This is a genomic window from Marivirga arenosa, assembly GCF_030503895.2.
GTDB classification, from domain to species: domain Bacteria; phylum Bacteroidota; class Bacteroidia; order Cytophagales; family Cyclobacteriaceae; genus Marivirga; species Marivirga arenosa.
Genome location: NZ_CP129970.2, coordinates 1,252,059 through 1,713,431, shown reverse-complemented (window position 1 = coordinate 1,713,431; position 461,373 = coordinate 1,252,059). Strand labels below are relative to the sequence as shown.

Genomic DNA, 461,373 nt, shown 5'->3' with positions numbered 1-461,373 from the left:
TTTGATTGTATTCATTGGCTAAAACCATATCGTTTTTAACTTTGGCAAAATTTGCTGCTGCTATATACATTTCATATTGATAGCTCACAACATCAATCATTTCGGAGTCTAATCCATGAATTTCCATCATACCAGCACCATCCGGATAGCCATTTTGATCTTTATCTTGCTGCTCCACCCATTTTACTGCCTTTTTGATAAATTCATAATAATCTAGAATTTTTGAGTCTGCAGTCCAGGCATAGGCTTTCCATAATAGGCTAACAAACTTAGGAGTGGTATTTAAATTACCAGGATTAAAAATGACACCATTAGTAGAAGCTTCATGCATAATTCTACCAGTATCACCATTGGCTTTTTGAGATAATTTTAAAGTGAGGGCGATAGATTGTAACGCTTCTTTATGCATGCCTGTAGCAAGTAAGCCTTGAACCGCATAGCCATTATCTGTACCAAACCACCAAGGATAATCGGGACTACCAGCCGTAATGCCTGTTCCGAGTTCGGGCACAGTTTGCATCAACCATTTGGAATTATATTTCAACCAGGTATACATCTGATTAAATCCTTCATCATTTGTACTGAGAGCATTAAAGTTTTTGATGTTTTGGTAGGCTATTATTTTTTCTTCTAATAACTGCAGCCTATTTTTCAACAACTTCTTATGGATATTAAGGACTTCCCCTCTGCTTTCATATGAGCCAGCTATAGCATAGAATATAACTTGGCTTTCATTTGCTTTTAGTTTTATGGGCTTACTTAAGGTCTGATTAAATCCTAAACCATTAGATTCAATATCACATAGTTGATTATTCATTGAGGGCTTAAACCCCTTACCTCCAAAGGCTACAAACCATTTATTTGATTCATCTTTAGCCGTATAAACACCCGGCTTCATGATCCATTTACCCTTATCCTTTCCATTTTTAAGTTGAAGCGAATCTGATAACCAAACGGGCAGTAAATCAACAGCATTGTGAATATTAAGCTGAAAATTGTTTGCTTCGCTACTATTATTCTGCAATTTCAAAGCTATTATAACTCCCTTTTCTTCCTCTGGTACAAAATGAAACTGACGTATGGCTATACCTAATTCATCCAAATTAAAATTCTGCGATGCCCCAACGGGATAATTTTCAAAATTGACTGCTTCATTCAGACAGATTTGTTGGGTATCCTTTTTAATAGAAAGGCTATAACCATCCATTAATTTGATAGGAGGAAGCCAAACACCACCCATTTCATCTTTTATATGCCAACCTAAATCTGGAAATGTTCCATTTTGATGACCCACTACATACATTCTTTCCCCCGCACTTAAAAAAGGACTATCCATATAATCAGGATTCCCATTTATACTTTCCAAGTTATTTATTTGAACAAAGAAAGCATCCTCTTTCCCAGAATTGCAGGAAATTAAAACAAGAAAAAAAATGAAGTGGATTGTATATTTCATGCTTAAATATGTAATGTATTTAAATTTAATCATTATGATTTTGAAATAGCATTTTAATGTTAAAACATCTTTTAAAAAGACCAAATTTGAAGAAATAAGCAGTTTGATGTAAGGTTTTCTGATAAAAATTGAACTTTTTTATGTGAATTTGATCGAAATAATTAACTTTCCTTAGAATTGGTATAAAATAGCTGAATAACAAAAATTATGGCGAAACTAAAGAATATTATCATGCAACTTTCAGATGCTGATTATCAGGCAGTTCATGAAAGTTTATCAACAGGAGGCGCAGAAAAATCTGCGTATTTACTAAAATCGATGCGTGAAAGTTCTTCAAGTGATCATGCCATTATGGAAGAACTTGAAGTGAATACGAATGCTTATTACACTTTAAGGTCTAGACTTAACCAAAAAATTGAGGAATATCTGCTTCAGCAGATGGAAAACCCTAGAACGGACATTCTAAAGAAAGTAGCCAATATTAATGAAATCATTTTCACCAAGAAAAAGGCTATCGCCATTGCGACTTTAAAAAAGCTGGAGAAAGAATTAATTGATTATGATCTTTCTAATGAGTTAACCATTGTTTATAAAGCATTAAAGAAATTACATCAAAATACTGAGGAATATTTTCAGTATAGCCAATTGTATAACCGACATGTAGCGTATATGCTCGCGGTTGATAAAGCGGAGGACCTTTTAAGCAGCTATTTTATTAAATTTGGTAACTACTCACTTACAGGTGATGAAACTAACAAACTTGAGTTGGTTTTATTAAATAAGGAAATGTTGAATACTTGTCAGATTTATGACTCTCACAGATTATTCATATATAAAAACTGTCTTAATATCTTCCACCGCCTATTTGTAGAAGAAGATGAAACAGATGTTGACCTTGATCCTATTGAAGATATATTAGCCAAAGCTGACGGTATTTTTGAATTATACAGCCTAGATTCAATTTATTTTCATTTAAAACTAGTCTATGAATTCTTGAAACTTGAATATTATAATCACTACAGATTATATAGAAAAGCAGAGAATTATTTTGAAGAAGTAAATGAATCATGTGCAGCATTCTTATCAAACTTTAACTTATTTACCTATCCGGCTCAGTTTTTAATTACCAAACTGCAGCGATCAAAAAGACTCCCAGATAAAATCAAGTTATCAGAGGAGAATGCGGCTTTATTTCAAGACTTTGAAGCTGATAAAGATGATATTCCTCAATATATTACTTATGCTACTTACAGATCTTTAAGTTGCCATTTTGATGACAAACATGAAGAGGCCGCTAAATGGTTAAATAACTTATTGAATGATGTTAGTCTAAAGAAATACCAAAATGCACAATTGGAGATAAAGACTCTTTTAGCTTTAGAGTATTGCTTAATGCGTGATTATGAATTATTCAATCAGTTAATCAACAGTATTCAGCGTCAAATCCGTATTATCGGAAAAGAGAACTGTATGAATATTCAGGTGTTGAATAAAATCATGAAAATCTCATTAAGCGAATCCAAAAGAAATAAAGAAGAGAAAATTAGTGAACTAGTGAAAAAATTTAAAACCGTAGAGCCACAACAACACTTTGCTCCTACTTTATTGCTGGAATTTAATGATGACATCATCAAAAAATTAGTGGTATAGTTCAAGATATTTTTACGATAAAAAAACCATTTGAAATAATTCAAATGGTTTTTTTATTGATCAATGTTGTTTATTCACTTAGAGTGATAAGTCAGTTAAGCTTTCCTGTGACAATGGTTTATTCAAATACTTTTTAACTGCATCATATTTTTTAGACTTGCTAACATCTTGTGGATTTATAGATGAAGTAAGCATTACAATCTTGCACTTTTCTTTAGTGCTATCTTTCAATTTATTGAACTCTTCCAAGAATTGGAAGCCATCCATTAATGGCATATCAATGTCTAAAAATATAATATCTGGTAATACGTTAGACACTATATTATCATCTAATTGTTCAATATTTTTTAAGAACTCAATTGCGCTTTTAGCACCTGTGTGAGTATAAATATATTTTGATAAGCCAGCAGCTTCAACCATCTTTTGGTTAATCAAATTATCGATTTCATTGTCATCGATTAACATCACAGAATTATACTTACTCATATTGAACAATTTATATTTTAAACCAAGTTAATAAAATCAATATTTTTTAAAAACATTTCAATATAGAAAATGCACACGAATAATTGTGTGCATTTTCAGAAAAAATTAAATATCAAATTTAATCCCTTGAGCAAGTGGTAAAGAATTACCATAATTCAAGGTATTCGTTTGTCTTCTCATATAAGCTTTCCATGCATCTGATCCTGACTCACGGCCACCACCGGTTTCTTTCTCACCACCGAATGCACCACCAATTTCGGCACCTGAAGTACCAATGTTCACATTTGCAATACCACAATCAGACCCTCTAGAAGAAAGGAACCTGTGGGCTTCTTGCATGCTGTTAGTCATGATGGCAGAAGAAAGCCCTTGCTTCACATCATTTTGCATGTCAATAGCATTTTGTACATCTCCTTTATACTTCATCACATAAAGAATGGGGGCAAAAGTTTCTTCTTGAACAATTTCATAATGATTTTCAGCTTCAATTACAGCTGGCTTAACGTAACACCCACTTTCATATCCTTCACCTTCTAATACACCTCCTTCAATTAAAACTTTACCACCTTCCGCTTTCGCTTTTTCAATAGCATTTAAGTAATTATTTACAGAGTCTTTATCTATTACAGGTCCCACGTGGTTTTTCTCATCAAGCGGATTACCAATGCTTAATTGTGAATAAGCATTTTTAATTTTATCAATCAACTCATCGAAAATGTCTTCATGAATGATTAACCTACGAGTAGAAGTACATCTTTGACCAGCAGTACCTACAGCACCAAAAACGGCACCAATTAGGGTCATTTTAAGATCTGCTTCTTTGGTGATGATCATAGCATTATTACCGCCTAATTCTAAAATGGATTTCCCTAATCTTGAAGCCACTTCCTGACCTACGATTTTACCCATTCTAATGGAGCCTGTAGCGGATACTAATGGAATTCTTGAATCTTTAGTCATCATTTCACCCACTTTATAATCACCATTTACCAAGCATGAAACCCCTTCCGGCATATTATTCTCTTTTAATACTTCAGCGATGATATTTTGGCAAGCAATACCAGTTAGTGGTGCTTTCTCAGATGGTTTCCATACGGTAACATTCCCACAAACCCAAGCCAAAGCCGTATTCCAACTCCATACCGCCACTGGGAAGTTGAATGCAGAAATGATAGCGGTAATTCCTAATGGATGCCATTGCTCTTGCATAGCGTGATCAGGACGCTCTGATTTAATGGTTAAGCCGTATAGTTGACGAGATAAACCAACAGCAAAATCACAAATGTCAATCATTTCTTGAACTTCACCCCATCCTTCTTGAAGTGATTTACCCATTTCATAAGATACTAATCTACCTAACGGATCTTTTAATTCTCTTAATCTATTACCAAACTGACGAACGATTTCACCTCTTTCTGGAGCAGGCATATTGCTCCAAGTTTTGAATGCTTCAGAAGCAGCTTGAATTGTTTTTTCGTAATCTTCAGCAGTAGTTACGCCTAAAGATGCAATCTCTTTACCATCAACTGGAGAAACAGAGCTTATTTTTCCACTTCCTTCCATCCAGTTACTTCCTGTTGAAGTACCGCCATTATGTTCTTTAACTCCTAATTTTTTAAGGGCTTCCTCTAAGCCGTAAGTTTTCTTAATGTCCATAGTATTCAATTAATAATATTTATAGGTGTTTTAGGTGTTTAAACAGTTTAAAACAGGTTTTTAACCATAATACATTGATTTCGACCTGCCTTCCCAAATTTTAATTGCACAAAATTGGCTTTTTTTAAAGGATAACAAAAGAAAAAGGCACCCTTATTGGAGTGCCTTTCAAAATTATTTACAAAAGTTAGGATTTATTGCCATCCCATTCCATAATAGGCTTTTGTACCATCAGGATATATTCCTTCGATTAAAACTCCACCTTGCTTTCCTTGTAAAGTTTCAATTAGATCTTCAGTATTGGCTACAGCACCTTTATCAACTGCAGTAATAATGAATCCTTCTTCTATTCCTATATCCTTCCATTTTCCTTCTTTTACTTCTACTACTTTTGCTCCACCTTTTATGTCTAATCTTTCCATTTCTTCCGCTGTAAGATCTTCAAAAGTTGCGCCACCTAACATTTTAGCTGTGCTAGCTTTTACTACCTCCGTGCTATTCATTAAGTTTTTCAGCTCCACATTAGCAGTTTGCTCATTTCCATCACGCAAATAAGTAACCTTAACTTTTTCACCTGGACTATAACGAGCAATTTGCTCTTGCAATTCCGCTACATTAGTAACCTCCTTATCATTAATTTTAATAATGATATCTTCATCCTCCATACCTGCTTCTTCGGCTGCACTGCCTGGATTAATAGCCGCTACAAATACACCAGAGTTTGTAGGAAAGTCTTTATTTTCCAATCGAGGGTCATTTAAGTCTAAAATACTTACTCCTAGAACAGCTCTTTGTACAACTCCGTATTCTTTTAAATCATTTACAACTTTTTGAACCAAAATAGAAGGAACGGCAAAAGAATAACCTGCAAAACTTCCAGTTGGAGTCGCAATAGCTGTATTTACCCCAATTAATTTCCCAGATAAATTCACTAAAGCTCCACCACTGTTACCTGGATTCACCGCAGCGTCAGTTTGAATAAATGATTCAATTCCATAGCGATTTTGTCTGTTTAAGATATTAATGTTTCTTGCTTTTGCACTCACAATACCGGCAGTAACTGTTGATGTTAAATTAAAAGGATTCCCTACTGCTAGTACCCACTCACCTACTTTAGTATTATCGGAGTTCCCGAATTCAACAAAATTTAAATCCTCCTCATCAATTTTTATTAAAGCGATGTCCGTATTGGGGTCAGTTCCGATTACTTGTGCGGTATAGCTTCTATTATCATGTAATACGACTTCTAATTCCGTTGCATTATCCACTACATGATTATTAGTTACAATATAACCATCGGGAGAAATGATCACTCCAGAACCAGAGGATTGTCCTTTTCTTGGCTGCTGGCCTCGGTCTCCGTAATAATCTCTGAATAACTCTTCAAATGGTGATCGTGATCTAGGCATATCACGTTCAACTTGAGCCTTAATATGCACAACTCCTTTGGTTACCTCTTCAGCGGCATGTATGAAATTGATGCCTTCGGGTACATTGTATTCTGTTTCATCTAAAAAACTTGAAAAGCGTGTATTGTCTGCTTGAATTTCTTCAAAACTTTTATTGTCCGTTGCTGATGGACTTGGATTAAAATATACATAGCCTCCCACTGATATTACAGCACTAAGGATAGAGGCAAAAATAATTCCTAAAAAAAACTGCTTCTTTTCCATCTTATAACTCATTTTAATTTACATCTAAAACGCACAATTAACGCTGTGGTTTTTAATCATATTGTTTAAAAAGTAAAAAGGGGCCATTAGCCCCTTAATAATTTATTTAAGTGTTGATTATTTTACTTGAATGGTTCTTTTTAATTCCTTTTTCTCATCTTTTGGAATTGTAATATTTAAAATTCCATCCTGATAAGTGGCTTCAATTTTATCTTCTTTTATGTTTTCTGGAAGATGAAATGTTCTTGAAAATGAACCATATTGAGTTTCTACTGAATGAAAGTTTTTTTCATCCTTTTTTTCTTCAAATTTTCTCTCTCCAGAAATGATAATTGAACCATCATTCATGTTAATGTTAAAATCATCTTTTTTCATTCCAGGAGCCGCAACTGCAATTTCAAAAGCAGTTTTAGTTTCTGCAATATCTACTTGTGGAGAGAAGTGTTGCATCTCTTTTCCTATACCGTTAAATGATTCATTAAAGAATCTGTCTAATAAACTTGAAAAGCTTCTGTTTTCAGTATTAGGTAAACTTGGGTTATACTTTATAAGTGTCATAATTTTTTGTTTTAAGGTTTAAAATCAAATTCATAAACACTATAGAAAATTCTATACCAATTGCTTAAAATTTTATAAATAAGCCATTATGTCATATTTTGTTGAATATTGAAATATAATAATGTCATTTTGACGTCTTTTATTGAATTTACCTTCATTGGCTGTGCCATTTTTTACTCGTTAAAATATTTTTAATTTTTTTTAAGGAAGTATTTGGAAATAATGAAAGCGCCATGCATATTTGCATTCCCAAACGGGAAAATTCCTCTTTAGCTCAGCTGGTTAGAGCATCTGACTGTTAATCAGAGGGTCCTTGGTTCGAGTCCAAGAAGAGGAGCAAGCCTTACAGAAATGTAAGGCTTTTTTTATGCTCTTTTGTTTATATTAGACTATGAGCACATTTTTCGTTTACATCCTATTCTCTTCAAAAATCAATAAATTCTATATTGGTTATTCTCAAAATCCAGAAAAGAGACTAGAGTTTCATAATTCAACGTTAAATAAAATTTGGTCAAAGAGAGGTCAACCCAGAGGGCTTAAAACTTCAATTTCATTTGAATCAAATTCAAAAGCTTTAAAAACAGGTAGAATTATTAAAAACTTAGAGAGGTAAATTAATACTATAAAAAACAGAAAGGGCTATAAATACAAAAAGCTTCCCATTGCTGAGAAGCTTTTGTGCCAGGAGCGGGACTTGAACCCGCACGAGCTAATGCTCACAAGATTTTAAGTCTTGCGTGTCTACCAATTTCACCATCCCGGCTGAGATGTCTTGTTTGTGTCAAAAAAATAAGTGAGCCTAATGCTCACTTATTCTCTTTTTGAGCGGGAGACGAGGTTCGAACTCGCGACCTCAACCTTGGCAAGGTTGCGCTCTACCAGCTGAGCTACTCTCGCTTTTCCCCGATTGGGATTGCAAATTTAATAGGCAGTTTTTAAAATACAATAGCAATTCAAAAAAAATTTAAAAATTTATGCTACTTGCTTTTTCATCTGTTCTTTTAAAGCTTTTGCTTCTGCTCTATTTTTTGATTTCTTGATATGTTTTGGCACTGGTTTCAAGTCCCAAATTAAACCTAACATTGACATAAATTTAAGCCCATAGTAAGTAAGATCCACTTCCCACCAGAAAAATCCTTGGCGTGCAGAACTTTCGTAATAATGGTGGTTATTATGCCAGCCTTCCCCTAAAGTTAATAAGGCTAACCAAACACTATTTCTTGACTCATCCCCTGTTTCATAACGTTGTTTCCCAAACTTATGCATAATGCTGTTTATTGAGAATGTAGCATGATACAGTATGATGGTACTTAAAAAGAAGCCTATAAATAAAGTAGAAAATCCGGCTGATGTGAACATAGCTAGAATACTTCCTCCATTTACTATACCACCCAAAGCCATTACGGTTAAAGCCAATATCACAGGAGGAACCAGATAGTTTTTATTTAACCATCTTAGTTCAGGATATTTGCTGTAGTCATTAATGACTTTAAAATCTGTTTTCTTGAAGTCAGAACCTATAATCCAACCCACATGAGAATACCAAAATCCAAAATGTAGCATACTATGAGGATCTTTTAAAGTATCACTATTTCTGTGATGATGCCTGTGATGAGAAGCCCACCATAAGGCTCCTTTTTGAGCTGAGGTTTGAGCAAAAAATGCAATTAAAAACTGAAACCACCTAGATGTATTATAGCTTCTATGTGAAAAATACCTGTGGTAACCTCCTGTAACCCAAAACATTCTCCAAACATATAAAAATGCACAAACTGTCCAATCGAACCAAGTAGCCCCTGTCCATATTGCTCCAAGCGGCAATAAATGAACTATAGCAAAGCTTATTTCTTTTTTCCAGGTTCCTTTTTTCCTGTGTTTTAAGTTTTCTTTAACTGCAACTGCCATTATAATTACTTTAATAAATGAAATACAAAGATAGGACTATTACTTTTTAATCTTTAGTAAAAATAAAAACGAAATGATTTTAAAAATAGTTCTTAGGGAATAAACAATCGAATTTTATTTGTTATATCGTGCTGGAACCAATCTCCAATAAAGATTTAAAGAAACGAAAGTGGTATCCTGATCATTTGTATTTCCGAAGCCAGCATAGGCTTCTATCATAATATCAGCTGAAAAATAATATCCTATTCCTAGGTTAGCATAATTATCCCAGCTCTCTCTACCATATTGGCCGTAATATTCAATAATTATATCTAATGGGTAGGGAATAGTGAAAGTTATGCCTGAGAGGTACATTAAATTAGCATATGGGGCACCTGAGCCCCAGCTGAGCCCTAAATTGTTCTCCCAAGCTAAAAAACTATCAATATTGTGTTCTGAAATTGCTGTGATCTGTGCTGCCCCTACAAGATTGTCAAACTCATTCCTTGAAAACCCTAAATCAGATTTTAAGGAAAAGTTTTTACTAATCTTTTTCTTAAAACCAGCAGTAAAATTGGTAAGTCCATTTGATCTTCTCATTTGGTCAGAAACGAAAACTTGTTGCTGCGAAAAATTATAACTAAATGAGATATCCAAATTATGTAAGACCCCATATTTAATTAATCCATACTGTGATAATTGTTGATTGTAAACATTGAGGGAATTATTCAATCGTTCAATATTTAATCCATATTCTAATTGAAGAACGTCTTTCCCCACAAAGTTTTTCCCTCCAGAAAATACAACAGACTGTAATTGTTGCGCATTAGCCGTAATGCTTGTTAAGGTCAATATAATTGCATAGAAGAATTTCATCTTTATTCTTCATTTGGAATCATATCTTCAGGTCGGAAACGTGTAATAATTCTATAGGAAATACCAGCTGTTAGAAAGTAGCTTTTAAAAGGGTAGTTAGTACCCCATCCTCCATTTAAGTCTATCAGCAAATCTTTGTTAAGATTATAGCCTAAACCAATATCAAAATAATTGTCGATTTGAGATTTAATGAAATCACCATAACTCTCTGCAACCAAAGACATATTATCAGTTAATGCAAATGAAAAACTGAATACATAGAAACCTCTTGGTCTCCCATCCATACCATTCCAATAAGTTCCAATATTCGTGGTAAGTCCTGCATAATCGCCAAAAGGTGTACTGTACATGACCCTAAAGCGTGGAGCCAAATATTCAATTTTATAATCTTCGCTCCTTATTCTCGTACTGACTCCTACTTGCAAGGCTAGGTGGTCGTTAATTTTGGTTCGTGCTCTAATCAAACTGGTATTAATTCCACTTCTAGATAGAGTTTCAGAACCGTCCCCTAAAAACTCTGTAGAATTAATATGGTTTATAACCGTACTCACTTCAAATCTTTCTCTTAAGCCAAAGCGGATGACTAAATTTTCAGAGATATTTTCTAACCTATAGTTCATACTATCCCTAACATCTCTTACTTCATCATATTGAATTCCTGTTTGGAATTGAAGAATACCTTTACCCACAGTACCAGCGCCATTAGCCGCACCTGGCCTGGCTGTGGCTATAGTCTCACTGTATTGTCCAAAAAGTAGACCTGAATAGTTACTAAAAATTAAGAAGACTATGATTCTCTTCATTTTGCTGAGAAAAACAATCGTTTTTTATCGTTGACTGTCTTTGAGTTTTTTAGCGACTGACGGAATTTTTCATCTGGATTATCTATTATATAAGCTGCTTTTTCTACCAAACTTTCAAATTCCTGTGAGGTAGAAATTACTTTATATTTATCAGTTGCATTTAGTATTTGTTCATTTAATGTTGGAAATAGTTCTTCACTTATCGATTCATATACCTCATCTTGATTATTTTTTACAATAATTTTACTGCCGAAAAGGGTCTTTTTAGAAGAAGTGACGTTATCTTTAATCCATTTAAACTTTCTATTCATTTTATAAACAGCAAACTCTTTTTGTAATTGTAATTCCTTTTTAATTAACTCAAATGAATACTTCCAATTTCTATCATTAAATTTAGAGATTGAAGAATAGAGCGTATCATACCATTCTAAATCATTTGATAAATCATCAAATTCTTTAGTCTCATCTAGAAAATAAGACAGTTTGTTTTCGAATTCAGCTTTATAATCATATTTAGCAATCACACTATCATAATCTAAATAAAGTGAATCTGATAGTATTTTTATGGATTCTAATTGATTAAGATTTTGAGGATGGGTAGTTTTCAAAACTAATATCTCATTAAATATTTGCTTTTTCTTTTTACTTATCTCTAAATAGGTTTTAGCATCAACACTATTTATTTTGTTACCATTAAAATCATATTCACTAATCTCTATTAAATCCCCTTTTTCATTGTAAAATTCATGAATTGCTAGTGGATTATTAGATTGAGTTAAACCATATGATTTAAGCTGACCATTCGAGAAATATTTTTTCGTCTCATAAATCTCAGATTTATCCTGAAAACTTTTTGGAATATCCTCTTTATCAGTAATTAATTCTTTTAACTGAATTAAATTTTCATTTTCATCAAATATTTGAACTATATCTGCTAACCCGTCAGCGTAATTAACTTTTTTAACTATTGATCCATCCTCACGGTAAGTATTCCATAATTCAATTTTTGAACCTTCCTTTTCCTTTCCACTTTCTTTAATAGTACCATTAGTATAGTATCTTTTTATACTTTTAGTACTGGAATTCAAAATGGTCATCTCACTAACTAAATTTCCATTTTCATATATCTTTTCAGAAATAAGCTGTCCGCTTTTGCTGAATGTATTTTCAGTTAATAATTTCCCATTCTTATAATTCTTCCAAGCTCCTACTCTTTGAATATTCCATTCACTATCTAACAATCCTTTTATTTCTGCTTTTCCTTCTGACGATTTATTCCCATCAAAGTCATAATTAATTACATAAGGTAACTGATCATTAGAGTTGAAGTCAATAGTTCTGATAAGCTTACCATTATCATAAATTTTTGCAATTCCAGTAGGATAAGCAGCTACCTTTTGTAATCTAAATTCAAAATTCAAATCTACATATGGTGATTCAAAGTTCTTTAGCAGCTTAAGTTCTTTCTCTACTTCACCACTCGCATCATAAACCACAAAATCATTTACTAACCTATTTTTATCAAACTCAGCAGTTAATTTTACTTTTCCAGTATTACAATTGTATATAATTAGTTCATCATGATATTTTATTTCATCATTCTCAATATATCTAAATCCTAAGGAGAAAGGTTGGTTTTTTAATTCTTCTGTTGATAATTCACCATCATATAAAGGCATATCAACTTCATCTGCACAAACAATTCTAAACCTATTAAGATTCTGTGAATGAACACCAAATGAGCAAAATATTATAAGCAGTATTACTACATATATTTTCATAATATAATTATCTATAATTTAAATTTAAGCTGATTTATTCTCGTCAGAATTTGACATATAGGTGCTTTCCGAAACCTTATGAATAATTTTTTCCAGGTTAGAAGCTGATTTCTTAAGGTGATTTAAAATTCTTTTACTACTCTCATTTACTGATTCAAAATCAAGTAAATTAAGTAAACCTAAAATTGAAGCTAAGGGAGCCCTTACTTCATGAGCATTAATAAAGGCAATGTCGTCAAGCTTCTTCTCAGATATTCTAATTCTCTTTTCAAGATTTACTTCTTCTGTTATATCGGAAGTATTTAAGATTACACCCATGATTGTTCCTGTGGAATCAGAAACAGGCTTTAATTCCATATCAACTATTTTTTCGTAGCCACTTAAATTTTTAAATGAACGACAAAACTTTTGTTTTTGTCCCTTTTTAGCTTTATCAAATAAAACTTCAAAGGTCTTAGTAAAACTACCGCTAAAATAAAATGGTAAATACTCATTTAATCTTAGTTCTTTATGAGTATACCATGACATAAACTCATAAGCAGTAGCATTGAATTCAATAACATTTCCATCCAAACCAACTAAGATGTTAGATTCATCAGCATCATTAAAAATTGCTTTCATCCAACTATCCGTGGTTTCTTTTTCTGTTATTAAACTTTGCTGAGATTTACCAACCGTTGCAATCAAATTGAAACCTATATACCGACCATTTAAATCTCGGGTTGGGATTATATTGGTATGATACCATGAAATATTTCCTCCTACCTTATTAGGAAAAGCAAAATTTCCATTCCAAGACTTTTGCTGCCTTACCAAATAGATTAGCTCATCTTTAATGTATTCAGGTAATTCTTCACATAAGTGTTGAAAGAAGTTTAAACCTGCTAGTTCATCTCTTCTAATTCCAGTAGCTTTAAGGAAAGTATCATTGGCAGAAAGGACATCAAAATCCTCATTAAAAGATAAAAGCACGACATTATTCGAAAGAAAATCTATTGGGTCTTGCTTTACCTTTTGTGCCTGTTGAATGTTTATCACTTTTTCCATACTAATCCTTAAACAACAATAATCCTGTTTGGTTTTGTATATATAGGCTAAACGTAATCAGTAATTATACCCTAATAGAAATGTACATTTGTAAACTAATATATGTTTACACACGAAATAAGGGTTTAAATAAAATATAGAGGCATTTAACTATTTACAAAATAGTAAGCGCTTGTGGATAAGTTGTGGATAAGTTTTGTTTAACTTTTTAATTTTTTTATTCAACAGATCTATTTCAGCTTACTTTTTAGTTCATTTAACTTCAACAAGGCCTCCACAGGAGAAAGTGTATTAATATCTATTTTGTCTAATAATTCTTTGACTTCGGACATAGCTGGGTCAGCTTCAAACATATTAAGTTGATAGTTATTTTTGGGAACATCATTCATTTTTTTATTTGACCTTTCTCGAATTTTATCTTTTTCTAAATGATGCATGATTTCATTTGCACGTAACACTACTGGGTTTGGCATACCTGCAATATGAGCTACATGAATACCAAAACTATGTTCACTTCCGCCTTTTTTCAGCTTCCTTAAAAAGATGATCTCACCCTCAATTTCCTTAACGGAAACATTAAAGTTTTTAATTCTAGGAAAATCATGCGCCAATTGATTTAACTCGTGATAATGAGTAGCAAATAAAGTCTTCGCTTTAAATTTCGGATGGTTATGTAAGAATTCAACGATACTCCAGGCAATGGAAACGCCATCATAAGTACTCGTACCTCTCCCAATTTCATCCATTAAGATCAAACTTCTATCGGATAAATTGTTCAAAATACTAGCCGTTTCAGTCATTTCTACCATAAAAGTTGACTCTCCTTTCGAGAGATTATCAGAAGCGCCTACTCTCGTAAAAACTTTATCTACCATGCCAATTTCAGCTGATTTGGCAGGTACATAACACCCCATTTGCGCCATTAACACAATCAGTGCCGTTTGCCTAAGCAAAGCTGATTTACCTGCCATATTTGGTCCAGTAATGATCATGATCTGTTGACTTTCATTATCTAGAAATACATCATTGGGGATATATTCTTCTCCATGAGGTAATTGCTGTTCAATAACAGGGTGCCTCCCCGATTTTATATCTAAAGAAGAATCTTCTAAAATACTAGGCTTTACGTATTCATTGGCTAGTGATATTTCTGCAAAACTTAACAGACAATCTACTTGAGCTATAACTCTTGCATTCTGCTGAATAGGTGTTACAAAATCCATGGCATTTTGCAGTAAGGATTGGAATATCTTCTGCTCAATGACTACCATTTTGTCTTCAGCACCTAAAATCTTCTCTTCATATTGTTTAAGCTCTTCAGTGATGTAGCGTTCAGCATTTACTAAAGTTTGCTTTCGAATCCATTCTTGAGGTACTTTATCTTTATGGGCATTTGTTACTTCTAAATAATATCCAAAGACTTTATTGTAGGCAACTTTTAAAGAAGAGATGCCTGTTTGCTCCATTTCTCGCTTTTGAAGCTGTAATAAATAATCTTTACCGGAAAATGCGATCTTCTTTAATTCATCTAACTCTTCGTCAACTCCTTCCTTAATCAAATTACCCTGATTAGTCAATAAAGGAGCATCCTCCATCAACTGTTTATCAATTAACTCATAGAGGTATTCGCAAGTATTAATTTGATCTGCTAATTTTTTTAAGACTTCAACATTAGAATTCTGAAGTTCTTGTTTTAAAGGCACCATTAAGCCTAATGCTTTCTTCAGCTGGTTGAGTTCTCTTGGGTTTACCCTTCCTACTGCGACTTTAGATATTAGCCTCTCAACATCTCCCATGGTTTTTAATGAAGAAGATATTTTCTCTCTCAGAGCAGCACCTTCATAAAAGGCTTCCACCACTTTCAACCTTTCCTCAATTACCGCTTTGTCTTTAACGGGCAACACCATCCATTTTTTGATCTGGCGAGAGCCCATCGGAGTTAGTGTTCTGTCCAGGACTTGAATTAATGGAATTCCCCCTTCCTGCTGAGGATAAACAAGCTCTAGATTGCGGATCGTAAACTTATCCATCCAGACATACTTCTCTTCCTCAATTCTGGAAATGGAAGCGATATGTTCTATCTTTTTATGTTCTGTTTCTTCTAAATAATGAAGAATGGCCCCTGCAGCAATAATCCCTTCTTCTAGTGATTCAATGCCAAAACCTTTGAGGGAGTTTGTCTTAAATTGCTTGGTCAATTTCTCATAGGCAAAATCGAAAGCATAAATCCAGTCCTCTAAAAGATGAACATTATAATCATTGGAGAATTTTTCTTCAAAATGATTCCTTGCGCCTTTAGAATAGATGATTTCTGAAGGCTGAAAGCCTTGCAAAAGCTTATCAATATAGGCTGCGTTACCAGAGGCGGTCATAAATTCTCCTGTGGAAATATCTAAGAAAGCTACGCCTAAAGAATTTTTAGAAAAGTGAATAGAGGCTAAATAATTATTTCTTCCCGTTTCAAGGACATTATCGTCAAAACTGACACCAGGAGTTACAAGTTCAGTCACTCCTCTTTTAACAATGCCTTTTACTGATTTTGGATCTTCTAATTGGTCACAAATAGCAACTCTATGGCCTGCTCTAACCAATTTCGGCAAGTAGTTATCCATAGCATGGTGCGGAAAACCAGCTAGCTCAATATGCGAAGCAGATCCATTCGCTCTTTTGGTTAAAATGATGTTTAAAACCTTACTAGCTTTAACAGCATCCTCCCCAAATGTTTCATAAAAATCACCAACACGAAAAAGCAAAAGTGCACCAGGATACTTTGCTTTTATCTGATTATACTGCTTCATTAAAGGAGTTTCCTTCGCTTCTTTAGTCTTCGCCATGCTTTTAGGGAAATGTTCTTACTTTTGCAGTTCAAAGATGATAAAATATGAGGAAATTAGCCAATGAGGAATTAAATCGATTAGAAGTAGAGGAGTTTAAAGAAACTCCTAAAAACCCCATTGTTTTAGTGTTAGACAATATTAGAAGCATGAATAATGTAGGTTCAGCCTTTAGAACTTCTGATGCTTTTTTAATCGAAAAAATTTATTTGTGCGGCATAACTGCTAAGCCTCCTCATAGAGAAATTAATAAAACAGCTTTAGGCGCTACTGATTCTGTGGAATGGGAACACCTAGAAAGTACTTTAGATGCGATTGAAAAACTTAAACAAGAAGGCTATAAAGTAATGAGCGTTGAGCAAGCTGAAGAAAGTTTAAGCTTGGAAGAATTCAATCCTCAAAAAGATGAAAAGTATGCTTTTGTTTTTGGAAATGAAGTATTCGGAGTAGAACAAGAAGTAGTGGACAAAAGTGATCATTGTTTGGAAATCCCTCAATTTGGCACTAAGCACTCTTTGAATATTTCGGTTAGTATTGGTGTGGTTTTATGGCATACTGTACTAACTGCAGGAATGGCACAGAAATAGTCTATTATTAAAATTTAAGATCAAGCGTAACATAAAAATTTCTCCCTGCTGAAGGTATGATGCCAGGACCCGGGTAACCTGTTGCTCTTCTCGTAAAGTAGAAATTGTTGGTTAGATTATTAATTCCTGCCTCCAGCTGAGCAAACTTATATTTATACTTAGCACTTAAATCTAAAACATGGAAGGATGGGATAATTCCATCAACTCCAGTAGCCGTTCTTTCTGCATTAGTTGCCTCTGTATATTGCTCACTTAAATAAGTGAATTGAAGTGTTGAGGAGAAATTCTTCCATTCATAGTTCAACCCTGTTTTAATATTAACCTCTGGAACTAATTCAACTTTGTTTCCTGCAATAGCACTTTCCTGATTATCATCCGCATACCTACCTCTGATAAAGGCAGCATTTAAGAAGGTGGAAAATTCATGAATAGGCTTCGGATTAAAAAATTTGCTCCAATTCATTTCTGTGTAAGATTCAACACCTGCTATAGCTGCATTACCAACGTTAGTTCTAAATCTATAAATTCTTGGGAAACCATCAATAGCATCATCGTATCGTAGTAACGCACCTAATCTATCGTTATAAGCTAAATAGAATAAACTCCAATCAAAGTTTAAGAAATCGCTATAATTTCCTCTAAATCCTAAATCAGCATTGTATCCGCTTTCATCTTTTAGGTTAGGATCAACTAAAATATTGGTATTATTAACTCTTAAATCATTGAAGTTAATCCCTCTATAATTCATTGAAATATTCGAATATACTTCTAAATCAGATTCCGTTTTGTAACTTATTCCAATCCCACCTAGTAAGAAAGAGCGATCAAGGTTTTTAGACTCGTATATGGTTGTATCAAATATTATATTTCCAGCTAAATCTTCAACTGAATTTCTATAATAACCTGAACTATTAGTGCTAATATATTCCCATCTTACTCCTGGTGTAATGGATAATTTATCATTTACATTAATAATATTTTCAGCAAAAATTGCAATGTTTTCTGATGGATACCTGAAGGATAGATCTTCTAACTCTGATGGATTATTGAATCTGAAATCGGCCTCGAAACCTGCAGGACCAAGTCCTTGCCTTTGTTGCGTATTTCCTCTAAAATATCTGGCACCAATTGCTGCTGCTTGAATTTGGCCAAATAGATCATAACGATGTAAAAACCTCAATTCAGAACCAAAGTTTTCATAATCATCCCACAAAAGATTTCTTTCTTCTTCTGGAAAATCAACTTGAGTAACTCGTTCAAGATTACCCAAAGCCTTTCTAGAACCTACTAATCCAAAAGTTTTCCAGTTAATTTTAGTCTTTTCATTAAACTTATAGTCCACTATCATAGCTGGAATATTCCATTGAATAGCAAACCAGTTCCTTTCTCTTACCGATTGAGTTGGATCTTGCTCAAACATACGGTCCGTTAAGCCTCCTGCTTGCTGTGCTAAATAATCCATGTGAGTGAATTCAAAACACAAATACAACTTATCAGTCAAATTCATATTTAGATCTGCAAATAACGTATTGGATTCAAAGGATTCATTATCTCTAAAACCATCTCCTTGTTTTCTTTGATAGAAAACAAAGTAATCAATATCCCCAGTATTACCCGTAACACTATTGTAAGAACTTAAAAGACCAAATGAGCCTACAGTATTTCGGGTATGAAATTGAAAAGGGTCTCCCTCAGGTGCTCTTTTGAAAAGGAAGTTGATCATTCCTCCGAATTGAGAACCGTATTGTAATGATGCAGCCCCTCTAACCACCTCTATCTTAGATAAAGATTCAACGGGTGGAGTATAATAACTTTCCGGATAGCCTAATGGATCTGCAGAAATATCATATCCATTTTGTCTGGTATTAAAGTTTGAAGTTCTATTAGGATTAAGTCCTCTTCCTCCAATTCCTAATTGTAAACCTCCACCATCACTTTCCCAAATATTTAAGCCTGGTACCTTTGCAAATACTTGACGTGCATTATTAGTTGCTAAATTACCATTTAATTGATCAATGTTGATGACCTCATTTTTCTTCGCCTCATATATTAAGGTCCCTTCTACAGGATTCAATCTAGTAACATTAAATACTTCAGATTTTTTACCATAAGCTTTCACTTCATCTAAAGTTTCAAGAAGAGGTTTTAGTGTGAAGTTGATGGTCTTCCAGCCTGATTCAATCTTAATTTCTTTGATTTCGCTTTGTCTTCCCAAATAGAAGGCCGCTACTTTATATTCTCCTGAAGGTAATTCTAATCTATAATTTCCTTTTTTATCCGTAACTGCTTTAAGGTTACTATCCAGCACAAAAATTTCAGCTTGTTCAATGGCATCATCACTTTCTGAATCACTGACCTTACCCTTTAAGCCTTGCGCTACTGCAGCATTTTGAAAAATACCGATTAACAAAATGATATGAATACAATACTTTTTCATTGATTGTATGGTAGTACCCAATTTTTATGTTGATAACCTCTTTTTATGCTCGCTAAATTTATATTTGGATCGATAAAGGGGCGACTACCTTTACCATTCACTGCGGCATAGCTTTCCACAAAAACTTTTGCAGAAGCATTAAATTCTTCTTGATATTTGTCTCTTAAAAAGTGAGAGAATTGTAAGATCATGTCTGGCTGGGTGTTCATCATTTTTTCCTGCACAGCAGTTAAATATTGCTGAGGCATCACTTTAAATGATTTGTTTAGGTCTGGAATTTCTACTGTAAATTCCGAGTAGCCTACTTTCTCCATTAGCATAACTCTCCACGAAAATCTATAGCCTTGCTCTGTCCAGAAAAGATTACCCGGGTAAAGTGTATAGCGAAATGGTAAAAGAAGCTGTATTCCAAAAAAAATAATTAAGAAATATTTCAATGTACCAAGTTTGTAACTTTTACTAGATTGTATTTCTGGAATATGAATGTTTTGAGAAAACCTATTCCATAATCTTTTGTGAAAGTCTTCAGAGAAAAAGATTAAAGTGCTTAATACCATTATATATGGAAACATACCAATCTGGAATAGAGCTGCTGTCATAAAATGAAAAGCAATTACTGTTAGATAAGCTATTACTCTAGTGCGCTTCCAAAGTAGGAAAAACGGTATAGTTAAATCGTAAAAGGCACCAAACCAGCTAAAAATATAGGCTGCAAATTTATAATCAAACAGCCAACCAATTAATGGAGTATCCACTCTAGATGGTAACCATATTTTTAAGGGTAAAGCTTCAATCAACCAATCTGATTGCAATTTTGCTAGCCCAGCAAAAAAGTAAACGATGCTTAATTGCAGAATAATGACATCAATAGTCCAGGATGGAACATATAAATTCTGTTGTTTTTTACGCCACGCATCAAATGAATAAGCCTGATTAGCTGGAACTAATATCAGTAAAAATGCTATAATACTAACAAAATAGTAATGATTAAGATAATTCGTTTTATCAATTAGCTCTACATAGGTGAAAGATAGGAAAAATAAGGATGCACTAAATCGGTAAAAAGCTCCAAATGCAATTCCGATAGCAGAGATACCCATTAATGCAAACAAGATGTACATTCCTGGATCACCTAAAGATTTTATCCATTCGAAACCATAATAAGGAAAATAAAAGTCTGGCTCTATATATTGTTTAGCTATCCAACCATTAGCCCAAAATCTAATTATGGAAGCTAGCATCATAACACCAAAAGCTACACGAAATGTAGCTAGTGGCGCAATATGTTTTAATTGATTAGGACGATATTTTAATGACCAATTAGTCACCGTCATTATCTTGGAAAGTAATGGAAACTGATAATGCTGAGGTCATATCAACTTTTATAAGTGGAATCACTATTTGCAATTGATTATAAACCTCAACCAAATTACTTCCTTCATTGGCTGCTAATTCGCTGTATGGAGCATTTATAGACTCCATTGCATCTAAAGCAGCTTGCGACTCATTAATAATCGAACTGCTTAAAGGATTTTCATTTCTATCAATTGCATCAAGAGCATCTAAATAATCATCCATTCCCAGTCCATCATTTGTAGAATTAAAAGCCTGACCTTTGAATACTTCAATTGAAGACTTTAATGACTCTTTAGCTAAATCACCAGACCAGCCAGAAAAATAAGCTTCAACGCTTTGGGGGCTTACTATACCGCCAGTTCTAGGATTACCACCCGAGGGAAAACCAATTTTAGCATTCTTAAGACGAATATCAAATTGAAAATTATATTCATTTACAAGTAAGCTAGTACCGCTACCTACATCCGTTCCAATATTACTAACAAATGTCTCACGGTAAGGCTCCCAGCCTTCTGCTATGATATTTGAAGCGGTTTGAATATCCGCTACAACATCAGTTAAGTACTTTAATCTATTTTCACCTAACTCTGGATCTACAAAATAAGATAAAACTGCTTCCTCACTGCTTCCTGTACCAAATAATAAATAATCTATAGCAGGAAACCCCTTTGCTGCAACATTTGCTGCAGAACCGATTACATAGTCTTGATTAATGATGTTTTGTTCAATCAATTCTGTGTTGGTGGGAAAAATATTAACTCTATCCCTTAAGTTAACACTTGAAACAGGACCAACATGTACAAAAGCTAAGTGTTGATACGCTAACCAAGCTTCTTTAAATTCTGATTTTAATTCGTTAAGGCTTTCTAAAGATGGGTTAGTAGCAAATGAACTGCTAGCCACGGAAATACCTTCAACTTCTGATGCAAAATTTACAATTGACGGTTGAATTACATTATCAGCCATATTGACTAAAAATGCTTCTCTATCAAAATCAACCTTTTCACTACCTGTGTTGTCATCACAGGCGGTGAATAAGGTTAACAAAAATATGAAGAATGATAATCTTAAATATTTCATATTGTTATAATTGGTCTTGAACTTCTTGGAATCCGTATGTAGAAACTAAAGTTGCTTTAACTGCATTAATATTATCAGTAGTTATCTCATAGAAATTAGTTCCTAAAAGTTCTAATAAAGCTTCAATTTCTGTATTCGTTAATTTTTTATTTGGATTAAATTTTAATGAATAAATAAAGGCCCATGCTTCAGAAATTACGTGATTTCTTATAGCATCATCAGCAAAGGATGCAATTCCACCATTTAAATAATGAACAGCGGTAGCTGCTGAAACTCTTTCCCATTCATTTCTAATGATTTCAATTTGCTCATCTCTAGTATCTAAATCTTTATTTGAAATGGCTGCTCTACCTGTAATGAAAGCATTCATTAAAGCTTCATTCGTATTCAATAACTCATCTCTTCCATTGGAATATTTACCCCAAAATCTAGTTCCATCAGTATTGGTAGGAAAGTCAGTTGGGACACCTAAGTAACCAAAAGCCTCATCCCAGTGATGTTCCATTGCTGTTCCTTCGCCCTCAATAATTTCCTCATTATCAACATCCATTTTACCCGGACTTAGGTAAATAGAATTAGCTTGAAAGTAAAAACAAGCACCCATTAAACCTTTTTCAATTAATTGAATGTGTTCAAAACCATTTTCATCGAAGAAATATTGCGCAGACCCATCATTTGAAACAACTACTCCAGGTGTTCCATTACTACCAACTCCACCATTAGCTTCCACTGTTGCAGCTGCAAAATCTCTTATAAAAGTTTTAAATCTTGATACTTCGCCTTCTACTGTTTTATTTTCTAATTCTTTTGAATCCGCCTCATTTAAAGAAGCATCCTCAAAAGCGCCATTTTCATTGGCATACATATCGAGCATTTTCTGAGCATCTAATACCGCTCCGTTGTTTGCGGTTTTCATATAAACAGTAAGCTCATCCAACATATCAAGTCTTTGAGTTTGGCCCGTATAGCTTACATTTTCAAAATCATAGGTAGAAGGTATCTCATATGCCAAATCATTTTCTCCTTCTGTGTTATCATCGCAGCTTATTAAAAATATTGAAGCTAATAATGTTAATCCTAGTAATCTTAAGTTTTTCATTTGTGCAAAATTAATATTTGTATTTAGATTGATTCTAATGTTGGCGCAAAATTAATTTTATTTAGATTGGTTACAAATAAAAATCTAAATTTATTTAGATCAGATTTAAATAAATTTTAAAATATAGGTTCAAAGGCTCTCTAAAGCCTTTTTACATAGAAAGATAGATTTGAAAAATGGAAGGATGGAAGATAATTAAATCTTAGAAGTTTAATTATTGAGGAGTGGCAGCATAAAAAGTAGATAAATCTTTCATGCTTTTTAATGAAAGTCCGCTTTCAATATTTCCGTTTTTTTTCTGGTGACAATAGCCTATTGACAACACACAAATGAATAATGCGAATAGGCTAACCATCAATCTTTCATAAAGATTTTTCATTTCAGATTTATTGATTTGATGCAAATTTAGACTAAAATCAAGGACAAAGCGAATATTTTATGATTTTTTATAGTTGTATTATCATTATTCGAATTATTTAGTCTGTCTATTTTCTTATTTAATCATAGCAATTCCTATGATTAGTTGTAATTTTACGGCATTAATCGAAAACAGACCTACTTATGGAATATAGAATAGAAAAAGACACAATGGGCGAAGTAAAAGTACCAGCTGACAAGTACTGGGGTGCCCAAACTGAAAGAAGTAGAAACAATTTTAAAATTGGTGCTGAAGCAAGCATGCCTTTAGAAATTGTTCATGGTTTTGCTTATTTAAAAAAAGCTGCTGCTCATACTAACCATGAACTAGGAGTTTTGAGTAAAGAAAAAAGAGATTTGATTTCTAAAGTTTGTGATGAAATTTTAGACAATAAACATAATGATCAATTCCCATTGGTAATCTGGCAAACAGGATCAGGTACTCAGTCTAATATGAATGTGAATGAAGTAGTATCAAACAGATCACAAATTTTAGCAGGTAAAACATATGAAGATGAGAAAGTTGTTCATCCAAATGATGATGTAAATAAATCACAGTCTTCTAATGATACTTTCCCTACAGGCATGCACATTGCTTGTTATAAAATGGTGATAGAAACTACCATACCAGGAATTGAAAAATTAAGAGATACCTTAAAGAAAAAATCGGAAGAATTTAAAAAGGTAGTTAAAATAGGAAGAACTCACCTCATGGACGCAACTCCACTGACTATAGGTCAAGAATTTTCTGGTTATGTATCTCAATTAGATCATGGAATAAAAGCCCTAAAAAATACCTTAGATCACTTATCTGAAATTGCACTAGGCGGTACTGCTGTAGGAACTGGTATTAATACTCCTGAAGGTTATGCTGAATTAGTAGCTAAAAAAATAGCTGAATTCTCTGGATTACCTTTCAGAACTGCTGAAAATAAATTCGAAGCTTTAGCAGCTCACGATGCCATTGTAGAATCACATGGAGCACTGAAGCAAATTGCTGTTTCTTTAAATAAGATTGGAAATGACATTAGATTACTAGCTTCTGGCCCTAGATCCGGAATTGGCGAAATTATAATTCCTGCTAATGAGCCTGGATCATCGATCATGCCAGGAAAGGTTAACCCTACTCAAGCAGAAGCTTTAACCATGGTTTGTGCTCAAGTAATGGGTAATGATGTAGCCATAACAATAGGTGGAACTCAAGGTCACTATGAGTTAAATGTGTTTAAACCAGTAATGGCTGCAAACTTCTTACAATCTGCCCGATTAATCGGTGATGCTTGTGTATCATTTAATGATAATTGTGCTGTAGGAATTGAACCTAATTATGAAAGAATTAAAGAACATTTAGATAATTCTTTAATGTTGGTAACTGCCTTAAATACTAAAATTGGATATGAAAAAGCAGCTAAAATCGCTAAAACGGCTCATGAAAATGGAACTCGTTTAAAAGATGAAGCAGTGAATTTAGGTTATTTAACTGCCGAAGAATTTGATGAATGGGTAAGACCAGAGGACATGATTGGCAGCTTAAAGAAACATTAAAATAGTATAATTTGGCTTTATTATAGTTATTTACTTACTTTAGTTATATAAAATAGAATTAACGGAATCATTGATATGAAAAGCAAGATCAGTTTTATCGCCATCCTTATGATTTTTTGCATGGCTTTTTCAGTTTCTGCTCAATTGAGCAAGGAAGAAAAGAAAGAAATGAAAGCCTTAGCAAAAGAGCTTAAGAAAAACCCTGAGCAAATGAAGGCTATGGTGGACGAAAACGAAAGTTTAAAAAGTTCGGTAGCTAGTTTAACTGCAGAAGTTGAAAACCTTAAAGGCCAACTAAGCAATAAAAACGCTGAAATCGCAGCTGCAAAAGCTGAAGCGCAAGAAGCAAAAGCTATGGCAGAAGCTCAAAGACAAAGAGCTAATGAGATGGCAAAAAAGGCAAAGGAAGCTAATAATAGCGAACCTGCAGCTTTAGATGAAAGTGGTACTTGGTTTAAAGTTCAAGTTGGTGCTTTTGAAAACATCGACATGTCTGAATACTTTAAAAACAATCCAAATTTCAGCGGTGAAGATACTGAAGAAGGCTTGCAAAGAATTACTTTAGGGAGATTCAGAGATTACTGGGAAGCTGATAAATTCAAAAAAGCACTTAGGCAAATGGGCGTTAAAGAAGCCTGGATTGTTCCATATAAAGACGGTGTAAGAGTTCCGTTAAAAGAAGTTTTAGAAAATCTTACTGCAAAGCCACAAGGCGCAGGAAATTAATATTTAAAGCTTGTTTGAAAGTGTAAGGCTATAGTTGCCTTTAAAAAAATGTAGAGATGCATTAAACTTTCGAGCAAGCTTTTTTTAATCTTTAAAAATAGCATTATACATCCTTGAAATTTGATTTTTCTTTACTGCCCAATCTAACCAAAGGAGAAATTACTCAACTCCATCAGGATCACAGTATTGAAAATATTTTTATCGACAGTAGAAATATTGTTGTTAGCTATAAAAATATATTTATAGCTATTGAGGGTGAAAGACATGATGGCCACCAATTCATCAAAGAGCTTTATTCTAAGGGCATCCGAAATTTTATAATTGAAAAGGATGTAAACTATATTGAGTTTGCTGAGGCTAATTTTTTTAAAGTTGAGAGTTCTATTCAAGCCTCACAACAAATTGCGGGTAAAAATAGAGCAAAATTTAAGGGCACACTTATTGGAATAACAGGAAGCAATGGTAAAACCATTGTCAAAGAATGGTTAGCTAAGTTAATCGAATCTGTTTATTCTGTTTATAGAAGTCCTAGAAGCTATAATTCACAAGTAGGTGTACCCCTTTCACTTTGGCACATTAACGATTATCAAGATTATGCCATTATAGAAGCTGGCATTTCACAAATGCATGAAATGGAAAAGCTTGAAGCTATAATAAAACCTAATATTGGTATTTACACCAATTTAGGCACAGCACATGATGAAGGTTTTCCTAGCTTAGAAGAAAAAGCACATCAAAAAGCTCGATTATTTAAGGATAGTAAAACTATTATTTTTTGTAAAGATTTTCCAGAAATATCTAATGCTTTACATAATCTTCCCAATCTGGAAGATAAGGAATTTATAGGTTGGTCTTTTGAAGACAACACGTCCAACTACTTTGTTGAAACCGAAGAAAGAGAAAATGGAATTGCCATTAGAATACCATATAAGGAAGAGTTCTTCATTTTTACAGTGCCTTTTAAAGATTATGCATCTTTAGAAAATATAACACATTGCTTGCTATTGCTTCTTCATGAAGGCGTTCCTATCAAAATCATTCAAAATACTTTAAATGAAATCCGCCCTTTAAAAATGAGGTTAGAAACCAAAAAAGGAAAAAATAACACTTATTTGGTGGACGATTCATACAATAATGACTTAGTAGGACTGGATACTGCTTTGCATTTCTTTGCACAACAAAAACAATATCAGAAAAGAGTTTTAATCTTGTCTGATTTACTTCAAACTGGCTTAAGTGGAGATATCTTATACAAGCAATTAGCCGAAAGGATTGAAAATGAAAATATTGACCAATTGATTGGTATTGGATCTGAAATTCAGCAATTAAAAAGCTTTTATCATGGTAAAATAGAACTCTTTAATTCAACTAATGAATTTTTAGATTATGAACAAACCCATCAGTTTCACAATAGTGTGATTTTAATTAAGGGTGCTAGAAAATTTGGCTTTGAAGCCATAGTTCAGCGATTAGAGCAAAAAATTCATGGAACAGTCTTAGAGATTGATCTTAATAAAATTACTCACAACCTGAACTTTTACAGATCACGACTAAAACCTAATGTAAAAACCATGGTAATGGTAAAAGCATTTGCTTATGGAAGTAGTAGCCATGAAATCGCAAATTGGCTTGAATTCCATAATGTTGATTATTTAGCGGTTGCCTACGCTGATGAAGGAGTTATTTTACGACAGCATGGAATTAAACTCCCTATTATGGTCATGAATCCTGATCCACGCTCATTTGAATTACTTCATCACTATAATTTAGAACCTGAAATATATAGTTTTAGTTTGTTAAATGACTATGTGAATTATACCAGAAGTTTTGATTATAAAGCTAAAATCCATTTAAAACTGGATACGGGTATGCATAGGCTAGGATTTGAACCTTTTGAAATTGAAGATTTAATACCTATTCTAAAGAAAAATCCTCATATCCATGTTTCTTCCATATTTAGCCATTTAGCTGCTTCGGATGAAGCCTCACATAATGGTTTTTCTGCTCAACAGGCTATGTTTTTTAAAAAAGCCGCTGACGACATCATCAGTTACATAGGATATAAGCCTATCCTTCACCTCTTAAATAGCTCAGGCATCAGTCGCTTTCCAGATTATCAGTTTGATATGGTGCGCTTAGGGGTGGGTCTTTACGGAATTGACACTACAGGTTTACATCCTGGTGAATTATTGCCCGTTTCTACTTTGAAAACCGTAATTTCTCAAGTGAAGCATATTAAGAAAGGAGATACAATAGGATATTCACGAAAAGGCCTAGCAATTGAAGATATGAAAATTGCTACTATATCGATCGGTTATGCAGATGGCTTCAACAGAAAGTTTAGTCAAGGAGTGGGAATGGTAAAGATTAACGGGAAATTAGCCCCAGTAATTGGCAATGTTTGCATGGACATGACAATGGTGGATGTAAGTGAAATTGATTGTGCAGCTGGTGATGAAGTTATTGTTTTTGGTGATGAGCCTAACATTACAAAGATGGCTAAATCTATTGATACCATACCTTATGAGATCTTAACCAATGTGAGTGAAAGAGTAAAAAGAGTATTTTATACTGAGTAATCACTCTCTATTTCAATTAAACCAATCTTTTTAAAGAATACCTACTTTTAGGTATTGACTAAGTATATATTTCCTTCAATATTTATAAAAATTTTAGGGGATGAAGTTTTTCTTAGTTATATCAATAATTGCCTTATGGTGGATGCCCACTAATTCACCTGGCAATATTGATATGAAAAAAGTAAGCTTGCCATCAATATCTAAACAGATAAAAAATCAATCGATTAACTATCAAAAGAATACAAGCTTAACAAAAAGAAAACTAGATCATTATGGCTATCAAGCTAGGAAAAGCTTTTTTAGATAATATTTAAAATGGAAATTAATTCTAAAAACATCGTAGAAGAATTACAAGGAAATTGGAATTGTACAGAAATTAAAGATAGTTCTAAACAAGAATCAATTAATTACAAGTTCTCATTATTAATATCTGAAAACTTAATTTCATGCAGCGGTGATAAAAATGAATACTGGCCCAGCATTTGTAATTTTGAATCTGTGGGCTCTTTAAAGGATGGATATTTTTATAGAGAAGATGGTTCATTCCTTCAAATTAAATCTCTAATTGATAATAAGTTACAAATAGAACTTTCCTTTAAAAATGAAAATGGAGATATAAATCCTGTTCTGTTTCAATTTAAAAAAGAATTGGAGGAAACTATATATTAATAAAAAAGTAAGCTGACTAATCAGCTTGCTTTTCCTTCTCAATAACTTAATTCAATTTAACTATTGGTTTTCACCCATTTAATCAGAGTTTTATAATTTACCTTTGTGCCGTGCATTAATATACCAATACGGTAAATTCTTCCTGCAGTCCAAATTGTAAATAAAAAGCCAACGATCATTAATCCCATGCTTAAAGCTAACTCCCATGCAGGAACGCCAAAAGCAACTCTGGCCATCATGGCTACTGGTGCTGTAAATGGTATTATAGAGAGCCAAAAACTAACATTTCCATCAGGCTCAGGCATTACAAACATGAAGGTTCCTAAGAAACCTATAATCATAGGCATAGTGATAGGCATGGTAAATTGTTGAGCATCTGAAATATTATCAACCGCTGAACCCACCGCAGCAAATAATGCTCCATATAATAGATAACCTGAAATGAAGAAAAAGGCAAATACAGAAATATAATAGGCATATGGAATATCATAAACAATATTCAAGATCTCCCCTGCCTTTGAATTTTCCATTACCATTTGCTGAGTTTGCGATGTCCCATTCATACCTGACATACTCTGCTGTGCAGTTTGCATATCCGCTGGATTTAAATCGAAAAAGCTAAATACCGCTGAAGAAAGCACAAAAATTAATACTACCCAGATAGTAAACTGTAATAATCCTACAGATGCAACCCCTACTACCTTACCAAGCATCAACTGAAATGGTTTAATAGAGGAAACAATGATTTCCACAATTTTATTGGACTTCTCTTCAATAACTCCTTGCATAATTTGTGTACCGTAAATCAACACAAACATGTAAACCAAAAAGCTAAATACATAAGCAATACCATAAGCAACTCCTGCACTACTAGCTTTTTCTTCACCATCATCTGAAACATTAATAGTACTTAAGCTTATGTTTGTTTTCAGGTTTTCTAATTCCTCTTCGCTAATGCCACTTTCCGTTAATTTTAAATCTCGGATTTGTGATTCGATTTTGTTTTCAAAATAAGAACTTGCCTGTAAGCTTGGGTTCTTTTTAGCGTACATTACAATGCCTTCAGGCTTTGCCAATTCAATTTGTGGTAAATAGATTAAGGCATAAGCTTCACTTTCTGTAAAAATAGTTTTAGCCTCTTCTAAGCTAATGTTAAGCTTTTCAAAAGCATACTTTTTATCATTTTCAAATGTGAAGTTATCTCCTTCATCTATAAAATATACTTTTTGCTGTTCCGCATTTTTAGATTCCTCTATTGCAAAATAAATCATCCCCCCGATTATAGCAGGAAACAATAGTGGTATTAAGATAGTAGCTAATAAAAAGCTTCTTTTTTTAACTCTACTATCAAATTCTCTTTTTATTACTAAGCCAATTTTACTCATTAGTTCGTGTTTTAAGGTTATGCAGTAGCTAAATTTTGTTTTTCACCTTTTACCAATTGAATAAAAATATCATTGATGGAAGGGATTTCTTCTTGGAAGGATACGATTTCTACCTTTTGGTTAATCAATTCCTGTAAAAGTTGGTTTGAATTTGATTCAGCTACAAGTTTTAAGATTGATTTATGATAGCCTTCGCCTGCATCAGAAGTGTTTTCAATGTTAAATATTTCATTAGTTGAAATATTGTTCCCTTTATGGATTAGTGTAAACTGATTGGATTTGAAATCATTCTTGATGTCTGATTTTTTACCATCCAATATCTTTTCTGATTTATTTATTAAAGCAATATAGTCACACATTTCCTCTACGGATTCCATTCGGTGTGTACTGAATATGATGGTACTTCCTTTTTCCCTAAGGCTTAAAATTTCATCCTTAATCAAATTTGCATTAATAGGGTCAAAACCAGAAAAAGGCTCATCTAAAATAATTAATTCGGGTTCATGCATTACAGTTGAAATAAACTGTACTTTTTGTTGCATCCCTTTTGATAAGTCTTCAATCTTTTTGTCTAACCAATCAGAAGCCTCAAAGCGTTCTAACCAAGCTTTGATTTTTTGAACTGAATCCCTTCTTGAAAGTCCTTTAAGTTGGGCCAAATAAAGTAGCTGATCGCCAACTTTCATTTTTTTGTAAAGCCCTCTTTCCTCAGGTAAGTAGCCAATGGTTCCCACATGTTTAGGGGATAAATTTTCACCATTAATTTGAATTTGACCAGAATCAGCATTTATAATCTGATTCACAATTCGGATAAAAGTACTTTTCCCTGCTCCATTTGGACCTAGCAACCCAAAAATTGACTGTTTCGGTATTTCTAAATCTACATTATGCAGCGCAACATTTTCATGAAATGTCTTATTAAGATTGTTTGCAGTAAGTATGTTCACGTTGATAAGTTTTTTTTACAAAAGTATTTTAAAAATTAATACATACAACTAAAATTGATGTCCTTACTATTTTTCTAGATGAATGGTAGATAAATTATGATTTTAGGGACTGAACTTCTAACTCCTTCTGCTGTAGTTTTTCCTCTAAAGCAGCTTTTTCCTTTTGAACCATTTCCAATTCAGCTCTTAGTTCCTGTTCCTGTCTTTCTGTTTGTTCCTGAGTAGCTTGAAGTTCCTCCATGTTCTGCCTCATTTCCTCCTCTTGAGAATGCAACTGTTGAGATTGTTCCTGCATTTCAGCTAATAGCAATTTAGTTTTTTCATTATTCTTAATGCTATTGAGTTGCATGGCAATGTTCTCTCCCATTTCTAACATAAAATCTATTTGGTATTGCTCGATTTCTTTAAAAGAAGCAATTTCAAAAACACCATATACTTCTTCGTTCACCATTAAAGGCGTTATTAAAATTGAACGAGGGTTAGCATCCCCTAAGCCACTGGTTATATTTATAAAATTTTCTGGTACTTCTGTAAGATAAATGTAATCCTTTTCGAGATAACATTGACCTATCAACCCCTCTCCAACATTTACCTTCTGATGAATTTTCTTTTTTCGTTTAAACGCATAAGCGGATTTAAGCGAGAGTTGAACTTCTTCATTATCTTCTTTTTCATCTATTAAGAACAAAGCTCCTTGATTAGCCTCTAGATACTTTACAATAAATGAAATGATTTGATCTGTTAAAACATTTAAATCTTCCTGCTCACGTAATATAGACCCAATTTCAGCCAAGCCTTTTGTAGCCCATGCTCTCTTCTTTTCTTCCTGTTGTGCTTCTTCTAATTTCTCTAATGATTGTTCCAGTTCCTTTTCTTTCTCTAATGCTTTTTTATTTTCTACAGCAAATCTATTAGTCAATTCTTGAGCCTTATCGAATTCTTTTTGATTTAATCGCTGAAGAAATACGAATAAAAAGCCTCCTAAAAAGAATGCTCCAAATAAAACAGAATTACGAACCCAGGCTTGTTGAAATGGGGAATTATCAAAAGCTACATCAAAAAAATCATTCCATTCATGTATATATAATATCGGAATAGCAGCTATAATAAAAGCAGGTAACCAAAATCTAATCCTTTTATGATCAAACAGGCTAAAGGCTATTAATGAACCTACAATTTGAAAGGCATATACCTCCTTCATAATGCTATCCCCTGCTTGCATAATGACCGCATGTAACATACCTATAACCAATGCTGGGAGTATTGACATAATAAATCTTGTCAACAGATTGAATCTTAAATATGATAAGAAAAGATTTAGTGAATAGGCAGCAAAACCGTATAGGCAATAAGGCACTAATTCAGGTACCACTAAAGCTGCGATAACGGAATAAAAAGCTATGATTACGATTAAAGCTAAATTTAAAATATTAGCTAATTTTATTTTGGTGTTGATTGAATCTTCAAGTTTTGAATCTACCCCAAAGTCAACTATCCTATTAATGAATTTCATTTTGTAAAGAATTAAGGCTTGTTTATGCAATATAAATTGATTGTTGCTTTAATCAAAAGTATAAATACACATTGTTCTTAGCTCTGCATTAGCGCTTTTTCATATCATTCTTTAGTTTATATGTTGTAACAAATATTACAAAAACATCCTAAACAAGCCGATATAGCATTTAATCATAGAATTTCATGACGTATGTCAGGGTTTAGAAGAGAATTACCTAGCACCTTTACATCGTAATAAAAATACAAACGCCATGAAAAGTTTAATGATTATAATGCTGATAATTTTTGCACCATATGTATATGGGCAGCAATTAAAAGTAAATGAGCAAAACACTCAACTCAGCATTGACGGTACTTCGACAGTTCATGATTGGACAATTGAAGCGGAAGAGTTTGATGGAACAGCAGATGTTAAAATTGAAAACAATGCTTTGCAAGCTATTAACAGCTTAAGCTTTAATGTTCCAGTGAAAAGCTTAAAAAGTGGGAAGTCTGCAATGGACGATAACACCTATGAAGCCCTAAAGGAAGATGATCACCCAATCATCACTTATAAGTTCAAATCAATGGACAATGTGAAGGTTGAAGGCAACACCACTACCATGGATACTAAAGGCATACTCACCATAGGGGGCGTAAGCAAAACAGTAAACATGAAGGTAAAAGCGGATACTAAAAATGGAATCGCTTTTAATGGAGACATCACTTTTAAAATGTCAGTATTTGAAATTGATCCTCCTACTGCAGTTTTCGGAACCATAAAAACCGGAGATGAAGTCACAATAAAATTTAATGCACAATACAACTAAATAAGATAACCTATAAATAAAAGAAGCCATGAAAACTTTTTTAAGATTTACGATGATTGCCCTATTAATGGGATTTGCACAAGTACTATTCGCACAGAATAGTAGAAACCTACAGTTTTTCCGACCAGTTGGCCAAGATGGATTAAATGTATTCGAGACTGGTAAAGCTGATTCAATTGAATACGATGGAGTTAAAGTAAGAGTTGGTGGTGATTTTGCCATGCAATTTCAAGGACTAAGCCAATCAAATGCTGCAGAAGCTGGATCTGGTTTAGAATTTAAGGATTTAAACAACAACTTCAATTTACCTACTGCTAACTTCAACTTAGATGTTCAGATGTATGATGGAGTAAGATTACACTTACGTACTTACCTATCTGCTCGTCACCACGCTGAAGCATGGGTAAAAGGTGGACACTTACAAATTGATAAATTAGACTTCATCAGTGAAGGTTTTATGGAAGGTTTGATGGAGTACACTACCATCACAGTAGGTTTGGATGAGTTCAACTATGGTGATGCTCACTTTAGAAGAACCGATAATGCAAGAGCTATCTATAACCCATTTGTTGGTAACTATATTATGGATGCCTTCTCTACTGAAGCTTTCGGTGAAGTAACAGTTCAGAAAAACGGATTAATAGCGGTTGTTGGTTTAACCAATGGTAACTTAAACCAAAATGTAACAAGAGGCACTGACAATAAACCTTCTTTTTACAGTAAATTAGGTTTCGACAAACAAATCAGTGATGATTTCAGAGCACGTTTAACCGGTAGCTGGTATGTAAATAGTGGTACAAGTACAGGTACTTGGTTATACGGTGGTGACCGTGGTGGATCTAGATACTACAATGTATTGCACACTACTGGTAATCCAGATTTAGGAGTTGATGCTCAAGGAGGTGACTTCGATGGTAGATTTAACGCAAGATTCGCTAAGTTATCTGCGATACAAATCAACCCATTCATTAAAGCAGGAGGATTTGAGTTCTTCGGAATTTATGAAGTAGCTAGCGGCTTAAGCGAAGGCGATGGTGCCATGACTCAAGTAGCAGGTGAAGCCCTATACAGATTTGGGGCAAACGAAAGATATTACATCGGTGGACGTTACAATACTGTAAATGGTAAAATGAACGAAGCAGCTACTGAGGATATGAATATTAGCAGATTGAACTTCGGTGGTGGTTGGTTCTTAACTGACAACATCATGACTAAAGTGGAATATGTAAACCAACAATACAATGGTGATGCATGGACTGGAAGATTTGCTGGCGCTGAGTTTAATGGTGTGATGGTAGAAGCTGTTATTAGTTTCTAATTCGAACAGCTTGTTTAGTTAAAGAGCGATGGAGCAAAGCTTCATCGCTTTTTTATATTCACATAAAGTATTAAATAGTTGATTTAATGAAAGTTACAACCTAACTTATCAATTCAACTCTATGAAATGTTTACTTCTAAATATTGTAATATCACTATTCAGCTTTAGTTGCTTATTTGCTCAAATTGAACAAAAACGTATTAAAATAAATAGTGAAAATTCATTCGTAAAAGTGCATGGTAGCACTAATGTAAATGAATTTAGATGTACTTATTCCGCTGAATTGCCAATTGAAGAACTCGAAATTACCTATCAACAAAAAGGAGAAAATTTTATTATTAAGCATGAGGCTCTTTTTTTAAAAGTCATCAACTTTACTTGCCCAAACAGCCAGATGACCGAAGATTTTCACGATCTACTCGACTATGAGCAATATCCTTATATCATTTTTCAAGTTCAGAAAATCATAAATCATAACACTGCCGAAATCATAATCGAAATGGCTGGTGAACAAAAAACTTACTTTGTTGACATCCAAAATAATTTTCAAGACAATCTATTAGCCTGCACTACCACCATGCAAATCTGCATAACTGACTTTGGCCTTAAAGCTCCAGAGAAATTCTTCGGAATGGTGAAAGTCAATGAAAATATTGAAGTGGATTTTAAAATTGAGATGAGTATTTACGATAGTTAGTAGTGTAGATAAAAGATCTAAGAATCTAGATTCTAGACTCTAGACTCTAGACTCTAAAATCCTAAACAAAGAAAGCTCCCATTTAATAGGTTTTCTTTATTGTAATTGAAACGTTCCTCCTCTGTATTGCCTTTGTATATTTTACCACCTGCAGCTTCAAGTATAGCTTGGCCAGCACCTGTATCCCATTCCATAGTTGGCCCATGACGATAATAAATATCTGCTTTACCTTCAGCCACCATGCAAAACTTCAAAGAACTTCCTTTAGAAATACTGTCTTTTACATCATATTTCGCTAGCAACTCATCCTCCTCAGGAGAAGCGTGAGAAGCACTTCTTACAGCAATTCTATCCGAATTCTTTTGGTTGACTTTCAGCTCTGTTTTTTCTCCCCCTACTTCTTTGAAAGCACCTTGTTCGCTACCGTAGTAAAAAGTATCTGTAGCAGGAACATAAATCACTCCCATAATTGGAAAATGATTTTTTATCAAGGCAATATTAACCGTGAACTGACCATTTCTTTTGATAAATTCTTTTGTCCCATCCAAAGGGTCCACTAACCAAAAAGTATCCCATTCTTTACGCTCCTCATAGGACATCTTTTTACCCTCTTCTGATAAAATTGGATATTGAACAGAAAGCTCTTCCAATCCTTTTTTGATCACTTTATCTGCCGCCTCATCTGCCAAGGTTAAGGGACTATCATCCGCTTTATAATCTACTACCTGGCTAAGGTCTGCATCAGCATAAATTTTCATGATGGCAGCCCCAGCATTTAAAGCTATTGCCTTTACTTCTTCTACTAAATTTTCAATTTGCATAAGTGAACTAATGAATTTCAATTCCAAAGTGGAATTATTAAAAAAAAATTTCTCCAGAATCTTGCTCTATTAGCCTACAAACCCAATAGGGTTTAAATATTTTTGGAAAGCTGCAAAATTACGCAACAAATGCTTATTAGTATAATTTTATCCTATTAACTTTGCCAAAAATTATATGAGTTTGGAAAATATTTATCCCATATTCGATACTATACTTAGTCGCTCGGATAAAGAGAAAATGCTAAATCAAAAGTCTATCGTCATCTGGATGGTGGGCCTATCGGGTTCAGGCAAAAGTACCTTAGCTAGAGCATTAGAAAACAGCTTACATGAAGAAGGCTATCTCACACAGTTGTTGGATGGAGACAATATGCGAACTGGCATCAATAATAATCTTGGGTTTTCTCCTCAGGACAGAACTGAAAATATTAGAAGAGCTGCTGAAACCGCTAAGCTATTTATGAATGCGGGTTTGGTAACTATTTGTTCTTTCATTAGCCCTACAGAAGATATTCGGAAAATGGCGAAAGACATTATTGGTGATGGGTATGTAGAAGTATATGTAGATTGCCCAGTTGAGGTCTGTGAAAAGAGAGATGTGAAAGGCTTATATGCAAAGGCCAGAAAAGGAGAGATTCCAGATTTTACTGGTATTAGCGCTCCCTTCGATGAACCGCAAAATCCAGATGTTGCCGTTGATACTGCAAATCAAACATTAGAAGAAAGCCATCAGCAATTAGTGAAGGCTATAATCGAGAAAATAAAATATTAAAATAGAATAAAAGATATGTCATCTTACAATTTATCACACTTAGATCAGCTAGAGTCAGAAGCTATTTACGTTTTTCGTGAAGTAGCTGCTCAATTCGAAAAGCCGGTTATCCTTTTTTCCGGTGGAAAAGACTCAATTACTATGGTACATTTAGCAAAAAAAGCTTTTTGGCCAGCTAAAGTCCCTTTTCCATTATTACATATCGACACGGGTCATAACTTTCCGGAAGCTCTAGAATTTCGTGATAATTTAGCAGAGCGATATAATGTAAACCTTGATGTTGGCTTAGTGCAGGATTCTATTGACCGAGGAACAGCAGTAGAAGAAAAAGGGGTAAACCCTAGTAGAAATACGCTACAGTCCATCACACTTTTAGAGAAACTGGAAGAAGGTCAGTATGATGCCGCTTTCGGTGGTGGCCGTAGAGATGAGGAAAAAGCGAGAGCTAAAGAAAGATTCTTTTCACACAGAGATGATTTCGGCCAGTGGGATCCTAAAAATCAGCGCCCGGAATTGTGGAATTTATACAATGGTAAAAAAGCACCAGGTGAGTCATTCCGTATTTTCCCCATCAGTAACTGGACAGAAATGGACGTATGGCAATACATCAAAAAAGAAAAAATTGAATTGCCTAGTATTTATTTCTCTCACAAAAGAGAAGTAGTAAACAGAAATGGTGTATTAATCGCTAAATCTCCTTACAATACTTTATTAGAAGGAGAAGCATACGAAGAGAAAATTATCCGATACAGAACTTTAGGTTGTATGACGATTACCGGTGCGGTAGAATCAGAAGCGGATGATTTAGATAAAATCATTGAAGAAGTTGCGGCTGCAAGACAAACGGAAAGAGGCGGAAGAGCTGACGATAAGCGCTCGGAAGCAGCAATGGAAGAAAGAAAGAAACAAGGATATTTTTAGAAGTAGATCTTAGATTTAAGAATCTAGATTCTAGACTCTGGATGCTAGGTTCTTCTCCAAGAAAATTGATACAGTTATTGAAAAGACATTTATAAATGCAAGACACTAAAGAACAAAACACTACAGACACTGCGGGTTACTTAGACATGGACCTATTGCGTTTTTCAACTGCAGGAAGTGTTGATGATGGTAAAAGTACCCTGATCGGTAGATTGATGTACGATACAAAATCAATCTTTGAAGATCAGATTGAGGCGGTAGAAAAATCAAGTAAAAATCGTGGTGACGAACACGTTAACCTTGCTTTATTAACTGATGGTTTGAAAGCCGAAAGAGAGCAAGGAATCACCATTGATGTAGCTTATCGCTATTTTGCTACTCCAAAAAGAAAATTCATCATTGCAGATACTCCGGGTCACGTTCAATATACTCGTAATATGGTTACGGGTGCCTCAAATGTGAACTTAGCCATTATCTTAATTGATGCAAGAAAAGGAGTAATTGAGCAAACCAAAAGACATTCTTTCATTGCCTCCTTATTACAGATCAAGCATGTAATTGTTTGTATCAACAAAATGGACTTGGTTGATTATAAAGAAGAAGTATTCGAGCAAATCAAGAAAGAGTATTTAAGCTTTGATGCAAAACTTGAAATTCCAGATATCAGATTTATTCCGATCTCTGCCTTAAATGGGGATAATGTAGTAGATAAGTCTAAAAATATGGACTGGTATCAAGGTCCTTCCTTATTATGGACATTAGAAAATGTACAGGTTGCATCCGATCGAGATTTAATAGACGGTAGGTTCCCCGTTCAATGGGTAATCAGACCACAATCTGATCAGTATCATGATTTTAGAGGCTATGCAGGTTTAGTAAGCGGTGGAATTTTCCGTAAAGGAGAAGAAGTAGTGGTTTTACCCTCTGGTTTTACCACCAAAATCAAATCCATAGAGACCATGGATGGGGAGTTGAAAGAGGCCTTTCCACCTATGTCAGTTACCATGACCTTAGAAGATGATATTGACATCAGCCGTGGAGATATGCTGGCTAAGGTAAATAATCAGCCAACTAAAGCGCAAGAAATTGAATTAATGGTATGCTGGCTAAATGTTGATCCCCTTAAATTAGGAGGGAAATATACCGTGAAGCACACTACAAATGAGGCTCGAGCCATCATAAAAGAAGTGAAATATAAGGTGAATGTAAACACATTAGAAAAGAACGAAGAGGACAAGGCTGTAGGAGCCAATGATATTGCCAGAATCACGATCAAAACTGCTAAGCCTTTATTATTTGATTCTTACCGAAAAAATAGAAATACCGGTTCTTTAATTATCATAGATGAATTCTCACAGCAAACAGTGGGAGCCGGAATGATCATTTAAGGAATGAATATTTAGGAGCTTTTCTATTGTATACGATTGGAAAGCTCCTTCCTTTTGAACCTACAGGATAAAAGCACTATGAACCCTCTAAAAACCTTCCTCCTCATTGCTTCTATGAGCGTTTACTTTTTATGCCCACAATCTATAATCGCTCAAAAGAATCATAATAACTATACACCTTTTATGTTTACCAGCTCCATTTTTATGGAGGGGAAAGAGCCAAATGAGCAAACAATAGACAGCATTATCCAATTACAAAGCGCACTCAGCTCACTGGACTTGGAAGAGATTAAATATTGGAATTCTGCCTACCCTAATTATAGATGGCATCAACTTTTAATGGATATTAGCAATGCACATAAGGGCCATAAGAATGGGGCAAGGGTCGTTATTATGCATTTAGCTATTTATGATGCCTTAGTAACCATAAGCAATTATTCAACTGATAGAACTAGCAAAAGGCCTTTTGAGCTAAACTCAGGCGTAAAATTGTTTGCTAAAAACAAGAGTACATCTTCACTTTGCGAATGGAGCGCTGCTGCAGGAGCTGCTTCTCAAATCATTTCCTACTACTTTCCAGATCAATCACATAAGGTGGACAGTTGCCTTCAAGCATTCAAATTAAATCGCTTGAGAAGCGGCACCCAATATGCGAATGAAATTAATGCAAGTATTGAAGTGGGAAAAGAGGTTGCTGCTCAATATATAGCTTACGCTAAAACTGATCGGACAGCAGATACTTGGGAGGGAGAGGTTCCTATTGGAAAGAACAAATGGAAAGGCATACCGAGCAAATGGGATCCTATGAAAGCAAAATGGAAGCCTCTAACTTTGGATAGCAATGATCAATTTAGACCGGGACCTCCACCTTCAGACTGGGAAGCTGAAATGCAAGAATTAAGGGAATTCCAAGAAAATCATAAGCGAAGTAACATTGCTTGGAAGTGGCGCACCGAACCCGTTTGGGATGACCTTCTAGAACGAAAAATTTTGGAATATGACCTTAATCCTATGCAGGCCGCCTATGCCTCAGCTCTTTTTCATGCCTCCAGATATGAGGCTACCATTGTCGCATGGGATGGAAAATATCATTACTGGACTATCCGCCCATTTCAATACGATCCAGGGTTTAAACCTTATTTAATCGATACTCCTAATTTCCCAGGTTATCCTGCGGGTCACACTACGGTAGCAGGTTCAGTTGCTGAGGCATTAAGCCATATCTTCCCTCTTGATCATAAGGAGTTTGAATTACTGGCAAAAGAGTGTTCGGAATCGAGGTTTGAAGGAGGGGTGCATTTTAGAACCGATAATGAGGTAGGACTTGAAATTGGGTCTCAAGTAGGAGAATTTGTGATCAAGCGATTCCAAAAACTTAGTCCTCGCTAAGCTGATTTACGGCCTCCCAAACTAAATCGGCCTCAAATCCTTTTTGCAATAAATAGCGTACTGTTTTCTGCTTTTTAATGTAGAGGTTCTGCTCTTTTAAAGCATCCCATTTCTTTTCCACTAAGCTAGTAATGGTGTCTTCATAGGCTTGAGGGTCTATCTCTTTCATACCCATTTTAATGCAATATGATGATATTTTCTTTTGCTCCAGGCCTTGCTTTATTTTAAGCTTTCCCCACTTCTTTAATTTGAAATGACCCCTTACATAGCTTTGAGCAAAACGCTCTTCATTCACAAAGTCTTCAGAAATTAACCAGGATAATACTTCCTCCACTTCATCACCATACAAACCCCATTCGTACAACTTATCTCGTACTTGCTGTTGACTTCTTTCCTGACCAGCGCAATATTTTGCCCCTCTGGCTTTTCCCTCTTTAATAGTATATATTTTCTGTTTTGCCATTAGCCCTTCATGCTCTATCAGCAAAATTACAAATGCTTCTGCAAAACACCCATTAAAGCTTCTACATCCTCAGCATCATTATACACATTTGGTGAAATTCTTATTTTGCTGCCTCTAGCCGAAACAAAAATATTATTTGATTTTAAGCTATTCATTAATTGGGGAAGATCAATAGTATCTGGAACAAATAAGCCGTATAAATGAGCACTCATCCTATTGTCTACTTCTTTTTCAATCCCTTTTTGATCCAATAAATCACGGAGTGGATTTAGTAATTCAAAACAGTAATTTTGAATACTTTCAGGCCTCCACTCTAATAATTGCTCTAATGCTTTCTGCATCATGGGTAGAGCAATGAAATTACTAAATTCTCCTACATTATAGCGCATCGCATTAGGGCCAAAATCCTCTGGGTATTCAGTTAATTTACTGAAATCATCGCTATCCTTTCGAGTCATCCAAGAATATTCAAGCGGAATGCCTTCATTAAACTTTTCACTATAATAGGCTAAGCCAGATGAATAGGGTCCTAGTAACCATTTATAGGCTGCGCAAATTAAGGCATCAATGTGAAACGCTTCTACATCCATCGGAAGTGCCCCAACCGACTGGGTACCGTCTACAATAAAGTAGGTATTGGTTTCTCTACACTTTTCTCCTATCGCTTTTAAATCAAACTTCAATCCTTCCATCCAATGAATAGAAGACATGACTACTAAAGCAGTATCCTCAGTAATTGACTCAATAATTTGATTGGTCCAGCTTTCAGTTCTGCCCTCAACAAAATCAGGAGGAGAAACTACTTTTAGTTCAGCCTGATATTTTTCACAAAAATGCCTTAGGGTTAAGTGATCACTTGGAAATTCCTCATTCACAGTAATGGCATGTTGCCCTTCTTTGATGGGAACATTTTGAATAGCATTCATTAATCCATAGGATGCAGAGGGAATTAAGGCTATTTGTTGGGCCGGAGCATTTACCAATTCGGCAAACAAGGATTTAACCTTCTCTGCAGGTTTAAAAAAGTCCTCTTCAGAAATTGAAGTAGGATTCGTTTTCCTTTGAATCCCTAGAATTCCAGCTGCTTCTACTGTTTTTAAGTTTGGAGACATATAGGCTCCATTTAAATAATGGATATTTTCAGGGAGGTTAAAAAGCTGTTTTTGGTTTTCCATAGTATAGATTTCAATTACTCTTTTCTTTTTTGAAAAGTATATTCAATAAATTTAAAGAATTAATTAGTCCGATATGAAAAGAGAAAAAGAAATAGCAGTCGAATTTTTAAGAATGGTTGCTAGCGGTGATGTAGAAAATGCTTTCTCCCTTTATGTTTCACCAAATTTCAAACACCATAATCCCTATTTCAAAAAGGATATATCTTCTTTAAAAACCGCCATGCTAGAAGATGCTAAGCAAAACCCTGAAAAAGAATTGAGCATTTTAAGGGCGATGGCAGATGAAGAAGGAGTGTCAGTACATTCTTTAGTAAAGCAAAATCCTAATGATTCTGGCTATATATTGGCGCATTTTTTCAAATTTCAGCGTGATAAAATCAGTGAGCTATGGGATCTTGCTTAAGAAATAATCAATGAAAATGGGATTTTTTAATCTAAAACTATACCGTGTCTATTGTTAAGTAAATTCTAACAATTAAGAATCTAAATTCGTATATTTCATTATGAGTAGAGAAGAAGTAAAAGTAGCTATCAATGAAATGCTGGAAAATATTCCTGAAGAAGCTTTACAAGAAGTCTTTGAATTTTTGACTGCTGTGAAAAATCAATCTTCCGATAATTTTAATACTGTCAAAAATCTTCGAACTATTTTGTCTGAAGATAAGCAGCTTCTTGAAAAGTTAGCAAAGTGATTTCTCAAAAGGAGGCCTTGGAAATTCACCAAATATTAATAGAAAGATTTGGAGGATCAGATGGCATAAGAGATAAAGAATTATTAAACTCTGCCTTAAACCGCCCTTATCAGACGTTTGATGGCAAAGATTTATACCCTAATGTAATTGATAAAGCGGCTGCAATCCTAGAAAGTATAGTCAAAAATCACCCTTTTTCAGATGGTAATAAAAGGACAGGCTATGTTTTAGCTAGGCTGTTAATGATGAACAGTAAACATGACATAAATGCTAGTCAAGATGAAAAATATCAATTAGTTATTTCAATTTCAAAAGGAAAAGTTGACTTTGAATATATCAAGAACTGGATTTTAAAGCATTCAAAGCAAAATTAAATCATGCCCCTACCTTCTCATCTTCTTTCTTCAAGCATCTTTTCGCCAGTATTAGTAAAACGATTGCCAAGGCAAAAAGTAAAGTAGCCACTATGGATATACTATATATTCCTTTTTCGAAGTTTTGAAAAGCCAAAACAAATAGTGAGCTCAGCGTAACTACAAACATGAAAAACATTGGGATCAGCAAAAAGCCTACTTTCTTGCCCGACTTTATCATCCAAACGGAGACCGCCAAAAGCGCCAAAGCTGCTAATAACTGATTAGCTGAACCAAAAATGGGCCATAAAGTAGTGAATTCCCCCGATAGCAAAAATAAAGAAGAAAGGATTACCACCACCGTTGTGGATAAGAACCTATTTTGAGTAAGCTTTTGAACTGATTTATTATCTGATTCTTCAAAAAATTCCTGAAACGTAAAGCGAGCTAAACGAGTGCAGGTATCTAAAGTAGTTAAAGCAAAAGCGGAAATTGTTAGCGCTACAAAGTTAACCGCTAAGCCTTCTTCAATTCCTAAAGAGGAAATGACATAGCCCATTCCATCAGCAAACATATTAACAGGTCCATCGGTGCTGAGACTGTTTGCATAATCTGTTCTACTAATCACCATAACGGCACATACAGAAATGATAGCCAGGAAAGATTCGATCAGCATTCCGCCATAGCCAACCACCTTTGCATCTGATTCCTTATTAATTTGCTTGGAAGTTGTGCCTGATGCTACCAAAGAATGAAAACCACTTATAGCACCACATGCGACTGTTATAAAAAGCACCGGAAACAGATACCCAATATCTTCACTATTAAATACAATATTATGGTCCATTTTCACTTCCGGATTGGCCACTACCACCCCGACTATGGCTAGAATAATCAAACCATATAATAAAAAGCTACTGAGATAATCACGAGGCTGTAATAAAACCGACATAGGCGTAACGGATGCCACAAATGCATAGGCTAATAATAAGCCTACCCAAAACACATAATTCAGTTCAAAAGGAATACTGTTCCCTAATATTACAAAGTAATACATGAAGAAAATCCCAATTATAGAAAGCCAAAGAAAGGATGATTTTTTATGCGCTAACTTTCTATTCAATAAGCCAAAAATTAAGGCTAAGCCTATAAATAAAGCTGAGGTAGAAGCTACCCCTGGGTTTTTTACAAAAGTCTTGGCAATAATATCCGCAAAAACAGCTATGATTAGAATTAAGGTAGAAAAGCTAAAGATCAGAAATAGTCTTTTCCCATTTTGCCCAATATATTGTTGAATGATTACCCCAATTGATTTTCCTTTATGGCGCAAGGAGGCTACCATGCTTCCGATGTCATGCACAGCACCAAAAAATATCCCGCCTAATAAAATCCAGATCACTGCTGGAATCCAACCGAAAGTTACTGCAATAATAGGCCCTACAATAGGACCTGCCCCCGCAATGGAAGCAAAATGATGCCCTAAAACCACCAATTTATTGGAAGGAACATAATCAACCCCATCATTTTGAGTATGGGCTGGAGTAGGCTGCTCATCCCGAATTTCAAACTTTTTACTAATAAATCTACCGTAGGTAAAATAAGCAAATAGTAGAATAAGGGCTGACAGGAGCAGTAGAAGGGGTAAACTCATAAAGTTCCAGGTTTTTTTGATTTTTTACAAAATAATTATAACAACAAATTTCGGATAATGAAAGTATGTTCGTACTTTTGCCCTGCAAATAATCACAGCTAATTATTTGCATTATGAGCTTAGACACATCCAAATTTGTTTACGAAGCTTTAACTTACGATGACGTATTATTGCTTCCAGGATATTCAGAAGTTTTACCGAGAGACACTGACACTTCCTCAAAATTAACCCGAAATATAACGCTTAACATTCCTTTGGTTTCCGCTGCCATGGATACCGTAACTGAGCATAATTTAGCAATTGCTATTGCATTAGAGGGAGGGCTCGGCTTCATTCATAAAAACATGACCATTGAGCAACAGGCTATGGAAGTGCGTAAAGTGAAGCGTTCTCAAAGTGGAATGATATTAGATCCGGTTACCCTTCATATTGATAGCACAGTAGGTGACGCCTTAAAAATTATGCGCGAAAACAAAATTGGAGGTATTCCGGTAGTTGATTCTTCCAAAAAACTATTAGGCATTGTAACCAACAGAGATTTACGTTTTCAAAAGGACAATAAAGTGTCAGTTGAAAAAGTAATGACCAGCCAAAACCTCATCACAGCTGAGGAAGGAATTGATTTAGAAGGTGCTGAAGAAGTATTACAAGAGCATAAAATCGAAAAATTACCGATCATTAATAAATCGGGCATCTTGATGGGCTTAATTACCTATAAAGATATCTTGAAGAAAAAAGATAAGCCTAATGCCTGCAAAGATGAGTTTGGCAGATTAAGAGTTGGGGCTGCCGTTGGGGTTACGGGTGATATTGAAGAAAGAATTGATGCCTTGGTGAAAGCTGGAGTAGATGTTGTAACCATTGATACCGCCCACGGACATAGTAAAGGCGTAATTGATACAGCTGCAAGAATCAAAAAAGCATATCCTAATCTTGACATGATAGTAGGAAATATTGCCACTCCTGAAGCTGCAAAAGCTTTGGTAGAAGCAGGTGCTGATGCGGTAAAAGTAGGGGTTGGACCGGGAAGTATTTGTACTACTCGAGTGGTTGCCGGAGTAGGTGCACCACAGCTTTCAGCCGTATATGAAACTTATAAAGCGATTAAGGATACTGGAGTTCCGATTATTGCAGATGGCGGTATCCGTTTTTCTGGTGATATCGTAAAAGCATTAGCCGGAGGCGCAGATAGCGTAATGATTGGGTCATTATTAGCGGGTACTGAAGAAGCACCTGGTGAAATGATTCTTTTCGAAGGTAGAAAATTCAAATCTTACCGAGGCATGGGTTCTGTTGAAGCAATGGGACAAGGAAGTAAAGATCGTTATTTCCAAGATGCGGAAGATGACATTAAGAAATTAGTGCCAGAAGGAATTACAGGACGTGTACCGTTTAAAGGAATGGTAGCGGAAGTATTGCACCAGATGGTGGGAGGACTGAAAGCCGGAATGGGTTACTGCGGTGCTGGAAACCTAGAGCAATTAAAAGAAGCGAAGTTTGTTAAAATAACAGCTGCTGGTGTTGCGGAAAGTCATCCACACGATGTACATGTAACCCGTGAAGCTCCGAATTATAGTAGAAAATAAGCTGCTAGATTTTAGAATCTAGATTCTAGACTGATTTATAAATTCTTGAAAACCTTGGAATGAGAATTTCAGGGTTTTTTTAGCTCTTAACCTTTCAAATTATTTATTACTTTATACCACAGGAAAAGCCAAGTATCTCATTACTTGGTTATAGAATCTAGATTATACACCCCTATAATCCCCTCAAGGGAATAGCTTTTAATAACCCCAATTATTTGGTTGGTAAGGAATTTATAATATTGTTAATTAACTATTAGCTTTAATACACAAAAACCTGTCAGGTTTTAACTTGACATTATTAGTATTGATATTCGTATTAAGTTATGTTTAAACTGGAAACCTGACAGGTTTAGTCCGATTTTAAGATTAGAGTATGGTATTAGGTTACATTTTACAAGATTCTAGGTTCTAGATTCTTATCAATTTGATACCACTATTATGTCCTCAAGGGGATATCTTTGCTGTAAATTCATATTCTAAACCTGTCAGGTTTAAAATCATTAAGACCACCGAAAATTATAAATTGAATGAAATTTGCTACTGAAACCTGACAGGTTTCGATTGACTTTAATAATTTTTATAAGTACTAAACGTGCCCTTAGAGATATTTAGTTAACTATTTCCTATACTCTTAGTTCTAGTATCTAAAATCTAATTTTCCATATAATCTTGCCATTTGATAAGGGTAAATTTTCTGACATCCTGATCATCTTTGAAGGAAAGAAAACCAAACTCAAAGCAAAAAAGATAAACCTGATTTTTACTATTCTTCCAATAATGGGTGAAAAACTTTGGGTCGAAGCCGTGTTTATATAGTTCTTCTGCCCTTACGGTTGCTTTCCCTGCCCGATTGTAATTTTTTAATATCCTTCTGTTCAGTTTTAATTGCTTATCAATCTTTTTAAATAAGCTGCTTTCTTTCTGCTTATTTCGCTCATAATGATAGTTGGATTTACAATAAGGGGTACAGAATTTCTTCCCAGCTCTCCCTTCTAACTCTTTTCCACAGTTTAAACAAGTCTTCATTTCCGTAGATCTTAACGTTTATTAAACGTTTAAATCTACCATTAAATTTTGATTATAATGCAATTATGACGGTGTTTGTGTCTCATATCACCTCATATTTTATGGAAAAACTAACCAAAATGATCAGTTTACGCCATCTGGAAGTAGATGGAAAGCGGATGATTGGCTTAAAATTCTATCCTGACAAAGTGATTCAAGCCCTAGTAAAGACTTTGCCTGGTGTAAAATGGCATAAAAAAAGGCAAATGGTCTGTTTGCTGAACACTACTGAAAACTACAATCAAGTTTTGAATACATTTAGAGGCGTTGCATGGCTAGACATGCGTTATTTCAGTAAAAAAGGATGGATGGGTTGCGATGATCCCAGTGTAGTCATTAAAGGATATAAATCGAGAACATTTGCTGCAAGTTATAAAAAGTGTCCGGATAGCTTTTTAGATGAACTGGAAGCCAGAAAATATGCAATAAGTACGGTTAGAACCTACGTTTCGTGCTTTGAAAGCTTTTTGAATTTTCATTCAACTATTCCAATACATAAGCTTAGTGAAGTAGAAATTAAAAGTTTCATTCACTCTTTAATACAGAATTCAAAAAGTGACTCAAGTATTAATCAACACATTAATGCGATAAAATTTTATTTTGAAATCGTAAATAAAATGCCGAATCGATTTTATGAGTTCCCTAGACCTGCGAAAGCTGAAAAGCTTCCTTGTGTTTTAAGTAAGCAGGAAATTGAACTGATGATAAGTAGAACTCATAATTTAAAGCATCAGTGCATTATTAGTTTATTGTATTCCGCAGGGTTAAGAAGGAGCGAATTGGTCAACTTAAGATTAGAAGATATTGATAGCAAAAGAATGTCAATTTTAATTAAAGGGGCTAAGGGTAATAAAGACCGACTAACTTTACTGAGCGATAAGGTGCTTACGAAAATGAGGCTTTATTACAGCGCTTATAAACCTAAAAGGTATCTTTTTGAAGGCTATAAAGGGGAACCCTATCATGCAACAAGCGTGGCGAAGGTAGTAAAGAAAGCCGCTATTGAGGCAGGAATCAGAAAAAAGGTAAATCCTCATATGCTGCGACATTCATTTGCCACACATCTTTTAGAGGCGGGAACAGATTTAAGATATATTCAAACATTGTTAGGTCATAATAGTAGTAGAACTACAGAAATCTATACTCATGTAGCGACTAATATTTTCAAAAGTATCAAAAATCCCTTAGATTAGAATTTTTATAATGTGGATAAAGCGACTTTAGTCTCTTTATCCATATGTTAGCTGCAATATTAGGAAGCTGCCACATAATTTTATATATTTGCAAAATCTAAAACTAAACAGTCAGTAGGGATGAAAAAATAATTTCTTTCACATATAGATAAAAAAGTACAGTAGAATATTTTGCTGTGAGTGTTTCATTTTTTATAAAGAAAGAAATTATGTTGACTTTACATAGTGTATCATATACACACCCTAATAAAGATTTGCTGTTTACTGACATCAACCTAACGATAAACAACCACGACAAAATAGCTTTGATTGGTAGCAACGGAGTTGGAAAATCAACGTTGTTGAAAATTATTGCTAAAGAATTAGAACCGTCAGGCGGTAAAATAAATGTTGATGCGGAACCGTATTATATCCCACAAATTTGCGGACAGTTTAACCATTTGAGCATTGCTCAGGCATTAAGGATTGAAAATAAGTTAAATGCCTTAAATGAAATTTTGAACGGAAACATAAGTGAAGAAAATTTCAACCTGCTTAATAATGACTGGACATTAGAAGACCGTTGTAAAGATGCTCTGAACTATTGGCATTTATCCAATTTAGACTTGTCTCAAAAAATGGACACCCTTAGTGGAGGACAGAAGACAAAAGTTTTTCTCGCAGGCATTTCTATCCATCAATATGAGTTGGTTTTGCTGGACGAACCAAGCAATCATTTGGATATTTTTGGCAGGCAACTGTTGTATGATTATATTCAATCTACAGAAAGTACTTTGGTTATCGTAAGCCACGACAGAAAATTACTGAACCTCTTAGATACCGTTTGCGAATTAAACTCAAATGGAATTAAAGTCTATGGTGGTGATTACGACTTTTATAAGGAACAAAAACAAATTGAAATAAATGCGCTTAACCAAGATATTCAAAGCAAGGAAAAGGACTTGAAAAAAGCCAAAGAGAAACAACGTGAAACTTTGGAACGTCAAAGAAAACTGGACACACGAGCAAAAAAAAGTAGTGGTAAAGCGGGGCTTCCTAAAATAGTTTCCAATGCTATGAAAAACAGTGCAGAGTTAAGTACTGCTAAAATAGCGGGTGTTCACACAGAAAAAATAGGAATTGTCAGAACTGAATTACAAAAGTTGCGTTCTTCCCTTTCTGAAATTAACCAAATGAAGTTTGGATTTGACAATTCAAAACTTCATAGAGGCAAAAATCTTTTTATTGCAAATAGTATTAATTTCGGGTACACAACCGAAAACTATTTATGGAGAGAAAATTTGAATTTTCAAATTGTTAGTGGGGAACGAATATCTGTAAAAGGAGCAAACGGTTCTGGTAAAACGACTTTAATAAAAATGATTTTGGGATATCTTGTACCGCAAATCGGCACAGTCTTTATTGCAGAAAACAAATCGGTTTATATTGACCAAGATTATTCGTTAATAGATAACAACCGAAAAGTTTATGAGCAGTCACAGCAATTTAATACTTTTGCATTGCAGGAACACGAAATAAAAATAAGACTAAATAGGTTTTTGTTCCCAAAAGAAGATTGGGACAAGCCTTGCAATGCTTTAAGTGGTGGGGAAAGAATGCGTTTGATGTTATGTTGTTTAAGCATTTACAATCAATCGCCAGACATCATAATCTTGGACGAACCGACCAATAATTTGGATATTTATAACATAGAAATACTAACAAATGCCATCAATGATTATCAGGGTACATTGATTGTCATTTCGCACGATGAAACTTTTTTAGAGCAAATAAACATAGAAAGAACAATTAATTTATAAAAATACAGCAGCTAACACGCGGTATAGCCAATAAGGGTTTCAGTGGTATGCGAAGGTTTGTTGCCCGCTTCAATTTTCGTGTAACTTGATAGGACATCGCCCGCAATCCCTTACTGTCCATACCGCCAACCGTTGTATTTAATTCCTTTCTTAAGATTATTCTGCAAGGCAGTTGGCAGAAAGAGGGCATAAAAAGCGGATTGATTAGCCTTGAAAAGGCCTAAGTTTTGCGGGCGAGCCGTGGAAGCAGTGTGCTTCTAAACGGTTGAGACCGTTAAAAAACTTAGAATGAAGTTAGCCGATTCCAGCCATAAAGTCAAGGAATTCAGAGGCTAATGAAAAAGCAATCGTTTTTATCAGGGGTGGATTTAGGCTTTCTACCGGCATGACAACGGATACATAGTTTCTCCTATATACCATTTAGTCATGACTCCAACTGACATGGCAGATGATTGTGATGGTTTTAAGAAAGGAACTCCGTATTTTTCAATTACCCTAATTTCTACTACTTTAGGAGTAATTAAAAATATACTAAACACAACATCAGCTATCGAATCATTAATGAAAGGTCATCAAATTACTAAGATTCCCAATCAAAACGATCGATAGCCTGACGTTAGGTAGCACTGCCTTCCCACTCAATCATAATGACAACTATCATTCAATATTTTTATTTTAGGTTTTTTAAATTTTCAAAAGCTTTGAGCTTTGGAGCGAGTAAACCTCAGTATAGAGCTGCATTTTGGGCGAGCACCTCGACTCTTTCTTATATGTTCTGTATTTACATTTACATTTTGAATCAGACACCAGTAAAGACACCTTGGCTAGTATATACAATCCCTATTGCAGTTTACATCTTATTTCTAATGTTCTTTCTAAGCCCCAAGAGATATAGAAGTGCGTTAAAGAGATTTAATGAATCCTTCGTTATCAGTATTCTGGGAAATTGGATAACTGCGATTTATATTCTAACATCATACGCTTTGAGTTTAAAAGCATTAGTTGAAAATTAGAAACGCTACCTAACATAGTATCAAAACCCATTTGCTCACCACCTTGTAGCAAATTGAGTGCTAAAGAGCCCGTAATTTATGCTTACGTTTCATAGCTGGCAAGCAAGGATACTGCGTTGGTCAAGTAAGGCGCCTAATTATTCTAATCTTTTGCAATTAATGAAGTGTATCAGTTTGCGGAGATAGCATAAATTACTACTTTCAGTATTTCATAGCCTAGTGTAACAAACGGGTTTTATACAGGCGTTGTAGGTAATTACGCGAATGAGAACACAAAGCGAAAATGAACTAAATAAGCAAGAACGGACAGTTACGAAAAGTCTTGCTTTAGTGTTTATTCCGATTTTTATCATATTCATTTCTATTCTGTTGATTCGAAATAATTCACTTAGCTATCTGGAAAAGGAATACAATATAATTCGAGAAGAATCTTATTCAGGAAAAATTACAAGTTTGCTCTTGGAAAAAGACCATGGGCGGACTAGACCAATAATGATTGATAATGAATGGAAAAAAGAGATTCCATTTTACATTCACGAAGAATTAAATGTCGGAGATTCTTTATACAAAAAGGCTGAATCGGATTTTGAATATTATATTTTAAAAAATTCAGCTGACACAATAGAAAGGGACGTGAACAAGTTTTTACGAAAAAAATACTTTGACAAGCTAAATGAAGAATAAAAAACTACCTACAACAACACATAAAACCAATTTGCTCAGCACCCTGTAGCAAACTTAGCAGTAACCAGCCAGCAATTTATGCTTTCACTTTGTGGCAACTTCATCAACGGGCGGACCGAGCATTGTAGAGCTCAATAGCTTTTAATTTAATTCTGTCAAGTCAACATTTGCCATCATCGGGCGGACTTTATTTTACCGACCCACTTGACTGGCTGTATAAAGACATCACTTTAATCAACATTCTGCCTTGGTGGAAACCGCATAAATTGCTTAGTTTAGCTTTTCATAGCTTACGTAGGCAAACAGGTTTTATGTAGGCGTTGTATTTAATTCCTTTCTTAAGATTATTCTGCAAGGCAGTTGGCAGAAAGAGGGCATAAAAAGCGGATTGATTAGCCTTGAAAAGGCCTAAGTTTTGCGGGCGAGCCGTGGAAGCAGTGTGCTTCTAAACGGTTGAGACCGTTAAAAAACTTAGAATGAAGTTAGCCGATTCCAGCCATAAAGTCAAGGAATTCAGAGGCTAATGAAAAAGCAATCGTTTTTATCAGGGGTGGATTTAGGCTTTCTACCGGCATGACAACGGATACATAGTTTCTCCTATATACCATTTAGTCATGACTCCAACTGACATGGCAGATGATTGTGATGGTTTTAAGAAAGGAACTCCGTATTTTTCAATTACCCTAATTTCTACTACTTTAGGAGTAATTAAAAATATACTAAACACAACATCAGCTATCGAATCATTAATGAAAGGTCATCAAATTACTAAGATTCCCAATCAAAACGATCGATAGCCTGACGTTAGGTGCAAGCGTAAAGAACGACACAAATCCATTAAAAGAGATGAATATTAAAAAAATGGAAGACTGATTTTGACTGCTGACAAATCATATATTGCCAAAGCAATCAGCATGGGACAAATCCTTGAATTTGAAGTTGCCTTTCCGACCGAAGAAAAATTAACTGTTGAACAGTATCTAGCAGGCAGTAGCAGACAGATGATTTTAAATGTAGCAGCTTCCTTTTTAGGATTTAAAAATCAAAAATCAAAGTTTAATGATAATAAGGAATTTCTTGGAATGTATTTTCGAACAGAAAACAACGAATTCGCAAACCAAGTTTATGATAGAATAAAGGGTTTGGAAAAGAAAGGTATCCAAATTGGAATAATAAATACCTATTCAAGTTTGAGACTCTTTGAATACTACTTTTCAAAGCCTGAAGAACCCGAAACTCAAACACAGGCAGAGTTAGAAATTAATTTGTTTAAAGCTTACTTGGCTTTAAATTCTGAATTTACCGAAAAACAAGCCGTTGCCTTTCCATCAGCACAAGAAAGTGATGAGGAGCTAAACATTCCAATGGTTATGTTTTGCATGCAATATCCTGTTTCGGATAAATCAAACTACGACATCAAACAGATTTGGGCAACTCAAATGATAAAAGCTATTTATCTGTTTTCTTTTCTTGAATCTCATGATAAAACCAAACCACTATTAGCTAAATTTTTAGCCTATTTTAATTGCCCAACGTGGCAGGACTATTTAAAAAGTCTTTTGCCATTAACTATTCCTGCAGTAAAAAACGAACGGGAAGCACATATCGACATTGTGGTAGAGGATGGTGATAATTTTGAGAGGAGCTGTGCCTTTATTGAAAAGCTAATTATTCTAGAAAATGATGAACTTGACCAGAATGATTTTCTTACTACTAGAGCAAAGCCATTTTACAAAGTAAAAGATGGTATTTACCGAGTGATCTACAATTTATTTGTGGTTGAAAAAATTTTCAAAGGTGTTTATTTCCTTTTAAGGGATGTAAATAAATCTCTTCCAAAAGCTCAAAAGATAAAGGACATTAGAAGTTTCTATGGTGGCGAGTTTTCAGAAAAGATACTTTGCTATAAAGTAATGGAAAGTATTTATTCTTCTAAGTGCATTAGGTTTTCAGGTAAAGAACTGGCAGATATGAAAATTGATGCTGCACCTGATTATTATATAAGAAAAGGTAAAAATATTTTGCTTGTTGAGTCAAAGGACTTCTTAATTGCAGCTAATAAAAAAATGTCTTTCGACTTCAAAATATATGAAGAAGAGTTTGGAAGAGTATTGGATTATGAGGAATTGCCAGATGGAAAAATAAAGGCAAAGGCTGTTATGCAATTAATAAACAGCATTCGTAGAGTTTTAAAAAATGAATTTTCGGCTGATACAGATTATCACTACAAAGAGATATTTATTTATCCCATTTTGCTTACTCACGACCATCAATACAATACTCCTGGGTTTAATGAACTTATTGATTTTTGGTTTCAAGATGAATTGTTAGAGTTGGCAAAAGAAGGTTTATTTATTCATCACATAAAGCCCCTATCTGTTGTAAATATTGATTCGCTTATCTATAATCAAGTTGGACTAGCCAATGAGATTAATCTTCATGATGTTTTAAAAAATTATCAAGAAAACAAAAAAATAAAGAAGAAGAAAAAGAGAAATTTCAAATCCCAAAAAGAATATGATAGATATTTAGAAGAGTACAAACAGATGAGAATGTCTAAGCTCATTCCGTTCTCAGTTTTTATTGACAGGTATTTCCACGAAAATGGATTATGGAAACTACCTCCATTACTTGACTTAGTAGCTCCAGAACTTTTCAAAGAAGAATATGAAAAAAGAGAAGCTACAAAAATTAAAAATTCAACTCGAAGATGATTCTAAAATTCATTAACATAAATTCTTTGAAAGGGCGTTGAGAAGAAATGGCAGCACCTAACACTAAATATAGTTCATTGGGCAGATAATGCTAAAGTTGAAAATGATTACATTTAATAAAATATGTAAGGATTTGGTAGTTTGTAGCCTTGAACGGCCCAACGCACTATATTCTTAACGTTATGGCCAATAAATCGACAGCACATGAAGAAGTTTACAACGATATTATTAATTTCTATAATTCTTGTTTCCTGTAGTAGGCCAAATGACAAGAAAGAAAATGAAACCCCGGAAGAAAAGAAACAAACTGTTTCTGAAGCAGTCACTAACAAGGACGAATATGGTTGCGAAATTTTAGGTAAAACGAATGACAAACAAATCAACGGAATTGAAATTGCATATTTCCTAAATAGAAGTGACATTGATACCACAAGCAAAGCTTATTATACAGGGTCTCATGAATTATATGATGACGAAAAAACATTTGAAATTATGGATAGCTTAGATACAAAAAATGCTAATACAAGACCTTTCTATTTCTATAATATGTATAAAATGGTTGGAGAAACAGATGGTGCACTTACTGAAATAATAGGTAATTACATTGCAGATTATGCAAGAAAATACCCTCGAGAATTCATATGCTATCTCCAAAGACAACCTTACTCAGGAAGAAGAGATGAATTCCTATCTTTAATGGGTTGGAATTTGTACACAAAAGAAATGAAAGATTCGTTTAAAAAGGACGCATTTAAAAATTGCAATGATTGTAATGAAAAGACGATGCGAAAATTAAAAGAGTATATTAAGGTAGTATATGACTTTAAAGGATAGTAAGACCATAACAAGATATAAAAACCCATTTGCTCACCACCTTGTAGGAAATTGAGTGCAAAATAGCCGGTAATTTATGCTTGCTTTTTATAGCTAACAAGGAAAGATATTGGTTTGAGCATTTATGGGGCCTAATTATTCTAAGGTTTTGCAATTAATGGAGTGCATCAGTTTGCGGAGAAAGCATAAATTACTACTTTCAGTATTTCATAGCCTAGTATAGCAAACGGGTTTTATACAGGCGTTGTGTACAATATCATGAAATATCTAGCTACCATAATACTGACATTCATAGCTACTTTGAGCTGGTCTCAAACCAATAATGAATTTAGCATATTTACTAAAATCATAGAACAAGAGGCTTCAAATGGAAAAGTATATATCCATTGTGATAAGCCAAAAACCTATTTCAATACAAATGAGTTAATAGAGCAAACTGGATTGCAAATTCCTCAAAACACTTTAAATGAACTAAAAGAAAGTGTGTTGACAAGTCGTGATGGAGTTTGGGACCAAGGACTAATTCAAAGCCTCAATTCATCGTTTCTAAAATCAAAAAACTGCCTGACTAAAGAAGCAACAAATGAATTATTCAGAGAAACGGGAGAAAGACAAAAAGTTGTTTCCATCAGCGAGCCAGTTTTTGACCAAAAGTCTGAAAACTGTATCATATCTGTGACTATCCAAAATTATCTAGGAAGTGCCTCAGGATATTCTTACTTCTTATCTAAGGTCTATGGCACTTGGACTATTGTTGCGACTTTTAATCCCTGGATTACTTGAAACTACTGTACACAACATCACATAAAACCAATTTGCTCAGCACCATGTAGCAAAGTCAGCAGTAACTGGCCAGCAATTTATGCTTTCACTTTGTGGCAACTTTATCAACGGGCGGACGAGGCATTGTAGGGCTCAAAAGCTTTTAAAGTAATTCAATCAACTCAAGTATTTGCCATCATCGGGCGGACCATTTTTTACCGACCAACTGGACATACTGTAGGTAGACAGCATCACATTAATCAACATTCTGCCTTGGTGGAAACCGCATAAATTGCTTAGTTTAGTATTTCATAGCTTACATGGGCAAACAGGTTTTATGTAGGCGTTGTGAGTAATCGTGATCCTCAAAAATAATTTCAGTTGGACATTTTAAATTTTCTTATTTATTTATTTTTTGTAGGTGTACTATCATTGCTAACTTATAAAATATATCTGCAAATAGTAAAACGTAAATACGGGATTACTTTTGCCGGAAAACCCGGTTCCATGATTGAAGCAACTAAAAAAGAAATGAGAACTTTGATAGCTTCTACTAAAGACGCAAAACAGCGAAGATCATTAAAACTGCTTTTGTTCTTAAATTACTTTCAGACAATCACTTGGTTTGTTTATTTATTTATATTCCTTTTCATTGCTGTAATGATTTTAGTACAATAATATAACTCACAACATCATATAAAACCCATTTGCTCACCACCTTGTAGGAGATTGAGTGCTAAATAGCCCTTAATTTATGCTTGCTTTTCATAGCTGGCAACCAAAGATAGTGCTTTGGCTAAAAATGGCACTTAGTTATTCTAAGCTTTTGCAATTAATGAAGTGTATCAGTTTGTGGAAAGAGCATAAATTACTACTTTCAGTATTTCATAGCCAATTATAGCAAACGGGTTTTATACAGGCGTTGGCGGTAATTGAGCAATGCGGAATTTCATCAGAACTTTTATACTTTCCATTACACTAGGACTCGGTTTAACCGAAGTGAACGCCAGTCCACAAATGCCTGATTATTTAATTTTTGAAGGAGATACTATCGCATTTTATCGTTTGATTCTTGAAGAGTATTTTAACGCTCAAAATAGAGAGAATGAAGGCGATTTGTTTGGCCTTAAGTTTCGAGCAGGTTCATCAACGAGCTGTTGGAGAGGTTATCAGGCAATATATGAATTATCAAATGACAGCCTGTTTTTAAGACATATCACTTCTTGTCGTGAACTTCAAAGTGAATCTGGGATAGATGTAAATCAGTCCAACCTAAGAATTAAAAAAATCTTTGGTGATCAACTGATCAACGGCAAAGTTCATTTGAATTGGTTTACAGGTGATATAAGCTTACCCATTGGAGACCTGCTAAGATGGGATGGGGTATTTTACCACAGCTTTGAAGAAGAAAGGATAGTTTCAATTAATAACGGACGTGTAACCAACACAACACGAGTAATGAACTATATAGATGAACCAAACCGGTTAAACAGAAGGTATAACGACACTCTGTCAACGTTACTATTCAACGAACTTCAAAAAGCAAATTGGAGTAATGCTAACGAATTTGATTGTTCGGAGAAATACTTGATAACTATTGATAAGAACGGTGAAATTGCTGATGTCGTCATGGCGGAATATCAAACCAAGAAAGAAATAAAAGAATTTTGGGATATGCCCGAATATAACTATTGTATACGAACCATAAAATCCAGATTGGAACACCTCAAATTTGACATTCTAAAAAGAGCTGGCAAACCCATTGAGGAACAAGTTTATTTGGAGATTTGGGTAGAAGATAATGGCACTCTTGAGAACTGGACGAACTAAAAACATACCGCCAACAAATGCTAAAAATGAATATGCGAACTGAGCATTTTGAAAGATATTTATTAAATAGAAACTTAACCGAATCTAGCAAATGGGGCGCATACTCATTTTAGCTAGTCGTTACCAGCAATTCCCTATATAGCAAAGTCATTTTTGTTATACGCTAGTAAGAAAAAGAAAATAATAGATATTTAATATATTGTAAAACGTTACAGATTATTATAAAAACTAAAATCACATGGGATTGAAAAATAAGCCTAACCGTTGGATCGGGAAATTACTGTTTTTAATAATAATTCTATTTGGAGCAATAACGGTTTATTTCAGTACAGACAGCAGACTCACATCAACAATAACTTTAGGTGTTTTATTCATTGCCTTTGGTGTCGCAATAAATATTTATTCAAAAAATAGAATCTCAAAGTTTAAGTGGCCACTAATTTTATTGTCTTCTCTATCTGTGATTTGCTTGGTTATTTACAGAATAATTCTTCCTAGAGTTTGGGACAACTATTGGGAAATATCAGAAGTGTTTTTCCTTTTCGCAAGTGCAAATATCTTCTTGGCGGCTATTTTCATGATGCTACAGGTATTCTTGGATAGACAGTCAAGTTTTAGAGTGACTGCAGATTCTATTATAATTGTCATTCCTATATTTCTTTTATTTTGGCTAGAGTTAAATTTAGCCGAAGATTATATTCATCAAAGTAAGGTACAGGATATCGATAGGTTGGTGTATCACGTTGAAAATAATACTCATGCAATTAGCCAATTATTAGAAAAAAACTCAGAAGATGATCCATTTTATAAACTTTACTCCCTTATAAATCGAGCAAATAACGAGTTATTAGAAAAAAGTGGAGGCATGACAATTTTGGGGACGGCTGTAAATGCTACTGACATTAGATATGCGGATGAAGTAATTGTGAAGTCTGGCTTACTTTCTGATATAAGAATAAAAATTAAGCAACTTTCACAGTTGCCGAATATGGAAAAATATCGTGAGGAATTAAATACTCTAATCCGCTATAAAATAGATTCTGGTGCGAAAGGAAACTCAGTCACTGAAATGAGATTAAGACTTCGCTTAATAGAACAGAGTATTAAAATCATTGAACTTAAACAAAAAAAAAGCTGGTAACACTATATATGAAATCATAGCGCCCTGCGGGACGCTACGCTTCATATACTAAACGTTAGGTAGCACTGCCTTCCCACTCAATCATAATGACAACTATCATTCAATATTTTTATTTTAGGTTTTTTAAATTTTCAAAAGCTTTGAGCTTTGGAGCGAGTAAACCTCAGTATAGAGCTGCATTTTGGGCGAGCACCTCGACTCTTTCTTATATGTTCTGTATTTACATTTACATTTTGAATCAGACACCAGTAAAGACACCTTGGCTAGTATATACAATCCCTATTGCAGTTTACATCTTATTTCTAATGTTCTTTCTAAGCCCCAAGAGATATAGAAGTGCGTTAAAGAGATTTAATGAATCCTTCGTTATCAGTATTCTGGGAAATTGGATAACTGCGATTTATATTCTAACATCATACGCTTTGAGTTTAAAAGCATTAGTTGAAAATTAGAAACGCTACCTAACATAGTATCAAAACCCATTTGCTCACCACCTTGTAGCAAATTGAGTGCTAAAGAGCCCGTAATTTATGCTTACGTTTCATAGCTGGCAAGCAAGGATACTGCGTTGGTCAAGTAAGGCGCCTAATTATTCTAATCTTTTGCAATTAATGAAGTGTATCAGTTTGCGGAGATAGCATAAATTACTACTTTCAGTATTTCATAGCCTAGTGTAACAAACGGGTTTTATACAGGCGTTACCAGTCATAATCGCAATTTGAAAATTTTCCTTTCTATATCGCTCCTAACAATCCTAACACTCCAAACGAACGGACAGTCTAACACCGATTTCCTGAACAGAGCACTCAACTTCATCGAAGTAGATATTTCTGATGACAGATTCGATCGATTGGCAATTGGAGGACTTGGCAGACAACTTGATAACTTTGAAGAACATGATTTCTTCGGATTAACATCAGCCGATTCAACTTTTATCAGACTGATCTGGGAAAGAGGTTGGGAAAAAGATATTTTGATTAACATCTACGGATCTAAGAACAACTTTGTACTAGTTATTAAGACTGAGGAGAATAACACCCGAACGATTGAACACTTCAACATTGCCGAACTCACCAACAAAGAAACTCGGCTTCTGAAAAGATATTTGACATATGGTGACTTCAACCCCGAAATAGAGGCAATAATCTCTAAATCAGTCATAGCTGATTCTGTTAAATATCACTACAGTAGAGCCACAACAAATTTATCTGAGAACATAGTAGCTGAACTCATCGAACAATTGAACAAGTCCAATTTTTATGGACATGATCAAATAGATTTTAGCTCTGTTGCAGCTGATGGCTGGAACTGGTCTTTGGAAGTAGTGCAACCTGGTAAAGAGTTCTATATTGTCATGTCTGATAGCTATTCTGATCACCCGAACGATAACGATTTCTCTAAAGTATGTTTGAGAATTATCAACTTGGCAACTGAACTCGACCTAATTGAAAAAACGGACTGGTAACAGGCGCTAAGCCCAATCGGCTTACTTAGTTGTTTGCAAAGGGCATCTGGATCAGATACATTTGATATATTTGAAAGGCTAAGCCGACTGTGCTTAGCTAATCGTTGTATTTAATTCCTTTCTTAAGATTATTCTGCAAGGCAGTTGGCAGAAAGAGGGCATAAAAAGCGGATTGATTAGCCTTGAAAAGGCCTAAGTTTTGCGGGCGAGCCGTGGAAGCAGTGTGCTTCTAAACGGTTGAGACCGTTAAAAAACTTAGAATGAAGTTAGCCGATTCCAGCCATAAAGTCAAGGAATTCAGAGGCTAATGAAAAAGCAATCGTTTTTATCAGGGGTGGATTTAGGCTTTCTACCGGCATGACAACGGATACATAGTTTCTCCTATATACCATTTAGTCATGACTCCAACTGACATGGCAGATGATTGTGATGGTTTTAAGAAAGGAACTCCGTATTTTTCAATTACCCTAATTTCTACTACTTTAGGAGTAATTAAAAATATACTAAACACAACATCAGCTATCGAATCATTAATGAAAGGTCATCAAATTACTAAGATTCCCAATCAAAACGATCGATAGCCTGACGTTGTAGGTAATTACGCGAATGAGAACACAAAGCGAAAATGAACTAAATAAGCAAGAACGGACAGTTACGAAAAGTCTTGCTTTAGTGTTTATTCCGATTTTTATCATATTCATTTCTATTCTGTTGATTCGAAATAATTCACTTAGCTATCTGGAAAAGGAATACAATATAATTCGAGAAGAATCTTATTCAGGAAAAATTACAAGTTTGCTCTTGGAAAAAGACCATGGGCGGACTAGACCAATAATGATTGATAATGAATGGAAAAAAGAGATTCCATTTTACATTCACGAAGAATTAAATGTCGGAGATTCTTTATACAAAAAGGCTGAATCGGATTTTGAATATTATATTTTAAAAAATTCAGCTGACACAATAGAAAGGGACGTGAACAAGTTTTTACGAAAAAAATACTTTGACAAGCTAAATGAAGAATAAAAAACTACCTACAACAACACATAAAACCAATTTGCTCAGCACCCTGTAGCAAACTTAGCAGTAACCAGCCAGCAATTTATGCTTTCACTTTGTGGCAACTTCATCAACGGGCGGACCGAGCATTGTAGAGCTCAATAGCTTTTAATTTAATTCTGTCAAGTCAACATTTGCCATCATCGGGCGGACTTTATTTTACCGACCCACTTGACTGGCTGTATAAAGACATCACTTTAATCAACATTCTGCCTTGGTGGAAACCGCATAAATTGCTTAGTTTAGCTTTTCATAGCTTACGTAGGCAAACAGGTTTTATGTAGGCGTTAGAGAGAATATGCGGAATCTGATAATAATATTTATTTTAATATCTTTCAATGCATCTGCTTTTGGGCAATGTGAATATTCGAATCCCACCTCGGGACTGGGAATAGGCCTATTAGGATATAATACTGAAAGCGAAAGACCATTCATTTTTGAGGCTTTTAATGACCGAAACCTATCTGACCAATTCTGCTCATGGGATATTTATGATTATGAAACTCCATCTCCATTTTGTGCCAAATTTCATAAACCAGATTATGGTATTGTCCAAGTTGTAGTTTTAGATTCCGTTGAAGAGGCCTATAAAGTTTTGGTTAATGAAAAGGATATCAAATATGTTCCGAAAAGCCCAAATTATATATTCTGGACTTGGGAGGAGTACTTAAAAAAATCCCACGGAATAAGGCGTAGGATTGAAAACAATGACTTTAAGAACCAGCCCATAAAGGAAAAACCAAATGACTTGTCTGAAACGGTTCAGATTCCCGATGACAAGCATGAATTATTCTGTGTGCTAGAAGTTAAAGGAGACTGGATTAAAGTTAAATATGATTGCTTCTATAATTCACCTAAGAATCCAAATGAGGGAATGCCTTGTTCAGCATATATTACCGATTGTCCTTCCTCTGCGACAGGATGGTTAAGATGGAGAATCGGGAATAGGATAACTGTGGACATTTTTTTAATGGCATAGAATAAAATCTCTCTAACATTTGCTAAAAATGCATTTGCTTACTGCTTCTAGCAAAGTGAAGAGGTAAATCGCCACAAAGCCAAACAACTTTTTCATTTAGATTTATGTCAAGCATTCAGCATGGTTCTCTACTTTTTTATTTTAATAATTGTGGTTATGTTTTGGCTTCGCTACTTTAGTATTTCATCAGCGAAGTTTAGCAAACGCATTTTAGCTTGGCGTTAGGCACAATTGAAATGGACTTACCTAATAAACTACTTACAGGCGATGAATTAGATGCTTTTTTAGAAAGTGCTCAGACCTATTCGTTAGATTCCATAAAAAATCATTTTGCCAAATATGAACCAACATCTTTAAAGAAAAATTGGTTTTTACTACTCAGGTGTGTTGATGAATTTATCAATCTTTCATGGGAAATTGAAGACTGCGACTTACGTAATGATTTTATGGGGTTATCGTTTAATCTCATGGATAGTTCAAACATGATAAATTTCATGAACGTATTGAAAAAAATTGAAAGTCTATTTGGTCGAGATGTTTCAAAGAGACTTCAACAATTTGCTCAAATGAATTATGCTAGTACCATGGCCTATGAAAGCCATGGATTAAATCAACTACTTCCATTTGACTTTTCCACTGTCGAAACCGCCCTTATTTATTATCAGTCAAGAAGGAAATATTATGTAACAATCCTTGACCTAATTGATGAATGGGCAATTGGTAATTTCAGTTTTGAATTCATTGACACATTAAATCAAACTCAATATACTATTGACTCATGCTTGCAGAACATTACTACAAATTACTACAGCATTTTATTGAATCATTCATTATCAAATTATTCAATTGACTTTCGACAATCAATTCCAAAACCAAGTCATTCACATTATAACTTAGAATCATTTCTTCTAGAACCACAGGTTCTTACCATGCTTGACCAAATTGAGTTTCGTAACAATCAGACAAATGATATAGATCTAATACCGTTACCTACTGATAGAATATTTACCTATTCGGAAGTTCAAAACAACATCAAGTTAATCGAAGCGACTTTTAACAAATATTCAGTAAAGAAGGATATTACTTTTATTGAGCTTAGTTTTCTAGTTGGTCAGTTAAAAGAGTTTTGCACTGATGACTACTTCATAAGAATACCAATTAGACTTTTTGAAGAGAAAATTGAACCATACATTAAAGCATTAAAATTATTTAGTTCAAAAACTGACTATTTCCATTCGTCAAACTTTGTTTCACTATTTCAAAAAGACAACAGTGAATTAATAACCACTGTGGTTTTATTTAATCGCTTCATAACAAATATTATTTTAAACCGTCTTTCTAAAAACAAGTCTTTTCAAATTAACTCGGGATTTGTTTTCGAAGACAAGGTCTCCTCAGTACTTGAAAATAATGGCTATCAACTAACAGATATCAAAAGAATTAATAGAAAAGAATTTGACATCATTACAATTAAGGATAATCACATCCACAATTTTCAATGCAAGAACAATTTCATTGATATAAGTAGAATCCAAGATGACCCTAAAAGAATGGCCAAGTTAAATCATAGACTTATTAGATACTATAAAAAAGCTTACATTAAGGAAGTTGGCAGAGAGCATTTAATAAAACAGAAACTAGGCATAAACGACATCACTCATTATGTAGTTTCAAGGTATCCAGTAATTACTGAGATCGATTATATTATCAACTTTAATGAGTTAAAAGAAAAAACAAAAAGTGCCTAACAATACCAAATCAAGCATTGAAAGAAATAGAAGAATATATCACCAATAATCCTTTTACTTTTATAAATATTTTAATAGCTCTATTGTCTCTTGTGACACTTTATTTCAACTTTAGAATACTAAAGAGAACATATCTAATTAATCGAGGTGTGAATCGAAGAAATTCACTTGAATTCAAGCATATTGAGACCAAGCAACTTAAGGACTCTTATGTAGTTAAATTGGTTGTTTTCAATCCTAGTTCTCAAGTCCAAATTCTTCAGAGCCTTGAAGTTTATAAAAAAACTCCTTTAAAGAACTTCTTCCTACAATTGATTGGGAAAACACATAACTGGCAACCTATCCGAACAATTTGGTGGCCAACAGAGGACGAAGATCAACTAGAAATCAGATATTTTTCTGACGAATTTAGAAATCTTTATGTCGAAGGCATTAAAGTTCTCATGGTATCAATCGAAGGGTTTATAGACCGAACACAGTATAAATTCCACTTGAAAGTTAGTCATGATGAACAAGTACTAATCACAACTATTAATGGATCCAATACTCAATTCTCCCATTCGTTTCATAGAACCTATTACGAAAAATAAAATGCCTAACATTCTGTATAAATCATGGCTATTCAGTGCGTAACGCAACTGTGGCTCTTTGTAGAAAGCTCGGCAATCCACAGGATTGCCTTATTGGTTAACTTAATTTAATAAGCCAATCCTGCGTATTGCCTCGGTAGTTAATTGAAATTTTTATACTTTTAATCAGCCACGAATTTATACAGTGGCGTTATCAGCAATTACTGCTTCTTCGGATCGATATATCCTAATTCAATATTCTTCTCGTTGAACTGATTATAAATATCAAAGGAATTAGCACCAGATTTTATCCAGTCTTTCACGATTTCTAACGCGACCACTAAGTCTGAAGAAATATATGCTTGTCTACCATCGCTCCCTCTATATCCATCGGGTCCTTTTGCTTTTCCTCGATTTAGGAATATATTTTTCTGCTCATAGACCAATTCTCTCGCTTTTTCATTTTCTTTCCCTTTTGGCAAATACTCCATCAACAAACGTCTTATACTATAATATAGCCTATATGACTCGTCAGGATTTTGAAGGTCTTTAGCGAATTTCTCTTCAACCCCATCGAGAAACGAAAAATCTCTGGTATGCATTCCCAATTGCATTTCCTTCCCAGCATCTGCATTGCGCAGAATTTTGTTTATCTCTTCCTTTTTCTTTAGTTTTTTAGCCTTTTCCTCTTCTTCTTTTTTCTTACTCATTTCAAATTATTTTGCCGTTAATACCTCTTTAATTCTTTTTGCATGTTCAACTATTGAATCCTCATCCCAACTACTTAATTTTAAATTCTTGACCGCTTGATCAGACTTTGTGATATAACTCCTGAATTTTGGATAATAGTTTTCATTCTCATGCAAGTACATCCCATAGATTATAGATTCATGAATTTTCCATCTTTGAGCATATTCTTTAACAACACCTTCAGAAAAAATGAACGGTTGGACAATTGCTAACTTTTCTGGTGTTAAAAGATAGTCTCTTGCAAACTGATCTGCTTCTTCCTCAATCAGAAAAATATCGGGTTCACCTGTAAGGTGATAAGTTGTGGTTTCAATTGTTTCAAGATCAAACAGAACATGACATAATTCATGGAGCAGTGTAAACCAGAGAGTATCGTATCGCTTATTAAAATCTGTCAACACTATACAGGGTTTACCATTCACAATAAAAGTACCGCCCCGAATTTGAGTCTTAGTAAGATAGGATTGAATAATTACTGTAATCCCTATATTAAATAAGGCCTTAACTACAGTTGTCAAGCCTCTTTCGACTTGACGGGTATAAGGTCTCATTTTCGATATCAATTCCAGTAGTGAGTCTCTATCATACTCGTTTGGGTTTTCAACTTTCTGAAATTGGAGATAAGCCGATTTTACCCAAAATTCCATCATTTTGTCATGAGTGCTCTTTTTAGTCCGACTAAATAAAGCTCCACTGATTTCAGAGTCATACTCATATATATTATCGAGACCAAAAAATTCTAAAATCCTCTGTTCAATCTCACCAAAATCGATAAGACTTTTGATAAAGCCAGATTTTTTTAATCCCTCCAAATCAAAGTGCTTTACTATATAGGCTGACTTTCTACTTGCTTCAAGCTCATTTACACTATCTGATGGAATTCCACTTACATAGAGCTTTATTACTTCATTTAATTCCAGTCCAAGGAATTGATTAATCTTTAACAGAGTTAAAACATCAACTTTTTGAGCCTCTCCTTCAAGAATCCTCTGAAGTGATTTGCGTTGAACCCCGATTATCTGACTTAATTGCCTCTGGGAAACTCCGTGTTTTTTACATTGCTCCTCCAGGAGTTCAACTAATGTTGCAGTTCTCTTAGACGCGAGGTAATCATAGATTTCGGTTAAAGATTGATTTGATTTATCGTCTTCTAAACTCATTGGCGTAATTTTACGCCACTAATATACGATAATTATAACCTCAAACCAAGTGTCGGGGAAAAAAAGCTGATAACATTCTGTATAAATCATGGCTATTCGTAGGCTATTATTCTTTTAGTTCTTCGTAGATTGCCTCGGTAGTTCACTGAAAATTTTATACTTTTAATCAGCCACGAATACATACAGTGGCGTTGTGGGTAATTATGCAGAAGTCAAAAGCCAAGTTTGGACCAACATTGCTGAAGTTTTTCTTAGTCTTACTAGGAACAGGATTCGCAACATTCTGCGTGTTGATTCTTAACACCTTGATCGCAGACTTTGAATTCATCGGGTTAACTGCTTTTCTGATATTTTCATTATTCGCATTCATGGGACTCTATTTCGGAACATCTTCCCTAAGAACTGTCATTATTGATCCCGAACACAAGCTCATTAACATTGTCTATTTAGGTTTTTGGCGAACAACACTAACTGCGTCTGATATCAAAGGCTTTAACACCTACCCTTTCACTAACAACATCGGAACATATCAGGGAGTATTAGTCGAACTTCAAAACGGTAAGCAGTTTCAACTAAGCGAATTCGATATTAAGAATTTCTCTGACATTAAGAATGCTATTGCCCAATTCATTGAGCAGAACAACCAACTCAAACTCAACATGTGGACGAACCTGAACAAGTCTGCATTTATCTACATGGGGCTTTTCATAATTCTTATGCTAACTGGCCAACTTTTAGGCTGGTAAAAACTACCCACAACAAGTGGTAAAAATGCATGTGGCTGCAGCCTATCTGCCACTTTCAGTATAACTGAACCGCGATTTCTTGCTTTTGGAGAGGTCAGTGCTTTCTACTTTTCTCTCTGCCACTCAGAAAAATGCTTGTGGAATGTGCTGTATCTGAACCGTTGTGAGCCTGAACCAGAATCGCTACTTTAGTGCCATTAACAAAGCTCGGACCACACAGCATTTTACCTGAGCGTTGAGGGCAATTGTGACAATTTGGACCATATTATGAACTATCCGGCTTTATCTATTTTCCTTAATTTTGGGATAATTCTAACATTTGCATTCCTACTTCTTCGTTACAGCAACACTAAATATATTGCCTTTCTAGTAGTTTCACTTGGACTAGCATACTATGGTTTCAATGAACGAATGAATCCTGAACTTCAGCAAGCAAGAGGTCATGCAAGCACTTACTTTTACCTACCTTTTCTAATGTTGCTGTATTGGCAAATATTTCGAGCCCTTTATAAAGGCTTTTACCGACAGGAACCGACAATTACATGGCCAGGAGCTTCAACTAAAAGCATGGATATTTTAAACGAACGCAAGATAACTTATGGTGACGGATTTTTTACAATCGGGATTTTTATAGCTCCTTTTCTAACTATAATACTATTGAGCTAATCTATAAACTGTCCTCAACAACGTATAAAACCCATTTGCTCACCACCCTGTAGCCAAATGTCTGCTCAATCGCTTGCAATTTATGCTTGCTTTTCATAGCCATCCACCAAGGATATTGCTTTTAGCATTTATGGCATCTAATTAATCTAATATTTTACAATTAATGAAGTGTATCAGTTTGCGGAGATAGCATAAATTACTACTTTCAGTATTTCATAGACCAGTTTAACAAACGGGTTTTATACAGGCGTTATGCAGCATTGGAATCTCTTCCTCATTAACATTTCCTAATACAAAACTAATTAGTTATCTTTGACGTTAGTAACGCAAGGAGTAATTATGATAAAATCTTTTGGCAGTAAAGAAACAGAGAAGATATGGAACGGTGAAAGATCCAAAAAGCTTCCAAACGAAATCCAAAATATTGCCAGAAGAAAATTAAGAATGATTAACAACTCTCAAGATTTACAAGACCTGAGAATTCCGCCTTCGAATCGGCTGGAAAAATTAGGTGGAAACTTAAAAGAATTCTACAGTATTAGAGTTAATAAGCAATGGAGAATAATCTTCAAATGGGAAAATGGAAATTGCTTTGAAATTGAAATAACTGATTATCATTAATTTGAGATTATGGAAAAATTAGACAACATACACCCGGGTGAAGTTCTCAATGAGGAATTCTTGATACCAATGGAAATTTCGGCATATAGACTAGCTAAGGATACTTTTATACCTCAAACCAGAATTAGTAAAATTATAAAAGGACGCAGAAAGATCACTGCTGATACTGCTTTAAGATTAGCAAAATACTTCGGCACATCTGCCAAATTTTGGCTTGGTTTGCAAGACGATTTTGATATTGAAGAAGAGCGTAAAGACAAGCAGGACGAACTTAATAACATTCGACCAGCTAATATTAACGCTGCATAATCGAGTAGACGGCCGTGAGCTATAAGCCCACGGTGCGCCTCTCACACCACTGTACGTACGGGTCTCGTATACAGCGGTTCGTCAAGCATAATATAGTCGCTCTTTACACCAACTATACCTCGATTCTACTTTTGGGATAGGGCTAGCAAAGCCTCCCTATCGGATTTTCGAATCACCTGACGTTCCGTCCTTCATCATTTTGTGAGACCTCCGTAGCGCTTACGGCTCGTTACCCATGACTACTATGACTTCTGCTGACTTCTTGGCTCATAGAAACCGAATCTATTCCAAGACCTCCCCAGGTAAGGACATATTCCTTCCTCCGATTCCTGATACATCTACACAATAAAGATTGTTGGTCAAGGGCTTTACAAAGATGTGCTTGCTCACCCTCCCTATCGTGCCTCTGTATGTACTTCCTGTTCGTCAGTACCGGATTTTGTAGTCCCGCTTTCTTCACTGCATTCCTCACGAAAAACCAGCTTACGGCTTACTAACAGACTTCACCAACTCGCCTGCAAGGGACTTGCACCCTCTGGAATAATATGGTATCTTCGATACCAGATGCCCATACTGGGCACACACATCCTGTCATAAATCATGGCAGTTAGTAGGTAAATGTGACTTTATCTCTTTGTGGATTGCCTCGGTAGTTAACGCAAATTTTTATACTTTTAATCAGCCACGAATTTATACAGTGGCGATAGCGGTAATTAAATCGAAATGAAAGAAATAGAAAAATCCTGGATAGAAAAAGGCTATCGGTTTTTCGCCTACGAAGGACCTAGAGGACTTAAAGTAGAACGACTATCTAAAGAAGTTGGCAAGCATAAATCTTCCTTTTATCATTTATTTGCGGATTTAGAAATCTTTTTGGAAAGAGTACTGACTTTTCACTTACACCAAGCCAAAATTGTTGCTGCTAAGGAATCAAACTCTAAAAATGAAAAAGAACTAATAAAAGTTATTCTTGAACATAAACTTGACCTATTATTTAATCGACAATTAAGAATTCATAGAGAAAACCCAGATTTTGAAAATTGCTTCAATCTAACCAATCAGATTTCAATTCCTGCGATTCTTCCTATTTGGAAAAGAGTAATAGGCTTGTCAGAAAACAATTCATTAGCACAAATGGTGCTAATGCTCAGTTTAGAAATCTTTTATCTTCAAATTACAGATGAAACTCTGAATGAATCTTGGCTTGAGGAATACTTCGCAAGTATTCGTAATATGGTTTTACAGCTCAAACAATAAGATAGAAAAATCCCATTGGACGGTAGCGTCTAAAATTTAACCATTAAGCTCTTTATTTTTACCGAAACAATAATCGTAATGGAAGTATGTAAAAAGCAGAAATTCTTAAAAGGACTTTTAATAATCCAGACACTTGGACTATTAATATATACAGTTATCGCAATTCAGAATGATGGTGGAAATTTTTTAGCAAGAGCTATAGAATTTGCTACTTCCTTGACGTGGATGGGGCAATTTGCATTGGATTTTCAATGCTATTTGATACTTTCAGCATTATGGGTAGCTTGGAGAAACAATTTTTCAATTAATTCAATTGTAATTGCGATAGTAGCAATGATTCTAGGGATTATTATATTCGCACCGTATTTACTCTTTTTATTATCTAAAGAAAAGGGAGATTTGAAAAGAGTCTTAATTGGAAATAGATAAAAACTAACTCCAACTACGTATATAAAAAATAGCAGTTTAGGTGTTTACCTGAACCGCTTTTGTATTTAATTAATTATCTTATAGTCCAAAAGCTTAGTGTACATGAATCCGCTACTTTTCATATACAAGAACGTAGTGCGTATAAGATGACATTGGAAATGATAATAAGACAAGAAACAAAATATGATCATAAGGAAGTCTTTAGCGTAATTGAAAGTGCTTTTAAAGATGCTGAATTCGCAGACCACACTGAACAGTTTTTGGTCGAAAGATTAAGAAAATCAGACGCTTTCATTCCTGAACTATCAATGGTGGCGGAAATTAACGGACAAATAGTTGGCCATATTCTATTGACAAAACTTAAAATCAAGAACGATTCTAATGAATTTGATTCATTGGCGTTGGCACCTGTTTCTGTCTTACCTGAATTTCAAGGAAAAGGAATTGGTGGAAAACTAATACTGGAATCACACAAAAAAGCAAAAGAATTAGGGTATAAATCAATCGTTCTTTTAGGACATGAAAAATACTACCCAAGATTCGGTTATAAACAAGCGGATATATACGGAATACAATTGCCATTTGAAGTTCCGAAAGAGAATTGTATGGTAATTGAATTGGTTAAAAACGGACTGAAAGGAGTATATGGAAGGGTTGAATATCCTAAAGAATTTAACGAATAAAAAACCGATTAGATTCTCAATATGGAAAACATAAGATTGAGAAAAGCAACTAACAAAGAGAAGCTAATTGTAGTGGACATTGATTATAGGCTTGACAAGAACGAACACATCAAGCTGAACAGGGAAGAAAAAATCACCAAAGCAATATCACGTGACGAATGCTTTCTCATTTTATCAGATCATCAAGTGATTGGGTTCTTGATTTTTGATTACCGTTTTTTTGACCAAGGTTGGATAGAGTTGATAATCATAGATGAAAAATATAGAGGAAAAGGAATAGGTGGAAAAGTATTTGATTTGTTGTGTGAAAAATGTAGAACGGATAAGATATTTACTTCGACCAATAGTTCAAATACTCGAATGCAAAAAGCACTTACAAAAGCTAATTTTTCTTTTGCAGGTAAACTTAACGGATTAGATGATGGAGACCCAGAACTATTCTATTATAAAAAGCTTATTAAATCAAAAACTGATTGACATAAAAATAGCGCACAACAACTAAGCATTTGTTTCGTGTTTACAAGCCAAAATAGTGTATCCCTACTTCGTGAAACCTAATGATGAGCGTTGTACATTATAAGGCTAGGTCAAAAGGAGGTAGTTTAAAATTCTAAGGATATTACGTTAACTATATTCTCAAATCTTTAAACATTAAAAAAACAAAAAACCTCTGCCTATGGCTAGAGGTTTTTTGTTTACACACTTCTTCACTTCGTCTTACTACTCTATAACAAATTCAAAAGTGCCAAACTCTCCCCTTGCGTTCTGTTCCTGATAAATAATGGTGACTAAATAGGCTGAACCTGATTGAGAAACTGTGAACAGTCTGCCGTCCTGACGAATAAATTCATTTTCAGTCTCCACTGAGCTAAAGTCGAAGCTCCCACTGCCAGGCCACACTGGACTACCATTGGTGGTGGTATAGCTTTTATCGCTGATCGTTAGCGTAAAATCCTCGAAATCAGTAATCAATGTTCCATCTTTACGGACTTCATTGGCCGTCCAAGTGCCTTGAATGGCTTCCAATAATTCTTGCTGTGCTTCTTCTATAGGCGTTAATGGCTCCTCTGAATTACAGGCCATTAGCAATAGCCCTATAGCCAAAAAACTCAATCCTGTGTATATTAATTTCATTTTCATTTTCGTATTATTTTTTAATAAATCTTTTAGGTGCATTCCCGTTTATTTTGAGTTGATAAACACCAGTTGGAAGCTGTGAAACCTCTATTACAGATGACTTACCTTCTAACTTTTGTTCTAACAACTGCTTTCCGCTTAAGTCATAGATGCTTAATTGAGTTGCATCCTCTGAGTGTTGCACTTGCAAGCTATTTATTGCTGGATTTGGATAAAAAGACCACTCCGCTTGCCCTTCTTCAATATTTGCAGTTACTCCACCTACTGTGAAAGTTTCGCTTAGGCTACATCCGTTTTCATCAGTTACCGTTAGGCTATATTCGCCAATTTCTAGCTCCGTCAAACTTGCCGTTGCTGCCCCATTCGACCATGCATAGGTGTACTGGCCTGTCCCTCCCGTTACTGTTATGCTTATGCTTCCGTTTCCGAATATACTCGTGCTGTTCTCTACTTCTGCTGTAATCGCTAGCGCTTCAGGAGCAATCAGTTCCACCGAAACTATAGCGCTACATCCATTTGCATCCATAATAGTTACTTCATAGGTTCCTGCGCTCATATTTTGAAATAGATTTTCACTTTGTGAGCTGCCTCCCATTTCATAAGTAAAAGGTGCTTTTCCTCCACTAACCGTAAGTTCAAAACTACCATCTGATGCATCCGCACATGAAATAGGCTGTATGATTGAGGCTGATGCAGAGAAACTTTCGCATGCTGAAATCACTTTAAAACTCATGGTCGCTGAAGCTTCCATATAATTCTGATTGCCTGCCTGGCTTGCTACTACTTCTACAGTGCCAAGGTCTGTGAATGTAAGGGTGTTACCGCTTAGGGTAGCTGGGCCCGAACTTACCTCAAAGGTTACTTCCAAATTAGCATTTGAATTGGCTATTACTTCCACGCTCTGATCTTCAAGTAGCTGATCTTCTAATTGCTCAAAGGTAATCGTTTGTGCTGCTTTATTCACGATCAGCTCTTGCTGTACTGGTGCAGCCGCATTGAAGTCATTATTACCTTCTTGGGAGGCGGTAATGATGGTGCTCCCTGCCCCTACAATCGTTAGCATATTTCCATCTACAGTGGCTACCGAAGTATTTGAGCTTGCATAGGAAACTGTGAGATTGGAACTGCTTGTTGCCGTGAGCTCAAAAGCTGTATCTCCGAATGTTTTGGCTGCTAAGGCGTCAAATGTAATGGTTTGGTCTGTCTTTGCATTAACCGTGGTGAAATTCCAATCGCTCTTGTTTTGTAGCCCGATAAAAGATTCAGCATTGAATGAACTCCTTAAGCTTCCCGCTCCTTCTAGGACCACATAGTACTGAGTGCTGTTGTCAAAATCTGAAGCAGGATTAACCGTGATGATCCCGTTTAGGAAGGTGCCGGCTCCTTCTCCCATATCTAGGGCAGAAAGGTCGAAAGACGCAAAGGTGTTATCTGAAGCAAAGTCTTTGATGATCAACTGTACCGCACCATCCACGTACATATCCTCATCAAGATCTAAGGTAAGTGAAGCATCAATTGCTATGTCAGTTGCATCATCTAAAGGCAATAATGCTTCAATCAATGGTCTAGCATTGGCAGTAAAGTCAAGCTCCCCAACCCCTATGCCGGCAAAAGGATTTCCGGCCAAATCTTCATAAGCGCCTTCTGAAACTAAAATGTAATAAGCAGTAGATGGAACTAAATCAGTATTGAAATCCCAGGTAATTCTAAAATCTGCCGGTTGTCCGAGACGCGTATCATTTACTCCAGTTGGGATGGATTCTATCAATGTCCCATCAGCGAGATATAGTTCAATAGTTCCAGCCGCTTGTTGCACTGCTTCATTGAATACTATACCTCCTCCTCCACTTAATGGCGCAAATGTGCCTTCATCGGATGGTGAAGTAGAATTTACTACCGGAGGCGAAACATCATTATTACATGTAGTAGAAAAGCTGACCCCTGCATCTACATTCCCAGAAAAATTAGTTTCAAAATGAGTGACATCATCAACATTAATACATGTAAGGTTAGCATTACCTCTCGCATCAAATGAGCTAATATTAGAATTATTCCCATTTTTAACGGATAGTGAAGACAAGTTACAATTAGCTACATTTATCGTTCTTAAATTAACATTAGCTGAAAGGTCTAACTCGGTAATGGAGGTTCCATTAGCATCTACAATTTGAACATCTACCATATCGCTAATATCAAGCATTGTTAAATTGGTGTTCCCATTTATCAGGAAACGATCAAAAACATTAGTGCCTGTAAAATCTACCGTTGTAAGGTCATTTATATTAAGAAAAAGATTAGTAGAAATACTAGAGTTAGTAATACTAACATTTGTTAGTGCATTATAGCCCAACTCCACACTTGTAAGATTTATTGCACCGTCAAGTTCAAAGCTAGTTATTGCGCACTCACGTGCGTTTATCCTCTCTATTGTACTGCTAGAAGCGGACAAATTTAAGGCAGACAATGAAGCGTTTGCTCTCGCAAAGACCGTGATAAGATTAGCATGATTGGATAGGTCTAGAGTCGATAAATCATTATAATTCACATTTATATCCGTCAATAGCAGGTTATTGCTAAGGTCAAGGTTGCTTAAGTTATTATTGTTTACATACAATTCAGTTAAGTTGGGGAAAGCTTCGATACCCGTTAAATCATTAATCCCCAAATTTCCGGCAGAAATTTGCCCAGTAAACGCCTCTGCCTCAGACACCTGAATTTCTGTATCACCGTTAGTATTAATGGAATTATTTCCCACCAGATACGACTTAAAATTAGCATCAGGGATATTAACAATAGCAGGAGGATCAGCGGTGACGAAGTTATATACCGTACTCAAAGTCCAGCTATCCAGAAAATTACCTGCATCATCAGTAATGGAATTACTGAATCCAGTAAACTGAAGATAATGCATTGTACCTCCTTGCATTTCTGGAATACCTGCCAAGGTAATTGTATTGCCACTTACTGTCAGGTCGCTCGCGTCACCAACATTCCATTGTTTAACAACCGGATCTCCTCCACCAGACTGGCGCAACCTGAACCCACCGGATGGGCCTCTATTCACTGGCTCAGTCATAGTCAGGACAATAGTTCCCAAATTCACATCTACATTATTGGATGATTTCACCGGCACGGCTGAGTCGATTGTCGGTTTCGTAACATCTGGCGCGGCTGTAGTAAAAACCCAGTCTCCCTCTGGAGTGATAGCTATCTCATTACCTGCTGCGTTTTGAATATTAGCTAATCTTATATTGTAGGTTTTTGAGTTTTCGATTAGCGGAAGGGTAAATGTAAGTTCATTATCTACCGAGCTCACATTTGCATCATTCTCTCTGTAGAAATATGGAGTTTCTCCATCCAACAATAGAACGATAATTTCGCCTCCTTCCAATATAATATTCTGATCAAAAGTAACTGTAAATGTTTGGTTTAATGGAACATTATTAGTGGTAGTTGCCGGGGTTTTAGTTAGAATAGCAGGCGGGGGATTGTCTGAGGAGGTTGTGAAAGCCCAGCTAGTGGTATTATCTAAGTTTGTAATACCATTACCAGCTATATCTTTGATGGCATTATCATCAATTGAGATGTAACAAGCAGTACCTACGGGAAGGTTATCCCTATTAAATGAAATAGCGTTATTAGTGACAGATAAAAAGCCATTTGTTATAGATTGAGTACTGTAGGAAATAACAGTTATCTGTGTATCATCACTTTGCCTTTTTATTCTAATATAACCTGAATTCGTACTTGTAGGTGCCTGGATGTCCTCGTTAAAAGTTATCGTAAATAATTCATCTGCAGGCACGTCTAGTGCACCAGCTGATGGATTTCTACTAAATACAGTTGGTGGCGTAACGTCACCTCCTGCACCAGTTGTAAAAGTCCACTCACCAGCAGGTATATTTGGAATTCCATTACCGTCTGCATCAATATAAGTAGTAAGCGCACCTGTTAATCTCACTTGATAAGTAGTATTAGGGTCTAAAGCCGGTAAGTTATTGATGTGCATATCCAGTCCATCAAATTCTATATCTGGGTCGGATCCATCCATAACATAAAGCTTTATCCAGCTTCCATCTTTATCAATCCATACATTTCCACCCGTGCCATTCGGATCGAAAAATATTGGCTCTGAAAAGGTAACCGTAACGCTATTAATGGAGGTAGAAAGCCCCGTTGCATTGTTTTCAGGAGTTAAGTTAGTGACAGTAGGCGGTATGGTGGTGGTGAATTGATAGGTATTTAAAGTGAGTTCTGGTGTCGGGTTATCAGCTAAATCCTTTCCTACGCCTTCCGGAAGGTAAAGTGAATATGTAGTTCCGGGATTTAAAGTGGTTGAAGTTAATGAAAACCTTAGTTCTCCATTACCGATGTAGGGAGTTAAAGAGGCCACAAGGTTATTAGCCGCATCACGCAACTCTGCTTGTCCTGTGCCTACAGAAATTTGCTCATCATAGTCAATGCCAATAAAAGTTTGAGTTAATCTAATATTTTGCGCACCGTTTACTGGAATAAAATCAACTATTTCCGGAGGCCTTGTATCACCCACTCCTGTAGTGAAAGAATAGCTTTTATCTGTGATACCCGCATAATCATTATTACTATCATCTTTAATCACACCGGTAGGCATGTGTACATAATATTGCGTACTGCTAGTCAATGCCGTTAGAGGAACAGTGACGGTAGTTCTGGGTAGAGGACTAATATTTTGTGAAAAAGTAGCAGCGCCTATGGCTATGGATTCCATAACCACATTATCACTAAACCTTCTTAATTCAATATTACCAGTACCGGGAACCACTACCTCATCAAATGTTAAAGAAATTTGTGTAGTAGATGGTGAAACATTAGGATCAGAAGCAACAGGAATTTTTCTTGTTAAGCTAGGGTTGATATTGTCAGCTCCAGTGGAAAATGTAACGAGCGAGCCATCATTAGGACTCCACCCTCCTCTTATTCTTGTGTTCTCGTCATACACACCCACTACATTTGCGAAGTTAATGTTGTCAAATCCTGTAGCAATAAGCTCGTAAGTGGTAAACGGATCTAATTGACTTGCCAGGTTAGCAGTACTAAGGCCCAAAAAAGGTGTCATCGTTAAAGACCTAGTATCATTATCATAATTGAAAGTAGTGATATTAGTAGCATTATCTGATCTTCTCAAATAAACTTGATCCAAATTAGAGGGTAACAGAGATACTTGATAAGGCTGTTGCCATTGGAAATGAAAAGATCCAGGCTGAACACTAACATTGGTAGCATTATCAGCTGGAGTGGAGGAACTAGGAGCCTGCGCTGAAGCAAAATGTATTACAGAAATAAATAAGGCCGTAAGTAATAGTCTAAAATGTGTAAATAGTTTTCGCATAGTAGTAAGATTTAACATTTTGCTAAAGTCTTACTAAAATCGGCTCAATTCAATCGGTTATTTTCACAAACTTACTAGGTGAATTCCCGTAATTAGTATAATTATTTCACTTTTTTGTATAACTATCCCTTTATTAAACCGATCTTTAGCGCTTGCTTCACAAGTTCTATCGGGGTCGTGACATCCAATTTTTTTAAGAGATTATTTTTGTGAGCTTCCACTGTTCGCGGGCTTATTGAAAGCCGGTCTGCAATCTGCTTGTAGGGGAGTCCTTCGGAAATGAGTTGCAGCACTTCAAGTTCTCGAATGCTGAGATCAGCATTGTCTTCAATGAGCAAATTGCTAAAAGATTGTGAAATATACCTCTTTCCTGATGCGACAGTTGACAGTGCTCTTATATACTCATCAGATTCAATGTCTTTACCCAGAAAACCATACGCTCCTGCATGCTGCGCTCTTTTTAAATCTAGTGCATTAGGCTCTGCTGTGAGTAATATACAACGTAAGTCATTTTTAATTGCCATCAAGTCTTTAATGAGAACGGATCCGTTACAGTCCGGCAAACGTAAATCCACAAACGCGATAGAAGGTAGCTCTAGCTGTTTTAATTTTTCCTTGGCTTCGGTACCAGATGTCGCTTCCCCTACCACGGAGAACTCGGGAAAACCAAGCAAGATTGCTTTAATGCCATCCCTTACAATTTTATGATCGTCTATGATAAAAACAGAATGCTCCTTCATGCGGCTTTGGGGAATAATAATTTAAATGTTGTACCTGAATTTTGCTCACTTTCTATTTCCAGTTTGGCACCCATTTTCTGTAGAAGCTCTTTTGACAGGGTTACGCCTAATCCAGTACCTTTTTTATCAGAATTTTTAATATCATGAACTGATCCATTTTCACTTAAAATGAGCGCAAGCTCAGATTCAGACATACCAACACCATAATCCTTTATACTTATGGTACTATAGCGCTCGTTTTCATCAATAATTAAATCTATGGATTTACCCATAGAGGAGAATTTTATGGCGTTGCTTAAGAGATTTCGTAAAATTATTTTTAAATAATCTTGATCCGCTTGAATACTTGCTGAAGAATTATATTTCCTATTTAGGGTAAGACCATTGGCTTGAATGGCAACCTCTAATTGTTTAATTGCATCATCTACCACTACATTTGGTTCTAATAGCTGTGGTTTATAGTTGAGTTGACCCGTTTGTGAAAGCGCCCAACGAAGTAAATTATCCATCATTTCATGCACCTCTTTGGAGGAGTCACGCAGGCTTTCAATGAACGATTTCAGTTGTTCTTTCTCTAGCTTGTCCCAGTTTTCAGTTAGACTTTTCGTAATGGTGTGAAACGAACTTAAGGGGCTTTTTAAATCATGTCCAATAATGGAAAAGAGTCGATCTTTAGTGAAGTTGAGCTCTTTGAGTTCTTTATTCTGCTGATCAAGCAGTTTCTTTGCACTATTTTCTTTTTTGAAACTTCGAAATAGCAGTATTGCAATGATAGCTACTGCACTAAGAATAGCAATAAGCATGATTTTAGACTGCCTATCCTTCTGCTGTTGAAGACGCTGGATCTTATTTTCACTCTCCAGTTTAGCTATTTCTGATTCTTTTAGCTCTGTATCAAATTGTACTTGCAATTCCTGCAAGGATTGTGCACGCTCAGCACTGATAATGGAATCATTTAATTCCGCATAATTCGCCCAATTTTCAGTCGCCTTTTTGTATTGACCTGCACCCTCATATAATTGTGCAATGACTTTATACATATCACTTTTGGCTTTTACATCTTTTAGAAGTTGAATCGATTTATTTGCTGTTTGAATCCCTTCCTTAAACCTTGATGTTTTCAAGTAATATCCTGCTCTGTTACCAATATCAATCGAGTAGGCTATTGAGTCACCAATTTCCAAATCCAAAGCCAATACTTTAGAATTATAGAACAAAGCTGAATCGTATTTTTCTTCATCACTAAATAGTACTGCCAAACTGTTATAGGTTTTCGCTAAGCCTTTCTTGTCATTATATTTTTTCTTGATTTCAAGAGACTTATAAAAAAAATAGCGAGCTGAGTCGTAAGAGGCTAACTCTGAAATATAAATACCCAGATTATGGTAAGATGAAGCTAAAGAAGCGCTATCGCCTAGCTGCTGCTTATACTTAATCGCATTTTTTAGATAATAAATTGCATTTTTATAGTCGCCCAAGTAGCCGTAGGTGGCCCCTATATTATTGCTTAACTTGGCTAGCAACTTTGTATCGTTTAGCTTTTCGATAATACGATTAGCTCGCTTCCAATATTCAATGGCCATTTTATCATTCGCTTCATAGTAATAAGTAGCTCCTACTTCAATGTATAATCCAGCAAGAATTTTATCTTCTAATGCTTCACCATACTTATCGATCATAAGAAGGAAATGATTCCTAGCCGAATCAAGCAAATTTTGGGATTGAATATTAAGCCCTATTTGCTTTTCGGCCTTCGCTATAAGGTTCTCGTCATTAGTTGTTAATGCAAGCCTTTTAGCTTCATTTGCTAGCTGATAATGAAGCCCATTATTAATCTTTAGGGCCTGATCTGCATACTCAAGCAAAAAGTTAACCTTATTCTCCACTCCCACTACTTGGTTCAATTCAACCTCAACGCTATCCGGAATTTGAAATGCAAGGCTGAAAGAGCAAAGAAAAAACCATAGAAGAATCGATAGAGTTAATTTTTTCATAACATTTCAAAATGAAATACTTCTTTAATTTGCATAAATTTATTAATAATAAATATTAAATCTTTACAAAAAAAACATATAAGAAGCCTATAATGATCTTTTTAACTTAAGTACCGTTATCGGTGAAAAACATTTGATATGATTGACTTAATGATGAATAGCAATTATCATGACAAAACACTTAATTGATTTTCGAAAGTTTTATGTTGCCCTGTCTCTAGTTTTGATAATTCATAATTTAAATGCTCAAGATACCACAGATATAAAAAGGTCTCAATATGTAATTGGGGATGACATAAGAAAACAATACGTGCATCTTGAACTTGGTGGTCGGACATTTTTAATGGGTTCGTTCAATTACGAATATTTGATCAGTGAACAGTTTGCTATTGGTTGCGGTTTGGGCATAATTAATTTTCAAAGAGGAGAAATTAGCAGAAATAATAATGGTGCGACAGAGACCGGTAAATATCTTGATATTAGTACTTCTCAAATGATTTACGGAAACTATTTTATTGGAAAAGATAATCACAAACTATATTTCACAGTAGGGATATCTAATTTTCTGTTTACAAATAGAAATACATATGTGAAAGAGACAGAAATATCATGGGAAACAGAATTAGAATTTAATACTGGAATCGGATATCAATTTACTTCAAATAAAATTTATTTTAGATTTACGGGCTATTTGATTAGCCTAGCTGAATCAACTGAGTGGTTTCCAAAGTATCTACCTTGGGTTGGAATATCAACTGGAATAAAGTTTTAACGCAATAATATCAACAAAACAATGGTTTTAAATCAAGGGAATTACTTTTTTATAAAATGAATTAGAGCTGAGTCAGCCTATTTTTTAATTTTAAATTATAATAGTTAAATTTCCGTAATTAATATTTACTTAACTAAAATTATGAACTCTGCACACTGGCATTTAGTAGTCAATCATTTCCCCATTATAGTTCCTATCATTGCTCTATTCGTTATGGTCGGAGGGATTGTTTTTAAGTCTGATATCTTAAAAAAGACGGCCTATTTATTATTTATTTTAGCTGCAATCTTAACACTTTTTGCATTTAACACAGGAGAAGAAGCTGAAGAAATAGTTGAAGAAATGGGAAATATAAGTCATGATATTATTCATGAACATGAGGAAGTAGCAGAAACTTTTTCAATTATGATGTATGTATTAGGGGGTATTTCCCTAATTGGTTTTTGGGCTAATTGGAAGCAAAAGTCATTTTCTGGAATCATTTTAATAGTAACATTAGTATTCTCTGTAGTGACATTATTCTACGCTCAAAAAACAGGAACAAGCGGAGGAGAAATAAGACATACTGAAATTCGAGCTGACATCTCAGCAGAACACGAGGAACAAGAAGAAGCTGAATATGATGATGACTGATTACGAATACGATTATTAAATTGAACTTCTATTAAAAATTAAAATCCTGGGCGAATAGACTCTTTAATGAAATAAGTGCTTTACAAATTGCATTGGTTAAGAATTTAGTTGCCTGGTATGTAAAGGCATTAATCATTTTTGTTTTAGCTTATGCTTTTAGCCCAATTGATTTAATTCCTGACTTCATTCCTATACTTGGAATTTTAGATGACCTTGTTCTTCTTCCAATTTTAATTTTTTTCATTATCAAACTCATTCCCAAAGATGTAATGGCGTATTGTCGTGCTTTGGCAAAAGAACATAAGTTTACTAATCAAAAAAATTGGTTCTTCGGAATACTGGTAATCTTTTTATGGGCCGCCTTAATATTTTGGGCGGTATTGTTTTACGTAAATCGGGAATCCCTTTTTTAAACAATACATCTTCTAATAGTTGTTCTCGTTAGGAAATACTCTTATAACTCATTAAGATTGTATTTTAATCAGACTTGAAAAGAACCGCAAAGATCATATCATATATAGTAGCTAGCATTGTATTGCTATTTGTGGTCTTCATATTTTCCTTAAGAATTCCATCAGTTCAGCAAAAAATCACAAATTATGCTACAAATTATGTGAGCGATAAAACGCACACAAAGTTTGAGATTAATAAACTGTACATTACATTTTTAGGTGCTGCCCAGATAGAAGGAATATATGCTGAAGACCAACGGAATGACACCCTTTTATATGCAAAATCAATTTTAGTGGATCTTGCCTGGAAACCATTAATAGATGGAAATATATATGTTAAATCTTTAGAACTTGACGGTATAACTGCAAGAGTATATAATCAATTACCCGATAGCAGCTTTAATTATCAATTCATAATTGAAGCCTTTTCTTCCGAGCAAAATACTAAGCAGAATGAAAAGAGTGAAAACACATCCCCCACTTCTATTATTGTTGATAATATCACTTTAAATAATATTGACTTAGGGTATAAAAACATTGCAGTGGGATTGAAAACCTATTTAAAATTGAAAAAATTAAAGCTTGCTTTTAGTGATTTCAATTTAGATAGTATGGAATTTAATGTTGATAATTTTGCAATTACTGGGCTCAACGGAGGCTATTCTCAAGTTAAGCCCTTTTCTGAATCAGTGAATGATACATCTGAAGTTATTCTACCTAAGATTAAGTTAAGTACGCTTAATTTTCGAGATATTAATTTAAGGTATAATACCATTTTTGATAGCTTAAATATCAATTCTTTTATTAATTTCATTAAGCTAGAAAACGCTCAATTAAATCTAAAAACTAATTCCCTATCTATTGGAAGTTTTGATAACCAGATTGATCATTTTCATATGACTTTAGCTCAAACAAATGATTCTTCCTCTTCTGAAAAAAATAAGGCTCCTTCCAAATTCGAATTTCCTGACTACCAGTTTCAATTTGACAAATTTAATTTCAATTTAGCGGATTTAATTATTAAATCATTTCCTAATTCTCAACCTAGTCCTTATTTTAATCCTGATTATTTAGCCTACCAAAATATAGGTTTTCATATAGATGAAGGCCGTTACAAACCGAATAATATTAATATTTCGTCATTCCAATTCAATGCTAAAGATCAAGATCAATTTCAATTAAAAACCTTATCAGGAGGGATTATACTAGATAATAATACTATTTCAATTAGTGACATTAACTTAGAAACTAATCATTCTATATTACAATCAAATTTAAAAGTAAAGTACAATTCTATAGATTCATTAATCAAAGGAAGCTTTCATAAAACAGATTTTAATTTAAAAGTACAGTTACCTACTTCTTTAAATATTAGAGATGCTTATTATTTTTCTCCTGACTTAGCCAAAGACAGCACAATTATAGCATTATCAAAATCACCAATCAAAATTTATGGTGGTATAAAAGGAAATGAAAACTCACTAGATGTAGAGCAATTGCATTTATTATATGGGAAAGAAAGTTCTCTATCTATCAAATCTGAAATCAATAATTGGCAAAATGTAGAAAACCTTTCTGCATCGATTCAAAATCTTAACCTTAACACTTCTATTTCAGATTTTAATGATTTAATACCAATTAAGTATCCTGACCACTATCCTAAAAAGGTAGAATTAAACGCTAAAGGAAATTATAAAAATGGTATAATAAGTACTGATTTAATTGCTTTACTTGATAAGAAAAGTTCAATAGATATTAAAGGGAATTACAATACGAACAGTCCTAGTGATTATAAGGCCCAAATTAAATTATCAAAACTAGAATTGGGAAAGTGGCTTCAGGATACCGTAAAATTTAATACAGCAGATATTGATTTGAAAATTGAGGGTGAAGGACTTATTCCAAAAGATATGAATACCAATCTGATTATGGCTATTAATAATTTCAGTTATTTATCTAATCAAATGGAAAGTATAAGTCTAAATGCCTCTCTCATTAAGAACGAATTCATTTTAAATACTGATTATTCAGATGCTATAGCCGACCTGTCCTTCAAAACTACTGGATATATTGATACGGTAAAGCAAAAGCTAAACATTAATGCAGATATAAAGAAATTAGATCTATTCGCTTTTGGCATTGCTGATAGTGCTGTCTTTGCAGCTACAAAAACAGATATAAATATTGAACTGGATAGTGCTTATCAGTTAATAAAAGGAAATCTTACAGATACAAAAATCACTAGTACAAACCAAAGCTATTCATTTCCTCCTGTATTATTTGAAGCGTATAATTCTACAATAAACTCTTATGCTTATTTGAGTTTAGATGAATCATTTATTGATATAAAACTTAACCATAGCTTTCAGGAATTATCTAACTACAATTTAGAGGCATCAAAACTCCAAAAGGCTAAAATATTTGAAGTAGATAATACTGAAAACCCTATGGATTTATCTTTTAATTTGAATTTAAAAGATAATCAAAGCATTTCTTCTCTTCTACCCGCTGATGTAAACTTTAAGCCTGTGGTAGGGAAAGGGAAATATAATAGCGAAAATGAATTGATTGATTTTAACTTAAGTATCGAAAAGTTTCATTATGGAAATATCGATTTAGATAGTCTCTCAATAAAGCTTGATAATTCAGCTGATGAGTTTCACATTAACACAAATTTCAAAAGAATCAATTCAGGTGATATCAGTATTTTTCCAACTCAATTAAGCACTGATATTACACCTGAAAAAGCATTTTTTAATCTTTTTTTGCAAGATGAGTTGGCTGATAGTTTATTCTCTGTTAATGCAGTAGCACTTAGAAAATCAGATTCACTTTTTTGGTCTATCAAAAATGAAAACTTAATTCTCAATGCTGAAAAATGGGAAATACATCCCGAAAACGAGATTTATTTTGATGCCTCCAGTGTTAAAATTCAAAACCTGATTTTCGAAAGAAATAAGCAATATTTTGAATTAAAGACCACAATCAATAATGCTATTACTTCACTTAACTTAGACTTTGAAAACTTTCGAATCGAAAACATTTTTGCCATTATCAATGCAGAGGAAAGTCCTGTAAATGGAATTTTAGATGGAGATATCCGCCTCAATAATTTGAAAGATCTAAATTCATTTACTTCAGATTTAAAAATTGATAGCCTGAAAATATACAATAATGCTGTTGGGGTATTGAATGTAAATGCACAGCAAAATAAGGAAAACAGGTATCAGTTTAATGTCAATTCTGTAGGTGAAGTAAGTCTACGATCTGAAGGATGGTTAGATTTGAATGATGAATTACCAACTTTTGATATTAAATTAGATATGGACAGTGTTTCACTACCATTTTTAGCAAGTTTTTCAGAAGGTTTAATTCGAGAAACAAGTGGAAACTTAATAGGTAAATTCAACATAAAAGGTAATACAGAAAAATTTGATTATAGTGGAAATTTAAAATTTGAATCCGCTTCCTTATTCTTTCCATATCTTAATATGGCATACGAATTACCTGATGAAGAAATAAATCTAAAAAACGAAAAAATAGTATTGAACAACTTTACTATACTGGATCAGCAGAAAAACAAACTAGTTCTTAATGGAAGATTTACAACTAAAAACATTTTTAATCCTGCCTTCGACCTAAAGCTAAAAGCTGAAAACTTTCAGTTGTTGAATACTACTCAAAAAGAAAGTGATTTATTTTATGGTCAGGCATTCTTCAACGCAGATTTAAATTGGGTAGGAAGTCTAAATCAATCAAAACTTCAGGCAAATATTGGACTTAATGAAAAAACGGATTTAGTCTATATTATTCCTGAAAGTGAAATAGATATAATTGAACAAAAAGGAATAGTACGCTTTAAAAAAGCATACCAAGCCTCTGATACATTAAAATCTGAATCTGAAGAATTAAGCAGAAACTCTGATATTGAAGGACTTGATATTAATGCTTTTATAACAACAGATAAAAATGCAAAATTCAAGGTGATTGTTGACCAACAAAGAGGTGATTATCTAACAGTTTCTGGCGATACAGATTTAAATTTTAGCATGCGTAAGAATGGCGCCATAAGCCTAAACGGTAATGTGGAAGTGGATAATGGATATTATCAATTAAGTTTATACGATCTAGTAAAAAGAAGATTTGATATTGAATCTGGCAGTAGAATCAGTTGGTCTGGTGATCCTTATGAAGCTTCCTTGGATTTAACTGCTATATATAAAACTGAAACAGCGGTAAATACTTTAATGGAAGACCAAATTTCTTCTGCATCCTCACAAATAAAAACTCAATATAAACAAAGGTTGCCTTTTCTAGTCCAACTTTTTGTGGACGGAAATTTAACGAAACCAGAAATTTCATTTGGATTAGACATGCCTCAAAATAGTAAAGGTGCATTAGGAGGAAATGTGTATCAACAAATTCAGTTCATTAATGCTGATGAAAATAGACTGAATAAACAGGTGTTTTCATTATTAGTGCTCAATCAATTTTTTCCTACTGGAAGTAGCAGTAATGGCACAAACTCAGAAGCTATAGCTAGAAGTAGTGCCAGTCAAATTTTAAGTAATCAACTCAACAAATTAAGCAATCAGTATGTAAAAGGCGTAAATCTAAACTTAGATTTAAATTCCTATGAAGACTACCAAAGCGGCACTGCTCAAGATCGAACTCAGCTAGATTTAAGCCTGAGTAAAAACCTATTTAATAACCGATTTAGAGTGGAAGTTGGAAGTCAGGTTGATCTGGAAGGACAACAAAGAACTAATCAACAAGCTACGGATATAATTGGTAATATTTTAGTAGAATATTTATTGACTGAAGATGGTAGATATAGACTCAAAGGTTACCGCAAAAATGAATTTGAAGGCTTAATTGAAGGAAAAGTTACTATTACAGGAATCTCCATTCAATTCAGTAAAGAATTTGAGAAGTTTAATGAATTATGGCAAAGCAATTCTGAAGAAGATAATTGAAAATAAAGCTTATCCATATCGCCCTTTTTCTATCCGGAAGTGTTGCATTCATTGCTTGCAATACCACTAAAAAATTAGCTGAAGGTGAAAAGCTATATCTAGGAAGAAAAATAAAATTAGAGCAAACAGATAAGGTGAATTTTAAACAGGAGATACTTAACAGTTTAGCTGAAGTAAATCGACCAAAACCTAACGAGAAAATTGGTGGAATGAGAATTGGCTTATGGGCCAACCAAAAAGTTCAGGATAGCAGCGCTAAATTCTTAGCAAAATGGATCAATAAAAAAATTGGGGAAAAAGAAGTTTTACTCGAGGATGTAAATATAAATAGCGTAGAAAAGTTGATAAACAATCGATTGGAAAACTTAGGCTACTACAATAATAAAATTAATCATCGGGTAATAGAGAATAAAAACACTGCATTAATTCAATATGATGTTAAAGTCGCTAATAGATTAATCATTAGTGATGTTAAATATGAAAGAATTGGAAAAAATGAATTTGATAGTCTTGTAACACTCTTTTTACGTGAAGAAAAGCCAATCAAAGCAAATTCCCCTTTTTCACTTCAAAAGTTGAAAAATACACGTGATGAGGTTTCTTATTATTTGAGATCTAATGGATATTATTATTTCACTGCTGATAATTTGATTTTTGAAGCAGACACTCTAAATACAAGCTTACCACATCATGCTAACTTAAAGCTAAGTGTGAAAAAATCAGTTTCAGAATTAGCTTTAATTCCTTATAAAATTGATGATATAAAAATCTATCCTAATTATTCCCTAAATTCAAATGATAGCAGCCAATTAAATGATACCACTTCAATTGAGGGAATAGAATTTATTCAATCCCATAATTTTTTTCGAGCTGATAGAATGCATCCCTACCTTTTTATGAAAGAAGGAGAAAATTATAATCCTCTCAACGAAAGGTGGACCAATAAACGTTTAAATCAACTAAAAACTTACAGGTTTATCAATATCCGATACCAAGAAGATAGCTTGATTGAAAATGGAATAGGGAAACTTGATGCAAGTATATATTTATCTCCATTGAGCAAACGTTCTTTTCGGTCGGAACTTCAAGCTGTTAGTAAATCAAATAATTTTGTAGGTCCTTCTTTAAACTTTGAATATTTAAATAGAAACTTATTTAAGGGTGGAGAAGCACTTCGCCTAAGCAGTAAAGTAGGCTATGAAGCGCAAATAAATAGGGGTAATATCTCAACTGGCCTTAACAGCATTGAAACAGGAGTGGCGGCTGAACTTATAGTACCAAGGTTAATTTCTTTATTTCCTCTAAAGGATCGGTTTATTTATTCTGTTCCCTCCACAAAATTTAAACTATCCTATGACTTACTCAACAGATCACAGTGGTTCAATTTAAATTCATTTTTAGCTGTTTATGGATTTGAATGGAGTCCAAATTTATACATTACTCATAATTTAAATCCGATTTCCATTAACTATATAGATGTGGGTAATGAAAGCAGTGCTTTCTTAAATCTATTGTCAGCAAATCCTTTCCTAGCAAGAAGTTTTGAACAGCAATTTATACCAGGTTTAACTTATAACTTTCAATTAAATCAATTGATTGATAACAAAAGATCAAGCCGTTTTTACTTTGCTTTTGGCGCAGACTTTTCAGGAAACACATTAGCTTTAATCCAAAATTTAGGAGGAGTAAAAGGAGACAACAAAAGATTCTGGGGCCAGTCATATGCACAATTCTCACGTTTTGATTTTGACTTAAGACATTATCAAAATATAGGAGAAAAAAGCAGGTTAGTGAGCAGAATTTTTACAGGTTTAGGATTGCCTTATGGAAATTCAGTAAGCCTACCTTATGCTAAGCAGTATTTTGCAGGCGGACCCAATTCTGTTCGCGCATTTCCAATCAGAAGTTTAGGGCCAGGAAATTATCAGCCATCAAATACAACGGACGGAACTAGCTTTTTTGATCAAGCTGGAGATATAAAAATTGAAGCTAATATTGAATATCGCTTTCCCCTTATTTCATATCTAAAGGGAGCTGTATTCACTGATGCAGGTAATGTGTGGCTAAGAAATGATGATAACAGAAATGGTCAAATTAGCTCAAACTGGATCAATGAAATGGCAATAGGCTCTGGTTTAGGTTTAAGGCTTGATATTGAGTTTTTTGTTATTCGATTAGATGTGGCCGCACAAATAAGAAAACCAACACCTACAGGCTTTGAATGGCAAGATAGTTTTCAACTAGGAAACAAAAGCTGGCGACAAGAAAATATCAACTGGAATTTTGGCATAGGATATCCATTCTAATATTTAATAATTCCACAACAATTTCCTATTTGACCGTATAACTTCTATTAAAATAGTTTCCTATTTAAACCAATAATATGAAAGCCATTACAATCAAAAAGCCCGGAGGACCAGAAGTATTACAAATTGAAGATAAAGAAAGCCCAAAAGCTGGAAAAGGAGAAGTTTTAATTGAAGTTAAAGCTGCAGGAGTCAATAGACCAGATGTTTTTCAAAGAATGGGGGGATACCCTGCTCCTGCTGGTGCTCCAGATGATATTCCAGGTTTAGAAGTAGCGGGAATAATAAAAGCCATAGGTGAAGATGTAAATGATTGGAAAGTTGGTGATAAGGTTTGTGCCTTAGTAGCGGGTGGAGGATATGCAACAGAAGTGGTAGCTCCAGCATTACAATGTCTTCCTATTCCACAAGGAATAGACTTTAAAGAAGCTGCCTCGCTTCCAGAAACTTTCTTTACTGTATGGTCAAATGTTTTTGATAGAGGCCATTTCAAAAAGGGGGAATCCTTCTTAGTTCATGGTGGAACATCAGGTATTGGAGTAAGCGCCATTCAAATGGTAAAAAGTATGGGAGGTACGGTTTACACCACTGCGGGTACAAAGGAAAAGTGTGATTATACTGATAAATTAGGGGCAGATATTTCTATAGATTATAAAGAGGCAGATTTTGAGGAGGTTTTGAAGGATAAAGGAGTTGATGTTATTTTAGATATGGTTGGGGGTGATTATACAGCCAAGAACCTTAATATATTAAACCCTGATGGCAGATTGGTAATTATTAATGCCATGAAAAATGCTGAATCTACAATCAATATGAAAAAATTAATGGTGAAACGATTAACCATAACAGGTTCCACTTTAAGAGCACGGTCTCCGGAGTTTAAAGGCGAAATTGCCATTAATTTAAAGCAATATATTTGGCCAAAAATAGAGTCGGGAGAAATAAAACCTGTGATTTATAAAAGCTTTCCTTTAAAAGATGCTGCAAAGGCGCATGAATTGATGGAAAGCAGCCAACATATAGGGAAAATCATTTTGGAGGTTAGCTAAAATAAAGTGTAAGCCCCTCCTCTTCTGAAAGCATTTGTATTCAGTTCAATTTTTTGAGTTGAATTCATATGCTTTCTTTTTGCCATATAAAATAGTTGTTTGATAATATCAGATTCATTTCCATTCCCTTTCATTCTTTGACCCCAATTGGAATCATTAACATTTCCATTGTGTAAATTTTGTATCTGGTGCCATACTTTTTCAAATCGATCGGGAAAATAATTCTCTAACCACTTTTTAAAAATTTCGGCTATTCTACCATTTAAACGCACCACTGTATAACCTGCATCTATTGCACCATGTTCGGCTGACCTCTTTATGATTTCTGGTATTTCATGGTGATTTAAGCCAGGAATAATAGGAGCATTCATAACTGATACAGGAATTCCTGATTCACTCAAAACCTTAATGGCATTTAGTTTTTTAGCGGCTGATGCAGTTCTGGGCTCTAATACGGATCTCAGTTTTTCATCTAAACTGGTAATGGAAAAAATAACTCTGATCAAATTATCTTTTGCTAGATCAATTAAAATATCTAGATCATCTAATACGGCTACATTTTTAGTAATAATTCCTACAGGATGTCGATATTTTGCTAATACCTGTAATAAGGACCTGGTAATTCTTAATTTCTTTTCGATCGGCTGATAACAGTCTGTGTTTCCTGATAATACAATGGGCTTTACTTTCCAGTTTTTATGTAAAAGTTCTTTTTCAAGTAATGATGGTGCATTCTTTTTTACTATTATTTTTGATTCAAAATCTAAACCTGCATCCCAACCCCAATATTCATGTGAATTGCGTGCATAACAATATACACATCCGTGTTCACAGCCTTGATAAGGATTTATTGAATACTCCATCCCAACATCAGGGCTACTAACTTTATTAATGATCTTCTTAGGGTATTCATAAAAAATCTGAGTTTTAGGTTTTTCTAAATGAGTGTACTCATCTATTCCCTCGTCCCATTCTGTTGTGAATTCTTGTTTTAAATATGAATTAGATAATTTGTGCTGTGCTCCTCTTCCTTTTATGTTTTGATCTGATTTCACAGTCTAAAATTACTAATTTAATTAGTTTTTAGCTAAATTTATTAGCTAATAATTTTTGCATTAATTATCATAATGACAAATAAGGATTGTAACTTAAAGGCTCGAAAATCAGTAAAACTAAAGCATGAAAAACATTTACTTTTCCATTTTAGCCTTATTCATTTTTAATGTTGCCATTGCACAAGATGTAATTCCGAACAAACCTAATCCTCCACGATTGGTAAATGATTTTACCCAAACTTTAAATAGAGGTGAGCAACAACAACTGGAAAGAAAATTAAGGGCTTATAATGATAGTACATCTACTCAAGTTGTGATTTTAATTGTTCCAACTTATGGGCAATATGACCCAAATCAATTCGGTGTTCAAGTATTTGACAAATGGAAAATAGGCCAAGCGGGTAAAGACAATGGCTTGTTAATTACTGTGGCCATACAAGATCGTAAAATGTTTATCAACACTGGTTACGGTTTAGAAGATGTAGTTCCTGATGGAGCTGGCAGTACTATCATCAATGATTATATGAAACCTGCTTTCAGAAATGATAATTATTATGGCGGACTAGATAAAGCTACAGACGTTATTTTTGATTTGGCAGCGGGAAAATATTCAGCTGATGAAATAACAAATAATAATGCTGGTAAAGGAATTGGCTTAGGTGCATTTCTTATTTTCTTCTTTATATTCATCACCATTATCTCGAAAATAAGAAGAGTGAGAAGGCATCATATGGGTGGCGGAAGCCTTGACTTTTTAACCCTCATGATGTTATTAGGCAGCAGCAACAGAAGACATGGCGGAACCTTCGGTGATTTCAATTCTGGAGGTGGCGGCTTCGGAGGAGGTGGATTTGGCGGCTTCGGTGGTGGAATGACTGGCGGAGGTGGCGCTGGTGGTAGCTGGTAAGCCTTTCTAAACTCTTCCCTATTATTCTTGTTGCTTACTTTTACATCTATTCATAACTATTTATGCGTAATTTTTTATTTGCAGTTATTACACTTCTATTCATTTCAGAATTCTCGATAGCTCAAGAAAATGAAATCAATAATGATTCAATTCTAAAGGTTGTAACTGTCACCGGTTTCAGCAAGGGCGAAAAAATCAATCGACAATCAGCCCCAATAGCTTATTTAAGTCCTAAAGAGTTAGATAAATTTTCACCACATAATCCTGTAATGGCATGGAATACTTTGCCTGGCGTTAACCTAGAACAACGAGCTGTTTCTAGCTATAGGGTGAGCATTAGAGGCAGTTCAATACGATCCCCCTTTGGAGTGAGGGACGTTAAAGTTTATTGGAACGGATTACCTTTTACAGAAGCTAATGGGTCTACAGCACTCAACCTTTTGAGCAATACTCAAATGCAAGAATTGGAAGTAATAAAGGGCCCAGCTGGAAGTCTGTATGGAGCTGGCTTGGGTGGAGTAATGCAAATCAATAATTTTCCAGTATCGAATTACAGCCCTTTGGAAATTCAACTTTCAGCTGGGAGTTTCAATCAATTAAATGGAGGTATAAAAGGGCAATTCGAAACAGGAAAATTTAAAACCTTTTATGCATTTGATCATCAACAAAATGATGGCTACCGGGATCACAATTCATTAAACAGACAGAATTATCAGCTCTCAACACGATACCAAATCAATGAGAAAAACCAATTAGATCTCCATTTACTCTATAATGATTTATTCTACGAAATTCCTGGTGGCTTAAATGCAGATCAATTTGCTGAAGACCCTACTCTAGCCAGAGCTGGGAGCGAACCGCAAAACTCTTCAATTGATCAAAAGACCTTGTTTTATGGTATTGGCTATACTAGTTTTTTTAATGAAAACTTAAGCCAATCTACAAATGCTGCTGGTACCTATACCTGGTTTCAAAATCCATTTATACTGGATTATAAGGAAGATCAAAACAGAGAGTTTGCATTGCGCCATCAATGGACTTATGACATGAATTTGAATACTCTTGAATGGAAATGGGATGCAGGCTTGGAATGGCAATACGCTGATAATTCAGCCAATAATTATGGAAATGTAGATGGGGTTAAGGATACTATAAGGTTTGCGGATGAATTAAATATTGATCGGAAACTATTCTTTCTGCAAACTCAAATCGGAATTGATAAGTGGGAATTTACAATTGGATTGAGTAGTAACTTATTAGAATATCAGGTCAATAGAGTGGTTAATGCCTTTGCAGAACCTTTCCAGTTTACAAGAAACTTTGATAATGAATTGATTCCTCGTGCTGCCATAAAATATCAATGGTCTGATCAAAATATGACTTTTGCTTCATTAAGTGAGGGCTTCTCAAGCCCAACTCTGGATGAAATCAGAACAAATGAAGGCAGCATAAACCGGAACCTTCAAGCTGAAAGAGGCAGAACTTATGAATTAGGTCATAAATATTATAGCCGCAAAATTCAGTTTGATGCCACTGTTTTTTATGCTGGCTTAAGAGAAACCATTACCACTTACACAAATCCTGATGGAGTAGTTTTATTTAGAAATGCGGGTGCTACCAATCAATTAGGAACAGAAATTGGAATAAATGCTGTTTTGTATAAAAATGAAGAATCCATAATTAAAAACATCAATAGCAGAACAAGTTATAATTTCTATGAATTTACTTTTGATAATTACCAACAAGAGGAAGAAGACTTTTCAGGTAATTTACTCACAGGTGTTCCGCAACATACCTTTAATCAAGTTTTTGATTTTGATATTACTAATCAGGTAAATCTAAATATTCATTATAGATATGTAAGTGAAATTCCATTGCGAGATGATAATACATTATTTGCAGACCCTTATCATTTGGTAAACTTGAATGCTGAGTACAAATTACCAATACAGGCTAAAATCAAACTCTTTGTCGGAATGGAAAATCTATTTGACACAACATATAGCCTTGGGAATGACCTTAATGCCTTTGGCGGAAGATATTATCAGCCAGCACCTGGAAGAAACTTTTATGTTGGGTTAAATTGGAAACTTTAAATGAAAAACTTTTAAAGCTTACATTAATTCTGCTACTGCTACAAATTCCTTTAAATTTGCATGATTAAATCATGCGATACTTTTTTACAATAGCATATAAAGGAACTAATTACCATGGGTGGCAAAAGCAACCTAACGCAATGGGTGTGCAGCAAAAAGTGGAAGAAGTTTTTTCCAAAATATTAAATAAAGAATCTGAAATAGTTGGTAGCGGTAGAACCGATAGTGGTGTACATGCTACTGATCAAATTTTTCATTTTGACTTTGAGGAAAATATAGCGGCTGACCAATTGCTATATAAAGCCAACAAAATGCTTCCTAAAGACGTAGCTTTAAAGGATGTTAGAGCTGTAAAACCAGAAGCTCATGCTCGTTTTGATGCTGAAAGTAGGGCATATGAATATCATATTACGAGACACAAAAATCCATTTGCGATAGATCAAACTTATCATTTTGTTCATCCTTTAGATTTAGATAAGATGAATGAAGCGGCAAAACTTTTATTACAGCATCAGGATTTTGAAAGTTTTAGCAAGGTGAAAACAGATGTTTTTACTTTTAACTGTGATATATTTGAAGCTTTCTGGAAACAAGAGGTTGACTCTTTGGTTTTTCATATCAAAGCTAATCGGTTTCTGAGAGGAATGGTGAGGGCAATAGTGGGAACACTGTTGGATGTGGGCGAAGGTAAAATTGATATTGATAGATTTAATCAAATTATAGAATCAAAAGACAGAAAAGCAGCAGGTAGAGCAGTGCCTCCACATGGATTGTATTTAACTAAAGTTTTATACCCAAATAATATATATTTATAAAAGCGAAAGGTGAAGCAGGATAATATTAAAAGCGGAAATATAATTGACACAAATGTCTTAAGACGTTTATATAAATTTGTAAAACCCTACCAGGGTCGTTTCTATTTCTTGGTATTTCTTACCTTGGCATTAGCTATTTTAGCTCCTGCAAGACCCTTTGTGATCCAAAAAGCCATAGATAATCCTATAGCTCAAGGCGATTTTCAAGGCCTCATTAATATGACCATTATCTTAGTGAGTTTATTAGTGATGCAAGCTCTTGTTCAATACGGTCATACCTATTTATCTGGCTGGCTAGGTCAGTTTATAATTCGGGATATTAGAATAAAATTGTATCGGCACTTATTAAATCTTCGCTTAAAATTCTTCGATAAAACTCCGATTGGAAGATTAGTGACTAGAAATGTTTCAGATGTTGAAACTTTATCTGATGTATTCAGCCAAGGTTTAGCTGCCATGATTGGAGATGTACTACAAATATTATTCATTTTAGGGATGATGTTTGCCATGAGTTGGAAACTTACTTTGGTTTCATTGGCAACACTACCACTACTTTTCATTAGTACTTATATTTTTAAAGAAAAAGTTAAAGTAGCCTTCAACGAAGTACGTAATGCAGTTTCTAATTTAAATTCCTTTGTGCAAGAGCACGTTACAGGCATGTCAATTGTACAAATATTCACTGCGGAAAAGCGTGAATATGATGAATTTAAAAAAATTAATAATGAACATAAAAAAGCGAACATAAGATCTGTATTATACTATTCTATTTATTTCCCAGTTGCGGAAGTTATCCAAGCAACTGGTATTGGCTTATTAGTGTGGTATGGAGCAAAAGGGGTAGTAAACGAAGCAGAAACGGGTATAACATTAGGTATGCTCATAGCCTTCATTCTATATATACAAATGTTCTTCAGACCGATAAGAATGATCGCAGATAGGTTTAATACTTTGCAAATGGGTATCGTAAGTTCATCTAGAATATTAAATCTATTAGATAATAAAGAGCATATTCCAAATAATGGAAATTATGCTCCAGAAAAAATTAATGGGAATATTTCTTTTGAGAATGTAGAGTTTGCTTACAACGAGGGAGAAACCGTTCTTAAAAATATTTCTTTTGATGTAAAAGAAGGAGAATCAGTAGCATTAGTAGGGGCCACAGGAGCGGGTAAATCTTCAGTAATCAATTTATTAAGTAGATTCTATGATATTCAAAAAGGTAAAATCACTTTAGATGAAACGGACCTTAAAGAATTTGATTTATATGCTCTTCGTCAGAATATTGGAGTGGTATTACAAGATGTTTTCTTATTTTCTGATACCATTCTATATAACATAACTTTAGGTAATCCTGATATTAGTTTACAGCAAGTAAAAGATGCTGCTGAATTAGTAGGGGCAAGAAAGTTTATTGAAAGGTTACCTGGTGGGTATAATTATAATGTGATGGAAAGAGGAGCAACACTTTCTGTTGGTCAGCGTCAGCTAATCTCCTTTGTTCGTGCTATGGTGTATAATCCGAAAATCATTGTGCTGGATGAAGCTACCTCCTCAGTTGATACTGAAACCGAAGAAATGATTCAAAATGCAATTGAGAAAATGATGAAAGGTAGAACAAGTATTGTGATTGCTCACCGATTATCTACCATTCAAGAAGCAGATAAAATTATTGTTTTAGATAAAGGTGAAATTAAAGAAACTGGAACTCACCAGGAACTACTTGATAAAGGTGGATTCTATCATCAATTACATAATATGCAATACAAAGAAATGGCCTCTTAATTAGCCTTTCTTTTTATCTAAATCCTCATAATAATCGCGTTCCCTATAAGGGTGCTCAATATTGAATGATTTAATCAATATAGATTCAAAGCCTGGGCCTAGCCAGATTAAAACAATACCCGTTATTCCTAAAATTATTGACTCATTATATAGAGTATCCATGTTTTGAATCCAAAATAAAGCATGCAATACACTTGTCATGACTCTTAGAATTAGAGTCCAGTTTTTACGCCAGGTTATGATGATTAGGGTATTTTGTAAAATGATAAGAAGAGCAAATACTAATACATAATCATTAAAAAACCAATCTAAGAATAGATTTTCAAAAACAGTTCTTTTCGTTTCATCTCCAAGGAATGGCTCAAATAAAAAGAGCAACTGGTAAACTCCATAAAACAATAAAATTTGTGCTAGACTGATAGCCAAGCCTACAAAGATTCTCTTTTTGAGCATATTGAGGTTACTTTTAATTAATTATAAGGCAAAAGATACAAAAAGGCTCTAAAAGCACAAAGAAAAGGTTTTATTGGATAGCGAACTTTCCATCACTCCTATCAAAAAACATAATAAATATTAATACCGTTATAATTAATATGAAATCAGAAGAAAAAAATAAGAAACTAGAGAATAATAATTCAGACATTAAAAATAAGCAAAAGGAAAATAAACAAGACCCAAAAGAGGAGAATGAAAATCATGAAGAAAGAAATGGCGTGCTTCCTGAAGGTATGGATTTCAAAAAATTTATAGGTTGTGGCGGGTGACCACTTCAATTTTAAATACTATAAAATAAAAAAGGCTTACTCGATATGAGTAAGCCTTTCTTTTGTTATTAAACGAATATCAATTATTTGTTTCCTCCTGCTCTAATCATAGCGCAACGGAAACCAATTGTTGCAGTTGATGAATCCTGCTCAATAAATCTTCTTGTACCTGGAGATAACCAATAAGCAACATCTGCCCAAGAACCTCCTTTGTAAACTCTAATGTTGTCGTTGATTAATGAGTTGATAGTATTTGGATCATTAGCACCATTGTCGTAGTTAGACTGTGGATCTAAAGTACCATCTCTTCTTACTGGGTTTAAATCTTCAAAATCTTGGAATGATAATGGACGGTATAAATCCCATACCCATTCATTAACATTACCAGCCATATTGTAAAGACCGTAATCGTTTGGTGGATAGTTGTAAATATAATCTGTTACAAACGCTCCATCATTTAATTTACCGGCAATACCACCATAGTCACCTCTACCTCTTTTAAAATTAGCTAAGAAGTAACCCATTTCTTTTCCATAAGGATTTCTTAATGAGTGACCATCCCAAGGATAAATTCTTTTATAAAGTTGAACTTCATCAACCCATTGAGTACCAATTAATGCAGTAGCTGCGTATTCCCACTCAGCTTCTGTAGGTAATCTATAATCTGGTAAAACAACACCTGTTTCTAATGGAATTCTACCACCTGATTCCGCTGGGACTTCAATTCCCGCCTCTTCAGCTAATTTATAATTTACCATTACAGATCTCCATTTAGAGTATTCAGTTGCTTGCTCCCAACTAACTCCTACAACTGGGTGATATCTGAAACCAGGGTATCTTAAATAATGATCTACATAAGGATCGTTATAAGCTAATTTTTTAGCCCATACTGTAGTATCTGGTTTCACAGATTCATAATAATCTCTAGATGAATCTAATTTTACGTAGTGTAAGAACTCTAACCAGTGGATATTGGCAACCTCAGTTTCATCCATGTAGAATGAAGATACTGTTACTGTTCTTTCTATATTATCTCTTGAATGAAGAATATCCTCTTCAAATGAACCTAAAACTGTTCTACCTCCTTCGATGTAAACCAAGTTAGGTCCATCAGGTTGGCCACGGAATTCAGCTACCTGAAAGCCTTCTTCACTATTGTATTCCAAACCTGTTGTAGTACTTAACACCCCTGGACCTTTGGCGGTAGGGTTGTTACTGCCACCACATGCAGAAATAACGGCCACAGCCGCTGCAAGGACAGCATATTGAATTTTAAACACACACTTTTTCATATCCTGTTATTGTATTCGTTTAATAAACACTGTTTAATCACTTATATATCAATGCAATATATAAATAATTGGTAAATATAACTTTACCAAACACTAAATTCAACTATTAAAATGAAATTTTAAAGTATTTTAGTACAAATTCGACCAATATGTAAGAATTTTAAATCAGTTGCAGTAAAACGTCTATCGGAAAGCCTTTATTGCTTTATGCATCAGTCCATACCTTAGTACCTTCAGTACAATTGGTACAAATATCAATTTCACTTCTTGATTTTAAAAGTTTATTTCGGAAGCTTTGATAGGCTTTCCCATTCCAGACATCCTCAAATTTCTCTTGATTTAAATTTCCTAATTGATGTTGTGCATCTTTATCGAAACAACATGGAACAACCCGCCCGTCCCAGGTTATTACACAGCTATGCCACATCTTCCAACACTGATTTAACAATTTATTTTTTATAGCATACAAACCATCTGTCATTTTTTTATAGCGGCTATATTTCGGATTATCAGGAATAAGCGGTGAGCCGTTTTTATAATCATAAATTTGTGCTGTTTTTAATTTGACCTCATCAACACCCAATTTATTTGCTAATTCATAAATTGCTGGAATATCTTGTTCATTAGGCTTTACAACCAAAAACTGAAAAATAACGTGCGGAGTACTTGATTTTAACGTTTTCTTCCATTTCATCACGTTTTGCGTACCTTCTAATACTTTATCAAGTTTCCCACCAATTCTATATGATTCATACGTTTCCTGACTTGCTCCATCGATTGAAATAATTAACCGGTCCAAACCACTTTCCACGGTTTTCTTTGCGGTTTCATCATCTAAAAAATGGGCATTTGTTGAAGTAGCGGTATATATTTTATGCTTGGAAGCAATTTTTACGAGCTCCAAAAAATTCTTATTCACATAGGGCTCCCCCTGAAAATAGAATAACATATAGATTAAATGATCTTTAAGCTGTGCAAGCATCTTTTCAAAAGCATCAGGCTTTAGCATACCCACTGGCCGAGTAAATGAGCGTAATCCACTTGGGCATTCCGGACACCTTAAATTGCATGAAGTAGTAGGTTCAATTGAAATTGAAATAGGCTTCCCTTTTATATTAGCTTGTCTGGAATGTTTAGAAAGATGATAGCTCCACCATAGCAGAAAAGCGTTTGTAGCTTTCCGAAATGTTATCTTTTTCAATAGATTAAGGCTATCTTTAAAATGCATTTCAATAATGTGTTAAAAGCAAAAACGAACTTAATAAAACTAGATGAACTTTAAAGCAATCCTTCGAATAATTCCCTGGATAGTAGTATTGATTTTGTTAGTGTTTCTTTGGTTAAGAAGACTGGGTAATTACACAAGTCCCGAAAAAGTAAATACTGATTATACCTTAGTTCTTCAGCAGATTGAAAAATTAGGTAAGCTTGAATTAGTGAAATATAACTATAAAGAGGTAGTTGAAGTAGAAAACATAGCTAAAAGGTATTTAGATTTAGGTTACTTTTATATTCCTGGAGGCCAAGACCAGAAAGCAATTTTAATTGCTCAAGGTGAGGCTGTGGCTTGTTTAGACCTTATGAAAATGAAAAAAGAAGATATCTCGGTTGAAAATGATACGTTAACAATTTTATTGCCACAAACCGAAATCTGCTATTATAAAGTGAATTTGGAAAACAGTAAGTTTTATGATTTAAGAACAAGCAGAGATGATAAAAAAGCGGCTGAATTTGTAGATCAAGTCTACGCAAAAGCGGAAAAACAAATAAAAATAGCTGCGCTGGAATCTGGAATATTAACAGATGCTAAAAACATGAGCCATGATATTTTAAAGCCTTTCGTTGAAAATATTACTGGAATGCCTGTTCTATTAATCTATCCTGAGCAACCAAAATCAATACCTATCAGAATTGAAAAATAGGCCTATTGGGAAAAGGGCACTTAAACCAATTTAAGTCCCCTTTTTAATGCTTCATTCCTTATCTTTCGAGGAATTCCCCTAACAAGGAACCACCTTCTTTTCTTGAATTTTTACTGTAGGGTGCAATAGCCTGAATTAACTTTCTAATAGGCATAGATTGTAACCAAACTTTACCAGTTCCTCTTAATGTAGCCAGGAAAATACCTTCCCCTCCGAATAACATAGACTTTATTCCTCCACTTGCTTGAATGTCAAAATCTAAAGAAGATTCATAAGCTACTACACAGCCAGTATCTACTTTTAGTGTTTCATTATTTAATTGTTTTTCAATTACAGTTCCCCCAGCGTGCACAAAAGCCTTTCCATTTCCTTGTAACTTTTGCATGATAAAACCTTCGCCTCCTAATAAGCCAGACCCTAATTTTCTATTTAAAGTAATTGAAACTTTAGTACCCATTGCAGCACATAAAAAACCATCCTTTTGAACTATTACCTCATTATTGTAATGGTTTTTTAAATCCATTGCGATTACAGTACCAGGATATGGGCCAGCAAAAGCCACATGGGCTTTACCTTGTCCTCTATGTGTAAAGTGAGTCATGAAGAGCGACTCACCAGTAAAAATCCTACTTCCAGCAGAAAGTAACTTACCCATAAAACCTTCATTAGGGTTGGAACCGTCCCCCATTTTGGTTTCAAATTGAATGTCATTGTCCATGTAAACCATAGCTCCGGCTTCAGCAATTACGGTTTCTTGAGGATCTAATTCTATTTCTACCAGCTGTACGCCATCTCCTAAAATCTTATAATCTACTTCGTGTGATTGTGAATGCATAATTTTAAAGTTTTCTAAATTTATTAAATCTATAAGTTATTTGCATATTATTAAAATATGAACACTAATTTTTAGAAACCCAGAAGGAAGCTTAATTCGAACAATTATAGAGGGTATAGATTGTATTTATAAATCAATTTAAATTATGATGATTAAGAAATCTACATGTAGCTTAATTCAATTCGCATTTTTGTTTCTATTGGTGGGTTGTGGAAATCCGGAAGGGTCAACTGAAAAAGAAGAAGTTCAACTGTATGATACAATTCAAGTAACCGCTACTGCCTATAATTCTGTTGAAAGCCAAACCAAGAAAAGAAACCCAAGTATTGCAGCATGGGGAGATACGCTAAAGCCAGGTATGCAATCTATCGCGATTTCGAGAGATTTTCTTAAAGAAGAGCTCTTAGAACATAACGATACAGTTTTGATTGAAGGATTAGAAGGGCCGTATTTGGTGAAAGATAAAATGAATAAGCGCTGGACCCGTAAAATTGATATTTATATGGGCTTAGATGTTCAAGCTGCAAGAAGTTGGGGCAAGAAAGAGGTAGAAATTTATATACCTATTAAAAGTGAAGAAATAAAAAAAGAGGAATAGCTATTCCTCCTCTTCATTATCTTTTTTAAGATCCTCTAAATCATCCCTATCTTTCAGCTTTTTATCCTCAACTTCTTCATTAAGGAATTGATTAATCTTATCAATATCAAAACTAGTTTGAATCTCACCGAAGGAATCAATTTTTACATCAAAGCCTTCTAATTTTGGGTTGACATTCGGTTTTTTATGTTTTTTACTATCGTCTTTCTTTTTAGGCATTATTAAGAAATTTGGTCCTTTAGCTTATCTAACGCTATTCGGATCCTTTCTGTTATTTCTTCTTTTCCTAAAATTTCAATAATATCCATTAAATCTGGTCCGCCTGCTTCTCCAGTAATACTAACTCTTAAAGATTGCATTACTTTTCCCATGCCTATTCCTTCTTCCTCCAATACAGCAGCAAAAGTTGCCTTGGCATTTCCAGCATCAAGGTGTTCTACTTTCTCTAAAGCATTTGCGTATAAGCTTAAGGCCTTATCTACATCAGCATTCCATTTTTTACGCACTACCTTTTCATCATAATGATCTGGTTTTTTAAAGAAATACTGTCCTTGGGTCCAGAATTCAGTAGGGAAAGTAACACGCTCTTTTAATGCATGAACAATACGCTCTAGTTTTTGCTGTGAAACTTCAATGCCATTAGCTTCAGTATCTTTCTTTAAATAATCTGCCAACTCAGCATTCGTTTTACTTTTCAAATACTGCTCATTGAACCACTTCGCTTTTTGGATATCAAACTTGGCTCCTGCTTTTCCGATTCTTTCCAGTGAGAAAGCATTTATTAATTCCTCTAAACTGAAAATCTCTTGCTCCCCTCCTGGGTTCCAGCCTAAGAATGCTAAAAAGTTAATCAAAGCATCTGGCAGGTAGCCATCTTCTTTAAAGCCTGCTAACATTTCTCCTGAAGCAGGGTCTTTCCATTCCATTGGGAAAATAGGGAAACCATGTTTTTCGGCATCACGCTTACTTAATTTACCATTTCCATCTGGTTTTAGTAATAATGGTAAGTGAGCAAATGTTGGCATGGTATCTTCCCAACCTAAAAACTGATAAAGTAAAACATGTAATGGTGCAGATGGCAACCATTCTTCTCCTCTGATTACATGCGTGATCCCCATTAAATGATCATCCACTACATTCGCTAAATGATAGGTAGGCATTCCATCTGACTTCATGATGATTTTATCATCAATTTGAGTAGAGTGAACCATTACCCAACCTCTTACTTTATCGTTTAGTCTGATTTCTTCTTTTCTAGGTACCTTCAATCTAATAACATAAGGCTCACCAGCATCAAGTTTTTGTTGTACTTCTTCTTTGGAAAGTGTCAAGGCGTTTTTCATCTGCATGCGAGTAATCGCATTATACTGAGGAGTATCTACTCGAGCTGCTTTCAAACGCTCACGCATTTCATCCAATTCTTCTGCAGTGTCGAATGCGTAATATGCTTTATCTTCATCAAGCAATTGCTGTGCATATTTTGCATAAATTTCCTTACGCTCACTTTGCCTATACGGCCCTACTTCACCTTCATCATTCCAAGGGCTTTCATCAGGTGTAATCCCTAACCATTTTAAAGTTTGGTGAATATAATCCTCTGCTCCTTCTACATATCTGTTTTGATCAGTGTCTTCAATTCGTAAAATGAATTTTCCACCTTCTTTTTTAGCAAAAAGATAGTTATATAAAGCCGTTCTAACTCCACCGATATGAAGTGGTCCGGTTGGACTAGGGGCAAAACGTACACGTACAGCTTGACTCATGAGATTTATGTTTTTATGCTAATGGGCTGCAAAATTAATCAATAATGTGTAAAACTCGCATAAAGATTAGATTTATGCCCCAATAATATGATTTCTAATCATCTCTCATTTTGAATACTATTAATAGGTGTATCACGTATTTTTATCGCAATTTTTAAATAATCTGTAGAATTAATTTAGTCTTTAAGGTATTTGAAAACAGAAATTATTAAATTACACTTGTATGTAATAAAATCCTATATAACCTACTATCAATCTTAAACTACCAATATTATGGAAAAGCAAATATCTAATTTGAATAATGATAAAAAAGGAAACCCAACTATAATGATCTGTTTAAAGTGCATTGTGTTTATGTCACTTTTCCCAGGTATTTACTTAATTGGCCGCTTTTTTATACTTTAAAATATAACCTATTTTCTTACTCGTTTAAATTGGTTTTGCACAATACTATTTAAATATATTTTAGTATTAATACATTCAAAATTTAATGGGTGTTCTAGTGATGAAAATAAAGAGACTCCCTCACCGAGTAAAATAGGGATTTTGGTGATGGTCATTTCATCTATCAAATCCTCTTTTAAGAAACTTTGAATTAATTTTCCTCCATCGATATACAAATTAGAATAGCCCTTATTATGGTTAGTATTTAAAACGGAATTTAAATCTCCGTTTAACAATTCTACTTTTCCGGAAAGTTCGTCAGGTATCTGTTTTAAAGAATTACTTAATACAAAAACAGGCTTTTCATATGGCCATTCAATATCAAAACCAGAAACTGTATCAAAAGTATTTCTACCCATCAATAAAGCATCGACCCCATTCATAAATTGCTGATAACCCATATCATCTTGATCAGGGTTTGGGATTGAATGGAGCCAATCAATATTGCCATTTTTATCCGCAATAAAATTATCTATACTGGTAGCAATAAAAACTTTGTTTTTAGACATTATATTAATTTCTAGTGAAATTACTAGAAAGAATAGCCTATTCCAATTGAAGGTACAGTGAAGTTTGGTTTCTCACCAAATATTAAATCCACACCGTAAATCACTGCATTACCAATAGCCATTTCTACCAAGTCATCAGTAGCAAAGCCTAATAGAGTAGTAGATGTAAAGCCTACCTGGAAGAATACACTATGAGATGGTTTTTGGAAACGATAGTGCATGTTAAAAGTACTGGTAGGAATTCCGTAGTTTCTTACTTCCTGTTGTCTACCATTATACCATTGTCCGTAATATCCTGCCCATCCGAAGCCCATAGTAAATAAGTGACTTTTTCTTCCTACTAGCATATTAAACTCGAAACTAGCATTTGCTAACTTTAAATCATCATATTGGGGAATGGGAAGGTAAAATCCACCAAGTTTGGCTGCAAAATTTATTAATCCATTCTTAGTTATAATTCTTTCATAATTAAAAGACGCTGGGATCGACGAACCTAGAACATTAAGGTAAAAAGAGTTTCTACTAAACTTTTCTCCTTTGACCCTTCTGGGCTCACCATCGTCTTTATTAAAATCTATAGTTGATCGTTTAACAGTAGTTTTAGAAGTTTGAGTATTAGTTTTCGGTTTTGGCTTTGGTTTAATTTCATAGGTTGTTTGTGCTTGTGCTACAACAACACTAAGAACTAATAGAATTGTAAATAACTTCTTCATATCATAAATAAATTAGTGCGAACTGGCTAAAACCAAATAATGGGCCAAAAATTTTGTTAAACCATTGGTTATTAACCTCTGGAATATAGTATTGGGCCAGCTGATTTTTGTTACAAAACAAATATGATATAATTATTTTTATTTTTTTTATATTATTTCAATTAAACCATACATGGCAAATATTGAACATAAAATAAAAAAGCACGCTCTTTCAAGCGTGCTTCAGAATTTAATAAATCAGCTACTTATTATTTTAAGCCTGCTCTTTCTAGTAAAGCTTCTATTTTAGGTTCTCTTCCACGGAATCTTTTATACAATTCCATTGGATGTTCACTTCCGCCTTTTGACAGGATATTGTCTTTAAAGGATTGAGCAACCTCCTTATTGAAAATTCCTTTTTCTTTAAAAAGTGAGAATGCATCTGCATCCAAAACTTCTGCCCATTTATAGCTGTAATATCCAGAAGCGTATCCTCCAGCAAAAATATGACCAAATTGAGTACTCATTAAAGCCCCTTCAACACTAGGAAATAGTTCAGTTGGAGCCATGGCTTTTTGCTCAAAAGCAGCAACATCATCAATATTATCAGCTTGTTCTTTTGATAAACTGAAATATGCCATATCCAAGATAGCAAAGCTTACTTGCCTTACGGTTGCATAGGCTTCGTGATAAGCACTACTTGCTTTTATCTTGTCGATATATTCTTGAGGAATCTTTTCTCCTGTTTCATAGTGTTTCGCAAAAAGATCCAGACATTCTTTTTCATAACACCAGTTTTCGAATATTTGTGAAGGTAATTCTACAAAATCCCAATATACGTTAGCTCCGGTTAAACTTCCGTATTGACCATTACCTAGCATGGCGTGTAAAGCATGACCAAACTCATGGAATAAAGTAGTTACCTCATTGAATGTTAATAAACTAGGGTTGTCAGGAGATGAAGGGGTGAAATTACACACATTAGATACTAATGGCCTTACTTCTTCACCATCTTTTCTGTATTGATCACGATAAGTCGTCATCCATGCGCCTCCTCTTTTTCCTTCGCGAGGATGGAAGTCTGTGTAAAATATGGCAATTGGCTTATCCTCTAAATCTGTCACCTCATAAGTAGTAACTTCCTTATGATAAACCGGAATATTCTTTACTTCCTTAAACCTGATATCATATAATTTCTCAGCGGTTTGAAATACGCCATCTAAAACATTTTCCAATTTGAAATAAGGTCTTAGCAATTCATCATCAATCGCGTATTTCTTTTTCTTAAGTTTTTCAGAATAGTAGGCCCAATCCCATCTTTGTAATTCAATATCATCACCTTCTTCCTTAATAAACGCTTTTATTTCTTCAACTTCTTCTTTCGCTTTTGGTAATGATTGATTTAATAAGTCAGATAAGAAATTTTGAACTTTATCTGCTCCCTCTGCCATCCTTTCTTCTAATACATAATCCGCATAGCTTCCATACCCTAAAAGGTTTGCCATCTCGCTCCTTAGGCTAACAATCTCTTTTATAATATCTTTATTATCATGCTTATCGCCTTTATTGGCTTTAGACATGAATGCTTTATAAAGTTTCTCTCTGAGGTCTCTATTATCAGCATTTTCCATAAAAGGTACAAAACTTGGGGCTTGTAATGTGAAAACCCATTTGCCTTCATGGCCTTTGCTTTTTGCTGTGGATGCCGCCTGTTTTTTTATAGAATCTGGTAGGCCACCTAAGTCCTTTTCGTCTGAAATAACTAATTCAAAATCGTTTGTCTCAGCCAAAACATTTTCACCAAACGTAAGTGTGAGTTGGGAAAGCTTTTTGGAAATTTCTTTAAATCGGGCTTTATCTACAGAATTTAAATCTGCTCCATTTCTTACAAATGACTTATACGTTTTATCCATAAGCATTTGCTGTTCTTGGTTTAAATCAAGTTTGTCTTTCTGATTATGAACCGCTTTTACCCTTTTGAATAAGGCTTCATTTTGCCATATATCATTTCCAAATTCTGATAATATTGGAGAGGCATCTCTAGCAGCGGCCTGAATTTTTTCATTCGTCTCTGCACTGTTCAAGTTGAATAATATGGAAGAAATAGAATTCAATTTCTTACCACTAAATTCTAATGCTTCAATTGTATTCTCAAAGGTTGGTGTTTTTTCTTGAGAAGTGATTTCCTCTATTTCCTGTTTAGCTTCTTTTATCGCCTCCTCTATTGCAGGCATAAAATGCTCAGACTTAATTTTATCAAATGGAGGCGTTTGAAAAGGTGTTTTGAATTCTTCTAATAAAGGATTACTCATATAAATCTATACTTTAATTTAAATGCAAACTTAAGCTTTTTGATACGGAAAGTAGATAGTAAAGATTTATGTATTGAAACTTTAAAAAGCTAATATGGTCAAAAATATCACTCCTACTATGGCTAACATAATATAAAGAGGTACCATAAATTTTAAGAATTTATCATATCCAATTTTTACCAAACCTAAGGAAGCTAAAACCAAACCTGTTGGGCTCACGCTGTTAAAAAGACCATTCCCCATTTGATAAGCATTCACGATAAGTTCTCTTCCTATATTCACATTTTCAGCAAGTGGAGAAAGAATAGGCATTGTTAAAACCGCCATTCCAGAACTTGAAGGAATGAAAAAGGTAAGGCCCTGGTAAATAAAATATAGTGTATTGATGAATACTCCTTTATTCATCCCGGTTGTAAGTTCACTTGCATAAAACAAAATACTATCACTAATTAATCCATCATTCATGATGATAGTAATGCCTCTTGCTAAACCAATAATGAATGCAACACCTAATAAATCCGCTGCCCCTTGCAGAAAAGATTCAATGAAATCATTTTCTTTCATTTTCGCTATAAACCCAATTAATATAGCTCCTGCAAAAAAGACTGTAGTCATTTCAACAAACCACCAGCCCCATTGGGAAACTCCTAATATCATCACCACAAAACAAGCAGTAAATACGATTAGAATGATTCTCAACCTTAGTGTAAGTGCAATATGTTTATCGGAAGTTGCTTGTTGAATGTATGCTAAAGATTTGGTTGCTTTAGGATCAGTTAGGGATTTTTCAGGATTGTTTTTTACTTTTTTGGCGTACCATAATATGTATAATATGGTAACAGTCATAGATACTATATACAAAACAATTCTTCCTTCCAATCCTGAAGTCCAGCTAATCCCTGCAGCATCTGATGCAATGATAGTTGCAAAAGGGTTGACTGTACTGGCCATTACACCAATAGCAGACCCTAGAAAAATACTGGCTAGACCCACCATGGTGTCATAGCCCGCTGCAATGAAAATAGGGATTAGTATAGGATAGAAGGCCAAGGTTTCTTCTGCTAAACCAAAAGTGGTTCCACCGAGAGAAATTAGTAATGAAGTAAATATGATCAACAAAAACTCTTTTCCTTTCAGCACTTTTGAGAGCCAAGCCATCCCTGCATTAAAAGCTCCGGTAGTATTCATTATTCCAATCATTCCTCCAATGATTAATACCAAGAAAATAATATCGGCTGCTTCTATAATTCCCTTAATCGGGGCTGAAATAAAATCCATAAAGCCTTGAGGTTTTGAGGGAAGCCTTTCATAAGTATTCGGAATGCTAATGGGTTTATATATGGCCCCGCTTGTAAATTTATCTATCGGAATATTTACATTCAACTTACTCAAGCTTTCTTCTGATGCAGCTAATTGATAACTGCTATCCTGGCTTTGGATGACAAAATTATCAGCAGATTCATTATAGCTTAAACTATTGTAACTTCCAGCTGGAATGATCCAGGTCATTATTGTTACTAAACCAGCAATGATGATTAAAATGGTTTGGGCTGCAGGAAATTTCATTCTCTCTTTTTTGTCGTTTTAACCCAAATATAAGAGAATGATTTTTCTTTAAATATTAGAATAGCTGTTAAGCTTTTTTTAAAGCTTAACTAAATAGGTAAAGAAGAAAAAAGGCAATAAGCTAGTATTGCCTATTAGTGACTTAAAATTATTTATAATGGGCTAAGGTCCAATCTATGTTAAACCTTTCCTTTAAATAAGGTTGAAGTGGCCCTAATCCTATTTTTTCTCTCCTTTTATCTACATTTTCAGGATTTTTAAGAGGTAGTAATTTCTTTTCAGAATTAATAATCTCAATCTGTGTACCATAGAGTTGTTCTTTACCTTTTTCGATTAAAATTCGATCCTTCATTTTAGCATACAAAAGTGGATCTACTTCTCCCCTTCTAAAGGCCTCACTTACATATGGGAAAAATTTGATTCTCATATCATGATCTGCATGCTGTACAATAAGAGTAGCTCCATCAATAGCAATTTCTGGAACTTCTGAAACAGATGGCCACCCGAAATCATCTAATAAATCATTAAGTTTATCTATATTTTCTGCTTTATACTTTTCTTCTAAAGCAAGTACTGGATAAATTGCAGCTGTATTAAAAACCCCACCATTCTTCAAATATTTTTCTCGTTCTAAATTACCGGCATACATGAATCCTTGATCTTTTATGATCATTCGCAGAAGTTCTTTTGCAAACTTTTGATTTTTAATAGGTGGATGATTTCTTTGATACATCATGATCTGATGGTTTTCTATTTTCTTCCACCTTGGATCCTCAATCAAACTCAAGAAGCTAGGGTCATGAAGAGCTGCCAAATTATGATCGTTTTCTATGGCATACTTTAAGAAATGGAAGGCTGTGTCTCGCATATCTTTAGTCCATAGTAATGCACAAGTTTGTGCAAGGTAGTATGAGGTAGTCCGTGTAGGGTTTTTTATCATGAGCTCACCATACTTCATCAAAGCAGGCTCTAGTAAACCAATTTGTTTTAAACTATCCGCTTCTTTTCTCAAATCCTGAGCATAAGAAAATTGAATGAAAATTAATAAAAGGGCGAAAGCAAGTATCTTTTTCATAATATTTTTGTTTAATTATGATACAAGCTTAGTGTCTATTTTAGATCCATGACGGATTAGTCGTTGAGCTACCTGTTAATGAAGATACTTAACTAAAGCATGAAACTAAAGTGATATATTAATGATACGGAGAAAGAAAAGCAGCATATGTTTTTGATTTGTATCAACATGAGCTTCAAATTTTAAAACGGATTATTAAAACAGGAAAGATTACGAGTTTCTGAAAAAACCCGATTTGAATAATAAATTATAAAATTGATCCATTACAAACACATGAGGTAGGGTGATAGAGGAAATGATAATTAACATAATATAACCATAGGATAGGCTGATTATGTTAAAATAAATAAGGGCAAAAAGAAAGAGTATTCCAGCAAAAGAAAGTACGCTAAAAGGAGTAAGTAACTTCAAAAAGCCTTTCAAATTAGATATGATATTTTCTGATTTTAGATATTTAAACTCCTCTTCCATTACTTTATAAGAATGTAGAATGATAAAGTAAAGGCTAAAACCAATTAGCAATGGCATAAGATAGAAGCTTAATAATGTCAATGACATTACTATTATTTCCATTAATACGGTTTCAATAGAAATGATATTTTTATAAACGAGCTGCGCAAGTATAATAAGTGTGATAGCAAGTGAACCAACAAATATTATTTCAAGCATTTGCTTAGAATGTACTAATTCAAAACTCGCAAATGACTCATACTTTTGAGTCATTAAGTTGATTTCCGCTAAATTAAAATATATTAAGCCTACAATTAAGATTAAACCCCATGAAAAGAATAAAATCTTATGATAAAAGGTCTGTTTTTTAAGATAGTGTGTGAATTCAGATTGCCCAAAATGATAAGCTGAAATTAAAAGGAATAAGACATATGCAAAAACAGGCGTAACTAGCCATAACCCAATATTTAATGCAATTATGCTGAGGTATACCGCAATAAATTTAAAATTGGATATTTTTTTACTCCTTTTAAACAATACATTATCAATCGCTCCATGTGGAATTCCAAAAATGATAATGAAAGGTACAGTAATATAAAAAGCAAAATTCTGAAATGGCCCTTCTGATATGGATAGCAAGGGTAAAAATAATAGGTTAGCTGCGATAAAGTAGAATATTGCTTTAGTCATAATGAAAAAAAGCCTCTTCAGGTTTTTCTGAAGAGGCATAAAAAATACTTTAATTATGATTTGTTTGATGAGTTAATGGCAATACCATAAACTACTAAACCAAACCCAATTTTGTTGATAGCATCCGCTATATTGTAGAATAAATCTACATTTTGAGGACCCCATCCTAAAGCTACATTTAACCAGCCACCAGGCATACACATATACCCAATCGGATAAATAGCCCATCCTACTAAAACAAACCATGCTAGTACTCTAACACCTTGTTTTACCTTGGCATTATCACTGTTTTTAGCAAGTTGAGCAACCTCACCAAACCATGCAGTATAAAGGATATAAACATAACCTAGTGTTGATATTACACCATAAATTACCGAGTGTGTAGTATCTCCGCCTTCTGGGTTGAAAGCTTCACCAATGTAACCAAATACTAACATCCATACAGCAGCCACAATAAGCTTCCATAATAAGTTTAGTTTAGCTCCAGCAGCTTTTGTTAATAAATAAAACTCTACAGCCATCAATGGAACTGTTAAAGTCCAGTCAATGTAACGCAATGATGTAGGGTTTTCACCTGTACTCAAATAGTAATCCTTCATATAGTAGTAGTGAACTGCTGCAATGAAGGTAATAAGACCGGAAACCAATAATGAGGTTTTCCATTTAGCATCAACTTGACTTCTCTCAAAAAAGAAGAATACGGATGCTGCCATCATAGCCATATACCCTATAAAAAAGGTAAATGCTACTACGTCCCCTTCGGGAATGATAATAATCTCTGATAGTACCATAGTTATTTTTGTTTATTTTGGTACTAAACAGAGTGTTGTGTTTTTTGTTTAATAGTTTGTGTTGTTTTTTAAACAAATTATTTATTGATATAAATTCTTAATATAAAATAGTAAAACATTTTACCCCCTAATAGCAATATATAATATTGTTGTATAGAACTATTTTAAACTATCATAAATTAACTGATAATTATTGTTTAACAAGTTCATAAAAACATAAATTATATTTTATAAAGATTCACAATAAGCCTAATTTCAATTTAGAAGGTTGTAGATGTTTTAATTTGGGACATTAATAATCCTTAATGAGTAATTTATCAATCTCTTTTGATATATCTTCACTTGGTCGGGCACACTTATTTTGAAATACTTTTCCATTTTCATCAACCAATACACTGTGAGGAATTCCTCTAATTCCAAAATCCTTTTCAATTTTTGAAGTCCAACTATTTTCAGCAAAGAGATTAATTGACTTTAGTTGGTATTTCTGAATATATTTTTTCCACGTTTTCTTATCTGAATACATGCATATATTAACTACACTTAGCTCTTGATCGTCATATCGCTCAACTAATTTATTTTCATAGGGAAATTCCTTAATACAAGGCTTACACCATGTTGCCCAGAAATTTATCAATAGAATTCTACCTTTAAAATCATTGGATTTAATTCTATTTCCAGCACTGTCGGTTAATAAAAAGAAAGGTAGCTGTGATCCTTTTGGCAAAATAGGATTGGCTTCATATTTCTGTAAGACTAATTTTTTTAATTCCTCACCTTCAATATTTTCAATCCATTTAGTATTAAAAATATACCTTCTTCTTTCAATAATAATTAACAAAGTAAATGTCAAGTAGGTATCCTTAACCTCAGCTGTTAATAGCTGATTAATTACATCTATTGAATGTTCATAAAATACTATCCATTCTTCAGTGTTTGAAGGCATTTTATTTTCATACATTGGGTCTGATTTATAGCCTATGAAATCGCTTAAAAAATTCATATACCTTTTATTTCCCAACATATCCGAATCATTAATTGACAAATCATTAATGGTTAATTCTAAAAATTGAGGCCCTAAAGAATCCGATTTATTGAGCATTCTTTTTCTATACATTAAACTGTTTAATTTCCAATAGGCATTGAGATAGTTTAGCCTTTTTCTTTCGAATGAAAAATACCAATTGGGTAATTCCATTTTATTGTCGGTCAAGAACTTTTGTTGAAGTTTTGTGATTGAATCATTTGCGGTTATAATTTCTTCAAATTCATCAGTATTATGTGTAAAACGAACGCGGGGCATCCAATCCGATTCTGTTGATTGAAAATAATTTCCCTTTTTTAACAAAAACTCGTTAACGTTTTTTTCTGAGCCGCTAAAATTGATATTATCTTCTGACTGATATATTATTTGAACGATGGAGCCAGGTTTAGAAAATATTTTAAATGCTTTATTATTAATTTTTAGATTGAAATAATCCTTGGCTTGCGATATTAGTGAAGTATAAAACGAATTATTTTTTAATATAAATGTATCAATTTTTTGAACTTTCCATGGTATGGTATACCAGTTTTCAATGTTGATAAAAGCAGTATCAGAAGAAGTATTTTCAATTAAAAAACTGCTTTTTCCATTTAAGTCAAAATCCTCTTGTAAAGCTTTGGAAGTAAATGAGCTTATTAATAGTAAATAACTGACAATTAATGTTTTCAAAATGGCTTTATACATAGTAAATTTATTATAAAGCTCAATATAACTAATTTATTAGTTGATTAAAATTAGAATCAAATTTTTCTAGAAAAAAAGCACGCTGATTCAGCGTGCTTAGTTGTTCAAAAAATTCCACAATAATTCATGAGACACTTATTGGGTTTTCTTAATTTGAACGGCTATTTATTAATTAAACTAAATCCGATTTTTAAACCTTTTCCAACTAAAAAAATGAAAAGCCCATATAAGGTAGGATAAGAAGAAACTTTCAAACCCCCAGCTAATAATGCTTGAGAAACTTCTCCAACTTGTTCTATAGCTTCAAAAGCACCAAACAAGCCTACCAACTGACCTAAGATTCCGAAAACCAATGCAAATAGTGCGATCTCCTGAGATATTTTAAGCCATCTCTCTGACTTATTTTTAAATGCTATAACTGAGGTGATAATTACTGCCACTAATAAAAGAAACAGTATTCCCATAAATAATATACCTCCTGTAAAATGTAATTCAATAATGCTCATAATTCTTTTTTGGTTAAGTGAAATGCAAGTGTAATAAGTAATCCTTTAAGTTTTTTTATTAGTCGATCATCAACCAATTTAAAATGGTGGATAACGTATTTATATTATTCAAGTATCAAAATTGCATTCTGCCTACTAAAAACGGTTATCGGTCGATTATAAAGTATTCTTATTATTTCTTGTATAAATTTACACTTCATGTTTAAATTATTATACCATATCCTATTCTGGGGCCTATCCTTTTTGCTTTGTTCATTCTTGATGAGCTATAACAATAATTGGAATGAGGCATTTTTACTTTCTTCTATTTACATGCCGATAACCATTGGATTAGCATATACTATTTCTTACTACCTTATTCCACAGTTTTTACTAAAAGGTAAAAAATTTAGGTTTGCGCTTTACTCAATATATACTTTCATAATTGCAGAATTTATAACTCTTACACTTAATACCATCATTTTCATTTTTATTGCCAATTATCAATATGATTTAATGCCTCCTGCCACTCAGGATTTTGCCATATTAAATACTGTTTTATTTCTTATTGTCATGCTTTTTTTAGCCATTACCAGTATCGATAAATGGCGAGCAACTGATACAGAAAAGAATGAAGCATTGAAAAACATGGCTGAGGCAGAATTGAAATTTTTAAAAAGCCAACTGAATCCACATTTCTTATTCAATACCATGAATAACTTATATGCTTTAAGCCTTAAAAAATCAGATAAAGCACCAGAACTTATATTAAGGCTAAGTGCATTACTGGAATATATATTAGAGAATAGTAAAAAGAACTTAGTTAGATTATCAGATGAGGTTAAGGTTTTGGAAGACTATATCTATATAGAGAGTTTTAGGTTTGGAGACCGATTAAAAATACATCAAGAATTGAATGTTGGAAATCAAAATGAGATTCAAATTCCACCACTTCTACTTATCACCTTGATGGAAAACTGTTTTAAACACGGTGGGAAAAATAATTCTGATGAATTAATTATTAATTACATGATTGAAGTGATTGAGTCTAAGATTAAAATTTCTTTTTCTAATAATTTCGTCAGTTCAGAATCAAATTCTCAAGCAATTGGACTAAAAAATATTAAAAGTCAATTGGCTTATTTATACAAAAGTCATTACAAAATGAACCATATGATAACTGGTAAAATTTTTAATATCGAAATAGAACTGCCATGTCAATGAAAAAGTGGAAATGTGTAATAGCAGATGACGAGCCTTTAGCTCGTGAATTAATTAGCGATTATACTGATAAAGTCCCTTTCCTTGAACTTAAGGGAGTTTTTAAAGATGCTTGGGAAGTACGAGAGTTTCTAAAGAGTAATAAAGTAGATTTACTATTTTTGGATATAGAAATGCCTGGTTTAGATGGGCTTACATTTATAAAAAGTTATCCAACTAGACCGAAAGTCATTTTCATTACAGCGTATAGAAAATACGCTGTTGATGCATTTGAAGTAAAAGCTATTGATTACTTATTAAAGCCCATATCCTTCGAAAGATTTCTGAAAGCGGTATCTGATTTAGATAACGAAGCAGAAATTAAACATACTAAAGATCATATATTCATAACCCATGAAAGACAGCAAGTAAAGGTCATGCTATCTGATATAAAATATATAGAAGCAAGAGGAGACTATTTAAAGTTCTATCTGGAAAGTCAAAAGCCTATTTTAACAAAAATGACTTTAAAAACATTGATAGAGGAATTACCCGAATCATTTATTCAAATTCACCGCTCTTTTGTAATTAATCAGGATAAAATAATGGCCTACCAAAAAGAGAAGGTTAAAGTTGGTGAAGATTGGCTGACTATTTCAAGATCTTTCAAAAAGGATTTGAATTTGGGTGATTAGTAAATTCCATTTTATACAAGCAACTTCTGGAAGAAATAGCGGGTCTATTAATTGACCTAAAATCGTTTAACATGAAAAAAGCTATCCCATTTTCGTTGTCCTTATTTTTATTTGTTGCTTGTGAAAAGGAATTTGAACCCCCATTCGATAATCAAAAATTTTATGATTATCATGAAACGCAAAACTGGAATTCTGAGGACTTCAAAAGCGAGCTTATAGGGGAATGGCAATTGATATATCAATATTGCTGTTCGGAAGCAACTTCTGCAGCTTGGGCTGATGTTCGAGAAGAGGAGTATGTTTTAAATATTGGTGTAGATTCTATTCTAGTATATCGAAAAGGAGAGTTAGCAAGCACTACTTTCTGGGAACTGGAAACGCGAGGTGAAACCGCATTTTATCTTAATTCAGAAGTAGGAATTGAAAACACTTTCGGTACAATCTATCTCAATAAAGAATATTTACTCTTTCACGGTTCTCCAGCAGATGGCTCCGATTCATATTATGAAAGAATTAAGTAACCATTTTGTGATATTGAAGTTGATGTAGAAAATTCAACTTATGAAAACCATAGCTATAACAGGCGCAACCTCAGGTATAGGGCTTGCTACATCAGAAGCATTATTAGAACAAGGCAATAAGCTAATTTTCCTAGTTAGAAATACTCAAAAAGCTGAGGAAATCATTTCCAATTGGGATAAAAAATCTCATGTAAGTATTATTCAATGTGATTTGGCTGATTTAAATTCCGTAAAAAAAGCTGCTGAGGAATTGCTTAAACTCACAGATCATTTAGATGTATTAATAAATAACGCTGGTGGTACTTTTCAGGAAAGAAAAGAAAGTAAAGATGGCTATGAGTTACACCTGGCTGTCAATCACTTAGGTCATTTCTTATTAGTGAAAACCATCATGCCGCTGCTCGAAAAAAGCAAAACCAAGGTAATAAATGTTAGTTCAGAAGCACATCGAGCAGGAAATCCAAATTGGTCTGATTTGAATTTACAGAAAAACTATTCAGCAATAAAAGGCTACGGCAATGCCAAATTATATAATATCTTGTTTACCAAATCCTTAGTCGATAAAGGAATGACCTCTTATGCTTTACACCCTGGCGTGATCGATTCTGGTTTTGGAGATTCCTTATCTGGCTTCTTAAAAATTATGTGGAAATTAGGAAAGCCCTTCATGAAAACCACAAGAGAAGGGGCATCCACTTCCATATATCTTGCTACTCAAGACCTCCCAAAAGATAAGAATGGTGAGTATTTTAAGGATAAAAAAGTTAAAAAAGCTAGCGCATTAGCCAATAGCTCCGCTGCACGAGAAAGACTTTGGGAAGAAAGCGAGAAAATGGTAAATGGCTTTTTATGAAAGCCCTTCTATTTTAACAATCAGAGATTTTATAAATCTATCTCTGCATATCCATTATTTATAAGAGGAAATAATTAATTTCAATTTATCTAATTGATATCTATGAAGAATCCTCCTCCTTATGTGCTACCGATTGTAGTATTTTCTCAATTCTGCTGTACTTCTTTATGGTTTGCAGGTAATGCGGTAATGCCGGATTTATTATTGAATTTTAACCTGGCGCCCACCGCTTTAGGAAACCTGACATCTGCTGTGCAATTTGGATTCATATCAGGAACATTAGTTTTTGCTATTCTTTCCATAGCGGATCGCTTTTCTCCTTCTAAGGTGTTTTTTGTTTGTGCTATCATAGGGTCACTTTTTAATTTGGGAGCTGTTTGGGAAGAAAATACATTAGTTAGTTTAATTAGCTCTAGATTTGCAACAGGCTTTTTCCTCGCAGGTATTTATCCAGTAGGAATGAAAATTGCATCAGATTATTTTGAAAAAGGATTAGGAAAATCTTTAGGGTTTTTAGTTGGGGCTTTAGTATTAGGAACCGCTTTTCCTCATCTATTAAATTTATTCACACAAGATATTCAATGGGAATTCGTCCTATATTTCACTTCATCATTAGCTTTCGTTGGAGGATTGCTCATGTTCTTTTTAGCCGATGGGCCCAATCGCAGAAGGAGTCAAAGACCCGATTTTACAGCTTTTTTTCAAGTGTTTAAAAAGAAAGAGTTTAGGGCTTCTGCTTTTGGATACTTCGGCCATATGTGGGAACTATATGCCTTCTGGGCTTTTGTCCCTATATTTCTTGGCGTCTATCAAGGTTTCCATAAAACCGTAGAATTCAACATTTCTTTAATGTCATTTATAATTATTGGTGTTGGAAGTATAGCATGTATATCCGGTGGATATATTTCAGAAAGCTTGGGGACTAAAAAAACAGCTGCATGGTCTCTATCCTTATCTGGCCTATGTTGTCTAATTTCGCCAATAGCAGTTATGTATTTCAATCCCGCACTTTTCATTGGGTTTTTAATTTTCTGGGGAATGGTAGTAATAGCTGACTCTCCTCTTTTTTCAACCTTAGTCGCTACTCATGCACCTGCTGAAAATAAAGGCACTGCATTAACCATTGTAAATTCAATCGGATTTGCCATTACTATCATGAGCATTCAATTATTAAATATTCTAAGAATAGAGCTGAGGCCAGAATACTTGTTTAGTATTTTAGCTATAGGGCCAGTTTTAGGTTTGTATTTTCTAAATTCTAAAAACCCACTTATTTCAAATTAGCTCATAACATTCTTGAATAGATTTTTTAGGATTCTATTAAAATTGACCGTATCATTAAGACGTAAATTTGAAATATCCCCTTAAAGAAGAATGGAAAAAAAACCTGAAAACCAGTATCAAGAAAAAAAGAGTAAAAATAAAAAACCTTATTATAAAAAAAGATATAATCAGAAAGCCCCTAAAAAGAAGTTTTGGAATGCCGATAAAATTGTCAGTTTATCGGCCATGGCCATAGCGCTTTTTACTTTGGTAGTTCTTTTATATCAAAGCTATATTTTAGATAAGCAATATGAGTTAACAGTAAAACAGCAAAAAGCTGCAGTATTACCTTACTTACAATTTATTCCATATTCGGGAGAAAGTGGTTTTTCGATAAGTATCAAAAACAAAGGCCTTGGCCCAGCATTTATAAAAGGATTATACATTAAAGAGAAAGACTCCACCTTCCTTCACCACAACCTCTATCATTTCTATAATGAGAGAAATAGTGACACCGTATATTCATTTAATGCAGCTAGCCTTATTGATGGGCTTGTTTTATCTCCGGGTGAAGAGTTAGAACTTTTCTCCGCTGGAGGTGGTAGCTCTGGATTGGATCCTATCGTAAATTTTTTCTATGACTACTTCGATAGAGGTCAAAAAATGTTTTTCATTGAATACGAATCCGTTTTCAAGGATGCATGGATCACTACTACTTCTTTTCAAAATTTACCTAAGGAAGAATATGGTGAATTTGAAATCTATTACAATATGGTAGAGTAACCGATTACTCATGCATCAGGATCAATGGATATAAATTGCTGTTGCACCAACTAATTCACTTTAAAGCAGTACAATGTTAATAACAACTTAACCGCATAAAAAATGGATATCAATTTAGCAGTACTAATAGATGGGGATAACATTCCTTCGGCCAATGTGAAAGAAATGATGGAGGAAATTGCTAAATACGGTAATCCCACTATTAAGAGAATTTATGGGGATTGGACTAAGCCTAATTTAAGTAAGTGGAAAAACTTATTGTTGGAAAATGCCATCACACCCATACAGCAATATGGCTACACCACTGGGAAAAATGCTACTGATTCGGCCATGATCATAGATGCAATGGATATCTTATATTCCGAAAAAGTAGATGGCTTTTGCTTGGTTTCCAGTGATAGTGATTTTACCCGATTGGCTACCAGGCTCCGAGAGGCAGGCATGAAAGTTTATGGAATTGGAGAAAAGAAAACCCCTAATCCATTTATAGTGGCTTGTGATAAGTTTATATATATAGAAATATTAAATACCCAACCTGAAGAAAAAGAAGCTAGTTCTGATAAATCAAAACCTAATGTTGATAAAATTACTCAAAAAGACATTAAACTGATATCAAGTACCATTTCCGATTTAGCTGATGATGACGGATGGGCATTCTTAGGTGATGTCGGAAACTTATTGCAAAAGAAACAACCTAATTTTGATTCGAGAAACTATGGTTATCCTAAACTTACCCCTCTTATCAAATCCATTAAAAATTTTGAGATCGAGGAGCGCATAGGAAATAAAAATAATCTGAAACTAGTTTATGTTCGACTTAAAAAAAAGCAGAAATAGCTCTTTAGTTAATCTCCTTTAATTTCTCTTTATATACTTCCACCACAGATTTAACTTTTTCAATTTCAGAATATAATGAATCTATGGAGTTTTTAAGATTTTCTAAAGTTTGAACATACTGTGTAGAGTCATTTCTCAATTCTTTTAGCTCTTGTTCGTATTCTAAAATCTTTTCATTTGTGCGCTCATAATTTTTTTGATTTTTACGTTCATCCCTTTTAAGATCCTCAAATTCTTTACTTAGATAAGTTGCCGCTTGTTCGGACTCATCTATTTTCTTTTGAGCTAAATCCGTCCTCATTTTTAGGTTGAAATTATATACAAACTCCTCAACTGCTTTTTGTAGCTCTGGGTAGATCTCTTTTGGAATGCCTTGTGGATCAATCCCCATCCACAACACACTTTTTTCGGTATTTCCTGTAATTTGACTAAAAATCAAGACCTCCTCCACATAAATATCAGTTCGGAATGTAGTTTGATAGGTCTTATGGTTTTGAGTATCTTCACTTCTACCAAAATCCTTGGCGTATTCTTTCCAGCTATTCTGAGCTTTTTCCTTAGAAAAAGGTAAATCAACCTCATATCCTTCAACATCTACACCTAACAAATTATGAGCACTGCCGACCGTTTGATATTGTGCAAATAAGGGACTGATGCTGAAAAGCAAAATGAACGGTAATAAGATTCCTTTTAACATATCAATAAGATTCTTTTTGATTGCAAACGTAAATATAAACATAATGGTGTAGCTATTTATGTTATTCCATAACCAATAATCAGGCCTAATATTATTTTACTGAGCCGATTCCCAACTAATTTGCTTAGCAGTAGTTAAGAAGATAGAACTTATGAATATGAAAAATATATTAATAACCGGTGGCTCTGGACTTGTAGGAACTGAACTTTCTGCTCTATTAAAATCTAAGGGATATGAAGTTGCCCATTTAACAAGGAGCATAAAGAAAAACTATCCTTATCAACAGTTTGAATGGAATATAGGAAAGCAGCAAATTGATGAAAAGGCTTTCGAGTTTGCAGATGTGATTATCCATTTAGCTGGTGCTGGAGTAGCTGACAAACGTTGGACAGAGGAGCGTAAAAAAGTAATTATTGAAAGCAGAACAAAATCTGTTCAACTTCTATTCGATAAAATTCAAGCTAATCCTGAATATGCACCTAAACATTTAATAAGCGCAAGTGCTATTGGCTATTATGGTATGAACACTGGTGATAAATGGGTAGATGAAGACTCTGAAGTTGGCAATGATTTCTTAGCTGATGTAACCAAAAAATGGGAAGCTTCTGTAGATCAATTTGAAGCATTGAATATTCCAGTTGCTAAAATCAGAATAGGAATAGTCTTAACAGATAAAGGCGGAGCATTACCACAATTAGCTCAGCCCATCAAATTATTTGCCGGTGCACCCTTAGGTTCAGGAAAGCAATGGATGAGCTGGATCCACATCGATGACTTAACAAGGCTATTTTTACACAGTTTAAAAAATAAATTAACTGGAGTATATAATGGCGTTGGAGAAAATCCAAATACGAATAAAGAAGTAACGCGCGCAGTTGCAAAAGTTTTAAATAAACCTTTGATTCTGCCAAATGTGCCTGCTTTTGCTATGAAATTATTATTAGGCGAAATGGCTCAAATGGTTTTGGGAGGTAATAAGGTAAGTGCTAAAAAAACGCTTCAGTCAGGATTCGAATTTAAGTTTGAAAAGTTGGATGAGGCATTAGAGGATATTTATAAGGCCTCCTAGCCGCAGCCCCCTAACCCCCAAAGGGGGATTTCTCTCTCCGATTTAGATTAGTAATAAATGATAAGTTTCATCTCTTTTAACGTAAATTTCTTAGCGAAGAAACTAATTAAAATGCAAATGTTTTTCTGTGAGTATTCCCCCTTTGGGGGCTAGGGGGCTACAAAAACACCCAAAAACTCAAGATCAACACCCCCCATAAAATACCTAAAAAATGCCATCCTTTAATCAGCAATTCATATTTTAAATGCCAAAAAGGATTAGTTTCTGCTATTAAATATTTTACTGGATCTTTAGAAATGGAGTGGGTTTGAAAAATCAAAAACCCTAAATAGGTGTGAGCAGCTAAAAAGTGAGCAGCATGTAAAGCAGTAAGTACATATAAAAAAGAAGCAGAAACATGAGACGAAAATAATACATCTGATTCTCTAAGCATTTTCCAACCTAAGAACTGGCAAAGTGCAAAACCTAAGCCGAGAAAAAATGTAACCCTCAGCGCCATTAACAAAGACGATATTTCTTGGGCTTTGAATAATTTATGAATTGGGTGAATCATAAAACTTGAGGCAGCAATCAATATTGTACTAAGTGTAAAAACAGCCGGTAATTCTATTTCTTTATTTCCCTCATTTCCAAGACTCATAAAAAATGAGAACAATAAAAAAAAGAAAATTAAAGTGCTTCCAAATAAACTTAGAATAAATATCATTTTATAGGGGTGCATCTTTTCAACCCTTTCAAAAAATGATAATTCTTTAACTTTTGTTTTCTTATCCATTTAACACAAAATTTAGGCTATCAAGCAATCCTTAAACCATTTTCCACACTTTTATCAACTCCTAGCAAACTGACTCTGTCATCATCTACCGCTCCTAGAACCAAACATTCGCTCATGAAGTTCGCTATCTGTTTTGGAGGAAAGTTTAATACTGCAACCACCTTTTTACCAATTAATTCTTCTAACTCATATAAAACAGTTATTTGAGCTGAGGATTTCCTGATTCCATACTCTCCAAAATCAACCCATAATTTGTAAGCAGGCCTCATTGCTTCCGAGAATTCTTCAGCTCTTAGTATTGACCCAACTCGCATTTCTATTTTAGAAAAATCCTCCCAGCCAATTGTTTTATCATTCTCATTCATAACTGAATAGCCTCCGTTTTGGTTATTTTTTAGTTAATTTTTTCTGTGGTCTTCGAACTATGCGCCTTTCCGGCTAGTTTGTTTTACCTTTGCAAGATACACTAACGAAATTCTTGCGTAAAAGTCAGCGCAACATTTAAATAAGAATAGCTTTGAAGATAAAGGACTTTCTAAAATTATATAAAGATGATGCTATCATGCAAACCATGATGGCTTCCCTTAAACCTAATGAAAATCAAACAATCCACCTGAAGGGTTTAGTAGGAAGTTTGGATGCAATAGCCGTAGCAGTATCGCACCAGATTAATCATCAAAACCAACTCATCATTTTGCACGATAAGGAGGAAGCGGCTTACTTCCAAAATGATTTACAAAATTTATTAGACTTCAAAGAGCCGCTGCTTTTTCCCACTTCTTATAAAAGAGCTTATCAGTTTGATGAGACTGAAAACGCTAACGTTTTAATGAGAGCGGAAATTCTGAATAGAATTAATAACAAATCCTCCACGGGAGAAATCATTGTTACCTATCCGGAAGCGCTTTCAGAGAAAGTGATCAATAAAAAGTCGCTTAAATCGAATACTTTCACAGCAAAAGTTGGAGAATCATTAGATGTTGAATTCATAGCAGAGCTTTTGCAAACCTACGATTTCGAACCAACCGACTTCGTTTACGAACCTGGCCAGTATGCCATAAGAGGGGGTATTATTGATATTTTTTCCTATGCTAGCGATGAGCCTTACCGTATTGAACTTTTCGGAAATGAAATTGACAGCATTCGAACTTTTGATGTTGCCTCACAATTGTCGATCGACCCTATAAAACAGATTAATATTATTCCGAATGTACAAACTAAATTACTGGAAGAAACACGAGAGTCTTTATTAGATTATATTCCTAACAACACTAAAGTGTGGTTCAAAGACTATAAGCAAACTCTGGATGTTATCCAGCAATATTTTGATAAGGCATCTCATTCTTTTCAAGAAATTCTTGATAGCACTCATCAAACACAAGTGGTTTTAGAACCTCATATGTTATTTGAAACGCAGGAAAGTTTTGAAAAAGGACTTGAAAAATACATTAAAGTAGAATTCGGAAACCGCTTTTATTTAAAAGCAGATCAGCAATTTGAATATCAGGCAAAACCTCAACCTTCTTTTAATAAGAATTTTGACTTAATTGCTGAAAACCTTTCAAGCAATCAGGAAGCCGGTTTAATCAATATCATTTCTTCAGAATCTATAACTCAAACGGAAAGGCTCAAAAATATCTTTGAAGAAATCGATCCATTTATAAAGTTTCAGTCATTGCCTCACACCTTGAGGGCCGGCTTTGTAGATGATCAATTAAAGCTCGCTTGCTATACCGACCACCAGATTTTCGAAAGGTTTTACCGTTATAAAACCAAGGATAAGCAGAGTAAATCAAAAGCGATTACCATCCGGGAGCTCAAAAATTTGCAACCGGGTGATTTTGTAACCCACATAGATTACGGAGTTGGCCGCTTTGCCGGAATGGATAAGGTGGATAATAATGGCAAGAAGCAAGAAGTAATTCGTTTAATCTACAGAGATAATGATTTACTGTATGTGAGTATTCATGCGCTACATAAAATTTCAAAATATAGCGGTAAGGAAGGCAGCACCCCATCCATTAGTAAATTAGGTTCTCCTGAATGGGAAAACAAAAAGAAAAAAGCCAAGAAGCAGGTTAAAGATATTGCTAAGGATCTTATTGAGCTTTACGCAAAAAGGAAATCTGCTCCAGGTTTTGGGTGTAAAGAAGATAGCTTTTTACAAGCTGAGTTAGAGTCTTCTTTTATTTATGAAGATACTCCTGATCAGGCAAAATCTACTGCCGATGTAAAAGCAGATATGGAGCAAGAACACCCTATGGATAGGTTGGTTTGTGGAGATGTGGGTTTTGGTAAAACTGAAGTTGCTATTAGAGCAGCTTTTAAGGCGGTTGACAATCAAAAACAAGTTGCCGTTTTAGTGCCTACTACCATTTTGGCTATGCAGCATTTCAGAACCTTTGCTGAAAGGTTAGAAAAAATGCCGGTTACGGTTGAGTACATTAACCGTTTTAGAACCACTAAACAAATCAAAGATATTCTAAAGCGAACTGCTGAAGGAAAAGTAGATATTCTAATCGGTACTCATCGAATTGTGAATAAAGATGTAAAGTTTAAAGATCTTGGTCTGCTTATTATTGATGAGGAACAAAAGTTTGGCGTTTCTGTAAAGGATAAACTGAAACAGTTTAGAGTAAATGTAGATGTGCTTACTTTAACTGCTACCCCTATTCCTAGAACTTTACATTTTAGTTTGATGGGGGCTCGGGATTTAAGTGTTATTCAAACTCCTCCACCTAATCGCCAGCCTGTCACCACAGAATTACATACTTTCAATGAAGAAAAATTAAGAGATGCCATTGCATTTGAATTGCAGAGGGGAGGACAAGTATTTTTCGTCCATAATAGAATTGGGGATATTGAACAGGTCGGCAACATAATTTTAAAACTAGTTCCAGATGCCAGAATTGGGGTGGCCCATGGTCAAATGGAAGGCCCAAAACTTGAAAAAGTAATGATGCGATTCATTGAGGGCGAATATGATGTCTTAGTTTCCACCAACATCATTGAATCAGGATTGGATATTCCGAATGCCAACACTATTATCATTAATCATGCACATATGTTTGGTATGTCTGATTTACATCAGATGCGTGGTCGTGTAGGGCGTTCAAATAAAAAGGCTTTTTGTTATCTTTTGACTCCCCCTACTATTGGCTTAAGCTCAGATTCCCGAAAAAGGCTTACTACTTTGGAAGAATTCTCTGATTTAGGAGATGGCTTTAAAGTGGCGATGCGAGATTTGGATATCCGTGGAGCAGGGAATATGTTAGGGGCTGAGCAAAGTGGTTTTATCACAGATCTGGGGTTTGATATGTATCATAAGATATTAGATGATGCAGTAGCGGAGCTTAAGCAGACTCACTTTGCTGATCTTTTCAAGGATGAATTAGCGAAAAAAGCAGAGATTATTGCCCAGGATTGCACGATTGAAACAGACTTAGAAATACTCATCCCTGAAGATTATGTGGAAAACATAACAGAAAGGTTAAGTCTGTATTCGCAATTGGATAATATTAAAAACGAAGAAGAATTAGGCGTTTTTGAAAGATCTATGGAAGATCGTTTTGGCAAAATACCTGCAGTAGTTTATGATTTAATTGAAACGGTAAGAATAAGATGGAAGGCCGAAAAGCTAGGCTTTGAAAAGTTGTTGATCAAAAATGGTAGTCTAAAAGCTTATTTTGTTTCAGCGGATAACGAAAAGTATTTTAAATCTGACATCTTTGGTAGAATATTAACCTTTGTTCAAATGCATGGTAAACAATGCAAAATGAAAGATTATAAAGGCAGACCGATTCTAAAAATTCAAGATATTGAAAATATTGAGCAGGCTAAAGCCATAATATTTGATATGGCAGGAGAAGAAGTGGCGACAGCTTAGCGATTATTTTAACAATTGGTATCTTTACAGCGTAATACTAAAAGCATAGAATTTTTATCATAGAATAACCTAAGACATGAATAAGAAAGTAATTTTAATGATATTAGACGGTTGGGGTATTGCAACCAATAAAGAAGTCTCGGCTATAGATAAAGCCAATACACCTTTTGTTGATGGCTTATATAATCAATATAAACACAGCAAATTAGAAGCTTCGGGTCTTGCAGTAGGATTACCAGAAGGTCAGATGGGGAACTCTGAAGTGGGCCACATGAACATTGGTGCTGGTCGTGTTGTCTATCAGGATTTAGTAAAAATCAATAAAGCAATCGAAGAAAAGTCTATTAAAGAAAACCCTGTTTGGTCAGAAGCGATGAGCTATGCCAAGGAGAATAATAAAAAAGTCCACTTTATCGGTTTAGTTTCTGATGGTGGGGTACACTCTCATATTGATCATTTAAAAGGCTTGATGACCCTTGCTCATGAGGAAGGCGTAAAAGATTTATTCGTGCATGGCTTTACTGATGGCCGTGATACGGATCCGAATGGGGGAAAAGATTATTTAAAAGATGTTGAAGAACATGCTGCAAAAACAGGAGCAAAAATAGCTTCAATCACTGGTCGCTATTATGCTATGGACCGCGATAACCGGTGGGAAAGAGTGAAATTGGCTTATGATGCCATGGTACATGGTGAAGGAAAACAAACAGAATCTGTATTAGATGCCATTCAAGAATCTTATGATGAGGGCGTAACAGATGAGTTTATTAAACCCATTATCAATACCGAAAATGGTGAAGCCATTGCTAAAATAGAAGAAGGTGATGTGGTGATATCTTTCAACTTCCGAACCGACAGAGGAAGAGAAATAACTCAAGCTTTAACTCAAAAGGCTTTCCATGAGCAAAACATGCATCCTTTGGATTTACACTATATTACTATGACGAAGTATGATGATACTTTCAAAGGAGTAAAAGTACTTTTCGAGAAGGATAATTTAGTCAATACTTTAGGAGAAGTATTAGCGAAAAATAATAAGAAGCAGATTAGAATAGCTGAAACAGAAAAGTATCCTCATGTCACCTTTTTCTTTTCTGGAGGAAGAGAAACTGAGTTTGAGGGAGAAAAAAGACTCATGTGTCCTTCACCGAAAGTAGCTACTTACGATTTACAACCAGAAATGAGTGCTGGCGATATAAGGGATAAAATCATTCCCGAATTGAAAGCGGGTGATGCTGATTTCGTTTGTCTAAATTTTGCCAATCCTGATATGGTAGGCCATACTGGGGTTTTTGAGGCAGCCGTAAAAGCTTGTGAAACAGTAGACCAATGTGCTAAAGCGGTTGTTGATGTAGCCAAGGAAAATGGTTACGCTACCATTATCATAGCCGACCACGGTAATTCGGATTACATGGTAAATGAAGATGGAAGCCCAAATACAGCGCACACTACAAACCTTGTGCCTTGTATATTAGTTGATGATGAATTCAAGGGCACTATCAAAGATGGTAAACTAGGTGATCTAGCTCCAACTATTTTAAAAATAATGGATGTTGAAGTACCTAAGGAAATGACCGGTGATATTTTAATTGATTAATAAATATTTGAGGGCTTTGTATATTCAAAGCTCTCTTCATTTTTATCTTATAAGTATGATAAACTTCAGTAGAATTCTTTTTGCCTTCCTTTTATTCGGAATTATTTCATGTGAAACGGCAGTAAGAGAAAAACCGATCAATGAATATTATGATGTTGATGCATTGGTGGATCAGCAGGCAAAACTTCTATCGGACATGCAGCCTAAAATTGAAAAGTCTGTTGAAGTTGATGGGCAAAAAGAGATGGATACCTTGGAATTTGACTCTCTCGGCTGGAAGAATGAATTAGAAGTTTTTAAGTTGGCAGACATCAATAAACCTACATTATTTGATGCATATGAAGCCACTGAAGAACAAACCTCTAATGGAAAAATTTGGCGTTACTCTACTGAAAAACCATCCTTAGGTATTGAGTTCTTGTACGTTTATTTCGATCAAGATAGTACGGTTAAAAAACTTGAAGCACGTTATCATGAGAATAATGCGCTTTATATATCAGAGCGAAATTTTGAAATCAACTTCAATAACACTAACGGAACTCCTGTTTTAGCATCTTACAAAATATATGGTCGTCAAAAGATGGCCATGAAAGATGAAGTGTATTTCTCTATTGAAAGTGAAGTCGTGAACTAATAATTGAGTTTTAGATTGCTTCGCTACGCTCGCAATGACAGTATACATATAAGTTCTATTCTAAAACCTTTGTGTACGTTCATTGCATCTTTGTAAGGTGAGCACGACTGAAGCAATCTTAATAATTCGCTAGGAGCTTAAAATCCGACCGCTACTGTCTCTTTAACTACTTTAGTATTTCCATCTGAATCAAAAAGCTGAAAGTAAATAATATAATAACCTGTTCTTACTTTTCTGCCATTAAAATCTACTCCATCCCAGCGGAAAAAACCTGTATTGCTAAGCGTTTCATTATTCGCTAAAGTAGTAATTACATTCCCCTTCATATCAAAAATTTTAACGGTCGCCATACTTCCCACATCTTCTAGCTGGTAATTAATAATCGTATAATTTCTGCCTGGCTGATCATGGGCGAAAGTTTTCGGCTTAGCAGCTATGGTTCCAAAATCAATGTCTCCCGAGGTGCGTTGCGAATTTTCTTTCCCAGGTGTTGCAAATCCAACTGATGAAGCGGCTGAATTCCATGATTCAGCTTTATCAATGGGCGCATCAGGATGAATTCGCTCCAAAGAAACACCATCAGTAGTCCTGAGAAAAGGCAAATGCATATCGTCTGAATATTCAAAATATTCTGTCAAAGCTTCATTTGCAGAAGTAATGCTTACAACTCCTTTCCCATTAGAAAGAGCAGGAAAAGAAGTTTCATAAATATTTTGTGCTACATGCGATGTAGGGTAATCCTTGATTATGCTCGCTTTATCACTCGTTATAACCAAGAACTGCCCAGGACTAATGATCACGTTTTCATTTTCAAAAATTACTTCTTCATTATTATTTCCTTTAACTATCCATCCTATTAGATTAACATATTTATCCGAGATATTTAATAGTTCTATAAAATCAGCCCCTCCAGATTTTTGATCATAAAGGACTTCATTCAAGACTACATCTCCTTGAATAGGAGGCTCGGCTAATGCGAAGCTTGTTTGATTTTGATCAGATAAAATAATATTGCCTTCACAATCAGTTAAATTATCCACAACAAGTGTGTAAGATACTTTTGCTTTTAGATCCGCTTGCAATACAAGTTTTATTCTATTCAAATCGAGAAGCTCAATCTTCGCAATTGTTATCTCAGGCACTATTCTAAATTGATTTCTTCTAATATTGGTAATGTCAATCGGCTCATTAAAATCCACTATGACTTCTTTTGTATTAGGCGCATATGCATTGGCTAACTCAGGTCCACTTTGGTCAGTATTGCTTTCCATAACTGAGTTTTCAACGCCAGGTGTCGCTTGTTTTTCATCAACTGATGCACGCCAATTTGATATTCCTAGGCATGGACTGCCAGTATCAATCATTTCCAGTGACCACCCTCCTTCATCATATTTTGAATTTTCTTTATACCAACTTTCACTGTAAAAGGCCTGATTGATTATTTGCTCATCGGTAACCAACTGAAGATTATCTCCTCGATTATTTAAATTGGGCCAAGGACTCAAAGCTATTACACGTCCATACGAAGACAAGTCCTCCACCGCAGATGTGGCCGTAATTAAAATATATTCGTTCGGTTCTATATAATTCAATCCTAAATTCACCGTATCCCTTTCATCCATAAATTGTACATCAGTTAAGAAAAGCAGTTGATCCGTTGCATTGTATATTTCTACAAATTGTCGATTGGGCAATATTTGGTCCTCTTTTGGGTTTGCCATAATTTCTGTAATAATCAAATCATTAAAAGTAGGTTTAGCGGGCTTTTTCATAATTATTTCTTGTTTCAACTGAGTCATGAAATTTCCTGATAAATCTGAAATGCTATCTACAGTCACGCTATAGGGGAAACCTGCAATCCAACGGTTTTCCCAGATCAATAAAAGTTGATTTTTGCTCCATATTTGAGCTTTGGTTAATGTAATCTGGGGTGATAAACTATAATTACTTAGATTTTCAGCAGACAAAGTATCAATTGGCTCCGTAAAGGTTAAAAGCAAAATTGAGTCTGATAAAAAGAAAAGTGAATCTAATTGTGGTGGCTCAATATCATATAAAAAGCTTGCTGATAAATCTTCTGCAATATTTCCATTACAATCCGACACCTCTTCTATAGTAATTGTATAAGTCACATCATTTTGTAGTTTATTTTGCAGATTCAGCTTTACTGAGTTTTCGTTTTGTCGATCCACTATAATGCTATCAATCTGATCTCCAGACTGCAGTAGGTAACTCGCATTTACCAGTGATTCCATATCCATTTTTTTATCAAAAATTATTTCTAACTGAATTGGGGAGCTTGAATAAAATGAGACTATTCGGGCTGGCTGACCGGTAAACGATGAATCATAAGTACTATTCACCATTCCAGGTGTACCTCCTTGATCTGCCTCAGAGCCTTTCCAGTTTTTGATATCAAAACAAATTAAGCTTGGATTTATAAGTTCTAAAGAATACCCTCCTTCAGACTTCTCTTCATCTTGAAACCAAGATCGATCGTAGGCTAAGGCATCAATTATGACTCCAGAAGAATCTTTGATTTCTATACTATCACCCCCATTATTTAAAGATCGCCACGAAGATGGAACTAATACTTCACCAAAATTAGCATACCCATCTTTTGCAGAAGCAGGAGCTAGAATAATGTACTCTTTAGGGTACAAAACAAAAGAAGGTAATGAACCCTCTGATTCTGTATCATCGGAAATTTTCCAGCCTTTTAAGTCGATGAATTTATCTGAGCGATTATAGATTTCTACAAACTCTTCATCTGGAAGGCCTAAAACAGGTGTTGGATCAGGAAAAAATTCGCTGATTATAATATCGCCTGGCTCTGCATTTTCCAATTCAAAATATAAAAATTCAAGACTATCTAATACTGTTATATTCCCTTTTAAGTCGCTAATATTTTCTGCTAACAAAAAGTAGTTGCGTCCATTTTCAAATGAGTTTTCGAAAGTAATCCTGACAGTATCATCCTTTTGTTCTACCTGAAGTGGATTTATATCATCTGGTTGCAAAGAGTAAATGCTGTTATTTACTTGACTCAACTCTTCATTATAAATTAATTCAATTTGATTATTTCCAATGATCTTATATTCCTGGATTGATGGAGGAATGGTATCAAACACATAATTTCCAAAATAAATATTATCAAAATAAAAGCTGCTGCTACGACTTGATGTGAAGTAACAGATAAACCCCAAACTTGTAGCTGCACTAAGACTTGCCTCTTGACCACTTGCCAATACTTCAAAACTTTCTCCTTTGCTGGGGTCAACTGCAATTTCCCAGATTGCATTTTCATCTCTCCTTACTCTCACTCTAAGATCAAAAGCAGAAGCAAATAATCCGTCTCCTCCTCTGGCTATTAACAGTGTTGTTTGTCCATTTCTATAAAACAAACTAACTCCATCTTCAGTACCATTTTCTCCTATTTCCAAGTAATAGCCTTCTTGTATGCTTCCAGTGTTTTCATAATCTAATAGGTTTTCTGTAGTACTTGCTAAATAAATTTCCACACGATTAGAATTGGAAGGATTGAAATCCAATTTGATATCAAATCGCCATTCCTTTAGTTCAAGGCTATTATTAGAAATTGCAGTAGAAATATAGCTTGATCTTAAAGGATCATCCTCAAAGTTTAATTGTAATTGAAAAGCATCATTAATGATGAAATCCTCAATATTTCCATTCCATTCAGGAGAATCATTTAAATCACCATCAGAAAAATCATCATAAACAATTTGAGCATTTAAAGAAAAGAGACAAAAACAAAATAATACAATTAGGGTTGTTAGGTTTTTTATCATAAGGTTTTGGTTCAGGTCTAACCAAATATACTATTTTTGTGACAAATTTGTGATTTGAAACAAATTACTATCTCCCTAAGTATTAGAAAGGTAAAAATTAAATAGAAAATGAAAATAGCTGTTGTAGGTGCCACTGGACTAGTTGGCGGTGAAATGTTAAAGGTTCTGGATGAAAGAAATGTCCAATTTGATGAATTACTTTTAGTTGCTTCGGCTCGCTCTGCAGGAAAGAAGATGAGTTTTAAAGGTAAAGAATATACTGTCATCACTTTAGAAGAAGCCGTTGCAGCCAAACCTGATTTAGCACTATTTTCAGCAGGCGGAAGTACATCACTTGAGTGGGCTCCAAAGTTTGAAGAGGTTGGAACTGTTGTCATTGACAATAGCTCTGCCTGGAGAATGAATGATCGCATAAAATTGATCGTTCCGGAAATTAACGGTCATGAATTAAAAATAGATCATAGAATTATCGCCAATCCAAATTGTTCTACTATTCAAATGGTATTGGCATTAGCTCCTCTACATAAAAAATATGGAATCAAAAGGATAGTGGTTTCCACTTATCAATCTGTAACGGGAACAGGAAAAGCAGCCGTTGATCAATTGATGGATGAAAGAGCAGGAAAGCAAGGTGAAAAAGTATATCCTCACCCCATTGATATGAATGCATTACCTCATATTGATGTATTCTTGGAAAATGACTACACTAAAGAAGAAATGAAGATGGTAAACGAAACCAAAAAAATCTTCAGTGATGATTCTATTGGCGTTTCTGCTACTTGCGTTCGTTTACCAGTAATGGGGGGCCATTCGGAATCTGTAAATGTTACATTTGAAAAAGATTTTGATATAGCTGAAGTAAAGGATTTATTATCTAAAACATCTGGGGTTGTATTAGAAGATGAACCTAAAAAGAATCTTTACCCGATGCCATTAAATGCACATGGTAAAGATGAAGTTTTTGTAGGTAGAATCAGAAGAGATGAATCAGCACCTAATACTTTGAATATGTGGGTTGTAGCCGACAACCTTAGGAAAGGTGCCGCAACAAATGCCGTTCAAATTGCAGAATATATGATTGAGCACAGCTTAGTTCATCCTTATGGAATTGAGCGCTAACAGAAAAGACGTTTGGAAATTTATTAAAGACCATGAGCAGGATGACCCTGCTCAATTGGTTTTTAAGCAAAAGCAATTTCCTGACCTACCCTTAAAAGAAATTGCTTCTCAAATTCAAGCCCGTCAAAAGGCCAAATCAAAACTTCCAGAATGGGCAGATAAAGAAATATGGTTTCCCCCTCTCCTATCTTTGGAACAATCTAGCTCCGAAGCTACTGCTAAATTTAAAAGTAGTCTTCTTTCAGGTAATCGTTTTGCAGATCTAACTGGTGGTTTTGGAATTGATTGCTATTACATTGCTCAAAATTTTAAGGAAAGTCATTACATAGAACAACAAAAGGTTTTATGTGATTTAGCAAATTATAATTTTGATGTATTAAAGTCTGACATTCAAATTCATCAAACTCAGGCCTCAGAGTTTTTAGTAAACAATTCACTTTATTTCGATTGGATATACTTAGATCCTGCAAGAAGAGGAGATAAAAACCAGAAGGTGTTTTTATGGGAAGACTGTAGTCCTAATTTAACTGAGCTTTTGCCCTTGCTATTTGAAAAATCAAAAAAAGTGATGGTGAAAGCAGCACCTATGCAGGATATCAGTAGAGGAATCTCAGAACTGGATCAGAGGGTGAAAGATATTTATATTATTGAGCATAATGGCGAAGTAAAAGAACTGCTTTACATCCTAAATAAAGAAAAAGTTAGTGCTCCCAATATTCATGCTATTCAGTTAAATAAAATGGGGGATTCATTATTTCATTTTCAAGGTAAAAAACATTTAGAAGATGATTTGAATTATCAGTTTGAGAATCCTGAAAACTATCTTTATGAACCCGCTCCTTCAATCATGAAATCTGGTTTATTTAAACAGTTAGCTAAGCAATTTAACATTTCAAAACTGCACCCAAACAGTCAGCTGTTTACAAATAATGATTTAATAGAAAATTTCACTGGGAGAAAATTTAAGATCATTAATCAAGTGTCTGCTCAAAAGAAAGCCTTGAAAAAAGTTTTACCTGAAATGAAGGCAAACCTGAGCTGTAGAAATTTCCCTATGCCTGTTGCTCAATTAAGAAAAAAACTAGGCTTGAAAGATGGAGGAGAATACTACCTTTTTGCTACTACACTTAAAAATGATGAGAAAGTGATTTTAGTTTGTAAGAAGTTGAAGTAAATATGATCTGGGACGCTTTCATTAGCTTATTTACTGTGGTAGAAAAGCCGGTCTGACTACCGTCTGACCTAATGTACTGCAAAGGTCAGACGGTAGTCAGACCGGCTTACAATACTAATTTTAAAACTAGCACCAGCAAAAAAGGAATTCCATAATAAATAAGCACCTTCAACCGGTTAGGTGCCTCATTCCACCACAGCACCCACCAGGGCCTTATGTAGCCCAAAAAAAGGAGTATCCCAAAGCAAATCAAAAAGAAATTAATATAATGCAAATACTTATCCTGTTATATTCATTGCTTATCGAAAACCGTTTCCTAAGCGAAACAAACATAGCAATTTGTCGAATATTAAAAAGAACAAATTTTTTTAAAAATGATCACGATTGCAGAAAATAAGCAATACTCTTTGAAGATTGACATAATAAAAAATAGAGCCTTCTTAAAAATAGATGGGTTCTGGAGAAATAAAGAAGATATTCCCGCCTATTTAAACGATTGGGATGAAGCAATAAGTAAGTTAGCTCCTAGTTTTACTTTATTAACAGACGCAACTGAAATGGTGATTCACCCTGGTGATGTTAGAGATGTCCACTCAAAAGCTCAAGAGAAAATTGTAGCTGGTAAAGTTAAAAAAGTTGCTGAATTACATAAAGAAGGGACTGCAGCCATGCAGCTTGATGGCGTTTCAAACGAAAGTGGTTTGCCAAAGAAGAATTTCACTGATAAAAATGAGGCCATCAAATGGCTCGATGAATAGAAACAAAAAAGCTCAGGAGTTCCTGAGCTTTTTATTTAATTGCTAACTCAAACCCAAACCTCTCATTAAAGCCTTTAATTCCCTGAAGCCCACCGGAATGAATCACTACTATTTTTTGGTCTGAATTGATTTTATCTTTTTTCCATTCCATCATGAGGCCATACATTAATTTTCCTGTGTATATGGGGTCCAAGGGAATAGCCGTTTTGTCATAAAACTCTTCAATAAAAGAAATTAACTCAGGTTTCCATTTGGCATAACCTCCAAAATGATATTCGGTATTGATTTCCCAGTTCTCATATTGTTGGCTTAGCAGATTCTGGATTTCCTCTTTTGGCCAATCTCCTTTTAAAACAGAAACCCCCAATATATTTTGATGTCCCGATTTCCCCTTAATTAATCCTGCTAGAGTTCCCCCTGTACCGAAACAGCTCGCTATCAAATCATATTCTTTAGGAATGAAATTATGGATTTCTGCTGTACCAGCTATAGCCATATCATTAGTACCACCTTCTGGAATAATATAGGGGTTATCAAATTGAGTTTTTAGTTTGTCTATAAATCCTGGATCATCCTTTTCTTTATATTTTTCCCTACTTATAAAATGAAGTTTCATACCATATCTCTTGGCTAGGTTGAGTGTTGGGTTTTCCACCTCCTCACCCCTTATTACTCCCACGGAATTAAAGCCGCAAGCAGCAGATGAAATGGCAGTAGCCGCAATATGATTTGAAAAGGCTCCTCCAAAAGTTAGAATATTCTTATAGCCCTTTTTCTCAGCTTCCAGGAAATTATATTTCAGTTTAAAGAACTTATTCCCTGAGGCACCGGCATGAATTTTGTCTAATCGTAAAACATCAAAGATCAGTCCTGCAAACTGAACTCTTTGAATAGGAACATCTTTTGGCGAAAAGAATTTTTCTACTGACATGAAGCTAAATTATAGCTAAATGGCTAACTTTATTATATAAATACTATTTTTATTGAATTAATATTCATGATATGAAAAGGCACTTCCTATTTTATTTCCTTCTCGCTCTAGTACTGTCTTCTTGTATGAAATCCGTTTCGATCAATACTTTAAGACCTGCGGATATCAACATTCCAAATGATATTCAGTCCATTGCCTTAATTGATAGAACAGCCTATAAAAAAGATGCTATTGGTATAATTGAAGGAGTATTAACCGGAGAAGGGATTAATGAAGATCGTGATGGTGTAATGACCATGTTTAATAGTCTTCAAAATAGTTTAAGAGCTTCTCCTCGATTCGATGTTGTGCTAGCATCTGAAAGATTGAAGGGACAAAATATACTAGGCTCATTTCCCGAACCATTAGATTGGAGACAAGTAGATCAGCTTACCAGAAAATATAATACAGATGCCTTATTAGTAGTAGAAATATTCGATAGCAATTTCATTGTAACCAATGGCAAAAGAAAAAATACCAGAAAAGTAAAAGACAAAGATGGAAATGAGGTGGAAGAAGAATATACTGAGTTTTTTGCTGAAGGAGTAGGAAATAATAGAATTGGTATCCGTTTGTACGATGCCAAAAACAGGACCATTATTGATCAAGACATTTACACTTCGAATAAAACCTGGGAATCATCCGCTACTTCCTTGAAAGAAGCTTTAGCTCAATTAGTCAATAAATCTCAGGCCACTAAATATTTAGCGCGTTCTGTTGGAAATACATATGCAAGTAAAATTGCTCCAATGCCAGTTAGAGTTTCTAGGTCTTATTATGCAAAACCAAAGAAAAATAGTTATTTAAGAAAAGGGGCTAGGCAAGCTAGCGTTAACCAGTGGGAAGATGCCATTTCAAGCTGGAAAATGGGTCTGAGAAAAACTAGCGATAGTAAAACTGCGGGAAGATTAGCATACAACATTGCTTTGGGATACGAAATAATGGGCGATTTATTTAAAGCGCATGAATGGGCAGGAAAATCATTTGTTGATTATGGTAACAAAAAAGGTAGAAGTTATGCCAGCCTCTTAAATAATAGAATGATCACTGAAGAAATTTTAGATGAACAATTACGTTTACCTGAAAAAGATTCTGATCAAAAACCAGAAACCGGAGGTGAAAAGCAGGATAAGCCTACCATTAAAATAAAGATGAAGGAAAATTGAGTATTAATTAAGAATTAGTATTTATACTCCTTTGCCTTACCGCTTCAAAAACTGCTATCGCTGCGGAAACTGAGACATTAAGTGATGCTATTTTTCCGGTCATAGGAATTTTAGCTAAATGGTCAGCTGTTCTGATTAAATCATTACTAATTCCATCTTCTTCTGAGCCCATGATGATGGCAAGAGGTTGAGCCATTGGCATGTCATAAATTAACTCCGTTCCCTTCTCTGTGCAGGCTACAACTTGCAAACCATTTTGCTGAAGATATTCTACCGTTCCTTTCAAATTATTTTCACGACAAACTGGAATATAATGCAATGCCCCAGCCGATGTTTTTACAGCATCAGAGTTTATTTGAGCACTGCCTTTAAAAGGAATTACAATGGCATCCACTCCCGCACACTCGGCTGATCTGGCAATAGCACCAAAATTTCTAACATCTGTAATTCTATCTAAAATTAGAATTAATGGATCTTTTCCTTTGGCATAAGCATCATTGATCACATTATCCAATGAGGCATAGCTTACTGCAGAAACCATGGCGATTACACCTTGATGATTTTTTCTGGTTATTCGGTTAAGTTTTTCAATCGGTACTTTGGTGAAAGGCACTTTTCGCTCTTTGCATAAATCCATCAGCTCACTAACCAATTCATTTCGGACATCTTTTTGGATATAGATATTATCCATCTCCTTGCCAGAATGAATGGCTTCAATGACAGCACGAGTGCCAAAAATATAATCTTTTTCGTTGAGTTTGGGTTTTTTATGAAATGCTGCCATATCTGATTTTATATTCAAACACAAAATTCAGAATCTAATAGGTGAAAAGCTAATTTTATGCTTTTTAATTGAATTAAACCTGACGGGTCTCGGATATGCAGCTAAATTAGTACCCTCAAATGAAAGTTTTACATCCCCCTAACCCCCTTCAAAGGGGGAACTATCCCCTTGGGGAATTATAGGGGTGTAAATATTATAAATATTAGAATCTAATAAAACCAAACTTGAAAGCTGTCAGGTTTGAGTTATAAAAAAATAGCCCACATTTCTGTGAGCTATTTACTAATCGATAGTTTTTTAATTTACATTCTTTCATATAAGACTCTTAATTGATCTTGATATTCTACCGCTTTTTGATTCATACCATATTGTCTCATGATTTGAACTAATTGACTTAAAATGGCAAAGCTAATTTGTCTTTCTCTTCCCATATAAATCAATTCATGATTCACCAAGTATGTAAACTGATTAAAGTTTTGCTCCCATAGAATATCAATAATTTCATTAGCCTTTTCTTCATTCCCTGTTGCCAGGTAAATCTGAACATAATCTAATGCAGTCATATCATAAGGAACTACTTCATTTGGTACTTTTTCAATTATATAATTAAGAACCTCTAAAGCTCTTTCATTATCGCCTTCGTTTACCATTGATTTTGCTAAAGCAGTATATACTGATCTATTATTTAGGAAGAAGTTTCTATAGTTTTCATTATAGTAAACATCCGGATCAGTAGTATTGGTGAAATGGAAATCATTCATTAAGTTATTATACATAACCTCTGTGTTGACAAATTCTTCCTGCACATTATCTCTTTCAAGTGGTAATAATCTATACGTTAAGCCTTCTTGAATTACATATTTTCTTAAGTCCATTTTAATACCATTCAATGAAGTAGTGTTGAAGTAAATTGGTCTTTCCCAATTATTTTCATTCATGATATCTAGAATCATTAAGTCTTTTTTCTCAAGACCATTTCCTTTTACATTCCATACCATTCTATCCACCATCATATCGGCTTTGTCTTCAGGAATAATTCCTAAACTTCTCACGTGTGCAGAATCTACCTTTAAACTTAATTGCTTAGAAGGCAACATATTATAACTTCCAACTGAAGTTGGCACCTCTAAACTTTTATTGTCACTTCTGATTAAGCTTAAATAACGATCAATTGGAATGGCACCGGAAATTCCCGTATTCGCCATATAAGGTAGATAATCATTCTTTCCGCCTTGCGCCACTTGTTTTCTGCTTAAGCTCAATGGAAGCGGTTCTGAATCATAAGAATTTTGACGCATTTGATTGATATACCAATCTGTATTAAAATAGCTTAATACAATTACACGAACATCAGTTCTGAAACCTTCCACTTCCTGAACAAACCACAGCGGGAAAGTATCATTATCACCTCCAGTAAATAAAATAGCATTCGGTTCGCATGATGCTAAATAATTTCTAGCTGCATCAACAGAAAAATATCTTTCTGATCTATCGTGATCATCCCATCCTTCTGAAGCCATGATAGTAGGAACAATTAAGCATATAACTCCTGCAACTGCTCCTGCAACTTTCGGATTTTTGATTGCTCTTTCTAATAAATTAGCTATGGCTAATACTCCAAAGCCAATCCAGAAAGCAAAAGCATAATAGGATCCTGCATAAATATAATCTCTTTCTCTAGGTTCAGTAGCTGGTGAGTTCAGATAAAGTATTAAGGCTATACCCGTTAAGAAAAAGAATAAGCCCACTACACTAAAACCTTTAACATCTTTTCTGTACTGGAAGAATAATCCAATCAATCCTAGAATGATAGGCAACATATAAAAATTATTTCTGGCCTTGTTATCTTTCATAATTTCAGGCATTTCACTATCATCCTGGAACATCGTTTTCCATCCTGCTCCTTCAATATCACTTTCACGACCAGCAAAATTCCACATCAGATAACGGAAATACATATGACCCAATTGATAGCGGAAAAGGAACTTAATGTTATCCGCAAAATTTGGCTTTTCATTTGGTCTTAATCCTGTCCATCTTCTGTACTCTTCAGGATGACCCGGTGCTCCACTATACATTCTTGGGAAGATAGTGGTTCTTTTCGGATCATATTGAGTTGTGATTTTATAATCTGTTATTTCATACTCCTCTTCTCCCTTACTGTAAACCGCATCTCCTTTACCTTGAGAAACAACCTCCGCATCAAAATATTGACCGTGAACCAAAGGTCTTGATCCGTATTGATCTCTATTTAGATAGGATAATAGGGTCATCACATTTTCAGGATTATTCTGATCAATCGGTGGATTGTAATTCGATCTGATCATTACAATGAAATACGATGAATACCCTATCAAAATAAAGGAGAAGGCTAGTAAGAAAGTGTGAAGTGTTACTTTATCATTTTTGATGGCATAGAAGATTCCGTATGAAATAGCTCCCACTAATATTATTCCAAATATTAAGGCTCCAAAACCAAAAGGTAGACCAACAGTATTGATGAAGAAAATTTCAAACTTACCGATTAAGTTAGGAACTCCTAAAATGATAAACTGCCAAATTACAATCAAAATCGCACTACTAATTAATAAGGCAAAGAAGATTCCTTTGAAAGTAACCGTTTTATATTTTTTGAAGTAATAAATTAATCCTAATGCAGGAAGTGCTACTATATTTAATAAGTGAACTCCAATTGATAAACCTATGATGTAAGCAATTAAAATCAACCAACGATTTTCTGTAGATTCATCTTCTATTATATCCCATTTCAACATGGCCCAAAAAACTAGAGCAATCAAGAAAGAAGACATAGCATAAACTTCAGCTTCAACAGCCGACCACCAGAATGAATCTGAAAATGTGAAGGCTAAACTACCAATTGCACCGGCAGCAAAAATTTTGATCATCTGGCCAGTGTTGGCTTCACCCACCTTTATCTTCATAATTTTATGAGAAAGTAGATTGATAGACCAATACATAAACAAGATGGTAAAACCACTACTTAGGGCAGAAACCAAGTTTACTGCAAAGCCAACCGCTTCTACATCACTGCTCACAAACATTGAAAACATTCTACCGATAAGTAGAAATAAGGGTGCCCCTGCAGGGTGAGGAACTTGCAGTTTGTAAGCACTAGCAATAAATTCTGCGCAGTCCCAAAAACTAGCTACAGGTTCTAAAGTGAAGATATAAACAGCGGAAGCGATTAAAAATATAATCCAGCCACTTAGGTTGTTAATCTTTTGATATGACATCATAGATAGTTGTATTTTTTATAATAGAGGCGAAAATAAGAAATTTCATCCTTAACGGCATTAGAACGAAGAGATTAATTCAGGATTGCGAACGATAGAAGTTTTTAATTCTTAGTTAAACTACCTAAAATTTACTTTTGTAGATTAAAATATATTTAAAAAGTTATGCTATATTAAAAGCAACAAAATTAAAATTATATGACAGGTGGTGCTGGCTTTGCTAGACAAGGAAGTGATTCATTCAAACAAAATAGAGCTTTACGAAATAAAAGAAAACGGATGAGTGATAGCCCATACATAAAGGTAAGGGGTGTTAAAGGCAAAAGGAACGCAGATTTTGATTTCAAAGCGATTCAAAAATTTAGAGAAGATCGAAGGCGAAAATCCAGAATTATCACCATAATAATTTCTATCACTTTTATTTTACTAGCAATAGTATTGCTGATGATCGCCTAATTCATAATAAAGGCTTTAGATTTTTCCACACTGTTTCAGCCACAATTTTATGACCCTCTGGCGTTGGGTGAATTCCATCTGGTAGATTTAGTTCTGCCTCTCCTCCCACATCTTTCAACAAAAATGGAATGAGATTAACGTTTTTATCTTCAGCAATTTTTGGAAATATCTTTTGAAATTCTTCCGCATAGGCTTGTCCCATATTAGGAGGTACCATCATTCCTGCCAATAGAATTTTTACTTCTGGATGTATTGATCTTACCTTATCAATAATAGCTCTTAAGTTTTTGTCGGTTTCTTCAGGTTTAATTCCTCTTAATCCATCATTGCCTCCTAATTCTAAAACAAAAATATCAACTGGCTGTCTTTTTACTACCCACTCCACTCTTGATAAACCACTTGCTGTAGTTTCACCACTTACTCCAGCATTAATCACATTGTATTCGTAGCTTAAAGAGTCCAGTCTTTTTTGCGTTAATCCAGCAAATGCTTCTTCTGACTCTACACCATAACCAGCTGTTAAACTATTTCCAAAAAATATAATGTTGTTTTGCTTTTCTACCTTTTCAGGCTCTTTCTGACTTACTTCATTTTCAACTTTTTCTTTCTTTTTTTCATTATTTGAACCACAAGAGGCTACAGCCAAAAGGAATGAGAACAATAATACATTAATATAAAACCTCATATTTATCATTGAATTAGAGATAAGCATTTTCATTAAAAAGCTTAAATTACGGAAAATGTTATAAAATGATTGATTTTAACAAAAGCTTAATTCTTATTATCCTTCTTTTTAGTGCTTGCAAAAAGGGAGCTGATCTGCCTATATCTGATTCAGCGGAATTAATTAAAATTTCGAATCAACTTGATTTTACGGAAGGTCCTACATCTGATGCTAAAGGCAATGTCTATTTTACTGACCAGCCGAATAATAAAATCTATAAATATAATACCGAAGGTAAGCTCTCTGTTTTTACTAATCAATCTGGAAGATCAAACGGATTATACATAGATTCTAATCAGAATTTATGGGCTTGTGCCGATGGTAAAAATCAATTGTCGAAATTTACGCTTGATGGTAGCAAAGAAGTGGTTTTAAATGATTCTGGAAAAGTCGCTTATAATGGCCCCAATGATGTTTGGGTTCACGAAAACGCAAATTTATATTTCACTGATCCTATTTATCAAAGACCTTACTGGGAAAATGCACACGATACAGTAGGTTATCAATCCTTTTATCTTTTTAAAAATAAGAAAGTCGTTTTACTTGATTCAAGTTTAGTTCAAGCCAACGGAATCGTAGGCAGTTCAAAAAACAATTTATTATTCGTTGCAGATATTGGCGCTGGAAAAACCTATCGATACGAAATGAATGCAGATGGTAGTGTTAAAAACAAATTGTTATTTGCAAATCAAGGCTCTGATGGAATGACTCTTGATTCAAAAGGTAATCTTTATTTAACGGGCAAAGGTGTTGATATTTATAATAGAAAAGGTGAGCATATTCAACATTTGGATATAAACGAAGACTGGACTGCTAACGTCTGCTTTGGAGGAAAGAATAATGATGAGTTATTTATTACTGCTTCAAAATCACTTTACAAAATTCAAACTAATGTGGAAGGAGTAAAATAAGTAATTGTATTAGTAAACCTAACTTTAACTTCCTTTTAAGCTGTTTCATTAAGCCTGTAAGCTTTCTTCCAAAAACGGGGTATTCTTACCGTCCATCTTGTTTAAGTTTGATTAATATAATTTTGACATGAATTCCTTTTCAAATATGTTAAAATTATGTGTTTAAGTGATTTAAAAGAAAAAATCAACAGGCATAATGCACAAATACATATCAGTATTCCTGATTATTAATATTTTATCAGTTGTAATTATTTCCGCAAAAGATAAAGAAAAAAGGTCTCCACGTGAAATGGAGACTGAATTTGTTGAAAATATTACACCCGAAATTGATGGTTTACTTGATGATGAATTTTGGCAAGATATCGAAACTGAAAAAGTTAATTTTATCACATTCATTCCAGAAAATGGTTCTGTTTCTTCAGAAAAGACTTTTATAAAAACCGCCTACACTGATTTCGGAATCTACATAGCCGCAAAAATGATTGATAAAAGCGGTGAGCCTGTTCAGCAAGAATTAGGCATAAGAGATGACGATAATAGAAATACTGATCAATTTGGTGTGATATTGGACACTTACCAAAATGGACAAAATGCTTTTTACCTAAAAGTTAGTGCCGCTGGCGTTCAAACCGATATATTTATAAATCGAGGAAGAAATGATTATAACTGGGATGCCGTTTGGAATAGTGCTGCAATCATAACTGAAGAAGGTTGGCAAGTTGAAATTGAAATTCCATATTCTGCTATTCGTTTTCCTAAAGACCCTGAACAAAATTGGAACATTAATTTTATGCGTAAAATCCAGAGTAAAAACGAAACTTCATTTTGGAATTATGTTGATAATTCTGTTGATGGATTAGTGAATCAATCTGGAACTTTAACTGGATTAAAAGGTATCAAACCTCCCCTTAGATTACAAGTTTCACCATATATTACTGCCTATTACAATAGAAATGCTGAAGGAGGAAATTTTGATTTCACCGGTGGTATGGATTTAAAGTATGGGTTTACAGAAAGCTTTACTTTGGACATGACCTTGATTCCTGATTTTGGTCAAACCGTTTCAGATAATGTAATCTATAATTTAGGGCCCTTTGAAGTTCAATACGCGGAAAACCGAGCATTTTTTACGGAAGGTACAGAATTATTTAATAAAGGTGGATTATTCTATTCAAGAAGAGTTGGCCAAAGTTTTGGAGATTTGGAATTAGAAGAGCAAGATTCTATAGTCACCTACCCTTCAGAAGCTCCTTTGTTAAATGCCTCCAAAATTACTGGCAGAACGAAAAATGGTTTAGGAATTGGATTCTTTAATGCGGTTACCAATAGAACATTTGCAGAAGTTTATGATAAGGAAACTAAAGAGAAAAGAATAGAGCAAGTTGATGATCTTACCAACTTCAATATTATGGTAGTTGATCAAAGTTTGAGAAATAATAGTAATATCAGTTTGATCAATACCAATGTAAAAAGATTTGATGGCGGAAATGATGCCAATGTTATCGGAACTGATTTTAGATTGAGAGATAAAACGAATACCTACCAAATTGATGGTTTCGGGGCTTATAATAATATCATGAAACCTCAAGAAATCAATGAAGAGGGATATAAATATAATCTAGGTTTTTCAAAAATAAGTGGTAAATACCAGTTCAACCTTGGAAGAAATGTCGAAAGCGATACCTATAATCCAAATGATTTAGGTTTTTTAAGAAGCCCAAATGAAATCAGTCATTTTGCCTCTTTCGGATATAATCAATTTCAGCCTACGGAATTGTTCAATCAATATAGAATTTGGGCTGGTGGGGATTATAGCCAGTTATTCGAACCTAAACTATATCAAAATTTCTCAACCTGGACTGACTTCTGGGCCCAAACTAAAAACTTTGAGACCTTCTCTTTCAACCTAAGGTACAGGCCTTCTAAAACATATGATTATTTTGAACCTCGAGTAGAAGGAGCAAGGTATTTTAGAACCTGGAATTACAGCACTAATTTCAGATATTCTTCTGATAGCAGAAAAGCTTTAATGAGTAATATCTCTGTAGGAATCTGGAATGCTCCTGATAGAGAGCAGTTCGATTATTGGATAAATATTTCTCCTCGTTATAGAGTTAATAATCAATTTTCCATTAATTATGATTTCAGAATAAATAAACAGCTTAGTTCAATCGGTTTTGCTGAACATTTTACTAATGAAGCTGGTGATGTTGAACAAATTGTTTTTGGAGAAAGAGACATTGATGTTTTATCGAATGTTCTTGGTGTCAATTATACCATAAATAATAAAATGGGTTTTAATTTCCGCTTAAGACACTATTGGAATAAAGTTGATTATTTTAACTATTTCAATTTAACGAATGATGGGGATATTGAACCAATTGCCTATGATGGGAAAGATTTAGCTTCGGATAATTACGAAATACACGATACTAATTTTAATGCCTTTAATATTGATGCTGTCTATTCTTGGCAAATCGCTCCTGGTAGTTTTGTTAATGTGGTTTGGAAAGATGCTGTTCAAGAGGTAAATAATATGGTAGATATGAATTTCTCAGAAAACTTTAACAATGTAATTTCAACTGATCACCAGCAAAATCTAAGTATTAGGATTATTTATTTTCTAGACTACACGCAAATTAAAAGGGATTTAGCTTTAAATAAGAGTTAATAAACAGAGGCTTTATAAAATTTCCAGCCTTTTTCATTTTACCCTTTCAATTGAGCTTTTGTAAACTAAATTTGGATTAGCATTTTTATCAGGATTAACAATTTATTCTTGAGTACTTTCTTCTGTGGAATATTTTAATGAATTGCCAATTTAGGAACGCTATTTCTTTAGATAATAATTGTAAATTTTGTTCCCCTTCCTATCTTACTCTCTACCTCAATTTTACCCCCTAGTGCATCTATTTGTGTTTTTACCAAATATAATCCAAGCCCTTTACCTTCAACATGAAAATGAAATCGTTTATATAATCCAAAAACTTTATCAATATTATTTTCAAGATCAATACCTAACCCATTGTCTTCAATTTCTATCTTAAGTTTATTTTGAAAATCATTAACCTTAATATATATCTGTGGATTAAGATTCTTTTGACGGTATTTTATAGCATTAGAAATTAAATTATAGATTATGCTTTCTATGTATAATGGTAAAGATTTTAATTTATTTTTATTTTGATAACTTTCATTTATAACTGCTGAGGTATTATCAATCTCATTTTTCAAAATGTTTTTGACTTTCGAGATTGTTTCCCTTATATCAACCTCTTCTAAAATTTTAGTTATGGGTTTCTGTATCAATAATATCATACTCACATCATTGATCAATTCATGCAGATCTTCAGATGATTGCTTCATTAATTCAATGATATTTTCTCTTTCTGATCCTGATGTATTATCAATCAAATTTGACAACCCTAAAAGCCGTGCAGTTGATGATCTTAAATTATGTGATACGATATAGCCAAACTGTTGAAGTTTATTAATTTGATTAATGAGTTCTAAATTGGTTTCTTTTAAATTTTTATTCTGTTTGGCTACCTCTTCTGTAAGTTCTTCGTTTTTTAATTCCAGTAACTTTTGTTGTTTTTCAATTGTTATTTTAGCCTTATTGAGAATATCATTCTGTAGTGTTAACTCTTCATTTTTCTCTTCAATCAACCTTTGAGAATCTTTCATTTCCTCATTTTGTGAGAGAATCACGTCATTTTGTGAAGATATTTCTTCATTCTGAGCTCTAATCTCTTCATTCTGAGCTAAAATTTCGTCAGTTCTTTTCCTAACTAAACGTTCTAGTTTTTCCTTCTGCTCTTTTAAAATATTGGATTTTTCGGACTCAACAACTCTTAATTTTTCGGACAATCCTAAAGACTGGACTGCATATCTTGCTGCATATAACAGGGTTGGTAAAGCTATTATAAATAGTATTATTTGTAACCAAAATGAAGTATTAACAGCTCTTTGGAAATTATAGGTCGCTTTTTTCTGAATATTAAGTTCATACTCCTTCAATTTATTGGAAAAAGAATTTGCGATTAACCAAACAGGATAGCCTTGATCCTGCAAAATTATATTCTTAGCCTTTTCTTTGTTTCCATTTTCTAGTGCTTGATCTATTTCAGAAACGAGTTTGAAATAATAATTTACAGTATCTTTAACCATGGAGTATTCTTCTAGAGCATAAAATTGATTGTCTAATTCTTGATCTAGAAAATTAAATGTTTTTTCAATTCTCCTTTTTGCTGAATCCGCAGGACTTTTGTACATAAACTTATTTCCTGAAATGTAATAGCCTCTAATTCCTACATCAATTAAGTGTAGAATTTCAACTATCTCTTCAGCATTAATGATAATCTCCTGAGATGTATTTAAAATATCTTGATTCTTCTGAATAGTCTTCCCATTTTGTCTGATAAGCAAAATGTTAATAATCATTAACATTGAAATGATGCCAACAATTACATAAATCCTATTTCCCGTCTTTGAGTTCAAATGTGTTTTTACAGCTGATATGAATTTAATAATAAAAACTTTTATTATGAAATATTTAATATAAAGCTAATTCAAAATATCCGAATGCCAGAAGCATAATTCTCCTTTTGAATTGACAAAAGGAAGAGTTATTTATTCCTCAGCTTGATGAAATTGGAAAGAGGAGACTTTTTTTAAAAAAAATTTATTTAATATTTCAATAAATAAGAACTGATATGGGCTTCTTAAAACTTACTATTTTCACCACTTAAAGGAACAATTTCTAAAAGCCTCAATTTTTTTACAAAATGAAAAGGAACAATTGAATTAAAGTTGTAATAATTAATAATAAGGCAATGGTTAATTTAATATCATTATTTTTTAGAAAGCGGAAAAAAACTATTATCAACAATAAATTTACTGGTATTAATAATCCAAAAATTTGAAATAGGCCATATTCTGGTATTAAATAATTATCATCGGATATTTTTAATTTTATTGGTTCTTGGAAAATACTAGTTCTCTTTAATTCCAGTGTTTTGCCTATATTTATTACTGAGATTTCGTTGGTTCCAATTCGAAATTTATTGCCGTTATCTAAAAGCAATGCATAATCATAAACCTTTTTTGTGCTGCTGTAATTTCTACTTCTAAAATAATCAGTTTTAATTTTAATGACCCTAACCTTTTGATTTTGATAGGGACGAAGGAAATCAATCGCTAATGTTATATTGAATAATAAAAAGATTATTAAAATAGGCTTTATCTTTTTGAATAACCATTTAAACATTTGCTCTTTTTGAGCTTTTTCTTCAGCCTGTTTCTTTCGCTTTTTTTCAAAATACGCCCTTTTCCTATATTCATGTTTGCTATGAGATCCTGAATTTGGTCTAGAATTCTTTAGACTCTGTATCGGTGGATAAGGATTTTGATTTAAAAATTCATAGGCTTGTGAAATTGATTTGAATTTTTCACCATTATCCAATTTATAAATATCAGGATGATATTTTTTAGCAAGCCTTCTATAAGCAAGTTTGATTTCATCCGTTGTTGCATTTTGTTGCAACTCAAGAATTTCTATAGCTTGATTATAAGTTAAATGATTTTTGCTCATTTATTTTTTGATATAAAAAAAGCCTAATCCAAGAGCAAAAGCTATTCCTGTAAACAATGAAATATTTCCAAGCAGATAACCTATCAACATTCCGATTAAGGTAATGATTACAATTTTAATGAATGGAATTATTGATCCCATCTTCATTTTACAAATAACCTATAAACGGGATATTTTTTATGCGCTTTTTCGTAATGATCAGATCTTTTGAAAATCCAGTCAAGCTGGGCATAATTGTTAGCTGCAAATGCTGAATCATTTTCTTGTAAATCATAAAACTCTTTTTGTTGAGATTCAGACATATTAGCTAGGATCTCCTTAGCCATGGGTTCAAACACGTAAGCAGAAAAATTCTCCTTTTGTTGAAGAATAGTATCGAAGAAATTCCAGTTAAAAAATGAGTCTTGAGATTCCGGTTCTAGCGTTTCAAGTATATATCTTCTAGAAAATTGAGCTGTGTTAATTAAGTAATCTCCTTTTCTAAAATTTATTTCGTTTTCTGATTTTTTAACTTTTGTAGAATAGTGTAAATAATGTCCTTCGTAAGGGTTATTTCTCGTTTCAAAATCTTCAATATGATAAACCTCAACATTAAAGGAAGTATCCTTTTTAATTTTTTCTAATTCTACATCATTAGCTTGTAATCTCTCAATTACTCGATACCAAGCTTGAGGTATTACATAATAATCTGGAACTTTAACCATTTTATCCACTTTATACACATTATAAAACGGAACTTCCTTTTCCAGCTTTTCTTCTTTGTTATAAGTCAATAATGGATTCTTAGTTAATTCACTTATAGGTTTATCGGTCTCATATCCCATTAATGTTAACATTTCAAACTCATCCTTATCAATGGCCCAGCTTATTGGCAAACTATCCGCTTCTAATAAATCTTCTCGATCTTGCCTTTTTAAGGCCTGAATCTTTTCTCCTTCTTTTGCGCTTAATTCTGAAGCAATGGTTAAAAAATCATACACATTTTCAACTCTGGTTTTATAATCTTTCCACATATGATCTTCAGTCATAAAACCGAAAGTCTGAAATAAGGTAGCATATCCTGTGGAATATCTTGGAGCATCCCAAAATTGATTCCATCCATTTTCTGGTGACCAGCCGTGAACATTCACATATTTGATTGGATTTCTATTTCGTTTCTCCATTTCTGAAAAAATCATAGGTTCAAATTCCATTTGTAAATAATTCCCTAATTCACCACCTAATTTGTTATGTTGAGTGGTTAAGACTGTTACCACATGTTGATGGTCCGATCCATTGGTTACGTGAGTGTCAATAAATACATCAGGATCCAGACTGTGAAATATATTCGCAAAGGCAAATGCATTTTTCGAATCCATCTTGATGAAATCTCTGTTCAAATCGTAATTTTGAGCGTTTCCCCTAAAGCCATATTCTTTCGGTCCATTTTGATTAGTTCTTGTGGTACTATTACGGTTTAATGCTCCACCTACATTATAGATTGGAATAACCGCTACAATTACGCTATCTAAATATGAAAACTGGCTGATGTTCTGGGCCCAATTTCGCAACATCATCATGGAAGCGTCAATTCCATCTGATTCACCAGGATGAATGCCATTGTTGATAAACAGAATTGGTTTTTCAGATTTCTCCAGATCTGAAAATTTGAATTTTTTGTCATTATTAAAAATAACCAAATGAAGAGGTTCCCCACTATCGGTTGAACCCATTTCCTGAATATGGATTTGAGGATATTTCTTGGCTAATTTTTTATAGAAATTAATTGCCTCCTGGTAGGTAGCGGTTTTGCTACCACCTGATTTTTCATATGTTGTAATTAATTCTTGTGCGCTAAGATTTGAATAAATAAAAAGTGATAATGCAATCAAGATAATTCGTGACATATAGTAAATTTTAGGTTTAATGATAAAATTACTAAATCCAGTTTAGAAGAATGAATTGCGGCAATAAAAATTCTATCTTCTATTCTGTTTCTTCTTTCTATTTGCAAAAAACTCTTGCTTCCTTCTTTGCTTTTCTTTTTCAAACTCTTTTTTCTGCGCTGTAGTCATAGGCTTATCAGTTTGTGGAAAAGGGTTTTTATTAACCACAGGAATTTTTTGTTTGATGAGCTTTTCAATTTCTTTGACGTATTCATTTTCTTCCGGCTCACAAAATGAAATAGCTAGTCCTGACTCTCCTGCCCTGCCCGACCTGCCTATTCTATGAACATAGGTTTCTGCTACATTGGGAATATCGTAGTTGATTACGTATTGCAGTTTATCAATATCAATTCCCCTAGCGGCAATATCTGTTGCTACTAATACTCGAATTTTCTTTTCCTTGAATTGGATAAGGGCTTTTTGTCTTTGATTCTGTGCCTTATCTCCGTGAATTGCAGCGGCTGTAATATTCTTCTTTTTTAAATCCCTTACTATTCTATCTGCTCCATGCTTAGTTCTATCAAAAAGTAAAACTTGATCTAAAGAAGAATCTTTTAAAATATGGTATAGTAAATCTTTTTTGGTGGATTTATTGGTGTAGTATAACTGCTGTTGAATTGTTTCAGCAGTTGATGAAACAGGACTTACTGAAATTCTAGTGGGGCTATTCAGGATTTGATTAGATAACTCAACTATTGTTTTTGGCATAGTAGCTGAGAAAAATAAAGATTGTCTTTTATGTGGTAATACTTTGATGATCTTTTTAATATCATGAATAAAACCCATATCCAACATTCTATCTGCTTCATCCAAAACGAAATATTGAATATGCTTCAAATCAATATAGCCTTGATTCATTAAATCAAGAAGTCTACCGGGGGTTGCAATTAAAACATCAACTCCTTTTTTGATTTGATCAACTTGACTTTTTTGATTTACACCTCCAAAAATCACAGCATTCTTACTAGTCAAAAATTGTCCATAATCATCAAAGCTTTCTTTAATCTGAATAGCTAGTTCTCTTGTAGGGGTGAGAACAAGTGTTTTTATACTTGAAGGTCTTGAATCGCCTTTTTCTAATAATTGCAAAATTGGAATTGCAAAAGCAGCAGTTTTTCCCGTACCGGTTTGTGCAGTCGCCATTATATCATTTCCTTCAAGTAGTATAGGAATTGCTTTTTTCTGGATGGCGGTGGGTTCCGAATAATTCTGTTTTTCTAAAGCCTTTAAAATAGGCTCAATAATATTAAGTTCTGTAAATTTCATATGTTGGGAAATTTTGTTCCCATCAAATGAATTAAATATAGGAACTGTTAGATATGTCAATTAAAAAATCAAAGGTAGACATTAAGACTGGATAAAAGACTCTTTATTAATTTAATTAACAAAATCACCTCTTAAATTTCGAAATCGTTTTCTAGCTTCTGCTACAAAAATGCTCCCTGGATAATCGCGCAATAGAATTTGATACAATTCTTTCGCTTTTTCATTATTTTGAAGTAATTCTTCATGAATTACTGCCATTTCAAAAAGCGCATCATCTGTTAAAATATCATAGGGCATTTCATTGACTATGGTATATAACAAATCAATGGCTTCATCATAAAGGCCAATATCTTTATTTCTTTTTGCCTTAAGCCAAAGCAACTCATCCAAAATTGGATGTTCTTGATATTCAATAATCAGACTATCCAAAGTTTGTTGGGCTCGTTGATATTTATTTTGATACAGCATCAAATCTACATCAGCATAGGCGCGAAGCGCCTTTTGCGTAGAATCTAGAATAGTATTGTTTTTTATTAAGATGCTTAAGTCCATAGCATCGTTTGCTATCTCTCTTCTAGTAGCATTTTTCAAAATATCTAGATGTTCTTGGGCTAATTTGAACTCTCCTTTGTAAAATGAAAGTTTAGCATTTTTCAATTTTGCATTTTCACCCAAATCTTCATTTTTATGACTTTTTTCTACCTGGTAATACAGCAATACAGATTCCCATGGCTGTTCTGTAATTACAAATATATCTCCTAGGTTTAGTTTTGAAGTTGCAATGATATCTTGATCAGCATTTGGATAATTAATTATGTTTTGAAGAATATTAATAGCGGTGTCAAATTCTTCTAGATAAAATGCATGCAGCAATGCCTTTTGTCTATAAGCTTCTAAAGTATAATGTGAAAGTCCGATATTCTTAATGAGATTATCATAAGAATAAACTAATTCTCGAATTGCGGTGGTATCAATAGGAAATTGATTTTTTATTTTTATTTCCTGAGCTTTAATAACCATCTGTTTTGCTTTTATATAATTTCTCGAATCTGGATAGTTATCCACTACATAAGAAAAAATCATTTCAGCAACTTCATACTCTCCATTTTCAAAAGCAAGAGTTCCAATTTCTAAACTATTTTCACCCTGAAGTTGGTTTCGCTTATCAATTGCCCGAGCCTGAATAAAAGCAGCATAAAAATTTTCCAATTGTAAATTGGCCCAGATTAATAGATCTGCATACATATCCTTTTCATTTGAATTTTGCAGCTTATCCATAATCTTTTCCACAAAAGCTTGTAGCTCCTCATCTTCTGTCAATGAGAGCTGCAGCATATTCTTCACATAGCGTATATTATTAGGTCTTTCTAGCGCATACTTTAGGTATTCGTTTACCATTTTATCTTTTTGACTCGTATAGCGGTAGAGTGTCGCTAATTGAATGGCAAATGCATTAGGATCCCTCATTATTGATCTGGCTGCTAAATACAGTCTTTCTGCATATTCTCTATGTTGTTTGTTAATAAAAAATTGAGCAGCTGATCTAAGGTTGGCTAAATTTTCAAGAACATTGGTTTCAATTTTATCATAATATTTTTCTGCTTTTGCGCTGTCATTAACGGTAATATAGTAATCCACAAAATCGACTTGATAACTGATGTTATTTGGATAAATCTTATTAATAGATTTCAGATAATCTTCAGCTTCTTTATTGTATTGTTTTGCGTATAAAAGTTCTAGATAATTTTTGTGGATAAAAGCAATGTTTTGCGGAGACTCCGCCAGCTGTCTATAAATAGATATTGCCTTTTCGTATTCTCCGTCTTTATAATAAGCATCTGCCAATCTTATTTCTTGGTTTGATTGGGCAAAGCTTATAGTTGTTGCAATTAAGAAATATGTAAAAATGATATATCTCATTTCAATTTTTTAGAATACACTTTTAGTTTTCTCCACACTCATAATATTATATTATTTAAATATATATAAACTATTATCTATTGTTAGTCCTGTTGATATGTGGATAATTTATTCATTTATTTCTTTCTTCTGTCCTCTGTATATTAAATGTAGATAATTAATATGCTTATCCACTTTTAATTTTCTGAAAATCTGTGAATTAACATATTTTAGATTTTTTGTTTATAAGTTTTGAATAACTTCTGTGTATATAGATTTTGTGGATGAAGGTGTAGATAGATCTAACTTTTTTACACTTATACTATTCACTTATTCACTTTCTATCTCTAATTGCTTATCAGTGTTTATAAATGTTTATAAGTCCTCTTCTTTTACACTATTATCCACTTCGTTTTCCACACTCAAATCAAAGTTTTTGTCTATAACTTCCCAATTGGCTTTGACCGTAATTAATTCGTTTAAAAAGATGTATTTTTCACTCTCTTTTAATGTGAATGGATTACCAGCATCCCACTTTTGATTATTATTTTCATCCTTTAATAACCTAAGTTTATAATCACCAGGTTCTACATATTGAAATGTATATTCTTCCTGATTGCTAATGCTGTCTAACACATTGAATTCTTCATCAAGTAATTCAACAACAAAAGGAACTTCAGCTCCGATTACTTTGCCCTTTATAATTCCATATTCTTCAGCTTCTTTGAATTCTATTTTTGTAGAAGAGCTTTTACTGCTATCCTTTTCTATTCCAATAAAAGCAGCCTGTCCTATATATAGATTTAAATTACTTTTCTTTGAGTTGGATGTATTATTTGAGTTATATAATTGCTTGTTTTCACTTAGGTTTTTTGATAATGTATCTGTTTCATTGCTTACACTATCATTTTCATTTGTGGTAGTATCAGTATTGAGCGTTGATAAATAAGCTGTAATACTATCGATAGTAGCTTCAACTTGGGATTTATCAAGTTTTGTTAAAATGCTTATATTTTTTTTGTTTGCAGATATCTTTACGTTTTTATTATCAATTCTGTATACTGGAATACTATCATATCTGATTTGAATTGAATCATAATTAATGTCAAATATTGGTTTAGTGGTTGAAAGCTCGAATTCTTGAATACCAGATGTTATTTTACCTTCGGGTTTTGTAAGTATTTTAATTGAATCATTTGTTACTCTACTTTCTCTGAATTTAACGTATACACTATCAGTTCTATTATTATATGTAGAATCAATAACATGACTTATTAATAAAACAGAATCTGTCTCATATTCTAACTGTGGAAAATTCTCTCTGTAGACTTTTATGTATTTTGATTTTTCTACATCATTTGCATATATATATTGACTAGAATCAATAGGATTGATTAGAGAGTAATCTTTTATTCCTTTATTATATTGAATAATAAAATCTTTACCAACTGGGCTATATTTTTTTAGTTTAAGTGTGTCCTCATTTCTCTTGTAGGTGCTCAGCTTAATATTGCCTATGCTATCATATAGGGAAATTATTTCATTATGAAATCCAAATGCTTCAGATTGCGAATTATTTATTAAATCATTATTACTATCTCTGAAAGTATAAAGTCGATAATCACCTGCTTTTAAATTTCTAAAACGATAATTACCATTTTCATCAGTAGTTGTAAAATATACTGGCTTACCTTGTCTTAAATCTGCTGAATCATAATTTGCATCATACAGACCTACTAAAAAATCTTTCTGAGCTTGGTGAGTAAATACATTTTCTACTTGACCCTTAAATTCTAAAGAATCTAAGAATGGACCAGTGCTAAATGCTATAACTGGGTTCTCCCATAAATTTCCTTCAGTTATATCCTTTAATGCCTCTCTGAAATTAAAAGTGTAAGTGGTTGAATCTTTTAAAGGTTTTTTTAATTGAATTATTAATTCTTGTTTTTTCAAATTGGCTTCATAATCAATTTCTTCTCTGGGTGTGATTATTAATTCATTTTGTATTTGTTCTAATTTCATCCATTCATTAAAAAATAATCTAATCTCAGTTCCCTTAAAGTTAATGGATTGATCAGCTGGATTTGATTCGTATAAGATTGGTGCTTTCTCATCTTTTTCTCCGCCTGTAGGACTTTGAACTGTAGCACATGCATATATGATTAGAATATTAAAAAGTAGGGAGATATATCTTTTAATCATTTTTTGATTATATATATAAGACTTGAATAATTATTTTGATTTTTATTAGCGTAACTATTTGATTTATAACCTGTTAAGATAGATTTTATGAATTTATTCTTTTGAAATTTATATTTACTACTTAATAAACTTATATAATATGCATCTAATTTCATTGGATAGACCTTCTTTACTTTTAAACCATGTTTGAGCATTAATGTGTTCATGGTATCCTGGCTAAAATGGTAGAGATGTCTTGGTACATCATATGCAGCCCAATGCTCTTCATAAAATGATTGCTCATAACTATCAATATTAGGAACTGCTATTACTAATTTGCCTTTTTCTTTTAATATTGATTTTAATTGTTTGATGATATCATTAAGATCATGTATGTGTTCCAATACATGCCATAACGTAATAACATCAAATTTCTTATTTTTTAAATTGAGCTGTTCAATATTTTCTTTAACCTTTGCTTTTTCTGTTGCAATAGATCGGGCTTTTTCATTGGGTTCAATACCATATACTTTCCAGCCATTACTTTTCATATTTTCAAGAAAGTATCCGGTTCCGCATCCATAATCTAAAAGTCTACCTTTTTTATGATTAGCAACAGAATTAATTAATTTCCTTTTTGAAGATAATGCATACTTTCTTGCAATCTTATATATAAAGTTAATAGGGGAATTAGCCTTGTCTGAGTGTGATATATATTCTTCAGAATTATAATACTTTCCTATATTCTCCTCATCAGGTCTTGGGTTTGTGAATTGAAAATGACAATTATCACACATCATTATATTGAATGATTCCTGACTAACTGAATGATCTTTAACTACTTTATGATTTTTTAAATTTGATCCACCACAAACAGGGCAATCTGTTAAATTTTCGTAATTCATTATCTACCTAAATAAACCATTAAAATTGAAATATCAGCTGGAGTTACTCCACTGATTCTTGATGCCTGTCCTAATGTTTGAGGTCTTACCTTTCTTAACTTTTCTTTTGCCTCAGATGATAATGCAGGGATAGCATTGAAGTCTAAAGAATCTTTAATCTTTAAATCTTCAAGATTTCTCATTTTTTCAATTAGCTGATTCTCTTTTTCTATATAACTTTCATATTTAATGTTTATCTCAGATGCTTCTACCACTTCTTTAGTATAACTACTGATCATATCATTTAAATCTTGCTCAATAAACTGTAATTGCTTAAATGAAATCTCAGGACGTTTTAAGATACTATAGACATTTGTTTTCTCCTTAATAGGAGAAGACTTAATTTCAGTAAGTTTATCATTAACAGTATTAGGCTTTACTTTATGAGTTTTCAATCCTTTAATAAACGCATCAATTCTTGACTGTTTTTCTTCAACCTGTTTTAATCGTTCATCTGAAGCTAATCCAATCTTATGACCTAAAGGAGTTAATCTAACGTCTGCATTATCTTGCCTTAATAAGATTCTGTGTTCTGCTCTGGAGGTAAACATTCTATAAGGCTCTTCCGTCCCTTTATTGATTAAGTCATCTATAAGAACACCAATATATGCTTCTGATCTATTAAGAATGAATTCTTCTTTCTCATTAATTTTCAAATGAGCATTTATACCTGCCATTAAGCCTTGGCAAGCTGCTTCTTCATAACCAGTGGTACCGTTTATTTGACCTGCAAAATACAGATTACCTACTAGTTTAGTTTCTAGTGTTGTCTTTAATTGCGTTGGAGGAAAGAAGTCATATTCAATGGCATAGCCAGGTCTGAACATTTTTACATTCTTGAATCCTTCAATTTCTCTGATGGCCTTATACTGAATATCTTCTGGTAATGAAGTTGAAAACCCGTTCACATAAACTTCAACGGTATCCCATCCTTCAGGCTCAACAAATATTTGATGTCTATTTCTTTCTGCAAATCTATTAATCTTATCTTCTATAGATGGACAATATCTAGGACCTAAACCTTGTATTCTGCCATTAAACATCGGTGATCTTTCAAAGCCATCCTCTAATATTTCGTGAACTATAGGATTTGTATAGGTAATATGACAGCTTCTTTGATTCTCTAAAGGTTTTGTTTCATTTGAAAAGGAGAATTTTTCAGGTACTTCATCTCCTTTTTGTTCCTCTATTTTAGTGTAGTCTATTGTTCTTCCGTCAACTCTAGGTGGAGTACCTGTTTTCATTCTTCCTGATTCAAAGCCAAGACTTTCTAATTGTTCTGTTATACCCTTAGAAGCTCTTTCCGCTGAACGCCCACCACCAAATTGTTTTTCACCAATATGTATTAGGCCATTAAGGAAAGTACCATTCGTAAGAACAACCGCTTTCGCCTTTATTTTTAGGCCCATACTGGTTTCAATACCTACTACCCTATTATCTTCTACTATAATTCCAGAAACCATTTCTTGCCAGAAATCGAGATTGGGTATTCTTTCCAATTGTAATCTCCACTCTTCAGCAAAACGCATCCTATCATTTTGTGTACGAGGACTCCACATTGCAGGACCTTTGGACTTATTAAGCATTCGAAATTGAATCATAGATTTATCCGCTATGATACCAGAATAACCACCCAATGCGTCAATTTCTCTAACGATTTGCCCTTTTGCTACTCCACCTACCGCTGGGTTACAAGACATTTGAGCAATAGTATTCATATTCATGGTAGCTAATAATACTTTTGAGCCCATATTAGCTGCAGCCGCTGCTGCTTCACAACCTGCATGACCACCACCTACTACTATCAAGTCGTAATTTTGAAACATACTATATTTCCATTTAGGTGTTCCACGTGGAACACATGATTTACTAATTATAATTTTTGATAACTGTTCCACGTGGAACAGTAGATTTCTTATTTTAGTTTTGATCTATACTCAAAAAGTGTTCCACGTGGAACACTCAATATTCACAATAATTCTAAAGCTTTATTCTCTGCTTCTCTCATTTTTGATTTCTCATCTTCTGTTTTGTCTTTGAAACCTATAAGATGAAGTACGCCATGAGCCATTACTCTTGAGAGTTCTTGCTTAAAACCAATCTTTAAATTATTTGCGTTATCTTTTATTCTATCTATGCTAATGAAGATATCAGATTCAATTAAGTTGTTTTGTTCTTCAGAATCATTTAAATCAAATGTGATGATATCAGTATAAGTGTCATGATCTAAATAATCCAAGTTGATTTTGTGTAAATATTCATCTGAACAAAAGATGTAGTTAATTTCAGCTATTTCATACTTATATTGGTCTGCAAGCTGATTTAACCACTTTTTATGCTTTTTAAGTTTCCTTAAGTCAAATTGACAATCCTCTTTAAAAAAGTAAATATTATCCATTAACTGATGTAGAAGCTTAATTTTACAGTCTTACCTTCTTGTTCAAAACTTAATTCATCGCTTAATGCTTTCATAAGAAAGATACCTCTGCCGCCTGGTTTATCAATATTTTCAGGAGCTGTAGGGTCAGGCAATGAATTATAATCAAAACCTTGTCCTTCATCAGAAATATTAAAGGTGATGGTATTCTCTTCCATATTTAAGGATAGATACACATTCTTATCTTTATTTCCATCATTCCCATGAATTATAGCATTATTAACTGATTCTGTTACAGCAATCATAATATTGCCGTAAATGTCATCGTCTAAACTGAATCTCTCTTTAGCATTGTCGATAAAGCTTTCAACAATTCTGATGTTTTCACTAAGAGATGGAATACTTATACTGATCTCACTCATTGTTTTTGATTTTCTTTTAATTTTAATCGATTATAATATTTATTGATTTCGTTTTTATAATAAGGTGTAAAGTTTGGAGGAACGTTTCTCAACTGTTCAATCTCCTTTTTCTTTTCTTCTATATATTCTTCAAAAACATTAGGTATTCGGTTTTTCTCGTAATCTGTGGCAGTTTCTCCTTTTCTTTCTTCATCTTCTTCTTGCTCTTGATTTGCCTTTTCTGATTCTAATAACCTGGTAACAATTTTTTGTTGTCTTTCAATTAGTCTTTCGTTTAGTCTTTTATTTACTAACTCCTCTTCTATCTTTTCCATTTCTTCAACAATATCACCTGCATTTCCACCATTTTCCTTTCCACCTTCTTCACCATTATTACCAAGCTGCTTTTGTAACTCTTCCATCATTTTACGAATTTTAGCTTGTTCAGCTGCTAATTCACCTAATTTCTCAGAAAACTGTCTGCCTTCTCTTTGTCCTTGACTTAGCTCTTTTGTTTTCTGATTAAGTGATTTTTGCATGTCTGAAAGACTTGGCGATTGTTGATTTCCTTTAGATTGTTGACCCATTCCCATAGAGGCTTGCATTTGCATCTGCATTTGTTCCAGAACGTCATCTAACATAAGTGCTAAATTATTCATAGCAGTCATAGCAAACTGTTGTTCAGCAATTGCTTTGCCATTTTCTCTTTCTCTTAATGCTGATACGCTTGCTTCCATGGATTCGTTCATCTGATCCAATTCTTTATTAATAAAGTTTTTTATCTGGAAAACCCGTTCAGCAAGTGAATTCAAGCTATCTTCCACAATTTGTGCATCATCTTGCATGGCCAATTGCTTTTCAGATAATGAAATAAATCTTGGGTCGCTAGGGTTAACTTCCCTGAAGGATTTCATTAATTCCTCTTGTCTGAAAGAAAGTTTAAGAAGATTATCTACTATATCTCTAAGATCATCAATATTTTCTTGAAGCATCTCCATTTCCATGTTCATTTGCATAGAAGATAACATTTCAGACATCTCCTTCATTTCTTCGGCCGATTTCTTTTGATCTTCACTAGCCCCACTTTTATTGTTTTCTTGTAGTTTCTGTAAACTATTCTGCTGATTTAATTCAATTTCACTTTCTTTCTCCTTTGTATCTTGTAAAGAGTTAGGCTGTTTTAATGAGTGGTTGCGTTTTTCAATCTCTCTCAGCTCTTCTTGGATTTTATCAAATTCTTGATTTAGCTCTTTTTGATCTTTAACAGCTTCTTGCTTTTCTTCTTCTGAATTAAATTCATCTGAATTATCATTTGATTCAGTATCTCTTTGCTTATCGTTTTCTTCAGAGAGTGTATTTTGTTTTTCCTCTAAATCCTTAAGCTTTTCGCCTACTTGCTTCATGTCATATTGGATTTCCATTCTTTTGAATAGTTCCATAAGACGCTCCATCTCTTTCAACTTATTTTGCTCCTTTCTCTTAAGGTCTTCAACCGATTCTCTAAATTCATCTGATTGATTTTGCTCCTCTAATAAAGACTTAATTTTTTCCATTAACTCTTCATTTTCATTTTGAAGCATTTCTTCCATTAAACTTTCAAGCTGTTCTGATTTCTCTTTTAACTCTGGGCTTTGTTTATTGAATCGATCACGTTTGGCCTGATTGCTTTCAAATTCGTTCTTAATCTTTTTTAACTCTTCTCTTCTTTTCTCATTTTCATTAATAATATCTTCTAAGAGCTTTTTATCTTCCCAATTTAGTTTTCGTTTCGTCTTAAGAATATTTTCTAATTCTTCCAGTTTTTGATTAGTACCTTCATAGGCCTTAACACTTTTATCTATTTGATTTTCAGTGTTTTGACTCGTTTTTTTAATGCTTTCCTCAATGTATTCATCATCAGGCAATTGAAAGATGAAGCTCGAACTTTTTGAATATTTCGCACCATTTACTCCGTCATTATCTGCTACTTCTACATAATATTCAATCTGTGTGTTCTCTTCTATTAAGGAATCCAATTGCCATAAGCTGAAATATTTCTGATTAAGAATCTTTCTATCAAATTGAAGAGGAACCTTTCCTTTTTCTACAGTTTGTCCATCCTTTACTTTATTGTATACAATATTCAATTTTGAGAATCCGTAATCATCACTGATCTCTCCCGCAATTGCTACTTGCCTAAAATAGGTACTATCATTAATAGGGGTTAAATTTATTTCAGGATACTTATCTTTTATTACTTCTATTGAATAGTTAATAGATTGATTGTAGTTACTTTCTTTATTAAATAAATTCAATTTATAATCTGAAGAATTTACCAGAGATTTTGATAAATTATAACTGTTTTGAGTCGCTTTATTAAAACTGTATGATTCGTTTTTAAAATCAATAGAGATTTGATCACTCGCTTTACTTTGAATCAACCAATTAACTACTGTTCCTTCTGGAATAATGATATTCCCTGAGTTAATGATCATATCATTATCAAGGCCAGTATAATTAGGATAATCTAATTTGATATTCATTTCCTGTATACTTGGTTTCTCATATATTTTCAATTGATAATTGTTAGAATAGAAACCAGCTGCTTCGAGCCTAAAGTCTACATTAGATTGAATGTTTTTAAAAGTGAATTTAAATTGATTGTCGGTGGTTCTTTCAAACTTTTGTTTTACTCCTTCCTTATTTATAAATAATTCTGCTGGGATTTCATTGCCTTCAAGTTTTGCGGTTAAAGTAAAATCTTCACCTTTAAAACCATTCAGTTCATCATTCAGAATTTGAAATTGAAAAGGAGCCTTAGGAATAAAATCTTCATTAAATTTAATAACTCGATAACTACCTTCAGTTATCATGTTGGGAGAGAACATGAAAACCAATATAGTAATAACGGAAGGAATTAAGAGATAAGGCAGATAGCTCTTATTAGATTTTCTAATGTTAATACTTTCCTTAAAATTGAAGAGTGAAATATTTTTGTATTTCTGACTTATACTAGCTGATATCAATGAGTTTTCTCTACTTGATAATTCATTTAACTGAATGATATTCAGTAGCTTATCTTTAATTTCAGGAAAATACTGTCCAATTTGTTTTGCGGCCTCATCATTACTTAAGTGCTTTCCATTTCCTAATAAATGGTAAAGAGGAATAATTAGAAAATTAATGGAAACGGCTATTAAACTTATTAAGGCTAGTGCAAATAAAACAGTTCTAGTAGGACTATTGAGTTGAAATGAATATTCTAACCCACTTACAAGCAGTATTATAAATAAGATAAAGCCTATATTTAAAATTAAGCCTTTAACAATTTTATTTAAGTAATACTTTTTCTTGTAAGCCGTTAGCTTATTTAAAATTTCCGCTATGTTACTTTTCGAATTCACTTCAGTAATAACGAGAAATTTAATACAATGATTTCCAATATTTTATATGTTTTAGGATACATCCAACTCAACTTTTATAGGACAATGGTCTGAGTGTTTAACATCTTGTAAAATATCGGCTGATTTTAGTTTATCAATTAAATTCTCAGAAAGCATGTGGTAATCAATTCTCCAGCCTTTATTTCGTTCACGGGCTGCAGCTCTATAGCTCCACCAGCTATACTGATCGGGTTCTTTATTTAAATGTCTGAAAGTGTCAACAAATCCATCATTTAGGAATTCTGTCATCCATTCTCTTTCTTCCGGCAAAAAGCCAGAGCTATTTTTATTTCTTACAGGATCATGAATATCTATGGGTTGATGACAAATATTATAGTCTCCACAGATCAACAGATTAGGAATTTCTTGTTTTAATTCTTGAATATAACTTCTAAAATCTGAAAGCCACTCCATTTTAAAATCTTGCCTTGGATCTCCACTTGAACCACTTGGCATATAGGTGCTCATGATAGAAAAACCATCATAATCCGCACGGATTACTCTTCCTTCCCTATCATATTGTGGTATTCCGCATCCTATTTCAACATTTTTTGGTTTCACCTTAGTAAATATTCCAACCCCACTATATCCTTTCTTTTCTGCAGAATGCCAATAGATATCATAGCCCAACTTTTCAAAAACAGTAAGATCAACTTGATCTCTATTTGCTTTAAGCTCTTGTAAACAAAAAACATCAGGCTTTTCTTCTTTAAGCCATTCGCTTAAACCTTTTTTTTCTGCAGCTCTGATACCGTTTACATTGTATGAAATTATATTCATTAAATATCTGATTTAAAATACTAAACCAATCTCATTCTCAAAATACTCAATTACATGCATTTTGAGCAATTTTTCTTGTTCTAAAAGGTCAAAATGGGGTAACTTTTTCTCTAATACCCAATGTGGCCATCCATTTTCATCTGTCCCTTCCAGTCTGTAAAAACCAGAAAGACTTAATACTTTACAAATTGCAATGTGCATTAAGTCTTGCTTATCTTCTTTACTAAAACTATGAGGCCCTTTTCCTAATTCTTGAACTCCAATTAGAAATAAAATAGCATTCATGTCTTTAGGCTTTCGCCCTACATTATCTTTTAAAGCCAATCTTAAGGCTTGCCATCTCCTTTCTAATTCAAGATCTTTTTTAATCATTCTCGTTTTCTTTCAAATATTCCCAAAATTCAACTGCTCTTCTTAAATGGGGAATTACAATTGTGCCACCTATTAAATTGGCAATAGAAAATATTTCAAAAACTTGTTCATCTGTAACGCCCAGTTCGAAGCATTTACCTAAATGATAGCGAACACAGTCATCACACCTTAAAACCATGGAAGAGGATAATCCTATCATTTCCTTAGTTTTTTTATCAACACTGCCTTCAGCGAAAGCATTTGTATCAAGATTGAATATGCGCTTGAGGATTTTATTGTTACTCCCCACAATTTTATCATTCATTTTTGCGCGATACTCGTTGAATTCCTCTACTTTATTCATAAATTAAATCACTATCAATTTTGAAATTTAAATTAACCTGCAAAGTTAGTCCTTGTGAGCTATTCAACCCAAACCTTTTCCCTAATACTATCAGATTTTATATCATTATTTTTCCCGAACTACTGCCTTTCCTGTAATCTTACCTTATCCAGGTCTGAAATACTAGTTTGTAGCCACTGCCTCAATGATTTAAATCGAACAAACCTTCATCTTGACCAACCCAATCAATTACATACTCGCTTTTTTGAAGTTCCTAATTTAAAATATGCTTTTGCCTTAAGTTGGTTTCAAAAAGGAACAGTAATTCAAAAGCTTTTACATCAGCTTAAATATGAGGGAAACGAAGCTGTTGGGCTTTTGTTGGGAGAAATTATGGGTGAAGAAATCAAACCTTATTTTCAAAATGAATGGGATCTGATCACTACAGTTCCTATTCATTTTAAAAAAGAGAGAAAAAGAGGATACAATCAGAGCGATATTATAGCAAAAGGGCTTTCAAAAGTATTAAATATCCCTTTTACCCCTATTTTAACTAAAACCATTAATAGTAAAAGCCAGACTAAAAAGCATAGAATTGAAAGGTTTGAAAATGTGGAATCTGTTTTTGAATTAATATCTAAAGAGCAAAGCCTTGATAAAAAGAAGATTTTGCTGTTAGATGATGTCATAACAACTGGAGCAACCATGCAATCATGTTGCAAACCTTTAATAAAAGCAGGTGCTGAAATATCGATTGCTTCAATAGCCTGTACTAGGAAATAAAGGAATGGTCTATAATTAGGAACCTATTAACCATTTTTAATACAAAATTAAATGTCTGAAATATTTGATCTTGCAGCTAATCAGTATAGTTATAAATTCATTTATAGAATGGTTTAAATCAAGAAATACAAGCTAAGTTCTTTTTAATGAGTGTTTTAACTAGGATTTTAACTTTTCTAATAATAAATCTTGATGTTTTAGATACAATACCATGTTTTCCAACATAATATCCGCAGCTTCTCTGTCTTTAACATCTTCTAAAACTTTTTCACAAACTCTGTACAGAACTTGTCTGGAACTGATATTGTGAGCGTCAGCCACTTTTTGAATAAAACTAGCGATTTCATTTTCAGACAAACTTCCTTCAGCTAATTCATCCATTTTCTTTATTTCATCTTTTAAAGCTTCAACTTCAGCTAGTTGGGTAGGTTTTTTAGATAAATAATCTTGATCTTCAGATTTTGAATCCGTTGACTGATTCTTCATGAAATCATTTAAGTCTTTTAAGGTATCTTTCTTCTTAGCCATTGCGATCAATTATTTATAAGTGAGCTAATATTGCTTTAGTGATTGGTAAAAATTCTTTTTCAGCTAAAATTGTACTGAAATTAGCAAAAATATTTTTAGCCGGTACTTTTACTTCCAAAATTTCTGCGTCTAATTCAGACAAAGCATCTTTTACTGTTTCTATTTTGGTAGCGGAATGAACTCTATTAGGAAGCACTAATATCTTCAACCTATTATTTTCCTCTCTTGCAGGTTTAATATCCTCAATTGTTTGATAGGTTACTAATAGATCATTAGGCGTTAAACTAGTAGGAACAATTACCAAATCACTACTTAAGCTTAGCTTTTTGATATGTTCATCAGTGGTTTTTCCTGCACTATCCACTACTATATAATCTAATTTCCTATTTTTGAGTTCGGCTATGTCGTTTAAAGCTTTATGATCTTCCGAACCGATAATCGGAAAAACGGATGATTCTTTTGCGCCAGTTTTATATACTTCCATTTTTCGTAAAGTATTGAGCGTATAGTTGGTATCAGTTTCCAACATTGCTAATGAATGGCCTAAGCTGTGCAGCATAGTTGCAAAATGGATGGCACTTGTAGTTTTTCCGGTACCTCCTTTTCTGGAGATAAATGAAATTATTTTTGTCATATCATAAATTCAATATGAATAAAAATACATAGCTGTAACCCTTTTTCCAAATCTAGGTTAGAAATGAAAAAAAGATAATGAAAAAAAGATTTAATACCGATGAAATTAATGAATTGATCGCAACCAGAAGATCAATTTATCCTGCACAATACACAGGTGAAAAAGTAGATGATGAAATCATAGATCAAATGCTCGAAAACGCGAATTGGGCTCCTAATCATAAACACACTGAACCCTGGAGGTTTATCGTTTTTACTGAAGCGGGCTTAAATGAACTAGGAAAATTTCAGGCAGACATCTATAAAAAGGTTTCTACTGAAAAAGGGGAATTTGATGAAGCGAAAATGGAAACACTAAGAAACAAACCTTTGTCTGCTTCGCATGTGATAGCTATTGGAATGAAAAGAGATGAGAAAAAAAGTGTTCCAGTTGAAGAGGAAATTGCGGCAGTGGCAGCAGCAGTTCAAAATATGCAATTAACCGCAAGTGCCTATGGTGTGGGTTGCTATTGGGGATCAGGTGGTATTACTTATATGGAAGAGGCTAAAGAAGCATTGGCTTTAGATAAAGATGATAAATTATTAGGCTGGCTTTATGTAGGCGTTCCAAAAGAAGGATTTTGGCCAGCAGGGAAAAGATCTTCAATAAATGATAAAGTAAATTGGGTTAAAGGATAAAATGGAATATCTGATTACATATTTACCCATAATTCTCGCTTGGTTAATTTTTGGATTAATGCATTCAATTTTAGCATCTAGATTAATGAAAGACAAATTGAATTTAGGTCCTTTAACCTATAGAAGGTTGTATAATGTATTTTCTATATTTGCTGTTTTATTCATTTTCTTTTTAGGAGCCACATTACCAGCAGAATATTTATTTGTAAAAGATCAGGTGAGTAAATCAATTGGTTTAATCATAGCTACTTTTGGTTTTCTTTTAGCAAAACTCGCTTTTAGGCCTATCAGTCTATCAGAATTTCTGGGTATAAAATCAGAAACAAATCAAAAACTAATAAAGGATGGAATATATGCCAGAATTAGGCATCCTCTTTATTCCGCTCTGATACTAGGCTTAATAGGTTTTTTGATTTTTAGTCCTACTTACACCAATTTAGTACATGTTATTTGTATTCTTTTTTACTTATTTATTGGTATCTATTTTGAGGAAAAACGACTTAAAAATTTCTTTGGGCAAGAATACGATGATTATAAAAAACAGACTCCCATGTTATTTCCTACCTTAAGGAAATAGTACTTTATCGAAAAAGTAAATTTCATGGCACTTTTTTAACTAAATTAAGGTTAGAGCACTTATTAAAGCGATTCAATGCATATTGTAATGTTAATTGATAGTTTAGTGAACAAATATTTTAGTTTTTATTCTTGCAAACTACATATGAAGTGTATATTTGCGCCACGAAATTTTAAATTCCTTTATGGAACTTATTCAAAATAAGCACTTTAGTCAAGAACAAATTGATCAGTACAAAGAGGAGTTTGAATCCTCTAAACCGTTTCACCACATTATTCTGGATGACTTTTTGTCGACAGAGGTAGCAGAAAAACTCCATAATTTCTTTCCAGAGGATGAGCTTTTCAATAAGCCAAAGAAAGATAAACATGAGAATAAGCTAGAAGGTGATAAGTTTGAGGAATATCCACGCCTTTTCAATCTCTTAAAAGAGGAAATTGCCAAACCTAAATTTTTGGAATTCATTGAGCAAGTGACAGGCATTGAAAACGCCTTCATTACCAATGATGGTTTTGGTGTAGGAATCCAAAAAGGGAAAAAAGGATCTTTTGAAGATGTGCATGTTGACTTTAACATTCACCCTGAAAAAGATGTGCAAAGAAGATTAAACCTTCAACTTTACCTTACTCCAAGGTGGAAACCAGAGTGGAATGGTGCATTGGAAATGTGGAATGATTGTGTGTCTAAATGTAAGAAAGCCGTTTCTTGCAGATTTAACAGAGCGGTAATCTTTGAAGTAAAAGACACTTCATATTATGGTTATACCAAACCGTTGGAGTGTCCTGACAAAGAAGAACGAAAAATGTTTTCTGCTACTTTTTATACCAAAAAAGAAAAAGAAGATATAACTTACCATGATACAATTTTTCCTGAAACTAGTCAGGAGGAAAAACCACAAAACTCATTTTTTGATAGCATAAAGAAAGTGCTAAAAGTAAGCTAAGACCATTATGGCTAAACATTCTACAACTGAAATCACTTCAGATTCAATTGCGTCTGATAATCCAATTCACCAGAGGTTATTAGCCGCTTATATATATGCTCAACCTTCAATTGAAGGTAATTTGTTAGAAATTGGATGTGGAACAGGCCGTGGATTGCAAACTTTAGTAAATACAGCTGATCATTATACCGGTATTGATAAATACAAAACCTTAACGGATGAGCTGCAAGCTGAATATCCTCAGGCTGATTTTAAAGCTATGCACATTCCCCCTTTGAAAGGAATCGAGGATAATAGTTTTGATACGGTGGTCTCTTTTCAAGTAATTGAGCACATTAAAGATGATATTACTTTTTTAAAAGAAATCCATCGTGTGTTAAAGCCTGGTGGAAAAGCAATTATTTCTACGCCTAACAAGAAAATGACGCTTACCCGTAATCCTTGGCATGTGAGAGAATATTTTGCTCCTGAATTAGAGAAAATCTGTAAATCTATTTTTTCGAAAGTAGAAGCGAATGGAATTGCAGGGAATGATAAAGTGATGGAGTATCATGAGAAAAACCGTGAATCCGTTAGAAAGATTACTAAGTTCGACATTTTCAATCTCCAGTATAGATTACCAGCCCCATTATTAAGAATTCCTTATGAATTTTTAAATAGAGTCAATAGAAATAAATTAGATCAAGCGGACAATTCACTCGTGAAATCAATTTCAGTAGCTGATTACTATGTAAATGAAAATGCTGAAGAAAGCCTTGATCTATTCTATACCTTAGAAAAGTAAAGCCGGAATTATTTCATACCAGGTAAGCTAATTCCTTTTAATTTTCTGTACAGATTTATAGCATAACGATCCGTCATTCCACTGATGTAATCAATACAAATTAAACTGATTTCGTAAAGACTTGCGGTATCCGTAATTAATTCCTGATAGGTTTCAGGCAGCAATCTAAAAACTGTTAAATCTTTAGTGCTTGAATCATCAGCGCCTTTTTGGGCAATGGCTGCCCCTAAAAATTCTTCTAATAAACCTTCTAAAACTCTATGGCCCACTACTTCTGTTTCTAAAACTACATGAGATCTGTATATTTTTTGAATAGAAACTTCAATGATATCTCGTAAGACTTTTTTGGAAGGCACTTGGCTCATTAATGAAGCATCGAATTCACCCGTTAGAATTTTATCTTCATTTGCCATGAACACTTCAGCACACTCATTGATAAGTTTATTAATACATAAAGCTCTTAAATATGCGATTTTTGCATTTTTGCCCTTAGTCTTCTCTAATTTTTCAGGCATATAAGAATCGCCTAAAACATTTGCTAGTAAATCTCTAGCTTGTTCAAAAGGAACCCAGCCTAATCGGCAGCCATCTTCTAAATCAATTACATGATAACAAATATCATCAGCAGCTTCTACTAAAAAGGTTAGTGGATGACGAACCCAGCTCATCTCATTAGAAAGTCTTATTAAACCCAATTCATTTGCTAGTTCTTCAAAGTAATCTTTTTCAGTCTGGAAAAACCCGTATTTCTTCTGGCTCTTGCGTTTAGGGTCTTTATCAAATAGGTGGGCAGTCCTAGGATATTTGCTAAAAGCAGCTAAAGTACTATAGGTTAGTTTTATTCCTTGATTGTCAGGTCTATGAAATAGACGGAATCCTTGTGCGTTCCCTTCAAAGTGAGTAAGATCTTCCCATTCTTCAACGGATACTTCGGACTGAATCCATTTTCCTAATTCGCTATTTTTGAAAAATCCTGAAATAGCATCTTCACCAGAATGGCCAAAAGGAGGATTTCCAATATCATGCGCTAAAGAAGCTGCTGCTACAATGGCTCCAAAATCAAATGAAGAAAATCCAGCATCATTTAATTCTGAGTATTTATCTATAATAGACTCGCCTACTTTTTTACCTAATGAACGGCCCACGCTACTCACCTCTAAACTGTGTGTTAGTCTGGTATGAACAAAATCTTCCTCTGGAAGAGGCACCACTTGAGTTTTATCCTGAAGTCTTCTAAAAGGATGAGAAAAAATTATTCTATCATAATCTTGCTCAAAAAATGATCGAGCACTGGATTGATTAGAAATAGATTTTTGCCCTAGTCTATTAGGATTTAATAATTTAAGCCAGTTCATTTTTTCCATTCTTCAAAATTAATTGAATTTGGGAGAAAAGGGCTATCTAAATTAAGTACATTTTGAATAATGAGACCCTTTGCTTAAGAATGCCAATAAAGAAGTGCATTTCATTAGCTTTTGATTTAGGTTGTGTTTAGAAAAAAAGCGACACTATTTAAATCCAATAATGTCGCTTTTCATCATTAAAATCAATATGTAATATTTTTATTCGAATAAAGTGATTAGTTCTTCTTTCGGTTTTCTTACCTTTTTTAAATTAACTAACCAGTCTTCTTCGGGCTTTCTATAACCAAGCGGTAAAAGCACGCAGCTTCTTAATCCTTTTTCTTTTAATCCTAAAATTTCATCTACTACATCAGGGTCAAATCCTTCCATTGGAGTAGCATCAACACCTTCGAACGCAGCAGCAGTTAAAGCTTGAGAGAATGCAATATAGGCTTGTTTGCTAGCATGTTGAAAATTAGTTTCAGCATCTCTTTTAGGGTAGCTATTCAATAATTGCTGTCTATAATTTTCCCAGCCTTCATTTTTAAAACCTCTTTCTTCATTCACTAAGTCAAACATTCTATTAATTCGCTCTTCCGTGTAGGTATCCCATGCTGCAAACACCAATAAATGCGAACAATCTGTTACCACCGATTGATTCCATGCCACCGCTTTAATTTTTTCTTTCAGTTCTGCATTGGTCACGATCATAATTTCAAACGGCTGTAAACCACTAGAAGTAGGAGCTAAGTTAGCGGCCTCCAATATGTTGTCAATTTTTTCTTGAGGTACTTTTTCACCATTCATTGCTTTTGTAGCGTATCTCCAATTCAATTTCTCTAATAATTCCATTTTTACTTTAAATTTATTCTATTTTTGATTTTCAAATATTATGACAATCCAATCCGTGAATTTTTACTTATGTCGTGCACGATATAAATATAAATAGGTTGTGAAAAATATTATTTAATTGAAAAAGAATTATTGGTTAGGACTACTTACTATTGTATTATCAATATAAAGTGTGTTTCCAGATAAGCTAGTATAATATTCTCTCAACTTTCGAGGGGAAGGGCTATTGGTGGGGTATCCGCTAAGATTATAAAATGAGTTTCCACATTCACATTCCAAATATTGCTGTCCAGCATTCATTGATATGATTGAACATTCTTTTTCAGGCTCATACGGGCAAGTTCTTTCAAATGCAGCATAATCAAAATCACTTCTTTTGACTATAATTATCCCATTTAAACCATAATCTTCCAAAATCACATTTTTTTCAAATTGCAGACTTTGATAACTGACTAAGTCTAAATTGAGAGAAAGTTGGAATGGGTCAGGTAAAGGTAATTCATCTACAAATACTTCAGGATTTTCTTCTGCACAAGAAGAAAATATGAAAAGAGAGATTAGTAATAAATAAAACTTTTTAATTGTAGTCATAAAACCCTTTTCCACTTTTTCTGCCATGATGCCCGGCATCTACTTTTTGTTGCTGAATTCTGCTAGGTCTGAATTTACTATCGTAGTAGAAAGACTCAAACATAGATTGAGTTACAGAAAAATTAGTATCCACTCCTATTAAATCCATTAACTTAAATGGGCCCATTTTAAATCCTGAACTTTCCACTAATCTGTCGATTTGCTTAAAGTCAGCCACATTTTCTTCAGCAATCTTCAGCGACTCCACATAAAAATGGCGCGCCACTCTATTAACGATGAAGCCAGGCGAATCTTTTGCCATTACGGCTTTTTTACCCATTTTTTCTGCTAATGCTTTTGTGGTTTCAGCAATTTGTGGATTTGTGGCTGCTCCAGAAATTACCTCAACAAGCTTCATAATATGAGCAGGGTTAAAGAAATGCATTCCTACTAATCTATCAGGCTTTTGAAGCCCCGCCCCAATTTGGGTAATTGGAATAGAGGAAGTATTAGTAGCTAAAATTGTTTTATCCCCATTTATCTTTTCTAGCTGACTAAAGATATCAATTTTGACTTGCAGTTTTTCAACTACGGCTTCTATAATAACATCTGCTTTAAGGTCCTCTAGATTTGAAATGAAACTAATATTAGAAAGGCAGGCTTCTTTTTGCTCTGCTGAAACTTTACCTTTTTCTATTCCTTTATCAAGGTTTTTAGTCACTGCAGCTTTTGCTTTTTCTAATGCTGCTTCCTGAATATCAAAAATTGTGGTTTTATAGCCAGCCATTGCACTCATTTGAGCAATACCAGAACCCATTGTTCCTGCTCCTACTATTCCAATTGATTTGATATCTTCAAGTTTCATATAGCTTTAATTAATATTTTTAGCTTAAGTGTTTAAATTGATTCAGGAATCGAACATCATTTTCAGAATATAGCCTTAAATCATTTACTTGAAACTTAAGCATTGCAATTCTTTCAATTCCCATTCCAAATGCAAATCCAGTATATTCTTCTGAGTCAATTCCGCAGTTTTCCAACACATTAGGATCAATCATACCGGAGCCTAAAATCTCAACCCAACCAGAATATTTACAAACATTGCAACCCTCGCCTTTACAGATATTACAAGAGATATCCATTTCAGCACTTGGTTCTGTGAATGGGAAATAAGAAGGGCGAAAACGCACTTTTGTATCCTGACCAAACAATTCTTTAGCGAAATAATAAAGGGTTTGCTTTAAATCTACTAAGCCCACATTCTTATCAACAAAGAAACCTTCTACTTGGTGGAAAAAACAGTGAGCTCTAGCAGAAATTGCTTCATTTCTAAATACTCTTCCAGGTGCTAAAGTCCTGAATGGAGGCTTTTGATTTTCCATTACCCTAATCTGAACAGAAGAGGTATGGGTTCTCAATGCAATATCAGGATTACTTTCAATAAAGAAAGTGTCTTGCATTTCACGTGCCGGGTGATTTTCAGGAAAGTTCAAGGCCGTGAAATTATGGAAGTCATCTTCTATTTCAGGACCATCAGCTACATTGAAACCAATTTTCTGGAAGATTTCAACAATTCTGTTGTGGATGTATGTTAGGGGATGAACAGTTCCTAAATTTATATTAGGTGGTAAAGTTAAGTCAACAGGGGCTGAAGATTTGCCTCCCGAATCAGAGCTTTCTAAACCAGCAATTAGTTCTTTGAACTTCTCTTCCGCTAATTGTTTTACTTCATTTACCGATTGACCATAAGCCTTTCGCTCTTCTGGCGCAATATTTTTAATGTCAGCAAAAAGGTCACCTAATACACTTTTACGACTGATGAATTTTAATCTATATGCTTCTAACTCATCCTGAGTTTTTGCTTTTGCTGCTGAAATCTCAGCCTTTAATGCTTCTATCTTCTCAGACATTGATTTTTAATCAGTTTATTACCCTAAAAAACAAAGTTAAACGAAAATGGCGGAATATTAAATAAGTTAATGGGCTTGTTACTCGTCTAGAAGTGAATTCAAAGATTATCACAGTACCAACTAAACATTAATTATTTTCATTGAACAAAATCCTGGTAATAATCTGATTTGTTAAATTGATTCTTTTGTTCTGTTTATAATTCAATTCCAAATATCAAGTTTTCTTATTTCAGCTCTCTGTCTACGCTAACTTTCAATCTGTCGACACAACAGAATTTGCCTTTCTTTTATCCCTAAGTTGAATTCAGAAAAACCAAACTAGACTAAAAATGATGAATCGTTTAAAAGAAATTTGCACAGTATTTTTTATTTGTTTGCCATTCCTTAATTATGCTCAATCAAAAGAGGAAGTAGTAAAAAAGGCACAAGAACTATTGTTGGAAAATTATATTTTTCTGGATAAAGCCAAAGAAACCAATTTACACTTAGATTCTCTTTTGGAAACAAAATTTTTCGATAGCTATGAACATCCAAAAGAGTTTGCAAAGGTTCTGACAATGGAAATGCGTAAGATTACAAAAGACAAACATTTAAATATTGTTCCACCACCGCCACCACCTCATCCAAATGAAGAAACGCATTTTGTAAGCCAACACCTCAGCATAATGGAGAGATTCAGGCAAGGAGGATTTGGAAAAATTGATCTACTTGAAGGAAATGTCGGCTATATAGAATTGAAAGGCTTTCGTAAAGAAGATATACCTAAGGTAGATGCTGTCATGGACTATTTTTCTACAGCAGATGCTTTGATTATAGATTTAAGAGAAAACGGTGGAGGAAATAGTTTAGGCTTGTACTGGAGCAGTTATTTTTTAGAAGAGAATGTGGCACTAAGTGCAAAGTATGAAAGAAGGACTGATACCTACAGCGAATTGAAGACTGTAAAGGTTCAGGGAGAAAGAAGGCTTAATATTCCACTATATATTCTTACTAGTAATTTTACCTTTTCAGCAGCGGAAGCCTTTGCCTATGATTTACAGAGTAGAAATAGAGCGGTTGTGGTTGGCGAAAATACAGGAGGAGGTGCACATCCAGTTAATTTCATGAGATTAAATCATGGCTTTGGTATTATTATGCCTTATGCACGTTCGATAAATCCAGTTACAAAAAGTAATTGGGAAGGAGTGGGTGTACAACCAGATGTCCTTAGTTGTAAACATGATGCACTTGTTAAAGCCAAAGATCTAGCTAAAATTGCTGCTAAGAAGTATAGGGAACAACCATTTTTTATGCTTAAAGAAATCCTTGCAAAAGAAGAGGTTAGCCAGAAAGATAAAGTAAAGGAGTTATTAGAGCTATTGCTTAAAAGAAAGCACCTTGAGGATTTTATGGTAAATGATATGGGGTATTTCTATCTGGATAATGATCAGATAAATTCCGCAATGGCTATATTTGAAGCAAATGTAAAAATCTTTCCTGAATCGCCTAATGCACATGACAGCTATGCTGAGGGTTTGGCGCTGCAGGGTGAAAAAGAAGAAGCCTTAAATCACTTTAAGACAGCGGTGAGATTGGCTGAAGCACAAAATGATAGGAGATTAGACATGTATATTAATAATCTATCAAATTTTGAGGCGAATTTAAAACCATAAATAACAGTTAGCAGCGCAAATCGGCTGTATTATATATGAAAAAACAGCATCACACACTTATATCAAGAAAAACCATAGGTCATATTATCTTTTGGTGTGTGATGCTTATTTACTATATCAGTTCTGCCTGGCCACATGAATCTGATAAAGTGTTTTTGTTTGAAAGAATGTTTTCAAAGACGAGTGTTCAAATTATTCTTTCGTATCTATTCATTTATCTTCTGATTCCACTTTTTATAGATAAAAAGAGAAGAGTAGTATTTACTATACTTAGTTTACTCGCTATTTATAATGCATATGTTATGCATACAGCAATCCGTTGTTTCTATCTTCTTCCCAAATATCCAGAAGTTTATCGTTACAGACCACCACTTGAGTTTGTTGAGCGAATTACTAATGTTTATGCATTTATTGGTAGTATAACGGAATTGATTTTTCCAGCCATTATACTGATAGTGATAGATTATTACAGAAAGCAAAAGGAACTGATCAGCTTAAAGGAACAAAAAAGGAGTACAGAATTACGCCTGCTTAAACATCAGTTGAATCCTCATTTTCTTTTCAATACCCTTAACAATTTATATTCACTTTCTTTAAAGAAATCGGAAAGAACACCCGAAGTCATTGAAAAATTATCTGATATCTTAGATTATATTTTATATAAGTGTGATGCAAATTATGTGTCGATTGCGAATGAAGTGAAGCTGATTGATAATTATATTTCATTAGAAAAGGTTAGGTATGGAAAGCGATTAAATATAAAATTTGATTATGAAGTTAAAGAGGAATTTAAAATAGCGCCTTTATTATTACTAACTTTGGTTGAAAATGCTTTTAAACATGGAGTTAAACAGGAAATAAAAATCGCATCCATTGATATTCAACTCAGAATAAAAGGAGAAGAAATAATTTTCATGATTGAAAATACAAAGCCAGATATTAAAACAAAGGAAAGTAAAAAACAGCGACCATCCATTGGGTTAAGAAATATTGAAAAGCAGCTTCAATTATTGTATCCACAGAATCAGTACAAATTAAAAATTGAGGAATCGACTAAATCTTATAAGGTGAATTTAAATCTTTTCGCGAATGGCATATAGATGTATAATTGTTGATGATGAGGAGTTAGCCAGAGAGCTAATGGAAACACATATATCAAAGCTGGATGATTTTGAATTGGTTGCCAGTTGTGAATCAGCCGTGGTGGCACATCAGGTTTTACAAAATGAAAAAATAGATTTGCTATTTTTGGATATAGAAATGCCGGTATTAATGGGTACAGATTTTTATAAAAACCTTATTACAAAACCGAAAGTGATTTTTACTACCGCTTTCAGAGATTACGCACTGGATGGATTCGATCTAAGCGCAATAGATTTTTTGCTTAAGCCTATTATCTTTTCACGTTTTATGGTGGCGATTGAGAAATTTCGTGATAGTGTTAACCCTAAGTCATCAGAAAGGGCAGAGAAAAAAGAAATAGAATATATCTATGTGCAAAGCCATAAAAAGAACATTAAAATTGAGCTTGATAAAATTCTATATGTTGAAAGCCTAAAAGATTATATAAAAATTCATTTATCCGATGATGAATTCATAATCAAGCACGGGCTTGGAGCATTTGAGGATAGATTGGACGATCGCTTTTTAAGGGTACATCGTTCTTTTATTGTGAATATCAATAGCGTAACAGCATATACCAAAAATGATATTGAAATAGGGGATTTAGAAATACCTATTGGAGATCTTTATAAAAAGGAAATGTTTAAAAAGTTTAATATTCCTTCTGAATAATACGATATACTTATTTCATATACTGCCCCCACCATTCTTGAAATACAATTAGTGCCCAAATAGTAGCATGGCTATCCTCAGGATTATTGGAGAATAATTTCTTTTTTAAGGCTTGAACTTCATCCCAATCAAAAACAGCTTGATCTACTATTCGGTCTTTATCCAACCACTTATTTTCTATATCTGATTTTAGATCTTTTCTAAGCCAATCCAATAAGGGAACTTCAAAGCCATGTTTAGGTCGATTGTAAATTTTAGTAGGCAGAATATCCCTGAAAGTATCTTGTAAAATCATTTTTTTACGCTGGCCATTTACTTTAAAGCTTTCTGGCAGACTATTGGCGAAAGCTACAACTTCATGATCCATGAAAGGAACCCGAACTTCCAATGCTTGTTGCATACTCATCAAATCAACTTTTTGGAGCATATCACCTTGAAGTACTAGTTCCTGGTCAAGCTGTAAAGCCTGGTTTATTGATTTTGATTTCAATGGGCTGAGTAATTTTTCTTTCCACAAATCGAAGGATTCAAAATCAATCTTTTCTAAAAGATTATTTGACAGCAGTTCACTGCTTTTACGTGCATTTAGTAAGCTTGCCAGTAACCAATACTGATCTTGAGGATCTAATTTATAAGCTTCAGCAAACTTATGTAATTGCCTTATTTTGTTACCAATTGGGTTGTTTCGTGATTTTGGTAAAGCTTTCCATATTGCAGATAAACTGCTAACCATTTTTTCTTTAAACCCAGGATGCCATAATCTGTACAATGCAGCATGTTTATTATATCCGGCAAAGAGTTCATCTGCCCCATCACCGGAAAGAGCTACGGTTACTTTTTCCTTTGTAAGTTTGCTTAAGGCATAAACGGGTAATGCGGAGCTGTCAGCAAAAGGTTCTGAAAAGCTTTTCAATACATCCGGCAAATAATCATATAAATCATTTAGACTTAAAGAAAAAACTTGATGCTTTGAACCAATATGTTTTGCAACAGCATTAGCATATTCTGTTTCATCAAAAAAAGAGTGGCCTTTGTAACCAATTGAGAAGGTATGAAGATCGTCTACTTTTTTAGAAGCAATTGCTGAAATAATAGAAGAGTCAACACCACCACTTAAAAAAGTACCTAAAGGAACATCTGCTACTAAGCGTTTTTCAACTGCGTTTTCCATTAATGATCTTAGCTGAATTTGAGCTTCTTCATAAGACCCTTCGAATGGCTTTTTAAAAGTATCTTCTAACTTGTAATAAGTGTTGAATTCTACGGATTTCTTTTTAACTAGAGCATAGTTACCAGGCATCAGTTTCTTAACGCCCTTAACCATACTCAATGGGGCAGGCAAATAATTGAGTTGCAAATAACTGTATAAAGCATTTGAATCAATTTCCTTATCAATTCCAAATTTTAATATGGCTTTTAATTCACTTGCAAAAATAAAGCGATCCTCATCTTCTAAATAATAAAGCGGTTTAATTCCATAGCGATCACGAGCTACTAAAAGTTCTTCTTTATGTTGATCGTAAAATGCAAATGCAAAAAAACCATTCAATTTATTTAAGGCATCTTTTCCTTCATGAATCAACAACTGTAATAAAACTTCAGTATCAGATTCAGTTTTGAATACTACCCCCTTTTGAGATAAGTCTTTTTTTAATGATTTATAATTATAGATTTCGCCATTGAAGACGATTTGATAACGGCCTTCTTCAGACATCATAGGCTGGTTAGCTTCAGGATTGAGGTCAATAATGGAAAGTCTCCTATGGCCTAGGGCTACATAATCGCTGACATATACTTTTTGAATATCAGGTCCTCTATGCTCAAGTGTTTCAGTAGCATTCGAAATATTAGGAAGATTAAATCGACCTATTTCGTTAAATGCAAAAATTCCAGTTATCCCGCACATAGTACGAAGATAAGTATAAAAATGAGTAGATTATATAATTATCAAGTTTGAGATTCCACATTTTTTGGAACTTGACTTCTTACAATCAATAAACCAATTCCAGCAAGAATAGAACCAATAAGAAAAGGGAAAATATATCCAAACCTAACCGCATAACCTGATACAAATGACCCTAATGAAATTCCTAAGCCAAAGGCCATTGTTACCACAGAAAGCTGAGAACCGGCTTGTCCTTTTTCAGCTAAATCACCTGCAAGTGCTAAAGAAGGAGCAAAAACCATTGCGGCACTAATTCCTTGTAATCCTCTGGCTGTAATCATTTGCCAGGGTTCTGTTGTGAGCCCTTCTACTAGTACAATAGGCATTAAGCATATTAACCCTATAATAATAAATATTCTCCTTCCATATTTATCACTTAATTTGCCAACGATTGGTTGGGTAACTGCGAGAGCAGCAATTAAAGCACTAAATTCTAGTGAAAACATGAACGGCCCTTGAGACAAACGCTCATTGGTTTTGGTTTCTATTGGTGCTAATAAAGAGAAGCCAAAACTCATCACTAAAGTGGCTAGGGCGAGAGCAAAAATAGGATCTAATACTGTATCTTTTGCTTTGGATAAAATTTTAATATCCATTTTTCTATCACTAGGTTCAATATCATCCGGATCAGATACAAAAAAGAAAACCAATATGGCACTCAAAAAAGCCGCTGCAGCAGCTATCCCAAAAGAAGCAACAAATCCATTAATTTCGCCTATAACTGGCAGATGATACGGGCCATTTTCTACTAAAAAACCACTCCCAAGTGGGCCTAAACCAAAACCCACTAAACGAAAAGAGTTGTATACTCCCATGTTATTTCCTCTCGTTTTTTTGGTGCTGACCTCACTCACTAATGCCAAACTTGAAGTGATGGTAAATGCAGCGGCAATCCCTTGAGCTGTCCGAACCAATAGTAATAACCAATATGAACTAGCAAATGAATAGGCGAAATTTGCAAAGGTGAAAATAATTAAACCCAATAATACAAATAATTTGCGCTTACCTGCTTTATCAGAAAATCTTCCGGTAAATGGTTGTGTAAAACTTGTGATTAGTCCGAAAACACCTAAAAGTAAACCAGTTATTAATGATTCCTTTAATCCGAAGAAATTTCCTGAAATATTATCGCTTGCTATGTATAAGGGTAATACTACTATAAGGAAAGAATTACCCATGGCATCTGCCATTCGAGCAAACCCTAAAAAGACAACACGTTTATCTACTCCTACAGAACTTGAGTTTTCTTTTTTCAAATGATTTTGGTTTTAATGACCATTAAATCAACTGCTCATAATTTTAATAGTTTCAATAAACAGTAATTTACTGTAATGTCATCATTCGACTGATGAAAAAGCTTAACCTAAAGCAACATCTAATAACATCATTAAAGCAAAACCAATCATAGCGCCAATTGTTGAAAGGTCAGTTTTATTTCCAGACTGAGATTCAGGAATTAATTCTTCTACCACTACAAAAATCATAGCTCCTGCAGCAAAAGATAAGGCATAAGGTAAAAGAGGTTCAATACTCAATACAAGATAGGCGCCTAAAACTCCGGCAATTGGTTCTACTATACCAGATAATTGACCATAATTAAACGCTTTTAATCTTGAGAAACCTTCTCTACGGAGAGGAACAGAAACAGCAGCCCCTTCTGGAAAATTTTGTAGTCCAATTCCAAAGGCAAGCGCAATAGCGCCAGTTAAAACTGAAGGGTCAGAATTATGAGCAACTGCACCAAAAGCAACACCTACCGCCAAACCCTCAGGAATATTATGTAAGGTTATTGCTAATACCAATAGTATACTTCTGTGCCAACTCGTACTAATACCTTCCGCTTTATCTTCAGATAAGCCTAAATGTAAATGAGGTAAAATCTTATCAATGATTAAAAGAAATGCTCCTCCTGAAAGAAAACCAACTACAGCAGGAACCCATGGTGTAGTTCCTGCTTCTTCTGCCATTTCTATTGCGGGTTTTAAGAGAGACCAAAAGCTAGCGGCAATCATGACCCCAGCTGCAAAACCGAGCATCGCATTTAGAAGATTCTGATTGATTGATTTAAAAAAGAAAACCATGGAAGATCCTAGTGCCGTTACCATCCAGGTAAATAGGGTTGCAGCAAATGCTAGGAAGACTGGATTATAATTTGAAAGGTGTTCAATGATCATTTTAAATAAACAAATATTGTATGATTGCCATTATATAAACCTATTATGATTTACGTTTGATATCCTCCAAGAGTTTACGTACTTGTAAATCACCATAACCATAAATAGCTTCTCTTTTCGAGAATTCTTTAAATATAGGTTTAAACTCATATGTGCTTAATTCTTCAATAATATTTTGAAGTGTTTCCACTGGTTTTCCTGGGTGTTTATCAGATGGGATACTTGCAATATGTGCTTCAACTGCTTTTAGAATGAATGTATATTTATTTTTAAGGTCCAAAGCAGTTTTGTGCAATGCTTCAATATTTCCAGATCGATAATGAATCCACAATTCAGAAATTTTATCAGCTTGAACTAAAACAACTTTACTTTTATAGCATTTTATTAGCGCTGAATTATTTAGATGACCGAAACTATAGGGACTATCAATAGGAAGAATTAAATGAAGATGAGCAGATTTTGTATTGTTTAAAATTAAATATACACAGTACCAGAGATTTACTTGACAAAACAAGTCCTCTTCAAACCACAAATTAATTTCAGAATTTTCAGGGATTGATTTTATTTTTTCAAATTCTGAAACGCTTTCTTGATAGTAATCTTGGAAATTAACTTCTTCATAAGTCTTGCTTAAAAATTCAGCTCTATTATGATAAAACTCTTCTTCTGTATCTCCTTTTAGTTCGCCATCTACTAAACATTCTCTGAAGATAATAACTTCCCCTTCAATTTCTTTAGGAAATTGTTCATTTAAAGCATCACCATTTAGGATATGAAATACTTTTGACATCTATGTTCTTTTAGATTTATATTTGATGCTTTCATCTAAAAGTAATGCTTCTTGAATTATCTCATAGATTAAATCCTTTGGCACCTTTTTTAGATTGAAGAAGCTGATACCAGCAACTTGCTTTCTGCCTTTAAAATCAAGTAATCCCTGATGATTGCTAAGTTCATTAGCACGAAGAAACGCTAGTTCCACACCACCATTTTTGATAGGGTTCATATAGCAAACCCAAGATTTATGATAGTAAAATGGGATTTTGTACCTAATCTTAGCTTCTAGTTCTAATTGATGAGCTAATATATCGTGAAAATACAGCATGATTTCACGTTGATTGATTTTTAAATCAAATATGTATTGCTCAACTTCAGTCATCTACAAAAAGTGAATTAAGTGCAAGAGACATTACTCTTGCACTTTTACATTTACCAAACCGCTACTCTTTCTTCTTCTGCTAAATACATTTCATCCCCTTCCTTAATATCAAAAGCAGAATAAAAAGCAGGGGTATTCATTAGTGGACCATTTACACGCCACATGGGTGGCGAATGCGAATTAGTTTTAATCCATAATCGAAGATATTCCTCTTTCATTTTTACTCTCCAAATTCTGGCAAGTGACATAAAAAATCGTTGATCAGGTGTAAAGCCATCGATTTTTGCAGTGTCTTGCCCTTGTTTGGTTAATTTGAAAGCATCATAGGCAACCGCTAGTCCACTTAAGTCTGCAGTATTTTCACCAACTGTCATGGCGCCATTTATGTGGAGAGTATCCAAAACAGTAAAGGAGCTATATAAATCAATAACATCCTGAGTTTTAGCCCTGAATTTCTCGTAATCTTCTTTTGTCCACCAATTGTTGACATTTCCCTCCTTGTCAAATTGTGCTCCCTGATCATCAAACGAATGAGTCAACTCATGGCCGATTACCATCCCAATTCCTCCGTAATTTAAAGCATCATCTGCTTCATAATCGAAATAGGGAGGTTGTAAAATTCCAGCTGGGAATACGATTTCATTTGCCGAAGGATTATAATAAGCGGTAACAGTTGAAGGAGTGGTATACCATTCTTTCTTATTAACTGGTTGGCCTAATTTTGCCAAATTATATTCATAATCTGCTTTTGATGCAGACAATATGTTAGCAAAGTAATCATTACGCTTTACCTTTACCTGGCCATATTCCCTCCATTCGTCAGGATACCCAATTTTTTTGGTAATAGAAAACAACTTCTCTTTGGCTTTTACCTTAGTGCTATCCGTCATCCATTCCAAATTATCAATTCTATTGCTATAAGCTTTTTGAGCATTTTCTAACAATACTAACATTCGCTCTTTAGCGGATTCAGGAAAATACTTTTTCACATATAATTGACCCAAAGCTTCACCTAGAAGATTATCAACTTCGCTTGCCATTTTTTCACCTCTGGTTTTTTGAATTGCTTGTCCGGAAATCACCTTAGTGAAGGCAAATTCAGCATCAACAAAATCTTTACTCAGATGAGCGGCATAATTACGCATAGTTGTAGCTTTCAAATAAAGCTTCCAATCTTCAATAGAAATGCTACCTAACAATTCATTCAGTTTATTGTAATATTCAGGTTGTCCAACATCAATTGAATCAGTGGAGGCTCCCATCTTATTTAGAAGATTCGACCAAGCGATATTGTGATGCATTTCATCTAAACTTGCAACAGCCATTTTATTATAGTTAGCTTTTACATCTCTAAGCTCCACTCTGGTTCTGTGTGATTCAGCCAGATTTTTTTCTACTTCATATACTGTTTTAGCAAATGCTTTAGCTTCATCTTCATCCAAACCACTCAATTCAAAAAGCGTAGTGACATATTCTTTGTATGCCTTTTGAATACCAAGAGTGGAAGAATTATTTTCGAAATAATAGTCTCTATTAGGCAGACCTAATCCGGTTTGATAGGCGTGAGCTATATTAATTTTACTGTTTTTATCATCTGGTCCCACATAAAACCCTACGATAGTATTGTTATACATCTTGGACTGTTCTGCAACAAAATTCATTAATGAAGGAACATCTATTATGGATTCAACTTTAAATAAAATGGGTTTAATAGGTTCGTATCCCTTTTGGTTTATACTTTCCATATCCATACCAGAAGCGTAAAAATCTCCCACCATTTGTTCAATACTTCCTTCTGCATTTTTAGTTTGAGATACACTGTCCAATAGGTTTTGTAATCGTAACCTTTGAGGATAGTTCATAAAGCGATAAGCTCCTACTCCTGCCTGTGTTTCTGGAATGGTAGCAGAATCGTACCATATTCCATTTACATAGCGAAAGAAATTATCACCAGGATTCATGGTAGAATCAATGCCTTCAATTTTAATAATTTTTTGAGTTTGTTCTGATTTCTCAGAAGGGCTATTGCAAGCGAATACTATTAGTACTGCAATAGAAAGTGTTAGAATTTTTTTCATGGTCAAGGATTTAATGCAAGAAAATTATCAAATAAGTTAAGGAATAAATTTGATATTATCCGTGCGGAGATTAGACCAAAGGTTAATAGTGGTTATAGAAAGATTTAAAATAAAAAAATCGCACAAGAAATATCCTGTGCGATTTTAAATAAAGATCTAAAATATGATTCTTAATCAATGCTTTTCACAAAATCAGCAAATACTTGTTTATGCTTTTCTAAATCTAAGTCTGGAGAAACAGAAACTCTTGCTATATAGTCTTTATCTTCTTCTTTAGTAGTTCCTTGTGTGGAGGTAGCCGGAATAGTCCAATAGCAACCTTTTAGCTGACCATAACTCACGCAGTATTTACTTTCATTTGGAATTTCTGTGATCATCATATCAATAAGCTTTTGGTTTAAAGCTCTTTTGTATTCTTCTCTTTCTTCATCTGTGTTGCCTTTAGTAGGAAGATCTAAGGAAAATACTGACGGAGTAAAATCTTGCTTAGCCAGTTCTTCAGAAACAAAATTTATTTTAGCAGAAGGCAAAGTTTCCTTTATAAAATTTACAAACTCTCTCGTATTTTTGTAGGCATCCGCAATTCTTTGATTCATAGACGGCAATTGTTCTGCCAAGATTTCAGTTTGCAAAGGAGTTGCTTCATTATCACATAATCTTATATGCTTTTCAATTGAATCCATAAGGTGAGAGGCCTTTCTATTAGCCGTAACATAACCAGCTGTGCACTTACCGCCACTCGGAAATTTAGATCCACTTACATATGAAATAACCTGAACTTCTGAAAGAATACCCTCTTCACTTAAAAATTGAATATTAGGGCAGAATGTTTGGTCAAGTATGAATATGGGGTCAGTGGCATTTTCCCCATTAGGTGTTTTTCTATCTTTCACCAAAGCCTTTCTTAGAGCGTCCATATCTGGAACCTCAACTCTAGGGTTGGTTGGGATTTCTGCAATAATTAATGGAACAGCATCAAGTTTTGCTGCTTCATCTAAAACTTTGTCAGTTGATTGTACCATATCATTATCACCATCAACTGGTAAATCCATGATATCAACATTGTCAACAGCTGCGGCTACTCTTCTTGCCTGATCATTTGTTCCTCCATAACAGTTTGGTGGCACTATGATTTTTATGGCTTTGCCTGGATGTTGTTTCATGGCATGTTCGATCAATCCCATCATAATGGCATATTGAACTGATAATCCGCATGATCCTAATAAGGCCTTTGTTTCGGAAGCTGTTATTTTTCGAATTGACTCAAGAACGGATTTCTTATCAGATTCAAATTTGGCTTGATCAAAAGCAGCAATTTTGTTTCCTTGAATTAATTGTAAGGCACTATACGAATTTTGAGGAGTCATAGCAATGGTTTCCCTCCTTCTTACATGCTGAATAGCAGGAATGTATGCTTCATTTTTAGCACCATTTACCATTAATACACTTCCTAGCTGACTATGAGAATTAATATAAAAGTCAATATTTTCGTTTAATTCTACCTTTCCTAAGTCGTTGGTAGCTTGAAAGAAAATGGTGCTTCCGCTAAACTTTTCAATATCATCAAGGCTGTCAATTTTTTGAATTTTTAACGTATAATTATACGTTTGTTGAATTGTATCTAAATCCAAGGACTCAGGAAGCTCTCCTTTATAATAAAGTATTGTTTCTTTTTTATCAAATAGGTTTTTTCTTAATACAGCTAATATGGGAATAGTGCGAGATGCAAAACTTATAACTTGATCGGCTTTTAAACCATTTAATTTTGCGATTGACCATTCTAATACAGTTGACAGAGGGTGGCCTAATCTAATATAATCATAAGCGGTAGGAAGTTCGCTCAGTGTGGAGGTTTCAGAGTTTCCTTGTTCAAATAAGTTATTAAAGTGTTGAAGAAATTCAGTTTTTGCTAAATCTTCATTGTAAATATCTAATCTGTGAGTAGTAAGTTTTAACCAATCAGATGGAACATTATTCACTACATCATCGATATAATTTAAGACTTTATTTTCGCTCATAATTTAATATGTTAGTTCGGGATTTGTTACTGTTTGTTAAAACCCATTGTTTTCCTATCAAAAATAGAACACGAAATTAAGCAAGAAGAAGTTGTTGACAAAGTTATGCTGAAAGTGTTATTTCATAAACTAAGTCGTAAGACTATCCAATTTTCTTTGATAAAATTTAAAAATATAATTTTCCTTTATTTTAGAACCAATCTTTTAATGGTGATTCTGAGCAACTTCGAATATTTTCCAATATTAACACCTCCATCAAAAACGATTCTAGGATTTAGTTTCGCTAATTTTTTTAGGAGCAGTTCCTCTCCATTGCTTTTAGAATCATAATTCTTGTTTTCATAAAATCTATTCATGGACCTTCCGAAACCAGCTAAGGCTTTGAAAAATGAGTTATGTGTATTTCTTCTAAAAACCGTTCTTAAAACTCCCATCTATGTTTTGCAAATCTTAATAAAAGCATGAAAGTAGTAAATAATATTTCAATGCTAAAAGGGATTACTCAATTCTTAGTAAGTAGTCGTCATATCATTATCCACACAAATAATAAAATCTGCTTTATTGAGATTCTCTTCTTCTAGTTCATGAATATTTACCTGTGATACAGTTGAAATAGTAGCATAATTTAAATCATCCCGTTTCTGCTTTAAATACCACAATATGCCTTCATATTTATCGGAATGGTAGGCTCCGTTATAATGTATAAAAGTATGATTCTCCTGATAATGCTTTAATATAAAATGAGCCATAGTAGCATCTTTTATCGCTTGAGCCATCACTAACTTTGGACTGCCGTGCTCTCCCATCATTTTTAGAATGTTTTGGTAGGTTGGTAATTCAGGCTCAAAAATAATTGGTAAAGGTGCAACCCATTTTTTTTCTTGATCTGAAAGCGAATCAAGTGCTTCAAAACCTTTTCTGTACACTAGGTTGGCATACCTTCTTGGGACATTAGTCGCAATAAATTCTAGCTTTTTATCTTTAGCGAGATCAACTAGCGGAGCATAATCTGTTTTATAATTCGGCCAAAGTCTGGCTAGGGTGTCAAGAGCTTTATAGTTTATGCTATCGATTAAATAGTGATTCAATGCTTCTTGATTATCAGCCTCCAACATTTCGGCTCCTAAAATAAGTGGCTTAGATTCATGAAGATCTGCAGTTACTTCATATTGTAGCCAATGTGCAATGGGGTTGTTATGCAACTCTCCAAATAAGATGATATTACTTTTTTGAAGTGATTTAAGCATCTTTTCGTAAGAAACCTCTTTTCCATTAGCTTTGTAAATCACATAGGGCTGTTTCTGACTAAATACAACATTTGCAAAAATTAAAAAGTAAAGTATAAAAAAGAGCTTCTTCATTAAAAGTATAATATTTATGATACCAAGGATGAATTTATTAAAATGAAAGGAGACTTAAATACTAATATCTACATTTTATTTACTTTTCTTTAAGGATTCAATTTTCATTTTAGCATGTTGATTTTTGGGATTTAGTTCAATAGATTTTTCATAATTTTGAAGGGCTTTTTTGTTTTCTCCTAAACCCTCAAAAGCTTCACCTAGGCTATCAAATGCATTAAAGGAATTAGGATAGTTTTTAGTATTTAGTTCGAAAAGCTTTAAGGCTTCTGATCTATCTTTTTTATCTTTCGATCTAAGTAAATAATAAGCAACTCTATTTACCAAATACTCTGGAGGATTAAATTCAAAGGATAGCCTGTTAGATAACAATTCAAAATGTTGTACTAGTTGTTCACTATCATTAATATCTCGATAATATACCCCATACCCTTCAAAAATGGATGTAATCGCATTATAAAAAGCGAGTGGAGGTACGGAACCGTGGTTTTCATTTTCGAAGTACTCATATTTAGCGGGAAATGGACCCTCACATTTACTATTTAATGCTTCAAATAATCTCAAATGACGATCACGGTTAGTGAAATTTCTTTTCCCCCAATTAGCTGTAGCGAGATACAAATATCTATTAAAGGAATTTTCACTAACAGCGGCTAGTTTCTGATCCATAGTTTCAGTATCCCATGTTCCAAAACTTGGGTCTACTGCAATAAAAGCATTAAAAAGGGTTTCTTCTTTCATGTAAGCATGTGTTGCTAACAAGCCCCCTAAAGAATGACCGAAAAGGATTCGATAAGGAATTGTTCTATATTTCTGATCCAATTCAGGAATAAGTTCATTTTCCAGAAAGGATAGAAAGTTTTCCCCTCCTCCCGTATCATTTTCTCTAACGGTAACCACTTTATCTGGAGTAAAATCTCTCCGTCTGTTTACATTCTGAATCGCCACTACTATCATTTCAGGAACTTCAATGTTTCCATTATATCCAGAACTCATATAGTTTAACATTCCAGATATTGATTTGAAGTGAGCGTTTCCATCTAGGACGATCAATATAGGGTACATTTTATAAGAACCACCTTCATTATTATATGATATCTGGCAGATTTACCCAATACTCCCGCTCTTCACTCAGGATGTTAGAATGTATTTGATGTTTTGTACCGATAATTAAGGATTCCGAATCTTGTGATTTTGCGTAGTTAAGCCCAATCAGTAATAATAGAAGTGTAATGATGTTGTTTCTCATTTTAGTTAGGAGAAGTTAATGTGATGATAAAACTCTATTTTGAATGCTATCATTGTAAATTTTAATTTTCATTGTTAGCGCTGCTCTAAACCTAAGCAGCTGGATATTTATATACTAAAGACTTACATTATTTTAATTTGGGCTATAGATTTCCACAGCTTTTCTTATCAGTTTCATTTGAGTTTGAATGCTATTTCTTCTCCCATAATCACTTTTTGTTTTAAAGGCAAGCACTACATCTATTTCAGGATAAACTGTAATGTTTTGTCCTAAGGCACCCTGAGCCGAGTAAGCATTTTTAAGTTTGTTGTCGTCTGTGTTTTCAATTAACCACCACATATATCCATAGCCTAGGTCAAGTCCATCTTCTTTTAAGATGGGTGCATTTTTTTGAGCCTCTTGATAAGATGTTCTTTGAGTTACTATTTCTTCTACCCATTCTTCAGGAATAACTTGCGTATCTTTCCACTTTCCCTTTCTAAGCATCAATAAGCCAATACGTGCCATATCTCTAGTAGAAAACCACATATGGTAAGCCGGGAACTTCGATACTTCTAGATTTCCATTTTTTAGTTGTATAGACCTATTCCAATCTTGCATTTGAAGAGGCTGTACTAATTGCTCTTCTATTTCATCATATATATTTTTCTTCGTTTGCTGTTCAAAAATGTAACCTGCTAAATTAAAATCCCAGTTACTATAAAGCCAATAACTACCTGGCTTTACAGATCCTCTTTTGGGGAGCTAGTCTTCTAAAATCACCCCCATTGGATCCGGGTAAAAAAACGCCTGAACGTGCTGATATTACGTCCTTGATAGTTGCTGACTTTTCAATTTCCAGTAAGGGAGAATGATCCTCAATTTTTAGTGAACCAAGTGATTTATCTAAATTGATCTGACCATTTTCCACATATTTACCATAGAGAATTGCCAATATGCTTTTTCTACAAGATGCGATATAGCTGTTTTCTTCTAAGTCCCCATATTCAAGTACAACTTGACCTTTATGAATAATAACTAGGCCAGTAACATTAGTGCTATCAATGATATAGCGTGTAAAAGTTGATCGTTCCGTATCTCCCCAGCCATCTAAAGCAGGGTTTTGATTAAGACCCCAGTTTCTATCGGGATAAATCTGTGCTTCGCTTGAGCAGCTCAATAATAAAGAGGAAATTAATAGGAGGAATGCTGCTCTCATTTTTTGTTTTAATAGATACCCTATATTGGTAAAGAAGCTGTTTGCTATGGTTCTATTCACAGTTTGTAAAAGAAACGCAATATAGGCTTATTTAATTGCTATAATAAGACTCGTGATAAATTGTATTAAAGCCACAGGAGCCCAAATACGTTCTATTTTACTGGGAGTAATGGTATTCATTATAGTACCGAAAATAAAAAATATAACTATAGGCCAAATCCCGATACTAGAAATTGAATTTAGTTGAGGGAATAACAAATTTGCTTCAGATAAAACAATTGCTGACATAAAAGCTAAAATTAGCATATTCAGGACGGCAACGAATCGCATCTTTAAGGGATATTTTCCTGGGTATTTGCCCCCCATTGATGCTTTTCCCCATGGTGCGCCAGCGGCTAAACATCCTTGAAATAGGATTACAACAAAGGTGAATGCGGTAAAGATTGTGGCGGAGATTGTTTCTAGCATATTGTATTATTTAATTGGTTTTATTTTTCCAAAATGTTTCTAAGCCCTTAAGGCTCTCAGTGTATTCCACCTAATGAGCTTTCTGGTTTTTTCAAAGTGTACTTTCCCTGCCTAAACGGCCGGCACTTTTCTGCATCCATTTATAAATTTTATTCGACTTGAATATACAGAATCTTAATCCATTCAGCATAGCTTTTGGGATAACAGCCATTTTATTTACTGCTGGGTTTTTAATCTATTGGTTCATTTTATCTATTATTTACAACCAATATTCTTAAACCCTTTGGTATTATGTCAGGAAGCATTACATTATATTGCTTACGAACATTTGAATAAACCAACACCTTTTTCTATTGAAAAAAATATAGCGGCATTCCATCTTCCAAGGGATCAGTTCGCATATTCATTTTAGTATTTGTTATCTTCTTTTCTTAATTAAGTAATCTTCTGGGCTTAGTATTTCACCGAATTCTTTTATTTCAACAAGTTCTAAAAGGACTGTGTACCTGCCTAAAATTTCGTACTCCATTTTTACGAACCCCACTTCAGAATTAAAATAAGTTGTTAAAATGGATTCCCCAAATGTACTCTTTGCGGTGCTTTTGGTTATCAAGCATCGAAATTCTCCCAAATGAGACGCAATATTTTTGAATCCTTTATTGGCATAAATTAAATCAATCGTCTGATCACCTTCCCATGTTGCCCATCTGCTGTCCTGCCATTTTTGATCTATCTTTATTTTATCCTGCCATTTCAAATCGGCTGAGGAAAACTTTACATAGGGAAATGGACAAAGTTCTAAAATCTTAAAGAAGTTGCTTCTGGGTGGATGCAACCAGATATTTTGAGCATTTTCAACGATCCCTGTATTTTGAAAGGTTTTTCCTTGTGGTTCAAATCCAATTATTACTTCTGTTTGTTTTTTATTAATTCTTTTTGATCTATTTACTGAAGCAGTTAAATAGATTATACTGTTCACTTGGCCTTTAGAAGATTCTTGAGAAATTTCCTCAAAATCCCAATCTGTATCAGAAAAAACTAATTGCTTTTCATCCCCTGATTCATAAATCGATAGTTGGTATAGAAATCCTCTTCCAGTTTTAAATATCGTATTATCAATGTCAGGATTTCTACCTTTTTCGATGTGGACGCTTTCATAGTCTTGTGCTTGAAGACCTGAAAAACTTATAACAAAAAGTATAATTATAAAAAGTCGCATAATTTAAAGATAACGTTATGTATAAGAAGCGTAGCATTCCGAAGGCTGCTATGATTTCATATATAGTGTTAGGCACATTCTTTTAAATTATCAACAATATTAATGGGGAAAAAATTGGTAGAAGGTAAATCCCAATAATCTGTACAAAATAAAGTGATTTCACCTTCAACCAGAATAATTTCTTACATGATATATCTTTGTAATGTAATAAATTGTTAGCCTGAAAAGTTAAAAAATCAATACGTTTGTGATTTTCATATTTATCAAGAACGTTTAAATACTCACTACTAATTTGTTCAATTTCATCGCTACTTGGTGAATAATTTGAATTCTTCCAAAGACAAATTTTATCATGCAGCCTCATAATTTGCCTGCCACATTCATGATACTTTTCTGCTCTCAATTTATAGTTTCTGGAGCTGATAATTAGTGAAACTACAAGAATTAATATAGAAAGGCATATAGTCGAATATGTAATATTTAGATTATTGAATAACTCTGATCTTTTGCTGACGGGAAATAAAACAAGTAGGTTTAATGAAATTATATAAACTGAAATTAGACTAATTGCTATGACTGACAACTTTTCGTGTAATTCAAGTCGGTGGGCAGCAATAAATCTAGCACCCTTGGTTTCCCAAAGCTTGTTATACCATCTTTCAACTTCTTGTTCCATATTTATAGAAATAAAAGGGGCTACTTAATATAACATGAGTACAATTTTTCCTGACGGAAATCAAAGCGCAATTAATGCGATTATTTTACAAATACTTGCATTGCAAGTCCCTAAAAAGGAAGTAGCCCCTAAGTCTTAATTATAATTATATCCTGTATCATTTTCAACTTTCTCAAGTTGTCTTTTTCTAAAACGTTCAAAATAGTCCTCAATTTGGGCGTCTGTGTAATTTGCCTCGGGATCTATTTTGCCCCTAAAAGTGAGATATTCACGTTTTCTCCTCACTGTATCAAAGTTATCATAATTTGCTATGTAGTTTTTATTCCGCTGAAACTTTATCACCTTATAAGCTCTAGATATTTTTTTTAATGAAGGAGGCCTTGTATTATCAAACTGTTCAAGTGAATGAAAAAAGCGTGAAATAATTTTATCTATGCGGTGAAGTAAGCTTTCGTCAGTCATTTCTGAAAAGTAAAAAAGCCAACCATAATTCCTTGAACTAGAAATAATACCTGTTATTGTTTCATTTAATTCTTCAATAAAAACTTCTTTAAACCTTTCATTATTCTGAAGCCAAATTGGTCTACTAGTTTCATTTACAATTCCTTTTCTAAACCACGTAAACTTACCAGCAATTCTTCTTATAAAAAGTTCTACGTTTTTATCAGCAATTGAAATTTTGTTCGGAGTAATTTTATAGCCTAAGAAAGTAAAACTCTCGTTTAAATAATTCTGCTCAGTCTTGTGATGATTAAGATCAAGTCCAATTAGATTAAGAGCTTTCTCAATATTCTTATATCTGAAATTAGAAATTTTGGTATGGTTTACCACGATTATATCATCTACATATCTTCGATAAAAGAAATCTCTTTTGTCAATCACTTGATCAACTTCTGTTAAATAAATCTGAGCAAGAATATTCGAAATTGATAAGCCCTGAGGAATCCCTTTTTCTTTATGAAAACTTTCGTAAGTCTCTTTTTTTGCATGAATTGGTATTGTAGGTGTATTTAATGCCTGCTCAATTAATTGAATAATAGAAGCAGGCAAATTGTGTTTTTTTAGCTTTTGTAACAGAATTTCTCTATCAATTTTGTCATAGAATTTTTCGATATCCAATTTTATATAATATTCTGAACCAGACAGGTTCTCAAGATATTTTTTCACATCACGAATGTAACTATTAGGCAATTTCCTATTAACAGCATTTGGAAACGTTTCATGAAGAATTTCTTTAATTGCTAATAATACTACTCTGTCTCTTAATGTTGGTATAGAGATTAATCTCGGTTCTTTATTACGACCCTTTAATTTAAGCTTTTCAACGTAAGGGCTAAATTTGTAGGTCCCAAGGTTTATTTTTCTTACAATAATTGAAAGCTCTGAGTCGAAGTTTTTGTTAAAACTAATTGAGTTTTTTTTATCAATTCCTTTTGCCTTAGAATTTGCTAATTTTTCCTTGTATAAGTGGGTCAAGTACTCGACATTAAAGTATTGCATAATTTCCATAAATCATTAATGTCATTACGTTTAATGGGTAATCTGCATGATTGTGCCTAACGCCACTGTATCAAGCGTGGCGGAATAAAAGTATGAAAATTTCAGTTAACTACCGAGGCAATCCGCAGGATTGGCTTACTAAATTATTTTCACACAGTAAGTCAATCCTTCGGATTGACGGGCTTTCTACAAAGAGCTAAAGTAAGAATAACCTACAAACAGCCATGATTTATGACAGAATGTTGGCAATCGTATTATTCAAATTGTTTGGCCATTTCTGGTCGTTGAACCTCTACAATCCAACTGTCAAATTTTCGGTAGTTGTCAATCAAGTCAGTTGCTTCGTTCGAGAACATTAAACAGCCTCGATCATCGTACATCCAGAACCAGCGTTTGGTATTCGGCTGGAAAAAGTAAACCAACTGATGAATTGTAGGATCGAATCCCATTTCGGTATTCGCAATTCCTTTGAATATAGACTTGTAATCAAATGAGCTTCTGTTTCCGAAGTAAATGTTGAGTTGTCCGTTTTCCCGTTCGACCTCTTCACCAATGAAATATCGAATTGCAAGGTTTTCTTGATATTCTCCTTTTCTGAGTTCCGCTTTGTCTAGCAGTTCGTATAAATAGGATGGAGTTCTGGCAAACATATCGTCACCGAAATCATATGTTAGGATGTAGAGTTCAGAATCCTCAATGTGATTCTCAAACAATTCTATTGCTCTTTTAGTCGCCTGTTCAACTCTTTCTTCCGTTTCGTTTTCGAAAGGATCACCCAATTCAAATCGCAAATGAAATTTCAAATTGCGCTCGATTGTATTAAAGTCAGTCAGGTTTGATTGACTGTCTTTCATGTATGCGAGATCTGATTCTAGTTGCTTCCTCATGATTGCAAACGGTTTGTGTATGGTGCGTATCCCGCAGGGTATGCACTATACACCTTGTGTGTGCCCAGTATGGGCATCTGGTATCGAAGATACCATATTATTCCAGAGGGTGCAAGTCCCTTGCAGGCGAGTTGGTGAAGTCTGTTAGTAAGCCGTAAGCTGGTTTTTCGTGAGGAATGCAGTGAAGAAAGCGGGACTACAAAATCCGGTACTGACGAACAGGAAGTACATACAGAGGCACGATAGGGAGGGTGAGCAAGCACATCTTTGTAAAGCCCTTGACCAACAATCTTTATTGTGTAGATGTATCAGGAATCGGAGGAAGGAATATGTCCTTATCCCGCTAAGGCGGGACAGGCTCTGGGGAGGTCTTGGAATAGATTCGGTTTCTATGAGCCAAGAAGTCAGCAGAAGTCATAGTAGTCATGGGTAACGAGCCGTAAGCGCTACGGAGGTCTCACAAAATGATGAAGGACGGAACGTCAGGTGATTCGAAAATCCGATTGGGAGGCTTTGCTAGCCCTATCCCAAAAGTAGAATCGAGGTATAGTTGGTGTAAAGAGCGACTATATTATGCTTGACGAACCGCTGTATACGAGACCCGTACGTACAGTGGTGTGAGAGGCGCACCGTGGGCTTATAGCTCACGGCCGTCTACTCGATTGTAGCACGTTATTATTTAAATTTTTCAAAGTCAGTAATTAGGTATTTCTCAAATTGAGGTTTACAATGTTCCTTTTGTAATTTGGTGTTTTTACCATTAAACCAAATTGACCTTTTTCCTTTATTTTTTCCTGTTTTGTTTTGAGTAGATTCCTTAATAAACTCTTCACTGGAAAGAAGCCACATGGATTCCATTCTTTCCGAGTAAAACAGGAAGTAATAATTTTCCCTTATTTCATGAGTGATTGCTGCGAAAAGTGCGGCATCACCAAAAGTTACGTCCTTTGAACGAGCTTTTATTTGAAGTTCAATAAATTGACCATTTGGCTTTCTTATTACCGCATCAATTCCGAAATCATCTACAAGTGGCATATACACGTCAAGACCTTCTTTGAGCATAAGACCAACGAGCCAATACTCCATTCGTTTTCCAAAACCTGCCGAATGTCTAAATGAATTTGCCATAGGGTTATTAAATTAAACCATCGTTATTTAATTCGTTTACTATTGCTCGCACATCAGAAGTATTTAACCTATCCAAAAGGGCAATTTTGTTCCCCAAACTGTTTAGTGAAGTTCCAATAACTAATCCCTTTTCTCGATTATTAGATATCCAATATCTGTCATGGTAATCATTGTTTATTTTATGCAAAATGTTGATTGAAGGCTTTTTAGCTTTAATTGCAGTTTCAATTTGTGTTTTGATTGTAGGAACTATAGCGTGGTTGCTTGTAACAATAATCAAATCATCTATTGTTGGCAGGTATTTGTCCAAAATGTCTGACAAAACCGTAACATAATTTGGATTTTTAGGATTTGCAAAGAAGTAAGGGTCAACAATTATTAGCTCGGAATCAATGTCGACCTTATCCATATATGCTTGAATTAAGTTTACAATTTTATCATCAGTTGTACCTTTTGTTACAACATGTTCCAAAATCAATTCGGATTCAACTAAACTGGTAAAACCATGTTCCATCAGATAGGCAATAATTTCATCTTTGAATGAATGGACAATACTATTTACTTGCCCAACTTCAAAGTCTTTCAAGTTTATATCTTCATCATTCGAAATTTTAACTACCAAATCTGTGTAATTAAAGTCTTCATTCTTAGGTTTCAATCTCCAAACAATTTCTGCCATGTCGTTTTTTTAATGTGCTACAACAATTGAATACGTGCACCTCGAGCTACACGTATTTGCTATATATTTATAATAATCTAACAATTTATTTAGAGGTAAAAAAGGCCCAATATAGTTTAGAGCCATGTTTTTTAGAGGGCATCAAAATTAACCGAATATTAAACGTTTAAATCTACAGTTATATGTATACCTAATTCGCCAACCATAGTTCTGGTTTTGCCCCTAGGCTATGGAGCCACTGACGGTAATATAACCTATATTTGGCTTGAAGCTCAATGTATTTCATTCGGGCATTAATCAAACTCATCTGCCTGTAGTTGATTAAGAAAATACTACTTTCTCCTATTTCAAATTTTCTAAGCTCTGCCTCCAACAAATCCTCATATTGAGTGACAATATTTTTATAAGTGTTTAGCTGTTGCTCAATATTTGCGAATGTATTCTCATACTGTCGAGCCTTATTCTGAATCGCGAGTTTTTTTTGCTGTAATTCAAGATTTATGTTTTCAAGCTTGATTTCATTCATTCTTAGCTCTCCTCTAGGCTGTCTCAATAGTAATGGCATACTAAATTTTAAACCCCAGTTATAATTATCCAAACCTCTTATTTCACTCAAATTATTAGAAGGGTCTTGAAGTAAATTATATTCGAGATTCAATTTGGGCTTCATTTTTTCCCTTTTCATCCTATTGTCAATCTGAATTTTCTGCATTTTATATTCCTTTTCTCGAATGGCAGGGTGTTCCTGAATGAAAATAGGAAGAGTAGCTCTAAGGCTATCAATCCTTCTTGTTGGGATATTGTTAATGGGGCTTGCTTCTACTCCTGATTCTTCAAGAGGTTGATCCTGACCCCACAAAAAAGTAAATAGACTTAGACGAGCATTGGCTAAGTCAACTGTTAGCTGCTGATTTTGTATTTGAAGATTCTGTAACTGAATGGAAGCCTCTAGAGTATCCACTGCAGGCTTATCTCCTTGTTCAAAAGCGGTTTTAAAATTCTGAAAATTTTCTGTTGCTAATTTAATGCCTTCTTCAATTACCTTCTTCTGGTTTTGAAATTTAGCAAAATGCCAGTAATGATTACTTGCCTGTAATAAAATATCTATCAAGAGAAGTTGCGCTTCATTCTCAAAATTTCTTCTATCAACAAAAGCTTTCTGAAGTGCTGCTCTTCTTTCATCAATAAATAAACCTTGCAAAACAGGCACGCTTACGCCTGCATACCATAAGCCTGATGTTGGTAAAGTTGACTCATCATTGAGTAAATTAAGATCATCTGTGTTAGTCCAATCATAACCACCTTGCAAAGTGATACCAGTTCTAGTGGCTAAACTGATTCCTGACTCACTATATTGATAGTAATTTTTCTGATCGTAGTATTTTTGCTTGTTTTTAGAAAAAAGCTCAGGGTCAAAATTTCCTCTAGCGGCCATTACTGCAAAATCACCCATTTCTCTCAAATTTTGAGCTTGCTCAATTAAGGGATGATTTTCCATTACTAAGTTCAGAAATTCATACTCACTAATTTTTTCCCCTAATATGGGAGAATCTTGTGCAAGGCTTAGCTTAGTTGAAGTAAGGCAGATAAAACCTAATAGACCAATATGAATGAATTTACGAATCATTTCTTTTCTTTAGAATCTGATTTACCTTTTGCTTTCATATTTTCATTTCCAGTATTTTCTGGTGTATAGAAGTTTGGTGGGAAGCCATTAATTTGTCTCCATATTTCATACCATACTGGTACGGTATCCAATAAGGCTAAACCATTCGTTCCACCTCCAACTCTTAATGCATCTGGCCATTCTGGCTCATCAGGATCTTGGGCAATTAATATTCTATATTTTCCGTTAGGGCTGATAAAACGGTCTATGGCTACTACTTCACCCCCAAATGTACCATATGTAATAATAGGCCAGCCGGAGAAAACGATAGATGGCCAACCGTCAAAAATTAATCTTACCTCATTTCCCACACTAAACAGAGGCAAATCTCTTGGATAAATATACATTTCAACTGCATAATCAATCTCTGCTGGCATAATGGAAACTAATGATTCCCCTGCTTTTATGTTTTCACCAATTCCAGTGCTGACAGCTCTGGTAATATAACCATCCTGAGGAGCTGTGATATAATACATTCCAAACCTTATCTGATAGTTGGTTAATTGGTTTTCCATTTTCACCACCTCAGCTTGAGCATTTTGAAGCATTGAGCGGGTTTCGAATAAACTAGATCTAGCTTTTTGAAGCTTGTCGGTATATTCATTGTAAATAGAATTCAATTCTATTTTGGCATTCAAGAGTTTATTTCTACTGCTCAGCAATTTACTTTCAACGCTTATCTTCTTGGCTAATGACTCTTGATACTTAGAGGTTCTCTTTTCCAGATCAGTCAATGACTTTAACCCTTCATCATAGAGTTCTTTTTGTCGTTCTAACTGGCGATCAGCAATTCCTAAATTCGTTTGCGCTGCTTCATAATCTATACTATCAGCTTGAATTTGAAGCTCTGCTTGTCTAAGATAGTTTTTAGCCTGGTTTAATTTTAGCTGACGGTTTTCTTCAATTGCTACCACTTGGCTTTTAAGAGCATCAATTTTTTCTTTATAAAAACCTAGAGATTCCCTCTTGGCATCAATTTGATTTTGAGTACGCTCTAATAACCTAGGATCAAAATATTCATCTTTTATCTCTCGTATGAAAATAATAGTATCTCCTTTCGCTACGAAATCACCTTCTTGTACATACCATGCTTCAATCCTACCATCTATTACGGAATTTAATTCTTGTGGTCTTTGGGATGGTGACAGTGCAGTAACATGTCCATTTCCCCTGATATTTTGCGTCCAGGGTAAAAAGGCCACTACCAGAACTAGACCCAGAAAAGTGAGTAATAATTGCTTTAAAACCTTGTCAGCTCTTATTTCCTGAAATAAGCTGAAGGACTTGTACTTGCTAGTATCAATTTTATCTTTTAGGCTATGTGGGCTAATATTAAGCATTGCTATTCATACAAGTTTTTTTGAACCATTCGTTTTCCTTTATTTCAGAAGAAGGGATATCATAGATGATTTCACCAGCTTCCATACCAAGTACCCGGTCACACTTTTCTAATATTTTCATATCGTTGCTGACCATCAATACGGTTCTGTTGATAGATTTATCACACAAATAATCCGTGAACTTTAGTTTTTCTTCTCTTGAAGTAGTTCCGAAAACATCCTCCCAAAGAATCAATGATTTATTGCCTAAAATACCTCGAGTCCATTTTATTTGTTGTTGAATTTTTTTAGGAAATGTATTGTCTCCCGGATAAATCATGATTTGATATCCTTTGTTTGAGGATTCTATAAATTCTGATAAACCGGTTATTTCTGCTGCCTTTTGCACTTCAGAGAAACTACATAATGGGGAACCAATCATTATATTTTCTTCAATGGTGCCCTGAAACAGATTTCCTGTTGACATGCAATCACCAATTTCTCTTCTAATATCGGTTAAATTAAGATCATTTGCAGAGATACCGTTATATAAAATATTTCCTTCATAATCACTATACCAGCCGCTTATGAATTGTAATAGAATTGCTTTTCCAGTATTAGTATCCCCCGCTATTCCTATTTTTTCTCCTCCTTTAACATCCAATTCAAGATTGTTTAAGTAAACATAATCGGTTGTTTTGTCCGTAAGTGTAACCTTTTTCAACTTAAGAGACATGGCCTCTTCTTGATTGAAGTCTTTTGTATTGTTGAGGACATCTTCCAAAGGCAAATCAGTTACAGCGGCAATTTTTTCTACTGAAGTTAATACATCATAAATCGACTCAATCGTAAAAATCATTTTTTCAACTGAGTTGATAATCAAAATCACTATAATTTCAGCAGCGACAAACTGACCAATATTCATTTGCTGTTCAATTACCAGAATACCTCCGATTAACAATAAACCTGCGGCCACTACTGCTTTAAAACCAATCATTAAAGAGAACTGATTGATAATTACATCGAAGTGGGTTTTTCTTGCTTTTATGTATGAGTCAGTTTTTTCATCATTTTTTTCTAATGACAATGTAGACTCACCGGCCATCTTAAAGGTTTCTACGTTTCTAGCTAATTCTTCTAACCAATGTGCTGTTTCATATTTGTGCTTTGACTCTACAAGAGAGGTTTTTAGTCCTTTTGGCCCAGTAAATCGAACGATTAAAAATATTAGCAGAACTAAGAAAAAAGAAAAAACAATGAAAAATGGATGATAAAAAGACACCAATAATAAACCAAATATGATTTGAAAAAAGGCGGTAGAAAAATCAATCAAAATTTTAGATAAGCCTTTTTGAACCGACATGGTATCAAAAAACCGGTTAATCAATTCAGGTAGATATTGGTTTTTGATTTGGTCTAGTCGCAACCTTGGAATACGATAGGCAAATTCAAATGAAGCACGACTGAATATTTTTTGCTGTAATACCTCATTAATAGTTAATTGACGTACCTGCAAATATCCATTAGCCACTATACCTAATATAACCAAAATCACAAGTATAACCCAGGAAGTACTTACCTGGCCCCCCATGATGAGGTTTATAATTGCTTGTATACCCAAAGGCAAGGATAAACTAATTAAACCTGCAAAAATTGCATAGAGGTAAATGGTGAAAACTAGGCTTTTCTCAGGTTTAAGTAACTGAAGAAATCTATTAAAAGGATGTATTTTAAAGTTATCGTCCATTTTTAGTGCTGTAGGTTTTTAAGGATGATTTGGTAAAAAACATTTGATAATTCCTCAGTATCGGAATGAATATCGGAAAGAGAAGGCATATGTGCAGCAAAAAACTGTTGATGCAATATCCCCACTATACTTGTTGAGGCCAAAGTATTGGCGTGTCCAAACTTTGGGTTTATTTCTAGCATTATCTCGGCTAAATGCTTTGATACCTTTTTAAAAGCTAAAAACAAACCATATTTATTCTCTTTATCGACTTCTTTTGTCAAATATGCTTTAGATGATTCTGAAATTACAATGTTTATGAGTTGTTGATAGTTTAAGGTGTTTATTTTATTCTCTTCATCTTCTGGCTTACAAATTACCTCTACCGCACGCTTTAATTTTTGGGTAGGGTCGCTAATATTTGTAGTACTGAATGCAAGTTGTAAATCAATCCAACTCCAGTACCAATTGTAAAAGTACAATAAAAGCTTGTGTTTACTTTCAAAGTAGCGATAAATCGAACTTTCAGTTGTGCATAATGCCTTTGCAAGTTTACCAAAAGTAAATCTTTCAAGTCCCATAGTATCAATCATCTCTAATGATTTGGAGAGAATATTTCTTCCCAATTCAGATGATTCTGGGTCTTTTTGATAAAGATGAGGGTTTAACTCAATCTTAATAGTAGGCAAAGTATAATCCAATTTTTCGCAATATTAAAAGTAATACTATCGAAAAACGGATAATTGCTATTCTTGTTCTAAAATGTTTAAAATATTTTTTCTGGGTTCAATATTGTGTTGGGGTCAAAAGCTTTCTTAATACCACGCATTAAGTCCAGTTTTACATCACCCATGGCCATTTGCATATAAGGTCTTTTTGCGATTCCTATACCATGCTCACCAGATAGCGTACCTCCTAATTTTACTACTTCTTTAAAGATTTCGCCTATTCCTTCATTCACTTCATTATTCCAATAGTCATCACTCAAATCTTCTTTCATGATATTAATATGCAGATTGCCATCACCCGCATGACCATAGCAAACGGAATTAAAGCCATATTTTTTACCTACTTCTTTAATGAAAACGATTAGAGCTGGCAAGTTTCCCCGCGGCACTACAACATCTTCGGCTTTAGTTAATGAATAAGCATTTACTGCGGGACTCACATTTCTTCTTAGTTTCCAAAGCTCATCTTTTCTGGCTTGAGTATCAGCAAATAAAACTTCACCTCCTGTATCGAAATCTTCTAATACATTCAAAATAGTTTCTGCCTCATTCATCATTACTTCTTCATCATTACCATCAAGTTCGATTAGCAAATGAGCTTTTATGTGATCAGGCAAATCAACCGTTACACTTTCACCCATTTCTTCTTTGATGTAGGTTTGAGTTTTTTCAATGGCATCACGTTCCATAAACTCCATTCCAGAAGGGGCAACTCCCGCTTTGAAAATAGCGGCAATTGCACGGCATGCTTCTTCATTACTGGTGAAAGGAGCCAATAAAGTCACATCTTTTTTAGGATAAGGCCTTAACTTGAATACTATTTTAGTAATAATTCCCAAAGTACCTTCACTTCCACACATCAATTGAGTTAGATTATAACCAGTGCTATTTTTTAATACATTGGCTGCGGTCCAGATGATTTCACCATTCGCTAAAACCACCTCCATATTGAGTACATAATCACGAGTAACACCATATTTCACTGCTTTTGGTCCACCGGCATTTTCAGCTAGGTTTCCACCTAAAAAACAGCTTCCTTTACTAGATGGATCTGGAGGATAAAACAATCCTTTTTCTTTTACTGCATTTTGGAAAACCTCAGTGATAACTCCAGGCTCAACCGTAGCTTGCAAGTTCAATTCATCAATCGATAAAATATTGTTGAACTTCTCCATACTGATGACCACACCTTTTTTAGTTGGCAAAGCACCACCGCTTAGTCCAGTGCCCCCGCCTCTTGGCGTTACAGGGATAAGGTGTTCGTTACATTTTTTCATGATGGCACTTATCTCTTCTGGTGTTGAAGGTTTAAGCACTACATCGGGCATAAAGGAATAATCTTCCGTATGATCATGAGAATATTTATACTTATCCTCATCTTGTAAGTAGGCATTTTTTGCCCCTACTATGCTGACCAATTCCTCAAAAATGCTTTGATTTGTAACTGTATCCATCGAATAAATTGATTTCTTAATTGAATTATGACTCAACACAAATTTAGGAAAATATATTCCACCAAACTGATATTCTTTACATTGATTGTCATATTCTTATCGGGATGTGTCGGTAGTAAAAAAAGAAAAATCAGAGAAAGACGATTGGATACCATTATACAAACTGCCCGCTCATATGTGGGCACTCCCTATAAATGGGGTGGTGTTAATCGTTCCGGTATGGATTGTTCAGGATTACTTTATGTGAGTTTTAAAGCTGGTGATGTAAATATTCCGAGAGTATCTTCTGACCAGGCTAAGGTGGGGAAAAAGGTAAAATTTCATAAGCTTGAAAGAGGTGATTTAGTCTTTTTTGCGATGGGGAAAAGGCGTAGGAAAATTACCCATGTAGGCTTAGTAACTGAAGTAAGAGGCAAAAATGATGTACGGTTTATCCATGCTTCATCCAGCCTTGGTGTAATTGAGGCCAATATTTATACTGATTATTATACCAAGAAATTCAGGAAAGCAAGGCGCTATTTTTAGATTTGAGTTTTTTCAATAGCTTTGTGGAGTTTAGAAAAAAGATTAGGATTATATGGGGCATTAGCTCAGCTGGCTAGAGCGCTACGCTGGCAGCGTAGAGGTCATCGGTTCGACTCCGATATGCTCCACAAAAGCTACTTCGAAAGAGGTGGCTTTTTTTATGCACAAAATTCTCTTTCAAGAACTAATATAAATCAACGCATAGCTGTACCTTTGCAACTCCAACAAAAGAGCTAATACATTGTCATATCAATATTTAACGAAAGAGAATATTCAGCAATTCATCAAGCAGGCCCTGGAGGAAGATATTCGTGATGGGGATCATTCTTCATTGGCTGCGATTCCAAAAGGAACCCAAAATACTGCTCAGTTAATCATCAAAGATGAAGGAGTATTAGCTGGAGTGGAAATGGCTCAGCACATATTCAAAGCTGTTGACCCTTCATTAGAATTAGAACTTTTCAAAAAGGATGGTGAATGGGTGAAGAGAGGTGAAATTGGTCTAAAAGTGCACGGAGAATCAGCATCAATTCTTTCAGCGGAGCGTTTAGTGTTGAATTGCTTACAAAGAATGAGTGGTATAGCGACTTATACTCATAATCTAAATAAGCTTATATCGCATACTTCTTGCAAATTATTAGATACACGGAAAACGACTCCTAACTTCAGAATCGCTGAAAAGTGGGCGGTTCAAATTGGAGGAGGACAAAACCATAGATTTGGTTTATTTGATATGGTAATGTTAAAGGATAACCATAATGATTTTGCAGGAGGAATAACTGCTTCTGTGAATGCGACCAAAGCCTATTTAAAGGAGCATAAATTAGATTTGAGAATTGAAGTCGAAACCCGAAATATTGAGGAGGTAAAAGAGGCCTTAGCAGTTGGTGGTGTTGATGTCATTATGTTGGATAATATGGAAGTTGATGAAATGAAAAAAGCAGTTGAAATCATTGATGGTCAATGTGAAACGGAAGCATCTGGAGGTATCACTGAAGATACAATTGCAGCCAAAGCAGAAACAGGAGTTGATTATATATCGGTCGGAGCCTTGACTCATTCCTATAAAAGTTTGGACATGAGTTTGAAAGCGGTTTCCTGAAACCATAAAAATCAAATATATTTGCACTTCCTTAACGGAAAACAATAATTATTTACGAACAATAGAATTGCAGTAATGCTAGTAAAAACAAAAAAATATAAGCTGGATAACGGTACTTACATTAAGACGGGCTTAAAAAACATTGTGAAAGAACAGTGGTGGGTCTTTTTAATTGCAGCAGCAATCTGTGCAGGTTACGCTTGGATTCCCAACATTTGGTGGTTTATAGGTTCTTTTATAGCCCTATTATTATATTTCCTTTTCTGGTTAATCCAATTTGCTGGGGTAACACAGTTGGAGCAGTATAAAATTCTATTTGAAAGATTGTCTTACGAAATCAGCTCACAACAAATTTTAATAAAACTGAATACTAAGCAAGGAATGCCGATCAAATGGGATCAGATAAAATCTGCCAAAGTGGGCAAGAATGCTTTTACCTTAGTATTATCTAAAGCACAATTTGTATATCTTCCTTTCAAGGTTTTCAAAACAGAAAACGAAATAAAGTTTGTAGAAACTATCTTGAAAAGAAAGGAACTTATTAAATCATGAGTTCAGTAAAAAGACTCGCTATTTTTGCTTCTGGCTCTGGTACCAATGCAGAGAAAATTATGCATTATTTTGCTGAGCAGAATAACATTGAGGTAGCTTGTGTTATTACAAATAAGAAAAACGCAGGTGTTTTAGAACGTGCTTCTAAAGCATCTGTTCCTTCAATCCGATTTCCTAAAGCGGACTTTGACCAGCCTTCAGCTCTAATTGAATATTTAAAATCAAAAGAGGTAGATTTTATTATACTTGCGGGCTTTTTATTAAAAATTTCTCCTCAACTTATTAGTGCTTATCCTGATCGCATTATCAATATTCATCCTGCCCTATTGCCAAAATATGGTGGAAAAGGGATGTATGGTCATTTCGTACATGAAGCAGTAATTGATAATATGGAAAAGGAAAGCGGTATCACCATTCATTTGGTAAATGAAAATTATGATGAAGGCCGTATCATCTTTCAGGCAAAATGTGAAGTTTCACCAGAAATGAATCCAGATCAATTAGCAGCAAAAGTGCAGCAATTAGAGCATCAGCATTTCCCAAAAGTGATTGAGGAGTATGTGAATAAATTTGAAAAAGCTAGTTAAGCACTCTTTTCAAATAGCGTTTCAACTAAATCTGAAAAATTCTCTGGTTCTGAATACAGCCTATCAGAATATACGCTTGCCATTATTTTCAAATAATGTGGCTTTTCATCATGTAAAATTAACTCCAAGCTTATGTTTCCATATCGCTGGTCAATAGGAGGCTCCATCTGAATAGGGGGTTTCAAATAATACATCTCCTTGGTAATCACACGGTCTTGTTCAGCGGTTACTTTTCTATTAGATCCAGACTGACGATAACCAATAGAGAGTACTTGCTTTTTAAAATGTTCTAGAAGCATTTTATAATCTGAATTAAGTAAGCTGCTGCAATTAGCGATAGCAAATCCATTTGCCTTATCGCTTTCAAAAAGCGCTATAGGAATAGGATCACTTATATTAGTTTTTTTCAGGTGGTACGCTCTAAATATTTTATCTAAAATTGTTTTGCTAACATCCGAAGCATGCCATTCGTCATATGAATTAAATTCATGCTGACTTCTCTTCAACACCTCATTTGTTAGGATTATATTTTTCTTCTCTTTTGGGAATATTTTATTTATGATTTGATCAAAGAATGACATCCAGTATACTTTATTGAATTAAAATTACAACTAATCAAGTAACTCATTTATAGTGTGAAAGATTAGCAAAAAAGCTATAATCTGAAAAAAATATTCAAGATGTCATTATTAAGTCTGTAAAGGCTAAGGGATAAAGCTATAAATCAATTAGTTTTGCAACAAAATAATTCAGAGTAAAATGTCAGTTAGAAAAATCCAATCAGCACTAATTTCAGTATTTCACAAAGATAATCTTGAGCCTATTATCAAATTATTAAAGGATAAAGGCGTAACAATATATAGTACGGGTGGTACTCAAAAGTTTATTGAAGAGCAAGGAGCGGAGGTAATCCCGGTAGAGGACCTCACCAGTTATCCTTCAATCTTGGGGGGAAGAGTGAAAACTTTACACCCAAAAGTGTTTGGTGGAATTTTAGGCAGAAGAGATTTAGAATCTGATAAAGCCCAATTACAAGAATATGACATTCCTGAAATTGATTTAGTAATTGTAGACTTATATCCATTTGAGCAAACTGTAGCCTCAGGTGCAAGCGAGCAAGATATTATCGAGAAAATTGACATAGGTGGAATTTCTTTGATTAGAGCAGCAGCTAAAAATTTCAAAGATGTTGTGATTGTTGCTTCACAAAACCAATATGCTGATTTAGAAAAAGTATTAGAAGAGAAAGACGGAAGCACTGACCTAAACGACAGAAAGGCTTTTGCTAGTCATGCTTTTAATGTTTCTTCACATTACGATACCGCAATCTTTAATTATTTTAATGAAGAGGATTCCATAAAAGGCTTTAAGCATAGCATTTCTGAAAGTAAAACTTTACGTTATGGTGAAAACCCTCACCAAGAAGGTGTATTCTTTGGAGATTTAGAAGAGCTTTTTGATCAATTAAACGGTAAAGAATTATCCTATAATAATTTAGTAGATGTTGATGCAGCGGTTTCTTTAATTGAAGAATTTGATAATGAAACCGCCTTTGCAATTCTCAAACATACGAATGCATGCGGTATGGCATTAGGCTCAACCGTAAAAGAAGCGTATCAAAAAGCGTTTGCGGCAGATACTCTTTCTGCTTTTGGTGGAGTTTTAATTACTAATGCTACTGTTGATAAAGAGGCTGCGGAAGAAATGCATTCTTTATTCTTCGAAATCTTAATTGCTCCTGATTTCACCGAAGAAGCATTAGAAATATTAAAAGGGAAGAAAAACAGAATTTTGCTGAAGAAGAAAACCAATCTTTCTACCAAAAAACAATTCAAGAGCTTATTGAATGGTGTTATTGAGCAAGATAGAGACCTTCATACAGACAGTAAATCAGACTTAAAAGTTGTTACAAAAGAAGCGCCTTCTAATGAGGAGGAAAAAGCACTATTATTTGCTTCGAAAATTTGCAAACATACGAAATCAAACACTATTGTGTTAGCCAATAATGGTCAGTTGCTAGCAAGTGGAGTAGGCCAAACTTCAAGAGTAGACGCTTTAAAGCAAGCGATTGAAAAGGCGAAAGTATTCGGATTTGATTTGAATGGAGCCGTAATGGCATCTGATGCCTTTTTCCCATTTCCTGATTGTGTAGAAATTGCAGACCAAGCTGGAATTACTGCAGTTATTCAACCAGGAGGTTCAATAAAAGATCAGGATAGTATTGATTATTGTGATGCTCACGGTATGAGAATGGTGACTACTGGGATTAGACATTTCAAACATTAAAAATCATTCTTTTAGATAAATCTTGAAATATTTTAGTTGAACGTCTTAATTTATCAAACTAATTTGTAAATTTCCAAAGCGATAATTTTTAATATATAATTTACACGAACATCCATGGGGATATTTGATTTCTTTTCAAGTGACATAGCCATCGATTTAGGTACAGCCAATACCTTAATTATTCATAAAGATAAGATAGTAGTAGACGAACCTTCTATTATTGCCATTGATAAGGCAACTAATAAGGTTTTAGCCATTGGTCGTCAGGCCATGCAGATGCATGAAAAGACTCACGAAAACATAAAAACAATTCGTCCTTTAAAAGACGGGGTGATTGCAGATTTCCATGCTGCTGAGCATATGATTCGTGGAATGATCAAAATGATTGATGGTGGTAAAAGAAGTTTTATGCCATCTTCCCACCGAATGGTGATTTGTATTCCTTCAGGTATTACTGAAGTTGAAAAAAGAGCCGTTCGAGATTCAGCTGAGCATGCTGGCGCTAAAGAAGTATACATGATACACGAACCTATCGCAGCGAGTATCGGTATTGGCGTTGACATTGAGCAACCAGTGGGGTCTATGGTAGTTGATATCGGAGGAGGTACAACAGAGATTGCAGTTATTGCATTATCAGGTATTGTTTGTGACCAGTCGATACGAGTTGCTGGGGATACCTTTACAAAAGACATTTTAGACTATATGCGTAGACAGCATAACCTTTTAATAGGTGAGCGCTCTGCAGAAAAAATAAAAATTGAAGTTGGGGCAGCCTTAACCGAATTAGATGACGGTCCGGAAGATTACGAAATCAGAGGTCGTGATTTGATGACAGGTATTCCTAAAGTTATCAAAGTATCTTATTCTGAGATAGCTTTCGCGATCGACAAGTCTGTATCCAAAATTGAGGAGGCCGTGTTGAAAGCATTGGAGATTTCACCGCCCGAATTGTCAGCCGATATTTATGACAATGGAATTCATTTAACTGGTGGAGGTGCTTTATTAAGAGGACTTGATAAACGCCTAGCCCTTAAAACTAAATTGCCAATTCACGTGGCAGATGATCCGCTAAGAGCAGTAGTTCGCGGAACAGGCCTAGCTTTGAAAAATTTAAATCATTACAAAGCAGTTTTAATGAGTTAAATGAGGCATCAAAAATGTAAAATATTTGGAAAAGGGAATCCTGTGAAAGGCATTCCTTTTTCCGTTTTAAAGCATTTTATTTTATTGCCAATAATACTAATGGTGAATGCGTAGGTTATTTCAGTTTATTTATCAATATAGAGCTTTCTTCCTCTTCCTATTATTGGAGGTGTTAAGTGCATGGTTAGTAGTAAACCATAATGATTACATTAGCGCATCCTATTTTAATTCTTCTAGTGCATTTGTGGGCAATGTGTATGAAAATAAACAAGCCGTGCAAGATTATTTTGCTCTTGCTGATGTTAATAAAAATCTAGCGGAAGAAAACGAGATTTTAAGAAACCGTCTTTCTGGTGATAGTATTTTAATTGATACAACAGAAAACGCAATCCCTTTTGGTTTATCCGGACAATATGAATTTGTAAGCGGGAAAGTGGTGAATAATTCAGTGCATCGATTCCGAAACTACTTTACTTTAAATATTGGTGAGAAAGATGGAGTAAAGGAAGGCATGGGTGTAATCAATCCAAAAGGAGTAGTGGGAAAAGTAAAAAGTGTATCCAAAAACTTTTCAACTGCTTATTCAGCACTCCATAGTAAACTCTTGATATCCGCATTAATTGAAGATACCAAAACTTTATGTACCGTAAGATGGTCGGGTGAGGATCCTACAGAAATATCTTTAGAATATGTTCCTCGCCATATCCAAGTAAAGGAAGGAATGCTAGTGGTGAGTTCAGGATTTGATTCTATTTTTCCTGAAGGGGTAAAAATAGGAACCATAAAAGAAGTAGAATTAAACGAAGAATCTACTTTTTATGATATTACACTTTCTTTATCCGCTGATTTTTTCAGCTTAGATTATGTATATGTAATCGGAAATAAATTGAAGCAGGAAAAAGACTCTTTAGAAACAGAATTAGTTATAGAAGATGAATAGTAGCAATAACTTAAAGCAAATACTAATCTGGGTGCTATTTGTTGCATCGCAAATCTTATTTGCACAAAACTTTGTGCTCTATAATCGTGCATTCTGTTTCGTTTATGTAGGCTTTTTATTGTTGTTGCCTTTGGGCTTTTCCAGACTTAATACCTTGTTGCTAGGGGTTGTCACTGGTTTTGTTATCGATTTATTTTACAACAGCTTAGGAACTCATATGGCTGCAATGACGTTCATAGCGTTCCTTCGTCCTATTTGGTTAAATGCTATTACGCCAAGAGGAGGCTACGAAAATATTGATACCCCTTCTGTTAAGGATTTAAGTTTATCATGGTTTTTAGCTTATGCATTACCGCTGATGTTCCTTCATTTGGCAGTAGTTTTTTTCATTGAGGCCGGAGGATTTCACATGTTTTTTTATGTGATATCAAAAGTATTATTGAGCACTTTATTAACCGTATTGGTGTTAGTAATTCTACAATATCTATTTTATTCTAAGGGAAGATATTCATGATTGAAAACAGAAAGTACATTATTCAGGGTCTGATTATTTTAGTAGGATTAGTTTTTATAGGAAAGCTTTTTTCTATTCAAGTAATGGACAGCAGATATAAGCTGGCTGCTGAGAATAATGTCATCAATAAAGTTGTCCAATATCCATACAGAGGGTTAATTCTAGATAGAAATAATAAAATTATAGTTCATAACACACCTGTTTATGATATCATGGTGGTACCAAAAGAAGTAGAAGTAGAGGATACCACCGCCTTTTGTAATCTTTTTGATATAACAGAAAAAGAGTTTGAAGAGAAAATCAATAAGGCAAAATCCTATTCCTACATTAAACAATCATTATTCTTTCCTCAATTAAGCAATGAAGAATTTGCTAAAATTCAAACACGTTTAGTGGAATACAAAGGTTTTTATCCCGTTGCCAGAACAGTGAGGAAATATCCAGAACCAGTTTTGGCGAATGGTTTAGGCTATATAGGCGAAGTAAGTAAACGGCAGCTCCAAAGAGACACTTCTAACTATTATAAACAAGGTGACTTTATTGGGATTTCTGGAATAGAGGCTGCTTATGAGGAAGAATTAAGAGGAAAACGAGGAGTGAAATATAAACTCGTAAACGTTAGGGGTATAGAGAAAGGATCTTTCAATGATGGTCAGTTCGATACGCTTTCAGTACCAGGAAATAATTTGGTTACTACTATTGATTTAGAGCTTCAGAAATATGCTGAATATTTGATGGAGGATAAAGTGGGAAGTATAGTAGCCATTGAACCCTCAACTGGTGAAATCTTGGCATTTGTTAATAGCCCGTCTTATGACCCTAATCTTTTAGCAGGAAGAAATTACAGTAAGAATTTTAGCAAGCTAAATCAGGATACGCTTAAGCCATTATTTAACAGACCCATCATGGCTCAGTATCGCCCGGGTTCAGTTTTTAAACTGGTGCAATCACTTATTGCATTGCAAGAAGGTGTAATTAGGCCCTCAACCAGGACAGTATGTAATCGTGGAATTATTAATTGTCATGGGGCTCATACCAATGAAGATTTACATGGGGCGATAAAATTTTCTTGTAATCCTTATTTCTATCAAACTTTCAGAAAAATAATTCAACAAGGCGAAGTAGAAGGCATGAATCGTGATGCAAGAGTTGGGCTTACAAAATGGAATAATTACTTAAGTGATTTGGGTTTTGGAAGAAAACTAGGAGTTGATATTCCGAATGAAAGTAAAGGGCTAGTTCCAGACACAACCTATTATGACTATTATTATAAAAGAAACAGCTGGAATTTTTACACTATTTATTCACTAAGTATTGGGGAAGGTGAATTACTTACTACGCCTCTTCAAGTAGCGAACTTAGCTTCAATTCTTGCGAATAGAGGGTATTTTATCAGGCCTCATATGGTGAAAGGAATTGACACGCCCGATTCATACTATAAACTTGAGTTCGAAAAGGAGAAAACCGGCATTGATTCAGTTCATTTTAAAACGGTAGTAGATGCCATGGCTGAAATTGTGGATGGTACAGCCAGAATTGCTAGGGTGAAAGATGTAGAAATTGCAGGAAAAACAGGGACTGTTCAAAATAAGAATAGCTTCGATCACTCAGCCTTTATGGCTTTTGCTCCTAAAGAGAATCCGCAAATTGCCATTTCAGTATATGTTGAAAATGCCGGTTGGGGTGGTGGTGTTGCTGCTGCCATTACAGGTTTGTTAATTGAAAAATATATTAAAGGAGAAGTTGCTTCAAACAGAGCCTGGGTTGAAAATTATGTGATGACTAAAGCCTATTTGAATAATTTATGAGAAGACAGGATAGCATTTGGAATAGAGTTGATTGGCTGTTGATCACAGTGTTTTTCCTTCTTGTATTGTTAGGTTGGCTGAATATTTATGCGGTTGTTTACGATGCTGAGCAAGCTCAAAATATTTTCAGCTTCGATCTTAACTCAGGTAAACAATTGGTATGGATTGCGGGCTCAGTTGTGATCATTATTACCATTATGATATTGGATTTCAAGTTCTTCGATTCCTTTGCATATTATATTTATGGTGGGTTTATAGTATTACTGATCCTTGTGTTATTCTTTGGTAGGGAGATTGCTGGTAATCAATCCTGGTTTGTCTTTGGTCCAGTACGTTTACAACCTTCAGAGTTCACAAAATTTGCCACGGCTTTAGCCATAGCCAAATACTTCAGTAGCCGAAATGTCAGATTAGATCGTTTTAATGAGCAGATTAAATCCTCTTTGTTTGTTTTAGTCCCAATGGGCTTAATTATTATGCAAGGTGATGTGGGGACAGCTTTAGTTTTCATCAGTTTTATACTGGTTTATTATCGGGAAGGACTGCCTTCTTTTTATGTGATAACGGGTGTATCTGCAGCAATTATTTTCATACTTACCTTATTGATTGACCAGCTCTATTTAACTATAGGTGTGATTGTTATTGCTACTGTTATAGTCGTAATTAATAATAAGCGATTGAAAAATATCGGAATCACTATATTGGTGTCTGTCTTAGTAATTGGTGTAATTCAAAGTGTGGACTATGTAGTTTCAGATGTATTGAAGCCACACCAGCAGAACAGATTAAAAGCTTTGGTAAATCCTGATGCTGATCCATTAGGTTACGGTTGGAATGTTACGCAATCAAAAATTGCTATTGGTTCTGGCGGTACCTTTGGAAAGGGCTTTTTAGAAGGGACTCAAACAAAATTTGACTTTGTACCCGAGCAAAGTACAGACTTTATTTTTTGCACTATAGGAGAGGAACACGGTTGGGCAGGAAGCTTTATTTTGATTTTCCTTTTCTTAGTATTGATGATAAGAATTATATTCCTAGCAGAACGGCAAAAGTCAAATTTTGCAAGAATTTATGGTTATGCTGTAGCAGGAATTTTCTTTTTCCACTTTGGGATTAACATCGGGATGACAATTGGTTTATTTCCCGTTGCTGGTATTCCTTTGCCGTTCTTTAGTTATGGAGGTTCATCGCTTTGGTCTTTTACCATTCTGCTATTTACACTAATTAAGTTAGATGCACATAGAATGCAGGTATTGACCAGATGATGTTAGTCACCATCGCCATCGCTGAAGGTGGTTACTAAGCCTAATTGACCCATCAATTCTGTTTTTAAAAGTATACCTAGATTAAGTGATTCCAGGTAAATTTGATCTACTTGTTTAGAGCTTTCAGTAATCATTTTAGCTAGGCTTTCTTGGCTATCAATTCTTGCTAGAACTGTATTTATTTGGTTATTTATTTTTTCATTTAGTGGTAAGTTATTCGATACTTTAATATCCAAATTTTTCAAATAATCATCAACTCCTTCCTTTTCTCCTCCATTAAATGATTGCTGTAGGGCAAGCAATTTAGCTTCTATTATAGCTAATGAAGTTTGGCTGTATGGAGCCTGGAGGTTATAGATGTTCTTCTCAACTCCCACAGTTTTTCCAGCTGGTCTCCCCACTTCATCCCCTTTGATATAATCCGTAATTTCAATCCATTGATTGGTCAATTTGCTGATGCTGGAGTTAATATCACTGCCCGTATTTTTACTAAACTCTTCAGCATAATTATTTTCCCATTGAGTTAATACTTCTTGATTAAGCTCTGCTAATTGATTACTTAGCATTAATATGAACTCAATTTGATTATCATTTAATGTTTCATTTGTGAAAAGCACATATTCTATTGCACCTAATCCTTGCACATTACTTCCTAATGAAGCAATAAAATCTTTTTCTTGATTATAATTGGCAATTGCACTTTGGATTTTAGTAGTGTCAACTGGAAAATAATAGAAGTTATTTTCAATCAATAAATTATCTATAGGCCCAAAGCGATAAGGTGCTGTCATAGCCCAACTAACTGAAGCAGAAATCCATGAGCTTCTTAAATCGTTTAAGCTATTCTGGTTTTTTTGGAAATTAGTAATTGATTGCTTCAGCTTTTCAAAGTTATTTGAACTCTCTTGGTAGGCAGGAATTGCTAAATTATAAGCAATGTTTTTTAACATTGGCTCTTTATCGAAATCAGTGTTTTTATCTCCGGAATTGCATCCAAATAGAAAAGTTAAACCGATTAATAATGCGAGCTTGAGGAATTTCATATTATAAAGAGTTTACAAAAGCGATTAAATTTTCTCTATTGATTTTTGATAGTTTTTTGAATTCTTCTTGGCTATTTTGAGCTTCACCCCCATGCCACAATATGGCTTCTTCCACATTTCTTGCCCTTCCATCATGAAGTAAAGTAGTGTGTCCGTTTACGGTTTTTACCAAGCCGATTCCCCATAAAGGTGCGGTTCTCCACTCCATACCATTAGCTTCATTGTCTGGTCTATGATCGGCTAAGCCTTCACCCATATCGTGTAGCAATAAATCAGTATAAGGATATATTTTTTGATTGCTAAACTCTTCAATATCCGCATTATCCTTGGTAGTAAATGATGGGGTATGACATTTCTGGCATCCAATTTCATGAAAGAGCTTTTGACCGTCCACAACATTTTTGGTTCTTGCATTTCTTCTTTTTGGAACTGCTAATACCTGAGAATAAAGGGTAACTCGGTCTAAAATATCATCCGTAACTTCAGGTTCGCCTCCATTTATGATAGAGCCTAATAATTGAGCTTCCGTATCGTTTTGAGCTGGAAAAATAGTACTACTTAGCCCCATATCACCTTGAAATGCGCCAGCTACTTGTTGTTTTACTGTCGGTTCGTTTGCCTTCCAGCCAAATCGACCAATCACTTTTTTTCTTTCTACTACATCTTCAACATAATTTGGGCGACCCGAAATGCCGTCATTATTTTTATCATCAGGATCAGCTAAAGCTAAAATATCTTCCTTGCTGATCGCTTCAAGTAAGCCTAAACCAATAATATGAGGAGCTAATCTCGGAGAAACCATAACTTTCTCATCCATTTCTCCATAATTAAGATTCTCGAAACTGTAAGTAGGCTTTCTTAATGAATATTCAGTGCCATCTTCATATCGCCCTTTTATCTCCTCATATTCAATTCTTACATCTCCTTCCTCTTTTGCGCCAATAATAGCTAAATGGTTAAACTGATTACCGTAGTTAGGAACAGGAACCACTTTGCCTTCTTCATTTTCTACACTTAACCTAAAAAGTAGAGCGGATGATTGACCTTTTTCGAACCCAGGCTCTCCTTTTCCATCTAAGAAATGACAGCTTGAGCAGGACTTAGCATTTAACAAAGGACCTAGACCATCTAGATCTGCAGTGGAGGCCGGAGCTGTTACCCAATTTCTTTTAAAGAAAGCATTCCCCGTTACAAACTCCATTTGCTTGATATCCGAAAGTCCAGGTGCAGCATGACCAAATGCATTCACAGAAAAGTCATCTGTAGTTGCTGCATCACCTCCAGGGTAAAGGGAAGAATCACTTACAGCTTCATAATTTTCCTTGCTTCCGCAGGAAAAAATGAAGAGTACAAGAAGTAAGTATAAGTAATAATTATTTTTCATTTCTAGATGGCTTCCGGATCGAATTTGAAACCAAATTTATTAGCTGCTACGGCAAATAAATCACCTTGTTTTCTGAATAAGCTAATTGTGGCAGCGATTTGTTTTCTGCCTTCAGGATTTTTTATTTGTTGATCAAAAGGAGCTTCAATTTTTTTACTGGAAGCTAATCCTTCCGCTATTGTTTCTTTGAGATTTTCTGCTAATTCAGGGTCTTCAGATTTTAAAAGATGATAAACTCCAGGGCCGTTAACTGTACTATCAGAATTTAACATTTTATATTCACCCAAGTAAACATTCTGTATTCCCTTTTCATTAGTGACAATATCTCTGTGAGTATTATCACTAAAACAAGAATGCTCATCTTCTTTCGATTTTAAATCATAAGCTACAAACATTCTTTCGCCAGCTAATTCACCTTTACTTAGTTTCCCTAATCCTGAAAAAATTTTCTTTAATGACTCTTCAGGATTACTTGTAAATTCAGCACGGTAATTATCTTGATTCGGTTCCCATTCCTGCTTGACCGTGTTTAAATCGTAAAGTAAAAGATTAGCGGTTTCTAATAAATAAGTTTGCCTTCTTTCTGCATGTATTCTGTGGGCTTCATTAGCAGGAATATAATCTGTATAAGGCCTTTGACCTGCTCCAGCTCCGTCACTTAAATCTTGACCCCACAATAAAAATTCAATAGCGTGATATCCTGAACTCACATTGGTTTCACTTCCTTTTTCATTCATGGAAGCAATAAATTCAGCATTAATTTCGGGGTATTGTTCTGGGCTGTTTATGATGTTAGCGTTATTGTTATCAGAGGCCACATAGTCAATATAGGCTTCATCCAAAGGCCAAGCATTTATTTGTCCTTCAGGTCCGTTTTCGCCATCAATCGGCCCACCATAAAATCTGAAGGCTTCTGTTTGACCATAAGCTTCTCTAGCCATTAGCCAAGCTTCTTTACAAGCTTGCAACCCATCATCCGAAGGCTCATTTATAAAAACTTCAATTTCTTGCTTTAATTTTTGTGCTTGATTGTAGGTGTCCTGGTAGCTTGCATAAACTATTGCGGCATAATTTTCAATTATATCCTCTTTACTTACTTTCTCTTCAGAATTACAAGACAACAGTAAAACTATAGCTGCTAATAGAGTAACCGCCTTATTCATTTTATTTAGATTTATTAAAGATAGTGCAAAAGTAATAGACTAAACTTAGAAAAGAAACTTTTGTTAAATACTGAAATTGAAGGATTTAAAAATTATCCGAATCTCTTTTCAATTAACTCTAAAAATTCTTCCACCTCTTCAGTTTCCATATCCCAATTATACTTGTCAGCAAGTGAGTTTTTAATATGTGAGGAGGCTTCATTAAAGCTTTCCATTTGATCGATATACTCTAAGGCAGATAGAAATTGGCTTTGATTACCATCAAATAATTCATTTACAAACATAAAGCGCTGATTTAGGCTAAGCATTTTCATTATGCTTTTCCCGCCACTTTGAGCAAGTTTGTCAGCAAGGGTCTGCTTGTCTTTACTTTGAAGTTTTTCATTTAACATTCCGCCTTCTTCTTTTTCTTCTTCCAAGTAAATATCAGCTAAGGACAATGGAAGCGTTTTTGAAAATTCTTCTAGTAGTGGCTGAATATCAGCAGGCTGCTCATCTGTAGTATTGCAAACCTCATTAAACATCTCAAAAGCCTGATCATTAAAAACTACCTTTTCTTTTAATGATATAAAATGGTCAATTAAGCCATCCAATAAAAAGCTATTGAATTTAATGTATTTCTTTAGGTCTTTAAGGTCAGCAAGTTTTAATCGGCTATCATCTCTTTGGTTTATTTCTTTTGAATAAAAATCGTAAGGAGAGAAAGCTAATAAAACACTATCTTTAATAGATTCTTTCAATAGAGGTTCAAAGTGTTCTTTTTTGATGTATATATGACGAGAGAGCGTGTTCATAAAATCTTTCATGGCTTTTTTAACCTCATCGCTGTGGTAATCGAAATATGGGCTTTGCAGTTTAGCATTCTCCTTTTTCCATTTCCTAAAAAGGTTTTTAATCACCATCAAGTTGATTTGCTTATTAGGGCTTAGCTCAAGTATTTCTTTTCCACTTATATGGGTTGAATTACTAAAGAAAGATTTGCAGAGTTGTTTTGCCAAAGCTTTGCTATATGCGTCAATCGCCTGATGATTTAATTTGCTCTCCATTATTAAATTTACTTTTTTTGCAATTTGTTCTTATGCCAGAAATCGAGATCACTAATCTTTATAATCGCAAGATAATCACTAATAGCTTAGAAAAAACGGCATTAGAGATTATACACGAAAACTTTATCGATTGGATGCATGCCTGCGGTAAAAAGGGAAGGTGTACCTCCTGTAAAATGATAATTGAAAAAGGACAAGAAAATTTAGCAGAATTAACTAAAGCAGAGGAACGTTTTAGAAATCAAAATCGGTTAGCTGATAATGAGAGGCTTGCTTGTCAGGCTATTTTAAAAGGAGATATAAAAATTAAAGTAGCGGAAAGAAATAAGTTTCCGCATATGGATTATTCAGATTAAGTATAATTTTGTTCGCATTAAAACTGTCAGGTTTTAGTTAGAAAAATATAGAAGGTATAAAATGTTTGTAGAACCACATATTGGTAGAGAAGAAGAAGGAACAGGAAAGGGCTGGATAGAGCTTATTTGTGGTTCTATGTTCAGTGGAAAAACAGAAGAACTGATTCGTAGGCTTAATCGTGCTTTAATTGCTCAACAGAAGGTTGAAATATTCAAGCCTAAAGTTGATACGCGTTATCATGATACCGAAGTCGTTTCTCATAATAAAACCAAAATACGCTCTACCCCCGTTGACTTCGCTGAAGATATTTTATTATTCTCTGGCAATTCTCATGTCGTAGGGATTGATGAAGCACAGTTTTTTGATGCAGAAATTGTTAGTGTAGTAAACACTTTAGCTAATCAAGGAAAGAGGGTAATCATTGCTGGTTTGGATATGGATTTCAGTGGGAAAGCTTTTGGTCCAATTCCAGAATTAATGGCGGTATCAGAATATGTAACTAAGGTTCATGCTATCTGCGTTAAATGTGGAGGAATTGCATCTTATTCGTATCGTTTAAGTAAAGACACTGAAAAAGTAGTCTTAGGGGAGAAAGACAAATATGAACCAAGATGTCGCAGATGTTTTGGGATGGGCTAATAATTAATACTTTCAATCGTTTTTGAATTCATGCAAAAGTTCTCAGCTTTCTTATTTTTATTGTTTTTGAATGTTAGCGTATTTGCTCAAAATATTCCTTTGGGAACTTGGAGAAACCATGCTGATTATTCAAACGCCAAAGAAGTTGAATTTTTTAATCAAAAGATCTTTACTGCTACTGAAAATGCTTTGTATTACTTTGATTTAGAAGATGGAAGTTTAAATACATTAAGTACTGCTGATGGTTTGAGTAGTTTAAAAATCACCTCACTAAATGCGATTAATGATTTGTTACTAATTGGCTATGAAGATGGCATTGTTAATATTTTAGATTCAGATTTAAACATTAACACTTTTTCCCAAATCTTCAATTCTGATATTAGAACTAGCAAACAAATTAATGAAGCCATCCAGCTTGAAGATTTGATTTATATTGCGACTGATTTTGGAATCATACTTTATAATTCTGAAAATAACGAATTGGTAGATGCTTTTACTAATTTATCAGATACTGGTGAGGCATTAGCCATTCACCACATTTCACATAAAAATGGAATTCTCTATTTAAGCACTGATGAAGGACTGCTTACAGGTGATTTGAATTCAAACTTAAACCTTAAAGATTTCCAGAATTGGAAAAGGTACCCACTCTATTCAGCAGAAATAGGCTTGCGATCTGCTTATCCATTTAACTCTAGTATTTATGCTTTAGGTGCTAATAATAGTATTTATGTATTCGAAAATAATAATTGGAACTTAGCTTTTGGAAATGATCAAGCTGTACAAAAATTGAATGTGTTTGATAATAATCTTTATGCTTCAAAAGGGAATCATATTCTAAAATTAGAAAATGGACTTTTTGAACCGGAGTTTAATGTAAATGGATCTATTCAAATCAATGACTTTGTAATTTCAGAAAACGAATACTTTTTAGCAGCTGAATTAGCTGGACTGGTAAAATATCAGAATGGCTCTTCAGAGAGTCTGATTCCTCAAGGGCCTAAAGGGAAACCCAATAGTATTCACCAGATTGAAGAATATACCTTTTCACTTTCTGATAACAGTAAAGGATTTTCCTATTTTGAAAAAGGTCGATGGAATTACGTGGGGAAAGATGATATTGAGAATGATTTGCCAATTTTTAGAGATGTAGCTTTAGATTTGATAAGTGGAAATGGAATATTTCTAAGTGAAACAGATGGGCCTTATAGCTGGGATACTAATCAGGCTTCTAAAGTGAGTGTTGAAGATACAACATTATCAGAATGGCTTTATTTAGCTGAAAGTGTAGAAGGTGATTATTGGGCTTTAGTTAAAACTTCTGACAATTTTTATGGGGTTTTTAATCCTCAAACTCAAGCGCTTTTTAAAACGAATTTGAATAGTAATGCTCAAATCAACGATTATTTAATAGTGCCAAATGGCGATCATTATGTGGCAACCAACTCAGGTATTTATATTTTTAATCCTGAAATAGAGAATGACAGACGACTCAATACGATTTTAGGAAATGGAAATTTACCTAGCAATCAAATTTTAGATCTGGAATTAGCTTTGGATGGCCAATTATGGATTGCAACTAATTCTGGTGTGGCTTTTTTCAATAGTTTTCAAGCGGTATTAACGGGAGAATCAGCTGATGCCTCACAACCTATATTTGAAGGCTTTTTTCTTTTTGAAGGAATACCCGTAAATCAGATAAAAATAGACGGAGGAAATCGTAAATGGATGAGTACCCGAGATGGCCTATGGTTATTTGATGAAAATATAAATCGAAATATTTTACATTTAAGAAGAGATAACAGCCCAATCGTGGATACTGAAATAAGGCAAATGGTTGTAAACCCTATTAATGGTGAATTATTCATGATTTCTGATTCGCAATTTTTATCTTACAGAACAGATGCTAGCAGGGCAGGCGCCATTCACTCCAATGTTGAAGTGTTTCCTAACCCAATAAGTGCTTCGAGAAACTCAAGAGTAACCATCAGAGGATTGGCCTATAATAATGAAGTTATGATTACGGATATGGCAGGCAATCTAATTCATAAAGGGCAGGCCAATGGGGGTACTTTTTCTTGGGATTTATCTAATTATTCGGGTTTTAGATTAAAGCCGGGCGTTTATTTAGTCTTTTCTATAAATGCCGATGGAACCGAAACTTATCAAACCAAATTTGCTTTGATTCCTTAGCCATGTTACATAAAACCAAAGGGATTGTTATCAGTCATGTGAAATATGGAGAAACTTCCATTATCATACAGATTTATACTGAAAAGTTTGGCATACAATCCTACATTGAAAATGGGGTTAGGAAGGCAAAGGCTAAAAATAAGATGGCCATTTTTCAGCCTCTAACTTTATTAGATTTAGTAGTTTATAAAAAATCAAACAGCAGCATTAACCGAATTTCTGAAATAAAGGTAAGTCCACCATTTAGAAGTATTCCTTATGAGATTATTAAATCTTCTATGGGAATATTTTTAGCTGAAATGTTAAACCATATTCTGAGAGGTGAGGAAGATGAAAACCCACTGATGTTTGAATTTATTGAAAAAAGCTTAGTCTATTTTGATCAAAAGGAGAGTTTTTATGTGAATTTTCATTTACAATTTTTAATTCAACTAACTGCATTTTTGGGGTTTAAACCCGCTAATGCTCATGAAATGATTCAAGAAGTTTCAGACTTTCATCACGTAAAATTACGTCCTGATGAAATTCAGAAATTAGAAGAATTAATAGAAAATGATATTTCAGAAGAGGTTAAATTAACAGGAGAACAAAGGCAACAATTGATAAAAGTAATTATCTTTTTTTATCAAATCCATAGCCACTCATTCAAAGAGATAAAGTCATTAAAAATTTTACACGAGGTATTAAACTAAAAACTCCGCTAACTAGCCTTTAAAATAGTTAGCGGAGTTGTATGATTAAGCCTTTTCTATTGCTTCCTCTATATTATTCGGGCCGGATAATAACTCTAATGATCTTCTGTAGGTGTTTTCAGCTTCTAATGATTTTACCACCACATCTGCTACATCCCATCTTGGAATTGAACCCATTCTTTCATCCGTTCTTTCACCAAAATCAACTTTTCCCTTCGGTTCATCATCTGTTAATAAACCAGGTTTGAAGATTGTGTAATTGAGTCCTGTTTGTTGCAGATAATCATCTGCTGCAGATTTGGCATTATAATATGCAGCCATATCTTTAGGCCAATCGGATGGGTTAAAATCCGCACCGAATGCGCTTACCATCATAAACCGAATATACTTATGCTGTACAGCTAAGTCAATGGCTTTAATGGCACCTTGCTGATCAATTGCTTTTGTTTTATCATCTCCAGTATGACCACCGCTTCCAGCAGTAAAGATTACAGCATTATTTCCTTCATAGGCATGGCTAAAATCTTTCTCAAGATCTCCTAAAACGGTTTTAATTCCTTTTTTCTCAAATTGTTCTTTTTGAGATTCCTCTCTTACCATGGCTATGGCATCATGAGGAGTATTATCATGTATTTTATTAACTATTTTTTTACCTATTTTTCCGTTTGCTCCTATTACTAAAATATTCATAATGTTTGTTTGGTTTACTTAAGTATACGGACTGAATAGAATTTGTTTAAATCCTTACAAATTGATTTCATAATTATGATAAAATACTATTTTTGTAGTTGAACCCTATTTTAACTATCAATCAAATAAAATGAATCGAATTATAATAGCTCTTGCATTTTTAGTTTCTACTCAATCCTTTATTGTTGCACAAGATAAACCGGAAGCACTTGAAAAAGGAGAAGCGGCTTCTGTATCTAATAATTTGGTAAAAGTAGAAACACTGTTACCTTCAATAATAGGTTTTTCGTATGAGAAGAAGCTTGATCAACATATTTCTCTGTATAGTAGCTTAAGCCTTTTAGGGGGGTTCGGAGGAGGAACCTATTCGCGTACTTTTTATTATGTTGATAACTACTATATCCTTACACCTCAAATAAAAGTGCAGCCTCGCTTTTACCACAATATTGCCAAGCGCGCAGCTAATGATAAAAATATCAATTCTAATGCAGCAAATTATATAGGCTTTTCAGGAAGTTTCTATCATACCTCCTTTTTTATGACCAATGCAGAAAATTATCCCAAAGGGTCTGGGATATTTGATTTACAAATATCTTATGGTTGGCAAAGAAGCTTTTTTAAGCGCATGAATATAGACTTAGCATTTGAGCCTGGTATTGAATTTAGTCAAGGCCAAGCAGAATTTTTTACAGGCTTAAATTTACAATTAGGATTTATAGTTTTTTCTAAGTGAAACTGCTCGCTATTTTAAGAGAGCAACTACAACTGCCCAATGTGACTTATTTGTAAAAAGAAATATATAAAGAAGGCATTAAGGCAGAGTGCAGAGATTAAATTCAAGCCCATGGTCCAGCCGAAATTTGCAAACTTTTCATTTCTGTGAACTAAAGCACACCAGATCAGGAAATACAATACAGTAGGTGACATGAATAATAAAAAGGATATAGCTATTTGCTCATTGTGATAGTTCAAGAAGTAATATTCAAACCCTAAAGTAGCTAATAAAAAAACTACTAAAGTAAATACAAATGTGCCTCTTACTCCTAAAAACAAAGAAAGGGTATGATCCCCTCTTTTGTTATCCTCTTCGTGCTGATAAACCTGAGTCATAGGATATGAACCCCAAAGAAAAAAGGAGGTCAATAAGCCAGGAAAAATCACTTTCCATTTCAAGGCTAATTCAATGCCAAATCCATTAATCCCTACATAAGCCATATAAAAAGTAAAAAGGCCTTGAAAAAAACCAGCTATGAACCATCCCAACCAAGGATATTTTTTCAAACGAATACCAGGGTGGCTGTAGGCTTTTGAAGCAAGTCCATAAATAAAGACAAGAATAGCAAACTCCATACTGATCATCCAGGCGAGGGCAATTCCAATAAAATCAAAAACTAAACTAGTATAATAGAGCCCAATCGTTACAGGAGGAGGGTTTTTGATTAAGCCAATACTTTTTTCGTCCTTATCGAAATAAGAATTATAAGCATTACTAGCTGGGTAAATAAAAAAGTGAAGTAATACAAAAGAAAGTATAATCCGGTCTTCACCAATGTTAGGGCTAATGCCCAAAGCAAAGATATAAACTGGTAATAAAAAGAATGAAAATGGAATCCTTAAATGTTGAAGAATATGTAATGCTTTTTTCATGAACAATATTCAAAATTTTTGCTTAATATAGTCAATCAAGAATTATTTATGCCATACATCAACCTGATTTCTCCTGCGAACCCGGAGATTAAAATTCCGCAAAATGAAATAGCAGGCTTTATGCAAAAGGCTATGCGACTCAATGAGGATGAGAGCAGAAAATTAAATGCTATTTTCAGAATGTCGGGTATAAAACAAAGGCATACAGTTATAGCTGATTATCAGTATTCTGATGACTCAAAATGGAATTTCTACCCTAAAGCCCAAAGCAATAAGTCGCAGCCCAACACAGCTGAAAGAATGCAGCTTTTTGAAAGACATGCATTACCATTAGCTCAAAAATCATTAGAGAAGGTTTTTGGGCAATATCGGCCCAATGAATTTACACATCTTATTACAGTAAGCTGCACGGGCATGTTTGCTCCAGGCTTGGACATTCAGTTAATTAAAAATGCCGGACTAAATTCAGATATAGAAAGAACATCCATTCAATTTATGGGGTGTTTTGCTGCATTCAATGCTTTAAAGACAGCAAACCATATTTGCAGATCAGATAAGCAAGCAAAAGTTCTGATTGTGTGCGTTGAGCTTTGTACCATCCATTTCCAGGCGGATTACAATGAAGATAATTTGTTGGCGAATACATTATTTGCCGATGGGGCTTCATCTGTTGTGGTGACTAATGATAAAACAGATTCCGCACTTGAAATAAAAGCTTTTAAGAGCGTAGTGGAAAATAATTCGGAGCAAGAAATGGCCTGGAATATTGGTAATCTTGGTTTTGAAATGAAATTGAGTAGCTATGTACCGGAAGTTATTGCTAAAAATATTGCGAAATTGGGGGACGAACTTATGCAAAAGTTAAACCTCAAACTTCAAGATATTGATCAATTTGCTATCCATCCTGGTGGAAAAAGAATTCTAGAGGCTGTTGAAAAAGGCTTAAATGTATCTTCAGAGAAGAATAAATCTGCTTATAAAGTATTGAGCGAATTCGGCAATATGTCTTCACCCACAGTCCTTTTTGTTTTGCATGAAATGTGGGATAATATAAAGCCAAAAGATAAAATTTTAAGTTTTGCATTTGGGCCTGGTCTTACTATGGAAAGTATGTTATTAGAACAAGTTGAAATTTAGCAATGGTTGATTTATCCTACAGATCGGAAGAGTTAGAAATCATGGATGATTTGTCGGATGATAGCCCGGCTTTATACCAAGCGCTTAAAGAGTTGGACATTATTAACAAATGGCTGGGGGGAAATGCAGTCACCCTTACAGCCGTAAAAAAGATATTAAAAAGCAATCCTCATAAAAATTGGAGTATAGCAGATTTAGGTTGTGGAAGTGGAGAAATGCTAATTAAAATAGCCGAATGGGCTAGACAAGAAAATATTAATGTTGAACTCATTGGATTTGATGCCAATCCCAATGTTATTCAATATGCAAAAAACCATTGTGAAGATTATCCTGAGATCAATCTACAAACCGAAAACATCTTTTCAGAATCCTTTATAAATAGAAAATTCGATCTTATTAGCTGTACCCTCTTTCTGCATCACTTTACCAAAGATGAATTAGTGAATTTATTAGAGCAATTTAATCAGCAAAGCAAATATGTTGTCATCAACGATCTGCATCGTCATTACTTCGCCTATTATTCAATTCGAGTAATCACCCAGTTATTTAGCAAATCAAAGATGGTAAAAAATGATGCTTGCTTGTCGGTATGGCGAGCCTTCACCAAAAAAGACTGGCAAGAAATCCTCCAATTGGCTCAGATAAGCAATTACTCGATCAAATGGAAATGGGCTTTCAGGTGGAAAGTAGTGTATTAAAATAACCTTCATTAGTAGAGCATTATATTCAAAAATTTGCTCAAATATCTTACTTCATCATAACCTTTTAAGCCTAACGAATGTTAGTTGGGTAATTAAGCTATTTTAAACTATATTTGCACTTATTTTAGGAAACGAACGACTAAAGCAGAATATATGGATTTTGGATTGAATGAAAATCAAGAAATGATTGCCCAAATGGTCAGAGACTTTGGGGCAAAAGAAATCACACCTCATCGTGATCAGTGGGATGAAGAGCAACACTTCCCTATTGATGTAATGAAAAAATTAGGCGGTTTAGGATTAATGGGCGTATTAGTACCTCAGGAATATGGTGGTGCTGGCTTCGGTTATGAAGAATATGTTACTGCTATTTTAGAGCTTGCCAAAGTTGATCCTTCAATCGGCTTATCCATGGCAGCACATAACTCATTATGTACGGGCCATATTTTACAATTTGGTAATGATGAACAAAAGAAAAGATGGTTACCAAAACTAGCAACTGCTGAGTGGATTGGTGCTTGGGGTTTAACTGAGCCTAACACTGGTTCTGATGCTGGTAATATGAAAACCACTGCAGTTCAAGATGGCGATTATTGGGTAATTAACGGTGCGAAAAACTGGATTACACATGGTAAGTCTGGTGATGTTGCAGTTGTTATTGTAAGAACAGGCGAGAAAGGAGATTCTCACGGAATGACTGCTTTTGTTGTGGAAAGAGGAACGGAAGGATTCAAAGCCGGAAGAAAAGAAAATAAATTGGGTATGCGTCTGTCAGAAACAGCAGAAATGATTTTTGAAGATTGCCGCGTACACAAAGATAATATGTTAGGTAAAGTGGGTGAAGGGTTCATTCAGGCTATGAAAGTTTTAGATGGCGGTAGAATTTCGATTGCTGCACTTTCATTAGGTATTGCAGAAGGAGCTTATGAAGCTGCTTTGGCTTACAGTAAAGAAAGACACCAGTTTAATCAGCCTATTTCTAACTTTCAAGGAATTGCCTTCAAATTAGCGGATATGGCTACTGAATTAGAAGGTGCTAAATTATTGACTTTCCAGGCTGCGGACTTGAAAAACAAAGGTAAGAGTGTAAACAAAGAGTCTGCTATGGCTAAGTATTATGCTTCAGAAGTAGCAGTTAAAAACTCAACTGAAGCAGTTCAAATATTTGGTGGTTATGGATATACTAAAGACTATCCTGTAGAGAAATTCTACAGAGACTCTAAGCTTTGTACTATCGGAGAAGGTACTTCTGAGATACAGAAATTAGTGATCAGTAGATCAATCTTGAAAGGATAAATCCTAGATTATTATAATTAATAAAGGCCAGCTGATTCAGCTGGCCTTTTTACTTTCAAAAGTTTTTAATTTAAAAGGTTTCAAAAACTGTTTGATCCCATTCCTGAGCAACTTTAATATCATTTAGTGATCTTTCACCTCTGCCTGAGGATAAATATATTTCACCATATTTTTTATAATCCGTCCATTCATTGCTAAAGCTTGCTGCACTATCCGAAGCATTTTGATAGTAATCCCATTGTAAAATCATATGGGTTTCAGGGTCTATATAGGCATTGTATTTGTTTTGAGGAGTATAGCCTACTTGCTCGAAGGTTAAACTGATTACTTTCGCATCCTTTCCACTTAAAGTAGTGTCTTGACCATGGTAAGTTAAGGATACGCCAGGGTCTTTGAATTTAAACGGAAATACTAACCAATAGGAATCGTTCACCCAAATTTGCTTCCCTCTATCAATGTATTGATCTAGAGAATCTGCTTTGCTTAATTCTCGATCTCCAATTTTTACTCTACCCGTATTATCATTTATGTTAATCAGATAAGTAGAATTTTCTCTGGGGAAATCAATGCGAACATCTCCTGTATATTTATCCCAGATTAAATCGCGAAAACCTAAAAAGTTCCAAGCGATGTAACGAGTATTATTCCAAGCCTCTTTTCCACCATGAGCTTCCATAACTTTATCCGCAAGTTCAATGGCTTCTTGATCCGAGTTTTCAGGATTAAACTGTGGGCCTTTTTCCACCGTTTTAGTTTCTGTTTCCTGCTCTTGGCTTTTTTCTTTGGTTTGACATGCAAACACAATAGAAATAATAGTGATGATTAGTGCTAGTTTTTTCATGAACATTAAATTAATAAGTTATCATTTTGTTTCATTTAGTGCATTGGTTATCCTTTCTTTTTGCTAAATGGATTTTTCATGCCTACAATTTTTCTCAGGACATCATAATACAACATTACATATAATAATATGCTCATGAGCCATATTATGGCAATATTAAATTGTAACGTATTAAATATGTAACCTGCAAAATGTTTTTCTCCTGCATAAAATTGAGTTCGGAAATCTAATAAGTGTTCTGGCTGAGGTTCCATATAAACCGGATATATTTTCTGAATCAGTTTATTATCGTATTCAATTATTCGATTCGCATCATTAGTATTTTTAACCAAAGTGGCCACAGTTGTATTGAAATAATTATCTCGTAAATATTCGAAACCTTCTTTCTTTTCTGGTGTGGAGGTTAAGGTAAAAATGGCTCTTTCCTTTTTGGTATTAGCTTCATTAAAAAAGTTGTTATAATAACGACTAAGGGTATTTAAAAATACAAGAGTTTTATCTGCAGTCCATCTATCGAATTTTTCAGGAGTTAATTTGTGAAAAGCATTAAATTTATCCTCTCCTACTTTCTCCAATTCAATCCCGATTTCGCGCTTCAACAAGTTAACGGCATCTTTAAATTCCTGAGTATTTTTATTTTCCAGATTACGATTAAGATATTCTAATGTCGATTTTAATCTTGGGATATAGTAAACGGTTTTGTACTCAGATTGTGCCATTTTTCTATCCAATTCATAAAAAGGAGCAGCAAATTCATTGCTTTTAAACTGGGCAACCATTGAAGCCTCAAAAGCCCACCTTGATGCCATAAATTCTCCTACCAAAGGTACTTGATCAGGAGTAGTAATTTGTGGATTTAAATTATCGAATTTCACTACCACACCACTCAGGATTAATTGTGGAATTAATAAAATAGGAATCAAAATATAAATCGTAATGGCAGAGTTAAATGCTGAACTGATGTTCAAACCTAGCATATTGGCAAAGCAAGCCGTGCTAAAAAGAATAGCCCAATAGGTAAAACTCATGCCATCAATCTCTAAAATCAGATCACCAATAATTACATAAGTGAAGGTTTGAACAGCAGAAAATAGAAACAGAATTCCAATTTTGGAAAATAAATAACTGCTGCGGCTTAAGTGCAGAAAGGATTCTCGCTTTAATATTTTTCGGTCTTTTATAATTTCCTCAGCACTTACGGTTAAGCCCATGAATAAAGCCACGATAATACTCATGAAAAAGAAGGCTGGAATATTAGAGTTATCAATAAATAAATATTCACTCTGCTCATTTTCAGGATAATAGCGTATTATATATGCTAGAAGCAGTGCTAGAATAGGGGCTTCTAATAAATTTATTAGTAAGTATTGACGATTTGCCAGTTTGGACATAAAGTCTCTTTTGAAAAATAAGCTTATCTGCTTCGTCCAGTTAGGAATTTGTAACTCAGGTTCAGGTAAAGGGTCTGGATTCTCAACTTTAGGAATATTCAGTTGCTTATCGAATAAAGAGTACCACTTTTTAGGACTGATCTTTCGTTCATCTGTGGCTTTTCCATATTCATTCACCACTTTGGTTTCAATGATATTGAAAATCTGTTCTGGATTAACATTTCCACATTCAATACAGGCCGCCTGATCTTTATCAATTGTATTAATTTGATTCTTAAAATACAGAACCGCCTCAACTGGGTTTCCATAATAAATTTGATAACCACCTACATCTAAAATCACCAACTTATCGAACATCCGGAATATATCTGAAGAGGGTTGGTGGATTACAACAAACACCATCTTTCCTTTTAGACTCAGCTCTTTTAATAAGTCCATGATGTTTTCTGAGTCGCGAGAAGATAAACCCGAGGTAGGTTCATCTACAAATAAAACGGAAGGTTCTCGTAATAATTCGAGCCCGATATTTAGTCGTTTTCTTTGTCCACCACTAATGGTTTTTTCTAAAGGAGATCCTACCTTCAAATCTTTGGTTTCTGACAAGCCTAATGAAGCTAGTGTTTTATACACCATCTCCTCAATCTCGAATTGTGATTTATCATCGAAGCAAAGTTTGGCAGCATAATATAAGTTTTCATAAACCGTAAGTTCTTCAATTAATAAGTCATCTTGAGGAACATAGCCAATCGTACCTTTTATTTTTTCTGGCTCATTGTGGATATCTATCCCATTGATTTCAACTTTACCTTCAGTGGGTTTTTCGTTTCCATTCAATACATTCAATAAGGTTGATTTACCGGAACCTGATGCTCCCATCAAGCCCACCAATCTTCCTGTGTCTTCGGCAATATTTACATTATGAAGTCCTTTATGACCATTTGGAAATGTAAAACTGATATTGTCCGCTACAAAAGAAATATTAGGAGTGCTATCATCAGTTTTGTAATGGCTGGCTACATCACTGTAAAAAACAGTCTGGGATTTGTCTCCTTTTATGGTGCTGCCCGAAGGAAATAGAGTGATGGTATTTTTCCTCAAAGCAATACCATTCATATTAAGTTGGGCGGTACCCAGGTATTTTACAAAATACATTTCTGCTCCTGATAATTTCAGAATTGCTAAAAAACCATCCAGATTATCTTGCGGAATAAAATGAGTGGCATCCGCAACTTTATCATTATTCTTTGCAACAATTAAGAATTTATCAGATTCAAAGTCTTCAATATTTTTCGCTAATGCGAAGGTTTGAATGTAGGCAATTATTTCAGAGGGTAATTTAATATTATCACTAACTCGGTCTAAAATTTCCGTTTCCTCTTCTGCTATATCACCATCTGCTAGAATGAGTTCTATTAATTGCAATGCAAGAATTATCTTTTGTGGATAAGTAAACTCATTGTTGATTTTCTTACAGATGGCATCAATGTTTTTATCACTGTTTTCGATTTCCTGATCTGTAAATTCATCAAACATTTTCAGGTGTCGCTCCGCAGATTCTTCTGAAAGATTTTCGCTAAGAAAATTCTTCACATTATTTCTTTCATCTTCCGTTACGGTTCCCTTTTTAGCAACAATGGCAAATAATTCTAATAAAGCTTTTAATAGATTTTCACTCATGGGTTAAGTTAATATGGGTATAGATTAGATTTAATTAGCAGAAAAAAAGGGTACAGATAACAAACGAATGCTCTATACCCTTTTCGTTATTTAAGGTTATGATTGATCATCCTGTTACATCATCACGGATTTTTCCCATTTGATTGGTGATATTATCTAAAGTTTCATCTTTCAATAATTCAGCACCATTTCCTTCATCCATCAATTGCTGTACATTTAACTTTTTGTATTCAGCTTGTAAACCTTTTAAGTCAGCCACTAAAGTAGATATGTATTCATCACCCTCTTCCACACTTTCCAAAAGCTCAATCAGGTCAACTAAAGGCTCTTCTTGTTTGATGATCACATCCACTAAAGGCACTAATATCAATGCTCTGGCATCATCAGGTAATTCATTCGGGTAATTTTCAACTAAAGCAGTGGCAATGTAAAGCCCTTCAATAAATGATCCCGCTAATAATAAAGCCGCAACTTTTGGCCGATCAGTTTTCCTTAAATGATCATCCGCATTATTCACAGCTTCATTTACAATCATGGCTAATGAATCTGAATTGGATAGGTTTTTCTCAAACTTTTCAACTGTTTGCGGATCAAAAGCCCCAGAAAGAGCTAATTGATCAGCTAGAGGTCTAACTTCTGTGATATATTTCAGAGCTTCTTGCGATTTTTCGTAAGCACTTAAATACCCAATATCGGCAGCATAAACACCAAGATTAACCGCTGCTTCATTATTATTGGAGCTGTAATTATTAGCTAGTTTCACATCATGAATTAAACTCATGTTTAAATCAGCCCCTGTTTCCATTAGTAGAAAGGGAATTTCTGATGGAGCCGGCATTTCTTTTACTACTCCTGAGATTTTATCTTTTACTTCTTCCTGTGCTTTTTCAAAAGCTTCAGAATTCTCTTCTTTTGAGTCTTTCTTTTGAGGGCTGCATGCTACTATTGCTAAAAGGCATGCAAATAGAATGGATTTTAAATACATATTCATAGTTTAGGTTTTTCGTAATGACTAAAATTATAAAATAATTTTAATAAATAATATAGTTCTACTAAGTTGATTTCAAAAAAAATAAAGCTTTCTATCTGATTTTCACCACAAAAAAAATTTTGATTGATGATTATGACATCTATTTTCTCTTAAGCCCGTAATTGTATGTATCTACATATAATTTTAAAGAGATGGAAAAAATAATTTATAAGGCAGATTCAAGAGGACATGCTAACCATGGTTGGTTAGATACTCATCATACTTTTAGTTTTGCTTCATATTATGATCCGAATAGAATTCATTTTGGAGCGTTAAGGGTTTTGAACGATGATAAAATCACAAGTGGAACGGGTTTTCCGAAACACCCGCATGATAATATGGAAATCATCTCTATTCCATTGAAAGGTGATTTAGCACATGAGGATAGCATGGGAAATCAATCCACCATTAAGCAGGGAGATGTGCAGGTGATGTCTGCAGGAACAGGCGTTACCCATTCAGAATTTAATCCTAATAAAGATATAGGAACTGAATTTTTACAGATTTGGGTGTTTCCAAAAAAAGAAAATGTAGAGCCTCGTTATGGCCAGGTAAGCTACCCAATAGCAGAAAGAAAAAATAACTTTCAAACGGTAGTGGCCCCTAGTGCTGAGGAGGTAGAAACCTGGATTCATCAAGATGCTTGGTTTCATTTAGCCGATTTTGATGAAGGCTTTGAAAAGAAATATGAGTTGAAGAAAAAAGATAATGGCTTATTCCTTTTCTTATTGGAAGGTGAAGTAGAAGTAGGAGGTGAAAAATTAGAAAAACGTGATGGCATAGGCCTTTTAGATTTAGAAGAAGTAAATATTAAAGCACATAAAAATGCAGAAATGCTTTTAATGGAAGTACCATTGGATTGGTAAGAGTTGAGTTTTATGATTTTGCGTAGAAACAGAAAAGGGCAGCAATGCTACCCTTTTCGCCTACAACCATAAAACTATGAACGGTAACCAGCCATCCACAGAAAGATTTCAACCAAAACCTTCTACTTCAAAGACAACCAATATCTTAAAATGGTTGGATTGAACTTTAAAAAATTATATTTCATTTGGAATTTCACATTTATGCTGAAAGCATAAAAATAACACACCATCCTAACCTTTTTATTAAGTTTTTATAAATTGAAGCTTTAGAGACCAAGACCTAAAGACAATATTTAAATTATTTCAGATTAAGGTCGATATTAAATTCCTAATAAGTGAATTTATGGTTTTTATAAAAATTTTAGATTCATCCGATTAATGTAAATGACGAAAAAACGAAAGAAATGCAAGAAATATGGAAATGATACTGGATTTATTTTATCTGTATGTGCGGTGATTATTCTGAAATATTTCGCAAATGATAATGATTCAAATGCAATTAATATATTATTTCTTTTAGCAGTTTTTGGAGTAATAACCTACGGGTATTTGGTATATAAGTCGAGATATAAAAATCTTTCTAAACTGTATACTTTAGTAGTATTGATTTCTTTCATTTTCCCAATTATTCATTTTAGTATTTTTAAAAATGATAGAAATAATTATTCATATAGTGAAGAATATTTAAGATATCAAACTCGACTTATCGGTCAAAAACTCCAGAATTTTGATGATTATAATATTTTGGAAGATTTATTGGAAATAAATAAAAATGATACCCTCAATCATCGAATTGAAAATTCTCAAATAGGTTCAAATCTTATATTTGAAGACTTTAATTTAAAAGTTAGGCGTCAAAAAAATTTAGCCAGACCTTTAGGTAAAGATCACAATGGATACGAAGCTAAAACAATTTTGATTTCTCATATTAAAAAACCGAATAAGATTATAGGAGAGTTCAATATTATTGATGAAACGATGGTGTCAGCAGTTAAGAAAAAATTAAGACAAAGAAAAGAATTGTTGGATCTTTATGAAAATCCAATCGATAATGTTCGATTTAAAGATCTTTGGCTAGAATGCACAACTGGATTCTTACTAAGTAATGTTCGCCCAATTTCTTCAATGGCACAATTAATTCAAATCTTTCAAATATTCAGTTTGTTTATTGTAGCAACAATGATTGGGAACATTATTAGTTCAACAAAAAAATTAATGATTACTAGAAAAAACACTTAACTATATGAATAAAGTCATGACTGCATTTGGATATAGAAGATGCTATTTAAGGTTTTATGAAAGGAACTATTTATTTTTCTGATACAGTAATTTCTGCTACTTTAAAAGTAGTTTTATATTATACACAAAATAAGCTATCAAATCATTTATGAAAGGTCATTAAATTACTAATATCCTCATCTATTGATAGCTTAACAAAATATCATAATTTAATTAGAAATGAAAATATTAATTCTATCAATTATCATCGCCTTTAGTGGGCAAAATGATTTTAATAAAGTAGACGAGCTTGTTGAACAACGTAAATACAGCGATGCCTTTAGTTTACTGAATGAGCTTGATCCTAATAATGAAAAGCCTGATGCTTTAAGGAGAAAAATTGATATATGTGTGGATAATTATATTATGTCAATTGGTCATCAACTATTTGCTTTGAAAAACCTTGAAGACGGAGAAGAAATAGAAGAATTGAGAGGTAAAGAAGGGAACTACGATATGTTCTCTCTGGATGTTTCATCTATTGCTCCTCCAATTATGGAGAAATATCCTGAAAACTACAAATTGAAGTTTTCTGTTGGCAGGTATTATCATAGTATGCATCTTAACTGTGGTAACTGCTCAATGTCAGCAGCTGATTGTATAAGTGAATTTGAAAGGTTATTTGAGGAATGCTATGAAAATGAAGTTTATGACTATTTTAGCACCTATGGAATTGCTTACGCAAAAATCAACAAACAACAATTCAAAGAAAGTATACCGTATTTTTTAAAATCAATTGAATTGAAAGATGGCTATCCCTCTAGTCATTACAATCTTTCTTATGCATACCTTTATATTGATGATCATGAGAATTGTATAAAATACGCTAAAAAAGCCTTTGAAAGATATGATTATCCTGCATATAAAGCTGACGCTGCAAAGATTGCAGCAACAGCATATAAGGAATTACAGGATTTGGAAAATGCTTTTAAATATTACACAATTGCAAATGATATATATCCTGGAGATTATTATACTCTTGCGCCATTAATTAATCTTAGCCTCTATTTAAAAAAGGATGAAATAAAGAAACTGAGAGATCAATTTTTTCTTGTTGATACAGATAACCCAACTATCTATGATGATCTGATTCAAGCCTATTATGATTACGCGGATATTACTGATCTTCTTTCTTATTTTGAATCGCTAAAGCCAAAGTATAAAAAGGATTTTGCAACCCTAGGGAGCTTACACTTCTATACAGGAAAGATTAATTTAGAAGCCGGAAACAATGAAAAAGGAAAGGAATTACTTTCATCTGCTAAGACAGAATTTTTAAAAGTCTATCCAGAGGATCATCAAGTTTTCCCAGTTATTGACCAGTTACTTAAATAGAATTAGATTTGCTTTTACCATGAAAACAAATATGAAAGTCAAACTTTTAAAAATTTTACTGTTGTCATTCTTGCCTTTAATTTCATTTGCTCAACAGAAAAATGGAGTTTATTTTGAGTTTTCAGAAAAAGACTGTCCTTACAAAAAAGTTAAAGTAGTTAACGAAGGTAGGTTTGTATGCATCCCAGAAAGGCCGGTTTTTGATATTAGGGATTACGAAAAAATTAGCAAAATGGAAATTGATACTCAAAATAATCTAAGAAGATTTGAAATTACACTAACGAATAAAGGAAGAGAAAAGCTACTTACAATAAGTAAGCTTTTTACAGGCAGTAATCTTGCTTTTGTGTTTGAGAATGAGGTGGTATGTTTATTTAAATTGGAAGAGATGGCTTACAGTGGTAAAATTATAATTAATGAATATTTAAATAATTCAGCTATAGAGATACCTTACCAGACCATTAAAGAAAATATAGAGAAAAAAAATAGGCCAAATAAGTGAAATTTCAATCCTTATATATCACAACAACACTATCTCCTTCACCACCTCTTTACCCAATTTTTCTTTAAACATATGAATTATTTTTTCTTTGTTCATATGCAATTCGTGCTTTAGCGCGCTGGATTCAACCGTAATAAAAAGCTTATTGTCTTTCATGAACACACCCTTGGTATGATTGGCAATAGTTTTTCCCATTAATTTCGGCCATAGGTTTACCACCTGAGTATGATCTACTTTTTTATTAAGGTGATAAGCATCAAACATTTCGTTAATTACCTGGCCTAAAGGAGTAGCCTCTGACTTTCTGATACTGGCAGGATGTGGATTTTTCTTCTTATACATTTTCTTCTGGTTTTAAATCCAATTCGAAAAATTTCTTTTCGGTAGTGATATCTTTTAAATACTTTTTACTTCTCTCTGGTCGGGCATCAGTTAAAAATATTTGCCCAAAGCGACCATCTGCCATCATTTTTAACAAATAAGCAATGCGTTTATCATCCAATTTATCAAAAATGTCATCTAATAAAAGCAAAGGCTTCTGTTCTTTAGCGTTTTTCAGCATTTCAAATTGCGCTAATTTTAAGGCAATCACAAATGATTTTTGTTGTCCTTGGGAGCCAAATTTTTTCACTGGCTTTCCTTCCGACAGGAACAGATAATCATCCTTATGAATTCCCAAAGTTGTGCGCCCTCGTCTAAAATCTTTTTGATGTTGATTTTTAAAATCAGAATTAAAGGATTCATTTACTTGAGTGTCATATTGAATACTTACTTTCTCTTGTCCATCGGAAAGGTCTTGATAAAACTCTTTGAAAATGGGAAGAAAATTTTGCAGCAAGGCTTCTCGTTCTTCCTTAATTTTTAAGCCTAATGGAATCATCATTTCATCATAAGGAGCTAACTGATCAGCCGAAAAGCGATTTTTCTCAAGGAAGGATTTCAATAGAGCATTACGCTGCTTCAGTAAATGATTATACTTCACTAATACTTTTAAATAATCCTGATCAAGTTGACAAAGCAAATTATCAAAGAATTTCCTACGCATTTCACTGGCTTCCCTCACGATGTCCGTGTCTTGCGGAATAATCATGACCAAAGGTAATTTCCCAATATGCTCACTTAACTTTTCATATTCTTTCCCTGCCCATCGGATCAATTTCTTCTCCCCCATTTTCACAGCACAAAGCATTTCAATGTTTCTTTCATCCGCTTCAAACTGTGCTTTAATGGAGAAAAAGCTTTCATCATGCATGATATTATCTTTATCTACTGCATTGAAAGCACTTTTGGTAAATGCCAGATAATAGATAGCATCCAATAAGTTGGTTTTACCAATTCCGTTACGGCCTAAAAAGCAATTAATTCCATCAGCAAAAGTGAAATTTGCCTGTGAATAGTTTTTGAATTGGGCTAAGCGGATATTTTGAAGCTTCATTTTTCGCACTTGTGGGTTTTTTCGTTATTTTCGCATCCCGGAACAAGATTAACAAAGTTAAGTTATTCTTTTGTGACGAAAGAAATTCATAGATAAAAGAAAAAGCATTATGGCTACAAAGAAATCTAAAGCTGCCAATAAGAAGAGTTTCGATAAAGAAACTTATATGGAATGGTTCAGAAGCATGTCTTTAATGAGAAGATTTGAGGAGAAATCTGGTCAGTTATATGGTCAGCAAAAAATCAGTGGTTTCTGCCACTTGTATATTGGTCAGGAAGCTTGTGTGGCTGGAGCGGTCAGTGCATTAAAAAAAGGAGATAAATATATTACAGCCTATAGAGATCACGCACATCCAATTGGTTTAGGGACAGACCCTAAAGCAGTAATGGCGGAGCTTTACGGAAAAGAAACGGGTGTTTCTAAAGGTAAAGGTGGATCTATGCACATGTTTGATAAAGAAAACCATTTCTTTGGAGGCCATGGTATTGTAGGGGGTCAAATTCCTTTGGGTGCTGGTATTGCCTTTTCTGAGCAATATAAAGGGACTGACAATGTATGTATCACCTATATGGGTGATGGTGCAGTAAGACAAGGTGCTTTTCACGAAGCTTTAAACATGGCCATGAGCATGAAATTGCCGGTTATTTTCGCTATTGAAAATAATGGATATGCAATGGGTACTTCTGTTAAAAGAACTTCAAATGTAACCGAATTACATACTTTAGGTGAAGCATATGATATGCCATCAAAAGGAGTGGATGCTATGAATGTTGAAAACGTTCATAATGCAGTAGCTGAAGCAGCGGAAAGAGCAAGAAAAGGAGAAGGTCCAACATTATTGGAGTTCAGAACTTACCGTTATAAAGGTCACTCTATGTCAGATCCTGCGAAATATAGAACAAAAGAAGAGTTAGAAGAATACAAGGCAAAAGATCCTATAGAGCAAGCTAAACAAGCTATTTTGAAAAATAAATATGCTACTGAGGAGGAGCTTAAAGAAATAGATAACGAACAAAAGGAGATCGTAAAAGAATGCGTGAAATTTGCTGAAGAATCAGATTTCCCTTCTGTGGATGAGGTATATAAAGATGTATACGCTCAAGAAGATTATCCTTTTATAGTGGATTAATAATACTTAATTACTAATATACCTGTCAGGTTTCAGTTTGTAATACCATCTAAGTTATTAATACAGATGAAATCTTTAGAATGAGTAAACCTGACAGGTTTAATTTTTATAAAATCAAAAGTTTGCAATTAAACTATATAACTAAAATTCCACATCACTTATTTTAATGGATTTAAATCCCAATACTTTAAACTAATAAAGCAACAAATTGGGTAATAATAAATAAATTTTTATAGCTTTGCGGTCTTAAAGTAGAGTCAATGGCAAAAACAAAAACTAGACAGAAGGAACAAAGTTCTGAGTTTTACGAAAATCCTGAGGTATTAGCTCAACAACTTTCTAAAACTGAACAATTCATAGAAAACAATAAGAAAGTGGTTTTCGGTTTGGGCGGGATCATCGCCTTAATCATTGTAGCTTTTTTTGGTTACCGTTATTATATGAACAATTTGAATGAGGAAGCTCAAAAAGAAATGTTCCAGTCGGTATATTGGTTTGAAAATGGAGAGTACGACCTAGCCTTAAATGGTGATGGTAATAACTTTGGCTTTTTAGCGATAGTAGAAGATTATGGTTCTACAAAAGCAGCTAACCTAGCGAACTTCTACTTAGGTAATATATACTTACAACAAGGCCAGTTTGAAACTGCAATTGACTATTTAGAAAGCTTTAGTAGTGATGACTTATTAATACAAGCTAGAGCGTATGCTTTAGTAGGTGATGCATATATGGAGTTAGGAAATTATTCTATTGCTGCTGATGAGTATGCCAAAGCTGCTTCATACAAATCAAATGATGAGTTCAGCCCATTATATTTATTAAAGCAAGGCTTAGCTAACGAAAAAGCTAATGACAATGCTGCAGCTATAGAAAGCTATAAAAAGATCGTAGAAGATTACAGTGAGTCCAAACATAAGGCAGATGCACAAAAATACCTGTCCCGTTTAGAGGCTCAAAACTAATTTAATATATAAATGAATTGCTAAAAGGGGACAGGTTGAAAAATCTGTCCCTTTTTTATTGATAATACAAAATAAACTATCCATACAGCAAATAGATTGAAAACTATGAGCTGAGAATTTGAAATTAATAAATTACACCCCCTATCCCCCTCGAGGGGGGAGATTCAAAGATAGTGGGATTAGGTAAACATAAATGATTATCAACTAAATTAAACCTGTGTGAGTATCCCCTTTAGGGGATTATAGGGGTGTCTTGTGGCTGACAATTTAGTTTTAAATAAGACTTTTATACTGAATAAAATATAATAATATGGCATCTAACTTAAAAAACTTAAGTACGCATTCTGGTAAAAACATGAAAGGTTTGCAAGACAAAAAATTTGCAATTGTAGTCTCAGAATGGAATGAAGAAGTAACTGAATCATTATACAATGGAGCATATGAAAGCTTAATTGAAAACGGAATTCCTAAAGAGAATATTCAAAAGCATTATGTTCCTGGAAGCTTTGAATTAAGCTTAGGAGCACAGTGGATGGCAGAAAAAGAAGATATTGATGCGGTAATATGCTTGGGCTGTGTAATTCAAGGCGAAACGCGTCACTTCGACTTCATTTGCGATGCAGTAGCTCATGGCATAACGAATGTAAGTTTGAAATATAACAAACCTGTGATTTTTGGTGTTCTTACGCCTAATACTCAGCAGCAAGCCTTAGATCGTGCAGGTGGAAAGCATGGAAACAAAGGTGATGAAGCTGCATTTACAGCATTAAAAATGTTAGGATTAGCTAAAGGATTATGATTGTATTGAAATTTGGTGGTACCTCGGTTGGTACTCCTCAAGGAATGAATCAGATTCGTGAAATTATCACGAATGATCAAAATAAAAAACTGATAGTACTTTCTGCATTAAGTGGCGTTACCAATACCTTAGTTGAAATTGGCGAAAGGTTAAGAAAGAAAGAAACTGATTTAGCTCAGAAAACGATCAAAAAGCTTCAAAAGCGCTATGATGAATTTATTGAAGAGCTTTTTGAAACAGAAATTTTCAAGAAAAAGGCGAATGAAATTGTAGCTGAAAGCATGGCCTTCGTAAAAGGCTGTTTAGAAATAGCCTTTACCAATGCTATCGATAAAGAATTATTGGCTCAAGGAGAATTAATGTCAACCAACATATTCCATCTTCATTTGCAGGAGCATCAATTAAATAGCGCTTTAATTAATGCATTGGATTTTGTTCGTACGGATGCTTTTAGTGAGCCAGATGAAGCCTTCATCAATAAAGAGCTGTCTGATATATTGGTGAAATTACCAGCAGAGAAAAATTTAATTATTACCCAAGGCTATATTTGCAGAAATGCTGAAGGGAATATTGACAACTTACAAAGAGGAGGAAGTGACTATACTGCCTCATTGGTAGGAGCTGCACTCAATGCGGATGAAATCCAAATTTGGACGGATATTGACGGTATGCATAATAACGACCCAAGAGTTGTTGATAATACTTTTAGCATTCCTGAGCTTTCTTTTGAAGAAGCAGCGGAGCTCGCCTATTTTGGGGCAAAAATTTTACATCCCTCATGTATTAGGCCAGCACAAAAAAGGACCATTCCTGTTCGTTTGAAAAATACCATGAAACCCGAAGCGCCTGGCACATTAATTCATACGAAAGAAGGTGCTGGAGAAGGCATAAAAGCTATTGCGGCTAAGGATGGGATTATCGCAATTAAAGTGAAATCACTTCGAATGTTAATGGCTTATGGTTTCCTAAGAAGAGTATTTGAAATTTTTGAGAAGTATAAAACGCCAATTGATGTAATTACTACTTCTGAGGTAGCCATTTCAGTAACCATCGATAATATATACTATTTAGATAGTATTTTAAGTGAGTTAAGACCATTCGGTGAAGTGGAAGTGGATCAGGAACAAAGTATTATTTGTCTGGTAGGTAATATGGTGGCTGAAAAGCCAGGATTAGTCAGTAAAATATTTGCTGCCCTTCAGGACGTACCCGTAAGAATGATTTCTTATGGAGGTAGTCGTCATAATATTTCAATTGTTGTGGATACCCAATATAAATCAGAAGCCTTAAAAAGGCTGAATGATGGTGTGTTTTAAAATTTTAGTAAAGGAGTGGGTTGAAATAGCCCTCTCCTTATCCTACAAACTTATCTTTAAACGCTTGTATTGATTTTTTATCCCCTAACAAAATCAATACATCTCCTTCATTACATTTTACCTCTGAATTAGGATTAAAAACAAAACCTTGTTTTTTGTCTTTAAATGCCAAAACAGTAGCTCCCGTTTTGTTTTTCACATCCATTTCGCCTATAGATAAATTTTTGAATTCATCTTTTAACAGATTATGATTAATTTCTTCTAAAGAATATTCTGATTGTTGATCTCCATTTAATAATTCAAGAAATTCAACTACACTTGGTTTGGTCACTAATGAAGCCATATAAGAACCTCCCACTCGATCAGGCATCACAATATGATCGGCACCCGCTCTGCGCAGTTTCTTTTCAGTATTTCTCTCGGTGGCCTTGGCTATAATTTGAATTTGCGGGTTTATTTCTTTAGCAGTTAAAGTGATAAATACATTATCTGCATCGCTTGGCAAGGTGGTGATTAAAGTGCTGGCTCTTTCCACTCCTGCCTCTATTAATACAGATTCTAAAACTGCATCACCATGTAGAAATTGATAGCCTTTCTCATTATTGTAATTATTAATTAAATCAGCATTCTTCTCAATAAATAAAAGTTCTTTATTAGAATGTCTAAGACCGCTTCCAGCAATCTCTCCATTTTTTCCAAAGCCACATATAATAATATGATTGTTCAATTTTTTCAAAGCTTTTCTATCGGTATAAGTTTTATATATTTCTCTAAACCTGCCTTCAAATAAATAAGAAGAAATTACTGAAGCAGTATAGGCAAATAAGCCCAAATTTATAATAATATAGAATACGGTAAATAATTTCCCATCATCACTTAGGGGCTGTACTTCTTGAAAGCCTACGGTAGAAAAGGTAATGACTGACATGTAAACGCCATCCCTAAAATTATAATTTTCAATCAGCATATAGCCAAAACTCCCTAGCAGAATACTAATAATTATAAATGCAAAAGCATAAAAGAGCTTCATTAAAGCAGTTTGCATATTCGAAAATTTATTCTGTCACTTTTACACCGTTCCAAAAAGCAACATAGTTTTCAATATTTTTAGCTAAATCTTTTGCATCGGGATAGTACCATGCTGCATCCTTATTTACATCACCATTTACATTTAATGAGTAATAGGAAGCAGTTCCTTTCCAATGACAGGTGCTCGAATAATCTGATTTCTCAAAATACTCCTTTTTAATCGATTGAGGCGGAAAATAATGATTGCCTTCAATCACGATGGTGTCATCGCTTTCTGCTACTACTTGATTGTTCCAAATTGCTTTCATAATATACAAAGTTTATCGTTTGTTAACTACTTTAAACCTAAGGCTATTCGTAAACCTGTCAGGTTTAGGATTTAAATAAATATTCTGAACAAGGATTCATATTATAGAATTTAATTATGTGAAACCTGACAGGTTTCAAACTCTATTGTCAGCATCAAGCTTAACCTTATAAATAACGCCTTGCCCATAACAGCATATACCAGAATTAAAGACCACCAGGGCAAAAGTCCCATAATAAATCCAATTCCATCCTTCAGGATGATCCATTCTGAAAAAAGCGGCATCAATTGCTAAGCTTAAGCCAGCTCCTATTAAAATTAAACCTAAAATTGAGAAAAATAACCATTTTTGCTTTAGCGCCTGCATGACATATATAGAATTTGTTCCAACAAAATTTAACTATCTTCGTGTTTTAGTTTTTAAGACGAATAGCCGTTATTAAAAGTTTATGAAATATTTAATATACAGTCTACTGCTAGTAGGAACCATTTTGCAAAGTTCTTTTGCACAAGTTATAAAACCAATAAGCTGGGAAAGTTCGATTTTAGAAGAAAATGTAGAAGTTGGAGACACTGCTACTATCTCTTTTAGAGCTAAAATTGATGAAAACTGGTATTTGTATTCCTCAGACTTTGATCCTGATTTGGGTCCTATGCTTACAGAATTTGAGTTTGTTGAAGATGAATCCTATCAATTAGTTGATAGCATTATCCCTATAAATCCATCAGAAGGATATGATGAAATCTGGGAAGGAAATTATACTTATTTCAAAAAGAATGCTGAGTTCCAGCAAAAGGTAATCATTAAAGAAATTCCATTCAGAATAGAAACTAGTAATAGCTACCAAGTTTGTTCTGATGTAGATGGGAAGTGTATTCCTTTCAGTGATGATTTTTTATTTGGTAAAAAACTGGCTTCTAAGAAAGACGAAGCGAAAGACTCTAAAGTAGATAAAGAAGTAAGAAAAGATAAACTAGAAGGAAATTCTGGCTTAGACTTAACCCAAAAAGATTCTACTTCACCTTATTCTCTTTTAGGCTTTATGTTGGTAGCCTTCTTGGCAGGTTTAGCAGCACTTTTAACACCTTGCGTTTTTCCCATGATTCCTATGACGGTAACCTTTTTTACAGGTAAAGCCAAGACAAGAGCTGGAGCTATCCGTCAGGCTGTAATTTATGGTTTGTCCATAGTGGTTATTTATGTTGTAGCAGGGACAATCATTGCTGTTATTAATGGACCAGAGTTTGCAAACTGGTTGAGTACGCACTGGATTCCAAATGTATTTTTCTTTTTGGTATTTTTCATTTTTGCACTTTCCTTTTTAGGTCTTTTCGAAATCAATTTGCCTTCATCTTTTGTGAATAAAGTGGATGCAAAAGCTGATAAAGGAGGCTTGGGAGGTGTGTTCTTCATGGCCTTTACTTTAGTTCTTGTTTCTTTTAGCTGTACCGGACCTATAGTGGGAAGTATTTTAGTTGAATCCGCTGGAGGAATGGTAATTAAACCTTTATTAGGAATGTTTGCCTTCAGTATGGCATTCGCAATCCCATTTACACTTTTTGCTATTTTCCCTGAATGGTTGAATAACTTACCAAAATCTGGAGGATGGTTGAATTCGGTAAAAGTGGTTTTAGGTTTTTTAGAATTGGCGTTAGGTTTAAAGTTCTTAAGCATAGCCGATCAGGTTTATCATTGGGGAATATTAGACAGAGATATTTACTTAGTGCTTTGGATTGTAATTTTTGGAATGCTTGGATTTTACCTTTTAGGGAAACTGAGATTACCGGGTGATAGTCCGATAGAAAAGCTTTCAGTTAGCAGACTAATGCTAGCAATCGTTACTTTCAGTTTTGTACTTTATATGATCCCAGGATTATTTGGAGCTCCTTTAAAAGCGCTTTCAGGTTATTTACCTCCCATGAGTTCACATGATTTTGATCTACCAACCCTTATTCGTGAAAACAGTGGAGGCGCTGTAACATCTAGTTCAGAAGACCAATTATGTGAAGATCCAAAGTATGCAGATATGCTCCATTTCCCTCATGGGATAAAAGGTTATTTCGATTATGAACAAGCTTTAGCTTGTGCAAAAGAACAAGGAAAACCAATTTTTGTAGACTTTACTGGTCACGGTTGCGTGAATTGTCGTGAAATGGAAGCAAGAGTTTGGTCTGACCCAGCAGTACTTAGCCGATTAAAAAATGATTTTGTGATGTTAGCATTATACGTGGATGAAAAAACTGAATTGCCCAAAAGTGAGTGGTATACCAGTGAATATGATGGTAAGGTGAAAAAGACTATGGGTAAGCAAAATGCTGATTTTCAAATCACTCGCTTTAATAACAATGCTCAGCCTTATTATGTACTTCTCGATACTAATGGCGAACTATTAGTGGAGCCTATTGCTTATGAAAGAAGTATTAGCAAGTTTGTAGATTTCTTAGAAACAGCTAAAGAAAAGTTTGAAGCCAAAAACAAACCTTAATTAAAGAAATTGTACCTTTGCAAGGTCTATTTAATTTGAAACGTTAGCAATACAGAATGGCAAAAAGAAGAAAAAGCGATTCGCTTAAAGAGGAAGAGAAAAAGCCACTCAACAAAGAAAATTTCAAGAAGCTCACTGGAGTTTTTCAGTTTATAAAACCTTATAAAGGCTACTTTATAGCAGGTTTATTCTTTTTACTTATATCTAGTACTACTCTATTAGGCTTTCCATATGTTATGGGTAAGTTAGTGGATGTAGCGCAAGGTAAAGCTTCTGGTGTTTTTACTGAAATCAATACGGTTGCTTTCATCCTTATTGGAATATTAGCAGTTCAGAGTTTCTTTTCTTTCTTTAGAGTATATCTTTTTGCTCAGGTAAGTGAAAGAGCTATGGCCGATATGCGAGCTAAACTCTACAATAAACTGATGAGTTTACCGATGGCTTTTTATGATAAAAGTAGAATTGGAGAATTAGTAAGTAGAATCACTTCTGATGTCTCTTTATTGCAGGATACTTTTTCTGTAACCTTAGCTGAATTTATTAGACAGGTTTCTACCTTGATTATTGGTGCTGCGATTATTTTTTATACCACTCCAAAATTAGCAGGCTTTATGATTGCCACATTTCCTATACTGGTTATTGCTGCTATGGTTTTTGGTAGATTTATCAGAAAGCTTTCTAAAAAAACGCAATCGGAACTGGCTTCTGCTAATGTGATTGTTGAAGAAACATTACAATCCATCAATATTGTAAAAGCCTTTACCAGCGAGTTAACAGAAGTAATGCGTTATCGCAAATCATTGGATAAGGTGGTTAAAGTAGCATTGAAATCTGCTACTTTTAGGGGCGCATTTATTTCCTTTATTATTTTCGCTATGTTCGGTGGAATTGTAGCCGTACTATGGTATGGCGCTAGCCTAGTACAGGAAGGCACCATGAGTGTTGGGGACTTACTGAGCTTTGTATTGTATACTACTTTCATTGGGGGTTCAATTGCGGGTTTAGGAGATTTATATGGTCAAATTCAAAAAGCTATTGGGGCTTCTGAACGTGTGATGGAAATATTGAATGAGGAAGAGGAGCTTCAAATCAAAGCAGAAGATAAGATCAAACTAAATGGAGCTATCCAATTTGAAAATGTCCGTTTTTCTTACCCAACCAGGAAGGATGTAGAGGTTTTAAAAGGATTGGATTTAACCGTTGATGCGGGTGAAAAGGTAGCTTTAGTAGGTCATAGTGGGGCAGGAAAATCAACCATCATTCAGTTATTGATGCGTTTTTATCCTGTTGATGGTGGCCAAATAATGGTGGATGGACAAGAGGTGACTTCTTTATCACTAAATGCTTTCAGACAGAATATTGGTATAGTTCCTCAAGAAATTATTTTATTTGGGGGTACTATCCGTGAGAATATTGCATATGGTAAACCAAATGCTACTGAAGAAGAAGTAATTGAGGCTGCTGAAAAAGCTAATGCATGGATGTTTATTAAAGATTTTCCAGAAGGCTTAGATACTGTAGTGGGTGAAAGAGGTGTTAAATTATCAGGTGGACAAAGGCAAAGAATTGCAATTGCCAGAGCTATATTAAAAGATCCTAAAATATTGATTTTAGATGAGGCAACATCATCATTAGATGCAGAATCAGAGAATCTGGTGCAGCAAGCCTTAGATGAATTAATGCAAAACAGAACAACCATTATCATTGCCCATAGGCTAGCTACTATCAGAAAGGTTGATAAAATATTTGTGCTTAATGAGGGCAAAATTTCAGAACAGGGTTCTCATCAAGAGCTTTTAGAATCAGAAAATGGTACTTACAGTAATTTGGTTAAGCTCCAATTACAAGATTAAATATGAAATTTAAATATTATTCTCTAAAAGCAATATTTTGGCTTCTAAGTATAATTCCTTTTTGGTTTTATCATGGATTTTCAAGCCTAATTGCTTTTATTTTCATCCAGTTTAAACTCTATCGATATAAGGTAGTGATAAACAATCTTAAGATTGCGTTTCCTGAGAAGTCTGATAATGAAATAAGGAAAATTGCTCATCGCTTTTATTATCACTTCACAGATTTGCTGATAGAAAGTATCAAAGCTTTTACCATTTCAGCTAATCAGATCAAGAAAAGATGGAAAATTAATGTTACTTCAGACATTCAAAGAATCCTTGATGAAAAGAGGAACATAGCCATTATTATGCCGCATTATAGTAATTGGGAATGGGGAGTTCCAAGTTTTTGTATGATGACCGATCGTAATCAACCTATTGGTTTGGGGATATATAAACCCTTAAAAAATAAGTTGATGGATAAAATAATGAAAGATAACCGATCTCGTTTTCCTGGCGCTAAACTTGTACCCAAAAATGATGTGTCTAAAGTAGTGAACAAGTATAAAAATGATCATTTTATGCTCGGTTTCGCAGCAGATCAAGCACCTCATAATGGATATAGCGCCTATTGGATGGAGTTTTTAGGAAAAGAAACGGGTGTTTTTTATGGGGCTGAAAAATTCTGTAAAAAACTAGACCTAGTTCCGGTTTATGCACATGTAAAAAAAATAGGCCGCTCTAAGTATGAAGTTGATCTTGAAGTCATCAGTGAAAACCCTAAAGAAACAGATTATGGATTCATCACTGAAAAACACATGAAATTACTGGAGGCGGATATCAAAAAAGAGCCGTATTTATGGCTGTGGACTCATAAAAGGTGGAAGCGTTCAAAACCTGCTGATTATGAGATAGTAAGAAGAAAAGAGAGAATTAAAAATTAGTCTACATAGCAAGTACATTTTACTAGGAGTTAACTTCCAGTATAACCTTAAAATTATTGAATATGAGTGAATCAAATAATGAAGATAAATTAGAATTAAATAAAATTAGAAAGGCTTTTAAAGACAGAGATTGGAATGAAATTAAAAGCTCAGACTCATGGGCAATATTTAAAATCATGTCCGAGTTTGTTGATGGTTTTGAAAAGCTAGCTAAAATTGGACCTTGTGTTTCTGTATTTGGATCAGCAAGAACTAAACCCGATCACCCTTATTACAAAATGGCTGAGGAGGTAGCAGCTAAATTAGTACGCCATGGATATGGTGTTATTACTGGTGGTGGCCCTGGGATAATGGAAGCCGGTAATAAAGGCGCTAAAAGTGAAAATGGTAAATCAGTAGGTTTAAATATTGTTTTGCCATTTGAGCAATTCAATAATATCTACATTGATCCAGATAAATTAATCACTTTTGATTATTTCTTCGTTAGAAAAGTAATGTTTGTAAAGTATGCGCAAGGCTTTGTGGTGATGCCAGGTGGTTTTGGCACTATGGATGAGCTTTTTGAAGCCTTAACCTTAATACAAACTCACAAAATAGGTAGATTTCCTATTGTTTTAGTAGGTAAAAAGTTTTGGGGAGGATTAATCGACTGGATAAAAGACACATTGATTGAAGCAGAAAACAATGTAAGTCCGGAGGATCTTGAGCTTTTCACAGTAGTTGATACTCCAACTGAGGCAGTGAAAGTGATTGATAACTTTTACTCACAGTTCATGTTATCACCTAACTTTTAGTATCAAAAATTTTTTTTATGTCAGACAGCAGGTATGCTTTAATTATTTCTATTGCTTCACTTTTAACCGTTTTAGTGGTTGCCTTTTATGGAATTAATAAAAATGTTAAGCAAGATCAATATATAGAGCGGCCAAAACGTCCTATTGCATTTACAAATGCGAAGACTATTCCTTTACCTGGTAAAATTGATTTAGCTGGTGAAGTTGTACCGTTAGACATTGATGATGTAAAAGAAAGGCTAGATAAAGAGTTACATATTAATTCTTACTGGCATAACAATACCATTTTCCTATTTAAGAGAGCCAGCAGATGGTTTCCAATTATAGAACCGATCTTAAAAGAAAATGGCATTCCGGATGATTTCAAGTATTTAGCTTTAATTGAAAGTGGCTTAGAAAATGTACAAAGCTACGCGGGAGCTGTTGGTTTCTGGCAAATATTGAAAAGTACAGGACGGGAGTATGGACTAGAAATAAACCGGGATGTGGATGAAAGGTATCATCCGATAAAATCTACTGAAGCAGCCTGTAAATACTTTAAAAGAGCATTTAATAAGTTTGGTAACTGGACATTAGTTGCAGCATCTTATAATAGGGGAATGAGAGGTATGCAAAATGCTTTAGATCATCAAAAAGTTGATAATTATTATGATTTAATGCTGAATGATGAGACTTCTAGGTATGTATTTAGAATTCTGGCCATAAAACAGATTTTTGAAACACCTGAAGATTATGGTTTAGATATAAGCAAAGAACATCTTTATCAGCCGTATCAATATAGATTCGATACATTGCGTAATTCTACAGATTGGGTAGAATATGCGAATGAACAAAAAGTAACCTATAAAACCCTCAGAATTTATAATCCATGGATTCAAGATGATGACATTCGTGTAGGAAGGGGTGAATATTATGTGGTTAGTTTACCTAAATAAATTTAGAATATAACTCCAATTTCTAATCCCACATAATCTGTTCTAAGATTGAAACTATCTTCATAAATTGAAGTATTGATGGTGTTTAATAATCCTCTTTGATAAATCACACCTCCAAAAAGTTTTGTATTTATCCCTATCCCATATTCTAAACCTATTGCTAAAAGGGAATTGAGATCAATAAATCTAAAACTTGTAACAATGTTGTCTGGATCTCCTTCATCATTGGTGTTGAAATCAACGGTACCACCAAATTGAAAATATAGTTTTTTATCTAAACCAATTTCTTCTGTAAAAAGCTTAAGGGTAAGAGGTACTTGCAAATATTGAGGATTATAATCTTCGTTATAAACTGTGCCTAATGAATCAGCCGAAAATGAAGCTCTTTTTGCGGTGAAAATTAATCCTGTACTGAAATAATGGTTTTCTTTAAACTCTATGTCAAAAACTGGGCCTAGCTGAAATCGAAGCCCTACTCCTTCCGTTCTAAAATCTGTATTTTCAGCTTCTGAATCAATCCTATTAAATGAAATATTGGGTCCTGCTTTAAAGCCAAATCTCACTTGGGCTTCAGCAAAATAAACTGAAGACAGGAATAAGATAGAAAAGAGCAATTTTTTCATTTATTTTGAGTTTGATTTCATGACAAATATAATCAATGACTTATGCAAAAAAATATATATAGAGTATTTAGTTTTTTGTTAGTGTGCCTATCATTTTATTCATGTTCAGATGACTCAGATCAGTTTTGTGACAACGCTCCGAATGTCAGCGGTATTGAAGCTAACATTAAAATGAACGACCTTACTGATGATATGGTATCTTTAAATTCAGAAAAAGAAGCGTTAAGATTCATAGATGAAAATCCATTTATAGCAGATTACTTTTTTGAAAGAAGCAGATATGGAGCTGATTCAATCATTGCTTCTAGCATGATAAATATATTTTCAAACCCCTCTTATAAAGACACCCTATATCAACAGGTTAAAAATACTTTTGGTGATTTTTCTGAAATGAAAAATGAGTTTGAATCTGCTTTCAAACATTATAAATATTATTACCCAGATGTTTATGTACCAAATTTGGAATTTGTATTAGCAGGCCTAAGAAAGGACTTATTTGTTTCAGATAGTTTGATAAGCGTGGCTGCAGACTATTTCTTAGGGTCTGAGGCAGCTTATGTTCCTAATGGCATTCCTGATTATATATTAATGCGCTATGAAAAGGAATATATTGTTCCTATGACCATGCTGTTGCTTACTCAAAAACAAAATCAAACAGACCAATCCGATAATAGCCTTTTAGCAGATATGGTTTTTTATGGTAAGTCTTATTATATGACTAAAATGACCATTCCTTGTACACCGGATTCATTATTAATTGGCTATACAGCAAAGGAAATGGAGGACATAAATAAAAATGAACATATCATTTGGGCTAATTTTTTAGAAAATGACTTATTATATGAAACAAGTCATTTCATGAAGAATAAATTTATTGGTGAAAGACCTAAAACATTTGAAATTAGCCAACAGTGCCCAGGTAGAATCGGTATTTGGGTAGGTTGGCAAATTGTAAAAGCTTATATGAAGAACAATCCTGAAGTTACAGTTCAAGAGTTAATGGAAAATACAGATGCTCAAGATATATTTAGTAAATCGCGATATAAACCTAAAGGATAGCAACATTTTTACTTAAAATAGTAATTAAGCAATAAATTTATTTCTGAATTCTTATTGTAGAATTATTTATCTAATTTATAAGCAATTAGATAAATGGCTGTACTATGAATCCTGCTGAAAAAGGTTGGTTAAAAGAATATATTAAGTTTAGGGGTCCTCATCCAATTGACCTAAGTCAATATATGATTAAGGACGAAGATAGCTTGCTATATAAAATTGTTCAACCAACAGGATTAATCTACGGTCATCCTATTCATGCTCCAGGAATCCGTCACCCAAAAGAGCAAAGATGGAATAGCTTAAGTAAAATGAAAATCGTTTTGCTTGAGAGCTTTATTCATAGTGCTAGTTTAAAAGTGAATAGCCTTCCAGAAACAGCTTCAGATTGGGAAAGCTATTATCGTGATACCAGTAAATCAATTGCAGAGTTTTATCAAGTTTTAGACCCTCAGGTTAGTAAAAAGAAATATTTTTTCTTTAGGCCAGCAAAAAGGGATGATATCCGCTTTACAGAAAAGATTTTACACAGGAGATTATTCTTAAAGTCTCGTTGGGATTATTTCTGGGCAAGCCTATTCCAAAACAGTTTGTTATTTTTAGATACTTATTACTTTGGAGAGTGGAGTGCTGGCAGGTTTCATAATATAAAATGGCATAAGGATGCTATTAAAATGCTGCTGCTAAAAGTAATTGCAGCGGCTGCTCATGCCAATCAAATTATTGAACGCGAAGAACGAAATATGTTTTTCACCTTTTTGAATTCTTCAAACCTCACTAAATCTCAAAATAAAATTACAAAAGAAGCTTTTAGAAATGGTATTACTTTAAATGATATAGATTTGCGACAAGCAGATACTTGGTTGTTAAAAAAATACGTGCTTGAATTAGCTATTCTGATGATTTGGGCAGATAAAGTGGTAAGCACAGAAGAAAGGATTTTTTTAAGTGACTTAGCAAATAGACTTGGGTTAACAGAAGAGGAGCTAGATATAAGTTTAATTGCAATTGAATCTTTTGTGATTGAAAATTGGAAGGAAGTCTATTTTTTGCAAAGTAAGCATTCTTTTCAGGTGATAAGTGAAAATATTGTACAGAGAATTTCATTTGTACTAAATCAGCATAAGCAAAGCATTTCTACTGAAATTAGAGAAAGTAAAGAACTTTGGAAGTTGTTCGAAAAATCTAAGCAACAGTCCTTAACGGATGACGAAAAGGAAAAGATGAGAGTTCAATTAATAGACATTCTTAAAACAATACCAGCTTTTGTAATTATAGCTCTTCCAGGGTCATTTTTAACCCTTCCTCTACTTTTAAAAGTATTACCTAAAAGTGCTTTACCTACAGGATTCAGAGATTAAATGAAATCGTTTGATTTAGTTTTTTGAGGAATCAATAGACTCAAAAGAATTGACAATAATAAGGTTGAGAAAATAACCGTAAAGGAGGCGAATGTATTGATATGGATGTGGAAAATTTCCAATAACATTTTAGCCCCAATAAAAATCAGGATGAATGATAGTCCTTTTTGTAGCAAGTAAAATCTATCTATTATACCAGCAAGTAAAAAGAACTTTGCCCTTAAACCTAGAATAGCAAAAATGTTCGAGGTATAAAGAATGAATTCATTCTGGGATATAGCAAATACTGCTGGAATAGAATCCACAGCAAAAATCAAATCAGTTGATTCTACTAAAAGAATGACCAAAAACAATGGAGTGAACAAAATTGCTCTGCCTCTTCTAATTATAAATTTACCACTAAAATTACCTTTTGTAATACGTAAGTATTTTCTGGCAAATTGGATTATCAAATTTTTTTCTGGATCTAGATCGTCTTCTTCTTTTGAAAAGAATATTTTAATTCCACTGTAAACCAGGAATGCGCCAAATATATATAGAATCCAATGGAATTGATTTACTAAAAATGCTCCTAGAAAAATAAAAATTGCTCTAAATATGATGGCCCCTAAAACACCCCAAAATAAAATTTTATGATAATAGGTGTCATCTACTTTGAAATATCTTAAAATTAGTAAGATGACGAAAATATTGTCAACAGAAAGTGCATATTCTGCAACATATGCAGAAAAGAATTCTAACATAACAACGGTACCACCATAAAATCTGTAGATCAAATATCCAAAAGCGATAGAGATTACCACCCAAAAAACAGATTGATAAGCAGCAGACTTGAGCGATACTTTTTTGGCTTTCTTATTAAAGAAGCCCAAGTCAAAGATTAGGAAAATAATAATAACAACTGCAAAAACCGTATAAAGGATGTGTTCAGTGTTATTAAAGAATTCCAGAATGCTGTTCATAAAAAATTTTATCCCCCAAATGAATCCGCAAGTTATATTATTTGTAACTTTTTATTAAATATTATAAAGAAAATAATTAGTTTTTGGTCGAAATGTTTGATTTTTAGTCGTATGAGGTCTTATAAAATACTGTTATAGATGTAAGGTTTTAATTTTTATTCTACAAATAAAGGTGGAGTCTTTAGATTAGTTGACATTTTATTGGGATAAAAGTGTATTTTAATAAGATAAAAGCAGATTAAAGTTTAATCTGCTTTAAGGGGATTTTACATAAATTAATTATTTAACTGTTTTAACATCTTCTTCGGAGAGGCCATAATATTCAATCACTTCATGGTAATTGGTGAAATCAACTGAATCTGCTACTCTACCATTTGTAAATTGACCAGGAACAACTACTACTCTAGCTATCCAATCATCAGTGTAGGATGCACCTAATTCATTAAGGTTAAAATTAGCATCTAAGAATAAATTCACATCGAATATGGTGAAATCGTAATTGTAAATTAAGGTACCGAATTTAGTGAATTCTGTTTGTGGAAGCGCTCTCCAAATATTATCGCCTTCTTCTGTTTGACCATAAAGGAAATAAACGTGGGCAACATCAGAATCTAACATTACAAAATCACCCGGGAAATCTAAAAAAACACTATATTCATTTGAAGCTGAGAAGGTAATAAGTTCATATTCGAATACAAAAGCTTCTTGGCCGTCTTGCCCATCCTGTCCAGCAGGTCCTCGAGGTCCGGCAGGTCCTTGTGGTCCAGGGGCCCCATCTTGTCCGTTAAAAGTACAACTTCCTAAAAAGAGAAAGCCTAATGCGAATATTATGTAGAATAGATTTTTCATAGCTTTAAATTTTTGATTGGTTAAAACTAACCAAAAAATATGCCAAAGCATTGGTAAATCCTCAAACCATGACTTTATGGAACCCTAAATTAACTGTTTAGGAAGGTTTTGATTAAGGCACCTATAAACAAGAGAAAAAAGATAGCACCCTTAATGATATTATCATTTATCCTTGAATTCTTTAACAATCGGAATACATTGTAAATCATATTGTAAATATAATTTGAAGCATTGTAAGTTGCCAAAGCCTTATTTTTTATAGGAGTAATATTTGAGTATTATTAATTAATTGTTTTAAAATACTTCAAATATGTTTGAGAAACATACAGTTGATGAAATGTTAATTAGGCTTTATTTGAGCATTTTTAATGCTACTAATAAAATAGAAAGCTTAAATACCTCTATATTTTTATAGGAAGATTAATCAAATACTACATGCGTAAAATTGAATATGAATTGCTGCAATCAAATTCTAGCTTGGTAGGTATAGAGGTCGAAATATCGCCCTTTTTTATCAATAAGTTCATTGTGTTTACCTCTTTCTACAATTTCACCATCCTCAATTACCAATATTTGATCCGCTTGTCTGATAGTGCTTAGTCTGTGTGCAATTACAAATGTCGTTTTACCTTTCATCAACTCTTTCAAACTCGATTGAATAAAGTTTTCACTTTCAGTATCCAAGTTGGATGTGGCCTCATCTAAAATCAATATTTTAGGATTTGCTAGAATAGCTCTGGCAATTGCTATTCTTTGTTGTTGGCCACCTGATAATTTAACACCTCTTTCTCCAATTTGCGTATCGAGTCCGGCCTCAAATTTATCTGTGAATTGGTTTACATATGCTGAATTAACAGCATTTAGAAGTTCTTCTTCTGATGCATTAGGTCTTGGAAATAAAATATTTTCTCTAATAGTTCCTTCAAAAAGAAAGTCTTCCTGCAGAACTACACCTAATTTGCTTCTATAGCTTTCTAAAGTTAGTTCTTCCAGATCGTATCCATCTACTAATATTATCCCTGAATCTGGATTTAAGAATGAGGAAACCAAACCTGAAATCGTACTTTTTCCAGATCCTGAGGTCCCAACAAAGGCAGTTAAAGAGCCTGGTTTAGCCTCAAACGAGATATTTTTAACTACATCTTTATTTTCCTCATAAGCAAAAGAAACGTCTTCAAATTTGACGTGTCCTTTTAACTCTTTAAGCTCAATTTTTCTATTAGGATTATCGGTTTCAACAGGAGTATTCATGATTTCTTCAGTTCGATCCAAACCTGCAAATGCTTCTGTGAGCTGACTTCCGATATTACTCATTTGTACTATCGGTGCAATCATAAAACCTAAATAGAGAGTAAATGCTAGAAAATCACCAAAAGTAAGCTGTTCCTTCATAATCATCCAGCCACCAATTCCCATAATTCCCGCTGATGCTAATCCTAATAATAAGGTAGCAGAACTAGTGATTAAACTGGTAGCGGTTAAACTAGATTTAATATTTTTGAATAATCTATCCACCCCTTCTGCAAAAACTCGAATTTCCTGTAGCTCTGCGTTAAATCCTTTTATGACTCTTATGCCCCCTAAAGTTTCTGTTAAGCGTCCTGTAACATCAGCATTTATTTTACCTCTTTCTCTAAAGATTGGCCTGATTCTTCCAAATGCTTTAAGTGAGATGAATCCAAAAATAGCTACCGGAACTAATACATAGACCGTCATTAATGGACTAATCGTTATTAAAATTATAAGGCAAACTATTGAAGTTAGGATTCCACCTACCATTTGAGCTAAACCTGTGCCGACTAAATTTCTTACTCCTTCCACATCCGTCATTATTCTGGAAACGAGCTCTCCAGTTTTAGCATTATCAAAGTACCGGATAGGAAGTTTTAGGATGTGGGCTTGTACTTTAGATCTTAATTGGGCAATTAAATTTTGCGCTTCTACACTTAATATTTGAGTTAGAGCAAAGGAAGTAACAGATTGTATAACTAAAGCTCCTACTACTGCAAAAATCAGCCATTTTAACATCTCTAAATCGCCATTCGGAACGATTTCATCCACCAGAATTTTACTAGATCCTGGTAAAACAAGAGATGCTGCTCTACTGATAATAATTAGTACAAGGCCTACGAGAATATATTTTCTTCTTGGCCATATAATAGTTTTGAAAGCCTTGCTTAAGCTTGCTTTTGAAGATTTGTCTTGCTTTGCCATAAATTATTAGGGGAAGCGATTAGAAACGATAATTGCAATTAAAAGGTTTTAGTGATTATCGTATTTGATTGGGTAATTTAAGCAAATACTTCCCATAACCACTTTTCACTAGAGGTTCAGCTAATTCTTCTAGTTGCTTACTGTTAATATACCCCATTCGGAAAGCCACTTCTTCGATACAGCCAATTTTCATTCCTTGGCGCTCTTCGATTACCCTTACAAATTCAGAAGCTTGCATCAGAGAAGAGAATGTTCCAGTATCTAACCAAGCTGTACCTCTATTTAATACGCTTACTTCTAATGTTCCTTCTGCTAAATATTTTTTATTTATATCTGTGATTTCAAGCTCACCTCTAGGACTGGGCTTAATGTTTTTAGCAATTTCGACCACACTGTTGTTGTAGAAATAAATGCCAGGTACAGCATAGGATGATTTTGGTTTCTCAGGCTTTTCCTCAATTGAAATAGCTTTACCCTCATTGTCAAATTCCACTACCCCATACCTCTCAGGATCATGGACATGATAAGCGTAAACTATTCCTCCTTTGGGTTGAGTATTGGATTGTAATAATTTGGACATACCTGAACCATAGAAAATGTTATCTCCTAAAATTAAGGCCACATCCTCATTTCCAATAAACTCTTCTCCAATAATGAAAGCTTGAGCTAAGCCCTCCGGCTTTTCCTGAACTGCATATTCAAATTTACATCCTAATTTTGAGCCATCGCCCAATAATTGTTTGAAGAGTCCCGTATGTTCAGGAGTTGAAATGATTAGAATATCTTTTATACCAGCTAACATTAAGGTTGATAGTGGGTAATAGATCATAGGTTTATCATATACAGGCATTAATTGTTTGCTTAATGCAATAGTTAAGGGATGTAAACGAGTACCCGATCCGCCAGCTAGTATAATTCCTTTCATAATTAAGATTTTTAGAGTCTAGAATCTAGACAGTTTTTGTAGAACTTTTATTTTAGTTTAATTTTCTAGGTTCTAATATCTAGGTTCTAGTCTCTTTTGTCATACATTTCATCATAATATTCTTGGTAAGCACCTGAAGTAACATTTTTCAGCCATTCTTCATTTTCTAGATACCAATCGATTGTTTTAGATATACCTTCTTCAAACTGTAAACTAGGTTTCCAACCCAAATCTTTGGTGATTTTTGTAGCATCAATTGCATATCTTAAATCATGGCCTGCCCTGTCGGTAACGTATGTTATAAGCTTTTCAGAAGTTCCAGCTTCACGACCAAGTTTTTCATCCATTGTTTTACAGATGACTTTAATTAGATCAATATTTTTCCATTCATTAAAACCACCAATATTATACGTTTCCCCAGTCTTACCTTTATGATAAACATCATCAATTGCTCTGGCATGATCCACCACATATAACCAATCCCGAATATTTTCTCCTTTACCATAAACGGGCAATGGTTTATTATTTTGAATATTATTAATGAAAAGTGGAATCAGTTTCTCAGGAAATTGATTGGGTCCATAATTATTAGAGCAATTACTGATTACAATAGGTAGGTTATAAGTGTTAGCATAAGCTCTGACAAAATGATCAGATCCTGCTTTAGAAGCAGAGTATGGTGATTTTGGATCGTAGGCTGTAGTTTCGGTGAAGAACCCTCCATTATCTAATGAACCATAAACTTCATCAGTAGAAACGTGGTAGAACCTTTTATTGTCAAAATGATCTTTCCATATTTCTTTAGCAGCATTCAATAAGGTAACAGTTCCGAAGATATTGGTTTTTAAAAATTCTAAAGGATTTGAAATTGATCTGTCAACATGAGATTCAGCAGCAAGATGAATTACCCCATCAAAATCATATTTTTTAAATAAATCGAAGATGTAGTTCTCATCGGTTATATCTCCTTTTTCAAAAACATAGTTTGACTTTTGGTCAATATCTTTAAGATTTTCAAGATTACCTGCATAGGTTAATGCATCCAGGTTTATAATCTTATAATTTGGATATTTGTTGACAAATAACCTAACCACATGTGATCCGATGAATCCTGCCCCGCCTGTTATTAATAAAGTTTTCAAAATTTCCTTCTGCTTTAATTATATCCAAAATTAAATAATATAGTATTCATTGCAATTTTTATTTCTATAGTTATTAAATCTTCTGTTTATTTGTAAAAATTTTAATTTTATTATGTCAGAAGAACATAAAAATCAACAGACTAGCAACAATTCAGACGAAATTGACTTAAGGGAATTGTTTTCCGCAATTGGAAACTTCTTTAAAAACATCTTTCTAGGTTTTATAATGCTAATTGTGAAATTTAGAAACGCCACATTAAAGCATATTAAAATTATTATTGTTTTTGGGTTGTTGGGTGGCTTTGTAGGTATCGCTTTAAACTACTACTTGCCTGATTATTATAGTAGTTATATGTTAATCAACTCTAAGCATTCAAGCGGTAGGTTAATGGAAAACTCTGTGGATAAACTTCAGCAACTTTCATCAGAAGGGAATTATATTCAATTAGCAAAAATTCTAGATATTGATACAGTTCAAGCGAAAAATTTAAAAGGATTCCGTTATGAACCATTTGTTTCTGAGGAAGAAATTGTGGAATTAGAGGTTTTAAAGGAACAGCTTAAAGGTTCAATTGATGATGAAGAAACCATTAATCGCTTTGTTGAAAAATTAAAGATTGATAATAAGTCCACCTATAAAATTTTTGTGGAGGTATTCAATAATGACGGATTAGCAGAATTGGAGCAGCCATTAGTTAACTATTTTAGAGAAAATGAATATGTGTCTAAAAGGTTAGAAATTGAAAAGGAAAATTTAAAAGATAGAGCTCAAAATTTAAGAGAGGAATTAGCAAGATTAGATAGCCTAAAGAAAATTCTAATGAATAGCTACAGCAATCTTTTTTCTGATAAGGCAAAATCAGGAAGTAATAATGTAATTCTTGGAGATGAAAAGGTTGATCCGATCTCCATTTTTGAGGAAAGCAAAATTCAATATAGAGAATTACAAAGAATTGAAGAGGATATTTATTTAATGCCTAGTTTTGAATTAATTGATGGATTTACAGTGTTTTCAAAACCAGAAAGTCCAAGTTTGATTAAATTAGGATTTTACTCAGGCTTAGTTGGTTTGGGTATAGCCTATATAATCATTATGCTGATCAGCTTTAATAAATACTTAAATAAAGTAGAAGAAGATAATAAAAGACAAGCGGCCTAAAATTTAAAAAGGAGAGTCAAAAGATTCATAAAGTTGATTTTTTAAATCTTTATCTGAGATAATCATTTTATCTGCTTCAACTTTCCAATCAATATTTAAAGAGGTGTCATTAAACATGATGCCTCTTTCATTTTCTGGGCTGTAATAATTATCACACTTATAAAAGAATTCAGCTTCCTCACTTAATACGGCAATACCGTGTGCAAAGCCTCTTGGAATAAACAATTGCTTCTTATTATCAGCGGAAAGGGTAATAGAAAATGACTTTCCATAAGTTGGTTTATCTTTTCGTAAATCCACTACAACGTCTAAAACCTTACCATTTAAAACTCTTACAAGCTTAGCTTGAGCCATGGGTGGAACCTGCATATGCAAACCACGAATTACACCATAAACAGAACAAGATTGGTTATCTTGAACAAATTCGCAATCTATACCCGTAGCCTCTCTAAATTTTTTCTGATGAAAACTTTCAAAGAAATAGCCCCTTTCATCTTCAAAAACTTTTGGGCTAATAACATATAAATCATCGAATTCTGTTGGTGTAATTTCCATGCTAAAATTTTTATACAAATAAAGTATATCATTTTCTTTTTACCATGTCATATTAGGCTTTATATATTAAATTTGCACCGTGATTAGCCAAGCAATATCAATATTTAAAAAGGAAGTTAAGCTAGAATGGAGAAATAAGACTGCATTTAATGGCATATTACTTTATTTGGTTAGCACTATATTTATTTGTTATCTAAGCTTTAATGTAAGAACTGGTCAACTTCAAGTATTAACATGGAATGCACTTTTTTGGATCATTATTGTTTTTGCCAATATAAATGGAGTAGCAAAAAGTTTTCTTCAAGAAGGTGAAGGTAGGATGTTGTATTACTATACATTATGTAAACCAAATGTTATTTTAAGTGGTAAACTTCTTTTTAATATTCTATTATCTGTGATCATATCCTTAGTTGGTTTTACGGTTTATGCTTTCATATTAGGAAACCCAGTTAATAATTACACATTCTTTTTGTTAACAATACTTTTTGCTTCTATTGGCTTTTCAGCAGTGTTGACCTTGGTTTCAGGAATAGTTTCCAAAGCAAATAATAGTACTGCTTTAATGTCAATATTAAGCTTCCCAATATTGCTTCCTATATTACTGATGTCTGTTAGGTTAACCAAGAATGCGATTGATGGAATTAATATTGGTATCATGAGTGACAAACTGTTTACATTAATTTCCGTAGATGCTATTGTCTTAGCTACGGCTTATATTTTGTTTCCTTTTATCTGGAGAAATTAAGAAATGAAAAAACGTTGGTGGAAAATAATTGGAGTTTTATTAGTACTGTATACGATAATTGCAGGCTTATTAATGGAAGCTCCACGCTTAGCAATACTTAATGAAACAATCAGAGCCATGCATTTCCATGTTCCGATGTGGTTTGGTATGGTGATTATGTTAACGGCATCAGTAGTTTTTTCTGTTCGATATTTAAGAACGGGTAATCAAAAGTTTGATACCTACGCTATTGAATTAGTAAATACGTCCATACTTTTTGCCGTACTAGGCCTAGCAACAGGTATGATCTGGGCTAATTACACTTGGGGTGCTCCATGGAGTGGTGATCCGAAACAAAATGCTTCAGCTATTGGGGTATTAATTTATTTCGCTTACATCCTATTACGAAATTCAATTACCGACCCACAACAAAAAGCTAAAATTGGAGCAGTATATAATATCTTCGCTTATGCGACCTTAATCCCATTATTATTCATACTTCCTCGATTAACAGATTCTTTGCACCCAGGAAATGGAGGAAACCCTGGCTTTAATGCTTATGAATTAGATGGTAGACTTAGAATGGTATTCTATCCTGCTGTAATTGGATGGACATTACTTGGTGTTTGGCTAACAGAACTTAGAATAAGATTGACATTTTTAAAATCTAAGATAGATGAAGAAGATTAAATATATAATAGCCTTTGCTCTTTTGATAGTGAGCTTGAATTTAAACGCTCAAAAAACAGAAATTGTGGAGGAAGATTATGCAAATAATAAAATTGAGATGGCTGATACTATGAGGTCAGAAGGTAAAATATATGTTTTAGTAGCCATCATGCTTACCATATTTGCTGGTTTTGTTATTTACACGGTATCTACTGAAAGAAAAATTAAAAAATTAGAAAAATCTTTAAAAGAGAAAGAATAGAGAATTTTTTAGATATTACCTTTGTTCAATTCTGAGAATTAATATTAAATATGAAGAAGTCTTACATTTTTGGCATAATCGTAATAGCTGCAGCAATCATGATGATTGTATCTACTGCAGGAGACGCAAGTTCTTACGTTACTTTTAAAGATGCTCATGACATGGCCGTAGAAGGTAATGATAATAAAATTCATGTGGTGGGTCAATTAAAGAAAAACACAGCAGGAGAGATTGTTGGATTACACCCATCTGATGATAAATTATCCTTTACTTTTTTAATGGTTGATGAAAATGGAATGGAGCAGGAAGTTTTCTATAATGAACCTATGCCTGCCGACTTTAAAAGATCAGAACAAGTAGTGGTTATTGGTGGTTTTCAGCAAGGAATGTTCGTGGCAGACAAAATATTGATGAAGTGCCCATCTAAATATCAAGAAGAAACGGTTATATAATTTGATTCCAAAAATATGATACATACTACAATAGGTGACATGGGTCACCTTTTTGTTATTATAAGCTTTGTTGCAGCATTAATTTCAATCTTTAATTTCTATAAGGCAGAAAAAAGCCCCATTCCTGAAGTGCAAAAAGGATGGATGAAAAATGGTCAGATAACTTATCTGATACATGGGGCGGCCGTGTTTGGAATAGTAATCAGCTTATTTACGATTATCTCTAATCATTATTATGAATACTTCTATGCATGGAGTCATTCCTCAAGGGCACTTCCAGTCGAATATATAATCTCCTCGTTTTGGGAAGGGCAAGAAGGGAGCTTTTTGTTATGGTTATTTTGGAATGTTCTATTAGGGTTTGTTATTCTACTTACCAATAAAAAATGGGCTCCATCTGTAATGTTGAGTTTTGCAGTGGTCCAAGCATTTTTATCCTCCATGATCTTAGGAGTGGTGATAGGGGATTTCAAAATCGGTAGTTCTCCATTTATCTTATTAAGGGATGCGATGGATGCTCCAATATTTAATGTAAATCCAGATTATGTTCCAGAAGATGGAACAGGTTTAAATCCTTTATTACAAAATTACTGGATGGTGATTCACCCTCCTGTATTATTTTTAGGGTATGCTACTACTTTAATCCCATTCGCTTATGCAATTGGAGGTTTGTGGAAAAAAGACTTTAAAGGTTGGGTTCGTCCTGCTTTACCATGGGCACTTTTTTCAGCAGCCATATTAGGCGTTGGTATTTTAATGGGAGGTTACTGGGCCTATGAAACTTTAAACTTTGAAGGTTTCTGGAATTGGGATCCAGTTGAGAATGCTTCTTTAGTTCCATGGTTGGTTTTAGTGGCAAGTATACATACCATGATAACCTATAAAAAGAGTGAAACAGCCTTAAAGGCCTCTATTATTTTAGTACTCTCTGTTTTCTTGATGGTACTATATGCTACTTTCATGGTAAGAAGTGGGGTATTAGGAGAATCATCTGTTCATTCATTTACTGATCTAGGACTATCCGGACAATTGCTAATTTATTTACTTAGCTTTTTAATTATATCAATAGTTTTAGCGGCCGTTCGCTGGAAACATATTCCATCTACTGAAAAGGAAGTATCAACCTACTCTCGAGAATTTTGGATATTTATGGGAGCAACATTATTATGTTTGATGGGTTTCCAAATTTTACTGCCAACATCAATTCCGGTTTATAATTCCTTAATTCAATCTTTTGGAGGTATTTCAAACTTAGCGCCTCCAGCTGATCAAGTTGAGTTTTATACTAAATGGCAGATGTGGTTTGCTATTGGATTGGCTATTCTATCAGGTACAGGCCAGTTTTTCTGGTGGCAAAAGATGAAGAAATCAGAAGTAAAAGATTCTTTACTAATGCCAATTTTGGTCACTTTATTGATTTCAGCCATAATCATTGTGACTGGTGGAATGACTAATATAGCGTATATTATTATGGTGGTTGCTTCTATTTATACCATAGTGGCGAATGCCAAAATCTTCTTCAAAATTGTTAAAAGCAATTATAAGCTATCAGGGGGTGCTATTGCTCATATGGGATTAGGATTGATGTTATTAGGTATTTTATTTTCATCAGCTTACTCTAGAACTATTTCTTTGAATGAAACAGGTTTATTGTTAACCAATTCGGAAGAGGTGGAAGATAATTTCAATCAGGAAAACATTCCGTTGTTTATTAATGATCCGCAAACGATGGGTGAATATACCCTTACTTACAAAGGTCGTTTCTTCGAAACTTATGACGGGGGTTACGTAAAAGCTTCATATTTGAATGATACTGATGATGAAAATTCAAAAGTCATCAAAAGAAAAATTCAAAGGGATGGCGAAACTTTAAATACTGGAGATACTTTGAAAGTTTATGGTGCCAACCATTACTATAAAGTAGATTATCTGCATGCAGATGGAGAGAAATTCTCATTATTTCCAAGGGCGCAAATTAATGCAGATATGGGCGGTTTAATTTCATCTCCAGACATCAGAAGAAAATTCAGCAAAGATTTGTATACACACGTTTCATCAGTGCCAGACCCAACTCAAGAAATTGAATGGTCTGAAGCTAAAACAATGGAAGTTACTTTTGGTGAGAAATTCTTCTTAAATGATTTCGTAACTGTTTTAGAGGATGTTAAACGAGTGGATGAAATCGATGGCGAAAAACTGAAAGGGAATGATTTGGCTGTTAAAGCTACCGTAAAAGTTTATGGCGATGGCCAAGATTATATCTTAAATCCATATTACTTAATTAGAGATAATATGGCAGGTAAAATTCCTGATGAGAATAGAGAGATTGGTGTTAAGTTAAATATTGAAAGTATTCAACCTGAATCAAATACATTCACATTATCGATTCAAACTACTCAGAAAGATTATATTATATTAAAAGCAATCGAAAAGCCATTGATAAACTTATTGTGGATTGGTACATTAGTCCTAACATTTGGTTTTGGTATGGCGATTTTTAGAAGATACTCAGAATTCTATAAAATGAAACGTAAAGGACTTGAGTGAGAAATGTTGCTTATCATATTAGTTTTATTGGTGCAGGTAATGTAGCCTGGAACCTTGCTCCTGCATTGGAAAATGTAGGGCACTTTGTGAAAGAAGTATATAGCCCAAGTGGAAAAAGCGCTAAAAAACTAGTAGGAAATTTATATGATGCGGTAGTCAAAGAGAATCTTGATTTCTCTGAAAGTCCTTCTCAAATCTTTATACTGGCTATTCCAGATGATGAAATTGAAAATGTAGCCAAAGAGATCATTTTTCCAGATCAAAGCTTGCTGGTTCATACTTCAGGCAGTAAGCCATTAAGTGCTTTAGAATATTCGAGCGCTTCAGCAACAGGGGTTTTTTACCCCCTACAAACCTTTTCAAAAAGCCGGCAGGTTTCATTTGAACGAATACCATTCTTATTAGAAAGTGAAAATAAAGAAGCTTTAAGGATATTGCAGAACCTAGCCAAATCCTTAAGTAAGGATGTACAGCTAGTTTCAACTGCCCAAAGGAAACAATTACATTTGGCGGCAGTATTTGCTTGTAACTTTACGAATCATATGATGAGTATTTCAGAGGAGATCATGAACAATGCTCAACTTGATTTCAAGTTACTCACTCCTCTGATAATGGAAACCATCGAAAAGGCATTGAATCATTCTCCGTCTACTGTTCAAACAGGCCCGGCCAAAAGAGGGGATTTGGAAACTTTAGATAAGCATATGGAAATGCTTAATAATAATGAAAATGTGCAGGCGATATATAGAATGATCAGTCAGCATATTTTAGACCAACACTAAGAGAAATATAAGCTTTCTTATTAGGACAATCCCTTGCGATTCATCAAATTTATAGCTGGAATAACCAAGACTATCAAATGACACCACAATTGCCTAAAAACTTTTCTTTCCCTGGTTTTGTAAGGCTTATTCGTGTCCAGAATTTGATCATCATAGTCCTGACACAGTATTTAACTGCATTATTCTTACTAGAAGGAATTTCTATATTTAACCTAGAGTTATTCCTACTGAGCTTGAGTACTGTATTTTTAGCAGCCGCTGGCTACATCATCAATGATTATTATGATGTAAAAATTGATTACATCAATAAACCCGATAAAGTTATTGTTGGCAAAGTAATTAAAAGAAGGGTCGTTTTATTTTGGCATACCTTTTTAAATTTCGCAGCTATCATTATGGGTGGTTTTTTAGATCCTAAAATAGCAGGGATTCATTTTATTGCTGCTTTTTTCTTGTGGTTATATTCCAATCAGCTTAAAAGATTACCCTTTATAGGTAACTTCATAGTAGCATTATTAACTGGGCTTTCCATATCAATCATTACGATTTACTTTGGTCAGAAACCTATTTTGGTTCATACTTATGCACTTTTTGCTTTTGCAATAAGTCTTATCCGTGAAATCATTAAAGACATGGAAGATTGGCAGGGAGATGCTAATTATGGCTGCAAAACCTTACCTATTATCTGGGGATTAAGAAAAACGAAGCTGCTGGTTTATGTTTTAATAGCCGCTTTCTATTTCTTGATATTCTACATGACCGAGTTTCTGGAAAACGACATTTTATATTTTTACTTCTCTGGCTTAACCTTATTCGTAATCTTCTTTGTTCATAAATTAAGATTAGCCGATACCGTAAAACATTACCACTTCCTTAGCAATTTCTGTAAGGTTATTATGCTAAGTGGAATATTGAGCATGTTATTTTTTTAGAAACTATTCTTCGTAAATCACTTGTAATAAAGTTTGGCCTACAGCCTTTAAAGTTTCTTTTGATATTATCTCCATATTATCGTCATGGGTGTGATGGTACGATGGAAAAAACTGATTTGAATTGGGATCATGCGCAATAATATCAATCATAGGAATTTTTCCAAACTCGTTCACAAAATAATGATCATCTGTAATAGGCCCTACTCTATTATTAACAAAGAATCTTCCATAGCCAATTTCTGCTGAAGTATCCCAAACCTTATCAACTATAGAAGGAGCATATTTCATTGAATATCCCTCTTTATGAAACTGAGCATCTTTAGCTCCCACCATATCTAATAAAATCCCATAATAGGCAGAATAACCTGGTACATGCTTATTCTTACTCCAATGTTGAGAACCTAAACACCACCATGTTTTGGATGGATCATTACTTGCCATACCGTATGGCTCACCATTATCTTCTCCATCAAATAAAATAATATCTATTCCAATTTCTGGTTTATTTTTTGCTTCCTGAATGGTTTTAGCTATTTCCAAAATTACGCCAACACCACTAGCGCCATCATTCGCCCCATCTATTGGTTCATTTTTTCTTTCTGTATCCTTGTCAGCTATTTTACGACTATCCCAATGTGCAGCTAAAAGTATTCTTTTTTTCTTAGCAGGATCCACAGAAGCGATAATATTACTTAAATTCCATATCTCACCATCATACGTTTCCGCTTCAAAATCTTGAGTTTGCACTTTAGCGCCAGCACTGTCTAATTGATTAATAATATATTCTTTTGTTAGCCTATGAGGTTTTGTGTTGGGTACTCTTGGGCCGAATGCCACTTGATCTGCTACATATTGATAGGCTCTAGATTGATTAAAGCTTGGAACTTGAAGGTCTTTTCTCTTAGTAGTAAGGTTTTCTTTTTGCTTATTTTCTTTATCAGAGCCACAAGCAATGATAAAAAATGACAAAAACAGATATGGGAATAATTTTTTCATGTTTACTATTAATTCAAAAATACAGTTATTGGCAGTTTCTACTTATATAAATTAAAAATATACGTCTTCACCTATTTGATTCGTTAATGAAACACCTTATTTGATGTATTATTTTAGACACAAATGTAAACTTTATTCATGTAGCTACAGTAAAATTTTTAAACTTACAGCGAAATAGCATCTTATTATTTATTTAATCTATCTATTTAGGGTGTTTATTGATAAAATATATTAGTTTATCGATTATGCTTTCACTAGGAACTATTATTACATCAGAAGTAACTTATTTAACAAAGCGCCTTTTTTATAAATTATTATCAACCTAAATTTGAAACATAACTTAAAAACAGGAACCAAAAATGAAAAAGTCAATTAAATTATTCGCAGCAATTTCAGGATTAATCTTATTCGCTTCAGCTTGTGCGCAAAGAACCTGTCCTACTTACGCTACTCAAGAAGTAGAAAAAGATAGCAAAATAGAAGCTACTGTTTAATCAACGATAATTTCTGCCATTAATTCTAAAAGGATTAATTGAAATGATATAAAAAGATTAACGAAGCGCTATATGCTGGCTTTTTCTCATCTTTTATCTCCATAACGATATCAATCTGGGCTTTACTCACCCCTCTTAAGTCTACGATAGAATTAAGTTTAGCTTTTAGTCTAACGGCTGAGCCTACCTTAACGGCTTGATTGAACTTCAACTTCTCAATACCGTAATTTATCATCATTTTCAAGTTAGTAACATTAGCAATCTGCTCCCATAAATATGGAGCTAAAGATAATGTTAAGTAACCATGCGCAATTGTTCCACCAAATTGACTTTTTGCGGCTCTCTCTTCATCAATATGAATCCATTGGTGATCAATAGTAGCATCTGCAAATTTATTTACTTGTTCTTGATCAATCGTATGCCAATCAGAAACCCCTAGTTCTTTTCCTTCATAGGCCTTAAATTCTTTGAAACTGCTGATTTGAATAGGTTGCATGATAGTCGTTAATTTTAATTAGCCGCAATATATAAGCTTATTTATAAATTATTGAATAGAAAACACAATATGTACTTCAGCTTTTAATTTTATGTTTTTAAAATCTAAATCAGAAATTATAGATGAATTTTCGCTTGAAGCCGCAAGCATTCTGTTATTTGAAACAGACTTATAATAGATTGGTTGAAAGTCTCTTTGATTTTCACTCATTTCAATTACTTTTCCTAACTTTTCTCCTAAGGGCTCTAATAATACTTCAGCCTTAGCCTTTGCATTTTTAACGGCTTCTACTTGAAGGTTTTGATTCAGTTCATTGATATTAGAGTGAGTATATTGCGTTATTCTAGCGTACTCAATTCCTTTAGGATCAATTTCAGATAATATCTGATTGAGTTTATCAACATCAGTAAGCTTAAGCTGAAACTGTTTTTTAGCTAGGAAGTCTTTATTATTTTTTTCTTTCCATTCGTAATTATATCCATATACATTTTCAACTTTCAAGTTTTCCTGATCAATTCCAGCATTTTCTACTGCTTTAATTAATTGATCTTCCAAGCCACTGATCAGAAATTTACTGCCTGAATTTAATTTATATTCTTTAAGCGAAATGCTGAAATAGAGGATGTCAGGCTTGATTTCATCTTCCGCAATTCCTGTTACTTTTATAGTTCTTAAAGCATTATTTGAATCCTGAGCATAAGTGGAAAACGCTATAATTAAAGCGAGAATTAATATACTGATCTTTTTCATATCCTTAAAATTTGTTTGAAATGGTTTTATCAAATCCCATGCCTTAACGCTTTAATTTGGCTTTTAAATTTTCAATATGATTAAATAAAGCCTCTTGCCAGCTTTGTCCTGCATCCCATTCTTCACCCAAATAAATATCTTTGGTATAAAGTTGTTGAACATAATATTTATGAACCTGCTGATCGATTCGGTATTTCATGACTTCTTCATTGGGTCCTTTTCTAATGGATATCAGTATGGTTTCTTCCTCTGATAAATCATAGCCTAGCATTCTTCTCAGGCTTTCTCCATTATTCTGTAGTTTTTTTAGTACCATTAAATAACCCTGAGAAATCATTTCCTCTGCAGTCATTCCAGGTTCAACTAATCCATATTCGAACGGATAATAATTTTCCATGATTGAATCTAATGCCATATTTGCTTGGTCTACATCCATGTCCAGCATTATACTTTCGGTGAATTTTGGTACTGCTAATTTATCTATTCGGATATCAGGATTGAAATTTTCAACTCTTCGGGATTTAATTACGCGTGTCTTCTTAAAAGTTTCAGGAACATCTATTATTAAAAAGTTTTCTCTTTCAAGTCCTGACTTATTCACTAAAGTACGCAACTGTGATCCTAATTCTTTTAAGGTTTTATCCTGTAGGTAAAATGCTTTCATTCCATTTTGAAAGAAGCCGCCTTCTTCTGGAATTTTGGTAGCGTACAAGACAAAACCGCTATCCATCTGATGGACAATTAGCATATTTTCTATGCTTCTATCTGTAATATCTGAGTAAAAAGCTTTAGTAGCATCTTCTCCTGACATGATATCGGATAATGAATAATAGGCAACTGCATCTACGCCAATTTCAACAAAATTATTATGTATAATTTGAGCTTCTTTTTCCCAGTTTAATGAATTGATATTCATAAAAACGACTGCTCTTTTACTTAATAGGTCTTTTGGGAGCTGATCCGTTTTTGTTAAAAAAGGAAAATCATCTTGTGAAATGCCTCTAAAACACATAAAAAGGAATAAAAGTGAAAATATACAGTTTCTCATAGAATTAATTTCGGACGAAAATTAAAGATTTTTGACTAATCGGCTGAATCTTAACGCCATTATCTATAAATTTATTCTTTAGCTAAAAATGCTAATTCTATTAAATGATAAAGCTTTGATGAAATCAATTAAATATTGTTTTTTAATTTTATTAATCTTGATGGCCTATCAGGGCTATAGCCAGAAGGATTCTGTAAAGGTATTTCCTGACTCTTCAAAAGTTATGAATGATCTATTTTTTCTCGCTTCTGATTCATTAGAGGGAAGAGAAACGAATACAGCTGGAAATGCTATTGCAAGAAAATATATTGTAAATAGATTACAAAAGTTAGGTGTTTCCGCCTATGTTCCTGACTATATTCAGTCCTTTATTTTTGGGAAAGACTCCATTCCAGGGGAAAATATTTTAGGCTTTATTGAAGGCTTTACTGGAAAGAATTATATAGTAGTTTCGGCACATTACGATCATGTTGGGATGGAAGACAGCACAAAAATATTCAATGGGGCAGATGATAATGCCAGCGGAACAGTAGCTTTATTGGCTTTAGCCGAACACTTTAGAGCAAATCAACCAGATAATAATATACTTTTTGCATTTTTTGACGCTGAGGAAAAAGGTCTTCAGGGAGCAAAATATTTTATGCAGTCAGTAGTGGTAGATACCAACAGAATTAAGATGAATGTGAATTTAGATATGGTAAGCCGTGGCGATAAAAATGAAATTTATGCAGTAGGCACTTATTTCACTCCCTATTTAAAACCTATGCTCAAAGATGCAGCTGAAGACAAAAGCATTAAACTTCTATTTGGTAGAGATGAACCTAAGAAAAAGCCAAATTGGGTAAACTCTTCGGATCATGCACCTTTTCACAATGCAAAAATTCCTTTTGTTTATTTTGGGGTAGATGACCATGCTGATTATCATAAAATTACCGATACTCCAGATAAGGTTAACCCAGATTTTTATTTGGAAGCGATACGATTAATAAAGGATGCAATAGAAAATTTTGATGCCAATTTGGGTGATATTGTTTATGGCAAATAAACAATTAAGTACAAATCCCTATTGATTTTAAATACATGAATTAAAATAGCTCTTTAAGAATATATAATATGCAGGAAAGACACAGCTACGACCTCGGAATGATTGGAAACTGCGCCTATCTGGCGTTAATTGGTAAAGATACAGACATTAAATGGATGTGTATGCCTCGCTTTGATAGTTCCTTCATTTTTGGGAGCCTAATTGGAGGTGAAAAAGGAGGAGAGTTTTCTATCAAGCCTACTTCTGAAAAGTATAAGATTACCCAATCGTATATTCCGAATACAAATGTGTTAGAAACCATAGTTGAAACGGATGAATATGCCTATAAAATCACGGACTGTGCTCCTCGCTTCAGACAGTTTGATCGCTACTATCGCCCGCAGATGCTCATTAGGAAAATTGAACCGCTCAATGGTTTGCCGCAATTAAGAGTAGTATGTGACCCAGTAGGAGACTACGGACAAAAGAAATTGAAAAGAGAAAGAGGGAGTAGCCATATTCGCTACTTTGGTTTGCCAGAAACTTTAAGGCTTACCACCAATATTCCGATTAATATGGTGATGGATAGCAGCCCATTTGTTTTGACCAAAACGCGCTATATGGTCATGACCTACGGGGCTCCTTTGGAAGCAGAATTAAATGAAACAGCTGAAAACTTCATTAGCAAAACCGTTGCCTACTGGCAAAACTGGGTAAAGTCAACCAGTATTGGTCAGCATTATCAGGAAGAAGTGATCCGGTCTTCTTTAGCCCTTAAAATTCACCAGTATGAAGATACAGGGGGTATTATTGCTTCGCCAACCATGTCCTTACCAGAATCACCAGGGAGCACGCGGAACTGGGATTATCGTTATTGCTGGATGCGCGACACCTATTATACGCTTACGGCTTTTAATAACATTGGTCACTTTGAGGAGATGGAGAACTACTTCCTTTACCTCACCAATATTCCGATGCGGGGTAAGGAAAGAGTGCAGCCACTTTATAATTTAGTGGGCGAAGGCACTATAGTGGAAAAAGAACTGGACTTACCAGGTTATATGGGCAACCAACCGGTGAGAGTGGGGAATGATGCCTACACTCATATCCAGAATGATGTGTATGGTCAGATTTTATTGGCGATTCTTCCGCTTTATACCGATAAGCGTTTTGCCAATATGGAGAAATCGCAATCAGCCTATCTATTAAAAACCATTTTGGATAAGATTGAATACACCATAGATGAGGCGGATGCTGGTTTATGGGAATTTAGAAATCTGAAGCAGAAGCACGCTTATACTCACCTTTTCCAATGGGCAGGAAGCCACGCAGCTGTTAAAATTGCTCATGAAATTGGAGATCCTGATTTAGGAAAAAAAGCAGAGAAATTACTGAAACAAGCAGCCGCTCATTTAGAGAAATGTTATGCCCCTAGCCGAAAAGCCTATGCCCAAGCTGAGGGAGTAGAAAGAATGGATGCCAGTACCTTACAGCTGATCATGATGAATTATATTCCTCATGGAAGTCAGAAAGCGAAAGATCATTTAAAAGCATTAGAGGAAGATTTAAGAGTGGGTAAAGGCCTCTTTTATCGATACAAACATGCTGATGATTTTGGCGAACCAGAGACTACTTTCTTGATTTGTGCTTTTTGGTATGCGGAAGCCTTGGCTTGTGTAGGAAGAACGGAAGAAGCAATGGAAGCCTTTGAAGAAATTATTGGCTATTCTAATCATGTTGGTTTGTTGAGTGAAGATGTTAAATCAACGGATGGTTCTATGTGGGGAAACTTCCCGCAAGCCTATAGCCATGTTGGCCTTGTAAATGCTGCCTACAGAATAAATAATAAGTTGGACAAACCTGATTTTCTGCCTTAAGTTTTGTTTTTTGATATCATAGCATATTTAATCCTGTTAACATTAATAGGATTAATATTCGGGCTTTTATTTAAAACTATAAGGGATGTTGTGAGGCTAACCTTAAATTATTTTGGCCTTTATAGTTTCAGTCGTCTGAATCAAGATCAAGTGCGTAAACTGAAAAAGTATTCTCCTTATTTCAGGAAATTGAAGCACAAGCATCAGCGGGAGTTTATGTGGCGTGTGAGTCAGTTTATTGCGGCCAAAAGCTTTGTTCCAAGAGGGATGAAAGAAGTAACCGAAGAGATGAAAGTAGTGGTGGCCGCTTTAAGTGTTCAAATTACTTTCGGCTTGCCACGTATTTATCTTTCTCATTTTAAGAGAATCCTGATTTATCCGGATAGTTATTATTCTACTATTAATAATCAATACCATAAAGGAGAAGTAAACCCAAGGTTTGGGATTATCGTGCTTTCGTGGAAGAATTTGGTTTCGGGTATCGCCAATGAAACGGATGGTATTAATTTAGGCATACACGAACTGGCACATGCTATACATCTGGAGAATAGAATTCATAATACTGAATTTGGCTTTATTGATCAGGCCCTTTGGGATGAATACTCCAATTTGGCGCAATATGAAATGATGAAAATCAATACTGGGGAACCCACATTTTTTAGAGAGGTGGGTGGAGTGGATCACTATGAGTTTTTTGCGGTGCTGCTGGAGAATTTCTTTGAAAGGCCTAAAGCCTTGAAAAACTACAGTCCCAAACTTTATCATAAAACCTGCCTACTCTTAAGGCAAGACCCCCTTAAGTTGCTAATGAATATTTAAGCTATTGAAATGCCAAATACGTTTTCGCCCTTATAATCCGCACAGGGGGATAGCTCTTCTAATTCCCTTTTGAAATTAATGTAAGTCAGGGCACTGTGTAGTTCGTTCACTATCAAGCTATTGTCAATTATTCTTCCGCTATTGTTGCCTGCCAATTAATAACTTTCCAGATGCCCTCTTTCTTTTGAAAAACACCAGAATTGAAATAACTCCCTGTTTCTTCTCCATCAGATTTAGCAATAAGTTTAAAGGCTACTACAGCTACATCCTCCATTATTCTTATTTGAACCTCCTCTGCAGAGTAGGAAGTTTGTTGCTCCTTGCTGCTGGCCTGATCAGCATTCTTAAAGCCATCCATGATGGTAGATTTTCCAAAGCGCTTGCCAGCTGAACTGGTGTATACCAAATCTTCAGACCAAAAGCGGTCATGCATTTGAGGATTGTTCACATCACTGAGAAAGTCGTGAAGTAATTTATTTAGAATTTCCTTTTCTGCTTCTTGAGCATAGAGTGTAGAGTTTAGAAAAAATAGTGTGCTGATTAAGAAAATGTATCGCATAGTTTTCGTTTTTCTGTCATAAGATAGCGAAAAATGAATAAGTCTAAAAAAGAGGGTGCAGTATTAAACAATTTTAAGTAAGGGTATGTGAAACTATAGCATGCTAAACTATTTAGCTGTCCAATAAAGATCAGGACTTTATTACTAAACACTTGAAATACTTATAGGCATCCCGTGCTTATGCTAGCCTTAGCACAATTTAATACCTGCTTGGAAGGTCGCAGCAACAGAGCCAAATCTTTAAAAGGAAAACTAGCAGCTTTGAAAAGCCTGGGTGAAGAAACGCAAGCCAAGGAAGTAGAACAGCTTTTAAGTAAATTCTACCAGCAAAGTCGATTGGCTACTTTATAGCAAAGGAAAAGAGCGGATGCTTACGTTTTAAGGGTCTTTCTTTTTTTGATGGCCTACTTAATGGCACAGATAAATAGCTTAGTTCTGAATATTTTTTAGTTGGGAGTAACTTTATTCTCCTATATGCATCTTCACGATAGGTCATAAATTGATTTATCATGAACTTGAGTAAAAAAGACAAAATTGAAATATTTGAAAATGCCATAAGCTGGATTGTCGTTTTAGCCATGTTCCTTTACGGTGGAGGGAAATTAATTCAATTTAATGGAGCGGCAGAATTGGATAAAACAGTCGCAGAAATGACAGGAATGGAATTAATGTGGGCTTTTTACGGATATTCGAAATCCTTTGCCATCACCCTAGGATTTTTTGAACTGCTGGGTGGTATTTTAATTCTGATCAAACCGACTCGCTTAATTGGCGGCTTGTTTACCAGCACCATTTTAATGAATGTAATCCTTCAAGACATTTTTTATGGCGTTCATGTGGGCGCCTTAAAAGCTGCTATATTGTATCAAGTATTGATCGTGATCATTTTTTGGATGAATAAAGAAAAAATGATTGAGGCTTTCAAAAGCCTGTTGAGTTCGAAAAAAATTCAACAAACAAAAAGTAAGTTTTTTCTAAAATTTCTTATCGCTTTCGGACTCTTTGTGGTCTTCAGAATTTTAGAATACTATATTACTATAAAGCTATAAAACCTATTGTTTTATTCGTAACTAGCTAGACTTGCAAAGGTCAGGATTTTACAGAAAAGCTATCTTTCAAAAATCATAAAATACGCTTATATTATACTTTCATTTAAATTGTAAATCCAAATGAATGTAGCCTACGACCAATACTATCAGACTGAAAATTACTTCGGAGAACCTTATCCTGAACTTATTCAGTTTATGCAAGACCATCCAGAAAAAGGGAAAGTATTGGATTTAGGATGTGGCCAAGGAAGAGATGCCATTGCTTTGGCACGCTTGGGCTATGTTGTGAAAGGAATCGACAGCTCTAAAGTGGGTATTGATCAAATGCTCGAAATTAGCAGAGCAGAAAAGCTGAAGTTGGAAGGACAAGTTGGAGATATTTATTCTTTTGATGGGTTTAATGAATTCGATATTATCCTTTTAGATAGTATGTTTCATTTTGCTAAAGAAGACAGGGAAAAGGAAATTGGTTTTCTCAAAAAAATTGTAGCGAATATAAAAAAAGGTGGAATACTTATTTGCTGTATGCAAGATGCTGAGGATAAAGTGAAAACCTTCAAAGAGACCATCGATACAGAAGTTAATCCCATTTTATTAGTGGATAAAGCCTTTCCATACCTTTTTGAAGACAGCGAAAGTGGACAGCAGTTTGCAACCGATTACAGAATGATGGTATTAAAGATATAATAAAACTAAAAACAGGCCTTATGATAGCCAATACACCGAAACCACCTTATTATGCTGTGATTTTTAGCTCTGTAAGAACTAAGGTAGATCATGGCTATGCTGAAATGACCCAGCGAATGATGCATTTAGCGGAGAAACAAGATGGCTTTTTAGGGGTAGAAAGTGCTAGAGAAGAACTCGGTATAACCGTATCGTATTGGACAGACTTAGAATCAATTAAAAAATGGAAACAAAATTCTGAGCATCTGATAGCCCAAAATAAAGGCCGTATGGAATGGTATAAACATTATAAAACCAGGATTTCAAAAGTTGAAAGAGATTACGGCTTTTACAAATAGAATATGCTCATTTCAATTGAATGGCTTTCGATAAAACCTATACGCTAAGGGATGAATTCTAATTATAATCTCTTATCTTAGAGGTACCGCTACAACCAAAACCTAAGAGTTCATCTCTCATGACGCTTGGTTGAAAAAAATATAGTGTATATAAGCTAACAAAGGTTTTTTATCTGGAATATATGAGGGATACTGTAACAGTAATTACTTTATACAATTGTTGTATTCCATGCTGAAAAATCCGACCGCACATACAGGACATTTGGTTTTATCCAACGCTAAAACCAAAAGAGCCTAAAGCTTGCCCCGGCTATATACAGTTCGTAAATTTGAATATGGACGTACTAACTCCTGAACAGCGAACTAAAAACATGAAGGCCATAAAAAGTAAGAACACCAAAATGGAGGTGAAACTTGCCAAGGAATTGTGGGCAAAAGGTTACCGATTCAGGCGTAACTCAAAACATATTTTCGGCAAACCTGATTTTAGTCTAAAAAAGTATAAAGTGGCCATTTTTGTTGATAGCGAATACTTCCATGGTAAGGACTGGGCTACAGAAAAATATAGGATTAATACAAACCGTAACTTTTGGTGGACAAAGATTGAAGGGAATATTGAAAGAGATAAAAAAGTTAATTGTCATCTAAGACAAAATGGCTGGAAGGTTCTTAGGTTTTGGACTGGAGATATCAAGAAAAATATCGATCTTTGTTTGTTAATTATTGAACAACAATTGAAGGAGCTATAGAATGATTAAATACTCTGAAGTAAAAGAGAAATTAAAGATTGAGGTTAAGAAACCTGATCAAACGGAGCTTGCTCATCTTACCCACTACTTTCAGAGTTACCAAAACGGAGTTTCCCATTATTTTCGAAAATCTGCCATAGAGTATGGGCAGTCTCTAGATCCTTCAATAGTAAATGAACCTTATTTTCAAGGATATCTTCCTTTTGAGTGGGATATTCCATTCCCCCCACATGAGAATGGAACATTCAAATTCATTGACCTTTTTGCGGGCATTGGTGGTTTCAGAATGGCATTTCACAATTTGGGGGGAAAATGCGTTTTTACCTCTGAATGGAATCAATATGCTCAAAAGACATATCACTGCAACTTCGGAGAAGTTCCTTTTGGAGATATTACTAAAATAGGTGAGAAAGAAATTCCTGAGCATGACATTTTAATTGCGGGTTTTCCATGTCAGCCATTTTCAATAGCAGGGGTGTCGAAGAAAAATAGCTTAGGTAAAGCGCATGGGTTTAAAGATGAAACTCAGGGAACTCTATTCTTTGATATTAAAAGAATACTGAAGGAAAAACGACCGAAATCTTTCCTGCTTGAAAATGTAAAAAACCTCGTATCACATGATAAGGGCAACACCTTTAAAGTGATCCAAAAAACTTTGAAAAAATTGCGATATAATATTCACTTCCAAGTTTTAGACGGGAAACATTTTGTGCCACAACATCGTGAGAGAATTGTAATTGTCGGTTTTGATATGGATCGGTACAATGCAAATGAACAGTTTGATTTTCCTGAAATGCCAGATCAAACACATGCTATAGAAGACATTTTAGACCCAAACCCAGATCCTAAATATACTTTATCAGACAAACTGTGGAATTATCTACAAGCTTATTCAGCTAAACATAAAGCTAAAGGCAATGGCTTTGGTTTTGGACTTGTTGATATGGATGGAATATCAAGGACTTTAAGCGCACGCTATTACAAAGATGGATCGGAAATTTTGATCCCTCAAGAAGGAAAAAATCCAAGAAGACTAACTCCTAGAGAATGTGCCAGATTGCAGGGTTTTCCTGATAATTTTGAAATCCCAGTTTCAGATACTCAGGCTTATAAGCAATTTGGTAACTCAGTGGTAAGACCTTTAATGCAGGCCGTTGGAGAAAAAATTGTTAATGAACTAGCCAGATTAGATGAGCATATTAGAAAAGGCAATACAATCAGCGCAGCAGTCTGAAGTATCATTCAGTAAATTTATAAAACCTAACGACACAGGTGCAACTGGCGGACATCAAGCGGGCTTCCATATGCATAAGAACTCTTGGCCGCTATTCTTTAATTCACCGGGAGAAAAAGGGTCTAACAAGGATCATTATGTTACTATTCGTTGGCAAGATGACTTCGAAACCTCCAGTCGTTTCATTTATTATGGTGTAGGAACAAGAAATGAGTACAGGTTAACGAGGTTTGGCCGTGGATTTCCTTACTTGACTGACGATAATGTTGGTGATCTTCTCGTACTTGTCAAAAAATCAGCAGATTTCTTTGAGGGATATGTTTTAAGTAGTGATGAAGATATAGAAGACTTTTTTGCTGCACTCAATATTTCATCAACCGAGACGAATGGAATAATACCAAAGCAAGTCGAACAAACTTCCGAAGATAGGTTACTACAATGTTTCTTAGCTTATGTAAAATCTTTACAAGTTGATTTTCCACCAACAATTGATCTAGCAAATAATGCGAGAACTTGTTTTATTAGCTCATATAACATTACTTCTAATCAGATCAAATCAAATCCTGATAAGGAATTACTAAATTGGCTGGAAGCAGAATATTCCCTTTTCAAAACAATCGAAAATGATCGGTACTCAGAACTAATCCGTACTCCTTTTCAGTCTGTGGAAGAACTAGTTAAATCTGCTAACACTATCCTAAACAGAAGGAAGAGTCGTGCAGGAAAGTCGCTAGAGCATCATTTAGAAGAGATCTTTCGAATTTCGGAATTGATTTTTCAAACTCAGGTAACTACAGAAAACAATAAGAAGCCGGACTTTATGTTCCCGAATATAGAGTCATATAATGACCCAAAATTTGACGAAAATAAGCTTGTTCTTCTTGCTTCAAAAACAACCTGTAAAGACAGGTGGAGACAGATTCTTAATGAAGCAGACCGTATCAAAACAAAGCATCTATTTACTTTGCAGCAAGGGATTTCGAAAAATCAACTTGAAGAGATGAATAACTATGGCGTGCAATTAGTCGTTCCGCGAGCATATTTAAGCAGCTTTCCTACTGAACATCGTGCGAATATACTAACACTTGAAGGATTTATAGAGGTTGTATATGCAACTCAGACTTAACCAACTCTTTCAACAATACACATTGCTAAGTCCCGCAAAACTAACACTCAAACCCAAAACTTATCAAAGAGTATGGCTGTCCGGTGCGCTGTGGAATATGAAAGGAACAAACCCAGAACGAAAAGCAAGAAAATCTAACAAAATTTATAGTGAATGCACTATTGAGCTACTTTAAATTTTCAGCACAATTTGATACTTTAGTGATATTGGAAAGTGCAAGCGTATTTATAAAACATAGCCGTTCATAGTAAATTAATCAAGCAATATGACTAGATTTTCCTGTCTAATTTTACTTTTAATATGATGTTGCTGTAATTCGGCAGAAAAAAAAGAATGTTCATCAACTTTTAATTTGACTATCTCACCCACTGTAGATCAAGAAGCTCAGATAAATCAGGAAATTATTAAAACCCTCCGCGGATTCTTGTCAACAAAAAATAAATCCAACTATGAAAATACATATTGGTCATCAGATGACTTTGATACCTATTGGTTTCCATATCAGGACATTTACAGAATTGAAGATAAAGATAGTATTTCAAATTTTTATCAGCCTACTTTGTTACACATCGTGGACACGGATAAGGAGAACAAGAAACTTATTAAAGTGGCATATATAGGTCATAATACTGTTACAGAAGAAAATACATTAAAGTATATTTACAATATTTTAGCAACGAAATCGGACTCAGGCGTTGTTCTTTCTAATTCAACTCAATATTTTACAAAGGACTGGAAGAAAATTGAGAAAGGGAGTCTAAGTTATGTTATCTCTCCGAATAAGGAGTTCAATGAACAAGAAGCTGAAAAGCAAATAAAAGATATCGAAAAAATAAGTGACTTTTTTAACACCGAGCCCTTACCGATTACCTACTATTCTTGTACAAACCTTAAAGAACTATTTCAAATCAAAGGCTTCGACTATAATCCAATTATGTATAGAGAAGGTGGTGGAGGTCTATCTGCTCGCCAGAATATAGTTTTTTCAGCAAATAGTTCGGAGTTCTATACTCATGAAATCATGCATCTTTATATTATTGCTTTTTATTATTCTAGAGCTCAACTGTTCAATGAAGGGATGGCTACATATTTTGGTGGCAGTCGAAAGTACAGCTATACGTGGCATAAAAAAAAACTTAAAAACATACCTTACAAAAAACCCTGAAATTGACTTAAGCTTGCACTTAGAACCTTTTGAAAGATTCTTTGCCGGAGAAACTTCAATTCCGTATATGATAGGTGCATTGATATGTGAAAGGACGTTTCGTTTGTATGGAAAAGAAAAGTTATTAACATTATTAGAAAAAGGCGAGATGTGGGATTTATTAAATGATGTTGGGTTGACAAAGGAAAATCTTAATACAGAATTAAGAAAAGAATTATTACTTCCACCAACCGTAGCTATAGCCAATTCGGATTAAACTATATAAGGTTAACATATTACAATTAATAAACTTTGTTAAGCCAGACAAGATGGTGTTTCAAAATCCCGCACTTACTGTAGCTTTAGGGTTTCCGCCATGCTCTGCATAGTGGGCATTTATTTTTAACTATATCATTCTAAAAAACTATCAACAAATTTAACCACATGAAAAAAATCCTTTTACTTATTTTGCTAAGCTTTTTGTTGAGCTTTCAAGAAAGCCAAGCAAAATCACCCAATCGCTTCCGAAAATTACCCAACCGCTTTCCAAAATGACGCAACCGCTCAATAAAATCATTTATCCGCGCTATAAAATGATATAACCGCATTAAAAAATGGCTTACCCGCAAGAAAAAATCGTTCACCCGCAAGAAAAGATCATTTACCTGCTATCTAAAATGACTAAACCGCACTCCTGCGCCACTTTCGCCCCTTCCTGCGTGAATATGACCCTCTCCTGCGAGACTATTGAGGCTTCCTGCGGTACTTATACCCTTTCCTGCGCCATTTTTTAGCCGTCCTGCGTAAATTATACCTCTTCCTGCAAGACTTATGACCCTTCCTGCGCTAAATTTTGCCTTTCCTGCGTAAAAATATAGGCCTCCTGCTTCAGGAATACCCTATATGAAGAGGTTTATCTCATTCGAAATATCCGCTGGAATAGTCTTTTATATGAGTAGCTAAGGCAGATAATGCTTCTTCTTGCAATTTGGGGAGAGATCGTTAATACTGAATTTAGAACTGAAAAAATTGATTAAGAATTAAAGTAATAAGAGCTATGCAATAGTCCTTACCTTCTACCGTTTCACATATCTATCCACTAAAACAAAAAATGAAAAGACTCTCATTTTTAATTCTGTTAATTTCCCTTTCTAACCAGCTATCCGCTCAGGAATTCAACTATAAAAATAATGTCCAATTAGAGCTAGGGGGCCATGGTTTAGCCTATTCTTTAAATTACGAACGCATAATATTTGATCAGTCGAAATGGAAAACTACTGCCCAATTTGGAATGGCTTATTATCCGCCCTTTGTTGGTTTTATCGATTTATGGTTACCAATGAGTATTAATCAGATTTATAAGATTGGGTTAAGTCACCATATAGAAGGAGGCTTAGGTATAATTAAAGTCTATTCTTCAACTCGAGATGCAGACAACCAAGCAGTAGACTGGAGTTGGGATACTTTTTTCTCAGCTCGTTTAGGATATAGGTACCAAAAACCAGACAGTCGATTTCTGTGGAGGATTGGCATTACACCTATTATGGAGACAGATTATTTAAAATCGGAATATTATATACCTAAGTCATATAGAAAAATTATTTCTGATTTTCATTTTATGGCAGCTTTTAGTGTAGGCTATAGTTTTTGATGATCTCAATTGCTTTTGCTTTAAATTAACTACTTTCATAGGAAACTAACCTTAATTTGCATGAAAGCTGTCCTGTTTGATCGTAAAAATCCATACCAAAAATTTCAAATTCATGAAGTGCCCAAGCCAAATATTCAGGATGACGAAGTTTTGGTAAAGGTACACTGTGCTTCACCTAATGCGGCTGATTATCGCTCTATCCAAATGCGAATTGTACCTAAGCATAACATCTTAGGATCTGCTATTTCGGGCATAGTTGAAGAAGTAGGTAAAGGCATTAGCCAATTCAAAGTTGGAGATGAAGTAATAGCGGATTTAGCCGATGTGGGTATGGGAGGATTTGCCGAATTTAAGGCAACTAAAACTTCAGTATTAGTGCACAAGCCAAAGGGAGTATCCTTTGAGGAGGCAGCTGCTTTGCCAGTTGCGGCTACTACTGCTTTGCAGGCCTTAAGGAAAGGCGGTATTTCAAAAGGAGAAAAGGTTTTGATCATTGGATCTGCTGGAGGGGTAGGAACTTTCGCCCTTCAATTAGCCAAATATTTTGAAACGGATGTCACGGCCGTTTGCAGTACTAAGTCGGTTGAGCAATCTTATAATTTGGGGGCCGATAAAGTCATCGATTATACCCAAGAAGACCTTTTTGATCGTGATGATTGCTATGATTTAATCTTAGCTATAAACGGAAATTACCCACTGTTAAAATGTAAAAAGATGTTGAGCAATAGCGGCCAATACGTTGCTGTTGGAGGTAGTTTAAAGCAAATCTTTAAAGCACTTTTATTTGGAAAAATTTTATCTTTTGGGAAAAAGAAAATAAAAGCGGTAGCAGCAAAACCATTTTCAGAGGATTTGGCTTTTGTTGCAGATTTAGTCGAAAAGGGAAAAATAAAACCATCCATTGAGAAAGTATATAAAATGGAACAAACGGATTTAGCGATGGAGTATTTAAGTGCGGGTCACGCAAAAGCTAAGGTTTTGATTTCTTTTTTGCCAGTGATGAGATAATTTGAAAAGACCAAAGAACTATTTCATATAAATTAATCTAACGGTAGTTTTCCTTTAAACCCAATCTCTATATCTATCTATCTGGTTTACAGCATTTTTATCATAATATTTTATATATTGCTATTATACAATATGATAAAAACTATATCCAACCCGAAATTATTCACAGCAAATAGAGGATATGTCTGATTTTAACCAACATTATAAAGAATTAGAAGAGGAAGTTATTCATTTAAAAAATGAATTAGAAGCCTGTAAAAAGCGTGAGCAAGAAGTTCTCGATCAGGAAACGATATATCGGCTATTTTACGAGAATAGTTCTGATGCCTTATTGATTACTTCTCCTGATGGAAGTATTCATTCTGTAAATCAGGCAGGATGTGATTTGTTTGGTTGGACTGAAGAAGAAATTTATAAGGGAGGCCGTGATTTATTAGTTGATTCATCGCAAGAATCCTTAAAGAAAGCTTTGCAAAAACGAAAAGAGGAAGGCTATGTTGAAGGAGAATTGATTTTTGTGAAAAAGGGAGGGATTAAGTTTATAGGAGAATATACAAGTAATGTCTTTACGAATAGTGAAGGGCTTAAACGTACTTCTATGATTATTCGAGATGTAACAAAAAGAAAAGAAGCCGAACGAATTATTAAAGAAAGCGAAAAGAAATTATGCGAGCTTAACAACACAAAAGATAAATTATTTTCAATTATAGCTCATGATATTAGAGGGCCCTTCAATAATTTAAAAAGCCTTTCTGAACTTATGCTTAAGCAGTTGAGAAATAATGAGATAGCCAAGGCTAAAGAGTATGCTACTTTGATTTCTTCTTCCACAAGAAGCGGTATAATTCTATTAGAAAACTTATTAAACTGGTCCCAATCACAAACTGGTCAGTTGAGTTTTGATCCGAAGAAAATAGATATAAATGAGGTGATGCTTAATGTAATTGAGTTGAAAAAACCGCTATGGCATTCTAAAGAAATAAGCATTGATTTTACTCCTAAAGATGGTATAAGCGCACATGCAGATGAAAATATGTTGCGCCTTATTTTGAGAAACTTGATTTCGAATGCAGTAAAGTTTACCCATAGAGGAGGAAATATTACCATTAATGCTACGCCAAATGAGCATTTTATAAAAGTGTCTGTAAGTGATAATGGAGTTGGCATGAACAAAGAAAAGCTTGAATCTTTATTTGATATCTCAAAAATTAATAGCACAGCGGGAACAGATAAGGAAAAAGGCTCAGGATTAGGTTTGTTGATCTGTAAAGAGTTCGTAGATAGAAATGGTGGAGAAATATGGGCTGAAAGTACTGAGGGAAATGGAACAGAATTTAGCTTTACATTGCCTATGTACAATCATGATTAATCGCATGTTAAATTTATTTGCAGTCGATCGCAAAAAATTCTCATTTTGTCAGCATCCAGTATGAATAGAAAATAAACTGATTAATCAGTAATAGAAAAAAAAGTGTTTTTGTAATTGTACATCTTATTCAATTCAAATTGGCGAAGCAAATTTATCTTTTGATCAACTGCTGGTTTCATGAAACCTGATTAAAGAAATGATATAAACAACTTCATTTTTGAGTCGTTCCTTTAGTATACTTTTTAAACTATGAATGTATCGGAACAACTTTTAGAAATCCTTAAACAAGAAGGAGTAAAACATATTTTTGGCGTAGCAGGCGATGCTTTAAATCCCTTGGTCTCTGCCATTGGAAATCAAGACCAAATAAAATGGGTAAAGATGAAGCATGAAGGAAATGCTTCATTTGCAGCTTTTGCACAAGGTGAATTAGGGGACAATTTTGGTGTATGCGCCAGCACCGTAGGCCCTGGGGCTTTACACTTAATTAATGGGCTTTACAATGCAAAAAAGGAAAGAAGCCCAGTGGTTGCTATTACGGGGCAAATACCAACGGAGTATCTAGGTACTAATTATCATCAGGAAGTAAATTTAACGAAGATTTTTGATGATATATGTGAATATCAAGCAGTCATACGATCTCCCGAAGAAGCCCCCAAAGTTATCCTTAGGGCAATCAGAATAGCTGTTAATTATAAGGCAGTTTGTAGAATTGAGTTGCCTGCTGATATTGCAGAATTACCCGCTGCTAATCAAGATTTTTTGCAAAAGTCATTCAGGTCTAATTCAAAAATTACTGCTGAGATAAAAGTATTAGAAGAAGCTGCTGAGCTTATCAACCAAGCTAAAAAGGTAGGCATATTAGCAGGGGTAGGATGTAGAAATTCTAAAGAGGAAGTCATAAAGTTTTCAAAACTATTGAATGCCCCCATCACCCATACCGTAAAAGCCTCAGATATATTTGATCATAGCACGGAGAATGTTGTAGGGTTAACGGGTTTAATAGGAAATCCATCAGGTTATAAAGCGGTAATGGATTGTGATTTACTTATTATGCTAGGGACAGATTTTCCTTATTCAGAATACTTACCACATGGTACCAAAACTATACAAATAGATATCCGGCCTGAAAATATTGGAAATAGAACTTCTGTTGATCTTGGAATCCATTCTGACATTAAGGATGCCTTAGAATACCTTAATGAAAAATGTAAATTAAAAAGGGATCCTCAATGGGTTAATGCCTTAAATAAAGATTTTAAAAAATGGATAAAGCATAATGGAAAAATATCTTCCTCAGAATCGGATTTTAAAGTTTTGCATCCTCAAGTAGTGGCAAAAGAAATCAGTGATAAAGCGTCCAAGGATGCGGTATTTGTAATCGATACAGGTACATCTGCTATTTGGGCTAGTAATTTTATGAATTTTCATTCAGAAAGAAGATTAATTGGCGCTTTTAACCACGGATCAATGGCTGTAGGTATACCTGCAGCGATTGGAGCTCAAATTCAATTTCCTAATCGAGAAATTTGGGCATTAGTTGGTGATGGTGCTTTTCATATGACTTTACATGATTTTTCTACAGCAGTGGAATATGGCTTACCAATTAAAATCATTGTTTTAAGTAATGAGGAATTAGGCTTCGTAAAAATTGAAATGGAAGAGGCAGGGTTGAGCCCCAATTATGATGCATTGGAAGTAAAGAATTTTGATTTTGCTGCTTTTGCAGATTTAGTAGGAGGCCATGGCATAAAGCTAGAAGACACAAATAATGTCGAACAGGCAATACTTGAAGCAAGTCAATCCTCAAAGCCTGTTATTGTGGATGCACGTGTTAACGGAGGCGAACTTTCGTTGCCACCAAATATTAATTTTGAGATGGCTAAAAATTTCGCTTTTTCTAAAATTAAAGAAGGATTAAGAGCGGCAAAAGGAGATCAAAAAAATTGGGAAAACATTAAAAATGAGCTTTTATCTTTTATTGACAAAGAGCTTAATTAATAGACTTTCAGATCACGGAAAATACTATCCTACACTTGTAACTTCTTAGGTAGAATGCGTTAATTATAATGAATACCAAAAGTTAATCATTATGATAGAACAACTAAAAACAAGTGCTAATAATAGCTTAGCGCTGGAAGTTATTGATGGTTTTACTGAAAATGATGAAAAGCTTTTTCAAAAACTATTTGATGAAAAGATAAAACGTGGATACGACCATGTAAATGTTCTAGTAAAACTAGATGAATTCAAAATAGGGCATAGCAGTGTAAAAGCTTTTATGGAAGATGGTATTTGGACTTTGAGAAACTTTAAGAAGCTTGGGCATTTTGCCATTGTAGCGCACTCAAAAATTTTAAAAGCTTTAATTCCAATTGATAATTTGTTTTTTGAAAGGGCTCGCGAAGGAAGATACGAAAGATATTTTGATGTCTCCCAGATGGATGAAGCCATGAAGTTTGTGAATATGCATGAATAGCATTTTGAAATTAAACCTAATTTTTTGAAAAATCATCAACCATAATTTATAAGCCTCTGATGAGGAGTGATGCATAATTGTATAATTTATGAGTTCAAATAATAAAAAGATGAATTTTAATGCCACTTGGTCAATGGCTGTAGGTGGTATGGTGGGTGGAGGAATTTTTTCAGTTTTAGGTGTAATTATTCAAACAGCAGGACAGTGGGCTTGGCTTAGTTTTTTACTAGCAGGCTTAATTGCACTAGTTTCGGCTCATAGTTACAGCCAGCTATCACTCCAATACAATGAAGGCGGGGGTGCTTTTACCTTTTTAAGGAAGATTAATCGTACAGGATTTGCAGGTAGTTTATCTTGGATTTTAATTTTAGGTTATATCCTTACACTTTCAGTTTATGCTTTTACTTTTGGACATTATGTGGCGCATATTTTTAATCTGGGTGCTTGGCTTCCCCGAGTTTTAGCATTGGCTATCATTGCAGCTCTTACCGCAGTAAATTTGAAAGGAGTAGGTAGTGCTTCAAAGCTTGAAATCATAACAGTTTATGGGAAACTTTTTGTTCTTTTAGGTTTGGCTTCCATTGGTTTATGGATGTGGTCACCCGAAAATTTAACTGAAGGTATTTCTCCAAAACCATGGCACGCATCTTTGATCGGTGCTGGTACAATATTTATGGCCTATGAAGGGTTTCAATTGCTTTCTTATGATTATGAAGATTTAAAAAACCCTAATGTAACCCTTCCTAAAGCTACAATTTGGGCTGTAATTGCTGTTATTATTATTTACCTCTTGGTCACATTTGGGACTTCCATGCTAGTAGGGGCCGAAACTTTAATTGAGAAAAAGGAAGTAGCATTATCAGTTGCAGGTAAAAAGGCAATGGGTTTTACGGGTTTAGTGGTAGTTACAATAGCAGCAGCTTTTTCTACAGGATCGGCCATAAATGCTACCTTATTTTCAACAGCGAGATTGATGGAGAATGTAGCGAAAAAGAAAGATTTACCTAATATTTTTGCTATTGAAAATAAATCCAACATACCCATTTATGCATTATTAAGTATTGCAGGAGTAGCGATTTTATTAGCAGTAATTGGCAGCCTAGGTAGTTTGGTTGATGCGGCCAGTATTATATTCTTATTCACTTTTGGTACAGTCAATTTGATTGCATTTCAACAAAAGGTAAAATACAGGTGGATTAGTTTAGTTGGGGCAATAGGTTGTGGATTAGCAGTGATAGCAGATATTATCGAACAGCTGAAAAAAAATCCTTATGCAATCGGAGCGCTAGTAATTGTCACTGTATCTATTTTCGTTTTCAGACCTTATATACTAAAGAAGTTAAGGTAAATAATTTAATTATTGGCTTTTAAGTCGTCCCAAGTTAGTAGGATGAAGTTATCTGAACTGATAAAGTTTCCTCCCCATTCTTCTTCATATTTAGCAAGCGGCTTTGCCTCAATAGCTTCTTTAACTGTTTTTCCAGCCCTTATTTCATTTAGCAAAAGTTCTCGAATTTCTGTTAAGAGATTATTAAATGCCTTTAAATCTTCTTTTTTTGATAAAGCTCCATGTCCAGGTATAATCTTGGTATCTTCATCAATTATTTTCAAAACCTGCTCATTAAAATCAATCATACCATTTAAGGTGCCACCAGAATATTTATCAATAAATGGGAATCCATAGGTAACAAAATTATCTCCAACATGAATTACATTTTCATCTTTAAAAAATATCGCAGCATCTCCATCAGTATGTCCAGAAGCAGCATGAAAAATGTATAGCTCGTTATTATTGAAGTATAAATTGATAGACTTTTCAAAAGTGATTACGGGTAATGCAGCTTTTGGTCTTGCGGGCGTAGTTCTTTCCCATAATTCATTATGCTGCTCCTTGCTTAGTCTTTCTCTAACATTTTGCTGAGCGATTATTGTGGCTCCATTTTCAGAAAAATTTTCATTTCCTCCTGTATGATCACCATGAAGATGAGTATTGATGACATAATCAACCTTTCCTCCACCTAATTCTAATATTGCATTTTGAATTTTCTCAGAAAGATCAGCAAATTGATTATCTATAATAGCAACCCCATCTTCTCCGATAGTAAGTCCTATATTTCCACCCCTACCTTCAAGCATGTAAACGTGTTCAGAAACTTTAGTAGGCTTTAATTCAACTTCATCTTTTTGTGCTGATCCATAGTTAAGAATTGATAAAATTGCTAAGGATAATAATGCAAGTTTTTTCATAATAGTTAATTTAATGAGATTCTATTCCATCAATCGATACATTAAAAAAGCAGCTCTTTTTGCTTGCATGCTGAGCTTACTTAAATCTCCAGTTTCATTTATAGTATGATCATCAGCTCCACTCAATCCCATCCCATCTATGGCCATGGCAACATAGCCAGATGTAAAAGAAACATCCGCAGCACCCGCATTTCTTGGGTTAACAGCTACCACTTCACCAAAGCCTAAATCTTGACTTACTTGATTATATTTTTCTAACAATTCACGATTTCCCTCTGATGGTGCAAGTGGAGGATAACCCCCCTCTTTAAAAACTAATTTTGCCGAGGTTCCGGGATAATTATCAGCGACTATTTCTTGCATGATTTTTTTCGCCCTTTTCAATTGCTCCAATGAAACCGCTCTTATGTCTCCACTTACCTTTACCTCTTGAGCCACTACATTCGTTTTGCCATAGGCAGTACCTCCGCTTTCTCCTTCATCGTATTGAACGGAAGTTCCACCTAAAATAACCCCAGGGTTGAAAGTGAGGTTTTCCTCTTTTGATAGCTGAACATAAAATTCGTTTAATATTCTTGCGGCTTCGTAAACAGCTCCAACACCTACTTTATCCGAAAAAACTTGAGAAGAATGAGCTGCATTTCCTTTCACATTTAAGCTCCATCCGGATGAACCTCTTCGTGAAACAACTATAGTTTTAGGATCACCATCTGCATTTTCAAAAGCTAAAGCTATCTCAGCCCATTTTGCTGCATCGGTCAATGCTTTTTTAGACAATTCGATTGGGCTACCACTTTTTTCTTCATCACCCGTCATGACTACCTCTATTTGCATATCCTCTAAAAGCTTTGCTTCCTTCAAAGCCTTAAGCGCCATTAGTATAATCACATCTCCACCTTTCATATCTGCTACTCCAGGGCCTTTTAGAATATTTCCATCTTGCATCTCATATTTTTGAAAAGGACTATCTGGTTCAAAAACGGTGTCTAGATGACCTATAAGCAAAAGTTTAGGGCCTTTTTTCCCCTTAGTTCTAGCCACTAGATGACCTGCTCGATTAAAACTTTCTCCTGGCAACCACTCCGTTTCCATACCCAGTTTGTCAAACTCTGCTCTTAATACCATTCCCACTGCTTGCACCCCTTCAAAGTTCATGGTGCCACTGTTCATGTTTACTATCTTCTTGAGAAGCTCTGTATAATATTCATTATGCTGATCAACTGAAGCAAGCAGTTTTTTTTCTGTTTTATTGTTCTGAGCATTTAGATTTAAAACGCAATAGGAAATAATGAGGAGAAGGCTAAAAAATCTTTTCATGTGATTAAGTTAATAAATTAGTCTTATTAATAATGCATTGTTTTAATAAACCTATTTAAAGTCAAAAGTTTAAAACTAAATCACAAAATATTTATAGTCTTTTGCTAACTTGTATCCAAAACGAAACTATTAATAATATGAAGAAAATCTTTGTGTTTGTATTAGCCTTTATTAGTATACAGGCTTTTGCTCAAACGAAATTAATTGAAAAAGTCCCTCAGGTAGAGGGCAAAATCGTAATTCCTTACGAAAAGTATGAATTAGAAAATGGTCTGACCCTCATTATTCATGAAGATCATTCTGATCCTGTGGTGCATGTTGACGTAACTTATCATGTGGGTTCTGCTAGAGAAGAATTGAACAAATCTGGTTTTGCTCACTTTTTTGAGCATATGATGTTTCAGGGATCTGAAAATGTAGCCGATGAAGAGCACTTTAAATTAGTAACCGAGTCAGGTGGGCGTTTAAACGGAACAACGAATCGCGATAGAACCAACTATTTCGAAACAGTTCCTAGTAATCAGTTGGATAGAATGCTTTGGTTAGAAGCGGATAGAATGGGTTTCTTATTACCAGCGGTTACGCAGGAAAAATTTGAGGTACAGAGAGCTACAGTAAAAAACGAAAAAGGACAGAATTATAATAACCGTCCTTATGGTTTATTCAGAGAAGTAAATGCAGCTTCCTTATATCCTTATGGCCATCCTTATTCATGGTTAACCATCGGTAAACTAGAAGATTTAGATAGAGTGGATGTATCCGACTTGAAGAAATTCTTCCTAAGATGGTACGGACCAAATAATGCTACTTTAACAGTAGGGGGTGATGTGGATCCTAAAGAAGTAGTAAAGAAAGTGGAGAAGTATTTTGGAAGCATTCCATCTGGCCCTGCTGTAGAGCCAATGAAGCTTGATCCAGTTACCATTGATGAGGACAGATATGTAAGTTATGTGGATAAGAATATTCGTTTCCCTTTATTGTTATTTACTTTCCCAACAGTACCAAGATTTCACGAAGATGAAGCTGCTTTAGATTGTCTTTCTGAGATATTAGGTGCAGGTAAAAGCTCTTATTTCTATAAGAAATTCGTTTTAACACAGAAAGCGTTACAAGCAAGTACTTTTCATCCTACTTCAGAATTAGCGGGAGAGTTTACGATGTTTACTTTACCATTCCCAGGTCAAAAATTATCAGACTTTGAGACCCAAGTAAGAGAAATCTTAAAGGAGTTTGAAGAGAATGGTGTAACGGATGCAGATATTGAAAAATTCAAAGCGAACTATGAATCCAACACCATTAATGGTTTGGCGAGTGTAAGTGGTAAAGTAAGTCAGCTTGCTTCTTATCAAACTTTCAGAAATGATCCTGATTATATTCAAAAGGATTTAGAGAGATATTTAGCGGTAACGAAAGAAGATGTTATCAGAGTTTTCAATAAATACATCAAAGGAAAGCCGGCAGTTATCCAAAGTGTTATACCAAATGAAGAGGTAGAGAAAGCAGCTCCTGACAACTATGAGCCTAAAAAAGAAGGAGAAAATCCTTTCCCAACTACTGACTATTCTGGTTTAAGCTATAACCGCCCTGATGATGGTAAGTATGATAGAAGCCAAAAGCCAACTCCAGGACAAAGCCCATTGGTTAAGGTTCCAAAGATATGGAAAGAAAACTGGGATAATGGCATGAAAATTATTGGTACAGAAAGCAAAGAAATCCCAACGGTAACTATTCAGGTTACTTTAAATGGAGGGCATCAGTTAGATGCTAATGATCCTACTAAAGCAGGATTAGCCAGCTTAACTGCTGCCATGATGAATGAGGGAACCACTTCTTTAACTTCTGAGGAATTCCAAGAAGAACTGAGAAAAATTGGAAGTTCAATATCATTCGGGGCAGGTCAAAATTCTACTAATTTATACATCAGCTCTTTAGTGAAGAATATTGATAAAACCTTAGAATTGGCTGAAGATGCTTTGATGAATCCAAGATTTGATGAAGCAGATTTCCAAAGAAATAAAAAGCAAACGATAGAGGGTATTAAATCAAGTGAAACTGATCCAGCAGCTATCGCAAGTTTTGTGTATGATAAACTAATTTACGGTGATAATCACATCTTCTCTGTTCCTTCATCTGGCTTAGCTGAAACAGTTGAAAATATTACTTTAGAAGATATCAAATCATTTTACAAAAGCTATTATTCACCATCCGTTGGGGAGCTAGTAGTAGTGGGTGATGTTTCTCAGGACGAGATTTTACCTAAATTATCATTCTTAAAAGAATGGGAAGGTCCAGCAGTTAAAATGCCTAAATTAACTTTTGAGGCAGATACTGAGAAAACTAAAATATATTTGGTTGACAAAAAAGATGCTGCGCAGTCTCAAATCAGAATCGGTTATTTAACGGATATGGAATATGACCCAACAGGGGAATCATATAAAGCCTATTTAATGAATTACAATTTAGGAGGTGCTTTCAACAGTCGTATTAACTTAAAACTAAGAGAGGAAAAAGGCTGGACTTATGGAGCACGTTCTTATTTTGATACTGGTGATAACCCTGGCCCTTTCACTGCGAGTGCAGGTGTTAAAGCAGATGCTACTGATAGTTCTGTTTATGAATTCATGACCGTAATGACAAAATATAGAGAAGATGGAGTAACAGAAGCAGAAGTTGATTTTATGAAGAAATCTATTGGTCAGCAGGATGCCTTAAACTACGAAACTCCAAGACAAAAAGCGGGCTTCTTAAGAAGAGTAGTTCATTATGATCTTGATGAAGATTATGTTCAAGATCAAATGAAAATCTTGAATAAGATGACTAAAAAAGACCTTGATGCAATTGCAAAAGAAAGAATCAAAACCGATCAAATGGTAATTGTAGTGGTAGGTGATGAAGCTACAAATATCGAAGGCTTAAGAAAATTAGGCTATGATATTGTAAAGCTTAATGCCAAAGGTGAGCCGGTTGAGCAAACTAATATGGAAGGCGGAAAATAAGTTTTTTATAATTGAAATGAATAAGAAGCCAGTACTGAAAAGTGCTGGCTTTTTAATCGTTTATCTACATCTGTAAAAGTAATCGATATTAATGATGGTTCTGTCGATAACTTGTAAAATTACTATCTGAAAGTAAATGCATTAGTTCTTTATTATTTTACTTTTCATTATTTTTAAATATTCCTCCAAAAAGCCTTACAGAAATTTAACTTTTTATAAGCTTTTCATGCATTTTAGCTAATAACTATTAAAAGATTATGATTAGGAGCATTATTGTTGATGATGAATTGAAAAGCAGAGAAAGTCTGCAAATATTGCTTACTGATTTTTGTGAAAATGTAGAAGTGTTAGCACTCTGCCAAAATGTGGATGAAGGCTTGAAGGCCATTAAATCACATGATATTGATGTGGTTTTTTTAGATATTCAGATGCAAAGAGAAACGGGCTTTGACTTGCTATCTAAGCTAGACAAGAAAAACTTCGAAGTCATTTTTACCACTGCATTTTCGGAATATGCCATTAAGGCTTTTCAATATAGTGCTATCGATTATTTATTAAAACCAATAGATATACAGGAATTAAATAGGGCGGTTAATAAAATCACAGAAAGAAAGAAATCTGATATTTCAGCTCGACTAGATTACCTTTTAGAAACAATTTCCCCTCAAAATAAAGAATTTAAAAAGGTAGCGCTGCCATGTCATGATGGTTTGGTGTTTGCAAGCTTAGAAGATATTGTATACCTAGAAGCCTCCAGCAATTATACTATTTTTCATATGAAGGATGGTCAAACTCATATTGTAAGCAAAACATTAAAAGAATACGAAGATTTATTAAGTAATACGAAGTTCTGTCGCATCCATAATGCGCATATGATTAACATAGATTACCTCAAAAAATATGTACGAGGCGATGGTGGTTATGTGATCATGCATGATGATAAATCATTAGATGTATCTAAGCGAAAAAAGTCTGGGTTTCTTCAGATGATAGGGTATTAAAGCCACAATTAAATACATTTTCAATTTTAAAAAGTCTGCTGATTTAATTTAAATCAGCTTTTTTTTGCTTTTAATTTTCCCTCCCACTTACTCAATTTTCCTCCCACCTAATCATTTTGGATTCCTTTTCCTGATATAAAAAGCAAGATTTGATTATCAATAAATCGGAAAAAGACCATGATAAATGAATTAAGCTTACTAGAAAATGTGGACTCCTTTCTCTCCTTCAAATTAAAGGAAGAGATGTTCGCAGTGGAAGTAGAAAAAGTGGTTGAGATATTGGAAGTACCCAAGATTACTTTCATACCTAAAGCTCCCAAATACATGAAGGGAGTCATTAACCTCAGAGGGAAAGTAATCCCTGTAATTGACGCAGGTCTGAAATTCGGACTAACTCCCATTGACATTACTATTGATTCTTGCATTGTTATCATCGAATTACATGATGAAGACAGAGAATTGGAGTTTGGAATTTTGGTAGATCAAGTACTTGAAGTATTTGAATTAGGTAAGGAAAAACTACAAGCATCCCCATCTGTAGACTCCGACTATAATCTAGATTATATCAAGGGCATCTCTAAGATAGATGAAGAATTTGTAATGGTGATTGACATCGACAAAGCTTTTTCAGTAGGAGAAATCAAATTGAAAACAGAGCCCAAAGCAAAATCAAAAGCAAAAGCAAAAACAAAGAAATAATGAAAAAGACATTTTTAACTCCAATTATTTTATTCCTATCAGTTAGTTGTGCCTTCGCACAATTTTCAATGGATGCTGAATTTAGAGCACGCTCAGAGTATAGGGATGGTTCTCGTATCTTATTAGATGATACAATGACTCCTTCATTCGTAAGTTCACAAAGAACCAGATTAGTAAGTACTTACATTGATGATGGGTTTGAATTTAAATTCACCATTCAAAATGCAAGAATCTGGGGACAGGATGATGAAAGAGGTAATGTTCCTAACCTTAATTTAGCTGAGGGGTATCTGAAATATAATATTAGCGATGCCTTTTCAGTAAAAGTCGGTAGACAGCATTTAGTATTAGATGATGGTAGAATCTTCGGATTGCGAAACTGGAATGATATTGCTGTTTCACACGATTTAGCAAAAGTTACTTATCAGAATAAGGGTTTTACGATACAGACTGGCGGAGCTTACAATAATCAAAAGAACATTTACCAAGAAGCGGACTATACACTTAGCTATTACAAATATTTAGTATTCTTCCATGCTAATAAGAAATTTGATAATGGTTTATCAGTATCCTTATTGCATTCAACTGATGCAAATCAAGACCCTAATGATATCAATAGACACTTTGAAAGGCAAACTACTGGGGCTTATCTACAATTTAAAAATTCAGGCCCTTTCTCTTTACAAGCATCGGCTTATTATCAATACGGAACTCACACTAGCGGTTTAGATCAGCAAGCAAATTTATTTTCTGTAATACCAGCATATAAAGTGAATGACAAAGTGAAATTATTTGCGGGAATGAATCACCTAAGTGGAAATGATCAAACTGAAGTTAACCCAACAGTAAACAGATCATTCAATAAGCTTTTTGGTGATGGCCACAGATACTATGGTTTAATGGATTACTTCTTAAATGTTGAAAGCAATACACAAGGTGCTGGAGTAAATGAAATGATGGCAGGTATTTATTATACATTCAAGCCGGGAACTGAATTAGAAGTTTCTTATCACGGTTTTAATGTAGCAGGTGCCTTGGTTGATCCAAATGAAACAGCATTAACTACAGCAAACGGCAAATATGGTGACGAGATTGACCTTCAATTGAAGCATAAAATCAACAAATATTTAAGCATCAGATTCGCTTATGCTACCATGTTTGCAACTCCAACTATGGAGATCATCAAAGGTGGTGATAGTAACAGATATCAGCAATGGGCTTTAGTAATGTTAAGTGCTAAGCCCAATCTATTCAAATTTGACAAAAAATAAAACGAGGAACAATGAAACTAGTAAAACTAACCACCAATCAGCGAATCGTTTACATTTTCGCTTTCGTGATCTTAATTTCTGTAGGAGGAGCGGTGTATAATTCACTCCAAACTCAAAAGTTAAAAACAGAAATTGATAAAATTTACAATGACAACTTATTAAGTATTGACTATTTAATTGAAGCGGATAGAGATGCGTACCAATCTAGCATTGCAATTGCTCAAGCACTTTCTAATAAAAATGGCTCGGAGGATGACTATTTAGCACAAGTAGAGGATGACGTCCAAACTAATTTACAGCAGGTATCAGATAGATATAATCAGTTTTTTGAAATATCAGCTTTTACTAAGCTAGAGGAGTTCAATCAGTATGATAGTTTTGATGCTACCTTCAGAAAAAACCATGAAGAGCTTCAGCAATTAAGCAATGAAATCATAGAGGATCTAAAGAATAGAAGAATAACGCATGCAGGTGAGCTGTACTATGGAGCTTATATGGAAGCTTTTGAACCTATGCGTTCCGCCATGGATAAATACACAGAATTAAGTTTAGATTCATCTGAGAAAGCTTATGCTTCAAGTATTGTATTAAGTGATGGCATCTTCAGAAACTCGATGATTATAGTAGGGGCTGTGTTTTTCTTCATCCTTGCTGGTGGAATATTCTTGAAAAACAGTATTTCAAGACCATTGAATGAGGCTACAGAAATAGTAGAGAAGATGTCGGTAGGTAACTTGAATATCAACATCAATAAAGATAAATACAATAAAAAGGATCAGATTGGTTTCCTTCTATTAAAGATGGATGAAATGGCCAAAAAGATCAAAGGAGTTATTTCAGCTGTAAGTAGCGGAGCTGAATACATCAATAGAGCGAGTGTAGAATTAAGCTCTTCAGCAGGCCAGCTATCACAAGGTGCATCTGTTCAGGCGAGTTCAGTAGAAGAGGTTTCTTCTTCTATGGAGCAAATGGCGGCTAATATTATGCAAAATACTGACAATGCTAAAGAAACAGAAACCATCGCAAAAAATACTACTCTAAGAGTTGAAAGCTCTAATAATGCAGTACTGGAAACGGTAGATTCAATGAACCTAATCGTTAGAAAGAACTCTATCATAGGGGAAATAGCAAGACAAACGAACTTATTAGCCTTGAATGCTGCAGTTGAAGCTGCAAGAGCAGGTGAGCATGGTAGAGGTTTTGCGGTAGTAGCTTCGGAAATTAGAAAGTTAGCAGAAAGAAGTCAGAACGCAGCTAAAGAGATTGATGATATTTCAAATACTAGTGAGAAAGTGGCTCGCAATGCTGGTGATATGTTAGGAAAACTAGTTCCTGAAATCGAGAAAACAAGTAATCTGGTAGCTGAAATTACTGCAGCAAGTTTGGAACAAAATGAAGGAGCCAATCAAATTAATGATGCTATTCAGCAATTAAACTCTGTAGTACAACAAAATGCGGCTAGTGCAGAACAATTAGCTTCAAATTCTAAAGAATTGAACTTCCAGGCAGATGGATTAAAAAGAGCTATTGCTTTCTTCAAATTTGATAAAGATTCTAATGGTGCGGCAACTGAAGAGGTAAGCGATGATCCATTAATGATTAATCTTAATGATGATATAGATGCATTACCAGACTCACCATTAGAATTAGCAGATAAAGCTAAGAATGGTAAGCATAAAAATGGCAAGTCATTAAATGGAAAAAAAGAAGCAGAATTAGAAAATGATGGCTTCAAGCTAATCCTCGATAATGAAGAGGATGATGAAGATGATTCAAAATTTGAAAAATTCTAAAATAGAAATCAGGCATGCTGTTCTTCAGTATGCTTGAATTAATCCTAAAATTAAGGTGACGTCAACAACAACTGTCATGAGCAATAATAACAACACCATCAAGTTACTCGATCGTGAATACTATAAGTTGAGTAGCTTTATCCATGATCATTATGGGATCAACCTGACGGATGCAAAGCGTGTTTTGTTGGAAAGTAGATTGCAAAAAAGACTTAGAGCAGCTGGCCTCACCAATTTTAAGGATTATGTAAAGCAGGTGATCTCTTCTAAAAATCAAGAAGAGATCATCAATATGATCAATGTAGTATCCACTAATAAAACGGATTTCTTCAGAGAAAAATCTCACTTTGATTATATGTCTAAGGTATTATTACCTGAAATGGCAACCAAATATGGAAAGGAATTAAAAGTTTGGAGTGCAGCTTCTTCAACGGGTGAAGAAATTTATACCATCGCTATGGTAATTGAAGAATTTATGAATGTGAATAGCTTCCAGTTCAATTATTCAATAGACGGTACTGATATATCAACTGATGTACTAAGAAAATGTATTCGCGGGGTATATGATTTAGCAGATATTGCTCCTATTCCAAATTCATTGAAGCAAAAGTATTTTCTAAGAAGTAGGGATAAAATCAGGCCAAAGGTTAAAGTAGTCAGAAAACTTAGAGCCAGAGCCAACTTTTATAGATTTAATTTAATGAGTTCGAATTACCCCACTAAAGGTAAATATGACATCATCTTTTGTAGAAATGTATTGATCTATTTTGATCGCAAAACGCAATATGAAGTGATAAAAAAGTTATGCGGTTCACTTAAAACTGGGGGTTATTTATTTCTAGGTCATTCTGAATCTATAATAGGTTTGGACTTACCTCTTCAGCAGGTTACCCATACAGGATATAGAAAAGTTTTAAGCCATGGAAATGCTTGAATTGATATTGAAAGAACATTTCGTTCATCCGGGAATGCTAAGGGTTTCAAGATTTAAAGAAATTATTTGGACTGTTTTAGGCTCATGCGTAGCGGTAGTGCTTCATGATAAAGAGAATAAATATTCAGGTATGAATCATTTTATGCTGCCTTATTGGAATCAAAAGGATGCACCTACTGAAATGTATGGCGATATAGCTACAGAACGTTTGATAAAAAAATTTGAAGCGATGGGTAGTAAAATTGAAAACCTAGAAGCAAGAATTGTTGGGGGCTCTGAGCAAATCAATAAGACTTTTGAAATAGGAAAAAAGAATGTAGCTGTTGCTGAAAAGATATTATCAACCTATAAAATTAAAGTAGTAGGAAGACAAACCGGTGGAGCAAGTGGAAGAAAATTAAAACTATTAACCCACAGCGGAAAGCTCTTTATAAAAAACTTGAATTGAAATTATTTAAATCATTAATCATAACCTCATGAATAAAAATATTGTAATAGCCGAAGATTTTAATGTTTCTCGTAAAATAATAGCGAGTGTATTAACAAAAGCGGGACACCATGTAATTGAAGCTTCTGATGGTAAAGAAGCCGCTTCCTATTTTGACGGTCGTAAGGTCGATATGCTTATCACAGACTTTAATATGCCAGAAATGAATGGAGCAGAACTGATTCAAAAAGTAAGAGCTACATCTGATTACTCATTCATTCCAATTTTATTGTTAACTACGGAAGTAAATGAGGTAAAATTGAAAGCTGCCTTAGATGAAAACATTACGGCATGGATTAAAAAACCTTTTCAAGCAGATGTATTTCTGAAAATTGTAACTAAAGCGCTGAGATAATTATGGACTTTAAGCAAGAATATATTGAAGAAGTAAAGCAGATTTTGAAGAATTTGGAAAAGTCTATCATGCTGCTTGACCAAGAGCCTAATCAGCCAGATGAAATCAATAATATCTACCGCTATTTACATACTGTAAAAGGCAGTGCTGGTATGTTTGATTTTAAGGACATGGAGCGTTTAACTCATGAATTGGAAAACGTTTATACAGATATACGTGACGGCATTAGGACAATAGACGAATATGTTCTTGATCTCACCCTCCATGCGATTGATATTTTGAATGATTTAATTGAAGGAAGTGTGGATAGTGGGCCTACAGATAAGATTATTGAATCTATCATTACCTTAAGAGGGCAAGAAGCTAGTCTTGAATCATCTCAGTCTTTAACCGCAAATAATAATAAAAAGGAAGCATTTAGTATTTTTTTTCGTCCAACGGAAACTCTTTTTAAAAGAGGAATAAACGTTAGTGCCATGTTGGAAGATTTGGAAGATCTTACTTGGCATGAAATTATTATTCATAATGAATCAGTACCGTTTGAAAAACAATTAGCAGATCAGAAATTTGTTTCATGGCTAGAAATTTTAGCCGTTTCTGAAGAAGGACGAGAAGCGGTTGATGATGTTTTTCTTTTTTTAAATGATCAAGATTTTCAAGTTTTGAAGCTTGAAAGTAAGGAAAGCTTTACTAATGAGGAATATAAAAAACAGGTTGTTTTAAACGATGATGAGGTAGAATTCCGACTTGGTAAACTGCAGTCTTTTGATGCAGAGATTTTCAACAAGCAAGCACAGCAAGAAAAAACCAATAAATCTGCTATACTTCAAGAGGTAAAGCATGAACTTCAAGAGTTGCAAGAAGAAGAGGAGCAGGTAGAAACGATAGCCATAAAAAAATCATCTAAGAAGTCAGCGCATATCAATGTAAGTACTGATAAGCTTGATGATTTAATCAATATTGTGAGCGAACTGGTGACCTTCCGTTCTGAAATGCAACACTTATTAAGTGATGAAAAAGACAATGAAATAACGGAAGCGGTAGAAAAATTAGAGTTTCTAACCTTAAGATTAAGAGATTCTGCATTTAATATCCGATTAGTTCCGATTAATATCCTTCAGGTTAAGCTTCAAAGATTAATTAGAACGGTTTCCAAAGATTTAAATAAAGAAATAGAATTCATTACAGAAGGTCTAGATACGGAGCTTGACCGAAGCATTATTACGGCACTTGAAGCTCCATTAATGCATATTATTCGAAACAGCTTAGACCACGGAATTGAGTCACCTGACGAAAGAGAAAGTAGAAATAAGCCAAGAAAAGGCTTATTGAAATTATACTCTTATAATAGTGGAGACCATGTTTTTATTCAAATCCAGGATGATGGAAATGGAATTGATTTTGAAAAAATTAAGAAGAAAGCAATAGAGAAGGGCCTTATAAAAGCCAAACAAGAATGCACTGAACAGGAGTTGATAAATATTATGATGTCTCCTGGTTTTTCAACTGCAGATGAAGTTACCAAAGTAAGTGGAAGAGGTGTGGGAATGGATGTGGTGAAAAAGGAGATAGAATCTTTAAGAGGAGATATTGATATAAGCACAGAAGACGGTTTAGGGACTATCATCACTTTAAGACTTCCACTTACTTTAACAATACTAGATACCTTAGTAGTTAAAGTTTCTGAAGAGAAGTATTTAATACCTATCAATGAAATTGAATATTGTTATGAGGAAGATCATGCAGTATTGTTCAAAAATAACAGAAGACTAATTAATTATGATAATGTATTCATTCCATTCGTTTCCTTAAGAAATCACTTTGGCCATGAAGAGCACCCAGAAAAGGAAACCGTCATTATTGTAAAGAAGAATGATGTTAGGATAGCAGTAGTGGTAGATGATATTATTGGTCAATATCAAACGGTTTATAAGCCATTAAATGAATTAATTCAAGATATAGACTGCTTCTCAGGAGCTTCTATTCTTGGGGATGGTACTACTGCATTAATTTTAAATGCATTGAAACTTAAAAATTAGGTGATATGAACCATCAAATCCTCATAGTGGATGACTTAAAAGGTATTTACAGAAAAATTCAATCTGTATTAGAACCTAGAGGATGCGAAATCACCTATTGTGAGACTGGAGAAAGTGGAATAGAAGCAGCTCAAAATCATTTGTATGATTTAATCATTTTGGATATACACTTACCCAATATGAATGGTATTGAGGTCTGTAAAACTTTAAAGAAACTACCCAATTATCAACACCGACCTGTCTTATTGCTTACTTCAGATACCAGAAAGTTAGAGCTGGGTTTAATGGCAGGGGCTTCTGATTATATTTTGAAGCCTTTTAATGAACTCGAAATGATTGCCAGAGTATTTACACAAATTAATCTTAGTAAAGAAAAATTAAAGAGTATATCTGAAAAACAGTCCCTTCAAAATGATTTGCAAAAGCAAGAATTCAAACTGAAAGAAGTACAAAATGATTTACATCAATATTTCTATCAAACCGCCCATAAGCTTCGCTCGCCCTTATCTAGCATGGAGGGCTTAATTCAATTATTGCAATATGAAAAACCTGATATTTGTCAGCATGAATATATGAAAATGCTTAAAAAGACGATTGATAAGATGTCATATGTCAATCATCAAATATCAAAAATTGGAGAGATTAAGTCTTCAGTTATAAAGCCAAAAAAATTTAAACTGCATAGCTTCATTTCAAAAATTTTAAAAACTCATTTCTTCCAACACTCAATCAAAACTAATATTTCACATGACATTTTGCTTGAAACCGACACCACAATATTCCAAAATGGTTTAAAGCCAATCATAGAAAATGCCATCTATTATACATGCCTAAAGAAAGAGGTTCAATCTATCATTATTGAAATTAATTTAGTTCAGAAAAATGACAGCTATTATTTGATGATAAGAGATAATGGACCCGGTATTTATAAAGAGGAACTGGATAAGATTTCGAGTATCTTTCACGTAGGTACTGATAAATCGCAAGGCAATGGCTTAGGATTATTTATTAGTAAAATAGCATTAAATAAAATAGGAATGGAACTTCATTTCGAAAGTAAACTCGATCAATTCACAGAGGTACAAATTGATTTAACACGAGCAATCGATAAATCGCTAGGATCTGAATTAAAATATCAAATTATAGCGTAACTTATGTAATTATTTCAACTAGTAATATGGCCATAAAAGTATTAATTGTAGATGATTCAGCTTTGGTAAGACAAAGCTTTAAAGCAATATTAGAAAGCGATAGAGAAATATCAGTAATCGCTACTGCTCGAGATCCTTTTGTGGCGGCTGAACGAATTGCAAAAGAAAAACCTGATGTGATCACGCTCGATATGGTGATGCCTAAAATGGATGGTTTAACCTTTCTTAAGAAATTAATGAAACAGGCGCCAATCCCTGTGATTGTAATTTCTAATCAAACTAATAAAGGGGCAGAATTAGCAATGAAATCATTGGAATACGGTGCGGTTGATGTTATCTCAAAACCCAATATTTCCAATGAGGAGCAAATAGAAGAGAGCAAAGTATTATTAATTGACAAAGTGAAATCCGCCTATTATGCGGGACGAAAATCGAAAAAAATAAAGGAGGAAAGACTAAAGAATAAAAATAACATAACTTCTAATTCAGGAGCTTTTCATCATCATAATACAGTGATAGCGGTGGGAGCTTCCACAGGAGGAACGGAGGCAATTAAGGATTTCCTGCAATCCCTTCCTTCGGAAATGCCCCCAATATTAATAGTGCAGCATATGCCCGAAAAGTTTACGGCTAGCTTTGCTGCAAGATTAAATGAGCTATGTTCACTTCATGTAAAGGAGGCGGAGAATAATGAGGAAATAAAAAAGAATACGGTTTACATTGCGCCAGGAAATTTTCATATGTCCTTACATTATAATTTAAGCAAAAAATATATTCGGATTACTAAGGGGGATTTAGTTAATCGTCATAGGCCTTCGGTTAATGTACTATTCAATTCTGTGGCTAAGTCAGCAGGTGAAAATGCGATTGGAATTATAATGACTGGAATGGGAGATGATGGTGCCTTGGGAATGAAAAATATGTTTGATCGAGGTGCTTTCACTATTGCGCAAGATGAAGATTCATCCGTAGTATTCGGAATGCCTATGAAAGCCATTCAAAACAAAGGTGTTACTCAAATAATGCCTTTAAATGAAATAGCTCCTGCCGTAATACAATTATTAGAAAATAAAGGGATAGCCACAGATTGAAAAACGGTCTAATTAAATATATTTATACCGATGATCAATAAGGCGAAATCCATACTAACTAAAAATAGATTAAAAGAGTCATTAGTATTTCAAAAAAGATCAATACTCCTCTCTAATTATATAAGCTGGATATTGGTGATTATCAATGTATTGCTTTTAATTTTAATACCTGGTAATCATAACTTAGAAGCAATAAGAGAATCAGCTATTGCAATAGCTATTTTTGCATTTCCTTTTTTATTGAATCACCTGAAATTATATACGCTTAGCAATTTTTATTTGTCATGGGTGCCTCCAATATTAGTCACCCTCTTTTTTATGTATTCAATTGAGGGTCAGGAAAATGTATCGCCAACCGTTTACGATGGTTTAAAGTTTTACATTATCGCAAGTGGAAGTATTCCTGTTATTCTTTTTGGAAGAAATCAACTCGCTTTAACGGTATTTGGTATTCTGCCAAGTTTAATAGTAATCTTATTCTTTGAATCTATTTTTAGTTTTTTTGAATTAGGATTTGGACAGATTGGAATGGAAGATGGTTACTATCACATTAATAGAATCAGGTCGTTTATTGCTTATTTTATAATTACCGCTTCTAGTTTTTCATTACGTTTTCTGGTGGATAAAAGTGATTTAGAGAATTTCCACCTTCAAGAAGAATTAGCCCATAAAAATAAAGAAATTCAAGAGCAATCAGATCGTAATTTAGCGCAATTAAATACAGAATTATCGGAAAAAGTAAAGCAATTAGAGCATAGAGAATTTATGTTGTCACAATCTCAAAAGGTGGCCAATATCGGGAATTGGGAATGTGATAGCAATGGTAAATTCACCTTTTGGTCAAAAGAAATGTATAATATTTTTGGTTTTGATGATAGTACAGAGGTTACCCAAATAAAACTATCTGATTTCCTTAAAGTAAATGAAAAAAATAAATTTGAGGATACAGTCGAACTGGTTCTTGAAGCAGAATTTGAGACCAAAATTACATTGCCCATCACCACACCTATCGGATACCACAAATGGGTGGAGTTCTTCTTTTACGTGATAAAAAATGATAGACAGCAAGCAATAATAAGAGGGGTTTGTAAGGACATAACCTATTTCAAGGAATCAGAACAATTACTGAAATCAAATGAAAGGAAATATAAAGGATTATTTAAGCAATCTTTTTATCCTATTATTTTAATTAATAAAGAAGGGTTGGTGTTAGATGCTAATGAAAGCTTTGACAATCTCATCGAGGCTGAAAGAAACGAATTCATATATCATGATATCAATACTTTACTTAGGTTTGATCTCAATAAAGCCATAAAAACTTCTTATGAGATAGATAACTTTAAAATGGAAGGTGAAATTTCCACTATCCTTGGTAACATACTTCAAATTGAATTATTCATTGGTTATCTGGATCATGATAATTTGATTCTCACCTTTAGGGATATTACAGAACTAAAATTAGCTGAACAAAGAATCATCGAAAGTGAATTAAAATTTAGAACCTCCTTTGAATTTTCTGCTAATGGAATGGCACTACTTTCTAAAGAAGGCTATTTTATGGAGGTAAATGAAAAATTATGTGAAATCACCGGATATAGTGCTAATGAATTGAAAGAAGTAAGTTTTTCAGATATTACTTATAAGGATGATTTACCTCGTGATGCTGATTATACCAATATGTTAGAACGAGGGGAAGCCAGTTCATACAATAAAGAAAAGAGATATATTCATAAATCTGGCGCTATTATTTGGGTAAGTATTTCTACCTCTATTATTAAGAATCCTGAAAATGAAGAGGACTTTTATTATGTGGCGCAAATTCAAGATGTAACCGATCGGAAAAACTCAGAAAGTCAGCTTATTGAGGCAGAAGAACGATTCAGAACCTTGGTTGAAAGGTCACTAGTGGGGGTATATATTATTCAAGATGATCGCTTTGAATATGTGAATCCTGCTTTTTACAAACTCTTTGGATACACTGAAAGTGAGATGTTGAGTTTAAATGATTTTTCTGATTTAGTACATGAAGATGATCAGCAAAAAATAAAAGCCAATGTAGCCGCTAGAATGAATGGCGAGTTGTTGAAAGCCAGAACAGAAATTAAAGGTGTTGATAAGCAGGGTAAAATTATATGGGTGGAGGCTTATGGTAGTAATATAACTTATAAAGGAAGGCCAGCTGTCATTGGAACCTTAGTAGATATTACGGATCGTAAGCAATTCGAAAAAGAGCAGGCTCTTTTAGGTTCCATAGTGGAATCGATAGACGAAGCCATAATAAGTATTTCAATAGATGGTTTTATAAACTCTTGGAATACGGGAGCTCAAAAAATATTTGATTTAAAACCATGGGAAGCAATAAATCATCAATTAAATGAAATCATTCCTTCTGAAATACTTCCTAACGATGAGGATTTGGCTTTAGTAATGAATGATGATTTGCTGATTGAAAATTTGGAAAAGAAATGGTTGAAAAAGGGAGGGTGGAGAAATATTTCAATATCTTTTTTCCCTTTAAAAGATCGATCAAATAATCTTATTGGATCAACCATAGTAGCCCGAGATATTACGAATAGGATAAAAGCACAACAAGAGCTAAAAGAAAGTGAAGAGCGCTATCGTGATTTAGTTGAAAATGCTTCTGAAGCATTAGTAGTTTTTAAAGCAAAAGATGGTGATTTTGTTCATATTAGCAATAGTGCTATTGATTTATTCAAAACTTCACATGATCAATTGTTGGATATGTCCATATCTGATTTGAGCCCTAAATACCAACCCGATGGTAAAGAATCAAGAACTCAACTTAGGAAGTATATTCTGAAGGCAACCAAATATAATATGATTGCTTTTGATTGGACTTTCCTTGATCTTGAAGGTAACCAAATTCCTACTGAAGTTCGTTTGACCAAAGTCCCATCAAAAGAAGGTTTATTTGTTAGAGGAAGTATTATAGACATTAGTGAGAGAATTGAGAAAAATAAACTGTTAGCGGAAGCCAATAAAAAGATTGGAGAGCTAAAGCTAATGGCATTGCGCTCAGTCATGAGCCCTCATTTTATATTCAATGTGCTAAATTCTATTCAATTTTTTATTGGTAAAAATGATAGACTTAATGCCATCAATTATCTCTCTACTTTCTCGAAATTAATAAGAGGAATATTAACTCACTCGGTGGATAATAAGATAAAACTGTCGGAAGAAATTGAGATGCTGAAAAATTATGTGGAGCTGGAAATGCTACGATTCGATAATAAGTTCGATTTTGAATTGATAGTAGATGAAGATCTTGATTTAGATTACATTGAAGTACCATCCTTATTAATTCAACCCTATGTTGAAAATGCTATTCTGCATGGATTATATAATAAAGAAGGCAAAGGGAAATTAACGCTGGAAGTTACTGAAAAAGGAGACGTTATATATTTCAAAATCCTTGATAATGGAATTGGAAGAGAAGCCGCTAAAAAACTGCGTAAAAAGAGTTTTCCGAAACATAAATCTATGGGTTTGAAACTGACGGAAGAGCGATTGAAATTAATTAATGAGAATCATAATATTTCATTTTATATTCAAGATGTAATGGAAAATAATGAAGTTGCAGGAACCGTTGTTACCATTGGTATCCTTACCTAGTGCCTAAATTTAAAAGACGGCACAATATTTGACAACTAATCATATAGTAGTTTTAGTAAATCTCAATACTATGGTTCGTAAAGCCTTTATTATTCTATTTTGTCTTCTTTCTTGCTATTCCACAAGTATTCTCGCTCAACAGATCTCGGGAAAAGTTTTAGACGAAAACCAAGAGCCTTTATTAGGGGCATCTGTCTATATAGACGGAACCACCATAGGTGATATTTCTGATATAAAGGGAGAATTTAGTTTCGAAATAGATAAAGAAATTAATGCAGTACTTATTGTGAGTTTTGTTGGCTATCAAAAAGTTTATATAGAAAATCCAGATACTCAGAAGCCATATTTAATACAACTTGAGCCAAATGTTTCGGAGATGAAGGAATTAGTAGTATATAATAATCCGTATTCAAGAGAGGAAATGCTGCAAGTTTTTAGAGATGAATTTATTGGAGATCGGAAGTTACAAAAGACTTGTAAAATTATAAATGAAGAAGACATACGCTTTCGTTATAACCCTCAAACTTTAACTTTTACAGCCCTATCCGAAAAACCGCTTAAAATCGAGAATCATTATTTAGGCTACACCATCAATTATGATCTTTTGAAATTTGAATTAAACTTTCAGCGCTTTACTCTAAATACAAATTTTCTGAAAAGTAGTACTTATATGGGTACCACTCAATTTTTGCCCATGGAATTGAATAAAAATTATCGAAAAAGAAGGAAGGAGGCCTATGAAAATTCAACTTTACACTTCTTTAGAGCTTTAAAAGCTAATAATTTAAAAAAGGAAGGCTTTCAAATATTTTTTAAAGGCTTTCAAACAAATATTACACAATTACTGGAGCTACAAAACATTGGAGTTATGGCTGAGGTAAAAGTAAAACAGAAAGATATTAAGTTTAAACCCAAAAATTTAGTCTCTAGTTTTGAAGTATTGTACAAGAAGAATGATCAAACTTCAATAAGTTTTTATACTGATAATTTTTTAATTGACGGCTATGGATTATACTCTAAATTTGATCAAATAATGTTTTCAGGTGCCATGAGTAAGAAAAAGATGGCGATGATCTTACCTGCCGATTATGAATACTAATACGATATAGAAACATTAGTATTGTTTAAATCATCACCTTTAATAATTTAAAACATTCATTGTAACATTATAATCCATTATGCATCTTTAAAGAGAACCCTTATTTATTCATTATCTATGGTATCTAACATTAAATTGATCTCCACTTCAGGAAAAGGTAATCTTGCCATTCAAAAAGATGAACAGCTAGTGGCTTCATTGAATTATAAAAGCTGGATGTCGAGATCAGCCAGTTCCGAACTTGATGATCAGTCTATACAAATTACCGCACCTTCGATTTGGAAAAGCACCTATTTAATTTCTAAAGCAGGAAAAGAAATAGGAAGCATAAAAATGAACTGGAAAGGAAATCTTGTGATTTCCTATTTTTTAGATGATGGTGAGACTTACCAACTACATTTTAAATTAAAGGGGTTTTGGAAACAGCATTATGAATTATCTGATGAAGAGGGGAATATTTTACTAATCATCAGATCACAATTCTTGTGGAGAAAGTTTAAATATGAATATCCTGTTACAGATATCCATGATAAGCTAAAAGGAAATCAATTAATTGAAATACTACTATTTTGTGCTTATTGTATAAACCTAATTCAAAATATGCAAAGCGCAGCTGCTTCTGGAGCAGCTGGCTAATATTGGAATTAATTTAAGGATGATAATGAAATATTCGTAGTTGTGTCTGGCTTTTTTTCTGGAGTCGAATTTAGTGTTTCAAGGAATGCGATCAGCGCTTCCTTTTCTTTCGAATTCAAGGACAAAGAATCAAATGGTAAAGTTTGGTGCTCAACTGCAAGCCCAAGCCCCTTACCTCCGCCTCTATTATAAAAATCAATTACTTCATCCAAAGAATTATATATACCATTATGCATATACGGAGCTGTTAATGCACTGTTACGAACAGTAGGTGTTCTAAACATTCCTTTGTGAATATCGACTTCATAAAATGTATAAAATCCCAGATCTAGCGTGTCCAATTGATCGTTTGTGGCAACCAAAGGCACTCCAATAACTTCCTTTTCAGTATGTTTATAAAAGGGTGGCAGAGTTCCATTCATCAGAGGAATAAAATGACAGGATCCACAAAGTGCTTTTCCCATATAAAGTTGTAAGCCTTTTTTCTCAAGTTCAGTAAATGATGTTTCTTCTTTACGCATATTTCTATCAAATTTACTATCGAAAGCCTGTAAGCTGGCAACATATTGTGCTAAGCTTTTAATTAGTTGATTTACAGATTTTGGTTTCCCACCATAGGCTTTCTTAAATAATTTATCATACTCTGCATCTAAAAGCAGTTCCTCAGGAATATTATTCAAAGATCGATTGAATTCATCGTGAGCATTAAACACTTGCCTGATTTGGCTCTCTATAGTTCCTGAGCGGCCATCCCAAAAAAAACGTTTGTTGAAAATTGTATTTATTAAGGTTGGGGCATTTCGCTTTAACGGTTTCCCTGAAGCTCCCAAAGAGGTTGGCAAAGCATCAGAAAAGGCTTCTTTTTTCTGATGACAACTAGAACAAGATAAAGAATTTGATAAGGATAACCTTTTATCATTAAACAATTTTTCACCCAGCAACAAGTCTTCTTTATCCCCAAGACCAGTGGAAGGATTTACAAAGAAAGAGGTGTTAAATGCATCTTTTTCAAAAAATGTAGTGGAATTGAAATTCAAGGCTTTATTGGTGGAAGGTTCCCAAAGATTAGTACTATTTCTTAACGCAACCCAGCTTTTAGTTAGCGGATTGAAATAATCCCTTATGTATCTATAGTAGTCAAATTCGTTAAAAGCTGAAGACTTATTTAAGTAATCGATATTGCGATTCAAGTAGGTGATAAAATTATCATATACTTCTTGATTATGATCATTTACAACAGTTCCGATAGTCAAACGAACAGTAGTTTTAATAGAATGAAGGCTAGCAGCAGACTCTTCAAACCCCCAATGGCTGATAGGAGTATCAAAATGAGTGATACCAAAGCTCAAAATTCGAAGAAATTGCTCGTGTAGAGCAATGAAATAACGCTCTGGGCTTAGGTTTCTTTCCTTAATACCAGCAAGTAAATTATTTAAATAGCCAATCGTTCTTTCAATTTGATACTCTAGTAATGTCCGGTTTTGGAAATCTTCAAATAGGGTTTCTTCAATGGCTTGTAAACCAATAGGGTCTAATATTTTTAAATTATCTTCTTTGAAAATGGGTAAAGCTGGTCCGTTTACCTTACTCCCTACTTCAGGGTTAATATGAGCTGCATAGGACTCTGCTTTTTTAAAATTTAAACGAATATCTTTTAAACTTTGAATAGCATGAGCTTGATTCATTTTAGTGTTGAGATGCTCCAAAGAATCAATTGCTTTCTTTAAAGCGGTTTGATAATAATCCTGACTTAAATTCCAATTGATTTGCTGAGGCTCACTTGTGTTTTTGCATGCAGCAAAAATTATGAGGAAAAGAAGAGGTAAATACGTACGCATGTTGAAATAGGTTAAAATTAAAACAGCACCCCATTAATTAGAGTGCTGAATTTTGAAAACTTGAATTAATTATCTTGGAAGCCCGTATAGAATTACGATCTGCGATCCTTGATCATCTTCCCTTGATCCGTTTGAATTGCCTTCGTTATTGTGGCCATCAACGCCTTTAAATGCATCATCTTCCCAGTAATGTGGCTGAACAGCCAGCATAAAAGTATTGGGAACCCCAATTTTATCAGAGATGTCAATTAATGCTCCAAATTCACCAGAATTTGAAATGTTTTTATCTCTTGATAAGTCAGCTCTTTCCACTAATTCTAAAACTACTCTAGGATTATTCCCATTTAAATCAGATTGGTAGATGTAGGCAGAGTGGTTTCTCGAAAATGAATTTGGGTCTTCTTGAGTATATATGAAATTTTCTGTCACACAAATGTTATCCGGACTTTGTAATAAAGAAAGGTTTCCGTCCATATTATTGGTATCTGTGTTTCCACTAATAATTTGTGTCAGTTTACCATTTAATGGAGAAGCTTCGTCTAATTCTAATTTATATACAGTACCCCAATCATTGTATGTCCCTCTGCCAGGTCCTCGGCCTGTAACAGCGAAGTAAACATTTCTACCCGCAGCGTCAGATCCTTTTCCATAATCTACATCCTCTACTCTCATAAATTGAAATGCATTTGCAGCTATAGAAGCATCTTCCATCTCATTTTTCGTCATCTCTTTTCCTCCTTCAATTTTAACAAACTCAACATCATAAGTTTCTCCAAATGCAATTTCTCCTTCATTTACCATTCTGCTGGAGTCTTTCATTTTTAATACATAAATGTCTCCATTCTCTAAATCAGCATCTCCATTCTCTGAAAAATATAAGCTTACTTGTCCTTCAGAATCTGAAGAATCATCATCTCCACCAATAATAACTGTTTTACCTGCGTAGGTATTTTTGGGTAAAGGAACTGCATTTTCCCATGAGAATTCGCCTAATGCATCCAAGCCAAAATCAGCAGTCGGGTTAGGAGTCATATAAGGGTCAATTCCTTTAACATCATAATTAAAGCTTTCTGATGCAGATAAGAATAAGTCCTGACTGCCTCCGTGAATTTCAGATTCCCACATGGTACCAGAACATTGTCTGGCTAAATCGGCTACACCTGAATTCAGCATATAATCACCTTGGATCGGTTTGAAGTTTTTATCAAGGAATACCCTTGCTACCGAATAGTGATCTTCACAGTTCACCATAAAAACATATTCGTCTCCATTTTTTAGTAAACCAGCGCCATCAGCAGATCCGCCTAAACGGAATAAATCACCATTTCTATTCTCCAAGGTATCGGAAGAACTCAATAAGGAATATGCTTTAACAAAGTTAAACTGTGGCGATACGGCCACTAGAGGTTCTAAATTTGAACGATTTGTAAAGAATACTGAGTCTCCTACATTGTTAATAATGATAGTAGTGTCAAATGTATTAGTAACTGTAATGGTTGTGTCACGATAAATAACTTCAGTTACTTCTGTAATTTCATCTCCACAGCTTGTAAATGTTGCTATTGAAACAAGCGTTCCGATTAAATAAAGGGGTAAATCTTTTAGTTTCATTTTTTTGATTTTATGGGTTTAATTATGAAATCAAAAGTACTTGAAGCGGAAAAAAGGAAGAATATTATTGTATTAAGCTTCGCTCAACAATTGGTTAACAATAAATTTTGTGTTAATACAAATTGGTAATCTTAAATTTAAATTTTATTTAATTTGATGTTTAGCCTTAATAAAAGAGGTGGCTTAATGGCTAATTATATTGAATGCTTAGGATATCTGTAATGTTAAAATAATGTTTATTGCTTATGCTTTTTAAGACTATGCTACTAATGGAATTTTGGAAAAAACCTGTTCGTAAAACAAAGCTATTTTATTTTGCTGTATTAGCTGGAACAAAGCAGATCCCATTAACTTTCGGGAAAGACTTCAAGCCATTCTTCCTTTAATTGAAGGGCCTAAAGAGAAAGAAGTGGTACAAAACAACATCAAAACAAAAAACTAAATATAAGCCCAGCCCAGTCTACAAAGCTAAATGCTATCATCAAGAAGTTTAGTATGGATTGTATAAAGCTTAACGTCTTTTAATCAAGGTTTGTCTTATATCAAATTCAAATTTCAAAGTTACTTTATGGAATTTGAAATCCTGAAGCCTTATTTAATTTGTAATTAGGCCAAATGACAAAGTGAAAATTTCTATTTTTACCAATAGATTATTAATGCGCTTTAAGTTTATAGCACTATTGATTAGTATAGAATTTATTTCAAGTTTAGGACAGATTATTGTTTTTATGATGCTTCTCTTTGCGGTTTTTTTGTTTACCGTCAAGAGCAAAAATCAATTAGCTAATCGTATCTTTTCTATATTTCTTCTGATCACAGCCTTTGATTTATCCGGCTTATTCCTTGGTGAATTCATAAGGACACATTTTAACTTTGCGATTCTGAAAACTTCCTCTGTTCTATTACAAATGCCACTTTTCTATTTGTATGTGCTAGCTGTTTGTTATTCAGATTTTAAATTAAACAGCAAACATGCTTTGCATGCTCTAATGTTTTTTTTCTTTGTTTATATCTTTAAGATATCTTCCTTTTCTGAGCAGAGCCTTTTCTATTTTAGAATTGTAGGCGAGCTACAATATTTCGCTTATATCATATTAATTTTCTATTCTTTGAGTAAATACAGAACTATCTACTTGGAAAATTACGCTAAAGCCGATCGTTCCGCTTATAAATGGTTATTCCAAATTACACTTTATTTTTGTTTTGCACATCTTTTTGTTTTACTAAAAACAGGAGCTTTAATGAGTGGAATAGGCGAAAGCTATCTGAAATTGCTATACCTCTTCATCTCTAGTTCAGCTCTAATAATTATTTGTTGGTTTGTGTTAAAAGCTTTATACAACCCACATCTTTTTACGGGCATTAAAAGCGAACTAGAACCTTTAAAAGCAAAATTGGATAATAAGGAACTTGTTGCTGAAAGAGATATGGATACGCTTTCTGCTATTGAAAGTCTTGCTTATTTCATGGAAAGAAAAAAACCATATCTCGATTACGAACTCACCCTGGAAAAACTAGCAAATCAATTGAAAATGGAGGAAAAGGATTTATCCATTTTGATTAACCACCATTTGGGGAAACATTTCTTCGATTTTATAAATGAGTATCGGATTGAAGAAGCTAAGAAGATTCTTAGAAATCCAGAAAATAAAAAGCTTACAATACTCGAAGTTCTCTATCAAGTTGGCTTCAATTCAAAATCGTCTTTTTATACGGCTTTCAAAAAAATCACGGATCAAACTCCGACTGCCTACAGAAAATCCGCTCTTGCGGAATAAAAAGCTATTTAAACAGTGTTTTTAATTAGTCCGACTTTTTTAATCGGACTTTTAAGCAAAAAACGATCGCTAGGTTTGGGTAAAATTAAATATTCAAACATAATGAAACGATCACTTCTTAGCCTTTTATTAGTAAGCTTTTTAGGTCAAGCGCTTTTTGCACAAAATCTATATCAAGAGCATTTTCCTAAGGTAGATTCTATCTTAAATCATCATTATAACAAAAATACACCTGGCATAGCTCTTAGCATAATATCAACTGGAAAAACTATTTACCAGAACGCGATAGGAATGGCTGATATGGAAAATGAGATTGCTATTAGTGATTCCACCTCCTTTCATATTGCCTCTGTTTCTAAACAATTCACCGCCTATTTGGCGCTTTTGCTGGAAGAAGAAGGGAAGCTATCTATGGAAGATGATATCCGAAAATACCTACCAGAATTAGAAGCTCTTCCCTACAAAATTACCTTATATCAATTGGCAAACCACACCCATGGATTGCCTAATCTTTCTGAGCTCGTCCACCTTAAGGGAATTGGATCTCAAAATATAATGACCCATCAGCAAGTAATTAAGATGCTCTTGAACATTAGAATTGTCAATTTCAAAGCAGGTGAACAATATCAATATAATAATACTGGTTTTGCTTTACTGGCAGAAATAATAGAAAGGGTGGAAGGATTGCCTTTTCAGCAAGTCTTGAAAGAAAGGATTTTCAATCCAGAAGGGATGAATGCTAGTCAGGCCATTGATGATCCAGCTTTGATTGTTAAGAATAGAGCACGTTCCTATATGTTAGTAGAAGACGGTTATCAGAATAATGAGTTAAACTTAATGACCAACGGTTCATCGGGAATTCGAACAACCATTGCCGACTTAAGTAATTGGGCAATAAAGTTCCAGCAGCCAGATCCGAAGGCACAGGCAATATTTCAAAAAATGCAAAAGCCTTCTCAACTTAATTCGGGTCAAAGCATATCTTATGGGTTGGGGCTAGAGACTAAAAAGTATAAAGGATTAGAAGTTGTTTTCCATGGTGGTGGAGATGTCGGATATCGTTCCTATATCTTGCATATTCCAGCATATCAGCTTTCGCTTGTCTTGCTTAGCAATACTGATGACTTTGCTCCTCTGCTTGTATATGATATAATTGATCTTTTCTTAAAGGATGTATTAAAAGAACCCACAAAACCAGAAAAGACTCATTACAGCAGCAAAGAATTAAAATCCTTTGAAGGGACTTATCAAATGTTTCCAGGTAATTATTTTAATATAATTGCAAAGCATGACACGCTCTATTTTCAGAACTATGGAACTAAGGATATAGCTCCACTTCCTATCATAGGTGATGATGAGTTTCTATTTCCATATATACCAACTACGAAATTCTCTTTTTATGAAAATGGTTTCATTTTCAATATAGCAGATTTCAAGTATGACTGTAAGAAAGTACAATTAGAAACTGTAAAGGCTGAGGAGATTGATCTTTCAGAATATATTGGCATTTATAAAAACGAAGAATTTAATGTGTTCTTTGAACTGCTAATTGAAGATAAAGAATTAAAGGCAAGACATATGCGAATGGAAGATATTAGTCTTCACCCAATTGAGGATGATAGTTTCTTTTCTAGAAGGTCTTTTTTCGGGAAGCTGGATTTTGATAGAGATAAAGAAGGGAAGATTATTGCTTTTAGAGTATCGGGGCAGAATTTAATGAATATTGAGTTTTTTAAATTAGGTTGTTTTCAATCTTCAAAATAAATCATGACACGATTTGATTATTAAAAATGCTTAAATTTATATACACTGTTTTCTATGATTATCGAAGCGAACCTAAATATTTTTATATTTAATATATTAGATCATCAGAAACCAAAACCTTAATCTCTATAACTCAAAAAAATAGAGTTCAGAAATATTAAAAATTTACATGATTTACACTCTAATTCTGTTTATAACTTTATCATTTCAAAAAACTACCCCATCAGCAACAGTAAAAGTAGGTGATTATTATGTCGATAAAACTGAAGCTACTAATTTACATTGGCTAGAATATCAATATTATCTAAAACAAGAACTTGATCCTTTCGAATATTGGAAAATAAATCCCGATAGTTCAAATACCTGATATAAAATAAAAGGCTGTAGATACGAACCTATCACATTGGTTACCCATGAACAAGCAGTTGCCTATTGTCAATGGCGTTTAGAAGTGGTAAGTAAAAAACTTGGAATTATTGTTAATTATCGATTACCAACTGTTAAAGAATGTGAAGAAATTGCACAGGTATTACTGAGAGAAAATGAAATAAAGATTAGTAGAACTTTAAAATAATTAAAGAAAGCTGCTTCTGAAAAATATTATCTACAAAGCAGAGAGAATATCAAAAATCAAGTTTATGATGATTTCTCTAATGTTTCAGAAATGACTGCTAAAGAAGGTATCGCCAAGGGGGGTAATAATGGAGAATTGTTGGAAAATGGAAATTTAAAAGAAAGTATTAAATATTCTTCACCCAGTCCTTATTTAGGTTTTATATGTATAGCTTAATATGTAGAACCAAAGGATGATTAAACTTTGGCTTGATTTTCAGATTTTAAAAAGATTTTGGAATCAATCCGCGATAAACTTTTGATAAGTCATAGGTTTCGTAACTTTGTACTCTCATAGACGAAACACTATACAGTCTTAATTGAATCAAAAGGTTAATAATATAATGGCGGAGCAAAAGAAAGAGGGAAATACTTACGAAACACTAAAAGCTTTATACTACTCAGGAAAGGTTAAACCTTCATTGCATAAAATTTTAGCAGCATTGGAGGAGGATCCAAATAATGTAGATATGGTCTTGTTAGCGTGTGAAGTATTAGAGAGAGCAAAGGATTTTGATCAATTATCCTCTTACGCAGATACTGTAAAAAAGCTAGCCCCTAAATCTCCTGAAGGTTATTATTACAAAGGAATTGCACTTCAATTTGTAAAAGGGAAAGAGCAAGAAGCTTTAAAAAACTTTAATGAGGCTTTAGAAATTGACCCTGATAATTTGCTATGTCTAAAAAGTAAAGCGACTACCCACTTACTATTATTTAAGGATTTTGACTTACCGATTAAGTTTGCCGATAAGCATAGAGTAAAAGCTGAAACTTGCTTGTTAAAAGTGATTGACTTGGTTGAGAATAAAGAAGATGCAACCTACCTAGAGCTTTATATATTAGCAGAAGTTAATATGATGGTAGAACAAGCATTGAATGCTAAGATGGCCTACCTGAAAGCTGTTAATGCCTATGAAGAGGCTGAACCTGAAAACCAAAATAAAAATATTTATAAAGATATGGTGAGGGCACAGAAGAAATGCATTAAGCAGTTAGAGAAGTTTACTGAGTAATGATTAATTACTAATTAAGAATTAGTAATTAATCATTGAAGACTAAAAATAAACTACTATTTAGCTTACTGTCTCTTGTTTCACCGCCTTAAAAAATTTCTTTTGGAAGATTAAGATAACGGCTACACCGCAGAATATACTAGCATCAGCTACATTGAAAATCGGCCATAATGAGATGTAATCACCTCCCCAGAGTGGAACCCAATCGGCAACTCTACCTTCCCAGATGTCAACGTAGAACATATCTACTACCTGACCATGAAACCAGGGTGAGATAGCATTGTACGGTGCATTGTCTAACCACACACCATAGAAGATACTATCAATCAAATTACCGATAGCGCCTGCTAGAACTGCGGCTATGCTCCATAATACACCTGGATGAGTTTTTTCTTTAGCTAATTTATATAAGTAGTAACCAATAAAGAACATGGCTACTAATCGGAAAAGACTTAATCCTAATTTACCGTATTCAGAACCAAATTGCATCCCGAAAGCCATTCCAGGATTTAGTGTATAATACAACTTAAACCAATCGCCAAAAACTTCAATTTGCCCTGCAACGCCCATTTCCATATTGAAATGAACCCAAAGCTTAACTACTTGGTCGAGGGCGATTATAAATAATGTTAATAAAAAATATTTTGCGTATTTCACTTTTATTGGTTTTTCACCACAACAGACAACTCAACTGTTAAATCATCTATTTCTAGTTCTGTGGTTTCGGTTAAATTATCAGCCAAATCTAATGAAACTGCTTGAGTTTCGGAACAAATGTAGTCTTTGTTTTGAGATATAGCAGTGTCCACTAAATCATTACCTTGCTTAACGGCAACGGCAATCTTATCTTGTACCTCCAAGCCTTTTTCTTTTCTTAGGTTTTGAATACGATTCACTAGATCTCTAGCAAAGCCTTCTCTTCTTAGATCATCGTCAATGCTGATATCCAAAGCAACTGTGATACCTGCTTCAGAAGCTACAGACCAACCCGGTATGTCCTGAGACGTAATTTCTACATCCTCTAATTTAAGGGTATGCTTTTCACCATCAACTTCAATTTCAAAAGCATCATTCTTCTCAATATCTGCTATTTCGTCTTGCCCCCATTGATTGATAATTTGGGTAACTGCTTTCATTTTAGGGCCAAAATGCTGACCTAATTTTCTGAAGTTAGGCTTTACATTTTTGACTAACACACCAGAAGCATCATCTATATATTCAATAGATTTTACATTCACCTCAGAGGTAATTAAATCCTCAACAGCTTCAATTTGATGCTTGGTTTTTTCATTTAAAACCGGCACTAATATTTTATGTAAAGGCTGTCTTACCTTAATTTTTTGTGCCTTTCGGATTGAGTGAGTTAAAGAAGATATATGCTGAGCTAAGTACATACGCTCTTCTAAATCTTTATCGATAACACTTTCATCTGCTTGAGGGAAGTTTACTAAATGCACTGATTCTTCAGACATTCTTCCACTTACTTTATTTAAGCTCTGGAATAAATTATCCATATAGAATGGAGCAATTGGTGCACTCAAAATAGCGATGCTTTCTAAACACTCGTAAAGTGACTGGTAAGCCGCTTTCTTATCTTCATTGTATTCACCTTTCCAGAATCGTTTACGGTTCAAACGAACATACCAGTTACTCACATCATCCTGAACGAAATCCTGAATAAGTCTGGCAGCTCTTGTCGGCTCATAATCATCATAAGCAGCATCTACCGCTTTTTTCAGCGAATTAAGTTTTGATAGTATCCAACGATCACTTTCCGTACGCTTTTCTAATGGAATGCTTTCACCCTCAAAAGTAAAGCCATCCAAATTCGCATAAAGTGCAAAGAAATTGTAGGTGTTTTGAAGTGTACCAAAGAACTTACGCTGTACTTCTTCTACACCTTGTAAGTTGAATTTTAAATTGTCCCATGGGTTTGCGTTGCTGATCATATACCAGCGAGTTGCATCTGGGCCATATTTTTTTAAGGTTTCGAATGGATTAATGGCATTGCCTAAACGCTTAGACATTTTGTTACCATCTTTATCCAAAACTAATCCATTTGCAATTACATTTTTGTAAGCTACAGAATCAAATAGCATTCCTGCAATGGCGTGAAGTGTAAAGAACCAACCTCTCGTTTGATCAACACCTTCTGCTATAAAATCTGCAGGGTAGTTTTTATCGAAAATCTCTTTGTTTTCAAATGGATAATGCCATTGAGCATAAGGCATAGCTCCTGAATCAAACCAAACATCAATCAAATCTGGTTCACGGAACATTTTTTGACCTGATTCACTCACTAAAACTACATCATCCACATATGGGCGGTGTAAATCGAAGTCTTCAGCAATTTGCTCCTTCATAAAGCCAGCCTCAACAGATTTGGCTACTTCACTTCTTAATTCCTCAAGTGAACCAATACATTTTTCTTCTTTTCTATCTTCAGTTACCCAAATCGGTAAAGGAGTTCCCCAGTATCTTGAGCGGCTTAAATTCCAGTCTACAAGATTTTCCAGCCAATTACCAAAACGACCTTCTCCTGTGGAGGCTGGTTTCCAATTGATGGTTTTATTTAATTCCACCAATCGATCCTTCATGGCTGTAGTTTTAATAAACCAAGAATCTAATGGATAATATAAAATAGGCTTATCAGTTCTCCAGCAATGCGGGTAAGAGTGCTCGTATTTTTCTACCTTAAAAGCTTTGTTATCTTCTTTAAGCTTGATGGCGATTAAAACATCTGTAGGCTTGAAGTCAGGGTCTTTACGAGTTTCATCATCATAATATTCCTCCTTCACAAATCGACCTGCAAAATCTGTTACTTCAGTAACAAATTTACCTTGCTTATCTACTAAAGGCATTTCTTTGCCTTGCTCGTCTTTTACTAATACTGCCGGAACATTATTTTGCTGTGCTACTCTAAAGTCATCAGCACCAAAAACAGAAGCAGTATGAACTATACCCGTACCATCATCAGTCGTAACAAAATCACCTGGGATTACTCGGAAAGCATTTTTTTCTAAGTCTTCGCTCGTTACATAATCCATTAGTTGCTCGTAACGAGTTTCTACTAAATCTTTACCTTTGAAAGTTTGAGAAATTTCAAATGGAATTAACTTATCACCTTCTTTATAATCTTCAAGTTTCAAGTCTTTCGCTTTCGCTTTGAAATGACTATTCACTAGGTCTTTTGCTAAAACTACTGAAACGGGCTTATATGTATATTGATTAAAGGTTTTAACCTTTACATATTCTATTTTTTCTCCTACTGCTAAAGCACAGTTTGAAGGTAAAGTCCAAGGAGTAGTAGTCCAAGCAATGAAACGAACATCTTCATTATCATCTTCAAAAAGGAAAGCAGATTTTTCATCTTTCTTTACTTTGAATTGAGCAGTAATTGAAGTGTCTTTTACATCTCTGTAGCAGCCTGGTTGATTTAATTCGTGTGAACTTAATCCTGTACCAGCTGCTGGGGAGAATGGCTGAACCGTATAACCTTTATATAATAAATCTTTATCGTAGAATTTCTTTAGCAAGTGCCAAAGTGTTTCCATGTATTTGCGGTCAAATGTGATATATGGATCATCAAGATCAACCCAATAGCCCATTTTACGAGTAAGCTCATCCCACTCGCCTTTGAATTTCATAACCGCTTTACGGCATCTGTCATTATATTCTGCTACAGATATCTTTTTCCCAATATCTTCTTTCGTGATGCCTAATTCCTTTTCTACTTGAAGCTCTACTGGCAAACCATGAGTATCCCAACCTCCTTTTCTTTTGACCTGAAATCCTTTTAGGGTTTTATATCGGCAGAAAATATCTTTTACCGCACGAGCCATTACGTGATGAATACCAGGAGTGCCATTTGCAGAGGGCGGTCCTTCATAAAAAGTGAAAGTAGGATTCCCTTCTCGGGTACTCATCGATTTTTGGAAGATATCATTCTCATTCCAAAATTCTAATACTTCATCTGCCAGCTCGGCATAGTTTAGGTTTTTGTATTCTTTGTATTGACCCATTTTTATGATTTTTTCTGCTCCTCAGGCTTAAAAGGAACTTTAGGTTCAGCTTTTTTAATTCTTGATAAATTAATTTCTTCGTCTTCTTCTTCTAAGTAGAAGTCTTCGTCATATTGCTCGATCAATGGATGACTTAATTTATTACGCTTGCCATCATCAAAAGTAAGCAATAGAGAAGGTAATACTAATAAGTTAGTGAACATTGCTACCAATAAGGTAGTGGAGGTTAAAGCTCCCAAAGCAACTGTGCCTCCAAAACTTGAGGTTACAAAAATAATAAAGCCTGCAAAAAGCACAATAGAAGTGTAAATCATACTCTTTCCGGTCTCTTTTAATGTTTTAGTAACTGCTAATGGTACAAAGAAATTATTAGCGAATAATTCTTGTCTATATTTTGCTAAAAAGTGAATAGTATCATCCACTGAAATACCAAAGGCAATGCTAAATACTAATACAGTACTTGGCTTCAGAGGCACCCCTAAATAACCCATTAAACCTCCTGTAATTACTAATGGAATAACATTTGGGATGATAGAAATAATGATCATTCGTATGTTTTGGAATAAAATACCCATCACCAATGCTATAATTAAGAAGGCAATGAGAAGACTTAATCTTAAATTTTCAACTAAATATTCGTTTCCTTTAATGAATATTGGAGTGGTTCCAGTGATGGAGATATCGAAATCCTCTCCTTCAAAAATTTCATTCATTCTAGGTTTAATAGAATTTTCGATTAGAGTATTCATTTTATCAGATCCAATATCAGCAATTTTTAAAGATACCCTCATGGATGATAAATCTTCATTAGTAAAGCTTTCTAAAACGGATACATTTTCTTCATCCTGTTGTAGATAACGCATAATGAAATTATAGTCACGCGAATTAGGCAAAGCATAAAAGGAAGGGTTTCCATTATAATAAGCTTGCCTTGTTGCTTTAACCATACTAACTACCGAAATAGGCTGGCTGATTGCTGGGATACTATCTAAAAATTCTTCAAACTCATTTACTTTTCTTAAGGTAGTTCTTTGAATTATACCTCGTTTTTTCTTGGTATCAATTACAATTTCAAGTGGCATGATTCCACTAAAATTATCCTCGAAGAATCTTAAGTCAGTTATGGTTTTGCCGTCTTTAGGTAAGTCATCAACCATATGGCTAATGGAGTTCAACTTAAAGCCTCCAACTATAGCTAAGCTCACAATAACTATAGTGGCAATATAAATAACACTTCTGTTGTAATGAACGGTCTTGTTTAACCAGGTTAAAACAAAATCTGTCATTTTGAAATTCATATGCTTCAGTTGCTTTCTACCGGGTTCTGGTAGGTATGAAAACACTGCAGGAATCAAAATGATACTGACAATAAAAGTAGCAAAGATGTTTACACCTGCTACTATACCGAATTCCTCTAATAGTTTAATTTCTGTAAAAGTAAGTACTAAGAAACCTACCGCAGTTGTGAAATTAGTAATTAAGGTTACTATCCCAATTTTCCGAGTGATCGTACTTATAGCTTTTATTTTATTACCATGCTCTTCAAATTCTTGATGGTATTTATTGAGTAAATAGATACTGTTTGGAATTCCAATGACCACAATAATGGTCGGGATTAAGCTGGTTAATATGGTGATTTTATACCCTAATAAATCTAGTGTTCCTACTGACCAAATTACTACCGAGAAAATTACCAATAACGGGAATAAAACAGCATCCCATGAACGGAAGAAAGCTAATAATATTAAGGCTGTAACAATTACAGACAATATCAATAACTGAATAATCTCCTGCCTAACTTTGGTCATCATAGTAGACCGCACAAAAGGTAAGCCTGCGTAATGAAGCTCAATTCCTGTTTTTTCTTCAAATGCATCACCTAGTTGAGTGATGTCTGACATTAATCTTAATCTGTCGGGCGAATTAAAGATTTCCTCATCTAAGGTAATGATTACGGCTGTTGCCCCATTTTCAGAATTTAGCAACTGAGAAGAAAAGAATTTCTGATCTTTTATTTCTTGCAACAAACTATCAAGAGTTTCCTGATCTTCGGGTAAGTTGGTAATTAAAGGCTGCATTTCGAATTTTCTTTCTTGAGAATTCTTTTGCAGTTTTTGAAGATTCGCAATTGAAAGTAAATTATTTACACCTTTTATATCTTTTACTGCTTCGGCAAAGTATTGAAGTCTGGCAAAATTTTGTGGCGTATATAAAGCACTGTCTTTAATACCTATTGCCAATATATTATCATCCACTCCGAATTCTTTTTCAAAATTCTGCAGCGTTTTATAATCTTCATCTGTTTCGGGTACCAATTTTGCTAAGTCATAATCTAACTCAACATTACGGGCACGGTATCCCATAAAGGCAGTTATTAAAGCCAAAATTATGATTAATGGCAGCCTGTATTTTATTACGTTATGCGCTAGTTTTGTCCACATATTTTTAAGCAAGCCACAAAGGTAATGATTTTTCTAGTCGAGACACTTCTAAAACCATGCTTTTCGGCTTGAATGTAGTATTTTTATGAATTTTACTTGTTGTTTGTAAAACTACTTGACGAAGAGAGTGTTTAATAGTTCTATAAAATCAAAATTTTGGATAAAAAGAAGAATCAAGTTATTGTTGTAGGAGGTGGCCTTGCGGGTTTGATATCTTCTATATGTCTGCAAAGAACAGGAATTCAAGCATGTCTTATTGAAAAGAAGCAATATCCTTTTCATAGAGTGTGTGGAGAATATATTTCTAAAGAAGTAGCACCTTTCTTAAAACGATTAAATCTATATCCTGAGCATTTAAATCCTTCAGAATTAACACATTTCAATTTATCAGATATAAAAGGTAATGTGGCAAAAGTTGATTTACCATTGGGTGGATTTGGAGTTAGTAGATATGCTTTTGATGAGTTTTTATATGAAAAGGCATTAGAATGTGGAGTAGAAATATTTACAAATACTGAAGTTACTGATATTCAATTCAAGAATGATGTATTTACGGTTCATCTGAAAACTGGTAATAGTTTACAGGCTGAGTTTGTGATTAATGCCTATGGTAAGAGATCAAAATTAGACAAAGAATTTAATCGAAACTTTATTAATAAGCGCTCACCTTTTATGGGTGTTAAATATCATGCGAAGGTAGATTTTCCTAAAGATGTAATCGGTTTGTATAACTTTAAAGGGGGATATTGTGGTGTAAGTCATGTAGAAGATAATACTGTGAACATTTGCTATTTAACCAAAAGAAAAAATCTTAAAAAGCACAAATCCATAGCGGATATGGAAAAAGAATTTCTTTTCGAAAACCCGATTTTAAAAGAAATTTTTGAGGGTTCAGTCTTTTTGTTTGATAAGCCAGAGGTAATCAATGAAATTTCTTTCGAACAAAAATCAACAATCGAAAACCATATGCTGATGACCGGAGATACTGCAGGATTAATCACTCCACTATGCGGCAACGGGATGGCCATGGCAATTCATAGCGGATATTTGGCAAGTTGTTCTATCATCAAATTTTATAATAGTAGTGAAAACAGAAGGGAAAAGATTGAAACTGATTATAAAAAAAATTGGGAAAAGAATTTTTCAAATCGGCTGTGGGTGGGGCGTAAAACTCAGAATCTTTTTGGTAATCAATTCAGATCTTCTTTGGCTATCAAGTTTGTAAAAGCATTTCCTCTTTTAGCTAAAAAGCTGATCCAACAAACTCATGGAGAAGTTTTTTGACATGTTTCCATTCTGCTTAGTGTAAAAAATACACTTAATGCTTTTAGACAGCATTTCATTTGTTAGTTTTGTAATACTAATTGGAAACAAAACGACAAAATGAAAAAATTAATTATTCTACTTTTCTTGATTTTGCCTGCAATATCTTGGGCTCAAGAATTGAAATCACCCAATGAAAATTTCAATTTGAAATTTAGTATTGAGGAGGGTAAACCTACCTATCAACTCACATTAGATAGGCAGCTGATTGTTAAACCAAGTTCCCTTGGATTAGAGTTAATAGATGTTGAAGATCTTATTTCAGGATTTGAAATTGTGGAGACTAAAAACTCAAGCTATGATAATACTTGGGAGCCAGTTTGGGGGGAATCATCAAAAATCCGAAATCATTATAACGAGTTATTAGTCTCTTTAAAACAATCAGAAACTAATCGATTGATGAATATCAGATTTAGGTTATTCAATGATGGTTTAGGCTTCAGATATGAATTTCCCCAGCAAGATAACTTCACCTACTTTGTGGTTAAGGAAGAGAAAACCCAGTTTGCTATGACGGGAGATCACAAAGCTTGGTGGATTGCAGGTGACTATGATACGCAAGAATACGACTATACTACCTCAAAATTATCTGAAATTAGAGGGTTAATGGAAAAAGCAGTTACCCCAAATGTTTCACAATATGCTTTTTCAGAAACGGGTGTTCAAACTGCTCTCATGATGAAATCTAAAGATGGCGTTTACATTAATCTGCACGAGGCAGCATTGGTAGGGTATTCAGCTATGCATTTAGAATTAGATGATGAAAACATGGTGTTTACCTCTCATTTAACACCAGATGCGATCGGTAACAAAGCGTATATGCAAGCCCCAACTCAAACGCCTTGGAGAACGGTAATTGCCTCTAAAAATGCAGGTGATATACTACTTTCTAATATCACTTTGAACTTAAACGAACCCCTTGCTTATGAAGATGTAAGCTGGATAAAGCCAGTAAAATACATTGGGGTTTGGTGGGAAATGATCACAGGAAAAAGTTCGTGGGCATATGCGGATTTGCCAGGTGTAAAATTAGGCGAAACAGACTATTCGAAAGCTGAACCTAACGGTAGACATGGAGCTACAACTGAGCATGTAAAAGAATACATTGATTTTGCCGCAGAACATGGTTTCGACCAGGTTTTAGTGGAAGGATGGAATCAAGGTTGGGAAGATTGGTTTGATAAATCGAAAGATTACGTATTTGACTTCTTAACCCCATATCCTGATTTTGATGTAGTAGAATTAAGAAATTACGCTAAATCTAAAGGCGTAAGAATCATGATGCATCATGAAACTTCTGGAGCTATCAGAAATTATGAACGCCATATGGATAAAGCCTATCAATTTATGATAGACAATAATTACAATGCGGTTAAAAGCGGATATGTAGGTGATATTATCCCTAGAGGAGAGCATCATTATGGACAATGGGCAGTAAATCATTATTTATATGCGGTAAAAAAAGCAGGAGAATATGGTGTGATGGTGAATGCGCATGAAGCGGTTCGTCCAACCGGTTTAAGAAGAACATATCCTAATTTATTAGCAAATGAATCTGCAAGAGGTACAGAATATGAAGCATTTGGAGGGAATAATGTAGATCACACCACTATTTTGCCTTTTACACGCCAAATTGGTGGGCCAATGGATTATACTCCAGGTATTTTTGAAACCGATATAAGCAAGTTGAATCCTAATAATGGTTCAAGAGTCAGAACTACTATCGCACGCCAATTGGCTCTATATGTTACCATGTACAGTCCACTTCAAATGGCTGCTGATTTACCAGAACATTATAATCAACATCTTGATGCTTTTCAGTTTATAAAAGATGTTCCGGTTGATTGGTCAGAATCTCTAGTATTGGAAGCAGAGCCAGGAGATTTTATCACCTATGCACGTAAGGATAAAAACAGTAGCAATTGGTTTGTGGGAAGAACAAATGATGAAGAAAACAGAACTTCAAATATTAAATTTGATTTCTTGGAGAAAGGAAAAAGCTATATAGCCACTGTTTATAAAGATGCTGAAAATGCGCATTGGGAGAAGAACCCTAAAGCGTATGAAATTGAAAAATATAGTGTGAATAATAAATCTGATATTTCAATTGATTGTGCTCCAGGTGGAGGTTATGCCATTAGCATCATGGAAGTAGATAAATCAGATTTAAAGGGATTAGAAAAATTATAAGAGTGTAGATTTAAGTTGAGTAAAGGCCTTTTCGTAATTGAAAAGGCTTTTTTATTTCAAATTTTGAATATTATTCTTCAATAAATTCATAAGCTCCTATGTCAGGAGCATCATCCCTTTTTGTGCCGATTACATCCTGATTAATTTCAGTATCTAATGCAGCGCCAATTGCTGGAGAAATTGGAGTAAGACGAAAATCGTCATTATTAGGCTCAACAAATTCCGGGTCTTGATTTTGAATAGAATTATTATCTAATCCTTCAATGCCTGAACGCACCAAGTTATGAGAAAAGGACAATTTTAAGTTGCCTGGGTTTTGCTCAAAAAACTGAATTTCACCTGCTATTCTGCCATAGATAATTGTATTCAAAAGTTGTACTTCCAAAGGAGCTAAAATCTGGTTTTCATTATTATCCACAGCTAAATCAGAAAATAAGGCAGCAGGATCTTCCCTTGCCGTATTGAAGTAGTTCGCAATGGTGCAATGCGTATAATATGCGCTGCCTCCCCCAGTATGCGATACAGTGCTTGAAGCGGTATTATAAAAGACGGAATTAGTAGCTGCAAAATCACTATTAAGTGAGATTACAGATGAAATGGCCATATTACCAACAAAACAATTCTCCATATAAACATCCGCTTCATTATCAGGATTGAATACATTTAAGTTCAATCCAAAAAGTGCGTTTTTAATGCTAGTGTATTTGAAATAATTATTAGTGCTATTTCCTAAAAACACAATGCCTCCCCATTGTCCTGCGGAACTTGCAAAAGGTTCATCTAATCTGTCATTAGTGAATAATACACTGGAATCAGCTGTTCCTTCAACTTGAATGGTTCCATCAATAACTAGAAAGGTTTCAGTTGCACTGTAAATTTTAGTGCCTGCTTCAATATTTAAAATGCAGGCAGAGTCAAGTAGGATAGTGCCCGATAAAACATAGGGCTTTTCATTAGTCCATCGGCTATTACAAGTTAAGGTGCTGTCGCTTAAATAATTTGCATTCTGACCCCAGGCCTCAAATACTACAGATTGACTATTTTCTTGATTGACAACTTCCAGATAATCTCTTATCACAAATGGATTATTCTCATCACTTTGATCAATATTTGCGGACACTAATAGTAATAAGCTATCTTCTGGTAATAATAGTTGATCTGAAAAAGTTGAACCGGTTCTACCATTCAATGTCAATTGAAAATCGTCTGTTTGATTTCTTAATCCAATTGAAGAAATATTAATAGCCTTATTTGAAGGATTAATTATTTTTAGACGCTTGGTAATACTCAAACGTTCAGCAAATAAAGTATCAAATTGAAGTGTATCAGTAGAAAAAGTTAAGTTTATTGCCTCAGATGTTGGTTCTGGTTCATAGGAACAGAAAGAAAAAGTGAGGATACAAAAACTACAAATCGCTATGAAAACGGCCTTATTGATCCGTTTCGTCCATTTTGCTGGCATTTTCGGCAATTTGTAAATTTTCGACAAGGTCTTCAATTTCACCATTCATAATATTAGGTAAGTTGTGAACTGTATAGTTAATTCTATGGTCAGTTACCCTTCCTTGAGGATAATTGTAAGTTCTTATTTTATCAGAACGGTCTCCACTTCTTACTATACTTCTTCTTTGGGCTCCTACTTCTTCATTTTGTTTAGCAAGCTCAATTTCATACAAACGAGAACGCAATACCTTTAGTGCTTTTTCAAAGTTTTTAATCTGTGACTTTTGATCCTGGCAAGTAACGACCAATCCAGTGGGTTCATGGGTTAATCGTACTGCTGAATAAGTAGTGTTTACAGATTGACCTCCAGGTCCTGATGAACAGTAAGTATCCTTACGAACATCATTCATATCGATTTCTACTTCTACATCATCTATTTCAGGAAGTACGGCAACTGTTGCGGCAGAGGTATGAACTCTTCCTTGCGTTTCGGTTTGAGGCACTCTTTGTACCCTATGAACTCCAGATTCGTATTTTAAAGTACCGTAAGCATTTTTACCGGTCACGGTACTGATGATTTCTTTATAGCCCCCAGCAGTCCCAAAAGTTAAATCTAACACAGTTAAATTCAATCCGTTTTTGTCGCAGAATCTCTGATACATTTTAAATAAATCCCCTGCAAAAATAGCAGCTTCATCCCCACCAGTTCCTGCTCTAATTTCCAATACGGCATTCTTTTCATCATTAGGGTCTTTCGGAATCAACATTTTCTTTAGCTCATCCTCTAATCGCTCTTGCTCTGGCTTTAACTCATCCAGCTCCATTTTAGCCATATCCCTAAATTCAGCCTCTTTTTCGTTTTCCAGAATGTTTTTGGCTTGCTGAATGTCATCTAGAACTTTTGCGTAAGCATCATATGCTTGTACTACTTTTTCTAATTCTGCATATTCTTTACTGAGCTCAGTAAATTTTTTCATATCCGACATCGCATCAGGCTGTACCATTAATTGGCCTACTTCCTGAAAGCGCTCCTTCATACGTTCAAGTCTGTCTAACATTCAGCTATTGGTTTTAGTATCACAAAACTACTAAATATATATCAATAGATTAAAATCAAAAAACTATCATATTTTTGCATAGTTATAAGAAGTAGAGAACACTTAAAAAGGATTTGTAAGTCCTTTCGTGAATTATACTTCCGTTTTAGTCGAAAAATCACTATTTTTTCATTTTAAAATGAAATATGAGTAAGTTTAATTGACCTTAAAAGTATAACTTGCAACTATACCTTTTAACCATATAGAATAATTTTATTTCGAATGCGACATTTAAAAATCGTTATCATATTTTTCGTTTTCCTTTTCATTGCAAAGGATAGTATTGCGCAGGAAAAGAATTATAGATTTCACAAGGTATTTTTCTACAGCTTTACAAAGTATATTGATTGGCCAGAGTCAAAAAAAACTGGGGATTTTGTAATTGCTGTTTACGGGCAATCTGATATTATTCCGCTTTTAGAGGAAATGGCTGAGATCAAAAAGGTAGGGGATAGAAATATTAGAGTTGTAAAAATTGATGATATCAAAAGCACAGATTTTTACCATATTCTATTTGTCCCTTCTGAAAAAAATGGAAGTTTCCCTAAGATAAAAAGTGCTATGAATAATCAACCGTGTTTGTTAGTTACTGAATATGAAAACATGGCTCGAAATGGATCTATGATTAATTTTAAAGATGTAAACGGGAAATTAAGGTTCGAAGTGAACAATACTACTCTAAAGTCAGCGGGCTTAAAAATGTCACAGGAATTAACTCGATTTGGAGAAGAAATAAATTAAATATTACATAAAAATCATAAATGGAAATAATGGATAAAATTTATAATTCAATTATTTTCATTAAGTTTAAAAAGAAATAATTTTTTAAAGGCCATAAAATGAGAAACTTTCGATTTACGATTGGTAATAAAATTTTAGGAGGGTTTATAACCCTGATCTTGATTTTCATCATTTATGCTGGAATTACAATTTTCACAGTAAGTCAAAATAGTAGTTTAACGCAAACCAATTCGAATGTAATTAAACCCTCTTTAACGAGCATTAAAGATTTTAACCTTTTAATTATTAGGTCTAAAATGCTTGTAACCAACTGGGTATATCTTCAAAGTAACGAAACCGATAAAGAAAGTTTAAGAACACTTCATGAGGAAGAATATCCTGCCATGAAGGAAAAAATCAGTGATTTAAAGGAAAATTGGGACAGCGAAGTTCAAAGGCTCGAAATGGATACGGTATTCACTGAGTTTGAAGGTCTCCTCGATGTTCAGAAAGAGATCATGGGAAGTTTAATTACTTTCGAAGATTATGAGGACCCCATTGTTAAATTCATGGCTTCAGAATCAATAGAGAGAGAAGTAATTCCTAGAACAGATTCTGTTATTTCTCACTTGAACACAATACTTGTCCAGAAACAAGAAGAATCGGAAGAATATGAAGCTGAAGTACTAGACTCATCAAATAGTTTAAGAAACACCTCAATTATTTTAGGTGTAATTTTCGTGATTTTAGGTTTAATTGGAGCATTCTGGTTAGCATCTTCAATCACAAAACCAGTAAATTATATCAAAGATATTATTGTGAAATTAGGTAAAGGAATTTTACCTGAAGATAATGAACGGAAATTTGGAAATGATGAAATTGGTGAAATGGCTATTGCTGTTGGCCAATTAGTAGATGGATTGAAAGATACTTCATACTTTGCTGAAAATATTGGTAATGGTAAATACGATTCTGATTATGAGCCATTGAGTGAGGAAGATGTATTAGGAAATGCCCTTATCAATATGAGAGGCAACCTAAGGAAGGTAGCAGAAGAAGATAAGAAAAGAAATTGGTCAACTGAAGGTTTGGCTATGTTTGGAGATATTTTAAGGAAGAACAATGATAATATTTCATTGCTTTCTGATGATATTATCTCAAACCTTGTAAAATATACGAAGTCTAACCAAGGAGGTATTTTCGTAATCAATAGCGAAGAGGATGATGAGCCATTTCTAGAACTAACTGCTTGTTATGCTTGGGATAAAAAGAAATATCTGGAACAAAAGATATATGAAGGAGAAGGCTTAACAGGTCAGGCTTGGTTAGAAGGGGAGACTATTTATATGACTGAAGTACCTCAGGATTATGTGATGATTACTTCAGGTTTAGGAGAAGCTAATCCAAACAGTATCTTAATCGTTCCATTGAAAGTGAATGATGAGATTTATGGTATAATTGAATTGGCATCTTTCAATGAGTTCCAAGATTATGAAAGGGAATTCGTAGAGAAAATTGCTGAAAATATTGCATCCACTATTTCATCTGTTAAGATCAATGAAAGAACTTCTAAATTATTAGAAGAGTCAAGAGAAATGACTGAACAGATGCGTTCTCAGGAAGAAGAGATGCGTCAGAATATGGAAGAGCTTCAAGCAACTCAGGAAGAAATGGAAAGATCTCAACGTGAGAGAGAAGATAAAGAAAAAATCATCAATTACACGAATATGATGATTGAACTTGACGGTTCTTTCTACATAAACAGCATTAATAATGTTACGAATGATAAGTTGGGTTATACTTCTTCTGAAGTTGGAGGTTCTGAGCTGTCCATGTTAGTGGAATCTAAAGATGCTTTAAAATCAATGAAGTCATCACTAGAAGCTAACAAAACTTGGTCGGGCACTATCAAGATGAAGAATAAAGCAGGAGATGTGGTAGACACTCAATTCTCTTGTGGTCCATTAAGTGGTCAGAGTTCAGGAGGAAGCAGTTATCTAATGATAGGATCAGTAATCAATAAAGATTAATGATTTAAAATCTATGAGGTATTCAATTGCCAAAGCATTAAGCTTATTAATTATATTATCTATTTGGGCCTGTGGTTTTTCAACTGAAAAGCGCAGGCCCAAACGCATTCAAGATACTCTTGAAGAAAGAGTGGTTAAAAAAGTTTCGGAAGCTGAAATCATCAATAAAACTACCCAACTTGGAGATTCTATAACTCAAGTAGTAGGGGCTGTTTTCATGTCTAAAATCTCAAAGGAGTATGCAAGAGGAGGATATGAAGCTGCTGCAAAATATTGTAGCATGAATGCGTATCCTTTAACAGACAGTTTAGCCGATCAATACAAGGTTTTCCTTAAGAGAGTAAGTAATAAAAATAGAAACCCTATAAATACTCCATCAGATATTGAAAAGAATATTTTAGAGGCTTTTGAATATTCCTCTGAACGTGGTGATGAAATTGGAGCTAATGTGCAGTTCATTAGGCCTGGTGACACCATTCTTTATAATAAACCTATTAAAATCCCATCAAAATTATGCTTAAATTGTCATGGTACAAAGAACCAAATTTCTAAAGAGGTTCAAGCAATTCTTAAAAAAGAATATCCTAATGATAAGGCAATAAACTATGAAGTGGGCGATCTTAGAGGAATGTGGAGTTTAAAGTTTTTGAAGAAAGAGATAGTTCAAAAGCTTTAAGTTGAAAGCTTATTCAGTATAAAATGCTTTGAACTTTTCTTCAGATTTAAGCTCTAATAATCTTTGCTCAGATAATGGTTTTTCTACATAGTCAATCACCATATCATATTGTTCACTTTTAATTTTATCGGCAGTATTAATCGATGAGGTTAATACAATAACAGCTATATTTTTATCCATTCCATTTTCAATAATAGCATCCATTACTTCCCAACCGCTTAAGATAGGCATATTGATGTCTAGCAATATGCAGTATTGCTTTTTAACATTATAATAGGTTTTCAGATAGTCAACGACATCATTTCCATTATAGAAACTTTTAGGTGCTGGATGAAACTGAGTTTCCTTTACATGTACATCATGTAAAAAAACAGTCATGTCATCATCATCCACAATTAACACTTCAAAATCCTCATTTTTTAATGACATAATGCTTATTACCTTCTCTTTTGATTATTTATTAAATACCTGATAAAAAATATCTAGAAAGTACATCAGAAAAGAATCTTCCGCCTCCAGCACCATGTATATCTTCAACAGCTACATCACTGCCGAATTCGTAAGTTTCAAATAATACTTCTTCACTGCCATTTGCAGTTAAGTTTTCATAAGCATCAACAGAATTGAAATAAGGGACCAAGCCATCATTTCTACTGTGATACAACTTTATAGGAGCATTGGCTTTCCAATCATGTACATTATTGTCAGCTAATGCTTGGCTAAATCCACTATTAGGGTCATTGATTTCATCTATAAATTCAGTGGTAAATATTTCTTGAGGGTTAGTATTTGATAAGGCAAAATAACCACCATTTTCAACTTCTGTTGCATAAGGTTCATTTAAATAATAATCCAAGCCTCTTTGTAAATATACTCTATCGTAAGTATCCATTACCCATAAATATAGACTGATTGAGAAACCTAATTCCCCTTCAAAATTGAAAATGTAATTCCCAACAGCTGATTTATGATAGGCACCAGCACCCATCGCACTTCTTATAATATTAAATTCACCTGGTTGTGTTTCTTCAATGTATTTATGCAGCGCCATAGTCGAATTTCCTCCTTGAGAATACCCTAATAAATGTAATTCCTCAGTTCCGTTATCATCAGCTCTCATTTTTACCTCTAAAAACTCAGCATATTCTCTTGCTGCAATTAACATATCATAGCTAGTAGTAGCTGTTGTTTGAGCATGCTCATATGGGTGAAACATATCTCCTGTGCTTCCATAACCGATATAATCAGGGGCTGAGATCATATAACCATTTGCAGCAAAAAGAGCAGCGGATAAATGAATTTCTGCATTATTTTCTGGTAAATAAGAGGGAGCTCTATTTTCTTGATCAATTTGGGGATTTGCATCTTTTGCTAATGTGCTATGCTGAAAACTGGTAAGTTTAGCAGAACCTTGAACAATAGGAATCAAGATTAATCCGGAAGCTTCTACTTCTGTTCCATCATAATTTTCCGTCATGTAGGTTATTTTATGAGCCGTGATATCGAAATTGATAAATCCACCTACTAAATTATTTCCACCAAAGCGAGCACTAATATCCTCAGTTGAGATTGAATCCAGAAATTCATAGCTGACTACATGTTGAAAATTAAATTCATTCTCTAAATCATCATCATTATTGCAGGCAAAAACTAAAACTGAGAGAATAACTAGGCTAAATAATCGAAGAAACTTATTAGATTGCATATTGTGATTTTATTACTACTTACTATTTATGATAATAATCATAAAAACTGATTAGCAATATATTAAATTCTAACTAAGATAGCCTTATGCTGCTTCAAGAAATACCAAAAAAAGAAGACATTATTTCAGCTGAGAAAAGAATTCACGACTATGTTCATAGAACTCCGGTTTTTACTTCTACTACATTGAATGAAATTTTAGGAGTTAATGTGTATTTCAAATGTGAGAATTTGCAGAAAGTAGGTGCTTTCAAAATGAGAGGTGCATCAAATGCAATATTATCACTAACAAAAGCACAATTGAAAAAGGGCGTGGCTACACATTCATCGGGTAATCATGCTCAGGCGGTAGCTTTAGCTGCCAAGCTATCAAAAATACCAGCTTATATTGTGATGCCTCAAAATGCTCCTGAAGTTAAGGTAGAAGCGGTAAGAAGATATGGAGCAGAGGTGATTTATTGTGATTCAACTCTTAATGCTCGGGAAGAAACTTTAAAAGATGTTGTAGCTAAAACGGGAGCTACATTTATTCATCCGTATGATAATTATGATGTGATTGCAGGCCAAGCAACCTGTGCTAAGGAAATGATAGAAGATACGGATCATTTAAAAGCTATATATGCTCCAATTGGGGGTGGAGGACTTATGGCTGGAACTTTACTTTCATCTCAGTATTTTGGTCATAAAATTCCAGTGATTGGCGCAGAACCCGAAGGTGCTGATGATGCTTACAGATCATGGAAAGCTGGCAAAATAATTCCTATGGAATTTCCTGATACCATAGCAGATGGTTTAAGAACTTCTTTGGGGGAAAGAAATTTCCCTATCATTCAAGAGCATATTGAAGATATTATTACCGTTAGCGATCAAGAGATAATTGAAGCGATGAGGTTAATTTTCAACTATTTAAAATTGGTGGTTGAACCTTCAGGAGCTGTTCCTTTTGCCTCTATGATAAAATCGAAAGAAAGGTATAAAGGGCATAAAGTTGGGGTCATATTATGTGGTGGAAATGTTGATTTGAAAAGATTGCCTTTTTAAAAATTTTTTAGCCTTTTGGAGATTATATTCATTTTATGAAAGTTGTTCATCGCTATTATATACTGCCCAGGAGAGATCAAAAAAGAAAGTTATGGTCTTTTGTTTTTAATTTACTTATACTGGTAGCAATAATAGTATTTATGGCATGGAGCACCGGCGTTTGGTTTTTATTAATCCTTATTCAGCCTGTATTATCAGTATTTGCTTCCTTTATTGATGTGCCTACTGCTCGAAAAAACGGTAACTTAGTTTACTATTCCCCTTTGTTGCTATCATCAGCCCTTAAGCATAATAAAATTCAGCTTCATGGCGGTACGCTTTTCGATTATTATTATACCTTAAGTATTCACAAAAGTGAATCAAGAAATAAGAAGGCGATCCTTTATAGTTACATTGAAGGTATGATTAATATGCTGGATTCATTTAGTAAAGATCAGGATGATGTTAAAATTGAAGCAAATGCTTATTTTATTAATCCTCACACTGCCGAAAGGTTAGGATTTAAAAAGGTAAAAACTAAAAATGCTCAAAAAATTATAATGCTTTTGAATTACGTGCCCATCACCATAAGCTATACAATTGCAATGGGAAAACTGAGTATCCCAAATATCTTTTCATTAAAAAGTTATGAAAGTACCATAGGAGAATTGCGTAAAAACAGGTCAAAATTATTTACAATGTTTGAAAGAATTAACAAATAAATATGAAGTCAGCAATAATTGAAAAATGCAGAGAAAACTTAAGGAATTATAGAGAAAATCTTCAAAAGGATATTGATGAATTGAAGAATTCAATGACTGCTGATACGAAAAGTTCCGCAGGAGATAAATATGAAACGGGAAGGGAAATGATGAAGCAGGAGCAAGATAAGTTACAGGCTCAGTTGGAAGTAATTAACAGAAACTTGGCGGTCCTACAAAACATTAATACTCATGAAGAGTATAATTCTGTTCAGTTTGGAGCCTTAGTCACAACTTCAGAAGGAAAGTATTTGATTTCAGTTTCATACGGAAAGCTACATATTGAGGAAAAAGAAGTGGTTTTAATTTCTGCTATCAGCCCCTTAGCGCAATTAATGATTGATAAAAAAGTTGGAGATAAATTTGATTGGAACGGAAATAAAATCATGATTGAAGAAATTCACTAATACTCTTGCACATCGGCTGGAATTTTTCCACTCATGTAGACGCCTTTTATAATTTTAAAGAAACTCCAAGTTTTAGCTTTTTAAATTATCTTCAAGCTTTACCTTTACACCTCCAAAAGGAAGAAGCATGAGCACAGCACAAAAGATTGATTTTTATAAAGGTAAGATTGAAAGTTTCCGAACTGATGTAGAAAAGTACAGAAAGCAAACTAACCAATTTGGTACTATAAGAGTGCTATATTTTTTGGCCTCAATTATTCTAGCGGTTTATTTTATTAACGAAAGAGACGGAGCATCAACTGCAATTGTATTACTTCCTTTTCCATTGATATTTGGCTGGTTAGTGAATAAGCATAAGTCTAAAAAAAGAAGTTTAGAATTATGTCGAAATAGAATCAACTTTCTTAAGGGAGAAATTGACCGATTAAACCTGAAATTAGATGCGCTTCCTGATGGAGAACAATTCAATGAGCATTTACATGAATATATTGCCGATATGGATGTATTTGGTAGGCATTCTCTTTTCTCTTTATTGAATAGAAGCGTTTTGAGTTTTGGCCAAAACGCCTTAGCAAATTGGTTTAAAAAACCAGCCAGCAAAAGTGAGATCATTCAAAGACAAGAGGCAGTTGCTGAGATAAAAGATGATTTTGACTGGCGATTAGAATGGTGGGCAGAAAGTAGAATAAAAGAAGGTAAGGAAGATGAATATGAATTAAAAGCGGTCTTTAAATATTTTAGTCATACCGAAAAAGAATCAGTTAAACCAGCTTTTAGGATATTACCCTATGTAGCGATTACCCAACTTTTGGTTTTAATCATTTTGGCGATTACTGGAATTATAGCAGGTTCATTTGTAGGGCTTGGTTTTCTGATTAATATTTTAGTGTTGGCCCCAGTTCAAAAGAACATTATGAGGCTGCAATCCGAAACTAAGCCTATTGCTGAACATCTGGAACAGCATAAAAACCTATTTAAAATGGCGGAGGAAAAGCAAGTATCTTCTGCCCTACTACAGCAATTTCAACAGTATTTTCAAAACCCTAAAGCATCCACAAAAATAAAGAGGCTGTCTAAAATTTTTAATTGGTTACATGCTCGAAATGGGATGATGTATTGGATCATTAATCCTTTTGTATTAATTGATTATTGGGTTTTAAATAGTTTAATAAAATGGAAAAATGACTATGGAAAATCTATAGAAAATTGGTTTGATGCTATTGGGAAATGGGAAGCCATCATGAGTATGGCAGAATTTTCTTTTGCTCATGAGCAATATAAAAACGCTGAAATATTAGATGCAAAATGTGATTTAATAGCAAAAGACCTTGGACATCCTTTATTAAAACATGATGAGAGGGTTTGCAATGATTTTGAAATGACCGGTCCTGGTGCAGTCACATTAATTACGGGAGCCAATATGAGTGGTAAAAGTACTTTTGAACGTTCATTGGGTGTTAATATGATCTTAGCACAAATGGGGGCGGTTTGTTGTGCAGAAAGTATTGCAATGAGTCCATTGCAGTTATTTACGAGCATGCGTACACAGGATAATTTGGAAGAAAACACCTCTTCATTTTATGCTGAATTAAAACGACTAAAGCAACTGGTTGATATGACCAAAAGACCTCAAGAGCGGCCAATTTTCTATTTGCTAGACGAGATTTTAAAAGGAACCAATTCTGAAGACCGAAATATAGGGGCTGAGAGTTTGATTCGTCAGTTGATGAAAACCAACAGTATGGGATTAATATCAACTCATGATTTATCCTTAGCTAAATTAGAAAACGAACTGAACAACTTCCAAAACTATAGTTTCAATAGTGATGTAAGCGGAGAAGAAATTCTGTTTGATTATAAGTTACATAATGGTCCTTGCCATACTTTTAATGCAGTGCCTTTAATGCGGAAAATGGGGATAGATATTATTGAGTAAGCTGAAAATTTCTCCACTCTTCAAATACAACTCTATCATTCAAACAATCTTTCTTATATTGAATTTATTAGCAAAAGCATTTAAATATGAGAAAGACATTACTAATACTAATTGCAGTATTCATTCAAACTGCTGTTTGGGCTCAAATTGAAAAGGCTCCCGAAAGAACAGAAGGTGAAGGTCCTTGGCCTCAACTCATCATCCGTGGCGTTACACTGATCAATGGAAACGGAGCCCCTCCATTGGGTCCAGTTGACATAGTAGTGGAACAAAACAAAATTGTAAAAATTGAAACGGTAGGATATCCAGGGGTTGAAATCAAGGATGAGAGTAGACCCAAATTAAAAGAAGGCGGTAAAGAATTAGACGCTTCAGGCATGTATTTAATGCCAGGCTTTATTGATATGCATGGTCATATTGGCGGAGAATCTCAAGGAACTCCATCCGAATATGTTTTCAAATTATGGATGGGGCATGGAATTACCACTATTCGCGATCCTTCTGCCGGAAATGGTTTAAACTGGGTGTTAGAGCATAAAAGAAAAAGTGCTGCCAATAAAATAACAGCACCAAGAATTCTAGCCTATACTGCTTTCGGGCAAGGTAGTGATGAGCCGATCAGTACTCCCGCCATGGCTCAAGAATGGGTACAACAAAATGCTAAAAATGGTGCGGATGGCATCAAGTTTTTTGGTGCAGCACCTGAAATTATGCAAGCCGCTCTTGAAGAAAATAAGAAGCTAGGTTTACGTTCTGCCATGCATCATGCGCAATTAGATGTTGCCAGATGGAATGTTTTAAATTCCGCAAGAGCAGGTTTGACTTCCATGGAACATTGGTATGGTTTACCTGAAGCCATGTTTACTGATAAAACAGTTCAACATTATCCTTTAGATTACAATTATAATAATGAGCAACACCGATTTGCAGAGGCAGGTAAGCTGTGGGAGCAAGCGGCTCCTCCTTATTCTGATAAGTGGAATTCTGTAATGAATGAGTTGATCGATTTAGATTTCACCATTGATCCAACTTTCAATATTTATGAGGCTAGCCGTGATTTAATGCGCACCAGCCGAGCGGAATGGCATGATGATTACACCCTGCCATCACTATGGGAATTCTATCAACCTAGTATGGTGTCACATGGTTCGTATTGGCATTACTGGGGCACTGAAGAAGAAACTGCCTGGAGAAATAATTATAAACTCTGGATGACTTTTGTGAATGAATATAAAAACAGAGGTGGTAGAGTAACGACAGGCTCTGATTCAGGGTTTATATTTCAGTTGTATGGCTTTGCATATATTCGAGAAATGGAATTGTTAAGAGAAGCAGGCTTCCATCCATTAGAAATTATGATGTCATCAACTTTAAATGGGGCGGAAGCTTTAGGCATGGCTGATAAAATTGGTACTGTAGAAGTTGGTAAGTTGGCAGATTTCGTAATTGTAGAAGAAAATCCATTAGAGAATTTAAAAGTATTGTACGGTACTGGTGCTATTAAATTAACAGAGGATAATGAAGTAGTCAGAGTGGGTGGTGTAAAATATACCATTAAAGATGGTATCATTTATGATGCTCAGAAATTATTGGAAGATGTAAAACAAATGGTGGCTGAGGAAAAAGAGAAGACTGGTTATGAGATTAAACAACCGGGGATGAAGTGATTTAATAATTGTTAATTCGTAATTACGAATTATGCTATTTCAATTAGTGGTTCATTATGAAAAAAGCTCTGCCAGATATTATTAAATTCTGGCAGAGCTTTATTTTTATTTTAAATTATTGGCAATCTGAGAAAGCTACTACATGTTTACTTAAGTCTTTCCATGCTCTGTCAGTTGAATTCATTAATTCATCACAACCTTCCCACATTACCTCATATTCTTCATCGTAATCCTTTTTCTTTAGCTTATAAGCTGCTTCGCCATCATTCGTTTTCACAAAATATGATTTTTCTAATCCACCAGCTAAGGTTACGCCACCAACGCCAACAGACATTGTTTGCTTAGCCATAGGATCATGATAAACTTTAACTTCTTTAGAAAAAGTAGGGTTTAATAGCTGCATTAAAAGCTCCATTTTCTTTTTCTTTTTATAATACACCATTGCATTTTCAAAGTATACATAACCGTCATCTAATAAATCTTGATCGATTTGTTCATTATTCCATTTTTGAGCATCAGACATCGCATCCATTGCTTGACTTACTTTGTCTAATCCGCTTTGAGGCAAGTACATTTCTTTAATATCTTCTGGCTTAAGTTTTACTTTTTTACCATCCTCTTTTTCAATTTTAATCTGATCAATCAAACCTTTCTTTCTGTCTAAATCTTTAATGGTTCCAGTTATTTCAGTTCCATCTTTTAGGGTGATATAAGATGTTTTTTTGTGTGAATAAGTAAATGATGGACTTAATAATTTTTGTGCAAATGCAGATCCAACAAATAGCATAGTAAGAGCTAGTAATAATAATTTTTTGTTCATAATTATAAGTTTAGTTTATACAAATGTAATCATTGAAAGCTTGTATGCAACCATTAGTATAAATATTTAAAAGAGGAAATATTAATTATCCTAAGGAAAAACACTCATCTCTGTGGTGCTCAGAAATAAAAAAGGCCTGTCAGTAATATTGACAAGCCTTGGATAAGTTTTGTAAAAAAAATCAAGGGAAAATACCCATATCCGTATAGCTGATAGCAATTCTTTCAATTGCTAAAATGAAAGCCGCAGTTCTTAAGCTTTTGATTTTCTTATTTTTTCGCATTTCATTTAAATCATGATAAGCAGTTACCATTGTTTCTTCTAAACCTGATATTACTAAATCCCTTTCACTTGCCCCTTTCACTATTGCATCTCTTTGTTCCTGTTTAAAAGCATCACCCGTTGCGTTTTCAATGCTGTCTAGTAAGAATTTATATTTTTCCATATCATATCGCTTTTCTAACTTACCAAATGATACTCTTGATAAATTTTTAAGCCATTCAAAATATGAAACAGTAACACCACCTGCATTTAAATACATATCTGGTATTACAAAAATCTCTCGATCTAAAAGGATTTTTTCTGCTTCCTTAGTAATAGGTCCATTTGCTGCTTCGCCAATAATTTTAGCTTTAATTTTTCCAGCATTTTCACTGGTGATTTGGTTTTCTAAAGCAGCAGGAACTAGAATGTCACATTCCTTTTCCAGTAATGATGCTGAATCTTTTATAAACTCTCCTTTTCCATAGCCTTCAAAACCTTTGTTCTCAATTTGATATTCTTTTAAAGCTTCAATATCAATTCCATTTTCATCCCAAATTCCACCATTCCATTCTGCAACACCTATAATTTTAGCTCCAGCTTCTGAAAGGTACTTAGCGGAATAAAAACCTACGTTACCTAATCCTTGTATGATGATTTTTTTGTCTTGCAAACCTGTGGTCAATCCTAAAGATTCCATATCTTCTTTCACACTAACAGCCTCTCTAATGCCAATATAAACACCCATACCAGTTGCTTCAGTTCTTCCCTCAATACCATGTTGAGAAAGAGGTTTTCCTGTTACACATGCTTTTGCATTAATGGCTTCAGGATTAAAAGCTTCGTAGGTATCGACTATCCAGGCCATTTCTCTGGCGCCTGTACCATAATCGGGTGCAGGTACGTCAATCGCAGGCCCTATAAATTTCTTTTTAATTAATTCAGAGGTGTACCTCCTAGTAATCTTTTCAAGTTGACGAGTGTTGTAGGCCAATGGGTCAATATTTACACCACCTTTAGCACCGCCAAATGGAATGTTTACCATAGCACATTTAAAAGTCATTAAGGATGCTAATCCCATTACTTCTTGTTCATTAACCATCTCACTAAACCTAATACCTCCTTTAACGGGGAGTTTGTGGTGAGAATGCTGTACTCTGTAGCCTTTTACAACTTGATAAGACCCATCATCCATGCGAACTGGGAAATGGAATTTATAGATACTGTTGCATTGCTTGATTTGCTCTAATAAACCTGGGTGAAGCTCCATATGCTGAGCTGCATCATCAACGAAACTGCATACATCTTCGAATAAACTATACTCTTGATTTTGTGCCATAGTAAGCTAGAAAGTTTTTATTTAATTAAATCAATTACACTAAAGCTAAATATTCTTTTTTCAATCGAGGGCAGATTTTATATCTTTCTTCTTTAGTATCTTCATATACGGACTCTAATAATTCATAGACGTTTTTTATTCCAATTTTTTCAGCCCATTCAAAAGGTCCATTAGGATAATTGGTTCCTAATTTCATTCCGAGGTCAATATCTTCTTTTTCTGCAGTCCCTTCCTGTAAAGTATAGAATGCCTCGTTTATAATCATGCATATAACCCTTGGGGTAACCATCCCTACTCTATCCTCAACGATATCAAAATCCGTTTCTAATTTACCACACATTAAGCTCAATTTTTCTTTATCGAGCTCATTTTCAATACTGCATTCTAATATTTCTCTTCCAGCAAAAGTTGGCAGTCCGTTAAATCCAAATACTGTATTTTGTGTTTGGTTTTGGAAGATTTTTAAGTTCCCAAAGCTACTCATAGCCATATTTGTAAATATGGTTAGATCAGGTCTTTGCTCATAAAACTGAAGTGCTTCTGGTTCCTCAGCAATGAAAAAGTCAAAAACTACATCGGCTTTAAAAAAAGCTTCTTCAGTGATTTCAGTAAGGTCATTGAAAGTTATGATTTGGTGTTTTTCACCAAATTTAGATATGATTTCTTCTTGGTTTATGGGTGACCCAACAACAAGTATATTCATAATTTGTTAGTTTTGAACCAAAGTTAATGAACTAATTATAAAAAGCGAGATGAGTAAACAAATCATTCAAACAAAAGAGGCTCCTGCACCAATTGGACCTTATAATCAAGCTGTTTTAGCAGGAAACACCTTGTATGTTTCAGGTCAAATAGCTTTGGATGCACAATCTGGAGAATTGATCAATGAAAATATTACAGAAGAGACACATCAAGTTATGAAAAACCTTGAAGCTATATTATCTGAAGCAGGATTAGGTTTTTCAGATGTGGTAAAGTGCAGCATTTTTGTAAAAGATATGGGTAATTTTGCTACTATAAACGAAGCATACGGAATGTATTTTAAGCAAGATCCACCGGCTAGAGAAACTGTGGAAGTAGCGCGTTTACCTAAAGATGTAAATGTTGAAATCAGTTGTATTGCCGTTAAATAATGCAATTATGGCCAGCTAAATCGGAAATGTTTCTGAGCCCATTAGGGCAAAATGAAGTGATGAGAAGGATGAAGCTGGCCGTAAAACCTGTAAAATATCAATCCTTTAAAAACCGATCATTAGGGGATGAGGAAGAGGAGGTATTTTTATTTAATGGTAATGTAAGCGAGAATGCTTTTGCTATTTCTCAAATTGTAAGCCGACCGAATAATTTTTTACCTTTAATCAAAGGAAAGGTTGAAGGTGGTCAATCAGGAAGTTTAATTCATCTTGAGTTTAAGCTATTCCCAAGCGTAAAATATTTTTTAGGCTTTTGGGTAATCCTAATGTTAATGTTCTCAATAGTTTCTTATTCACAGGGGGAAAATGCGTTGACCATTATTTTCCCATTGGTGATTTTGGTGGCTAGTTATGCATTGATATTATCAAGATTTAATGATGCTTATCAAAAAAGCAGAAGAGAGCTTTTGAGGCTTATTAAATAAAAATAAATTAGATCGATTTTTGATTTTAATCTTTTTTACTAAACTAGCGATTCAACCAAAAAACAATACCCATATTGTTAAGTTTAAGTACTCTTGCTTAGACTTCCTTATAGAAGTTAATGATTACTCTTTTCGGAAGAGGCCTCGTAAGCGTACTCATTTCTTAATTGTTCTTTGGTTGATTAAATAAATTTTAAACTAAAAATATTTTAATCATGAAGAAGAAATTATTCACACTTATGTCAATTGGCCTATTTTCATTGACCATTGGTTTTGAAGTTTATTCGCAAGGCCAGAGTATAATAGCTGGCAATGATAAATCTTTGGCTGAGTATTCAGGTGGTGGTTTTTGTTGTGCAGATAATGATAATAATGATTGTACCCAATCTCCGGATTGTTAAAACATTTTAAAAGCAATGCTACTAAGCATTGCTTTTTCAACAAATTATGATTTATGAAGGTAATTAAAATTATAAGTTTACTATCAATAGTAATTTTTCAAAGCTGTAATACTCCAGAAAAAAATTATTCAAAAGAGATTAGAATTAACTTGAATGATAAAAAAACTATTCAGTATGGAGATTACTTTGAATTAAATAAAATTGTTACGCTTGATTCAGAGGAAATAATAAGCAATATACAATCAGTAGGACAATTAAGAGATAATTTAATAGTTCACTGTCGTAAACCATCAAATCTTATCCTAATTAAAAATCTCAAGAATAACAAAGAGGTATTAATTAATAAAATTGGCGAAGGACCAGATGAATATCTGAACATCACGAATTTTAGTGTATCAAAGTCTGGAGAAACATTTTTCATTTTAGACAATAAAAAAGGAAGAATTACTGAAGTTGATACACTTGGCAATATTAAAAAAATTTTCAAGAATGAGTTGTTAAATTCGACCTATTCTTTTACTCATTTGAAAGGCGAAATTTTTGCCTTACATGGAGGTAATTTCTATTACGGAACTCTGGGACATCAACTTGCTATATTTGATTTTGAGAAGGACAAGTTACTTGAAAAGTTTTTACCGATTCCAGAAAATCAAAGAGAATTACTATTTATGGAAAGAAATAATTTCACAAGGAATGAAGGGTTTTATCACAATATGCTTATTAGTAAATTATTTCAATTAACAGATAAATCTATTGCAGCTGAATATAGTGTGCATTTTGAGAATCAAAATATGCCCGAATCCTTTCTTAATCAAAATTTTGATGGTTTAATGGATTTTGTTAAAACTTTAAATAAATCAAATTATCCTTTCAAATTGACAGATTATAACGTTAGTGAAAAATTTATTTATTTCACATTTAAGTATAAAGGGGAACTATATCATACCCTTTTTGACCGGAATACTGAAGAAAACATAACTTTTGACCATTTATCGAATAATTTATATGGGTTTTCAAATGAAAAAGTGAAGGCTGATTTTAATAAAGTACCTCTTGGTATATTTTACAATAGTATAGTTTTTCAAGTCGACCCTTTTGAAGAAATTGAGAAAATGAAACAGATAAAAGGTAAACTCAATGATTCAGAATGGGAAACCTATGTGATTTCGAACAAAAAATGGTTTGAACTCTTCGATAATGTGAATCAAAACTCAAATCCAATTTTAGTTTTATTAAATTATAAAGGATGAATAAGTATATATTTGTTTTATCGATTATTGTAATTCTCTATTTATCTTATTCTAATTATAACTTAAGAAAGGATACGAAAATAGAATGTAATACATCTGAAATTGTTAAATTAAACACAGATTATGAATTAAGTATTCATAAAAACTTTAATAAATTAGAAAATAATTTTAGTTTAAAGGGCAAAATTTATGACTATGATATGAATAATTATGAGCTTCAGGGGAGTAAATTGATTTTAAGAATTCCATCAAATGTTTGCAATCCTTGTTATGACCAAATTTATGATCTTATTAAAAGTAATTTCTCTACGTTTATTGATCAAAATTTGATAATTTTAGTAGATGTGAAAACGCTCAGAGAATATAGACAATATTTTATGGATTTAGGAATGTCTGATATGGTAAGAGGAATTAAAGATGATTTTTTAATTGGAGGGGGGCTGGAGAATCAACCATTTCCATACCTATTTATGTATAACGTGAATCATAATAGTTATGAGTATCCTTTTTTAGTGAATAAAAAGTTCACTGGAGAGAATAGCAAGATATTTTGAAGTGATGTCTGAAAAGGATTTTTAATCATTTGTCACTTAATTTTGAAACTCCATACATTCAGTAATTGTATGGAGTTAATTCAATTCTTCCCAAATGAAATTTCATCTGGCAACTCGTTTTCATCATCTTTTTGATAAGGAAAGTGGGATGCGAGTTGTTCTCCTGCCATTTTGATTCCTTCGCTTAGTCCAGCTGTTAAATCTCCTTTTTTAAAGTGAGCTAGCATATGTTCCTTTATGTCATCCCAAAAGTTTTCAGGAACTTTATTGTTAATACCTGCATCACCTAAAATGGCAAACTTATGATCCTTCACAGCCATATAAAAAAGAACTCCATTGCGTTCTTTGGTTTTATGCATTTTAAGGGTTTTAAAAATGTAGGCTGCATGATCCATTACATCTTCCTTGCAATGATTTTCTAGGTGAATTTGAATCTCTCCTGAAGTATTCAGTTCCGCCTCTTTAATAGCGCTAACAATTTTTTTCTTTTCTTCTTCTGTGAATGCATCTTTTGCCATGACATAAATTTAATAAATCTTCCAAAGAATACGGCCTTATTCTTTAAATGTTATTGTGCTTATTGAAAGCGAATGCCATCTGGTTCAATATGATGTTGTCTTTCAATCTCTTCAAAAGATGCTTTCCTCACTGATATTATATTGCCTTTAAAAAATAGATCTTGACCGGCTAAAGGGTGGTTGAAGTCTACCTTTACGTCTGATTTATTTTTATCAATTATTCTTCCACTTTGCGATTCTTCACTATTCTCATACCGTATGTAAGCGCCTACTTCCAAGGTTTCTTCAGTATAGCCTTCTTTCTCTTTAAAATCAGCTTTTGGGATTGTTTTGATTAAACTTTCATCCTTTTTACCATAAGCAAAATCAGCGGGTAATCTGAAGGCAAAGGTCTCATTTTGGGTTTTTCCTTTTAACTGCTCTTCAAAATAGGGTAGCATTTTTCCACTTCCAAAGAGAAATCTTAACGGATAAGATTGCCCTGAAAAGTCAACTAATTCACCTTCTTCATCTTTTTTTCTAACGTGATATGATAAAGTAACTACTGTGTTTTCTTGAATTTCCATATTATATCAACACCTGCATTAGCTTGTTGTTTGCAAAGATTTACAAATAAAAAAGGCTTCAAAATTTGATTTGAAGCCCTTTACTATCACTTGCTATTTTCAATTAATCGAAACTCACTTCAGGTGCATTTTCTGCTCCTTGGTCAGCTTCGAAATATCCTTTCTTCTCAAAACCGTATATGCCTGCTAGCATGGTTTGAGGAAATTTTCTGATATAGGTATTGTAGTCTCTTGTAACCTCATTGAATCTTCTTCTTTCTACAGCAATTCTATTTTCTGTTCCTTCTAATTGATCTTGCAATTTTGAGAAGTTTTGATTGGCCTTTAAATCTGGATATCGTTCAACTACTACCATTAAACGAGATAAAGCAGAACTTAAGCCTTGTTGTGCTTGCTGGAATTGCTGGATTTTTTCAGGACTCAAGTCATCCGCGTTAATATTAACACCAGTTGCTTTTGACCTCGCTTCAATTACACCTTGAAGTGTCTCTTGTTCAAAATCAGCATATCCTTTTACCGTATTTACTAGGTTCGGTATTAAGTCAGCTCTTCTTTGATAAACATTTTCAACCTGCGACCATGCTGAAGTTACTTGCTCTTCTTTTGTAACCATATTGTTATAAGAACCAGCAAATACTCGGTATATGATAATGGCAACTAAAACAATGATGCCAATCGTAATTAAAAGACCTCTTTTCATATTAATATAATTAGGTTTAGTTTAAATTTTTGATGTCACTTCCAATACGAAGGTAGCAGAGAAATGTTAATTTAGAAATTCAATTTGTTTTAATGATATTATTACTTTTTGAAAATGTATTTTTGCTTGGTTTATAAAATTGTCTTGAATTTATGTTAAGAAAAACACTAGGCGCATCATTTATTGTCATCGTTTTATTGGGTATTACTTTTCTTTTCCTGCCTGATTATTCTCAAAATGCTTTTTTGCATTTAACTGCTAATATTGATGACTATGAAATATTCGAAAATAGAACCGTAGCAGCCAGCAACCCTCAACCATGGGCTATTTCTCCTGGATATAATCAATATGAAATGGGCCAGGCTTATCAAGAAATTCTGGAATCCTATGAAACCACAGCTTTTCTAATTGTAAAAGATACTGCAATATTTTATGAAAAATACTTTTTAGGATATGATGAAGAAGCCATTTCTAACTCTTTTTCAGCAGCAAAAAGTATAGTGAGTTTACTTATTGGCATAGCAATAGATGAGGGCAAAATTAAGAGTGTTTTTGAACCCGTTTCTGAATATTTAGAATCCTTCAAAGAAGGGGATAAATCAGAAGTTACCATTAAAGATGTTCTCACTATGAGCTCAGGTATTGACTGGAATGAAGCTTATATGAGCCCATTTTCAAAAACTACTGAAGCCTACTATGGTCACAATTTAAAGAAGCTGGTTGATGAATTGAAGATGGATGGAGAGCCAGCTCAGGAGTTTGCTTACAAAAGCATAAATACTCAAATCTTGGCAGAAATACTCGAGGCAGCCACCGGTCAATCAGTAAGTGATTACGCTACGAATCGTTTATGGCGAAAAATTGGAGCAGAACATGATGCACTTTGGAGTTTAGATAGAGCAGGCGGAATGGAAAAGGCATTTTGTTGCTTTAATAGTACAGCTAGAGATTTTGCCAGAATAGGTCAACTGGTTTTGAATAATGGTGAATGGAATGGAGAGCAAGTTGTTCCAGCAGAATATATTCAAGTAGCTACTCAAGCAGCTAAACTATTCAGTTCAGAAAAGGAAATACCTTATTACGGTTATCAATGGTGGATATTGAACTATGAAGGAAAGCAAATTCCATATGCAAGAGGGATTTTAGGGCAATATGTATTTGTTTTGAAAGATAAAAATGCTGTAGTAGTAAGGTTAGGTAAAAGCAGAAGCAAGCTTTATACTGATAATCACCCTGATGATGTGTATGAATATGTTGAAGCTGCCTACGAATTATTGAAATAAAATAGAATGGAGTTAACTAAGATTTTAAGAATAGTTTATTGGGTTTTGGTAATCATCATGATTATGGTGTTTTATTACAGCCTTAGGTATGCAGGTGACCAAGCCATGGAGTATACTTTAGTAGCCTTAGCCTTCTGGACCGCAGCTTTTGTATTGAACCGATACATTCGAAAACTGAATTCTAAAAAGGATGACGAACAATGATGTTGGTATAGTGTGCTTTTTGTTAATCTTATATTCTTTTCTAGTAAAAGGTGCAATTTATTACTTCTCAATTACAAGAGCTTAAATAGATGTTTAATCACATATTGTTTACTATCCTTTAAATATAGCCACTCATCGAAATAAAGTCTAAATATTTATTGAAAAAATATTACAATGTAGATAAATAGCATAAATTACACCGATATTATGTAGATACTGTTTTTTTGAAAAAGTTAGTCCTAAATGTTTTAAATGCCGAAGAGCCAGAATCCAAAAGAGTATTTTTACTATTACTCATGGGTTTTTTCATGGGCTTTTTTGTTTCTGGCTTATCGGTTGGGGCTGAAGCACTTTTTCTGAATAATTTTAGTGAAGAAACGGACTTACCTTTAGCAATTGTAGTTTCAGGTGCTATTGGTGTAATAGCCACTTATCTTTTTAATTACTTTCAGTCAAAAATTAGCTTCGTACGTTTAGCAGGCTATACCCTACTAGTAATATTCCTGTTATTAATTTCTGTAGAGGTAGCGTATGCATACTTACCAGATGTATCCCCATTATACTTTATCACTTTTACTTTTGTATTGCCCTTTACGTATCTTATTCTATTAATTTTCTGGGGTGCATTCGGAAGACTATTTGATCTTAGGCAGTCCAAAAGAATTATCGGAGGAATTGATACTGGTCAGCTAACTGCTTCAATTTTAGCTCTATTAATTGTAATCCCATTCTTATTGAATCAGCCTGATTTTGCAGAGAAGGATCTAATTACCTTAAGTGTTTTTAGTCTTGGTGGGATGTATTTGTCTTTTCTTTGGCTAATGAATAGCTCAAAGAAGCATATTAGAAGAGGGGAAAGAAGTGAGTTTGTGTCGTATAAAAATGTATTGAGTAACAAATACATGTTGCTAATGGTAGGTTTCGTATTGGTAAGTGTAATAGCCATTACTTTTATTGATTACTCCTTCTTTAGTGTCGCATCAGCGCAATTTGAAGAAAGTAATTTGGCAACCTTTTTAGCGTATTTTAATGGTACAATCATCATTTTCAGCTTTTTATTCCAAACTTTTGCTACGGATAAAATCATTTCACTATATGGATTAAAAGTTTCCCTGCTTATCAATCCAATCCTAATTATGATTATGGTAGGTGCAGCATGTTTGATAGGTGCCGGATTTGGCTTTACTCCTGATGATCCCACATTTATATTTTTCTTTGTAACCATAGCCGTGAGTAAGCTTTTTGTTACTTCTTTAAAGGATGCATTAGATGAACCTACATTTAAATTGTATTTTCTACCACTTGATGTTGAAAGTAGATTCGATATTCAGGTAAAAATACAAGGAGTTGTTAATGCTTTCGCAGGTATGATTGCCGGTGCTATCATTATAGTGTTAAATAATGTAGAGGTATTCAATTTATTAACCATATCAGTAGCTGTATTACCACTTTTAATAATTTGGTATTTTGTAACTCAAAGAATGCACGGTGGCTACAGATCCACTTTGCAAAAAACTTTGGTAAAAAATAAGGAAAAAAATAAAGTTGATGAGAATGAAAACTCCATTAGCCGATTATTGCATAAGCAGGTTAATAGTGATGAAGAACATAGAAGGCTTTATGGGTTAAAATTGATGGAAAAGCTCGAGCCAGAAGAGTTCAATGCTTTCAAGCAAAATTTCAAAGGTGACATTTCGCCTAAAATGAGAGAATACTTAGGGGACGATCAACATGCCTTTAATGAAAATTCAGATTTAACCCTTAAAAAACTAGCTGAAAAAGCATTAAAAGAAAACCAATCTAGAGATGTGGCTCCGGTAAGCTTTGATCAACTGAGTAATTGGGCGCGGTCATTAGATCCTGCCAAAAGGCTTTACACAGCCAGAATTTTCAGGCAACATGCGGATGCCAAAAATATATTCCTACTACTCGATTTATTGAAGGATGCCAACATAGAAGTCCGAATGGAAGCGATTGAAACCGCCAGGATTCTGAAAAGACATGAAACCTGGAATATTTTGATTGATTTGCTTGGTACTGAGAAGTTTGGTCATGCAGCAGCAGCTTCTCTCATTTCGGCAGGAAAAGAAGTGTTACATCATTTAGAATCTGCCTTTCACAAGTCAGGACAGTCAGATAAAATTAAAATGGCGGTTGTGAGAATAATGGGTAAAATTGGTGGAGATGAAGCCGAAGCTTTATTGTTGAAAAAAATTGATTACCCAGATAAAAGAGTGGTTTATGAAATGCTTAATGGGTTTGGGTATGAGGATTTTAATGCGGAAGGAAATCAAGCCCAAATTATCATAACCCTAATAGAAGAAGAAATTGGGAAGGCCATTTGGAATATGGCGGCTTTACAAGAATTACCTAAGGAAGAAAAATTTGAAATATTAAGACAAGCTTTTAAAGAGGAAATTGGGCATAATTATGAACAGGTTTTTTTATTGCTCTCTTTAATCTATGATACTGAATCAGTATCCCTGGTAAAAGAAAATATCCTATCAGATACTTCAGAAGGAATTGCCTATGGAATTGAACTTCTGGATATGTTCATTGATTCAGAATTAAAGTCAAAACTCTTTCCTTTGGTTGATGATATTAGCACTAGTGAAAAAATTAAATTGCTTGATAACTTTTTTCCTCGTGAAAAATTTGAACCACTCCAATTATTAAAAAACATCTTAAATAGAGACTATAATCAGATTTCTCGCTGGATAAAAGCTTGTGCTCTATATTCTCTAGCCTATCAAGAAGGTTATGAACCCAGTTACGCAGTAATTGCTCACATCTTTAACAAAGACAGACTATTACAGGAAGTTGCTGTTTGGTTGCTGTATCATCGAAATAGAGAGCAATATGAAAAGGTAATTTCAAGAGTAAATCAAGAAGATCAAGACCAGTTGATCAAAACCATTTCAAGTAATCAATTGGATGATGGTTTAAATGATGGTTATTTCTTATTAGTAGAAATCGTGATGTTTCTAAAACAAATTGAAATATTCCATAAAATAAATGGTGATCAATTATGTGAACTGGCTGATAATACTCAAGTAATCAGACTAAAGACAGGGGATAAAATTGATTTAAAAAATCTCGAGAATAATGCCATTTATGTAGTAGCGTCTGGTAGTCTACATCTACAGACTGAATTTGAAGCAGATGTGAAACTAGTAGAAAAGGATGTGTATGGAGAGTTATTTATCCCTGAAAAACATCTCAAAGCCGAAAGCCTAATCGCAGATGAAAATGCAGTAGTATTTCAACTAAATATAAATAATTTCTACACATTAATGTCTAGAAGTCAAGAATTTACAAATCAGTTATTTACTGCTATTACCCAACATTATCAATCAAAAATATGAATGACAAGCTAGAAGTAAGTATTATATATTCTGAAAGAGATAATGAGCCAATTCTGGACGATAAGGGCTGGGTAAGCTATTTTGAAAAGTTTCTATTCATGATGCTAAAGCAGACTATGAATAGAGAGATTAAAATCAATTTAATTTCTGATGAAACTCCTCAATTTAAGTTCGGTAAGAATAGTTTATTTATTCCAATTTTATCTCCAGATTTTATACTATCCGGTGCTTGCCTTGATAGAATAGAAGAGTTATTTCAACCAGCCAAAGCTGAAAAAGCAAACGAAACTACATTTCCCGTTTTCAAATCTCCATTAGCCTATGTGGATATGCCAGAAAAGCTTAAAGCGCTTAGGTCGTACATCTTTTATTTAAATACTGAAAATGAGGAACAAGAACTTATGGAGTTCTTCTCAAAGGAAGCAGAAAAGGGCTATTGGATGAAGATGGTGGATTTATGTTTCGATATATATGAAACCATCCTTAAAATGAACCATAAAGAAAGTGAAAAAGAAAAGCATGGAAGAAGAGCTATATACCTAGCTGAAACTGGGCAGGATTTGGCAGGAGCCAGAAATATCATTAAAAGAGAATTGACTCGCCATGGATATGAAGTTTTTCCTAAGAGTTTATTACCTCATACTTCAGCAGCAATTAAAAAATCAATAAAAGCTGATTTAGAGAAATGTCATTTTTCCATTCATATGATTGGAGCCTCATATGGAACTATTCCTAACGGCTCTGAAAATTCAATTATGGATATTCAGAATAGTATGGCGGCTGATTTTGCGAAAAGTCATTCTTCTGATTTTAATCGCCTAATCTGGATTAGCCCTGCTTTAAAATATGCTAGTGAAAAGCAGCGATCTTTTATTCATAATATCAAACGTGATGATAAAGTATCCTTTGGTGCGGAAGTTTTGCAAACCTCTTTAGAAGATTTCAAAAATACGCTTTGGGAAGAGTTATTAGATAAGGGACTGAATAAGAAACTAAGAAGTCAGAAAGAATATAATGAGCAGGAAAAACCTATCATCTATCTTATTTATGATGAAATTGATTCTATTTCAGCAACAAAATTAAAGCAAGATATTCAGCAGTTTGATGTGGAGTTGATCACTTTAGACGCTCAGGGAGGTTTGATGGATTTAAGAAATAGGCACATTGATGCACTCAAGAAAATGGATGCAGCAATAGTGTATCAAAGCGAGGTGAATAATCAGTGGGTTTATATGAAATTACTTGATTTGCTTAAGGCTCCTGGATTTGGAAGATCAAAACCGGTATTAGGCAAGCTTCTGATCTCTGAAAAGTCAAAAGGTACTGAGGATGAGTTTATTAGCAGATACGAGGTAGAGGTAGATACAAGTAAAGATTCAAAAAATCTAAGTAAATTTATTAGTGATGTAAAAGTGGCTTTTGATGAAAGCCATGCAAATGTGGCAAGAGAAAGCTAAAATGCAAGAGGAAAAAGTAAGCATATCGAGTAGTAAAAGCACACAATACGGGAAAAAGAATAATCCTTTCCCTGGCTTGCGTCCTTTTAAAATTGAAGAAAGTCATCTGTTTTTCGGAAGAGAAGGCCAAAGTGATGAGGTATTACTAAAACTTTCACAACACAGATTTGTAGGAGTAATTGGTCCTTCAGGAAGTGGTAAATCTTCTTTTATTTATTGTGGTGTATTACCTATCCTGTATGGAGGCTTTCTGACGGGACGCTCTACAAATTGGGAAGTTGTTGTTACTCGTCCTGGAGCAGCGCCCATTGATAATCTGGCACAATCTATTTACAAGGCTGACTCAAAGGGGAAAGAAACATCTGATGAGGATGCTAAAATAAAGCAGACCATCATCTCTTCTCTTCTTAAGAGTTCATCGGTTGGTTTGGTTGAAACCATCATGCAAATTAAAGGAGATGAAGAGAAAAATTATTTAATATTAGTTGATCAATTTGAAGAACTATTCCGCTTTAAGGACTCTTCAAATATGCAATCAGTTAATGAAACATTAGCTTTCATTAACCTATTAATGGAAGCCGTAAATCATGCGGATGTGCCCATTTATGTGGCCATCACTATGCGATCAGACTTCATTGGTGAATGTTCACAGTTTCCTGAATTGACTAGACAAATTAATGATAGTCAATATCTGATTCCTCAGATGACAAGGGAGCAAAAAAGAAGAGCTATTACTGGACCTGTTGCAGTAGGAAACGCTGAAATTGCTCCAAGATTAACGCAGCAGTTACTAAATGATTTAGGAGACAACCCTGATCAGCTTCCAATTTTACAGCATGCTTTAATGCGTACCTGGGACTATTGGAGTCATTTCAGAGATTATGATCATGAGCCACTAGATATCAAGCATTATGAGGCCATAGGCACCATGTCAGAGGCTTTATCCATGCATGCCAATGAAGCCTATGAGGAGTTAAACGAGGAACAACAAAGAAATTGCGAGTTTTTATTTAAGGCGATTACTGAAAAAAGAGGGGGTGGAAGTTACGGCATCCGTAGACCTACCCAACTACATGAAATAGCTTCTATAGCAAATACTTCTGAGGAGAAAATCATACAAGTAATTGAGAAATTTAGAGACCCTAGCCGCTCTCTTTTAACACCGCAATTTGGAGTCCCTCTGCATAGTAATTCAATTATTGATATTTCTCATGAGAGTATTATGAGAATTTGGAGCCGCTTGAAAAACTGGGTGAATGATGAAGCGGATGCTGTTGCTATGTATAAAAGGCTTGCTCAGGCTGCTGATATGTTTCAACAGGGAAAAACAAGTTTGTGGCGTCCACCTGATCTACAATTAGCTTTAAACTGGAAGGAAAAGCATAATCCAACATTAGTCTGGGGTCAGCGTTATCATCCAGCTTATGAAAGAACGATTTCTTTCCTAGAACATTCTGCCGAAGAATATGAAATAGAGCAAAGAGCAAAAGAATTACAGCAAAAAAGAAGATTAAGAACAGCTCGATTAACCGCTCTTATTATGGCAGGAGCTACTGTGATATCAGTATTGTTCTTGATTTATGCTTTCTATCAGCAAACTGTTGCTGAACGTAATGAAAGGCTCGCTATGGAGCAAAAGGATATTGCAGAACAACAGAAAGAGTTAGCAGAAGAACAAAGATTATTAGCAATTCAGAAAGAGGAAGAAGCCACAGAAGCTAAAAATGATGCGGAAGAAAGTGCAGATCTAGCCGAGCAACGAAGAATTCAAGCAACACAATCCGCAGCTTTAGCAGAAGAGAGAAGAATAGCAGCCGTTAAAGCTGAAGGAGAAGCAAGTGAGGCTGCAATAGCTGCCAGAGAAGCTGAAAAACAAGCGAATCAAGAAAAGGAAAGAGCCGAACAAGAGAAATCAAGAGCTGATCAATTGAGATATTTAGCAATTGCTAATGCGATTGCGGTAAAAGCGCCTCAATTAAATGATCCACAGCTTAAGGGTTTATTAGCTCAGCAAGCCTACAGTTTTAATAAACGATACAGTAATTATAATTATGATCCTGAGATTTATGATGGCTTGTATTATGCCCTGAAAGATTTTGGTCATGCTCTGACGAATAAAATAAAAGGACATAATAAATCTGCTAAAGTGGTGATAGGTGGAATTACTGATGATGAGTTTTATTCAGCGGGTGCTCAGGGAAGTATTTTAAAATGGACTAAAAATTCTAGTCAGTGGGTGGCTGATACTGTTGCACCAATCAGGAATAGGAGAGTTGTGAAATCAATGATTTTTGATGAGGAAAATAACATCATGTTTGCAGCAGGGCAATTCATTACTGAAAGTGGGGAATCCATTATTGAAAGTTATGATTTAACTCAAAACAGACCAGATCCTAAAATTATTAAAGGAGTAAGTGGTGCTTTTGTTAAAATGTATTTGGCAGATGATCATATTTGGGTTTTGGATGAAGGAGGTACTTCAATTAAGAAACTGGTAAATGGAAAAAGCCAAAAGATTTATCAATCCGATATAAAAATTAATGACTTTACAGTTGAAGAGAATAAGGATAATATTTGGTTAGCCACAGAAAATGGTGACTTAGTCAAAATTAATAAAGCCGGTGAAGATGCCATGATTATGTTTACCAATTCAGCAGAATTAAGCACTATTACCTCTAAATTTAATTTTATCGTGATTGGTGATATAAATGGAACTGTAAACCTATTCACTGACTATAATTTTTCTGCTCCTAATGCATTAACAGGACATATGGGAGGAATAGACGAACTGAAAGTAAGCGATAATGGAAGCGCATTATTATCGGCTGCTAAAGATAAAACTGTAAGAGTTTGGAATCTTTCTGAAATTACTCAACCCCCAATAGTATTATCTGATCATGATGACTGGGTTTGGTCAACTGATTTTAGTGCAAATAACAAATGGATTTTCTCAGCATCAGAAGATGGGCTTATAAAAGTATGGCCTTATTCTACAGAAATTATGGGAGATAAACTTTGCAATGAGTTAAACAGAAATATGTCACAAACGGAATGGGCTACTTATATAGGCAGTGATTTAGATTATGAAAAAACGTGTGAAAACCTTGAAAAATTAACGGATGCCAGTCAATAAAATATTCATATTAAGCTTCTGTATATTGGCATTTTCCTTTTTAGCTAATGCGCAGACTTCCTGCGTTCAAAATTTAAGAGATGCTCGAAATGCATATGATGAAGGAAGGCTAAAAACTCTTTCGAATCTATTATCAAATTGTGTTGAGGATGGATTTACAAAGGAGGAAAAAGTTGAAGCGCTCAGGTTAATAACATTATCTCACTTATTTAATGAAGATCAAGCTGAAGCAGAAAAATCCTATTTAAAACTTCTTAAGATTAATCCTGAGTTTACACCAAATGAGGAATCTGACCCTATCGAATTGATAATTCTTGCGGAAAATTTTGATGCTGAACCAAAGTTTTTTTTCGGCTTTAAAGGGGGTGCTTCCTACAATATCATGCAGATTCAGTATGAAAGTAATCATAATTTATTACTTCCAGGTACTTACGATTTACCACTAGGGATATCAGGCGGCTTATTTTTTCAATATCCAATTACCAAAGAAATTTCAGCGAATTTAGAAGCTATTTACAATTTCAGAAATACAATTCTTAATAGACCAATAGAAAGTGCTGAAGGTAATAATTTTCAAATTATTGAAGAAACACAGCAATGGTTAGAAATGCCAATTCTAGTTAATTATAAACTTCCTTGGGTCAAAAAATTCTTATTGGAAGCCACAGCTGGGCCATCTTTTCATTATTTATTGATGTCAGGTGTTAATCTTAATGGCTTAGGGGAAGAGTTGAATAATTATGACATGTTATCCTTCAGAAATCAATTTAATATGAGCGGAATTTTAGGGTTGAGAGCCAATTTTAAAGAATTGGGTGTGAATTTTATCACCACTGAACTGCTATTTCAATATAGAATTTTAGATGAAGTAAATAAGTCTGCGATGACAGAACAACAAAGATTAGAATTGAATAGCGTTGCTTATTCCAATTTTGATTATAAAGGCCACGCGATTTGGTTAAGATTAGGCATTCGTTTTCCATATTTTAAACCAGAACTTAAAAAATGAGAAAGCTTTTAATTTATATACTAATTCTCAACATTGGATTATTGCAGCTAGCTTGTAATACCGAGGAAGGACTTGAACCAGTAACTCCTAAAAATTATTTTAAGATTTTAGAAGGAAGAGGTACAGATAACCCAATCGCAATTAGGTCATTATCGGATGGAAATTTACTAATTGTGTCTAACACCACTTCTTTTGAGCAAGGAGAGCAAATTAGAAAAATTCGCGTACTGAAAATTGATTTAAACGGTAATGTTTTAAATGAAAGATATTTACCTGAAAATAATGAAAATTGGTCTGCTAAAGATGTTCTAAAATTAACAAATGATGAAATAGTAATTGCTTCAACCTCTATCAATAGCATAGCTGAAGATAGTAGTTTAGTTTTTTATAAAATTAACAGTAATCTTGATTCGCTAAGTGCTACTACCCACCATAATTCTGCTACCTATAATTTGTACGGGGTGGCCGAAGATCAAAATGAATTATTATTCATTGCTCAAGAATTTAAAGATCAGACATCCTATCCCATTATCGGAAGAATTGATTTAAGTAGTTCCAATATTATCGATATTAAATCGGCAGAAAAATATGATGTTCCACCCGCTACAAAAGCCTATAGAAATGCAGTTGGAGAATATATATGGGCTTATAATAGAACCAGGTCTTATCTGGCAAAAGTACAACCCAATCTGTTGCAGGTTAATGATCAGGAAATTCACATCGGAAATAATTTATCTTCTTCTGTTAAGGCTGAAAAATTATTGATGATAGATATGAATCCAATTGTGTTTGGAGAACTAACACAAAACGGTAATAATCAACTATTCTATTACAGCCAAGAAAGTGGAAGTTCTTTTGTTTTTGGTGAATCAGGTGATGTTTTTCTGAATAATGTACAGAAAACGGAATCTGGATATTTGGTAACAGGCTTTCAATCATTACAGATTGATGGCTCCGAAAATAGACAAACCAACTTCTATTTTTCCCGAAGAAATGCTAATGGAGGTGAAATATTCTCTAAGGCCTTTGGCACTAATGAAAATGAGGAATTAATGGATGCCCTTATGATAAATGATGGTATTTATACTATAGGTAAAACCATTTTCGGAGGTGAAAACACATTAATTTTAATTAAAACAGATGCCTTTGGGCGATTACAATAAATACATGCTTAAAGGCATATTTTTATGAAAAAATATTTTTACATTTTCATTATAATAACACTTCAAGTTCAACTTATAAAAGCTCAGACTTTTACAGGTGTTAGTGTAAGCCCAGCAAGCAATATTGGGGTAAGTTCTGCTACAATAAATGGTACTTTAAACTCTAGTGCTGCTGTCGGTGTTGAGTATCAATTCAGATTTGGAACTGAAACTGGCGTTTACTCGCCTTTAACTGCACCTATCTTAACAAATGTAAATGGCTTTTTAGACGTCAATGGATCAGTTACTGGTTTAAGTCCGGCAACGCAATATTTTTATGTTTTGTATGGAGCAGATAACGCAAGTGGTACTCCAACTTATACTTCATCAGAGCAATCATTTTTTACACTAGCAACAGAACCAACAGCATCAGTTACAGGCTTAAGTTTAGCATCAAAGACTTCGAGTACAGCAGCTTTTACAATAGATGAATATGCTTATGCACCTGCTGATAATGGTGGATATGTTTTATATGCTGAGCCAGGGTCAGGTCCAAGGGATATATCAACTTTGCAAGATGGATCATCTCCTGATGATCAAGCAGGAATTTTAGGGTCATTTTATGATTGGGAAATAGATCAAACAATAACAAGTCTTTCATTAAGCGGTCTTTCAGAAGCTAGTGAATATACTGTAAATGTTATACATTATAATTCCGATGGAACTGTCCCGACTTTAAATTATAGATTAATAAATCCTCCACAGTTAACTTTTTGGACCTTATCAGATCCACCAGCTGGAAAAGCTGATGGAGGAAGCTTTTCAGTTTCAAACATAACAACTAATTCAGCTGATATCAATTGGAATGATGTTACCAATGCTGATAAATACCTTATTTTATATACTCAGAATTCTGCTGATTTAGATATAAATGATGTGATAGATGGCAATGCACCAGCTGATTTAACATTCCCTGCTGGAGTAAGCTACACTACTTCTGCTACTAGTAATGTTTCTCTTTCTTCACTTAATGCAAATAGCAACTATAGTTTTTATATTATTCCATATGCTGAAGGAGCTGATCCTTCAACGATAAATTATATCACACAGACAGGTCCTGATTTGGATAGTTTTACCACACTTTGTGCACCACCCGCTGCACAATCTACTTTTAATACTATTGATCCAGCAGATATTAACCCCTTAAACATTACAGTAAGTTGGAATACAGTTTCAGGTGCAGACCGATATTTAGTAGTTGTAAAAGAAGGGGCAGCTGTTTCATTTGAACCTGTAATAGGGGACTCCTATTCTGCAGATGCTAATTTTTCTGGAGGGTCTGATTTACCGAATGGATCAGGAACTAATAAAGCCGTTTATAATGGGATTGGAAATAGTATAACAGTTACAGGATTAGATTTATCAACCACCTATCACTTTGCAGTATTTGCTTACAATTCAGATGGTAATTGTTATGTAACTCCTGCCTCACCCGGAACTACCTCAGCATCAACAACAGGAGCTGCTGCTAATGGTACGATTTTTTTTAATTCTGCTTCCGTAAGCATCAATTCGGTAACTAATGATAATTCAGGGGCTAGAGTTGCTATTCTCGATTTCAATATTATCGATAATGGTACTGATGGAATACCAACAGAATTAAATAGATTAGCATTTTCTATTGCGGCTGATGATGATTTTGAATTGGAAGGAATTGGCTGGGATGATATAATTGCAGATGCAAGATTGGTCAATATTACTTCTGGTGGGAATGAAAGTGCAGTCAATATATTAGCAGACAGTATTATCATTGAGTACTCAGGGAATGAGAGTGATCAAGCAGGAGAAAAAGGATATATTGCCGATAATACTACCTCAAATTTTCAGCTTCAAATACGGTTAAAGGATAATATTTCGTCTGTTATTGATAATAAAAATATAGTCGTTGAACTTTATCCTTCTAAAATGACAGTTCAATCAAATTCAAGTTTATTTGATGCCTCTTCCTCATCCATTTCATCAGGTACCACAAATAACAAAGTTGAAGTTATTGCCTCCGAGTTTAATTTTACTCAAGAGCCTTCTCCTACCACAATAAATGCAACTGAAAATTTTACCACGGCTCCACAAGTAGAGGTAACTGATGAAAATGGAAATTTAGATTTGGATTATGTAAATGGGTACTCACTGGGTACCGGTGGAATTTCTGTTCAAAACCCTCCTGCTAATTTCAATAATGGAGTTTTAGATTTTCCGGCAAATTTTAATTATCAAGGTAGTGGAGACGGTACCCTTTCGATAGAAGATGCTGGCAATTCAATTTCAATTGCCACAAGTAATACGATAACCGTAAATCCAAAAATCACCCTTAGTGAAATCGGAGCAGTATATAATGATGGCGATTTAGTGAATGGTGCTACGGATGAAATATTAGTTGGCTTTGACATTACAGCTCTCAGCAGTGCAGAGATTAATGATATTGTTTTAGGGTCTGATCAGGAATTAACAGGCAAATTGAGTAATATAAGATTGTATGCATCAACTGATGATACATTTGATGGTGCAGATGTAAATATATCAACTGGATCCGTAAATGATAATGGTGTAAATACTGAAATTACTTTTGCTTCTTTAACTGAGAGTATTGATAATAATTCCTCCTATTATTTTATTGTAGCAGCGGTTAGTGCAACGGTGCCAGCCTCTACACCTGATATTACTTTTAGTTTAATAAGTTCTAATTTTAACTTTCAAGAAAGTTCATATTTATTTCCGGCAATCACTATTGATAAAACTTATAGTTTTCAAGATTTAACGCCACCAGAAATAGTTTCAATTAATGCTTCTCCAGCAAGTATATCGGATGATGATACAGGGGTTGAAGCTTTTCAAATTAGTATTGAGTTTGATGAAGAAATGATAACCGATGGAACGGCAGACCCAGTTATTACTTTCCCAACAATAGGTGAAGATCCAACAACTAGTATTACATTTTCAGCAACTAGTAGTGGCTGGGATGTAGCAGGATTGGTATACACTTCTTATTACAATGTTGTAGATGTTGGACAAACCATTAAAGATATTGATGTAAATATTGCATCTGCAAAGGATATCTCGAATAACAGTATGATAGCGGTTGATGAAAATGATTTATTCTCTATAGATACAGAAAATCCAATAGCTTCATTGTCTTTAAATCAATCTTTGGTGAATTTGCCTAATAATACAATAGAATTGACGGCAGATTTTGGAGAGTTGATGGATACAGGAACTGAACCAACGGTTACTATTTCAGCGCCTACTAACTTCAGTCTTGAAAGTGGGAGCTGGGTTAATTCGCAACGATATGTTTACTCTTTTACTCATGATGGTACTGAAGAACTTATAAATAATGCTTCTATTACTATTTCGGGGGCATTAGATGAGGCTGGAAATAGCATGAGTAGTACTGATTCTGATCCATTTAATATCAATACTATTCCGCCAAAAATTGAAGCCATAAGTTCAAGCAATACAACAGGATCATACAAAGAGGGAGATGGGCCGATCGAAATTACTATTGATTTTGATGAAATTGTAACTTTAGGAGGGACTCAGAGCCCACAGCTAATTTTAAATTCAAGTGGTTCAGCAATTGCCACTTATAGTAGCCATACTGATGATTTAATTGTATTCAGTTATACCATTACTGCAGGTGATAATGCTGATCCTTTAGAAGTGTTAAGCCTTGATCTAAATGGTTCAACTATTGTAAGTAGCAGTTCTTTAAATCCAGCGGAATTAGGTTTACAAGGAAATGCCCTTTCTGATGATAAACAATTAAAAATTGATACTCAATCACCTTTTATAACCGCTATAACTTCCAGTACAGTTGATGGGATTTACGGTCCTGGTGAAATTGTGAATATTAAAGTGATATTTAATGAAAATATCCAGCAAACGGGTGTTCCTCCAACTTTAAATTTAAATACTGGTGTTTCTGCCATTTTTGATGATATAACAAATGGGAATGAATTAAATTTCACCTATACCATCGGTGGAATCAGTCAGGGTGAAAATACTAACGATTTAGCGGTTTCCTCTATCTCCTTATCCCAAAATGAGATATTAGATTTAGTTGGAAATCCTTCCGATTTAACATTAAACGGGGCGAATAATACCTTAGCTGCAAATAAAGCTATTATAATTGATACGGAACCACCTAGCTTAGATCCGAATCCATTTTCTCCAGCAAATGGAAGTTTAAATGTGTCTCAAACAAAAACCTTTGCGATTACTTTAAATGAACAAGTTACAGGTGCTGGAACAGCTAATATAAGACTTATTGATGTTGCAAGTGGGTCTACTTTGGCCACTCTCGATGGATCTACCGCTTTTTCAAACTCAAGTGCAACTACCCTAAATTTTAATTCTCTGGCAGCCTCGCTTCAAGATTCAACGGAATATTATTTTGAATTTGATGCTGGAGCCATTACGGATTTAGCAGGTAACCCATTGGCTGCTTTTACTGGGGTTTCAAATTGGTCATTTACGACTTTTGGTCCAGCGAGAATTGATGATTTTTCTATTGCTGCATGTGTGGGCGAGGTATTTACAATTTCAGGGCAATACTTTACAGGTGTAAGTCAAATTCTTACGGATGTAGAAAGTGGTTCTCCTTTTGAAATTACTACTTTTTCAATTGATGATGATAATACTATTTCATTTACAGTGCCAGCAGGAACAGTACCGGGAAAAATCACTTTAAATAAAATTAATGGTCAAGATGGTAATACGGATGATGCTTCCACTACCTCTACAACGGCAATTAAAGTTGGACCAAGTAGCGGACAGATTGTATTGGTAAGTGTGGGAACGGATGTTGTTTGTGATGTACCAGGAACAGAGGCAGCACCTATAGAAACGGCTATTCAATTTGATATTGTCGGAGGTTCTGGAACCTATACAGTTCAGTATTCAGATGGAGTAAACATCTTTACTGAAAATAATTATTTGTCTGGAGAAACTGTTCAAGTTAACCCACCTGTTTCAGGTGCAAATACCTATTCAATCATATCCATTATCGATGAGGATCCTGATTTGAATACCTGTAGTGCTGCAGATAATGGAGTTGATTTAGTGATAACAGAATATGAGCAATCAAATGTGGAAGCAGGAGGTATTTTCGACTCAGATTTAGGTGTCAGTACGGTTGCAGTTTGTTTAGCCCAAGATGACCAAGTTGATTTATCAGATGGAGCTTTAATGGGTGTGTTACCAAGCATAGTAGGAGATATTACATCTGGGGAATGGACTATTGTGGATGGACCAAGTTCTGGTGGAGGAGGTTTCTCAAGTAATTTTAGTGAAAAAACGACTACAAGCTTAACTCCTACCTACTATCCTAGTCTGGCTGATGCGGCATATGGAAGTATCACCTTAAGATTAACTTCTGACGATCCAACCGCTCCGAATCCGTGTTCTCAAGATTTTGATGAGATTACGATTGTATTCGTTAATACGATATCTGTAAATGTTGGGCCTGATTTAAACGCTTGTATTCAAAATGATGGAAGTGGACCTTATGTGATTGAACCTCTTAGTGCTACTTTGGGTGGAGGAGCAACTTCTTTAGAATGGTCAAGAAATGATCAATACGGTGAAAACGGTGTACATGATGGGTCATGGGGTTTTGCGGCTTCTGCTAATGCCACAACATTTACTTTAACTTCTACTTTAGAGAATCCTTTTTATAAAGCAAGTCCTCAAGAAATTGCAAATGGATTAGCAACCGTTGGTGCTATTCCAACAAGTGGCGGATGTGGAGGTACTCCACCACCAGAAGAATTGAATATTAATATCAATGATTTACCAGCCCCAACTATATCCTTAGCTCCTGCTAATGTATGTAGCGGTGAATTTGGCGTAAGATTTAGAATGTCTCCTAGTAGCACCTCAAGTACATTTGAATGGACACTGTCTAATGAAGGTTCAGATACACCAGGGCAAAATGATAAAAACAGTATTGATGGTCCTAGAACTGGAAATATAATTTTTGTTGATTTTAAGGAAGTAACCACTGAGACAGTTGAAATTATTACTGTAAAAGAAATTAATCCAATTACTACATGTGAAAGTGTTGTTCAAACCATAAATGTTACCATAAAACCAGCGCCAGTTGCTAATATTACCTACACAGGAAATACAACCGTTTCACAAGGTGATCCAAGGTTTTTATTAACTGGAGAAGGCGGACAAATAGGGAATATTCAGTCAGGTGGTGTTTTCTCTGGTCCTGGTGTAGTGCAAGATTCTGATGGAAATTATTATTTGGATCCTAGTATTTTAAATGTTACCGATATATTTGATCCTGCAGATGATCACATCATAACTTTTACCTATACAGATGAATTCGGTTGTCCCGCATCCGAAACCATAAGGTTTAATGTTTATGCTGAAAACTCAAGTTTCCAGAATTTACTAGCTCAATATTGTGTTTCTGATGAAGAAGATATCATCTTCGTTCAGCCCAGTATACTTGGGGATGATTTTGAAGTCATTTCGATTCAGGGTCCTGGCATAACAGAATTAGGTTTACAAACTGAAATTATAGATGGTACCCCAACACAAGTTTTTAAAGCAGTATTTAATCCATTCATTGCATATGAAGACAATCAAGCTGCTGCAGATCCTTCTGCAGTAGTAATATCCTTTTCTACTCGCGAAAAGTTAAATCCTGCAAATGTAATTTTGGAAGCGGGTTCTCAAACAGTTAGGGCTAATCCATTGCCAACATTAGAATACCAAGGACCTGAATATGACATGTGCACCTATGATGAACCAGCTGATTTAGAGGCCTTAGGTTCTAATAATCAAAATACCTATTCATTTATTTTGAAAGACACCTTAAATCAAGCCTCATTTCCAGATAGTTTGATAATTGGAGATGTAAATGTGGGATTACAGTTTGACCCTGCTCCACTAGATGTTTATTTGGATAGTATTGGAGAAGAATCTATAGAGGTTTGGATGGAATACAGTTATACCAATTTGAATTCATGTTCAGCTACAGAAACATTCAGTTTTATAGTGTATAAACAGCCGGAACAACCCTTGTTATCAAGTACTGATTTATGCAATATAAATGGTAACATTGAAGAAGCTTCTGTTACTAATTATGATGGTACAAATCCAATCCAGGAATTGGAATGGTTTACCAATGTGGATTTAACGGGAGAACCCATAGGCAACGGTTTAACTTTCACTCCACCTTCCGAATTATTTGCGAATAGCAATGAAGTAAAATTTTATGTTGTACGTAAAAATGTAAATAGTTCAGGAGAAGATGACGAATTGTGTAGCAGTAACGCTACAGAAATCACCTATAGATTATTAGGCGTTCCAACCTTAGAGTGGAATAAATCAAGTTATGGTAGTGCTCCTATAATTTTTACAGCTAATCATAATGAAAACAATGTTGCCAGTTATGATTGGTTCATAAATAGAATTACTGATAACGGACTTGAATTAGTATATTCCGAGAATCAAACTAATATAGATCTGAAACAATTAACTGTTGATTTTTCCCAATACGGAGCAGGTCAGTATCAAGTGGATTTCGTTATTAATACCTTATTCAACTGTAATACATCTGTAAGCCATCAAATTGTAGTTGTACCTGAATTAAGTAGCTCTTCTAATTTTTCTTTTGATTTTAATTCCTCTAATAATGAATGGGTAAGCTCCATTGATACTAATAATTCTTGGGAGTGGAATCAACCTGGTGATTCTTCAAGCATAATTTCAGAAAGTAAATTATGGATCACAAATGCTAATGGATCTTACAATCCTGGAGAACAATCTTATGTATATTCTCCAGTAATGGATATTAGCCAAATCGAAAAACCTGCTGTTAATTTTGATTTATGGATAGATGTAATTGATAATGTGGATGGACTGATTTTAGAATATTCTACGGATAATTTGAGAATTGAAGACCCCAATAAACAATGGAGCCTTTTAGGTAATTTTGATGATGGTATATCCTCTGGATTGAATTGGTATGAAAGCTCTGCAATTAGATCCAGACCAGGAACTGATAATATTACCGCTTCTGGTCTTGTCAATAATAACGTTTTTGGTCAAGGTTGGTCAGATGAAACAATTCAAGATGAATTGGTAAAAAGAATTCAGGCAAAACATGCTTTGGATGTATTATCACAAAGTGAAAGATCAAATGTGATGTTCCGTTTTCAATTTAAATCCAACAATACTGGCTTTCTACCTGATGGAGTGGCTTTCGATAATTTCGCAATTGGTAGTTTAAATAGAAATGTGCTGGTTGAATATTTTGGCAATGAAGAAGTCAATTCAGATGCGACCGAAATGGATTCACTAAATTCAAGGTTTGCTCGGTCCACAAGTTTTACTTGGATTAACTACAGATTGAATGAATCTGATCCTTTATTTGTGCAAAATGCAAGTGCTATGCTATCTCGTATCTATCAATATGATGCATATGAAGCTGATAATGCTTTTTCAATAGATGGAGTGCTCAATAATGAATTTTCGTTTAGTTCTGATGCTGCTCAAAACCGATTAAATAACAGCTTATTAGTTTCAAGCGCAGTAAATCTTTCAACGGAAATATCAAAAGCAGCGGATGATCAATTGAATGTAAAAGTTAATTATAATTCGAATAGTATTTTTAGTGAAAACGCCAGACTTTTTGTTACTGTTCTTTATAAAGAGGTTTCAGGAGGCGCGTTGGAGACCAATCCTGCTAAAACCTATTACAACGTTTTAAGGGGGATATTACCTCAAGTGGAGGGAGTGGATGTATCGGGTAATGAAAGTGGACAATTGGAAACTTCCTTTTTAGCAACTAGTGCAAATGATGCTGAACCCTTAATGGTGGTATCCTTTATTCAGGATATTGAAACGGGAGAGGTTTTCCAAAGTGATTTTGTGACTGATGTACCTCTACTATCTTATTCCAATGTAACTTCTAATACAGCTCTGGAAGAAATGAATGTAAATTTATACCCTAATCCAGCCAGAGATTTCGTGAACCTTCAATTTAATTCAACTTTAAATGAAGAGCTAAGCATAAGGGTTTATGATATGAGAGGAAGTGAATTAGAAGCCATTAAATTACCAGCAGGAACCACTCAACATGAATTATCTACTCAGTCTTTTAAAACAGGGATGTATCATATTATCATCTCTAACGACAAAGGTGCATTCAAAAGGTTGAAATTTTCGGTGATGGATTGATTCAAGTAAAATAGTATTATTAATTTTGCACTTTGCTATAAAAATCAAGATTATTGACTCAGTCTAAAATTTACTTTTCCAATCTGGACGGATGGAGATTTATATGCTTTTTATCGGTCTTTTTTTATCATAGTTTCCATACTGAAAAAGATTATATTTTAAATAGCAGTATATATAAATTTATAAAATGGGATTTGTTTGGTAATGGAAACTTAGGAGTTAACTTCTTTTTTGTTTTAAGCGGGTTCTTAATTACATATTTACTGATCTCCGAGAAGGACAGAAGTTCAAAAATCAATTTAAAGAATTTTTGGATGAGACGAGTCTTAAGAATTTGGCCATTATTTTACTTTTCAGTTTTCTTTGGCTTTGTAATCTTTCCTCTGTTAAAATCTTTATTTGGTCAAATACCCAATGAAACTGCAGATTTATGGTCGTATTTAGTTTTTCTAAATAATTTTAATTTCATTGAAAAGGGTTTACCGGATGCATCAATTCTTGGAGTATTGTGGAGCGTTGCCATTGAAGAACAATTTTATTTTGTTTGGCCTATTCTTTTATTAATTATCCCAATTAAAAGATATTGGCTAGTCTTCATATTTGTTATTTTACAATCTTGGATATTTAGAGCGTTAAAAATGGAATACCTATATCACGAGTTTCATACCCTATCTTGTATAGGTGATATGGCGATTGGAGGATTAGGAGCTTGGTTAGTATATACCAAAGTTGGTTTCAGGAATTTTATAATTAATTTAAAGACACCTATAGTCTATTTGCTTTATCTTATTATAGCCTTATTATTTTTGTTCAGGGATGAATTGTATAGCATTAATTCAATTATTTCTGTTTTAGAGAGGTCTTTTGTTGCAATAATTTTTTTGCTAATAATACTTGAACAATCTTATTCCAAAAATTCCTTTTATAAAATGAGTAATAATAAAATTTTTTCTAAACTAGGTAAATACACATATGGAATGTATTGTCTTCATTTTATAGGGATATTAATAACAACTACATTAACTTCGAAATTAGGTATCAATACAAGATTATGGCAAGTTTTGATATTGGAGACTTCCGTAGCACTATTATTAACAATTTTGATTAGTAGGGTAAGCTGGGAAATGTTTGAAAAACATTTTTTAAAGTTGAAAAATTATTTCTGAAAAAAGTTATTCGATACAATCGTAATTGTTTTAATTTCAAATAATTTAAACTTCGAAACTACCATTCATGAATAAACAGTGTTTTTACTACTTCTAACTATTGACCCGCACGGTTGGTCGAATTCAGCTGATTTATTTCTATTAAACTAAAGGAAGAATTATTTTTGTATACTAAAATAGTAGATTATGAATAATTGGTTCGCCATATACACAAAATCCAGAAATGAGAAGAAAGTGGCAGAAAGGCTGACCGAACAAAATATAGAGGTGTATTGCCCTACACAAACGGTATTAAGGCAATGGTCGGATCGTAAGAAAAAAGTAAGGGTTCCAGTTTTTGTTTCTTATGTATTTGTGCGCTATAAAACAGAGGAGGAACGATTAAAAATCTTGCAAACTCCTGGAGTAGTGAGCTTCGTACGTTACTTGAAGGAAGATGCTAAAATTAGAGAGGAGGAAATTTTAGCTATTCAGAAATTGTTAGGTGAGTTTGAAGAAGTGACAGTGGAGCCTATTGAAAAAGGAGATAAAGTACAAATACAGTACGGAAGTTTGAAGGGACAGGAAGGAAGAGTTGTAAATACTCAAAAAGATAGGGTAATTGTTTATATTGAGAGTTTAGGATTAGCTTTAAAAGCAGAAGTTAGTTCAGCTAAGGTGAAGAAATTAGGGAAAGAGGAAGAAAGTGACGGAGGGAAGTATCATTTTTAGTCGAAGTGTAGCGCAGATCGGCAATAGCGCAAGCGTCCGCTTGGGCTTGTTGCAGATACTGAAAAGCTTATATGTGAAGATAGCTAGTCCAAGCAGACGCTTGAACCATTGAGAGGGAATGGAAATCCCTTTATAGCTGATCGGGAAGACCCGAACTTCAATATTTCATAATAACCGTAATTGCGAATCCCCTTAGGGTGAAGCAATCTTACCATATTTAAAATACCCGCTAAGTACCAGAAATGGGACTGAAAGGGCGAAGCTGTAAACAATTAAGAATTAAATAACTAAAAGCCTATTGAAACTATCCCCTTGAGGAGATCATAGGGGTGTTTCTAAAGATAAAACCAAAAATTAAATGTCAGACATCGCGATAAGCATACAGGACTTAGGTAAAAATTATATTATAGGCCATAAAAAAGAAGGAGAATTTCAACATACTATTGGGAATAAACTGGGAAACATTTTCAAGCCTGATGTCAATGAGAAAGAAGTTTTATAAGATAAAAATAACTAAATCTACAAGTAAGCAATAAAATTTATAATTGATAAAGAATAAAATTACTAAACTGAATGGTGAGCTAGAAACGATATTAAATAGCTTTAAGACAAAAGGTTCTTTTACGAGGAATTTTTCATATCTATTTAGTGGTAAATTACTGACTGTAGTATTGAGCTTAGTGGTGACTCCAATACTAACAAGAATATATTCACCTGAAGCATATGGTTATTTTTCTTTTTTTAATGCGGTGGCTATGAATTTTGCAGTTGTAAGTACACTTTCTTATGAAAAGGCTCTAATAATCATAAATACAAGAAAAAAGTTTTATAATTTACTCTTTGCATGTTTTCTTTTAACTTTTATTCTTGCTTTTATCCTTTATCTAATATTTCAATTACTTTATTTTAGAGAGGGAATATTTAAATTAGAACTTGGTTTAGATCAATTATTTATTCACTTAATTGTTATTGCTTGCATATTGTATAGTTTAACAATAATTTTATCGAATTGGAACATTAGAAAATCTCAGTTTAAATTTGCAGCGAAAAATGGAGTTATTAGCCAGGTTGGCTCTCGTTTTTCAAGCTTAATTTTAGGGTTTATAAGTGCACCAATATTTGGACTGGCTTTAAGCGAGATTATTAGCAAATCAATCATCATATTTTCAAATTTTAGAAAGAACATTTATTCAGAATGGAAGATTATACAAAGAAATGTAGATTTTAATGAAATGAAAATAGTAATAAAAGAACAGGCAGCTTATCCTAAATTTATACTTCCTTCTACTTATATAAATACTCTAATAAATCAGTTACCTATCTTTTTTATAACTCTTCAATTCGGAAAAGAAATTTTAGGGCACTACAGTTTAGCCGTGAGTATTCTATATTTGCCAATAATCGTCATCACTAATTCACTTAGCTCAGTAGTAATAAAAAGAATAAATGAACTTAAAGATAATGGTCAAGTATTAAAGCAATTTGTTTCTAGAATTACTCTTCTTTTATTTATTGTGACTACACCTTTTTTTATAATAATGATATTGGCATCTAAAAGTCTTTTCCCTTTTTTCTTTGGGCAAAACTGGAGTTTAGCAGGTGTGTTTGGAACTATTATCGGCTTTTATGCAATAATAGATATCTTTTTAATTTTTTCAAATTCTTTAATGTTAGTATTTAAAAAGGAAAGAGTAGTTTTTAAATATCAAATTTTGCAACTGTTATGCTCTTTATTAGGCTTATTACCTGGGTATTTATTAAACAGTTTTCAAATAGCCTTGATTGGTTATGGAATGGTTTATTTTATTTTTGGTTTAATTAAGGTTCAAGTTTCATACAGATTAATTAATCTACAGTATACGATTCAGTTTACAGCAATATTTTTATTGTTAATGCTCGTACTTTTTTCACAATTAAACCTAACATTTTAATGAAAATCGTAATTTTTGCTGGCGGTCTTGGTTCACGTATTTCAGAAGAGTCTTATCTTAAACCCAAGCCAATGATTGAGATAGGGGACAAGCCTATTATTTGGCATATTATGAAAATATATATGGCACAGGGCTTTAATGAATTCATTATCTGCCTAGGGTATAAAGGCTATATCATAAAAGAATATTTTGCTAATTATTTTCTGCATAATGCTGACGTTACTATAGATATGAAAAGTAATGAAATGGAAATACATAATGCTGAGGCTGAAAATTTTAAAGTAACCTTAGTAGAAACTGGCTTACATACAAAAACGGCTGGTAGACTTAGAAAGATTAAACAATATTTAGGCGATGGAGACTTTATGCTCACCTATGGAGATGGAGTAGCAGACATTAATCTAGAAGCTTTGATTAGCTCACATAAAAAGTCGGGAAAGTCAGCAACCCTTACCACCATTCAACCATCAGGTAAATTTGGTGTTATCCAGACTGATCGGGATGAAAATGTCTCAGAATTTATCGAAAAGCCTCAAAGCAACGGAACTTGGATCAATGGTGGCTTTTTTGTTTTAAGTCCTAATATTTTTAATTATTTCCCTGAAAATTGTCAGAACATCATGTTTGAGCATGATCCACTTGCTAACTTAGTTAAGGATAATCAGCTACATGCCTATAAACATCATGGGTTTTGGAAATGCATGGATATTCTTCGCGATAAAGTTGAGTTAGAGGAAATGTGGAATTCTGGGAACGCACCTTGGAACATATGGGAAAAATAAAAGAATCAGGTTTAATAAGATTGAACCCACCACTTTGGCACAGTAGATATGTGCATTTAAAATTACTTAAAAGACATATTCTTAGGTGGGTTGAAGAATATGTTGAACCAGTAAAAGTTCAAACTTTAGTAGACATGGGCTGTGGCGACTTACCTTATAAATCACTAGTAAATCCGCATGTTGAAAGTTTTATTGGAGTGGATATTGAGGGTAATACCAAGGCAGATACTTATGTAAATCTCCACACTAATAAGACTGAAATTAAGGATAATACTGCAGATTTAGTTTGGTCAGTTCAGGTATTAGAACATGTTGAAAACCCAAACGCTTATCTAAAAGAATGCTATAGAATATTAAAAAAGGGAGAGAAGCTACTACTTAGTACTCATGGTCATTGGCTGTACCATCCAGACCCTGTTGACAATTGGCGCTGGACTTGCACCGGTCTACAAAAGGAAATTGAAAAGGCAGGTTTCAAAGTGCATGAAGTAAAAGGAATGATGGGTTTACTCTCAATGTCAGTTCAACTTTTTCAGGATGCTTGTTTAATACATTTTCCATTTGTAAAGTACTGGAAAGCACCATTTTGTTTTTTAATGCAACGAATTATTCAACTTACAGAGTTTTATACTAACCTTTCAAAAACGACTAGAGCCTATGTAGATAAGGATGCTTGCATCTTTTTTGTAGTAGCGGAAAAAGAATAATCATGAATTTTTTTGAAGATAAAAAGGTTTTTGTCACTGGCCATACCGGTTTTAAAGGCACCTGGTTACTTCACTTATTAAAACATCTAGGGGCAAATGTGAAGGGGTTTGCATTACCAGCACACCATCCTTCCTTATTTAATATAACTAAAGCTGCTGAATTTTGTAAGCATGTTGAAGGTGATATTAGAAATAAGAATGATTTAGAAAAGGAGCTTTTAGATTTTGAGCCAGATTTTGTTTTTCATTTGGCAGCTCAACCTTTAGTACTTGATTCCTACAAAGACCCCGTTTATACATTTGAAGTCAACCAAATGGGCACAGTGTATTTATTAGATGCATTAAAAAAATTAGACAAAACTTGTACCTGTATAGTTGTAACAACCGATAAAGTTTACAAAGACCAAAATAAGTTTGAGGGTTACCTGGAAACAGATACTGTAGGAGGGTTTGATCCTTACAGTGCAAGTAAAGCAGGATGTGAATTGATTGTAGATTCTTATCGAAATAGCTTTTTTCACCCTGAAAAGTATTTAAAACATAGAAAATCTATTGCCACCGCAAGAGCAGGAAATGTGATTGGGGGAGGTGACTTTGCAGAAAATAGACTGATACCAGATATAATAAAATCTATTGAAAAAAACCGAAAAGTCGTTATTAGGAATCCAGAAGCTATCCGACCTTGGCAACATGTATTAGATGCCCTATATGCCTATTTGGTTTTAGCTAAACAAGTCTATGAAAATCCGGCTAATGATGTATTGAATGCAGCTTGGAATTTCGGGCCATTTGCTGAAGACATTTGGCCAGTCTTAGAAGTTGCAAAAAATGCTATTCAAAATTATGGTAAAGGGGAAATATGTATTGAGAAAAACTCAAATGCCCCTAAAGAAACTAGTAGATTAGTCCTAGATATTTCTAAAGCATTAGAATTTTTGCCTTGGAAACCAAAGTGGGATGCAGAAATCGCCATAAAGAAAACGGTAGAATGGTATGCTCATTATAATCAAAGCCCTAAAACAATTCAAGAATTAATGGACCGACAAATTAAAATTTTTTTAGACTGATTTGAGAAAAGTAGCCATCATAGGTTCAACCTCCTTTTTAGCAAAAAAATTAATTGAAAAGCTTGCTAAAGAAGATTTAGTAATTGAGTTCTGGAACAGAAACCCATCAAAGAATGAATTCTTATTTAACTATCCTAATTCTATACCAGATGTTAAAGTGCTTGCTAGTTTTGATGCTATTTTATATTTAGCAGGTGAAGGAGTTCAATCTAATCAAAAGCCTAGCTTTGAGAACCTTTATGGTATCAACACAATAACGCCAATTAATTTAATCGCACAACTACGTGATTTAAATTTTAAAGGTGCTTTTATCTCATTTGGTTCTTATTTTGAATTAGGTAAAACTACAGCCTCAACTGCAGCAAATGAAGAGGATATTATCTATTCTAGCAATCCTGCATTTAACGAATATTGCAAAAGCAAGCATTTATTGAGCCATTTTATTCAGAAGCAATTGGATGAAGAATTATCATTTTCCCTATTACACTTCATTATTCCTAATATGTATGGAAAGGGGGAGAATGAGAATCGTTTGCTTCCTTACGTAGTAAAAAATATTAGACAACAATCACCTTTATACCTTAGCCACGGAGCTCAGGTTAGGCAGTTTTTGCATGTGTCTGATTTAACAAATTTTCTTTGTTGGAGATTAAGAGAAAGTAAATTTGAAAGCGGCATCTATAATTTAGGTTCAAAACAAATCATGAGTGTTGCAACTTTGGTAGAAAGAACAGTGGGTGTGGCAAAAAAATTAGGTTTTGAGCTTCCTAAAATAGAATTTGGGAAGGCCGAAAGGCTTGATGCACAAGCGAGCTATTTGGTCCTAGATGACCAAAAGGCTAAAATGGAATTGGGATGGAAGGCTGAAAAAGATATGGATGAGAGTATAAAAGAATACTTTGAATGAACAAGATTGAAAAAATTGATTTACCTTATTTTATAGATGATAGAGGAGTCTTTCGAAAATTCTTTAATGGAGAACATCCTGCTTTAAAAGATTTCCATATTAAACAAATTAATCAAGTTAATACTATTGAAAAGGGGGTCTTGAGAGGTTTACATTATCAAACTGGAGAGTTCGCAGAATCTAAATTGTTTAAAGTAATAAAAGGGCGGATTCAATTAGCTACTTTTTGTATTGATAAAGATTTAAAAACTTTTTTAGAAAGCAGTAGCTTTGAACTTTCAGAAACTGATTCTTCTATTCTTATTCCTAGAGGATATGCCACTGGCTATTTAGTATTAGAAAAAAATACTGAAGTGTTATATTGTTCAGATAATATTTATGAGCCAACAGCCGAGAAAGGGATTTTATGGGATGATCATAATTTAAAAATTAAATGGTTAATAAATAATCCTATTCTATCGGAAAAGGATAAAAGCTGGGAAAAATTCTATGTTAATTAACATACTTATTCCGACTTACAACCGAGAACCAGATTTAACAGCAAATTTGCTTTATCTGATAAGTGAAATAGAAAGATATACATTACAATCTAAAGTTTCCATAATTGTTTCTGATAACTGTTCACAGGATCAAACCCAAGATTCAGTGCAGAAAATAATTGCTAATCACTCACAGATTAAAATTGATTATTTTAGGCAGTCTGAAAATATAGGCTTAGAGAAAAATGCAGTTTTTGTATTTCAAAAAGCCTTTGCTAGTCATGTGATGTTTATAGGTGATGATGACTTGATTGATAAAGGATACCTGGAGTTTAGTTGTAATAAAATTGAAGAAAATAGTGAATTAGGATGTATCATTCCTGGAGTAAAGTGGAAAGGGTTCAAGGGCTACAAATTGGGGCGAATTGAAGAATATGATTATAAGCACTTATCTAATGTTTTTGATTCTCTATTCGAAGTTTCTCATTATTCTTCTCAAATGTCAGGCTTGTTAATAAATGCTAAAGGTACATTAGAGCACTATTTAAAAAACTCTGAATTAAGAAACATATATTTATTTATATCATTTACTTCTTTTAACTTAATTAAAAGGGAATCAATATTTGCTCCTAAATATAAAACTTTAATAGAACAGGATAATTCAAAAGACTGGAGTTACAATGAAATTGGGCTTTTAGATGAAGTTTTTAAAGCTTATTTTTCTATTGAAGAATTTATACCGAGCAAACAATTAGAACAGTTGTTATTACAGTTTATAAGAATGCAATCTTTTAGGTTATCAATCAAAAAAGGAAGACCTATTACATTAATTAGACAATATTTTAAAATAATAAAATTGTTCAACTTCAGTCTAAGTTTTAAGATTGGTTTAAATAAACTTTTAATAAAAGAATACATTTTAAAAACACTTTGAAAATTGCACTAATAGCTCATGACTTTCCACCTTACAATGTAGGTGGAAGCCAGCGACCATATTATATGGCAAAAAGTTTAGTTGAAGCTGGGATAGATGTTGTTGTATTTACATTAAATACAAACTCATATCCCAACAATAAGTTGAATTTTCATATTGATGAATCAAGTCTTAAGATTGTAAGGACTAAAATTCAACCTGAGAAAACCTCTATATTTAGTAAAGGGCATTATCTTAAACTTACAGATGATGTGGCATCAAGGTGGATTCCTCACTTAATAACAGCCATAAATTATCAGCATCAAGAATCCTCATTTGACTATTTGATAATAACATGCCCGCCATTTTCATTATCCGCTAGGGCTCAAAAATTATCTGAGAAAACTGGGATTCCTTATATTTTGGATTTTAGAGATGCATGGAGTCAATGGGTTATGACGCCATATCCTTCCTATTTACATTACAGAAGAGTTCTTCAAATTGAAAAAAAAGCAATTGATAAGGCCGTTTTTGTAACCTCAACCAGTCTTCAGCAAGTTAATGATTTTGCTAAAATCCACGGTCACTATTTAAGAGGAAAATTTATTTATAGTCCCAACGGTTTTGAGGAATATCAAGAAAATACAAAAGCTAACTCTAACAATAATTGTATCAGAATAGCTTATACAGGTTCATTTTATTTTAATCCCTACAGTCAGTCCTTGCAAAGCAAAAAATGGTATCAAAAAAAGTGGTATCAATGGCTACAATATTTACCTCGAATAGAAGATTGGTCTTATCGTTCACCTTTATATTTTTTTAAAACGCTCAGGAGAGTTCTTAAAAAGAATCAATATCTTTCTTCAAGAGTCCAAGTAGTTTTTGCTGGGCAAAAACCTGACTGGTTTGATGAAATGGTGAAAAATTATTGCTTGCAGGAGGTTGTTCAACATATCGGATTTATAAATAAAGTCGAGGTTCAAGATCTGATTAATCAAGCAGATTATTTACTGATAACTTCTAGCAAAATACCAGATGGAAAAGAATATTCGGTTGCAGGAAAGACGTTTGAATATATCGCTAATCAAAAAACCATTTTAGCATTTGTAAATGAAGGTGAGCAAAAAGATGTTCTTAGAAAAACTGGATTGGCATATATGTTTAATCCAGATAATATAGAAGAAAATGTACTAAAAATGGAATCGCTTTTAAAAAGTAAAACCAAATTAGATTCCAATAAAGAGGGTTGTAATCAGTTTAAAACGCCTAATAATTATGCTAATCTCATTTTTAAATTAAAGAATTTATGATTTTTCACATTGTGGGGACTAGACCCAATTTTATGAAGCTCGCACCTCTCCATTCTGAATTATGAAATAGGAAAATTGAGCAAAAGATTATTCATACGGGACAACATTATGATGATAAAATGTATGAAGTATTTTTTAAGCAACTAGAAATTCCAACACCTGATTACAATCTCGGAGTAGGTTCATCATCTCATGCTCATCAAACAGCTGAAATGATGATAAGAATTGAAGAGGTCTTCATTAGAGAAAGACCCGATATGATAATTGTTTACGGGGATGTAAATTCGACCTTAGCTGGTGCTTTAGTTGCTAGTAAAATGGGGATCAAAATAGCACATATTGAAGCTGGGTTAAGATCGTTTGACCGAACAATGCCAGAGGAAATAAATAGAATTGTTACTGATAGTATAAGCGATTATTGTTTTACTCCATCTGAAGATGCAAACCAGCACTTGAAAAATGAGGGAATTGAAAGTGATAAGATATTTTTAGTGCGAAACATCATGATTGATACCATGGTAAAATTTATGACCCAAATAGAACAGTGTAACAGAGTAGTCGACATAGAGAATTATGTGCTTTGTACACTACATCGACCATCGAATGTTGAAGATAAGGAAGCATTAATTAAATTGATAGACACCTTTGAAGGGCTAAGTGAAATTGTAGAAATAATATTTCCACTGCATCCAAGAACACGAAAAAGATTGGCACAAATTGACATAGATATAAAGAGATTTGACAAAATTCATTTTATTGAGCCATTAGGTTACTTCGAGTTTATAAAACTTCAAAAGGAAGCAAAAATTGTTATTACAGATTCTGGAGGTATACAAGAAGAATCTACATTTTTAGGAGTGCCTTGTTTGACTTTGCGGGAAAATACAGAAAGACCAATTACCATTTCAGAAGGGACTAACCAATTAATAGGGCATGACTATGAAACGTTGAAGTCTTCAGTTATTCGAATTTTAAAAAATGAAAATTCTAATAGAAAAGTACCGAATAATTGGGATGGACAAACTGCTAAAAGAATTGTGAACTATCTATTGGATTTGTTATAAATGAGCATACTCAATAGAATTTTTTACAAGATTCGGAAATCTATTAATGATAGTTTTCTTCCCAAAATAAATCTTAACAAAAATGTTGAAGATACATTAATTATTTCTGGTGATCCACGAGGTGGAACAACATGGCTATCTGAAATTATAATGGAAATACCGAACACCGCACTAGTTTGGGAACCTCTCAGTATTCCATTAATTGACAAGCTTAACAAACATAATTTCTCGCATCGGCAATTTATAGCAGAGAGTGATAACTGGTACGAGGTAAAAAATTATTTCTGTGATATTTTTAAGGGGAATATATATAATCATCATCTTTTTCAGAACCAATCTTACTTCAATCTAATAAATGTAAAAAGAACTCATGTTAAATTTTGTAGAGCAAATCAATTATTACCTTGGCTTACAAATCAGTTTCAATTCAGATATGCTCCAATTTACATTATTCGCCATCCTTGTGCTGTAATAGCAAGTCAACTTAAACAGGGGGGCTGGAATGGTGTTAAAAGCAGTTTTCATATCCCTGAGGATAAACCATATCCTGAATTTTACACCAAACATGAAGATTTTCTTAAAGGACTAAATTCAAAAGCTCAAGTTTTAGCAGCCACTTGGTGTCTGTGTAATCAAATTCCTTTGTCGCATCCCGATAATAATAAAAGATGGATTACAGTAACTTATGAATCTTTGGTTACTGACGGAATATATCAACTTAAACGGATTGAGGATAGATGGGGTATAACTCTCCCTGACTCAGCCTATGATAAATTAAACAAAGCAAGTGCTACTACTATAAAGGGAAGTCCAATTATGGATGGCAAAGGCTCACAATTAAGTCATTGGAAATATAATCTATCTGATAGAGATATTGAAGAAATAATGATGGTTCTTGATTACTTTGGCATTGAACTTTATAATCAATCTCCTTTACCAACAATCGTATTTACATAATCTATTCTTGAGCAGTTTTATTTCGATAATTACTCCATTCTATCAATCTGAACAATATTTAGGTGCAGCAGTAGCATCTGTATTAAATCAATCCTATGAAAATTGGGAATTGCTTTTGATTAATGATGGTAGTACAGATTCTTCAAAGGAAATTGCATTGTCTTACAAAGATTCTCGAATAAGGTATTTTGAGCAAGAGAATAAAGGTGTGAGTGCTGCACGAAATCTAGGGCTTAAAAATATGAAGGGCGATTACTTTTGCTTTTTAGATGCAGACGATGCTTTAACCAAGGATAGTTTATATCATAGACTTAAAGTTTTTGAGGAAAATCCTGAGGTAGCTTTTGTGGATGGAAGGGTCTTCAAGATGAATCAGCATTTAGAAAAAATTGAAGAGGATTGGCTACCTTCTTTTCGTGGCAACCCGTTTATCGATTTAATTCATTTGACGGGTAAATCATTCTTAGGTCTTACTTGGATGATTAAAAGCAAGCTATTGGAAGATCATTCACTTAAAAAAGGACTTACTCATGGGGAAGACTTACTTTTTTATATGCAATTAGCGAAAAAAGGGGGGATTTATGCGTATACGGAAAGGACGATCTTATATTATAGAAATAATTCTAATTCTGCAATGAAAAACCTACAAGGTCTTGAGTCAGGATATCGATACATTGAAAATCAAATAAAAAATTGGGACGAAACTAGTAGTCGCGATCTCAATATTTACAGATTCAAATACAAAAAGGCTATGTTTTTAGCCTACTTAAGAAATCTAGAAATAATTAATGCTGTTAAGGCTGTTTTTTAATGCTGTTTAATTCAGTTGAGTATTTTCTTTTTTTCTTCATTGTAATTATATCTTATTATATATTACCATCTAGATTTAGATGGATTATTCTCCTAATTGCAAGTTATATTTTCTATCTGGCATGGAATACTAACCTTATTGTATTAATATTAATATCTACGCTAACAGATTATATTGCTGGAATAAAAATTGAAAAGGGGAACCATAAAAAGTTGTTTCTTTCTCTTTCTATTCTTGTGAATTTAGGATTATTATGGACATTTAAATATTTAGATTTTTCAATCTTAAACATAAATTACCTTTTAAAGCCTTTAATAGGTTATCAAATTCCGCTTGTTGAATTGATACTGCCGATGGGAATTTCATTCTACACATTCCAAACGTTAGCTTACACGATTGATGTCTATAATGGTAAAATTAAGGCTGAAAAGCATTTAGGGTATTTTGCGCTTTACGTAACCTTTTTTCCGCAATTGGTAGCAGGTCCAATTGAAAGAGCGGGCCACCTATTACATCAATTAAAGCAGAATTTTAAACTTAACTCGGATAATTTAAAGGTTGGTTCTACTATCATTATTTGGGGGTTATTCAAGAAAGTTGTGATAGCAGACAGATTAGCATTATTTGTTGACCCCGTTTTTAATAATCCATCAGAACATAATAGTTTGGTTTTAATTATTGCCATTATCTTTTTTGCTTTTCAAATCTATTGCGATTTTTCTGCCTATTCAGACATAGCCATAGGTTCAGCAAAAATTTTGGGCATTAACTTAATGAAAAACTTTAATAGTCCTTATTTCTCTCTCTCACTTACTGAGTTTTGGAAGCGCTGGCATATTTCTTTGTCAACTTGGTTTCGCGACTATGTATACATTCCTTTAGGAGGAAATAGAACTTTAAAATGGAGAACGTATTACAATCTCCTTTTAACGTTTCTGATCAGTGGATTTTGGCATGGAGCGAACTGGACTTTTATACTTTGGGGAGCTATCCATGGTATGGCGGTGGTTATGGAAAGAATTTTTTCTAAATACGAGCGTCTTAAATTACCTAATCTTTTAAAATGGTGTATTTCATTTTCAATTGTATTGATTTCTTGGGTATTCTTTAGAGCTAATTCAGTGAGTGATGTATGGATAATCTTCAATAACATTAATGATTTAAATTTTTCTAATAGTTATGAATCAATCAGTGCTGTAGGTATTAACAAGTTTGATTTTATACTCTCTCCTCTAGTAATCTTCTTATTGTTACTAGTAGAATTTTTTAGTTCTAAAAGAAGTGAGGAGTATGTCTTCCAATCTCTTAATTACTTCAAAAAAGCACTTGTTTTAATTTTAGTGTTCTTTTGTATTCTTATTTTCGGTATTGAAGACTCTAATCAGTTTATATACTTCCAATTTTGAAACGGGTTTTACTCCCAATACTACTAGTTCTAGGGCTGAATTTTCTTCTTAATGAGTGGTTTAAGCATATTAATAAAGAAGCAGTTATTTGGGAGTTGGATGCTAGTTTCTTTGGTAATGTCAAGAATAAAGAGGTTCAGTATCTGATTTTAGGAAATTCGCATTCATTTGGAATTGAAACTTATGAAAATGATAGCTTAATTCATTTTGCTTCCTACGGTGAAAATTGGGCTAAATCTTATTATAAATTGAAATATCTAATAGAACATGGCTATTCAATTAATCATTTACTATTGAACTATGATATCACCGATACAAAGCAAATTGGGCTTGACAATAAAAATTTGAATTACTGGGATAAATACGTCAATTTTTTTGAATTAGGAAATGTAACTAATAATTTCAGTCAATATTTTGGGTTTTGGCTAAGGGCGAATTTCATGAATTATGCGGGTCGCTATTTTGAATTTTATGAATATTATACTTTAAGTCAAAATCAAAATGAGAAAAGTCAAGAAGCCACTTTTACTCCGCCTGATTTTATTCAAAGACATAACATTGAAGAAAACTGCTTTGGTGAAATAATAGTAGAGGATGCAAAGTTTTATCTAGAGAAAATCGTAGAAATTTGTACCGAAAACAACATCCAGTTAGTACTGGTCAAGTATCCTATAACTAAATATCATTATTATAAACATAGCACTTGCTTTGAACCAACACATTATTATCATAAACTAAACAGTGTGGTACTGGCTTACGAAAATGTCCTGATTTTCGATTACCAAAAAATATATTTCGAAAATTACACAAAATTTAGAGATGGTCATCATTTAAGTGGTGCTGCAAGAGATGAGTTTTCAAGTCTAATTAGGGAAGAATTAGAAAGAACTAAATTTTTACAATGACTATATTCGTTTTTTCCTATTACAGTTTTAAAGATCCTGTTTTCCAATCTGCTGTACTACCCTATATAAAAGCTGTTCAAGACAAAAATTTGAAGTATGTTTTACTTACTTGGGAGCAAAAGCAGCACATTCTTTCAAAAAAAGAGATAAAAAATATAACGGTTGAATTAGAAACCTACAATATTTTTTGGAAAAGAACGAAATGGCATTCTGGTTCTTTCAAAATTGTTAAAAAGCTATTTGATTTTGTTGTAGGTCTTTTTTATAGCTTTATTTTAATAAAAAAATATAATGCTAATAAGATATTTTCAGAAGGGTTTCCAGGAGCAATAATTGGTCACTATTTAAGCAAATTATCAGGTAAAGCTCACATCATTCATACTTTTGAACCGCACGCAGATTATATGCTAGATTCTGGTGTATGGAAACAAAATAGTTGGGAGTATTTATTTTTAAAAAAGTTAGAGACACCAATAGCTAAGCATGCCCAACATATTATTACTGCTACAAATAGTTTTAAAAAAATACTACTTCAGAAAGGAGTCAGATCGAATGTTCATGTGATTCCTTCTTGTATAAATATGGATTTTTACTTTTTTGATGCGAAAGCAAGAAATCGAATCAGATCAGAGCTGAAAATTGAATTAGATCAGATTGTTATTGTTTATTTAGGTAAAATTGGAGGCATGTATATGGAAGATGATCTTTTTTCGTTTTTTCAAAATTGTTTGAGTCTTGATTCAAAAAGATTTAAGTTCTTTTTATTTACTGATTATCCTGAAAAGTCAATAAATCAAATGCTTAAGAAATTCAATATTACAAAGGAAGCGGTTTATTTTAGTTATTTAAGGAAAGAAGAGGTAAGTAAGTATTTATCTGCTGCGGATATTGGTTTCTGCGGTATTAGAGCTATTCCAAGTAGAAGGTACTCTTCACCCATCAAGAATGGAGAGTATTGGGCTTGTGGTTTGCCGACACTTATACCAAAAGGGATATCAGATGATTATGTAACAATTGAAAATGAAAAAATTGGTAGAACGTTTTCTAAGATAGAGGAGATTTCAAGAGAAGATATTGAATATTTACTTGATATTTCAAGAAACAAAGTAAGAGAAATAGCATTAAGAAAAAGAGACATTAATAGTTATATCAATAATTGGAAGACTATTTTTTTTAGTTGAATGCGATACAGTTTAATTTTATTATTTATTGGATTAGCGATAAAACTTAGCGCACAGGTTACAGCTGAGTTTAATGTGCCTATTGATCCTTGCAAAGGAGAAAAATTTGATTTAACGAATAATTCAATAAATGCTTCAAGATTTGAATGGGACTTTTGTATAGATGAGTTCTCAAATACTCCTTCAGAGAATTATATTATTGATATTAATGGAGCAAATAATGTTAGAGGTAATGATTTGTATTATGATTCTTTAAATAGAAATTTTTATTTTTTTAACACTAATGATAATGGTAATTTATATAGAACTAATTTGGGTAAGAACTTAGATGGCCCTTATGTTACAAATCAACTTTCAATATTAAGCGGGAGTTTACAAACACCTCAAACAATTAAAATAATTCGTGATAAATCTAATAATAATTATTACGGATATATTGGTAGTAGAACTAATGGATTTGGAATTTCTCGGATTAATTTTGGTAATGATATAGAAAATAACAATGTTAATATAGAAAACTTAGGAACGTTTGGAGAGGGGAATGTTCAAATTCGTGATTTAAAAGTTTATGAAGAGAATAATGAATACTTTTTGTTAGGGTTAAATTTGAATGCTCGAAGATTCTTTTTAATTAAGTATGGAGAGTCACTTGCAAACATACCTTATGATACTGTGACTAGCAATATGATTCCTAATATAAACAATGCAAACGGTTTTGAATTAGTAAAAAAAGATGATGAAATAATTGGATTTGTTGTAGGTTTAACAAGCCAAAATATCGTAAGAATTAATTTTGGGAGTTCAATTGAAACAGGTTTTGTCTTTGAGGAAGAATATACTAATGCTGACTTCCCTTCTGAATTAAATAGGCTATCCAGGATAGAAATACAGGAATATTTTGGCAATTACTATGCTATAGTTAACCAATTTGATTCAGGTAATCCAACTTTGACTTTAGATTTAAAAAATTTAAGTCTTGATTCTACAGTAGTTGATTTAGGTTATTCAAACAGTTTTTTTCCTGTAGTTAGTGGAGGTTATTTTTACGGGCGTTATCAGTATTTTGGAGTAAACAATGAGAAACTGTATTCATTAATTTATGATTCTGAATGTGGAGAGATAAAAAAAATATCTTCAGAATTTGAGCCAATAAACAGTTACACTTTATCGGGGACTTATTCTATCGCCTTAACTGCTTTCGACTCCAATGGTAATTCTTCTTCCATCACCAAAGAAATAACAGTCACCAACAACCAAGCCCCTAATATCACCTACACCACTGGTGATAACTTATGTATTTCAAACCCGATTCAATTTACCAGCCAAAGTACAGCCAATATCAGTAGTTATAACTGGGATTTTGGAGATGGAAATACCAGTACAGCTGAGAATCCTGCATACAATTACAGTACTCCAGGGGATTATGAAGTGCGTTTAAATGTAACCGATGCAAACGGTTGTAATAACCTTTTTGTCGATACGGTGAGTGTTTATGCTGAACCCGTAGCTGACTTTCAGGCAACAGCTCAAGGAAGTATTTGCTCTCAAAAACCTATTGTATTTGAAAACCTTACTTCTCTGCCAACAACCGCTACTTTTGAATGGGATTTAGGAGATGGAACTACTTCAACGGAAGAGAATCCCGTTCATGAATATGCAGCAGCTGGAGATTATACCATTACTCAAATTATTAATATGGCAGGATGTGTTGTGGAAAGAACCAAAACCATTACGGTCAATCCTGGGCCATTAGTTTCTTTTGAAACCAATAATAATTGTTTAGGTGAACTCATTCAATTCGCAAATACTTCAGAAGGGGAGTTTTTGGATAATTACACTTGGGATTTGGGGGATGGAACTCAAACTACTCAGGCAAATCCAAGTCATCAATATGATACAGCGGGAGTGTATCAAGTGCAACTAACCGCATTTACGACCAATGGCTGCGACTTTACCATTACGCAAGAAGTGGAGATCTCACCTTTAGCCAATGTGGCTTTTGAAGCTGATGTGGCATGTGCCAATCAGGCTACTCAATTTACGCAATTGGTCACAGTCGATCAATCAAATATTACAGATTACTTATGGGATTTTGGTGTGGCTGGCGTTCAAACTGATATTTCCTCAGAAGCTGATCCCGAATTTATTTTTCCAGAAGCAGGAACCTATGAAGTAGGCTTGCAAGTGACGACTTCCGATGGCTGTACCTCCTTTTCATCACAAAGCATTACAGTAAACGAAGTACCTAATGCTGAATTTGATGCCGAGAATAACTGTATAGGTCAATTGAGAAAATTCACTCCACAAGATACTATCAATAGTATTTCTCATTTTTGGGAATTAAGAGACAATGTGGGTAGTATAGTTCAGACTAGTCAGGAGACTGTATTTGAATACCAATTTGATGTTGAAGGAACTTACGAACTGACTTATAGACAAGAAAATGAGAATTTATGCAGCTCAACTAATAGTCAGATTATTGAGATTTATGAAGAACCTCTCCCTGATTTCAGCTGGGATAAAGCCTGTGTTGGAACTGCCATTCAAATCGAAAATCTGAGTGATTTAAAAGGCAATTCATTAAAAAGTTATAATTGGAGTATTGATGGAGAAATTAGATCCAATGCTTTAAATCCAGAGTTTATTTTTGAAGATACTGGCTCTTATGAAATTAATTTGATCTTGGAAACGCAATCCGGTTGTTCTCAAAATATTAGCAAAATCATTGATATTAAACCTTCGCCAGAGTCCTTCTTCCAGCTTAATCAAAAGGTAGGAGCTTATCCATTTGATATCGCTACTACTGCCGATAATGCTGATATCATTTCATCAGTTCTCTGGACATTAGATGGGGATAGTATTTCTAGCGATCAAGAATTAACCTATACTATTAATGAAGTGGGTACTTATTTGCTAGGCCTAAGATTAGTCAATGCTGAAGGCTGTGTGGATGAGTATTTTGAGCAGATAAAGGTTAGAGAACCAAGCCTTGATGTGGCCCTGAATAATTTAACTGTGAATGAAGATGATGAGTTTACCTCTTTTATTTTTAATATCAGAAATAGGGGGTCACTGGTTCCAGAAAGAATTGATCTTAGAATAGATTTAGGTTCCTATGAAGTAACAGAAACAGTTAATGCCCCGATCTATCCAGAAGACAATAGAAATTATTCTTTAAGCCTAAAATTAACGGAGGAACAACGTAAAGGCTTGAAGAAGATCTGCATAGAAGCTAGCGCCAAATCTTCTATTATTGATGAGGACAATCTTGTAAACAATAAAGTTTGCACGAATCTGGAAAGTGGTTTTCAGGTATTGGAAATCTATCCTAATCCAGCTATTAGTCAAATTACTATTCCAATTATCACCCCAGAAAGTGATGTTTTAAGTTTTAGATTAGAAGACAGTAATGGTAAAAATATTAATAACTTCAATTATTCTCTAGAAGCGGGTTATAATGAAATCTCTTTCCAAAGAGATAACATTAGTTCTGGCGTTTACTTCTTGAGATTCCGTTTCCAAGGCGAAGAAGTCATCAAGAAGTTGATTTTCCAATAATTCCCCACTATTCCCTCCCTTTTAAAATTTCTCTCGCAAAGACGCTAAGGCGCAAAATTCCATTTGGCACACCCCTATAATCCCCTCAAGGGGATAGCTTCTCGAAAAAACTTCAATTATGAATTTAAGTATAAATCAAAAATTGCAATTAGTGGTCTATAGTTTCATTATTTGAAAAGTATTCTCATGGCAGGCTTCTCCCTTGAGGGCGATAAGGGGGTGTTAGTTTTAATAACCCTTCTAATTTTCAAATAAAATCTTAGCCACAAGTACTTTCACCCTTTTGTTTTTCTAATAAATAGCTGTAGCACAAGCTTTACACCCCTATAATCCTCTCGAGGGGATATCACCTCGGAATTTCTTTCAGATTCAATTGGTATTTTTACCACATTGATTTAACTATCGAGATTTCTAATTATAAGTCTCAAATAAATCCTAAGAACAACTTTCCCCATTATGGACCTAACATGGCTTAACTTTATTATCGGTTAAAGAATATACACTTATACTGTAAAAGTAATGAACTAAAAAAATATGTTCATAGCATAGCTTCCCCCTTAAGGGGGATAAAGGGGGTGTTTTAATTTTGCGTCTTAGCGTTTAAGCGAGAGTTTGTAATATCCTCTTAAATCCCTACATTTGCATCACCTATCCAAGATCTCCGCACGAGGAATCTGCCCCTAATTCAAAACATTAAATTTCTTATTATGCAAAAGTGGAAAAAGCTATCTCAAAGTGAGATAAGACAAAGGATATTTTCTGCACTTTCAGAAAATGTAGATTACTATAATGAAAATATTATTGGGTTGCCAGCTTCTCATTTAGATGATAAGGTGTTTTATCAAAATGCACCTTTTCTTGAGGATGCTCCTTATTTATCAACGCTAATTCACAATCCCAATCATATTGGCTGTCATACATTAGGAGAGTCTGAAAGCTTTTTTAGAGGTACACAGGAATTAGAAAAAGAGGTGATTAAAGTTTGTGCTGAAGATATACTGCATTGTGATTCTGAATATGATGGCTATGTAGCTTCGGGAGGTACAGAAGCCAATATGCAGGCAGTGTGGATTTACAGGAATTACTTTTTACAAGAGAAGAAAGCGAAGCTAAATGAAATAGCGCTAATCAGTTCCAGCGATGCTCATTACTCTTCAGCAAAGGCTTCTAATGTACTTCAAATTGATTTTTTTAAAGTAAAGGTTGATGAGAATGATAGATCTATCAGCAAAGAGGCTGTTCATGAAACTATAGAAGAAGCTCAATCTCAAGGCAAGAAGTATTTTATAATAGTTGCCAATATGATGACCACTATGTTTGGCTCGGTGGATGATGTAAGTGTTTATACAGATACTTTTCAAGAGAAAGGTCTAGATTTTAAACTGCATGTTGATGGAGCTTATGGTGGATTTTATTATCCATTTGCTAAATCGGATAATGATTTGAATTTTAGTAATCCTCATGTAAACTCTATTACCTTAGATGCGCATAAGATGCTACAGGCACCCTATGGAACTGGAATTTTCCTGATTCGAAAAAACTGGATGCATTATGCTAATACACAAGAAGCAAGCTATGTTGAAGGTCAAGATTTCACCTTAATTGGATCTCGATCTGGAGCTAATGCAATAGCTATTTGGATGATTTTGATGACTTATGGTCCGAACGGATGGTTCGAAAAAACATTGGTATTAAACCATAGAACTAAATGGCTTTGCGATCAATTAGCAGAGAAGGAGATTGAATTCTATCGATATCCCGATGCCAATATAGTCACCATTAAAGCCGAATATTTGAATCCGGTAATTTGTAAAAAATATGGATTAATTCCTGACAACCACAAAGGACCAAAATGGTATAAAATAGTAGTCATGGATCATGTTACTATTGAAAAGCTTGAGTTATTTTTAAATGAAATAGACTAAAAAAAAGCGGTTAGAGAAATTAATTTCCCTAACCGCTTTTTTTAAATTTATTAATTAAATTTTTACTTATTCATATGGAATAATTTCAATAGGTAATCTGCAAAGATTTGCAAAATCTTCACCAATCTCCATCATATCATCATCAGATTCTCTATAGAACCATTTAATTTTAACTTCTTTCCCATCCTTATCCGTTAATGTTTCCATTTTATGGATCATATCTAACATTAATTTTGAAGTACTAGTATTAAAATAATCTAGTCTGAAATGCAATTCAGTTACCGGTAAAGGGTTTTCTAAATAACGGTTTAGATGGTCAAATATGGGAGTGAACACATCCATTGGATTCTCAGGAATTGAAGAACCGGATATTTCAAAAAACCCCTTTTCAATATCTATTACTACAGTGGGGCGCTGGTGTGTGCCTGACATTCTAAACATATGGTATCAAATATGATAACAAAATACGTTAACTTCAAAATCTTGTTTTAAATTTCGACAGTTATTGGTTTTTTTACTGTTAATTTTTAAAAAGCTTACGAATTTAGTGATTTAGTTTTAAGGTAGCGCTTTTTCTTGAGCAAATTTAACAATTATCTTAATTTTCATAAATAATAGAACAATAACAAGAAAATTGAAAATAATCTATCCAAATAGAATGTATAAATTAACAGTATTGTCGTGTTTTTTAATGGCATTATTTTCTTGTAATGAGAAAAAAGATATGGAAAATAATAGAGTAAGTGTAATCAATTATAAGGGAAAAGATATGCATACCTTTTCGAATTCTGAAGAGGCAAAAATTAAGCATTTGAATTGGGAGGCATTTGTAGATTTTGAAAACAAAATTATTAATGCCATTGCTCAATTTGATATTGAGAAATATCCAAATGCAGAAAAAATAATCTTAGATACTAAAGGACTTGATATTGAAAAGGTATGGAGTAATGATCAAGTTTCTATTGATTATGAATTAAAAAGTAAAGATGATTTATTGGGTACAGCCCTTCTTATTCCGATTAATAAATCAACTCATACAATCAGCATTGCTTATAAAACAAAACCAAATGCAGAAGCTTTACAATGGCTAAATCCTAATCAAACCTCAGGAAATCAACCCTTTTTATTTTCACAATCTCAAGCCATTTTGTGCCGATCATGGATTCCTATACAGGATTCACCAGGTATTCGATTCACCTTTAATGCAAAGGTGGAAGTACCTAAAGGATTTTTAGCTTTAATGAGCGCATCAAATCCTCAGGAAGTAGATACTACAGGGGTTTATGAGTTTCAAATGGAACAACCCATTCCTGCTTACTTAATGTCGTTGGCGGTAGGTGATTTGCAATATCAAAAAACTGGAAAAAACACAGGCTTTTATGCTGAACCCGCTACCATTGATAAAGCTAATCAAGACTTAAAAGATTTACAGTCCTTTTTAGAAACTGCTGAAAACCTTTATGGTAAATATAGATGGGAACAATTTGATGTTTTGGTTTTGCCGCCTAGTTTTCCTTTCGGTGGGATGGAAAACCCTCGTTTAACTTTTGCAACTCCAACAATTTTGGCAGGAGATAAGTCGCTGGTTTCATTAATTGCACATGAATTAGCTCACAGCTGGTCAGGCAATTTGGTAACTAATGCTACTTGGAATGATTTCTGGCTTAATGAGGGCTTTACTGTTTATTTCGAATATCGAATTATGGAAGCTATGTACGGAAGGGATTATTCTGAAATGTTGGCTTCTATTTCTTACAAGGAATTAAAAGAAGAGGTTAAGGAATTAATTGATGAAGGAAATGAAAAGGATACTCAACTTAAATTAAATTTAGAGGGCAGAAATCCTGATGTTGGGATGACAGCTATAGCTTACGACAAAGGCTATTTCTTTTTAAGAAGGTTGGAAGAACTAGTAGGTAGAGAAAAATTCGACATCTTTTTAAATCAATACTTTGGTGAGTTTGCGTTTCAATCCATTAATACGGAGAAGTTTTTATATTATTTGGAACAAAATTTATTTGGAAAAAATGACATAAAAATGCCAGAGGATTTACTGCAAAACTGGGTTTATGAATCCGGAATTCCACAGGATATCCCAGCTCCTAATTCCCAAAGATTCTTAGCTGTTAATAATGCAATTCAAAATTGGTTATCTACTGAAAATATAGATACTCTTCAAACTTCTAAGTGGAGTACGCATGAATTTTTACATTTTTTTCATCAGCTGCCGGATAGCATAACGTATCTACAGGTACAAGAATTAGATCAAAAATTTAATTTCACTAATAGCGGGAATGCGGAAATACTAAGCGAATGGTTTTTACTTGCTATTAAAGCAGACTATCGCCCCGCCTTTGGTAAAATGGAGGAGTTTTTGATAAACACGGGAAGAAAAAAGTTTTTAATGCCAATTTATACTAAGCTTTATAAATCAGATAATTATAGGGCGCTAGCGTTACGTATATACAGAAAAGCAAGAGAAAATTACCACTTTGTCAGCTACAATTCGTTAGATAAATTACTAAATTACAGTATCAACTGATTTTTTAATCAAAAATAACTGGACATGTATAAAATTGAAAGACTTTTAGTTGCTCTTGATCTTACTAAAATGGATGAAGTACTAGTGAAATATACTTCTCATTTAGCTCAATTTCTAAAGAGTGAAAAAGTTTACTTTATTCATATTGCAAAGGATTTAGAACTACCAGAAGAGTTAAAAAAGAATTACCCTGATCTACTAGCCCCAACTGATGAGTCTATGATGGAGTCAATGAGGAAAGTGGTAGATAAATATTGGGAGACAGACCGCAAATGTGAAATCTCAATTGAGGTTAAGGAAGGAGATCCATCAGAGCAAATTTTGAAGTGGGTTGATATTAAAAACGTGGATATGATGGTGATGGGAAGAAAAAAGGAACTAAAGGGAGGCGGAATCATGCCGCACAAGGTTGCAAAAGTTGCTCATACTTCTTTAATGATGGTTCCCGAAGATTCTAGTTTTAAACTTAATAAAGTAGTAGTACCTGTTGATTTTTCAAAGCATTCTAAATTAGTGGTAGAACAAGCATTAGAAATTACTAAAGATAGAGATGTTTCTTTATCACTATTAAACATATTTAGAGTACCAATCGGTTACAACAAAACTGGTAAGTCTTATTCTGAATTTGCAAAAATTATGGAATCTCATGCTCAGCATGATTTTCAGGAGTTTGTTAAAAAGAATGATTTTCCAGATGACCTTATCTGTCATTATGGTTTAGATGATGATGATTTGCCAGCGGATAAGATTTTTGATTTTGCCTCAGAGCAAAATGCAGATATGATCATTATGGGATCAAAAGGAAGAACAGGGCTGGCCTCTCTTTTCTTAGGAAGTGTGGCTGAAAAAGTAATTAGCTATGATAGCCATATCCCTCTTATGATAATTAAAGAAAAAGGTGAGAACATGGGGTTTATTAAAGCCTTATTGAAATTATAAATTTAATCTTTTGAGTATAAAAAAGCCGAAGCAATTTAAATTACTTCGGCTTTTTTGTGAGTTTTGTCTAATCCTGAAATAGCGTTACATGAACGCAATATTGTGAAATAATCAGATTATACTGTTTTTTGTTCATATAGTTCAGCAACTGCAGCAACTGCTTTATCAATATCATCAGCAGTATTAAACTTACTAAATGAAAAGCGCACATTAGGCCTTTCTGCTGCGTTTCCTAATTCAGCAATTACATGTGAGCCAACATCACTTCCACTGCTACAGGCAGAACCACCACTAGCGGATATTCCTTTTATATCTAAGTTGAATAAAAGCATATCGCTCATGTTAGTTGGCGGTAAGCTAACGTTTAATACGGTGTATAAGCTATTATCTGAGTCTTCGCTTAATCCATTAAAAGCAACACCTTCTACTTTAACTTTTAATTTTTGGATCATTCTGTCCTTTAAGCCTTGAATATGATTATGGTGTTCCTCCATATCTCGGTAAGCAATTTCCATTGCTTTGGCTAGCCCAACAATTCCATATACATTTTCAGTACCCCCGCGCATATTTCGTTCTTGCGCACCGCCATGAATAAAAGGATGAATTTTATGATCGTTGTTGATATATAAAAATCCAACACCTTTTGGGCCGTGAAATTTATGTGCGGCACCCACAATATGTTGAGCTTTTATCTCCTGAAGATCATGTGTATAATGAGCCATGGTTTGAACAGTGTCGGAATGAAAAATGGCTTTATGTTCTTTGCATATCCAACTCACCTCTTCAATATCCAGAATATTGCCAATTTCATTGTTGCCATGCATTAATGAAACTAAACTTTCTGGGTGATTCTTTAACCAATCCTTCAAAGCAGATAAATCTATTACTCCTTTATCATCAAGTGGAACGTAATCTAATTTGATTTGACCTGTTTTTTCAAGATGCTGTAAAGTATGTAAAACAGCATGATGTTCAATTTTTGAAGTGATCACATGTGTTATCCCTCTTTGCTCAATGCTGCATCTTAAGGCTGTATTATCAGCTTCAGTACCACCTGAAGTGAAGAATATTTCAGAAGGAGATGTATTCAATAATTCAGCAATAGTACGCCTTGATTTCTCAATTGCAGAACGAACTTCTCTTCCATGTGAATGGATTGAAGATGGGTTACCAAAATGATTGAGCATGTAGGGCTTCATCGCTTCGAAAACCTCAGGATCCAATGCGGTGGTAGCTGCATTATCTAAATAAATCCCTGCCATTGTTTAATTTTCTTTATTTGAAATAATTTCTTTTATATCAGATATCATTTTCTGTGCTAAATGCTCAGCTTTTGATTCTGAATCTGATTCTGAATAAATTCTGATAATAGGCTCTGTATTAGATTTTCTTAAATGAACCCATTCCTTATCAAATTCTACTTTAACTCCATCAATAGTGTTGATTGGTTGCTTTTTATATCGCTCTTGAATTGCTTTAAGAATTGCGTCAACATCAATTTCAGGTGTTAATTCAATTTTATTTTTAGAAATATGATAATTAGGGAATGAGGCTCTTAATTGAGAACATGATTTACCTGTTTTCGCCAAATGCGTTAAGAATAAAGCAATTCCTACCAAGGCATCTCTACCGTAATGAAGTTCAGGATAAATAATTCCACCATTACCTTCGCCTCCGATTATAGCATCGGTTTCTTTCATTTTGGTGACTACATTTACCTCTCCTACTGCTGAAGCTTCATATTTACCCCCTCTTTTTTCAGTAACATCACGTAATGCTCTAGTACTAGAAAGGTTCGAAACGGTATTCCCTTTTTGTTGACTTAAAACATAATCAGCAACTGCCACCAAGGTATATTCTTCTCCAAATGGCGTTCCGTCTTCATTTACTATAGCCAACCTATCAACATCTGGGTCCAACACAAAGCCTAGGTCGTATTGACCATTTGCTAATTCATTACTAATATGAGTTATATTCTCGGGTAATGGTTCAGGATTATGTGGGAAATTCCCATCCGGATAGCAATATAATTCTCTTACTTCAGCTACACCTAGTGATTTTAATAGTTTTGGGATAGCAATTCCTCCAGTACTATTTACTGCATCCACTACTACTTTGAATTTTCTTTCACGTATTGCAGCTACATCTACTAAAGGCAAATCGATTACCATGTCAATGTGCTTTTGAATGTAGTGATCTTGAGTAGTGTATTTGCCTATTTTCTTTACTTCGCTAAAATCATAATCAGCGTTTTCAGCTAAATCTAAAATAGCCTGACCATCTTCTCCTGAAATAAATTCACCTTTATCATTTAATAATTTTAAGGCATTCCACTGCACAGGATTATGACTTGCTGTTAAAATGATTCCTCCAGCAGCTTTTTCTAGGGTAACGGCCACCTCTACGGTAGGAGTAGTAGAAAGACCTAAATCAACCACATTCATTCCCATGCCTTGTAAAGTTGCAGAAACCAATTTCGAAACCATTTCTCCTGTTGGTCTTGCATCTCTACCTATAACAATTTTCTTATTATCGCTCTTGCTTTTAATCCAGGCTGCATATGCACTGCTGAACTTTACGATATCAACAGGCGTTAAACCTTCTCCCGTCTTTCCTCCTATGGTTCCTCTTATGCCAGATATTGATTTTATTAAGGTCACTTATATTTATTTTTGATTCGAACGGCAAATGTACTAAAAAATGGAAAGCCAATGAATAAATTTCCTGTTTGATAGAAATATTAATGAGGTTAATCGTTTTTTATGATACAGGTCATATTTTATTTTTTTACATTTAATTGAACTATAAATTTTAATCAACCTTGTCAATAAGTTTAAAAAAATGGACTCATGCAGGTATCGCTATTGATATGGATGATAATGCTAAACGTAAGTTATTTCTTACGAATGTTATGGCTTTATCATTGGCTCTGGTGATGATAGTTGTGGGCTTAAATGATATTAGCAACGAGAATTACTATGCTTCCTATCGAAGAATGGGAGTTTTAATAATCATGCTTTTTATCCCCATATTCAACTTCTATCGTTACTACAGATTATCCAAAAGTATATTACTGCTATTTCCTAGTTTAATTTTATTAGGAGTTCCAATTTTAATAGGCGATTTTTTTCCTGGTCAATTCATTTGGTTTCAATATGCCGCTGCTATTTTTTGTTCTGTTCCATTTATAATTTTCGAACATCAAAATGATAGATTATTCATTATCTTATTTTTAGTTTATTTCTTAACTATTACTCTCTTTATAGATAAGGTGTTATTGTATTATAGTAATCCACCTGAAGCTATGAAGGAATTAGTATCTAATTTTACAGATTTTAAAATCCCACCTCTTTTTATTGCTCTATTTTCTACCACTACATTTTTATGGTATAATAGGACCAATGCAGAATATGAAAGAAAGTTAAAACAAGCCAATATTGAATTAGAGGAAACGCATGAAGAATTAATTGCTAAGAATGAGGAATATGAAGCGATAAATCGCAATCTTGAAAATTTAGTAAAAGAAAGATCACGTTTAATTGAAACTAAAAACCGACAAATTATTGATTATGCTAATATAAACGCCCATAAAGTAAGAGGTCCATTGGCACGGATCATGGGGTTAATCAATATTTCCGAATACTCACAAGAACCTGAAGAATTGAAAAAGCTTTTCTTAAAACTAAAGAAACCATCTCAAGAGCTAAACGAGATTATTCAAGAGATAAATAAAACACTTGACCAATCAGAAGAGGAGAATTAATTGAATGGATGATTTGCATAACTATTCCGACTCTACTTATGATGTTATTGTGATAGGTGGCGGCCAAAGCGGCTTAGCTTGTGGCTATTATTTAAGAAGAACAGATTTAAGGTATTTAATTATTGATGATCAGCCAAAGTGTGGAGGGGCTTGGCAAAACGCATGGGATTCTTTAACCTTATTTTCCCCTTCAGAGCACAGTTCATTACCAGGTTGGTTAATGCCAAAATCTGAAAATGAGTTTCCTGTTAAAAATGAAGTTATCCAATATTTATGTCAGTATGAAGAGCGATATAAGCTCAATATAAAAAGACCAATTAAGGTCCTAAATGTAGCTAAAAAAGGAAATATTTATACAATAACCACAAATAAGGGAATTATAGAAAGCAGGGCTATAGTATCCGCTACAGGACGATGGTCTAAACCCTTTATTCCAGAAATTGAAGGGTTACATAGATTTAATGGGCAGCAAATCCATTCTGCACACTACAAAACTCCAAAAGATTTTAAAAATAAAAAGGTTTTAGTAGTTGGAGAAGGAAATTCGGGAGCTCAAATATTATCTGAAGTTTCCAAATTAGCCAGAGTGAAATGGGCGACCAATAAAGAACCTTCCTTCTTACCAGATGATGTAGACGGTAGGGTTTTATTTGACCAAGCAACTGCCAAATATTATGCTGAGAAGAAGGGAATAAAATGGTCAAATGAAAAGTACAATTTAGGAAATATTGTAATGCTTCCATCAGTGAAGGAAGGAAGAAATAGAGGTGTATTACAATCTGCGGGAACGATTAGTTACTTTAATGAAAATGGGGTAGTATGGAAATCAGGAAAGGAAGAAAGTTTTGATGTTATAATTTGGTGTACTGGATTTAAATATGCTACTGATTTTCTCAGAAATGTAATTGATCTTGATGAAAAAGGTCAGGTAAAAACAAAAACAACACCTTCCGTTGATGAAAAATCAATATGGTTTGTAGGTTACGGTTCATGGACTGGATTTGCTTCAGCTACTTTGATTGGGGTAGGTCGTTCGGCTCGATCCACAATAAAAGAAATCCAATCATATATCGGTAATTTATAATAAAGTTACTGTATAAATATCACAATTCTAAGCTAACAAGCATTCGTTCGTTATAATACAGTTGTTTTCTTTTACATAGAAAATATTTTACTATTCCAACAAAAAAACAATATATTTGGTATAGTACCCATATATGTCAATAAAATTTCTCATATTAAGTTTAAACCAAAATTTAAAATCTATGAAAAAACAGTATCTATTAATGATCATTCTCTTCCTGATCGGGACATTTTCCTACGGGCAGGATCGGGTAATTGAGGGAACAGTAGTCAGCGCCAGTGATGGTCTTCCGTTAATTGGAGCCACAGTTGTGAAAAAAGGATCTACTTCAGGAGTAACTACTGATTTAGATGGAAAATTTAAATTATCTATTTCACAACCAGAAATTTTGGTAGTTTCTTTTATCGGCTTTGCTGAGAAAGAAGTTGCAGTTAATCCAGGCCAATCTGGCCCATTAACAATTAGTTTAGAAGAAGACATTACAAAATTGAATGAGGTTGTAGTGTCAGGTTTGGCATCAAGTGTCAAGCGTTCGAACTTAGGTAATGCGGTAGCAACAGTATCTTCCGAAGAATTGACCGGAATGACTAATCAGCCAACTATGGATAATGCATTATATGGTAAAGTAACTGGAGTAAACATTACGCAAAGCTCAGGTGCTCCGGGTGGTGGTATTGCCATGCGATTGAGGGGGGTAACTTCTATTACGGGTAATAACCAACCATTATTCATTATTGATGGAGTATATGTGAGTAATGCAGAAATTCCAAGTGGATTGAGAAATGCATCCGGTGCAAATTCAGGAAATGAAGAAAATGCTTCCAATAGGATTGCGGATTTGGCACCTTCTGATATTGAAAACATAGAGATTTTGAAAGGTCCTTCAGCTGCAGCAATTTATGGTGCTAGAGCAAACGCTGGGGTGGTAATCATTACAACCAAAAGGGGTAAAAGAGGTGAAACTAGAGTAAAAGTTTCTCAGGATTTGGGTTTCAATACTATTCAGAGATATATGGGGATTGGTGATAGGCCTTGGACTCCTAGTTTAGTGGCAGAAACATTTGGTGATGGAGAAGTAACGGCCTACAATGCAGCTATTAATGGAAGGGGTCTAGTAGATTATGAGGAAGAGTTATATGGTGAAACAGGCTTAATATCTGATACACGTGTTAGCGTAACAGGTGGAGATGAAAAGACTAAATTCTTTATTGGGGGATCATTAAGAGATGAAAATGGTATAGTAAAGAATACTGGCTATCAAAGAGCTAGCGTTAGAGCAAATATAGACCACCAGCTAACAGATAGAATAAAATTCACTACCTCAAGCAACTTTGTAAATTCATTTACACAAAGAGGCTTTACTGGTAATGAAAATGAAGGTGGATTAAGTTTAGGATATAACTTAGTTTACACTAGACCATGGGACAACCTTTTCCCAGATGAATTTGGCAATTATCCTGATAATCCAAATGCAGCGGGTAATATGTTATTAGTAAGGGATCAGGCAATTAATGATGAAAATATCAATCGATATATTCAAGGTGCTAGTTTAGATATTAATCTTTATGAAACAGACCAATCTTTCTTGAAATTTAAATGGAATGGCGGTTTCGATACGTATAATCTAGAAACTTACGTTTATGTTCCTGAATATCATCAGGCGCAGAGAGGATTGCAAAACGGATTTATTGGAGTAGGTAAGAATAGTATCTTCAATACAAATAATCAAGGGTTCTTAGTGTGGGACAACTATTTAAGTGGTGGTTCTTTACAATTAACTTCTCAAGTAGGATATACTTATATTACTTTCTCAAGAGATTTAGTGTATAATCAGGCTACTCAATTAATTCCAGCACAAACCACTTTAAGTCAATCGGGTACACAGGAATTAGATCAAACTCTTCAGGATGTTAGAGAATTCGGGTATTTTGCTCAACAAGAAGTTAACTTTGAAGACAAAATCATCGCAACTTTAGGTATTAGAGCTGATAAATCTACTTTAAATACTGATCAAAATAAATTGTATTATTTCCCTAAAGCATCATTAGCACTAAACATTGCAAACTACCCATTCTGGTCAGTAGATGCAATTAACCAATTGAAGGTTAGAGCGGCATATGGTGAAACAGGATCAAGTGCACGATTTGGTTCACTTTTCACAAGTTTTGATCCTGTAAATATTGGAGGTTCACCAGGTGTTTCAATCTCTAGCTTAAGAGGAAGTGATAATTTGGTACCAGAAACAGCAGCGGAGTTTGAAACCGGTTTAGATATGGGCTTATTAGATAATAAACTGTCTTTTACTGCAACTTATTATAATAGAACAGTCAATGATTTAATTCTTGAAAGACAATTGCAACCTTCTACTGGATTTAGCAGAGAAATTATAAACTTAGCTGATTTAGTAAACCGTGGTATAGAATTGTCAATGAATGCTCAGCCTGTTCAAAACGAGAATTTCATTTGGAATTCTACCACTAATTTCTGGTTAAATAGATCTGAGGTGACTAGACTAGACGTTCCTCCGTTTGCCCCTGCAGGTTCAGCCTTCGGAGTAGGTTTAGGTACTCCATTTATTGAAGAGGGACAACCCGTTACGCAATTAAAAGGTAGAATTGATGGTGAAGTCGTTACAGTTGGTGATGCAGAGCCAGATTTTCAAATGTCATTTTTCAATAACTTGACTTTCTTTAAGAATTTTGATTTTAGTTTTTTAGTGCACGTTAAGCAAGGAGGGGAAAATATTAATTTAACCACATTCTTGTCTGATTTAGCTGGTTTATCAGGAGACTTAGATGAACCTTCTGGTCAAGAAAGAACTTCTAATCCAAATACTGATAGGTATCTTGAAGATGCTTCCTATATGAGGTTGAGAGAAATTGCATTATATTATCGAATGCCAGACAACATACTCAGTGTGTTCAATGGTACTATTAACAAAATCAAAATAGGCGCTTCAGGTAGAAACTTATGGACAGTTACTCCTTATTCTGGATATGACCCAGAGGTTTCTACAAAAGGGGGCACAGGACTTTCTACAGGTTTAGATGTAAATCCATTCCCATCATCTAAGCAAGTGTATTTTCATGTAGAATTAGAATTTTAAATCAGAACAATCATGAAAAAATTTAATATAAATAACTTAAAATATATTTTGATATTAGGCTTATCCTTCGGTATGCTTTCATGTGAATTTGAAGATCAAGTTGATCCTAATAATCCAAGTTTACAGCAATATGATCAAGATGCGACTGTTAATGAGCTCAATAACTTGATAGTAGGGATTGAGTCTGAGATGCGCTCTGGTTATCCGCTATATGTTACGGCCACAGGTACAATAGCAAGAGAACTTTATTTATTTGATGCAGATCCAAGAAATACTGAGGATTTATTAGGAAAAAATGGAGCTGTGTTAGATAATAATACTTTTTATTTAACCAGCCCCTACAATAATAGCTATCAAAATGTAAAGAATACTAATATCTTATTGGATGCTTTAGACAATACAGCATTAGTATCTGAGACTGAAAAAAGTGGCTATAGAGGTTTTGCGAATACGGTACAGGCTTTACAGCTTTTAAGAGTCTTGAATATGCTAGACGAAAATGGAATAAGAGTAGATATTAAAGATCCAGATAATTTAGGTCCGTTTGTTTCAAAATCAGCAGCTCTAGAATTCATTTCTGGTTTATTAAATACTGGTTTTACTCAATTAGGAAATGCTGGGTCAGCTTTCCCTTTTGAATTATCCTCAGGTTTTGAAGGATTTAATACGCCATCTACTTTCGCTCAATTTAACAGAGCCTTAGCGGCAAGAGTTGCCATATACCGTGAAGAATGGGGGGCTGTTTTAGGTTTGTTAACAGATTCATTCTTTGATCCAAACGGAGATTTAACTGTTGGGCCTAAGCATAGTTTCTCAACTGCTTCGGGGGATCAATTAAATGGGCTATTCAAAATACCAGGTAATAATGGAGATATGATAGTAGTTCATGATAGATTCTTAAGTAATGCTGAAAGAATAAGCAATCCAAATGATGATACAGATACAATAGATCAACGGATAGTATGGAAAATGGCTAAAAGGGCGGAAAATGCACCTTCTAAGGATGGGTTAAATGGTAAATTAGAAACTGCATTATACCCAACACCAACTTCACCTATTGATATTATTAGAAATGAGGAGTTAGTATTAATTTCTGCAGAGGCTAAATTACAAACGGGTGATATTACAGGTGCTATTTCTGACTTAAATATCATTAGAGATTATGCTGGACTTGATCCATACAGTGGAGCTCAAACTGCTGATGCGGTTACAGATGAATTATTGACTCAAAGACAATACTCATTATGGTGTGAAGGTCATACTATGGTTGATTTAAGAAGATACGGTAGACTAAATGCAAACAATCTTCCAATCGACAGAGAAGGTGACCAAGTTTTTACTCAATTCCCTATTCCATTGACTGAAGCAGAGTAAATCATAAAAAAATCTATTTTTTAAAGAAATCTCCAATTTGCTTTTTGTAGTGATTTGGAGATTTTTTTTATCCACAAAAAAAGGTGTTTAATCTATATTTTCACAAGCTAATTCTAAAAATCCTTAGATTAGCTAAAAAATAGATTTTTTGCCTAATGAAAAGCACATATATATACTTCTTTATATGTATTAATTTTTTTCTTTTTGAAGAAAGTAAGGCAAGTGATTTCATTGAATTGTTTTCAGGTAAATCATATGAAAATATTGGAAAGAGAGTTAAGTTTTTAGAAGACCCAACAAACAGCTTAACTTATCAAGATATAAAATCATCAAAATACCAAAGTCTCTTTAAGGCTGGCGACAGTCAAGTACCTACATATGGTTTAAAAGACATTTCTCTTTGGGTGAAGGTAGAGCTAAAGCATTCATCGAATTTTGAAGTGCCGTATGTTTTAGAAATCGCATACCCTACTTTTGATTCAATTCAATACTTCATCGAAAAAGAAGGAGGAATTTCAGCAAGTGGCTATTTAGGTGATCAACAAGAATTTAATAATCGCTTAATTAATCATAAGAACTTCATAATTCCACTAGATTTAAATTCTTCTGATAGTTCTACAGTTTATTTAAGAATTAAGAATAAGGGATCATTGGTAGTTCCTTTGAATATCATTTCTAGGCAGATGCTTTATTCTGATGATATTATTGAGGAGTTATTATATGGAATCTTTTATGGAATCATGTTAGTAATGCTGCTTTATAATTTATTTTTAGCAGTTTCAGCACGGTCTATAAATTATCTATACTATGTAGGCATTATAACTGGTAACCTTTTAGCCCTATCAGCATTAAACGGACATGCTTTTATGTATATATGGAGTTCGTTTCCCTGGATTGCTAATCATGTAGTTATTTTTGGTATTGGCTTATGGATTTCTTCAAGTAATTTATTTGCATCAGCCTTCTTTGAAACCCAATATCAATTTAAAAAATATCATAATTATTTTCGAGCTTTAGTGTTAGTAGGGATAGTAATTATTATTTTATCCTTAACAATCGATTATTCAGTAGCTTTAAGAATTTCAAATTATTCATTGATTATTAACTGCTTTGGATTGCTCTATAGCGGTATTTACTTTTGGACAAGGAAGGTAAAGGTGGCTAGTGTTTTTACTCTGGCTTGGACTGGGTATTTGCTTGGGGTTTTACTTATTACTTTCAGAAATCTTGGTATTGTACCGGTTAATTTCATAACAACTCATTTTTTAGAATTTGGAGCAATATTAGAGGTAATATTGCTTTCAATTTCATTAGGCTATAAGTATCGACTGCTTGAAATAGAAAAAAAAGAAGCACAATTAAATTCTTTAGATTTAATGACTCAAAGCCAAAAATTGGTGCAAGAGCAAAATGAAGAATTAGAACGTAAAGTAGTTCTTAGAACTCATGAATTAGAAGAAAAGCAAGAAGAGATTCTGCAACAAAATGAAGAATTAAACGCCAAGAATGAAAAGTTAACTGAAGCACAACAGATTATTGAAGCACAAAATGCCAAATTAAAACTTTATACTGATGATCTTGAGTCTCAAGTAGAAAAGAGAACAGAGGATTTAAGAAATACTAATACGGAATTGGCACAGAATGTTCAGAAATTAGAGCAATACGCCTTTATGACGGCTCATAATTTGAGAGCACCAGTAGCAAGGTTATTAGGCTTAACGCACTTAATAGAAATAACACCGAATCCTGATTTATCAGAATGGACTAATATAGTATCTAAAATAAAGGAAGAGGGGGATAGTCTGGATGCTGTAATTAAAGATTTAAACGCCATTTTAGAATTAAAAAAAGAAGCTGAACAAAATCAAAGCATTATTAATCTTACAGAAACGCTTAATCAGACTAAGCGAATTTTAAAAAATTCAATTGAAGTGAGTAAAGGTAAAATCATTTTTGATAATCATGATTTTAATGAAATAAAATGTAATCCTACCTATATCGATAGCATTTTTTATAATTTACTATCGAATGCAATAAAATATAGATCAGAAGATAGACAATTAGAAGTTTTAATTCAGACTAAAATTGAAGAAGGTAAAAAGCTTTTAATATTTTCAGATAACGGAGTAGGAATAGATTTAAGCAAAAATGCGGATAAAATCTTTGGCATGTACAGAAGATTTCATACCCACGTTGAAGGAAAAGGTTTAGGCTTGTATTTAGTAAAAAGCCAAATTGAGATTTTAGGAGGTGAAATAAAGGTGGAAAGCGAATTAGATAAAGGAACTACTTTTACTTTGTCATTCCCCGTTGCGTAATTTCATTCTATATTCAACTGCACCTATGAAAAAATTATGCTGTATGCATTCGCCTTCATTATTATATTTAATTATCGTTTTTTCCCCTTCTTCATTCACCATCATATACCGACTTTCTTCAGGTAACTTAGCAATTCTGTTATATTTATGAGTCGCTTCTGAAAATATTGAATCCCTTGATTTTGGCTTTTTAAAATAAAGCTTTAACTCACTATTTATTATAGGTTTTTCATGCCAACCTTTAGTAGTATCCATTAAAGTGTGGTAATAGTTCTTTGATAGAATTTTCTCAATTTTAGATTCAGCTATTTTGCTATCATTTCTTTTATCTACAAAATAGGCTTGAATTAAGGTGTCATTTTGATAAATGGCTTCTCGTAGTTGAACCATTTTTGTAGGTGTAAAAAGCTTGTATTCTAAGTTTAACAAGGCTGAATAATATACTTTCCCACTATCTAGATCTTTTTGAGTAACCAGTAAATTTCCTACAGGTTTTTCTTCCACGAAGACATCATAAATCAATTCTTGCGAATAAAGATTAGTGCTAAAATGAATAAATAATAAAATGATTAATACTTTTAACCTGCCCATTCTTCTCTATCTAAACTTCTATATTGAATTGCTTCTGCTAAATGTTCAATTTTGATGTCTTCACTTCCTGCCAGATCAGCTATTGTTCTGGAAACTTTCATGATTCTGTCATAAGCTCGAGCAGAAAGTCCTAACTTTTCCATCGCATTTTTCAATAACGCTTTGCCTGCTGTATTTATTTCACATACTTCTTTCACCATTTGTGAGGGCATTAAAGCATTCGAATGAACCTCATTTAATCCCTCAAAACGATTTTTCTGTATTTCTCTGGCAGCTATTACTCGCTTTCGGATTGTTTCACTGTTTTCTGCTTTCCTGTTTTCGGTCATTTGGTCAAATGAAACGGGAGTCACTTCTACATGCAAGTCTATTCTATCTAATAAAGGGCCGCTTACCTTATTCAAGTACCTTTTTACTGCTCCCGGAGGGCAAACACATTCCTTTTCAGGGTGATTGTAATAACCGCAAGGACATGGATTCATGCTCGCAAGCAACATGAAATTAGCTGGAAAATCGACTGATACTTTTGCTCTTGATATAGTTACTCTTCTTTCTTCTAAGGGTTGCCGCATCACTTCCAAAACCGTTCTCTTAAACTCAGGCAGTTCATCTAAAAAAAGCACCCCATTATTAGCAAGGGAAATTTCTCCTGGTTGAGGAATTCCTCCCCCACCCACTAAGGCTACATCAGAAATAGTATGGTGAGGGGCTCTATAAGGTCTTGTCGCAATGAGTGAAGCGTTTGAACCTAACCTTCCAGCTACAGAATGAATTTTCGTAGTCTCCAAAGCTTCGGTTAAACTAAGCGGAGGTAAGATAGAAGGAAATCGCTTAGCTAACATGGTTTTACCTGCTCCTGGAGGACCTACCATGATAACGTTATGACCACCAGCTGCAGCAATTTCTAATGCTCGCTTTATATTTTCTTGACCTTGTACATCAGCAAAATCTGCTTCATAATCATTTAGATTGGTAAAGAAAATATCACGAGTGTCCATCTCAATGGGCTTAATATTGGAGCTACCTTCTAATACTTCTATCGCTTCTTTTAGATTTTCGACTCCTATAACATCCAGGTTATTTACAATAGCAGCCTCTGCTGCATTTTCTTTTGGAAGGATAAAGCCTTTAAACCCATTTTTTCTGGCTTCGATAGCAATGGGTAATACTCCTTTTATGGGTCTTAAAGTGCCATCTAAAGCTAGTTCTCCCATTATCATAAAATCTGCTAGCTTATCAGTGAATATTTGTTCGGATCCACTTAAAATTCCTAAGGCAATAGGTAAGTCGTATGCAGAGCCTTCTTTCTTAACGTCAGCGGGCGCTAAATTAACTACCACTTTTTGTCGAGGCATTCTATAGCCGCTGTATTTAATGGCTGCATCTATTCTATGCTCACTTTCTTTAATGGCATTATCGGGTAAGCCAACCATATGGAATTTTGTGCCTTGGCTTACATTAACTTCTATAGTGATGATATTTGCATCAACCCCATATACAGAACTTCCAAAAGTTTTAGCTAGCATAACCTAATCTTTTTTCGATTAGTAATATCATGATATGGATGATCTTGATATGCATTTCTTGTATTCTGTCTGCATATCCATGGTGCGGAACTCTAATTTCAACATCACATTCAGATGCTAAATTTCCACCATCTTTACCTGTGAGGCCAATAATTTTCATGCCTTTGGCTTTTGCAGCTTTACAAGCTTCTAAAATGTTTTTTGAATTTCCACTTGTACTGATGGCTAATAAAATATCTTCTTTTCTTCCTAGGGCCTCAATTGATCTGCTAAATATAAACTCAAAGCCATAATCATTACCCACACATGTGGTATGGCTAATGTCTGATAATGACATGGCAGCAATAGCGGGTCTGTTTTCTCTGAACTTACCACTTAATTCTTCTGCAAAATGCATGGCATCACAATGAGAACCTCCATTACCACAACTCATTACTTTTCCGTCTTGCTGAAGTGAATTGGTAATGAGTTCAACAGCAGCTTCAATATTGGCTAATTGATCAGCTTGGGTTAAAAAGTTATTCAGCGTTTCTTGAGCTGAATTCAATTCGTCTTTAATCAGATTAATCATTCATTAATTATGATTGGGAATTTAAATCATCAGTTTTGGTTGAGTCTGAATCTGAGTCTTCCTTTTTATTATCTTTTGCTTTTTCAACATCTTCAGTTGTAGAAGTTGAAGCACTTTTGACTTCAGATTCTCTTTTATCATAAAGTTTAGCTTTAATTTGATTGATTTCATTTTCATGATTTTCAATCAGTTTAGCTTTAGATTTTTCTTGTTGCTGGAAAAGGAAAATAACTATTAAAAACAAAATAAGGCCACCGATAGAGCTATACTGTACCAAATCCATTTGTTTGAATAAATCAAAAAGGAAGTTCAAATCATTTTTACCTATTGAAATAATAACAACTGTGGCAATGTGAAAAATTAATAGAGCCACAAATAGTACAGTTTTAAAAGTCTTCATAAAAGTGGTGTTGTCTGTTTTACTTATGAATATAAACAAATATAGAAATTATTTAATAACTAGCAGTATATACATCTGCTAAAGCCTTTTTTAAAGATACTAGGCTAAGAAACTGACTGTATTTCAATTAGCTTTTTATAAACCCCATTCTTCTTTAATAAATCATCGTGCTTACCTTTTTCAATGATCTCACCTTCTTGCATTACGTAAATCTGGTCAGCCTCCTGAATAGTACTAAGCCTATGGGCAATAACAATTGAGGTTCTGTTTTTCATTAAATTAGTTAAGGCATCTTGTACTAATTTTTCAGATTCAGAATCCAAGGCTGAAGTAGCTTCATCCAATATTAAAATGTCAGGATTCTTTAATATGGCCCTCGCAATACTAATTCTTTGTCTTTGTCCCCCTGAAAGTTTTGTGCCCCTCTCTCCAATCATGGCCTGGTAGCCACCATCCATTTGACTGATAAAATCATGGGCATTAGCTACTTTTGCTGCTTGAATTACCTCTTCAAGTGTGCATTCAGGTTTCCCGAAAGCAATATTATTAAAGATGCTATCATTAAATAAAATGGATTCCTGACTTACAACTCCCATTTTTGATCTGATGGATTCCACAGTAAAATTTTGTAAAGGTTGACCATCGATTTGAACTTCTCCAGAATTAGGGTCGTAAAACCTTGGAATTAAATCAGCTAATGTAGATTTACCACCACCTGAAGGACCAACCAATGCAATGGTTTGACCTTTTTCAATAGTAATATTTATATTCTTCAATACGGGTTCTTCGCCATATGCAAATGAGACATTATTGATTTTTATCTCTTTTTTAAATTCAGTTAAGTTCTTCGCTGAAGGCTTATCTTTAATAGCAGGCTCTAAATCAATAATTCCAAATATTCTTTCTGCTGAAGCTAATCCTCTTTGAACATTGCTAAAAGCAGTTGATATTTGTTTTGCAGGTACCAGTAATTGTGAATAAATCGCAATAAATGTAATGAAGCTACTAGCGCTCAATTCTGAATTTCCATCTAAAATCATAGAGCCACCGATAAGCAAAACGCCAACCACAACAAATACTCCTAAGAATTCTGAAATGGGGCCAGCAAGAGATTGACGTTTTTGCATGCTTACATTATAGTGAGCATAATTTTTAACTTCTTTTTGGAATCTGTTTTTTGAGAATGTAATAGCATTGAATGCTTTGATGATTCTCATCCCACTTAATGTTTCTTCTAATATTTCAGAGATCTTCCCTATTGATTCCTGACTTTTTCGGGCTTTCTTTTTTAATGAAATTGCTATGTAGGAAATAATAAAGCCTGAAATTGGTAAAATTATAATAGAGATTAATGTAAGCCTTGCTGAGATAAAGAACAGCGCAACAAAATAACCAATCAATAAGAAAGGCTCTTTGATAATAACCTTTAAGCTATTTACAACTGTTTGTTCTACTTCCTGCACATCAGCCATTACTTTAGACATGATGTTTCCTTTACGCTCTTCTGTATAATAACCAATGTGCATATTAACTAGCCGGTTATATAGAGCGTTCCTAAGGTTTGAAATTGCATTTGCTCTAACAATGGCAGATATAACAGCTAAAAGGTATTTGAAAATATTGGCTAATAGAATACAAATTATCAGGATCACACAAACAAATTGCAAGGCCTCAAATTTGTCTTCTTGCATAATGGAAAGAAAGTAATAGTCGAAAGCATTTTTCAGATAATCAATGCTTAAACTGAAATCAGGAATGCTTTCAGGTATATTTTTTGCCTCTTCAACCTCGAATAATACGTTTAAAACTGGAGCTAATATCCCTAAAGTGATAACACTAAAGGCAGCCTGAAGTACTGCATATATGAAATATTGAGGAGCTAGCCAGCCTAGAGGCTTGGCATAAGCAAGTATCCTAAAATATGTTTTCATTAATACTTTATATTTAAATGCAATTTAAGAGAATAATGCTCTTTATTAGAATCTAGGAAAAGATATGATATACTATTGAAAAGAAAAAAGCCGACTCATATTGTACGAGTCGGCTTATCATTTTATAAATATTTAACTAAACTATTCTTCAATAACCTTTTCAGCTAGAACAGTAATGTTGTTATTTAATACTTCAACTACACCTCCTTCAACTACAATAGTTGTATCGTTCTTTCCATCAGAGTACTTTAAGTCTCCTTTGTCCAAAGAACTGATTAATGGTGCGTGATTATTCAGAACCTGAAAAGAACCATTGCTTCCCGGAAAAGTAGCAGAATCTACATTTCCTTTAAATACGTTTTTTTCCGGTGTAATGATTTCTAAAAGCATAATTTTAATTTTAAGCTTCAGCTAACATTTTCTCTCCAGCTTCGATAGCCTCTTCAATAGTACCTTTCAAGTTGAAAGCTGCTTCTGGTAGGTGATCTAATTCACCGTCCATAATCATATTGAAGCCTTTGATTGTATCTTTGATATCAACTAATACCCCTTTCAATCCTGTGAATTGCTCCGCAACATGGAAAGGTTGTGACAAGAATCTTTGAACTTTTCTTGCTCTATATACAGTTTGTCTATCTTCTTCAGATAACTCATCCATACCTAAGATGGCGATGATATCTTGTAATTCTTTGTAACGCTGTAAGATCTCTTTCACTCTTTGAGCACAGTCATAATGCTCATCACCTACGATGCTTCTCTCTAAGATTCTTGAAGTTGAATCTAATGGATCCACAGCAGGATAGATACCTAACTCAGCAATTTTACGAGAAAGTACTGTAGTAGCATCTAAGTGAGAGAAAGTAGTAGCAGGAGCAGGGTCAGTTAAATCATCCGCAGGAACGTAAACGGCCTGAACTGAAGTAATCGAACCATTCTTTGTAGAAGTAATTCTTTCCTGCATAGCTCCCATCTCAGTAGCCAAAGTTGGCTGGTAACCCACAGCAGAAGGCATACGGCCTAACAAGGCTGATACCTCAGAACCTGCCTGAGTGAAACGGAATATATTGTCAATAAAGAATAGAATATCTTTACCGCTTTCGTTTTTGTCTTTATCACCATCACGGTAGTATTCCGCAAGAGTAAGACCAGATAATGCCACTCTAGCACGTGCACCTGGAGGCTCATTCATCTGACCGAATACGAAGGTAGCTTTAGATTCTTTTAGTGCATTTTTGTCTACTTTAGAAAGATCCCATTTTCCTTCTTCCATAGATTCCATGAAGTCATCACCGTATTTTACAATACCTGACTCCAACATCTCTCTTAATAAATCATTTCCTTCACGAGTTCTTTCACCCACACCAGCGAATACAGATAAACCACCGTGTCCTTTTGCGATGTTGTTAATTAACTCCTGAATCAATACGGTTTTACCAACACCAGCACCACCGAACAAACCAATTTTACCCCCTTTAGAGTAAGGCTCAATTAAGTCAATTACTTTAATACCAGTATATAAAACCTCAGATGATGTAGATAAATCTTCAAATTTTGGTGCTTCCCTGTGAATAGGTAATTTAGTTTTACCTTCAGGTTGATCGATACCATCAATAGCATCACCAATTACATTGAATAATCTACCTTTAATATCTTCACCTGTTGGCATTGAGATTGGTTGTTCAGTATCTACAACCTCCATACCTCTAGTCAAACCTTCAGTACCATCCATCGCGATGGTTCTTACCCTATCTTCTCCTAAATGTTGCTGACATTCTAATACAATTGAAGAACCGTCAGATTTCTTTACTGTAAATGCATCAAAGATGTTAGGTAATTTTGCGCCTTCTGCTTCAAAGCTCACATCCACTACCGGGCCAATCACTTGGGTAATCCTACCAATATTTGCCATGATTTAATAATTATAATAAAATAAAGTTGCTCTTATTCTTTCAGGGTGCAAAGCTAAGGTTTAATTCAATTATAACAAAGCATTTTTAGCTTTCGCTTATCAACTCGTAAGAATTTTAATCTTAATCGCTTAGTAAAAATTAATAGCCTTAAGCTTTTTAAATTTTAACTGTGAAATTTACAGGCCAAAAGCTGCTTTTACTTTGTCAACGTAATCCAATTTTTCCCATGTAAATAGTTCTACCTCTTTCGAAAAAACTTCTCCATTGCTTGCGGTGAAAGTTTTCTGTATTGTTCGAGGCTCTCTTCCCATATGGCCATAAGCAGCTGACTCGCTGTACATTGGGTTTCTAAGTTTTAATCGGGTTTCGATAGCATATGGACGCATATCAAAAATTTCTGATACTTTTTTAGCAATTTCACCATCTGTCATATCAACATTAGCACTGCCATAAGTACTGATGTAAATACCCATAGGTTCTACTACACCAATGGCGTATGAAACCTGAACTAATATTTCATCTGCAACTCCGGCAGCCACCAAATTTTTAGCGATATGTCTTGTAGCATAGGCAGCTGACCTATCTACTTTTGAAGGATCCTTCCCTGAAAAAGCACCACCGCCATGTGCACCTTTTCCACCGTAAGTATCTACAATGATTTTTCTACCTGTTAGACCAGCATCACCATGTGGTCCACCTATTACAAATTTTCCAGTTGGATTAATATGATATTTGATATCATCATTAAATAACTTTTGTAATTCTGGTTTAAGCTGAGCCTTAACCCTAGGGATTAAAGTATTGATGATATCACTCTTGATTTTAGCTAGCATTTTAGCATCATCCTGATCAAAAGCATCATGCTGAGTAGATACAACTATTGTATCTATTCTTTGAGGCATATTGTCATCAGAATATTCAATTGTAACCTGTGATTTTGAATCAGGTCTTAAATATTGAATTTCGTTATTCTCTCTTCTGAGGTTCGCCAATTCCATCAAAATCTTATGAGAAAGATCTAATGCTAAGGGCATATAGTTTTCAGTTTCTTTGGAGGCATATCCGAACATCATACCCTGATCTCCTGCTCCTTGTTCTTCAGGATTACCTCTATCAACTCCTTGATTAATGTCCTGTGATTGCTCATGGATAGTTGAAATCACACCACAAGAATTGCCATCAAACATATATTCTCCTTTGGTATAGCCAATTTTGTTGATCACATTTCTTGCTACTTGCTGAACATCAACATAGGAGTTACTTTTAACCTCACCGCTTAAAACAGTTAGGCCAGTAGTAACTAATGTTTCGCAAGCTACTTTAGAGTCTGGATCAAAAGCTAAGAAATTATCTAATAAGGCATCAGATATTTGATCTGCTACTTTATCTGGATGTCCTTCTGATACTGATTCGGAGGTAAATAAATAAGGCATAATGTTTTTAATTTTCGAGCCGCAAATTTAACAGACTATTTATAATTATTTTAATTAATTGTTGATTAATGTCGGTAAGTTGTCAATCCCTACCAAAAAGAAAGATACACGGAACTTTATGTAGTTCGGGTTTATTCTTTTTCCAGTTTTGAACAGTATCCGTCTTAATCATCTCATCTTCCCCATTAATGTTTTTAGCAATACATAATTTAAGTTGCGGGGCACAAGTTTTTGTAATATCCGCTATTAACTGATTATTACGGTAAGGTGTTTCCATAAATATTTGAGTTTGCCCTGTTTTGAAAACGGCTTGCTCAAGCGTTCTTATGGCTTGTGTTTTTGCTTTCTTTTCGATGGGTAAATAACCGGAAAAAGCAAATGATTGCCCACTAAAGCCTGATCCCATTAAAGCTAAAAATATTGAAGATGGGCCAACCCAAGGTTCTACCTTTATATCGTTTTCATGCGCATAGGCTACTGCTCTTGCACCTGGATCTGCTATTCCTGGGCAACCTGCTTCTGACATGATTCCAATTGATTTCCCTTCGAGTATAGGCGCCATTAATTTAGGAATATCAACATCTTCCGTATTCTTGCTAAGCTCGTGAAAAGTGATTTCCTGAATAGCTTTGTCAATATTCATGGCACTTAAACACCTTCTGGCAGTACGGATATTCTCCACTAAATAATAATCTAATTGACTACAAAGCTTTATTAAATCAGGCGGTAATGCTTTTGATTCAGTCTGTGGAGCAATAACTGTCGGTATCAAATAAAGTACTCCTTTTTCCATACTTTAATACGTTATATAATTGAAGCGATTAGGATATTAAATCCATTTTTTGAATTTGAAAACAGCTAAGGTAAGGATAGCAATTCCAGTAATTAGTGACCAGAAATAAGCATAACCGTATTCCCATCCAAATTCTGGAACATTTTCAAAATTGATTCCATAAACACCCGCAATAAAAGTCATGGGTATGAAAATAACAGAAAATATTGTGAGGGTTTTCATTACCTGATTTAGTTTATTGCTAATCACGGATTGGTATAAATCACCCAAACTCGAGATAAAATCTCGATAGGTTTCTACAGAATCAATTGCTTGAATGGTATGATCATAAACATCACGAATATAAAAGCGTGTTTGCTTACGAATTAGTTTTATTTCATCTCTTTCAAGTTTACTGATAACCTCACGAAGAGGCCAAACAGACCGCCTAATATGGATAAGTTCACGCTTCAAGGTGTAGAGCAAATCAAAATCTTTCTTTTGACCTGAAAACATGATGCGTTCTTCAATTTCTTCCAGTATATCTCCGAATTTCTCTAGTACTATAAAATAATGGTCAACGACTGTATCTACGAGCGCATATAGCAAATAGTCAAGACCTTCTTTTCTGATTCTACCTTTACCTGCCCTCAGTCTATTACGAACTGCTTCAAAAGTATCTCCTTTTCTTTCTTGAAAAGTAATTAACAGATTATCGGTTAGAACAAAGCTGACTTGCTCATTGATAGTTTTGTTTTTCTCCTCATCGAACTGGAGCATTTTCAAGGCAATGAAAAGATAATTTTCGGTATCATCAATCTGCGGTCTTTGTCCTACAGATAAAATATCTTCCATGGTTAGTGGATGGATTCCTAAAGCTTCACAAATAGACCTTATATTATCTACATGATGTAGACCTTCAATATTTAACCAATGAAAATTTCCATCTTTAGGCATATTGATAGCCTCTTCAAGGCTAAGATTTGTTCTCTCTTCGAGATGTTTTTCGTTGTAGGTGAACAGGTCAATGTTGAATGGGGTGTCTTTCCTAGTTCCTGTATATACAGCACTTCCGGGGGGTAAACCGGCAATTTTTGAACTTCCGTGGAACATTCCACGAAGGCCGGAATATAAATTAAGCGGCTCCTCAACAAGAAGCCGCTTAGGTAAGTTTATTATTTTCTTTGCTATCTTATCCATTCATGGAAATCAAGAACTCATTATTATCAACAGTACCTTTCATTTTCGTTAATAAAAGTTCCATTGCTTCACCTGAGTTCATGTCTGCCATGAATTTACGTAATATCCATACTCTTTGCAATTCTTCTTTGCTCATCAATAGATCTTCTCTTCTTGTACCAGAAGCAGGAACATCAATAGCAGGATAAATTCGCTTGTTAGCTAATTTTCTATCTAATACTAATTCCATATTACCAGTACCTTTGAATTCTTCAAAGATCACCTCATCCATTTTGGAACCAGTTTCAATTAATGCTGTCGCTAAAATGGTTAATGAACCACCATTTTCTAAGTTACGAGCAGCACCAAAGAATCTTTTTGGTTTGTGTAAAGCATTCGCATCCACACCACCGGATAATATTTTACCTGATGATGGAACAACAGTATTATAAGCTCTAGCTAAACGCGTGATAGAATCTAATAAGATCACCACATCATGACCGCATTCCACCATTCTCTTTGCTTTTTCCAATACCATGCTGGCAACCTTTACATGGCGATCAGCTTGCTCATCAAAAGTTGAACTTACAACTTCTGCTTTTACAGAACGCGCCATGTCAGTAACCTCTTCTGGGCGCTCATCAATTAATAAAATTAATAAGTAAGCTTCAGGGTGGTTTTCTGCCATTGCATTTGCAACCTCTTTTAGTAATTCAGTTTTACCTGTTTTTGGTTGCGCTACAATCATACCTCTTTGACCTTTACCAATTGGTGCAAATAGGTCAAGGATACGAGTAGAATATTTGTTAGGCTTAGTACTTAAGTTGAATTTCTCTTCAGGGAAAAGTGGAGTTAGGTATTCAAAAGGAACCCTATCTCTAATTTCTTCAGTGGTTTTACCGTTAACAGAAGAAACTCTTAGTAAGGCGAAGTATTTTTCTCCTTCTTTTGGAGGTCTGATTTGACCTTTTACAGTATCACCCGTTTTTAAACCAAATAACTTAATTTGAGATGGTGACACATAAATATCGTCTGGGCTGGCAAGGTAATTATAGTCTGATGATCTTAAGAAGCCATAGCCATCTTGCATCATTTCTAATACCCCTTCATTTTCTATAATGCCATCAAAATCCTTAATGTCGGCTTTTTTAGAACGGTTGTCATTTCTGTCGTTTCGATCATTACGATCGTTTCTGTCATTTCTTCCGCCTTTTTCCGGTCTGCTTGGTCTGTCGTTTTTATCACTAGAACGTTCGCTTCTTTCAGGGCGAGGGCTTTTTTCTTTAGTAGCAGTTCTAGGTTTACGTTCTGGCTTTTCTTCAGCTTCAGATTTGTCAGTCACAGGCTTTTCTTCGGCTTTTTTCTCAGTTTTAGCTTCAGGTTTTTCTTCCGCCTTAGCTTCTGATTTTGTTGCCCTTGGTTTGGCTTCTTTTTTTACAGCTGGAGCAGCTTTAGATTCCGTCTTAGCTTCTGCTTTCTTTTCTTCTTTTTTTGGCAATTCACTTTCAGGTAAAAGTGCTTGTTGATCCAAAATTTTGTAAATTAATTCTTTCTTTGGCAATTTCTTGTACTGAGCAACTCCCAGTTTCTCGGCTATTTCTTTAAGTTCAGAAAGTAGCTTTAAGTTTAATTCTTCAATATTATACATAAAGGGATTTTTACTTGTTCAGGCTTTGAGAACCTGATTTCTTGGTATGATAAATTTGATATAATGTTTTGGAAAATTTTGATCGAGACTTATGAACTTAGTCCCGTTTTGTTTTTAGATACTACAATGATATGCTAAGCATTTCTAATTGTCAAGCAAATTGAGAAATATAAACTAGTTTTTGCCATTAAAGCGGTCTTTCTATTTATAATACCATTAAAAATAGCTTATTTTGCCAAAAATTTTTGAAGATGTTACAAGTAGCAAATTTGCGTGAAAATAAAGCCAATGCTATAAAAGGCTTGCTTAAAAGAAATATTGATAATGCTGAAACTCTTATTGATGAGGTAATTGCATTAGACGATAAAAGAAAATCAATTCAGCAAGAATTAGATGCTGTTTTAGCTGAATCAAATCAGATTTCAAAAAGCATTGGTCTTTTAATGAAAGAAGGGAAGAAAGAAGAGGCAGAAGAAGTGAAGGCGAAAACTGCTGAGTTGAAGCAAAAGAGCAAAAGCCTTCAGGAAGATGCGCAAACTGTAGAGCAGGAATTAACCACTAAATTATATCAGCTTCCAAATGTGCCACATCCATCAGTGGTGAAAGGAAAGGGAGAAGATGATAATGAGATTTTATTGGAACATGGTGAGAAGCCTGATCTTTATGCTGGAAAAAAGCCTCATTGGGATTTAATTAAGGATTATGATATCATCGATTTTGATTTAGGAATAAAAATCACTGGCGCAGGATTCCCAGTTTACAAAGGAAAAGGTGCTAGAATGCAGCGTGCCTTGTTAAACTTCTTCCTTGATGAAGCCGAAAAACAAGGCTTTAAGGAAATACAACCACCAGTTGTAGTAAATGAAGCGTCAGGTATTGGCACGGGGCAATTACCGGATAAGGAAGGGCAGATGTATCATATTGAAGATACTGATCTATATTTAATTCCTACTGCGGAGGTTCCGGTTACGAATATATTCAGAGATGAAATTATCAATGAAGAAGATTTACCGATTAAACTAACGGCTTATACTCCTTGCTTTAGAAAAGAAGCAGGTTCTTGGGGCGCACATGTTAGAGGTTTAAATAGATTGCATCAGTTTGATAAGGTAGAGATTGTTCAGGTGCAACACCCGGATAAATCATATCAAGCACTGGAAGAGATGAGTGAGTATATTCAAAGCTTACTCAAGAAACTAGAACTACCGTATCGAGTTTTAAGATTGTGTGGAGGTGATTTAGGATTTACTTCGGCACTTACTTATGATATGGAAGTTTGGTCAGCTGCTCAAGAAAAATGGTTAGAAGTTAGTTCGGTATCTAATTTCGAAAATTATCAGTCGAACAGACTAAAATTAAGATATAAGGATGCTGATAAGAAAAAGCATTTATTACATACTTTAAATGGTAGTGCTTTAGCTTTCCCTAGAATTTTAGCCGCTATTCTGGAGAATAACCAAACTGAAAAAGGGATTAAAGTTCCTGAAGTACTTCAAAAATATACTGGCTTCGAATGGATTGATTAAGAGTGATTATTCTACATCATGCTAAACCTGTCAGGTTTAAGAATTTAATTACACTTCCCAGGTAATAAGTTCTTGTATTCATTTACTAAGAAAAACCTGACAGGTTTTTGTTTTTTCACCTGTTTACACTTGAGAGTTTTTTCATAAAAGCTCGAATTTCCAAAACTTTCAAGATCCTTATCGTATTAATTAAGGGTATAATACAACTTAAGATATTATTTAAGATGCAAAAAGTAGATGTATTAATAATTGGTGCAGGGCCAATTGGATTAGCATGTGGAATTAAGGCGGAATCAGAAGGTTTATCCTATTTAATAGTAGATAAAGGAACATTGGTAAATTCGCTTTATCATTATCCTTATGCGATGACTTTTTTCAGTACTTCTGATAAACTTGAAATTGGAGGTGTCCCATTTATTTCACATAATCCAAAGCCTACCCGCATGGAAGCATTAGAGTATTATCGTAGGGTGGCGAGTTCACATCAATTGAATACATCATTATATAATGAAGTGAAATCAGTTGAAAAGGTAGCTGATACTTTCAAGGTGGAAACCAAGAAATTCACTGTTGAAGCAGAAAACTTAATTGTAGCCACTGGTTTTTACGATTTACCCCATCATTTAGGAATACCAGGAGAAGATTTACCTAAAGTTTCTCATTATTACAAAGAAGCGCATCCTTATTTTGATATGAAATTAGCAATAGTGGGCGCGGCTAACTCAGCGGTTGATGCTGCATTAGAGTGTTATCGAAAAGGGGCGAAGGAAGTGACCATGGTGATTCGGGAAGAAGAAATTCGTAAAACTGTAAAGTATTGGGTGAAACCTGATATTGAAAACCGCATTAAGGAGGGCAGTATAAAGGCTTATTTCCAAAGTGAAATTACCGAGATCAGAGAGGATGAAATTGACATTAAAACCCCAGATGGAAATGTGACCATTGAAAATGATTTCGTTTTAGCCATGACGGGCTATGAACCGAATTATTCTTTCTTAAGTGAAATGGGAGTTAAAAAGAATAAAGAAGCGCCTTATGCCCCAGTTTATGATCCCAAAAGTATGGAAACCAACGTTGAAGGCATCTATTTAGCTGGAGTAATCTGTGGTGGAATGGAAACCAATAAATGGTTCATAGAAAACAGCCGTGTGCACGCGGATATGATTATGAGCAATATCAAAAGCAAAAGGATGATTGAGGGGTGATTTGATGTTTTATTAAGTCAGTTATTTCACCAAATATCAGCCCAGAAGATAATGGCGCTTGTTTCATCATTTATTGCAATACCTTTTGAGTAACCATGTTTCCAATCTTTAGGGGTGTATAAACCATTAGGTAATTTTGTTGAATCCATATATATCCCTGGTTTTGCTTCTAATACGTATAAATCGTACCCCTTGAGTCGAGTTGGGTTGCTATTTGTTTCGGACCAATCAGTTGAATAGAAGTTCGGAACTGGATATTTATTATGATGACAAGGCTTATCATTATAATCTATCTTCTTAGGGATTCTTTTTGACTTGTCAATTTTATACCAATTTGATTTATTTAAATGTTTATCAATTACCAATAGGCAAGAGTCACTAGTTTGGTATTTTGCCACAGCTACGTTTTCAATGCTGTCTTTCAGTAAATCTAATTCATTTTCTGATTTATAATATTTCAGCCAAACATGAGGGTGTGAATTTGTAGTGTTTTGACTGATTACATTTAAAGAAAATTCAATCGGAACGGTCTTTGGAAAATGAGAAATAAAATCTTTATGAAAATAATTAATTGCTGTACCGAATATTAATTCTCTTTCACCAAAAGAACATCCATTTAGTATTAAAACAAGGAGTATTAAAGATTTTAATATTTTCATATATTCCCTTTAGACTATTTAAAATTAAATAGCTTTAAAATTTCTTTCTTTAGCAAATCCGGAGTCCCAATCATCACCTTCAAACCTTTCTAGAGTCTTTAATTTGTTTTCAGATACTTCTAAAATTTTGATGTAGTAATTCTGTTGGTCTCCTAAATTGTTTTCGGAGCCCTCAATCTCAATGTTTTTAAACTGTAAGTAAATTTCATTATCATCTGTCCAGTTCCACTCTCCTGTTACTGTCATTTCATTTGCTTTTAAAGAATATTGACCGTCTTTATGGAAGCTGTGGTATTCCTGCCACTTTGATTCTCCATCTTTCACTGTTTTGGTTTCCTCAAGCCAGTTAGTGGAAGTTAATAAATCAGTTTTCGCTTGTTGGTTAGTTGTATTGCATGATGTTATGATAATGCTGATAATCAGTAGTAGTCCACTTAGGTTAGTTTTCATGGTTTTAGTTTTTAGATTTTCATAATAGGCATTTAAAATTTCGCTGTCAAGAAAAGGTAGTTGAAATACCTAATTGGAAAATAATTAAATAGTCAAATGCCAAATAATTAGAAAGGTCAATAGAACCTTAACTTAATACTCTTAGTATTTTAAACCTTTTGTATATTTCTCAACTAATTTCCTTTATGTTTATACAGCTTTACTGAAAAATCATTGTAATGATATTATTGAAAAGAATTCTAATTGGATTATTAATACTTCTCATAGCAGGGGCTATAGGTGGCTTTTTCTATTTCAAGAATAAATTCATGAGTGCTCCTCCCAATAGACTTACTTTAACTAATCTAAATATACCTTTTGAATTTACTTGGCAGGGAGGAGAGATTAACGGAAAATATGAGCCCTATTTAGCTATGTATGTTCCTGTACAAATCCCTGGAGTCAATCGTCCATTTCATATGCAATTCGATGTTGGAGCACATTCTACGGTACTTTATTATAATAGAGTATTATCCATCAACGAGAAGTTCGGGGAGATTTTCAAATTTGATACCTTAGACAATCGTTTATATGCTTCTGATGTAGAATTAAAAGTAGGCTCAGTAGATCTTAAAGCAAGTGCTATTGGGTTCCGAGGCAAAACATCTGACATCGACTGGTCAGATAGTAACGCTATCATCAAAATAGGAACAGTTGGATCAGACTTCATGGAGAGGTATCCTCTCATCATGGATTTCAAGAAGCAGGAAATCACCCTGGCCGAAAAAATTCCAGATAACTTAGAAAAAGAGGCGGAATTTTTACCCTTCACTTTTGATGGCCGAAAAATATTTCTTTCAGCTAATTTGAATGGTGAGCCAGTCAGCTTATGGTACGATTCAGGTTCAAGCGCATTTGAGTTGATTGTGGAGGAAAGTACTTTTTGGGAATTAGCAGAGCCAGAAGCCACTCGATTTACTTTTACAGGAAATTCTTGGGGTAATGCTATCAGTATACATAATATTGAAAGTAATGGTGAGTTTGAATTTGGCAGTGTAAAAGTCCCTTTGACTTTTGTAACCTACATTGATTGGCCTAATAAACTCCAGGCATTCATTATGAAAGCTGCTAACATGGGTGGTGATTTAGGAGGGATGACTGGAAACAAATTGTTTTTTAAAAAAAAATTGATCTTAGACGCTCCTAATTTACGTTATGCGGTAGTGAAGTAACAGCTTACCCCCTATTACAAAAATTCAAAGCTTAAGACTTGCTCTAAATCATTAATTGCAGCTATTATTTCTGGTAATGCCGATTTTCAGTATATTCAAACTAAAATCAGGATGTCATGCAAAAGATACTAATCGCGATACTTTTATTTGCTTGTGCTAATCTTGCCTTTGCGCAGAAACGTAAGCTTCCGCCTAATATTTCTACCTGGAATTATAATGAATACGCACCAAAGTTGACGGCAGATGGTCGAACTCTCATTTTTCTATCCGATTATACAGACTCAGGTGAACCTGAATTAGTAATTAGCTCTGCTGTAGGTAATAATTGGACTAGCCCCAAAGAGGTGAATATTCTGAATGAAGATTTGGTGCCTTTTGGTTCATATAATATATCGTATGATGGCGAGCAACTTTTCTATTCTTCGAAAAAAGGCCCTAAAATTGGAGGTTATGATATTCTATTTCAGACTAAAGAAGGCAATGGCTGGTCTACACCCGTTAATCCTGGAAAACCGCTTAATTCTACATTATTGGAAATGGATCCTACCTTATCGGCTGATGGTAAAACAATGTACTTCAGTAGGTGTGAAACCTTAGACCCAGAAGGTGGGAATTGTAGAATTTTTGCTTCAGAGTATTTGGGTAATAACTATTGGAAAGAACCAGAGGAAATAGAGTTGGACTTGGCCTCATCCTCTTTTGTGAATCCTGTTATTTTACCCGATAATAAAACGCTTTATTTTGCTGCTTTAAACAGCAGTGGTGATTATGACTTTTATATGAGTCGTAAAGAAAATGATAGCTGGAGCAAGCCAGTACCCATGGACTTTATCAATACTGAAGCTCACGATCGCTATATGGGCGTTACGGCTTTGGGTAATGTGGCCTATACTCATCAGAAAGATGAGCGTGGATACGATTTGATTATGGTGAAAGTGCCAGAAGAGTTTCAACCGGCTAAAGTGTATTATCTGGAAGGAACAGTAACTAATTTGCCAGATAAGGCTCTGGTAAGAGCCACCGATCTTGAGACAGGAGATGAATTGGCAAGGCTAATACTTGATCCTGCTGAGGAAAAGACTTTTGGCATCTATTTACCAGAAGGTCATAAAGTTGATTTTTATATTGAAACCAAAGAATCAGGCTATGGATACTATAGTGAATTCTTAGATCTTGAAGACTTAAGCAGCTCTAAAAAGGTAGTTAAAGATATCAAATTGCCTATTCTGAAAGCTGGAGAACAATACCCGATTGGAATTAGCTTTGAAGAGTTTTCAGAAGACTTTGATGCAGGAGCTGAGGAAGAGTTGGCCAGGTTGATTACGCTTATGAAGCAAAATCGTGATTTTCAATTTAATATTTCAGTATATCAAAAAAGTGTAAGTGAATCGGAGCAATATGTGGATAGTTTGCCCGAAACTCGCTTTGATACAATAATGGTTAAAATAGAACAGCCGGAAATGGATAGCACTTTAATGAGTGATACCACCAATATTGAAGTTGATAGTTCATCAATTATGCAAGAAAGCAGGGAAGAAATTGTGACCATTTACCATAATGATTTAACGCCAAAACGGGCGGAGGCGATCAAAACCTATTTATTAGATAAGGGTGTACCTGAAAGCATGTTTACGGTAAGTGGTGAAGGGGCTCATCCTGAATTACAATATTCAGAAAAAGAGAAAGCAAGAAATGCGAAAGTAGTGCTGAAATTGGAGTGATGATTATTACTTAATTATATTTAATGAAAATATAAAACTGGCTCAAGAATGTAGCTGAGCCAGTTGGTAAAATTATTCTGTAAGTGAATTATCTAAATTCTTTGTCAATATAGTTTTTAACTAGGCTGATTAAGGATCCAATTTAAAATGGGGTCGTCTCCCTGCATGTATTCAGTGAAACTTAATTTGATTTCTTGATCCACAGCTAAGCTTTTTGCAGGAACTCCATAGAAATAATTAACCCAGAATGATTTGCCAAAGGTAAATTCATTATCCTTCCAATCATGTTCTGCATCAGAATCGTAAATGTTTATACCTGAATTGGGTAATTGATAAGAATCATTTTCAGCCCAGAATTTTAAATTATCGCCCACTTCTTCACCCACTATAACAATTTTTTCTTCTGCATAGTATTTAATTCGAGCAGCCGTAACTAGTCCTGCGGAAAAGGTCTTATTACTTGTAATTAGATATATTTTTTTGTTAGAATCAATAATTTTTGGAGGTTTAGTAGCCAAGTCTACTGGGATGATGTAGTTACCACCTGTGAAGTATCTTAAATCCATGATTACATTATAATCAGTTTTTGTTTCTAGTACTTCTAAAAAGTCTTCAATCTTATCTTCAAAGTCATCTGCTTGATTCCAATAACCATTAATACTAAAATAAGCTGATTTAGTAGAGTCAATAAAATGATAAAATACACCTTCTTGCATTTTATCTAAATAGAGAGGTTTCTGGATGTTGGGATTCAATGCATAATGCCAACCACTATCAGCAGGATCAGGGTAAAGATCTGACCAATTTTCATAATACTTTTTCTTCATTTCTTTAGTTGTGAAAGTGGCTTTCAGGGTGTCTTTATCTTTTAATAAGGTAAGTGTCATACTATTTTTTTCAGATAAGCCAATGCCATGCAGTATTTCCGGACTACATAAATAATTAGAGGCTTTATAGCTTCTCCATCTGTCTATTCCAGAAAGATAGGGCTTCAATTTTTCTTCAACATCTTCAATAGTTAGGTCGTTGATTTTTAGAACTTTTGCGCCCAAATAAGGAGTTGATGCGCTGTCCGTCTTAACGATATGCACTCCATCTGAAAACTTATAGAACCTCAGAGGTACTTTAGCCATAAAATGAAGAGGAATTACGGTGTGGCCATTGTTGGCCATGCTAACACATCTGGAAAATTTTAATATCAGTTCATTATCATCTAAAGATTCAACTTGCTGTTTTAATTGATCTAATATGCTTTGGCATTTCTCTAAAGAGTCTTCAGGGAAGGTGTTGGATTCCTGCAAGTAAACATTTTCAAAATAAGCAATATCATCGAGCCATTGCTGCTTTCGTGATTTGATTTCTTTTTGCTCGCTGCATCCAATCAGGATAGTTAATAAAATAAATAATAAGCCTAGGTTGTATAGTTTTCTGATGTCCATTAGTTCTATTCTTAAAATGATTGATTGCTTCAAAACTCAGACTTTTAATATAAAACTAATAATTTTTATGACTGAACTATAGAATTTAGAGGCTGTAGTGTAGAGTTCGGGGGATGGAATGGTTTATTCAAAATGTACTTAAAGCCAAGTACTACATACGGACAAGAAACAGCATAAAAATTATGCGCATATCGTTTTTGACTAAAAAAATATGCGTGATTAAAAATTTCAATCACGCATATCAAATTTTCAAACTGCGCATATATGCGTGATGTAAAATGACTACGCATAAAATACAGCATTTTACTTTTTAATTTAATGCTCTAGCTGAGGGGAGTCGTGCAATGGACTATAAGGCCGTCTGCTTGTTTTATTCCTTTTATTTATTCAAGAATGAAGAATACATCCATACTAATTTTTCTTGTTCCCGAATATAGTCACTCATTAATGCATTGGTTCCTTCGTCATCCGCATCTGAAGATATAGAAAGTAATTCTCGCTGAAGTACTATTATTGTTTGAAATGAATCTAAAATATCTCCGACAGCCTTTACTCCGTCACTAACTTGTTCACTTTCACTTATTTTTGAAGTAGTTCGATAATCCGCATAATTATGCTTTGGCGTATGACCTAAAGTTAAAATTCGCTCTGCAACTTCGTCAATTTTCAAAAGCAAGTCATTATACAATTCCTCAAATTTCACGTGTAGTTCAAAGAATTTTTCACCCTTGATATTCCAGTGATATCCCCGAGTATTTTGGTAAAATATAGAGTAGTTCGCTAATAGTTCATTAAGTTTTTCGGCTAAATGTTTTGCTTTGTTTTTGTCAAGTCCGATTTTGTTTGTGTTGTCCATTTTTATTTTTCAATAAAGTTATAATCTTTTTTTAAAATAGTCTGTAGCATAAATCACAAAACAGAGTTTGTTTAACTGGTTCTAGAACTGTATCATATTGTATCCAGCTTTTCACTTAAATTAGGAGGCTGCTGTACATATACTGTTTGAACTTTCGGAAATAGAGGACAAGACAGGCCGTCTTCTCGATTGCCAACTATATTATTTTATTAGCTTGTAGTCGTTTATTAGAATTTGCGCTGATAGATTTAATCTTAAAGCAAGGCTGCGAACCATATCAACAGTCAACTTTTTCTTTCGATTAAGAATTTCAGACACTCTACTTTTTCCACCAATTACACCGACTAAATCCTTCTGTTTCAAATTCATCTCCTCCATTCTAATTTTAATTGCTTCAATGGGGTCTGGAGCATCTATCGGGTAATGTTTTTTTTCGTAATCATCAATAAGAAGTCCTAGAATATCAGCCTCATCACTTTCTGGAGTTCCTATTTTAGCATCAAAGATTTCTTCAAGTCTGTTGAGGGCCTCTTGATATTCGACATCTGTTTTTATAAGCTTTAGTGTCATAATTATCTATTTAAATGTTGTTAGCATCAATTTTATCGTATTCGGCATGCGTTCCAATAAAGCGGATAAATATCCACTGCTTTTCAAAATTGAACTTTACTACAAGTCTGTATGAATTTCCTTTGATGTTAAATACAACTCGTTCGTCTTTTAGTATACTAGCATTTGCATAAGTGTTTTTCACGTCATTCGGGGTTTTCCACTGACTGTTAATAGCTGTATCATACCATGTTTTGAGATATTGTTCAGAGTCAGCATGTTTGTCCCAAAATTCTCTTAAGGTTCTTTTAGCAAATATTCTATCCATTTAAAAACATCATAATTACAACGAAGATACAAAATTAGTTCTTAAAAAGAGAACTTTTCTCACGAGATTTTGACAAGCAAAACATTTGTTTTTTGAAAGCTGAATTGAAACATTTGGCTTCTTATGTTCCCGAAATACAAAGTAGTAAGATCATAACCTAATAGGGGTATTTCATTTTACAGATCATTGTTGGCAACGCTCACCTAAAATGAGTATGCGTCCCAGTTGCTAGATGTACTAAGACTTCTGGTTTGTATTGTTCTTTCAAATGGCTCAGTTCGCATATTCATTTTAGTGTTTGTTATGTTTATTTCCCTATCCTGAATACGATCGAACCTGAGATTTCGATTCCACCAAGTCTCATTAAATTGGCTAAATCTTGTTGGCTAGATGATTCCTCTCCGCTTTGCCATATTGAATTCTGTGGATCGACTGGAATTCCATATCCTATGTTGACGAAGAAAAGTTTGTTGTAATGTTCAATTTTATAGCCCCCTCTCAAAAAAAAAGCTTGATCTGGTTCGACTTTGTATTTACCTGTTCCATCACTTGTTGAAACTTCTAAACCAGACAGACCTGAACTGTAAATAAAATTAGTTCCTACAAATGGGCTAGAGCCTTGATCCTTAAAGAAATATCTAGTGCCAATTCCTGTCCTTAACCCAGAAAAACTGAACCCTAATCCTGCGTTTAAGTCCAAGTTCGGTGTTATTAGATAGCTGTACTCTACTCCAAATCCGTAAGGTGCCCCCCAACCTCCGGTAAATCCAATTCCTTGCTTTGGATTGTATTCATATTCAGTCTTATCAAAAGTCAAAAATTTCGATTGAGAAGCATAGAGTACATTAGAATTCAATTGAAAATAACTTCCCTGTTTATTTGCTAAATCAATGAAGAGACGTTTAGATAACTTTTTTCCAGCATTGGTAAAGGTTTGAACTAATCCGGTTGGTCTAAATGTGCCTTGCAAAAAGGCAGTTAATTTCATTTTATCGGCAGATACTGTTTTGAGATTTTTATCAATGACCTGATAATCAATTTGATGAACAATCTTCGTGTGGAGGTTAAGTCCCATGGACATGAACATTCTATATCTAGTAATGTGCGCTATGTATGCGACATTGTACTTTTCAAATAAGTCCTCAATCTCTTTTTTATTTGATAAGCTCTCAATTCCGTAGTATTCCTTTGATTTCTTAGTGTTCAAGGTGGAATATTTGTTAGATGAAAGCAAATCAATATCTGAATCACTTCCCTTGACATACTCGAACTCTTGACTTACTGAAGCCATTGCGTTTATCAAGCTGGATCGATACAGGTCATCTACTTTTTCAACAGTAGTGGAATTTTTCTTGGCTAGTTTTTCAATAGGTTTCCATTCGGATAGGAAATTATTATCGGAGAAGCCAACAAGTAATACTTTTTCTTGAGCATTAACCATTAACAGGTTCGCAAAGAACAAGGCTAGTAAAGTGATTTTTTTTAACATATCTGATTAATTATTAAACATAACAATTGTGCAAACGCTATTATTGCGTTTATATAGTATTGGCACTAATTGAACGGATTTTTTATTGTATTCATATCAGTGCTCAAAAAAATAGAATATATACATCCATTAATGACAATATATCTTTTATATCATTCATCACAACTCAAAAAATAATAGAAATAGGTTCTGGTTGTACATGAACTGATACTATAAATGTAATGAAATTCCTGGCGATTAAAAAAGGCTTGAGATGTATCGTTTCTCAAGCCTTTTTAAGTGTTGTGATTTGATTTTTATCAACCGTAAATTTCATTTAGTAAACCTGCTAATCGGATGCCGGCTTTCATTAATTGTTCTTGAACTCCATCCCAATTTTTGTACATATACTCATAACCTAAGTACATATCTTCAGGTAATGTATATACTTGGTCTCTCATTCCCATGGCTTCTTTATACCAATCATCAATAGTAGCGCTTTGCAATGCTTCTACTTCTTCTTTTGTAGTGATGTTTACGGCTTCCGCTAATTCAGTATAGCTAAAAGCTTTTGAATCAATCATTTCACTATCCCACACTCGGTGTAAATTTGAATTTTTACCAAACCATTTTAGCTTCACAGCATTGCCCCCTATATCTTCACCTGTCCCCACGTGCAATGGTTGATGAATATCACCTACTAAGTGAATTAAGATTTTCAGTTGGTTCTGCTCTTCCTGTGCACTTAAATTCCCTGCTTTGAGGTTTTTAACGATCTCTTTTATTTTCATAATTGCATCGCCATCAGGATTTTTTTCTGTCTCCTCATAAGTCAAGCCATTTGGAATAGTTACATAGTGCCAAGGCTTCATAAAATCATATTTATCCTCAGACTTAATATTGTCCATCCATACACTAGCCACCGCCATGGATTGACGATTCAGGATGTCATTCACCCTTTTTGATACTTTCTTTTTTAGGTAAAAAGAAGCAACTTCACCCACTACTCTATGACCTGTTTGTCCCCAGGCTAAAGCTTGTGATATTGAAAAAATGCTTAAAATAAATACGCTAATAATTCTAATTTTCATATGATTTCAATTTCTATTTGCTCGTAATTAAACCGATCTAAATTTGTGCAAATATAATCTTTTAGTATTTCCAAAAGGTTATTTTTTGTCTTTGAGTTTCTGAAGTTCCTGCCATTCGTCTCTCAATCGGGCTGCTTCCATGAAATCAAGATCCTTAGCCGCTTTCTCCATTTTCTTTTTAGTAGCGGTAATCATTTTAGTTAAAGCTTCTTTATCCATGTATTGAACCACCGGATCGGCCGCCACTGAAGTTTCTTCAGCACCCGCATAATATTTGTCCTGAGAAGTTTTCTTAGAATCTACTGCAACGGTTTGTCCTAAAATACTTTCTCTTGATTTAAATACCGTTTTAGGGGTGATGCCGTGCTCCTCATTATAGGCTTTTTGAATAACCCTTCTTCTGTTGGTTTCATCAATGGCTTGCTGCATGGAATCCGTCATTTTATCAGCATACATGATTACTTTACCTTTTTCATTTCTTGCCGCACGACCAATAGTCTGAACTAATGATCTTTGATTTCTTAAGAAACCTTCCTTATCAGCATCCAATATAGCTACTAATGAAACTTCTGGTAAATCTAATCCTTCACGAAGGAGGTTAACGCCTACTAAAACGTCAAACTCGCCTAGTCTTAAATCTCTTAAGATTTCAACTCTATCCAAAGTGTCAACTTCTGAATGGATGTAGCGGGATTTAATGCCCGCTCTTCCTAGGAATTTATGCAGTTCCTCTGCCATTCTTTTGGTCAAAGTAGTGCATAATACTCTTTCATTTAATTTTACTCTTTCATCAATTTCCTCTAATAGGTCATCAATTTGATTTCCACTAGGGCGCACATCAATTTCAGGGTCTAATAATCCTGTTGGCCTAATGACTTGTTCCACCACAGCCCCTTCAGTTTGTCTTAATTCATATTCTGCTGGGGTAGCACTCACAAAAACCGTTTGTCCCATCAGATTCTCAAACTCATCAAATTTTAGAGGACGGTTGTCCATGGCTGAAGGTAATCGATAACCATAATCAACCAGGTTAATTTTTCTTGCACGATCCCCACCATACATAGCCCTAACTTGAGGCACCGTAACATGGCTTTCATCAATCACCATCATATAATCATCGGGGAAATAATCTAAAAGGCAGAAAGGCCTTGACCCAGGTGTTCTTCTATCAAAGTAGCGAGAGTAGTTCTCCACTCCAGAGCAATAGCCTAGTTCCCGCATCATTTCAATATCAAATTCAGTTCTTTCTTGAAGTCTTTTGGCTTCCAGGAATCTACCATCACGCTCAAAGAATTTTATTTGAGCTACCATGTCATCCTGAATTTCCTTTATCGCTTGATTTAGAACATCTTTTCCAGTTACAAATAAGTTAGCAGGGAATATGCTAATCATGCGTTCATCCGAAATCTTTTTACCCGTTTCAGGATCAATTCGTTGGATCGATTCGATTTCATCTCCCCAGAACATTATGCGATAGGCGAAATCAGCGTAGGCTACAAATATATCAACTGTATCACCTTTTACTCTAAATGTTCCTCGTTTGAATTCAGCAGTTGTTCTGTTGTATAAGATGTCTACAAAAGCAAAAAGCAGTTGGTTTCGGGCTACTTTATCACCTTGCTGTAGTCGGATAATATTTTTGCCGAATTCATCTGGATTCCCAATACCGTAAATGCAGGATACTGAAGCGACTACAATTACATCTCTTCTACCTGAAAGCAAAGCTGAGGTAGCACTCAGTCTTAACTTTTCAATTTCCTCATTAATGGATAAATCCTTTTCAATATAGAGGTTACTAGAAGGAATAAAGGCTTCCGGCTGATAGTAATCATAATAGGAAATAAAGTATTCAACCGCATTCTCAGGGAAGAACTGTTTAAATTCTCCATATAGCTGGGCGGCTAAGGTCTTATTATGACTCAGTATTAAAGTGGGCTTTTGTGTTCTTTCAATAAGGTTGGCTATACTAAATGTCTTTCCAGAACCGGTAACTCCTAAAAGAATCTGATTCTGTTCCCCTTCTTCAATGCCTTTTTGAAGCTCAGCTATAGCTTTAGGCTGATCTCCAGTCGGCTTATAATCACTGATGATTTTAAAATCCATACAAACAACAAACGTAAAGACTGGAAAATGTTTGAGAACAAATATACTATGATTTCACTAGTAGCAACTGATTTATACAATTCAATTCTGTAAATCAGGACTTTAATGAATGAAGTATGTAACAAGAATTACAGAAAGAGGCTTCAAAATCACATTTAAACCCTATAGCTAATCTTTCAATTATTGCAGACGTAGACTAAAGTGAATCAAATAAAAAACGTATGAATTACTATAACTCTACTATAATTAAAGGTAAAAATTTTAAGCAGGTAAGAGAGGAAGTTGAGGCTGCTTTAAAGGAAGAAGGTTTTGGGATATTAACTGAAATTGACTTTCAAGCAACTATGAAAAAGAAGTTAGATAAAGAATATTTACCACACCTTATTTTAGGTGCTTGCAATCCCGGTTATGCTGATAAAGTCGTTTCATTAGAACCGCATGTAAGTACTTTATTGCCTTGCAATGTAACCCTAAGAGAATTAGAAAATGGTGATGTGGAGGTTAGTGCTATTGATCCTTCTGCAGCCATGTCAGTAGTGGAGAATGAAGAACTGGTTCAATATGCTGAAGAAGTAAATAATATGCTGAAAAAAGCTATCAATAGCTTATAATAAAATTTTAAGAAAGGGAGAATTTCTCCTTTTCTTAACTTAATCAAATTCATCCTCTATATCCCCTACAATAGTTTCTACTAAATTTTCTAATGTAATCATCCCAACCACTGAATCATTTGACTTAACAAAAGAAATGTGAAATCTATTTTCATTCATACTTTTCAATAAGTTTATGATAGGGGTATTCTCATCAATAAATATAATTGGCCTAATAAATTCGGTCAGTCTAGATTCTTCTTTTTCATTTAATGCAATTTCTTTGAAGTTTATATAGCCATATACATCCTCAATTGAATTCGTTCTGCTTATAGGATATCGCGTATGTTTGTGCTCAGCTGCCAATTGATAATATTGATCAAAACTGATATTTTCTCTAAAATAAATGATCTCTTCTGCTGGGAGCATAATTTCTCTTACAGGTCTTTTCTTAAGGGTAGAAGTATTGATAATGATGTTTTCCTGATTGGTGTCAATCACCTTTTCCATCTTAGCCATTTTAGTAATGGTTCGAATATCATCTAAGCTGTAGGGGGTGCTTTTCTTCTTATTACCTACCAAAAGCCGAGTAAAAGCTTGAGTCACCACAATTAATGGATGCAATACCTTGATGATAAATTTTAAAGGCAAGGCCATTTTTTTAGAGATCGCATTTGACTTGTTTACGCCTATCACCTTTGGGATAATTTCAGTACCAAATAGAATCACTACAGTGAAGATGATGGAAAATACCCAGATGTATTTATCTCCGTAAATTTTATCAAAAGCACTACCCGCAATAGTAGCGCCTCCTGTATGGGCAATTGTATTTAAAATTAAAATAGCAGAGATGGGCCGATCAATGTTCGATTTTAGCTTATGCATAATCTCAGCATATCGCATTCCCTTCTGCTTGTCTGTTTCAATCTTAACCTTATCAAGGCTTAGAAGGACTGCTTCTGCCATGGAACATAAAAAGGAGACAAAAACAGCTACAAAGGTGCTTAGTATAAAAATAAGCATGATTTATTCTTTTGATTTCAGAATTAACTACTAGTTCTTAGTAAATACTCTAACTCGTTTAATTCTTTTTTGATCTACTGCTACTACGGTGAAGGTGAAATTTTTGTATTTAATTTTTTCTCCTGTTCGTGGTAATTTGCTGTTCAGCTCAAGTAATAAGCCTCCAAGGGACTCGCTTTCACCTTTAACTTCATCAAATACGTTTACTTCCTCATTTATTATTTTACAGAAGTCATTTAATGAGGTTCTTCCTTCAAAAATGTAGGTATAATCGTCTAATTTATTGTAGGCTACATCAACATCTTCATCAAACTCATCATTAATTTCACCGACTATCTCTTCAATTACATCCTCAAGCGTGATTAATCCAGAGGTGCCGCCATATTCATCTACAACTATGGCCATGTGCACTCTTTTCTCTTGGAAATCCTTCAACAGGCTATCAACCTTTTTCGATTCTGGTACGAAAAAGCCAGGTCTTAGAAGCTTTTGCCATTCAAAGTCTTCTTCTTTTTCTATATAAGGCAGTAAATCTTTAACATATAGGATGCCTTCAATTTTGTCTATCGTATCGCAATAAACTGGGATTCTACTAAAACCGCTTTTATTGATTTGATCCATCAACTTGTGGTAATCATCTTCAATATCAAAAGCCGTAATGTCTAATCGAGAACGCATAACCTGTCTTACGGATAAGGTTCCGAAGTTTACAATCCCTTTTAAAATTCCTTTTTCCTCTTCTGTGGTATCTTTATCAGCCGTAATTTCTAGTGCATGATGAAGTTCATCTAAAGAAACACTAAATCCTTTTTGCTCAACTCTCTTTTCTATGATATTACTAATGCTCATTAAAGAGATAGATAATGGACTGAATATCTTCGCTGAGAAATTCAAAGCTAAGGACATGCGAGTCGCAAAACTTAAGTTGTTTTGATTTGCATAAACCTTTGGCACAATTTCACCATAAAATACAATCAGAAAAGTAATGATGGCCGTTAGAGAAACAACTAATAAACCTTCTGTTTCTTTTGTTCCTACTATTTCCCAAGTAACATAGGTTGAAAGGGTGACGATGGCTACATTTATAAAATTGTTGAGAATTAATATAGTAGCTAAAAGTCGCTTAGGGTTTTTAAGTAATTCAAGTATAGTTTGCTGTTTGGGTGATGAGCTAACTTTACATTTAGCCAAATCTTCATGCGATAATGAGAAAAAGGCCACCTCAGAGCCAGAAACAAGTGCAGACATTAAAAGTAAAAACATCATCAATAAAATATTGATGATGTAAAACCAATGATTGCCACTTTCGGCTAAGCTCGTTAATATAAGTATACTAGGGAAAGGGTCTTCCAATTTTGTCTCTTAATTTAATTAAAATGGTAAATCGTCCATTTCACTATTAGTATCAGGTGTTTGACTAGCCGCAGGTGCTGCTGCTTGGCTCTGTCCCTGATTTCCTTCATAGCCTGAAGACTGACCACCGCCATCACTTTTCTTGTTTCCAAGCATGGTCATCTGATCACCTACTACTTCAGTAGTGTAACGAGTAACGCCATCTTTTTCCCAAGATCTTGTTCTCAATTTACCTTCTATATATACGCTGTCACCTTTTTTCAAATATTTTTCGGCAACTTCTGCCAAACCTCTCCATAATACAATATTATGCCATTCGGTTTGATCTACTCTTTCGCCAGAGTTTCTATCTTTATATGATTCAGTAGTAGCGATTGAAAAATTTGCAACGGCAGCACCGTTATCTAAATGTCTTACTTCTGGGTCTTTTCCCAAATTGCCAATCAAAATGACTTTGTTTACTCCTGCCATAAATTCATAAAGTTTAGGTTCAAAATTACTGTTAATAGTTGAGCTATGTTGCTTAGAAATGGAAAAAAATTTCTTGAGCAATAAAACTTCAATTATAAATTTACCTAAATATTTCTACTAGACAAATAATTCTCAATCAATCTAGGCTTAGGTAATTCCTCAATTTCATCCTGTGTATAATACACCAAATCATTATCATGTAGCGTATTATCAGTTTTTTTGTTTAGCTCTATAAATACTGCCTCCAATTTTTGATGACTTAATATATGTTGATACGCATCTGAGATTTCAATTATCTGAACATCCTGATGTAAATTTTGAATTTTCGATATGATATCGTTCATATCTAAAGCCTTTTCAGTTTCAATTAATTCAAAATCAAATAATCCTTGCCAAATATCCTGTGGACCTCTTTTCTTCATGGCAATTTTATTCTCATTTTGCCATATCAAGTAGTACAGATATCTACGTTTTACCTTTATTTTTTTCTTTTTAACAGGAAGTTCTGCTTGTATATTATTGATTCTTGCCTCACAGCCTTCGGCTATTGGGCATTCACTGCAGTTAGGGCTTTTAGGAGAACATACGGTGGCTCCTAATTCCATCATGGCTTGATTATAATCAGCGGGATGCTTTTCAGGAATTAAGTCTTCACTAACTTCAAAAAACTTTTTAAACGTTTTAGGTTGCGCAATATCATCCGTGATGTTAAAATAACGCGCTAAAACTCTAAATACATTGCCATCCACTACAGGAGTAGCCTCTCCAAATGCAAAGGATGCAATTGCAGCGGCAGTGTACTTACCAACCCCTTTAAGTTTCAATAATTCACTGTAGGTATTTGGAAATTTTCCATCGAATTGCTCTACCACCATTTTTGCACAAGCATGTAAGTTCCGTGCTCTAGAATAATATCCTAATCCTTGCCACAATCTCATGACCTCATCTTCTGGCGCATTTGCTAAATCAAATACATTAGGGTATTTCGCAATGAATTTTTCATAATAAGGTAAACCTTGAATTACCCGAGTTTGCTGCAAGATAATTTCCGATAACCAAATTTTATAGGGGTCAGAAGTGTTCCTCCAGGGCAGATCTCTTTTATGGTTTTGATACCAATTAATTATAAGATTTGAAAAGCTTTCAGTCATGAGAATGCAAATATGGACAAACAAATGTTAAAATCTAAAGATTTTATATTCTGTTCAATTCAATTCTTATTTCTGTAAAATATTGAATGTTAAAAGGTTAAATGTTAGAATATGTGCTTAAGCTTACATATCTTTAAAAGATTTTACTTTTAAATTCAAAAATGTAAGTTTACCTTTGCAGACCCAAATTGAAAGGGAGAAATTTTTTAACAATTTTAAAATACAAGGAAGCGTGACTAAAGCAGACGTTATATCAGAAATTTCTGAAAAAACAGGTATAGACAAAGCAGATGTAACCGCTACAGTAGAAGCATTTTTCTCTGTTGTGAAGGATTCAATGGCTGAAGGTGAGAATATCTATGTGAGAGGTTTTGGAAGTTTTGTTAATAAAAAGAGAGCTAAGAAAATTGCTCGTAACATTTCCAAAAACACTGCTATTGTCATCGATGAGCATTTTGTGCCAAGTTTCAAACCATCAAAGGTTTTTGTTGAGAAGATCAAAAGCTCAAATAAAGTAACTGAAGAGGTATAAGCTATTCAATGTTGAAGTCCAGAATCATATTATTAGTAGTTGCAATTACATTAGTAGTGGTGATATTTACTCTGCCTAAAGTAGTGGTGGATAATGAAAATGAAAGTATTGAATCTGGTACTCAAACTTCTGAAGAAAATACAGCAGAAACATTAGATTCTAGTCCTTCTTCGTCAGAATCATTAACGGATTCGCATTCAGGAACTATTCCTGCTGAATTTAGGAATACAATCTCCAGATTAAGAAATAGTTATTTGAAGGCTGAAAGTCAGGAAAATAGTGTTATCTTTGCAGATTCTTTAGCTGCGATATTCACAGATCTTAATAGATTCGATAGTGCAGCTAAATATATTGAGTTATCTAGACAGGATAACGAAGTAATAGGGAATGCCTATTATGAAGCTTTTAGTTTTGCAGCTGATGTTGATAAAGCAAATCGTTTAGCATTAAAGACAAGAGAGTATCTTCAAAAGGTATTAGAAGAATCTCCAGATAACAATAGTGCTAAAATAAAGATTGCTATGACTTACGTTTCATCAGATAATCCGATGAGGGGTATTTCTATGCTGTTAGAGGTTATAGAAGAAGAACCTAATAATGAAGAAGCATTATTTAACTTGGGGATTTTATCTGTTCAATCAGGTCAATATGACAAAGCAATTGATAGGTTTGAGACACTTTTAAGTCAAAATCCTGACAATTTGCAAGCTAAATTTTATATGGCATTGAGTTTGATGAATAGCGGTCAGAAAGCAAAAGCTAAAGAGCTATTTACAGAAATTAAAAATACAAGTAATGATGAACAGTTGTTGGCAGCTGTTGAGAGTTACTTAAATGGATTATAATATTATTGTTTAACAAAAAATTTTAAAGTTATGCCTTGCGGTAAAAAAAGAAAAAGACATAAGATTTCAACTCATAAGAGAAAGAAAAGACTAAGAAAAAACAGACACAAGAATAAGAAGTAATTTTCATTACTTCTTATTGTCTTGTTATCACAAGACATTTTTTTAGTTTTTCACTTAAACTTATGGAGCTTTGAGCAATGAATTAATTATTAATTCAACTCAAAATGGCAGTCGTATTGCCCTTCTTAATGATAGGAATCTGATTGAGATTCATTATGACAATAAAGAAGAGCAATTTAGTGTGGGTGATATTTATCTGGGCAACGTTCGCAAAGTTATGCAGGGGCTTAATGCTGCGTTTGTGGATGTTGGATATGAAAAAGATGCATTTCTTCATTATCATGATCTAGGGCCCAAAGTAAACTCACTTTTAAAATATACTAAATTTGCCACTACTCGTAATAACACCTCCTATAAATTAGGTAAATTTAAGTTAGAGCCTGAGATAGATAAATTAGGAAAGATATCTCAGGTTTTATCTAAAAATAAGCAGGTGTTGGTTCAGGTTATTAAAGAACCTATCTCTACGAAAGGGCCAAGACTATCATGCGAGTTGTCGCTAGCAGGAAGGTATTTGGTATTAGTACCATTTGCTAATGGAATAAGCATATCTAAAAAGATATCAACGAGTGAGGAACGTAAAAGACTCACTAGATTAATTTCTTCAATTAAGCCAGAAAATTTTGGCGTAATAATCCGTACTGTAGCTGAAGGAAAGGAAGTAGCTGAACTCGATACTGATCTAAGGAATTTATTAGAAACCTGGGAAAAAGGAGTTAAGAAACTTAAAACTGCCAAACCAAAAGATAAAATCATTGGTGAAGTAGGAAGAGCGTCCTCTATTCTCAGAGATATGATGAATGAGACCTTTGATAGCATTCATGTTGATGATGAGGAAACATTCAAAGAGATTCAATCCTACATTCAGAAAATTGATCCTAGCAAGGAGAAAATTCTGAAGCTTTATTCAGGACGCAATAAGATTTTTGAACATTTCGGTATTGAAAGGCAACTAAAATCCTTATTTGGTCAATCGGTTAATATCAAAGGTGGTGGCTATTTAATTATTGAGCATACTGAGGCACTGCATGTTGTTGATGTAAACAGTGGGAATAAATCAAATAGTGAAGAAAGTCAAGAAGATACTGCATTAAATACAAACTTAGAGGCAGCTAAGGAAGTAGCTCGACAGCTACGTTTGAGAGATATGGGTGGAATTATTGTGGTGGATTTCATTGATATGAAGAATCCTGACAATAAAAAACTTCTTTTTAAGAAAATGAAGGAGTTTATGGAGACTGATCGCTCAAAACATACTGTTTTGCCTTTATCTAAATTTGGTTTAATGCAAATTACTCGTCAAAGAGTAAGGCCCGAACTTAATATTGTTACTAAGGAAGTATGTCCTACTTGTAATGGCACAGGAAAAATTACAGCTTCGATCTTAGTATCGGATAAGATTGAGCAAGATTTAGATTATTTATTAACCAAGCAAAATGAAAAATCTTTAAGCCTAGCTATACATCCTTTTCTGTATTCATATTATACAAAAGGGCTCATTTCATTACGTGTAAAATGGTTCTTTAAATATGGTAAATGGATTAAACTTATTCAGGATAGTTCTTTAGCATTAACAGAATATCATTTTATGAATGCAAATGAGGAGATAATAGAGATGGGATAACGAATAAAATATTGCATTATACTAATAGCCCGCACAAATATTTTTGTGTGGGCTATTTTTTTTAATATAACATCAAACTGAATACAGCAATAGCCTAAGATTTTTTTGCATAATAAAATTATGTCTAAATTTAAGTTGTATTGGATATTTTGTATATGGCTTTTTTTTCCGGCTGGTCTTTTAAGAATTGTAAAAAACTAAGTTTTTTAATTGTTCTTATATTTTTTCGCCTTTCTATTCTCAGTTCTTTTGCATCAGCGCAATCGCTAGATTCGGCAAATTTCAAACTAAGTGATTCACTAATTTTCAATGATTTTGATGGTTCTAATTATAGAGCTAGCTCATATAATTATATGTCTGCAATTGATGAAGACGGGATAGTTTATTTTGGAAATGAAAATGGATTATTAGAATTTGATGGTACACATTGGCAATTATATAAGACCCCAAGTTTCACGCCTATCACTTTTCTAAAAATAGTAGAAGATAAAATATATACATTCGGAAAAAATAAGTTCGGCTATTTTCAAAGAGATAAATCTGGATATATGAGCTATCATTCATTAAATGAAAGGATGCCAGACAATAAGGAAATACCTTATATTTCTAATGTAGTTCAATTTGAGGGAGATACTTATTTTAGTACTGATAGTTCCCTCATAAAATGGGACGGGGAAGTATTGAATAGACTGAATATGGGGGCTAATTTGACGATGTACGAATTTGAGGATAAAGTATTACTTTCCTTTGCAGGTGATAATGGCGGATTGGCTTTTTTAAAAAATGATACAGCTTCTTTAATTAATTCTGATTTTAAATTTAGTAATGATTATGCCTGGGAGTTTTTAAGACAAAATGATAGCAACTGGCTTATTTTTACTTCCGAAAATGGCATCTATAATTTTAATCCTGATACATATGAAACCTCGGAGTTTCAGGGCGAAATAAATAATTTTTATAAAAAGGATAGTACCTTTCTTTATTCTGCCGAAAGAGTGTCTGATTCTCTTTTTATAACGTCCAGCTGGGATGATGGATTACAACTATTTAATGCAAATGGAGATATTATTAAAAGACTTGATGATAAGTCTGGCATTTTGTGGAAATATAATACCCATTCAACATTAGATAATAGAGGAAACCTTTGGTTAAGTACTGGTTTTGGTGTGCAGTATCTCGAATTTTATAATCCCGATAAAAAATCGAATTTTAAACCAGAAGCTAAGGTTAGATTCATTAAAGCTGGCGATAGCTCATTATTTGTCCGCGATTCAAGTCATATTTTATCCGTTTCTGTTGATAAATCGAATTCATTAGACTTTTATTTTTCAGTGCCTGGATTATTCACAAAGGATTTAAAATTCTCCTATTATCTTGAAGATTTCGAAGAGGATTGGTCCGATTGGACAACCAATTCTCGAAAGGAATATACCAACTTACCAGGAGGAACCTATACCTTCCATTTAAGAGCTAAACACGTTACTCAGGAAAATATAGATATTAAACCCTTTAGTTTTAAATTAAAAATTCCAAAAGCTTGGTATGAATATCCAATCAGCTATGTTGCGGTTGGTGCTTTACTAGCCTTATTAATTTTTGGTTTAGTAAGATATAGAACACATCGCCTAAGCATCACAAATAAAAAATTAGAGCAACTTGTAAATGAACGTACATCTGAAATTGAATCACAAAAAGAGCAACTTCGTGCCGCCAATGAAGAACTTAAAACTATTAATAATGAGTTAGATAATTTCGTTTATCGTTCTTCTCATGATTTAGTTGCCCCTTTGAAATCTTTGAGAGGACTTATTACAATAGCAGGCATGACCGATAATGTGGATGAAATAAGAGAATATTTCAGACTCATGAATATTAGTATTAATAAGCTGGAGGAATTTATTAGAAGCATTATGGATTTTTCAACTAATACTAAAAAGCCTCTTGAAATGAAGGAGATCAGCATGGATACTATCTTGGATAGTATAGTAGAAGATTTGAAATTTTATGAAAATGCTGAGAAAGTTGAATTGATTAGAGCTTATGACTCTGATTTTATAATCAAGACTGATGCAAAAAGACTAAATATTGTATTAAGCAACTTAGTTACCAATGCATTAAAATATCATGATTTCAAGCAGGATGATGCTCCATATATAAAAGTAACTGCTAAGAAGAAGGACAATAACTACATCTTAGAAGTTGAGGATAATGGTTCTGGTATACCTAAAGAGCATCAAAGGAAAATATTTGATATGTTTTACAGAGCGCATGAGGGTATTGAAGGCTCTGGTTTAGGTTTATACATTGTAATGGATACTTTAAATGTTTTAAAAGGTAAAATCGACTTAAAATCTAAAACAAGAGTAGGAACCACCTTTAGAATTGTATTACCACTTATTGATTAGATTGACCGTCAATTTCTTCATCTAAATCAAGTAAATTTTTAAGATTAAAAATCACCTTGTCTAATTCTTTTGCGCATGTTTTAAGATGCTTAAGAACTGTTGGATCAATTTTCCCATCTTTTGACAACTCCATTACGTTTATTAAACCCAATACATTGGCAACCGGTGCTCTTAATTTATGTGAGTTATAGTAGGTGAATTCTGCTATTTGCCTATTTCGTTCATTTAATTTTTTTGTCCTCTCTATTACCCGGCTTTCCAAAGTAGAATTTAACTTGTTCAATTCACTGTTTACTTTAGCAAGAGCCAATGATTTGGACGATAGTTTTTTCTGTTTGTCTTCAATTTCTTCCTTCTGTTTCTTTAATAATATATGTGCCTCCCTTAATTGGTTTCGATTATTTCTTAAGTAGATGATCAAAATAATTGATACTATTAAGATTAGACTAATGAAAATAATCATTTGAGTTCTGAATTCAATTTCATTCGCTAATTCAGCCTGCTCTAGGGCTAACCTATAGCTTTCATTTTCTTTTTCAGCCAAATTATATTGAATACTTAGTTCGTTGATTTCAGCTCTTGACTCTGCATTATAAATTGAGTCCTTAATTTTAAGATATTTATCAAAGTAATATACAAGTGAGTCTTTAGTACCAATTATTCCTTTTAAATCAATTTTTGTTTGATATATTCTTAAAAGAAGGTCTAATGTGTTAATAGTTAGAGCTTCCCTTTCAGCTGTTTCTAAATATTGATTAGCCAGTTGAGATTTTCCTGTGATAATGTATGCATTAGCCAGTTCAATTTCACTCTCAATCATACCTCTTTTATAATCAGAATCTGCCCAATAAGTTCTACTTTTTTCCAAGTAATAAATTGATGAATCAATGGAGTTAAGCTCCCTATTAATAATTCCTTTGTATAAATGAATAAATCCTAAAGTTCTACTTTTAGCATCAGGCTTATTTAGTACTCTATTTAAGTAATAGTTTGCGCTATCATAATTTTCTTTGAGCATAAATAACTGACCTAAATTGACCAGTATTAATTCAGGAGATAAAGAATCATTTTCTTGTACTTTATCTAAGGCTTCACTAATAAATTTAGCTGATTGAGAATAGTCTTTTTGTTTTTTGTAGGTCTCACCTATATTATTAAGCATTTTAATAACTTCGGTTGTGTTGTTTTGTGCTTCGAATAGTGAGAGTGCTTCAAAGTAAGCTTTTAATGCGGCATCATAAATTCCTTGAAGCCAATAAAAAGCTGCTTTTCTTTTTAGAGTGTAAGCTAAGGCTTTTTTATCATCGCTATTTCTTAATTGAGACTCTAAATTATTGATTAAGTAAAGAGCTTCAGAGGGTGAGCTTTGATATAAATCATTAATTTCATCAAGATATAAGTCTATACTATCGCCTGTTTCATAAGCGATTAGATTTATATCATTTTCTTCATAGCTATTATTTTGTAAAGCCTTTAGATCAGTTACAAACAATAGAGGGAATAAAGCTAATAATACGTATTTATAATGATGCTTCATATTCGAAAAACATCATTAATATAGTTAAAATTATTACGTATTTTATCCTAAACCAGACTAATTTTTTAAAACTAAGTCCTTTAAGGTTAGTACCCAATCCTTGTCATCGTTAAGGCTTTCAACCAAATCCCATCTTTCCCCACCGGCTTCTTCAAATTCTTCTTTAAATTCTTCACCTACTTCAATGGTAGTTTCTAAGCAATCAGCCACGAATGCGGGTGAGTAAGCTAAAACCGATTTTTTACCTTCTTTAGCAAGATCTTTCAAAACATCATCGGTATAAGGCTTAATCCAAGGATCATTCCCTAATCGACTTTGAAAGGTTACAGTATAATCATCTTCTGATAAATTCAATTCTTTTGCGATCAATCTTGAGGTTTGAAAACACTGAGCTCTATAACAGAATCGGTTTTTATCATGATAAGCATTACAACAGCTGCCTAATTTACAATAATTATCAACAGAGCCTTTCCTGATTTGTCTCTCAGGCAATCCATGATAACTGAATATAACATGGTCATATTGATGTTTATCAAGATGTCTTTTTCCAATTTTAGCGAAGGTTTTGTAGAAACCAGGTTCTTCCACAAAAGTACTTATGAAGTTGATTTGAGGGATGATTTGCCATTTTTGTACTATTTCCATCACCTTATCGTGAACAGAACCACTCGTTGCAGATGCATATTGAGGGAATAATGGTATTACAATAATTTTGGCTACTTTTTGATTCCTTAATTCTTCCAAAGCACTTTTAATACTTGGGGATTGATATCGCATGCCAAGTGCCACTACATAATTATCGTCTAATTCTTCTTGAAGCATATTAGCAACATCTTCGCCATAAAATTTAAGAGGAGAACCTCTTTCAACCCAGAGCTTTCTATATTCTTTAGCCGATTTTGGCGCCCTGAAAGGTGCAATAATCAGATTTACTAGCATCCATCTGAATATAAAAGGGAAATCAATCACCCTTTTATCCATTAAAAATTCTCTTAAATATTTCCTTACATCTCCTGTTTTGGTAGAATCTGGCGTACCCAAATTAACTAACAAAACTCCTGTTTTGCCTTGATTTGCTTTGTTCATATTGCGGTTAATAACCTAAATGGAAATTATATGTTTCCTGAAATTTCAGTTTTTTGACTGGAAATATTAAAGTCCTAAATCTTTCTTTTGTTTTTCTAAAGAAGCTTTTAATTCTTGTTCTGTCTTCTTAAGCTTATTTAACAAAGTGTTTCTAAGTTCTTCTTGATATGATTTTAGGTCTTCGATATTTCTATTTTCAGATTTTTCAATATCTGAATTGATATTTTCAAGTTGCTTTAGTAGCTCTTCTTTTTCTTTTATGAGTTCATTCGATTTCTCAACAATATCGGTGACATCTACAATAAATTTGAAAACTTTTACGGGTTCACCATTCGTGTTTCTTACATCTGAATATGCTCCTTTAAGATATTTCTTTTTGCCTGTTTTTGTATATCGTTCAAAAACCCCAGTAACTAATTTTCCATTTGAAATATCCTCTCTAAACTTTTTATATTCTTCACTTTTAGCATATTCAGGACTAACGAAAATTTGATGGTGTTTACCCTCTAATTCATCCATTTCGTATTCCATCAAGTTTAGGAATGTTCTATCAGCTGAAACGATATGTCCCGAGGGTTTGAATTCAATAAATGCCAACCCACTTTTCTCAATAGACTGCATCCTTTCATTACTTTCGCCTTGAGAACGCTCCATTTCCTCCTGAGTGGCTTGAAGCTCTTCCATATTTTGGCGCATCTCTTCTTCTTGAGAACGCATCTGTTCAGTCATTTCTTGAGACTCAGCCAATAATTTATTGGTTCGCTCATTAATTTTTACTGATTGTACAGAGGATGCAATATTTTCACCCACATCTTCAATGAATTTTCTTTCGTTTTCATTGAATTCCGTAAATGTTCCTAATTCAATAACTCCATATACTTTTTCATTGGCAATTAATGGAACTATGAAAATACTTTTAGGAGTAGCGTTGCCAAGCCCAGAAGTAATATTAATATAATTCTTAGGCAGCTCTTTTAAGTAAATTGATTGTTTCTCTAAATATACTTGTCCTACAAGTCCTTGACCTGGTTCTATGGTTTTCTCTAAGAATTTTTTTCTATCATATGCATAAGTGGCAGTAAGCTGAAGCCTAGGATTATCTTCATCACTATCATCTACAATAAAAATGCTTCCTTGGTTAGCTTCTAAGTAATTTACCATAAATGTGATAACGTGATCACTTAATTCACTAATATTATTGTTGAATTTCCTTAAGATATCACCAAATTCAGCAGTGCCTTTATTGGTCCAGTTTCTAACTCTTGCTTCTTCAGATACATTCTTCAAGCTTTCTCTCATTTCTGCTAAAGATGTGCCTATATCGCCTTTATTATTAAAAACTGATATGTTACTATCAAAACTACCTTTGCCTACTTCTAAAGCAAAGTTTTTCACATTTGATAAGTTTTCCGATAATATGTGAATTTCTTCTAAGATAATATCAAGCTCATCATTGGTGTGTGCTTTCGTTTCAGGAATATTACCTTCACTGAGAATCTTCACTTCACTTTGAAGCGCATCAATACTGTTTTTAATTTGGTTTCTAGCGTATCTGAAAAGTATCAAACACAGAATAATGGATATTAATACTATAATCAATTCAGAAATTAAAAATCTATCTCTAGCAGAATAAATTTCATCAGCAATATCTAAAGCTTCTTGCTCTAAATTAACATAGAGCTGACTGGAAAGATCATCGAATTCATCGCTTAAAGGCTTTACATTTTCAGAAAATAATTGAGCATTCTGATTTCCTCCTGAACTTTGATTACTTAATTCACCATCTATCCAAGTTTGAAGGTCATTGGTTCCATAAATAGTATCACCTGCTAAGTTAGGATAGTCACTTATATAAATATTGGTGGTGCCAGAACTAAAGCTTGCATTATTAATAGCTTCTTCTTGCTTGTTTTTTATTCGGTTAGCTAATCGGTTTATTTTTTCATAGAGAATAATATTTTCGGGGTTTGACCAATTTGTTACTAAAGAATCTAAGCTATCTTTCGCTGCTTTAACTTCTTTATTCCATATTTTATTGAGCTCTTGTTTGGTGGTTTCACTCCCGCTTAATAAGTAATTTTGAAATGAAATATTAGAATTGCGGATTCCGCTCTTATAGGCATCAACATATAATCTTGAAGGTTGCTTATTCTCTAGAACATCAGTTCCTTTTTCTAAAATTCCAGAAATTTGTGAAAGCGTAATTAAAACAACAATTACAATAAGTAAGGCCATGCTACCATAGCCAATAATCATTTTACTTTTGATGGAATTGAAATTTATTTTCTTCATGGGAATGCGCTCAATTTTCAGAAGGTCAATTTATCCTTTCTAAAGCTAATTAAAAAGCTTCAAACATAAATTTTGAGCAATTGGTTAGCATCACATATAAAATTCAATACTAAATGGCTAAAAAGTATCAAAAATCATTAATCTGGTTCAGGAGAAACTTAAGACTTGCCGATAATGAAGCTTTATCGGAGGGAATTAATAATTCGGACAATTATCTTCTACTTTACATATTTGACGAAAAAGAATGGCAGAATAATCCTTTAAACAGTAGAAGATCTTCCGATATCAAACTTAATTTTCAATGGGAAGCAGTTAATAATTTAGCTCAAAATATAAAATCAAAAGGCGGTGAAATTCTGATTCAAAAAGGAAAGCCTGAAGAAATAATCAAAAGGCTTTTTGAGGAGCATGACTTTGATGCACTTTTTGCTCCAAAAGAATCTGGAACAGAAGAAAAACAAGTAGAAAGTACTATTGAGGATCTGTTTTTAAAGCAAAAGGCAGTAGTCAATTTTTATGCTCAATCTACTCTTTTTCATGAAGAAGATATTCCATGGCCGATTGGTAAACTGCCAGATATTTTTACTCAGTTTAGAAAAGAAAACGAAAAGCAAACCAAAGTAAGGGAGCTATTCGAAACACCAGAAGATTTTAAAAGCTCTATCCAAGTTGAAGTGGATTTTAATTTTGAAGAATTAGAGATTAATCCAGTTCAATTTGATTCCAAGTCTGCTCTTGATTTTAAAGGCGGAGAAGACCCAGCATGGGAAAGACTTCAACAATATTTCTGGCAAAATGACCAATTAAAAGAATATAAACACACCAGGAATGGACTAATTGGAGAGAGTTATTCATCAAAATTTTCCCCATGGCTGGCTTTAGGGTGCATTTCTCCAAGATCAATATATTTTGAGGTTAAACGCTATGAGAAGGAGCGGAAGAAAAACCAATCTACTTACTGGCTAGTATTTGAATTAATCTGGCGAGATTATTTCCATTTTGTATTGAAAAAGTTTGGGGATGACTTATTTAACAAAGGTGGAATTAAAAAACTAGACTCAAAATGGAAATGGGATTTGGAACTTTTCAATAAATGGAAAAATGGTGAAACGGGTGTTCCTTTTATTGATGCTAATATGCGAGAACTTAATGCATCAGGTTTTATGAGCAATAGAGGAAGACAGATTGTGGCCAGTTTCTTAGTGAAAGATTTGGGCTTAGACTGGCGAATGGGGGCATGGTTTTTCGAGCATCAACTAATTGATTATGATGTTGCAAGTAATTGGGGGAATTGGGCCTATGTTGCAGGAGTAGGAAACGACCCTCGAGAAAATCGATATTTCAATATATTAAGTCAGGCAAAAAAATATGATGCTAAGGGCGAATATATTAGACATTGGATTCCTGAATTAAACCAGATTGAAGGGTTTAATATCCATAAACCATCATTACTAAAAGAGGAGGAAATGATAGGTGAGGGTCTTGATATTCCCGAAATTTATATGAAACCAATAGTAGATATGAGGAAATGGGAGTATTAAATATTTTAACTTGATCCTATTTATTACCTAACTGCTACTTAAACTGCTATCGCTTAGCTTTATGCTTAAAACTTCTTATTTTTGTTTTTTAGCTGAACCAAAATAATCAGAACAAAATGAGACAAAAAATAGTAGCAGGAAACTGGAAAATGAATAAGACTTTATCAGAAGCTCAATCTTTAACTTCTGAAATTGCAAATATGGTTGAAGATGAAGCTCCATCTGATGTAAAAGTTATTATTGCACCGCCATTTCCATTTATATATGCTGTTCAAAACTTAATTCCTGAAATGGGTAAAATAGTTTTAGCAGGTCAAAATTGTCATCAAGAAGATTCAGGTGCATTTACTGGAGAAGTTTCAGCTCCAATGTTAAAATCTTTGGGTGCTCAATATGTTATTTTGGGTCACAGCGAAAGAAGAGAACAATTCTCTGAAACAGATGAAGAACTAGCTCAGAAAACTAATAATGCCCTTAAAAATGATTTAAAAGTTATTTTTTGTTGTGGCGAGCCTTTGGATATCAGAGAAGCTGATACTCAGAATGATTATGTTACAAAGCAACTAACCAATAGCTTATTTCATCTTTCAGAAGAGCAATTTAAAAATATTGTAATTGCTTATGAACCCATTTGGGCAATTGGGACTGGCAAAACAGCATCATCAGAGCAAGCTCAGAATATGCATAGAACTATCAGAGACCATATTGCATCAAAATTTGGACAAGCTTTAGCAGACGAGACTTCAATTTTATATGGTGGCAGTTGTAAGCCAGATAATGCTCAAGAGTTATTCTCTCAAGCCGATGTTGATGGAGGATTGATTGGCGGAGCATCTCTAAAATCAAGAGACTTTACAGATATTATTAAATCATTTTAAGAATTAATACAGGCCATAATATTAAATGAGTTACATTTCATTGGACGTGAGTTGCCAAGAAGATTTCATAGAAGTTTTCATGGCGGAATTAGCTGAAATTGGTTTTTCTACTTTTCAAGAAAAGGAAGATGCTACTGGTTTAATGGCCTATTCTGAAGAAAATCAAATTATAGAAGCTTCTCAAATTGAGGAGCTTTTTGCAAAGTATAAAGAGTTTACGCAAGCTTCATATCAGCTAGGTAGTGTTGAAAAAGAAAACTGGAATGAAGACTGGGAAAAGAATTATGAACCTATCGAAGTAGAAGGAAAAATTTTGGTTCGTGCTAGTTTTCATCCTCCTAAAGAGGGTTTTCCTTTTGAAATAATTGTAACGCCTAAAATGTCTTTTGGAACCGGGCATCATGAGACGACCTACCAAATGCTTAATTTAATGTATGAGATGGATCTAAAGGATTTAAATATATTAGATGCGGGTTGTGGTACTGGAATATTAGCCATTTTTGGAGGTTTAAAGGATGCTAAGCATTTAGATGCTTATGATATTGATGAATGGGCAGTTGATAATACAAAAGAGAATTTTTCGTTGAATTCTATTGATGAAAATAGCTATAATATTTGGCAAGGTGAGGTGGAAAGCATACCAAATCAGCAATATGACCTAATCCTTGCAAATATTAACAAAAACATATTACTAGAAGATATACAATATCTTCAGAAACATCTAAGCGATGAAGCTTATCTCATGTTAAGTGGATTTTATGAGAAAGATGTTAAAGATATTTTAAATGAATGCGACAAATATTCATTAAATCTTGTTAAACAATCATCAAGGAATAAATGGTCAGCATTATTACTTAAGAAAAACGCATGAAGTCTTTTTTGATTTGCATATTGGTTCTATTTAGTTTCACATTCTCCTATGCACAGGATGATGAGAATACCGATGTAGTAAGTACGCCAAATTTTTTGCAAACTGTTCAGCTTGATTTGTCAGAATTAAAATCTGAAAAAGGAGAAAGCGTTTCCTTGTTTTTCCAAAACTATTGGAACAAACCTAACTTCTTTACTAAAGCAAATAAGGATTTAATTCATGAAATCTATAATCGAATGCGAGAGGATAATCTTTCAGTAAAAGATTTCCGATTACCTTTTATCAGCACCCTTTCTGGCGCTTCGTCAAATCTTAAAGATCCAGCAAAAGCAATAAACTCCTTTCTTGAAATAGCAGAAAAAGCTTATGATGAACTTGATAATAATCAGTTTAAAGTAATATTAAATAAGGCTGAGCAGATACTAGAAAAGAAGGCAATTTATTACAGCCGATATTATCAAGTGGCTTTTAATGGAGGTAGTGTTAGTTTTGAATGGGATAAAGAACCTGAACAAATTCCTGTGGAAGAAACCCCAGTAGAAGAAGCAGAAGAAACTTCAAGCGAATGGGGTTCAGAATCAAATGATGATTGGGGGAGTAGTGAGGATGCATGGGGGAGCAGTGATAGCTCTTGGGGAGATGATAGCTGGGGAAGTGAAAATAATGAATCAGCAAATAATTCAACCAGCACAGAAGAAGATGAAAGTATCGATTTAACAGCTGTTGCTGAACCCATGCCCATATTAGAAGGTCCTGTTGTGAAATTAAAAAATATTAATCTTAGATTTTTTAATACGGTTGATTCCATAAAAATTAATGGAGTAACGGGGAGTTTAGAATTGATAGGGAACACTTTTGTTGCTGAAACTGGAACTTTAACATGGGAACATTTAGGAAAAGATCCTAAAGAACTCAATGCTGAATTCTCAGATTTTACTTTTGAAGTGAATGAAAAAGAATTTTCAGCTGAGCAGGTTACGCTAAATTACCCTGAAATATTGAGTGAACCAGTTAAAGGATTAATTGACTTTAAGGTTGAAAATAATAGTAATGGAGAAGTAAATCATCCATTCTTCCAGTCTTATAAATCAGGCTATGATTTAAACTTTGTGAAAAAAGAAGGGCTGTATCTTAAAGGTGGAATTACGGTAAAAGGTACTACTTTAACTACAGCGGCAAATAATAAAAACTTAGGAAGTTTGGAACTTCAAGGTGCTGCTGTTAAAAAATTCAGGGCAGAATCAAGAGAATTTATTTACAAGGATAGTAGTTTTTCATCCGATATAAGTAGCGTTTCAATTTACCAAAGAAAGGATTCTATTTACCATCCTGGTTTAACCTTTAGTTATGATATCAATAATAACTCAATTAATTTATTAAAAAAGAAAGGAGACTTTAAAAATACTCCATTCTACGCAAGTTATTTTAATATGGACTTTACAGCTGATAAATTGACTTGGGATATGGATACCACTATTCTTGATATATCAATTTTAATTGCAGGAAATCGAGTACCTGCACTATTCGAATCAGCTGAGTATTATAATGAATACCGATATAGTAGCCTTTCAGGTTTATATAGATTTCATGCCTTACAAGTAACTGTAAATTACAGTAGAGAAATTAGGTCAAATGATTTCTACTTAAATGAAATGGCTGATTATACGAAGATAGAAGAAAAGAAATTAAGATCAGGAATGAAGCTACTAATGCAAAATGGCTTCATTAAGTTTGATATTATAAGCGGTAAGATAGAGGTTCTGGATAAGGCATACCATTATGTTGATTCCAGGTGGGGAAGAAAGGACTATGACAATATCCAGATTACATCTGTTGCATCAGGTTTGCCCAACGGAAAACTGAATTTAGACAAAGGGACTTTAGATATTGTTGGAGTTGAAGAATTCATTATCAATGATAAACTTGGTGTAAGTGTTGAGCCAGATAGTGGGAAAGTTGTGTTGAGGAAAAATAGAGATATTCAATTTGATGGAATTGTTTACGCTGGAAATTACCAATATATAGGGGAAGAGTTTAGAATGGATTATGATAGTTTCCTTATTTCGATGCCTCAAATCGATAATATTAAATTTAATTTAGCTACTGATGACGACAATAAAAGATCGAATAAGGAGCAAATTCAAAACCAATTAGTAGAAACTGCAGGTGTACTATATATTAATGAGCCCAATAATAAGTCAGCTCAAAAAGAATATCCGAAGTATCCAGTATTTAATGCTACAAAAGGAGCTACGGTTTATTTCTTAGGAGAAGAAATTCTTAATGGAGTGTATGATCAAAGCCTTTATTTCATAATTCCTCCTTTTGAAATTGACTCAGTAAGTAGTAGTGACCCTAATTCTATTGCCTTTGATGGTGTATTCCACTCAGGAGATATTTTTCCAGAGTTTGAAGAAAAGTTAAGAGTAATGCCTGATAAATCTTTAGGTTTTGATCATCCCTTACCAGATGAGGGGATTGACCTTTTGGATGGTGAAGCTACATTCTATGGTAAGATTAGACTCGATAATCAA

At 34.0% G+C, this 461,373-nt stretch carries 395 protein-coding genes, 4 tRNA genes and 1 pseudogene (2 of these 400 running past the window's edge); 225 read left to right on the top strand and 175 right to left on the bottom strand.

Annotated elements, in window-relative coordinates:
• A protein-coding gene (locus QYS48_RS07520) for a glycogen debranching protein (RefSeq protein WP_308358216.1) crosses the window boundary here: on the bottom strand, positions 1-1,366 show its 5' portion. 896 nt of this gene lie to the left of the window's left edge; the window shows 1,366 of its 2,262 coding nt (coding positions 1-1,366); it begins with the start codon at positions 1,364-1,366; the stop codon falls past the left edge of the window.
• Between the two features lie 297 nt (positions 1,367-1,663).
• Here QYS48_RS07520 and QYS48_RS07515 point away from each other — a divergent pair, with 297 nt between their 5' ends.
• On the top strand, positions 1,664-3,106 hold the full coding sequence (locus QYS48_RS07515) for a hypothetical protein (RefSeq protein WP_308358215.1): 1,443 nt from the start codon (positions 1,664-1,666) through the stop codon (positions 3,104-3,106).
• Positions 3,107-3,184: 78 nt separating this feature from the next.
• Here the strand turns inward: QYS48_RS07515 and QYS48_RS07510 are convergent, their stop codons facing one another.
• The 4 genes from QYS48_RS07510 to QYS48_RS07495 all read right to left on the bottom strand — a co-directional run bounded on the left by QYS48_RS07510 (position 3,185) and on the right by QYS48_RS07495 (position 7,479).
• The gene (locus QYS48_RS07510) at positions 3,185-3,592 is read right to left on the bottom strand and encodes a response regulator (protein WP_302102668.1); all 408 of its coding nucleotides are present in this window, start codon (positions 3,590-3,592) and stop codon (positions 3,185-3,187) included.
• Positions 3,593-3,697: 105 nt separating this feature from the next.
• Complete coding sequence (locus tag QYS48_RS07505; RefSeq protein WP_308358214.1) at positions 3,698-5,248, bottom strand: aldehyde dehydrogenase family protein; 1,551 nt, start codon at positions 5,246-5,248, stop codon at positions 3,698-3,700.
• A 194-nt stretch (positions 5,249-5,442) separates the two neighbouring features.
• Entirely contained in the window at positions 5,443-6,921 is a 1,479-nt protein-coding gene (locus QYS48_RS07500; protein ID WP_308358213.1) for a Do family serine endopeptidase, read from the bottom strand.
• Between the two features lie 117 nt (positions 6,922-7,038).
• A complete protein-coding gene (locus QYS48_RS07495; RefSeq protein ID WP_308358212.1) occupies positions 7,039-7,479 on the bottom strand; it encodes an Hsp20/alpha crystallin family protein in 441 nt (146 codons plus the stop codon).
• 263 nt (positions 7,480-7,742) lie between these two features.
• Between QYS48_RS07495 and QYS48_RS07490 the strand changes: the two genes are divergently transcribed.
• Both QYS48_RS07490 and QYS48_RS07485 read left to right on the top strand, forming a co-directional pair.
• Positions 7,743-7,816 (top strand) — tRNA-Asn (locus QYS48_RS07490).
• A gap of 54 nt (positions 7,817-7,870) precedes the next feature.
• A complete protein-coding gene (locus QYS48_RS07485) occupies positions 7,871-8,092 on the top strand; it encodes a GIY-YIG nuclease family protein (RefSeq protein ID WP_308358211.1) in 222 nt (73 codons plus the stop codon).
• A 66-nt stretch (positions 8,093-8,158) separates the two neighbouring features.
• On the opposite strand, the gene QYS48_RS07480 is transcribed toward QYS48_RS07485, so the two are convergent.
• From QYS48_RS07480 to mutS, 8 genes are all read right to left on the bottom strand, one after another.
• Positions 8,159-8,242, bottom strand: a tRNA-Leu gene (locus QYS48_RS07480).
• 61 nt (positions 8,243-8,303) lie between these two features.
• Positions 8,304-8,376, bottom strand: a tRNA-Gly gene (locus QYS48_RS07475).
• 75 nt (positions 8,377-8,451) lie between these two features.
• Complete coding sequence (locus tag QYS48_RS07470) at positions 8,452-9,384, bottom strand: fatty acid desaturase (RefSeq protein WP_308358210.1); 933 nt, start codon at positions 9,382-9,384, stop codon at positions 8,452-8,454.
• A gap of 114 nt (positions 9,385-9,498) precedes the next feature.
• Positions 9,499-10,239 carry a hypothetical protein gene (locus tag QYS48_RS07465; protein ID WP_308358209.1) on the bottom strand — a complete coding sequence of 247 codons (741 nt, stop codon included), beginning with the start codon at positions 10,237-10,239 and terminating at the stop codon, positions 9,499-9,501.
• Positions 10,240-10,241: 2 nt separating this feature from the next.
• Entirely contained in the window at positions 10,242-11,042 is an 801-nt protein-coding gene (locus QYS48_RS07460) for a transporter (protein ID WP_308358208.1), read from the bottom strand.
• Positions 11,039-12,823 carry a hypothetical protein gene (locus tag QYS48_RS07455; RefSeq protein ID WP_308358206.1) on the bottom strand — a complete coding sequence of 595 codons (1,785 nt, stop codon included), beginning with the start codon at positions 12,821-12,823 and terminating at the stop codon, positions 11,039-11,041. The genes QYS48_RS07460 and QYS48_RS07455 overlap by 4 nt, the downstream gene beginning before the upstream one ends.
• Before the next feature lie 24 nt (positions 12,824-12,847).
• Complete coding sequence (locus QYS48_RS07450) at positions 12,848-13,870, bottom strand: PAS domain S-box protein (RefSeq protein ID WP_308358205.1); 1,023 nt, start codon at positions 13,868-13,870, stop codon at positions 12,848-12,850.
• A 230-nt stretch (positions 13,871-14,100) separates the two neighbouring features.
• Positions 14,101-16,704, bottom strand: a complete 2,604-nt coding sequence (gene mutS / locus QYS48_RS07445) for a DNA mismatch repair protein MutS (RefSeq protein WP_308358204.1) — start codon at positions 16,702-16,704, stop codon at positions 14,101-14,103.
• Between the two features lie 47 nt (positions 16,705-16,751).
• On the opposite strand from mutS, the gene QYS48_RS07440 reads away from it, so the two are divergent.
• The gene (locus QYS48_RS07440) at positions 16,752-17,291 is read left to right on the top strand and encodes an RNA methyltransferase (protein WP_308358203.1); all 540 of its coding nucleotides are present in this window, start codon (positions 16,752-16,754) and stop codon (positions 17,289-17,291) included.
• A 7-nt stretch (positions 17,292-17,298) separates the two neighbouring features.
• On the opposite strand, the gene QYS48_RS07435 is transcribed toward QYS48_RS07440, so the two are convergent.
• From QYS48_RS07435 to QYS48_RS07415, 5 genes are all read right to left on the bottom strand, one after another.
• Positions 17,299-19,728 (bottom strand): TonB-dependent receptor, encoded by a 2,430-nt coding sequence (locus QYS48_RS07435; RefSeq protein ID WP_308358202.1) that lies wholly within the window; start codon positions 19,726-19,728, stop codon positions 17,299-17,301.
• On the bottom strand, positions 19,725-21,062 hold the full coding sequence (locus QYS48_RS07430; protein ID WP_308358201.1) for an HTTM domain-containing protein: 1,338 nt from the start codon (positions 21,060-21,062) through the stop codon (positions 19,725-19,727). The genes QYS48_RS07435 and QYS48_RS07430 overlap by 4 nt, the downstream gene beginning before the upstream one ends.
• Complete coding sequence (locus QYS48_RS07425; protein WP_308358200.1) at positions 21,049-22,164, bottom strand: imelysin family protein; 1,116 nt, start codon at positions 22,162-22,164, stop codon at positions 21,049-21,051. The genes QYS48_RS07430 and QYS48_RS07425 overlap by 14 nt, the downstream gene beginning before the upstream one ends.
• Before the next feature lie 4 nt (positions 22,165-22,168).
• Entirely contained in the window at positions 22,169-23,263 is a 1,095-nt protein-coding gene (locus QYS48_RS07420; RefSeq protein WP_308358198.1) for a DUF4856 domain-containing protein, read from the bottom strand.
• Between the two features lie 214 nt (positions 23,264-23,477).
• Entirely contained in the window at positions 23,478-23,642 is a 165-nt protein-coding gene (locus QYS48_RS07415) for a hypothetical protein (RefSeq protein WP_308358196.1), read from the bottom strand.
• Positions 23,643-23,824: 182 nt separating this feature from the next.
• On the opposite strand from QYS48_RS07415, the gene fumC reads away from it, so the two are divergent.
• The 5 genes from fumC to QYS48_RS07390 all read left to right on the top strand — a co-directional run bounded on the left by fumC (position 23,825) and on the right by QYS48_RS07390 (position 29,199).
• Positions 23,825-25,225, top strand: coding sequence for a class II fumarate hydratase (fumC, locus tag QYS48_RS07410; protein ID WP_308358195.1), 1,401 nt, complete (start codon positions 23,825-23,827; stop codon positions 25,223-25,225).
• Between the two features lie 75 nt (positions 25,226-25,300).
• A complete protein-coding gene (locus QYS48_RS07405; RefSeq protein WP_308358194.1) occupies positions 25,301-25,951 on the top strand; it encodes an Ezrin/radixin/moesin family protein in 651 nt (216 codons plus the stop codon).
• A 113-nt stretch (positions 25,952-26,064) separates the two neighbouring features.
• Entirely contained in the window at positions 26,065-28,530 is a 2,466-nt protein-coding gene (locus tag QYS48_RS07400; RefSeq protein ID WP_308358193.1) for a bifunctional UDP-N-acetylmuramoyl-tripeptide:D-alanyl-D-alanine ligase/alanine racemase, read from the top strand.
• 100 nt (positions 28,531-28,630) lie between these two features.
• Positions 28,631-28,837 (top strand): hypothetical protein, encoded by a 207-nt coding sequence (locus tag QYS48_RS07395; protein WP_308358192.1) that lies wholly within the window; start codon positions 28,631-28,633, stop codon positions 28,835-28,837.
• An 8-nt stretch (positions 28,838-28,845) separates the two neighbouring features.
• Entirely contained in the window at positions 28,846-29,199 is a 354-nt protein-coding gene (locus QYS48_RS07390) for a hypothetical protein (protein WP_308358191.1), read from the top strand.
• A gap of 56 nt (positions 29,200-29,255) precedes the next feature.
• Here QYS48_RS07390 and QYS48_RS07385 read toward each other — a convergent pair whose 3' ends face one another.
• The 3 genes from QYS48_RS07385 to QYS48_RS07375 all read right to left on the bottom strand — a co-directional run bounded on the left by QYS48_RS07385 (position 29,256) and on the right by QYS48_RS07375 (position 33,044).
• Complete coding sequence (locus QYS48_RS07385) at positions 29,256-30,584, bottom strand: ABC transporter permease (RefSeq protein WP_308358189.1); 1,329 nt, start codon at positions 30,582-30,584, stop codon at positions 29,256-29,258.
• Between the two features lie 17 nt (positions 30,585-30,601).
• The gene (locus QYS48_RS07380) at positions 30,602-31,531 is read right to left on the bottom strand and encodes an ATP-binding cassette domain-containing protein (RefSeq protein WP_308358188.1); all 930 of its coding nucleotides are present in this window, start codon (positions 31,529-31,531) and stop codon (positions 30,602-30,604) included.
• Positions 31,532-31,625: 94 nt separating this feature from the next.
• Entirely contained in the window at positions 31,626-33,044 is a 1,419-nt protein-coding gene (locus QYS48_RS07375) for a GAF domain-containing protein (RefSeq protein ID WP_302128537.1), read from the bottom strand.
• A gap of 253 nt (positions 33,045-33,297) precedes the next feature.
• Between QYS48_RS07375 and QYS48_RS07370 the strand changes: the two genes are divergently transcribed.
• The 3 genes from QYS48_RS07370 to QYS48_RS07360 all read left to right on the top strand — a co-directional run bounded on the left by QYS48_RS07370 (position 33,298) and on the right by QYS48_RS07360 (position 35,870).
• On the top strand, positions 33,298-33,855 hold the full coding sequence (locus tag QYS48_RS07370) for a YceI family protein (protein ID WP_308358187.1): 558 nt from the start codon (positions 33,298-33,300) through the stop codon (positions 33,853-33,855).
• A gap of 28 nt (positions 33,856-33,883) precedes the next feature.
• A complete protein-coding gene (locus tag QYS48_RS07365; RefSeq protein ID WP_308358186.1) occupies positions 33,884-35,173 on the top strand; it encodes a hypothetical protein in 1,290 nt (429 codons plus the stop codon).
• Between the two features lie 121 nt (positions 35,174-35,294).
• Positions 35,295-35,870 (top strand): YceI family protein, encoded by a 576-nt coding sequence (locus QYS48_RS07360; protein ID WP_308358185.1) that lies wholly within the window; start codon positions 35,295-35,297, stop codon positions 35,868-35,870.
• Positions 35,871-35,923: 53 nt separating this feature from the next.
• Here QYS48_RS07360 and cysQ read toward each other — a convergent pair whose 3' ends face one another.
• Entirely contained in the window at positions 35,924-36,691 is a 768-nt protein-coding gene (gene cysQ / locus QYS48_RS07355) for a 3'(2'),5'-bisphosphate nucleotidase CysQ (RefSeq protein WP_308358184.1), read from the bottom strand.
• Positions 36,692-36,866: 175 nt separating this feature from the next.
• On the opposite strand from cysQ, the gene cysC reads away from it, so the two are divergent.
• From cysC to QYS48_RS07335, 4 genes are all read left to right on the top strand, one after another.
• Positions 36,867-37,463, top strand: coding sequence for an adenylyl-sulfate kinase (gene cysC / locus QYS48_RS07350; protein WP_308358183.1), 597 nt, complete (start codon positions 36,867-36,869; stop codon positions 37,461-37,463).
• 15 nt (positions 37,464-37,478) lie between these two features.
• Positions 37,479-38,384, top strand: coding sequence for a sulfate adenylyltransferase subunit CysD (cysD, locus tag QYS48_RS07345; protein WP_308358182.1), 906 nt, complete (start codon positions 37,479-37,481; stop codon positions 38,382-38,384).
• Between the two features lie 95 nt (positions 38,385-38,479).
• Positions 38,480-39,772 (top strand): sulfate adenylyltransferase subunit CysN, encoded by a 1,293-nt coding sequence (gene cysN, locus QYS48_RS07340; protein ID WP_308358181.1) that lies wholly within the window; start codon positions 38,480-38,482, stop codon positions 39,770-39,772.
• A gap of 78 nt (positions 39,773-39,850) precedes the next feature.
• Positions 39,851-41,161: a vanadium-dependent haloperoxidase gene (locus QYS48_RS07335; protein ID WP_308358180.1), complete on the top strand. Its 1,311-nt coding sequence runs from the start codon at positions 39,851-39,853 to the stop codon at positions 41,159-41,161.
• Here the strand turns inward: QYS48_RS07335 and QYS48_RS07330 are convergent.
• A complete protein-coding gene (locus tag QYS48_RS07330; protein ID WP_302128527.1) occupies positions 41,148-41,624 on the bottom strand; it encodes a regulatory protein RecX in 477 nt (158 codons plus the stop codon). The two genes, QYS48_RS07335 and QYS48_RS07330, sit on opposite strands and share 14 nt — an antisense overlap.
• A 26-nt stretch (positions 41,625-41,650) precedes the next feature.
• On the bottom strand, positions 41,651-42,799 hold the full coding sequence (locus tag QYS48_RS07325) for an aminotransferase class V-fold PLP-dependent enzyme (protein WP_308358179.1): 1,149 nt from the start codon (positions 42,797-42,799) through the stop codon (positions 41,651-41,653).
• A gap of 73 nt (positions 42,800-42,872) precedes the next feature.
• Between QYS48_RS07325 and QYS48_RS07320 the strand changes: the two genes are divergently transcribed.
• The 3 genes from QYS48_RS07320 (at position 42,873) to QYS48_RS07310 (ending at position 43,865) form a co-directional block, all read left to right on the top strand.
• Positions 42,873-43,202: a nuclear transport factor 2 family protein gene (locus QYS48_RS07320; RefSeq protein WP_302102722.1), complete on the top strand. Its 330-nt coding sequence runs from the start codon at positions 42,873-42,875 to the stop codon at positions 43,200-43,202.
• Positions 43,203-43,302: 100 nt separating this feature from the next.
• Positions 43,303-43,491 carry a hypothetical protein gene (locus tag QYS48_RS07315; protein ID WP_302102723.1) on the top strand — a complete coding sequence of 63 codons (189 nt, stop codon included), beginning with the start codon at positions 43,303-43,305 and terminating at the stop codon, positions 43,489-43,491.
• Positions 43,488-43,865: a type II toxin-antitoxin system death-on-curing family toxin gene (locus QYS48_RS07310; RefSeq protein ID WP_302102724.1), complete on the top strand. Its 378-nt coding sequence runs from the start codon at positions 43,488-43,490 to the stop codon at positions 43,863-43,865. The genes QYS48_RS07315 and QYS48_RS07310 overlap by 4 nt, the downstream gene beginning before the upstream one ends.
• 1 nt (position 43,866) lies before the next feature.
• On the opposite strand, the gene QYS48_RS07305 is transcribed toward QYS48_RS07310, so the two are convergent.
• Positions 43,867-45,495 carry a carbon starvation protein A gene (locus QYS48_RS07305; RefSeq protein WP_308358178.1) on the bottom strand — a complete coding sequence of 543 codons (1,629 nt, stop codon included), beginning with the start codon at positions 45,493-45,495 and terminating at the stop codon, positions 43,867-43,869.
• A gap of 113 nt (positions 45,496-45,608) precedes the next feature.
• On the opposite strand from QYS48_RS07305, the gene guaB reads away from it, so the two are divergent.
• On the top strand, positions 45,609-47,081 hold the full coding sequence (gene guaB, locus QYS48_RS07300) for an IMP dehydrogenase (RefSeq protein WP_308358177.1): 1,473 nt from the start codon (positions 45,609-45,611) through the stop codon (positions 47,079-47,081).
• A gap of 651 nt (positions 47,082-47,732) precedes the next feature.
• Here guaB and QYS48_RS07295 read toward each other — a convergent pair.
• Complete coding sequence (locus QYS48_RS07295; RefSeq protein ID WP_308358176.1) at positions 47,733-48,107, bottom strand: hypothetical protein; 375 nt, start codon at positions 48,105-48,107, stop codon at positions 47,733-47,735.
• A 101-nt stretch (positions 48,108-48,208) separates the two neighbouring features.
• On the opposite strand from QYS48_RS07295, the gene QYS48_RS07290 reads away from it, so the two are divergent.
• From QYS48_RS07290 to QYS48_RS07215, 16 genes are all read left to right on the top strand, one after another.
• Positions 48,209-49,339 (top strand): tyrosine-type recombinase/integrase, encoded by a 1,131-nt coding sequence (locus QYS48_RS07290; protein WP_308358175.1) that lies wholly within the window; start codon positions 48,209-48,211, stop codon positions 49,337-49,339.
• 176 nt (positions 49,340-49,515) lie between these two features.
• On the top strand, positions 49,516-51,138 hold the full coding sequence (locus tag QYS48_RS07285) for an ABC-F family ATP-binding cassette domain-containing protein (protein ID WP_308358174.1): 1,623 nt from the start codon (positions 49,516-49,518) through the stop codon (positions 51,136-51,138).
• A 426-nt stretch (positions 51,139-51,564) separates the two neighbouring features.
• Entirely contained in the window at positions 51,565-51,747 is a 183-nt protein-coding gene (locus QYS48_RS07280) for a hypothetical protein (protein WP_308358166.1), read from the top strand.
• A 668-nt stretch (positions 51,748-52,415) separates the two neighbouring features.
• Positions 52,416-52,835 carry a hypothetical protein gene (locus QYS48_RS07275; protein ID WP_302102745.1) on the top strand — a complete coding sequence of 140 codons (420 nt, stop codon included), beginning with the start codon at positions 52,416-52,418 and terminating at the stop codon, positions 52,833-52,835.
• 614 nt (positions 52,836-53,449) lie between these two features.
• Positions 53,450-53,632, top strand: a complete 183-nt coding sequence (locus QYS48_RS07270; RefSeq protein ID WP_308358166.1) for a hypothetical protein — start codon at positions 53,450-53,452, stop codon at positions 53,630-53,632.
• Between the two features lie 117 nt (positions 53,633-53,749).
• Positions 53,750-55,549: a hypothetical protein gene (locus QYS48_RS07265; RefSeq protein ID WP_308358173.1), complete on the top strand. Its 1,800-nt coding sequence runs from the start codon at positions 53,750-53,752 to the stop codon at positions 55,547-55,549.
• Positions 55,550-55,753: 204 nt separating this feature from the next.
• Positions 55,754-56,383: a hypothetical protein gene (locus tag QYS48_RS07260; protein WP_308358172.1), complete on the top strand. Its 630-nt coding sequence runs from the start codon at positions 55,754-55,756 to the stop codon at positions 56,381-56,383.
• 258 nt (positions 56,384-56,641) lie between these two features.
• The gene (locus QYS48_RS07255) at positions 56,642-57,166 is read left to right on the top strand and encodes a hypothetical protein (protein WP_308358171.1); all 525 of its coding nucleotides are present in this window, start codon (positions 56,642-56,644) and stop codon (positions 57,164-57,166) included.
• A 918-nt stretch (positions 57,167-58,084) separates the two neighbouring features.
• A complete protein-coding gene (locus QYS48_RS07250) occupies positions 58,085-58,975 on the top strand; it encodes a hypothetical protein (protein ID WP_308358170.1) in 891 nt (296 codons plus the stop codon).
• A 238-nt stretch (positions 58,976-59,213) separates the two neighbouring features.
• Positions 59,214-60,116, top strand: coding sequence for a hypothetical protein (locus QYS48_RS07245; RefSeq protein WP_308358169.1), 903 nt, complete (start codon positions 59,214-59,216; stop codon positions 60,114-60,116).
• A 718-nt stretch (positions 60,117-60,834) separates the two neighbouring features.
• Entirely contained in the window at positions 60,835-61,581 is a 747-nt protein-coding gene (locus QYS48_RS07240) for a hypothetical protein (protein WP_308358168.1), read from the top strand.
• 398 nt (positions 61,582-61,979) lie between these two features.
• Positions 61,980-62,162 carry a hypothetical protein gene (locus QYS48_RS07235; protein ID WP_308358166.1) on the top strand — a complete coding sequence of 61 codons (183 nt, stop codon included), beginning with the start codon at positions 61,980-61,982 and terminating at the stop codon, positions 62,160-62,162.
• Positions 62,163-62,187: 25 nt separating this feature from the next.
• Entirely contained in the window at positions 62,188-62,607 is a 420-nt protein-coding gene (locus QYS48_RS07230) for a hypothetical protein (RefSeq protein ID WP_302102745.1), read from the top strand.
• 331 nt (positions 62,608-62,938) lie between these two features.
• Positions 62,939-63,619, top strand: coding sequence for a hypothetical protein (locus QYS48_RS07225; RefSeq protein ID WP_302102746.1), 681 nt, complete (start codon positions 62,939-62,941; stop codon positions 63,617-63,619).
• A 215-nt stretch (positions 63,620-63,834) separates the two neighbouring features.
• Positions 63,835-65,367 carry a hypothetical protein gene (locus QYS48_RS07220; RefSeq protein WP_308358165.1) on the top strand — a complete coding sequence of 511 codons (1,533 nt, stop codon included), beginning with the start codon at positions 63,835-63,837 and terminating at the stop codon, positions 65,365-65,367.
• A 149-nt stretch (positions 65,368-65,516) separates the two neighbouring features.
• Positions 65,517-65,957 carry a hypothetical protein gene (locus QYS48_RS07215; protein ID WP_308358164.1) on the top strand — a complete coding sequence of 147 codons (441 nt, stop codon included), beginning with the start codon at positions 65,517-65,519 and terminating at the stop codon, positions 65,955-65,957.
• A 200-nt stretch (positions 65,958-66,157) separates the two neighbouring features.
• Here QYS48_RS07215 and QYS48_RS07210 read toward each other — a convergent pair whose 3' ends face one another.
• Both QYS48_RS07210 and QYS48_RS07205 read right to left on the bottom strand, forming a co-directional pair.
• Positions 66,158-66,646 (bottom strand): hypothetical protein, encoded by a 489-nt coding sequence (locus QYS48_RS07210; RefSeq protein ID WP_308358163.1) that lies wholly within the window; start codon positions 66,644-66,646, stop codon positions 66,158-66,160.
• 6 nt (positions 66,647-66,652) lie between these two features.
• Positions 66,653-67,846 (bottom strand): XRE family transcriptional regulator, encoded by a 1,194-nt coding sequence (locus QYS48_RS07205; protein WP_308358162.1) that lies wholly within the window; start codon positions 67,844-67,846, stop codon positions 66,653-66,655.
• A gap of 203 nt (positions 67,847-68,049) precedes the next feature.
• On the opposite strand from QYS48_RS07205, the gene QYS48_RS07200 reads away from it, so the two are divergent.
• From QYS48_RS07200 to QYS48_RS07165, 8 genes are all read left to right on the top strand, one after another.
• On the top strand, positions 68,050-68,592 hold the full coding sequence (locus tag QYS48_RS07200; protein WP_308358161.1) for a hypothetical protein: 543 nt from the start codon (positions 68,050-68,052) through the stop codon (positions 68,590-68,592).
• Between the two features lie 267 nt (positions 68,593-68,859).
• Positions 68,860-69,258, top strand: coding sequence for a hypothetical protein (locus QYS48_RS07195; protein WP_308358160.1), 399 nt, complete (start codon positions 68,860-68,862; stop codon positions 69,256-69,258).
• 339 nt (positions 69,259-69,597) lie between these two features.
• Positions 69,598-69,879 (top strand): type II toxin-antitoxin system RelE/ParE family toxin, encoded by a 282-nt coding sequence (locus tag QYS48_RS07190; protein WP_302104082.1) that lies wholly within the window; start codon positions 69,598-69,600, stop codon positions 69,877-69,879.
• Positions 69,880-69,888: 9 nt separating this feature from the next.
• Positions 69,889-70,188 carry a HigA family addiction module antitoxin gene (locus QYS48_RS07185; RefSeq protein ID WP_302102753.1) on the top strand — a complete coding sequence of 100 codons (300 nt, stop codon included), beginning with the start codon at positions 69,889-69,891 and terminating at the stop codon, positions 70,186-70,188.
• Between the two features lie 723 nt (positions 70,189-70,911).
• Positions 70,912-71,445 (top strand): TetR/AcrR family transcriptional regulator, encoded by a 534-nt coding sequence (locus QYS48_RS07180; RefSeq protein WP_308358158.1) that lies wholly within the window; start codon positions 70,912-70,914, stop codon positions 71,443-71,445.
• A 78-nt stretch (positions 71,446-71,523) separates the two neighbouring features.
• Entirely contained in the window at positions 71,524-71,874 is a 351-nt protein-coding gene (locus QYS48_RS07175) for a hypothetical protein (protein ID WP_308358157.1), read from the top strand.
• Between the two features lie 158 nt (positions 71,875-72,032).
• Positions 72,033-72,557, top strand: coding sequence for an N-acetyltransferase (locus tag QYS48_RS07170; RefSeq protein ID WP_308358156.1), 525 nt, complete (start codon positions 72,033-72,035; stop codon positions 72,555-72,557).
• Positions 72,558-72,578: 21 nt separating this feature from the next.
• Positions 72,579-73,034 carry a GNAT family N-acetyltransferase gene (locus tag QYS48_RS07165; RefSeq protein WP_302102756.1) on the top strand — a complete coding sequence of 152 codons (456 nt, stop codon included), beginning with the start codon at positions 72,579-72,581 and terminating at the stop codon, positions 73,032-73,034.
• Between the two features lie 243 nt (positions 73,035-73,277).
• Here QYS48_RS07165 and QYS48_RS07160 read toward each other — a convergent pair whose 3' ends face one another.
• The 4 genes from QYS48_RS07160 to QYS48_RS07145 all read right to left on the bottom strand — a co-directional run bounded on the left by QYS48_RS07160 (position 73,278) and on the right by QYS48_RS07145 (position 81,796).
• Positions 73,278-73,691, bottom strand: a complete 414-nt coding sequence (locus QYS48_RS07160; RefSeq protein WP_308358155.1) for a hypothetical protein — start codon at positions 73,689-73,691, stop codon at positions 73,278-73,280.
• Between the two features lie 13 nt (positions 73,692-73,704).
• Positions 73,705-79,062, bottom strand: a complete 5,358-nt coding sequence (locus QYS48_RS07155) for an Ig-like domain-containing protein (protein WP_308358154.1) — start codon at positions 79,060-79,062, stop codon at positions 73,705-73,707.
• Between the two features lie 122 nt (positions 79,063-79,184).
• Positions 79,185-79,802 (bottom strand): response regulator transcription factor, encoded by a 618-nt coding sequence (locus tag QYS48_RS07150; RefSeq protein ID WP_308358153.1) that lies wholly within the window; start codon positions 79,800-79,802, stop codon positions 79,185-79,187.
• On the bottom strand, positions 79,799-81,796 hold the full coding sequence (locus QYS48_RS07145; protein WP_308358152.1) for a tetratricopeptide repeat-containing sensor histidine kinase: 1,998 nt from the start codon (positions 81,794-81,796) through the stop codon (positions 79,799-79,801). The genes QYS48_RS07150 and QYS48_RS07145 overlap by 4 nt, the downstream gene beginning before the upstream one ends.
• A gap of 169 nt (positions 81,797-81,965) precedes the next feature.
• Between QYS48_RS07145 and QYS48_RS07140 the strand changes: the two genes are divergently transcribed.
• The 6 genes and pseudogenes from QYS48_RS07140 to QYS48_RS07115 all read left to right on the top strand — a co-directional run bounded on the left by QYS48_RS07140 (position 81,966) and on the right by QYS48_RS07115 (position 91,984).
• Complete coding sequence (locus QYS48_RS07140; protein ID WP_308358151.1) at positions 81,966-82,568, top strand: hypothetical protein; 603 nt, start codon at positions 81,966-81,968, stop codon at positions 82,566-82,568.
• A gap of 141 nt (positions 82,569-82,709) precedes the next feature.
• Entirely contained in the window at positions 82,710-83,201 is a 492-nt protein-coding gene (locus tag QYS48_RS07135; protein ID WP_308358150.1) for a hypothetical protein, read from the top strand.
• Between the two features lie 71 nt (positions 83,202-83,272).
• Positions 83,273-83,473 (top strand): annotated as a pseudogene (locus QYS48_RS07130) (YkvA family protein); the annotation flags it as partial.
• Positions 83,474-83,688: 215 nt separating this feature from the next.
• Positions 83,689-88,629, top strand: coding sequence for a translocation/assembly module TamB domain-containing protein (locus QYS48_RS07125; protein WP_308358149.1), 4,941 nt, complete (start codon positions 83,689-83,691; stop codon positions 88,627-88,629).
• Positions 88,626-90,935, top strand: coding sequence for a BamA/TamA family outer membrane protein (locus tag QYS48_RS07120; protein WP_308358148.1), 2,310 nt, complete (start codon positions 88,626-88,628; stop codon positions 90,933-90,935). Before QYS48_RS07125 ends, QYS48_RS07120 begins: the two co-directional genes overlap by 4 nt.
• A 77-nt stretch (positions 90,936-91,012) precedes the next feature.
• Positions 91,013-91,984: an NAD(P)H-quinone oxidoreductase gene (locus QYS48_RS07115; protein WP_308358147.1), complete on the top strand. Its 972-nt coding sequence runs from the start codon at positions 91,013-91,015 to the stop codon at positions 91,982-91,984.
• On the opposite strand, the gene QYS48_RS07110 is transcribed toward QYS48_RS07115, so the two are convergent.
• Complete coding sequence (locus QYS48_RS07110; protein ID WP_308358146.1) at positions 91,981-93,039, bottom strand: PA0069 family radical SAM protein; 1,059 nt, start codon at positions 93,037-93,039, stop codon at positions 91,981-91,983. The two genes, QYS48_RS07115 and QYS48_RS07110, sit on opposite strands and share 4 nt — an antisense overlap.
• A gap of 124 nt (positions 93,040-93,163) precedes the next feature.
• Here QYS48_RS07110 and QYS48_RS07105 point away from each other — a divergent pair, with 124 nt between their 5' ends.
• The 4 genes from QYS48_RS07105 to QYS48_RS07090 all read left to right on the top strand — a co-directional run bounded on the left by QYS48_RS07105 (position 93,164) and on the right by QYS48_RS07090 (position 98,642).
• Complete coding sequence (locus QYS48_RS07105; RefSeq protein ID WP_308358145.1) at positions 93,164-93,946, top strand: TPM domain-containing protein; 783 nt, start codon at positions 93,164-93,166, stop codon at positions 93,944-93,946.
• A 62-nt stretch (positions 93,947-94,008) separates the two neighbouring features.
• The gene (locus QYS48_RS07100) at positions 94,009-96,042 is read left to right on the top strand and encodes a TonB-dependent receptor (RefSeq protein WP_308358144.1); all 2,034 of its coding nucleotides are present in this window, start codon (positions 94,009-94,011) and stop codon (positions 96,040-96,042) included.
• Positions 96,043-96,113: 71 nt separating this feature from the next.
• Positions 96,114-96,857: a tRNA pseudouridine(38-40) synthase TruA gene (gene truA, locus QYS48_RS07095; RefSeq protein ID WP_308358143.1), complete on the top strand. Its 744-nt coding sequence runs from the start codon at positions 96,114-96,116 to the stop codon at positions 96,855-96,857.
• Between the two features lie 9 nt (positions 96,858-96,866).
• Positions 96,867-98,642, top strand: a complete 1,776-nt coding sequence (locus tag QYS48_RS07090) for an ABC transporter ATP-binding protein (RefSeq protein ID WP_308358142.1) — start codon at positions 96,867-96,869, stop codon at positions 98,640-98,642.
• Here QYS48_RS07090 and QYS48_RS07085 read toward each other — a convergent pair whose 3' ends face one another.
• Positions 98,643-99,095, bottom strand: coding sequence for a hypothetical protein (locus tag QYS48_RS07085; protein WP_308358140.1), 453 nt, complete (start codon positions 99,093-99,095; stop codon positions 98,643-98,645).
• Between the two features lie 140 nt (positions 99,096-99,235).
• Here QYS48_RS07085 and QYS48_RS07080 point away from each other — a divergent pair, with 140 nt between their 5' ends.
• Entirely contained in the window at positions 99,236-99,406 is a 171-nt protein-coding gene (locus QYS48_RS07080; RefSeq protein ID WP_308358139.1) for a hypothetical protein, read from the top strand.
• Positions 99,407-99,489: 83 nt separating this feature from the next.
• On the opposite strand, the gene gldJ is transcribed toward QYS48_RS07080, so the two are convergent.
• Both gldJ and QYS48_RS07070 read right to left on the bottom strand, forming a co-directional pair.
• Positions 99,490-100,698 (bottom strand): gliding motility lipoprotein GldJ, encoded by a 1,209-nt coding sequence (gene gldJ / locus QYS48_RS07075; RefSeq protein ID WP_308358138.1) that lies wholly within the window; start codon positions 100,696-100,698, stop codon positions 99,490-99,492.
• A gap of 205 nt (positions 100,699-100,903) precedes the next feature.
• Positions 100,904-101,926 (bottom strand): radical SAM/SPASM domain-containing protein, encoded by a 1,023-nt coding sequence (locus QYS48_RS07070; protein ID WP_308358137.1) that lies wholly within the window; start codon positions 101,924-101,926, stop codon positions 100,904-100,906.
• Positions 101,927-101,969: 43 nt separating this feature from the next.
• On the opposite strand from QYS48_RS07070, the gene QYS48_RS07065 reads away from it, so the two are divergent.
• Positions 101,970-102,620 carry a DUF4230 domain-containing protein gene (locus tag QYS48_RS07065; RefSeq protein WP_308358136.1) on the top strand — a complete coding sequence of 217 codons (651 nt, stop codon included), beginning with the start codon at positions 101,970-101,972 and terminating at the stop codon, positions 102,618-102,620.
• 58 nt (positions 102,621-102,678) lie between these two features.
• Here QYS48_RS07065 and QYS48_RS07060 read toward each other — a convergent pair whose 3' ends face one another.
• The gene (locus QYS48_RS07060) at positions 102,679-103,455 is read right to left on the bottom strand and encodes a TIGR00266 family protein (protein WP_308358135.1); all 777 of its coding nucleotides are present in this window, start codon (positions 103,453-103,455) and stop codon (positions 102,679-102,681) included.
• A 145-nt stretch (positions 103,456-103,600) separates the two neighbouring features.
• Here QYS48_RS07060 and QYS48_RS07055 point away from each other — a divergent pair, with 145 nt between their 5' ends.
• Entirely contained in the window at positions 103,601-104,053 is a 453-nt protein-coding gene (locus QYS48_RS07055; protein WP_308358134.1) for a hypothetical protein, read from the top strand.
• Here the strand turns inward: QYS48_RS07055 and QYS48_RS07050 are convergent, their stop codons facing one another.
• From QYS48_RS07050 to QYS48_RS07000, 11 genes are all read right to left on the bottom strand, one after another.
• Positions 104,054-104,272 (bottom strand): hypothetical protein, encoded by a 219-nt coding sequence (locus QYS48_RS07050; protein WP_308358133.1) that lies wholly within the window; start codon positions 104,270-104,272, stop codon positions 104,054-104,056.
• A 2-nt stretch (positions 104,273-104,274) separates the two neighbouring features.
• Complete coding sequence (gltX, locus tag QYS48_RS07045) at positions 104,275-105,816, bottom strand: glutamate--tRNA ligase (RefSeq protein WP_308358132.1); 1,542 nt, start codon at positions 105,814-105,816, stop codon at positions 104,275-104,277.
• A gap of 413 nt (positions 105,817-106,229) precedes the next feature.
• On the bottom strand, positions 106,230-106,769 hold the full coding sequence (locus tag QYS48_RS07040; RefSeq protein ID WP_308358131.1) for a dihydrofolate reductase family protein: 540 nt from the start codon (positions 106,767-106,769) through the stop codon (positions 106,230-106,232).
• Positions 106,770-106,792: 23 nt separating this feature from the next.
• Positions 106,793-107,482, bottom strand: a complete 690-nt coding sequence (locus QYS48_RS07035) for a hypothetical protein (protein WP_308358130.1) — start codon at positions 107,480-107,482, stop codon at positions 106,793-106,795.
• Between the two features lie 248 nt (positions 107,483-107,730).
• A complete protein-coding gene (locus tag QYS48_RS07030; protein WP_308358129.1) occupies positions 107,731-109,773 on the bottom strand; it encodes a M3 family metallopeptidase in 2,043 nt (680 codons plus the stop codon).
• An 81-nt stretch (positions 109,774-109,854) separates the two neighbouring features.
• Positions 109,855-111,339 carry a YfcC family protein gene (locus tag QYS48_RS07025; protein ID WP_308358128.1) on the bottom strand — a complete coding sequence of 495 codons (1,485 nt, stop codon included), beginning with the start codon at positions 111,337-111,339 and terminating at the stop codon, positions 109,855-109,857.
• A 148-nt stretch (positions 111,340-111,487) separates the two neighbouring features.
• Positions 111,488-112,414 (bottom strand): DUF6624 domain-containing protein, encoded by a 927-nt coding sequence (locus QYS48_RS07020; protein WP_308358127.1) that lies wholly within the window; start codon positions 112,412-112,414, stop codon positions 111,488-111,490.
• Positions 112,415-112,624: 210 nt separating this feature from the next.
• Positions 112,625-113,554, bottom strand: a complete 930-nt coding sequence (locus QYS48_RS07015; RefSeq protein ID WP_308358125.1) for a Brp/Blh family beta-carotene 15,15'-dioxygenase — start codon at positions 113,552-113,554, stop codon at positions 112,625-112,627.
• 53 nt (positions 113,555-113,607) lie between these two features.
• The gene (locus QYS48_RS07010) at positions 113,608-114,345 is read right to left on the bottom strand and encodes a bacteriorhodopsin (RefSeq protein WP_302102808.1); all 738 of its coding nucleotides are present in this window, start codon (positions 114,343-114,345) and stop codon (positions 113,608-113,610) included.
• A 292-nt stretch (positions 114,346-114,637) separates the two neighbouring features.
• A complete protein-coding gene (locus QYS48_RS07005) occupies positions 114,638-116,074 on the bottom strand; it encodes a TlpA disulfide reductase family protein (RefSeq protein ID WP_302102809.1) in 1,437 nt (478 codons plus the stop codon).
• Positions 116,075-116,235: 161 nt separating this feature from the next.
• Positions 116,236-116,580: a MotA/TolQ/ExbB proton channel family protein gene (locus QYS48_RS07000; protein ID WP_308358124.1), complete on the bottom strand. Its 345-nt coding sequence runs from the start codon at positions 116,578-116,580 to the stop codon at positions 116,236-116,238.
• A gap of 198 nt (positions 116,581-116,778) precedes the next feature.
• On the opposite strand from QYS48_RS07000, the gene QYS48_RS06995 reads away from it, so the two are divergent.
• From QYS48_RS06995 to QYS48_RS06965, 7 genes are all read left to right on the top strand, one after another.
• On the top strand, positions 116,779-117,783 hold the full coding sequence (locus QYS48_RS06995; RefSeq protein WP_308358123.1) for a histidine kinase: 1,005 nt from the start codon (positions 116,779-116,781) through the stop codon (positions 117,781-117,783).
• Entirely contained in the window at positions 117,780-118,454 is a 675-nt protein-coding gene (locus tag QYS48_RS06990) for a LytTR family DNA-binding domain-containing protein (RefSeq protein WP_308358122.1), read from the top strand. The genes QYS48_RS06995 and QYS48_RS06990 overlap by 4 nt, the downstream gene beginning before the upstream one ends.
• Before the next feature lie 71 nt (positions 118,455-118,525).
• Positions 118,526-118,975, top strand: a complete 450-nt coding sequence (locus QYS48_RS06985) for a hypothetical protein (RefSeq protein WP_308358121.1) — start codon at positions 118,526-118,528, stop codon at positions 118,973-118,975.
• Positions 118,976-119,015: 40 nt separating this feature from the next.
• Positions 119,016-119,828 (top strand): SDR family NAD(P)-dependent oxidoreductase, encoded by an 813-nt coding sequence (locus tag QYS48_RS06980; RefSeq protein WP_308358120.1) that lies wholly within the window; start codon positions 119,016-119,018, stop codon positions 119,826-119,828.
• Positions 119,829-119,930: 102 nt separating this feature from the next.
• Complete coding sequence (locus QYS48_RS06975) at positions 119,931-121,112, top strand: MFS transporter (RefSeq protein ID WP_308358119.1); 1,182 nt, start codon at positions 119,931-119,933, stop codon at positions 121,110-121,112.
• Positions 121,113-121,202: 90 nt separating this feature from the next.
• Positions 121,203-121,874, top strand: coding sequence for a hypothetical protein (locus QYS48_RS06970; RefSeq protein WP_308358118.1), 672 nt, complete (start codon positions 121,203-121,205; stop codon positions 121,872-121,874).
• Positions 121,875-121,976: 102 nt separating this feature from the next.
• Positions 121,977-122,711 (top strand): NYN domain-containing protein, encoded by a 735-nt coding sequence (locus tag QYS48_RS06965; RefSeq protein WP_308358117.1) that lies wholly within the window; start codon positions 121,977-121,979, stop codon positions 122,709-122,711.
• Positions 122,712-122,715: 4 nt separating this feature from the next.
• Here QYS48_RS06965 and QYS48_RS06960 read toward each other — a convergent pair whose 3' ends face one another.
• Complete coding sequence (locus tag QYS48_RS06960; protein ID WP_308358116.1) at positions 122,716-123,450, bottom strand: hypothetical protein; 735 nt, start codon at positions 123,448-123,450, stop codon at positions 122,716-122,718.
• A gap of 115 nt (positions 123,451-123,565) precedes the next feature.
• Here QYS48_RS06960 and QYS48_RS06955 point away from each other — a divergent pair, with 115 nt between their 5' ends.
• Complete coding sequence (locus QYS48_RS06955) at positions 123,566-124,477, top strand: TIGR01777 family oxidoreductase (RefSeq protein WP_308358115.1); 912 nt, start codon at positions 123,566-123,568, stop codon at positions 124,475-124,477.
• Positions 124,478-124,634: 157 nt separating this feature from the next.
• Here the strand turns inward: QYS48_RS06955 and QYS48_RS06950 are convergent, their stop codons facing one another.
• Both QYS48_RS06950 and QYS48_RS06945 read right to left on the bottom strand, forming a co-directional pair.
• On the bottom strand, positions 124,635-125,252 hold the full coding sequence (locus QYS48_RS06950; RefSeq protein ID WP_308358114.1) for a hypothetical protein: 618 nt from the start codon (positions 125,250-125,252) through the stop codon (positions 124,635-124,637).
• 20 nt (positions 125,253-125,272) lie between these two features.
• The gene (locus QYS48_RS06945) at positions 125,273-125,617 is read right to left on the bottom strand and encodes a tRNA-binding protein (RefSeq protein ID WP_308358113.1); all 345 of its coding nucleotides are present in this window, start codon (positions 125,615-125,617) and stop codon (positions 125,273-125,275) included.
• Between the two features lie 152 nt (positions 125,618-125,769).
• On the opposite strand from QYS48_RS06945, the gene mfd reads away from it, so the two are divergent.
• From mfd to QYS48_RS06930, 3 genes are all read left to right on the top strand, one after another.
• Positions 125,770-129,138, top strand: coding sequence for a transcription-repair coupling factor (gene mfd, locus QYS48_RS06940; RefSeq protein WP_308358112.1), 3,369 nt, complete (start codon positions 125,770-125,772; stop codon positions 129,136-129,138).
• A 76-nt stretch (positions 129,139-129,214) separates the two neighbouring features.
• A complete protein-coding gene (gene gpmI, locus QYS48_RS06935) occupies positions 129,215-130,735 on the top strand; it encodes a 2,3-bisphosphoglycerate-independent phosphoglycerate mutase (protein ID WP_308358111.1) in 1,521 nt (506 codons plus the stop codon).
• A 55-nt stretch (positions 130,736-130,790) separates the two neighbouring features.
• Complete coding sequence (locus QYS48_RS06930; protein ID WP_308358110.1) at positions 130,791-131,369, top strand: hypothetical protein; 579 nt, start codon at positions 130,791-130,793, stop codon at positions 131,367-131,369.
• Between the two features lie 137 nt (positions 131,370-131,506).
• Here the strand turns inward: QYS48_RS06930 and QYS48_RS06925 are convergent, their stop codons facing one another.
• On the bottom strand, positions 131,507-135,181 hold the full coding sequence (locus tag QYS48_RS06925; protein ID WP_308358109.1) for a lamin tail domain-containing protein: 3,675 nt from the start codon (positions 135,179-135,181) through the stop codon (positions 131,507-131,509).
• Positions 135,182-135,289: 108 nt separating this feature from the next.
• Between QYS48_RS06925 and QYS48_RS06920 the strand changes: the two genes are divergently transcribed.
• The 3 genes from QYS48_RS06920 to QYS48_RS06910 all read left to right on the top strand — a co-directional run bounded on the left by QYS48_RS06920 (position 135,290) and on the right by QYS48_RS06910 (position 138,232).
• The gene (locus QYS48_RS06920; RefSeq protein ID WP_308358108.1) at positions 135,290-136,300 is read left to right on the top strand and encodes an aspartate-semialdehyde dehydrogenase; all 1,011 of its coding nucleotides are present in this window, start codon (positions 135,290-135,292) and stop codon (positions 136,298-136,300) included.
• Entirely contained in the window at positions 136,284-137,474 is a 1,191-nt protein-coding gene (locus QYS48_RS06915) for a hypothetical protein (protein ID WP_308358107.1), read from the top strand. Before QYS48_RS06920 ends, QYS48_RS06915 begins: the two co-directional genes overlap by 17 nt.
• A gap of 374 nt (positions 137,475-137,848) precedes the next feature.
• A complete protein-coding gene (locus tag QYS48_RS06910; RefSeq protein ID WP_308358106.1) occupies positions 137,849-138,232 on the top strand; it encodes a hypothetical protein in 384 nt (127 codons plus the stop codon).
• 31 nt (positions 138,233-138,263) lie between these two features.
• Here the strand turns inward: QYS48_RS06910 and QYS48_RS06905 are convergent, their stop codons facing one another.
• On the bottom strand, positions 138,264-139,163 hold the full coding sequence (locus tag QYS48_RS06905) for a pyridoxal-phosphate dependent enzyme (protein ID WP_308358105.1): 900 nt from the start codon (positions 139,161-139,163) through the stop codon (positions 138,264-138,266).
• A 71-nt stretch (positions 139,164-139,234) separates the two neighbouring features.
• On the opposite strand from QYS48_RS06905, the gene QYS48_RS06900 reads away from it, so the two are divergent.
• Positions 139,235-140,368 (top strand): DUF6340 family protein, encoded by a 1,134-nt coding sequence (locus tag QYS48_RS06900; RefSeq protein ID WP_308358104.1) that lies wholly within the window; start codon positions 139,235-139,237, stop codon positions 140,366-140,368.
• Positions 140,369-140,375: 7 nt separating this feature from the next.
• Here the strand turns inward: QYS48_RS06900 and rlmB are convergent, their stop codons facing one another.
• Positions 140,376-141,152 carry a 23S rRNA (guanosine(2251)-2'-O)-methyltransferase RlmB gene (rlmB, locus tag QYS48_RS06895; protein ID WP_308358103.1) on the bottom strand — a complete coding sequence of 259 codons (777 nt, stop codon included), beginning with the start codon at positions 141,150-141,152 and terminating at the stop codon, positions 140,376-140,378.
• 302 nt (positions 141,153-141,454) lie between these two features.
• Positions 141,455-144,409, bottom strand: a complete 2,955-nt coding sequence (locus QYS48_RS06890; protein ID WP_308358102.1) for a DUF2723 domain-containing protein — start codon at positions 144,407-144,409, stop codon at positions 141,455-141,457.
• Positions 144,410-144,604: 195 nt separating this feature from the next.
• Between QYS48_RS06890 and QYS48_RS06885 the strand changes: the two genes are divergently transcribed.
• Positions 144,605-144,862, top strand: coding sequence for a hypothetical protein (locus QYS48_RS06885; protein WP_308358101.1), 258 nt, complete (start codon positions 144,605-144,607; stop codon positions 144,860-144,862).
• A 1-nt stretch (position 144,863) separates the two neighbouring features.
• On the opposite strand, the gene QYS48_RS06880 is transcribed toward QYS48_RS06885, so the two are convergent.
• Positions 144,864-145,547 carry an arylesterase gene (locus QYS48_RS06880; protein ID WP_308358100.1) on the bottom strand — a complete coding sequence of 228 codons (684 nt, stop codon included), beginning with the start codon at positions 145,545-145,547 and terminating at the stop codon, positions 144,864-144,866.
• Positions 145,548-145,612: 65 nt separating this feature from the next.
• On the opposite strand from QYS48_RS06880, the gene QYS48_RS06875 reads away from it, so the two are divergent.
• Together QYS48_RS06875 and QYS48_RS06870 are read left to right on the top strand one after the other, a co-directional pair.
• Positions 145,613-146,497: an SMP-30/gluconolactonase/LRE family protein gene (locus QYS48_RS06875; RefSeq protein ID WP_308358099.1), complete on the top strand. Its 885-nt coding sequence runs from the start codon at positions 145,613-145,615 to the stop codon at positions 146,495-146,497.
• A gap of 196 nt (positions 146,498-146,693) precedes the next feature.
• Positions 146,694-149,168 (top strand): DUF5916 domain-containing protein, encoded by a 2,475-nt coding sequence (locus QYS48_RS06870; RefSeq protein ID WP_308358098.1) that lies wholly within the window; start codon positions 146,694-146,696, stop codon positions 149,166-149,168.
• Positions 149,169-149,335: 167 nt separating this feature from the next.
• On the opposite strand, the gene QYS48_RS06865 is transcribed toward QYS48_RS06870, so the two are convergent.
• The 14 genes from QYS48_RS06865 to QYS48_RS06800 form a co-directional block, all read right to left on the bottom strand.
• Positions 149,336-150,940 carry an ATP-binding protein gene (locus QYS48_RS06865; RefSeq protein ID WP_308358097.1) on the bottom strand — a complete coding sequence of 535 codons (1,605 nt, stop codon included), beginning with the start codon at positions 150,938-150,940 and terminating at the stop codon, positions 149,336-149,338.
• A 337-nt stretch (positions 150,941-151,277) separates the two neighbouring features.
• The gene (locus QYS48_RS06860) at positions 151,278-152,090 is read right to left on the bottom strand and encodes a DnaJ domain-containing protein (RefSeq protein ID WP_308358096.1); all 813 of its coding nucleotides are present in this window, start codon (positions 152,088-152,090) and stop codon (positions 151,278-151,280) included.
• Positions 152,091-152,233: 143 nt separating this feature from the next.
• Entirely contained in the window at positions 152,234-153,976 is a 1,743-nt protein-coding gene (locus tag QYS48_RS06855) for a M14 family metallopeptidase (protein WP_308358095.1), read from the bottom strand.
• 72 nt (positions 153,977-154,048) lie between these two features.
• On the bottom strand, positions 154,049-155,281 hold the full coding sequence (locus QYS48_RS06850; protein ID WP_308358094.1) for a DEAD/DEAH box helicase: 1,233 nt from the start codon (positions 155,279-155,281) through the stop codon (positions 154,049-154,051).
• A 111-nt stretch (positions 155,282-155,392) separates the two neighbouring features.
• Positions 155,393-157,201 carry a tetratricopeptide repeat protein gene (locus QYS48_RS06845; protein ID WP_308358093.1) on the bottom strand — a complete coding sequence of 603 codons (1,809 nt, stop codon included), beginning with the start codon at positions 157,199-157,201 and terminating at the stop codon, positions 155,393-155,395.
• Between the two features lie 354 nt (positions 157,202-157,555).
• A complete protein-coding gene (locus tag QYS48_RS06840) occupies positions 157,556-159,382 on the bottom strand; it encodes an Ig-like domain-containing protein (RefSeq protein ID WP_308358092.1) in 1,827 nt (608 codons plus the stop codon).
• Positions 159,379-160,266 (bottom strand): class I SAM-dependent methyltransferase, encoded by an 888-nt coding sequence (locus QYS48_RS06835; protein WP_308358091.1) that lies wholly within the window; start codon positions 160,264-160,266, stop codon positions 159,379-159,381. Before QYS48_RS06835 ends, QYS48_RS06840 begins: the two co-directional genes overlap by 4 nt.
• The gene (mnmG, locus tag QYS48_RS06830) at positions 160,266-162,131 is read right to left on the bottom strand and encodes a tRNA uridine-5-carboxymethylaminomethyl(34) synthesis enzyme MnmG (protein WP_308358090.1); all 1,866 of its coding nucleotides are present in this window, start codon (positions 162,129-162,131) and stop codon (positions 160,266-160,268) included. The genes QYS48_RS06835 and mnmG overlap by 1 nt, the downstream gene beginning before the upstream one ends.
• Positions 162,132-162,274: 143 nt before the next feature.
• The gene (gene ybeY, locus QYS48_RS06825) at positions 162,275-162,703 is read right to left on the bottom strand and encodes an rRNA maturation RNase YbeY (protein ID WP_308358089.1); all 429 of its coding nucleotides are present in this window, start codon (positions 162,701-162,703) and stop codon (positions 162,275-162,277) included.
• Positions 162,703-163,104, bottom strand: coding sequence for an ATP-binding protein (locus QYS48_RS06820; protein WP_308358088.1), 402 nt, complete (start codon positions 163,102-163,104; stop codon positions 162,703-162,705). Before QYS48_RS06820 ends, ybeY begins: the two co-directional genes overlap by 1 nt.
• Positions 163,101-166,466 carry a DUF4175 family protein gene (locus QYS48_RS06815; protein WP_308358087.1) on the bottom strand — a complete coding sequence of 1,122 codons (3,366 nt, stop codon included), beginning with the start codon at positions 166,464-166,466 and terminating at the stop codon, positions 163,101-163,103. Before QYS48_RS06815 ends, QYS48_RS06820 begins: the two co-directional genes overlap by 4 nt.
• Before the next feature lie 51 nt (positions 166,467-166,517).
• Entirely contained in the window at positions 166,518-167,285 is a 768-nt protein-coding gene (locus QYS48_RS06810; RefSeq protein WP_308358086.1) for an exodeoxyribonuclease III, read from the bottom strand.
• Between the two features lie 12 nt (positions 167,286-167,297).
• Complete coding sequence (locus tag QYS48_RS06805; RefSeq protein ID WP_308358085.1) at positions 167,298-167,657, bottom strand: hypothetical protein; 360 nt, start codon at positions 167,655-167,657, stop codon at positions 167,298-167,300.
• On the bottom strand, positions 167,650-168,000 hold the full coding sequence (locus QYS48_RS06800; RefSeq protein WP_308358084.1) for a carboxymuconolactone decarboxylase family protein: 351 nt from the start codon (positions 167,998-168,000) through the stop codon (positions 167,650-167,652). Before QYS48_RS06800 ends, QYS48_RS06805 begins: the two co-directional genes overlap by 8 nt.
• 54 nt (positions 168,001-168,054) lie before the next feature.
• On the opposite strand from QYS48_RS06800, the gene QYS48_RS06795 reads away from it, so the two are divergent.
• The gene (locus QYS48_RS06795; RefSeq protein WP_308358083.1) at positions 168,055-168,762 is read left to right on the top strand and encodes a phosphoribosyltransferase family protein; all 708 of its coding nucleotides are present in this window, start codon (positions 168,055-168,057) and stop codon (positions 168,760-168,762) included.
• 159 nt (positions 168,763-168,921) lie between these two features.
• Here QYS48_RS06795 and QYS48_RS06790 read toward each other — a convergent pair whose 3' ends face one another.
• Positions 168,922-169,290 carry a hypothetical protein gene (locus QYS48_RS06790; protein WP_302102878.1) on the bottom strand — a complete coding sequence of 123 codons (369 nt, stop codon included), beginning with the start codon at positions 169,288-169,290 and terminating at the stop codon, positions 168,922-168,924.
• Positions 169,291-169,303: 13 nt separating this feature from the next.
• Complete coding sequence (locus QYS48_RS06785) at positions 169,304-169,924, bottom strand: ParA family protein (RefSeq protein WP_302102879.1); 621 nt, start codon at positions 169,922-169,924, stop codon at positions 169,304-169,306.
• A 77-nt stretch (positions 169,925-170,001) separates the two neighbouring features.
• Here QYS48_RS06785 and QYS48_RS06780 point away from each other — a divergent pair, with 77 nt between their 5' ends.
• The 4 genes from QYS48_RS06780 to QYS48_RS06765 all read left to right on the top strand — a co-directional run bounded on the left by QYS48_RS06780 (position 170,002) and on the right by QYS48_RS06765 (position 172,905).
• Positions 170,002-170,601 (top strand): nitroreductase, encoded by a 600-nt coding sequence (locus QYS48_RS06780; RefSeq protein ID WP_308358081.1) that lies wholly within the window; start codon positions 170,002-170,004, stop codon positions 170,599-170,601.
• Position 170,602: 1 nt separating this feature from the next.
• Positions 170,603-171,178 (top strand): isoprenylcysteine carboxylmethyltransferase family protein, encoded by a 576-nt coding sequence (locus QYS48_RS06775; protein WP_302102880.1) that lies wholly within the window; start codon positions 170,603-170,605, stop codon positions 171,176-171,178.
• Positions 171,179-171,362: 184 nt separating this feature from the next.
• On the top strand, positions 171,363-172,121 hold the full coding sequence (locus QYS48_RS06770; RefSeq protein WP_308358080.1) for a 2OG-Fe(II) oxygenase: 759 nt from the start codon (positions 171,363-171,365) through the stop codon (positions 172,119-172,121).
• Between the two features lie 7 nt (positions 172,122-172,128).
• The gene (locus QYS48_RS06765; RefSeq protein WP_308358079.1) at positions 172,129-172,905 is read left to right on the top strand and encodes a class I SAM-dependent methyltransferase; all 777 of its coding nucleotides are present in this window, start codon (positions 172,129-172,131) and stop codon (positions 172,903-172,905) included.
• 8 nt (positions 172,906-172,913) lie between these two features.
• On the opposite strand, the gene QYS48_RS06760 is transcribed toward QYS48_RS06765, so the two are convergent.
• The 5 genes from QYS48_RS06760 to pheS form a co-directional block, all read right to left on the bottom strand.
• On the bottom strand, positions 172,914-174,269 hold the full coding sequence (locus QYS48_RS06760) for a deoxyguanosinetriphosphate triphosphohydrolase (protein WP_308358077.1): 1,356 nt from the start codon (positions 174,267-174,269) through the stop codon (positions 172,914-172,916).
• A 198-nt stretch (positions 174,270-174,467) separates the two neighbouring features.
• Positions 174,468-175,100, bottom strand: a complete 633-nt coding sequence (locus QYS48_RS06755; protein ID WP_308358076.1) for a nitroreductase family protein — start codon at positions 175,098-175,100, stop codon at positions 174,468-174,470.
• Positions 175,101-175,229: 129 nt separating this feature from the next.
• Complete coding sequence (locus tag QYS48_RS06750) at positions 175,230-175,691, bottom strand: hypothetical protein (RefSeq protein ID WP_308358075.1); 462 nt, start codon at positions 175,689-175,691, stop codon at positions 175,230-175,232.
• Complete coding sequence (locus QYS48_RS06745; protein ID WP_308358074.1) at positions 175,678-176,535, bottom strand: 3-hydroxyacyl-CoA dehydrogenase NAD-binding domain-containing protein; 858 nt, start codon at positions 176,533-176,535, stop codon at positions 175,678-175,680. The genes QYS48_RS06750 and QYS48_RS06745 overlap by 14 nt, the downstream gene beginning before the upstream one ends.
• A 19-nt stretch (positions 176,536-176,554) precedes the next feature.
• Positions 176,555-177,580: a phenylalanine--tRNA ligase subunit alpha gene (gene pheS, locus QYS48_RS06740; RefSeq protein WP_308358073.1), complete on the bottom strand. Its 1,026-nt coding sequence runs from the start codon at positions 177,578-177,580 to the stop codon at positions 176,555-176,557.
• 329 nt (positions 177,581-177,909) lie between these two features.
• On the opposite strand from pheS, the gene QYS48_RS06735 reads away from it, so the two are divergent.
• Genes QYS48_RS06735 through QYS48_RS06725 form a run of 3 tightly spaced genes read left to right on the top strand, consistent with a single transcriptional unit; the run spans position 177,910 to position 181,026 of the window.
• A complete protein-coding gene (locus QYS48_RS06735) occupies positions 177,910-179,232 on the top strand; it encodes a S41 family peptidase (protein ID WP_308358072.1) in 1,323 nt (440 codons plus the stop codon).
• A 35-nt stretch (positions 179,233-179,267) separates the two neighbouring features.
• Positions 179,268-180,332 (top strand): histidine kinase, encoded by a 1,065-nt coding sequence (locus tag QYS48_RS06730; RefSeq protein ID WP_308358071.1) that lies wholly within the window; start codon positions 179,268-179,270, stop codon positions 180,330-180,332.
• Positions 180,322-181,026: a LytTR family DNA-binding domain-containing protein gene (locus QYS48_RS06725; RefSeq protein WP_308358070.1), complete on the top strand. Its 705-nt coding sequence runs from the start codon at positions 180,322-180,324 to the stop codon at positions 181,024-181,026. Before QYS48_RS06730 ends, QYS48_RS06725 begins: the two co-directional genes overlap by 11 nt.
• Before the next feature lie 10 nt (positions 181,027-181,036).
• Here QYS48_RS06725 and asnB read toward each other — a convergent pair whose 3' ends face one another.
• The 24 genes from asnB to QYS48_RS06605 all read right to left on the bottom strand — a co-directional run bounded on the left by asnB (position 181,037) and on the right by QYS48_RS06605 (position 207,658).
• Positions 181,037-182,932 (bottom strand): asparagine synthase (glutamine-hydrolyzing), encoded by a 1,896-nt coding sequence (gene asnB / locus QYS48_RS06720; RefSeq protein WP_308358068.1) that lies wholly within the window; start codon positions 182,930-182,932, stop codon positions 181,037-181,039.
• A gap of 41 nt (positions 182,933-182,973) precedes the next feature.
• On the bottom strand, positions 182,974-184,227 hold the full coding sequence (locus QYS48_RS06715; RefSeq protein ID WP_308358067.1) for an MFS transporter: 1,254 nt from the start codon (positions 184,225-184,227) through the stop codon (positions 182,974-182,976).
• A gap of 102 nt (positions 184,228-184,329) precedes the next feature.
• Entirely contained in the window at positions 184,330-185,145 is an 816-nt protein-coding gene (locus tag QYS48_RS06710; RefSeq protein ID WP_308358066.1) for a ZIP family metal transporter, read from the bottom strand.
• A gap of 43 nt (positions 185,146-185,188) precedes the next feature.
• On the bottom strand, positions 185,189-185,935 hold the full coding sequence (locus tag QYS48_RS06705; RefSeq protein ID WP_308358065.1) for a DUF1835 domain-containing protein: 747 nt from the start codon (positions 185,933-185,935) through the stop codon (positions 185,189-185,191).
• A complete protein-coding gene (locus QYS48_RS06700) occupies positions 185,936-186,304 on the bottom strand; it encodes a DUF1801 domain-containing protein (protein WP_302102900.1) in 369 nt (122 codons plus the stop codon). It abuts the gene before it with no gap.
• Between the two features lie 50 nt (positions 186,305-186,354).
• Positions 186,355-188,382 carry a M13 family metallopeptidase gene (locus QYS48_RS06695; protein ID WP_308358064.1) on the bottom strand — a complete coding sequence of 676 codons (2,028 nt, stop codon included), beginning with the start codon at positions 188,380-188,382 and terminating at the stop codon, positions 186,355-186,357.
• Positions 188,383-188,552: 170 nt separating this feature from the next.
• Positions 188,553-190,400, bottom strand: coding sequence for a PLP-dependent transferase (locus QYS48_RS06690; protein ID WP_308358063.1), 1,848 nt, complete (start codon positions 190,398-190,400; stop codon positions 188,553-188,555).
• 185 nt (positions 190,401-190,585) lie between these two features.
• Complete coding sequence (locus tag QYS48_RS06685; protein WP_308358062.1) at positions 190,586-190,834, bottom strand: hypothetical protein; 249 nt, start codon at positions 190,832-190,834, stop codon at positions 190,586-190,588.
• Between the two features lie 75 nt (positions 190,835-190,909).
• Positions 190,910-191,761, bottom strand: a complete 852-nt coding sequence (locus tag QYS48_RS06680) for a ChaN family lipoprotein (protein WP_308358061.1) — start codon at positions 191,759-191,761, stop codon at positions 190,910-190,912.
• A 75-nt stretch (positions 191,762-191,836) separates the two neighbouring features.
• Positions 191,837-192,814, bottom strand: coding sequence for an alpha/beta hydrolase-fold protein (locus QYS48_RS06675; protein ID WP_308358060.1), 978 nt, complete (start codon positions 192,812-192,814; stop codon positions 191,837-191,839).
• A gap of 328 nt (positions 192,815-193,142) precedes the next feature.
• The gene (locus tag QYS48_RS06670; RefSeq protein ID WP_308358428.1) at positions 193,143-193,679 is read right to left on the bottom strand and encodes a hypothetical protein; all 537 of its coding nucleotides are present in this window, start codon (positions 193,677-193,679) and stop codon (positions 193,143-193,145) included.
• Between the two features lie 43 nt (positions 193,680-193,722).
• Complete coding sequence (locus QYS48_RS06665; protein ID WP_308358059.1) at positions 193,723-194,208, bottom strand: hypothetical protein; 486 nt, start codon at positions 194,206-194,208, stop codon at positions 193,723-193,725.
• An 87-nt stretch (positions 194,209-194,295) separates the two neighbouring features.
• Positions 194,296-194,676: a hypothetical protein gene (locus QYS48_RS06660; RefSeq protein ID WP_308358058.1), complete on the bottom strand. Its 381-nt coding sequence runs from the start codon at positions 194,674-194,676 to the stop codon at positions 194,296-194,298.
• A 418-nt stretch (positions 194,677-195,094) separates the two neighbouring features.
• Positions 195,095-195,895 carry a hypothetical protein gene (locus tag QYS48_RS06655; protein WP_308358057.1) on the bottom strand — a complete coding sequence of 267 codons (801 nt, stop codon included), beginning with the start codon at positions 195,893-195,895 and terminating at the stop codon, positions 195,095-195,097.
• 82 nt (positions 195,896-195,977) lie between these two features.
• Positions 195,978-196,571 (bottom strand): SLATT domain-containing protein, encoded by a 594-nt coding sequence (locus QYS48_RS06650; protein WP_308358056.1) that lies wholly within the window; start codon positions 196,569-196,571, stop codon positions 195,978-195,980.
• Positions 196,572-196,706: 135 nt separating this feature from the next.
• On the bottom strand, positions 196,707-198,047 hold the full coding sequence (locus QYS48_RS06645) for a reverse transcriptase domain-containing protein (RefSeq protein ID WP_308358055.1): 1,341 nt from the start codon (positions 198,045-198,047) through the stop codon (positions 196,707-196,709).
• 278 nt (positions 198,048-198,325) lie between these two features.
• Complete coding sequence (locus QYS48_RS06640) at positions 198,326-198,958, bottom strand: DUF3885 domain-containing protein (protein ID WP_308358054.1); 633 nt, start codon at positions 198,956-198,958, stop codon at positions 198,326-198,328.
• A gap of 675 nt (positions 198,959-199,633) precedes the next feature.
• Positions 199,634-200,086, bottom strand: a complete 453-nt coding sequence (locus QYS48_RS06635; protein WP_308358053.1) for a hypothetical protein — start codon at positions 200,084-200,086, stop codon at positions 199,634-199,636.
• Positions 200,087-200,093: 7 nt separating this feature from the next.
• The gene (locus QYS48_RS06630) at positions 200,094-200,765 is read right to left on the bottom strand and encodes a hypothetical protein (RefSeq protein ID WP_308358052.1); all 672 of its coding nucleotides are present in this window, start codon (positions 200,763-200,765) and stop codon (positions 200,094-200,096) included.
• Between the two features lie 190 nt (positions 200,766-200,955).
• On the bottom strand, positions 200,956-202,392 hold the full coding sequence (locus QYS48_RS06625) for a TolC family protein (RefSeq protein WP_308358051.1): 1,437 nt from the start codon (positions 202,390-202,392) through the stop codon (positions 200,956-200,958).
• The gene (locus QYS48_RS06620; RefSeq protein ID WP_308358049.1) at positions 202,389-203,771 is read right to left on the bottom strand and encodes an HlyD family efflux transporter periplasmic adaptor subunit; all 1,383 of its coding nucleotides are present in this window, start codon (positions 203,769-203,771) and stop codon (positions 202,389-202,391) included. The genes QYS48_RS06625 and QYS48_RS06620 overlap by 4 nt, the downstream gene beginning before the upstream one ends.
• Positions 203,764-205,497 (bottom strand): ABC transporter transmembrane domain-containing protein, encoded by a 1,734-nt coding sequence (locus QYS48_RS06615; RefSeq protein ID WP_308358048.1) that lies wholly within the window; start codon positions 205,495-205,497, stop codon positions 203,764-203,766. The genes QYS48_RS06620 and QYS48_RS06615 overlap by 8 nt, the downstream gene beginning before the upstream one ends.
• A 2-nt stretch (positions 205,498-205,499) precedes the next feature.
• Positions 205,500-206,177, bottom strand: a complete 678-nt coding sequence (locus QYS48_RS06610; RefSeq protein WP_308358047.1) for a TetR/AcrR family transcriptional regulator — start codon at positions 206,175-206,177, stop codon at positions 205,500-205,502.
• A 65-nt stretch (positions 206,178-206,242) separates the two neighbouring features.
• Complete coding sequence (locus tag QYS48_RS06605) at positions 206,243-207,658, bottom strand: FAD-linked oxidase C-terminal domain-containing protein (RefSeq protein WP_308358045.1); 1,416 nt, start codon at positions 207,656-207,658, stop codon at positions 206,243-206,245.
• A gap of 81 nt (positions 207,659-207,739) precedes the next feature.
• On the opposite strand from QYS48_RS06605, the gene QYS48_RS06600 reads away from it, so the two are divergent.
• From QYS48_RS06600 to purN, 5 genes are all read left to right on the top strand, one after another.
• The gene (locus tag QYS48_RS06600) at positions 207,740-208,183 is read left to right on the top strand and encodes a C40 family peptidase (RefSeq protein ID WP_308358044.1); all 444 of its coding nucleotides are present in this window, start codon (positions 207,740-207,742) and stop codon (positions 208,181-208,183) included.
• A 54-nt stretch (positions 208,184-208,237) separates the two neighbouring features.
• Positions 208,238-208,311: transfer RNA gene (locus QYS48_RS06595), tRNA-Ala, on the top strand.
• Positions 208,312-208,424: 113 nt separating this feature from the next.
• A complete protein-coding gene (gene nadC / locus QYS48_RS06590) occupies positions 208,425-209,285 on the top strand; it encodes a carboxylating nicotinate-nucleotide diphosphorylase (protein WP_308358043.1) in 861 nt (286 codons plus the stop codon).
• Between the two features lie 75 nt (positions 209,286-209,360).
• Positions 209,361-209,837, top strand: a complete 477-nt coding sequence (locus QYS48_RS06585) for a YcxB family protein (RefSeq protein WP_302102925.1) — start codon at positions 209,361-209,363, stop codon at positions 209,835-209,837.
• Complete coding sequence (gene purN / locus QYS48_RS06580; RefSeq protein ID WP_308358042.1) at positions 209,834-210,424, top strand: phosphoribosylglycinamide formyltransferase; 591 nt, start codon at positions 209,834-209,836, stop codon at positions 210,422-210,424. Before QYS48_RS06585 ends, purN begins: the two co-directional genes overlap by 4 nt.
• On the opposite strand, the gene QYS48_RS06575 is transcribed toward purN, so the two are convergent.
• A complete protein-coding gene (locus QYS48_RS06575) occupies positions 210,421-211,005 on the bottom strand; it encodes a hypothetical protein (RefSeq protein ID WP_308358041.1) in 585 nt (194 codons plus the stop codon). The genes purN and QYS48_RS06575 overlap by 4 nt on opposite strands.
• Before the next feature lie 178 nt (positions 211,006-211,183).
• On the opposite strand from QYS48_RS06575, the gene purH reads away from it, so the two are divergent.
• The 6 genes from purH to rodA all read left to right on the top strand — a co-directional run bounded on the left by purH (position 211,184) and on the right by rodA (position 218,380).
• Positions 211,184-212,710, top strand: coding sequence for a bifunctional phosphoribosylaminoimidazolecarboxamide formyltransferase/IMP cyclohydrolase (gene purH, locus QYS48_RS06570; RefSeq protein WP_308358040.1), 1,527 nt, complete (start codon positions 211,184-211,186; stop codon positions 212,708-212,710).
• A gap of 114 nt (positions 212,711-212,824) precedes the next feature.
• Positions 212,825-213,853 (top strand): rod shape-determining protein, encoded by a 1,029-nt coding sequence (locus tag QYS48_RS06565; RefSeq protein WP_303271315.1) that lies wholly within the window; start codon positions 212,825-212,827, stop codon positions 213,851-213,853.
• A gap of 106 nt (positions 213,854-213,959) precedes the next feature.
• Positions 213,960-214,793, top strand: coding sequence for a rod shape-determining protein MreC (mreC, locus tag QYS48_RS06560; protein WP_308358039.1), 834 nt, complete (start codon positions 213,960-213,962; stop codon positions 214,791-214,793).
• Positions 214,786-215,307 (top strand): Rod shape-determining protein MreD, encoded by a 522-nt coding sequence (locus tag QYS48_RS06555; RefSeq protein ID WP_308358038.1) that lies wholly within the window; start codon positions 214,786-214,788, stop codon positions 215,305-215,307. The genes mreC and QYS48_RS06555 overlap by 8 nt, the downstream gene beginning before the upstream one ends.
• Entirely contained in the window at positions 215,304-217,115 is a 1,812-nt protein-coding gene (mrdA, locus tag QYS48_RS06550) for a penicillin-binding protein 2 (RefSeq protein ID WP_308358037.1), read from the top strand. Before QYS48_RS06555 ends, mrdA begins: the two co-directional genes overlap by 4 nt.
• The gene (rodA, locus tag QYS48_RS06545) at positions 217,112-218,380 is read left to right on the top strand and encodes a rod shape-determining protein RodA (protein WP_308358036.1); all 1,269 of its coding nucleotides are present in this window, start codon (positions 217,112-217,114) and stop codon (positions 218,378-218,380) included. The genes mrdA and rodA overlap by 4 nt, the downstream gene beginning before the upstream one ends.
• 2 nt (positions 218,381-218,382) lie before the next feature.
• Here rodA and QYS48_RS06540 read toward each other — a convergent pair whose 3' ends face one another.
• From QYS48_RS06540 to QYS48_RS06525, 4 genes are all read right to left on the bottom strand, one after another.
• The gene (locus QYS48_RS06540; RefSeq protein WP_308358034.1) at positions 218,383-219,423 is read right to left on the bottom strand and encodes an imelysin family protein; all 1,041 of its coding nucleotides are present in this window, start codon (positions 219,421-219,423) and stop codon (positions 218,383-218,385) included.
• Between the two features lies 1 nt (position 219,424).
• Positions 219,425-220,807 (bottom strand): di-heme oxidoredictase family protein, encoded by a 1,383-nt coding sequence (locus tag QYS48_RS06535; protein WP_308358033.1) that lies wholly within the window; start codon positions 220,805-220,807, stop codon positions 219,425-219,427.
• 2 nt (positions 220,808-220,809) lie between these two features.
• Positions 220,810-221,970 carry an imelysin family protein gene (locus QYS48_RS06530; protein ID WP_308358032.1) on the bottom strand — a complete coding sequence of 387 codons (1,161 nt, stop codon included), beginning with the start codon at positions 221,968-221,970 and terminating at the stop codon, positions 220,810-220,812.
• Positions 221,971-222,062: 92 nt separating this feature from the next.
• Positions 222,063-223,016, bottom strand: coding sequence for a hypothetical protein (locus QYS48_RS06525; RefSeq protein ID WP_308358031.1), 954 nt, complete (start codon positions 223,014-223,016; stop codon positions 222,063-222,065).
• A gap of 32 nt (positions 223,017-223,048) precedes the next feature.
• Between QYS48_RS06525 and QYS48_RS06520 the strand changes: the two genes are divergently transcribed.
• The 4 genes from QYS48_RS06520 (at position 223,049) to recO (ending at position 226,897) form a co-directional block, all read left to right on the top strand.
• Positions 223,049-223,372, top strand: a complete 324-nt coding sequence (locus tag QYS48_RS06520; RefSeq protein ID WP_308358030.1) for a 2Fe-2S iron-sulfur cluster-binding protein — start codon at positions 223,049-223,051, stop codon at positions 223,370-223,372.
• Positions 223,373-223,433: 61 nt separating this feature from the next.
• A complete protein-coding gene (locus tag QYS48_RS06515) occupies positions 223,434-224,012 on the top strand; it encodes a thymidine kinase (RefSeq protein WP_308358029.1) in 579 nt (192 codons plus the stop codon).
• Positions 224,013-224,042: 30 nt separating this feature from the next.
• Positions 224,043-226,205, top strand: a complete 2,163-nt coding sequence (locus QYS48_RS06510) for a T9SS type A sorting domain-containing protein (protein ID WP_308358028.1) — start codon at positions 224,043-224,045, stop codon at positions 226,203-226,205.
• A gap of 2 nt (positions 226,206-226,207) precedes the next feature.
• Positions 226,208-226,897 (top strand): DNA repair protein RecO, encoded by a 690-nt coding sequence (gene recO, locus QYS48_RS06505; RefSeq protein WP_302102939.1) that lies wholly within the window; start codon positions 226,208-226,210, stop codon positions 226,895-226,897.
• A gap of 45 nt (positions 226,898-226,942) precedes the next feature.
• On the opposite strand, the gene QYS48_RS06500 is transcribed toward recO, so the two are convergent.
• Entirely contained in the window at positions 226,943-227,587 is a 645-nt protein-coding gene (locus QYS48_RS06500; RefSeq protein ID WP_302102940.1) for an SDR family oxidoreductase, read from the bottom strand.
• 130 nt (positions 227,588-227,717) lie between these two features.
• Between QYS48_RS06500 and QYS48_RS06495 the strand changes: the two genes are divergently transcribed.
• Positions 227,718-228,320 (top strand): hypothetical protein, encoded by a 603-nt coding sequence (locus tag QYS48_RS06495; protein WP_308358027.1) that lies wholly within the window; start codon positions 227,718-227,720, stop codon positions 228,318-228,320.
• Between the two features lie 26 nt (positions 228,321-228,346).
• On the opposite strand, the gene QYS48_RS06490 is transcribed toward QYS48_RS06495, so the two are convergent.
• Entirely contained in the window at positions 228,347-229,234 is an 888-nt protein-coding gene (locus QYS48_RS06490; protein WP_308358026.1) for a UbiA family prenyltransferase, read from the bottom strand.
• Positions 229,235-229,282: 48 nt separating this feature from the next.
• Between QYS48_RS06490 and QYS48_RS06485 the strand changes: the two genes are divergently transcribed.
• The 3 genes from QYS48_RS06485 (at position 229,283) to QYS48_RS06475 (ending at position 232,368) form a co-directional block, all read left to right on the top strand.
• Positions 229,283-230,371, top strand: a complete 1,089-nt coding sequence (locus tag QYS48_RS06485; protein ID WP_308358025.1) for a type III polyketide synthase — start codon at positions 229,283-229,285, stop codon at positions 230,369-230,371.
• 2 nt (positions 230,372-230,373) lie between these two features.
• The gene (locus tag QYS48_RS06480; RefSeq protein ID WP_308358024.1) at positions 230,374-231,069 is read left to right on the top strand and encodes a methyltransferase domain-containing protein; all 696 of its coding nucleotides are present in this window, start codon (positions 230,374-230,376) and stop codon (positions 231,067-231,069) included.
• Between the two features lie 156 nt (positions 231,070-231,225).
• On the top strand, positions 231,226-232,368 hold the full coding sequence (locus QYS48_RS06475; protein ID WP_308358023.1) for an acyl-CoA dehydrogenase family protein: 1,143 nt from the start codon (positions 231,226-231,228) through the stop codon (positions 232,366-232,368).
• A 70-nt stretch (positions 232,369-232,438) separates the two neighbouring features.
• On the opposite strand, the gene QYS48_RS06470 is transcribed toward QYS48_RS06475, so the two are convergent.
• The 3 genes from QYS48_RS06470 to QYS48_RS06460 all read right to left on the bottom strand — a co-directional run bounded on the left by QYS48_RS06470 (position 232,439) and on the right by QYS48_RS06460 (position 237,268).
• The gene (locus QYS48_RS06470) at positions 232,439-233,209 is read right to left on the bottom strand and encodes a hypothetical protein (RefSeq protein ID WP_308358022.1); all 771 of its coding nucleotides are present in this window, start codon (positions 233,207-233,209) and stop codon (positions 232,439-232,441) included.
• A 47-nt stretch (positions 233,210-233,256) separates the two neighbouring features.
• Positions 233,257-236,277 carry an ATP-binding cassette domain-containing protein gene (locus QYS48_RS06465; protein ID WP_308358021.1) on the bottom strand — a complete coding sequence of 1,007 codons (3,021 nt, stop codon included), beginning with the start codon at positions 236,275-236,277 and terminating at the stop codon, positions 233,257-233,259.
• A 106-nt stretch (positions 236,278-236,383) separates the two neighbouring features.
• Complete coding sequence (locus QYS48_RS06460; RefSeq protein WP_308358020.1) at positions 236,384-237,268, bottom strand: hypothetical protein; 885 nt, start codon at positions 237,266-237,268, stop codon at positions 236,384-236,386.
• A gap of 191 nt (positions 237,269-237,459) precedes the next feature.
• Here QYS48_RS06460 and QYS48_RS06455 point away from each other — a divergent pair, with 191 nt between their 5' ends.
• The 4 genes from QYS48_RS06455 to QYS48_RS06440 all read left to right on the top strand — a co-directional run bounded on the left by QYS48_RS06455 (position 237,460) and on the right by QYS48_RS06440 (position 241,288).
• The gene (locus QYS48_RS06455; protein ID WP_308358019.1) at positions 237,460-238,173 is read left to right on the top strand and encodes a pirin family protein; all 714 of its coding nucleotides are present in this window, start codon (positions 237,460-237,462) and stop codon (positions 238,171-238,173) included.
• 384 nt (positions 238,174-238,557) lie between these two features.
• Positions 238,558-239,412, top strand: coding sequence for a hypothetical protein (locus QYS48_RS06450; protein ID WP_308358018.1), 855 nt, complete (start codon positions 238,558-238,560; stop codon positions 239,410-239,412).
• 219 nt (positions 239,413-239,631) lie between these two features.
• On the top strand, positions 239,632-240,786 hold the full coding sequence (locus tag QYS48_RS06445; RefSeq protein ID WP_308358017.1) for a hypothetical protein: 1,155 nt from the start codon (positions 239,632-239,634) through the stop codon (positions 240,784-240,786).
• A gap of 31 nt (positions 240,787-240,817) precedes the next feature.
• Positions 240,818-241,288, top strand: coding sequence for a hypothetical protein (locus QYS48_RS06440; protein WP_302102958.1), 471 nt, complete (start codon positions 240,818-240,820; stop codon positions 241,286-241,288).
• An 18-nt stretch (positions 241,289-241,306) separates the two neighbouring features.
• Here the strand turns inward: QYS48_RS06440 and QYS48_RS06435 are convergent, their stop codons facing one another.
• Both QYS48_RS06435 and QYS48_RS06430 read right to left on the bottom strand, forming a co-directional pair.
• Positions 241,307-241,630: a DUF721 domain-containing protein gene (locus QYS48_RS06435; protein WP_308358016.1), complete on the bottom strand. Its 324-nt coding sequence runs from the start codon at positions 241,628-241,630 to the stop codon at positions 241,307-241,309.
• Complete coding sequence (locus QYS48_RS06430; RefSeq protein WP_308358015.1) at positions 241,623-242,723, bottom strand: DNA replication/repair protein RecF; 1,101 nt, start codon at positions 242,721-242,723, stop codon at positions 241,623-241,625. The genes QYS48_RS06435 and QYS48_RS06430 overlap by 8 nt, the downstream gene beginning before the upstream one ends.
• Before the next feature lie 109 nt (positions 242,724-242,832).
• Here QYS48_RS06430 and pdhA point away from each other — a divergent pair, with 109 nt between their 5' ends.
• The 4 genes from pdhA (at position 242,833) to QYS48_RS06410 (ending at position 246,929) form a co-directional block, all read left to right on the top strand.
• Positions 242,833-243,852: a pyruvate dehydrogenase (acetyl-transferring) E1 component subunit alpha gene (pdhA, locus tag QYS48_RS06425; protein ID WP_308358014.1), complete on the top strand. Its 1,020-nt coding sequence runs from the start codon at positions 242,833-242,835 to the stop codon at positions 243,850-243,852.
• A gap of 260 nt (positions 243,853-244,112) precedes the next feature.
• Entirely contained in the window at positions 244,113-244,814 is a 702-nt protein-coding gene (locus tag QYS48_RS06420) for a tetratricopeptide repeat protein (protein WP_308358013.1), read from the top strand.
• Positions 244,815-245,124: 310 nt separating this feature from the next.
• On the top strand, positions 245,125-245,613 hold the full coding sequence (gene ribH, locus QYS48_RS06415; RefSeq protein WP_308358012.1) for a 6,7-dimethyl-8-ribityllumazine synthase: 489 nt from the start codon (positions 245,125-245,127) through the stop codon (positions 245,611-245,613).
• Entirely contained in the window at positions 245,610-246,929 is a 1,320-nt protein-coding gene (locus tag QYS48_RS06410) for an aspartate kinase (protein WP_308358011.1), read from the top strand. Before ribH ends, QYS48_RS06410 begins: the two co-directional genes overlap by 4 nt.
• A gap of 37 nt (positions 246,930-246,966) precedes the next feature.
• On the opposite strand, the gene QYS48_RS06405 is transcribed toward QYS48_RS06410, so the two are convergent.
• The 3 genes from QYS48_RS06405 to QYS48_RS06395 form a co-directional block, all read right to left on the bottom strand.
• Positions 246,967-247,974, bottom strand: coding sequence for an NAD-binding protein (locus tag QYS48_RS06405; RefSeq protein WP_308358010.1), 1,008 nt, complete (start codon positions 247,972-247,974; stop codon positions 246,967-246,969).
• A 10-nt stretch (positions 247,975-247,984) separates the two neighbouring features.
• Positions 247,985-248,266, bottom strand: coding sequence for a DUF427 domain-containing protein (locus QYS48_RS06400; protein ID WP_302102963.1), 282 nt, complete (start codon positions 248,264-248,266; stop codon positions 247,985-247,987).
• Between the two features lie 135 nt (positions 248,267-248,401).
• The gene (locus QYS48_RS06395) at positions 248,402-248,632 is read right to left on the bottom strand and encodes a hypothetical protein (protein WP_308358009.1); all 231 of its coding nucleotides are present in this window, start codon (positions 248,630-248,632) and stop codon (positions 248,402-248,404) included.
• An 82-nt stretch (positions 248,633-248,714) separates the two neighbouring features.
• On the opposite strand from QYS48_RS06395, the gene QYS48_RS06390 reads away from it, so the two are divergent.
• The 5 genes from QYS48_RS06390 (at position 248,715) to QYS48_RS06370 (ending at position 255,256) form a co-directional block, all read left to right on the top strand.
• Positions 248,715-250,751, top strand: coding sequence for a cytochrome c biogenesis protein CcdA (locus QYS48_RS06390; protein WP_308358008.1), 2,037 nt, complete (start codon positions 248,715-248,717; stop codon positions 250,749-250,751).
• 56 nt (positions 250,752-250,807) lie between these two features.
• Positions 250,808-252,604, top strand: coding sequence for an ABC transporter transmembrane domain-containing protein (locus QYS48_RS06385; RefSeq protein ID WP_308358007.1), 1,797 nt, complete (start codon positions 250,808-250,810; stop codon positions 252,602-252,604).
• A 2-nt stretch (positions 252,605-252,606) separates the two neighbouring features.
• The gene (locus tag QYS48_RS06380) at positions 252,607-253,527 is read left to right on the top strand and encodes a lysophospholipid acyltransferase family protein (protein WP_308358006.1); all 921 of its coding nucleotides are present in this window, start codon (positions 252,607-252,609) and stop codon (positions 253,525-253,527) included.
• A 62-nt stretch (positions 253,528-253,589) separates the two neighbouring features.
• Positions 253,590-254,321 carry a TIGR00730 family Rossman fold protein gene (locus QYS48_RS06375; protein WP_308358004.1) on the top strand — a complete coding sequence of 244 codons (732 nt, stop codon included), beginning with the start codon at positions 253,590-253,592 and terminating at the stop codon, positions 254,319-254,321.
• A 17-nt stretch (positions 254,322-254,338) separates the two neighbouring features.
• Complete coding sequence (locus QYS48_RS06370; protein ID WP_302102966.1) at positions 254,339-255,256, top strand: lytic transglycosylase domain-containing protein; 918 nt, start codon at positions 254,339-254,341, stop codon at positions 255,254-255,256.
• A gap of 2 nt (positions 255,257-255,258) precedes the next feature.
• On the opposite strand, the gene QYS48_RS06365 is transcribed toward QYS48_RS06370, so the two are convergent.
• Positions 255,259-255,879 (bottom strand): outer membrane beta-barrel protein, encoded by a 621-nt coding sequence (locus QYS48_RS06365; RefSeq protein ID WP_308358003.1) that lies wholly within the window; start codon positions 255,877-255,879, stop codon positions 255,259-255,261.
• 42 nt (positions 255,880-255,921) lie between these two features.
• Here QYS48_RS06365 and QYS48_RS06360 point away from each other — a divergent pair, with 42 nt between their 5' ends.
• Entirely contained in the window at positions 255,922-256,938 is a 1,017-nt protein-coding gene (locus tag QYS48_RS06360; RefSeq protein WP_308358001.1) for a gliding motility lipoprotein GldB, read from the top strand.
• 104 nt (positions 256,939-257,042) lie between these two features.
• A complete protein-coding gene (locus QYS48_RS06355) occupies positions 257,043-258,296 on the top strand; it encodes an LETM1 domain-containing protein (protein ID WP_302102972.1) in 1,254 nt (417 codons plus the stop codon).
• Here QYS48_RS06355 and QYS48_RS06350 read toward each other — a convergent pair.
• The 5 genes from QYS48_RS06350 to rfbB form a co-directional block, all read right to left on the bottom strand.
• Positions 258,293-259,258: a TerC/Alx family metal homeostasis membrane protein gene (locus tag QYS48_RS06350; RefSeq protein WP_308358000.1), complete on the bottom strand. Its 966-nt coding sequence runs from the start codon at positions 259,256-259,258 to the stop codon at positions 258,293-258,295. The genes QYS48_RS06355 and QYS48_RS06350 overlap by 4 nt on opposite strands.
• Before the next feature lie 279 nt (positions 259,259-259,537).
• The gene (locus QYS48_RS06345) at positions 259,538-260,107 is read right to left on the bottom strand and encodes a collagen-like protein (RefSeq protein ID WP_308357999.1); all 570 of its coding nucleotides are present in this window, start codon (positions 260,105-260,107) and stop codon (positions 259,538-259,540) included.
• 465 nt (positions 260,108-260,572) lie between these two features.
• On the bottom strand, positions 260,573-262,321 hold the full coding sequence (locus tag QYS48_RS06340) for an ABC transporter ATP-binding protein (RefSeq protein ID WP_308357998.1): 1,749 nt from the start codon (positions 262,319-262,321) through the stop codon (positions 260,573-260,575).
• A gap of 55 nt (positions 262,322-262,376) precedes the next feature.
• Positions 262,377-263,246 carry a glucose-1-phosphate thymidylyltransferase RfbA gene (gene rfbA, locus QYS48_RS06335; protein WP_308357997.1) on the bottom strand — a complete coding sequence of 290 codons (870 nt, stop codon included), beginning with the start codon at positions 263,244-263,246 and terminating at the stop codon, positions 262,377-262,379.
• A gap of 86 nt (positions 263,247-263,332) precedes the next feature.
• Entirely contained in the window at positions 263,333-264,391 is a 1,059-nt protein-coding gene (gene rfbB, locus QYS48_RS06330; RefSeq protein ID WP_308358427.1) for a dTDP-glucose 4,6-dehydratase, read from the bottom strand.
• Positions 264,392-264,500: 109 nt separating this feature from the next.
• Between rfbB and QYS48_RS06325 the strand changes: the two genes are divergently transcribed.
• The gene (locus QYS48_RS06325; RefSeq protein WP_308357996.1) at positions 264,501-265,547 is read left to right on the top strand and encodes a hypothetical protein; all 1,047 of its coding nucleotides are present in this window, start codon (positions 264,501-264,503) and stop codon (positions 265,545-265,547) included.
• 3 nt (positions 265,548-265,550) lie between these two features.
• Here the strand turns inward: QYS48_RS06325 and rfbC are convergent, their stop codons facing one another.
• Positions 265,551-266,102, bottom strand: a complete 552-nt coding sequence (rfbC, locus tag QYS48_RS06320; RefSeq protein WP_308357995.1) for a dTDP-4-dehydrorhamnose 3,5-epimerase — start codon at positions 266,100-266,102, stop codon at positions 265,551-265,553.
• A 79-nt stretch (positions 266,103-266,181) separates the two neighbouring features.
• Here rfbC and QYS48_RS06315 point away from each other — a divergent pair, with 79 nt between their 5' ends.
• The 7 genes from QYS48_RS06315 to QYS48_RS06285 all read left to right on the top strand — a co-directional run bounded on the left by QYS48_RS06315 (position 266,182) and on the right by QYS48_RS06285 (position 272,470).
• Entirely contained in the window at positions 266,182-266,847 is a 666-nt protein-coding gene (locus QYS48_RS06315) for a heme exporter protein CcmB (protein WP_308357994.1), read from the top strand.
• Between the two features lie 3 nt (positions 266,848-266,850).
• Positions 266,851-267,516: a cytochrome c biogenesis protein CcsA gene (gene ccsA, locus QYS48_RS06310; protein WP_308357993.1), complete on the top strand. Its 666-nt coding sequence runs from the start codon at positions 266,851-266,853 to the stop codon at positions 267,514-267,516.
• Positions 267,503-267,757 (top strand): CcmD family protein, encoded by a 255-nt coding sequence (locus tag QYS48_RS06305; RefSeq protein ID WP_302102978.1) that lies wholly within the window; start codon positions 267,503-267,505, stop codon positions 267,755-267,757. The genes ccsA (QYS48_RS06310) and QYS48_RS06305 overlap by 14 nt, the downstream gene beginning before the upstream one ends.
• A gap of 50 nt (positions 267,758-267,807) precedes the next feature.
• On the top strand, positions 267,808-268,209 hold the full coding sequence (locus QYS48_RS06300; protein ID WP_302128262.1) for a cytochrome c maturation protein CcmE: 402 nt from the start codon (positions 267,808-267,810) through the stop codon (positions 268,207-268,209).
• Between the two features lie 15 nt (positions 268,210-268,224).
• The gene (gene ccsA / locus QYS48_RS06295; RefSeq protein WP_308357992.1) at positions 268,225-270,756 is read left to right on the top strand and encodes a cytochrome c biogenesis protein CcsA; all 2,532 of its coding nucleotides are present in this window, start codon (positions 268,225-268,227) and stop codon (positions 270,754-270,756) included.
• Positions 270,753-271,538 (top strand): DUF2520 domain-containing protein, encoded by a 786-nt coding sequence (locus tag QYS48_RS06290; RefSeq protein WP_308357991.1) that lies wholly within the window; start codon positions 270,753-270,755, stop codon positions 271,536-271,538. The genes ccsA (QYS48_RS06295) and QYS48_RS06290 overlap by 4 nt, the downstream gene beginning before the upstream one ends.
• An 89-nt stretch (positions 271,539-271,627) precedes the next feature.
• Positions 271,628-272,470, top strand: coding sequence for a geranylgeranylglycerol-phosphate geranylgeranyltransferase (locus QYS48_RS06285; protein WP_308357990.1), 843 nt, complete (start codon positions 271,628-271,630; stop codon positions 272,468-272,470).
• A gap of 3 nt (positions 272,471-272,473) precedes the next feature.
• On the opposite strand, the gene QYS48_RS06280 is transcribed toward QYS48_RS06285, so the two are convergent.
• Complete coding sequence (locus QYS48_RS06280) at positions 272,474-273,466, bottom strand: M28 family peptidase (protein ID WP_308357989.1); 993 nt, start codon at positions 273,464-273,466, stop codon at positions 272,474-272,476.
• Positions 273,467-273,825: 359 nt separating this feature from the next.
• Between QYS48_RS06280 and QYS48_RS06275 the strand changes: the two genes are divergently transcribed.
• A complete protein-coding gene (locus tag QYS48_RS06275; protein ID WP_302102982.1) occupies positions 273,826-273,960 on the top strand; it encodes a hypothetical protein in 135 nt (44 codons plus the stop codon).
• 34 nt (positions 273,961-273,994) lie between these two features.
• On the opposite strand, the gene QYS48_RS06270 is transcribed toward QYS48_RS06275, so the two are convergent.
• Genes QYS48_RS06270 through QYS48_RS06260 form a run of 3 tightly spaced genes read right to left on the bottom strand, consistent with a single transcriptional unit; the run spans position 273,995 to position 276,254 of the window.
• On the bottom strand, positions 273,995-274,456 hold the full coding sequence (locus QYS48_RS06270) for a MaoC family dehydratase (protein WP_302128258.1): 462 nt from the start codon (positions 274,454-274,456) through the stop codon (positions 273,995-273,997).
• Between the two features lie 48 nt (positions 274,457-274,504).
• Positions 274,505-275,206, bottom strand: a complete 702-nt coding sequence (locus QYS48_RS06265) for an SIMPL domain-containing protein (RefSeq protein WP_308357988.1) — start codon at positions 275,204-275,206, stop codon at positions 274,505-274,507.
• 43 nt (positions 275,207-275,249) lie between these two features.
• On the bottom strand, positions 275,250-276,254 hold the full coding sequence (locus QYS48_RS06260) for a hypothetical protein (protein ID WP_308357987.1): 1,005 nt from the start codon (positions 276,252-276,254) through the stop codon (positions 275,250-275,252).
• A gap of 118 nt (positions 276,255-276,372) precedes the next feature.
• On the opposite strand from QYS48_RS06260, the gene QYS48_RS06255 reads away from it, so the two are divergent.
• The 3 genes from QYS48_RS06255 (at position 276,373) to QYS48_RS06245 (ending at position 279,974) form a co-directional block, all read left to right on the top strand.
• Positions 276,373-277,299 carry a M20/M25/M40 family metallo-hydrolase gene (locus QYS48_RS06255; RefSeq protein WP_308357986.1) on the top strand — a complete coding sequence of 309 codons (927 nt, stop codon included), beginning with the start codon at positions 276,373-276,375 and terminating at the stop codon, positions 277,297-277,299.
• 68 nt (positions 277,300-277,367) lie between these two features.
• Positions 277,368-279,155 carry a glycoside hydrolase family 15 protein gene (locus tag QYS48_RS06250; RefSeq protein ID WP_308357985.1) on the top strand — a complete coding sequence of 596 codons (1,788 nt, stop codon included), beginning with the start codon at positions 277,368-277,370 and terminating at the stop codon, positions 279,153-279,155.
• 90 nt (positions 279,156-279,245) lie between these two features.
• The gene (locus QYS48_RS06245; protein WP_308357984.1) at positions 279,246-279,974 is read left to right on the top strand and encodes a zinc-dependent peptidase; all 729 of its coding nucleotides are present in this window, start codon (positions 279,246-279,248) and stop codon (positions 279,972-279,974) included.
• 127 nt (positions 279,975-280,101) lie between these two features.
• On the opposite strand, the gene QYS48_RS06240 is transcribed toward QYS48_RS06245, so the two are convergent.
• Positions 280,102-280,533, bottom strand: a complete 432-nt coding sequence (locus tag QYS48_RS06240) for a nuclear transport factor 2 family protein (protein WP_308357983.1) — start codon at positions 280,531-280,533, stop codon at positions 280,102-280,104.
• A 180-nt stretch (positions 280,534-280,713) separates the two neighbouring features.
• On the opposite strand from QYS48_RS06240, the gene QYS48_RS06235 reads away from it, so the two are divergent.
• The 15 genes from QYS48_RS06235 (at position 280,714) to QYS48_RS06165 (ending at position 294,715) form a co-directional block, all read left to right on the top strand.
• Positions 280,714-280,884, top strand: a complete 171-nt coding sequence (locus QYS48_RS06235) for a hypothetical protein (RefSeq protein WP_308357981.1) — start codon at positions 280,714-280,716, stop codon at positions 280,882-280,884.
• Positions 280,885-281,042: 158 nt separating this feature from the next.
• Complete coding sequence (locus QYS48_RS06230; RefSeq protein WP_308357980.1) at positions 281,043-281,582, top strand: hypothetical protein; 540 nt, start codon at positions 281,043-281,045, stop codon at positions 281,580-281,582.
• Between the two features lie 120 nt (positions 281,583-281,702).
• The gene (locus QYS48_RS06225) at positions 281,703-282,269 is read left to right on the top strand and encodes a class I SAM-dependent methyltransferase (RefSeq protein ID WP_308357979.1); all 567 of its coding nucleotides are present in this window, start codon (positions 281,703-281,705) and stop codon (positions 282,267-282,269) included.
• A 20-nt stretch (positions 282,270-282,289) separates the two neighbouring features.
• The gene (locus tag QYS48_RS06220; protein WP_308357978.1) at positions 282,290-282,607 is read left to right on the top strand and encodes an antibiotic biosynthesis monooxygenase; all 318 of its coding nucleotides are present in this window, start codon (positions 282,290-282,292) and stop codon (positions 282,605-282,607) included.
• Between the two features lie 335 nt (positions 282,608-282,942).
• Positions 282,943-283,356, top strand: a complete 414-nt coding sequence (locus QYS48_RS06215; protein ID WP_302102994.1) for a very short patch repair endonuclease — start codon at positions 282,943-282,945, stop codon at positions 283,354-283,356.
• Between the two features lies 1 nt (position 283,357).
• Positions 283,358-284,590: a DNA (cytosine-5-)-methyltransferase gene (gene dcm, locus QYS48_RS06210; RefSeq protein WP_302102995.1), complete on the top strand. Its 1,233-nt coding sequence runs from the start codon at positions 283,358-283,360 to the stop codon at positions 284,588-284,590.
• Positions 284,547-285,716 (top strand): type II restriction endonuclease, encoded by a 1,170-nt coding sequence (locus tag QYS48_RS06205; RefSeq protein WP_308357977.1) that lies wholly within the window; start codon positions 284,547-284,549, stop codon positions 285,714-285,716. Before dcm ends, QYS48_RS06205 begins: the two co-directional genes overlap by 44 nt.
• Before the next feature lie 352 nt (positions 285,717-286,068).
• The gene (locus QYS48_RS06200) at positions 286,069-286,881 is read left to right on the top strand and encodes a hypothetical protein (RefSeq protein WP_308357976.1); all 813 of its coding nucleotides are present in this window, start codon (positions 286,069-286,071) and stop codon (positions 286,879-286,881) included.
• A 13-nt stretch (positions 286,882-286,894) separates the two neighbouring features.
• Entirely contained in the window at positions 286,895-287,137 is a 243-nt protein-coding gene (locus QYS48_RS06195) for a hypothetical protein (RefSeq protein WP_302102998.1), read from the top strand.
• An 834-nt stretch (positions 287,138-287,971) separates the two neighbouring features.
• Entirely contained in the window at positions 287,972-288,511 is a 540-nt protein-coding gene (locus QYS48_RS06190; RefSeq protein ID WP_302102999.1) for a hypothetical protein, read from the top strand.
• 60 nt (positions 288,512-288,571) lie between these two features.
• Positions 288,572-289,519 carry an NAD(P)-dependent alcohol dehydrogenase gene (locus QYS48_RS06185; protein ID WP_308357975.1) on the top strand — a complete coding sequence of 316 codons (948 nt, stop codon included), beginning with the start codon at positions 288,572-288,574 and terminating at the stop codon, positions 289,517-289,519.
• 181 nt (positions 289,520-289,700) lie between these two features.
• Positions 289,701-290,888: a PAS domain-containing sensor histidine kinase gene (locus QYS48_RS06180; protein ID WP_308357974.1), complete on the top strand. Its 1,188-nt coding sequence runs from the start codon at positions 289,701-289,703 to the stop codon at positions 290,886-290,888.
• 249 nt (positions 290,889-291,137) lie between these two features.
• Positions 291,138-292,889, top strand: coding sequence for a thiamine pyrophosphate-dependent enzyme (locus QYS48_RS06175; protein ID WP_308357973.1), 1,752 nt, complete (start codon positions 291,138-291,140; stop codon positions 292,887-292,889).
• 91 nt (positions 292,890-292,980) lie between these two features.
• Positions 292,981-293,367, top strand: a complete 387-nt coding sequence (locus QYS48_RS06170) for an STAS/SEC14 domain-containing protein (RefSeq protein ID WP_302103006.1) — start codon at positions 292,981-292,983, stop codon at positions 293,365-293,367.
• An 88-nt stretch (positions 293,368-293,455) separates the two neighbouring features.
• Complete coding sequence (locus QYS48_RS06165; RefSeq protein ID WP_308357971.1) at positions 293,456-294,715, top strand: APC family permease; 1,260 nt, start codon at positions 293,456-293,458, stop codon at positions 294,713-294,715.
• 5 nt (positions 294,716-294,720) lie between these two features.
• Here the strand turns inward: QYS48_RS06165 and QYS48_RS06160 are convergent, their stop codons facing one another.
• On the bottom strand, positions 294,721-295,614 hold the full coding sequence (locus tag QYS48_RS06160) for an MBL fold metallo-hydrolase (protein WP_308357970.1): 894 nt from the start codon (positions 295,612-295,614) through the stop codon (positions 294,721-294,723).
• Between the two features lie 21 nt (positions 295,615-295,635).
• Positions 295,636-296,931 carry a M20/M25/M40 family metallo-hydrolase gene (locus QYS48_RS06155; protein WP_308357969.1) on the bottom strand — a complete coding sequence of 432 codons (1,296 nt, stop codon included), beginning with the start codon at positions 296,929-296,931 and terminating at the stop codon, positions 295,636-295,638.
• A 137-nt stretch (positions 296,932-297,068) separates the two neighbouring features.
• Here QYS48_RS06155 and QYS48_RS06150 point away from each other — a divergent pair, with 137 nt between their 5' ends.
• The 14 genes from QYS48_RS06150 to QYS48_RS06085 all read left to right on the top strand — a co-directional run bounded on the left by QYS48_RS06150 (position 297,069) and on the right by QYS48_RS06085 (position 316,116).
• Positions 297,069-299,927, top strand: a complete 2,859-nt coding sequence (locus tag QYS48_RS06150; protein ID WP_308357968.1) for a pitrilysin family protein — start codon at positions 297,069-297,071, stop codon at positions 299,925-299,927.
• A gap of 257 nt (positions 299,928-300,184) precedes the next feature.
• Complete coding sequence (locus QYS48_RS06145; RefSeq protein WP_308357967.1) at positions 300,185-300,928, top strand: response regulator; 744 nt, start codon at positions 300,185-300,187, stop codon at positions 300,926-300,928.
• Positions 300,929-301,105: 177 nt separating this feature from the next.
• Positions 301,106-301,627, top strand: a complete 522-nt coding sequence (locus QYS48_RS06140; RefSeq protein ID WP_302103018.1) for a chemotaxis protein CheW — start codon at positions 301,106-301,108, stop codon at positions 301,625-301,627.
• On the top strand, positions 301,627-302,898 hold the full coding sequence (locus tag QYS48_RS06135) for an alginate export family protein (RefSeq protein WP_308357966.1): 1,272 nt from the start codon (positions 301,627-301,629) through the stop codon (positions 302,896-302,898). Before QYS48_RS06140 ends, QYS48_RS06135 begins: the two co-directional genes overlap by 1 nt.
• A gap of 11 nt (positions 302,899-302,909) precedes the next feature.
• Positions 302,910-304,691: a methyl-accepting chemotaxis protein gene (locus tag QYS48_RS06130; protein ID WP_308357965.1), complete on the top strand. Its 1,782-nt coding sequence runs from the start codon at positions 302,910-302,912 to the stop codon at positions 304,689-304,691.
• Between the two features lie 76 nt (positions 304,692-304,767).
• Positions 304,768-305,625 carry a protein-glutamate O-methyltransferase CheR gene (locus tag QYS48_RS06125; RefSeq protein WP_308357964.1) on the top strand — a complete coding sequence of 286 codons (858 nt, stop codon included), beginning with the start codon at positions 304,768-304,770 and terminating at the stop codon, positions 305,623-305,625.
• On the top strand, positions 305,618-306,073 hold the full coding sequence (locus QYS48_RS06120; RefSeq protein WP_308357963.1) for a chemotaxis protein CheD: 456 nt from the start codon (positions 305,618-305,620) through the stop codon (positions 306,071-306,073). The genes QYS48_RS06125 and QYS48_RS06120 overlap by 8 nt, the downstream gene beginning before the upstream one ends.
• Positions 306,074-306,101: 28 nt before the next feature.
• Positions 306,102-306,467: a response regulator gene (locus QYS48_RS06115; RefSeq protein ID WP_302103028.1), complete on the top strand. Its 366-nt coding sequence runs from the start codon at positions 306,102-306,104 to the stop codon at positions 306,465-306,467.
• A 2-nt stretch (positions 306,468-306,469) separates the two neighbouring features.
• Positions 306,470-308,506, top strand: a complete 2,037-nt coding sequence (locus QYS48_RS06110) for a chemotaxis protein CheA (RefSeq protein WP_308357962.1) — start codon at positions 306,470-306,472, stop codon at positions 308,504-308,506.
• Between the two features lie 5 nt (positions 308,507-308,511).
• Complete coding sequence (locus QYS48_RS06105; RefSeq protein WP_308357961.1) at positions 308,512-309,657, top strand: response regulator; 1,146 nt, start codon at positions 308,512-308,514, stop codon at positions 309,655-309,657.
• A gap of 26 nt (positions 309,658-309,683) precedes the next feature.
• Positions 309,684-310,748, top strand: coding sequence for a chemotaxis response regulator protein-glutamate methylesterase (locus QYS48_RS06100; RefSeq protein ID WP_308357960.1), 1,065 nt, complete (start codon positions 309,684-309,686; stop codon positions 310,746-310,748).
• A 318-nt stretch (positions 310,749-311,066) separates the two neighbouring features.
• On the top strand, positions 311,067-314,381 hold the full coding sequence (locus QYS48_RS06095) for a PAS domain S-box protein (RefSeq protein ID WP_308357959.1): 3,315 nt from the start codon (positions 311,067-311,069) through the stop codon (positions 314,379-314,381).
• Between the two features lie 28 nt (positions 314,382-314,409).
• Positions 314,410-315,480, top strand: coding sequence for a carboxypeptidase-like regulatory domain-containing protein (locus QYS48_RS06090; RefSeq protein WP_308357958.1), 1,071 nt, complete (start codon positions 314,410-314,412; stop codon positions 315,478-315,480).
• Between the two features lie 117 nt (positions 315,481-315,597).
• Positions 315,598-316,116, top strand: coding sequence for a hypothetical protein (locus QYS48_RS06085; RefSeq protein WP_308357957.1), 519 nt, complete (start codon positions 315,598-315,600; stop codon positions 316,114-316,116).
• An 8-nt stretch (positions 316,117-316,124) separates the two neighbouring features.
• Here the strand turns inward: QYS48_RS06085 and QYS48_RS06080 are convergent, their stop codons facing one another.
• Positions 316,125-317,954 carry a cytochrome c peroxidase gene (locus QYS48_RS06080; protein ID WP_308357956.1) on the bottom strand — a complete coding sequence of 610 codons (1,830 nt, stop codon included), beginning with the start codon at positions 317,952-317,954 and terminating at the stop codon, positions 316,125-316,127.
• A 69-nt stretch (positions 317,955-318,023) separates the two neighbouring features.
• Positions 318,024-319,565, bottom strand: coding sequence for a hypothetical protein (locus QYS48_RS06075; RefSeq protein ID WP_308357955.1), 1,542 nt, complete (start codon positions 319,563-319,565; stop codon positions 318,024-318,026).
• 1,109 nt (positions 319,566-320,674) lie between these two features.
• Between QYS48_RS06075 and QYS48_RS06070 the strand changes: the two genes are divergently transcribed.
• The 5 genes from QYS48_RS06070 to QYS48_RS06050 all read left to right on the top strand — a co-directional run bounded on the left by QYS48_RS06070 (position 320,675) and on the right by QYS48_RS06050 (position 324,732).
• Complete coding sequence (locus tag QYS48_RS06070) at positions 320,675-321,343, top strand: AraC family transcriptional regulator (protein WP_308357954.1); 669 nt, start codon at positions 320,675-320,677, stop codon at positions 321,341-321,343.
• Positions 321,344-321,445: 102 nt separating this feature from the next.
• The gene (locus QYS48_RS06065; RefSeq protein WP_308357953.1) at positions 321,446-323,107 is read left to right on the top strand and encodes a serine hydrolase domain-containing protein; all 1,662 of its coding nucleotides are present in this window, start codon (positions 321,446-321,448) and stop codon (positions 323,105-323,107) included.
• Between the two features lie 169 nt (positions 323,108-323,276).
• On the top strand, positions 323,277-323,474 hold the full coding sequence (locus QYS48_RS06060) for a hypothetical protein (protein ID WP_302103052.1): 198 nt from the start codon (positions 323,277-323,279) through the stop codon (positions 323,472-323,474).
• 297 nt (positions 323,475-323,771) lie between these two features.
• Positions 323,772-323,897 carry a hypothetical protein gene (locus tag QYS48_RS06055; RefSeq protein WP_308357952.1) on the top strand — a complete coding sequence of 42 codons (126 nt, stop codon included), beginning with the start codon at positions 323,772-323,774 and terminating at the stop codon, positions 323,895-323,897.
• 166 nt (positions 323,898-324,063) lie between these two features.
• The gene (locus QYS48_RS06050; protein ID WP_308357951.1) at positions 324,064-324,732 is read left to right on the top strand and encodes a hypothetical protein; all 669 of its coding nucleotides are present in this window, start codon (positions 324,064-324,066) and stop codon (positions 324,730-324,732) included.
• Positions 324,733-324,792: 60 nt separating this feature from the next.
• Here QYS48_RS06050 and QYS48_RS06045 read toward each other — a convergent pair whose 3' ends face one another.
• Genes QYS48_RS06045 through QYS48_RS06035 form a run of 3 tightly spaced genes read right to left on the bottom strand, consistent with a single transcriptional unit; the run spans position 324,793 to position 331,117 of the window.
• The gene (locus tag QYS48_RS06045; protein WP_308357950.1) at positions 324,793-325,389 is read right to left on the bottom strand and encodes a lipoprotein signal peptidase; all 597 of its coding nucleotides are present in this window, start codon (positions 325,387-325,389) and stop codon (positions 324,793-324,795) included.
• A gap of 2 nt (positions 325,390-325,391) precedes the next feature.
• Positions 325,392-328,754, bottom strand: coding sequence for an isoleucine--tRNA ligase (ileS, locus tag QYS48_RS06040; RefSeq protein ID WP_308357949.1), 3,363 nt, complete (start codon positions 328,752-328,754; stop codon positions 325,392-325,394).
• A 2-nt stretch (positions 328,755-328,756) separates the two neighbouring features.
• The gene (locus QYS48_RS06035; RefSeq protein ID WP_308357948.1) at positions 328,757-331,117 is read right to left on the bottom strand and encodes an MMPL family transporter; all 2,361 of its coding nucleotides are present in this window, start codon (positions 331,115-331,117) and stop codon (positions 328,757-328,759) included.
• A gap of 234 nt (positions 331,118-331,351) precedes the next feature.
• On the opposite strand from QYS48_RS06035, the gene QYS48_RS06030 reads away from it, so the two are divergent.
• Both QYS48_RS06030 and QYS48_RS06025 read left to right on the top strand, forming a co-directional pair.
• Complete coding sequence (locus QYS48_RS06030; RefSeq protein ID WP_308357947.1) at positions 331,352-332,479, top strand: NAD(P)/FAD-dependent oxidoreductase; 1,128 nt, start codon at positions 331,352-331,354, stop codon at positions 332,477-332,479.
• A gap of 99 nt (positions 332,480-332,578) precedes the next feature.
• Positions 332,579-334,708, top strand: a complete 2,130-nt coding sequence (locus QYS48_RS06025; RefSeq protein ID WP_308357946.1) for a glycoside hydrolase family 97 protein — start codon at positions 332,579-332,581, stop codon at positions 334,706-334,708.
• 70 nt (positions 334,709-334,778) lie between these two features.
• Here the strand turns inward: QYS48_RS06025 and QYS48_RS06020 are convergent, their stop codons facing one another.
• On the bottom strand, positions 334,779-336,170 hold the full coding sequence (locus QYS48_RS06020) for a choice-of-anchor Q domain-containing protein (RefSeq protein WP_308357945.1): 1,392 nt from the start codon (positions 336,168-336,170) through the stop codon (positions 334,779-334,781).
• Positions 336,139-337,209, bottom strand: coding sequence for a peptide chain release factor 1 (gene prfA / locus QYS48_RS06015; RefSeq protein WP_308357944.1), 1,071 nt, complete (start codon positions 337,207-337,209; stop codon positions 336,139-336,141). Before prfA ends, QYS48_RS06020 begins: the two co-directional genes overlap by 32 nt.
• Before the next feature lie 261 nt (positions 337,210-337,470).
• On the opposite strand from prfA, the gene QYS48_RS06010 reads away from it, so the two are divergent.
• The 3 genes from QYS48_RS06010 to QYS48_RS06000 all read left to right on the top strand — a co-directional run bounded on the left by QYS48_RS06010 (position 337,471) and on the right by QYS48_RS06000 (position 340,674).
• A complete protein-coding gene (locus QYS48_RS06010; RefSeq protein WP_308357943.1) occupies positions 337,471-337,989 on the top strand; it encodes a YfiR family protein in 519 nt (172 codons plus the stop codon).
• A gap of 98 nt (positions 337,990-338,087) precedes the next feature.
• Entirely contained in the window at positions 338,088-339,998 is a 1,911-nt protein-coding gene (locus tag QYS48_RS06005; protein ID WP_308357942.1) for a GAF domain-containing protein, read from the top strand.
• Positions 339,999-340,011: 13 nt separating this feature from the next.
• The gene (locus QYS48_RS06000) at positions 340,012-340,674 is read left to right on the top strand and encodes a DUF3365 domain-containing protein (RefSeq protein ID WP_308357941.1); all 663 of its coding nucleotides are present in this window, start codon (positions 340,012-340,014) and stop codon (positions 340,672-340,674) included.
• 9 nt (positions 340,675-340,683) lie between these two features.
• Here the strand turns inward: QYS48_RS06000 and QYS48_RS05995 are convergent, their stop codons facing one another.
• A complete protein-coding gene (locus QYS48_RS05995; RefSeq protein ID WP_308357940.1) occupies positions 340,684-341,103 on the bottom strand; it encodes a response regulator in 420 nt (139 codons plus the stop codon).
• 31 nt (positions 341,104-341,134) lie between these two features.
• Positions 341,135-342,379, bottom strand: coding sequence for a phospholipase (locus QYS48_RS05990; RefSeq protein ID WP_308357939.1), 1,245 nt, complete (start codon positions 342,377-342,379; stop codon positions 341,135-341,137).
• A gap of 86 nt (positions 342,380-342,465) precedes the next feature.
• On the opposite strand from QYS48_RS05990, the gene QYS48_RS05985 reads away from it, so the two are divergent.
• The 5 genes from QYS48_RS05985 (at position 342,466) to QYS48_RS05965 (ending at position 348,169) form a co-directional block, all read left to right on the top strand.
• Complete coding sequence (locus tag QYS48_RS05985; protein ID WP_308357938.1) at positions 342,466-343,419, top strand: pyridoxal-phosphate dependent enzyme; 954 nt, start codon at positions 342,466-342,468, stop codon at positions 343,417-343,419.
• Between the two features lie 140 nt (positions 343,420-343,559).
• On the top strand, positions 343,560-344,120 hold the full coding sequence (locus tag QYS48_RS05980) for a hypothetical protein (RefSeq protein WP_308357937.1): 561 nt from the start codon (positions 343,560-343,562) through the stop codon (positions 344,118-344,120).
• Between the two features lie 2 nt (positions 344,121-344,122).
• Positions 344,123-344,566, top strand: a complete 444-nt coding sequence (locus tag QYS48_RS05975) for a hypothetical protein (protein WP_308357936.1) — start codon at positions 344,123-344,125, stop codon at positions 344,564-344,566.
• 127 nt (positions 344,567-344,693) lie between these two features.
• Complete coding sequence (locus tag QYS48_RS05970; protein WP_308357935.1) at positions 344,694-346,502, top strand: hypothetical protein; 1,809 nt, start codon at positions 344,694-344,696, stop codon at positions 346,500-346,502.
• A gap of 86 nt (positions 346,503-346,588) precedes the next feature.
• Entirely contained in the window at positions 346,589-348,169 is a 1,581-nt protein-coding gene (locus QYS48_RS05965) for an amidohydrolase family protein (protein ID WP_308357934.1), read from the top strand.
• Positions 348,170-348,284: 115 nt separating this feature from the next.
• On the opposite strand, the gene QYS48_RS05960 is transcribed toward QYS48_RS05965, so the two are convergent.
• From QYS48_RS05960 to QYS48_RS05950, 3 genes are all read right to left on the bottom strand, one after another.
• On the bottom strand, positions 348,285-348,989 hold the full coding sequence (locus tag QYS48_RS05960; protein WP_308357933.1) for a hypothetical protein: 705 nt from the start codon (positions 348,987-348,989) through the stop codon (positions 348,285-348,287).
• A gap of 181 nt (positions 348,990-349,170) precedes the next feature.
• Positions 349,171-350,589 carry a Glu/Leu/Phe/Val dehydrogenase gene (locus tag QYS48_RS05955; protein ID WP_308357932.1) on the bottom strand — a complete coding sequence of 473 codons (1,419 nt, stop codon included), beginning with the start codon at positions 350,587-350,589 and terminating at the stop codon, positions 349,171-349,173.
• 34 nt (positions 350,590-350,623) lie between these two features.
• The gene (locus QYS48_RS05950) at positions 350,624-351,292 is read right to left on the bottom strand and encodes a 3-hydroxyacyl-CoA dehydrogenase family protein (protein ID WP_308357931.1); all 669 of its coding nucleotides are present in this window, start codon (positions 351,290-351,292) and stop codon (positions 350,624-350,626) included.
• Positions 351,293-351,341: 49 nt separating this feature from the next.
• Here QYS48_RS05950 and QYS48_RS05945 point away from each other — a divergent pair, with 49 nt between their 5' ends.
• The 5 genes from QYS48_RS05945 (at position 351,342) to QYS48_RS05925 (ending at position 354,412) form a co-directional block, all read left to right on the top strand.
• Complete coding sequence (locus QYS48_RS05945) at positions 351,342-351,722, top strand: RidA family protein (protein WP_308357930.1); 381 nt, start codon at positions 351,342-351,344, stop codon at positions 351,720-351,722.
• Complete coding sequence (locus tag QYS48_RS05940; protein WP_308357929.1) at positions 351,722-352,207, top strand: hypothetical protein; 486 nt, start codon at positions 351,722-351,724, stop codon at positions 352,205-352,207. Before QYS48_RS05945 ends, QYS48_RS05940 begins: the two co-directional genes overlap by 1 nt.
• Before the next feature lie 215 nt (positions 352,208-352,422).
• Entirely contained in the window at positions 352,423-352,608 is a 186-nt protein-coding gene (locus QYS48_RS05935; RefSeq protein ID WP_308357928.1) for a hypothetical protein, read from the top strand.
• Positions 352,609-352,661: 53 nt separating this feature from the next.
• Positions 352,662-353,858, top strand: a complete 1,197-nt coding sequence (locus QYS48_RS05930; RefSeq protein ID WP_308357927.1) for a 6-bladed beta-propeller — start codon at positions 352,662-352,664, stop codon at positions 353,856-353,858.
• Positions 353,855-354,412, top strand: coding sequence for a hypothetical protein (locus QYS48_RS05925; protein WP_308357926.1), 558 nt, complete (start codon positions 353,855-353,857; stop codon positions 354,410-354,412). Before QYS48_RS05930 ends, QYS48_RS05925 begins: the two co-directional genes overlap by 4 nt.
• An 80-nt stretch (positions 354,413-354,492) precedes the next feature.
• Here QYS48_RS05925 and QYS48_RS05920 read toward each other — a convergent pair whose 3' ends face one another.
• From QYS48_RS05920 to QYS48_RS05910, 3 genes are all read right to left on the bottom strand, one after another.
• Positions 354,493-354,930: a TPM domain-containing protein gene (locus QYS48_RS05920; protein WP_308357925.1), complete on the bottom strand. Its 438-nt coding sequence runs from the start codon at positions 354,928-354,930 to the stop codon at positions 354,493-354,495.
• Between the two features lie 59 nt (positions 354,931-354,989).
• On the bottom strand, positions 354,990-355,496 hold the full coding sequence (locus QYS48_RS05915; protein WP_308357924.1) for a peptidylprolyl isomerase: 507 nt from the start codon (positions 355,494-355,496) through the stop codon (positions 354,990-354,992).
• Positions 355,497-355,599: 103 nt separating this feature from the next.
• Positions 355,600-356,196 (bottom strand): LemA family protein, encoded by a 597-nt coding sequence (locus QYS48_RS05910; protein ID WP_302103090.1) that lies wholly within the window; start codon positions 356,194-356,196, stop codon positions 355,600-355,602.
• A gap of 152 nt (positions 356,197-356,348) precedes the next feature.
• On the opposite strand from QYS48_RS05910, the gene QYS48_RS05905 reads away from it, so the two are divergent.
• From QYS48_RS05905 to QYS48_RS05775, 27 genes are all read left to right on the top strand, one after another.
• The gene (locus QYS48_RS05905) at positions 356,349-357,479 is read left to right on the top strand and encodes a serine hydrolase (RefSeq protein ID WP_308357923.1); all 1,131 of its coding nucleotides are present in this window, start codon (positions 356,349-356,351) and stop codon (positions 357,477-357,479) included.
• 6 nt (positions 357,480-357,485) lie between these two features.
• The gene (locus QYS48_RS05900; protein ID WP_302103092.1) at positions 357,486-357,683 is read left to right on the top strand and encodes a hypothetical protein; all 198 of its coding nucleotides are present in this window, start codon (positions 357,486-357,488) and stop codon (positions 357,681-357,683) included.
• Positions 357,684-357,907: 224 nt separating this feature from the next.
• A complete protein-coding gene (locus tag QYS48_RS05895) occupies positions 357,908-361,048 on the top strand; it encodes a hypothetical protein (RefSeq protein ID WP_308357922.1) in 3,141 nt (1,046 codons plus the stop codon).
• The gene (locus QYS48_RS05890; protein WP_308357921.1) at positions 361,045-362,505 is read left to right on the top strand and encodes a DUF4062 domain-containing protein; all 1,461 of its coding nucleotides are present in this window, start codon (positions 361,045-361,047) and stop codon (positions 362,503-362,505) included. The genes QYS48_RS05895 and QYS48_RS05890 overlap by 4 nt, the downstream gene beginning before the upstream one ends.
• The gene (locus tag QYS48_RS05885) at positions 362,471-365,638 is read left to right on the top strand and encodes a High-affnity carbon uptake protein Hat/HatR (protein WP_308357920.1); all 3,168 of its coding nucleotides are present in this window, start codon (positions 362,471-362,473) and stop codon (positions 365,636-365,638) included. Before QYS48_RS05890 ends, QYS48_RS05885 begins: the two co-directional genes overlap by 35 nt.
• Positions 365,625-366,647: an outer membrane beta-barrel protein gene (locus QYS48_RS05880; protein ID WP_308357919.1), complete on the top strand. Its 1,023-nt coding sequence runs from the start codon at positions 365,625-365,627 to the stop codon at positions 366,645-366,647. Before QYS48_RS05885 ends, QYS48_RS05880 begins: the two co-directional genes overlap by 14 nt.
• On the top strand, positions 366,644-367,810 hold the full coding sequence (locus tag QYS48_RS05875) for a hypothetical protein (protein WP_308357918.1): 1,167 nt from the start codon (positions 366,644-366,646) through the stop codon (positions 367,808-367,810). The genes QYS48_RS05880 and QYS48_RS05875 overlap by 4 nt, the downstream gene beginning before the upstream one ends.
• Positions 367,811-367,834: 24 nt before the next feature.
• Complete coding sequence (locus QYS48_RS05870) at positions 367,835-377,044, top strand: T9SS type A sorting domain-containing protein (RefSeq protein WP_308357917.1); 9,210 nt, start codon at positions 367,835-367,837, stop codon at positions 377,042-377,044.
• A 53-nt stretch (positions 377,045-377,097) separates the two neighbouring features.
• Complete coding sequence (locus QYS48_RS05865) at positions 377,098-378,210, top strand: acyltransferase (protein WP_308357916.1); 1,113 nt, start codon at positions 377,098-377,100, stop codon at positions 378,208-378,210.
• Between the two features lie 186 nt (positions 378,211-378,396).
• On the top strand, positions 378,397-378,921 hold the full coding sequence (locus tag QYS48_RS05860) for a UpxY family transcription antiterminator (protein ID WP_308357915.1): 525 nt from the start codon (positions 378,397-378,399) through the stop codon (positions 378,919-378,921).
• Positions 378,922-379,279: 358 nt separating this feature from the next.
• Complete coding sequence (locus tag QYS48_RS05855; RefSeq protein WP_308357914.1) at positions 379,280-379,423, top strand: hypothetical protein; 144 nt, start codon at positions 379,280-379,282, stop codon at positions 379,421-379,423.
• Between the two features lie 43 nt (positions 379,424-379,466).
• Complete coding sequence (locus QYS48_RS05850; protein WP_308357913.1) at positions 379,467-380,852, top strand: oligosaccharide flippase family protein; 1,386 nt, start codon at positions 379,467-379,469, stop codon at positions 380,850-380,852.
• Positions 380,852-381,634, top strand: coding sequence for a glucose-1-phosphate cytidylyltransferase (rfbF, locus tag QYS48_RS05845; RefSeq protein ID WP_308357912.1), 783 nt, complete (start codon positions 380,852-380,854; stop codon positions 381,632-381,634). The genes QYS48_RS05850 and rfbF overlap by 1 nt, the downstream gene beginning before the upstream one ends.
• Positions 381,622-382,341 (top strand): class I SAM-dependent methyltransferase, encoded by a 720-nt coding sequence (locus QYS48_RS05840; RefSeq protein ID WP_308357911.1) that lies wholly within the window; start codon positions 381,622-381,624, stop codon positions 382,339-382,341. The genes rfbF and QYS48_RS05840 overlap by 13 nt, the downstream gene beginning before the upstream one ends.
• A gap of 2 nt (positions 382,342-382,343) precedes the next feature.
• Positions 382,344-383,408 (top strand): CDP-glucose 4,6-dehydratase, encoded by a 1,065-nt coding sequence (rfbG, locus tag QYS48_RS05835; protein WP_308357910.1) that lies wholly within the window; start codon positions 382,344-382,346, stop codon positions 383,406-383,408.
• Position 383,409: 1 nt separating this feature from the next.
• Complete coding sequence (locus QYS48_RS05830) at positions 383,410-384,315, top strand: NAD(P)-dependent oxidoreductase (protein WP_302103129.1); 906 nt, start codon at positions 383,410-383,412, stop codon at positions 384,313-384,315.
• Positions 384,312-384,815 carry a dTDP-4-dehydrorhamnose 3,5-epimerase family protein gene (locus tag QYS48_RS05825; protein WP_308357909.1) on the top strand — a complete coding sequence of 168 codons (504 nt, stop codon included), beginning with the start codon at positions 384,312-384,314 and terminating at the stop codon, positions 384,813-384,815. The genes QYS48_RS05830 and QYS48_RS05825 overlap by 4 nt, the downstream gene beginning before the upstream one ends.
• Complete coding sequence (locus QYS48_RS05820) at positions 384,805-385,728, top strand: glycosyltransferase family 2 protein (RefSeq protein WP_308357908.1); 924 nt, start codon at positions 384,805-384,807, stop codon at positions 385,726-385,728. Before QYS48_RS05825 ends, QYS48_RS05820 begins: the two co-directional genes overlap by 11 nt.
• On the top strand, positions 385,725-387,017 hold the full coding sequence (locus QYS48_RS05815; RefSeq protein WP_308357907.1) for a glycosyltransferase: 1,293 nt from the start codon (positions 385,725-385,727) through the stop codon (positions 387,015-387,017). The genes QYS48_RS05820 and QYS48_RS05815 overlap by 4 nt, the downstream gene beginning before the upstream one ends.
• A 74-nt stretch (positions 387,018-387,091) precedes the next feature.
• A complete protein-coding gene (wecB, locus tag QYS48_RS05810) occupies positions 387,092-388,081 on the top strand; it encodes a non-hydrolyzing UDP-N-acetylglucosamine 2-epimerase (RefSeq protein ID WP_308358426.1) in 990 nt (329 codons plus the stop codon).
• Positions 388,082-389,038: a sulfotransferase domain-containing protein gene (locus QYS48_RS05805; RefSeq protein ID WP_308357906.1), complete on the top strand. Its 957-nt coding sequence runs from the start codon at positions 388,082-388,084 to the stop codon at positions 389,036-389,038.
• A 7-nt stretch (positions 389,039-389,045) separates the two neighbouring features.
• Complete coding sequence (locus QYS48_RS05800) at positions 389,046-389,849, top strand: glycosyltransferase family 2 protein (protein ID WP_308357905.1); 804 nt, start codon at positions 389,046-389,048, stop codon at positions 389,847-389,849.
• Complete coding sequence (locus QYS48_RS05795; protein WP_308357904.1) at positions 389,849-391,255, top strand: MBOAT family O-acyltransferase; 1,407 nt, start codon at positions 389,849-389,851, stop codon at positions 391,253-391,255. The genes QYS48_RS05800 and QYS48_RS05795 overlap by 1 nt, the downstream gene beginning before the upstream one ends.
• Positions 391,252-392,160 (top strand): hypothetical protein, encoded by a 909-nt coding sequence (locus tag QYS48_RS05790; RefSeq protein WP_308357903.1) that lies wholly within the window; start codon positions 391,252-391,254, stop codon positions 392,158-392,160. Before QYS48_RS05795 ends, QYS48_RS05790 begins: the two co-directional genes overlap by 4 nt.
• Complete coding sequence (locus QYS48_RS05785) at positions 392,157-393,341, top strand: hypothetical protein (protein ID WP_308357902.1); 1,185 nt, start codon at positions 392,157-392,159, stop codon at positions 393,339-393,341. The genes QYS48_RS05790 and QYS48_RS05785 overlap by 4 nt, the downstream gene beginning before the upstream one ends.
• Positions 393,342-396,899 (top strand): PKD domain-containing protein, encoded by a 3,558-nt coding sequence (locus QYS48_RS05780; RefSeq protein WP_308357901.1) that lies wholly within the window; start codon positions 393,342-393,344, stop codon positions 396,897-396,899.
• A gap of 707 nt (positions 396,900-397,606) precedes the next feature.
• A complete protein-coding gene (locus tag QYS48_RS05775; RefSeq protein ID WP_308357900.1) occupies positions 397,607-398,824 on the top strand; it encodes a pyridoxal-dependent decarboxylase in 1,218 nt (405 codons plus the stop codon).
• A gap of 66 nt (positions 398,825-398,890) precedes the next feature.
• Here the strand turns inward: QYS48_RS05775 and QYS48_RS05770 are convergent, their stop codons facing one another.
• The gene (locus QYS48_RS05770; protein WP_308357899.1) at positions 398,891-399,265 is read right to left on the bottom strand and encodes a DUF1987 domain-containing protein; all 375 of its coding nucleotides are present in this window, start codon (positions 399,263-399,265) and stop codon (positions 398,891-398,893) included.
• A gap of 217 nt (positions 399,266-399,482) precedes the next feature.
• Between QYS48_RS05770 and QYS48_RS05765 the strand changes: the two genes are divergently transcribed.
• Together QYS48_RS05765 and QYS48_RS05760 are read left to right on the top strand one after the other, a co-directional pair.
• Positions 399,483-401,366 carry a M1 family metallopeptidase gene (locus QYS48_RS05765; protein ID WP_308357898.1) on the top strand — a complete coding sequence of 628 codons (1,884 nt, stop codon included), beginning with the start codon at positions 399,483-399,485 and terminating at the stop codon, positions 401,364-401,366.
• A 24-nt stretch (positions 401,367-401,390) separates the two neighbouring features.
• Positions 401,391-402,305: a universal stress protein gene (locus QYS48_RS05760; RefSeq protein ID WP_308357897.1), complete on the top strand. Its 915-nt coding sequence runs from the start codon at positions 401,391-401,393 to the stop codon at positions 402,303-402,305.
• A gap of 116 nt (positions 402,306-402,421) precedes the next feature.
• Here QYS48_RS05760 and QYS48_RS05755 read toward each other — a convergent pair whose 3' ends face one another.
• Both QYS48_RS05755 and glmM read right to left on the bottom strand, forming a co-directional pair.
• On the bottom strand, positions 402,422-403,567 hold the full coding sequence (locus tag QYS48_RS05755; protein ID WP_308357896.1) for a cysteine desulfurase family protein: 1,146 nt from the start codon (positions 403,565-403,567) through the stop codon (positions 402,422-402,424).
• Between the two features lie 3 nt (positions 403,568-403,570).
• Entirely contained in the window at positions 403,571-404,965 is a 1,395-nt protein-coding gene (gene glmM, locus QYS48_RS05750) for a phosphoglucosamine mutase (protein ID WP_308357895.1), read from the bottom strand.
• Between the two features lie 161 nt (positions 404,966-405,126).
• Here glmM and QYS48_RS05745 point away from each other — a divergent pair, with 161 nt between their 5' ends.
• The 5 genes from QYS48_RS05745 to QYS48_RS05725 all read left to right on the top strand — a co-directional run bounded on the left by QYS48_RS05745 (position 405,127) and on the right by QYS48_RS05725 (position 413,950).
• Positions 405,127-406,068: a hypothetical protein gene (locus QYS48_RS05745; protein WP_308357894.1), complete on the top strand. Its 942-nt coding sequence runs from the start codon at positions 405,127-405,129 to the stop codon at positions 406,066-406,068.
• 4 nt (positions 406,069-406,072) lie between these two features.
• The gene (locus QYS48_RS05740) at positions 406,073-407,152 is read left to right on the top strand and encodes an ArsO family NAD(P)H-dependent flavin-containing monooxygenase (protein ID WP_308357893.1); all 1,080 of its coding nucleotides are present in this window, start codon (positions 406,073-406,075) and stop codon (positions 407,150-407,152) included.
• 181 nt (positions 407,153-407,333) lie between these two features.
• Positions 407,334-410,258, top strand: coding sequence for a SusC/RagA family TonB-linked outer membrane protein (locus QYS48_RS05735; protein WP_308357892.1), 2,925 nt, complete (start codon positions 407,334-407,336; stop codon positions 410,256-410,258).
• Positions 410,259-410,270: 12 nt separating this feature from the next.
• Entirely contained in the window at positions 410,271-411,632 is a 1,362-nt protein-coding gene (locus QYS48_RS05730) for a RagB/SusD family nutrient uptake outer membrane protein (RefSeq protein ID WP_308357891.1), read from the top strand.
• A gap of 155 nt (positions 411,633-411,787) precedes the next feature.
• On the top strand, positions 411,788-413,950 hold the full coding sequence (locus tag QYS48_RS05725) for a 7TM diverse intracellular signaling domain-containing protein (protein ID WP_308357890.1): 2,163 nt from the start codon (positions 411,788-411,790) through the stop codon (positions 413,948-413,950).
• Here QYS48_RS05725 and QYS48_RS05720 read toward each other — a convergent pair.
• The 11 genes from QYS48_RS05720 to rho form a co-directional block, all read right to left on the bottom strand.
• Positions 413,933-414,541 carry a DUF6134 family protein gene (locus QYS48_RS05720; protein ID WP_308357889.1) on the bottom strand — a complete coding sequence of 203 codons (609 nt, stop codon included), beginning with the start codon at positions 414,539-414,541 and terminating at the stop codon, positions 413,933-413,935. The genes QYS48_RS05725 and QYS48_RS05720 overlap by 18 nt on opposite strands.
• Positions 414,529-416,067: a YifB family Mg chelatase-like AAA ATPase gene (locus tag QYS48_RS05715; RefSeq protein WP_308357888.1), complete on the bottom strand. Its 1,539-nt coding sequence runs from the start codon at positions 416,065-416,067 to the stop codon at positions 414,529-414,531. The genes QYS48_RS05720 and QYS48_RS05715 overlap by 13 nt, the downstream gene beginning before the upstream one ends.
• Entirely contained in the window at positions 416,057-416,638 is a 582-nt protein-coding gene (gene lpcA, locus QYS48_RS05710) for a D-sedoheptulose 7-phosphate isomerase (RefSeq protein ID WP_302103163.1), read from the bottom strand. Before lpcA ends, QYS48_RS05715 begins: the two co-directional genes overlap by 11 nt.
• A gap of 7 nt (positions 416,639-416,645) precedes the next feature.
• Entirely contained in the window at positions 416,646-417,038 is a 393-nt protein-coding gene (locus tag QYS48_RS05705; protein WP_302103164.1) for a hypothetical protein, read from the bottom strand.
• Between the two features lie 104 nt (positions 417,039-417,142).
• Complete coding sequence (locus QYS48_RS05700) at positions 417,143-418,969, bottom strand: ABC transporter ATP-binding protein (protein ID WP_308357887.1); 1,827 nt, start codon at positions 418,967-418,969, stop codon at positions 417,143-417,145.
• 141 nt (positions 418,970-419,110) lie between these two features.
• Entirely contained in the window at positions 419,111-419,359 is a 249-nt protein-coding gene (gene atpC / locus QYS48_RS05695) for an ATP synthase F1 subunit epsilon (protein WP_302103165.1), read from the bottom strand.
• 10 nt (positions 419,360-419,369) lie between these two features.
• Positions 419,370-420,878 (bottom strand): F0F1 ATP synthase subunit beta, encoded by a 1,509-nt coding sequence (atpD, locus tag QYS48_RS05690; RefSeq protein ID WP_302103166.1) that lies wholly within the window; start codon positions 420,876-420,878, stop codon positions 419,370-419,372.
• A gap of 177 nt (positions 420,879-421,055) precedes the next feature.
• The gene (metK, locus tag QYS48_RS05685) at positions 421,056-422,312 is read right to left on the bottom strand and encodes a methionine adenosyltransferase (protein WP_308357886.1); all 1,257 of its coding nucleotides are present in this window, start codon (positions 422,310-422,312) and stop codon (positions 421,056-421,058) included.
• An 82-nt stretch (positions 422,313-422,394) separates the two neighbouring features.
• Positions 422,395-423,105, bottom strand: coding sequence for an SAM-dependent methyltransferase (locus tag QYS48_RS05680; RefSeq protein ID WP_302103167.1), 711 nt, complete (start codon positions 423,103-423,105; stop codon positions 422,395-422,397).
• A 36-nt stretch (positions 423,106-423,141) separates the two neighbouring features.
• Entirely contained in the window at positions 423,142-424,284 is a 1,143-nt protein-coding gene (gene corA, locus QYS48_RS05675; protein ID WP_308357885.1) for a magnesium/cobalt transporter CorA, read from the bottom strand.
• Positions 424,277-425,911 carry a transcription termination factor Rho gene (gene rho / locus QYS48_RS05670; protein ID WP_308357884.1) on the bottom strand — a complete coding sequence of 545 codons (1,635 nt, stop codon included), beginning with the start codon at positions 425,909-425,911 and terminating at the stop codon, positions 424,277-424,279. Before rho ends, corA begins: the two co-directional genes overlap by 8 nt.
• Before the next feature lie 251 nt (positions 425,912-426,162).
• Here rho and serS point away from each other — a divergent pair, with 251 nt between their 5' ends.
• The gene (gene serS / locus QYS48_RS05665; protein ID WP_308357883.1) at positions 426,163-427,437 is read left to right on the top strand and encodes a serine--tRNA ligase; all 1,275 of its coding nucleotides are present in this window, start codon (positions 426,163-426,165) and stop codon (positions 427,435-427,437) included.
• A gap of 224 nt (positions 427,438-427,661) precedes the next feature.
• Entirely contained in the window at positions 427,662-428,642 is a 981-nt protein-coding gene (locus tag QYS48_RS05660) for a YpdA family putative bacillithiol disulfide reductase (protein ID WP_308357882.1), read from the top strand.
• A gap of 26 nt (positions 428,643-428,668) precedes the next feature.
• Here the strand turns inward: QYS48_RS05660 and QYS48_RS05655 are convergent, their stop codons facing one another.
• Together QYS48_RS05655 and QYS48_RS05650 are read right to left on the bottom strand one after the other, a co-directional pair.
• Positions 428,669-429,301 carry a hypothetical protein gene (locus QYS48_RS05655; protein WP_302103170.1) on the bottom strand — a complete coding sequence of 211 codons (633 nt, stop codon included), beginning with the start codon at positions 429,299-429,301 and terminating at the stop codon, positions 428,669-428,671.
• 24 nt (positions 429,302-429,325) lie between these two features.
• Positions 429,326-429,751, bottom strand: a complete 426-nt coding sequence (locus QYS48_RS05650; protein WP_308357881.1) for a hypothetical protein — start codon at positions 429,749-429,751, stop codon at positions 429,326-429,328.
• A 218-nt stretch (positions 429,752-429,969) separates the two neighbouring features.
• Here QYS48_RS05650 and QYS48_RS05645 point away from each other — a divergent pair, with 218 nt between their 5' ends.
• Positions 429,970-430,962, top strand: a complete 993-nt coding sequence (locus QYS48_RS05645) for a hypothetical protein (protein ID WP_308357880.1) — start codon at positions 429,970-429,972, stop codon at positions 430,960-430,962.
• Between the two features lie 116 nt (positions 430,963-431,078).
• Positions 431,079-432,683, top strand: a complete 1,605-nt coding sequence (locus QYS48_RS05640) for a hypothetical protein (protein ID WP_308357879.1) — start codon at positions 431,079-431,081, stop codon at positions 432,681-432,683.
• 116 nt (positions 432,684-432,799) lie between these two features.
• Here QYS48_RS05640 and QYS48_RS05635 read toward each other — a convergent pair whose 3' ends face one another.
• The 7 genes from QYS48_RS05635 to uvrB all read right to left on the bottom strand — a co-directional run bounded on the left by QYS48_RS05635 (position 432,800) and on the right by uvrB (position 440,517).
• Positions 432,800-434,155 (bottom strand): hypothetical protein, encoded by a 1,356-nt coding sequence (locus QYS48_RS05635; protein ID WP_308357878.1) that lies wholly within the window; start codon positions 434,153-434,155, stop codon positions 432,800-432,802.
• Between the two features lie 346 nt (positions 434,156-434,501).
• Positions 434,502-434,978: a Dps family protein gene (locus tag QYS48_RS05630; RefSeq protein WP_308357877.1), complete on the bottom strand. Its 477-nt coding sequence runs from the start codon at positions 434,976-434,978 to the stop codon at positions 434,502-434,504.
• Positions 434,979-435,179: 201 nt separating this feature from the next.
• Entirely contained in the window at positions 435,180-435,548 is a 369-nt protein-coding gene (locus QYS48_RS05625) for a transcriptional regulator (protein ID WP_308357876.1), read from the bottom strand.
• Positions 435,549-435,558: 10 nt separating this feature from the next.
• Complete coding sequence (locus QYS48_RS05620) at positions 435,559-435,855, bottom strand: type II toxin-antitoxin system HigB family toxin (RefSeq protein WP_302103181.1); 297 nt, start codon at positions 435,853-435,855, stop codon at positions 435,559-435,561.
• Positions 435,856-436,162: 307 nt separating this feature from the next.
• Positions 436,163-437,344: a hypothetical protein gene (locus QYS48_RS05615; RefSeq protein WP_308357875.1), complete on the bottom strand. Its 1,182-nt coding sequence runs from the start codon at positions 437,342-437,344 to the stop codon at positions 436,163-436,165.
• Between the two features lie 299 nt (positions 437,345-437,643).
• Positions 437,644-438,414 (bottom strand): S1/P1 nuclease, encoded by a 771-nt coding sequence (locus QYS48_RS05610; protein WP_302103183.1) that lies wholly within the window; start codon positions 438,412-438,414, stop codon positions 437,644-437,646.
• A gap of 78 nt (positions 438,415-438,492) precedes the next feature.
• Positions 438,493-440,517 carry an excinuclease ABC subunit UvrB gene (gene uvrB / locus QYS48_RS05605; RefSeq protein ID WP_308357874.1) on the bottom strand — a complete coding sequence of 675 codons (2,025 nt, stop codon included), beginning with the start codon at positions 440,515-440,517 and terminating at the stop codon, positions 438,493-438,495.
• Positions 440,518-440,738: 221 nt separating this feature from the next.
• Between uvrB and QYS48_RS05600 the strand changes: the two genes are divergently transcribed.
• The gene (locus QYS48_RS05600) at positions 440,739-441,128 is read left to right on the top strand and encodes a DUF302 domain-containing protein (RefSeq protein WP_302103184.1); all 390 of its coding nucleotides are present in this window, start codon (positions 440,739-440,741) and stop codon (positions 441,126-441,128) included.
• 39 nt (positions 441,129-441,167) lie between these two features.
• Here the strand turns inward: QYS48_RS05600 and QYS48_RS05595 are convergent, their stop codons facing one another.
• From QYS48_RS05595 to mutY, 4 genes are all read right to left on the bottom strand, one after another.
• Positions 441,168-442,130: a CNNM domain-containing protein gene (locus QYS48_RS05595; RefSeq protein ID WP_308357873.1), complete on the bottom strand. Its 963-nt coding sequence runs from the start codon at positions 442,128-442,130 to the stop codon at positions 441,168-441,170.
• 30 nt (positions 442,131-442,160) lie between these two features.
• Positions 442,161-443,483 (bottom strand): gliding motility-associated protein GldE, encoded by a 1,323-nt coding sequence (gene gldE / locus QYS48_RS05590; protein WP_308357872.1) that lies wholly within the window; start codon positions 443,481-443,483, stop codon positions 442,161-442,163.
• An 18-nt stretch (positions 443,484-443,501) separates the two neighbouring features.
• Entirely contained in the window at positions 443,502-443,954 is a 453-nt protein-coding gene (locus tag QYS48_RS05585; RefSeq protein WP_308357871.1) for a single-stranded DNA-binding protein, read from the bottom strand.
• 104 nt (positions 443,955-444,058) lie between these two features.
• A complete protein-coding gene (gene mutY, locus QYS48_RS05580; protein WP_308357870.1) occupies positions 444,059-445,105 on the bottom strand; it encodes an A/G-specific adenine glycosylase in 1,047 nt (348 codons plus the stop codon).
• A gap of 175 nt (positions 445,106-445,280) precedes the next feature.
• Between mutY and QYS48_RS05575 the strand changes: the two genes are divergently transcribed.
• From QYS48_RS05575 to QYS48_RS05560, 4 genes are all read left to right on the top strand, one after another.
• Positions 445,281-445,637: an HU family DNA-binding protein gene (locus tag QYS48_RS05575; RefSeq protein ID WP_302128033.1), complete on the top strand. Its 357-nt coding sequence runs from the start codon at positions 445,281-445,283 to the stop codon at positions 445,635-445,637.
• A gap of 8 nt (positions 445,638-445,645) precedes the next feature.
• Positions 445,646-446,482 carry a tetratricopeptide repeat protein gene (locus tag QYS48_RS05570; RefSeq protein WP_302103189.1) on the top strand — a complete coding sequence of 279 codons (837 nt, stop codon included), beginning with the start codon at positions 445,646-445,648 and terminating at the stop codon, positions 446,480-446,482.
• A gap of 193 nt (positions 446,483-446,675) precedes the next feature.
• Positions 446,676-448,229, top strand: a complete 1,554-nt coding sequence (locus QYS48_RS05565; RefSeq protein ID WP_308357869.1) for an Rne/Rng family ribonuclease — start codon at positions 446,676-446,678, stop codon at positions 448,227-448,229.
• A 353-nt stretch (positions 448,230-448,582) separates the two neighbouring features.
• A complete protein-coding gene (locus tag QYS48_RS05560; RefSeq protein WP_308357868.1) occupies positions 448,583-450,634 on the top strand; it encodes a HAMP domain-containing sensor histidine kinase in 2,052 nt (683 codons plus the stop codon).
• Here QYS48_RS05560 and QYS48_RS05555 read toward each other — a convergent pair.
• The 3 genes from QYS48_RS05555 to QYS48_RS05545 form a co-directional block, all read right to left on the bottom strand.
• A complete protein-coding gene (locus tag QYS48_RS05555; RefSeq protein WP_308357867.1) occupies positions 450,624-452,171 on the bottom strand; it encodes a hypothetical protein in 1,548 nt (515 codons plus the stop codon). The genes QYS48_RS05560 and QYS48_RS05555 overlap by 11 nt on opposite strands.
• 57 nt (positions 452,172-452,228) lie before the next feature.
• Positions 452,229-453,257, bottom strand: coding sequence for a ferrochelatase (gene hemH, locus QYS48_RS05550; RefSeq protein ID WP_308357866.1), 1,029 nt, complete (start codon positions 453,255-453,257; stop codon positions 452,229-452,231).
• Positions 453,258-453,323: 66 nt separating this feature from the next.
• Positions 453,324-455,549, bottom strand: coding sequence for a GAF domain-containing protein (locus QYS48_RS05545; RefSeq protein WP_308357865.1), 2,226 nt, complete (start codon positions 455,547-455,549; stop codon positions 453,324-453,326).
• A gap of 113 nt (positions 455,550-455,662) precedes the next feature.
• On the opposite strand from QYS48_RS05545, the gene QYS48_RS05540 reads away from it, so the two are divergent.
• The 4 genes from QYS48_RS05540 to QYS48_RS05525 all read left to right on the top strand — a co-directional run.
• Positions 455,663-457,090, top strand: coding sequence for a DASH family cryptochrome (locus QYS48_RS05540; protein WP_308357864.1), 1,428 nt, complete (start codon positions 455,663-455,665; stop codon positions 457,088-457,090).
• A gap of 116 nt (positions 457,091-457,206) precedes the next feature.
• Positions 457,207-457,968, top strand: coding sequence for a triose-phosphate isomerase (gene tpiA / locus QYS48_RS05535; protein WP_308357863.1), 762 nt, complete (start codon positions 457,207-457,209; stop codon positions 457,966-457,968).
• A gap of 25 nt (positions 457,969-457,993) precedes the next feature.
• A complete protein-coding gene (prmA, locus tag QYS48_RS05530; protein WP_308357862.1) occupies positions 457,994-458,839 on the top strand; it encodes a 50S ribosomal protein L11 methyltransferase in 846 nt (281 codons plus the stop codon).
• Positions 458,836-461,373, top strand: partial view of a hypothetical protein gene (locus QYS48_RS05525; RefSeq protein ID WP_308357861.1) — the 5' portion only. It continues 2,277 nt past the right edge of the window; 2,538 of the gene's 4,815 nt are visible here — the first part of the coding sequence; its start codon is at positions 458,836-458,838; its stop codon lies off the right edge, out of view. Before prmA ends, QYS48_RS05525 begins: the two co-directional genes overlap by 4 nt.

What these genes read in the sequence shown, in the direction of transcription:
- QYS48_RS05765 (WP_308357898.1), top strand. Translation starts at nt 399,483, where the DNA reads ATGTATAAATTAACAGTATTGTCGTGTTTTTTAATGGCATTATTTTCT.
- rfbF (WP_308357912.1), top strand. Translation starts at nt 380,852, where the DNA reads ATGAAAATCGTAATTTTTGCTGGCGGTCTTGGTTCACGTATTTCAGAA.
- QYS48_RS07080 (WP_308358139.1), top strand. Translation starts at nt 99,236, where the DNA reads ATGAAATCAGAAGAAAAAAATAAGAAACTAGAGAATAATAATTCAGAC.
- QYS48_RS06525 (WP_308358031.1), bottom strand. Translation starts at nt 223,016, where the DNA reads ATGGAGAGCAAATTAAATCATCAGGCGATTGACGCATATAGCAAAGCT.
- QYS48_RS07315 (WP_302102723.1), top strand. Translation starts at nt 43,303, where the DNA reads ATGAGTAGAGAAGAAGTAAAAGTAGCTATCAATGAAATGCTGGAAAAT.
- QYS48_RS07200 (WP_308358161.1), top strand. Translation starts at nt 68,050, where the DNA reads ATGCAGAAGTCAAAAGCCAAGTTTGGACCAACATTGCTGAAGTTTTTC.
- QYS48_RS07035 (WP_308358130.1), bottom strand. Translation starts at nt 107,482, where the DNA reads ATGAAGAAGTTATTTACAATTCTATTAGTTCTTAGTGTTGTTGTAGCA.
- QYS48_RS06530 (WP_308358032.1), bottom strand. Translation starts at nt 221,970, where the DNA reads ATGAATAAGGCGGTTACTCTATTAGCAGCTATAGTTTTACTGTTGTCT.
- QYS48_RS06980 (WP_308358120.1), top strand. Translation starts at nt 119,016, where the DNA reads ATGAAAACCATAGCTATAACAGGCGCAACCTCAGGTATAGGGCTTGCT.
- QYS48_RS05655 (WP_302103170.1), bottom strand. Translation starts at nt 429,301, where the DNA reads ATGAAAATATTAAAATCTTTAATACTCCTTGTTTTAATACTAAATGGA.
- QYS48_RS06910 (WP_308358106.1), top strand. Translation starts at nt 137,849, where the DNA reads ATGATCACGATTGCAGAAAATAAGCAATACTCTTTGAAGATTGACATA.
- QYS48_RS07420 (WP_308358198.1), bottom strand. Translation starts at nt 23,263, where the DNA reads ATGAAAAACTTAAGATTACTAGGATTAACATTATTAGCTTCAATATTT.
- QYS48_RS06660 (WP_308358058.1), bottom strand. Translation starts at nt 194,676, where the DNA reads ATGCTAGAAACAATCTCCGCCACAATCTTTACCGCATTCACCTTTGTT.
- QYS48_RS06190 (WP_302102999.1), top strand. Translation starts at nt 287,972, where the DNA reads ATGAAAAGACTCTCATTTTTAATTCTGTTAATTTCCCTTTCTAACCAG.
- QYS48_RS06770 (WP_308358080.1), top strand. Translation starts at nt 171,363, where the DNA reads ATGGAACTTATTCAAAATAAGCACTTTAGTCAAGAACAAATTGATCAG.
- QYS48_RS07325 (WP_308358179.1), bottom strand. Translation starts at nt 42,799, where the DNA reads ATGGAAAACCAAAAACAGCTTTTTAACCTCCCTGAAAATATCCATTAT.
- QYS48_RS07020 (WP_308358127.1), bottom strand. Translation starts at nt 112,414, where the DNA reads ATGAAAAAGATACTTGCTTTCGCCCTTTTATTAATTTTCATTCAATTT.
- QYS48_RS06110 (WP_308357962.1), top strand. Translation starts at nt 306,470, where the DNA reads ATGGACTTTAAGCAAGAATATATTGAAGAAGTAAAGCAGATTTTGAAG.
- ccsA (WP_308357993.1), top strand. Translation starts at nt 266,851, where the DNA reads ATGAAAAAACGTTGGTGGAAAATAATTGGAGTTTTATTAGTACTGTAT.
- truA (WP_308358143.1), top strand. Translation starts at nt 96,114, where the DNA reads ATGCGATACTTTTTTACAATAGCATATAAAGGAACTAATTACCATGGG.
- QYS48_RS05935 (WP_308357928.1), top strand. Translation starts at nt 352,423, where the DNA reads ATGAAGAAGAAATTATTCACACTTATGTCAATTGGCCTATTTTCATTG.
- QYS48_RS06005 (WP_308357942.1), top strand. Translation starts at nt 338,088, where the DNA reads ATGAGAAACTTTCGATTTACGATTGGTAATAAAATTTTAGGAGGGTTT.
- QYS48_RS05885 (WP_308357920.1), top strand. Translation starts at nt 362,471, where the DNA reads ATGAAAGCCATGCAAATGTGGCAAGAGAAAGCTAAAATGCAAGAGGAA.
- QYS48_RS05975 (WP_308357936.1), top strand. Translation starts at nt 344,123, where the DNA reads ATGAAGTCAGCAATAATTGAAAAATGCAGAGAAAACTTAAGGAATTAT.
- QYS48_RS05785 (WP_308357902.1), top strand. Translation starts at nt 392,157, where the DNA reads ATGACTATATTCGTTTTTTCCTATTACAGTTTTAAAGATCCTGTTTTC.
- uvrB (WP_308357874.1), bottom strand. Translation starts at nt 440,517, where the DNA reads ATGGATTTTAAAATCATCAGTGATTATAAGCCGACTGGAGATCAGCCT.
- QYS48_RS07260 (WP_308358172.1), top strand. Translation starts at nt 55,754, where the DNA reads ATGAAGAAGTTTACAACGATATTATTAATTTCTATAATTCTTGTTTCC.
- hemH (WP_308357866.1), bottom strand. Translation starts at nt 453,257, where the DNA reads ATGAACAAAGCAAATCAAGGCAAAACAGGAGTTTTGTTAGTTAATTTG.
- QYS48_RS07010 (WP_302102808.1), bottom strand. Translation starts at nt 114,345, where the DNA reads ATGGTACTATCAGAGATTATTATCATTCCCGAAGGGGACGTAGTAGCA.
- QYS48_RS05820 (WP_308357908.1), top strand. Translation starts at nt 384,805, where the DNA reads ATGTTAATTAACATACTTATTCCGACTTACAACCGAGAACCAGATTTA.
- QYS48_RS06865 (WP_308358097.1), bottom strand. Translation starts at nt 150,940, where the DNA reads ATGATTATTAACATTTTGCTTATCAGACAAAATGGGAAGACTATTCAG.
- QYS48_RS07335 (WP_308358180.1), top strand. Translation starts at nt 39,851, where the DNA reads ATGAACCCTCTAAAAACCTTCCTCCTCATTGCTTCTATGAGCGTTTAC.
- QYS48_RS05600 (WP_302103184.1), top strand. Translation starts at nt 440,739, where the DNA reads ATGAATTACTATAACTCTACTATAATTAAAGGTAAAAATTTTAAGCAG.
- QYS48_RS06840 (WP_308358092.1), bottom strand. Translation starts at nt 159,382, where the DNA reads ATGATTAAAAGATATATCTCCCTACTTTTTAATATTCTAATCATATAT.
- QYS48_RS06620 (WP_308358049.1), bottom strand. Translation starts at nt 203,771, where the DNA reads ATGCTTAATATTAGCCCACATAGCCTAAAAGATAAAATTGATACTAGC.
- corA (WP_308357885.1), bottom strand. Translation starts at nt 424,284, where the DNA reads ATGGATAAGATAGCAAAGAAAATAATAAACTTACCTAAGCGGCTTCTT.
- QYS48_RS06470 (WP_308358022.1), bottom strand. Translation starts at nt 233,209, where the DNA reads ATGAAAAAACTAGCACTAATCATCACTATTATTTCTATTGTGTTTGCA.
- QYS48_RS07270 (WP_308358166.1), top strand. Translation starts at nt 53,450, where the DNA reads ATGACTCCAACTGACATGGCAGATGATTGTGATGGTTTTAAGAAAGGA.
- QYS48_RS06405 (WP_308358010.1), bottom strand. Translation starts at nt 247,974, where the DNA reads ATGCAAACTGCTTTAATGAAGCTCTTTTATGCTTTTGCATTTATAATT.
- QYS48_RS07485 (WP_308358211.1), top strand. Translation starts at nt 7,871, where the DNA reads ATGAGCACATTTTTCGTTTACATCCTATTCTCTTCAAAAATCAATAAA.
- QYS48_RS06135 (WP_308357966.1), top strand. Translation starts at nt 301,627, where the DNA reads ATGAAAAAGACATTTTTAACTCCAATTATTTTATTCCTATCAGTTAGT.
- QYS48_RS06635 (WP_308358053.1), bottom strand. Translation starts at nt 200,086, where the DNA reads ATGGCAAATTCATTTAGACATTCGGCAGGTTTTGGAAAACGAATGGAG.
- QYS48_RS05870 (WP_308357917.1), top strand. Translation starts at nt 367,835, where the DNA reads ATGAAAAAATATTTTTACATTTTCATTATAATAACACTTCAAGTTCAA.
- QYS48_RS06650 (WP_308358056.1), bottom strand. Translation starts at nt 196,571, where the DNA reads ATGGAACAAGAAGTTGAAAGATGGTATAACAAGCTTTGGGAAACCAAG.
- QYS48_RS07395 (WP_308358192.1), top strand. Translation starts at nt 28,631, where the DNA reads ATGAAGTTTTTCTTAGTTATATCAATAATTGCCTTATGGTGGATGCCC.
- QYS48_RS06095 (WP_308357959.1), top strand. Translation starts at nt 311,067, where the DNA reads ATGTATTCAATTGAGGGTCAGGAAAATGTATCGCCAACCGTTTACGAT.
- QYS48_RS07290 (WP_308358175.1), top strand. Translation starts at nt 48,209, where the DNA reads ATGGAAAAACTAACCAAAATGATCAGTTTACGCCATCTGGAAGTAGAT.
- cysN (WP_308358181.1), top strand. Translation starts at nt 38,480, where the DNA reads ATGCAAGACACTAAAGAACAAAACACTACAGACACTGCGGGTTACTTA.
- QYS48_RS05780 (WP_308357901.1), top strand. Translation starts at nt 393,342, where the DNA reads ATGCGATACAGTTTAATTTTATTATTTATTGGATTAGCGATAAAACTT.
- fumC (WP_308358195.1), top strand. Translation starts at nt 23,825, where the DNA reads ATGGAATATAGAATAGAAAAAGACACAATGGGCGAAGTAAAAGTACCA.
- QYS48_RS06905 (WP_308358105.1), bottom strand. Translation starts at nt 139,163, where the DNA reads ATGTCAGTAGAAAAATTCTTTTCGCCAAAAGATGTTCCTATTCAAAGA.
- QYS48_RS07145 (WP_308358152.1), bottom strand. Translation starts at nt 81,796, where the DNA reads ATGAAAAAATTAACTCTATCGATTCTTCTATGGTTTTTTCTTTGCTCT.
- QYS48_RS05860 (WP_308357915.1), top strand. Translation starts at nt 378,397, where the DNA reads ATGAATAATTGGTTCGCCATATACACAAAATCCAGAAATGAGAAGAAA.
- QYS48_RS06655 (WP_308358057.1), bottom strand. Translation starts at nt 195,895, where the DNA reads ATGCGACTTTTTATAATTATACTTTTTGTTATAAGTTTTTCAGGTCTT.
- pdhA (WP_308358014.1), top strand. Translation starts at nt 242,833, where the DNA reads ATGGCTACAAAGAAATCTAAAGCTGCCAATAAGAAGAGTTTCGATAAA.
- QYS48_RS06495 (WP_308358027.1), top strand. Translation starts at nt 227,718, where the DNA reads ATGAATCGAATTATAATAGCTCTTGCATTTTTAGTTTCTACTCAATCC.
- QYS48_RS07320 (WP_302102722.1), top strand. Translation starts at nt 42,873, where the DNA reads ATGAAAAGAGAAAAAGAAATAGCAGTCGAATTTTTAAGAATGGTTGCT.
- QYS48_RS06130 (WP_308357965.1), top strand. Translation starts at nt 302,910, where the DNA reads ATGAAACTAGTAAAACTAACCACCAATCAGCGAATCGTTTACATTTTC.
- QYS48_RS07230 (WP_302102745.1), top strand. Translation starts at nt 62,188, where the DNA reads ATGAGAACACAAAGCGAAAATGAACTAAATAAGCAAGAACGGACAGTT.
- QYS48_RS05985 (WP_308357938.1), top strand. Translation starts at nt 342,466, where the DNA reads ATGCTGCTTCAAGAAATACCAAAAAAAGAAGACATTATTTCAGCTGAG.
- QYS48_RS06010 (WP_308357943.1), top strand. Translation starts at nt 337,471, where the DNA reads ATGCGACATTTAAAAATCGTTATCATATTTTTCGTTTTCCTTTTCATT.
- QYS48_RS06710 (WP_308358066.1), bottom strand. Translation starts at nt 185,145, where the DNA reads ATGATCATTGAACACCTTTCAAATTATAATCCAGTCTTCCTAGCATTT.
- QYS48_RS06085 (WP_308357957.1), top strand. Translation starts at nt 315,598, where the DNA reads ATGGTATCTAACATTAAATTGATCTCCACTTCAGGAAAAGGTAATCTT.
- QYS48_RS06235 (WP_308357981.1), top strand. Translation starts at nt 280,714, where the DNA reads ATGCTAGCCTTAGCACAATTTAATACCTGCTTGGAAGGTCGCAGCAAC.
- QYS48_RS07115 (WP_308358147.1), top strand. Translation starts at nt 91,013, where the DNA reads ATGAAAGCCATTACAATCAAAAAGCCCGGAGGACCAGAAGTATTACAA.
- gldJ (WP_308358138.1), bottom strand. Translation starts at nt 100,698, where the DNA reads ATGAAAAAGTGTGTGTTTAAAATTCAATATGCTGTCCTTGCAGCGGCT.
- QYS48_RS06835 (WP_308358091.1), bottom strand. Translation starts at nt 160,266, where the DNA reads ATGAATTACGAAAATTTAACAGATTGCCCTGTTTGTGGTGGATCAAAT.
- QYS48_RS07365 (WP_308358186.1), top strand. Translation starts at nt 33,884, where the DNA reads ATGAAAACTTTTTTAAGATTTACGATGATTGCCCTATTAATGGGATTT.
- QYS48_RS07455 (WP_308358206.1), bottom strand. Translation starts at nt 12,823, where the DNA reads ATGAAAATATATGTAGTAATACTGCTTATAATATTTTGCTCATTTGGT.
- QYS48_RS06180 (WP_308357974.1), top strand. Translation starts at nt 289,701, where the DNA reads ATGTCTGATTTTAACCAACATTATAAAGAATTAGAAGAGGAAGTTATT.
- QYS48_RS05730 (WP_308357891.1), top strand. Translation starts at nt 410,271, where the DNA reads ATGAAAAAATTTAATATAAATAACTTAAAATATATTTTGATATTAGGC.
- rlmB (WP_308358103.1), bottom strand. Translation starts at nt 141,152, where the DNA reads ATGGCAGCATTTCATAAAAAACCCAAACTCAACGAAAAAGATTATATT.
- QYS48_RS06785 (WP_302102879.1), bottom strand. Translation starts at nt 169,924, where the DNA reads ATGACAAAAATAATTTCATTTATCTCCAGAAAAGGAGGTACCGGAAAA.
- QYS48_RS06450 (WP_308358018.1), top strand. Translation starts at nt 238,558, where the DNA reads ATGACGAAAAAACGAAAGAAATGCAAGAAATATGGAAATGATACTGGA.
- QYS48_RS05920 (WP_308357925.1), bottom strand. Translation starts at nt 354,930, where the DNA reads ATGGCAAAAGATGCATTCACAGAAGAAGAAAAGAAAAAAATTGTTAGC.
- QYS48_RS06360 (WP_308358001.1), top strand. Translation starts at nt 255,922, where the DNA reads ATGCAAAAAAATATATATAGAGTATTTAGTTTTTTGTTAGTGTGCCTA.
- QYS48_RS05955 (WP_308357932.1), bottom strand. Translation starts at nt 350,589, where the DNA reads ATGGCACAAAATCAAGAGTATAGTTTATTCGAAGATGTATGCAGTTTC.
- QYS48_RS06930 (WP_308358110.1), top strand. Translation starts at nt 130,791, where the DNA reads ATGATAAACTTCAGTAGAATTCTTTTTGCCTTCCTTTTATTCGGAATT.
- QYS48_RS07030 (WP_308358129.1), bottom strand. Translation starts at nt 109,773, where the DNA reads ATGAGTAATCCTTTATTAGAAGAATTCAAAACACCTTTTCAAACGCCT.
- QYS48_RS06205 (WP_308357977.1), top strand. Translation starts at nt 284,547, where the DNA reads ATGAGCATATTAGAAAAGGCAATACAATCAGCGCAGCAGTCTGAAGTA.
- QYS48_RS06820 (WP_308358088.1), bottom strand. Translation starts at nt 163,104, where the DNA reads ATGAGTGAGATCAGTATAAGTATTCCATCTCTTAGTGAAAACATCAGA.
- QYS48_RS06730 (WP_308358071.1), top strand. Translation starts at nt 179,268, where the DNA reads ATGAAAAAACAGCATCACACACTTATATCAAGAAAAACCATAGGTCAT.
- gpmI (WP_308358111.1), top strand. Translation starts at nt 129,215, where the DNA reads ATGAATAAGAAAGTAATTTTAATGATATTAGACGGTTGGGGTATTGCA.
- QYS48_RS05880 (WP_308357919.1), top strand. Translation starts at nt 365,625, where the DNA reads ATGCCAGTCAATAAAATATTCATATTAAGCTTCTGTATATTGGCATTT.
- QYS48_RS07425 (WP_308358200.1), bottom strand. Translation starts at nt 22,164, where the DNA reads ATGAAATATTTAAGATTATCATTCTTCATATTTTTGTTAACCTTATTC.
- ccsA (WP_308357992.1), top strand. Translation starts at nt 268,225, where the DNA reads ATGATACATACTACAATAGGTGACATGGGTCACCTTTTTGTTATTATA.
- QYS48_RS06585 (WP_302102925.1), top strand. Translation starts at nt 209,361, where the DNA reads ATGCTAGTAAAAACAAAAAAATATAAGCTGGATAACGGTACTTACATT.
- QYS48_RS06390 (WP_308358008.1), top strand. Translation starts at nt 248,715, where the DNA reads ATGAAATATTTAATATACAGTCTACTGCTAGTAGGAACCATTTTGCAA.
- QYS48_RS05720 (WP_308357889.1), bottom strand. Translation starts at nt 414,541, where the DNA reads ATGGGCAGGTTAAAAGTATTAATCATTTTATTATTTATTCATTTTAGC.
- QYS48_RS06845 (WP_308358093.1), bottom strand. Translation starts at nt 157,201, where the DNA reads ATGAGATATATCATTTTTACATATTTCTTAATTGCAACAACTATAAGC.
- QYS48_RS07470 (WP_308358210.1), bottom strand. Translation starts at nt 9,384, where the DNA reads ATGGCAGTTGCAGTTAAAGAAAACTTAAAACACAGGAAAAAAGGAACC.
- QYS48_RS06680 (WP_308358061.1), bottom strand. Translation starts at nt 191,761, where the DNA reads ATGAAGAAGCTCTTTTTTATACTTTACTTTTTAATTTTTGCAAATGTT.
- QYS48_RS05555 (WP_308357867.1), bottom strand. Translation starts at nt 452,171, where the DNA reads ATGAAGCATCATTATAAATACGTATTATTAGCTTTATTCCCTCTATTG.
- QYS48_RS06000 (WP_308357941.1), top strand. Translation starts at nt 340,012, where the DNA reads ATGAGGTATTCAATTGCCAAAGCATTAAGCTTATTAATTATATTATCT.
- QYS48_RS06430 (WP_308358015.1), bottom strand. Translation starts at nt 242,723, where the DNA reads ATGAAGCTTCAAAATATCCGCTTAGCCCAATTCAAAAACTATTCACAG.
- QYS48_RS07450 (WP_308358205.1), bottom strand. Translation starts at nt 13,870, where the DNA reads ATGGAAAAAGTGATAAACATTCAACAGGCACAAAAGGTAAAGCAAGAC.
- QYS48_RS06705 (WP_308358065.1), bottom strand. Translation starts at nt 185,935, where the DNA reads ATGTCAAAAGTATTTCATATCCTAAATGGTGATGCTTTAAATGAACAA.
- QYS48_RS06520 (WP_308358030.1), top strand. Translation starts at nt 223,049, where the DNA reads ATGCCAGAAATCGAGATCACTAATCTTTATAATCGCAAGATAATCACT.
- QYS48_RS06270 (WP_302128258.1), bottom strand. Translation starts at nt 274,456, where the DNA reads ATGCAACCTATTCAAATCAGCAGTTTCAAAGAATTTAAGGCCTATGAA.
- QYS48_RS06020 (WP_308357945.1), bottom strand. Translation starts at nt 336,170, where the DNA reads ATGCCAGCAAAATGGACGAAACGGATCAATAAGGCCGTTTTCATAGCG.
- QYS48_RS06755 (WP_308358076.1), bottom strand. Translation starts at nt 175,100, where the DNA reads ATGGAATTATTAGAGAAATTGAATTGGAGATACGCTACAAAAGCAATG.
- QYS48_RS06500 (WP_302102940.1), bottom strand. Translation starts at nt 227,587, where the DNA reads ATGAATATTTTAGTAATAGGAGCAAACGGAAAAATAGGTAAAAAAATA.
- QYS48_RS07165 (WP_302102756.1), top strand. Translation starts at nt 72,579, where the DNA reads ATGGAAAACATAAGATTGAGAAAAGCAACTAACAAAGAGAAGCTAATT.
- rfbC (WP_308357995.1), bottom strand. Translation starts at nt 266,102, where the DNA reads ATGGAAATTACACCAACAGAATTCGATGATTTATATGTTATTAGCCCA.
- lpcA (WP_302103163.1), bottom strand. Translation starts at nt 416,638, where the DNA reads ATGATTAATCTGATTAAAGACGAATTGAATTCAGCTCAAGAAACGCTG.
- QYS48_RS05925 (WP_308357926.1), top strand. Translation starts at nt 353,855, where the DNA reads ATGAATAAGTATATATTTGTTTTATCGATTATTGTAATTCTCTATTTA.
- QYS48_RS05855 (WP_308357914.1), top strand. Translation starts at nt 379,280, where the DNA reads ATGTCAGACATCGCGATAAGCATACAGGACTTAGGTAAAAATTATATT.
- QYS48_RS05740 (WP_308357893.1), top strand. Translation starts at nt 406,073, where the DNA reads ATGGATGATTTGCATAACTATTCCGACTCTACTTATGATGTTATTGTG.
- QYS48_RS06765 (WP_308358079.1), top strand. Translation starts at nt 172,129, where the DNA reads ATGGCTAAACATTCTACAACTGAAATCACTTCAGATTCAATTGCGTCT.
- QYS48_RS06225 (WP_308357979.1), top strand. Translation starts at nt 281,703, where the DNA reads ATGAATGTAGCCTACGACCAATACTATCAGACTGAAAATTACTTCGGA.
- QYS48_RS05735 (WP_308357892.1), top strand. Translation starts at nt 407,334, where the DNA reads ATGAAAAAACAGTATCTATTAATGATCATTCTCTTCCTGATCGGGACA.
- QYS48_RS06410 (WP_308358011.1), top strand. Translation starts at nt 245,610, where the DNA reads ATGATTGTATTGAAATTTGGTGGTACCTCGGTTGGTACTCCTCAAGGA.
- metK (WP_308357886.1), bottom strand. Translation starts at nt 422,312, where the DNA reads ATGCCTTATTTATTTACCTCCGAATCAGTATCAGAAGGACATCCAGAT.
- QYS48_RS06485 (WP_308358025.1), top strand. Translation starts at nt 229,283, where the DNA reads ATGCCATACATCAACCTGATTTCTCCTGCGAACCCGGAGATTAAAATT.
- QYS48_RS05625 (WP_308357876.1), bottom strand. Translation starts at nt 435,548, where the DNA reads ATGACACTAAAGCTTATAAAAACAGATGTCGAATATCAAGAGGCCCTC.
- QYS48_RS06920 (WP_308358108.1), top strand. Translation starts at nt 135,290, where the DNA reads ATGAAAATAGCTGTTGTAGGTGCCACTGGACTAGTTGGCGGTGAAATG.
- QYS48_RS06260 (WP_308357987.1), bottom strand. Translation starts at nt 276,254, where the DNA reads ATGAGAAACTGTATATTTTCACTTTTATTCCTTTTTATGTGTTTTAGA.
- cysC (WP_308358183.1), top strand. Translation starts at nt 36,867, where the DNA reads ATGAGTTTGGAAAATATTTATCCCATATTCGATACTATACTTAGTCGC.
- QYS48_RS07500 (WP_308358213.1), bottom strand. Translation starts at nt 6,921, where the DNA reads ATGGAAAAGAAGCAGTTTTTTTTAGGAATTATTTTTGCCTCTATCCTT.
- QYS48_RS06265 (WP_308357988.1), bottom strand. Translation starts at nt 275,206, where the DNA reads ATGAAAAAGATCAGTATATTAATTCTCGCTTTAATTATAGCGTTTTCC.
- QYS48_RS05620 (WP_302103181.1), bottom strand. Translation starts at nt 435,855, where the DNA reads ATGGATAGAATATTTGCTAAAAGAACCTTAAGAGAATTTTGGGACAAA.
- QYS48_RS07305 (WP_308358178.1), bottom strand. Translation starts at nt 45,495, where the DNA reads ATGAGTTTACCCCTTCTACTGCTCCTGTCAGCCCTTATTCTACTATTT.
- QYS48_RS05930 (WP_308357927.1), top strand. Translation starts at nt 352,662, where the DNA reads ATGAAGGTAATTAAAATTATAAGTTTACTATCAATAGTAATTTTTCAA.
- QYS48_RS07180 (WP_308358158.1), top strand. Translation starts at nt 70,912, where the DNA reads ATGAAAGAAATAGAAAAATCCTGGATAGAAAAAGGCTATCGGTTTTTC.
- QYS48_RS05760 (WP_308357897.1), top strand. Translation starts at nt 401,391, where the DNA reads ATGTATAAAATTGAAAGACTTTTAGTTGCTCTTGATCTTACTAAAATG.
- QYS48_RS06515 (WP_308358029.1), top strand. Translation starts at nt 223,434, where the DNA reads ATGTTTGTAGAACCACATATTGGTAGAGAAGAAGAAGGAACAGGAAAG.
- QYS48_RS05725 (WP_308357890.1), top strand. Translation starts at nt 411,788, where the DNA reads ATGAAAAGCACATATATATACTTCTTTATATGTATTAATTTTTTTCTT.
- QYS48_RS06255 (WP_308357986.1), top strand. Translation starts at nt 276,373, where the DNA reads ATGAAATCAATTAAATATTGTTTTTTAATTTTATTAATCTTGATGGCC.
- QYS48_RS06355 (WP_302102972.1), top strand. Translation starts at nt 257,043, where the DNA reads ATGAATCCTGCTGAAAAAGGTTGGTTAAAAGAATATATTAAGTTTAGG.
- QYS48_RS05795 (WP_308357904.1), top strand. Translation starts at nt 389,849, where the DNA reads ATGCTGTTTAATTCAGTTGAGTATTTTCTTTTTTTCTTCATTGTAATT.
- QYS48_RS06160 (WP_308357970.1), bottom strand. Translation starts at nt 295,614, where the DNA reads ATGAAAAAACTTGCATTATTATCCTTAGCAATTTTATCAATTCTTAAC.
- QYS48_RS07265 (WP_308358173.1), top strand. Translation starts at nt 53,750, where the DNA reads ATGGGACAAATCCTTGAATTTGAAGTTGCCTTTCCGACCGAAGAAAAA.
- QYS48_RS07385 (WP_308358189.1), bottom strand. Translation starts at nt 30,584, where the DNA reads ATGAGTAAAATTGGCTTAGTAATAAAAAGAGAATTTGATAGTAGAGTT.
- QYS48_RS06690 (WP_308358063.1), bottom strand. Translation starts at nt 190,400, where the DNA reads ATGAGCGAAAATAAAGTCTTAAATTATATCGATGATGTAGTGAATAAT.
- dcm (WP_302102995.1), top strand. Translation starts at nt 283,358, where the DNA reads ATGATTAAATACTCTGAAGTAAAAGAGAAATTAAAGATTGAGGTTAAG.
- QYS48_RS06780 (WP_308358081.1), top strand. Translation starts at nt 170,002, where the DNA reads ATGAAAAAAAGATTTAATACCGATGAAATTAATGAATTGATCGCAACC.
- QYS48_RS07005 (WP_302102809.1), bottom strand. Translation starts at nt 116,074, where the DNA reads ATGTATAAAGCCATTTTGAAAACATTAATTGTCAGTTATTTACTATTA.
- serS (WP_308357883.1), top strand. Translation starts at nt 426,163, where the DNA reads ATGTTACAAGTAGCAAATTTGCGTGAAAATAAAGCCAATGCTATAAAA.
- QYS48_RS06155 (WP_308357969.1), bottom strand. Translation starts at nt 296,931, where the DNA reads ATGAAAAGATTTTTTAGCCTTCTCCTCATTATTTCCTATTGCGTTTTA.
- QYS48_RS06420 (WP_308358013.1), top strand. Translation starts at nt 244,113, where the DNA reads ATGGCAAAAACAAAAACTAGACAGAAGGAACAAAGTTCTGAGTTTTAC.
- gltX (WP_308358132.1), bottom strand. Translation starts at nt 105,816, where the DNA reads ATGAGTCAAGCTGTACGTGTACGTTTTGCCCCTAGTCCAACCGGACCA.
- QYS48_RS05770 (WP_308357899.1), bottom strand. Translation starts at nt 399,265, where the DNA reads ATGTTTAGAATGTCAGGCACACACCAGCGCCCCACTGTAGTAATAGAT.
- QYS48_RS05950 (WP_308357931.1), bottom strand. Translation starts at nt 351,292, where the DNA reads ATGAATATACTTGTTGTTGGGTCACCCATAAACCAAGAAGAAATCATA.
- QYS48_RS06165 (WP_308357971.1), top strand. Translation starts at nt 293,456, where the DNA reads ATGAGTTCAAATAATAAAAAGATGAATTTTAATGCCACTTGGTCAATG.
- QYS48_RS07440 (WP_308358203.1), top strand. Translation starts at nt 16,752, where the DNA reads ATGAGGAAATTAGCCAATGAGGAATTAAATCGATTAGAAGTAGAGGAG.
- QYS48_RS05825 (WP_308357909.1), top strand. Translation starts at nt 384,312, where the DNA reads ATGAACAAGATTGAAAAAATTGATTTACCTTATTTTATAGATGATAGA.
- QYS48_RS05970 (WP_308357935.1), top strand. Translation starts at nt 344,694, where the DNA reads ATGAGCACAGCACAAAAGATTGATTTTTATAAAGGTAAGATTGAAAGT.
- QYS48_RS07185 (WP_302102753.1), top strand. Translation starts at nt 69,889, where the DNA reads ATGGAAAAATTAGACAACATACACCCGGGTGAAGTTCTCAATGAGGAA.
- QYS48_RS07430 (WP_308358201.1), bottom strand. Translation starts at nt 21,062, where the DNA reads ATGACGGTGACTAATTGGTCATTAAAATATCGTCCTAATCAATTAAAA.
- QYS48_RS06855 (WP_308358095.1), bottom strand. Translation starts at nt 153,976, where the DNA reads ATGTCACGAATTATCTTGATTGCATTATCACTTTTTATTTATTCAAAT.
- QYS48_RS06890 (WP_308358102.1), bottom strand. Translation starts at nt 144,409, where the DNA reads ATGATGTCATATCAAAAGATTAACAACCTAAGTGGCTGGATTATATTT.
- QYS48_RS07415 (WP_308358196.1), bottom strand. Translation starts at nt 23,642, where the DNA reads ATGAAAAATCTTTATGAAAGATTGATGGTTAGCCTATTCGCATTATTC.
- QYS48_RS06050 (WP_308357951.1), top strand. Translation starts at nt 324,064, where the DNA reads ATGGCGGAGCAAAAGAAAGAGGGAAATACTTACGAAACACTAAAAGCT.
- QYS48_RS05755 (WP_308357896.1), bottom strand. Translation starts at nt 403,567, where the DNA reads ATGGCAGGGATTTATTTAGATAATGCAGCTACCACCGCATTGGATCCT.
- pheS (WP_308358073.1), bottom strand. Translation starts at nt 177,580, where the DNA reads ATGTCTGAGAAGATAGAAGCATTAAAGGCTGAGATTTCAGCAGCAAAA.
- QYS48_RS07205 (WP_308358162.1), bottom strand. Translation starts at nt 67,846, where the DNA reads ATGAGTTTAGAAGACGATAAATCAAATCAATCTTTAACCGAAATCTAT.
- QYS48_RS05610 (WP_302103183.1), bottom strand. Translation starts at nt 438,414, where the DNA reads ATGAAAATTAGAATTATTAGCGTATTTATTTTAAGCATTTTTTCAATA.
- QYS48_RS07255 (WP_308358171.1), top strand. Translation starts at nt 56,642, where the DNA reads ATGAAATATCTAGCTACCATAATACTGACATTCATAGCTACTTTGAGC.
- QYS48_RS05990 (WP_308357939.1), bottom strand. Translation starts at nt 342,379, where the DNA reads ATGCAATCTAATAAGTTTCTTCGATTATTTAGCCTAGTTATTCTCTCA.
- QYS48_RS06460 (WP_308358020.1), bottom strand. Translation starts at nt 237,268, where the DNA reads ATGAATATGTATTTAAAATCCATTCTATTTGCATGCCTTTTAGCAATA.
- cysD (WP_308358182.1), top strand. Translation starts at nt 37,479, where the DNA reads ATGTCATCTTACAATTTATCACACTTAGATCAGCTAGAGTCAGAAGCT.
- rfbA (WP_308357997.1), bottom strand. Translation starts at nt 263,246, where the DNA reads ATGAAAGGAATTATACTAGCTGGCGGATCGGGTACTCGTTTACATCCC.
- QYS48_RS06125 (WP_308357964.1), top strand. Translation starts at nt 304,768, where the DNA reads ATGAGCAATAATAACAACACCATCAAGTTACTCGATCGTGAATACTAT.
- QYS48_RS05900 (WP_302103092.1), top strand. Translation starts at nt 357,486, where the DNA reads ATGGAGTTAACTAAGATTTTAAGAATAGTTTATTGGGTTTTGGTAATC.
- QYS48_RS05805 (WP_308357906.1), top strand. Translation starts at nt 388,082, where the DNA reads ATGAGCATACTCAATAGAATTTTTTACAAGATTCGGAAATCTATTAAT.
- QYS48_RS05705 (WP_302103164.1), bottom strand. Translation starts at nt 417,038, where the DNA reads ATGAAGACTTTTAAAACTGTACTATTTGTGGCTCTATTAATTTTTCAC.
- QYS48_RS07510 (WP_302102668.1), bottom strand. Translation starts at nt 3,592, where the DNA reads ATGAGTAAGTATAATTCTGTGATGTTAATCGATGACAATGAAATCGAT.
- ybeY (WP_308358089.1), bottom strand. Translation starts at nt 162,703, where the DNA reads ATGGATAATATTTACTTTTTTAAAGAGGATTGTCAATTTGACTTAAGG.
- QYS48_RS06385 (WP_308358007.1), top strand. Translation starts at nt 250,808, where the DNA reads ATGGCAAAAAGAAGAAAAAGCGATTCGCTTAAAGAGGAAGAGAAAAAG.
- QYS48_RS06870 (WP_308358098.1), top strand. Translation starts at nt 146,694, where the DNA reads ATGCACAAATACATATCAGTATTCCTGATTATTAATATTTTATCAGTT.
- QYS48_RS06725 (WP_308358070.1), top strand. Translation starts at nt 180,322, where the DNA reads ATGGCATATAGATGTATAATTGTTGATGATGAGGAGTTAGCCAGAGAG.
- QYS48_RS07085 (WP_308358140.1), bottom strand. Translation starts at nt 99,095, where the DNA reads ATGCTCAAAAAGAGAATCTTTGTAGGCTTGGCTATCAGTCTAGCACAA.
- QYS48_RS06120 (WP_308357963.1), top strand. Translation starts at nt 305,618, where the DNA reads ATGCTTGAATTGATATTGAAAGAACATTTCGTTCATCCGGGAATGCTA.
- QYS48_RS05570 (WP_302103189.1), top strand. Translation starts at nt 445,646, where the DNA reads ATGTTGAAGTCCAGAATCATATTATTAGTAGTTGCAATTACATTAGTA.
- QYS48_RS06370 (WP_302102966.1), top strand. Translation starts at nt 254,339, where the DNA reads ATGTCAGACAGCAGGTATGCTTTAATTATTTCTATTGCTTCACTTTTA.
- QYS48_RS06345 (WP_308357999.1), bottom strand. Translation starts at nt 260,107, where the DNA reads ATGAAAAATCTATTCTACATAATATTCGCATTAGGCTTTCTCTTTTTA.
- QYS48_RS05645 (WP_308357880.1), top strand. Translation starts at nt 429,970, where the DNA reads ATGATATTATTGAAAAGAATTCTAATTGGATTATTAATACTTCTCATA.
- QYS48_RS07210 (WP_308358163.1), bottom strand. Translation starts at nt 66,646, where the DNA reads ATGAGTAAGAAAAAAGAAGAAGAGGAAAAGGCTAAAAAACTAAAGAAA.
- QYS48_RS06220 (WP_308357978.1), top strand. Translation starts at nt 282,290, where the DNA reads ATGATAGCCAATACACCGAAACCACCTTATTATGCTGTGATTTTTAGC.
- QYS48_RS05965 (WP_308357934.1), top strand. Translation starts at nt 346,589, where the DNA reads ATGAGAAAGACATTACTAATACTAATTGCAGTATTCATTCAAACTGCT.
- QYS48_RS06985 (WP_308358121.1), top strand. Translation starts at nt 118,526, where the DNA reads ATGAAAAAAGCTATCCCATTTTCGTTGTCCTTATTTTTATTTGTTGCT.
- QYS48_RS07000 (WP_308358124.1), bottom strand. Translation starts at nt 116,580, where the DNA reads ATGAGCATTATTGAATTACATTTTACAGGAGGTATATTATTTATGGGA.
- QYS48_RS07025 (WP_308358128.1), bottom strand. Translation starts at nt 111,339, where the DNA reads ATGAAATTTCCTGCAGCCCAAACCATTTTAATCATCATTGCTGGTTTA.
- QYS48_RS06440 (WP_302102958.1), top strand. Translation starts at nt 240,818, where the DNA reads ATGAAAGTCAAACTTTTAAAAATTTTACTGTTGTCATTCTTGCCTTTA.
- QYS48_RS06575 (WP_308358041.1), bottom strand. Translation starts at nt 211,005, where the DNA reads ATGTCATTCTTTGATCAAATCATAAATAAAATATTCCCAAAAGAGAAG.
- QYS48_RS06065 (WP_308357953.1), top strand. Translation starts at nt 321,446, where the DNA reads ATGAAACGATCACTTCTTAGCCTTTTATTAGTAAGCTTTTTAGGTCAA.
- QYS48_RS07275 (WP_302102745.1), top strand. Translation starts at nt 52,416, where the DNA reads ATGAGAACACAAAGCGAAAATGAACTAAATAAGCAAGAACGGACAGTT.
- QYS48_RS07360 (WP_308358185.1), top strand. Translation starts at nt 35,295, where the DNA reads ATGAAATGTTTACTTCTAAATATTGTAATATCACTATTCAGCTTTAGT.
- QYS48_RS07070 (WP_308358137.1), bottom strand. Translation starts at nt 101,926, where the DNA reads ATGCATTTTAAAGATAGCCTTAATCTATTGAAAAAGATAACATTTCGG.
- QYS48_RS06970 (WP_308358118.1), top strand. Translation starts at nt 121,203, where the DNA reads ATGGAAAAAAAACCTGAAAACCAGTATCAAGAAAAAAAGAGTAAAAAT.
- QYS48_RS07140 (WP_308358151.1), top strand. Translation starts at nt 81,966, where the DNA reads ATGACAAAACACTTAATTGATTTTCGAAAGTTTTATGTTGCCCTGTCT.
- QYS48_RS06080 (WP_308357956.1), bottom strand. Translation starts at nt 317,954, where the DNA reads ATGCGTACGTATTTACCTCTTCTTTTCCTCATAATTTTTGCTGCATGC.
- QYS48_RS05775 (WP_308357900.1), top strand. Translation starts at nt 397,607, where the DNA reads ATGCAAAAGTGGAAAAAGCTATCTCAAAGTGAGATAAGACAAAGGATA.
- QYS48_RS07050 (WP_308358133.1), bottom strand. Translation starts at nt 104,272, where the DNA reads ATGCCTAAAAAGAAAGACGATAGTAAAAAACATAAAAAACCGAATGTC.
- QYS48_RS06395 (WP_308358009.1), bottom strand. Translation starts at nt 248,632, where the DNA reads ATGCAGGCGCTAAAGCAAAAATGGTTATTTTTCTCAATTTTAGGTTTA.
- prfA (WP_308357944.1), bottom strand. Translation starts at nt 337,209, where the DNA reads ATGTTAGACAGACTTGAACGTATGAAGGAGCGCTTTCAGGAAGTAGGC.
- QYS48_RS06380 (WP_308358006.1), top strand. Translation starts at nt 252,607, where the DNA reads ATGAAATTTAAATATTATTCTCTAAAAGCAATATTTTGGCTTCTAAGT.
- QYS48_RS07105 (WP_308358145.1), top strand. Translation starts at nt 93,164, where the DNA reads ATGAAAAACATTTACTTTTCCATTTTAGCCTTATTCATTTTTAATGTT.
- QYS48_RS07160 (WP_308358155.1), bottom strand. Translation starts at nt 73,691, where the DNA reads ATGAAATTAATATACACAGGATTGAGTTTTTTGGCTATAGGGCTATTG.
- QYS48_RS06055 (WP_308357952.1), top strand. Translation starts at nt 323,772, where the DNA reads ATGACTGCTAAAGAAGGTATCGCCAAGGGGGGTAATAATGGAGAATTG.
- QYS48_RS07155 (WP_308358154.1), bottom strand. Translation starts at nt 79,062, where the DNA reads ATGCGAAAACTATTTACACATTTTAGACTATTACTTACGGCCTTATTT.
- QYS48_RS06665 (WP_308358059.1), bottom strand. Translation starts at nt 194,208, where the DNA reads ATGAGAGCAGCATTCCTCCTATTAATTTCCTCTTTATTATTGAGCTGC.
- QYS48_RS06250 (WP_308357985.1), top strand. Translation starts at nt 277,368, where the DNA reads ATGCAGGAAAGACACAGCTACGACCTCGGAATGATTGGAAACTGCGCC.
- QYS48_RS06900 (WP_308358104.1), top strand. Translation starts at nt 139,235, where the DNA reads ATGAAAAGGCACTTCCTATTTTATTTCCTTCTCGCTCTAGTACTGTCT.
- QYS48_RS06790 (WP_302102878.1), bottom strand. Translation starts at nt 169,290, where the DNA reads ATGGCTAAGAAGAAAGATACCTTAAAAGACTTAAATGATTTCATGAAG.
- QYS48_RS06275 (WP_302102982.1), top strand. Translation starts at nt 273,826, where the DNA reads ATGAAAAAGTCAATTAAATTATTCGCAGCAATTTCAGGATTAATCTTA.
- QYS48_RS07435 (WP_308358202.1), bottom strand. Translation starts at nt 19,728, where the DNA reads ATGAAAAAGTATTGTATTCATATCATTTTGTTAATCGGTATTTTTCAA.
- QYS48_RS05630 (WP_308357877.1), bottom strand. Translation starts at nt 434,978, where the DNA reads ATGGACAACACAAACAAAATCGGACTTGACAAAAACAAAGCAAAACAT.
- QYS48_RS06995 (WP_308358123.1), top strand. Translation starts at nt 116,779, where the DNA reads ATGTTTAAATTATTATACCATATCCTATTCTGGGGCCTATCCTTTTTG.
- QYS48_RS06475 (WP_308358023.1), top strand. Translation starts at nt 231,226, where the DNA reads ATGGATTTTGGATTGAATGAAAATCAAGAAATGATTGCCCAAATGGTC.
- QYS48_RS06535 (WP_308358033.1), bottom strand. Translation starts at nt 220,807, where the DNA reads ATGAAAAATAATTATTACTTATACTTACTTCTTGTACTCTTCATTTTT.
- QYS48_RS07515 (WP_308358215.1), top strand. Translation starts at nt 1,664, where the DNA reads ATGGCGAAACTAAAGAATATTATCATGCAACTTTCAGATGCTGATTAT.
- QYS48_RS07295 (WP_308358176.1), bottom strand. Translation starts at nt 48,107, where the DNA reads ATGAAGACTTGTTTAAACTGTGGAAAAGAGTTAGAAGGGAGAGCTGGG.
- QYS48_RS05650 (WP_308357881.1), bottom strand. Translation starts at nt 429,751, where the DNA reads ATGAAAACTAACCTAAGTGGACTACTACTGATTATCAGCATTATCATA.
- QYS48_RS06565 (WP_303271315.1), top strand. Translation starts at nt 212,825, where the DNA reads ATGGGGATATTTGATTTCTTTTCAAGTGACATAGCCATCGATTTAGGT.
- QYS48_RS06975 (WP_308358119.1), top strand. Translation starts at nt 119,931, where the DNA reads ATGAAGAATCCTCCTCCTTATGTGCTACCGATTGTAGTATTTTCTCAA.
- QYS48_RS07150 (WP_308358153.1), bottom strand. Translation starts at nt 79,802, where the DNA reads ATGAAGGAGCATTCTGTTTTTATCATAGACGATCATAAAATTGTAAGG.
- QYS48_RS07190 (WP_302104082.1), top strand. Translation starts at nt 69,598, where the DNA reads ATGATAAAATCTTTTGGCAGTAAAGAAACAGAGAAGATATGGAACGGT.
- QYS48_RS06400 (WP_302102963.1), bottom strand. Translation starts at nt 248,266, where the DNA reads ATGAAAGCAATTTGGAACAATCAAGTAGTAGCAGAAAGCGATGACACC.
- QYS48_RS06465 (WP_308358021.1), bottom strand. Translation starts at nt 236,277, where the DNA reads ATGAGTGAAAATCTATTAAAAGCTTTATTAGAATTATTTGCCATTGTT.
- rfbG (WP_308357910.1), top strand. Translation starts at nt 382,344, where the DNA reads ATGAATTTTTTTGAAGATAAAAAGGTTTTTGTCACTGGCCATACCGGT.
- QYS48_RS06105 (WP_308357961.1), top strand. Translation starts at nt 308,512, where the DNA reads ATGAACCATCAAATCCTCATAGTGGATGACTTAAAAGGTATTTACAGA.
- QYS48_RS06175 (WP_308357973.1), top strand. Translation starts at nt 291,138, where the DNA reads ATGAATGTATCGGAACAACTTTTAGAAATCCTTAAACAAGAAGGAGTA.
- QYS48_RS06950 (WP_308358114.1), bottom strand. Translation starts at nt 125,252, where the DNA reads ATGGATAAGAAAACAAAAGTTAAAGAATTATCATTTTTTGAAAGGGTT.
- QYS48_RS06915 (WP_308358107.1), top strand. Translation starts at nt 136,284, where the DNA reads ATGGAATTGAGCGCTAACAGAAAAGACGTTTGGAAATTTATTAAAGAC.
- QYS48_RS07465 (WP_308358209.1), bottom strand. Translation starts at nt 10,239, where the DNA reads ATGAAATTCTTCTATGCAATTATATTGACCTTAACAAGCATTACGGCT.
- QYS48_RS06170 (WP_302103006.1), top strand. Translation starts at nt 292,981, where the DNA reads ATGATAGAACAACTAAAAACAAGTGCTAATAATAGCTTAGCGCTGGAA.
- QYS48_RS05945 (WP_308357930.1), top strand. Translation starts at nt 351,342, where the DNA reads ATGAGTAAACAAATCATTCAAACAAAAGAGGCTCCTGCACCAATTGGA.
- QYS48_RS07135 (WP_308358150.1), top strand. Translation starts at nt 82,710, where the DNA reads ATGAACTCTGCACACTGGCATTTAGTAGTCAATCATTTCCCCATTATA.
- QYS48_RS06960 (WP_308358116.1), bottom strand. Translation starts at nt 123,450, where the DNA reads ATGTTTATATTTACGTTTGCAATCAAAAAGAATCTTATTGATATGTTA.
- QYS48_RS06075 (WP_308357955.1), bottom strand. Translation starts at nt 319,565, where the DNA reads ATGAAACTAAAAGATTTACCCCTTTATTTAATCGGAACGCTTGTTTCA.
- QYS48_RS06745 (WP_308358074.1), bottom strand. Translation starts at nt 176,535, where the DNA reads ATGAAACTTGAAGATATCAAATCAATTGGAATAGTAGGAGCAGGAACA.
- QYS48_RS06625 (WP_308358051.1), bottom strand. Translation starts at nt 202,392, where the DNA reads ATGATTCGTAAATTCATTCATATTGGTCTATTAGGTTTTATCTGCCTT.
- QYS48_RS06540 (WP_308358034.1), bottom strand. Translation starts at nt 219,423, where the DNA reads ATGAAATTCCTCAAGCTCGCATTATTAATCGGTTTAACTTTTCTATTT.
- QYS48_RS06805 (WP_308358085.1), bottom strand. Translation starts at nt 167,657, where the DNA reads ATGATTAAAAAAGATCTTGAATTAGAAAGGAGATGGCAAGCCTTAAGA.
- QYS48_RS05715 (WP_308357888.1), bottom strand. Translation starts at nt 416,067, where the DNA reads ATGCTAGCTAAAACTTTTGGAAGTTCTGTATATGGGGTTGATGCAAAT.
- QYS48_RS05640 (WP_308357879.1), top strand. Translation starts at nt 431,079, where the DNA reads ATGCAAAAGATACTAATCGCGATACTTTTATTTGCTTGTGCTAATCTT.
- rodA (WP_308358036.1), top strand. Translation starts at nt 217,112, where the DNA reads ATGAGAAGACAGGATAGCATTTGGAATAGAGTTGATTGGCTGTTGATC.
- mrdA (WP_308358037.1), top strand. Translation starts at nt 215,304, where the DNA reads ATGATTGAAAACAGAAAGTACATTATTCAGGGTCTGATTATTTTAGTA.
- QYS48_RS06860 (WP_308358096.1), bottom strand. Translation starts at nt 152,090, where the DNA reads ATGAGCAAAAATCATTTAACTTATAATCAAGCTATAGAAATTCTTGAG.
- QYS48_RS06775 (WP_302102880.1), top strand. Translation starts at nt 170,603, where the DNA reads ATGGAATATCTGATTACATATTTACCCATAATTCTCGCTTGGTTAATT.
- QYS48_RS06035 (WP_308357948.1), bottom strand. Translation starts at nt 331,117, where the DNA reads ATGGGATACCGTGCCCGTAATGTTGAGTTAGATTATGACTTAGCAAAA.
- QYS48_RS06365 (WP_308358003.1), bottom strand. Translation starts at nt 255,879, where the DNA reads ATGAAAAAATTGCTCTTTTCTATCTTATTCCTGTCTTCAGTTTATTTT.
- QYS48_RS05595 (WP_308357873.1), bottom strand. Translation starts at nt 442,130, where the DNA reads ATGCTTATTTTTATACTAAGCACCTTTGTAGCTGTTTTTGTCTCCTTT.
- mreC (WP_308358039.1), top strand. Translation starts at nt 213,960, where the DNA reads ATGCGTAGGTTATTTCAGTTTATTTATCAATATAGAGCTTTCTTCCTC.
- QYS48_RS07235 (WP_308358166.1), top strand. Translation starts at nt 61,980, where the DNA reads ATGACTCCAACTGACATGGCAGATGATTGTGATGGTTTTAAGAAAGGA.
- QYS48_RS06445 (WP_308358017.1), top strand. Translation starts at nt 239,632, where the DNA reads ATGAAAATATTAATTCTATCAATTATCATCGCCTTTAGTGGGCAAAAT.
- ileS (WP_308357949.1), bottom strand. Translation starts at nt 328,754, where the DNA reads ATGGGTCAATACAAAGAATACAAAAACCTAAACTATGCCGAGCTGGCA.
- QYS48_RS06325 (WP_308357996.1), top strand. Translation starts at nt 264,501, where the DNA reads ATGTCAGAAGAACATAAAAATCAACAGACTAGCAACAATTCAGACGAA.
- QYS48_RS05680 (WP_302103167.1), bottom strand. Translation starts at nt 423,105, where the DNA reads ATGGAAAAAGGAGTACTTTATTTGATACCGACAGTTATTGCTCCACAG.
- QYS48_RS06735 (WP_308358072.1), top strand. Translation starts at nt 177,910, where the DNA reads ATGATGAATCGTTTAAAAGAAATTTGCACAGTATTTTTTATTTGTTTG.
- QYS48_RS06060 (WP_302103052.1), top strand. Translation starts at nt 323,277, where the DNA reads ATGATTTACACTCTAATTCTGTTTATAACTTTATCATTTCAAAAAACT.
- QYS48_RS07060 (WP_308358135.1), bottom strand. Translation starts at nt 103,455, where the DNA reads ATGCATTCACAATCACACGAAGTAGATTATAAGATTTTAGGAGATGGC.
- QYS48_RS07405 (WP_308358194.1), top strand. Translation starts at nt 25,301, where the DNA reads ATGAAAAGCAAGATCAGTTTTATCGCCATCCTTATGATTTTTTGCATG.
- QYS48_RS07040 (WP_308358131.1), bottom strand. Translation starts at nt 106,769, where the DNA reads ATGTCTAAAAACAAAGTTTTTATTGCTACCAGTATAGATAATTTTATT.
- tpiA (WP_308357863.1), top strand. Translation starts at nt 457,207, where the DNA reads ATGAGACAAAAAATAGTAGCAGGAAACTGGAAAATGAATAAGACTTTA.
- purN (WP_308358042.1), top strand. Translation starts at nt 209,834, where the DNA reads ATGAGTTCAGTAAAAAGACTCGCTATTTTTGCTTCTGGCTCTGGTACC.
- QYS48_RS07495 (WP_308358212.1), bottom strand. Translation starts at nt 7,479, where the DNA reads ATGACACTTATAAAGTATAACCCAAGTTTACCTAATACTGAAAACAGA.
- QYS48_RS06810 (WP_308358086.1), bottom strand. Translation starts at nt 167,285, where the DNA reads ATGAATATAATTTCATACAATGTAAACGGTATCAGAGCTGCAGAAAAA.
- QYS48_RS07195 (WP_308358160.1), top strand. Translation starts at nt 68,860, where the DNA reads ATGAACTATCCGGCTTTATCTATTTTCCTTAATTTTGGGATAATTCTA.
- QYS48_RS07370 (WP_308358187.1), top strand. Translation starts at nt 33,298, where the DNA reads ATGAAAAGTTTAATGATTATAATGCTGATAATTTTTGCACCATATGTA.
- QYS48_RS07280 (WP_308358166.1), top strand. Translation starts at nt 51,565, where the DNA reads ATGACTCCAACTGACATGGCAGATGATTGTGATGGTTTTAAGAAAGGA.
- QYS48_RS06100 (WP_308357960.1), top strand. Translation starts at nt 309,684, where the DNA reads ATGGCCATAAAAGTATTAATTGTAGATGATTCAGCTTTGGTAAGACAA.
- QYS48_RS07505 (WP_308358214.1), bottom strand. Translation starts at nt 5,248, where the DNA reads ATGGACATTAAGAAAACTTACGGCTTAGAGGAAGCCCTTAAAAAATTA.
- QYS48_RS06630 (WP_308358052.1), bottom strand. Translation starts at nt 200,765, where the DNA reads ATGGCAGAAATTGTTTGGAGATTGAAACCTAAGAATGAAGACTTTAAT.
- QYS48_RS06555 (WP_308358038.1), top strand. Translation starts at nt 214,786, where the DNA reads ATGAATAGTAGCAATAACTTAAAGCAAATACTAATCTGGGTGCTATTT.
- QYS48_RS07225 (WP_302102746.1), top strand. Translation starts at nt 62,939, where the DNA reads ATGCGGAATCTGATAATAATATTTATTTTAATATCTTTCAATGCATCT.
- QYS48_RS05995 (WP_308357940.1), bottom strand. Translation starts at nt 341,103, where the DNA reads ATGTCATTAAAAAATGAGGATTTTGAAGTGTTAATTGTGGATGATGAT.
- mnmG (WP_308358090.1), bottom strand. Translation starts at nt 162,131, where the DNA reads ATGTTTCAAAATTACGACTTGATAGTAGTAGGTGGTGGTCATGCAGGT.
- QYS48_RS06300 (WP_302128262.1), top strand. Translation starts at nt 267,808, where the DNA reads ATGAAGAAGTCTTACATTTTTGGCATAATCGTAATAGCTGCAGCAATC.
- QYS48_RS07245 (WP_308358169.1), top strand. Translation starts at nt 59,214, where the DNA reads ATGGGATTGAAAAATAAGCCTAACCGTTGGATCGGGAAATTACTGTTT.
- QYS48_RS06700 (WP_302102900.1), bottom strand. Translation starts at nt 186,304, where the DNA reads ATGACTGAAGTTGAGCAATACATATTTGATTTAAAAATCAATCAACGT.
- QYS48_RS05700 (WP_308357887.1), bottom strand. Translation starts at nt 418,969, where the DNA reads ATGAAAACATATTTTAGGATACTTGCTTATGCCAAGCCTCTAGGCTGG.
- QYS48_RS06945 (WP_308358113.1), bottom strand. Translation starts at nt 125,617, where the DNA reads ATGAATGAGAATGATAAAACAATTGGCTGGGAGGATTTTTCTAAAATA.
- asnB (WP_308358068.1), bottom strand. Translation starts at nt 182,932, where the DNA reads ATGTGCGGGATAACTGGAATTTTTGCATTTAACGAAATAGGTCGATTT.
- guaB (WP_308358177.1), top strand. Translation starts at nt 45,609, where the DNA reads ATGAGCTTAGACACATCCAAATTTGTTTACGAAGCTTTAACTTACGAT.
- QYS48_RS06145 (WP_308357967.1), top strand. Translation starts at nt 300,185, where the DNA reads ATGATTAGGAGCATTATTGTTGATGATGAATTGAAAAGCAGAGAAAGT.
- atpC (WP_302103165.1), bottom strand. Translation starts at nt 419,359, where the DNA reads ATGCTTTTAGAAATCATTACACCGGAAAAAAACGTATTTAAAGGAAAT.
- QYS48_RS06880 (WP_308358100.1), bottom strand. Translation starts at nt 145,547, where the DNA reads ATGAGGTTTTATATTAATGTATTATTGTTCTCATTCCTTTTGGCTGTA.
- QYS48_RS06305 (WP_302102978.1), top strand. Translation starts at nt 267,503, where the DNA reads ATGAAGAAGATTAAATATATAATAGCCTTTGCTCTTTTGATAGTGAGC.
- QYS48_RS06750 (WP_308358075.1), bottom strand. Translation starts at nt 175,691, where the DNA reads ATGACTACAATTAAAAAGTTTTATTTATTACTAATCTCTCTTTTCATA.
- QYS48_RS06185 (WP_308357975.1), top strand. Translation starts at nt 288,572, where the DNA reads ATGAAAGCTGTCCTGTTTGATCGTAAAAATCCATACCAAAAATTTCAA.
- QYS48_RS06640 (WP_308358054.1), bottom strand. Translation starts at nt 198,958, where the DNA reads ATGAGGAAGCAACTAGAATCAGATCTCGCATACATGAAAGACAGTCAA.
- QYS48_RS06350 (WP_308358000.1), bottom strand. Translation starts at nt 259,258, where the DNA reads ATGAACAGCATTCTGGAATTCTTTAATAACACTGAACACATCCTTTAT.
- QYS48_RS06230 (WP_308357980.1), top strand. Translation starts at nt 281,043, where the DNA reads ATGAACTTGAGTAAAAAAGACAAAATTGAAATATTTGAAAATGCCATA.
- QYS48_RS05540 (WP_308357864.1), top strand. Translation starts at nt 455,663, where the DNA reads ATGGCTAAAAAGTATCAAAAATCATTAATCTGGTTCAGGAGAAACTTA.
- QYS48_RS06490 (WP_308358026.1), bottom strand. Translation starts at nt 229,234, where the DNA reads ATGAAAAAAGCATTACATATTCTTCAACATTTAAGGATTCCATTTTCA.
- QYS48_RS06695 (WP_308358064.1), bottom strand. Translation starts at nt 188,382, where the DNA reads ATGAAAAAAATTCTAACACTTTCTATTGCAGTACTAATAGTATTCGCT.
- QYS48_RS06685 (WP_308358062.1), bottom strand. Translation starts at nt 190,834, where the DNA reads ATGGGAGTTTTAAGAACGGTTTTTAGAAGAAATACACATAACTCATTT.
- ribH (WP_308358012.1), top strand. Translation starts at nt 245,125, where the DNA reads ATGGCATCTAACTTAAAAAACTTAAGTACGCATTCTGGTAAAAACATG.
- QYS48_RS05560 (WP_308357868.1), top strand. Translation starts at nt 448,583, where the DNA reads ATGTCTGCAATTGATGAAGACGGGATAGTTTATTTTGGAAATGAAAAT.
- QYS48_RS06140 (WP_302103018.1), top strand. Translation starts at nt 301,106, where the DNA reads ATGATAAATGAATTAAGCTTACTAGAAAATGTGGACTCCTTTCTCTCC.
- recO (WP_302102939.1), top strand. Translation starts at nt 226,208, where the DNA reads ATGTTACATAAAACCAAAGGGATTGTTATCAGTCATGTGAAATATGGA.
- QYS48_RS06850 (WP_308358094.1), bottom strand. Translation starts at nt 155,281, where the DNA reads ATGAAATTTACAGAACTTAATATTATTGAGCCTATTTTAAAGGCTTTA.
- QYS48_RS06955 (WP_308358115.1), top strand. Translation starts at nt 123,566, where the DNA reads ATGAAAAATATATTAATAACCGGTGGCTCTGGACTTGTAGGAACTGAA.
- cysQ (WP_308358184.1), bottom strand. Translation starts at nt 36,691, where the DNA reads ATGCAAATTGAAAATTTAGTAGAAGAAGTAAAGGCAATAGCTTTAAAT.
- QYS48_RS06925 (WP_308358109.1), bottom strand. Translation starts at nt 135,181, where the DNA reads ATGATAAAAAACCTAACAACCCTAATTGTATTATTTTGTTTTTGTCTC.
- QYS48_RS06340 (WP_308357998.1), bottom strand. Translation starts at nt 262,321, where the DNA reads ATGGCAAAGCAAGACAAATCTTCAAAAGCAAGCTTAAGCAAGGCTTTC.
- QYS48_RS06875 (WP_308358099.1), top strand. Translation starts at nt 145,613, where the DNA reads ATGATTGATTTTAACAAAAGCTTAATTCTTATTATCCTTCTTTTTAGT.
- QYS48_RS06605 (WP_308358045.1), bottom strand. Translation starts at nt 207,658, where the DNA reads ATGGATACAGTTACAAATCAAAGCATTTTTGAGGAATTGGTCAGCATA.
- mutS (WP_308358204.1), bottom strand. Translation starts at nt 16,704, where the DNA reads ATGGCGAAGACTAAAGAAGCGAAGGAAACTCCTTTAATGAAGCAGTAT.
- QYS48_RS05980 (WP_308357937.1), top strand. Translation starts at nt 343,560, where the DNA reads ATGGCATGGAGCACCGGCGTTTGGTTTTTATTAATCCTTATTCAGCCT.
- QYS48_RS06760 (WP_308358077.1), bottom strand. Translation starts at nt 174,269, where the DNA reads ATGGAAAAAATGAACTGGCTTAAATTATTAAATCCTAATAGACTAGGG.
- QYS48_RS06615 (WP_308358048.1), bottom strand. Translation starts at nt 205,497, where the DNA reads ATGGACGATAACTTTAAAATACATCCTTTTAATAGATTTCTTCAGTTA.
- QYS48_RS07055 (WP_308358134.1), top strand. Translation starts at nt 103,601, where the DNA reads ATGATGATTAAGAAATCTACATGTAGCTTAATTCAATTCGCATTTTTG.
- QYS48_RS05890 (WP_308357921.1), top strand. Translation starts at nt 361,045, where the DNA reads ATGAATGACAAGCTAGAAGTAAGTATTATATATTCTGAAAGAGATAAT.
- QYS48_RS05840 (WP_308357911.1), top strand. Translation starts at nt 381,622, where the DNA reads ATGGGAAAAATAAAAGAATCAGGTTTAATAAGATTGAACCCACCACTT.
- QYS48_RS06800 (WP_308358084.1), bottom strand. Translation starts at nt 168,000, where the DNA reads ATGAATAAAGTAGAGGAATTCAACGAGTATCGCGCAAAAATGAATGAT.
- QYS48_RS06990 (WP_308358122.1), top strand. Translation starts at nt 117,780, where the DNA reads ATGAAAAAGTGGAAATGTGTAATAGCAGATGACGAGCCTTTAGCTCGT.
- QYS48_RS05615 (WP_308357875.1), bottom strand. Translation starts at nt 437,344, where the DNA reads ATGTTAAAAAAAATCACTTTACTAGCCTTGTTCTTTGCGAACCTGTTA.
- QYS48_RS06215 (WP_302102994.1), top strand. Translation starts at nt 282,943, where the DNA reads ATGGACGTACTAACTCCTGAACAGCGAACTAAAAACATGAAGGCCATA.
- QYS48_RS05905 (WP_308357923.1), top strand. Translation starts at nt 356,349, where the DNA reads ATGTTAAGAAAAACACTAGGCGCATCATTTATTGTCATCGTTTTATTG.
- QYS48_RS07015 (WP_308358125.1), bottom strand. Translation starts at nt 113,554, where the DNA reads ATGACTAAAGCAATATTCTACTTTATCGCAGCTAACCTATTATTTTTA.
- QYS48_RS07390 (WP_308358191.1), top strand. Translation starts at nt 28,846, where the DNA reads ATGGAAATTAATTCTAAAAACATCGTAGAAGAATTACAAGGAAATTGG.
- QYS48_RS06435 (WP_308358016.1), bottom strand. Translation starts at nt 241,630, where the DNA reads ATGTATAAGAAGAAAAATCCACATCCTGCCAGTATCAGAAAGTCAGAG.
- QYS48_RS05875 (WP_308357918.1), top strand. Translation starts at nt 366,644, where the DNA reads ATGAGAAAGCTTTTAATTTATATACTAATTCTCAACATTGGATTATTG.
- rho (WP_308357884.1), bottom strand. Translation starts at nt 425,911, where the DNA reads ATGTATAATATTGAAGAATTAAACTTAAAGCTACTTTCTGAACTTAAA.
- QYS48_RS06965 (WP_308358117.1), top strand. Translation starts at nt 121,977, where the DNA reads ATGGATATCAATTTAGCAGTACTAATAGATGGGGATAACATTCCTTCG.
- QYS48_RS06480 (WP_308358024.1), top strand. Translation starts at nt 230,374, where the DNA reads ATGGTTGATTTATCCTACAGATCGGAAGAGTTAGAAATCATGGATGAT.
- QYS48_RS05545 (WP_308357865.1), bottom strand. Translation starts at nt 455,549, where the DNA reads ATGAAGAAAATAAATTTCAATTCCATCAAAAGTAAAATGATTATTGGC.
- QYS48_RS05660 (WP_308357882.1), top strand. Translation starts at nt 427,662, where the DNA reads ATGCAAAAAGTAGATGTATTAATAATTGGTGCAGGGCCAATTGGATTA.
- QYS48_RS05960 (WP_308357933.1), bottom strand. Translation starts at nt 348,989, where the DNA reads ATGAACAAAAAATTATTATTACTAGCTCTTACTATGCTATTTGTTGGA.
- QYS48_RS06150 (WP_308357968.1), top strand. Translation starts at nt 297,069, where the DNA reads ATGAAGAAAATCTTTGTGTTTGTATTAGCCTTTATTAGTATACAGGCT.
- QYS48_RS06455 (WP_308358019.1), top strand. Translation starts at nt 237,460, where the DNA reads ATGGAAAAAATAATTTATAAGGCAGATTCAAGAGGACATGCTAACCAT.
- QYS48_RS06375 (WP_308358004.1), top strand. Translation starts at nt 253,590, where the DNA reads ATGAGTGAATCAAATAATGAAGATAAATTAGAATTAAATAAAATTAGA.
- QYS48_RS07100 (WP_308358144.1), top strand. Translation starts at nt 94,009, where the DNA reads ATGCGTAATTTTTTATTTGCAGTTATTACACTTCTATTCATTTCAGAA.
- QYS48_RS06025 (WP_308357946.1), top strand. Translation starts at nt 332,579, where the DNA reads ATGAAAAAATTAATTATTCTACTTTTCTTGATTTTGCCTGCAATATCT.
- QYS48_RS06240 (WP_308357983.1), bottom strand. Translation starts at nt 280,533, where the DNA reads ATGCGATACATTTTCTTAATCAGCACACTATTTTTTCTAAACTCTACA.
- QYS48_RS07375 (WP_302128537.1), bottom strand. Translation starts at nt 33,044, where the DNA reads ATGAAATTCATTAATAGGATAGTTGACTTTGGGGTAGATTCAAAACTT.
- QYS48_RS07065 (WP_308358136.1), top strand. Translation starts at nt 101,970, where the DNA reads ATGAACTTTAAAGCAATCCTTCGAATAATTCCCTGGATAGTAGTATTG.
- QYS48_RS05915 (WP_308357924.1), bottom strand. Translation starts at nt 355,496, where the DNA reads ATGGAAATTCAAGAAAACACAGTAGTTACTTTATCATATCACGTTAGA.
- atpD (WP_302103166.1), bottom strand. Translation starts at nt 420,878, where the DNA reads ATGGCAAATATTGGTAGGATTACCCAAGTGATTGGCCCGGTAGTGGAT.
- QYS48_RS07250 (WP_308358170.1), top strand. Translation starts at nt 58,085, where the DNA reads ATGCGGAATTTCATCAGAACTTTTATACTTTCCATTACACTAGGACTC.
- QYS48_RS07460 (WP_308358208.1), bottom strand. Translation starts at nt 11,042, where the DNA reads ATGAAGAGAATCATAGTCTTCTTAATTTTTAGTAACTATTCAGGTCTA.
- QYS48_RS06885 (WP_308358101.1), top strand. Translation starts at nt 144,605, where the DNA reads ATGACAGGTGGTGCTGGCTTTGCTAGACAAGGAAGTGATTCATTCAAA.
- prmA (WP_308357862.1), top strand. Translation starts at nt 457,994, where the DNA reads ATGAGTTACATTTCATTGGACGTGAGTTGCCAAGAAGATTTCATAGAA.
- QYS48_RS06115 (WP_302103028.1), top strand. Translation starts at nt 306,102, where the DNA reads ATGAATAAAAATATTGTAATAGCCGAAGATTTTAATGTTTCTCGTAAA.
- mutY (WP_308357870.1), bottom strand. Translation starts at nt 445,105, where the DNA reads ATGACTGAAAGCTTTTCAAATCTTATAATTAATTGGTATCAAAACCAT.
- QYS48_RS07175 (WP_308358157.1), top strand. Translation starts at nt 71,524, where the DNA reads ATGGAAGTATGTAAAAAGCAGAAATTCTTAAAAGGACTTTTAATAATC.
- QYS48_RS05585 (WP_308357871.1), bottom strand. Translation starts at nt 443,954, where the DNA reads ATGGCAGGAGTAAACAAAGTCATTTTGATTGGCAATTTGGGAAAAGAC.
- QYS48_RS07170 (WP_308358156.1), top strand. Translation starts at nt 72,033, where the DNA reads ATGATAATAAGACAAGAAACAAAATATGATCATAAGGAAGTCTTTAGC.
- QYS48_RS05940 (WP_308357929.1), top strand. Translation starts at nt 351,722, where the DNA reads ATGCAATTATGGCCAGCTAAATCGGAAATGTTTCTGAGCCCATTAGGG.
- purH (WP_308358040.1), top strand. Translation starts at nt 211,184, where the DNA reads ATGTCAGTTAGAAAAATCCAATCAGCACTAATTTCAGTATTTCACAAA.
- QYS48_RS06510 (WP_308358028.1), top strand. Translation starts at nt 224,043, where the DNA reads ATGCAAAAGTTCTCAGCTTTCTTATTTTTATTGTTTTTGAATGTTAGC.
- QYS48_RS07330 (WP_302128527.1), bottom strand. Translation starts at nt 41,624, where the DNA reads ATGGCAAAACAGAAAATATATACTATTAAAGAGGGAAAAGCCAGAGGG.
- QYS48_RS05910 (WP_302103090.1), bottom strand. Translation starts at nt 356,196, where the DNA reads ATGAAAAGAGGTCTTTTAATTACGATTGGCATCATTGTTTTAGTTGCC.
- QYS48_RS06280 (WP_308357989.1), bottom strand. Translation starts at nt 273,466, where the DNA reads ATGAAAAAATTATTCCCATATCTGTTTTTGTCATTTTTTATCATTGCT.